Consider the following 461373-nt stretch of genomic DNA (forward strand, 5'->3'; position numbering starts at 1 on the left):
GTGTGACGCCGAGGGTCTGGTTGAGACCGAGGGACGCGAACAAGATGATGACGGTGAGCGGAATGTTCCGCACGGTGTTCACGTACGCGGTCCCGAGGCCGCGCATCAACGGCACCGGGCCGACGCGCATGGCGGCCAGTATTGTGCCCCAGATCAGGGAGCCGACGGCCGAGAGTACAGCGAGCTGCACTGTCGTCCAGAAGGCTCCCAGCAGGTCGTAATCCTGAAGAAAGTCGAACACGATCTCCCGCGCTTCCGCGTGTAGGGATGCCCGCCCCGGTGTGCCGCCCCTTCCGGAGGGCGGCACACCGGGGCGGGCCCGGCCTCAGCTCTTGATGTCGCCGATCTTCGGCGCCGGCTCGTTCTTGTAGTTGGCCGGACCGAAGTTGTCCTTCACGGCCTTGTCCCAGGCCCCGTCGGTGGCCATGGCCTCGAGCGCGTCGTTGATCTTGGCCTTGAGGTCGCTGCCCTTCTTGACGCCGATGCCGTAGTTCTCGTTGGTCATCTTGAAGCCGCCCAGCTTGAACTTGCCCTTGAACTGCGACTGGGCGGCGTAGCCGGCGAGGATCGAGTCGTCCGTGGTCAGCGCGTCGATGGCGCCGGTCTGCAGGCCGTTCAGACAGGCGGAGTACGTCGGGTACTTCTGCAGCTGGGCCTTGGGCGCGAGCTTGTCCTTGACGTTCTGCGCCGAGGTGGAGCCCGTCACCGAGCAGAGCTTCGCGTCGTTCAGGTCCTCCGGCGACTTGATCTTGTCGTCGTCGGCGCGGATCAGCACGTCCTGGTGGGCCAGCAGGTACGGGCCGGCGAAGTCGACCTTCTCCGAGCGCTCGGGGGTGATCGAGTACGTGGCGGCGATGAAGTCGACGTCACCGCGCTGCAGCATGGTCTCGCGGTCGGCGCTCTTCGACTCCTTCCACTCGATCTGGTCCTCGGTGTAGCCGAGCTTCTTGGCGACGTACGTGGCAACGTCCACGTCGAAGCCCGCGTAGCCGTCCGGGGTCTTCTGGCCGAGGCCGGGCTGGTCGAACTTGATGCCGATGGTGATCTTCTTGCCGTCGCCGCCGGACGAGCCGCCGTCCTTGTCGTCGCCGCCGCACGCGGTGGCGGTCAGGGCGAGGGCGAGCACGGCGGCCGAGGCGGCGGAGACCTTGCGAAGCTTCATGGTGGACATCCTTTGGCTGTGATCGAGCTGCGATCGGACGATCAGAGGATCAGGCGATCAGGTGCGGCCGTCGGGAAGGGCCGCCGGTGCGGTCGGCGCCGGACGCCGGAGCCGCTCCGAAATCTCAGTGGTGCAGGATCTTCGACAGGAAGTCCTTGGCACGGTCGCTGCGCGGATTGCTGAAGAACTGGTCCGGCGTGGCCTCTTCGACGATGCGGCCGTCCGCCATGAACACCACGCGGTTGGCGGCGGAGCGGGCGAAGCCCATCTCGTGCGTGACCACGACCATGGTCATGCCGTCCTGCGCGAGCTGCTTCATCACCTCGAGCACCTCGTTGATCATCTCGGGGTCGAGGGCCGACGTCGGCTCGTCGAAGAGCATGACCTTCGGGTCCATGGCCAGCGCACGCGCGATGGCGACACGTTGCTGCTGACCGCCGGAGAGCTGCGCGGGGTACTTGTCCGCCTGGGCGCCCACGCCGACCCGGTCGAGCAGGGCGCGGGCCTTCTCCTCGGCCTTCTTGGCGTCGACCTTGCGGACCTTGACCTGGCCCAGGGTCACGTTCTCCAGCACCGTCTTGTGCGCGAAGAGGTTGAACGACTGGAAGACCATGCCGACGTCGGCCCGCAGCCTGGCCAGCTCCTTGCCCTCGGCGGGCAGCGCCTTGCCGTCGATCGTGATCGAACCGTCGTCGATGGTCTCCAGACGGTTGACGGTGCGGCACAGGGTGGACTTGCCGGACCCGGAGGGTCCGATGACCACGACGACCTCGCCGCGGTGAATCGTCAGGTCGATGTCCTGGAGCACGTGCAACGCGCCGAAGTGCTTGTTGACACTCTTCAGGACGACCAGTTCGCCGGTCCCAGCCTTGTCTTCCTTGGCCACCGATACTTCGGTCATCGCTCTCGGGCTCCGTCCTCCTGGGTTTCGCAGGACAGTAGTGACCCGGGCCACGTCACGTCTCTACATCTGAGCGAGATCTGAGCATCACGATCCGATAGCAATCGGACACGAGTCGTAGCACTTGTGAGCTGGGCGCATATCGGCCGGATAACTTCGAGCGGCCGCAACCGGAAGCCTCTTGACGGCGTCGCCCTCCATCGGCGTCACTGCACAGGACGCACGCGCGCGTGCCCGTCCATGAGCCCGTCCCGATTTCTACCCGCCCCGAGCGTACGGCCGATGAACCGAAGGGAGCCCGGATGAGACTGCTGCTCGTCGAGGACGACAACCACGTGGCCGCCGCCCTGTCCGCGATCCTGGCACGGCACGGCTTCGACGTCACCCACGCGCGCAGCGGCGAGGAGGCACTCCAGGCGCTGGTCCCCGAGGTCGACGGCTTCGGCGTCGTGCTGCTCGACCTGGGCCTGCCCGACCAGGACGGCTACGAGGTGTGCGGCAAGATCCGCAAGCGCACCAGCACCCCGGTCATCATGGTCACCGCGCGTGCCGACGTGCGCTCCCGCATCCACGGCCTCAACCTCGGCGCCGACGACTACGTGGTCAAGCCGTACGACACGGGGGAACTGCTCGCCCGGATCCACGCCGTCAGCCGGCGCACCGCCCACGAGGACGCCACCGGGAGCACGGAGACCGTCGTCCGCCTCGGCGCCGTGCGCATCGAACTGCCGACACGCCAGGTGAGCGTGGACGGTTCGGTTGTCCAACTCACCCGCAAGGAGTTCGATCTGCTCGCCCTGCTCGCCCAGCGTCCCGGTGTGGTCTTCCGCCGGGAGCAGATCATCAGCGAGGTGTGGCGCACCAGCTGGGAGGGGACCGGTCGCACCCTGGAGGTGCACGTCGCGTCCCTGCGTTCCAAGCTGCACATGCCCGCGCTGATCGAGACCGTCCGCGGCGTCGGCTACCGCCTCGTCGCCCCCACCGCCTAGCGGGGCCGGGTGAGCACCCGCCTGCTCCCGCTGCTCATCGTCCTGATGGCGGCCGTCCTGCTCGCGCTCGGCGTGCCGCTCGGCATCAGCGGCGCCCGCGCGGAACAGCAGAAGGTCGTCATCGACCGCATCGACGACACGGCACGCTTCGCCGCGCTCGCCCAGTTCGTCACGGAGGACGGCTCGGGCGGCTCCCGCCGGACGGACACGGACGAGCGCCTGGAGACCCTGCAGACCGAGCTGACCAGCTACTACGAGGTCTACGGCATCAAGGCCGGGGTCTTCTACCGCAACCACATCCCGATGGCCAACGCGCCCACGACCTGGTTCCTGCCCCAGACCGGCGAGGTCCGCGACTCCTTCGACGAGGCGCTGCTCAGCCGCCGAAGCCACGACCCCGAGCAGGTGTGGCCCTGGCAGGACGGCCGGCTCGTGGTGGCCTCGCCGGTCATCCGGGACGGCGACGTGGTCGCGGTCGTGGTCACCGAGTCGCCGACCGACTCGATGCGCTCGAGCACCCTGCGCGGCTGGCTGGTCATCGGCGCCGGGGAGTTCGCCGCGATGCTGCTCGCCGTCGGTGCGGCGCTGCGGCTGACCGGCTGGGTGCTCAGGCCGGTACGGGTACTCGACGCCACCACCCACGACATCGCCACCGGGCGTCTCAAGTCCCGGGTCGCGCCCTCCGGGGGACCGCCGGAGCTCAGACGCCTGGCCCGGTCGTTCAACGAGATGGCCGACCACGTGGAGGACGTCCTGGAGCAGCAGCGGGCCTTCGTCGCCGACGCCTCCCACCAGCTGCGCAACCCGCTCGCCGCCCTCCTGCTGCGCATCGAGCTGCTCGCCCTGGAACTGCCCGAGGGCAACGAGGAGATCGCCTCCGTCCAGACCGAGGGCAAACGCCTGGCCCGGGTCCTGGACGACCTGCTCGACCTGGCGCTGGCCGAGCACAGCCAGGCCGACCTGAAGGTCACCGACGTCGGCGCGCTGGCCGCCGAGCGGGTGGCCGCCTGGTCACCGACGGCCGACGTCAAGGGCGTACGGCTGGTCGGCGACTGCCCGCCGACCACGGGCTGGGCCGACCCGGTGACCCTGTCGAGCGCCCTGGACGCCGTCATCGACAACGCGGTGAAGTTCACGCCGCACGGCGAGAGTGTCCGGGTCGAGGTCGCCTCCACCGGGGACGCCGCCACCGTCGTCGTCACCGACAACGGTCCCGGACTCACCGACGAGGAGCTCACGCGCGTGGGCGACCGTTTCTGGCGCAGCGGCCGGCACCAGAACATCAACGGCTCCGGCCTCGGCCTGTCCATCTGCCGGGCGCTGCTCGCGGCGGGCGACGGCTCGATCTCCTTCGGCCACCACGAGCCGCACGGACTCCGGGTCACGGTCACGGTGCCCAGGACCGGCACCGGGCCCAAGGAGCCGGAGCGGCCGTGAGAAGCGGCGGTGCCTACGGCTTGACCGACCGGTAGTAGCGCCGGGCGCCCTCGTGCAGTTCGAGCGGGTCGGTGTAGATCGCGGTGCGCAGGTCCACCAGTTGCGCGGAGTGCACGTGCGCACCGATGCCGTCGCGGCTGTCGAGCACGGTCCGGGTCAGCCACTCGGTGAGCCGCGGATCGACGTCCGCGCGGGTCACCAGCAGGTTGGACACCGCCATCGTCGGCACCACGGCGCCGTTCTGGACCGTGGGGTAGGCCGACTCCGGCATGTTGGTGGTGCGGTAGTAGCGGGTCGCGCCGCCCGACTGGTGCAGCTTGGTGACCAGGTCGTCGCCGATCGGCACGAACCGGAAGGCCGAGCTCTGTGCTATCTCCTTGAGGCCGTCCGTCGGCACCCCGCCGGACCAGAAGAACGCGTCCAGCTCGTCGCCCAGCCGTCCCGGGCCGGTGTCGATCCCGTCCGCCCGGGGCGTGATGTCCGTCTCCGGGTCGATGCCCACCGCCTTCAGCAGCCGGGTGGCGATCAGTCGTACCCCCGAGTTGGGCAGCCCTATGGCCACCCGCTTGCCCCGCAGGTCCCGCACCGACTGGATGTCCGAGTCGCTCGGCACGACGAGCTGCACGTAGTCGTCGTAGAGCCGGGTGACCCCGCGCAGCCCCTCGGCACCCGGGCGGCCGGCCAGCTTGTACGTCTCGACCGCGTCGGCCGCGGCGATCGTGAAGTCGGCCTCCCCGGACGCCACCCGCTCGACGTTCTCCTGCGAGCCCGCGCTGGTCATCAGCCGCACGTCCAGGTCCGGCATGTCCTTGCGCAGCTCGGTGCGCAGCAGCTCGCCGTACTTCTGGTAGACGCCCGCACGCGTGCCGGTACTGAACGTGATCGTCCCGCTCGGCGGCTTCTCGCCCAGCGGCAGCAGCCACCACAGCAGCAGCCCGAGCACGACGGCACCGGCGACCGCGCCCTGGACGGCCCGGCGCCTGCCGATACGGGAGAGCAGCGTGGACATGGGGGCGATCCTGCCAGCCCGCACCCGCACTGACCAGGGCCCACTGTCAGTGGCGGTCGCTACAGTCGTCGGCATGGGCAACACCCCGACCGCCGAGAGCGGCACGCGCGTCGAGAGCGGCACGCCCTCCGCCGAGGGCCGCACCCCGCCCGCCGAGGGCAGGACGTCGCCCGCCGACCTGGTCCGTGCCTTCCACCTCGCCTTCGGGCTGGACGTCCGCAGCACGCCGACCGAGGTCCCGCCCGGCCTCGCCGCGCACAGAGGCGCGCTGCTCGCCGAGGAGGCCGCAGAGGTCGCCGAGGTGTCGGTGCGGGGCCCGCTCGACCGGCTCGCGCACGAACTGGCCGACGTGGTCTACGTGGCGTACGGCACCGCCCTCGTGCACGGCATCGACCTGGACGCGGTGATCGTGGAGGTCCACCGCTCCAACATGACCAAGCTGGGGCCCGAGGGCCGCGTCAGCCGCCGGGCCGACGGCAAGGTCCTCAAGGGCGACCACTACGAGATACCGGACGTGTCCGGCGTGCTGCGCCGACAGGGCTGGACACCGCGGACGCCGGACGCCCCGGAACCGACCGGCGCCTGACCCCGGCGTACGACGACTCCGGCGCCCGACTCCGGCACAGGACGACTCCGGCACCCGGGTGCCGGAGTCGTGCCAGAGGGCTGAGGCCGCTGCCGGTCAGTCGCCCACCGAGGCTTCCGCCTCCGTCGCCGCGGCCCGGGGCGTTCCCTCCGTGAGGCCGCTCGGCCGGTCGGGGTTGTCGTGGCGCCGGAAGAGGCGCATCGCCAGCGGCTCGGTGAAGCGCGCGGTGAGGGGCCCGAGGACGACCAGGATGAGGACGTACGCCGTGGCGAGCGGTCCCAGGGACGGCTCGATACCGGCGGAGACCGCGAGGCCCGCGATGACGATGGAGAACTCGCCGCGCGCCACCAGCGCGCCGCCCGCCCGCCATCGGCCCTTGACGGAGATCCCGGCGCGCCGCGCCGCCCAGTACCCCGTGGCTATCTTCGTCACGGCGGTCAGCAGCGCCAGCGCCAGCGCGGGCAGCAGGACCGGCGGAATGCTGGCCGGGTCCGTGTGCAGCCCGAAGAAGACGAAGAAGACGGCCGCGAACAGGTCCCGCAGCGGGCTCAGCAGCGTGTGCGCGCCCTCCGCGACCTCCCCGGACAGCGCGATGCCCACCAGGAAGGCGCCCACCGCGGCCGACACCTGGAGCTGCTGCGCGACACCGGCGACGAGGATCGTCAGACCCAGCACCACGAGCAGCAGCTTCTCCGGGTCGTCGCTGGAGACGAAGCGGGAGATGAGCCGGCCGTAGCGCACCGCCACGAAGAGCACCAGGCCCGCCGCGGCCAGCGCGACCGCCAGCGTGATGCTCCCGGTCATCAGACCGGCGCCGGCGACCAGGGCCGTGACGATCGGCAGGTACACCGCCATCGCCAGGTCCTCCAGTACCAGCACGCTCAGGATCACCGGCGTCTCGCGGTTGCCGACCCGGCCCAGATCGCCGAGGACCTTCGCGATCACACCGGACGACGAGATCCACGTCACGCCCGCCAGGACGACGGCGGCCACCGGGCCCCAGCCCATCAGCAGCGCGGCCACCGCGCCCGGCACGGCGTTGAGCGCGCAGTCGACGAGCCCCGCCGGATAGTGGGACTTGAGGTTGGTGACCAGGTCGCTGGCCGTGTACTCCAGGCCCAGCATCAGCAGCAGGAGGATGACACCGATCTCGGCGCCGGTCGCGACGAACTCCTCGCTCGCGCCGAGCGGCAGCAGACCGCCCTCGCCGAAGGCCAGACCGGCCAGCAGGTACAGCGGGATGGGGGACAGCCGGTAACGGCCGGCGAACCGGCCGAGCAGCCCGAGCCCCAGGATGATGGAACCGAACTCGATCAGGAGTACCGCGGAGTGCACGCGCTCACTCCTGCCCGAGTATCGCCGCGGCGGCGTCGACGCCCTCACGGGTGCCGATGACGATCAAGGTGTCACCACCCACGAGCCGGAAGTCCGGCGCCGGCGAGGGAATCGCCTCGGCCCGCCGCAGCACCGCCACGATCGAGGCACCCGTGTCGGTCCGCATCCGGGTGTCGCCCAGCAGACGTCCGTTCCACCGGGACGTGGCCGCCACCTCGATCCGCTCGGCGACCAGCCCCAGATCGGTGGTGTAGAGCAGGCTCGCGCTGTGGTGGGAGGGCTTCAGCGCGTCGATCAGCGCGCCCGCCTCGGGCCCCGTCAGCCGCAGCGAGTGGGCACAGGAATCGGGGTCGTCGGACCGGTACACGTTCACCGTGCGGGCACCGTCGCGGTGGGCCACCACCGACAGGTGGCGGTGCTCGCGGGTCACCAGGTCGTACTGGACCCCGATACCCGGGAGCGGCGTCGCCCTCAGGCGTGGAGCTGACACGTGCTTTCCCCTCACTCGTCCTGCGTTGCCTGCCGCGTCTCCAGCTGCGCTTTCCGCACGTGGGTGCCGTGCCCGCGACCTCGCCATGCTGCCATCCGCACGTACGGTGGCGATATGGGTGTCGTGACGGATATACGCAGCCGGTCGCGGTCGGCGAAGCTGGCCGCGGGGGCGTCGTGCGAGAAGGCCGGGAGGAGCGGGAAGAGGAACGTGTCGCTGTTCTGGCGGATCTTCTCGCTCAACGCCGCCGGCCTGGTCGTCGCCACCGCACTGCTGCTGGGACCGGTCACCGTGTCGACCCCCGTGCTGGCCGGGGAGGCCCTCGTCCTGCTGGCCGGACTCGCGGCCCTGCTGGCCGGCAACGCCGTCGTCCTGCGCATCGGGCTCACCCCGCTGCACCGGCTGGGCCGGGCCATGTCCACCGCCGATCTGCTGGTGCCCGGGACCCGGCCCGAGGTCTCCGGACCGGCCGAGGCGGCGCAGCTCATCGCGACGTACAACACGATGCTGGACCGGCTCCAGGCCGAACGCGCCGCCGGTGCCGGTCGGGCCCTGCAGGCCCAGGAACGCGAGCGCCACCGCATCGCCCGCGAACTCCACGACGAGGTGGGCCAGACCCTGACCGCCGTCCTCCTCCAGCTCAAGCGCGTCGCGGACCGGGTCCCCGGGGAACTGCGCGACGAGGTGACCCTGGCGCAGGAGGCCACCCGGGCCGGACTCGACGAGATCCGCCGCATCGCCCGCCGGCTGCGTCCGGGCGTCCTGGAGGAACTCGGCCTGGCCAGCGCCCTGCGCTCGCTCGCCGCCGAGTTCACGCACCACGGACTGACCGTCCAGCAGCACATCCCCGGCGACCTGCCCCCGCTCGCCCCGGAGGCCGAACTCGTCCTCTACCGGGTCGCCCAGGAGGGACTGACCAACACCGCCCGTCACGCCGCCGCCGCCCGCGCGGCGCTCACGCTGCGGCCGCTGCCCGACGACGCCGGTGTCGAACTGCTCGTCCGCGACGACGGCACCGGTCTCGGCACGGCCGCCGAGGGCGCCGGTATCCGCGGGATGCGGGAGCGCGCCCTGCTGATAGGAGCCGAGATCCACTTCGAACCCGCCCCCGGAGGGGGCACCGACGTACGCCTGCGCGTCCCCGCGCCGCCCGGGGACCGTTCCGCAGACCGAACCGGAGACAGCCCCTGATGTCCGCACGGCCCCCGATCCGCGTCCTGCTCGCCGACGACCACACCCTCGTACGCCGCGGAGTCCGCCTCATCCTGGACGGCGAACCCGATCTGACGGTGGTCGCCGAGGCCGGTGACGGTGCCGAAGCGGTCGCGGCCGCGCGGGCCACCGAGATCGACCTGGCCGTCCTGGACGTCGCCATGCCCCGCATGACCGGCCTCCAGGCGGCCCGCGAACTCTCCCGGCGCCTGCCCGAGCTGCGCATCCTCATCCTGACCATGTACGACAACGAGCAGTACTTCTTCGAGGCACTCAAGGCGGGCGCCTGCGGATACGTCCTCAAGTCCGTCGCCGACCGCGACCTGGTCGAGGCCTGCCGGGCGGCCGTGCGCGACGAGCCGTTCATCTACCCCGGCGCCGAGCGGGCCCTCGTCCGCTCCTACCTGGACCGCGTGCAGGGCGGTGGCGGCCTGCCCGAGCGGCCCATCACCGAGCGCGAGGAGGAGATCCTCAAGCTCGTCGCCGAGGGGCACACCTCCAAGGAGATCGGCGAGCTGCTGTTCATCAGCGCCAAGACCGTCGAACGCCACCGCGCGAACCTCCTGCAGAAGCTGGGCGTACGCGACCGCCTGGAACTCACCCGGTACGCGATCCGCGCGGGCCTCATCGAGCCCTGAGACGCCCCTGCCGAGCCCGACATCGTGGTGGCGCCCGCGTGGCCTCGGACCCTCGGGGCCGCCCGTCCGTTCCGCCGCACCGCCCGGTGGGGCGGGCGGTGCGGCGGAGCCGGCCGGCGCGTGCGCGCCGGCGGTCAGCAGCCGATCGGCGCGGAGCCCACGGCCACGTCGTCGAACCAGACGGTGTCGTCGCCCGTCGCGTAGCTCTCCCAGCCAAGCCGCAGGGCCGTCGGCCGGGGTGCGGTGCCGCGGGCGAGCCACTGCTGGTCGACGTCCTGCGTCGGCACACCGTCGGCGTGCAGGCCCGGAACCCGCTCGTCGCCGAGCCAGGTGTCGAGGTTGGCCGCGGAGGTGTCGATCGCGAACCGCAGGCACTGCCAGCCGTCCGTCGGCAGCGGCCTGCTCAGCGCCACCCCGGCCGGGCTCTGCGCGGGCAGGGTGGCGTCGTCGCTCTCCCGGTTCCACTGCAGCGCGCCGTTCTGGCCGCCCACGCGCAGCGCCCGGCCCCCCTGCGCCGAGTCCGGCATCGACACGAAGGTGACGTGCGAGGTCGGCAGCGCGGTGGTGTGCCGGACCCACATGCGCAGGTACATCACCGGGCCGACCGACGACAGGTCCGCGGTGTGGGCGACGAAGGCGTGGTTGCAGTACCCGGCCCGGCCGTCCACCCGGAGCGACCTGCCGCCCTCGTGCGCCACCGTCGAGTCCACGGCGGCCGTGCCCGTGCCCTGGCAGTCGGGCGCGGTGAACCGCCAGTCGCCGGAGGGCTCGGGGCCGGCCTGGTCCTCGAAGCCCGAGCAGATCACGGCGTCACCGCACTCCGGGGACGGCGGTGGAGTCGTCGGGGGAGGCGTGGTCGGCGGTGTGGTGGGCGGTGTCCCGCCGTCACCGCCGCACGGGGAGCCGTTCAGCGCGAAGTCGTCCGGCACGGGGTCCGCGGACCGCCAGGTCCCCTGCAGTCCGAACTCGGCCGTGCCGCCCGTGGACAGGGCGCCGTTCCAGCCGGCGTCGACGGCGACGACGGACCCGCCGGTCTGTGTGACGGTCGCGTTCCACGCCGACGTCACCTGCTGATCGCCGGTGTAGGTCCAGGTCAGACGCCAGTCGCCGACCGCGGGGCCGAGGTTGGTGACCCTCACCTGGGCGGTGTAGCCGCCCGCCCACGCGTCGACGCGGTAGTCGACCCGACAGGCGGCGGCCGCCGCACCGCTCGCGGGCATCGCCACCAGGACCGACACCACCAGCGCCACGGCGGCCACCGCCGCGGTCCAGGGCCGGCGCAGTAATCGAAGGACTCGGATGCGCACAGGGTGCCTCCAGTGCGGGAGAAGGGATGCGTCAGCGCATGCTTGGAACACACTCAAGAGCGCGCATGGGAGCGCTCCCATGCAATGACATCGAGTCTGACGGTGTACTGTCAATACGTGCGGGGCGTCGGACACGATCGTGACTCGCCTACTCTTGTTGCCATGAGCAGCATCGACCGGAGCCAGTCAGTGGGCGGCACGCGCACCTACGAAGTACGCACCTACGGGTGCCAGATGAACGTCCACGACTCCGAGCGATTGTCCGGTCTGCTGGAGGGCGCGGGCTACGTCCGCGCCCCCGAGGGTGCCGACGGCGACGCGGACGTCGTCGTCTTCAACACCTGCGCCGTGCGGGAGAACGCCGACAACAAGCTGTACGGCAACCTCGGCCACCTCGCCCCGAAGAAGGCGAGCCGCCCCGGCATGCAGATCGCCGTCGGGGGCTGCCTGGCGCAGAAGGACCGCGACACCATCGTGAAGCGGGCCCCCTGGGTGGACGTCGTCTTCGGCACCCACAACATCGGCAAGCTCCCGGTACTGCTGGAGCGCGCCCGCGTGCAGGAGGAGGCGCAGGTCGAGATCGCCGAGTCCCTGGAGGCGTTCCCGTCCACGCTGCCCACCCGGCGCGAGAGCGCGTACGCGGCCTGGGTCTCCATCTCGGTCGGCTGCAACAACACCTGCACCTTCTGCATCGTCCCCGCGCTGCGCGGCAAGGAGAAGGACCGCCGTCCCGGCGACATCCTCGCCGAGGTCGAGGCCCTGGTCGCCGAGGGCGTCAGCGAGATCACCCTGCTCGGGCAGAACGTCAACGCCTACGGCTCCGACATCGGCGACCGTGAGGCGTTCAGCAAGCTGCTGCGCGCCTGCGGGACCATCGAGGGCCTGGAGCGCGTCCGCTTCACCTCCCCGCACCCGCGCGACTTCACCGACGACGTCATCGCCGCCATGGCCGAGACGCCGAACGCGATGCCGCAGCTGCACATGCCGCTCCAGTCCGGCTCCGACCCGGTGCTCAAGGCGATGCGCCGGTCCTACCGCCAGGAGCGCTACCTGGGGATCATCGAGAAGGTGCGGGCCGCCATCCCGCACGCCGCGATCACCACCGACATCATCGTGGGCTTCCCCGGCGAGACCGAGGAGGACTTCGAGCAGACCCTGCACGTGGTCCGCGAGGCCCGCTTCGCCCAGGCGTTCACCTTCCAGTACTCCAAGCGCCCCGGCACCCCGGCCGCCGAGATGGCGGACCAGATCCCCAAGGCCGTCGTCCAGGAGCGCTACGAGCGCCTGGTCGCCCTCCAGGAGGAGATCTCCTGGGACGAGAACAAGAAGCAGGTCGGCCGCACCCTGGAGCTGATGGTCGCCGAGGGTGAGGGCCGCAAGAACGGTGCCACCCACCGCCTCTCCGGCCGCGCCCCCGACAACCGCCTGGTGCACTTCACCAAGCCCGACCAGGAGGTCCGTCCCGGCGACGTGGTGACCGTCGAGATCACCTACGCCGCCCCGCACCACCTCCTCGCCGAGGGCGCGGTGCTCGACGTGCGCCGCACGCGCGCGGGCGACGCCTGGGAGAAGCGCAACACGGCCGAGCAGGCCAAGCCGGCGGGGGTGCTGCTGGGCCTGCCGAAGATCGGCGTTCCCGAGCCCCAGCCGGCCGTGGCGAGCGGCTGCGGCTGCGACTGACCGAGGGGGTGCCGCCGGGGGGCGGCGGTACGGCGATACGCTGCCGATCATGCTTGTCGCCGCCGCCGTCTGCCCCTGCCCGCCGCTCCTCGTGCCGGAGGTCGCCGCGGGTGCCGCACCCGAGCTGGACACCGCACGCGCCGCGTGCACGGACGCGCTGGGCGTGCTCGCCGCGTCCCGGCCCGACCGGCTCGTGGTGGTCGGACCCGCGGACTCCGCCGGGCCCGAGGTCTACCCGAGGGGCGCGCGAGGCTCCTTCCGCGGCTTCGGCGTGGACGTCGAGGTGTACCTGGGCGCCGACAGCGGCGGTGCGGACGGGGCCGAGCTGCCGCCCGGGCTTTCCGTGGGCGCCTGGCTGCTCGGGCGGACCGGGTGGACCGACCTCCCCGTCGACGGCATCGGTGTGGGCGATGCGCTGCCCGCCGAGGGTTGTGGCGCCGTCGGCCGGGACCTCGCCGCGCGGCCCGGGCGGACGGCCCTGCTGGTGCTGGGCGACGCCAGCGCGTGCCGCACGCTGAAGGCACCCGGCTACCTCGACGAGCGGGCGGCGCCCTTCGACGCGGAGGTGGGCCGCGCCCTGGAAGCGGCGGACCCGGCCGCGCTCACCGCCCTGGACGCCGATCTGGCCCGAGAGCTCAAGGCGTCCGGCCGGGCACCCTGGCAGGTCCTCGCGGGCGCGGCCGCGGCCACGGACCTCGCCGGCGCGCTGCTGTACGAGGACGCGCCCTACGGGGTCGGCTACGTCGTGGCCGCCTGGTCATAGCCAGGGCGCGGCCACCTCGGCGTGGTGCGACGCGGCCCGCTGGTCGTAGTCGGCCGGCGTGGCGCCCCGACGTGGTGGGAGGCACGGCCGCATGGTCGCAGCGGCGACGCGCGACCTGGTCGTAGCGGCGACGCACCACCTGGACGTGGCGGAGACGCGGCCACCTGGACGTGGCGGAGACGCGGCCGCCTGTTCGTGGCGGCGACGTGGCCGCCTGGAGGAAGCGGCCTACGCGTCCGCGGACGGTCCGGAGCCGGACCGGGGCCGGGCTCCGTGGCCGTCCGGCGGGGTGGCGGGTCAGGAAGCCGGAGGCGGTCCGGCCGGAGGCGGTCCGGCCGGAGGCGTGTTGCCTGGCGTGCCACCGGACAACGTGGCCGCCTGGAGGAAGCGGCCTACGCGTCCGCGGACGGTCCGGAGCCGGACCGGGGCCGGGCTCCGTGGCCGTCCGGCGGGGTGGCGGGTCAGGAAGCCGGAGGCGGTCCGGCCGGAGGCGTGTTGCCTGGCGTGCCGCCGGACGCGTCGCCGCCTCCTTCCCCGCCCGTGTCGTCCTTGTGGGCGAGACGGTCCATGGCTCCCTTGGCCTTGCCCGTGCCCGTCTGGATCCGGTCGCTGTACTTGCCCTTGGTCCTTTCGTCGACGGTCCGCGCCATCTTGTCGAGACCGCGATCGATCTTGTCGCCGTGCTGCTGCGCGAGGTCGGAGACCTTGCCCTTCGCCGGTTCGAGTCTGGCCTTCAAGTTGTCCAGGAGACCCATGGTTCGCCTTCCCTCACGGGGCAGTCAGGTGCGGGCGCCCTTGTCGGCCTCGTTGTCGACGGCCTCCCCGGCGGACTGCTGCTTGGGGATGCCGACGCTCTCCGAGTCCCCGGCGTCGGCGGCGGGGCCGTCGGCTTCGCCGGCCTCCGCCGTGTTCCGCGGACCGGCGTCGGCCGTCTCCGCCGTCTCGGCGGCCTTCGCCTCCGCCGTGCTCACGGTGTCCGGGGTGTCGGTCCGCGTCTCCGCGCCCGACGCCTCCTCGGTGTTCTTCGACCTCCGAAAAAGCCGTGCAAAAACGCCCATATCAACTCCATACGTTACTCGTGCGGGCGAAATCCCGCGGCATCCGGTGCGTCCGTTTGCGTGGCCGGGGCCATGACCCGGTGGCCCGGGGAGCGGGAACCTCGCAACGGGCAACGACCCCGGACGCGGACCGTCACGTAACTCGTTCGAGGGCGAGGTGAGAGGTTTGCGAGACTGGTGCGGTGAGCAGCGCACCCCCCGCCCCCCGCGTCATCGCCGTAGTCGGACCCACCGCCGCCGGAAAGTCCGATCTGGGCGTTTTCCTGGCCGAGCGGCTCGGCGGCGAGGTCGTCAACGCCGACTCCATGCAGCTCTACCGAGGGATGGACATCGGCACCGCCAAGCTGACGCCCGAGGAGCGCGGAGGCGTCCCGCACCATCTGCTGGACATCTGGGACGTGACGGTCACGGCGTCCGTCGCCGAGTACCAGCGCCTCGCGCGGGAGCGGATCGACGCGCTGCTCGCCGAGGGACGGTGGCCGATCCTCGTCGGCGGCTCCGGCCTCTACGTCCGCGGGGCGGTCGACAACCTGGAGTTCCCCGGTACCGACCCCGAGGTCAGGGCCCGCCTCGAGGAGGAGCTCGGCCTGCGCGGCCCGGGTGCGCTGCATGCCCGGCTGGCCCTCGCCGACCCGGAGGCGGGGCGGGCCATCCTGCCCAGCAACGGGCGTCGCATCGTGCGGGCCCTCGAGGTGATCGAGATCACCGGCAGGCCCTTCACCGCCAACCTCCCCGGTCACGACTCCGTCTACGACACCGTGCAGATCGGCGTCGACGTCGCCCGCCCCGAGCTGCACGAGCGCATCGCCCTGCGCGTCGACCGGATGTGGGAGGCCGGTCTGGTCGACGAGGTGCGCGCACTGGAGGCGCAGGGGCTGCGCGAGGGGCGTACGGCGTCCCGCGCGCTCGGCTACCAGCAGGTCCTCGCGGCGCTCGCCGGTGAGTGCACGCTCGACGAGGCGCGCGCCGAGACCGTCCGTGCCACCAAGCGCTTCGCGCGCCGTCAGGATTCGTGGTTCAGGCGCGACCCGCGGGTGCACTGGTTGAGTGGGGGTGTGGCGGATCGCACGGAACTTCCGCGACTCGCCCTGTCGTTGGTCGAACGACCGGTTACAGCCTGATCACGTGATGGCATCGGGACGCCCCGGCCGTCATCCGGGCCTTCGGCGGCGTGCCATCATCGAGCTTCGATCGACCGAGTGAGTCCTAGTTGGGAGGGCGCGTGGCGATGGAGGCCGGCCCTCGCGACACCGCACCGAGCACCGAACACGGCACCGCCGACCACGGCGGACCGGAGCCGGACCACGGCACCCTGAGCCCCGACGGTCCCGACGAGACACCGGACGGCGTCGCCGACGGTCCCACCCCCGACGAGATGTACGGGGACGAGGTCGAGGTCGAGTTGCGGCCCCAGCGCCGGCTGCGCATCTGGCAGCTCGCGCCCATCGTGTGCCTGGCCGCGCTCGGCTCCCTGATGTTCGCCTTCCCGCTCGCCTTCGACTTCGGCGACAGCGGCGCCGTGATCGCGATGCTGGGACTGCTGATCTGCTCCTGCGCGGCCGGCTGGGGCATGATGGCCGCCCGCCGGGTCGGTTACACCTGGCCGGGCCTGCCCCAGCGCAGCTCGGGGCGCCGTGCCGACTGGCGGACGATCCTCGTGTACGCGCTGGCGGTCGCCGCGGTCGTCGTGCTGGCCGTGTGGCGGGTCGCCCGCCTTCGGGGCTGACGGGGCCCTCCCGCCCCGGGCCCGGCTCCGCCCCTCGTCGTCGCGGCACACCCACCCCGTACGATCGAGGAATGAGCACGCGGATCGCCTTCCTCAAGGGTCACGGCACCGAGAACGACTTCGTGATCGTTCCCGACCCGGAGAACGCCATCGACCTGCCCCCCGCCGCCGTCGCCGCCCTGTGCGACCGCCGCGCCGGGCTCGGCGGGGACGGACTGCTGCACGTGGTGCGGTCCGCGGCACACCCCGAGGCCCGCGGCATGGCCGCCGAGGCGGAGTGGTTCATGGACTACCGCAACGGCGACGGCTCGGTCGCGGAGATGTGCGGCAACGGCGTGCGGGTCTTCGCGCGCTACCTCCAGCGCGCCGGGCACGCCGCCGAGGGAGACCTCGCCGTAGCGACGCGCGGGGGAGTGAAGCGCGTGCACATCGCCAAGAACGGTGACGTCACCGTCGGCATGGGCCGCGCGCTGCTGCCCGAGGGCGACGTCGAGGTGAGCGTGGGCGAGCGCGGCTGGCCCGCGCGGAACGTGAACATGGGCAACCCGCACGCGGTCGCCTTCGTCGCCGACCTCGCCCACGCGGGCGACCTGTACGCCCCGCCCTCCCACGCGCCCGCCGGCGCCTATCCGGACGGGGTCAACGTCGAGTTCGTGGTCGACCGGGGTCCCGGCCACGTCGCGATGCGCGTCCACGAGCGCGGCTCCGGCGAGACCCGCTCCTGCGGCACCGGCGCGTGTGCCGTCGCCGTCGCCACCGCCCGCCGGGACGGCCTCGACCCCGCGGCCACCGGGACCCCGGCCACGTACACGGTCGACGTGCCCGGCGGCACCCTGGTGATCACCGAGCGCCCGGACGGCGAGATCGAGATGACGGGGCCGGCCGTGATCGTCGCGGAGGGCGAGTTCGACTCCGCCTGGCTGGAAGGGGTACTCGCCTGAACCACGACCCGGTCGCCCGGACCGCGGTGAACCACAGCGCGGTCCATGACACTCAGTGCGAAAACGTAAACCCTCGGACCATCGCTCGAATGGGTGATCCGTTTCACGCTCGGCGAGAGGCGGTCGGCCGCACGTGATGGGCTCGATAGCATCAAGCACCGGCCCGGACGGGGGACCGACAGCATCCCCTGAGCCGTGTCCGCCCTGGGATTCCCCGTCCGCCGGTCCGCGCAGCCGGAGGTGCCCATGAATGCGGAGGCCGTGAATCCAGCGAGCCCGGGACCCGTGCCGCCCGCGGCCACCGGTGCCGTCACGCCGGCGCCCCGCAGGAAGGCCCGCCCCCGGATCGACCTGCGCCGCCTCGGCCGCGCCGCGCTGCTCGGCTCCGCCACCCGCAGCCGGGGCCTGCCCGACGCCATCGGCCACGTCGTCGAGGCCCACCGCGCCCACCACCCCGACGCCGACCTCGACCCGCTGCGCCGCGCCTACGTCCTGGCCGAGTCCTCGCACCGCGGACAGATGCGCAAGAGCGGCGAGCCGTACATCACCCACCCGCTCGCCGTCACCCTGATCCTCGCCGAACTGGGCGCGGAGACCACCACCCTGACCGCCTCGCTCCTCCACGACACCGTCGAGGACACCGAGGTGACGCTCGATCAGGTCGGCGAGCAGTTCGGCGCCGAGGTCCGCTACCTCGTGGACGGCGTCACCAAGCTGGAGAAGGTCGACTACGGCGCCGCCGCCGAACCCGAGACCTTCCGCAAGATGCTCCTCGCCACCGGCAACGACGTCCGCGTGATGTCCATCAAACTCGCCGACCGGCTGCACAACATGCGCACCCTCGGCGTCATGCGCCGCGAGAAGCAGGAACGCATCGCCAAGGTCACCCGCGACGTCCTCATCCCGCTCGCCGAACGGCTCGGCGTCCAGGCGCTCAAGTCCGAGCTGGAAGACCTGGTCTTCGCGGTCATGCACCCCGAGGAGTACGCGCACACGCGGGAGCTGGTCCAGGAGAACGCCGCTCGCGCGGACGACCCGCTCGCCGCGGTCGCCGACGAGGTGCGGGGCGTGCTGCGCGAGGCCGACATCCAGGCCGAAGTCCTCATCCGCCCGCGCCACTTCGTCTCGGTCCACCGCGTCTCCCGCAAGCGCGGCACGCTCCGCGGCGCGGACTTCGGCCGCCTCCTGGTGCTCGTGCAGGAGGACGCCGACTGCTACGCCGTCCTCGGCGAGCTGCACACCTGTATGACGCCCGTCGTCTCGGAGTTCAAGGACTTCATCGCCGTCCCCAAGTTCAACCTCTACCAGTCGCTGCACACGGCGGTGGCCCGCGCGGAGGACGGCCAGGTCGTCGAAGTCCTCATCCGCACCCACCAGATGCACAAGGTCGCCGAGGCCGGTGTGGTCGCGCTCGGCAACCCGTACGCTCCTCCGTCGGAGGAGCAGGGCGCGGGCGACGGCGAGCGCGCCGACCCCACCCGCCCCGGCTGGCTCTCCCGGCTGCTCGACTGGCAGCGCGGCGCCCCCGACGCCGACACGTTCTGGTCCACCCTCCGTGAGGACCTCGCCCAGGACCGCGAGATCACCGTCTTCCGCCCCGACGGCGGCACCCTCGGCCTCCCCGAGGGCGCGACCTGCGTCGACGCCGCCTACGCCCAGTACGGCGAGGACGCGCACGCGACCATCGGCGCCCGGGTCAACGGTCGGCTGGCGCCCATGAGCACGGTGCTGCGGGACGGCGACACCGTGCAGCTCCTGATGGGCCAGGACCCCGCCTCCGAGCCCTCCAGGGAGTGGCTGGAGCACGCCCACACCCCGGTCGCGCGGATCGCCATCCAGCGCCGGCTCGCGGCCCACCCGGAAGCGGCGCCCGAGCCGGAGGAGGCACCCCGCGGACCCGGCGTACCCGAGACCCTCGCCCGCGCGGACGCGCCGCGTCCGGCCCCGGACGCCGCACCCGCCCGCCCCGCAGCCGCCGACGTCCTCGTCGACCCGCCGGGCGCGACCGTGCGGCTGGCGGGCTGCTGCACCCCCGTACCACCGGACGAGATCACCGGTTTCGCCGTGCGCGGGGGTGTGGTGACCGTGCACCGCGCCCAGTGCGCGGTGGTGGCGCGCATGAAGAGCGCCGGGCGCGCGGAGGTCGGTGTGCGCTGGGGGGAGAGCACCGGGTGCCGGGTGACCCTGCTCGCCGAATCGTTCGGCCGCCCGCACCTGCTGGCCGACCTCACCGAGGCCATGGCCCTCGAAGGCGCCGAAATCGTCTCCGCGACCGTCGAACCCCCGGACCGCCAGCGGGTCCGGCACAGCTACACCGTCGTACTCCCGGACGCCGCCCGGCTGCCCGCCCTCATGCGCGCCATGCGCGACGTGGCCGGCGTGTACGACGTCAGCCGGGCCCAGCCGCAGCCGACCGGCGCCTGAACCGGCGCCTGAACCGGCGCCTGAACCGGCACACCGCGCGGGGACCCGTTCGAGTGCTCCGGGTGCGCGTCGTCGCCGCCGGACACGCGCGCGCTGATAGCCGTGGGGGATGCTGCACACCCCTCACCCCCCGACTCCGCGACCCCGCGCACGCTCCCGGCGCCGGCTCAGGGCCGCGGCGCTGCTCGCCTCCGCCGTCTCCGTCTGCCTGGTCGCCGCGACAGCCCCGCCGACCCCGCTGGGCGTCGGCGACCGGCTCTTCCCGCAGCTGGGCAACCCCGGTTACGACGTGACGGCGTACGACCTCTCCTTCACCTACTCCGGCAGCAACAGCGAGCCGCTGAAGGCCGTCACCACCATCGAGGCCCGGACGACCGCCGACCTGGACCGGATCAACCTCGACTTCGCCCACGGGAAGGTCGACTCCGTGGAGGTCGACGGCGAGCCCGCCGGCTTCGCCACCGCGGGCGAGGACCTGGTCGTGACGCCCGAGGACGCGCTCGACGAGGGCGACTGGACGCGGATCACCGTGCGGCACAGCAGCGACCCGGTGTATCCCGAGGACCGCCAGGGCGGGTGGGTGCGCACCGCCGACGGCCTCGCCATGGCCAACCAGGCGGACGTCGCCCACCTGGTGTTCCCCTGCAACGACCACCCCTCCGACAAGGCGCGGTTCACGTTCCACATCACCGCCCCCGACGGACTCACGGCCGTCGCGAACGGACTGCCGACCCGCGTGGACCGGACCGGCGGATCGACCACCTGGACCTACCGGAGCCCGCACCCCATGGCCACCGAGCTGGCCCAGGTGTCCATCGGCCGCTCCACGGTGCTGCACCGCGCCGGGCCGCACGGACTGCCCATCCGGGACGTGGTGCCGACCGAGCACCGCGCGGCGCTCGAACCGTGGCTGGCGAAGACCCCCGGCCAGATCACGTGGATGGAGCAGAAGGTCGGGCGCTACCCCTTCGAGACGTACGGCCTGCTCATGGCCGACGCCACCACCGGCTTCGAACTCGAGACCCAGACCCTCACCCTCTTCGAGCGGGAGCTGTTCACCGAGCCGGCCTACCCGAAGTGGTACGTCGAGTCGATCATGGTGCACGAGCTGGCCCACTCGTGGTTCGGCAACAGCGTCAGCCCGGCCACCTGGTCCGACCTGTGGCTCAACGAGGGCCACGCCACCTGGTACGAGGCGCTGTACGCGGAGGAGACCGCGGACAAGCCCGTGGCGGCCCGTATGAAGGCCGCCTACGGGGCCTCCGACCGCTGGCGCACGGCGGGCGGACCACCCGCCGCCCCCAAGCCGCCGAAGAACGGCAACAAGACCGGGATCTTCCGCGCCAACGTGTACGACGGCGCCGCGCTCGTGCTCTACGCCCTGCGCCAGGAGATCGGCCGCCCCGCCTTCGAACACGTCGAACGCGCGTGGGTCGCCCGCAACGAGGACGGCACGGCGACGACCGCCGACTTCGTCCGGCTCGCCTCCGAGACCTCCGGCCGCGACCTGGGCGGCTTCTTCCGGGCCTGGCTGTACGGCGAGAAGACCCCGCCGATGCCCGGCCACCCGGACTGGAAGCAGAACCCCGTCGAGAAGGCCGCCGGGAAGCAGCCCGCCAAGGCGTCCCACAAGGCACACGGGGAATAAGCCGGTGACGAGACGGCCCGTGCCGTGCGACCATCTTCGGGACGGCGCGGTACGGGCCCCGGGAATCTCCCCGGTGGCTCGCACGTTGTACATCATGACGCGGCCAGGGTGCCGCGCCCACCACCTCCCAGCTACGTAAGGATCCAATGACCTCCTCTTCTTCCCCCTCCCAGGACACCAAGCGTCTCGCGCAGACCTATCCCGAGGGCCTTCGGGCCGATGCCCTGATGGAAGAGGACGTCGCCTGGAACCGCGGAAACGACTCGCAGTGGGACGGCGAGCAGTTCGACCGCTCCGACCGCGCGGCCCTGCGCCGCGTGGCGGGCCTCTCCACCGAGCTCGAGGACGTCACCGAGGTCGAGTACCGCCAGCTCCGTCTGGAGCGGGTCGTCCTCGTCGGCGTCTGGACCTCGGGCACCGTGCAGGACGCGGAGAACTCCCTGGCCGAGCTGGCCGCCCTCGCGGAGACGGCGGGTGCGCTCGTGCTCGACGGCGTCGTCCAGCGCCGCGACAAGCCCGACGCCGCCACCTACATCGGCTCCGGCAAGGCCGAGGAGCTGCGCGACGTCGTGCTCGACACCGGCGCGGACACCGTCATCTGCGACGGTGAGCTCAGCCCGGGTCAGCTCATCCACCTCGAGGACGTCGTCAAGGTCAAGGTCATCGACCGCACGGCCCTGATCCTGGACATCTTCGCCCAGCACGCCAAGTCCCGAGAGGGCAAGGCGCAGGTCGCGCTCGCGCAGATGCAGTACATGCTGCCGAGGCTCCGCGGCTGGGGTCAGTCGCTGTCCCGGCAGATGGGCGGCGGCAAGGGCGGCGGTCTCGCCACCCGTGGTCCCGGTGAGACCAAGATCGAGACGGACCGGCGCCGGATCCGCGAGAAGATGGCGAAGATGCGCCGGGAGATCGCGGAGATGAAGACCGGCCGCGAGATCAAGCGCCAGGAGCGCAAGCGCCACAAGGTGCCGTCCGTCGCCATCGCGGGCTACACCAACGCCGGCAAGTCCTCGCTGCTCAACCGCCTCACGGGCGCGGGCGTACTGGTCGAGAACGCCCTGTTCGCAACCCTCGACCCGACCGTGCGCCGGGCCGAGACCCCCAGCGGGCGGCTGTACACCCTGGCCGACACCGTCGGCTTCGTCCGGCACCTGCCGCACCACCTGGTCGAGGCGTTCCGCTCCACGATGGAGGAGGTCGGCGACTCCGACCTGATCCTCCACGTGGTCGACGGCTCGCACCCCGTCCCGGAGGAGCAGCTGGCCGCCGTGCGTGAGGTGATCAGGGACGTCGGCGCCACCGGCGTACCGGAGATCGTCGTGATCAACAAGGCCGACATGGCCGACCCGCTGGTGCTCCAGCGGCTGCTGCGGGTCGAGAAGCGGGCCATCGCCGTCTCGGCGCGCACCGGCCAGAACATCGACCAGCTGCTCGCCCTGATCGACAACGAGCTGCCGCGTCCCTCGGTCGAGATCGAGGCGCTCGTGCCGTACACCCACGGCAAGCTGGTGGCCCGTGCCCACGACGAGGGCGAGGTGATCTCCGAGGAGCACACCCCGGAGGGCACCCTGCTCAAGGTGCGGGTGCACGAGGAGCTGGCGGCGGAGTTCGCGCCGTACGTTCCGGCGCCGCTCGCCTGAGACCGCGCGGCCAGGCGGCAGTCCGGCCGACCGAGGGCCCGTCCCCTGCCTCGGCAGGGGACGGGCCCTCGGTCATGTACGGATCCACGTACGGATCACTGACCGCCGTACGTCTTGCTCATGTTCTGGTACATCGCCTCGGCCGACGGGCCGAGCTGAGGGCCCGCCAGCCAGGTGTTCTCCAGCGGGCCGATCGAGGTGTTCGAGACCAGCTTGGTCTCGCCGTCCACCACCCGGAACCAGCCGCCGCCGGACGAACCGCCGGTCATGGTGCAGCCGATGCGGTACATCGTCGGCAGCGACGGGCTCAGCGACAGCCGGCCGGGCCGGTCGACGCACTTGAACATCTCCAGGCCGTTGTACGGCGCGGCCGCCGGGTAGCCCCAGGCACCCATGCTGGACACCTCGGTCGCCGACGGGGCGGAGAAGTCCACCTCCAGCGCTGCGCCGACCGTCTCCTCCAGCGACTTGCCGCCCTGCTCGGGCTTTACGTGCAGCACCGAGTAGTCGTACGCGGCCCCGTCACCGCCGCTCTCCGAACCGCCCTTGATCCACTGGTCCGAGGTGGCCGCCCAGTCGGCCCACCAGGTGCCGTACGGGGCCATCTCGGTGGTCGTCGCGTTCGCCAGCTCCGCCTCGGACTTGCCGTAGTCGTTGTACGACGGGACGAAGGCGATGTTGCGGTACCAGCCGCCGCTGCCGCCCGCGTGCACGCAGTGGCCCGCCGTCCACACCAGGTTGGACTCCCCGGGGTGGTTCACGTCCTTGATCACCGTGCCGGAGCAGACCATCGAGCCCTCAGGGGAATCGAAGAAGACCTTGCCCACCGGAGCCGCGTTCTCGTGGTACGGCTTCTTCTCGGCCACGGCCTCGACGGGCGCCGGCTCCGGGTCGGTGGCGCCCTGGTCGGCGGCGGCGTCCTTGGTGGTGACGGTCTTGTCGGCCTCCTTCGCGGACTTCATCCGGTCCGGCTCCCACAGGCCCTCGATCACCGGGTTGACGAAGTCCTTGGCCGCACTGAGCCACTTGTCCTGGTCCCAGTTCTTCCAGCCGCCGTCCTTCCACCGGTCGACGTCGATGCCGTGCTCCTTGAGCCGGTCCGCGAGGCCGGCCGCCGGCCCGCCCTCGCCGCCACCGGTACCGCCCGCGTCGGCGGCCTCGGAGGTGCCGCCGCCGGGCTTGGCGCCGGCCTCGTCCTGCTCCGATCCGCCGCAGGCGGTCGCCGTGAGCGTGAGCGCGGCGGCCAGACCGGCGGCGGCGAGTGCGGTGCGCCGCCCGCGCCGGGGCGCGGCGGACACAGGTGTGGAACGCATGGTGCGACAACCCCCGTTGAAACGTGTGAATGCGTGCATGTGTCTGTCATGGAACGCGCGGCGGGGTGCCGGCCACGGGCCCGACGCACCCCACCGTCCTCACCGGTCGGCGAACTTGCCGCTCACCGCGTCGAACACGCCCTTGGCCTCGTCGCCGAGGCGCGGTCCGGCCAGCCAGCCTGCGGTCACCGGGCCGATGGAGGTGTTGGAGACCAGCGCGGGCTTGCCGTCGGAACCGGCGGCGACCCAGCCGCCGCCGGACGAGCCGCCGGTCATGGTGCAGCCGATGCGGTACATCGTCGGGTCGGAGGCGTTGAGCGACAGCCGCCCGGGCTTGTCCTGGCACTGGTACAGCTTCTGGCCGTCGTACGGCGGCGCGGCCGGGTAGCCGATCGCCTTCATGCCGTCGATCTCCGGCACGGCGGGCGCGTCGAAGTCGACCGGAAGCGCGGCGCCGACCGTCTCCTCCAGCGACTTGCCGCCGCTGCCCTTCTCCGGCGTCACATGGATCACGGCGAAGTCGTACGAGGCACCGTCACCGCCCGTCGCACCGCCCTGCTCGATCCACTGGTCCGAGGTCTGCGCCCAGTCGCCCCACCAGACACCGTAGGGAGCGAGCTCCTCCTTGGTGGCGTTCTGCAGCTCCTCCACCGACTTGTCCGCGTCGTTGTACGACGGGACGAAGGCGATGTTGCGGTACCAGCCGCCGCTCTTGCCCGCGTGCACGCAGTGACCGGCCGTCCACACCATGTTGGACTTGCCGGGGTGGGCCGGGTCCTTCACGACCGTCGCCGAGCACACCATCGAACCCTTGGGGGAGTCGAAGAGGAGCTTGCCGGCCGTGGCGGCGTTGTCGTGGTACTTGGCCGGTACGGCCTCCGCCTCGACGGGGGCGGGCTCCGGGTCGGTGACGCCCTGGTCGCCGGAGATGTCGTTCTCGTCGACCTCCTGGTCCGGCTCCTCGGCGTCCCGCATCCGGTCCGGGTCCCACAGGCCCTCGATGATCGGGTTGACGAAGTCCTGCGCCTCGCGCAGCCAGTCGTCCTTGTTCCAGTTCTTCCAGGCGCCGTTCTTCCAGTCGTCGACGTCGATCCCCTGTTCCTTGAGCTTGTCCTTGATGTCGTCCGGGATCCGGATGCCGCCGTTGCCGTCGTCCGCGGCGGACGCGGAGGCCGAGGCGTCGCCGCCCGCCTCGGGGTCGCCGTCCTCGCACGCCGTGGCGGTGAGCGCCAGCGCCGAGACGAGCGCCACGGCGGCGGCCGCGGAGGAGGTTCCGCGCCGTCCGCGCCTGTTTCCGCGCGTGCTGAACGACGGCCGTATGGATCGCATGGTGTTGACTCCCCCTGCTGTGAACGAACGTGGTGCCGCGGTCGAACCGCCGAACGACGGTGACCGGGAACGGCACCACACACTATGCGGTGGCTGTGGGGGAGTTCCGACGGAACGGCAACGGTTCGGATACAGCCGCCTGACCTGGCACGCGTCGCCCGCCGAACCGGACCGCCGGGTCGCGGAGCCGGAGCGGACCGCGAAACACCCGCGGACATCCCCGCCCCGGCAACGATCTTCAGGCAGGCCGTAACCCCGTGAACGGTCCTCGGTTGGTAGCGGTGGGGGGCCTGCTGTCCGGACGCGGTCCCCCATGCCGGGAGCGCCCGGCACGTCGGGTCGTGTCCGGGCAGCGGGAGGTCGACGAACCGTGGCGGGATCCCCGTACGGAGGGTGCGCGGGCACGGGCGGGAAGGGCGAGCCGGTCGTGACGAGGGAGCCCGCGGTCGCGGCCTCCACGCGGGCGCACGCCGCGCATGAGGGCGCTGTGCAGGGGAGCGGCGTGTCAGGGCCGGGGGGTGGCGGGCGGAGGGGTGCTCCGAGGCGCCAGGCGGCGCGGGAGCCGGCCGCGCGTACCTACGCGCGCGCCCTCCCGATCGTACCGGTCCGCGCCCGGGGACTCACCATCGAGGGCGCCGACGGCCGCCGTTACCTGGACTGCGTCTCCGGTGCGGGCGCCCTGGCCCTCGGCCACAACCACCCCGTCGTCCTCGATGCGATCCGGACGGTCCTCGACTCGGGCGCGCCCTTGCACGTCATGGACCTCACCACGCCGGTCGAGGACGCCTTCGTCACCGAGCTGCTGCGCACCCTGCCGCCGGGACTCGCCGACCGCGCACGCGTGCGGTTCTGCGGCCCGGCCGGCGCGGACCCGGTCGCCACCGCCGTCGCACTGGCCCGCGCCGCCACCGGTCGGGCCCGGGTGGTCAACGTCACCGACGCCGACGAGCCCGCTCTCGACGAGCCCGCTCTCGACGACGGCGAGCCGGGACGGGAGCGGCCTGCCGGACTCCTCCTGGAACCGGTCCGGAGCGACGCCGGGATGCGCCCGGTGCCGGACGGCCTGGTGCGGCGCCTGCGGGCCCGCACGGCCGACCGTTCCGTCCCGTTCATCGTCGACGAGACCGGGACGGGCGTGGGCCGCACCGGCGCCTACTGGGCCTTCGAGCACAGCGGAGTCACGCCCGACGTGCTGGTCCTCGCCAAGGCGATCGGCGGCAGCCTCCCACTGGCCGTAGTGGTCCACCGCGAAGACCTGGGCGAACCGGACAGTAGGGCGGGCACCTTCCGCGGCAACCAACTCGCCCTGGCCGCAGGAGCGGCCACCCTCGCCCACGTCCGCGAGCACCGGCTCGCCGACCACGCCGCCACGCTGGGCGGCCGGATGCTGACCGGACTGCGCGCCCTCGCCGCGGAGTTCACCTGCGTGGGCGACGTGCGCGGGCGAGGCCTGATGGCCGGTGTCGAGCTGGTGGCACCGGACGGCGCGCCCGATGTCGCCGCCCATGGCGCCCGCGCCGGTACCGCCGCCGCCCTCGCCGACGCCGTCCGCCGGGAGTGCCTGCGCCGCGGGCTGATCGTGGACGTCACGGGCCCGCGCGCGAACGTCGTACGGCTGCTGCCGCCGCTCATCGTGACCGAGGAGCAGATGTCCGCCGTCCTCGACCGACTCGCCGACGCCGTACGGGCGGTGGACCGCCACCGCCCCGGCGGCCCCGTCCCGATACGCGGGGAGCGCGCCCCGAGATGAGACCCGCCCCCGGACACGGCACGCCAGGAGGACCCGCGTTGCACACCGACCCCGCTCCCGAACCGGCCCCCGCGGCCGCACCCGGAGCCCCGGCAGCTCCGGGGCCTGTTGCCTCACTGGACGCCGCACGCGACGCCGCTTCGGACTCCGCCGGATCTCCGGACACCGCACCACGGCTTGCCCCGGTGCCCGGCGTCCTCCCCGGGCCGCGGCACGCGCCGCACGCCCTCCACTCCGCGGCCGACCCCTTGGACGACCTCGATCCCTGCGCCGCCGCCCAGGCCGCGGGCACGGAGAACCTGATCCGCTGCTGGGTCCGCGAGGCCGACGTGTCCGCCCCCGACGACGACGTCCTCCACCTGCCGCTCCCGGCCTCCGGCACGGCGCTCGTCGTTCCCGTCCGTTACTGGTCCCCGACCGGGGCGCACCGCTTCGGCCCCCCGCGGCTTTCCGGCTCCCCCGCGTCCGCGCCGCCCGTGGACGCGGTCACGCTCGCCGCGCTGCTCGTACGCGAGACGGCCGGTTCCCCGGGGTCCGACGGTCCCGACCTCGTCGCGCGCGTGGCCGACTCCGTCCGCCGCACCGCCGTGTTCCTCCGGGACCGCGACGGTTCGGAAGACAGCAGCGGACCCGACCTCTTCCTCGCCGCCGAACAGGCACTCCTCCTCGGGCACCCGCTGCATCCCACCCCGAAGAGCCGGGAGGGCCTCACCGAGAACGAGGCACGCCGGTACTCACCGGAGCTGCGCGGCTCCTTCCCCCTGCACTGGCTGGCCGTCGACCCGTCCGTACTCGTCACCGACTCGGCCTGGACCGAGCGAGGCCGCCCGGTCACCGCGCCCGCGCTCACCGCGCGCCTCGCGACGGACGGCCCGGCGGCACCGCAGGGGTACGCCCTTCTGCCGCTGCACCCATGGCAGTACCGCGCGGTGCTGCACCGGCCGGACGTCGCCGCCCTCCTGGACACCGGGCTGGTCGAGGACCTCGGCGCCCGGGGCCCGGCATGGCATCCCACGTCCTCCGTGCGCACCGTCCGACGCGGCGGTGCCCCCGCCATGCTCAAGCTCTCGCTGGGCCTGCGCATCACCAACTCCCGGAGGGAGAACCTCCGCAAGGAGCTCCACCGCGGTGTCGAGGTGCACCGCCTGCTGCGCCGCGGCCTGTCCCGCCAGTGGCGGGCGGCCCACCCGGACTTCGACATCGTCCGCGACCCGGCCTGGCTCGCCGTCGACGGACCCGACGGCACGCCCGTGCGCGGCCTCGACGTCGTCGTCCGGCACAACCCCTTCCGGCCCTCGGACGACGTCTGCTGCGTGGCCTCTCTCGTGGCGCCGCGGCCGCCCACCCGCGGTCTGTACGGCACCGCCGCGCGCACCCGGCTGGCCGAGGTCGTCACCCGGCTCGCCGGACGGACCGGCCGCCCGCGCGGGGCGGTCGCCGTCGAGTGGTTCCTGCGCTACCTCCACCACGTCGTACGCCCCGTCCTGTGGCTGGACGCCCGCGCGGGGATCGCCCTGGAGGCGCACCAGCAGAACACGCTCGTCCTGCTGGACGCCGACGGCTGGCCGGCGGGCGGCCGCTACCGCGACAACCAGGGCTACTACTTCCGCGAGTCCTGGCGTGCGGAACTCGCCGCCAGGCTCCCCGGGATCGGCGAACACAGCGACACGTTCGTGGCCGACGCCGTCACCGACGAGCGCTTCGCCTACTACCTCGCCGTCAACAACGTGTTCGGTCTCATCGGCGCTTTCGGCTCCGGACATCTCGCCTCGGAAGGCACGCTGCTGGCGGCCTTCCGCCGCTTCCTCGGTGAACTGGACTCGGGCCCCGACCCACAGGGCGGCCCGCTCCCCGCCCACCTCCTCGACTCACCCGTACTGCGCTGCAAGGCGAACCTGCTGACCCGGCTGCACGGCCTCGACGAACTCGTCGGCCCGGTGGACACCCAGTCCGTCTACGTCACTATCGCCAACCCCCTGCATGCCTGAGCGGGCAGCCCTCCCGAAGGAGCGACACCGTGCATTCCACCGACGCGAGCGCCGACGACACCCTGGACCTGCACCTGCCCGAGGAGTTCGTCGCCCTCTTCCGGACGGCGGCGAACGACGCCACGGACGCGGCTACGGCACCCGAGCGTGAGGGTCTGCGCGCGCATGAGGGTCTGCGCGCGCATGAGGACCTCCTCGACGGCATCGCCGACTGGGGGCCGAGCGACACCCCCGCCGGAGCCTTCCACCTGGTCCCCGTCGACCTGGAACGGGACCTCGCGCTCATCGCCCGCTGGATGAACGACCCCGCCGTCGCGGCGTACTGGGAGCTGACCGGACCGCAGAGCGTGACCGCCGACCACCTGCGGGCCCAGCTGACCGGCGACGGGCGCAGCGTCCCGTGCGTCGGGATGCTGGACGGGGTGCCGATGAGTTACTGGGAGATCTACCGCGCCGACCTCGATCAGCTGGCCCGGTACTGCCCGGTCCGCCCCCACGACACCGGCGTCCACCTGCTGATCGGCGACGGCGCCGACCGCGGGCGGGGCCTCGGAACCGAGCTGATCAGGGCCGTCGCCGACCTCGTCCTCGCGGGCCGCCCCGCCTGCACGCGGGTGCTCGCGGAACCCGACGTCCGCAACAGGCCGTCTGTCGCGGCGTTCCTCGGCGCCGGGTTCCGGCCGATGGGGGAGGTGGACCTGCCCGCCAAGCGCGCCGTCCTCATGATCCGCGCACGGGAGGCGCCGGAACCTTCGCCGTGAAGCGCGCAGCCCGTCGTCTCCGGCGTCCCACCCGCCGTCTCCGGCGTCCCACCCGCTGCCTCTGTCGTCCCGCCCGCCGCCCAGGAGCCACCCTTGCCCCGCCTGTCCCCACGGTCACTCACGCCGCTCGCACCCGCCTTGCGGACCCGTTTGTCAGTCCCGGGCCGTAGGGTGGTCGGGCTATGACGAAGCCCTCACTCCCCGAACTCCTGCACGCCGCCGTCACCGCGGTCGGCGGCACGGAGCGTCCCGGCCAGGTGGCCATGGCCGAAGCCGTCGAGGAAGCCATCGACGGCGGCTCCCATCTGCTGGTCCAGGCCGGCACCGGCACCGGAAAGTCGCTGGGGTACCTGGTGCCCGCGCTGGCGCACGGGGAGCGAGTGGTCGTGGCCACGGCGACCCTGGCCCTGCAGCGTCAGCTGGTCGAGCGGGACCTGCCCCGCACGGTCGACGCACTCCACCCCCAGCTGCGCCGCCGCCCGGAGTTCGCGATGCTCAAGGGCCGGTCGAACTACCTGTGCCTGCACCGGCTGCACGAGGGCGTGCCGCAGGACGAGGAGGAGGGCCTCTTCGACCAGTTCGAGGCCGCCGCCCCCACCAGCAAACTGGGCCAGGACCTGCTGCGGATGCGCGACTGGGCGGACGAGACCGAGACCGGCGACCGCGACGACCTCACGCCGGGCGTCTCCGACCGCGCCTGGGCGCAGGTGTCCGTGTCCTCCCGGGAGTGCCTGGGCGCCTCGAAGTGCGCCTACGGCGCCGAGTGCTTCGCCGAGACGGCCCGTGAGCGGGCCAAGCTCGCCGAGGTCGTCGTCACCAACCACGCGCTGCTCGCGATCGACGCCATCGAGGGCGCGCCCGTCCTGCCGCAGCACGAGGTGCTGATCGTCGACGAGGCGCACGAGCTGGTCTCCCGGGTCACCGGGGTCGCCACCGGCGAGCTGACCCCCGGCCAGGTCAACCGTGCGGTACGGCGTGCCGCGAAGCTGGCGAACGAGAAGGCCGCCGACCAGCTCCAGACGGCCGCGGAGGGGTTCGAGCGGCTGATGGAACTGGCGCTGCCGGGCCGTCTCGAGGAGATCCCGGAGGACCTCGGCTACGCCCTGATGGCCTTGCGGGACGCCTGCCGCACGGTCATCTCGGCGATCGGGACCACCCGCGACAAGTCCGTGCAGGACGAGGACGCGGTCCGCAAGCAGGCGCTGGCCTCCGTGGAATCCGTGCACGACGTGGCGGAGCGGATCACGAACGGCTCCGAGTGGGACGTCGTCTGGTACGAGCGCCACGACCGGTTCGGGGCCTCGCTGCGGGTTGCTCCGATGTCCGTCTCCGGGCTGCTGCGGGAGAAGCTCTTCACCGACCGCTCGGTGGTCCTGACCTCCGCGACCCTGAAGCTGGGCGGCGACTTCAACGGCGTCGGGGCATCCCTCGGCCTCGCCCCCGAGGGCACCGAGGGCGACGACGTGCCCCAGTGGAAGGGCGTCGACGTCGGCTCGCCCTTCGACTACCGCAAGCAGGGCATCCTCTACGTCGCCAAGCACCTGGCCCGCCCCGCCCGGGACGGCGACCGCGGCGACATGCTCGACGAGCTGACCGACCTGATCCAGGCGGCGGGCGGCCGCACACTGGGGCTGTTCTCCTCGATGCGCGCGGCCCAGCTGGCCGCCGAGGAGCTGCGCTCGCGGATCCCGGAGTACCCGATCCTGCTCCAGGGCGAGGAGACCCTCGGCGAGCTGATCAAGAACTTCGCGGCCGACCCGCGGACCTGCCTCTTCGGCACCCTGTCCCTGTGGCAGGGCGTCGATGTGCCCGGGCCCAGCTGCCAGCTGGTCGTCATGGACAAGATCCCGTTCCCGCGTCCGGACGACCCTTTGATGAGCGCCCGCCAGAAGGCGGTGGAGGAGGCCGGGGGCAACGGCTTCATGGCGGTCGCCGCCACCCACGCCGCGCTGCTCATGGCCCAGGGCGCGGGCAGGCTGGTCCGCGCGTCGGGCGACCGTGGGGTGGTCGCCGTACTGGACCAGCGGCTGGCGACGGCCCGCTACGGCAGCTACCTGAAGGCGTCCCTGCCCGACTTCTGGTTCACCACGGACCGCAACCAGGTCCGCAAGTCGCTCGCCGCGATCGACGCCAAGGCCAGGCAGACCGAGGGCGCCGGGCAGGCCGAGGGCGACTGAGCGCGGCCGTCGTGCCGGGCGGCGCCCGGTACCACCGGTCCCCGGACAGCGCTGGGCCCCGGAACCGGCGCAGAGGTCCCGGGGCCCGGTCGGGTCGGCGGGGCGCTGTCACGCGTACCCGCCCGCCGTGGCGCTCAGACGCGACGCAGTACGGCCACCACCTTGCCGAGGATGGTCGCGTCGTCACCGGGAATCGGCTCGTACGCCGAGTTGTGCGGGAGGAGCCAGACGTGGCCGTCCTCGCGCTTGAAGCGCTTGACGGTGGCCTCGCCGTCGAGCATCGCGGCCACGATGTCGCCGTTCTCCGCGACCGGCTGGCGGCGGACCGTGACCCAGTCGCCGTCGCAGATCGCGGCCTCGATCATCGAGTCGCCGACGACCTTCAGGACGAACAGCTCGCCGTCGCCGACCAGCTGCCGGGGGAGCGGGAAGACGTCCTCGACGGACTCCTCGGCCAGGATCGGGCCACCGGCGGCGATACGGCCGACCAGCGGGACGTACGAGGCGGCCGGCTTTCCGGCGGTGTCCGTGGGCTGCACCGAGGCGGCCTGGTCGGAGCCGCGCACCTCGTAGGCGCGCGGGCGGTGCGGGTCCCGGCGCAGGAAGCCCTTGCGCTCCAGTGCCATCAGCTGGTGCGCCACCGACGACGTGCTGGAGAGGCCGACGGCCTGGCCGATCTCCCGCATCGACGGCGGGTACCCGCGCCGCTGCACGGAGTCGCGGATGACCTCGATCACCCGGCGCTGGCGGTCGGTGAGCCCCGAGCTGTCCGCCCGGATGCCGGGAGGTCGTCCTGGCAGGGAGCGCTTGTGCCCCTCGGGATTCGCGGCGTCGCTCATCGCGTGCACCGGCTCAGGTCGGCCCTGGGGGCGTTCCTGGGCAGTGATGGTGGCACTGTCGGCGGTGGTGGTCACGTCGGCCCCTCTCGATGGTCTCCCTGCTGCACAACGGTAGTAGCTTTCGAAAGGTTGCGCCAAACACACGTTCGAGTGAAAAAACGCGAATCGCTCGCTCGTATTGCATGTCTGGGTGTATGGCTACCGTGGTGCCTCGCGGACAAAAGGGCTCATTGCTGTACTCTTCACCGCCGTGGTGACAACCTCTGCGATGTCGCCCCAGTCTGCCATCCGGCATTCCGTTCGGCGGGGCGGGTCTCCCATCTGTTGCGGTAGTCCCACGTCCCCTCCCCGCGGTGCCCACGGTATCTCCGCATGCCCCCGGGCGACACGGCCGCGACACGGTCGCCACACGCCCGGGCCACGGCCGGGGCGTACGTGACGCGGCGCGGGCGGCCGCGCACGCACAGGCGCGACACGCGTGCAGGGCGTGTTTGTATGGGCCAATCCCCACATCTAGTGGTTGGATTGCATCAGCAGCCCACAAGTTGTGGTCCCCCGGGTCTTCGAGCCCGCCGCGATCGCCTATGCTGGGGGCTGCTTCGAGGGGCCTGAAGGGCCTTTCGAGGTTGTTGATTCTGCTGTGAGGAGGGTTCGGAGTCCATGCACTGCCCCTTCTGCAGGCACCCCGACAGCCGTGTCGTCGACAGCCGTACGACCGACGACGGCACGTCGATCCGCAGGCGCCGCCAGTGCCCTGACTGCTCCCGTCGGTTCACGACCGTGGAGACGTGTTCGCTCATGGTGGTGAAGCGGTCCGGGGTCACCGAACCGTTCAGCCGCACCAAGGTGATCAACGGTGTGCGCAAGGCCTGTCAGGGCCGGCCCGTCACCGAGGACGCGCTCGCCCAGCTCGGCCAGCGGGTCGAGGAGGCGGTGCGGGCCACCGGAAGCGCCGAGCTGACCACCCACGACGTGGGGCTGGCCATCCTCGGACCGTTGCAGGAGCTCGACCTCGTCGCCTATCTGCGATTCGCCTCCGTCTACCGGGCGTTCGGCTCGCTCGAGGACTTCGAGGCCGCGATCGCGGAACTGAGGGAGACGACGGGGCCCCCCGGCGAAGACGACGACGCAGGCGCGGGGAGCCAGGAGAACGACCGCGGGCCCACGGGGGCAGGACAGGTCCCCGAGCCCGCAGGCGCCGCCGACTGATCGGCGGGCCGGACCCGGACTTCGGCGCCCGGGCCCGGCCGGACGGCGGCGAGCGAGAAAGACCTGTTGCGGGCGGTGCGAGAGATGCCCGCAACACCAGACAGAACACCGTGCCCACGGGAACAATCGGGGCACTTCAGGGCGTTTTCGCCCGTACAGGGAGGCGGCATGACAGAGACGGCGAGCGGTCCGGCACGGAGTTCCCGCGCCAAGGGCACCAAGGCGGGCAAGGGACTCCGCGTCGAGCGCGTCCACACCACTCCCGGCGTCCACCCCTACGACGAGGTGGCCTGGGAGCGTCGTGACGTCGTCATGACCAACTGGCGCGACGGCTCGGTCAACTTCGAGCAGCGTGGCGTCGAGTTCCCCGAGTTCTGGTCGGTGAACGCGGTCAACATCGTCACCAGCAAGTACTTCCGGGGCGCCGTGGGCACCCCGCAGCGCGAGGTGAGCCTGAAGCAGCTCATCGACCGCATCGTGAAGACGTACCGGAAGGCCGGCGAGGACAACAAGTACTTCGCCTCGCCCGCCGACGCCGAGATCTTCGAGCACGAGCTGGCCTACGCCCTCCTGCACCAGATCTTCAGCTTCAACAGCCCGGTGTGGTTCAACGTCGGCACGCCCCAGCCGCAGCAGGTCTCCGCCTGCTTCATCCTGTCCGTCGACGACTCCATGGAGTCGATCCTCGACTGGTACAAGGAAGAGGGCATGATCTTCAAGGGCGGCTCGGGCGCCGGCCTGAACCTCTCCCGGATCCGCTCCTCCAAGGAACTGCTCTCCTCCGGCGGCAACGCCTCGGGACCGGTCTCCTTCATGCGCGGCGCCGACGCCTCCGCCGGCACGATCAAGTCCGGTGGCGCCACCCGCCGCGCGGCCAAGATGGTCATCCTCGACGTCGACCACCCCGACATCGAGGACTTCATCCAGACCAAGGTCAAGGAAGAGGAGAAGATCCGCGCCCTGCGCGACGCGGGCTTCGACATGGACCTGGGCGGCGACGACATCACGTCCGTCCAGTACCAGAACGCCAACAACTCGGTCCGCGTGAACGACACGTTCATGAAGGCCGTGCAGGACGGCGGCAAGTTCGGCCTGACCTCCCGCATGACCGGCGAGGTCATCGAGGAGGTCGACGCCAAGGCGCTCTTCCGCAAGATGGCCGAGGCCGCCTGGGCGTGTGCCGACCCGGGCATCCAGTACGACGACACCATCAACCAGTGGCACACGTGCCCGGAGTCCGGCCGCATCAACGGCTCGAACCCGTGCAGCGAGTACATGCACCTGGACAACACGTCCTGCAACCTCGCCTCGCTGAACCTGATGAAGTTCCTGAAGGACGACGGCCAGGGCCACCAGTCCTTCGACGCCGAGCGCTTCTCCAAGGTCGTCGAGCTGGTCATCACCGCGATGGACATCTCCATCTGCTTCGCGGACTTCCCGACCCAGAAGATCGGCGAGAACACCCGCGCCTTCCGCCAGCTCGGCATCGGCTACGCCAACCTCGGCGCCCTGCTGATGGCGACCGGCCACGCCTACGACTCCGACGGCGGCCGCGCCCTCGCCGGTTCCATCACCTCCCTGATGACCGGCACGTCGTACCGGCGCTCCGCCGAACTCGCCGCGATCGTCGGCCCGTACGACGGCTACGCCCGCAACGCGAAGCCGCACCTGCGGGTCATGAAGCAGCACTCCGACGAGAACGCGAAGGCCGTCCGCATGGACGACCTCGACACGCCGATCTGGGCCGCCGCCACCGAGGCCTGGCAGGACGTGCTGCGCCTCGGCGAGAAGAACGGCTTCCGCAACTCCCAGGCGTCCGTCATCGCCCCGACCGGCACCATCGGTCTCGCGATGTCCTGCGACACCACCGGCCTCGAGCCCGACCTCGCCCTGGTCAAGTTCAAGAAGCTGGTCGGCGGCGGCTCGATGCAGATCGTCAACGGCACCGTCCCGCAGGCCCTGCGCCGCCTGGGCTACCAGGAGGAGCAGATCGAGGCGATCGTCGCCCACATCGCCGAGAACGGCAACGTGATCGACGCCCCCGGTCTCAAGCACGAGCACTACGAGGTGTTCGACTGCGCGATGGGCGAGCGCTCCATCTCCGCGATGGGCCACGTCCGCATGATGGCCGCCATCCAGCCGTGGATCTCCGGCGCCCTCTCCAAGACGGTCAACCTGCCGGAGTCGGCGACCGTCGAGGACGTCGAGGAGGTCTACTTCGAGGCATGGAAGATGGGCGTCAAGGCGCTCGCCATCTACCGCGACAACTGCAAGGTCGGCCAGCCCCTCTCCGCCAAGACCAAGTCCGTCAAGGACGAGAAGGCGGAGATCACCGAGAAGACCGAGGCGGCCATCCGCGAGACGGTCGAGAAGGTCGTCGAGTACCGCCCGGTCCGCAAGCGCCTCCCGAAGGGACGTCCCGGCATCACCACGTCCTTCACCGTCGGCGGCGCCGAGGGCTACATGACCGCCAACTCCTACCCGGACGACGGTCTCGGCGAGGTCTTCCTGAAGATGTCCAAGCAGGGCTCGACCCTCGCGGGCATGATGGACGCCTTCTCCATCGCGGTCTCCGTCGGCCTCCAGTACGGCGTGCCGCTGGAGACGTACGTCTCGAAGTTCACCAACATGCGCTTCGAGCCGGCCGGCATGACGGACGACCCCGACGTGCGGATGGCGCAGTCGATCGTCGACTACATCTTCCGCCGCCTGGCGCTGGACTTCCTGCCCTTCGAGACGCGCTCAGCGCTCGGCATCCACTCCGCCGAGGAGCGTCAGCGCCACCTGGAGACCGGGTCGTACGAGCCGTCCGACGACGAACTGGACGTCGAGGGCCTGGCCCAGTCGGCGCCCCGCGCCCAGGAGCTGGTGGCCGTCGCCACGCCGAAGGCCGAGGCCGAGGCCGCCAAGCCCGCTCCGCAGCAGGCGCACACCAGCGCCGAGCTGGTGGAGATGCAGCTGGGCATCCAGGCCGACGCCCCGCTGTGCTTCTCCTGCGGCACGAAGATGCAGCGCGCCGGCTCCTGCTACATCTGCGAGGGCTGCGGCTCGACCAGCGGTTGCAGCTGACGCGTAGTCGCTCGTAGTCGCCCATGAGTAAGGGGCGCCCGCCATGGCGGGCGCCCCTTACTCATGCACCAGCACCGTCAGGGCCGCCGCGCCGCGCCCATCACCCGGGTGAACGTCGCGGGCTCGCCCTCGAATCCGTGCACGCCGGGGCGGAACTCCCACGCCCCCGTCTCGTCCCGGACGAACTCCGCGACCGTCGCCGCGGTGGCGGCCGGAACGCCGGCGAAGTCCTCCGCGGCCAGGTCCGTGTAGCCCTCGCGGATGCGCAGGCCCGGGTTGGCCACGTCGCGGAAGGTCCGGTCCTCGGTGTGCTGCTGGATGGCGACGCCCACCACCACGCGCGCGTACCGGGCGTCGAGCCGCTCCAGCTCCAGGGTCATGACCTCGTCGAAACCGAAGCCCTTGCCGTCCTTGCTGTCCCGGTTGAGGTAGATCGTGCCGTCCGGCGAGCGGCTGTCGAAGTGCACCACATAGACCGGGGTCCCGTACGGGTCACCGGCCGGGTAGGTCCCGGCGACGAGGTCCAGATCGGTGGCTGGCTCTCCCGCCGGACTCGGGTCCCACCGCAGCGCGACCTCGACCTTGCCCACGCCCTTGCTGAGGCCGTTCACAGACTTCCCCTTCCCAGGTCCCCCCGCCCCGCCCGGGCCACCAGAACTGCCGGGCGGTGGCGGCCGGTTGTCCATCCTGCCACGCACCGGGGCGGCGGTGCGGGCAAGCGGTCCCGCGGAGAGCGGCCGGCGCCGGGTTCCCTGGCCTTACCATGGCGCGGTGCTGGTCAAGTGGATTCGCTGCACCGTGGTGGACCGCCGCGGTTTCGAACGGGGGCAGCGGAAGTGGGCGGGGCTTCCGGGGGAGCCGGGTTTTCGGGGACAGGGGGGTGGCTGGAGCCGGGGGCGACCGGACGTGGCGCACGTCTTCGCCTTCTGGGAGAGCCGTGCCTTCTACGACTCCTTCATGGCCCGCTCCCACGACAGGCTGGCCTCGGCCCAGGTGGGCACCTTCAAGGACGCCCAGGTCAGGCTCTTCGACTACCGCTTCGACGTGAAGACCGGGTTCGAGCCGCGCTTCACCGACGCCGACCTGCTGCGGGTGGCGCTGTGCCGGGTCCACGAGGAGCGGTCGGAGCACTACGTCCTCATGCAGGAGAAGATCTGGAACCCGGCGATGGCCGGCTCGCCGGGCCTGATCCGCGGCCTGTTCGGAGAGGCCCCGGGGAAGGGGTACAACGAGTACCTCGTGCTGTCCATGTGGCTGTCGGCCGCCGAACACGGGAAGTACCGCACCGAGCGGGTGGAGCGGCTCGCCCTGCGCGCCCAGACGGAGGCCGACATCGCGGCGCTGACGGGCGACATCGTGCAGCTGGAACCTTCCTGGACCGTCTGATGTCCGGACCCGTGTACCTCTTCCAGGTGTGGAAACCGTGTGACGTACGCCGTACGGGGCCCGTACGGGTGCTTGGTTCCGCCCGTCTCGATCTAGGGTTCTGGCATGGCACGACCACGGCGCATCGTTCTTGTCCGGCACGGCGAGTCGACCGGCAACGTCGATGACACCGTGTACGAGCGCGAACCCGACCACGCGCTCGCCCTCACCGACCGGGGCCGGGCGCAGGCAGAGGAGACCGGCAAAGGGCTGCGCGAGGTGTTCGGCAGCGAGCGGATCAGCGTGTACGTCTCCCCGTACCGCCGCACCCACGAGACGCTCCGCGCCTTCCACCTCGACCCGGACCTCATACGGATACGTGAGGAGCCCCGGCTCCGGGAGCAGGACTGGGGCAACTGGCAGGACCGCGACGACGTGCGCCTGCAGAAGGCCTACCGCGACGCCTACGGGCACTTCTTCTACCGCTTCGCCCAGGGCGAGTCCGGCGCGGACGTGTACGACCGCGTCGGCAACTTCCTGGAGAGCCTGTTCCGCAGCTTCGAGGACCCCGACCATCCCCCGAACGTGCTCCTGGTGACCCACGGGCTCGCCATGCGGCTGTTCTGCATGAGGTGGTTCCACTGGACGGTCGCGGAGTTCGAGTCGCTGTCCAACCCAGGGAACGCCGAGATGCGGATGCTCGTTCTCGGTGAGGACGGCAAATACACCCTTGACCGGCCCTTCGAACGCTGGCGAGATCCGGAACCGTACGGGATCACGGGATAGAGTGGCAGGGCGATGACCATTCGTTCTTCTTCTGACGGGCGCCTGGACCGCGCCCTCTCCAGCCTGCGCGGACTTTCGGTGGGGGACGCGCTGGGCTCGCAGTTCTTCGTTCCCGCGAACTACCCGCTGCTGGGGCGCCGCGAGCTGCCGCCCGGTACCTGGCAGTGGACGGACGACACGGAGATGGCCTGTTCCGTCGTCTCCGTCCTGGCCGCCCACCACCGCATCGACCAGGACGCCCTGGCGCACTCCTTCGCCCACCACCACGACTTCGACCGGGGATACGGGCCCGCGGTCAACCGGCTGCTGCGGCTGGTCCGCGAAGGCGGCGACTGGCGTGAGCTGGCCGCGGCGCTGTTCAACGGTCAGGGCTCCTGGGGCAACGGCGCCGCCATGCGCATCGCCCCGCTCGGCGCCTGGTACGCGGACGATCCGGAACAGGCGACCCACCAGGCGGAGATCTCTGCCTACCCGACACACCAGCACCGTGAGGCGGTGGTCGGCGCCATGGCCGTCGCGGCGGCCGCGGCGCTGGCCGCCGATCCGGCCGGCCCGCCCTCCGCGCACACGCTCCTCGACGGGGTGATCGCGCTCGTTCCGAAGAGCGCGGTGGGCGCGGGGTTGCGACGCGCCCGGGACATGCTGGACTACGGCGACGCGGCCACGGTGGCGGCGGTCCTGGGTTGCGGGCGGCGTACGACCGCCCATGACACGGTCCCCTTCGCCCTGTGGTCCGCGGCGCGCGCCCTGCGGGACTACGAGACCGCGTTCTGGACCACCGCCCAGGTCGGCGGCGATGTGGACACCACCTGCGCCATCGTGGGCGGGGTGATCGCCGCGGCCGGCGAGGCGGGGGCGCCCCCGGCCGAGTGGGCGGACCGGGTCGAGGCGCTGCCCGCCTGGATGACGACGGCGGCCTGACAGGGCCCTCTGCGGAAACTCTCCGTATGCGGAGGGAACTCTGCGTGACCGGCTGCGCGTTGTCATGACAACCGCTGTGCGGGGCACGGTCCCCGGGCAGGTCAGGAAGGTCATGGGGGTGGGACGTGGGGGCGCTGTCGGTGTTCGTCGCGCTGCTGTCCGTCGTGCTCTTTGCCGCCCCGCTCGGTGGGCCGAGCGGGGCGGCGACTTCGAGCGCCCGCGGTGCGGGGGTGTCAGCCCATACCCGGCCCGGCCGTGCCGGACAGAGCGTCCAGGTCGCTCTTGCGTACGCGTATCACCAGCCAGGCCGTGGCCAGGGCGAGTACGGCCATGACCGCGGCCGGGATGAAGGCGGCCGAGATGCCCTGTGCCAGCACCTCGTGCGACCAGGGCGCGGGCAGCTGGTGCGTCTGGGCGAACTCCGCCTTCTGCTCCGGCGAACCGTTGGTGAGGAAATTCGGTACCTGCTTCTCCGCCTCGTCCCTGCTGGCCGTGCCGAAGACCGTGGTCAGGATGGCGAGACCGATCGATCCGCCCACCTGCTGCATCGCGTTGAGCAGGCCCGACGCCGCGCCCGCCTCGTGCTGGGCGACGCCGGAGACCGCGGTCAGCGTCAGCGTGACGAAGTTCAGCCCCATGCCGAAGCCGAAGATCAGCATCGGTCCCAGGATTCCGCCGACATACGAGCTGTCGGAGCTGATGAGGGCCTGCCAGCCGAGCCCGAGCGCGGCGAGCGCCGAGCCCGCGATCATGAACGGCTTGGGGCCGAACACGGGCAGGAAGCGCTGCGACAGTCCGGCGCCGAGCGCGATCACGACCGTGACCGGAAGGAAGGCCAGACCGGCTTCGATCGGGGTGTAGCCGAGCACGTTCTGCACGAACAGCACGATGTAGAAGAACATGCCGAACATCGCCGCGGCCAGGCTCAGCATGATCACGTACGTGCCGGAGCGGTTACGGTCGGCGAACATCTTCAGCGGGGTGATCGGTTCCTTGGCGCGCTGCTCGATGAGGACGAAGGCCACCAGCAGGACCGCGGCGGCCGCGAAGGAGCCGATGGTCAGGTTGTCCCGCCAGCCCTCGTCCGCGGCCCGGATGAAGCCGTAGACGAGAGATGCCATGCCCGCCGTCGAGGTGACCGCCCCGGCGATGTCGAAGCGGCCGGAGTGCCGTTCGGACTCGCTGATGTAGAGCGGCGCGAGCACGGCGATCAGTACGCCGATCGGCACGTTGACGAAGAGCACCCAGCGCCAGTCGAGCCATTCGGTGAGCATGCCGCCCGCCAGCAGGCCGATGGCACCGCCACCGGCGGAGACGGCGGCGAAGACACCGAAGGCCCGGTTGCGTTCCGGCCCCTCGGGGAAGGTGGTGGTGATGAGGGCCAGCGATGTGGGCGAGGCGATGGCGCCTCCCATGCCCTGCAGGACGCGCGCGGCCAGCAGCTGCCAGGGTTCCTGGGCGAAGCCGCCGAGCAGCGACGCGAAGGTGAACAGGAGGATGCCGGTCATGAAGACCCGGCGCCTGCCGAGGATGTCACCGGCTCGGCCGCCCAGCAGCAGCAGGCCGCCGAAGGTGAGCGTGTAGGCGCTGACGACCCAGGTGAGGTCGGTGGTGCTGAACTCGAGCGCGTTCTGAATGTGCGGGAGCGCGATGTTCACAATCGTCGCGTCGAGTACGACCATGAGTTGGCAGGCCGCGATGACGGCGAGTGCGATGCCGGGATGTCCCTCCCGGCGGGCCGCTCCCGGCTTCTGGTCTTTGAGCAGAGAAGAGGTTGTCACTATGTGTCCCCCACGGACGATTTAGTGAACGCTCGCGTTCACTGTTGCTTCAACGTTAGTGACTCGGAGACAGTGAACGCAACCGTTCACTTGTCGTGTCGTCGCGCGTCCGGTCCCCCGTCGCGGCCGCGCGATGCGTGCCTTATCCCCGAATACCCGTTTTCACCGCTTTCTGGAGACCTCCGACATGGTTGCTTCGCACTGGGCGTCCGCCTCCGCCCGGACGTCCTCCCGCCGGCGTGGTGCGGTTCTGGAGCGCGCGATCCTCGAGGCCGCGCTGGACCAACTCGGCACCGTCGGCTGGAACGGCCTGACGATGGAGGGGGTGGCCGCGGGCGCGCAGACCGGCAAGGCCGCCGTCTACCGACGCTGGCCCTCCAAGGAAGACCTCGTCGCGGATGCGCTGCGGTCCGGGCTGCCGGACTTCGACACGGTCCCCGACCGCGGCAGTGTGCGCGAGGACCTGCTGGAGCTGTGCCGCAGGGCGCGCGACGCGATGTTCTCCCGGCCCGGATTCGCGCTGCGCTCCGTGATTCACGAATGCGACACCATGCAGGCCGAGCGCTTCCATGCGGTGATCATCAAGGGCGTGGTCGAGCCGACCCTCAAGATGCTGTGCGAGGTCATCGAGCGCGGAATTGAGCGGGGAGAGGTCCGGCGCGACGCGGCCAACGGATACGTCTGCGATGCCATCCCGGCGATGATGATGTACCGCTCGAAGATTTGTGCAAGTGAATGGACGGATCGCGAGCTCGAGGAAATGATCGACCAGTTGATGGTGCCGCTGCTGCGGCCCGACAGCCCCTGACTCCGGCCGGCGGGGAGAGCGCTCCCGTTCCGGGCGACCGGGGTGTCGCCCGGGGATCGCAGCGGCGTACGCTAGGGGCGCCATGCCGTACGAACCACCTACTCACACCGTCGAGCGCTCCCTTCGCGCCACGACCGGAGCGAAGATCATTGCCGGTGTCGACGAGGTGGGCCGCGGTGCGTGGGCCGGTCCCGTCACCGTCTGTGCCGCGATCACCGGACTGCGCCGCCCCCCGGTCGGCCTGACCGACTCCAAGCTGCTCACCATCAAGCGACGCACCGAACTCGAGGTGGAGCTGCGGACCTGGGTCACGTCCTACGCCCTGGGGCACGCCTCTCCGGAGGAGATCGACGCGCTCGGGATGACCGCCGCGCTGCGACTGGCGGCGGTGCGAGCCCTGGAGACCCTGCCCGTCCGTCCCGACGCCGTCATCCTCGACGGCAAGCACGACTATCTCGGGACTCCTTGGCGGGTTCGCACGGTGATCAAGGGCGATCAGTCCTGCGTCGCCGTCGCGGCGGCCTCGGTGCTGGCCAAGGTCCAGCGCGACAAAATGATGGCCGAACTGGGTGTCGACCATGCAGACTTCGGTTTTGCGGACAACGCCGGGTATCCGTCGCCCGTGCACAAGACCGCACTGGAGGAGCGGGGCCCCACCCCGCACCACCGGTTGTCGTGGGCGTATCTTGATGCGCTGCCCCAGTGGCGGCACCTCAAGAAGGTCCGCAGCCGGGTGGAGGGAAGCGTTCCGGAAATCGAGGGTCAGCTCGGATTCGATTTCTGACGGTCCCACTCGCAGGTATGTGCCACCCGCCGACGCGAGCCGCACCAACGTTTGATAAATATCAGCTCATGCCTCTCATTCCCGAGGAGCCTCAGATTCACGAGAAGGCCCAGGGTCCCCGCGCCACTCCGGCCAGTGGCCGCACCGCGCCGACCCCCCGCCCCGTACCCGGCCCCCGTCCTGCGGCTCCGCCGCGCCCCGGCCGTCCCGGCCCGGTGCGGCCGGCACCGCCGGCGCAACGCGCGTCGCGTGACGCGGCCGCGGCCAAACCCGGACCTTCGGGTCCGGCTGCCCCGACCGCCCCGGAAGCCACCTCGGCCGCCCCGCAGATCCAGTTGATCCCGGCCACGCCCGACGGCGCGCTCGACGCCGCCGAAGAGGCCGTGGACCTGCTGCTGGACTCGGGTCGTACCCCCGGTGACGTGCTGGTGATCACCACCGGCGAACTCCACCCGTGGGCGGCCCACGAACTGTCCTTCGGCGACGCCGCCTACTGGGCGCAGCACGACGCGGGCGACGACGTCTTCTACACCGACGCCGCCGTCGCCGACCGTGCGGCGTCGCGGGCCGTGGTCGTGGTCGCGCTCAACGGCGGCCCCGAGGCCGCCGCTGCCACCGCCCTGAGCGTGGCCCACGCCCGGGCCGGTGCCCTGCTGATCGTCTGTGGTGATCCGCAGCGGATCAACGCGGTGCTGGGCGCGGGAGTCTGAGCCCGTTCCGCCGAGCGCGGCGGACGCCGGTGTGACACGGGGGCCCCGGCCGGAGCCCCCGGCACGGTGGAGACTTCAGCGTGCCCGGGTGCCCGGAAAGCCTCCGACGCCCGACCGGCCCGGGGCCCGACGAGGGGAACCGGTGCCCGTGCCGGTCGCCGGGACTCGGACGCCGTACGGATGCTGCCGGGCTCCCGATACCTCGGCCCCGACGGGCCCGGCTCCGGTCGGGTCACGGGCGAAGGGCGCAACTGCCCGGACTGCGGCCCGTCGTGGCCTCCGTCGTGGCGGCCTCGCCGAGTCCGCCCGCCCCGCGGCGCTCAGCGGGCCGCGGCGCGGCGCAGCACGTCCGAGGCGACGCCCCCGGTGCGTGGCGGCGGTGGCGGCGACTCCGCCGTGGCGAAGGGCTCCGGCGTCGAGGACGCGTTGGGCCGACGCCCGCCGCGGCCCTCGCCGAGGACCTGCCAGCCGTCCCGGGTCAGCGTGATGTACGCGCCGCAGCGCAGCCCGTGCAGTGTGCACGCGTCCCGCAGCCCCCACATCCACGCGCCGTCCTCCTGCGTCCAGCGCCCGTCGCCCTCACGGCAGTAGAGCAGCACGGCGGTGCGCACCGGAGTGCGGCGCCGCAGGTCGTGCGGGATGACACGGCGCAGCTGGGAGAGCAGCGCGTTGCGGAACATCCAGCCGTCGGCGGGGGAGCGGCGGCTGGTGAACGAGGCGCTGGCGCGCAGCCGTTCGTCCGGGTCGAGTACGGCCACGACCGCCGTCGCCGGTTCGGGACGGTGCCGTGAGTGCAGCCCGGTGACGACCTCGCGGGGATTGCGCAGCAGCGGGATTCCGGCGGCGGCCCACTCCGCCGGTTCGAGCATGCGAGTGGCGGAAACGGCGGACGACGAAAACGAGGCCGCCGAGGACGGAGCGAATCCGAAGGTCACGTTCCTCCCTTCGGCTACGCGCCCACACTGCGGGCAGGGTCGGATTCGGGGAGCGCGCACCACAGCGAAGCCCTGCCGGGTCACGGAGGGGCCGTGCGGGGAGCGGACTTCAATTCTTCCTGTCGAACTTGGATGCGGCAACGAGCAATTGAGACCGAGGACCCATATCGGCTGATGTGCGTTCTATATCCCTACCCGGAGTGCCGCCGGGCGACGCATGGGGCACGGCACACGCCACGGCCCGCTCCGGATTCGCCGATTGTCAGTGCCATCGGGTTGCATGGGGGGCATGGACCACGTGGAACTCCGTACCGAAGCCGACGCCGTCCTCGCCGAGCTCGTCGGCGACCGTGAGGGCTCCGCACGGCTGCGGGAGGATCAGTGGCAGGCGGTGGCGGCCCTGGTGGAGGAACACCGGCGGGCCCTGGTGGTGCAGCGCACCGGCTGGGGCAAATCGGCCGTGTACTTCGTCGCCACCGCCCTGCTGCGCCGGCGCGGCGCGGGACCCACGGTGATCATCTCGCCGCTGCTGGCGCTGATGCGCAACCAGGTCGAGGCGGCCGCGCGGGCAGGGATCCGGGCGCGCACGATCAACTCCGCAAACCCGGAGGACTGGGAAGCGATCTACGGGGAGGTCGAGCGGGGGGAGGCCGATGTCCTCCTCGTGAGCCCGGAGCGCCTCAATTCCGTCGACTTCCGTGATCAGGTACTGCCGAAGCTCGCGGCCACGACGGGGCTGCTCGTGGTGGACGAGGCGCACTGCATCTCCGACTGGGGCCACGACTTCCGCCCCGACTACCGCAGGCTGCGCACGATGCTGGCCGAGCTGCCGGCCGGGGTGCCGGTGCTGGCCACCACCGCGACCGCCAACGCGCGGGTCACAGCCGACGTGGCGGAGCAGTTGGGCACGGGCGGCGGGGACGCTCTGGTCCTGCGGGGGCCGCTCGACCGGGAGAGCCTCCGGCTGGGTGTGCTCGTGTTGCCGGACGCGGCGCACCGGCTGGCCTGGCTGGGGGAGCGGCTGGGGGAGCTGCCCGGTTCCGGGATCATCTACACGCTGACGGTGGCCGCGGCGGAGGAGGTCGCGGCGTTCCTGCGGCAGCGCGGATACCCGGTGGCCTCCTACACGGGGAAGACGGAGAACGCCGACCGGTTGCAGGCGGAGGAGGACCTGCTGGCGAACCGGGTGAAGGCACTGGTGGCGACGTCGGCGCTGGGCATGGGGTTCGACAAGCCCGACCTGGGCTTCGTCGTGCACGTGGGGTCGCCCTCGTCCCCCATCGCCTACTACCAGCAGGTGGGACGTGCGGGACGCGGCGTGGACCATGCGGACGTCCTGCTGCTTCCGGGGCGGGAGGACGAGGCGATCTGGGCGTACTTCGCCTCGGTGGGCTTCCCGCCGGAGGAGCAGGTCCGGCGCACGCTGGCGGTACTGGCGGAGGCGGGGCGGCCCCTGTCGCTCCCGGCGCTCGAGCCGCTGGTGGACCTTCGCCGTTCGCGGCTGGAGACCATGCTCAAGGTCCTGGACGTGGACGGCGCGGTCAAGCGGGTGAAGGGCGGCTGGACCGCCACGGGACAAGCGTGGACGTACGACGCGGAGCGGTACGCCTGGGTGGCCCGGCAGCGGCAGGCGGAGCAGCAGGCCATGCGGGACTACGTGTCCACCACGCGGTGCCGGATGGAGTTCCTGCAGCGGCAGCTGGACGACGAGAAGGCGGCCCCGTGCGGTCGCTGCGACATCTGCGCCGGACCCTGGCTCGACCCCGCCGTCTCCTCCGCGGCCCTCGCGGCGGCGACGGGTGAGCTGGACCGCCCGGGCGTGGAGGTCGAGCCGCGCAAGATGTGGCCGACCGGGCTCGCCGCGGTGGGCATGGACCTCAAGGGCCGCATTCCCGCAGGCCAGCAGGCCCTCACCGGGCGGGCACTGGGCAGGCTGTCGGACATCGGCTGGGGCAACCGTCTGCGGCCGCTCCTGTCCGCGCAGGCGGCGGACGGTCCGGTCCCGGACGACGTGCTGCGCGCCGTCGTGACGGTGCTGGCCGACTGGGCCCGGTCACCGGGTGGCTGGGCCACCGGTTCTCCCGACGCGGTGGCGAGGCCCGTGGGCGTCGTCGCCGTGCCCTCCCGCACCCGGCCCCAGCTGGTCGCCTCACTGGCCGAGGGAGTGGCACGGGTCGGCAGGCTCCCGCTGCTGGGCAGCCTCGCCCACACCCCCCACGCCGACGAGTACGCCGGCCACCGCAGCAACTCCGCCCAGCGGCTGCGTGCCCTGGCGGAGTCGTTCACCGTGCCCGGCGAGCTCGCCGCGGCGTTGGCCGCCGCGGACGGCCCGGTCCTGCTCGTCGACGACTTCACCGACTCCGGCTGGACCCTGGCCGTGGGCACCCGCCTCCTGCGCCAGGCCGGTGCCGACGAGGTGCTCCCGCTCGTCCTGGCCCTGGCCGGATAGGGGGGCAGGCCCTCGGGGACTCCCAGCCGGCCACGTGTCGAGGCCGGGTGGGCGGCACGTCGATGCGTTTCCCGATGATCGGAGGGCTTCCCCGATGGCAGGGATCACCCCGGGGTGACGTGTCCCTGCCGATAGTTATCCACAGGGCAAAGCGGAGTTTTCCGATCCGCGAGATCGTCCAGTCATGACGAACCACAGCGAAACGACTGGGTCCTCCGAGAACGGCGACATCTCGCGAGCCGCGGAGCAGGAGCAGGAGCAGGAGCAGGAGCGCCCGGACGGCGCCATGCCCGAGAGCCCCGCAGACGAACACCAGGTCACCCTGCGCACCCCCGCCGAGCTCGCGGACGCCCTGCCCTACCTGCTCGGGTACCGCCCCGAGGACAGCATCGTCCTGGCGGCCCTGCGCGACAGGGACGGCCGGGGCCGGTTCGGCGGCCGCGCGCGGCTCGGCATCCCGGCGAGCCCGGACGACTGGGCGGCCGCGGCCGGACAGCTGGTCCACGGACTGGTGACCGGGAGTGAACGCCGAGGAGTGCGGCCCGAGCAGATGGTCGCCTACCTCTGCCAGGAGCCCCGCCCGGGCGAGACCGGCCGGGAGGTGATGGAGCGGCTGCGGCCGCTGGCCCAGAAGCTCCGGCTCGAGTGCGGCGCCCTCGACATTCCCGTCGTCGAAGCCCTGTGCATCTCCGGCGGGCGCTTCTGGTCGTACTGCTGCGACGAAGAGGCCTGCTGCCCTGCCGACGGCCTCCCCGTGGGACTGCCGGGTACATCGGTGCTGGCCGCGGCGGCCACCTACGCCGGCATCCAGGTGCGCGGCTCGCTCACCGAGCTGCGGGTCAGGCTGCTTCCGCGGGAGCATGCGGCGGCGGCCGAACAGGCGGCCGCCCTGGACGCGGCCGCCACGAGGGTGGTCTCCAGGATCCTCGACGCCGGCGGCCGGGCGGAGGTGGCCGAGGAGACGCTGGAGACGGCGGAACGGATCATGCGACGCCTCGCCGGGGCCCCTCCCGCGTCCGGCGTGCCGGCCGAGGACCTGCGGGACGATCAACTGCTCGGGCACGACGAGGCGGCGGCATTGATCCTGGGACTCCAGGACCGCACGACGCGTGACCGTGCCGCCGCCTGGATGGAGGGCGCCGAGGCGGCCCCCGCGATGCGCCTCTGGCGGGCCCTGGCCCGGCGCTGCGTCGCACCGTACGGCGAACACGCGGCCGCGCCCCTCACCCTCGCGGGGTGGGTCGCCTGGTCCACCGGTGACGAACTGGAGGCGCGGGAGGCACTGGCCATGGCCCTCGGCGCGGACCCCGACTACCTCTTCGCCCGGCTCCTGCACCAGGCGTGCAACGAGGGCCTCGACCCCGAGTCGATCCGCCGCTGCCTGCGCGAGGGCAGGGAAGGCGGCCACGGCGCGGGTGACACCATCGCGGACGGCGACGGACACGGTGCGGCCGTGGAAGTGGCAGGGGAGCCGGCCCTGCCCTCGTCCGCCGCGCCGCCCGGGCGTCGGCGCCGCAGGCGCTCCCCCGCCTCGCCCCCGGGCGTACGGCGCCGGACGAGGGCGGGCGGCCACCGGCCGGGCACCGGGACCGTGCCTCCCCGCACCGCCCCCGGGGCCGGTCACCCCGGGGTCCCCCGCACGGGCCGGACCCGCCCCCACGCTCCGGCGAAGCCGGTCACCGGCCGGGAGGATGCCCGGCCGGAGGGGGCGGGCACGGGAGAGCGACGGAGTCACGGGGGCAGGGAGCACCCCTGAGACGGACGGCCGAGGCCTGGACGTACGCGAATGCCGCCGGTCGGCCGTCTCGCCGATGGCGCGAGCGGGACCCGGTGCGGCACATGCGCGCCTTGCGCAGTGACGTGCGGGGAGGCGCAGGTCGGGAGGAAGTGGATCAGCGGCGAAGCGGTTGGCGAAGGGAGTGTTTATCGTCAGGCAGACGACTATGATCGCCGCATGCCCTACGACCCGTCAGCCTTTCCGCCCTTCGCCGTCACTGTGGACCTGGTCGTGCTGACCGTGCGTCGCCACTCCCTGTGCGCGCTGGCGGTGCGCAGGGGAGAGCCGCCGTTCCAGGGCCGTTGGGCTCTCCCCGGCGGGTTCGTACGGGCCGGCGAGGACCTGGCGCAGGCGGCGGCGCGGGAGCTGGTCGAGGAGACCGGGCTGTGCGTCCACGACCCTGCCGCACCGACCCAGGACAACGGCGCCCACCTGGAGCAGCTCGCGACGTACGGCGACCCCGAGCGCGACCCCCGCATGCGGGTGGTCAGTGTCGCCCACCTCGCGCTCGCCCCCGACCTGCCCGCACCGCGAGCGGGCGGCGACGCCAGCAACGCCCGCTGGGCGCCGGTCGAGGAACTGCTCGAACGGAGCGGCTACGGCCGTGCCGACGAGGCCGTGGCGCCGCTCGCCTTCGACCACGCCCAGATCCTGACGGACGGTGTGGAGCGAGCCCGTTCCAAGATCGAGTACTCGTCCCTGGCCACCGCCTTCTGTCCGCCCGAGTTCACCGTGGGCGAGCTTCGGCGGGTCTACGAGGCGGTGTGGAGCGTGGCGCTCGACCCCCGCAACTTCCACCGCAAGGTGACGGGCACCCCGGGCTTCCTCGTCCCCACCGGCGGCACGACCACCCGCCAGGGCGGCCGCCCCGCCCAGCTCTTCCGCGCGGGCGGCGCGACCCTCCTCAACCCGCCGATGCTCCGCCCCGAGGTGTGACGCCGGGTCCCGACGATGCCCGAAAAACCGGATATCACACGCTATCTTGCTACGGGTGATCCAGGCCTTCGGACTGACCAGCAACCCCCGCAAGGAGCTTCCGCCCGCCGTCGACGACGTCTCGTTCGAGGCGCGCGCGGGCCGCGTCACCGCGCTGCTCGGAGCATCGGGCGCGGGCAAGACGACGGCACTCAGACTCATGCTCGACCTTCAGCAGGGCCGTGGTCTCACCTACTTCAGAGGCCGCCCCCTGCGCCGCATCGCCCACCCCTCACGCGAGGTCGGCGTGCTGCTGGGGGACGTTCCGGGACACCCCGGCCGTACGGTGCGCGGCCATCTCCGCATGCTGTGCGCTGCCGCCGGCGTTCCCGTCCGCAGGGCCGACGAGGTCCTGGAGTCGGTCGGTCTCCTGGGCCTGCGCGACGAACGCCTCGGCACCCTCTCCCGGGGCATGGACCGGCGCCTCGGACTGGCCTGCGCACTGGTCCCCGACCCGCACGCCCTGGTCTTCGACGACCCCGCCGGTGCACTCTCCCCCCACGACGCCCGACGACTGCACGGCGCACTGCGCGCCCATGCCGCCCAGGGCGGTACGGTCCTGTTCAGTACGGCGGATCCCAAGGAGGCCGCGCGCAGCGCCGACCACGTCGTCACGCTCGAGCGGGGCAGAGTCGTCGCCGACCAGGAGGCGGCGGAGTTCTCCAGGACCCGGCTGCGCCCCCGCGTCGCCGTACGCAGCCCGCACGCCGCCCGCCTCGCTTCCCTGGTGACCAAGGAGGCACGCGCGGCACGCCGTTCCGTCGAGGTGGTTCGAGAGGGTGGCAACCGGTTGGCGGTGTACGGCAGTACGTGCGCCGACATCGGCGAGGCAGCCTTCCGGCACGGCATCCTCGTGCACCAACTGGCCGACGAGGTCGGTGACATGGGCCCCGGGGCCGGTGAGATCCCCGCAGCCCGGCAGCAGGAGCAACGGAAGACGGACGGCGATCGAGCGCCGGGCGCAGGGATGCCGGGCGCCGAGACGCCGAGTGTGCTCCTTCCGTCGTCCGCCACGGACGGCGGCACTCGCGGAGACGCGGACGGACGCGGACACGGAGGCGGAGACGGGCACGGAGGCGGAGGCGGGGACGGGCACGGAGGCGCAGACGGCCCCGTACCCGGGACCGTCCCGCACAGAACCCCTGGCCCCCGCCAGGCCCCCGTCCCCGGCCACCGCACCGAACCAGCACCCAGCCACTCCGAGCCCGCTCCCGGTCCCTCCGAGCCCGCTCCCAGCCACTCCGAGCCCGCTCCCGGTCCCTCCGAGCCCGCTCCCCGTCCCTCCGAGCCCGCTCCCCGTCCCTCCGAGCCCGCTCCCGGTCCCTCCGAACCCACACCCGGTTCCCCCGGGCTCGACGCCGCTCCGATTCGCACCTCGCGCCAGTTCAGCACTCTCACCCCGGGCAGCGCGCGGACCCGGGAAGCGGCCGCCGCGCTTCCGCCGCCGGTCTCCGTCCGCTCCGCTCCCAGCCCTCTCCGTCCGCTGCGCTACGAACTCCGTCGCGCGATGGGGGTCCGTACCGGGTTCGTCACCGGTGCGGTCGTGCTCCTCGTGTCGGCCGTCACCGCCGTGATCCTGGCCCGAGTGGGACACACCCCGCAGCCGCGACTCCTGGCCGCCTGGCCGCGGGAGCTCCCGCTGCCGCCCACCGCGCTCGGTGCCGGGCTGCTCGGCGCCCTCGCCTTCGGCGACGAGTTCCGCCACCCCGCCCTGGCGGCGGACCGCGGCACCGTGCCCCGCCGCATGGGGCTGCTGACCGCCAAACTTCTCGTCTCCGCGGCCACCGCACTGCTGCTGGCCGCCCTGACGGTGGGCTGCGACGCCGAAGTGCTCCGCCTCTTCTACGGGCCGGAGCTCGCGGAGGTCCCCGCCGACTGGCCCGCGCTGAGCGCGGGTTGGCTCGGACTCGTCGTCGGGTGCGCCTGGTCCGGAGTGCTCGCCGCGGGCGTCTTCCGGTCCACCACCGCCGGGCTGGCGGCCGTGGTCGCCGTCCCGGTCGTCGTCGTACCGCTCGTACAGAAGGCCTGGGAGGGTCCGTCCGTGCGGACGGCCGCCGGATTCCCGATGCGGGTGCGTGAGGTCCTTCTGACCCAGTGGCCGTTCGGAGGCGAGCGGTACGTGGCGGAGGTGCTCCGCCTGATCGCCCAACCGGTGGGCGGTGCAATGACGTTGTCGCTGACCGCTCTGCTCTGCGCCTATCTGCTCACGACGCTGCGCAGCAGGGTTTGACGGCCCCTGTCCCACCTTCCGTTCCGACCGTGTGCGCAACTCCCCGGGGAAAGCCCATTTCTTTCCGATAAGGCGTCAATTGCGACGGGGTGAGCGATCACCCTTTCGTGTGCTTTTCACCAAAGACCTCAAGGGAGTTGAGGTCAGCGCCGACAAAGGATGCGTGAGTACCCTTGCGCACACCATGATGACCGCCGCCCGTTCCGCCGACTCCGGCCTCGCGAACCCGGGCGAACTCGACCGCTACCCGTACGCCGAGACGCCCGCCGTCGACCGCGTCGGGGCGCCCTCCTGGGAAGGAGTGGAGCCCGAGCTGGGCCGCGTGGGCCGGCGCACCACGGGCAACCGTGGCCGCGGACTGCACGGGCAACTCGTCCAGCAACTGGGCCAGATGATCGTTTCCGGCGACCTGGGTGCCGACCGCCCGCTAGTGCCCGAGGAGATCGGGCAGCGTTTCGAGGTATCCCGCACCGTGGTGCGCGAGTCCCTTCGCGTGCTGGAGGCCAAGGGGCTGGTCAGCGCCCGCCCCAATGTCGGCACCCGCGTGCGCCCCGTCAGCGACTGGAACCTCCTGGATCCGGACATCATCGAATGGCGCGCCTTCGGCCCGCAGCGCGACGACCAGCGCCGCGAGCTGAGCGAGCTGCGCTGGACGATCGAGCCGCTCGCCGCGCGCCTGGCCGCCGGGCACGGGCGCGAGGACGTCCAGCAGCGGCTGTCCGACATGGTCGGGATCATGGGTCACGCCATGGGGCAGGGCGACGCGCTCACCTTCTCGCGCGCCGATGCCGAGTTCCACACCCTGCTCATCCAGATCGCGGGCAACCGGATGCTGGACCACCTCTCCGGGATCGTCTCCGCCGCCCTTCATGTCTCCGGCGGTCCGGTCACGGGCTGTGACCGGCCGAACGACGTGTCGCTCGCGCAGCACGGCAGGATCGTCGACGCCCTCGCCACCGGAGACGGCGCGGCGGCCGAGGCGGCCATGCGCCAACTTCTGACCGTCCACCCCGAGGTGGAACGCGTGGTGCCCGCCCCTCGCGAGCACTGACCGCCTTCCGCCGGAACGGCGCGGTCCGGGCACGCCAAACCCCTCCTGTGGCCGTGGCCGGCCATCGCCGTCACCTTTCGGACCCCGCGGAGCCGCTCGTGGTTCCACGGGGTCCGAAGGTGTGATGAGAGGCTGAGCCTTCCTGGTGCGGTCGGAAGGTACGCGTCAATGACCTGGTTTATCCGCTTCCGACCGGTTTTGATCGCTTACGGGGTGTGACTCGGGCCACGCGGATTGGGCGTAACGCTCTTGGGAACAACACGATGACCTAAGAGGTGACAGCCGCGGAGGGAATACGGACGCCGTTCACGGCGCTGTGTATCTCCTCGGCCCGCCCGCACCGTCGGCCCATTCCCAAGCCGGTGGTCGGCCCCTGTCCGCCGTGGACGGGGCCGGAAGCCGTTTTTCAACGTTCCGAGAGGTTGTTCGTGTCGGCCAGCACATCCCGTACGCTCCCGCCGGAGATCGCCGAGTCCGTCTCTGTCATGGCGCTCATTGAGCGGGGAAAGGCTGAGGGGCAGATCGCCGGCGATGACGTGCGTCGGGCCTTCGAAGCTGACCAGATTCCGGCCACTCAGTGGAAGAACGTACTGCGCAGCCTCAACCAGATCCTCGAGGAAGAGGGTGTGACGCTGATGGTCAGTGCCGCAGAGCCCAAGCGCACCCGAAAGAGCGTCGCAGCGAAGAGTCCCGCCAAGCGCACCGCCACGAAGGCGGTCGCGGCGAAGCCGGTGACCAGCAGGAAGGCGACCGCTCCCGCCGCCCCGACGGCGCCCGCCACCGAGCCCGCCGTCGAGGAAGAGGCGCCCGTCAAGAAGACGGCGGCCAAGAAGACCACCGCCAAGAAGGCGACGGCGAAGAAGACCACCGCCAAGAAGACGGCGGCCAAGAAGACCACCGCCAAGAAGGAAGACGGCGAGCTTCCCGAGGACGAGGCGACCGAGGAGCCGAAGGCCGCGACGGAGGAGCCCGAGGGCACCGAGAACGCGGGCTTCGTGCTGTCCGACGAGGACGAGGACGACGCTCCGGCCCAGCAGGTCGCCGCGGCCGGTGCCACCGCCGACCCGGTCAAGGACTACCTCAAGCAGATCGGCAAGGTCCCGCTGCTCAACGCCGAGCAGGAGGTCGAGCTCGCCAAGCGCATCGAGGCCGGTCTGTTCGCCGAGGACAAGCTGGCGAACTCCGACAAGCTGGCGCCCAAGCTCAAGCGCGAGCTGGAGATCATCGCCGAGGACGGCCGCCGCGCCAAGAACCACCTGCTGGAGGCCAACCTCCGCCTGGTGGTGTCACTGGCCAAGCGCTACACCGGCCGCGGCATGCTCTTCCTGGACCTGATCCAGGAGGGCAACCTCGGTCTGATCCGCGCCGTGGAGAAGTTCGACTACACCAAGGGCTACAAGTTCTCCACGTACGCCACCTGGTGGATCCGCCAGGCGATCACTCGCGCGATGGCCGACCAGGCCCGCACCATCCGCATCCCGGTGCACATGGTCGAGGTCATCAACAAGCTCGCGCGCGTGCAGCGCCAGATGCTCCAGGACCTGGGCCGCGAGCCCACCCCGGAGGAGCTGGCCAAGGAGCTCGACATGACCCCGGAGAAGGTCATCGAGGTCCAGAAGTACGGTCGCGAGCCCATCTCGCTGCACACGCCGCTGGGCGAGGACGGCGACAGCGAGTTCGGTGACCTCATCGAGGACTCGGAGGCGGTCGTCCCGGCCGACGCGGTCAGCTTCACGCTCCTGCAGGAGCAGCTGCACTCCGTTCTCGACACCCTGTCCGAGCGCGAGGCGGGCGTCGTCTCCATGCGCTTCGGACTCACCGACGGTCAGCCGAAGACCCTCGACGAGATCGGCAAGGTGTACGGCGTCACGCGTGAGCGCATCCGCCAGATCGAGTCCAAGACCATGTCGAAGCTTCGTCACCCCTCGCGCTCGCAGGTGCTCCGCGACTATCTCGACTAGGTCGTAGCAGGCCGTACGAGCGCGCAGTACGAGCGACGGAGGCCCGGTCCCGCCAGGTGCGGAACCGGGCCTTCGTGCAGGGCAGCGGGTGCGCGACACGACGCGCTGGATCACTCTGGGTGTCTCATGACCACCTAGGAGTGAGGAGCCCGCATGCGTCGTCTCTTTGCCCGGACACTGGCCCGGCCGCTGGTGCTGGCGGCCGCGGCGACCGCGATACCGCTGGGGTCCGCCGTCCCCGCGGCCGCCGACAGCATCGTCGTCGGAGGCTTTCCGGTCGAGGTGTCCGACAGTCCGTGGACCGTCGCCCTGTCCAGTCGTGACCGGTTCGGGGGTACGCGGGCGGGACAGTTCTGCGGGGGAGTGGCCGTCGGCCGGACCACCGTGCTCACGGCGGCTCACTGTCTGGGGGAGGAGGTTCTCGGGTCGCCGCCGGAACAGGTGGACGACCTGAGGGTCATCGCGGGCCGGACCGACCTGCTGTCGGACCAGGGGCAGGAGATCTCCGTCCGCTCCGTGTGGGTGAATCCGGAGCACGACGACGGCAGCAACGCCGGCGACTTCGCGGTGCTCACGCTCTCCGAAGCCCTTCCCGCCGGCTCGGTCATAGGGATGGCGGCGGAAGGCGACCCCGCGTACACACCGGACACGGGGGCCCTCGTCTACGGCTGGGGGGACACCTCGGGCGCCGGAGACTACGCGAACGGCCTTCACGCGGCCCGTGTGCGCGTGCTGCCGGACGCGTCCTGCGAGCGGGCGTATCCGGGGAACGACGACGGGCACTATCTCCCGGGCACCATGCTCTGTGCCGGGGAGGAGGTCGGTGGCCGGGACGCCTGTCAGGGGGACAGCGGAGGACCGCTGGTCGGTCGGGGCAGGCTCATCGGTCTCGTGTCCTGGGGGAGTGGCTGCGGGCGCCCGGGCAGTCCCGGGGTGTACACGCGTGTCTCCTCGGTACTGCGGACGCTGGGCTGGGACGGTACGGCCGCGCGGCAGCGCGATGGCGTCTGAGGGCCGCTGAGAGGCCTGAGGGCCGCTGAGAGCCTTTCGAGTACGAGCACGGGCGGCCGCCTCCGGGTTCCGGAGGCGGCCGCCCCTTCATCGGCCTGTGCCGATTCGGCTCGTCGTCGGGCGCGTTGAGTCAGCGCTCTTCCTCGGTGGAAGATGCCGGAACGGTCGTCAGCCGCTCCGTCTCGTCCTGTATCTCAGCGGCGATCTTCTTGAGTTCCGGCTCGAACTTGCGACCGTGGTGGGCGCAGAAGAGCAGTTCTCCGCCGCTCAGCAGGACGACGCGCAGGTATGCCTGGGCGCCGCAGCGGTCGCAGCGATCGGCGGCCGTCAGCGGGCTTGCGGAAGTCAGAACAGTAGTCACGTCGCCTCTTCTCTAGCTCGACGAGCTGTCGTACCAGGGTCAACATCCAACCAGCCCCAAAACGTTCCCGCTCGTGGCTTTTCCTCGAAAAAACTTTCCGAGGGGCCGGCTGTTGCCGATTGGCGGCGAATGTGCCGTATTGCGTGTCTTTGTGTCGTACGGGTTCGCGCAGTCGGTCAGTGTCGGTCCCGCCGGCTGGGTTGCCGGTTTGTTCATGAGGACGTGCCCGGAGCCTAAATGGTTCATGCGTCGAAGGGAACGTGATGTGTACTTCACCCCATCGAGGGATCGAACAGGCATGCGACCCTGGACTAGGGTGAGTGCGTGACGAGGGTGGCGTTACAACGGCTCTACCAGGCCTCGGTACCCTCTGACCGGTGAACCGAGCCGCGCCCTTACCCAGCGGGGCCCCATCTGAAATTCAGCGAGGAGCGAACCGCGTGACCGCCGAGACATCCGTGCCGTCCACTGCGCTGCTGGCAGGAGCAGACCGGGACGGATCCAACTACACCGCGCGGCACCTGCTCGTCCTCGAGGGGCTCGAGGCCGTACGCAAGCGTCCGGGCATGTACATCGGATCGACCGACAGCCGTGGCCTGATGCACTGCCTGTGGGAGATCATCGACAACTCCGTCGACGAGGCCCTGGGTGGTTACTGCGACCACATCGAAGTGATCCTCCACGACGACGCCTCGGTGGAGGTCCGGGACAACGGCCGGGGCATCCCGGTCGACGTCGAGCCCAAGACCGGCCTGTCCGGCGTCGAGGTCGTCATGACCAAGCTGCACGCCGGCGGCAAGTTCGGCGGCGGCGCCTACGCCGCCTCGGGCGGTCTGCACGGTGTCGGCGCCTCCGTGGTGAACGCCCTGTCCGCCCGTCTGGACATCGAGGTCGACCTCGGCGGGCACACCCACGCCATCAGTTTCCGGCGCGGGGTGCCCGGCACGTTCGCGAAGAGCGGACCGGACGCGAACTTCGAGGCCGGCAGCGGGCTGCGCAAGGTCAAGAAGGTCCCCAAGAGCCGCAGGGGCACGCGCGTGCGGTACTGGGCGGACCGCCAGATCTTCCTCAAGGACGCGAAGCTCTCCCTGGACACCCTGCACCAGCGGGCCCGCCAGACCGCGTTCCTCGTGCCCGGACTCACCATCGTCGTCCGCGACGAGTTCGGTCTCGGTGACGGCGGCAGCAAGGGCGAGGAGTCGTTCCGCTTCGACGGGGGCATCAGCGAGTTCTGCGAGTTCCTGGCCGCCGACCGGCCTGTCTGCGACGTCCTCCGCTTCAGCGGGCAGGGCAGCTTCAAGGAGACGGTCCCGGTCCTGGACGAGGACGGCCAGATGACGCCCAGCGAGGTCACCCGCGACCTCGCCGTCGACGTCGCGCTGCGCTGGGGCACCGGTTACGACACCACGGTCAGGTCGTTCGTCAACATCATCGCCACGCCCAAGGGCGGCACCCACGTCGCCGGCTTCGAGCAGGCGGTGGCCAAGACGATGAACGAGGTGCTGCGCACCAAGAAGATGCTGCGCGTCGCCGAGGACGACATCGTCAAGGACGACGCCCTGGAAGGGCTGACGGCGGTCGTCACCGTCCGCCTCGCCGAGCCGCAGTTCGAGGGCCAGACCAAGGAGGTCCTCGGCACCTCGGCCGCCCGCCGGATCGTGAACAGCGTGATCAGCAGGGAACTGAAGGCGTTCCTCACCTCGACCAAGCGGGACGCGGCCCAGCAGGCCCGCGTGGTCATGGAGAAGGCCGTCGCCGCGGCCCGCACCCGTATCGCGGCCCGCCAGCACAAGGACGCCCAGCGTCGCAAGACGGCCCTGGAGTCGTCGTCGCTGCCCGCGAAGCTCGCCGACTGCCGCAGCGACGACGTCGACCGCAGCGAGCTGTTCATCGTCGAGGGCGACTCCGCGCTGGGCACGGCCAAGCTGGCCCGGAACTCCGAGTTCCAGGCGCTGCTGCCGATCCGGGGCAAGATCCTCAACGTCCAGAAGTCGTCCGTGACGGACATGCTGAAGAACGCCGAGTGCGGGGCGATCATCCAGGTCATAGGAGCCGGGTCGGGCCGTACCTTCGACATCGACGCGGCCCGCTACGGCAAGATCATCATGATGACCGACGCCGATGTGGACGGCTCCCACATCCGCACCCTGCTGCTGACCCTCTTCCACCGCTACATGCGGCCCATGGTCGAGGCCGGCCGGGTGTTCGCCGCGGTGCCGCCGCTGCACCGCATCGAGCTGGTCCAGCCGAAGAAGGGCCAGGACAAGTACGTCTACACGTACTCGGACCGCGAGCTGCGCGACAAGCTCATGGAGCTCCAGAGCAAGAACATCCGGTACAAGGACTCCATCCAGCGCTACAAGGGCCTCGGCGAGATGGACGCCGACCAGCTGGCGGAGACCACCATGGATCCGCGCCACCGGACCCTGCGCCGGATCAACCTGACCGACCTGGACTCCGCCGAGGGGGTTTTCGACCTGCTGATGGGCAACGACGTCGCACCCCGCAAGGAGTTCATCTCCAGCTCGGCGGCGACGCTGGACCGGTCACGCATCGACGCGTGACGCAGCTCATCCGTCGGACCGGGCCCGGGAACGAGACCGGGCCCGGTCCGACGTGTGCGGTGGGTCGTAAGTGGTCTGCCGTAAGGCCCGAGTGGCGCGCCGCCGTGTCCCGGGCCGTCGCCCTCTCCACCTCTGGGTGGAGTGCCGCGCCAGGCAGAACTCCACCCATGATCCACCCGGACTCCGATTCCGTGACCTCGCCGTTTCCGTAACGTCGAAGGCGTCGGCGGGACCGCCGCCGGCATCACCCTTCTTCCGCTCACGGAGGCACGATGTCCGGGCTCGTCGACGCGTTGGTCATCACGGCGGTGGCGGGCCTGGTGATCGCCCGGCAGTTCCGCGCAAGCCGGATCGACACCGGCCGACGCTGGTGGGTGCTGCCCGTCGTGCTGGGCATCGTCGCACTGCGCGAACCGGGCCTGATCGACGCCCACCACCAGACGGCGGCCGTGCTGCTGTTCGCCGCCGAGGTGCTCGTCGGCCTGCTCACCGGGGTCGGATGGGCCTGGACCACCCGCATATGGGTTGAGGCCGACGGTGCAGTGTGGAGCAGGGGCACCAGGGCGAGCGTCGCCGTGTGGGCCGTCGGAATCGCGCTCCGCGCCGGCCTCTACGGGATCGGTGCTGTCCTGGGGGTGCGGCAGGACGGCTCCGCCCTCCTGCTGGCCCTGGCGGTGACCCTTCTGGTCCGGTCCGGAGTCCTGGCCTGGCGCGTTCAGGGCCCAGGCCCGGCCGGAGCCACCGGTCCCGCGTACCGTGCCGCCGTGCCCCGGCCCACCTGGAAGGAGCCCGCGTGATGGAGAACATCTGGACGAGGTGGCCTTCCAGGGAGGCACTCCTGCCCGAGAGCGTCTCCCGGCCCCGCCGCCTGCTCACCGGGGCGGTGCGCCTGGTGGTGTTCGGGATGCTGTTGTGGGGTGCGTTCACCAGCAGCCGTCTGCACGGGTGGGGATCGGTCGCGGCGGCCGTCGGCCTCGTGGCCGCCGTGTGCGTGGCCTGGGCCTTCTTCCGGACCACACTCGCGCACCAGTTGTGGCCGTCCCTGACACTCGTCGTCCTCCTGCTCGCGATCGCGACGGCCGCCCAGTCCGTCGGCTTCGGTGTCCCCGCACTGGTCATCTGGTGCGGCTGCGCCGTCGTGGCGGTGGAACGGTTGCCCATCGCCGCCGCGCTGCCCGTGGCCTCGGGCGCGCTCACCTCCTATGCCGTGGTCAGCGACGACCCATGGCTCACCACGGTGGCGACGGCGGGCGGACTGGCGCTCGGCGGATACGTTCTGCGGCTCGACGCCGAGGCACGGGGGAGCGCGCAGCGGCTGCTGGCCCAGGAGCGGGCCGCCCGGGCGGCCGAGGCGGAGACCGCGGCACTCGCGGAGCGGGCCCGCATCGCCCGGGAGATCCACGACGTGCTGGCGCACAGCCTCTCGGCGCAGATGGTGCACCTGGAGGCGGCCCGATTGCTCATCGAGCGGGACGCGGACCGGCAGCAGATCCTGGACCGGGTGGTGGCGGCGCGGGGAATGGCCCGCGACGGACTCGCCGAGACCCGGCAGGCGTTGTCCGCGCTGCGCGGCGATCTGACGCCGTTGGAGGACTTCCTGGCCCAGCTCGCCGAGACGGCAGGGGGCACGGCAGAGGTCACCATTACGGGCGAACGCAGACCGCTGCCCGCCGAGGCGTCACAGGCCGTGCGCCGGGTGGCCCAGGAGGCACTGACGAACGCCCGCAGGCACGCCCCCGGCGCCGGCGTGCGGGTGCGGCTGGACTACAGCGCCCGCGAAGTGGTGCTGGACGTGCGGGATTCGGGAGGTCCGCCCGGCGAAGACACCGGCACCGGAGGTGGGTACGGTCTGCTGGGCATGCGGGAGCGTGCCGAGCTGCTGGGCGGCTCGCTGCGGGCAGGGCCGGGCGAGGAGGGGTTCGTGGTGACGTTGAAGGTGCCCGTATGAGTGAGGTGCCCGGGGAGAGGCCCGCGCGGGTGGTGGTCGCGGACGACCAGACCGTGGTGCGCGAGGGGATCGTGATGCTGCTCGGACTCCTGCCCGGGATCGATGTGGTGGGCGCCGCCGGGGACGGCGAGGAGGCGGTCCGGCTCGTCGCCGAACTCGCTCCGGACGTGGTGCTCATGGATCTGCGCATGCCCAGATGCGACGGGGTGGAGGCTACCCGCCGGATCCGTTCCCGACACCCAGGGACGCAGGTCGTCGTGCTCACGACCTACGCCGACGACGCGTCACTGTTTCCGGCGTTGCACGCGGGGGCGCGTGGATATCTCACCAAGGACGCGGGCGGGGACGAGATCGTCCGGGCGGTGCACAGCGTCCTGTCCGGAGACGCGGGACTGGCGCCGAGCATCCAACGACGGCTGCTGGAGCGCCTGTCCCAGTCAGGGTCGGGGTTCGGGTCCGAGTCCGAGTCCGAGCCGCGGCCGACCGGACCGCCCGAGCCCCCGGACGGGCTCACCACCCGGGAGACCGAGGTGCTGGTTCTCATCGCCGAAGGACTCAGCAACCACCAGATCGCGAACAGACTGCAGGTCTCCACGGCCACGGTGAAGACCCACATCAACAACCTGTTCGCCAAGACGGGTCTCAAGGACCGTGCGCAGGCGGTGCGTTACGCCTATGGGAAGGGGCTGGTGCGGCCACCAGGGGAATGAATCACCTGATGGGGTGAAGCACGTGGGGAAGAAGAGTCAGGGATCTTCCCGTTCTGTCCATCCTTGGGCATGCAGTCAAGCAACGATCCGCCCCGCGGCCCCGGGGGCGGTCCGGAAAGCGCGGCCGACCACCGCGCCGCGCCGGGCAGGGCCTACGTCGAGACGGCCCAGGGGGCGCGGTACGACGGCCCGCGGTACGACGACCCGTGGTACGACGCCCTCGCCTCCGGTTGGGGCGAATCGGCCGGTCCCGCAGCCGCCGAGCCGGCGGTGCCACCGATGCGTCGGAACGCTCCGGCCGAGCTGCCCCCGGCCGCGGGCGACGTGTACCTGGCGGTCCAGCGCAGCGCGGCCTTCCAGGAGGTCCGCAGCCGGTACCGGAGGTTCGTGGTGCCGACGGTCGCCGGCTTCTTCCTCTGGTACGTCGCCTACGTGGTTGCCGCCACGTCGGCGCCCACCCTGATGGCCCGGCCGGTGGCCGGCGCGGTGAACGTGGCGATGGTCGCGGGACTCGGGCAGTTCCTCACCACGTTCCTGCTCACCTGGGCCTACACCCGCCACGCCCGGCTGCGCAGGGACCGGGCCGCGCTCGAACTGCGCTGGGACACCCAGGAGCTGACGCGCGGAGTGCGAGGCGAAGCGTCGTGACGGGCGATCACCAGACCCTGGCCCTGCTGCTGTTCAGCACGTTCGTCGCCGTCACGCTCGGGATCACCACGTGGGTGGGCCGCCACCGGCAGGGATCCGCCGAGGAGTTCTACGCCGGCGGGCGCCTCTTCTCCCCGATGGAGAATGGTTTTGCCATCTCCGGCGACTACATGTCGGCCGCATCCTTCCTCGGCATCTCGGGGCTCATCGCGCTCTACGGCTACGACGGCATGCTCTACTCGGTGGGGTTCCTGGTGGCCTGGCTCGTGGTCCTGTTCCTCGTCGCCGAACTGGTCCGCAACTGCGGACGGTTCACCCTCGCCGACGTCGTGGCCGCCCGGATGAGGGAGCGGCCGGTGCGTATCGCGGCGGGGACCTCCTCGGTCACCGTCTCCGTCCTGTACCTGGTGGCACAGATGGTGGGCGCGGGCAGCCTGGTCGCGCTGCTGCTGGGCGGGACGAGCGAGGCGGCGCGGACGTGGACCGTCATCGGCGTCGGTGCCCTCATGGTGATCTACGTGTCGCTGGGCGGGATGCGCGCCACCACCTGGATCCAGATCGTGAAGGCGGTCCTGCTGCTCGGCGGCACCGTGGCGCTGACCACGCTCGTCCTGGTGCGCTTCCACGGCGACGTGGACCGGCTGCTGCGCACGGCGGCCGAACGCAGTGGCCACGGTGAGGCGTTCCTCGCGCCCGGCCTCGCCTACGGCGGGGACTGGGTCTCCCGCTTCGACTTCATCAGCCTGGGACTCGCCCTGGTCCTGGGTACGGCCGGGCTGCCGCACATCCTGTCCCGCTTCTACACCGTGCCCACCGCACGTGCGGCGAGACGGTCCGTGGTCTGGTCGATCGGTCTCATCGGCGGCTTCTACCTGATGACCATCGTGCTGGGATTCGGTGCCGCCGCCCTGGTCGGGCCGGACGCCGTGCGCGCGTCCAACGCCGCCGGGAACACAGCGGTGCCGCTGCTCGCCCTCGACCTGGGAGGCGGCGCGCAGTCCACCGGCGGGACGGTCCTGTTCGCCGTCGTCGCCGCCGTCGCCTTCGCCACCATCCTCGCGGTGGTCGCCGGCATCACCCTGGCGTCCTCGGCGTCGGTGGCCCACGACCTGTACGCGTCCTTGCGGCGTCGCCACGCCAAGCCGCGCAGCGAGGTCGCCGTGGCGCGGGTCGCCGCCGTCGGCGTCGGCGCCGTCGCGATCGGGCTCGGTCTGCTCGCCCGCGATCTCAACGTCGCGTTCCTGGTCGGCCTCGCCTTCGCCGTGGCCGCCTCCGCCAACCTGCCGGTACTGCTCTACTCGCTGTTCTGGCGCGGCTTCACCACGCGCGGCGCGGTCTGGGCGGTCTACGGCGGTCTGGTGCCCTCCGTCGTGCTCGTGCTGCTGTCCCCGGTGGTCTCCGGCAGCCCGCAGTCGCTCTTCCCCGACCTCGACTTCCAGTACTTCCCGTTGCAGAACCCGGGGCTCGTCTCGATCCCGCTCGGCTTCCTCGCCGGCTGGCTGGGCACGGTCACCTCCCCCGAGGTCCCGGACGAGGCCAGGCACGCCGAGACCGAGGTGCGGTCGCTGACCGGGGCGGGGGCCGTGTAGGGACGGCGCGGGCGGCTCCCGGTGTCCAGCGGTCGTCTCAGGCCCGGGTCGCCCACGCGTAACGGTGCTCGGGGCGGCCCGCCTCGCCGTACTTGAGCGTCAGTACGGCCCGTCCGGTGCGCTCCAGGAGCTTCAGATAGCGCTGCGCGGTCTGGCGGCTCACACCGGTCCGTTCGGCGATCTCCTGGGCGGAGAGCGGCCCCTCGGCCTTCAGCAGGCACTGGCGTACCAGCTCGACGGTAGTGGGGGAGTGGCCCTTGGGCAGTCCCGGCTCGGACGGAGCCGAAAGGGCGCCGAAGATCCGGTCGACCTCGGCCTGCTCCGCCTCGCCGCCACCGTCGAGGGTGCGGCGCAGTTCGGCGTACGCCTCCAGCTTGCCGCGCAGACCGGCGAAGGCGAACGGTTTCACCAGATACTGGAGCGCCCCCTGACGCATCGCCGCCTGCACGGTCGACACGTCCCGGGCCGCCGTCACCATGATCACGTCGGTCTGGCGTCCCCGTCGCCGCATCTCCTGGACGACCTCCAGACCGGTCCGGTCGGGCAGGTAGTGGTCCAGCAGGATCAGGTCCAGGCGGGGCAGCCGCTCCACCGCGCCCAGCGCCTCCAGCGCACTGTGCGCCTCACCGGCGACATGGAAGCCCGGCACCTTCTCGACGTACGCGGCGTTGACACGCGCGACCCGCGTGTCGTCGTCCACGACCAGAACCTCGATCATCGGGACTCCTCCTCGGCAGCGGTGGTCACAGGGGCGGTGAGGGCGGGTTCCGGGGCCGTCTCGGTCAGCGCCTCCGGAAGGACGACGACGAACTCCGCGCCCCCGCCGTACGCCTCCCCGACCGTCGCGCTGCCGCCCTGCCGCTCGGCCAGGCGGCGCACCAGCGGAAGTCCGATGCCACGCTCGCGGTGGGCCGGCGGCTCCTTGGTCGACCAGCCCGCGGTGAACACCAGCTCACGGTGGTCCGCCGCGATCCCGGGCCCGGTGTCGCGCACCGTGAGCGTGGCGGCGCGCCCCTCTGAGCGCAGTTCGACCTCCACGCGCGCGTGCGGTGACCCCGCGGCGGCGTCGAGGGCGTTGTCGACCAGGTTGCCGACGATCGTGACGAGCCCCCGGGGATCGACCAGACGGTCGGGCAACCGCGTCCCGTCCGAGACCCCCAGGGCGACTCCGCGTTCGGCCGCGACGGTGGCCTTGCCGACCAGCAGGGCTGCGAGCAGGGGGTCCTGGATCCGCTCGGTGATCTGTTCCGCGGTGACCCGGTGGTCGCCGACCACCTCGCCGACGAACTCCACGGCGTCGTCGTACATCTCCAGTTCGAGCAGGCCCAGCAGGGTGTGCATGCGATTGGCGTGCTCGTGGTCCTGCGCGCGCAGCGCGTCGATGAGGCCGCGCGTGGAGTCCAGCTCCCGGCCGAGCTGTTCCAGCTCGGTGCGGTCGCGCAGCGTGGCGACGGCGCCGCCGTCGTCGGTGGGCATCCGGTTGGCGACCAGGACCCGCTGGCCGCGTACGGTCAGCAGGTCGGTGCCGGTCACCCGGCCGGCCAGCACGTCGGCCGTGCGTCCCGCACCGAGCGCCTCGTCGGGGGAGCGGCCGACGGCCTCGCCACCGATGTCCAGCAGGCGCTGCGCCTCGTCGTTGAGCAGGCGCACCCGGCCGCCGCGGTCCAGGGCGACGACCCCCTCCCGGATGCCGTGCAGCATGGCCTCCCGTTCCGCCAGCAGCCCCGCGATGTCCGAGAAGGCCAGGTCCCGCGTCTGCCGCTGCACCCGGCGCGAGATGATCCAGGAGGCCAGGGCGCCGACGGCCAGCGCGCCGCCGGCGTACGCGAACAGGCCGGGAATGGCGTGGATCAGCCGCGCCCGGACGCTGTCGTAGGCGATACCCACCGAGACCGCCCCGACGATCTCGCCGTCGCCGTCGCGCAGAGGCACCTTCCCGCGGGCGGAGCGGCCCAGGGTGCCGTCGTCGATCTCCATCACCTCGCGCCCGGCCAGGGCCTGCCCGGGGTCCGTCGAGACGACCTCGCCGATGCGCTCCGGGTCCGTGTGCGACCAGCGCACGCCCTGCCGGTCCATCACGACCACGTACTCCGCCTTGGTGGCCTCCCGGACCCGCTCCGCCTCCCGCTGCACCGGACCGTTCGCCGTCGGCCGGGTGGTCCGCAGGTCCCGCACGACCTGCGGCTGCTGCGCGGTGGTCTGCGCGATCGCCAGCGCCCGGCGCATCGCCTGGTCGTCCAGCTGGTCGCCGAGCGGCGCCAGGAACAGACCGGTCGCGAGTACCGCGACGCCCGCGGCGATCGCCAGCTGCATCAGCAGCACCTGTGAGAACACCCGCCGCGGCAGGCCCAGGCGCAGTCGGCGTACGGGGGGAGTGGAGCTCATGGCCATGACGGTACGTGGGGGTGGTGGCCTGCCGTAGCGGGGTGTGGCACGTATCTCCCGTGAGGGGCGTGCGTCTCCCGTGGGGTCAGCTCGCCAGTGCCGCCGTCACCGGCAGTGCGCGCACCGCCGTGACCTCCATCCGCGCCGGTGAGCCCAGCACCGACGCCGCGCAGCTCTCCGGCCGCGGCGGCACGGACGCCCCTTGTACGACGGTGACCCGCCAGTGCCGGCCGTCGCGGTGGGCCAGGGTCACCTCCCAGCGCGGTGCGGCGCCGTCCGTCCGTACGACGGTCAGGGCCTGGGCCGTGTCCTCGCCGACGGCCGACCGCAGGGCCAGTTCGGCCGCCTGGCCGGGGCGCTCCCACGCGGAGTTCCCGCGGCAGCCCTCGATGACGATCCGGTCCTCCCGCGCGCCGTGCAGGATCTCCTTGACGGTGTGGGCCTGGACCCGGCCGTAGACGTATCCGTGGGGCAGCACGAGCACGGTCGGCGAGAAGCGGTGCCCGCCCAGGTGGGTGACCTCCCAGACGCCGTCGGCTCCGGAGGCGGCGAGTTCGGCCGCCAAGGGCCTGCCGAGGAGAGCGCAGCACCTGTCGCGCCTGCCGTTGGTGCAGACGAGGGCGAGCGGATCGCCCTCGTGGGGGCGGCCGTCCAGCACCGAGTCGAAGGCGCGGTGGTCGCCCCGGCCGAGTGCCGCGAAATCGAGGCCGAGCAGCCGACGGGGGTCCTTGATCGTGGTGCCGTGCAGCCACACGTTTCCCGGCACGGTGTGGGCCGCGTACACCCTGCGTGCGGTGGCCGTGCCCCGGTCCGCGTGGCGCCCGGGACGCCGCACGAGCGCGATGCGTACGCCCGTCCCCTTGGCCGCCGCCTCGAGGGCGCGCCCCAGCGCCGGGTCGAGGTGGCTCGAGGTGAGCGCCTTGGCGCCCCACGGGCCGGGCTGTTCGAGCAGCAGCCAGGTCCTCGCGACGGGTGCGGTGCCCGAAACGGGCTCGTCGAGGTCCCGGGAGACGGTTGAGCACGTACTCACAGAGGTGAGCCTAACCTGACTTGGCCCGCGGTGACTTCCAGCCGCGCCTGAGCACTACTCCGGCAGTGGCCGCGGCGGCCTCGGACCCGCGTACAGCCCACTCGGCCGCATCCGCAGCGGGCGCTCCCCGTACTCCTCCAGGGCATGCGCGATCCAGCCCGCCGTACGGGCCACGGCGAAGATCGTCTCGGCCGCGGTGGAGGCCATGCCGGAGGACACGGTGAGCACGGCGAGCGCCAGGTCGACATTGGCGTGCAGCGGGGTGTGGCGGGCGGCGGTGACCTGGACGTCCCGGGCCGCCGCGAGCGCGGGCGCCGCCCGGGGGACCTCCTCCAGGAGCGCGAACAGGGCACGCGCGCGTGGGTCCTCACCGGGGTAGAGCCGGTGGCCGAGCCCCGGGATGCGTCGGCCGGCCCGCAGCTCCTCCGCGACCACCGGCCCCGCGCTGCCCAGGTCGAGAACCTCCAGCAGCATCCGGTGCGCCAGCCCTCCGGCGGCGCCGTGCAGCGGACCCTCGATCACGCCGAGCCCGGCGGACACGGCGGCGTAGGCGTGCGCCCGCGCCGACGCGGCGACGCGCACGGCGAGCGTCGAGGCCGCCAGGTCGTGGTCGACGAGGAGGCCGAGCGCCGTGTCCAGCGCCTCCAGTGTCGGCTCGTCGGGCTCCTGCCCGCTGAGCCGGGTCCACAGTCGGTGGGCGATCGGGTCCTGGTCGTGTCCGTCGCGCAGTACGGGGGGAAGCGCGGCGACGAGGGTGGGGATGAGGATGCGCGCCGTGCCCAGCACCGCGTCCTCGGACAGGTCGAAGCGGAGCGGGTCCGTGACCGCCGCGGCGATCGCCGCGACGCGGAGCCGGTCCGCGGGCCCGGCGTGTTCGGGCAGGGCGTCGACGGCCCGGCGGGCGGCGGCCACGGAGGACTCGGGGGCCGAGAAAGCGGCGTCGGGGCGCAGCTCCCCGGTCCAGAGCCACTCGGCCACCTCCTCGTAGGTGTGGCGCGCGGCGAGTTCGACCGCGTCGACGCCCCGGTAGGAGAACCGGTCGTTCTCGATGAGTGTGAGGCGGGTGCGCACGGTCAGCTCCTGACCGGCGGCCGAGGCCGGGTTGGTGCCGCCGTCGCGCCGGTTGCGCCGGGCGAGGGCCCGCACCTCGTCGGCGTCGAAGGTGCTGCCCCGGGAGCCGGGCGCGCGTCGGCTGCCGAGCTGGCCGCGGCTGACGTACGCATACACGGTCTCGGGCTTCACCCCGAGCAGTTCGGCCGCCTCCCTGGTGGTCAGGCGCCGCTCGCCGGCTGCGGGGTGGTCGGGCTCGTGATCGCGCATGAGGTCACCGTATCGATCGAAGGCGGTCTGGGTTGAGTCGCCAACACTATGCATTGATTCAATCAATAGATTGACAGAGTTGTAGTCAAGTATGGACAGTTGAGTCAAGTTCAAGGAGGTAATCATGTCTGTCAACAGAACCGCAGCCGCGGCAACGCCCGTCGAGGTACCGCGCGGGCTCGCCGGTGTCGTCGTGGCCGACACCGAGGTCGGCGACGTGCGAGGACTCGAGGGGTTCTACCACTACCGCCAGTACTCGGCCGTCGAACTCGCCCGGAGCCGCGGCTTCGAAGACGTCTGGCATCTCCTGGTCCACGGGAAGCTCCCCGACGCGCGGAGCGGGGCCGCCTTCGCCGCCGAGACCGCGGCGCTGCGGCGGCTGCCCGACGCGGTGCGCGCCGCCCTGCCGGCCATCGCCGAGGCCGGTGGAGGCTCCGGTCCGCTCGCCGGCATGCGCACCGGCCTGTCCCTGCTGGGCGCGGCCCTGGGCCTCCGACCCGTGTACGACCTGTCGGTCGACCAGCGCCGGCAGGACACCCTGGTGGCCGCCGCGGCCGTACCGACGCTGCTGACCGCGCTGCACCGGCTGGGACGGGGACTCGAGCCGGTGGAGCCGCGCGAGGACCTCTCGTACGCCGCGAACTACCTGTACATGTTGACCGGCCAGGAACCGGACGAGGCGCGCACACGGGCGATCGAGCAGTACCTGATCTCCACCATCGATCACGGTTTCAACGCGTCGACCTTCACCGCGCGGGTCATCGCGTCGACGGGTGCGGATGTCGCGGCCTGCCTGGCCGGCGCGGTGTCGGCGTTGTCCGGCCCGCTGCACGGCGGCGCGCCCAGCAGGGCGCTGGACACCCTGGACGAGATCGGCACGCCCGACCGCGTCGACGCGTGGATCCGCGAGCGGGTGCTCGCGGGTGACCGCATCATGGGCTTCGGCCACGCGGTCTACCGCACGGAGGACCCGCGCTCACGGATGCTGCGTGAGGTGGCGCAGAGCTTCGGCGGCCCGCGCGTGGAGTTCGCCGTCGAGGTGGAACGGCAGGTCGAGGCGATCCTCGCGGAGCTGAAGCCGGGACGCGAACTGCACACCAACGTCGAGTTCTACGCGGGCGTGGTCATGGAGCTGTGCGGCCTGCCCCGGGAGATGTTCACTCCCACGTTCGCGGCGGCACGGGTGGTGGGATGGAGCGCGAACATTCTGGAGCAGGCGTCCGACTCCAAGATCATCCGTCCGGCGGCGAGGTATGTGGGGCCGGGAGCACCGGTCGGGGTCCCGGCGGTGGCCTGAGAAACACGAGCGGCCTGGTGCCGTTCGGGCGCCAGGCCTGGTCGGGGAGTGTCGAGCAAGGACGGGGTGCCGGGTTGCTCGCCGGGGGTGGGCCCGTGCGCCGTCGTCGGTGGGTACGGATACGGCCGGAGACACGGGACGGGGTCAGGCGTCGGGGATGTCCGCCTTGGCCCGGATGAGGGTCTCCCGGCTGACGACCACGATCCGTTCGTAGTCGGCACGGGAGGCATCGGCGGGAAGTTCCCCCTCCAGGGTCTCGGTCGCTTCGGTGCCGATGACGGCGAAGTTGCCGTCGCTCAGCTCGAAGAGGTCCGGACAGCTGGCTCCCGAGGTACTGCCGCGCGAGCTTGGAGGCACACCGATGCGGCGCACGATTTTCAAGGGGTACCGGTCCTTCTGGGTTGGCCATTGTGCTGGCAGCACGTTACTGGGATCGGTGGGGCCGGTGTGCCGTACGGGCGGAAGACACTCCCGAGAAGCGTGGCGGGTTGGGAGAGCCTCAGTCGGACGGAGGGGTGCCCACCACCCACCATTCGTCCGTGTCGGCTTCGTCCAGCTCCTTGAGGAGTCCGTCCACCATGCTGCCGACACGTGACTCGACGGACGTGGCCTTGAGCGACGCCCGCTGTTCCCTCGAAGCCTCCCAGTACTCCCGCATCAGGCGGGTCCGGAAAAGCTCGCGCAAGCGCCCGAACAACTCCTCCTGGTCCAGGACCCCCGCGTGGTGGAGGTGGTAGACGTTGACATACCACGCGTTCGCGTAGAAGAACTGACGCCGTTTCTGAGCCGGGATGCTCTTGTCGTACGTGTCGATGACCTCCGCCAGCGAAGGGTCGTCGATCGCCCGGGCCAGCAACTCCCAGTGCATGCGCTGCTGGTGCCGCAGCGCCTCGCGCCGGAGCGCGAGTTCCTCCAGCTGCAGCCGGCGCTCGTGCAGACGCGCCTTGTCCAGCCGTCGCTGCCGCGCGGCCAGCAGCATGCCGGCCGCGGCGGAGCCGAACCTCCCCGTGACGTTCTTCCGTGTGACCATGTCAACCCCCGAATCAGGCGACCGCCCGCCGGTCGTCGAATGCGGGTCGGCTGACGGGGACCGGCGAGCGATGGGTGGTGCTGCCACCTCCAGGGTGCCGAGCGGCGCTGATCGACGGGGAGGCGGAGAGGAGGCGCACGGAGGGAAGCGAGGGTCGCACGGTCCGGCGCCTTGGAAAACGTCTGCCCCGCGCACGCTGCTAACAATCGTTCACTTCGTGCCGACTGCGGCGGCTCGTATCCTGAGCAGGCAATTCCGTACGTGGATGTACGCCCTGCCGCCGGCCGGCGTACGCATGGGTGAGAGAGAGGTCGCACGGTGGGGCAGCGCTCGACTCCGCAGCAGATCCCGGTCGTCGTGCTCGCCGGATTCCTCGGCTCCGGGAAGACCACCCTGCTCAACCACCTCCTCCACCGCAGCGGAGGCAGCCGGATCGGCGCCGTCGTCAACGACTTCGGGTCGATCGAGATCGACGCGATGGCCGTCGCGGGTGCCCTCGGCGACTCCACCGTGTCCCTGGGCAACGGATGCCTGTGCTGTGCCGTCGACGCGAGTGAACTGGACGGGTACCTGGCACGCCTCGCCCGGCCCGAGGCAGGCATCGACGTCATCGTCATCGAGGCCAGCGGCCTCGCCGAACCGCAGGAACTGGTGCGCATGCTGCTTGCCAGCGAGCAACCGGGGATCGTCTACGGCGGGCTCGTCGAGGTCGTCGACGCCGCCGAGTTCGACGACACCCGCGCCAGGCACCCCGAGATCGACCGGCACCTGGCCCTCGCCGACCTGGTCGTGGTCAACAAGACCGACCGGGCCACCGATGCCGAGCGGGTGCTCGGCCTGGTGCACTCGCTCGTGGACGGCGCGGCCGTCGTACCCGCGACCTACGGCCGTATCGACCCCGAGTTCCTGTACGACTGCCGGCCCGGCGAGGAGCGCGTGGGGCAGCTGTCCTTCGACGACCTGCACGACCACTCCGAGGGCGACGCGCACTCCGACCACCTGCACGCCGCCTACGACACCCTGTCGTTCGTCTCCGGCCTCCCGCTGGACCCGCGCCGGCTCATGCGCTTCCTCGACAGCCGTTCCGAGGGCCTGTACCGGATCAAGGGGTACGTCGACTTCGGCCCGTACGACACGCGGAACCGGTACGCCGTCCACGCCGTCGGACGCTTCCTGCGCTTCTACCCGGAGCCCTGGACCTCGGCCGGTGCCGCCGAGGCGTCCGGCACCCCGGAGGCCGGCCGTACGCAGCTCGTCCTGATCGGCTCCGGCATCGACGCGGCGGCCCTTGGCGCGGAACTCGACGCGTGCCGCCGGGACGCCGACGCCCCACCCGCCGACGAACACGGCATGTGGGGCGTCCTGCGTTACGTGGCCGACGGCGAGGAGCCGCCGGCCACCCCCTAGACCGGGCCCGCCACCACCGACACCGTCTTGGGCAGCGACACGCCCGAGCCGTCGCGGCGCGGGTCGATGTCCGGGAGCTGGGCCGGCGTGCCGTTCTTCTGTGCGGCGAGGGCCGGGACGGCACCCGCCCAGGCGAAGGCCAGGCAGTCCTCGCCCTTCAGGAACCGCTGGCAGCGCACGCCGCCCGTCGCGCGCCCCTTGCGCGGGTACTGGTCGAACGGCGTGAGCTTGGCCGTGGTCTGCACGGAGTCGTCCAGCGTGCCGCGCGATCCGGCCACCGTGAAGACCACCGCGTCCGCCGCCGGATCCACCGCCGTGAAGGAGATGACCTTGGCGCCGTCGGCGAGCTTGACGCCCGCGACACCTCCCGCCGGACGGCCCTGCGGGCGGACCTGCGAGGCCTGGTAGCGCAGGAGCTGAGCGTCGTCCGTGATGAAGACCAGGTCCTCGTCACCGGTGCGCAACTCGGCCCCGCCGACGATGCGGTCGCCGTCCTTGAGGGCGATGACCTCCAACTCGTCCTTGTTGGACGGGTAGTCGGGCACCACCCGCTTGACGACGCCCTGTTCCGTGCCGAGCGCCAGCCCCGGCGAGGACTCGTCCAGCGTGGTCAGGCAGACCACGTCCTCGTCGTCCTCCAGGGACACGAACTCGGCCAGCGGCGCGCCGCCCGCGAGGTTCGGCGTCGGCATGGCCTCCGGGAGCTGGGGCAGGTCCACCACGTTCACCCGCAGCAGCCGCCCGCCGGACGTCACCACGCCCACCTCGCCGCGCGCCGTGGCCGGCACCGCCGAGACGATCAGGTCGTGCTTGAGGCGCTTGGCCCCGGCCTCCGTGACGAGAGGCTCGTCGTTCGCGGTGCGGGCCAGCAGGCCCGTCGACGACAGCAGCACGCGGCACGGGTCGTCCGCCACCTGGAGCGGCACGGCGGCGACCGGGGCGCCGCCCGACTCCAGCAGCGTCGTACGCCGGTCGGTGCCGAACTTCTTCGCCACCGCCGCCAGTTCGGCCGAGACCAGCTTGCGCAGCTCCGCGTCCGAGTCGAGGATCCGGGTCAGCTCCTCGATCTCCGCGTTCAGCCGGTCCTTCTCGGACTCCAGCTCGATGCGGTCGTACTTGGTGAGCCGGCGCAGCGGCGTGTCCAGGATGTACTGCGTCTGGACGTCGCTCAGCGAGAAGCGCTCCATCAGGCGCTGCTTGGCCTGCGCGGAATTCTCGCTGGAGCGGATGAGGCGGATGACCTCGTCGATGTCGACCAGGGCGGTGAGCAGGCCCTCCACCAGGTGCAGCCGGTCGCGCTTCTTGCTGCGGCGGAACTCGCTGCGGCGCCTGACGACCGTGAAGCGGTGGTCGAGATAGACCTCCAGCAGCTCCTTGAGGCCCAGGGTGAGGGGCTGGCCGTCGACCAGGGCGACGTTGTTGATGCCGAAGGACTCCTCCATGGCCGTCAGCTTGTAGAGCTGCTCCAGGACCGCCTCCGGCACGAAGCCGTTCTTGATCTCGATGACCAGGCGCAGTCCGTGGGCGCGGTCGGTGAGGTCCTTGACGTCCGCGATGCCCTGGATCTTCTTCGCGCCGACCAGGTCCTTGATCTTCGAGATGACCTTCTCCGGGCCGACCGCGAAGGGCAGCTCGGTGACGACGAGACCCTTGCGGCGGGCCGTCACCGTCTCCACGGACACCGTCGCGCGGATCTTGAAGGTGCCGCGGCCCGTCTCGTACGCGTCCCGGATGCCGGGCAGGCCGACGATGCGGCCGCCGGTGGGCAGGTCGGGGCCCGGCACGTGCTTCATCAGCGCGTCCAGGTCGGCGTTCGGGTACCGGATCAGATGCCGGGCCGCCGAGATCACCTCGCGCAGATTGTGCGGCGGCATGTTCGTGGCCATGCCGACCGCGATGCCCGAGGCGCCGTTGACCAGCAGGTTCGGGAAGGCGGCGGGCAGGGCCACCGGCTCCTGCTCCTGGCCGTCGTAGTTCGGGGCGAAGTCGACGGTGTCCTCGTCGATGGACTCCGTCATCAGGCCGGCGGCCTCGGCCATCCGGCATTCGGTGTAGCGCATGGCGGCCGGCGGGTCGTCGTTGCCCAGCGAGCCGAAGTTGCCGTGGCCGTCGACCAGGGGCACGCGCATCGAGAACGACTGCGCCATGCGGACCAGGGCGTCGTAGATCGACGCGTCGCCGTGCGGGTGCAGCTTGCCCATGACCTCGCCGACGACGCGGGCGCACTTCACGTAGCTGCGCTCGGGCCGCAGGCCCATCTCGTTCATCTGGTAGACGATGCGCCGGTGCACCGGCTTGAGGCCGTCGCGGGCGTCCGGCAGCGCACGGGAGTAGATGACCGAGTACGCGTACTCGAGGAAGGAGCCCTGCATCTCGTCGACGACGTCGATGTCGAGGATCTTCTCCTCGTACGAGTCGTCGGGCGGCGGGGTCTTCGTGCTACGGCGGGCCATCGCTGCCGGCTCCTTGCTGAAGCGTGAACGGTGATCTGACGCCGTCCATTGTGGACTGCGGCACTGACAGCGACCGACCAGGACCCGTCACGGGCTGCCGGCCCGGCGCTGCCCGCAGGGTACGCCCTTGTCCGGCGGCACCGGTCCGCGCAGTCGTCCCCGGCGGCCCGTCAACCGCGTTCTCGCTCTCGGCGTACGAGGCCCGGGAACTCCACCGGTGTCCCGCACGCTTGCATACAGTGGCAGGATCGGCGGAATTCCGCAGTTCCGCCCACTGATTCCCCCCGGTGGTTCACCCAGTGGTCCCACCAGATATTTCGCGATCGAAGGGACGTACATGCCCATGGGTCACACGGCCACAGCCCAGGCAGGCTCCGGCGGCCTGACAGCGACCGAGCACCGCCTGGCCAACGGCCTGCGCGTGGTGCTCTCCGAGGACCACCTGACCCCGGTCGCGGCGGTGTGCCTCTGGTACGACGTCGGCTCGCGCCACGAGGTCAAGGGACGCACCGGCCTGGCTCACCTTTTCGAGCACCTCATGTTCCAGGGCTCCGCCCAGGTCAAGGGCAACGGCCACTTCGAGCTGGTGCAGGGCGCCGGCGGCTCGCTCAACGGCACCACCAGCTTCGAGCGGACCAACTACTTCGAGACCATGCCCGCCCACCAGCTGGAGCTCGCCCTCTGGCTGGAGGCCGACCGCATGGGCTCCCTGCTGGCCGCCCTGGACGAGGAGTCCATGGAGAACCAGCGGGACGTCGTCAAGAACGAACGCCGCCAGCGCTACGACAACGTCCCCTACGGCACCGCCTTCGAGAAGCTGACCGCCCTCGCCTACCCGGAGGGCCACCCGTACCACCACACCCCGATCGGCTCGATGGCCGACCTGGACGCGGCGACCCTGGAGGACGCGCGCGCGTTCTTCCGCACCTACTACGCGCCCAACAACGCGGTGCTCTCGGTCGTCGGCGACATCGACCCCGAGCAGACCCTCGCCTGGATCGAGAAGTACTTCGGCTCCATCGCCTCGCACGACGGCAAGCAGCCGCCCCGGGACGGTGCGCTGCCCGACGTCATGGGCGAGCAGCTGCGCGAGATCGTGGAGGAGGAGGTCCCGGCCCGCGCGCTGATGGCGGCCTACCGCCTGCCGGAGGACGGCACGCGCGCGTGCGACGCGGCCGACCTGGCCCTGACCGTCCTGGGCGGCGGCGAGTCGTCCCGCCTGTACAACCGGCTCGTGCGCCGCGACCGCACCGCCGTCGCCGCCGGCTTCGGCCTGCTGCGGCTCGCCGGGGCGCCCTCCCTGGGCTGGCTGGACGTGAAGACGTCCGGCGACGTCGAGGTGCCGGTCATCGAGACCGCCATCGACGAGGAGCTGGCCCGGTTCGCCGAGGAGGGCCCCACGGCCGAGGAGATGGAGCGCGCCCAGGCCCAGCTCGAGCGCGAGTGGCTGGACCGCCTGGGCACGGTCGCCGGCCGCGCCGACGAACTGTGCCGGTACGCCGTCCTGTTCGGCGACCCGCAGCTCGCCCTCACCGCCGTCAAGCGGGTGCTCGAGGTGACCGCGGAGGAGGTCCAGGAGGTCGCCAAGGCCCGCCTGCGACCCGACAACCGCGCGGTGCTCGTCTACGAGCCCACCGCCCCCGCCGGCGAGACCGACGCCGACGAGACGACCGTCACCGTCTCCGTGCCCGACGCCACCGAAGAGAACGAGGAGGCGGCCAAGTGACCGAGCTCGCCACCATGGAATTCCACGCGCAGCCGCAGGCCGGCGAGCCCAAGCCCTGGGCGTTCCCCGCTCCCGAGCGCGGCAGCCTCGGCAACGGCCTGACGGTGCTGCGCTGCCATCGCCCCGGCCAGCAGGTCGTCGCCGTCGAGGTGCTCCTCGACGCCCCCCTGGACGCCGAGCCGGCCGGCCTCGACGGCGTCGCCACCATCATGGCGCGCGCCTTCTCCGAGGGCACCGACAAGCACTCCGCCGAGGACTTCGCCGCAGAGCTGGAGCGCTGCGGCGCCACCCTGGACGCGCACGCCGACCACCCCGGCGTCCGGCTGAGCCTGGAGGTGCCCGCCTCGCGCCTCGCCAAGGCCCTCGGCCTGCTCGCCGACGCCCTCAGGGCGCCCGCCTTCGCGGACGGCGAGGTCGAACGACTGGTGCGCAACCGGCTCGACGAGATCCCGCACGAGCTGGCCAATCCCTCCCGGCGCGCCGCCAAGGAGCTCTCCAAGGAGCTGTTCCCGGCCGACGCGCGCATGTCGCGCCCGCGCCAGGGCACCGAGGAGACGGTCGAGGCCATCGACTCGGCGGCCGTACGCGCCTTCTACGAGCGGCACGTCCGCCCCGCCACGGCCACCGCGGTGGTCGTCGGCGACCTCACCGGCGTCGACCTCGACGCGCTGCTCGGCGACACACTGGGCGCGTGGACCGGTTCGGCCGCCGAGCCGCGCCCCGTGCCCCCGGTGACCGCCGACGACCGCGGCAGGGTCGTCATCGTGGACCGTCCGGGAGCCGTCCAGACACAGCTGCTGATCGGCCGCACCGGCGCCGACCGGCACGACCGCGTGTGGCCCGCGCAGGTGCTCGGCACCTACTGCCTGGGCGGCACCCTCACCTCGCGCCTGGACCGCGTCCTGCGCGAGGAGAAGGGCTACACCTACGGCGTACGGGCGTTCGGCCAGGTCCTGCGTTCCGCGCCGGACGGCACGGGCGCCGCGATGCTCGCCATCAGCGGATCCGTCGACACCCCCAACACCGGTCCCGCCCTGGACGACCTGTGGACGGTGCTGCGCAAGCTCGCCGCGGAGGGGCTCACCGACGGCGAGCGCGACGTGGCCGTGCAGAACCTGGTGGGCGTGGCGCCGCTGAAGTACGAGACGGCGGCGGCCGTGGCGAGCACCCTGGCCGACCAGGTCGAGCAGCACCTGCCCGACGACTTCCAGGCCGCGCTCTACCGTCAACTGACCGCCACGGGCACCGTGGAGGCCACCGCGGCAGTCGTGAACGCCTTCCCGGTGGACCGCCTCGTGACGGTCCTCGTCGGCGACGCGGCGCAGATCAAGGAGCCCGTCGAGGCCCTCGGCATCGGCGAAGTCACCGTGGTGGCGGCCGAGTAGCGGCACGCACGTGCGGCGGCCCTGGTGACCGGTGTGTCACCAGGGCCGCCGTTTGTCCGAATTGGGGGAGTGGTTGCCCGTCTGCCCTGTGGCGTGCGCTACAAAAGGCCTGTTGCGTTTGGGGATTGAACACAGCCGCGTTTAGCGTCGTCCGGGCTGTTCGTCAGGCAGTGCGCCGCATCCGCGGCACCGGACAGTCATCGCCGAGTCCCCGTACGGCGCGAGCCAGGGGAGCCGGGGACCCATCGCAGTCCCTGGGGTGAATCGGACGCCCGCGCGCACCGCGAGGGGGTCCGTAGGAGACCTTCCACCTCCGAACCCGTCAGCTAACCCGGTAGGCGAGAGGGAAGGAAAGGACAAGCCTCTACATGGCGTTCACGCGCGCCACCGGGAAGCACCGCCGTACCGGCCGGGTGCACCGCACCACCGCCCGCGCGGCGGGGGTCGCGGCCCTCGCCACCACCGGCGTGGTCGGCACCCTCGCGGCACCGGCGCTCGCCGCCGAGCCCGAGGTGGAGCAGACCGGGCTCACCCCGGTCGTCACCATCGGCGACTCCATAGCCGACGAGATCGACGCCCAGGCCCTCGCGCAGAAGCAGGCGGCCGCGGACGCCGCCGCCCGCGAGGCGGCCCAGGAGGCGGCCCGTGAGCGGGCGGCCGAGGCGGCCGAGGAGGCGCGCGAGGCCAAGGAGCGCGCCGCGCGGGAGGCGGAACGCGAGCGCCTCAACACCTTCGTCGCGCCGATCACCGCCTCGTACGTCTCCACCGCCTACCAGGCCGGCAGCTCACTGTGGTCCTCGGGCAGCCACACCGGCATCGACTTCCACGCCTCCAGCGGCACGTCCGTGCACTCCGTCGGCGTCGGCACCGTCGTCGAGGCCGGCTGGGGCGGGGCGTACGGCAACCAGGTCGTGATCAGGATGCACGACGGCACGTACACGCAGTACGGGCACCTGTCGTCCATCGGCGTCTCGGTCGGCGAGTCGGTCGAGCCCGGCCGGCAGATCGGCGTCTCGGGTGCCACCGGCAACGTCACCGGACCGCACCTGCACTTCGAGGCCCGTACGAGCCCCGAATACGGTTCGGACATGGACCCCGTCGCCTATCTCCGCTCCCACGGCGTGAACGTCTGACGGCAACGTCTGACGGCGTGACCGAAAGCCCCGGCCTCCCGAGCCGGGGCTTTTTGTATTCCCGGTCCGCCGGATTGGCCTAGAGTCGCTGAATACACGTCAATCGTCGACGACGTTTCACGGGGATCGAGGCGGAGGTCGGTCATGCGTATTCCGGCGCATTCGGTGTGCACGGCGATTCGGGACGACATCGTGGCCGGCGTCCACGGACGCGGGAGCCGGCTCACCGAGGAGATCCTCGCCCGCCGCTACGGCGTCTCCCGCGTCCCCGTCCGCGAGGCCCTGCGCACGCTGGAGGCGGAGGGCTTCGTGGTGACCCGGCGGCACGCGGGCGCGTGCGTCGCGGAGCCGACCGAGCGGGAGGCCGCCGACCTGCTGGAGACGCGCGCGCTCCTGGAGCCGCTCGGGGCCTCCCGGGCCGCGCGCCGGCGCACCGACGCCCACCTCAAGGTGTTGCGCGGTCTGGTCAGGCTGGGGCAGGAACGGGCCAGGCAGGGGGCGGGCGAGGAGTTGCGCTCCCTGGGCGGCTGGTTCCACGAGACCCTCGCACGGGCGGCCGACAGCCCCTCCCTGGCGGCACTGCTGACCCAGCTGCGCCACAAGATCGCCTGGATGTACGTCGTCGAGTCTCCGGTCGGGCCGGTGGAGCACTGGGCGGAACACGGCGCGATCACCGACGCGGTGGCCCGGGGCGACGGCGAACGCGCGCGGGCGCTCATGACGCTGCACACCGCGCGGTCGGCAGCGCGACACCGGCTGCGATTCGCCTCCGGCGACGGGGCGGAGCGTGTGAGGAATGCGCAACACTCCGTAAATGTGGCGGATGTGCTGCAGTAACACGAGTGCCGTAGAAAAGGACGGGGAATTCCGGGCTGCTTTTCCGTCGCGGCCGAAAAGGGTATTCGAAAGAGAATGGACGAAAGGCCCGTCCGGTGCTCCCGGCGGGCCTTTCGGTGCTGCTGTCCCGTCCGTCAGACGGTCTCGGGAAGCTCCTCGAGCCCCTCGGTGACCAGCTTCGCCAGCCGGTCCAGGGCCGCCTCCGCGCCCTCGGCGTCGGAGGCGAGGACGATCTCCTCGCCTCCCTGGGCGCCGAGGCCGAGGACGGCCAGCATGGAGGCCGCGTTGACGGGGGACCCGTCGGCCTTGGAGATCGTCACCGGGACGCCTGTGGCCGTGGCGGCTCGGACGAAGATGGAGGCGGGGCGGGCGTGGAGACCCTCGGCCCAGCCGACGTTGACGCGGCGCTCAGCCATGTGATGCTGCCCTTCAGGTGTTCAGAGGGGTTGAAGTTGTCTAGACCAGTCTTGTCTAGACCAGTTTCCCACATCGTGAAGCAAGCCGGGACGACCACGTGGGGCCGCCCCGTACGGGTCTCGGACCGCGGCCTCGGTCCGAGCTTGTGTCCCCCACAGAGTGCCCCGCGCCGTTGTCGTACGCGAGCCGTACTCTGGGGCCCATGCAGACCTCGTCGGACCGGCACGAGTACCCCGCCCACTGGGAAGCCGACGTGGTGCTGCGCGACGGCGGCACCGCGCGCGTCCGCCCCATCACCGTCGACGACGCCGAGCGCCTGGTCAGCTTCTACGAGCAGGTTTCCGACGAGTCGAAGTACTACCGCTTCTTCGCGCCGTACCCTCGCCTGTCCGCCAAGGACGTCCACCGCTTCACGCACCACGACTTTGTGGACCGGGTGGGACTCGCGGCCACCGTCGGCGGCGAGTTCATCGCCACCGTACGCTACGACCGGATCGGCGCCGGCGGAACACCCGCCACCGCGCCGGCCGACGAGGCCGAGGTCGCCTTCCTCGTCCAGGACGCCCACCAGGGCCGCGGCGTCGCCTCCGCCCTCCTGGAGCACATCGCCGCCGTCGCCCGCGAGCGGGGCATCCGCCGCTTCGCCGCCGAGGTGCTGCCCGCCAACAACAAGATGATCAAAGTCTTCATGGACGCCGGGTACACCCAGAAGCGGAGCTTCGAGGACGGGGTGGTCCGCCTGGAGTTCGATCTCGAACCCACCGACCGCTCGCTGGCCGTGCAGTACGCGCGCGAGCACCGCGCGGAGGCCCGGTCCGTCCAGCGCCTGCTGCAGCCCGGCTCGGTCGCGGTCGTCGGCGCCGGCCGCACCCCGGGCGGCGTCGGCCGCAGCGTCCTCGGCAACATCCGGGACGGGGGCTACACGGGGCGCCTGTACGCGGTGAACAGGGCCTTCCCCGAGGACATGAAGGAGCTCGACGGGGTTCCGGCGTGCCGCTCCGTGCGCGACATCGACGGGCCCGTCGACCTCGCCGTGGTCACCGTGCCCGCCGAACACGTCCCGGACGTCGTCACCGCGTGCGGCGAGCACGGGGTGCAGGGGCTGGTGGTGATCTCCGCCGGATACGCCGACAGCGGCCCCGACGGACGCGAACGCCAGCGCGCGCTCGTGCGGCACGCGCGCACGTACGGCATGCGCATCATCGGACCCAACGCCTTCGGGATCATCAACACCTCCCCGGACGTGCGGCTCAACGCCTCCCTCGCCCCCGAGATGCCGCGCCCCGGCCGGATCGGCCTGTTCGCCCAGTCCGGCGCCATCGGCATCGCCCTGCTCTCCCGGCTGCACCGGCGCGGCGGCGGGGTCACCGGCGTCACCGGCGTGTCCACCTTCGTCTCCTCCGGCAACCGCGCCGACGTCTCCGGCAACGACGTCCTCCAGTACTGGTACGACGACCCGGAGACCGACGTCGCGCTGATGTACCTGGAGTCCATCGGCAACCCGCGCAAGTTCACCCGCCTGGCGCGGCGCACGGCGGCCGCCAAGCCCCTGGTCGTGGTGCAGGGCGCCCGGCACGGCGGCGTGGCACCCCAGGGGCACGCCGTACGCGCGACGCGGCTGCCCCACGCGACGGTCTCCGCGCTGCTGCGGCAGGCCGGCGTGATCCGGGTCGACACCATCACCGACCTGGTCGACGCGGGGCTGCTCCTCGCCCGCCAGCCGCTGCCCGCCGGACCGAGGGTGGCCATCCTGGGCAACTCCGAGTCCCTGGGACTGCTCACGTACGACGCGTGCCTCTCCGAGGGCCTGCGCCCGCAGCCCCCGCTGGACCTGACGACCGCCGCCTCGGCCGACGACTTCCACGCGGCCCTGGCCGGGGCCCTGGCCGACGACACGTGCGACGCGGTCGTGGTGACCGCCATCCCGACGGTGGGGGAGGGGGCGGCCGGGGACGCCGCGCTGGCGGAGGCCCTGCGCTCGGCGGCGGCCGAGGTCCCCACCAAGCCCGTCCTCGTGGTCCACGTGGAGCTGGGCGGCCTGGCGGAGGCCCTGTCCGCGGCGGCGAGCACGGCCCCGCAGACGGTTCAGGGCACCGCGTCCCAGGCCGCCCCGGGCACCGCCTCCCAGACGGCTCGGGGGGCCGCCTCCCAAGCGGCTCCGAGCACGGCCTCCCCGCCCGAGCCGGGTGCCGTGTCGCAGGCCGCCCCGGGCGGCACGGCTTCCCGAACCACGCAGGGCGCCGCTCCCGGGCCCGCCGATCAGCCCGCGTCCGGCCCCTCCGGCCCCTCCGGCCCCTCCGGCCCCTCCGGTCCGTCCGGTCCGCCCCGCCCGTCCACCGCCTCGGCCCGGCCGCCGTCCGCCGTCCGGGCCCCGGAGGGGGCCCACCTCATCCCCGCCTACCCCGCCGCCGAGCGTGCCGTCCGCGCCCTCGGTGAGGCGGTCGCCTACGCCCAGTGGCGGCGCGAGGCCGCCGACCCCGGCAGGGTGCCGGAGTACGAGGACATCGACGAGAAGGGCGCCGCACAGCAGATAGCGGGGCACCTCGCGCGCGGGCAGGGGCTCACCCTGGGCAGCCAGGAGACCTGCGACCTGCTCGGCCGGTACGGCGTCCACGTCCACCGCGCCCTGCCCGCAGCCACCCCCGACGACGCCGCGGCCGCCGCGCGGACGATCGGCTACCCGGTGGCCCTCAAGGCCACCGCCCCGCACCTGCGCCACCGCGCCGACCTGGGCGGCGTACGCCTCGACCTCGCGGACGAGGAGCAACTGCGCCGGGCCTACGCCGAATTGACCGAGCTGTTCGGGAAGCCCGCGGAGCTGCGCCCGGTGGTGCAGGGCATGGCCCCGCGCGGCGTCGACACCGTCGTACGTGCGGTCATCGACCCGGCGGCCGGCGCGGTGCTCTCCTTCGGCCTCGCCGGCGCCGCCACCCAGCTGCTCGGCGACATGGCGCACCGGCTGATCCCGGTCACCGACCGGGACGCCACCTCGCTCATCCGCTCGGTCCGCACGGCCCCCCTCCTCTTCGGCTGGCGGGGCTCGGCCCCGGTCGACGCCGCCGCCCTCGAAGAGCTGCTGCTGCGGGTCTCCCGGCTGGTCGACGACCACCCGGAGGTCGTCGCGGTCACCCTGGAGCCCGTCGTGGTCGCCCCGCACGGCCTGAGCGTCCTCGGCGCCTCCGTCCGCCTCGCGCCCCCTCCCGCCAGGGACGACCTGGGCCCGCGGACCCTGCCGGCCTACTGACCCGCCCCGCCCCGTACCCGCCCGTACCAGGCCCGGTGCCCGCGCCGGGTATGCCCCGGGACGGGTACCGCAGGAGCGTCCCTCGCAGTCAGTGGGTCCCCGTAGGATGGACGGCATGGCCAAGACCAGTACGACGACCCAGGGGCTGCGAGCGGCGATCGAGCGCAGCGGCTACTACCCGGCCCTCGTGGCCGAGGCGGTGGAGGCCGCCGTGGGCGGCGAGCCCGTGCGGTCTTACCTGGTCCACCAGGAGACGACGTTCGACCAGAACGAGGTGCGCCGGCACGTGACCGTGCTGGTGCTCACCGGCAACCGCTTCATCGTCAGCCACACCGACGAGCAGGCCGCCGACGACACCTCCCCGACGCCGTACGCCACGACGTCCACGGAGTCCGTCAAGCTCGGCCGGATCTCGTCCATCGTCGTCAGCCGCGTCGTCGCCAACCCGGAGCAGTACAAGCCGGGCACTCTGCCCCGCGAGATCGTGCTGACCATCGGCTGGGGCGCCGTCTCCCGCCTCGACCTGGAGCCCGCCGCCTGCGGCGACCCCAACTGCGAGGCCGACCACGGCTACACGGGCAGCTCGACGGCCGACGACCTCAGCCTGCGCGTCAGCGAGGCCGGGGACGGCCCCGAGACGGTGCGCCAGGCGCTCACCTTCGCCCAGGCCCTCTCCGAGGCGACCGCGGACTCCGCCCGCTGATGGTGCAGCACACCGCCTGGGACACCCACCCGGAACCGCTCCCCGTCGACTCCGCCCCCGTACCCGAGTACGGCCGGGGCTCCCTCGCCGACCTGCTGCCCACCCTGGCCGCCGGCCTCGGTGTCCCCGGCATGACCGCGGGGATCACCGAACTGACCCCCGCCGACCGCAACTGCGTCTTCCTGATCGACGGCCTCGGCTGGGAGCAGCTGCGCGCGCACCCCGAGGACGCCCCCTTCCTCAGTTCCCTCCTGGGCAGCTCGCGGGGCGGCACGGGGCGCCCGATCACCGCCGGCTACCCGGCGACCACGGCGACCTCCCTCGCCTCCGTGGGCACCGGCCTCCCGCCGGGCGCCCACGGCCTGCCCGGATACACGGTGCGCAATCCCGACACCGGCGCCCTGATGAACCAGCTCCGCTGGCAGCCGTGGACCGCGCCCGGCCCCTGGCAGCCCCACCCCACCGTCTTCGGGCTCGCCCACGAGGCGGGGGTGCACGCGGCCCAGGTCTCCTCGCCCACCTTCGCCAACACCCCGCTGACCAAGGTCGCGCTCAGCGGCGGCGAGTTCCACGGACGCCTGTCCGGCGAGGACCGGATGGACTGCGCCGCCGAGCAGCTGGCCCGCGCTGACCGCGCCCTCGTCTACACCTACTACGCCGAGGTCGACGGCGCCGGCCACCGCTTCGGCGTCGACTCCGACACCTGGCGCGGCCAGCTCGGCCACGTCGACCGGCTCGTCCAGCGCCTCGCCGAGCGGCTGCCGCCGCGCAGTGCCCTGTACGTCACCGCCGACCACGGCATGGTCGACGTGCCGTTCGACGAGGAGCACCGCATCGACTTCGACGAGGACTGGGAGCTGAAGGCGGGCGTCGCCCTCCTGGGCGGCGAGGGCCGCGCCCGCCACGTCTACGCCGTCCCCGGCGCCCACAACGACGTGCTGTTCTGCTGGCGCGAGGTGCTCGGCGAGCAGTTCTGGGTGGCGTCCCGGGACGAGGCGATCGCCGCGGGCTGGTTCGGCCCCCGCATCGACGACCGTGTCTACGACCGCATCGGCGACGTGGTCGCCGCGGCGCGCGACGACGTCCTGGTCATCGCCTCGGAGCGCGAGCCCAAGGAGTCGGCGATGGTCGGCAACCACGGTTCGATGACGCCCGCCGAGCAGCTCGTCCCGCTGCTCGAAGTACGCTCCTGATCCTCTCCGCTCCACCGATCCCGCTGCCGAAAGGTGCCCAACCCCTCATGCCCGAGCTGGTGTTCTTCTCCGGAACGATGGACTGCGGGAAGTCGACACTGGCTCTCCAGATCGAGCACAACCGCTCGGCGCGCGGACTGGCCGGCATGATCTTCACCCGCGACGACCGTGCGGGCGAGGGCAAGCTCTCCTCCCGCCTCGGCCTCGTCACCGACGCGGTCGAGGTCGGGGACGGCCAGGACCTGTACGCCCACGTCGTCGACCACCTCTCGCAGGGCGGCCGGGTGGACTACGTGATCGCGGACGAGGCACAGTTCCTCGCGCCGGACCAGATCGACCAGCTCGCGCGCGTGGTCGACGACCTCGACGTCGACGTGTACGCGTTCGGCATCACCACCGACTTCCGCTCCAAGCTCTTCCCGGGCTCGCAGCGGCTGGTGGAACTCGCCGACCGCGTCGAGGTGCTCCAGGTGGAGGCCCTGTGCTGGTGCGGAGCCCGCGCCACGCACAACGCCCGAACCGTGGGCGGCGTCATGGTCGTCGAGGGCGCCCAGGTGGTCGTCGGGGACGTTGCCCAGTCCCCCGACGAGATCGGCTACGAGGTGCTGTGCCGACGCCACCACCGCAGGCGGATGACGAGCGCGACGGCGCGGGCGGCGGCGCTCTCGCCGGACGTGCTGCCGGTCTCCACCACGTGAGTGCCCAGGCCGGCGCGTGCCGGCCCTGATCAGCCGATGTGCTCGGCCACGATGAGCTGGAACCGCTCGAAGGCCAGCTCCACGGTGTTGTGCCGAGCGTCGACGGTTCCGAGAGAGGTGCCGTTGAACGGGTCGGTCAGGCGGTACCTGCCGCGGCCCAGGCCACGCAGCTCGACCGTCCCGTCCCACCGCCCGGCGTAGAAGGCGTAGTGCAGGGTCGCGCCCTTGGCCACCACGTGCGCCTCGGGCTTGTCGAAACCGATGTCGTACAGCTCGCCCCGGTACTCGCCCGTGGACAGCATGTTCTCCTCGTACAGAATCATCCACCGGCGCCAGAGGGCTTCCCTTTCCGGCGTGAGCACGATCCCGTCGTCCGGGCCCGCGGGGTAGGTGAACTTCGTCGACAGGACGGCTCCCACACCGTAGCTGGAGGCGAAGTCGTCGCCGCCGTCGCTCAGTTCGACGTGGTCGCCGGAGTAGCTGCTGCCCCGGCCCATCAGCGCCTTCATCGTCTTGCCCTTCGTACGGACCTGGTACGACGAGAGCGGGTCCGAGCTCGGGTACTGGTCGACGTAGGGGAGGTTGTGGAAGGCGAAGGCGGTGCCGCAGGGGCAGAGCTCGACCACGGCGTCGCGGTTCGCCTCGTGCGCGGCCTCGTACACCGCCTTCCAGAACTGCGCGAGACCCTCGGTGGATTCCTCGGGGCGGGCATGCCCGTGTGCCGGGTTGTAGCAGGGCGTGACGGCGTTGAGGTGCTGGCCGTCGATCTTGAGCCCTTCGTATCCCCAGTCGCCGATGAACCGCTTCACCTGCCCGACGAAGTAGTCCACCGTCGGCCGGTACGCGGGGCACAGGGTCCAGGCGTCCCACCAGCTCACGCGCTGCTTGTTGCCCTCACGATCCAGCAGGAGCATGTCGGAGCGGTTCTGGTACAGGCTGCTCTCCGGGTCCGCCGCCAGCGGAGCCCACCACAGGCGCGGACGCAGGCCGGCGTCCCGGATCTGCTGGGTGAAGGCCCGCATGTCCCTCGCGCCCCGCGGAAACTTCCGCGGGTCCAGCTCCCAGTCGCCCTCGTTGGTCTGCCAGCCGTCGTCGAGCACCGCCCACTTGAGGCCGACCTCACGCACCTTGGGGAGCGTTTTGACGACCTGCTCGACGGTGAAGTCCCGCTCGTAGCCCCAGGCGCACCACATGGGTTCCAGGGCCGGTCCGGGCGTCCTGGGCGCACGCTGGCCGACGTCGCTCATGTAGTCGCGATAGCGCTGGAGCGGTGCGAAATGGTCGCCCGGCAGGGCGGTCAGGAAGGTGGTGTCGGTGGTCAGGCGCCGCCCCGGCTCCAGGGTCACAGGGGTGTCGCCCTCGACGGCGAGGCTCGCTCCGCCGGCCGTGCTGCGAACCGGCAGGCGCAGCATCCTGGCCACGGGTTCGACGTGTCCGACGGAGAGACCGGCCCCCGGCCGCCACACGGTCGCCAGGGGGGTGCCGCCGCCGTAGTCGGAGGCGTCCATCCCCAGCGAGTTCTCCTGGACGAACCCGTCCGTCATCGGCCGCACCCAGTCGCGACGGTCCTCGTACGTGGTTCCCGAGAAGGTGTGGAAGCCGCCGGGAACCTCCAGGAGTTCGTGGGCCCCGCTGCGCCATCCGGTGACCGCCAGCGGGACACCGGTCCCGTTGGAGTAGGTCACCTTCATCACGATCATCCCGGTCAGGCGCCGGAAGGAAGTCAGCTCCACCGTCTTGCGGACCCCGGCCGCGGACGTGCCCCAGACGGTCACGCTCACGCCCGCGCCGTGCCGGGAATGCCGGGTCCTGCGGGTCTCGTGCCCGCCGTACGTGAACTCCTCGATCGCCCCGCCGTCCACCAGCAGGGCCTCACCGGCGTCGAAGCGGGTGACGTCGACGCCCCGCAACGCCACCCGGCTGCGCAGCCGGTCGTCGAACTCCAGGGTGATGGAGGTGTCGCCGACCCCGACGAGGTCGGGGCCGCGGTGCGGTGCGGCGGCCGCGGGGGTGGCGCCCAGGGCCACCGAGGGGAAGGCGGCCAGGCCGGCACCTCCCAGCGCCACCTTCAGTACGCTGCGCCGGTTCACATCCGTCATGTGGGCCTCTCTCTCGGAGCAGGCTCTGGTCTGTAACCGGCTCCTCGAACGGAGTCGGGACTCCCGTGAGGGCGAGGACGGCGTCATCGGGCTCCGGGTGGCCTGCATCGAGAACGTAAGTGGTATTTGATCGGCATGTCAATGGTCCAAAGGTCCGTCACGGCCCAGGAGTTCACGTCGTGCCGGTAGGGAGGCGAGGGATCCGGATGCCTGCACCGCCGGCCGAACCGGTACGCTTCTGGTATGACCGAAGCGAGTACGCCGATGCCCAGGGGCCTCTTCGCCGACGACGCCCTCCCGCTGTACGAGCGCACGGCCGCGCGGCTCCTCGACGACCTGCGTGCCGCCGCCGCCCGCCCCGGTGACCGGCTGCCCTCCGAGCGGGCTCTGGTCACTCGGTACGCCGTCTCGCGCGTGACCCTGCGAGCCGCGCTCGCCCAGCTGGAGGCGCGGGGCGTCGTGCGGCCGTCGTCCTCGCGCGGGTGGTTCGTCGCCGAACCCGGTCTGTTCCCCGAAGCGGTGACGGCGCCGGCCTCGACCGTTCCCCAGGTCCAGGGATTCGCCGACTACGCCGAGGCCAACGGCCTGACGACGGCCAGCAAGGTGCTCTCCGCCACCGTCCGTCCGGCCACCGTGGCGGAGGCCGAGCAGCTCCGGATCGCCCCGGGCGCCGACCTCTTCGACCTCCACCGGCTGCGCTTCCTGGACGGCCTGCTGGTCGTGCTTGAGCACAACCGGCTGCCACTGTCTGCCTGCCCGGCCCTGGCCGACGCCGACTTCAGCACCGCCTCGCTGTACGCCACCCTGCGTGCCGCCGACCCGCCGCAGCTCCCCAGGGTCGCCGACTACTCGGTCGAAGCCCGCCACCCGACGGCACGGGAGATGGAGCTGCTCGAGATCGGGGCGACCATGCCGATGCTGGTCGCGACCCAGCTGACCTCCAACCAGGACGCCCGCCCGATCGAACTGACCGTCCAGGTCTACCGGGGGGACCGCTACCGGTTCCGGGCCTCCATCACCAACCAGACCTGAACCGACCGGACCTGAGCCGACCGGACCTGAGCCGACCGGACCTGAGCCGACCGGACCTGAACCTGCCCGAGCCGGGCGTCGGAGCAGCCGACGCCCGGCTCGGCGCCGTTTCACCGGACATCAGGGAATACCGGAAGCATACCAATAGAGACTATTGACGGCCGAAAATAAGACCAGTAACGTTCCGCATGAGCTTCGGGCCATCGCGGCAAACGGGCTCAAACTGCACTTCAGTAAGGGGTTGGCGATGCAGAGCCCGTTGGACGAGGTCGTCCGGCGTCAGAAGGCCGGACGACCACAGGGCATCACCTCCGTGTGCTCGGCCCATCCGCTGGTCATCGAGGCGGCCGTGATGCAGGCACGCGAGACCGGTGGTCCGGTACTGGTGGAGGCGACCTCGAACCAGGTCGACCAGTACGGGGGCTACACGGGCCTGCGGCCCGCGGACTTCCGTGACCTCGTGTACGGCATCGCGACGGAACGCGGTCTGCCACTGGACCGCGTCATTCTCGGCGGCGACCATCTCGGACCGAACCGGTGGCAGTCCCTGACGCCCGACGAGGCGATGCGGCAGGCCGATGCCCTGGTCGCGGCCTACGCGGAGGCGGGCTTCACCAAGATCCACCTGGACTGCAGCTTCGCCTGCGCCGGTGACCCCGCCCCGCTGACCGACGACGTGGTCGCCGAACGCGCCGCGCGTCTGATCCGGGTGGCCGAGGACACGGTGGGCCCGGAGCGGGCGGAGCGGATCCGGTATGTGATCGGTACCGAGGTGCCGACGCCCGGCGGCGCGCACGAGACCCTCGGCGCTCTGGTGCCCACCACGGCCGAGGCGGCGCGCACGACCCTGGAGCAGCACCGGAAGGCGTTCGCCCGGCACGGCGTCGAAGGGGTCTGGCCCCGCGTCATGGCCCTGGTGGTGCAGCCGGCCGTGGAGTTCGACCACCTGCGGGTCGTCGACTACCGGCGGGAGGCGACCGAGGAACTGCGCAAGGTCCTCGACGACGAGCCCACCATGGTCTACGAGGCCCACTCGACCGACTACCAGACCGCCGAGGCACTCACCGCGCTGGTCGAGGACCACTGGGCGGTCCTCAAGGTGGGCCCCGGTCTGACCTTCGCCCTGCGCGAGGCGCTGTTCGCCCTCGCCGCGATCGAGGACGAGCTGGTGCCGGCCGGCGAGCGGTCACGGCTTCCCGAGGTCGTCGAGCGGCGGATGCTCGCCGAGCCCGCCCAATGGGAGGGCTACTACCCGGGCGGCGACGCCGAGCAGCGCCTCGCACGCCGCTACAGCTACAGCGACCGGATGCGCTACTACTGGACCGACCCCGAGATCGAAGAGGCCCAGGCCCGCCTACTGGCCAACCTTTCGGCCGCGGCCGTCCCGTTGCCCCTGCTCAGCGCGCACCTTCCGCTCCAGTACGCCCGCGTCCGCCGTGGCGAGCTCGCCGCCCGCCCGCGCGAATTGGCCGTGGACCACGTCCGCGACGTCCTGCGCGACTACGACCGCGCCGCCGACCAGAACCGGAACCAGAACCAGAGGGAGTTCGTGTGACCACGCCCCCCGGCACGCTGCCCGTCGACGACAGCGCTGTCCACACCGTCCGCGAGATCGCCCAGCAGCCCGCCCTGTGGCGGGAGGTCGACCGAATCGTCGGAGCCTCCAGGGAAGCGCTGGACGCGTTCCTGGATCCGCTCGTGGCACGCGGCGACCTGCGCGTGGTGCTCACCGGCGCCGGGACCTCCGCGTTCGCCGGCCAGGTGCTCCAGCCCTCCCTGGCACGGCACCTGGGGCGGCGCGTCGACGCGGTCCCCACCACGGACCTCGTCGCCGACCCCCGCGGGTGCCTCGCCGAGGACCTGCCCACGCTGCTGGTCTCCTTCGCACGGTCGGGTGACAGCCCGGAGTCCGTCGCCGCCACCGCCCTGGCCGACCAGGTCCTCTCCGAGGTGCACCACCTCGTGATCACCTGCAACGAGCAGGGCCGCCTGGCGCGCGAGCACGCGCAGCGGCCGAGGTCGCACGTGCTGCTGATGCCGGCCGCGTCCAACGACCGCGGCTTCGCCATGACGTCGAGCTTCACCTGCATGACGCTCGCGGCCCTGCTCGCCCTGGGCAAGGACGCCCGCGACGGGGTCGCCGAACGCCTGGCACGGGCAGCGGAGTCGATCATCGAGGACGGCGCCGCCGGCCGCACGGCCGGCGCCCTGGTGGACCGCGCACCCGAGCGCATCGTCTTCCTCGGCAGCGGCCCGCTGAAGGGCCTCGCCGAGGAGTCGGCGCTGAAGGTGCTGGAGCTCACCGGCGGGACGCTCATGGCCGTCGCGGAGTCCTCGCTGGGCTTCCGGCACGGTCCCAAGGCGGTGCTCAACGAACGTTCGGTCGCGGTGGTGTACGTGTCGAACGACCCGTACACCCGCCAGTACGACCACGACATCGTCGCGGAGCTGCGCGGAAACCTTCCCGTCGGCAGTGTCGTCGCGGTCTCCGCGGAGACCGGCGCGGGAACGGAGGACGCCGATGCCTGGCCGCTCCCGGGCCTCGGCGACGTCGAGGACGCCGCCCTGGCACTGGCCGCCGTGGTGTACGCCCAGCTCATCGCCCTGCGCGCCTCCCAGGCCCGGGGTCTGCGGCCCGACAACCCGTTCCCCTCGGGTGAGGTCAACCGCGTGGTGCAGGGCGTGACCCTGCACTCCTTGAACGACTGATCGAAGTCAGCGACGGCGCGGATCGAGGGCGCCGGACGGAGGTACGACGATGTTCCTGGGTGTCGACGGCGGCGGTACGAAAACCGCGTTCTGTCTGGTCGACCGGTCCGGACAAGTGGTGGCGCGTGCCCAGGCGGCAAGTTCGTACTACTTCTCCCACGGCATCGAGCTCGTCGAGCGTGTGCTGAGGGAAGGGGTCGACACCGTCTGCGCGACGGCCGAACTGTCCCCGGCCGACATCGAGTACGCCTTCTTCGGCCTGCCCGGTTACGGGGAGGCGGCCCGCGACCTGCCCGTCCTGGACGCGACACCGCGGGCGGTGCTCGGGCACGACCGCTACGCGTGCGACAACGACATGGTCTGCGGCTGGGCGGGTTCGCTGGGCGCGGCCGACGGCATCAACGTCATCAGCGGCACCGGCTCGATGACCTACGGCGAGCGGCAGGGCCGGGGCGTGCGCATCGGCGGCTGGAGCGAGTCGTTCGGCGACGAGGGATCGGCGTACTGGATCGCGATCCGCGGCCTCAACGCCTTCTCCCGGATGAGCGACGGACGGCTCCCCGAGGGGCCCCTGGCCGGGGTGTTCCGAAGCAGGCTCGGCCTGGAGTCCGACCTCGACGTGATCGACGTCGTGCACAACCGGTGGCAGGGCGACCGGGGCCGGATCGCCGCACTGAGCCGCTCGGTGGCCGAGGCGGCAGCATCGGGTGACGAGACCGCCGCGGCGATCCTCGCGGAGGCCGGCCGCGAACTCGCCCTGCTCGTGGAAGCCACCCGCGAACGGCTCGGGTTCGGCCCGGACGAGACCGTGCCCGTCTCCTACTCCGGCGGCACCTTCGGCGCCGCCCCGGTCCTGGAGGCGTTCACCACCGGGCTGCGGAGCCGCTTCGCGGGCTACGAACTGCGACACCCCCTGTACGAGCCCGTCGTGGGCGCTGCCCTGTACGCGGCGAAACTCGCTGGAACCCCGCTCGACCGGCCGGCGCTCGACGCGCTGCGCAGGGCCTCAGGGTCCCCCGCCTCAGGAGAGGACGAACAATGAAGAACGGCACAAGAGGCTGGATCCTGTACGCGTCGCTGCTGGTCCTGTTCTGGGGTGTGTGGGGCGCCTTCTCCAGCGAGCCCAACAGCAGGTACGGCTACCCCAACGAGATGATCTACATCATCTGGGCCTTCACGATGCTCATCCCCGCGTACTTCGCGATGCGCGGCAAGACGTTCGACCGCAGGCCGGTCGCCGCGATGTACGGACTGATCGCGGGCCTGACCGGCGCAGGCGGACAACTGCTGCTGTTCCAGGCGCTCGCCGACGGCCCCGCGTACCTGATCTTCCCCCTGGTGTCCCTGTCCCCGGTGATCACCGTCCTGATGGCGACGGTGCTGCTGCGGGAGCGGATCACCCGGCTCGCCGTCGTGGGCGTGGTCGCGGCGCTGGTGGCGATCGTGCTGCTCAGCATCCCCAGCGGCGGGGGCGACTCGGACGCGCACGGCCCGTGGCTGCCGATGGCGATCCTGATCTGCGTCGCCTGGGGTGTGCAGGCGTTCTGCATGCGCAAGGCCGCACTCGTCGGGGTCAACGACGCGACCACCTTCGGGTGGATGACCATCAGCGGACTGCTGCTGGTTCCGGTGGCGTTCGCGATCATGGGCGACTTCCCGTCCGGGGCTCCCTGGCAGGCGCCGGCGCTCACCGCGGTGACCCAGGTCCTCAACGCGGTCGGCGCGCTGTTCCTGGTCATGGCGTTCAGCCGGGGCAAGGCCACCGTGGTCGCCCCCATCACCAACGCACTCGCCCCGGTTCTCACCATCGTGCTGTCCCTGGCGGTCTACCAGACGCTGCCCAGCGTGTGGGGCGCCCTGGGCATCGTGCTCGCCCTCGCGGGTTCGACGCTGATGGTCTACAGCGACGAGAAGAGCGGCGAGAGTTCCGTGGCACCAGCTGTGGCGGACGGCGACGTGAGTTCCGTCGGACGCTAGTCCCGAACACCCACCAACCCGCACCGGCCGGTGCACCCGTACCGGCCGGTGCGGACGGCAACCGCCGTACCGGCCGGACCGACCGACCGTAGAAGCAACACGAAAGCGAGGGGAACACCCCCATGCCCCTGGTTCCCACGCGCGAGCTCGTCGCGAAGGCCGCCGTCGCAGGCCGGGCCGTCGCGGCGTTCAACGTGATCACGCTGGAGCACGCCGAGGCGATCACCTCTGGTGCGGAGGCCGCGGGCGCCCCCGTGATCCTGCAGATCAGCGAGAACGCCGTGCGGTTCCACGGCGGCCGGGTGGAGCCGATCGCGCGGGCCGCGGCAGAGGTCGGCAAGGCCTGTGACGTCGACGTCGCACTGCACCTCGACCATGTGACGGACCCGCGGCTGCTGCGCGGGGCGGCCGACGCGGGGTTCTCCTCCGTGATGTTCGACGCCGGGGCGCAGCCCTACGCCGAGAACCTCGCCGCCACCCGCGCCGCGGCGCAGTGGGCCCACGGCGCGGGCCTGTGGCTGGAGGCCGAACTCGGGTACGTGGGGGGCAAACCCGACGCCCCCGCGAGCGCCCACGCGGCCGGGGTGCGCACCGACCCGCAGGAAGCGGCGCGCTACGTGGCGGACACCGGCGTGGACGCGCTGGCCGTCGCCGTCGGCAGCAGCCACGCGATGACCGAACGCTCCGCGTCCCTGGACCACGCACTGATCGGACGACTCCGGGAGGCCGTGCCGGTGCCCCTGGTACTGCACGGTTCGTCGGGAGTCGGGGACGACGAACTGCGGCGGGCCGTCCGGGCGGGCATCGTGAAGGTCAACGTCGGCACCGCCCTCAACATCGCCTTCACCGGCGCGGTCCGCGAGACGCTGGCGGCGCGCCCCGACCTGACGGACCCCCGCCCCTACGTCGCCCGCGGCCGGGAGGCCATGGCGGAGACGGTACGTGCCCTTCTCGGGGTGGTGAGCGGCCGAGTGGACGTGTGAGGGGCCGTCACAAACCAGGCCCCTGCCCTGTCTTGGAGAGAGAGGGACGGAGTGACCGAACTCGTCACCCCGTCGATGACCATGGTCGACGCTCTCCAGAAGGACGACAACATGAACCGGACCGACATCGCACACCCCGACGCACCGAGGCTCGACGAGGCGGTTCCGTCGCGCTACGCACTGAAGGTCGGCGAGATCGACGTGACGGTGATCAGCGACGGGGTGCTCTCGATCAACCCCGCGACACTGGCCACCAACGCCGACCAGGCCGAGCTGTCCGCCTGGCTCAGCGACAACTTCCTGCCGCCCGAGGTGATCGACTACCCGCTGAACGTGGCCGTGGTGCGCAGCGGGGGCCGGACCATCCTCGTCGACTCCGGGCTGGGTACGGAGTTCCCGGGCTTCCCCCGGGCAGGGCAGCTGGCCATGAGGCTGGACGCGGCCGGGATCGACCCCGCGTCCGTGACCGACGTGGTGCTCACCCACCTGCACATGGACCACATCGGCGGGCTGCTCGTCGAGGGCCTGCGGGGCCGGCTGCGCACGGACCTGCGGGTCCACCTGGCGGCCGCCGAGGCCGAGTTCTGGCAGGCACCCGACTTCTCCCGCACGGCCATGCCGGCACAGGTGCCCGAGACGCTCCGCAAGACCGCCTCGCGGTTCCTGGACGTGTACCGCGGCCAGCTGCGTCCGTTCGAGACGGAGTTCGAGGTGGCGCCGGGTGTGCTGATCAGGCGCACCGGTGGGCACACCCCCGGCCACAGCATCATCCGCCTGGAGTCGGGCGGAGAGCGGCTGACGTTCGCGGGCGACGCCGTGTTCCAGTGCGGGTTCGACCAGCCCGGCTGGTTCAACGGCTTCGAACACGACCCCGAGGAGTCCGCCCGGGTCAGGATCCGGCTCCTGACGGAGATGGCGGCGAGCGGCGAGCACCTGATGGCCACCCACCTGCCGTTCCCGTCCGTCTGCCATGTGGCGGCCGCCGGCAACGCCTTCCGTTTCGTGCCGACCGTCTGGGACTACTGAGCCTCGCGGTGTCGCCGCTCGCGTGAGAGGAGGGGCCCGGGGTCGGGGCGTCAGTGTCGCACCGCGAGCAGTGCGAACCGCGCCCCCTCCGGATCCGCCACCGTGGCCACCCGGCCGTGCGGCGTGTCGTCGGCCGGGGAGAGGACATGCCCGCCGAGCTCGACGAGGCGCGCCGCGGACTCGTCCGTGTCGGCCACCTCGAAGTACGTCATCCAGTGCGGCCCCCGGTCGCGCGGCAGGGCCTCACCGGTGCCGTGGATGCCGGCGACGGGGCGGCCGTCGAGGTGGAGCGTCACGTAGTCGCGACCGGGGGAGGCATCCGGGACCGGTTCGAAGCCGAAGACCGTCTCGTAGAACTTGGCGACCCTCGCCGTCTCGTAGGTCAGCAGCTCGTTCCACACCGGTGTGCCGGGGACTCCGGCGACGGCCGTGCCCAGGTGGGCGGCCGCCTGCCAGATGCCGAAGACGGCGCCGGCCGGGTCGGAGCCCAGGGCCATGCGGCCGGCCTCGCCCGCGTCCAGGGGGCCGACGCCCACCGTGCCACCGCACAGACGCACCGTTTCGGCCGTCCGGTTGACGTCGTCGGAGGCGAAGTACGGCGTCCAGGCGGTGGGCAGTTGCCGGTCCGGGGGCAGCTGCCCGATGCCGGCCACCTCCCGCCCGATGAGCAGCGCCCGCGCGTAGGGGCCCAGTTGCTGGGGTCCTGGCCGGAACTCCCAGCCGAACAGGGCGCCATAGAAGTCGTGGGTGGCGGCCGGTCCGTGCACCATCAGACTCACCCAGCAGGGCGTGCCGGGCGCGCGTCGGGCGTTCGTCTCGCCGAACCGGCTGTCCGATCCCCGTGCGTCGGTCATCGTCACCCTCTTCTCGGCCCTCCGCGGGCCGTGCGTCCGCTTCCGCTCCGACGGGCCTCGGCACCGGCACCGGGATCCGGTGCGTGCTTCGGGCGTGCTCGCGCTCGTGGGGCAGCCCGCCTGCCCGAGCAGTACAGCATGTGGCCGAACCCGTACGCCTCGTGACCGGTACTGTCCGGCGGGCAGAGTAGCCCGACAACGACGCCTCGGCCACTCGGTACGTCAGGATGGGGCCATGAACGCCATCATCTCCGCATCCGAACTCGTCGACGAACTGGCGGGCGCCAATCCGCCCGTCCTGCTCGACGTCCGCTGGCAGCTGAGCACGGCGAAGGCGGCCGGTGCCCCGCCGTTCGACGGCCGGGCCGAGTACGCGGCCGGGCATCTGCCCGGTGCGGTCTACGTCGACCTGGACCGCGAACTCGCCTCCGCGCCCGGCGTGAACGGCCGACATCCGTTGCCCGAGGTGGGGGAGTTCGGCGCGGCGATGCGCCGGGCGGGCGTGTCGCACGGGCGGCCGGTCGTGGTCTACGACGGCGGGCAGGGGTGGGCGGCGGCCCGCGCCTGGTGGCTGCTGCGCTGGACGGGTCACCCGAACGTGCGGGTCCTCGACGGCGGGTTGCCGTCCTGGGAGGTGCCGCTGTCGACGGACGTGCCGGCGCCCGCGGCGGGCGACTTCACGCCCGCGCCGGGCGCGACGGGGCTGCTGGACGCGGACGGGGCGGCCGCGCTGGCCCGGTCCGGGGTGCTGTTCGACGCCCGCGCGGGGGAGCGTTACCGGGGCGAGGTCGAGCCGATCGATCCGGTTGGTGGCCACATCCCGGGCGCGCTGTCCGCACCGACGACCGACAACGTGGCCCCTGACGGGCACTTCCTGCCCGCCGAGGAACTCCGGGCACGCTTCAAGACCCTCGGCGCCACGGAGGACGGCGCGGTCGGGGTGTACTGCGGCTCGGGCGTGTCCGGCGCTCACGAGGTGCTCGCCCTGGCGGTGGCGGGAATCCCGGCGGCGCTGTACGTGGGCTCCTGGTCCGAGTGGTCCTCGGACCCGGCCCGGCCGGTCGCGGTGGGGCCGGACCCGCAGTAGGAGGTGCGCTGCGCGGGGGCGGCGGTCTCGCGCGCAGGAGACCCGGGTCACCGCGCAGGGGTCCCCTGATGCGGCAGGGGGCGCGCCCGCGCGGACGACGGCCGGTCCGGTGGACCGGTCCGGTGGATGGGCCCCCGCATCCACGGTGGGGCAGCGCCCGTACGAGGGCCGCACCCGCAGGGGTCGGCCGGTCCGGCGGCAGAGCGCGCGTCCCGGGCGGGGCGACGCATGCACGGGACGGGGGTTGCGCACGCGGGCGCGTCCGCGGCAAGGACGCACGCGCACTGGGCCGTTGACACGCGGTCGGGGCCGCACCCACCCGGGTGCGGCCCCGACCGCGGTCACGTCATCCCGCGAGGACCGGACTAATCCTGCTTCTTGCGCCGCGTGCCGAACACGATCTCGTCCCAGCTCGGCACCGCCGCCCGGCGGCCCGGCCGGACGCCGTCGGCCTCGGCCTGGCGGTCGGTGGAGCCGGTGAGGCGGTCGCGGTGGCTGGCCACCGAGCGCGGCATGAGCACGTCGGCATAGGCGGAACCGGCCGACGCCGCGGGCGCGGGCGGCTCCTCCACCTCGGGTTCCTCGACGGGCTCCTCCACCGGCTCCGGAGCGCGCTCGGGCACCACCAGGTCACCACGGAAGCTCGGCACGGCCTCCAGCAGGCTGGTGAGCGAGTCGCGTTCGCGCTCGGCCGAGGCGGTGGCCGCGGTGTCGTCGGCCGGCTCGGACGGCGGCGGGGGCAGGCTCGGCCGCTCCCGCTGCTCCCGGTCGAGGGTGCGGTCCAGCGGCCGGTCGCGCGGCAGTCGGGCGATGCGCGGCACGAACGGGAAGCTGGGCTCGGGCGCGGCGAGGTCGTCGGACTCCCCGATCAGCGCGCGTGCCTCCGCGTCGACGGCCTGGACGAGCCGCCGGGGCGGGTCGTACGTCCAGCTCGCCGAGTGCGGTTCGCCCGCGACCAGGTAGACCAGCAGGACCTCCCAGGTGCCGTCGTCGCGGCGCCAGGAGTCCCACTGCACGGTGTCCTTGTCGGCGCCGCGCAGCAGCAGCCGCTCCTGGACGGCCTCGCCGAGGGGCGGCCCCGAGTTCTCGCCGGGACGGCGGACGGGCGTCTTGCGGGCCCGCTCCGCCATGAAGGCGCGCTCGGCCAGCACGGGGCCCTCGAAGCGCCGTACGCGATCGACGGGGATGCCGGCCATCTGGGCGACCTCTTCCGCGGTCGCACCGGCACGTATACGCGCCTGGATGTCACGGGGGCGGAGATGGCTCTCCACCTCGATCTCGATCTGGCCGAGGCGGGGACGGTCGCCGCGCACGGCGGCACGGAGCCGCTCATCGATCGGAAGCGTGTACTCCGTGCTGTCCGCAGCCTTCAGCACCAGCCGTGTGCCGTCATTCGAGACGGCCACGACACGCAGTTCGGGCATGGGGACCTCCCGGGTGGTGCCTGCCGACGTCACGTGCGTCGCTGCTTCCGCTCTGTCGAGTGTGGCCTGCCCGGGTGCAGCCTGCCACAACCTTGCCGAGTTGCCCGGCGTGTCGGGCGCGGGCCCTGGATCGCCGTTATGGCACGGTTATCTGTTCGCAACGCTAAGTGACCAACCTCGTCACCCTGTGCAACTAGCCCCCTCCCGGCGGTCCTTCAAGGTGCCGGACCCCCTGTCGGGAGACCAGCTCCAGGGCTCGCAACAGTACTCCATTCGGACCACGTACGTGGATCGGCGCGCCGCCCAACTTCTGGCAAGAGGTGACGCTCGGCCCCTCCTGGCGCGATTTCCGCGATCTTGGGCGTGGCGTACTTCACGCAATCACCAGAAACGGAACTAGTGGCTTCGGTCGCACGTCCCTTTCTCATGCAGTTGATCGATCCCGTACGGGAAAGGCAGGCAAGGTCCGGCGATGCGTGAAAGGTCCGATGACACGGGTGAGGTGGACGTGCGTTCGAAGGGGGAGTCCAGGCGCATCGATCTGAGCGTCCCCCAAGTCGCGGGCAGCGCCCTGGCCGCGGTGGTGGCCGCCAAACTCGCCTCCTCCTTCGGCGTCTACGGCACGATCGTCGGAGCCGGTCTGATCAGTGTCGTCGCGACCTGCGGGGGCTCGGTGCTCCAGCACTTCTTCAAGCGCACCGGGGAGCAGATCCGGGTGAAGCGCACCGTCGCCACCGTGCGGATCGGCGGGCGGACCGCCTCGGTTCCGGTCGCGGCGCCGAACCCTGCCCCTGCCCCTGCCCCTGCCCCTGCCCCTGCCCCGGCTTCGGCTTCGGCTTCGGCTTCGGCTTCGGGAGAGTTCACCGAGGGCACCGTCTACCGCGCGCGGACCAAGGGCCGGCGCCGCCCGCTGGTCGCGGCGGCCCTCGTCTTCGGCGTCACCATGGCCGGGATCACGGTGTACGAGGTCGCCTCCGGCCAGAACCTGAGCGGCGGCCACAGCACCACCGTCGGCAGCGCCGTCACCGGCCACAACGAGTCCGCGGCCGATTCGGGGGAGTTCGGGGAGTCCGGTGGCGCCGAAGACCCGCAGGACGGCCGGGACTCCGGGGGCTCCGGTGACTCGGGCGACGCGAAGGACTCCGGTTCCGGGAACGACGCCCCGGCGCCCACCCCCTCCGGGACCCCGGACAAAACCGCCGGGAGCCCGTCGTCCGACGGCGGTTCGACGGAGGGCGGCGGTACGGGGTCCAGCCCGGCGCCCACCCCGGACGCGACCGGCGACGAGAGTGCCGGCGGCACCGGAGCCCCCGACCCGGACGCCTCGGCTACGGCCCCAGGACCCGGCGCAAGTAGTCGTTCCGGAACAGGCGGTCAGGGTCAAGACGGTCCCGCAGCGCCGTGAACTCGCCGAAGCGCGGATACACCCGGGAGAAGTACCCGGCGTCCCGGGTGTGCACCTTGCCCCAGTGCGGCCGGCCCTCGTACGCCGTGAAGATGCGCTCGGCGGCGGTGAAGTACGCCTGGTAGGGCGTGCCCCGGAACATGTGCACGGCGATGTACGCGCTGTCGCGGCCCGACGCGGTGGACAGCGTGATGTCGTCGGCCGGGGCCGTGCGCACCTCGACCGGGAAGCTGATCCGCAGCCGTGACCGGTCGACCATCGTCCTCAGTTCGCGCAGCACCTCGACGACGGCCTCGCGCGCAACGGCGTACTCCATCTCCACGAACCGCACCCGGCGCGGGGATGTGAAGACCTTGTAGGGGGTGTCCGTGTACGTCCGCGCGGAGAGTGCCCGGCTGGAGATGCGGGCGATCGCGGGGATGGTGGCGGGTGCCGCGCGGCCGACCCAGTTGGCCGCCTGGAAGACGCCGTTGGAAAGGAACTCGTCGTCCAGCCAGCCCTGGAACCGCCCCACCGGCCGCTCCGGACCGGCGCTGCGGTTGTTGCGTTTGGTGTTGGTGCTGTTGGTGTGCGGGAACCAGTAGAACTCGAAGTGCTCGTTCTCCGACCACATCGCGTCGAAGTCGGCCAGGACCCGGTCCAACGGCATCGGTTCCTCGCGGGCCGTGAGCAGGAAGACCGGCTCCACGGCGAAGGTGATCGCGGTGACGACCCCCAGTGCGCCGAGACCGATCCGGGCGGCGGCGAACACCTCGGGGTTCTCGTCCTCGGAGCAGGTCAGCACCGAGCCGTCCGCCGTGACCAGTTCCAGGCCCCGGATCTGGGCGGCGATCGAGGCCGAGTCGCGGCCGGTGCCGTGGGTGCCGGTGCTGGTGGCCCCGGAGACGGTCTGCTCCATGATGTCGCCCATGTTGGTCAGCGACAGACCCTCACGCGCGAGCGCCATGTTGAGCCTCTTGAGCGGGGTGCCTGCCTCGACCGTGACCGTCATGGCGTCGCGATCAATGCTGCGGATGCCCGTCAACAGTTGAGGCCGGATCAACACACCGTCCGTCGCGGCTATCGACGTGAACGAGTGCCCGGTGCCGACCGCCTTGACCCGCAGCCCGTCCTCGGCCGCCCGGCGGACGGCGTCGGCCAGTTCGTCGACGGAGGCGGGAGTGACCTCCCGCGTGGGGCGCGCCGAGACGTTGCCGCCCCAGTTACGCCATGTGCCGTTCCGGCCGCTCGTCCTGCCACTCGCCGTGCGTGTGCCGCTCAACGGTCCCTCCCCGACGCGGTTCCGGCCGCTTGAGCCGGCGGTACCCGAGGAAACCGACCGCGACCGCGACGGCCCCGGCCACCGCCGGAACCCCGTACCCGGCACGCGCCCCGGAGGCGTCGATCACCCAGCCGCCCGCGGAGGAGCCGAGCGCGACCCCCACCGCGAGTCCGGTACTCACCCAGGTCATGCCCTCGGTGAGCTGCGTGCGTGGTACGTGCTCTTCGATGAGGGACATGGTCGTGATCATCGTGGGAGCGATGGACAGACCCGCAACGAACAGCGCCGCGGCCAGAAACGGCAAGCTTCCGACCAGTAGGAGGGGGATCATACTCACGGCCATCGCACACACGCCCAGGAGCCAGCGGCGCTCCGGCGGTCCGGCGAGGCGCAGCAGCCCGAAAATCATGGCGGCCGTGCACGACCCCGCCGCGTAGAGGGCGAGGACGAGGCTGGCGGCGGCCTTGTGCCCCTGCTCCTCGGCGAACGCCACCGTGACCACGTCGACGGCCCCGAAGATGGTCCCCGTGGCCGCGAAGGTGCCGACCAGAACCTGGAGCCCCCGGGAGCGCAGCGCCGTGCCGCCGCCCTTGTGCTCGCGCGGGTGCGGTTCCGGCTCGGTGGCGCGCTGCGAGGTCAGCCAGAAGACGCCCGTCGCCAGGAAGCAGGCGGCGAGCAGCGGCCCGGCCTCCGGGAACCATGCCGTGGACAGGCCGATGGAGATGATCGGGCCGAAGATGAAGCAGACCTCGTCCACCACGGACTCGAAGGAGTACGCGGTGTGCAGTTGCGGTGTGCCCCGGTACAGGGCAGCCCAGCGGGCCCGGACCATCGCGCCGAGGCTCGGCACGCAGCCGATGCCGACGCAGGCCGCGAACAGCACCCAGTCCGGCCATCCGTAGTGCGCGGCGGGCAGCAGCACCGCCGCCGCGGTCAGTGACACCAGGGTCGCCGGGCGCAGCACCCGGCGCTGGCCGTACCGGTCCACCAGACGGGAGACCTGCGGTCCGGCCACCGCGGCGGCCAGCGCGATGGTGGCCGACAGGGCCCCGGCCAGTCCGTACCGCCCGGTGAGCTGCGAGATCATCGTCACCACGCCGATGCCCATCATCGACAGCGGCATCCGGCCGAGGAAGCCCGCGGCGGAGAAGCCCTTGGTGCCGGGCGCGGCGAACAGGGCGCGGTAGGGACTTGCCAACGAGGTCTCCGGAAGCGGCTCGGTTACGGCTCGGTAAGGTGCGACCGCAGTCGATACAGCTTACTCGCCCGCATGTTCGGAAACATCCCTCGCATCGTGGTGAAACGCGCGGCCGGTACCCACCGTTTCCCCGCTGTCAGTGCCGGGTGGCAGGATCGGAGCATGCCAGACGTGCTCGATGCCAGCCCCTACGACGCCCTGCTCCTCCTCTCGTTCGGCGGCCCCGAGGGCCCGGACGACGTGGTCCCGTTCCTGGAGAACGTGACGCGGGGGCGCGGCATCCCCAAGGAACGCCTGAAGGAAGTCGGGCAGCACTACTTCCTCTTCGGCGGGGTCAGCCCCATCAACGACCAGAACCGCGCGCTGCTGGACGCCCTGCGCAAGGACTTCGCCGAGCACGGCCTGGACCTGCCGGTCTACTGGGGCAACCGCAACTGGGCGCCGTACCTGACGGACACCCTGCGCGAGATGGCCGGTGACGGCCGCCGCCGCATCCTGGTGCTCGCCACCAGCGCCTACGCCTCCTATTCGGGCTGCCGCCAGTACCGGGAGAACCTCGCGGACGCGCTCGCCGCCCTCGAGGCCGAGGGCCTGGAGCTGCCGAAGATCGACAAGCTCCGGCACTACTTCAACCACCCAGGCTTCGTCGAGCCCATGGTCGACGGGGTCGTCCGCTCGCTCGCCGAGCTGCCCGAAGAGGTCCGGGACGGCGCGCACATCGCGTTCTGCACCCACTCGATCCCCACCTCCGCCGCCGACACGTCCGGCCCGGTCGAGGAGCACGGCGACGGCGGGGCGTACGTGCGCCAGCACCTGGACGTGGCGCGGCTGGTCGCCGACGCCGTGCGCGAGCGCACCGGCGTCGACCACCCCTGGCAGCTCGTCTACCAGTCGCGCTCGGGCGCCCCGCACATCCCCTGGCTGGAGCCCGACATCTGCGACCACCTGGGGGAGCGGCAGGCGGCCGGTGTCCCCGCGGTGGTCATGGCCCCCATCGGGTTCGTCTCCGACCACATGGAGGTCCTGTACGACCTCGACACGGAGGCCACCGCCAAGGCCGAGGAGCTGGGGCTGCCGGTGCGCCGCTCGGCCACCGTGGGTGCCGACCCGCGGTTCGCCGCGGCCGTCCGCGACCTGGTTCTGGAGCGGGCGGGCGACGAGCGCGGGCTGGAGGTCTCGCCCTGCGCCCTGGGCACGCTCGGCGCGAGCCACAACCTGTGCCCGCTCGGCTGCTGCCCCGCCCGTGCCCCCCGGCCCGCCGCCGCGGGCGCCGACAGCCCCTACGCGTGAGGACCCCCGTGACCGACGTGACGCCCGCCCCGCTCCACGCCGAGCTGCTGAAGATCGCCCAGGAGGCCGCCCACCGCGCGGGCGAGCTGCTGCGGGACGGCCGCCCGGCCGACCTCGCGGTGGCCGCCACCAAGTCCAGCCCGATCGACGTGGTCACCGAGATGGACATCGCGGCGGAGAAGCTGATCACCGGGCTGATCGCCGACCGCCGCCCCGACGACGGTTTCCTCGGCGAGGAGGGCGCCGCCGAGGAGGGCACCAGTGGCGTCCGCTGGGTCATCGACCCGCTCGACGGCACGGTGAACTACCTCTACGGGCTGCCCACCTGGGCGGTCTCCATCGCCGCCGAGCAGGACGGCGAGCGGGTGGCCGGCGTGGTCGTGGCCCCGATGCGGGGCGAGTCCTACCACGCGGTGCTGGGCGGCGGCGCCTGGGCGACGGGTGCCTGGGAGGGTGAACGCAGGCTCGCCTGCCGGTCCGCGGCACCGCTGGACCAGGCGCTGGTCTCCACCGGCTTCAACTACGTCGCCGACGTCCGCGCGGAGCAGGCGGAGATCGCGCGGCGGCTCATTCCGCTGGTGCGGGACATCCGGCGCGGCGGCTCGGCCGCGATCGACCTGTGCGACGTGGCCGCGGGGCGCCTCGACGGCTACTACGAGCGCGGGCTGCACCCCTGGGACCTCGCGGCGGGCGACCTGATCGCCCGTGAGGCGGGCGCGGTGACCGGTGGCCGCCCCGGTGAGCGCCCCACCGGCGCCCTGACCATCGCCGCCACTCCGGCCGTCTTCGAACCGCTCCAGCGGCTCCTGACGGACTTCGGAGCGTAAGCCTCCGGCGGTCGGACGCAGGGGTGGGCGCCGGTCGCCGCGGGGAGCGCCGTCGCGCCCGCTGACGAGTCGGCCGGTGACGCCGCCGCGGGCGGGGTTCGTGCGGGTGGCCCGTCGGGCGTCACGCCGGGCGGGCGCGTCTGGACGGTGGCTGCTTCCCTGTGAGCCGGCGTCGGGTTCGGGTGGCCCGTCGGGCGTCACGCCGGGCTTGTGCGTCCGGACGGTTCCTTTGCCCGAGCGGGCCCGCGTCGGGTTCCTCGCGCGACGGGTACTCCGGCCCGCCCGCACAGCGCCGCCTCCCGGGCGAGCCGGCCGGTGACGCCCGTGCGGGGCGGCCCGGTCGGCGCCACGCCGGGCGCGTGCGTCCGGGGCCCTTGGCCGACCGATTCGGCGCCGGGTCCTGGGGGGAGTCGGTTCGGCCACGTGCGGCACGTTGGACAGTCCGACGCGAACACCCTGGCCGAGCCGCCACCCGCTGGCCCGAGCCGTATCCGGCTCCACCCGAGCCCTCGCCTGTCGCCCGGCCGAACCGGCACCGGTCTCCACGTGTGACAGGCTCGCTGACCGGCGACGTACGGCACGCGTGGCCTCTCTCGAAGACCGCTCCGCCCTGGCCCGCGGTCGGACCGCCGAGGGCACCCGCTCTGCCCGGCCCGGCCACTCTCGCTGCCCCGGCAGCCCACCCGCGCCGCGCGGCAGCTCTGCCCGAGACCGCTCCGCACGCACCGCGGCCGGCCCGTCGCCCACGGGCCGGGCCACTCACCTCGGGACGGCAACGCGCACGACGAGGCCCCGGCGCTGGATCTCGCCGGGGCCTCGTCCTCCGCGGGCCGATCAGGCGGTGGTCGCGCTGACCTCCACACCGTGCTCGGCAGCGAGACGGCGCAGATCGTCGAGCTCGCCCAGCTCCACCTCGACAAGGAACTCGTCGCCCTCGTCGCGGGCCCGGGACAGGTCGGACTCGGTCGTCTTTATGCGCTGCAGAAGTCCTGCGGTGAAAGCGTCCATGCTGCGCCCCCTCGTCCTGGGTCGTGGGTCGTTGGCACGGGGGTGTGCCGATCGGAAGGGGCGATCACGCCTCCGGTGGAGTGCCCAGCGCTGCCCTGCCGGGCGGCGACCGTGCCGGACACCCACGCCCGCTCTGCGGAAGCGGACCGCGGCGTACCGCGCGGTAACGCGGTACAGGCAGAGCGTGATCGCGGGGTGTAAAGCCGTCCTCCCCCAGCTCCTCTTCGCGGAAACCTCAACCGCGCGAGAAAATCTCGCATTCCCGCCTCCAAGGCCTTTCCGCGCTCTGCTTCGTCACCGGCCCCTCACCCGACTTACAGCCGACTTATGGCCGAAAAGGGCAGGATGGAGGCAACACACCCACCAGCCCCCTGCCCTCGTGCGTCCGAGAAGCGCTACGCGGGTGGACACAGGAAGGACAAGCGACGTGCGCGTACTCGTCGTCGAGGACGAGCAGCTGCTCGCCGATGCGGTGGCCACCGGACTGCGCCGGGAGGCCATGGCCGTCGACGTCGTGTACGACGGTGCGGCCGCCCTGGAGCGCATCGGCGTCAACGACTACGACGTGGTCGTCCTCGACCGTGACCTCCCCCTCGTGCACGGCGACGACGTCTGCCGCAAGATCGTCGAGCTGGGGATGCCCACGCGCGTGCTCATGCTCACGGCCTCCGGCGACGTCAGCGACCGGGTAGAGGGCCTGGAGATCGGCGCCGACGACTACCTGCCGAAGCCCTTCGCGTTCAGCGAGCTGATCGCCCGCGTGCGCGCCCTGGGCCGGCGGACCAGCGTGCCGCTGCCGCCCGTCCTGGAGCGGGCCGGGATCAAGCTCGACCCCAACCGCCGGGAGGTCTTCCGCGACGGCAAGGAGGTGCAGCTCGCGCCCAAGGAGTTCGCCGTCCTGGAGGTCCTCATGCGCAGCGAGGGCGCCGTGGTCTCCGCCGAGCAGCTCCTGGAGAAGGCCTGGGACGAGAACACCGACCCGTTCACCAACGTCGTGCGCGTGACCGTCATGACCCTGCGCCGCAAGCTGGGCGAGCCGCCCGTCATCGTCACCGTCCCCGGCTCCGGCTACCGGATCTGACCGGCCGTGGCGACGACACCCGCGCCCCCCGGGGCGCCCCCCAAGCCCACGTGGGACCCGCGCTCGGCCACGCCCTTGCCGTGGCTGCGCCCCACCATCCGGATAAGGCTCACGCTGCTGTACGGCGGCATGTTCCTGATCGCCGGCATCCTGCTGCTGTCGATCATCTACCTGCTCGCCGCCCAGGCGGTGCGCACCGGCAACGAACCGCTGTACAAGATCGTCGACTTCACCGACCTCAAGGTCTCCAGCAGCACCTGTCCGGTGGTCGACAACGGCGGCCTGTCGCTGTCCGACTTCAACGCGGCCATCAGCGACTGCATGGACCACCAGCGCAAGGTCGCCCTGGACAACCTGCTCAGCCGGTCCCTGCTGGCGCTGCTCGGCCTCGCCGTGATCGCCTTCGCCTTCGGATACGCCATGGCCGGACGCGTCCTGTCCCCGCTGGGCCGGATCACCCGCACCGCGCGCGCGGTGGCGGGCTCCGACCTCTCCCGGCGGATCGAGCTGGACGGCCCGGACGACGAGCTGAAGGAGCTGGCCGACACCTTCGACGACATGCTGGAGCGGCTGCAGCGGGCCTTCACCGCCCAGCAGCGATTCGTCGGCAACGCCTCCCACGAGCTGCGCACACCGCTGGCGATCAACCGCACGCTCCTGGAGGTGCACCTGTCCGACCCGGGCGCCCCGGTGGAGCTCCAGCAACTCGGCAAGACGCTGCTCGCGACCAACGAACGCAGCGAGTTGCTGGTCGAGGGCCTGCTCCTGCTGGCCCGCAGCGACAACCAGATCGTCGAGCGCAAACCGGTGGATCTCGCCGAGGTGGCCGGCCAGGCCATCGACCAGGTGCACGCCGAGGCCGGGAGCAAGGGCGTGGAGATCCGCGGCACCCGCGACGCCGCGGTGGTCCAGGGCAACGGCGTCCTGCTGGAGCGGATCGCCCTGAACCTCGTCCAGAACGCCGTGCGCTACAACGTGGCCGAACACGGCTGGATGGAGGTCACCACGGGCGTCGAGAGCGGCCAGGCGGTCCTGGTGGTCACCAACACGGGCCCCGTCGTACCGGCGTACGAGGTGGACAACCTCTTCGAGCCGTTCCGGCGGCTGCGCACCGAGCGGACGGGCAGCGACAAGGGCGTGGGCCTCGGGCTGTCCATCGCGCGGTCCGTGGCCCGGGCGCACGGCGGCCACATCTCCGCCCAGCCGCGCGAGGGCGGAGGGCTCGTGATGCGAGTGACCCTGCCCGTCTGAGATCATGGCCCCGACATCTCACCGAGACCCGAGGATGTTCGCTTTGAGCGGAATTTCCAGGCCACCGGCCTTGGAGACGCGTGTGTGATCGATCACAGCGGAGGCTTTCCCGCTCTCTACTCTCCGTGATCATGCACCCTGTCGGAAAGCCGGGAAAATCCCGGTTTTCAGGGCCCCCGATCACGGGAAGTACACGGTGAGACGCCTTTGAAGTGCGGCATTCGGACCGTGTACGGTCCCCATCGCCATCCAAGCCGATCACTCGTGAGGAGTCCGGTTGGGTGTCGATTGAGTAACAGACCTTGATGTGAGGCAAAATCTCCGCCTCAGGTCGGGCACAAGTCCGGCCTCTCACGCGTTACGTGCGCTGAAGACACCGCAGACACCCAGAGGGGGAGAGCGACCATGGCAACCGATTACGACACTCCACGCAAGACCGACGACGACGTCGACTCGGACAGCCTCGAAGAGCTGAAGGCGAGGCGGAACGACAAGTCCGCCTCGGCCGTCGACGTCGACGAGTTCGAGGCCGCGGAAGGCCTCGAGCTTCCCGGCGCCGACCTCTCGAACGAGGAACTGGCCGTCCGTGTACTGCCGAAGCAGCAGGACGAATTCACCTGCATGAGCTGCTTCCTGGTGCACCACCGCAGCCAGCTGGCCCGGGAGAAGAACGGCCAGCCGATCTGCCGCGACTGCGACTGAGGCGGGGTCGGCCGTGACCACCGGCTCGACCCCTCCCTGGAAGCGCCGTTTCTCCCGACGAGGAGCGGACCAAGGGCCGTCCGACGGTCCGTACAGCGCGCGTGACGACGAGCGGGGCCCGACCGATACGGGGAGGGCCCCGCTCGAGCCAGTGGCCGACCGGAGTGACCTCCCGGCGACCACGCCGCCTCCGGCACCCGCTGCCCGACGCCGGGCAGCGGCGTTCCGGGACAAGGCCGGACAGGGCGTCCGCAACGGCGGCGCCCGCGCCAGGGCGGCCCTGGCACACCTCGCCGACCGGATCATCGACCTGGCCCCGCGCGTGCCCGTACGGGACCTGGCGGCGCTGCGCAGGCAGTTCCCGGGCCTGGGTCCCGAGGAGATCGCCGACCGGCTCGTGGCCGGCGCGGCCAAGGGCACCGCGACCGTGGGAGCGGGCATCGGCGCGGCGGCGATGCTGCCCGTACCACCCGCGATGCCCACCGAACTGGCCGCCGAGATCACCGGCGTCGCCGCGATCGAGCTCAAGCTGATCGCCGAACTCCACGAGGTCTACGGCGTACGGCCGCCCGGCGGCCTCGCCCAGCGCAGCACCGCGTACCTGAACTCGTGGTCCGACGAACGCGGCGTCGACGTGTCCAAGCCGTCGACCCTCGGCTCGGCGATGAACAGCCACATGAAGCGCCAGCTGCGCCAGCAGATCATGAAGCGGATGGTGCGCGACCTGCCGAACCTGATGCCCTTCATGGTGGGCGCGGCCGTGGGCGCCGTCATGAACCGGCGCGACACCCGAAAGCTGGCCGCGAGAATCCGGACCGACCTGCGCAGGAACCAGGTCGCCTGGAGCGCCCTGGGCGACCTCCCGGCCCTGGAACGCCCGCAGGACGCCCTCGACATGGGCGCGATCACCAAGGGGATCGGACCCGGCCGGCCCGGCCGCGGGGAAAACTTCGGCAAAGACGACCGCTGACCCGCGGGCGGCCCTACGCGGCCGCGGCCTTCGCCGCCTCCAGCGCCTCGATCAGCCGCTCCGGCTCGCGCGTCGACAGATACAGGTACGGAGTCGGGTCCTCCGGGTCCGTGACCAGCACCCGCACGGCCCGCGGAATGTAGGAGCGCAGCAGCAGGAACGCCCGGGTGTCGGCCTTGTACGTGCGCCAGGCGCGAGCCTCCTCCGGATCGAGGATCTCCGCCTCTCCCAGCGCCGAGAGCGGCACCTTCGCCTCGCCCGCGATCAGCGAGTCGCCCACGACCCGGATGCGGACCGCGCCGTACGAACTGGCCGCCACCGCCGCCACCGCGGTGCCGCCCGCCAGGCCGCCCAGCATCGGCAGCGTGCCGAACGGCAGCAGGATCAGCGCGAACGCCAGCCCCACCAGGAAGGAGACCAGCCACCAGGAGCGGGGCGCGGTGAGGCGTTCTTCGTACGGGGCCGTGGAGAGCTGCATGAAGCAAGCTTGGCACGGTATCGGTGTTCGGCCGACGCGCGGGTAAGGTCTGCGCCTGTGAGTGGTACTTCCCCAGGTCTTCAGCCCCCCGCCGACGCCGTGAAACCCGTACGGCACCCCGACGCGCCCGCCCCCGGCGAGCTGCTCGGCGCCCACTACGGCCAGTGCTTCGGCTGCGGCGGCGACCAGCCCCACGGACTGCACCTCCAGGCGCGCGCGGGCGAAGGCGTGTCGATCACCGCCGAGTTCACCGTCCGCCCCGCCCACCAGGGCGCTCCCGGCCTGGCGCACGGCGGGGTGCTGGCCACAGCCCTGGACGAGACGCTGGGCTCGCTGAACTGGCTGCTGCGCACGATCGCGGTGACCGGACGGCTCGAGACCGACTTCCGGCGGCCGGTGCCCGTGGACACCACGCTGTACCTGGAGGCCGAGGTCACCGCGGTGGCCGGCCGGAAGATCTACTCCACCGCCACCGGCCGGATCGGCGGGCCCGACGGCCCCGTCGCCGTCCGCGCCGACGCCCTCTTCATCGAGGTCAAGGTCGAGCACTTCGTCCAGAACGGCCGCGAGGAAGAGATCCGCGCCGCCATGGACGACCCCGACCAGCTCCGCCGCGCCCGCGCCTTCGAGGTGAACCCGTGAGCCGAGCCGACCTCGAGGTGCTCATCCGCCGCGTCGACCCCGACGTACCGCTTCCGGCGTACGCGCAGCCCGGGGACGCCGGCGCCGACCTGCGCACCACCGTCGACCGCGTGCTGGCGCCCGGCGAACGCGCCGTTCTGCCCACCGGCGTGTCTGTCGCACTCCCCGAGGGGTACGCGGCCTTCGTGCACCCACGTTCCGGACTGGCCGCACGCTGCGGCGTCGCCCTGGTGAATGCCCCGGGGACGATTGATGCCGGGTACCGTGGGGAGATCAAGGTGATCGTGGTGAATCTCGACCCGCGCGAGAGCGTGCGGTTCGAGCGCTTCGACCGGATTGCCCAACTGGTCGTCCAGCAGGTCGAGAGGGTCCGCTTCCGTCAGGTCGCGGAACTTCCCGGCTCGGCGCGGGCCGAGGGGGGCTTCGGGTCCACCGGCGGCCACGCCGGGCTGGACCCTGCGAGCGGCACAAGCGGTCAGGTCGCCGAAGGCGGCCCGACGGGTGGGAATCGATACGCTTCGGTCGTATCCGACCGGGAAGGACAGTGACGTGTTCGGACGTCGCAAGAAGAACGACGCCGCCGAGGACGCGGCCGGCGAGACCGAGCAGGTCGTCGACAGCGTCGGCACCGAGGCGGACGAAGAGCGCGAACGCGTGCGGCTCGAGCCCGAGCCGCGCCCCGACGGGCCCTGGGACAGCACCGAGGTCCGCGACCCGGGCGAGGGCCGGGTCGACCTGGGCGGTCTGTTCATCCCCGGGGTCGACGGCATGGAACTGCGGGTGGAGGTCGCGGGCGACGCGATCGTCGCCGCGACCGTCGTGCTGCGCGACAGCGCCATCCAGCTCCAGGGCTTCGCAGCCCCCAAGCGCGAGGGCATCTGGGGCGAGGTGCGCGAGGAGATCGGCTCCGGCATCACCCAGCAGGGCGGCATCATCGACGAGGTCGAGGGTCCGCTGGGCTGGGAGCTGCGGGCCCAGGTCCCGGTGCAGCTGCCGGACGGCACCGGCGGCTTCCAGGTCGTGCGGTTCGTCGGCGTGGACGGGCCCCGCTGGTTCCTGCGCGGCGTGATCTCGGGCCAGGGTGCGGTGCAGCCGCAGGCCGCCGGTCTGCTGGAGCAGATCTTCCGGGACACCGTCGTGGTCCGCGGCGAGGGCCCGATGGCCCCCAGGGACCCCATCGTCCTCAAGCTGCCGAACGACGCGCAGATGGTCCCCGAGGGTGTCCAGCAGGAGGAGGGCTCCCGCTTCGCCGGCGGCATGGGCCAGCTCCAGCGCGGACCGGAGATCACCGAGGTGCGGTAGGCGAGGACCCGGTACGGCTTCCGGCCGTACGCGCGCGCCACGAGGGCCGCGTCCCCAGGAGGACGCGGCCCTTCGCGCTGCCGTCGGCAGGTCGTGCGGCCCCGATCGGGCCCCGGCCGTTGATCCGTTCCCCGCCGCCGGTGATACTGGCGCCCGGTTCACGGAGCAAGACGGGGGAGGGCACAGCATGACCCAGGTGGTCACGGAGACCATGGTGCGCGTCGAGGACGTGCGCAAGTCGTACGGCCGGGACAGCGCCGCCGTACACGCCCTGCGCGGCGTCTCCTTCGACGTGCCGCGGGGGGAGCTGGTCGCCCTCAAGGGGCGGTCGGGATCCGGGAAGACCACCCTGCTCAACATCGTGGGCGGACTCGACACCCCGGACGCCGGGCGGGTCGAGGTCGACGGCCGGAACCTCGCGGAGCTGGACGAGGACGGACTGCTCGCGCTGCGCCGGGACCGGGTCGGTTTCGTCTTCCAGTCCTTCGGGCTCATCCCGATCCTCACCGCCGCCGAGAACGTCGGCGTACCGATGCGGCTGCGCCGGGCCGCCGCGCGCGAACGCGAGGAACGCGTCGAGCTGCTGCTCTCCCTGGTCGGCCTCGCCGACCACGCCGCCCAGCGCCCCGCCGAGATGTCCGGCGGACAGCAGCAGCGGGTCGCCATCGCCCGCGCCCTCGCCAACAACCCCGCGCTGCTGATCGCCGACGAACCCACCGGCCAGCTGGACGCCGAGACCGGGCACTCCGTGATGGAGCTGCTGCGGGCCGTCGTACGCAGCGAGCAGGTCACGGCGCTGGTCGCCACGCACGACGCCACCCTGCTCGACCTCGCCGACCGGGTGCTGGAGCTGCGGGACGGGGAGATCGTCGAGGAGTGACACCGCCCGGAGAAGCCGGCCGTCAGAGTTCCGTCAAGGACGACCGGCATCCGCACCCCCGCCCCTTTTGCCGCGATTGCGGGCCGTAGGGTCGACGCTGCGCAATCAGCGGTGACCGGAAGACAATGAGGCCATGGGACGCGGCAAGCTTCGGATCTACCTCGGTGCGGCACCGGGCGTCGGCAAGACCTACGCGATGCTGTCCGAGGCGCACCGGCGCGTCGAACGGGGCACCGACTGCGTGGTGGCCTTCGTCGAGCACCACGGCAGGGCACGCACCGAGGTGATGCTGCGCGGCCTGGAACAGGTGCCGCGCCGGGAGGTCGAGTACCGGGGCGCGGCCTTCACCGAACTGGACCTGGACGCCGTACTGGCCCGCCGCCCCCGGGTGGCGCTGGTGGACGAGCTGGCCCACACCAACGTCCCCGGCGTGCGCAACGCCAAGCGCTGGCAGGACGTCGAGGAGCTCCTCGCCGCCGGCGTCGACGTCGTCTCGACCGTCAACATCCAGCACCTGGAGTCACTCGGCGACGTCGTGGAGTCCATCACCGGCGTACGGCAGCGGGAGACCGTGCCGGACGAGGTGGTGCGGCGCGCGGACCAGATCGAACTGGTCGACATGTCGCCGCAGGCGCTGCGCCGCCGCATGGCCCACGGCAACATCTACCAGCCGGACAAGGTCGACGCGGCCCTGTCCAACTACTTCCGCCCCGGCAACCTCACCGCCCTGCGCGAGCTGGCCCTGCTGTGGGTCGCGGACCGGGCCGACGAGTACCTCCAGGAGTACCGCAGCGAGCACCGGGTCTCGAAGATCTGGGGCTCGCGCGAACGCATCGTGGTCGGCCTGACCGGCGGCCCCGAGGGACGCACGCTGATACGGCGGGCCGCGCGCCTGGCCGAGAAGGGCGCCGGCGGTGAGGTGCTGGCCGTGTACATAGCCCGCAGCGACGGGCTGACCTCGGCCTCCCCGAAGGAGCTGGCGGTGCAGCGCACCCTCGTGGAGGACCTGGGCGGCACCTTCCACCACGTGCTCGGCGAGGACATACCCGCCGCCCTGCTCGACTTCGCCCGCGGCGTCAACGCCACCCAGATCGTCCTCGGCTCCTCGCGCCGCAAGACCTGGCAGTACGTCTTCGGGCCCGGCGTCGGCGCCACCGTCGCGCGTGAGTCCGGCTCCGACCTGGACGTCCACATCGTGACCCACGAGGAGGTCGCCAAGGGGCGCGGGCTGCCGGTGGCCAGGGGTGCCCGCCTCGGCCGGTCCCGGATCGCCTGGGGCTGGTTCGCGGGCCTGGGCGGGCCGGTACTGCTGACGCTGCTGCTCTCCACGGTCCACCTCGGGCTCGCCAACGACGTCCTGCTCTACCTGGCGCTGACCGTCGCGGCCGCCCTGCTCGGCGGGCTCTACCCGGCGCTCGCCTCGGCCGCGGTCGGGTCGCTGCTGCTGAACTGGTTCTTCACGCCGCCCGTCAACCGGATCACCATCGCCGACCCCAGGAACATGCTTGCGCTCGCCATATTCGTGGGCGTCGCGCTCTCCGTCGCCTCGGTCGTCGACGTCGCGGCCCGCCGCACCCACCAGGCCGCCCGGCTGCGTGCCGAGTCGGAGATCCTGTCCTTCCTCGCCGGTGACGTACTGCGCGGCGAGACCAGCCTGGAGACGCTCCTGGAGCGGGTGCGCGAGACCTTCGGCATGGAGTCGGCCGCCCTCCTGGAGCGGGAGGGCGACGTGGCGCCCTGGACCTGCGCGGGCCGCGCCGGGTCGGGACCGCCGGTCGACCGCCCGGAGGACGCGGACGTGGACATGCCCGTCGGCGACCACATGGCCCTCGCGCTGACCGGCCGCGTCCTGCCCGCCGAGGACCGCCGGGTGCTGGCCGCCTTCGCCGCCCAGGCCGCCGTCGTACTGGACCGGCGCCGACTGCGCGAGGAGGCCGACCGGGCCCGCGCGCTGGCCGAGGGCAACCGCATCCGCACCGCGCTGCTGGCCGCCGTCAGCCACGACCTGCGCACCCCGCTGGCCGGGATCAAGGCCGCGGTGACCAGCCTCAGGTCCGACGACGTGGCCTGGTCCGAGGAGGACCGGGCGGAGCTGCTCGAAGGCATCGAGGAAGGCGCAGACCGCCTCGACCACCTCGTGGGCAACCTGCTCGACATGTCCCGCCTCCAGACCGGCACCGTCACCCCGCTGATCCGCGAGATCGACGTGGACGAGGTGGCGCCGATGGCGCTGGGCGGGGTCCCGGAGGGGAGCGCGGAGCTGGACATCCCCGAGACGCTTCCCATGGTCGCCGTGGACGCCGGGCTCCTGGAGCGGGCGCTGGCCAACCTGGTGGAGAACGCCGTCAAGTACAGCCCGGACGACCGGACCGTCCTGGTCGCCGCCAGCGCCCTCGCCGACCGCGTCGAGGTGCGCGTCGTCGACCGGGGGCCGGGAGTGCCGGACGAGGCCAAGGACCGCATCTTCGAGCCCTTCCAGCGCTACGGCGACGCCCCGCGCGGGGCCGGCGTGGGACTCGGCCTGGCCGTGGCCCGCGGCTTCGCCGAGGCGATGGGCGGCACCCTGAACGCGGAGGACACCCCCGGCGGCGGCCTCACCATGGTCCTCACCCTCCGCGCGGTGGGCCGGCCGGCATCGGCACCCCGCCTCGCGACAGCAGAAAGGCAGGCCGCCCGATGACCCGGGTGCTCGTGATCGACGACGAACCGCAGATCGTGCGGGCCCTCGTGATCAACCTCAAGGCACGGCACTACGAGGTCGACGCCGCCCACGACGGCGCCACCGCGCTCCAGCTCGCCGCCGCCCGGCACCCCGACGTGGTGGTGCTGGACCTGGGCCTGCCCGACATGGACGGCGTCGAGGTGATCAGGGGGCTGCGCGGCTGGACCAGGGTGCCGATCCTGGTGCTGTCCGCCCGGCACTCCTCCGACGAGAAGGTCGAGGCCCTCGACGCGGGCGCCGACGACTACGTCACCAAGCCCTTCGGCATGGACGAGCTGCTGGCCCGGCTGCGGGCCGCCGTCCGCCGGGCCGAGCCCGTCCCCGGCGGCGAGGACGAGGTCGTCGTGGACACCCCGGAGTTCACCGTCGACCTGGCCGCGAAGAAGGTCAACCGGGGCGGCAAGGACGTACGCCTGACGCCCACCGAGTGGCATCTGCTGGAGGTGCTGGTGCGCAACACCGGGCGCCTGGTCAGCCAGAAGCAGCTGCTGCAGGAGGTGTGGGGGCCGTCGTACGGGACGGAGACGAACTACCTGCGGGTCTACATGGCCCAGCTGCGCCGCAAGCTCGAGGCGGACCCCGCACACCCGAGGCACTTCATCACCGAGCCGGGCATGGGGTACCGCTTCGAGAAGTGAGAGGGCGCGCACGGAACGTGAGGGGGAAGTGAGCCTCGCCATCCCGTCCCCGGAGGGGTGCATGGCTGTCGGCGTGCCCCGGTACGCTTCAGATATGAGTGCTGCTCCGCGTTCCGACAAGCCGGTGGGCCGGTTCCGGCGCATGTTCGACCGGCTCTCCTCGTCACAGGAGGACCTGGAGTCGGAGGAACTGCGCGAGGACGCCGACACGGCCGGCTGCACGCGTATCGGAGACTGCCGGGACCGGCAGGTCGTGTCGGTTACTGGTACCTTGCGCACGGTCACCCTGCGGCCGCGTGCGGGCGTTCCGGCCCTGGAGGCCGAGCTGTTCGACGGTTCCGCCGCCCTGGACGTGGTGTGGCTGGGCAGACGCTCCATCGTGGGCATAGAGCCGGGGCGCAAGCTCATCGCATCGGGCCGGATCTCCATGAGCCACGGCCGCCGGGTGCTCTTCAACCCGAAATACGAACTGAGACCCCTCGGACGGGAGTAGCCGGTGACGTCGCTCGACAAGCCGACCGAAGAGACGACAGAGGCCGACGACGCCCGGGCGGTGACGGAGGCCGCGCTGTTCGAGGCGTTCGGCGGCGTGCGGGGCATGATCGAGACAGTGCTGCCGGGCCTGCTCTTCGTCACCATCTTCACCCTGAACAACGACCTGCACATGTCGGCGATCGCGGCCCTGGCCGTGTCGGTGGTGCTGGTCGTCGTCCGGCTCGTCGTGAAGGACACCGTCAAGCACGCGTTCAGCGGGGTCTTCGGGGTCGCCTTCGGCGTGGTCTTCGCGATGATGACCGACAACGCCAAGAACTTCTATCTGCCGGGCATGCTCTACACCCTGGGCCTGGCGCTGGCGTACATCGTCACCTCGCTGGCCGGCGTGCCGCTGATCGGCCTGATCCTCGGCCCGGTCTTCAAGGAGAACCTCTCCTGGCGCACCCGCAACCCGGGCCGCAAGAAGGCGTACACCAAGGCCAGCTACGCGTGGGGCCTGATCCTGCTCGGCAAGAGCGCGATCCTCTTCCCGCTGTACTGGTGGGCGGACACCGAACAGCTCGGCTGGGTCCTGGTCACCCTGAAGATCCCGCCCTTCCTGCTCGCCGTCTGGCTGACCTGGGTCTTCCTGGCCAAGGCGCCGGCCCCCATCGACGTGTTCGCGGAGATGGAGGCGGCGGAAGAAGCCGAGAAGGCGGAGAAGGCCGAGCGGGAACGGCGCGAACGGTCGCAGGAGGAGTCCGGCGGCGCCCTGCCCGTGCCGTCCGAGGCCGACGGGGAGTCCGCGGACCTGCGCGGTGGCAGACACCGCAAGGCCTGACGGGCGGGACGGGACGGTACGGCGGTGGGGCGCCCGGGAAATTCCGGGCGCCCCACCGCCGTGTACGGCTCCTCCGCGCCGGTCAGACCACGCCGTCGGGCCGCCGGCGCGCCGACAGCAGGTCCTCCAGCTGCTCCTCGCGGGCCTGCGCGGCGACGAAGAGCAGCTCGTCGCCCGCCTCCAGGGAGTCCTCCCGGGACGGCGTCAGCACCCGGGTGCCGCGGATGATCGTCACCAGCGAGGTGTCCTCGGGCCACTGGACGTCCCCGACCTGGGTACCGGCCAGGGCCGACTCCTCCGGCAGCGTCAGCTCGACCAGGTTGGCGTCGCCGTGGCTGAAGCGCAGCAGCCGGACCAGGTCGCCGACGCTCACCGCCTCCTCCACCAGGGCCGACATCAGCCGCGGGGTGGAGACGGCCACGTCCACGCCCCAGGACTCGTTGAAGAGCCACTCGTTCTTCGGGTTGTTCACCCGGGCGACGACACGCGGAACGCCGTACTCGGTCTTGGCCAGCAGGGAGACGACCAGGTTGACCTTGTCGTCGCCCGTCGCGGCGATGACGACGTTGCAGCGCTGGAGCGCCGCCTCGTCCAGGGACGTGATCTCGCACGCGTCGGCGAGCAGCCACTCCGCCATCGGGACGCGCTCGACCGAGATGGCGGTCGGCGCCTTGTCGATGAGCAGGACCTCGTGGCCGTTCTCCAGCAGCTCGCCCGCGATCGAACGGCCGACCGCGCCGGCTCCGGCAATGGCGACCCTCATCAGTGACCGTCCTCCTCTTCGGGACCCTTGGCGAACGCCGCCTCGACCTTGTGGACCTCGTCGGTGCGCATCATCACGTGCACGAGGTCACCCTCCTGAAGGACGGTCTGCGAGGACGGCAGGATCGCCTCCCCGAGCCGGGTGACGAACGCCACCCGCACGCCCGTCTCCTCCTGAAGTCGGCTGATCTTGTGGCCCACCCAGGACGAGGACGTGTGCACCTCGGCGAGCTGGACACCTCCGGTGGGGTCGCGCCACAGCGGCTCGGCGCCCGAGGGCAGCAGACGGCGCAGCATCTGGTCGGCCGTCCAGCGGACGGTGGCCACGGTGGGGATGCCCAGGCGCTGGTAGACCTCGGCGCGGCGCGGGTCGTAGATGCGGGCGGCGACGTTCTCCACGCCGAACATCTCCCGGGCCACGCGGGCGGCGATGATGTTGGAGTTGTCGCCGCTGGACACGGCGGCGAAGGCACCGGCCTCCTCGATGCCCGCCTCGCGCAGGGTGTCCTGGTCGAAGCCGATGCCGGTTACGCGGCGGCCGCCGAAGGAGGAACCGAGGCGACGGAACGAGGTGGGGTCCCGGTCGATCACGGCGACCGTGTGCCCCTGCTGCTCCAGGGTCTGGGCGAGCGCGGAGCCCACGCGCCCGCAGCCCATGATGACAATATGCATCGCCTCACACCGCGCTTCCTGCGGGCCCGCCGGCCTTGCTGAATGTCTTGCTCATGTCTCTCTTTCGGCTCGCCTGGCGACACGTCGCGGCCAGTGCGCGGGCCGCAGGGCAACATCATGCCGGTGCGCACCGACGCTGACGCCGCTAGGGGCCCGGGAAGCCGGGTTCCCCCGTCCGGAACCGACGTACCGGCGTCCGGATCCAACGTATCGGCAAGCCCCGGGGGCCCGCAGGAGCCGTCTCATCCCCCGGCCGACGACCCCCGGCGGCAGATGCTGCGGATGCTGGCGACCGTCAGGATTCCGAGGCCTACCAGCGTGGCGGCGGCGCCGATCAGCTCTGCGCTCAGGTGCATGGGACCTCCAGGGGCGGCAACGGCCGGAAAACGGGCAGTGCTTGTCGGGTAAGCAGTCATATAGACATGCGAACCCCGTCACCTGCGGAATCCGCAGCCGGAGCACTCCCCGAATTCACCCGTAGAGCAGACTGCGTACGGATCGGGGGTGGCGGTGGGGCGGCCGCCCGTTCGAACGCTTACGATCCTCTGTTGTGTCCAAACTGACCGACGTGCCCAAGCGGATCCTCATCGGGCGCGCACTGCGCAGCGACCGGCTGGGCGAAACGCTCCTGCCCAAACGCATCGCGCTTCCCGTGTTCGCGTCCGACCCGCTGTCCTCCGTGGCGTACGCGCCCGGCGAGGTGCTGCTCGTCCTGTCCATCGCGGGCGTGTCGGCGTACCACTTCAGCCCGTGGATCGCGGTCGCGGTCGTGGTCCTGATGTTCACCGTGGTCGCCTCCTACCGGCAGAACGTCCACGCCTACCCGAGCGGCGGCGGCGACTACGAGGTCGCCACCACCAACCTCGGGCCCAAGGCCGGTCTGACCGTCGCCAGCGCCCTGCTGGTCGACTACGTCCTGACCGTCGCGGTCTCCATCTCCTCCGGCATCGAGAACCTCGGCTCGGCGGTCCCCTTCGTCGTCGAGCACAAGGTCCTGTGCGCGGTCGCCGTGATCCTGCTGCTCACGCTGATGAACCTGCGCGGGGTCAGGGAGTCGGGCACCCTGTTCGCGATTCCGACGTACGTCTTCGTCGCGGGCGTCTTCATCATGATCGTGTGGGGCGCGTTCCGCGGCCTGGTCCTGGACGACACCATGCGCGCCCCGACCGCGGACTTCGAGATCAAGCCGGAAGAAGGGGGCCTGGCCGGCTTCGCCCTGATCTTCCTCCTGCTGCGCGCCTTCTCCTCCGGCTGCGCCGCTCTCACCGGCGTCGAGGCGATCTCCAACGGAGTCCCGGCCTTCCGCAAGCCCAAGTCCAAGAACGCGGGGAACACCCTCGCGATGATGGGCCTGCTCGCCGTCACCATGTTCTGCGGCATCATCGCGCTCGCCTCCGCGACCGACGTGCGCATGTCCGAGAACCCGGCCACCGACCTCTTCCACAACGGCGTCGCGGTCGGCGCGGACTACGTCCAGCACCCGGTGATCTCCCAGGTCGCCGAGGCGGTCTTCGGCGAGGGCAGCTTCCTGTTCATCGTGCTGGCCGCCGCCACCGCGCTGGTCCTCTTCCTCGCCGCCAACACCGCGTACAACGGCTTCCCGCTGCTCGGCTCGATCCTCGCCCAGGACCGCTACCTGCCGCGCCAGCTGCACACCCGCGGCGACCGCCTGGCGTTCTCCAACGGCATCGTGCTCCTCGCCGGGGCCGCGATGCTCCTGGTCGTCGTCTACGGCGCCGACTCGACCCGCCTGATCCAGCTCTACATCGTCGGCGTCTTCGTGTCCTTCACGCTCAGCCAGATCGGCATGGTCCGGCACTGGAACCGCAACCTGGCCACCGAGCGGGACCAGTCCAAGCGCCGCCACATGATGCGTTCCCGCGCGATCAACGCCTTCGGCGCCTTCTTCACCGGTCTCGTCCTGGTCGTGGTCCTGGCGACCAAGTTCACGCACGGCGCCTGGGTCGCGCTGCTCGGCATGTGCATCTTCTTCGCGACCATGACGGCGATCCGCAAGCACTACGACCGGGTCGCCGAGGAGATCGCGGCCCCGGAGGACCCCGAGGAGGCACAGAGCGACGACATGGTGCGTCCCTCCCGCGTCCACTCGGTGGTCCTGATCTCCAAGATCCACCGCCCCACGCTCCGCGCCCTGGCCTACGCCAAGCTCATGCGCTCCGACAGCCTGGAGGCGCTCAGCGTCAACGTCGACCCGGCCGAGACGAAGGCGCTGCGCGAGGAGTGGGAGCGCCGCGGCATCGCCGTACCGCTGAAGGTGCTGGACTCGCCGTACCGCGAGATCACGCGGCCGGTCATCGAGTACGTCAAGAGCCTGCGCAAGGAGTCCCCGCGCGACGCGGTCTCGGTGATCATCCCCGAGTACGTGGTCGGCCACTGGTACGAGCACCTGCTGCACAACCAGAGCGCCCTGCGCCTCAAGGGGCGCCTGCTGTTCACGCCGGGCGTCATGGTCACGTCCGTCCCCTACCAGCTGGAGTCCTCCGAGGCCGCCAGGCGCCGGGCCCGCAAGCGCCAGAACTGGAGCGCGCCCGGCGCGGTCCGGCGGGGACCGGCCCACCACCAGGACCGTACGAAGGACTCCTCCTCGTCCAAGTAGACTGGACGGCTGCTGTCCTTTGTCGTCCCTGTCGTCCCCCGTTCTCTGGAGTCACCCCGCCATGCAGGCAGAACCGAAGAAGTCGCAGGCGGAGAAGCGAGCCGTGTCCGAGGCCGTCTCGCTGGTGGGTGAGGAGTACGAGGTCGAGGTCGGCCCCGTCGCCCACGGCGGCCACTGCATCGCGCGCACGTCCGAGGGCCAGGTGCTCTTCGTCCGGCACACGCTGCCCGGCGAGCGGGTCGTGGCCCGGGTGACGGAGGGCGAGGAGGGCGCCCGCTTCCTGCGCGCGGACGCGGTCGAGATCCTGGGCCCCTCCAAGGACCGCATCGAGGCCCCCTGCCCCTTCGCCGGCCCCGGCCGCTGCGGCGGCTGCGACTGGCAGCACGCCAAGCCGGGCGCCCAGCGCCGCCTGAAGGGCGAGGTCGTCGCCGAGCAGCTCCAGCGCCTGGCGGGCCTGACCCCCGAGGAGGCCGGCTGGGACGGCACGGTGATGCCGGCCGAGGGCGACAAGCTGCCCGCGGGCCAGGTCCCGTCGTGGCGCACGCGCGTGCAGTACGCGGTGGACGCGGAGGGCCGAGCCGGTCTGCGTCGCCACCGCTCCCACGAGATCGAGCCGATCGACCACTGCATGATCGCGGCGGAGGGCGTCAGCGAGCTGGGCATCGAGCGCCGTGACTGGCCCGGCATGGCGACGGTCGAGGCGATCGCGGCGACGGGCTCCCAGGACCGCCAGGTCATCCTGACCCCGAGGCCCGGCGCCCGCCTCCCCATCGTCGAACTGGACCGCCCGGTCTCGGTCATGCGCGTCGAGGAGAAGGACGGCGGCGTCCACCGCGTCCACGGCCGCCCCTTCGTCCGCGAGCGCGCCGACGACCGCACCTACCGCGTCGGCTCCGGCGGCTTCTGGCAGGTCCACCCGAAGGCCGCCGACACCCTGGTGACCGCGGTCATGCAGGGCCTGCTGCCCCGCAAGGGCGACATGGCCCTGGACCTCTACTGCGGCGTCGGCCTCTTCGCCGGCGCCCTGGCCGACCGCGTCGGCGACCAGGGCGCGGTCCTCGGCATCGAGTCCGGCAAGCGCGCCGTCGAGGACGCCCGCCACAACCTCGCCGCCTTCGACCGCGTCCGCATCGAGCAGGGCAAGGTCGAGTCCGTCCTGCCCCGCACCGGCATCGACGAGGTCGACCTCATCGTCCTCGACCCGCCCCGCGCGGGCGCCGGCCGCAAGACGGTCCAGCACCTCTCGACCCTGGGCGCCCGCAGGATCGCCTACGTGGCCTGCGACCCGGCCGCGCTGGCCCGGGACCTGGGGTACTTCCGGGACGGGGGGTACCGGGTGCGGATGCTTCGGGTGTTCGATCTGTTTCCGATGACCCATCATGTGGAGTGCGTCGCGATCCTCGAACCGGCCGTAAAGGGCTCCTGACCTGCGGTTTTTCGTGTGCGCGTTATGTGCGGTGTGGGCGTTACGGGCGATATCTTGACGCTGAAATGACGCTCGTGACGCTCATTTGACGCTCGTCCTGATGGGGTGTCAGGTGTGTTGCGTCGCTGGTCAGATGGCCTGATGGGGAAGCCGCGAGGCAGGGGCGCCGGGGATCTTGGTGTCAAACAGTCACGCTCGGTCGCATCAGCAGAGGGTCCAGCAGGTTCCTGGTCTACTGGTGGTACATCATGAGCAATGCCGTGACCAGCGGAAACGTATATTGGGCTCACTGTGAGCTGGATGCTGGCCCGTGTGTGGTCCGGATCTTCGTCTTGATCGATTTGGTGGGCGCAACCCGGAGATGGGTCCCCCACCCCAGGTAAGGAGAAACGAGCGAGTGCGGATCGCGGGCAAAACCAGCTCGAATAGGCTGCGTGGTGCCTCGGCGCCCAGCTGCACACGCGCACAGCGGCAAGCACTGTAGACCTCGGTAAGATCGTCCCCCTCACCGTCAACCCCCTCATCCCCCTCTACAACGCCGCGCCCTGTCCCGCACCTTCCAGCTCTCCCCGCCGAAGCGATGGCCGACGTCGAGTAGCAGATCGACGCCACCGGCCTGGCCCGCTTTGCCGGCCAGTCCGTGCTTGACGTCGCCCCGAACGGCAGCGCGCCCTTAACGCCCTGGGGGAGCGACGTCTTGTGGGCATCCTCTGCTTCCTCGTCCTCACCGCTGCCGCTATGCGCGCGGTGCTTCCCTCTCCCCACCTGAGCACGTCCGAAGGGGGCCGTACACGGCTGTGCGGGCCCCCGTCACAAGCTCAGGTCACTCCTGTGCCTGGGCGTTCGGGTCGTGCACCGGCACCTTCTTGAAGAGGTCCCGGACCGCGTTCTTGGTCGGCCGGACGTACCGCTCCCGAGGAATGCGCGACCCCTTCTTCAGCGGCCTGCCTCTTCCAGCTCCTCGTCCGTCGCGCCGCTCGTACCGAGGCCGGTGGCGCCGCCGGCGCGAAGGCCGTGCGAGGAGACGGGGCGTCCGTCGCTCTTGAGTCCGGCCGCGGCGAACCAGTGCTTCACCCGGTCGTTCACGGTCTGCGGGCGCAGGTAGATGCCGCGCTTGGTGACCCGCCCCCTGTGGCCCGGGTCTCCGGCGTTGCGACCTTTTCGCTTCGCAGGGTCTCGCGCCACACCGGACCGGTGGTGATGCCCTGTTCCGTCAGCCAGTCGACGTGATCGTCTGTGTTCCCTCGCCCTTGTGGGTTTTGTCCTCGGCGAGCCAGACGAACACGCGGTCGTCGGTGATCGTCAGGTCCTCGAGGTCCAGGCCGACGTCTTCGATGCTGCGTCCGAGGAACCGGTACCCGAAGGCGAGCATCGCCGAGTCGCGCCAGCCGATCGGCCGGTCATCCGCCTCCGCCTTCTTCATCATCGGGACCAGGTACGGCAGCGTGATCGGAACACTTCCTTCCTGCGCAGCGCCCGCTTGTTCTTCTTTCATCAGGTGTCGGCCGTACTCCGTGTACGTCGCCGTCGTGCAGGGCTTCGCCACGCGCCCCTGCTCCGCACACCAAGACTCGAACAACCGCACCGCCGTACGCCGCTGCGGCGACCCCTCCCGCTTCGCCTCCTTACAACGGCTAACACAATGAGGTGGATCAGTCCTGGTTGCCGTGTCCGGCACGGGAGTTGAGCGTTCGGTTCGGTGTGGGGACGTCGCCGTGGATCGTGTCGGATGAACTGTGGGACCGTCTGGAGCCGCTGCTACCGCAGCGTGAGCGCAGGTTCCGGCATCCAGGTCGCAAGCCGTTGCCGGACAGGGACGTGCTGTGCGGGATCTTGTACGTGCTGCACACCGGGATCCAGTGGGAGTACCTGCCCAGGGACCTCGGCTTCGGGTCGGGCATGACGTGCTGGCGCCGGCTGCGGGACTGGAACGCGGCCGGCGTCTGGCAGCGGTTGCACGAGATTCTGCTGGCCGAACTGAACGCGGCCGCACGTCTGGACTGGTCCCGCTGTGTGGTCGACTCCTCGCACGTCAGGGCGCTAAAAGGGGGCAGCACACGGGCCCATCGCCGGTCGACCGGGGACGAGCCGGCTCCAAGCACCACTTGATCACCGACGGACACGGCACCCCGCTCGCGGTCCTGCTGACCGGCGGCAACCGCAACGACGTCACCCAGCTCCTGCCCCTGCTCGACGCGATCCCGCCAGTCCGCGGCCGAGTCGGTCATCCTCGCCGGAAGCCGGACTCGCTGTTCGCCGACCGCGGGTACGACCACGACATCTACCGGGACCAGGTCCGTGCCCGCGGCATCGTGCCCGCGATCGCCCGCCGCGGCACCCTGCACGGCACCGGACTGGGCACCTACCGCTGGGTTGTGGAGAGGAGCATTGCCTGGTTGCACGGCTTCCGTCGCCTGCGAATCCGCTGGGAACGGCGAGCCGACATCCACGAAGCATTCCTCAAACTCGCCTGCTGCCTCATCACCCATCGGCAACTCAGGGCATTGCGCTGACACTGGAACCGCTGGGCACTCCATGGATGTCCGTCGCGCATGCCATGATCCGGCCCCATGAGCGACCGATCGCTTTCGCCTGCCTGGCTGGCCTCGTGGACAGAGAGGGTCAGCGGGACTCTCACGACCATGACGGGCGAGTTCGAGCATCGGCACGGCTTTCCTCCTGGGATCAATCAGGTCCGGCCGGCCGACCACAACGATCAAGCCGCGGCACACACGCTCGCCCAAGTCACCCGTACACCAGCTGACCTGGTCACCTTCTACGAAAGCATCGGTGACGTCACCTGGGAGGACGTCGGCAACGGCTACTTCCTCGATACGGCCGGTGACCTCCTGCTGCGGCTCCAGGAGTACGGCGTTGTCGACTTCGGCACGGACGAAAAGAGCCGTGGCCTGGTCATCGGCTCGAACGGCGGCGGCCTGATCTATGTCGCGGGGCCTGATGGGGCCGTTTACCGGACGCGGACGGCGTCACTGGACGAAGCGGAGCTCGACAAGGTAGCCGATGACCTACGACAGTTTCTGGAGCTGCTGGAGCGCTCCCTGACAAGGTTCAACGCCGACGGCGAGCCGGGATACCTGTAAGCACAGGCCCGACGACCATTTTGTTAGCCGTTGTTAAGGGCCTGGGCGGTCTCCTCGCTGACCTACAGGTCCCCTGGGAACGGATGGAAACCCCGCTCACGATCGCCGCATAAGCGTTCCTTCGCCCCTGTCCTGCTTGGACAGGGACGAAGCCGGTTGCGAGCGGTCACGATTACGATCGCGAGTTCGAGTCGGGCGGCTCTTCGTGGGGGAGCACCCTGCGGACGTCAGCGTCGAACGGCACGGATAGGCGTAGGCATCGACGCCGTCTTTATGCCCTGCATCCGCAACCGACACGCGTTGCTCAGGCGCGGCAGCGAGCGACCCGGACGAGCGCGAGAGCAGGGGCCGAAGGCGACGTTCGGCTCTCGCGGAGTCATCTATGCTCGCGCCCAGTTGGTATGACCAGTTCGCTTCACGGGGCGGAGAGCCGCATGGCCGATGAGATCAAGTATGAGTACAAGGCCGTGCGGGCCGTTCGGGGCGCCGACGGTTTGGTGATCTCGAAGATGCAGAAGGACGGATGGGAGCTCGTGGAACAGCTCCCAGGCAGACTTCGCACCACCCTCAACTTTCGTCGGCCGAAGAGGCCACTGCCTTGGCGTCTGATCGGGGCGGGGGCCGCCGTCCTCGTGGTCTTGGCCGCCATCATCGGCACAGGCGTTGCACTTGGCGACGGCGACGGCGACGAGGAGAAGGGCGCGTCAGCCAGTTCGCCGGCCACCAGTGAGAAGTCTTCCGCTACGCCGCCCGCAGACGCCCCGACCACCGCTGAGGTGATCACGGCGCAGAACAGTCCCGAGTTCGCGACGCTGTTGAAGGCGGATCCGTGTGGCGGAGCGAACGTGAACTTCGCCACCAAGCACGCGGGGCAGACGGTCGCCTTCGACGGGTCAATCAGGCACATGGCGGCCCACGCGGATGACCGGACCCGCTACGACTTCCTTCTGGGCCCGGGCGACAAGGGGCCGCGGACGACGGACGGCCCGAACTTCAAGTACGAGGACGTCAACACCGGCAACCTCCACCTGACCGGCAAGGAGGTCCCGGCCACCGTTGCAGTTGGTGACAAGTTCCGCTTCATCGCCGAGGTGATCGAGTTCGACACGGTCCAGTGCCTATTCCGCCTCGCCCCGGTCTCGACGGAGGACCGGTAGCCGAGATGGCCAGCCTTCCAAACATGCAGGGAGCTGCCCGATGGAACAGCCCCCTGCTCCATCCATTCCAGAGATTTTAACTTTCCCACCAAGCTTGCCAGACGGCAGCGCCATCCTTGCCCCGTGCCCGCAACCAGCCCTGCCCAACGGCTCGCCGACCACGTTCGACACTTCCTTGGCAGCTTGGAGACCTCGGCGCCGTACACCTCGGCCAGATGAGCCGATATCTCTGCGTGGGTAAGTCCCTTCGGGGACAAGGAGAGCATCATCTCGTCCACCCCGGTCAGGCGCCGCTGCCGTTTCTTGACGATCTGCGGCTCACAGCTGCCGGCGCCCTCACCTCGGCCCGACGTCGGTCAGCACGGTCTTCGCCGGGTGCCGTTGCGGCTGTTGCCATTGTTCTTCCCGGCCGGATCGTGCTTCTCATAGCCGAGGTGATCGGTGATCTCGCCCTCCGGGGTGGACTCCAGCACTCGCTCGGTCAGCATCCGCAACAGCCTGCCCTCACCCGGTCAGCTGCAGTTCCTCGATCCGGGTCCGGTCAATCGGCATCGCGACGAGCGGTTCGTCCGCCGCGGTCGACGGCATCGCACCGCTGACCGGCTCCTCCACGGACTCGTGCTCGATCGTCGTATCGCTCACTTGGCGTCTCTCCCTTGATCAGCAGATCCGCATTGATCAGACACTCCAGGGGGCGCTCAGATGGTCATCCTGTGGTGGGATACACGACCATGTCGATGTTCACCGCGGCGTACTGGTTGAGCATGTAGGGGGATGCGCCACTGAAGGGTCGGCGGTCCTTGCCCGTGCGGGCGTCGAGGATGACGCTGGTGGTGTCCGTGCTGGCGTAGACGGCTCCGTGCCAGGCGTTTCCGAGGTTCGGCTTCTTCCGCGAGTTGTCGTCTGCGGAGATGGTCCACAGCACCTTGCGGGTGCGGGCGTCGATGCCTCGCACGGCTTCCTCGCTGTCGCACACGACTACGGACCGCTGGTCGTACACACAGTGGAGGAGGGTGCCGTCCGTGCCACCGGGCACCGTTTTGCCCGTGCGGCTGTCGCGCAGCAATCCGGTCGCGAAGAAGCCGCCACCCACCGGCTCGATTTCTACCGACGACCGGCCCTCCAGCTTCCAGCGCGGCGTTCCGTCCGTGAGTGTCCGGCCGGCGAGGCCGAGGTCTGTCTGGTCGGAGTGCCAGCCGTGCAGCGACTGGAACCGGGCCTCTTCGCCCAGCTGAGTCCCGATGACAACGCCGCTGTCCAGCGCCCCGGCCGCGAAGTGCTCCTTCTGCCACGTCACTTGGCGCCTGTTCAGGTCGACGGCGTAAGTGGTGGCGCTTTCACTGTCCTCGCTGGAGTCGTCCGTGCTGGTGAGAACCCTGACGACGGCGGTTCCGTCCTGTGCGCCCACGACGGCAGGCTCCAGATCGCTGACGGTCGACTTCGCGGGTTCCGGCAACCGCGTAGTCCACGACACCTTGCCGGTGTCCGCATCGACTGCCCGCAGGTACACGTCGGTCCGGTCGACCTCGGTGCCCGAGCCTTTCGTGTAGTCGGCGTAGGCGAAGAGCACATCCGTGCGCCCGTTGTGCTGCGCGAAGACCGGGGGGATCCTCTGGTTGTCGCTCACTCCTCCCGCCGTGCCGGTGTACCAGTCCTTGCGGCCCAGAGGGGACGACCACAGCTTGCGCCCTGAGCTGGTGTCGTAGGCGTTGAGCGCTGCGGCCGTCCGCTCGTAGAGCCGGGGCCCGAGCTGTGCGAATCCCCAGGACTTGACGTGCTCGTCAACCGGCAGCTTCACCGCCTTGCCGAACTTGACCGGCGGATCGAACCCTTTCGCCTCGCCCCGAGGCTTTGCCGCAGAGGATGCGTTGGGGGCACTGTCTTCGGCTCCGGAACCGCCGTCGGAGCATCCCGCCAAACCTACTAGAAGAGACACGCAAGTCATATACATGGCATATCGGCGCATCAGTCGCACAATATTCCCTTCCCAAGGTCAACTTGACTGCAACGTATTGCTGTTGTGATCCGTACAACCAGGAGGTGGAAGAACCTCTTGGAAGGCCGAGCCGCCGCCCGGCCGGGAAGCCCCCGCTCCCTCGGGGCCGGCTCGGAGCAGCTCTCACCCGCGCCGACAGCTCTCACGCTCCCGCGCCGGCCGCACCCATCGGTGCATGCTGCGAGCGTTTCCGACAATGTCGGCGGCTCCCGGCCCACCGCTCTGCGCGCGCATTTCAGTGCGGACGAGGTGGACCGAGGCATGCGGGCCCTCGATCCGCCCTGCGGTGTTGGTTCACTGGCGCAGGCACCGGCCACCTGGGTGCCCTCCTTCGCATTGTCGATATCGTGCGGCTGGTGTAGTGCTCGAGCGGGACCCGCTGTTCTGGTGGTGTTGCTGCACTGTCTGGGCGTGCGGACGCCCCCCCCGAGATCTCCTTCCCGGCTTTCCAGCCGAGTCCGTGGGGCCCCTTCCGCCAGCGGCGGCACGATGCACGGCGCTGCTGTCGTCTCCTGCCGTGCGGACGGCCTACCGGCGCGGGCCCCGGGTCCAAGGAGCCCGTTGTCCCTGCAGCGTCGGCCCCACTTGCGCCGTGGGGCTGCCCGCGACCGGTGCAGGGCCGGGGTGGATGCCGCCGTTGGGCTGCTCCGCGGCGAGCGGTCGTGGGGTGAGGGTGGCGGTGGCTGCGGTCTCCTGCGTCCGGTGCGCGCCGAAGACGATCAGCGTCCACAGCAGGCAGCCGAAGGCGGCGGTGTGGAGCAGGGCGCGGACGATGTTCCAGGCGGCCCAGGCACTCTCGAAGTTTTCGCGTACGGCTGCGGGGTCCTTGATGTGGTCGGGGCTGCCGGCTTTGGCGAGTTGGTCGTTGAGGGGAACGTTGAGGCCGCTGGTCACCACGAAGGCGAGGAGGTAGAGCACCAGCGCGGCGATCAGCCATGGCAGCGCGGCCCGTCCGTGGCCGCGCCAGGCCAGGACGACTGCAAGGCCGAGTAGGGGGATCGCGGCCATGAAGGGGAACATGAAGACCGGGTTGAGGATGGCCTTGTTGATGTTCTGCATCGCCTCGACGAAAGTCCGGTCGGACGAGCGTGCCAGGCCCGGCATGACGGAGTAGGCGAAGGCCGCGAACAGGCCGGCCATCAAGCCGGTCGCGAGGGCACTCAGTATCAGGGTGATCTGCTGGAGGTTCTTCACACGTGTTGCCTTTCGTCCCAGATGAGAGTGGCGGGGGTGCGGCAGGCGGGGCGTAGTCAGCGCAAGTCGCGCGGGGCGCGGTCCAGGGCGGTGCGCCGGACGCCGCCTGCTGGGTGGGCGCGTTGCGATCGTGGGGGATGCGGTGAACGGGTGTGCGGACGAGGCCGTGACGTCCGCGGGCGCCAAGCAGTCAACGACCGCCCCAAGCACCGCGGAAAAGTGTCACCGGGCAGGGATCGGCTGAGTGAGGTTCACCGCGTTGCCGTCAGGGTCCTGGATGTGGGCGACGCGCTGTCCCCACGGCATGTCATTGGGGCCGCTGCGGACCGTTCCGCCGAGTGCTTCCACCCGGGTGAGCGTCTCGTCGACGTCGTCGACACCGATGCTGAGCAGGATTCGCGGTGCCGCCCCGGTCCCCGGGTTCTCCTTGGCCACCAATCCGAGGTCGGTGTCGCCGATGCGTAGGCCGAGGTAGAAGGCCGGTCCTTCCGCAGGCACCCGGAAGATCTCCTCAGCGCCCAACAATTGTGTATAGAAGCCGAGCAGAACATCGCGATGGGCAGTCAGGATCACTGGCTGAATGGTGGACATGGCACTCCTGTCGGGCACGGTCGTGTCGCCGGATAGACCGTTCGAGGACGGAAAACTCATCGGCGTCTCAGCCCTGCCGAGCCCGAGCGGAGGGCAAGCGCCTCAAAGTGCCTGAACCTGGCTGCACGGGTTGCACATGCGGTGAGCTTCACCGACTGACGCGCGGCGGTTCACAGTGGGCGCACCGACGCGGCTCCACCGCGTGAGGGTCCGTACCGGAGGGAGGCGCTGCCGCACTGGGGGTGGTAGCCGTGCCACGCCAGATTGCCCGTGCCGAACCGACGTACGGTCGCGGAGGCTCATTCGGCGCTCGGAGCGCCCGCCGGCCCTCGTTTGAGACCCGAAAAGCGGCTATGAACTGCTATTTTCGGTCTGCGCCCAGGTTGACATCTTTCCGTGCGGAGAACGTTGCGCAACTTGATCTGCCCCCGTGCAGCGGTGCCACTGAGAGGGTGGCCGCGTTGGTGGCGGGACGGGACCGCAAGGATGTGGCTGCGGTGTTCGGCGTGTCGCTGAAGGCGGTCGACAACTGGTGGGCGAAGCGGCCGGTCGGCGGTCGGGGGGGGACTGGTGATGTGGTGCGGGGCTGGCCGGCCGGGGTGCATCAGGTGCTCGGGGAGGCCGAGCAGGCCGCGGTGCGGCAGGCGGCCCTCGATCACCGGCCCTGTTACGCGGGGCTGAGCGTGCAGCTGTGGCGTGCGCGGGACTCTGCCCATTTCACCCGCCCACCCCCCGGCCTGTGCGCTCTCCGACTATCTGATCTTGATGATCACCTTTCCGAACGGGCCGGCCGTTGCGTAGTACCCGTACGCCGCCGCGGCTTGTTCGAACGAGAACGTCCGGTCGAGGACTGGTCGGAGCCGATGCGCGGTGATGACGTTGTTCATCGCGATGAACTGCGCGCGGCTGCCGACGGCCAGTGCGCGGACCGTAGCTGCGGCGCCGAACAGCAGACGAGGGTCGATCGGTGGCCAGTGGCCGGAGAGGGACCCGACGAGGGCGATGTGTCCGTCGACGGCGACCGCTTTCAGCGACTGCTCCAGCGTTCCGGCGGTGTCGACGACGCGGTCGACACCTCGCCCGGCGGTGAGTTCACGGGTGGCGGTGTGCCAGTTCGGGATGTCGCGGTAGTTGATCACCTCGTCGGCGCCCAGATCGCGCAGGCGCTGTTCCTTGTCCGTGCGGCTTGTCGTGACGATCACTCTGGCGCCCAGGAGATTGCCGAACTGCACCGTGAACAGCGATACGCCGCCGGAGCCGGTGGCCAGAACGGTTTGTCCGCGCTGGACACCGAGGCCGTCGCCGGTCAGGGCGTTCCAGGCCGTGACAGCGGCGCAGGGAAGAGTTGCCGCTTCGGCGTAGGAGAGGTGGTCGGGGACGGGCACCAGGGCAGCCTCGGGGAGGATGGCCAGTTCGGTCAGCATTCCGTCGAGCGAACCACCCAGTTGTGGCAGGTACGACGGTTCCAGCGGGCCGTCCAACCACCGCGGGAACAGTGCGGCGGTGACGCGGTCGCCTGGCCGCACCCGCCGGACGTCCGGCCCGACGGCGACGACCTCACCGGCACCGTCCGAGACCGGTATGACGTCCGGTTCGACAGGCAGCACGTACTGCCCCCGCAGCACCAGAAGTTCGCGGAAGCTGAGCGAGGTGGCATGGACCGCGACCGCGACCTCCCCCGCCCCGGGGGTACGGGGTGTGTGCGTACGCAGTGACAGGCCACCGATACCGCCGCCGGTGGTGAGGTGGTAGTTGCGCACCAGCGACGGGCGCGCGGCCGTCGACGCGCTCATCCCTCGATGAACTGGTAATCGCTGACGATGCGGCCGTCCGGGCCGAGCACGAGGATCTCCAGCCCGACGCCGGCGACCTCACCACCGTCCCGGGGGGCCATCTCCCAGTTGAACTTGACGACGTCGTGGAGCCGGTCGGTGTTGTTGCGCGACCGGAAGACGAAGGTGCCCGGCGCGACGAACTCCTCGTGGGCGCGCGTCACGCGGAACTCCAGCGCACGGTGGCCGCGCGCCTCCAGAAGGAGACGGTCGAAGCCCAGTCCTTCAGCGGTCTGCAGGATCTCGTTGGGAGGCTGCAGCACGTGGACGGCGTCGGCGGACCACAGTTCGCGGATCGCGGCGCGGCGGCGCTCCCCGTCGGGTTCGTTCCACACCGCGACGTAGCGGTCGGTGAGGTCGTGGATGTCAATGTCAGCCATGGTGGATCCCCTCGGCTTCGCGTGGTCGTGGTGCGGCGACGACTCTGCTGCGCCGGGCGGCGCACGGCAATTCCCCGCAGGGAATCGCGGATCAGCAGCCGAACGGGTTAGACAAGAGGGGTGATCAGCGAATCGAGCAGGGGCGGTCTCGCCGGAGCGTTGCGCGAGTGGCGCACCCGGCGGCGCGTCAGCCAGCTGGAACTGGCCATGCGCGCCGGAACCACACAGCGGCACCTCAGCTTCATCGAGAGCGGACGGTCAGCACCCGGACGATCAATGATCATCCGGCTGGGCGAAGCCCTGGAGGTGCCGATCCGCGAGCGCAATGAACTGCTCATGGCGGCCGGATTCGCACCGGTCTACCCGCAGACCCGCCTGGACGACCCCCAACTCGCACCGATTCGCATCGCCCTCGAACGGATCCTGCACGGCCACCTGCCGTACCCGGCGGTGGTCGTCGACCGACACGGTGACCTCGTCTCGGCCAACACCGCTTTCCACGCCCTCACCGCCGGTGTGGCTCCGCGTCTGCTCGTACCACCGGTGAACGTTCCCCGGGTGCTGCTGCACCCGCAGGGCCTCGCACCGCGCATCGTCAACCTCGACGAGTGGGCGTGGCACATCATCGACAGCATCCAGGCCGAGAGCGTGCGCAACCCGGACGACCAACTCCAACGCCTGGCCCACGAACTCATCGGCCTGGCACCCCCACGTCCGTGCGCGTCACCGCACCACCTCGGCTTCGCCGTACCGCTGCGCCTGCGAACACACGATCCAGCCGACGACAGGGAGCTGACGCTCATCACCACGCTCACCCATTTCGGCACCGCCATCGACGTCACCATCGCCGAACTAAGGCTTGAGGCGTTCCTACCGGCTGACCAAGCGACGAGTGCCATGCTGGCCGAACTCCTCGAGCGGTAATCGATCCCCCGCCACTGCCCCACGCGGCAACGCCCACGAAAGATCCGTGCAGGTCTGCTCGCCTTTCCCGCAGCCCATCAACTCCCCGAGCCCTGTTCCCGCCCCGTTGAGTCCTCTTTTGGTAGTGGCCGTGTCCGAGCTGTTCGAGGTGTCCCTGGCGGACCGGTCGTCCGGAGCGCGAGTGAGTGACGTCTATCGAGGGCGCCTCGGTGGGCGGGTGGAAGTGGTCGCAGAGACCACGGGCGCAAAACACCTCCCCGGGGCGGCCGTTGAACGTGGCCACGGTGCACTGGTAGACGGTCGCGGTGGCGGCCTCTGCGGGGGCCATGCCGGAGAAGACGGCCCACGACCACGTACGGCACAGCACGGCACTGCACGACCAGCCTGTTCGCAACCCTGGACATCGCCTCCGGCGCTGACGTGGCGGGTTTCGGCGGCGAGTTCGGCCTGGGTGCGGGCTCGGTGCTACTTGGGCAGGCTGTGCTTGAGGTTGGCGATGACCGGCTCGTCAGGGTTCAGGTCGGGCGAGTACGGCGGAAGGAAGTGCAGCTCGACGGGAGACTCCCCAGACACTTCTGAGCTCGGCCGCCGGGAGCCCGGTCACCGGTAGACCAGGCCCCTTTAGTAAGAAGATCAAGCACCACAATGAAGTAAGAGTTCCGATGCCTTCGCTTCGCTCAGGCATCGGCGCGCATCGCCTCTGGCACCCCGAGACGACCTCTCCGCCCGGGTGATGCGCAGCAGGGACTTACTTGTAGCGGGGCACGATGTAATTGACCATGTCGCCAATGGTCTTGAAGCCCTCGACGGTGGCGTCGTCCATGCTCACGGCGAAGCGCTCGTCCACCATGGACACCCACAGTGCACCCCGAGTGTCGTATTCCAGAGCATTGTCGTCGAGGGACGTGTCCAGAGTGATGTCCTCGGCACGGATGTCGGACCCGCTGAGGGTATCGGCGAAGTACTCAAGGACCTCGTCTTTGAGGGTCATCGGCAGCGCTCCTTCGGTTCAGGTCTGGTCATGGGGCAGAGCTGGAGGAACCTTCCCATACCAGAGCATTAGGGGTGCGTGAACGCGCCGCGGCGAAGGGGAGGGGTGTCACAAATCCCGGCCGTTGGCGTTCCCCCAGATATGGCGATGCGATCCATGCCCATGCGCACGACGCTCCCGCGGAACCTGACGCGGCACTTCTACGAGACCCGCCGGGCGTTCCTCCAAAGCGCCGGGCAGGAGTCCACCCCGTGGTTCCAGCTCTCGCCGCTGGAGCGCTCGGTCGTCGAGTCGGAGATGGAGATCTTCCGGCAGGCGATACGGCGGGCCGAGGAGGAGCAGGACATGCTCGTCAGCCTCGACGCGACCACCACGGCGGCCGCCGTCAAGGAGCCGCCCGCCGATTAGACGCCGGAGACCACGGCCGACGCACAGACCCCGGAGAAGTGCGACTGCCCCGGCTGCGCCGCAGTCGCGCGCTCCTCAAGCTCCTCAGCACGATCGAACCTGTCGAGCGCCCCCTGGGCGTGGACTTCGGCGACAACGACGGCCAGGGCGTCACCGCGCTCATCTTCACCGCCGTCCCCCTCGACACCCGGCGCTGGGGTGTACCGCTGACCGAGGAGGAAAAGACGCGCCTGCAGAACGCCAGGCGCAACGGTGGGACGCTGCGCCTGGGTGACCGCAGGCATCGACCTCGACATACTCGACGGCACGGCCCCGGGCGGCCCCCTCACCTTCGACAGCGCCCCGCTCAGCGTCGACGCCCTGTTCCGCGAGCCCTTCCCGTTCGCGGGCATCCGCCGGGACTTCTGGACGAAGAGACCCTGCCCGCTGCCGACAAGGCGTAACAGAATCCGGCGCGCGACGTACTACAGAGTGCGGCTGGCCCTCTGACCCCGCCCCCGGGCGAAACACTCCGGCCGCACCCCCCCCCGCAGGGGGCGGCCCCGCGCCACCTCCCCGGAGCGGGGCCGCCGCCCGGCACAGACGGCACGGGTTCCTACCTGGTGAAAGGGCGGAGGTGAGAGCAGTTCGGTTCTGGTCCGTGCCGGACCACGCGGCTTGGCCGGCGGCCTGGGCATGGGCCCCGGCCAGGCCGCGACACTAGCCTCCCGCGGGTTGCACCCTCCCCGCTATGCCCCCCACGCAGCTCTCGCTCCCCCCGCAAGCCCCCGCGTGGTCCCTCCGGCCCGGGAGCTGCGGAACGGGCGCCAGCCCGGCGTCATCTCCCGCGACGCCTCCAACGTCGCTGACCTCCTGCTCCGCGCTCCCGTCGCCACGCCTTCAAGCACGACATCAGCACCCGCGAGCGGCCGCACGTCATGCGGGAGGTCGAGCGGGCCACCGGCTCCATGTACGGCCTGTGGCACGACACCCCCTCCGGCTTCATCGAGGACGTCCTCGGAGAATCGACGCCTGCCCGTGTTCCTGGCCCACGCCCAGGAGTTCGGCCTCGCCCGCACCGTGCACGTCGCCCAGATGTGCCTGCTCGTCATCGTCGACCCCGACGCCCGACCGCGCACTCGCACCGCGACGGGCACCGTCGACCTCGATAAGCTCGTCCCCCCCCGACCGCCGACGCGCTCACAGTCCTCGACACCGCCGCCGTCCTCTCCCGGGCCTTCCAGCTCTTCCCCCCCCCGTCGAGGCGATGGCCGACGTCGAGCAGCAGATCGTCGCCACCGGCCGGGCTCGCTCCGCTGTCCAGGCCGTCCTCGACGCCGCCCCGAACGGTCTCCCCGGACGACAGCGCGCCCTTGACGCCCTGTGGGGAGCTGCGCGACGACCCGCGGGCGGTGTGCTCCGTCCTCGCACTCACCGCGGCCGCCATGCGCGCCGTGCTCCCCGTCGCCGCCTGAGCACGCCGAGGGGGCCCGTACGCGCCGTAGGGACCCCCTCGCGCTGACCGGGTCACTCCTGTGTCTGGGCGTCCGGGTTGTGCGTCGGTACCTTCTTGAAGGGGTCCGCCTTCGCGTTCTTGACCGGTCGGACGTACCGCTCTCGGGGGATGCGAGAGCCCTTCTTCCAACGGCCGGCCAGCTCGAGTTCTTCGTTCGTCGCCTCGTTCATGCCGAGGTCGGTGGCGCCGCCAGCGCGAAGACCGTGGGACGACACGGGACGGCCATCCGTCTTGAGATCCGCCGCGGCGAACCACAGCTTCACCCGGTCGTTCACCGTCTGTGGCCGCAGGTAGTCACCGCGCTTGGTGGCCCTCTTCGCTCGGGTCTCCGATGACGGGATGCTCCCGTTGCGCTTCACCTCCCGGAACACGGGCCCGCTGGTGATGCCCTGCTCAGCGAGGTAGTCGAGCCACCGGCGCATCCGGAAGACAAGCTGCAGGTCCTCCCGGTCGTGCAGGTAGAGCGTCTGCTCCTCGCCCTTGTGCGTCATGTCCTCGGCGAGCCACACCAAGACCATGTCGTCCAGGACCGTCACGTCTTCAATGTCCAGGTCGACGTCTTCGACGCTACGGCCGAGGAACCGGTACCCGAAGGCGAGCATGGCCGAGTCGCGCCAGCCGATCGGCCGGTTGTCGGCCTCCGCTTTCTTCATCATCGGCACCAGGTAAGGCAGCGTGATCGGGAACGCCTCCTTCCTGCGGAGCGCCCGCTTGTTCTTCCTGCGGTAGCGGCCAAGGAGCAGCAGGTACAGGCTCGGGTCGGGCTTCTTGCCGGGCGGCATGGAGGACCGGATCAGGGACATGTAGTTCTTGATCGTGGAGACCTTGAGCCCGCGCTCCATCAGATGGTGCGCGTACTCGGTGTACGTCTTCGTGGTGCACGGTTTCGCCACCTGCCCTTGCTCCGCGCACCACGCCTCGAACAGGCCCATGGCTGTACGGCGCTGCGGCGATTCGACCTCCTCGGCCTCCTTGAGCGCCTTGGCAGTCGCCTCGTTGAGGTACAGGTCCCGCTCCGTGTACCCCGGGCCCGGATTGTCGCTGGTCGGGATCCTCTCGCCGGGCCTCAGTACCGTGTGCCTGTCGATGAGCAGGCGGGGAGCCAGCGCCGCGCGCACCAGCTCCCCGTCCTCGACGAGTTCGGCGTCGACGATCTCCTCGTCCTGGTCGTGCAGCGTCATGCCGGTGCTGTGTCTTGCTTCGGGGCCTGGCGATAGCTGTCGTAGCCGTTCCAGCGAGCGTCAGTCATTGATCACTCCCATTCAGAAGCGTTCGTAGCGGCCGGTCAAACACGGATCACAGGTTGACGGTTCTTTGTCCGGAGGGACGAGCGTCTCGCCGCACACTTCACAGACCTCCCAGTCGGTGAAGTCGCTGGCACACTGAAAGCAGATATCCAGCCTGGTCTTCTTGTCCTGCGCGACGCTGGTGCCAGCAGCCACGGTGTGCCGATCACAACTCGGACAGAGAAGGATTGAGATCTCATCAGTGACAGCGTGAGTTTCTGAGTACCAGACGGCTGCCTCTTCGGGGTCGAAGCGAGTCAGGCAGAAGTGGCACAAAGGCTCATCGCCGAGAACTAGCGCCCACTGCTGGCAGTCTGGGCATTGCACGGTGTGGCTGGCGAGGGGCTTCAATTCCCCCTCGAGACGCTGAACACGATGCGTGACCAGAGCCTTGATGTGCCCCAGGCGTGTACGGAGCTGATCCATGGTCATCTCGACGAACTGGCCCTCGTTGGATAGGGCCGGTCGCAGTTCCTCATGAATGAAGTTCAGCAGGAAATCGAGTACGTGCGCCGCCTGAGACTCCACGGCGTAGACGCTGCCGGCGTGGCCGAGGTGAGTCAGAGCGTTGCGGGTGTCTGCCAGGTTACTGATTGCCTGCCGCTGCTCCTTGCTGATCTGCAGGGAGACGATGTTGTTGAGGCGGTCGACGGCACCGAGAACCGTGCAGCTGTGGAAGCTTCCTTTCTCGTAGTCGGTCCGTTTGGCCTTGCCCGGGTCACTGAAGACAAGGCTCCAGTGCTCTCGGATCAGTCGGGCCTTCAGGAGAACCTCCACGGCGGCTTGAAGGTGCAGCACCGCGTACTTCAGGTCCCTCGCACCGGGTTCTCCGCCGCGCTGACTGAGGTGGTCGAAGGCGCTGAGAAGGAAGTCCATGCCGTTGCGCACTGGCGTGAAATCCATGTCCCGCCGGCGGCGGACTACGCGCTGCCTTCGCTCAGTCTCCGGACCCTCTCCACGAACGCGGGGACTCGTGGTGAAGTCCTCCCCGCTCACGAAGCCTCCTTCGGGGCATGACGCGCGACGGCGTTCCTCCGAGCGGTCGGCTGCCAAGCCGTCGAGATGCCGTTCAGCAGAGTGTTCAACTGGTGGATCGACGGGTTCGTGTTGTCGTTCACCCCTTGAGTGGCGAGTTCATGGACCAGGCGAAGGACGTAGCCGAGATTGGGCTGGTCCTTGTTGTAGAGGAGTACCTGGCACGTGCTGTCCGTGGGGAGCTTGGTCGGAAGGTGACCGATGCCGTTCTCGGCGAGTTGCTGCTCGATGCGCTCGACGATGCGGGCTCCGGCCTTCTGATGCCCGGCAAAGAGGACCAGCCTCTCGACATCCCACAGGTCGTAACCACCGTTGAAGTCGATGAGCGCCGGCAGCTTGGCCCACGCCTGTTCGGTCATACGTACCCCACCCCTGCGTTGTCGTTCTGACGTCCCGCAAAGATTACCGACAACAATCACAGTTGTTGTCGGTTACTCGTTAGTAGTGGCGATCTCCCTCGCTGACAATGCCGACTGAGCCTTGTGGCTTGTCCTGCTTGTCACGCGCGACCGGCGGTGGCGGGCTACTCCGGAGCGATGAGGTCACTCATGGAACCGCAAAGGGATCCTGACTTGCCGCGCGGTGTGGGTGTTACGGGCGATATCGTGACGCTCGTTCCGATGGGGGATCTCTGGTGGCTTGCCGGCCAGGGCAGGCCCTGCGAGCCGGCGGGACATCAAGCCAGGCATAGCAGCTGCAGCCGGGGCTGTGGGCGGCGGACTGCGGGTTCTGCGGCGGGCCGTGGCGAGCAGGTCATTTCGTCGGTACTTCGGCCGCCCAGCACCCTTTGCTCCGGGCCCGCCGATAAGGTGGGCGGCCTGGGAGCGAGGAGGAAGACGATGGCGCTGACTACGTCGCTGGCCGGCCGGGTCCGGAACACGAGTCTGCCGAAAAGCCATGCCCTTCTGCCGCTCCTGGAGGCCGTGGTCAACGCCATCCAGGCGATCGACGCCCGGTTCGGCGACGACATGGAGCCCGGTCGTTTGAGCATCAGGATCCGGCGCAGTCAGCAGGAAGCACTCGACTTCAGCCACGTCGGCCCAGGGCGCGCGGCGTTGAAGCCCATCGTCGGCTTCAGTGTCGAGGACAACGGAGTGGGCTTCACTCCGGAGAACATGACATCGTTCGAGACGCTGGACAGCGACCACAAGGCCGACATGGGCTGCCGCGGTGTGGGGCGTCTGCTCTGGCTTTAGAAGTCATCTCATTTGGCGTGACAACCACTTGGAAAAACCAAGCATCATGGATACGCTGCCGCTTCATGATCACCAGCGGTGGAATCAACGGGTACGAGCTCTCTACAGACCCGGATCGCCTCGACGTGGAACTAGTGCACCGTTGGCTCTCAACGGACGCGTTCTGGGCCCGGGGGCGCACCCGGGAGACTGTCGAAGAGTCGGTGCGCGGCTCGCTGAACTTCGCCGTCTACGACGCCGGCGGCGACCAGGCTGCCTACGCTCGCGTGGTCACCGACCGTGCCACCTTCGCTTGGCTTTGCGACGTTTACGTTGCCCCCGCCCACCGCGGCAAGGGGCTCGGGACGTGGCTTGCCGCAGCGGTTCGCGACCACCTTGCTCCCTATCGGCTCAAGCGCGTGCTGCTGTCGACCCTCGACGCGCACGCGGTCTACGCGAAGGCCGGATTCACCCCGGTACCGAACCCCGGGAACTTCATGATTCTGAGCGCCGAGGGGTGAGGGGAGCAGATAGCCTGCGATAGCAGATGAGGGTGCAGGCGAGGCTGGTGAAGGCGAGAAAGTGCTCGGCCTTGCGTTCGTAGCGGCGGTGGAGCCTGCGGCAGCCGGCGAGCCAGGCCATGGTCCGTTCGATGGTCCAGCGGTGACGGCCCAGCCGCTGTGAATTCTCGACGCCTCTGCGGGCGATGCGGTGCCGGATGCCTCGCCGTGACAACCATTGCCGCAGGTGGCGGTAGTCGTAGCCCTTGTCGGCGTGGAGCTTGCTGGGTTTGCGTCGGCGGGGGCCTCGGCGGGACCGGATCGGGGGTATGCCCTTCACAAGCGGGATGAGGGCCTGGCTGTCGTGGACGTTGGCGCCGGAGATCCCGACGGATAGGGGCAGACCGGTCCGCTCGGTGATCAGATGGATCTTCGAGCCGTACTTGCCCCGGTCGACAGGATTCGGACCTGTCAGTTCCCCCTTTTCAGGGCCCGCATGTTCACCGAGTCGATCGCGCAACGCGACCAGTCCAGGTCACCTCGGGAGCCGAGTTCGTCGAGGACCAGGCGGTGGAGCTTGGCCCACACCCTGGCCTTCGTCCACTCTGTGAACCGGCGGTGGGCCGTCGCACCGGATGGTCCGAACGACGCCGCAGGCAGCTGCTGCCACGTGCAGCCGGTCGTCGCCACGAACACGATCGCAGCCAGCACCTCCCGGTCACCGTGACGTCGCCGGCCTCCGCCCTGAGGCCGCGACGGCGCCGTCGGCACCACCCGCTGAAACAGCTCCCACAACTCGTCCGGCACCAGCCGCTCAACAATCCCCGCCACGGCCAACAGCCTACCTACCAAATGAGATGGCCTCTTAGTCAGGGCGAGGATGTCCATGCCGGCGGTCAGTAGATCCGTGCCGTGTGTTGCGGGCCGGATCAGCAGTGGCTGGGGGACGTACAGGCCGGGGTAGGTCCGGAAGTACGGCACTGAGCCGCGGGTGTACAGGAGCAGGGAACGAGCGTCCAGTTGGACGCTGGTGCCGCGCAACGGGGGGAGTTGGCCGGTGCGGTACAGGTGTGGGGCGCCGCGCCGCTGAATCCACAGCAGGTCGACATGGTCGATCTCACGCAGGTCGGCGGCTTCGTGGAATCCGTCGACCTCACTGGCGGTGAAGTTCGAGGTCTTGTGAACAACGATGCGTGCGGGCTGGTGGCCGTGGGTGGTGCGGTACTCGGCTAGGGCGTCCAGCAGCAACTGCCGGGCGTCTGAGAGCGTCAGGTGGGGCTGGCGGTCGGTCTTGGAGACCTGCGCGGTTCCGCCGCGGACGACGACGCCGTCGCCGCGTTCGTTGAACACCTGGGCGACGGCCGTGTGCAGCTCGTTTCCACTCGCGCTGCGGTAGAAGCTGACCCCGACGTAGCAGGTGGCCAGGTCGGAGCTGTGACGCTGCATGCGCCAGGGGGTCCCACCGGCCTTGTAGTACAGGGCGGTATGCAGGTTCCAGGCCCGTGTTGCCTCGTCCTGCAGCGGGCGGACGGTTTGACCGTTGGTCTTGGCCGGGATCCCGGTCCAAGTCTCCTTGCGTATCAGTTGCAAGGGGGCCGGCAGCGTTAGCGCGGCGGCCTTGAGCAGGTCGTGGAAATCACCTCCGGCCCCTTGCTCGCCCTGTTCCTCCTGGCGGTCGGTCACGACCTCCTCCGAGGGAAGAGGGTCTTCTCTGTCCCGCAGTTCTTCAGGGCGAGCGCAGATGATGACCCGGCAGCGCCCGGTCTCGGCCAGCGACCGGGCGGCGTCGGCGTAGAGCTCGACCGCATCGGCGGTGGCGGAGGCAATGTCGACGCGGGCAAGGCGGCGCAGCTGGCGTTCGGGGATCTCGCGGACGAGGGCGTCGTCGAAGACGAGCTGGGCACCGAACGGGGAGTCGCCGCTGAAACCGGGGAACGGTTGGTGAAGATTCTCCTGCCCGGGCTTCGTCTCCTTCGCTTCGATTGGGTCCTGGCAGCGCTGCAGCCAACTCCGGATGCCGTCGACCGCATGGGCGGGGCCGACCAAGGCGATGGGGATCTGACGGGGTCCGGTAGGGGAGTCGGCGTCGGCCGGGCCGAACACGCTGATGCCGTAGCGGGGATCGATGTGACGGTTTCCGGCGCGGAACTCCAGTTCCGGCTCATGAAGCACTGGTGCTTTCATTGCGGCAGCTCCCACAGTCCCTCGGCCAGCCCGTTCACGCTCGGCTTCGGCGCTGGTTCTTGCGGAATCCAGACGCTTTCGTCGATGGCGGCATCGCAGTCGAGCTGTAGGAGCTGGCCGAATCGGATGCGCTCATCCCGGCTCCTGAACAGGGTGTCATCGCCTTGCAGATAGTCGGCCCAGGCGCGTACGAGCTGGTAGACGGCATTGTTGCGTTCCAGCCGCTTGATCTTCTGGACGTACTCGGCGTCGAACAGGGAGTCGCGGTGACCGTCGATGGTGAAGTGGTAGGTGGGGTTGATCTCCAAGAACCACTGCTCACTCCAGCGGCGGAAGTACAGGCTGGCAGCGTAGTGACGGCAGAAGCTGATCTTGGTCTGGTCGTCCTTGCCGAAATACGGGGTGAAGAAGGTGCGTCCGCGGCTGCCTCGGTAGCGGCCTTTGATCTTCCGGCGGGACCGGTCGGGCGGGGCCTGCATATAGACGACCTTCTTGGTGGGATGCCAGACCAACTCGGGATGGTGGGCGGAGCGCAGCGTGAAGTTCAACAGGGACACGAAGCGCCGCTGCAGGTCGGGGTCCTCGGTGGTCGCCCATTCCTCACTGAGGACGGAGGTGACCGGCCCGTCGCAGAGCACGGCCAGCGGGCCCTCGTCCAGTCGGCACAGCGAGAAGATCCGTCCGGCAGCCAGGACGAAGCCGCTCTCGAACTGGTTGCCGTTCGATCGCATCCGCTCCCAGGCATCGCCGCGGTCACGACAGGGCGTGGACGCCTCGTAGATGAGTGGGGCGAAGCCCTCAACCTTGAGGAGGTTCGAGACCAGCTGTTCGCTTCCTTCGAGCCGCGGCAACGGCTCCCCCACGGGTACGCCCAGGGCCGACAGTCGGCTGAAGGCGTCGGGGTCGAAGCGGTCTGCGGCCTTGTCGAACTGAACGACCCGCCGGGCTTTGCGTTCAGGGTCGGCGAACCAGGTGTCGACGCGCTTCCACCATGCTTGTTGGATACGCAGGTCGACGCAGATGAGCACGACTGGTCGCCCCAGCCGAAGCCAGTAGGTGATGTGGTCGGCCTTAGAGGTCGTCTCAACTGGCTTGATCGCTAAGCTGATCGCTGTGATGGCCATGGTGGAGCGTCTGGTCCCAGACGGGTTGTGGGAGTTGTTCCAGCGGGTGGTTCCAGCGGCGCCGGTACGACCGCAAGGTGGCGGACGACGCCGGTATGGGGACCGACAGGTGCTGGCTGCCATCCTGTTCGTCGCCACGAGCGGTTGCACGTGGCGGCAGCTGCCTCCGGTCTTCGGTCCGTCCGGGCCGACCGCGCACCGCCGCTTCGGCGAGTGGAGCAGGGCCCGGGTGTGGGGCAAGCTGCACCGTCTGGTCCTGGACGAACTCGGCGCCCGTGGCGGATTGGACTGGTCGCGCTGCGCGATCGATTCGGTGAACATGCGGGCCCTCAAAGGGGGGACCTGACGGGTCCGAATCCCGTAGATCGCGGCAAGAAAGGATCAAAGATCCACCTGATCACAGAGCGGACCGGTCTGCCCCTCTCCATCGGGATCTCGGCTGCGAACACGCACGACAGCCAGGGCCTCGAACCTCTCGTCCGTGGCATCCCACCCATCCGGTCCCGCCGCGGTCCGCGTCGCCGTCGACCGGCCAAGCTGCACGGCGACAAGGGCTACGACTTCGACCGTCTGCGCTCGTGGCTCCGCTCCCGCAACATCACACCACGCATCGCCCGCCGGGGCATCGAATCCTCCCAGCGTCTCGGCCATCACCGTTGGACCGTAGAGCGCACGGTGGCATGGCTGTCCGGGTGCCGCCGTCTGCATCGTCGCTACGAGCGTAAGGCCGAACACTTTCTGGCATTCGCCGGCATCGCCGCCGCCCTGATCTGCTACCGCAGGCTGACAACCTGACCGGTGGCACCTCCGAACTGGGATGATCGATGATCCTGCCGCGATGACGACACACCCGTGAGGAGCCACATGACCGACTACCTGCCCGCAACCATGGCGATGCTCGGCCCGGGCCAGAACCGCTATGCGGACCCTGCCTCCTGGGACCATCTCCACGGCGAGCTCGGCGTGCGGTTGCCGACCGACTACCAAACCCTCGTCGACGCGTACGCTCCGATCCAGCTCAACGGCCACTTGACTTTGCACCACCCTGCCACCGAGCGCTGGAACCTGGGCGGCTGGATACGAGACACAGCTCGTATCTGGTCCGACGTGCCGTGGGACGGTCTGGACCCGGACGAGGACCCTCGGCTGCTGTTCGGACTCTCGGAGTTGAGCTTCGGCACCCCCAGCGGATTGTGGCCGATCGCCAGCACCGACCGCGGCGAGACGGTCTTCCTCGTCGCGGCGGGAACCGCAGACCCCTGGCTGCTGGTCGAAGACGGCGAAGGCGGATGGGCACGCTACGACATGAGCTTCTCTGAATGGCTCTACCGCTACCTTCTCGGCGAAGACATGGCCGGCCCTAACACCGCTGCCTTCTACCCCGGCCCGGTACAGCTGCGCCGACTTCCGATGACCGCCGACGAACGGCCAGAGCCCTGGAAGGGGCCAGCCCGCGGAATGTAACCCGGCCTGTCACAGCAGCCACAGACACCCACTACGTTGCTCGGAGAACCAAACGAGACGACCTCTTACACGTGAACTTGAATCCCGTCGCCGTCTCGCCCCGAAATCCGACTTCTGTGCCTTTCACTTGAGCCAGGACGGCGACACCGGTGACTTCCCGGTCGACATCCACGAACTCGATCTGCCCGTCGACGGCGAAGTCACGTTTGGTGTCGTTCCACACATGGCCGGCATCGGAGACGGCCTTGTCGACGAATGCTTCACCCCGGTACCCAGCCCGCTGCTGGACACTGCGCTTCGGCATCCGATCAGTGCTCCGAGAAACGCACACATGTGTGCTCCGCAGCCCTGCTGAATCTGGGCGGCCGACGGCGCGCTTTGTTGTCCCACCCCATGCAGTGATCCTCCGTCGTTCGCGCGTGGTCCGAGTCAACTCAGGATAAGAGGGACCACTGACAATGACCTGTGCACGTCCTTCGGGAAGAGTGAACCCGGAGGCTGGGTACCTGAACGTTTCGAGGTCCACACGGCAGCGGGGCCTGCTGAATGATCAACCTTTGTTTGGCTTGGGGCGAAGCGGCCGCGGGCGCGGCGACGGCCGAACTCCTCGAGTTCGGCCGTGGTCAAGAGGCGGCACGCAGCGAACACGTCGATCAGATCACGCGGCACTCCGCAGTCGGCGAGAGCGCGGATCTTCGTCCCGATCACGTCCTCCTCCGCGAGGACAAGCCTGTACGGGTTCTGGGGGACGGCCGCCAGAAGATCTCCTTGAGAATGCCGACCTCACGTCCTGCCCGGTGGCTGAGCCGGTTACGGTTAAACGGGCGGCCAGCGGGGCGGTCTCGAGCGCCTGCACCTTCCAGTCCCGGCTTCCAGACCCTACGGAGGGGCTGCGATGGCGGCCGCGGGCGCCGGGTTGTCGGTGGCGATATCGAGGTCCTGGCGGGGGCGGTTTACAAGGTGGTGCGCCCGCACGGCGTATCCGCCAGTGAGGACCAGGGGTGTACGGGGAGCCGAGCGCAGTCACATCCGCCAGCAGCCACGTGTGGAGCCCCGGCATGTCCGTCACGAGGCTGCCCGAGTGCGGGAGGCGAGCTCGGGGAAGGTGTCCTCCCAGACAGTGCGCACGGTGCGACCGACGAGTGTGCACAGCATCGGCCACAGCTGGAGGAGCAGGTCCTGGTTGAGATAGAGGGGCAGATCATCGTGCAGGCCCTCGTGTAGGACGGTGCGCTGCAGGCCCATGCGCTGGCGTGGCTTGCTGAGGTCGTACGAGGTCATCCCGGACCAAGCCATGTGCGGCGGCAGCGCCACGCCCCCTGAGTGGGTCCCTGCAGCTCGGCCAGCGACTCCGGTAGGCGCCGCCGCAACTTCTCCCGGTACAACGCGAGATCCTCGGCGTTCGCTCCCGAGAGGGCCCTCGGCGCGGGTGCGGGGCGCTGTGGGCTGGAAGGCATGACTCCATTGTCGTGGCCGGCCAAGTGGTGCGGATCATGATGTGCGAGCCGGTGTCCGCAGTGAACGCAGTCGAGCTCACGCAGGGGGAGCTGGTCGTGCCAGCCAGTTCCGCCCCCAGGAGAGATGGCTAGTTCGTCATGACGCTCGTTTGACGCTCTGGGCGTCCGTATGCAGGACAGCGAGCCGAGAAAGAGGCTTTGACCTGGCCTTTTCCGAGACTCGCTCAGGCCGACATCTTTCCGATGACCTCGCACGTGGAGTGCCTGGCGATTCTCGAACCTGCTGGCAAGGGGTCCTGACCTGCGCTTTTCTTGCCCGGGTGGGTTGCTCGACCTGTTTTCCTCCGTGCAGCGGGTTCCAGCGGACGGATCACTCCTGTAGTTCGCTGACCTGCGGATTCGTGCGCGAGGTGCATGCATCGGTCACTCCTTCAGAGGGTCGTTCGGAGATTCGTGACGCTCGAAGCGGAAGTCTCTGCTGCACCGCCGCAGGCGATGCGAGTGACCATTCCGGCCCCACTTTCCTTGGAGGCCGAGAACGCGGCCGACCGCACCACTTTGATACCGGTCAGGTATCATGGCTGTATGGCGATGACTCTCCGGCTCCCCGACGACCTTGACGCGAAGCTCACCGAGCGGGCTCGTCGGGAGGGCCGTAGCAAGCAGGAACTTGCCATTGAGGCCATCCGTGACGCGCAGAACCGGGCCGAGCTGAAGGTCGATGACGTTCTGGCCGAGCTGATGGACAGCGATGCGGAGATCCTGGACTACCTGAGGTGACTGGCGTGCGCTACCTCCAGCTCGACGAGGTCCTGGCCATCGCCCGCGCGGTCAACGGCACCGAGCACAGCGTGCGCGACATGGGCCTTCTGGTGTCAGCGATCGAGCGACCCCGGACGAACGTGTTCGGGGCCGAGTTGTATCCCACGTTGCACGAGAAGGCGGCGGCATTGCTTCACTCCGTTGCCCGTAATCACGCGCTGATCGACGGCAACAAGCGCACCGCCTGGCTCGCCATGCGTGTCTTCCTGCGGTTCAACGGCGTGAGCCCCAGTACCGTCCCGCCGCCCGTCTCCGTTGCTGGACCGTTCGTCGAGGACGTCGCGCAGGACAACGTCGATGTACCGGTCATTGCAAAGCGCCTGGCGGTCTGGTTCCCCGTTTCCTGACGTTCGACGACGCAGGGCAGGACACGCGCGTGCCCTGCCCACGAGCTGTCGAACGCCACCCACACATGGCCGCAGTGGCTGGCTCGGGAGTATCGGGCTGTGCCAATCAAAGGGCTCCGACGCCCCGCACTGGGTCCTCTGCCACGGCGTTACGTACCCGGCTCCGTCGCGATCGTCGCCTCCTGGACCAACGGCGCGACGGGGGATTCCTGGGGCGCCGCAACGGTGCCCGACTGGACGACGAGGCCATGCTGGACTCCCCGCTGACGCGGTTGTCCGCCGTGCGCCGACTGCGTGCCGCGGACGCCGAGAGTTGTAGTAACGAGGTCAGCAGAGCACGCAGCGCCTCACCGCTCCCGTCGTCGGCATCCGCGAGTCGGCGCAGACGGTCACCGTATCGTCGGCTGATCTCGCGGGCGGTGCTTTCACGTTCCGTGGCGTCAGCGGCGGGGAGCAGATTCCTCGCGTCCTGCAGGTCGTTGAACGTGTTGGGGTCCGCACCTGCGCGGGTCGGGTACCGCCCGACAAGTTCCCGGGTCTGTGTCCAGGAATCGGTGACCATGAGAGAGACCAGTGTGGTGGCACCCGACGCCGCGAACGGCCAGTTCGCTGTCCATGTGTCTTCTCCTAGGCGAGGGGAGAGCCGGAGGCGGGTGCCTCGTCGTCGTCCGGGGCGAGGGACGCCGGCGGATCGAAGTGGTGCTGAATCTCCTCGGCGGTCTCGTGGCGGTTCTGCTCCTTGATGAGGCCGGCGATCTGTGCGGCGAGCATCGGACGGCGTACGTCACCGTCGGTGAAACCGATGCTGTTCAGGAAGTCGGAGAGATGCATCGTGGCCGTTTCCCGTCCCTGCGGCGCCGAGGGAGGCTCCTCCCTGGGAAAGTCCGACGTCGTCGGCTCGCCGGCCTGCTGAGAGATCAGATCCCGAAGCCGTTCGGGAATGTCGGTGTCATTGGCCGCCGAGGTGAGCTGAGCGAGCAGGGCCAGGTCGTTCACCGTATGCTCCACGTGTTCGTCGTTCTTGGTGAGCCACCAGACCACAGCGCTGCCGGTGTTTTTGAGGACGTCCTCGCCCAGGTACCGGCGCCTGCTCTGTTCGTACTTGCGCTGGTGTACCCAGACTTCCTCGTCCTTGCGTACGTCGGCGAGCTTGTCGAGGCGTTCCTGGTCCCGTTCCGCCAGGACGAGCTGGATGTTCTCCGCCATCGCCTGGAGGTGTCCGGTGGGCTCGGGCAGCATCCGGCTGAGGGCGCCGGACAGTTCCTGCTCGACGAGTGAGGCCCGGACTGGTTCTCGTTGCTCGGTGATGGCGCGGGCCCGCTTCAGGACCGCGTCGACGGCGAGACCCGCCGGGTTGAGAACGGGGCCACTCACGGAAGCGTCGACGAGGTACCAACGCACGGTCGCGGAGAAGGCGAAGTCGTAGTCGGCCCACTTGCTGGGCAGCACGACCTGGCTGACACGCTGTTCCGTGCGTTCCACGGGGGCGGCCGTGAGCTGTTCCTCGAAAGCCACCGGTACTGTGCCGCGGCGCATCGCGGCGATCCGGAAGACGACTGCGGGGACGACGAACAGCAGCACTGCCAGCAGTGGCCAAGTCCATGCCGGCCACCGCTGAGTCAGACCGACGATGCTCAGCAGGAGGCCGCTCAGAACGGTGAGGAAGACGGTTGTGGTTTTCCGTGCGGTGGTCATGGTCGAGTACCCCCGGGTGAGGTCGTCGGCGGTGTGGCCGGAGCGATGCCTTGAGCCGCGCTGATCTTGCGGAGCAGCAGGCCGGTGATCTCCGCGGCCCGCGCCGCATCTCCCGGGCCGGTGCGCTCGGCGTCGCGGGCGCACGTGTACAGCAGAGCAAAGACCTTGCCGCGTTCCTCTGTGCACCGCTGTGCCGCGCTGACGAGGAGGTCGAGCAGGAGCCCGCCGTGCGGTCCGGCGTCGGCGGCCACCCAGTGAAACCAACGGCGTACTTCGGCCTGCCACTGCGGAGGCGGCAGTTCGGCCAGTACCGCGTGCCAACAGGTCGTCAGGGAGCCCTGTGCGCCCTGTTCGTCGACCAGCGTGTGCGAGGTGCCGGTGTGCTGTGTCAACAGTTCGGGGTCGCTGGCCTGGAGGAAGATCCCGAGATTGGCGGGTGAGAAGTCGGAATGGGCGAGACGGTCGAGCAGCACGCGGTGCAGTCGGCGGCTGCGCGCCACCAGCTCGCACAGCGCCTGCCGGGCACGCGTCGTGCCGCGCTCACGCCGGGCCAGGTGGTACAGCCTGACCAGGGCTTGATCGGGATGACTGGTCGCGAGGACGTCGGCACAGACGCGGACCAGCACCTGCGCGAGCTCCCCCTTCAGGCTCCGTTTGGCGCACCACTGGTAGATCTGCTCACGGAAGGCTCTGGCGTGCACCGGGTCCGCCAACCCGCAGGTGAGCGCATGAACAGCCGCTTCCAGACGAGGGCGGCTCGTCCCACCGGTGCTCCAGCCCTCGATGAGGGCCCCCAGCCCGTCCGCACGTCCGGTCCGCAGATATTCACCGGCCACTCGTTCCACCAGGCCGTCACGTACGACGGGGTCGAAGTGCGGGTCGTTCAGCTCCACCACGCTCGCGGCCCAGGTGCCGAGATGAGGGCGGAGATCGGGCATGTGGTCCCAGAAATGGGCACGAACGGCGGAGTCGAAGTCCAGCCTCTCGAACCGGACCTGTCCGTTGAGGGTGGCAGTGGCCGAGATCTCGAGGAGTCGCTCGGCGAGGTCCCGGTGTTGCAGCGGCGAGTCACCCTCCGACGGAGGCCCGAGGGCGCTCAGGAGTTGCTCGGCCGCGCGGTGAACGACATCGGCATGCGCCCCGTGCAGCATGGACACCGCGATCATCAGGGCCCGTTGGGGCGCCTCCCGTAGCTTGGTGACGAGCGCGGCGGCTTCCCGTCGGCCGTCGTTTCGCGCCCGCCAGGCCGCCTCACACCATTGACTGAATCCGTCTCCGGGCTGACCGGCCTCGCGTGCTCGGCGCACCAGGTCGGCGAATTCCGCGATCTCCCGCATCGGCCTGTTCGCCGTCAGGAACCCGGTGACGGTGCCATCCGGCCGGAGATATTGCTCAGGCGGCACACCGTGCAAGCGCAGATGCCGCCGCAGAACGCCGATTCCGGGTGGCTGTCCGAGCACCACACGGCAGTACTGGAGGTCGGCGTCGAGAATGCTGCGGGTCGGCATGACCACGACCAGGTGAGCCCGCTGCTCGTGCACGGCCTTGCGCAGCGCCGGGAGGTCGGCCTGGGCCGCGGCCCAGCGGCGGTCGTCCGCGGCGGACAGATCCAGCAGCAACTGATCACCGGTCCCGACCAGAGCGGGGTCCTGGAGGGACAGCTCCCCCTCCTCACCGGGCAGGAGTTCGTGGAAGACACCACTGTCCCGGTGATGTTCGTGCAGCAGTACGCGGGCCGCAGCCGACCGGCCGATGCCCGGCGCACCGTCCAGGATGACGGTGCCGGTGTCGGCGAGTACGGCACGAGCCTCACCCATGCGCGGCGGAGCGACCAGTACGTAGCGCAGTCGGTGGAGTTGGTCCTCGGCGATGCGGCGGAACGCCGGCTTGTCCGAGTCCTGCAGTTGCGTTCCGATGTAGACGTCGCCGGAGCCCGTGACCGTGACGCCCGAGTCCCGGACCCAGGTACTGGTGTACTGGCTCACCGGTCCTTGTCCTCGTGACCGTCCCGTTCACCGAACCGGTGCTGGACGGCGCCGTGGTGGTCACCTTCGGAGTACGTCATCCCGTCGCCACCCGAGACTTGACGTGAATGCGAGTAGATGTTGCCGTTCCCGGTGTGAACAGGACCGTGGGTACCCTTGACTACCGTGCCGACGTCACCGCTGAAGTCACGGCTCTGTACGGCCGTACCGTTCACGGTCCCGATGGAATTGGTAACGCTGCCCGGCGGGGGCGTCCCCGTCTCGGTCCCGGACCGGTCTTCAAGGCCGGGAACCAGGTCGGCCATCAGGTCACCGATGCGCGCGACACACACCTCGGTGTCACCGGAGTCGAACGCGATGGACTGGAGATCGGCGAGCCGCTGTAACGCGTGCGGCAGATCAGCCTTACTCAGCCGACTGGTTTTGCGTCCGTCCAGGACAGGGACCACCGGGACCTCGCACTCGAAAGCCTCCTCGATCTCCTTGCGCACCCAGTCCTCGGGATCCTCCAACCGGGTACGGAAGTTCGTCCAGTCCGGACCGATGACGGCCAGGAGTACGGAACTGCGCCGTACCGCGGCCAGCAGCCGTTCGGGCCAGCTTTCACCGGGGACGATGGATTGCGACGCGTGGAACGCGTGTCCCGGACCGAAGCGGTGCGACAATCCTTGACGCAGTAGAGCCGCGGTCTTCTCTCCGTCTCCTGTCCGGTAGTTGATGAAGATCTCGCTCATGACGGTGACTCCTCAAGAGGGATGGTCGGGCGTGACAAGGTGCCGAGCCGCGGCGCCAGCCGACGTACCGGTGGGTGGTCCAGATAGCGACCCAACACCCTGACGAGCCGTCGGAGATCGGTCGTGACGGTCGCCGAGCGCACCGCCGTCACGCCGTCGAGCAATGGCTCCGTCAGCGCGCAGGCGTGGTCGATCTCGCCAGCGCAGGCATAGGCGAGCGCGCGACGTACGCCGTACCGGACCTGCGTACGCACCGCGTCGGGGCCGACCAGAGTGAGCTGTCGATCCAGTTCCTCGCCCGCCTCGCGCGGTCGCCCGAGATCGACGAGGCACCAGCCGGTGACCATGCCGACCGAATCGGGAAGATGCATGGATCCGATCACCGGGCCGTCAGCACCTTCGGCAGTGCCGTCCCGGCGGGCGAGCAGAGTACGAGCCCGGTCCAGGGCACGTAGACAGGCGCCGACATCACCGGCGAGGGCGTGACCCTGCGCTTCGCGCTGTGCGGCGAGACCGCGGATCCGTGACGGCAGCACGTCGTTCTGCGCCCGGCGGGCCAGCGCGATCGTCTGCTCGGCGTCCTCCCTGTACAGCGTGACCAACGCCCTACGGACCAGCGCATAACCTGCCAGTGCCTGATCACCGCCGGCGGCGGCCAGGTCGACCGCACGCTGTGTCCACCACAGCGCCGCACGCTCGTCCCCCGTCTCCTGCACCAGCCAGCCCGCGTACTCGGCGTACCGGGAACCGAGTGCCAGCAGGCGACGCCTGGTGCCGCTGTCGCTCTGCGCCGACAGCTCCCGCAGCGTGTGTGTCTGCGCGATCAGAACGGGCAGGAGCAGGCCGGGATCCACGGTCTGCCCGAGTCTGCGGTAGTGCGTGAACAGGGAGCGTGAGGCTTCCAGCATGCCCGCGCCGGCGGTTGGGGAAGCCGGACCTGATCCGTTCGACCTCCAGGTCATCAGCGAGGCGACGCCGGCATTCATCACCTCACGGCGGCCCACGGGCCCGAACGAATTCGGGCCGTCCGGTGACAACTGCATCATCCAGTTCTCCTCCTCGACCCGGCCTGGGGCCGACACGGCAAGTGAGTCGACAGCGGTAGGGGTGCCCAGGGCGATCAGTGCCCCATCGGCACCGAGTGCGGCGTCGCACAGCCGCGCGAGATCTCGGCTGTGCGCCTTGATGCCCCGCTCGACCTTGCTGAGCTGCGCCTTGCTGTAGTGCACGAGACCGGACAGGTCCGTCAGGCTCAGTCCGGCCTCCAGACGCCGCTTCCTCAGTTCCTCGCCGAACGATGTGGACGGATGTGGCACGGGCACCTCCCGAACCCGGTCGTCCGGGCTGAGGCGGTACTGCACGGAAGAGTGCGGCACCAACTCCCGGACGGACAAGGCGATCGAAGCTGTTTCCCGTTTCCTTCTCCTATGGCGAGTGCGGCAAGCTCGTGCGGGGCAGTTGGGTTTCCCGAAGACCGATGCTCGTGTTTCCGGCGGGCGGGTGGCTGCCTTCGTTTTCAGTGAGTGCGAGAGGGGCACTGGGGCGCCTGCTACGCCGAACACACGACGCCGGGGAGGCGACGGTGTCACCGCGGTTTGAGGGCTGCTGAAGATCACCACCCGCAGGCCACACCGATGGTCCTGTCCCGCTGGCTGGGCAGCGACAAACGCAGGCGGCGATGGGCCTATGACGCGCCGTGCTCGCCGCCGACCTGCCTGGTTGGCGTGCTGGTCGGAGTCGGCGCATTCGCGGGCGCGGCCACTGGACGAGAGGATGTGGCTGGAGTTGATGCACCTTGGCGCCGTAGATTGTCCGGCCCTTTACGGACGCTGGCTTCATCACCGAATGCACTGTCGTCCACGCGGACACTGGGACGTCCTGCCGCTCGTCAACGTGACGCTCGTTTGACGCTCCAGGTACTCAGACACAGGACGTCGAGCTAAGAGAATAGCTCTGACCTGGACTTTTCCACGGAGTGCTCAGGTCGACGCCTTTTCGATGACGTCGCATGTGGAGTGCGTGGCGATCCTTGAGCCTGAGGCCAAGCGGTCCTGACCTGCGCTTCTGTTGTCCGGGTGGGTACTCGACCTGTTTCCCTCCGTGGAACGGTCCGAGCGATGGATCGATCTTTGCGGATCGCTGACCTACGGGTTCGTGAGTGAGGTGCCTGCGTGGGCGACGCCCTCGCAGGGGCTTTCGGGCATTCTTGACGCTCGGACGACGCCCGAAGCGGAAGTCTCTGCTGCACCTTCGCAGGCGCTGCGAGCCGCCATCTTCGCCCACGCTTTGGCGCGCGAGACTTGACCGCGCCACCTGATACCGGTCAGGTACCAGCACGAATGGCGATGACACTCCGACTCCCTGACGACCTGGACGCGAAGCCTACGGAGCGGGCCCGCCAGGAGGGCCGCACCAAGCAGGAACTTGCCATCGAGGCTATCCGTGACGCCCAGGACCGGGCCGAGCTGAAGGTCGATGACGTCCTGGTCGAACTCATGGACGGCGATGCGGAGATCCTGGGATACCTGAAGTGACCGGTGAGCGCTACCTCCAGATCGACGAAATCCTGGCAGGCCGTATGCTCCGCCGACTGCGCGAGCTGTGGCCGGGGCGTGCTCAGACTGGCCGCGAGGGGGCTCGTAGCGCGACTTGGAATCCGCCTTGCGGGGTGGGCTCGGCGGAGAGGGAGCCGTCGAGGAGTTCGGCGCGTTGCTTGAGGCCGATCAGGCCGTGGTGCGCGCTGGGGAGCGGGGCGGGCGGGCGGGTGGTGCGGTGCTGCTGATGGTCACGCCTCCGCATTGATGTGGGTGTTCTTGTGGGTGCGTCCTGACTCGGTGGCCACCGCCGTCTGCCATGCGCCCGGGCGCATGCCTGTCGCCTTGCGGAAGAACACCGAGAAGTTCGATGCGTCGGGGAAGCCGAGCACGTCGGCGCAGCGGGCGGCGGTGAGGCGGTCGTGTGCGAGGAGCCGTTTGGCTTCCAGGGTGATCCGTTCGACGATGTACGCCTTCGCGGTGCGGCCGGTGGCCTGCTGCACCGCTCGTGAGAGGGTGCGGGGCGCGTAACCCAGCGTGCGGGCGTAGTGGCCGGCGTCGTGGTGTTGCCGGAAGTGTGCTTCGACGCTGGTGCGGAACAGCCGGAACTCCGGATGGGTGAGTCGTGCTTCTGCGTGCGGTGGGTGCAGCCGGGTGATGAGCGCGGAGAGGAGGATTCCGGGCAGCTCCGTCCGGGAGTCATCGGGTGGGGCGGATGCTTCGAGGAGGAGGTGGCTGCGCGCCGTGTCGACGAAGGGCCAGTCGGCGTCGGGGATGCTCCAGTGCGCGGCCGGGTCGGGGGAGGCGGCCAGTTCTCGGGTGGCGTGGGTGACCGGCGCGGTCGGCACGAACAGTACGAGGTGTCCTGACACGTCGGCGATGTCGTCCCACCGGTGCACCGCGCCGGGTGGAATCCACACCGCGGACCGGTCTTGGAGCGGGTGGCGGCGGAAGTCGACGGTGACCGAGCCGGGGCCGGCGTCGACGACGGCGAGGACGTGGAAGTCGGCGCGCTGCGTGCCGCCGTCGTTCAGCTCGCGAAGGCGGCCGAACGTCATCGTCTCGACTGAGCCGGCGGGGCGTCCCGCAGGCTGGTAGGTCATCTGCCGGATCATGCTCACGTGTCCAGTTTTCACCATCGGGTGACCAGTCACTCCAATGACCCGCCCGGGTGTAGAAGTTTCAATGAATGCACGGGGCAATCGCCCAGCGCATCGACCGGGGAAGAGTCATCATGGACACGACGCAGCAGACGCTACTGCCCACTTACGACCATCGGACGGGGGCCGGACCGACTCTGGTGTTCCTGCACTACTGGGGTGGTTCCGCCCGCACCTGGGACCTCGTCGTCGACCGCCTGGCGGGCCGTGACGTGCTCACGGTCGACTTCCGCGGGTGGAGCCGGTCGAGCGCTCTGCCCGGTCCCTACACGCTCGGTCAGCTCGCCGACGACACACTCGCCGTGCTCGCGGACGCGGGGGTCACCGACTACGTCCTGGTGGGGCATTCCATGGGCGGCAAGGTCGCCCAGCTGGTCGCGGCCACCCGGCCCGCCGGCCTCCGTGGCATGGTCCTCGTCGGCTCCGGCCCGGCGAAGCCTGCCGCACAGGTCACTCCCGAGTACCAGCAAGCCCTGTCGCACGCCTACGACTCCGCCGAGTCCGTGGCCGGGGCACGGGATCACGTCCTCACCGCGACCGAGCTGCCCGGGCCGGTCAGGGCGCAGATCGTGACCGACTCGCGGACCGTCGCCGACGCCGCCCGCACCGAGTGGCCGCTGCACGGCATCGCGCAGGACGTCACCGAACACACCCGCATGATCGACGTACCCGCTCTCGTCATCGCGGGAGAGCGCGACCAGGTGGAACCCGTCGGCGTGCTCCGCGACAACCTGGTGCCCTACCTCTCGCACCCAGACTTCGTGGTGGTCCCCCGCACCGGTCACCTGATCCCGCTGGAAGCCCCGGCTGACCTCGTCGACGCCATCACCGCATTCGCGCCGGCAGCCTGACCGTCCCCGTGGCCCGACGGCCGGCCGCGCCCCTGATCACCCCACACATGCCGCAGGACAGGGATCTGGTCGATGAAGGCTTCGGCCTGGGGGCAGACGCTGAGGGGGCCGGCCGTGGCCGTGAAGGACGACGACCGGCCCGGAGCGAGAAGCTGGAGCTCGGATCGTCTACGAACGGCATCTGGCCACCAGCACCCTTACCGCACGAGGATACGAACAGCTGTCCACGCCAATGGCCATAACCCGACCGGATTTTCGAGGGTTCGTGCCTCGCCGCGACCGGCAGTAACTTCATGTGGTCAGACCGGCGCTGGTCAGCCAGATGTGTGCGCATGTCGCCGACGCATTGTGGAGCTCCTCGCGGGATTCCTGTGAGGCGTGGTAGAAGGTCCGTTCGATCATCCAGCACAGGGCGCGTGCCATCGCCGGGGCCTGGTCCGGTGCGGTGCCGGACTGGATGCCGGCACGTTCCAGGACGGCGGTGATGGCCGCGATGAACAGGTCGGCCGTGTGGTTCCACAGCTCGCCGATCTCCGGCACGGTCAACGACAGGTCGATCGCCGTGCGCATGACCAGGCCGTGCTCGTTCCACAGCTCGACCGTGCGCTGCATGGCCGCCGCGATGGCCCGGCGCGGCTCGTCGACCTGCGCGGTGGCCCTCGACCGTTCCCACAGGTGCTCGACGGTCCGGGCCACGAGTGCGGTGACCACTTCTTGCTTGGAACCGTAGTAGAAGTACAGCGCGCCGCGGGTGATGCCGGCGCCCTGGGCGATGTCGCCGACGGTCATGGCGTCGTATCCCTTGTCCGCCAGCAGGGCCTCGCAGGTGTCGAGGATGGCCCGCTCCCGGACGTCGCCCTTGCGTTCGGCGGCGCGACGGCTCCGTGCGGGGTGGTGGCCGGGCGTCACAGCTGCGCGCCGTCGGCGAAGTCGGTCGTACGGGAGAGTGCCTCCCATGCGCGGATGTCCTCGTCCACGGCCGTGCGTGCGGCGGTGACCAGTCGCAGCGCGTCGGAGCCCAGGACGAGGTGGGCCGGCGGGCGTTCGAGCGATGCGATGTGCACGAGGGCGTCCCCGGCTTTGGCCGGGTTGCCCAGCTGGTTGCCGCTGGCCTTCTGCCGTGCTTCGCGGATGGGGGCGAAGAGCTCGTCGTAGTCGTCGACGGTCCGTGCGGCGCGTGTCATGGACCGTCCGGCCCAGTCGGTGCGGAAGGAGCCGGGCTCGATCGCCGTCACGTGGATGCCGAACTGCGCGACTTCCTTGCCCAGCGCCTCGAGGATGCCCTCCAGGGCGAACTTGCTGCCGCAGTAGGCGGACATGCCGGGCACGGCCATGAGTCCGCCCATGGAGGTGACGGCCATCAGGTGTCCGTGGCGGCGTGCGCGCATGTGGGGCAGCGCCGCCTGCAGGGTGGCCGCCGCTCCGAAAACGTTGACCTCGAACTGCCGCCGCACCTCGGCCAGCGGGGTTTCCTCGAAGGTTCCTTCCAGGCCGTAGCCGGCATTGGCGACGACGACGTCCAGCGGGCCGACGTTCTGCTCCACCTCCGCGACCACACCGGGGACGGCGTCGTCGTCCGTCACGTCCAGCAGGCGACCGTGAGCCGTACCGGGCCCGAGTTCTTCGAAGGCCCGCAGGCCCTCCTCGGAGCGGACGGTGCCGACGACGGTATGGCCTGCAGCCAGGGCGGCCTCGGCGAAGGCGCGTCCGAGGCCCGTGCTGACGCCGGTGATGAGCCAGTTCTGCTTCTGCACTGTTCCTCCAGAGAGGTCTTGCGAGGAGCCGGACCGCTCCCTCCAGCAAGAAGTCTACATACTGTAGATTTTTACCGTCACCACGTTAATTCTCATGGTGGGCAGGCCCGGCTCGGATGAAGGTTCGATCTCGTGAAGGGGCCGCGTCATGGCACGACCCTTCCGGCACCCGCGGTGCCGCCGCCGGTCACGTCGACGCCAGTGCCTCTGTGTGTGTGGGGGGGGGAAGGCGTGCCGCGCGGACCGAGGGGTGGACACCGGCCGCCATGCCGATCAGCACGGCGCCCAGACAGCCACCCGTGACCGAGGTCAGCGGTATCACCGCCGGCCAGACCTGGTAGTGCGCGTAGTTGATGTCCGCGAGGGCGCCGAACAGGGTTCCGGCGAGTGCGCCGAGCAGCGACAGGCCCACGGACTCGGTGAGGAACTGGACGCGTATCTGACCGCGGGTCGCGCCCAGTGCCCGGCGCAGCCCGATGTCCCTTCGGCGCTCCAGGACCGAGATGACCATGGTGTTGGCCACGCCGATGCCGCCTACCAGTGCCTACCAGCAGTGCGACACCGGCCAGGCCCAGGAAGAGCGAGGAGAAGCTGCTCTGTGTGGCGCGTTTGGCCGCCAGGGCGTCGGACGGGCGGCTGACCTGGACCTGTCCGGGCTGCTCCGGGAACACGGTGGCGGGGAGTACGCACCGTACGTCTTCCAGATGAGCGTCCCGTGCCTTGACGAAGATGGCCGTGGGGTTTCTCTCGAAGCGCAGTGTCCTCTTGGCGGCGGGCCATCCCGTCAGTACGGCGTTGTCGAGATCGTCGGAAAGCGGTACGGAGTGGAGGATGCCGATCACGGTGAACCACGACTTGTTGATCTGTATCTGTGGAGCCGGGTCGTTCTCGGGGATTTCCCCGATGCCGAGTTGGCGGGCGGCCCGGTAGCCCAGGACGACCGTGGGAACTGCTCGTCGGCGGCGCTGAAGAACCTGCCCGAGAAGATTTCTCCTCCCACCACGCTCCGCACGTCGCGTCGGGTCGCGAGGACACTGAGTCCGGTACCGGAGAGGTCGTCGTCACCGATGACGTCGGAACGCCGGACCGCGGCATGGGTGTTGGCCACGGCGCTCGCCTCGGTGACCGGTTTGATGCGGCGCACCATGTTGATCGATTCCTCGGGCAGTTCGACCTGCACGGCCTGTCCCGAAAACGGCGGCACTCGCGGCATGGTGGACCCGAGCGCCGTCATCTCGTCCATCAGCGCCCGCTGGCTGGAGGCCGGGATCCCGGTCACCACCATCATCGTGGCGACGCCGATCGAGATACCGAGTGCCGACAGCGCGGCGCGCAGCTTGCGGGTGCGCAGGCCGAGTAGCCCCAGGACCAGCACATCGAGAGGGGCGAGACGCACCGGTCCGATCCTGCCTTCGGCGTGATCCGTGTTCGGCGGCGTGACGGCGCACCTGGCCGGCGAGGGCCGGTGTCACGGAAGGGCTGGCCGCGATCAGCCGGTGGATTTCCGGGAGCAGTTCGATGACGAAGTCGTTGGGAGCCACGACGCGTCGCCGGCCGACGATCAGGCTGCTGTCAGAGCGCAGGTGATCCTGTGCTGTCCGCGGGGCTGTCCTCCGTCTGGCCGAGGGTCCGTGTCTTCTGGGCGACATCCCCTTGGCGTGGACGGTAGCCGCCGAAGGGAGGCGCCATGTCGGACGATCCGACGGGCCCGTTGGGTACGGCAATGCGGGAGGTCACGTTTCCGGACCAGTCTCGCGGGATCATCTTGGTACGGGCGGGAACACCGCAGGACGAGGCCGAGGCGATGGCCGCCCGTGTGTGGGCCGAGATGCCGCAAGGCTGACCTGCACGAACGCAGACAACTCATACCATCCTCACACGCATTTTCCTGAGCCGTCGGCCATGGAACGGAACCAGCCGTACGAACCCCGCACCGGTGCATGGCGCCACCTGTACGTGTCAATCGCCTGGGACGGAGGCGCCGTGGCGGTCTCTGCGACGAGTCCGGGGCTACGCAGGGCGAGGAGCCAGCTGGCCTCTGAGAAAAGTGGCTCTGACCTGGTCTTTCCGTGGCTCGCTCAGGCCGACATCGTTCCGATGACGTCGCACGTGGAGTGCGTGGCGATTCTGGAGCCTGCGGACAGGGGTGCCTGACCTGCGGGTTTGTGGCGGGGGGCGGGCGTTCGACCTGTTTCCGTCCGCTCAGCGGGTCGAGCGGACGGATCGATCCTCGCAGGCTGCCTGACCTGCGCATTCATGAGGGAGACGCCCGCATCGGCGGCGTCTTCCGGGTCGCGTTGGGAGCTTCTTGACGCTCGGATGCCGTTTGCCTCGGGGCCCTGGGCCAGTCGCATTGCTCTGGTCACTGGGGCGATCCCGGGGCGATTTCGGTACCTCGGACCATGCTGGGCAGGTTCAGTTCCCAGATCCTTCGATGTGCTTCGGGTTGGGAAGCCGGTGGGGACGGTGATGGCGGCGCAGACGTCCCCCGGGGACTCAGAGGGTGTCGTCGGCCTTTGCCCGAAGTGGTTGCCGAAGTCCTCTCGGAACCGCTCCCGGGGCTGTCGCACCGCGGTGAGGGACGTACGGCGAAACCGGCCGAGCGGCCTTCGGCGGCGCGGTGGCGGTCGGTGACAGACGGGGTTTCGGTCGTGTCCACACGACGTCGATCAGGCCGGCGCCCGGGACCGCCGACTGTGTCGGACCCAGGCGCCTGCTTGCGGATCGATGGTCGAGCGGGTGCGCCCTGCCGGACAGGGTGAGGGCATGGCGCCCCTGCTACCCGACCACCGTGTGTGTCACCGTGCCGCAGGTGGCGACGACCTCATCGCACCTTCCGCGCGTACGGGGCGACGGTGATCCGGTCGATCAGCGGCGCGTAGCGGGAGCGAAGCAGTACGCCGGGGAAGGTGTCCGAGGCGTAGGTGGTGCCGTCGAAGTTCGGCAGCTCCTCGGAGCTGAAGGAGACCGTGTTCTGTCCCTTCTTGAGGTGGACCGGGATGGTCAGCTCCCAGAAATTATTGCGGTGGAAGCTGTGCGGAAAGCCGACGCGGCGCATCTCGTCGCCCTTGACGGTGATGTCGGCGTGGCGGGCGAGCGGGTCCGGGTTGTAGTGGGTGGCTTCGGACTGTTCGGGGTTGGAGTAGCGGACGCGCAGCGCGTACAGGCCGGCCCGGTCGGCGCCGACGGTGAACGTCGCGGTGTTGCCGTTGCCGGGTTCACCGCCGATTCCGGTGACGGCCGTGTTGTCGGTGGCCAGGGAGAGCGGGGCGAGCGTGGCCGAGCCCGCGAGTTCGGCGTCGCCCGCCTCGTACGTACGCGTCGGAAGCGCGCCCTGGGTGGGCGTGACCGTGAGCCGGTCCACGAGCGTGCTGGACGAACCTCCGGTTACAGTCACCTTGTTGACGCCTCCCGAAAGGGAGACCGCCACGCTGTTCCTGCCTTGGGACAGGCGCAGGACATCGTGTCCGTTGACGGTGAGCCGGGCGTTCGCGCTGCGGAGGGTGTCGACCTCGAGGGTGGCCTCGCGGTCGGCGGGTGAGTGGACCCAGAACGTGGCGGTCTGCCCCTTCCCGAGCCGGACCGCGCCGGAGCCGGTGGCGGGGGTCCCGGCCTGCTCCGGCAGCTCGTAGACGGGCCGCGCCCCGCGGGCCGGCCAGGCCAGCTCGCCCTCGTACACCTGGGCGGTGGCCGAAGCCCCCGGGAGGGAGAGGAGGAGGCGGTCGACGATGGCATCGCCCTGGGTGGCGCGCTTGCCGTCGGCGCTCTTCGCGGCGAGCGTCAGGGTGTGCTTGCCCTTGGTGAGCTTCACCTTGGTGTCGGCGTGGTCCCACACCACCCACTTGTAGCCGAGCGGAAGGTGCAGCTCCTGCTCGCTGGCCGCCTTGCCGTCGACGCGCAGGAAGACGTTGGTGGGGCCCTGTTCCTTCACCTTGTCGAAGGTGTTGAGGGAGTTGGCGAAGACACTCAGGTCGTACGTGCCGTCCTCGGGCACGTCCACCGTGAAGTCGAGCGTGAGGTCCGAGCCGGTGCGCAGGCCCCCCACGTCGTAGCCGCCCGAGGTGTAGAACTTCGACACGTCTCGGGGCGAACCCTCCGGGCCGTTCTTCGAGTAACCGGACCCGGTGTGAGCGGCGTCCTCCGCCTCGTACGACGACTTCCAGCGCGTGGACGGTGACTGTGTGCCGGCGGCCTTCCCCGCCGGGCTGAGGATGATCTCGTACGCCGAGGACTCCTTCAGCTTCGGTAGTCCGCCGTCGCCGAAGCCGACGACGACCGTGCCGTCGTCACCGACCCGCACGTCCCGCTCCGCGAGCAGCTGCGGCCCAGGGGAGTCTCCCAGCTGGCCACTCCACTCGATCTCCCGCACCCAGGCGTGCACCCGGTCGCCGAAGATCTTCTCCGGTACGTTGTCGAAGGTGATGTGGCCCTTGCCGGTGGACCCGCCGAAGAGCAGCCGGGCCTGCTTCTTCTTCTCGTCGAGCGTGGCGACACCCTGCATGGTGTAGTTCTCGCCCGGGAACGGCGGGGTCACCTTCACCGTGTGTCCGCTCATCGAAGCGTACGAGTTGAGCAGCCACCACTGGCCGTTGCCGCGGCCCGACTGCACCGCGGAGTCGGAGAGATTGCCGTCGATGTTCCAGTACGCGATGTCGGCGTCGACCTGGGACTCCTCGATCGCGGACACCCACTGGATCATCTGGCCGGGCACGGAGGTGTGGTAGTTGAACGCGTACTCATTGATGTTGATGGGGAGTTGGGTGCCCTCTTTGGCGGTGCCCTTGAAGAGGTCCTTCTCCCATCCCCGGTACTTGGCGACGCTCTCGCGCACCGCCTCCGGGTGGCTCAGCTCGTGCCAGGTGATGACGTCGGGAAGAGTACCGGCGGCCTGGGCGTGCGTGAGGAAACCCTTCACCTGGTCGAAGAGGATGCTGGTGTTGGGGCCCGCGATGCGGGCCTCGGGCATCTTGCTCCTGATGAGCTGGTGGAAGTCGTCCCAGGCGGTGAAGTAGTCGTCCGGGTCGTTCAGCCAGCTGACCTTGTTGTAGCTCCACTCGCCGGTACCGAACATGTTGCCCTCGGGCTCGTTGAACGGCACGAAGACGACGTTGTCCTGGTACTCCTTCGGCAGCTTCAGGACCTGGTCGACCTGCTTGACGATCTTCTCCCGGTAGAGCTTGAGCTTCTGCTCGGGGGTATCGCCCGGCCACTGGTACGGGAAGCCGCGGTGGATGTCGGTCATGTAGATGTACACGTCACCGTCGGTGGCGTCGGCCAGCGGCTTGACCACCTCCAGGGCGTCGGCGCCGGGGTGCTGCGGGCCGTCCTGCGCCTTCGTGGAGACCGTGCGCAGGCCCATGCCCTCCATGAGGTTGTTGGTGGGGACGTCCGGTCCGTACACGCCGTAGAGGGTGCCGGAGGCGCCGCCGTGGAACGCGCCGGTGTCCGATCCGAGGTCGACGGTGAGCTGACCCTCGCGGACCACGGTGACGGTCGCCCGCACCGTGCGCCCGGCTGCCGTTCCCGCCACAGTGAAGGTTCCCGGCCGGGCGTACTTGTCGGCCGGTACGTCGTTCCAGGTGACCGGTGTGTCGCGGTCGTAGCCGTCGGAGAAGGAGGAGCGGACGGCGGCGGGGAGGGATGGAGCGGTCCCGGACGTCGTACGGACCTCGAAGGACGTCTTCGAGAGCTCCTTGAGGGTGGGCAGAGTTCCGACCGTACCGGCCACCTGCTCGGCACTGAGCGCCGCGTGCCACACGGTGAAGTCGTCGATGGCCCCCTTGAACAGGGGGTCCGGATAGAAGGACTTGCCGATGTAGCCGACTGTCGTGGCCGAAGTGCCCAGCAGGTCCTTGGCCTTGATGCTGGTCGCGGCGGAGGAGACCACCACACCGTCGAGATAGGTGGTGACCCGGCCCGTGGTGGAGTCGAGGGTGACGGTGACCGTCCGCCACTCGTCCGCGGGCAGCATCGCGTACCCGCGGGTCTGCGCCTCCGCGCCTCCTCCGCCGGTGGTCACCGAGGTCTGCAGCAGGCCGCTGTTGTTGGACGGGGTGGCGAAGAGGTACTTGGTGTCGTTGCTACCCAGATCGAAGATCCGCTGCCAGGCCGACTTGTCGCCGCCCCACTTCACACGGGCGGACACCGTCAGGTCGTCTGCTTCACCGACCACTTCGCGAGGAAGGCGGACGTACGCACCGTCGGAGGTGGGCGCCCCGCCCGGCAGAGCCAGCGCCTTGCCTCCGCCGGTGCCGGTGACGGACTGCGCGGTGGATCCGTTGAGCAGGCTCGCGGTCAGACCGTGGCCGGAACTGTCGCTGATCTTTCCGGAGGCGAGGTCGTCCTGGTCGAAGGTGTAGTGAGCGGCGGGCCGGGGCGCGTCGGCCGCCTGCGCCGGCGCGGCGGGTGTGGCCAGCAGGCCCGCGCCGAGAGCCAGGGCCACGGCGGCCGAGCTTCGGCGCCGGGCGGATCTGTCAGCGGATGGCATGGATTGCGTCCTCAATCCTTGAGTCAGGGGTTCCGGGATCTGGCCGGCCCTCCTCGGTCGGCGGCTCGTCCAAGTGCCGTTCCGTGCGGAGAGCCTGGGGAGGAGTACGCCGAACCCGTTCGGTCAGCTGCGCTCCAAGGAGCGGAAAGGCAGTTCCAGGCTCCGGGTTCCGGGTTCGGATTCCGGAGTGGAGGCGGATCGGGCCCAGGGGGCTTCTTGCCCCGTCGGTTCGGCGGAGGGATCGCTTCATCGAACCGGTTCGGCGAAGCTAGCACCGGGTAATGCGGCCAGCAATCCCCCGGCGGAAAGAAGTTTCCTTCTCACTGACGGGCTTTGGTGAAGTGTGTTCCGAGTATTGACAGCCGCTCCGGCGATTCCTACCTTCACTCCATGCGAACCGGTTCGACGAAGGAGTCGCCGTGAACATCGGTGAGATCGCCCGCCGGGCCGGTGTCTCGCGGAGCACCGTGTCCTACGCGCTGAGCGGCAAGCGCCCGGTCTCGGAGGGCACCCGAAGGAGGATCCAGCAGGTCGTGGACGAGCTGGGCTACCAACCCAGCGCCAGCGCCCGCGCCCTGGCCAACGGGCGGACCAGCACGCTCGGGCTGGTCTTCCCGCCGGCCGGGAACCACTACACGGGCATGCAACTGGACTTCATCGGCAGTGTGGTGGAGGCCGCTGCGGCCTACGACTACGACGTACTGCTGTCCCCCAGTGGCGTGGACAGCGACCGCTCCTTCCAGCGGTTGCTGGGGGAGCGGCGGGTCGACGGCGCGATCCTGATGGAAATCCGTCTCGAGGACGACCGGGTGGACCATCTGGCCGCTGTGGACTTTCCGTTCGTCGCCATCGGCCGTACCGCGCGGCCCGAGGGCAGCTGGTGGGCCGGGCTCGACCACACCGCGCTGGTGGAGGCGTGCGTGCACCATCTGGCGGATCTCGGGCACCGCCGAGTCGCCTTCGTCAACCGTCCCGAGCAACTGCTGCGCAGCGGGTACGAGTCCGCGCACCGCGGTCTGGACGGCTTCACGAAGGCCGCGGCCGAACGCGGGCTGACGGTCCGGACGTACTGCTGTGGGGACGACCCCGCTTCGGGCCAGACGTGTCTGGAACGGATCCTGCACGACGATCCGGCCACCACGGCCCTGGTCACCCTGAACGAGGCCGCGCTCGGCGGTCTCTACCGAGGGCTGGTCGAGGCCGGCCGCCATGTGCCGCGTGATTTCTCCGTCACCGGCGTCGTGGCCAGCCGCTGGGCGCAGACCGTGACCCCGCAGCTCACCGCTGCGGACGTACCGGCGGCGGAGTTGGGCCGTCTGGCCGTCGACCTCCTGGTCGAGCGGCTCGACAACCCCGGCGCACCGCCCCGGCACCACCTCCTCGTACCACCGGTGTCCCTGCGGGCCAGCACCGGGCCGGTCGGCGCCACACCCCCGGCGGACACCGGGCCCCGTACGCCCTGATCACCCCCTACGCGTCAGACCACTGGACACCCGAACCGGTCCCCCCGCGCCGTTCGGCATGCCCGCGCTCTCCACCTGCTCACCGCCCTCGGCACCCGCATGCTCAAGACAAAGGAACCCGCGATGAACAGCTCCGCCAGAAAGCGCCGTCTGACCACCGCGGCTGCGACCGCCCTGGTCGTCGCCCTCAGCGCCACTGCCTGCGGCTCGGGAGGCACCGGGGCGAAGGGGGCCGACGACGGCACGTACACCGTCTGGGACCCCTACCCGCAGTTCGCCAAAGGCTCGGCCTGGGACAAGCTCCTTGATTCCTGCGGCGCCGAGGCAGACGTGCAGATCAAGCGGACCGGCTTCGACACCAGCGACCTGGCGAACAAGGCACTCCTTGCCGCGCAGCAGGACAACTCCCCGGACGTCCTCATCGTCGACAACCCGGTGGTGTCGACCCTGGCCGAGGCCGGCGTCCTCACGACCACCGACGAGAACAAGCTCGACACCTCGGGCGTGGACCCCAACCTGCTCGAGGCCGGCCAGCTGAAAGGCAAGACCTACGGCACTCCGATCGGCGCCAACACTCTTGCCCTGTACTACAACAAGGAGGTTCTGAAGGAGGCCGGGGTGGACATCGCCTCGGTCAAGGACTGGCCGACCATGACGGCGGCGCTGGCGAAGGTCAAGAAGGCGGGCAAGAAGGGCATCACCTTCTCCGCGATCGGCACGGAGGAGGGCAGCTTCCAGTTCCTGCCGTGGTTCTGGGGCTCGGGCGCGGAACTGACCGACATCGACTCCTCCGCGGCCGTCTCCGCGCTGTCCCTGTGGACGGACTGGCTGGGCAAGGGCTACGCCCCCAACTCCGTACTCAACAACACCCAGACCACCAGCTGGCAGGAGTTCGCGACCGGCGACTACGCATTCGCCGAGAACGGGACCTGGCAGCTCGCCAACGCCAAGAAGGCGGGATTCGACTACGGCGTCCTGCCCATACCGGGCTCCGACGGCGGCAGCGCCGCGCCCCCGACCGGTGGAGAGTTCGTCACCCTCCCGGTGCAGGGCGACGCCGGTCGCTACACCACCACGCAGAAGCTCACGGCCTGTCTGACCAGCACTCAGAACCTGTACGACACCGACACCACCCTCTCCTACGTCGCCCCCACCACCGAGGTGCAGGGAAAGCAGATGGCAGCCGACCCCGAGCTCAAGCCGTGGGTGGATGCGGTCAAGGCGGCCAAGGGTCGCACCAGCGATGATCTGGGCACCAAGTATCCGAAGATCTCGGAGCAGTTGTGGAAGGCCGTCCAGTCCGCCCTCAGTGGCTCGAAGTCTCCGAAGGACGCGCTTGCCGCCGCTCAGTCCGCTGCCAAGTAGCAGGACGTCAGGGACTGTCGATGAGTCACATGACACAATTGCCGCTCTCAGGGTCCGAGACCGGCGCCGGTGAGGCGGCCCCTGCCGCACCGTCCCGGACACGGCGCCGCCCCACATCCCAGCAGTGGACCGCCTGGGCCTTCCTTGCCCCGGTGACCCTTTACCTCGTTCTCTTCTACGCCTACCCCCTCTACCGCAACATCGACCTGAGCCTGCGCAACTACACCGTCCGTTCCTTCGTCCAGGGCGATGCCCCGTTCACGGGCCTGGAGAACTACAGGACCGTCCTCGCCGACGCGACCTTCCTCCCCGCCCTGCTCCACACCGTCCTCTTCACCGTTGTGTGCCTGGCCTTCCAGTACGTCATCGGGCTGGCGCTCGCGGTCTTCTTCCACCAGCACTTCCGCCTCTCCGCCACGCTGCGGGCCCTGTTCCTGGTGCCCTGGCTGCTGCCCCTGATCGTGTCGGCCTCCACCTGGTCGTGGATGCTCAACAGCGACTCCGGCATCGTCAACGCCGCACTGCACGGGATGGGCATCGCCCCGGTGAACTGGCTGACCTCGCCGAGCTGGTCGCTGACCTCGGTGATCATCGCGAACATCTGGATCGGCGTACCGTTCAACCTCGTTGTGCTCTACAGCGGCCTGCAGTCCATTCCGGCAGGGCTGTACGAGGCCGCGGCCCTGGACGGGGCGGGTGCCTGGCGGCGGTTCTGGAGCATCACCTTCCCACTGCTGCGCCCGGTGTCCGCGATCACCCTGCTCCTGGGCCTGGTCTACACGCTCAAGGTCTTCGACATCATCTGGATCATGACCAAGGGCGGCCCCGCGGAGTCCTCCACCACCTTCGCCACCTGGTCCTACCAACTCGGATTCGGCAACCTGCTTCCCGCCTTCGGGCCGGGTGCGGCCGTCGGCAACCTGCTGGTGGTGGCCGCCCTGGTCTTCGGACTGGTGTATATCCGGGTGCAGCGAAAGCAGGCATGGTCATGAACCGAAACACCACGCACACGCGGGGAAGCACCAAGCCCACCCGGGGAAGAGGCAGGCGTACCTGGGGAAAGACGGCCGTCGGTCTGCTGCTGACCGGGATCATGCTCTTCCCGGTCTACTGGATGCTGAACGTGTCCTTGACACGCGACCAGAACATGCGCAAGAGCCCACCGGACCTGTTCCCCGTCGACGGCACCCTGGACGGCTACCGCACCGTCTTCGCCGAGCAGTTGCCCTACCTGGGTACCAGCCTTGTCATCGGCCTGGGCACCGTCGTCCTGACCGTGGCCCTGTCCGCTCCGGCCGGCTACGCCCTGGCCAAGCTGCGCCCGCGCGGCGGCGGTGTCCTGGGCTTCGTCCTGCTGGTCGCCCAGATGATTCCCGGCATCATCATGGCGATGGGCTTCTACGCCATCTACCTCAGCCTCGGTCTGCTCCAGTCCGTCCCCGGCCTGATCGTCGCCGACTCGACCCTGGCCGTTCCCTTCGCGGTGCTCATCTTCACCGCGTTCATGTCCGGCATCCCCGGCGAGCTGATGCAGGCGGCGAAGACGGACGGAGCCGGGCCCCTGCGTACCTTCTGGTCGATCGTCGTGCCGATGAGCCGCAACGCCGTCGTCACGGTGTCCCTGTTCGCGTTCCTGTGGTCCTGGTCCGATTTCGTCTTCGCCGGAACTCTGGTCAACGGTGGCCCCCACGAGCCGATCACCCTCGGCATCTACCACTACATCGGCAACAACAATCAGGAGTGGAACGCCATCATGGCCACCGCGGTCGTGGCCTCGCTGCCGGCCGCGGTCATCCTCGTCCTTGCCCAGCGCTACGTCGCCGCCGGTGTGACCGCCGGCGCCGTCAAGGACTGACCTCTTTCACCACTCCTTCCCCCTCGCCACGGCCGTGCCCGTCCGCCGGACGGCCGGCGCCCCCTGCCCGAGAAACGAGTGACATCTCATGACCGCCGCCCGATCCGGTCCGGCCTTCTCCGTCCAGGACATCCCGTTCAGCACGTACGGTTCCTGGTTCGACATCTCCCCGGTGCTGGCGGAGAAGATCTGGGCCGAGGACCTCCACCTCGTCTCGCACCAGAACGGCATGCACGCCGTGTTGGGCCTCGTGCCGCTGGACGCTGCGACGGGGGAACGGGCCGAGATCCGCGTGGCGGCGACTCCGAGCCTGCTGAGCTGGATCGGCGCCGCCGGCCGTGTCGATCTGGCCTACGAGTCGCCGGACACGGTGCGCCTGCGCGGTGTGGGGCTGCCATTGCGCGTCTCCGCGGCGGCCCGGACGCTGACCCCGTTCAGCGGCACCTACTTCTTCCACGACGCGTCCGCCGACGCGTACGTGTTCACCTCGTACGAGACCGGTCGCCGCTACCGCGTCACCGTGCTCTCCGGCACGGTCGCCGATACTTTCGGCAGCCAGGCTCTGGGCGCCGGTGACCGCTGCCTGACCGTCGCCGCCGACGCGGACGGCCCATGGGAGATCGCGATCGAGGAACTCGACACAGCCCGCCCCACGTACGCCCGGGCGGCAGCCTTCGACGAGATCGTCGAAGCCGCGCAGAGTTCCTTCGCGGACTTCGTGGACACGGTGGCCCCCTGGCGGTCGTCCGCCACCCCGGCCGCCGAACTCGCCGCCTACGTCGTGTGGTCCGCGACCGTCCATCCGGCGGGGTTGGTCACCCGGCCCGGCGTCCTCATGTCCAAGCACTGGATGGACAAGGTCTGGAGCTGGGACCACTGCTTCAACGCCCTGGCTCTGGCCCCCGGACAGCCCGAACTGGCGTGGGACCAGTATCACCTGCCCTTCGACCACCAGGACGGGGCCGGGGCACTGCCCGACTCGGTCACCCACTCCGAGGTCCTCCACAACTTCGTCAAACCGCCCATCCACGGTTGGGCGTTCGGCTACCTGCGACGTCGGCTGACCATGCCGCCCGGCCCGGAGGAGCTGGCTGAGACGTACGACAGGCTGACACGCTGGACGGACTTCTGGCTCACCGGACGACGTGCGCCCGGGGCCGCACTGCCCCACTACCAGCACGGCAACGACAGCGGCTGGGACAACGCCACCACCTTCGACCCCGAACGCGTGGTCGTCACCGCGGACCTGGCCGCCTTCCTCGTGCTCCAGCTTCGCGAACTAGCTGAACTCGCAACGCACTTGGATATACCGGAGGATGTCCATCGGTGGACGCGAGTCGCCGAGACGACGCAGGCGGCGATGCTCGACCAGCTCTGGAGCGGCGACCGGTTCGTCGCCCGAGGAGTTGACAGCGGCAACACCTGGCACAGTGACAGCCTCCTCGACCTGATGCCCATCGTGCTGGGCGAGCATCTGCCCGATGACGTCAGCGGCGTGCTGGCCGCCCGTATCGAGGCCCATCTGACCCCGTACGGACTGGCCACCGAACTGCCGACCTCCCCGCACTACCTCTCCGACGGCTACTGGCGCGGCCCGATCTGGGCCCCCGCCACGGTCCTCATCGAGGACGGACTGCGCCGCGCCGGACAGCACCGGCTGGCGGACGAGATCAGCGCCTGCTTCCGCGCCCTGTGCGAGAACCACGGCTTCGCTGAAAACTTCGACGCCCTGACCGGAACGGGCCTGCGGGACCGCGCCTACACCTGGACCGCCAGTAGCTACCTCCTGCTCGCCGAGGCACACGTGAGGCGCGGCGGCGACTCGTCGGTGCCCGTGTCGAGCACGTCTTCGTCCAGATGAGGCACTGCAAGGACCTCCGAGACTGCCGACAGCGTGGCGACGGCCTCCAGTAAGCGGTCCAGGCCGTGGCCCCCAGCACAACCTGGGGTCGTAGGCCCGTGGCGAGGTCCACCGGGTCGCCGCCCGCGGTGCGGTCGCCGCCCGGGGTGTTGTGGGTGCCCCACGGATCTGGACAGCGTTGCGCCTCCGGTTGTCCGCGTCGTTGCCAACTGGGCGGGGCAGGCCGGTGGTTCACGGCTTCTGCCCGGTCGGCCGGTCGGCGTAGTCCTCGACCAGGTCGGCGATGAGCGAGAGAAGGGCGTCGGTTCGGTGGCGGTCCTCGCGCTGGGTCCGCAGAGCTTGCTCCAGTGCCCGGAGCCGGTCCAGGGCGGCCGGGGCCCGGTCCCTCACCTCGTCGAGGAGCTCCGTGGTGACCAAGTCCAGGCACTTGGTGAGCGGGCAGCGGGTGGCCGGGGCGGGGGGAGCCGGGTCGGAGGCGGCGAAGCCGGTGGTCAGGTAGCGCGCGGGGTCGGTGAGGCTCCAGCCGACGGCGGTGCCGTGCTGGATGAGGAGTGTGACGTCGGGGGCGATGCCGATGCGGGCCTGCAGCGGCTCGTCCAGGGTGTCGAGGCCCCGTAGGCAGTGAGCGCGGTGTCTCCGGGGGCGCGGCAGAGTTCCGTGGTCACCTCCAGGCGGAAGTCACGGGTTTCGGCAGCGCGAAGGCCCCCGGGCGGACGGGGGGTGTGGCGGGAAGACGGGCGGAGTCCTCGGCGTCGGCGGCCTCACTCGGATCTGAAACTCGGCGCCGACCAGTTCCCGGCCCGCCCGATTGAACCGGACGGTCGTCACCCCTCGTTACCGCCGATTACGGAGCAGAGCCGATCGTTTTGACAGACCCGGCCGGGAGGAACCCGGCTGGGAGTGAGGAAGGGTGCTGTGACACGTGCGCTTCGGCAGGTTCCGGGGACTGACGACGGGCCCGCCGGAGGGTGTGGTGGCCTTCCGGTCGGCCCATGTGGGTAGCGCTTCAGGCGGACGGGCGCTTGGCGCGGGCGGTGAGGCGTTCCCAGTTGCGGTGGCCGATGTCGGCCTTCTGCTCGTCGGTGAAGGGCGAGTTCTCCAGGAAGGCGCGGGCTTCGCCGTTGCTGGTGTCGACGTAGGGGAATCCGCCGGGACGGAAGCCGTAGGTGAAGGGATAGTCGGTGGAGTACAGCATCCGGTCGGTGCCCATCACTTCGGCGGTCCAGCGCAGGTAGCGGGGGCTGTTGGTGCCGCTGCCCGCGACCCAGAAGTTCTGCTTGAAGTAGTCGGCGAGCGGCTGGCGCAGACGGCCTGCCTCACCGAAGAAGCCGGTGTGGTCGAGATAGAACATCACGACCTCGCCCCAGTGTCCGGCGATCACCTGCAGGTCGGGGAACCGATCGAAGACCCCCGAGAAGATCATGCGGAGGTACTGGACGCCGAGGTCGTAGTACCAGCCGAGGCCGGCCCCGGCCAGCACCGGGCCCATGGGGGCCGGAAGGTCGGAGTAGTAGGCGTCGATGATGGGCTGAACCGGCGTTTGCGGGTGGAAGTGCAGCGGCACTCCCAGCCTCTCGGCCATCGCGTACAGCTCGTCGTTGTCCCGGTGGTCGGCCAGCTTGTCGCCGGTGCGGCCGTAGAGCATGGCGCCGGGGAAGCCCAGCTCGATCACCACGCGCTCCAGCTCTGCCGCGGCCGCGGCCGGTGACTGGGTGGGGACCGCGGCGAACGCCTGGAAACGGTCGGGCCGGGAAGCGACGATCTCGGCGAGCTGGTCGTTGGCCTCGCGGGCCACCGCGACGGCGTCGGCCTTCGGCAGGTCCTGCACGCCCGGAGACGACAGGGACAGCACGGCGACGTCGATGCCCTGATCGTCCATGTGGGCCAGCCGCTGCTCACCGACCATGTGCAGATTCTCTGCAACGGGACTGTCCCCGAAGCCGCGCGCCGGGATCTGGGGCGATCCCACCCGCTCGTAAGCCTCGTAGACAGCCGGCACGACGACGGTCTCTTCTACTCCGACTATGCGCAAACGGTCGAGCATGACGGTTCCCCTCTGGCTTTCCATCGGAACTGTTCAAACGTTATCATCGATACTATCGATGGAATCGAGTAGTCGATAACGTTGATTCTGCTGTCGGTGTGATGGCGCTATCGTCGGGCCATGCCTGTTGAACCGACCTTTGCGCGGCGTGCCCGCGGAGCCCGGCGCCACGGCGCGTGAACAGACGCGCCGCCGGGTCGTCGACGCCGCGATGGACCTGCTGGAGCGCGGCGGCCGCGACGCGGTGGCGGAGCGCGGTTTCACCCGCTTCCTGGCAGCCAAGGAGCAGCTCGAATCCGCGCAGTGCGCGAAGCCATGGTGACCACTGTCACCACCCGCGAACCGGCCATCCAGGAACAGGGCGCGGCCGGCGCCGCCCGCGCCCTGCGTGCCGCGCTGCCCAGCCAGAACGCCCTGAGTGAAGCCGAAGAGCAACTCTTGGCGGAATGGCTTCGTCGACTGTCCGCACAGCCGTTCGCTCGAGGCGGGGCAGCAAGCCGTGTCAATGAGCCGGACGATGCGAACGCCCCCGCTTTCCCGCCCATGCCGGCACTGGCTCGGCCGGCTGGCCCATGGACCTCCGGCAGGCGGAGTCGTCCGCCTGGTCACGGTCAGCACACCGCAGTCGGGGCGGTCGGCAAGGAGCCCCGGCCGTAGGTGAGGCAAGCGAGGCCCGGTGGGCAGGGCCGGGAGGACCCTCTCTGCTTTTCGTCCAGCGAGGCGTGGAGGGCGACAGTGGCCGCTCGTCCCGAGTGGTAGAGCAAAGAGCAGCGGCAGGGAGAGGTTCAAGTCGCGGGCAGAGCCGGGCCTCGTCTCGCCCGTCGCGCAACTGCTCGGCGGCTTCCTGGTACGCCTCGGCGGCCGGCAGAGGTCGGCCCACCCCTCCGCGTCCGGGTCGGCGGACACGGAGCATGACTGGTCTGTCGACCGTGACGCTCGATTGACGCTCAGGGCGCCGACGCGCGACACAGCGGGCCGAGAAACCCGCCTTGACCTGGCCTTTCTCATAGCAGTCGCGGACCCATATCTTTTCGATGACGTCGCACGTGGAGTGTGTGGCAATTCTTGAGCCCGCAGTAAAGAGCCGCTGACCTGCTGATTCTCTGATTCCCCAGGTTGCGGGCGGATTGTGCCGACATGTTTCCGTAGGTTCACCGCGTGGAGCATGCTGTAGGTTCCCGCCACGCGTCTCACCTGCGGTTTCGCAGCAGGTGTGAGTCGAGAAACGCTCGGCCTCAACTAGGTCAATCGATATGTCGGGCTTTTGCGGAACCTTCCGTTGTTTTCGAACCACACTTGCCTGCGGCACGAGGTCCACCGTGTTCGCCGTCCGGTGTCAAGGTTGTCATCGCCGCGTAGTGTGGACTGTTGCTTGTCAAAGCCGTCAGTCCTTGAATTCCTCTCGCGTCCACTCTCGGGCGAAATACTCCAGCTGCTTGGTGATGAGCTCGACCGCGTCCAAGACCTCGGCGGGTGGGTATCCGTGCCGGGCGAGTAGCCGGTCACTCGTCGAGGCGTCGCGGGATCCGTGCGAACTCGCCGCTCTCGAGCGGATCGGTGGCCCCCGGGTCGTGTTGCTGATGCCGCCGTCACGGACGATGGGCCCGCCCGAGCGTCCGAGTCGGAGGAGTCCCTGGTGGAGATCGGCGCGCATCTCGTAGTGGATGCGGCAAGATCCCGGAGGTGTCGGGCCGTGAAGGCGATGAGCCGACCAGGGCGCATCCGGCCTGCTTCGGGTCCGAGGCCCCCGGACGACTCGGTTGACCATCGAATTATCTGCAACTAGGTTGGTGGCAGTTTGTCGGCGGCGGCAGGAGTCGGAGATGGCGGGGCTCAGCAGTAGGAGCGCGGTCGCGATCCACGCGCTTGCGATGCTGGCGCACCGGCGTGGAGGCTCGTTGACTTCCGCGGAGATCGCGGACAGCCTGGAAAGCAATCCGGTTCTCGTGCGGCGCATTCTCGGCCGCTTGCGAGACGCTCATCTGGTGCGGTCCACCGAGGGGCGGGGAGGCGGCTGGTCCCTTGCTCGCACCCCGCGGGACATCACGCTCTATGACGCGTACGCCGCCGTGGAGGGGGAGCAGGTCTTCTCGAGGCACCCTCATCCGCCCAGCGGGGCGTGCGTGGTCGGCCGCAACATCGGCGATCTGCTTGACGTCGAGTTCCAGAACGCAGAGCGAGCTCTGGAGGAGCGGCTCGGCCGGACGACGATCGCCGCCCTGCTGCAACAGATACTGGCCTCCGACGGCGAAGCGAAGGACCGCTGATTCAGCGGTGACGCACACACGTCCCACGTCGCACGCCCAAACTGTAACTCGTTTGATTTCAGTTTGTTCCGGGGCGCGGTACTCCAGGGTCTCCCGGCTCCCGGTGTCAGCCCGCACGGTCCATCTACGCGCACCCGAACCTGAGCACCTGCTCAGAACGTGCCAGGAGTGAGAGCGATGAACCAGGAAGACGAAGCGATCGCGAGCGCCGAGGCTCGCGGTCCTGTGACCTACGACCTCGTGATCAGTCGCGCACGTGTCTTCGACGGCCGCCAGGTGCTCACCGGTCTGTATGACGTAGCCATCGACGGCGCACGGATCGCTTCCGTATCGGCCGAGCCGCTCAGGGGCGGACAGGAGGTGGATGCGGCCGGAGGATGGGTCATGCCGGGACTGATCGACACTCATGTCCACTTCTACGACGTGCGCGCGGTCTCCGATCCCGATTCGATGCGGGCCTTCGAGGAGAACGAGCTTCCTGAACGGCTCGGGCTGTTCCTCGACCACGGGATCACCACCATCAAGTCGGTGGGTGATCCGACGGACGGAATCCTGGACACACGGGCCAGAATCGCCGCAGGCACGCTGCGGGGCCCGCGCCTGCTGGCGACCGGTTGCGGCATCACCGGACGCGACGGGCACCCCGCCGCCACTGTCTTCCGCGACAACCCCTGGGCGCGCGAACGCTTCACGGGAGAGGCCGGCAGCGTGCAGGAGATCCGCAACCTGGTGCACCACCTGGCTGACCACAAGGCGGACGCGATCAAACTCCTGTCAGAGGGCGCGTGCACACACTCCGGCGGGCCGAGATACCTCTGGCAGAACCCCGCCTTTCCGGATGGTGTCGCGTTGGAACGGCTTCCCCTCGATCTCCTTCGGGCGGGCATCGAGGCCGGGCATGAGCGGGGCCTTCGGGTTACCGTCCACACCACCCAGCAAGCCGCGGCACGCGAGGCGATCGAGGCCGGGGCGGACGGCCTGGAGCACGGTGTCACCGTCGAGCCCCTCACCGACCACTCGCTCATCGACCTGATGCTCGAACGCGGCATCACCTACACACCCACGCTCTGGATCGACGACGCCCACCCGGACGCCCGCGACAATCTCCGGAAGGTCGCTGAGGCCGGCGTGCACATCGCGCTGGGCAGTGACACCTTCAGCGGTCGGGGCCTGTTCGGAGCCAACACCCTGGAAGAGGCCGAACTCATGAGGGCGGCCGGGATGACGCCCACCCAGGTACTGGCCGCAGGCACCAGCGGTGCGTCGAGGCAGTGTGTCCGCCCCGACCTCGGCACGGTGACCCCCGGCAAGCGCGCCGACCTGCTCGTGCTGAACGCCGATCCCACCACGGACATCCGCAACGTACGCGACCTCCGCATGGTGATCCTGAACGGCGAACTCGCCGTCGACAAACGCTAGAAGACTCATGAAGATCTTGGGTTCTGGCCCTGCCGCGTCAGCGGCAGGGCCAGACTCGTTGTGTGGCGATGGGTGAGTGGGTCGGTGAGACGGTCGGGCCGGATGTGTGGCAGACCTGCCGGGAGCTGATCCCGGCCGGGAGTGTGTTCGCGTTCCTGGCCCAGCACCGCGGCGAGCTGTTCCCGGCGGAGATGTTCGCGGACATGTATCCCTCGGCGAACGGACGGCCGAGCATGCCGCCACAGATCCTGGCCGCCGCGGTCACCTTGCGGGCCCTGCACGGGCTGTCGGACTTCGAGACGGTCCAGGAACTGCGGTGCGACCTGCGGGTGGAAGGCGCCCTGCTGCGTTGACGCACCCCGCCCCGGGACTGCGCGAGTGCCGATGGAACACGCGCGGGATGCTCCTATGCTTGGCAAGCGACAGGAGCGAGATCGGTTTGAGTGATTCGTTCCGTCGGTGTGGTGGTCAGGGCGCGGTAGACCTCGCGGGCGACGAATCGCTTGCGGCAGCGCATGATGTCTTCTTGTTTCAGCCCTTCCTCGGTGCGTCGTTCGACGTAGGCGCGGGTGCGTTCGTCGAAGCGCATGCGTTCGGGGTTGTCCCCGGCCGAGGCCAGGAGCTGACCGGCGGTCTCGGGGCCGACGCCGAACAGGTTCAGCAGTGCCGGGGCCGCCTGCTTCACCAGCGGGACTATCTCCGCGTTGAGCTCGGTGATCTCCTCGTCCAGGGCCTGGTGGCGGCGGACGAGCCGCCGCAGGGCGGCCCGGGCCGCGGCGAGTGGGCGGGACAGGTCCACGCCGGGCCGCAGCCGGGCCAGGGTCCGTAGCAACGCGGCCCGGTCCAGACCGGTGGTCTGCTCCCGCAGCATTGCCGGGGCGGAGACGAGCAGGCCACGAATCTGGTTCATGGCCTGGGCCACAAACGCCCGTCCGGCCGAGTGCGTGGTGACACCCGGCGGGCCGACAAATCCCCAACAGGACAGTCGAGACGTCAGTCGGCCGAGGGGTCAGACCCACCGGGAGTGTCACCACGTCGCATCCTCACTGCAGCCGACTTGGCTCGACCCGCCCCGGCGCTGAACCACTTCTCGCACTTCATGAGTGGTGCGGCAGGCGAAGTGTGAAAGTCGAGCCGACGTTCGGCGTGCTGGCCGCGGTCACCGTTCCCTGGTGTGCTTCGGCCAGGCGGCGCACGATGGCCAGTCCGAGGCCGCTGCCGCCACTTTGCCTGCTGCGGGACTTCTCCGCGCGCCAGAACCGGTCGAAGATGTGCGGCAACTCGTCGGCCGAGATCCCGGTCCCGGTGTCCGCCACGTCGATCACGACGGTGTCGAGGTCGACGTGGGCACTCAGAGTGACCGACCCGCCCGCGGGTGTGTAGCGGATCGCATTTGACACGAGGTTGCCGATCATCTGGCGTATCCGTACGGGATCAGCGATGACCGGGACGCGTCCTGTGTCCACGACCGTGATGGTCACGCCTGCTGCCGTCGCCGTGGCCCGGTTGGCCACGGCGACGGCAGCCAGCAGCTCCATGAGCTCGACGGGCGCCGGAACCAGACGGAGCTCGCCGGCCTCGGCCGCGGAAAGGTCCCGAAGATCGTCGACAATGTGCTGGAGCTGGAGTGCTTGTCCCAGCAGGTTGGTCACCAGATCGGCGTCGGGCTGTGCGATGCCGTCCTCCACCGCCTCCAGCCAGCCCCGGATGTTGCTCACCGGGGTGCGCAGTTCATGAGCGATGTCGTTGGTCATGTCCCGGCGTGCTGATTCCAGCTGTTCGCGGCGTTGCGACATCGCGTTGAAGGCGGCCGACAGTTTCGCGATCTCGTCGCCTCCCCGGACCAGCACGCTCGGGGACGCCTCCCCGCCCTCCATGCGCATGGCCGCCTTGGTCAGTGTCCTGAGCGGCTTCACCAGGCGGATGCCGGTCAGCGTGGTCACGGTAACCGTCATCACCAGCACGGCGGCGGCCCAGCCCGCGATGCGGAGCCGGTTCGCGGAGGAGAGGTCGAAGAACGTCGTCGCCGTACGTCCGGGACTGCTGACGTACAGCAGCGCGGCGGGTGCCACATACGGTGCCAACTGCTGGCTGCGGCTGGTCGTCAGACACGACAGGACTGTCGAGGCCGGGGGCGCGTGACGGGTCCGGGGTTCCCAACTGCCGTCAATCGCGAGCCTCACCCCGTCCACCTCCCGACGGGCCAGGCACGCGTTGACGAGGCTCGTGAGTCCCTCCAGGGCCTTCTCTTCCGACTGTGTCGGATCAGTGAACCCGGGGGAGCAGCGCTGCTCACCGACGGTGGGTGTACCGCCGGGGTTCGTCACCACCACCTTCGGGCGTCCGGCGGACGACATCTGAACGTGGGCCGGGGTGTCGTAGAACTCGCGCAGGCACAGGACCACCCGCTTCGCAGTGCGCGTCAGCCTTTCGCTGTCTTCCTCGGACAGCTTGAACGGTCCCACCGCCCGGGGGTCGATCCGCTCCGTGCCTGACCGGCCGTCGTCCGTGTTCTTGTTCAACTCGGGGTCGACGGCCAGGGGGTCGATGACCGCGGATGCCTGCTGCGGAGGCTGGAAGGGGCGATTCCGGTCGGCGTTCGAGTCCGCCAGGAGGTGCCCGTCTTCACCGAGCAGAACGATGCGGTGACCGGCGGACTGTGCCAGGTGGTCGACGGTCGGCTGGACGCCGTTCCAACTCGGGTGCGTCGCGGCGTATCCCAGGAGGGTGTCGTAGATCCGGGCGTCGTCGGCCAGTGCTTGCCCTCGCTCGCGGCTGAGTACGACAGCGGTGGTCTGCAGGACCACCCATGCGGTGGCGGTGATCGAGCAGACCGACACGAGTGCCGACACCGCCAGCAGGCGCAGCAGCAGACTGCGCCGCAGCGGCACGGCCGAGATCCGGACCCTTCTTCCCTTGCGGAACCTATCCATACGGGTGCGCCTGCTGGTCGTGCGGAGTGTCCGTGAGCTTGTAGCCCACTCCGTACACGGTCACCAGAGGCATGACGTCCTGCGGGCCCGGTCGAACGTCCTTGATCTTGCGGCGCAGATTCATGACGTGGACATCGACCGTCCTGAGGGTGATGAAGGGGTCGGAGCCGTGCAGACGCTCAAGGATCTGGGTCCGGGACAGCACCTGACCCGCGTGCTCGACGAGCATGTCGAGGAGGCGGAATTCTCCCGGCGTGCAGCGGATCACACGGCCGTACGCCCACACTTCGTGACGGACACGGTCGACGGTGACCGGCCCGGCCCGCAGGACGGCGTTGCGTGCTTCCCGGTCGGCCTCGGCGTCCGGGCCTCTGTCGCTGCGGCGCAGCAGCGACCGGATGCGCGCCATGAGTTCGCGGGGGCTGAACGGTTTCGTCATGTAGTCGTCCGCGCCCAGATCCAGGCCGAGCAGTAGATCGTCCTCGGACGACCTGGCCGTGAGCATGAGCACGGGAAGGTTCGCGAGACGGGGCTCCGCACGTATGACACGACACACGTCCAGTCCGTCGACCCGGGGCATCATCACGTCGAGGACCAGCAGATCCGGGCGTCGGCCGCGCAATAGGTCAAGGGCGGAGCGGCCGTCGTGAGCCAGGGTCACCTCGTGGCCCTCGTGCTCCAGGTAGCGACGGACCAGTTCGGCCTGATCGGCGTCGTCTTCGGCCACCATCACATGTGCACGCATGGCGTCAGTTTAGGAACGACAACGGCAGTGTTCTGCCCGTGCCGTGGGAAGCAGACCGCATCGCCATGAGTTCCTGACAATCACCTGACAATGCTGGTGAACGCTGATCGGCGTGAACAGGCATGCACAGCACTCGCCGATACTCCGCGGCCCCGTCGACGCCCCGGAGTACCCCCGTAATCCGCCAGTGCGCCGCCCGCGGCTGCGCGCTCTCGCCGCCGGTCTGGCCGTGGTCGCCGGAATGTCGCTCGCCGCATGCGGCAGCGGTGAGGACGCCGAGGCCGGCTCCGGCAAGAGCGTGGACACCTTGGCGTCCGGCTCACCGACGGGCAAGGAGCCGGCGTCGAAGGACGAGGCCCAGGACTCGGCCGTCGACGCCAAGCGCCCTCAGCTGCGCCTGGACACCTCCGAGGAGGAGAAGCAGCGGCTCACGGACGCCTACAACGCATGCCTGCAGGCGCACGGCGTACCCATGAACACCAAGCGGGCGGCCCTCGCGGGCGCCAAGCAGGCAGCCCCGGAGCAGGGCAGGGCGGACGCCCCCAAGTACCGTCCCGCCTACGAGGCCTGCCTGGTCAAGCTGCCGCTTCAGCCTCCCGAGACCACGCCCGAGGGCAACCCGCACTTCGCGGACGACTTCCGCGCGTACGTCAAGTGCCTCCAGCGCAAGGGCATGAAGATCCACCTCGTCGCCGACACGAGTGTCAGCGCCGACGGCCTGAGCTGGACCTATGACAAGGACACCACGGGCACCCTGCCGGAATCCGGAGTCCCCGAGGCTGAGCAGTCGTGTTCGCTGGAGGCGTTCGGTGACAAGTAGCGGCTCGCCCCGTGGCAACTCGTCCCGAAAACGGTCGCGTAGGGCTTTCCGCACCGTGCGCAAGGGGACCGTGGCTGTGGCGGTCCTCGTGGTGGCCGCGGGCGGGGTCTACGGGGCGAGAGCGCTGTCGGACCACGGTGAGCGCCAGCAACCCGGCCCCGCGGCAGCTCCGTCCGCTCAGACCACCCGGGTGAAGCGCGCCGACCTGTCCGACTCCCGGACGCTGCCGGGAGTTCTGGGCTTCGGGGGGCAGGTCACGGTGAAGGGGTCCGGGAAGGGCGTCATCAGCCGGCTGCCCGCCCCGGGCTCGGTCGTCTCACGGGGGAAGCCCCTGTACTGGGTGAACGACGAGCCGGTCACGGCGTTCTTCGGCGACACTCCCTTCTTCCGTGAGCTGGACAAGGCGGGGACGACCGGGCGGGACGTGACCGTTCTCGTCGAGAACCTGGAGGCCCTGGGCTATGACATCGGCCCTCGGCCGCAGCGGTCCGCGGCATCGCGCGAGGGCAGCGAGGCGGGCGAGGCCGGCACCGAACTGACCACCGGAGTGTTGGCAGCGCTCAAGCGCTGGCAGCACGACACCGGCCAGGAGGCCACCGGGACTCTGGCCCCGGACCGGGCCGTGGTCCTGTCCGGCCCCTCACGCGTCGACGCCGTCAAGGCGCAGTTGGGCGACCCGGCCACCGAAGAAGTCCTCACCCTCACCTCGCAGGACAAGACGGTCACGGTGGAGGCCGACGCGGGCAGTGCCGGGTCCATGCACCAAGGCGACGCGGTCTCCATCGTCCTTCCCGACACCAAGAGTGTTCCTGGCACGGTCGGGTCCATCGGTACCACCGTGCAGGGCGGCAACGCCGCCGAAGCGGGTGCCGGCACCGACACGACGCCCACCCTGGAGGTGAGGGTCCAGCCGTCGGACGCCGACGATGTCGCCAAGCTCGACGCGGCGTCCGTACAGGTCGTCTTCACGGCCCGGACCAGGGAGAACGTCTTGGTGGTCCCCGTAGGTGCCCTCCTCGCCCTGAGCGAAGGCGGTTACGCGCTGCAGCGTCCCGGCGGGAAGCTGGTCGGGGTCACGACCGGCCTCTTCGCCAAGGGGCTCGTGGAGGTCAGCGGAGCCGGCATCGAGGAAGGCGACGTGGTGGTGACGGCATCATGACAAGCCCGCCGGGAACGGGCTCGGCCGTGCTCACCGTGCGAAACGTCAGCAAGGTGTACGCGGGAGGGGTCACCGCCCTCGATGACGTATCCCTGACCATCCGGGCGGGCGAGCTGCTGGCCATCGTCGGCCGTTCGGGGTCCGGAAAATCCACCTTGCTGAACATCATGGGCACCCTCGACAGACCGACGGGCGGCACGGTGTGGATCGGCGACCAGGACGCCGCACAGCTGTCCGACCGGACACTGTCCGCGCTGCGCGGACGTTGGCTGGGCTTCGTATTCCAGCACTTCCACCTCACGGACGGCCTCACCGCCGAGGAGAACGTCGCCACCGGACTGCTGTACTCGGGCGTGCCCCGCCGCCGTCGGCAGCCGATGGCCGTCACCGCCCTGGACCGTGTCGGTCTCGCCCATCGCACACGCCACTTGCCGCACCAACTCTCGGGAGGCGAACGCCAGCGAGTGGCCATCGCCCGAGCACTGGTCAACGAACCGGCGCTGGTACTCGCCGACGAGCCGACCGGCGCTCTCGACACTGCGAACGGACAGTCCGTGCTCCATCTGCTGACCCAGCTGAACAGCGAAGGCACCACCATCGCCGTCATCACCCATGACCGGGACATCGCAGCGCGCCTGCCACGCAGGATCGAGATGTGTGACGGGCGCGTCGTCACCGACTCACACCCTGAGGCGTCTCTGACCCCCGGGGGCGACGCGTGACCCGTGGGAGAACTCGCCATCGGGACGACCTGGATCTAAGAGAAGCCCGGGGGCGCCACGTCCCGAACCGCTCCGCCGCCGTCGAGCGCGGCGATCCGGCCCGACCCGTGCGACTGGCACCGTCGGACATCCTGCGTCTCGGCCTTCTCGGCATCCGCGTTCGCCCCATGAGGGCGGCGCTATCCGCCCTCGGCATTTCGATCGGCACCCTCACCCTCGTCCTCGTCACCGGGATTCCGGCGTCGAGCCACAGTGCGCTCGACCGGCAGCTCGCGGCGCTGGGCACGAACCTGCTCCGAGCGCAGCCGCAGTCCAACCAGAACCCCCCGGTGCTGTTGCCGCGGGAAGCGGCGGCCATGGCCGCCAGGATCGGGCCGGTGAGCCGCACGAGTGCCGTGGCCAACACGCATGCGATCGTCCGGCGCTCCGACCGGACAGACCCCAACGACGGACTCGGGCTCAACGTTCTCGCCGGCCAGGACGACCTGCTTCCCGCCGTGAACGGCCGGGTGAGGTCGGGCCGTTTCCTGACCCCCGCCACCAACCGGCTACCCACCGTCGTGCTCGGCCACCAAGCCGCCGCCCGGCTGGGAATCCCCCGTATCGTCCCGGGGCAGGAGGCCCCGCAAGTCGTCATTGATCAGACGTGGTTCACGGTCATCGGCGTCCTCGATCCGATCCCTCTCGCCGAGGACCTCGACCGCTCCGTACTGGTGGGCTGGCAGGCGGCGGAGCAGGAACTCGGCTTCGACGGACACCCCACGGTCATCTATGTGCGAGCCGAGGAGGACGCCATGGAGGCTGTGGCCGACGTCCTTCCCGCCACCGTGTACCCGGAACTCCCCGGGCTGGTGCAGGTGAGCCGGCCATCGGATGCCTTGGCCGCCAAACGCGCCGTGAACAGCACGTTCTCGGTGCTCTTCCTGGGACTGGCGGGGGTGGCCCTGCTGGTCGGCGGTATCGGAGTCGCCAACACCATGTACATCTCCGTGCTCGAACGGCGCAGCGAGATCGGCCTCCGGCGTGCGCTGGGCGCCAACCGGGGACAGATCCGCGGCCAGTTCATGACCGAGTCCCTGGTGCTCTCCCTGCTCGGTGGAGTATCAGGAACGGTGATCGGCGTTCTCGCCACCGTCGCCTACGTGACGTACCAGGGCTGGCCACCGGTGATCCCGCTGTCCGCCATCGCCATGGGCACGGGCGGAGCGATGGCCATCGGCGTCCTGGCAGGGATGTACCCGTCCGTGCGCGCTGCCCGCCTGGCACCGACCGAGGCGCTGAGCACCGGTTGATCCCGCTCTCCGGTGTCGGGAATCGCCGGTTGCGACGTGAGCCGACCGATGGGCGTCCTCCTCCATCACGGCAGTCGGCGAGAGGGAGCAAGAGACGGTGGACGCGGTCTACCAGCGGGCCGTGCTCAGTCTTCCCCAGGGCTGAAGGTCTACGCCACCGGGAGAAATGGGGGTCGTCATGACGCTCGTTTGACGCTCTGGGGGTCCGTGCGCAGGACAGCGAGCCGAGAAGAAGGCTTTGACCTGGCCTTTCCCGAGACTTGCTCAGGCCGACATCTTTCCGATGACCCACCACGTGGAGTGCGCGGCGATCCTCGAGCCTGTCGTGAAGGGCACTTGACCTGCGGCTTCGCGCTTTTGCTGGGGTCATCGGGATGGTCTCGGGAGCCACCGTGCAGCCCGATGGTCACCAGCCCTGGTGGGTGAAGCCCGCCCAGCCGACCAGGTTGGCGGGGCGGATGTACCGGGCCCGGACAGCGAGGCGGGCCGGCATCTCGGGCGGGATTGTGCGCTGTGGGTCCAGCATCCACAGCTGGGCCCGGCGTAGGGCCTGCCCTGGCGGCAGTGCCTCGCATCGCAGGTAGTGGTGGGTCATGTACATCAGCAACGAGGTCTCCTCGTCCGGCACCGGCCACAGGGTGCCGAGCACGGTGTGCGTGCCTGCCGTCAGAAAGGCCGTGGCCAGGCTGTACGCCTCGTCGTAACCGCGGCTCGAGACGTTGCTCCAGCAGGCCGCGAGGCACACCAGACCGGGAGCGATTCGCCGGACCGTGCCCTCGATCAGCTCCTCCGCGGCCAGTCTGCTGCCCGCGGCCAGGTCCAGGTACGCGCTGTGCCGCTCGCCGGGATATACCCGTGCGTGGCAGGCCAGGTGCAGCACGCCACCGCGCAGGCCCGCCAGCCGTGCGGACACCTCTGTGGCATCAGCGGTGTCCGCGTCGAGATACGTACCGTTCGGGTAGAAGACACGGTGGATCGCCTCCGCTTCCTCGCCCGCGTACCTGAGATCCCCGGTGGGGTCGCCGATCACCAATGCCGGGCTGCCGGATGCCCCGGCCTCGGGGGGTGTTCGCCCGGCGACCTCGCACAGGGTCCGGGCAGAGGGCGCGTACGAGACCTGCAGGTCCTCCAGCGCGTAGCGCCGGCCCGGTCCTCCGGCTCGCCAGGCGGCGTGCCACGGTACGGCACCGAGCGCGCCGACGGGGACGAGAACGACGGAGGGAACACGGGACCGGCCGCGCCGGGCACCGTGGGAGTCGCCGCTTCCGCGGAACTCCGCCGCCAGCGGTGCCATGACGGACTTCCAGGCCCAGCCGCACAACAGGTCCAGGGCCTCGGCCCCGCGCGGTGGCACCCCGCCCTGGGGTGTGGTCACCGGGCCCGCGTCCCTGCGCGGACTCCCACCCCCGCGCCTGCGCGGGTCGCCGCCCGCCCCGCCGACGGCCTGGTACGCCGTGAGCTCCGGGGCGTCCAGGCGCAGGTCCGGCAGCGCGACCGAGCGCAGTGTCCCGTCGGCCCCGACGATCAGCGCGGCACCGGGAATCGTCCGGCTCCGCCGCGTCGGCAGCACCAGTTCCCCCGTCGGCACCAGGTAGACGAGCGCGTCGGCGCCGAGGGTCCGCAGCGCCCCAGCGATCTCGGCAAGGGCCGGAGTCCTGAGCAGCCTGTCGCGGTACGGCGATGCGGCCAGCACCTTCAGCACCCGGCGGCGCAGCCGCACATCGGGCCCGGTCGGCCGGGGCACGGACATGGGCTCGAACCCGCCGAACGGGCCGGGCTCCGGCTCGAGCGGCCCCGTCCCGGCCGTGCGCCACTCCTCGGCCAGCCCGTCCTGGCCGAGCTGCCTCAGCATGTCCGGCACGGTGGCGCTGACCTGCGCCGCGTGCAACATCAAGGCGCGGCCGCTGTCCAGCGCCCGGACCGCGTCCTCAAGCTCGCCGTCCAGGACGCACCAGCGGGCGACGTCGAGGCACATTTCCTCCATCGCCCTGCTGCCCGCCTCCATGGCGTGACCGGTACCGGATTGGAGAAGGACATTCCAGGCGAGGCCGGACAGCGCGGCGAGGCCGATCTCTCGTGACTCCTTCCCGAGCCGGGCGGCCGCCGCCGTCCGGAGCTGCGGCATCATCATCGACCGCGAGCGCAGCGCGTTCGCCAGGAGACAGCCGACGTGGGTCCACATCGGGTGGGCCGGCCCCTCGGCCAGGCGCCGGACCCGACGCAGTAGCGAGATGGCCTGGTCGGTGTGGGCGATGATCTCCCGGCCCGCGGGAGACAGGTGGCTGAGCGGCTTGGGCTCCCAGCGGACGAGACCGGACTGAAAGAGATGAGCGGTGGCCAGCTGGGCCGCGCACCGCATCCAGTGCTCGCCGCCCTCCTCGCACTGCTCCAGTGCCTCATGGAGCAGACCGATCGCCTCGGCCATCGCTGCCCGGTCCCCGTCGTCCGCCGCCCCGGCGATCATTTCGACCGCAGTCTGCACCAGTGCGTAGGGATCCGTCGGGTCCGGCCGTCTGCCGGCGTCGAGCCGCGGACGCGGTCCGGGCCAGGACTGGCCCGTCCGCTGGAAGGTCAGGTTCCGGAGCAGGGTCCGGTTGGTGGCGAGCCACGACTCGGCGCTGTCCCGCCCCGGGTGGTGGCGCGGCAACCGGGCCAGCGCGATCTCCTGCTCGCGGATGTACCGTTCGACTGCCTCCTCGTCCCTGCCGAGGTAGGCCCGGCCGGCGCGGAGGCAGGCGATGTAGCAGGTGAGGTATGCCTGGTCGTCCGGCCGGTCGGTCAGGCCCCGGCGGGCTGCGGTCAATTCCTCGATGGAGACGTCGAGTTCGCCCTCGCCACCCCGTAGCCGCGCGTGCTCCGCCCGCGCCACCGCGCGGCCGATGCGGAAGGCGGTGGCGGTGGCGGCAGTCGTCCCGTCCGTGGCGGGGAGCAGGCCGGAAGCCGCGTCGAGATCCTCGACCGCCTTCTCGAGCAGTTCCGGATCGGCGTTCGTGGCGGCGGTGTCGTGCACCACGACGAGCGCCAGGACCCCCGTGATGTGCGCCTGCCATTGCGGGTCCCGCACGGTCCGCGCCGCCGCCGCCAGCTCCTGCGCCTGCTCGAGGGTGCAACAGGGCCCGCTCTGCCGCATCAGCGGTACGAGCTGAAGCAGATAGCCGGCGAAGCCCGGGTGGCGCGGATCGGTGCCGGGCATGTTCCGCCAGTGGGCGTAATAGAGCTCGAAGGCCGCCGCGGCATCGGCCGTGGCCGCGTGCTCCGCGACCACCGTGCTGAGTTGCCCGATCGCCGTGCTCCACGGCCGGTCACCGATCACCGCCTTCACGGACCTCATCAGGGACTCGAGGTCGAAACGATCAGCCATCCGTGACCGCCGCCTTCCTCAGCACCGCGGTACCTCGGTACGCACCTGGACCGTCTGCGTGGCCCACTGCCCCGGCCCGCCCGCTTCCTCCGGATGAGCGTCCCTGCTGCTCCGCGCGGGTGCGTCGAACCGGAGCAGCCCGTCCGCGTGCCGGAGTGCGGTGCCCCGGCTGCCGAGGGGTGCGAGCGGGTCCCAGCGGTCGAGATGGAAGGGCACGGTGTTCAACTCGCCCTCGCAGACGATCAGCTTCAGCCAGTCCCGGACGAACGCGCCGGGCCTCGGCGTCGTGTGCGCCGGCAGGGACAGCTGCACGGGCCGGTTGTCGAGGGCGTATCCGGTGTGGCCCGGTCCGACGAAACGGCCGTCGTCGAAGAGCCCGGTGTGGGAGGCGTAGCTGTCGGTGAGGTCGAGCAGGACGCACCACAGCCGGCGCCCCGTGGTGGCCAGGTGGCGGATCCGTACCGAGACCAGGGGCGGCACGGGGCCGGCGGGCCCGGGGCCGTACCGGCAGGCGATCTCTCCGTCGCCGTCGGGCACCAACGGAGTGTCGCTGCCCCAGGGCGTGATCTCCAGGCGGATCCGGCCCGTCAGCGGGGAGTGAGGTGCCTCGAGGTCGCGGAGCTGGTGCCAGCGGGTCAGATGGACGAGACAGGCGGCGACCCGGTCCGCGTCCTCGGGCCCGTCCAGCGGCAACGGGGGGACGAACGCGGAGCCGTCGCGGCGCAGCACGTGCGCCTGCCCTCCGCGGGCTTCGATCCGGAACAGCAGGGCACCGGCGTCCTCCGGCCGTCCGACGCGGTGCAGCAGCGGGGAGGGCCCGCCACCGGGCCCGGCCTCGGCGATCGCCCGTGCCAGCGCCCGGGCCGCGGCGGGGTCGTCAGGTGCGGTCAGGGCGACCGAGGCGGGCGGCACGGCCAGTGCGGAGAGAGCCACCGGGTAGACCTCCGCCGGCTTCGGTGACCAGGACACCGGCTGGACGAGGGTGCGCTCCAAGCCCACAGTCGCGGCCCTGACCGTGCGGCCCACGTCCGCCGTCCGCTCAGGAGTCCGCCGGGGCGTGTCCGGCCGGGTCACCCGGAACTCGGTGCCCGGCCCCGGTGGCAGGCCGTGGCCGCTCCCGCAGTCGACCTGCCAGCCGTCCTCCCGGTCCTCCCACATCAGGTACGGGCTGGGAACGCGGGCCCCGGCGCCGCCGAGGAAGGGCTGGTCGGCGATCCCGCCCGGTTCCGCGGGCGCCAGCGTCGGCCGCTGGTACGCGCAGGAGACCTGCAGCCGGGACCGTGCGGCGGCGTGCACCTCGCGGTACGTCGCGCTCGGGCTCGCCGCCCTCAGCGCGCCCAACAGGGCGTAGCTGAACAGACCATGCGTCCGGCCCTTGAACCGTCCCTCGTAAGAGGGCTGGTCGAGCCGGGTGGCGGCGAGCAGCAAGTGCCGTGCAGGCTGTGCGGGAATGCGGGCGTCGCGTGCGGCCGCCGCGAACCAGGCGGCGTCGGGGGACGCGGAACGCGGAGTGAGGTGCCGACCGCGGGTGGCGCCGCCGGCGTAGCAGCAGTCCAGCACCGCGACCGTGTGGACGCCGCCCGCGGCCACCTCGTTGAGGAGCACGCCGAGGCGCTTGTCGACGAGCAGGCCGTCCGCGCATACGAGCGCCTGCCAGTGGCCGGTGGCCTCGATGTCGAGGTGCGCCCGTTCGGTGGCCGGCTGCTCGGTGCCGTGGCCGGAGAACCAGAACAGCGCCGTGTCCCCGGGTCTCGCCCGTCCGAGGCGGTGTCGGATACCCGCCGCGACGGCGCTCACGGTGGCGTCGCCGTTCAGCAGCTTCGTCAGCTCGAGCCGCCCACCGGTGCGTCGCACCAGCAGTTCCTCGGCGGCCTCCACGTCGTTGAGGCATCCGGTGAGCGGCGTGCAACGGTCGGCGGAGTAGGCGTTGATACCCGTGAGGAGGGCGTGGACAGTTCCCATCCGGCCGCCGTTCACCGCTCGGTGTGAACGCGGACTTGTTGCGGTCGCACGATGCGCTCGTCCATCCGGTAGCCGTGCCGCACCACTTCGGCGACCTGGCCGTTCTGCTTGGGGGAGAGCGCAGTGACCGTTCCGACGGCTTCCTGCAGGTCGGGGTTGAACGGGCCGCGGGTGACCGGGATGCGGGTCATGCTGTACTTCTCCAGGACACCCAGCAGTTCCGCGGCGACGGAGCCGGCGAAGGCGTCGCCTTGTGCGGCCTGTCGCTCGACCCGGTCGACGAGGAGGACGAGATCGTAGAGCAGGGGCTGCACGATACGGCCCTCAGCGGCCCTGCGCGCCTGGTCGAGTTCCGTCAGCAGACCGTCGAGGCTGCGGCGGGTTTCCCGGTCGTTGAGCAGCCGACGGCGGAACTGGTCACCGAGCGCGGCCAGTTCGTCACGCATGCCGTCGACCGCGTCCGCCACGACGGCGAACGGGTCGGGCCCCGGCGCGGTGGCCGGGGGAGCGGGCACAGGGCCGAGGCCGGGCCGCGGGTCCGGCGGCGGGTCCGGCGGCGGTGCCATCGGCTCGGCGAGGTGCGGGACGGACGGGGCCCCCGGCTGGGGCAGTGGTGGCGGAGTGGTCATGAAACTCTCCTGGTCGGCGGCCGTTGGTCTGGGGGCAGCTCGTTGTAGGTGTGCTGCCAACGCGGCTTGATGCCCATCGCGATCGGCAGTCCGAAGAACCCGGCGAGGGGCAGCACGACGAGCGGAGCCTGCAGCACGAGCATCAGCGCCGCGCAGACGCCCATGACCGAGCCCATGCTCTTGTACCAGCGCCAGGTCCTGCCGAGTGCCTCGCCCGCGTGCACCCGGTACGTGGTCAGCCGGTCGCGGAGTGCGCCGTCCGAGGCACCGACGGCCAGCCCTTGGTCCACGCAGTGCGTGACCATCGGGGCGCTGTCGGCAGAGGCGATGACGTACCTCTGCCGGCCCGGGTGCCAGACCATGGCACGCTCGGCGCGCCGCAACCAGATCCAGCCGATCTGGTTGCGGACGCCGTCGTGGCCGGGCCGCTCCGTCAGGGCTCGTTCGTAGTTGCTGAGCGCCTCGTCGTAGCGTTCGACCCGGTAGAGGCTGTCGGCGGCGGTGATCCGGAGACCGACATCGGCAGGCGCGAGCTCAACCGCCTTCAGGTGCCAGGGAACGGCTTTGACGTGATCGCCGAGCTGCTCCCACACCTGGGCCGTCAGAGAGTGGGTGAGCGCGTCGTAGGGGTGCAGTGCGAGGGCCCGCTGGAACTCCTGGAGCGAGTCGCTCAGCTGTCCTTGCTTGGCGTGCAGGGCACCGAGCAGACGCCAGGCGTCGCCGTTGCGCTCGTCGTGGTGCACGGCCTGCCGCAGCTCGTACAGAGCGGCTTCGTCGTCACCCTGGCTCATCAGCCTGCGGGCGTGCCCCACCCAATCCCGGACGGGCAGGGTGGGCTGTTGCTGTTGCTGTTGCTGTTGCTGTGGCTGGGGTTGGGACTTGGGTGCGGACGCCGGCACGCGGGAGCGTCGGCGCGCCTGGTCCAGTCTGCGGTCGTAGGCGTGGCGCCGGGCGCTGTCGAGGAGTTCCTTCCGTGCCTCCGAGACCAGCTCGACCTTGTCCTCGGCCTCCCGCCGCCTCTTGGCGTCGGGGGCCCGGCTTGCCCGGCTCGACCAGGTGCGGAAGGCCCGGTCGAGCTGCCGGGAGACCTGGTCCGCGCTCGCGGCACGGTCGATGCCGAACTCCGCGTAGTAGTCGGGGACGTCGTCAGTCGTCATCGCTGCCGGCTCCGGCTGCAGAGTCGGAACCCAGGGGGTGTCGTTCGGATCTTGCCGGAGTCGCGGGGTCTGGCACGCTCATCTGCGGCGTTGTCGTCGGTTGCCAGGGCTCCGCCCTGTCGCCCTCCTCCGCCTTGCAGCTGCACGCACCAGACCCCGCTCGGGTCGGTGACAAGGCGCCGTTGCCGGGGGCCGGCCTGATCCACACGACACCCCCTAGAGGGTCGAGACGCGGGCGACACGGTCACTGAACTCGCTCAGCTCGGTCTGACTCAGATTGCCGGGGCGTTCGAGCTCGAACTCGCCGAGCCACTTGCCCGTCGTGCCGTCCTTCACCTCGACGTGGATGATGCCGTCGACGTCGTAGGAGTAGACCACCTCGAACGGCGCGCCCCTCGGGTACTGCGGGATCTCGATGGAGCTCTCCCCGACCGTTTTCACGTACGCCAGGTCCTCGTCGTCTCCCTCGGTCACCTGGACCAGGAACCGTCGCTGCCGGTCGTAGAGGGTCAGGAAGATGTCGCTCCTCTTGGCCGGCACGGGCGAGTTGTGCGGGATGATCACCGTGTTGAACTGGTGGTCGTGGTTGTCCCGGTCGGTCGTGACCATGCCGAGGGACTGTGAGGTGACGTCCTTGATGGATTTCACCTTGCCCTTGGTCAGGCGGGCCAGACCGTCGCCGGGGGAGGACTCGACGCTCGCCCCGCTGCCGACGTACTTCCGCTTCTCCTCCACCTCCTCGGCACGGACCGAGGCGTCCAGCGCGACCAGTGCGGCGCCGAGCGCGACCACCTCGTCCTGGGCGATGCCGCGCTCCGGCTCTCTGCCGGAGAGCCGCTGTATCAGCTTCGGCACCATGGGCATCCGGGTGGAGCCGCCGACGAGCAGGATCCGGTCGATGTCGTCCCAGCCGAGCCGCGCCTCCTCCAGCACACCCTCCGTGATGATGCGGGTGCGGTCGAGCAGTTCCGCGGTGATCTCCTCGTACTTCTCGCGGGTCACCCGGATCTGCTCGTGGCGGCCGCCCACGGAGAACATCACGACGGCCTGCGGGGCATGGGAAAGGGTGCGCTTGGCGATCTCCGCCTTGTCGCGCAGCTCGGCCTGCAGGCCGTTGTCCTCGTTGAGGTCGGGGCCGCCCGAGGCCATGAACGCGCCGTTGAGGTGGTTCATCAGCGCGCCGTCCCAGTCGAAGCCGCCGAGGTTGCGGTCCCCGTCGGTGGCGATCACCGTGTAGTCGCCGTTCTCGACCCGCATGACAGTGACGTCGAAGGTGCCGCCGCCCAGGTCGTACACGAGCACTGTGCCGATCGCCGCACCGTCGTCCCGGTCCTCCCCGCCGTCGTCCGCGGAGGACTGATCGAGGCCGTAGGCGAGTGCGGCCGCGGTGGGCTCGTTGACGATGCGCAGCACTTCAAGTCCGGCGATCCGCCCGGCGTCCTGCGTCGCCTTGCGCCGGACGTCGTCGAAGTACGCGGGCACGGTGATCACCGCCTGCTCGACGGGCTCGTCCAGCATGAGTTCGGCGTCTTCCTTGAGACGCTTGAGCAGCAGAGCCGAGATCTCCTCCGGCCGGTACGGCGTGCCGGACTCCGAGTGGTAGATCGGGTTGCTCTCCCCCATGTAGCGCTTGGCGAACTGCACCACGTGGTCGGGAGCCGTGGCCGCGGACCGCTTCGCCTGGGATCCGACGACCACGGTGTCGCCCTGGAACATCACTACCGACGGTGTGATGTTCTCGCCCTCCCGGTTACGGACGATGGACGGAGTACCCGCCCGGTCCGCGACCGCCACGGCGCAGTACGTCGTTCCTAGGTCTATGCCCACCACACGCGCCACCGCTGAATCCCCCTCCTGCACGTGGCCCCGCCAACAACCTCATCATGCCCATTCCAAGGCTGCTTGACCGGCGTTCGGTGAGAGCCGGTCGAGGTTTCGGCCGGCCCGCGGCGCATCCCAAACCGTTCCGGTTTCCGTCCGCCGCCTGCGGGGCGGGCGTTGCGATCGTCGGGGACGCGGAGAACGGGTGTACGGGCGGGGCCGTGACGTCGCGGGCGGCGAGTGGTCAACGCCCCCCCCGAGCACCGGGGAAGAGCGTCACCGGGCAGGGATCGGCTGAGTGAGGTTGACCGCGTTGCCGTCAGGGTCCTGGATGTGGGCGACGCGCTGTCCCCACGGCATGTCATTGGGGCCGCTGCGGACCGTCCCGCCGAGCGCTTCCACCCGGGCGAGCGTCTCGTGGACGTCGTCGACAGCGATGCTGAGCAGGATCCGCGGCGCGTCCCCGGTTCCCGGGTTCGCCTTGGCCACCAATCCGAGGTCGGTGTCGCCGATGCGCAGGCCGAGGTAGAAGGCCGGTCCTTCCGCCGGCACCCGGAAGATCTCCTCAGCGCCCAGCAATTGTGTGTAGAAGCCGAACAGAACATCGTGACGGGCGGTCAGGATCACTGGCTGAATGGTGGACATGGCACTCCTGTCGGGAACGGTCGTGTCGCCGGACAGACCGTTCGAGAACGGGTAACTCATCGGCGTCTCAGCCCTGCCGAGTCCGAGCGTCGGACAATCGCCTCATATCGCTTGGACATGGCTGTACGGGGTGCACATGCCCACACAGCGGGGCAAGGTCCGGGCCGGGTATTCCGAGCGGGATGGGCGGTTTCGCCGACTGACGCGCGGCGGTTCACAGCGGGCGCACCGACGCGGCTCCACCGCGTGGGCTCCGTAGCGGAGGGAGGCGCTACGTCTTTCCGTGGGGAGAACGTCGCGCTACTTGATCTGCCCCGTGGAGCGGTGCTGTTGATCCGAAACGGTTTGGGGTTCTGGGTTGTTGGACGGGTGTGAGTGATCTGGTGGGGGACGCGCGCCATCTGTCGCCGTCAGCTCAGAGGCCCTGCGGCTGCGGGCGGTGGCCGCGGTGGCGGCGGGGCGGGACCGCGAGGACGTGGCTCCTGCGGCTGGTGGGTGACCTGATGGCGAAGCTGTACCGGCTCCGGCTGACGACAGGGAGCTGAGACGGTCGCGGTGGCGGTCTCTGCGGGGGCCGTGCCGGCGAAGATGACCCGCGACCAGGTCCGGCACAGCACAGCACGGCGCAGCACGGCACGGCACGGCACGCCCAGCCTGTTCGCCGCCCTGGACAATGTCTCCGGCGCGGACGTGTGGGCCGCCGAAACGGCCGCGGACGCTGAGCGGCCGACGCCGGCATCTGCGGAAGAAGCGGCGGGTTTCGGCGGCGAGTCCGGCCTGGGTACGGGCTCCGTGCTGCATGGGCAGGCTGTGCTTGAGGCCGGCGATGACCGGCTCGGCAGGGGGCAGGCGGGGCGAGCACCACGGAGGGAAGTGCAGCTCGACGTCGCCAGTGCGGCCACCGCCCGCGACTGCAGGGCCGCCTCCTGCGCCGCCGGCGACAGACGCCGCGCGTCCCCCACCAGATCGCTCACACCCCACCAACAACCCAGAACCCACACCGTGCAGGATGTCCGCGTCACGCGACGGCGGTGCCCTCCAGCTCGACCATCTGACCCGGGATCGCCAGCCGCGTCACCCCGAGCATGGTGGTGGTCGGCGCGACGCGGGCGGCTCCCAGGCGGCCCGCCAGCACACCGTAGTGCTGGAAGAGCTCGTCGACGTCGGTCGTGTAGACGTTCAGCCGGACGAGGTTCGAGAGGGTCATGCCGGCCTCGGCGAGCACCGCCTCGATGTTGTCGACGGCCAGCGCCAACTGCGCCGCCATGTCACCGTCGTGCTCGGGCCTGCCTTCCTTGCTCATCGCCGTCTGGCCCGAGATGTACAGGGTGCGTGAGTGCCCGGAGACGACCTCGCCCTGGTTGAAGCCCATCTCGACCGACCACGACACCGGGTTGACCGCGTTGCGTTCCATTGCCGCACCTGCTCCATTCGGTTCATGACACTGCGCATGCCCGTCACCTCGGTGACCGCCGGGCTCTGACGTGGTGCGACGAACCCTGCCAGGAAAACGTGACACCCATGGTCATGTATTTCGCCAGGGTCTTCCCATGCGCGCCGACCGGTTGGTTTCCCTGGTGCTGTTGCTGCGTCAGCGAGGCCGGACGACCGCGGCGGCACTCGCCCGTGAGCTGGAGGTGTCGACCCGGACGGTGCTGCGCGACATCGAGGCACTCTCCGCGGCGGGGGTCCCGGTCTACGCGGAGCGCGGGCGGCACGGCGGGTTCGCGCTGCTGCCGGATTTCCAGACGGCGCTCACCGGCCTGAACCACGACGAGGCGCTCGCCCTCGTGGTCGCGGGCTCACGGCGCGGCGCGCAGCTGTTCGGTCTGGGATCGGCACTCGCCTCAGCCGTGCTGAAAGTGGTCGACGCGTTGCCGGAGGGGCTGCGGGACACCGCCGTCGGAGCGGCGCAGCGGCTGCTCATCGACCCGGAGACCGATCTCCTCTCGCGTCGCGTGGCCTCCGACGAGGTCTCCGACTCCCTCGCCGCCGAGGTCCGGCGCGCGGTGTTCGCCGGGCACAAGCTGCGGATCTACTACGAGGCCGTGGGCCGGCCCCCGCGGTGGCGCACGGTGGACCCGATCGGTCTGGTCACCGTGAGGGACCAGGGCTACCTGCTGGCCAAGCGGGGCGCCGAGGACCGCACCTACCGGTTGAGCCGGGTCCTGGCGGCCGAGCAGCTCGACGAACCGGCGCAGCGTTCGGACGCGGTCGACCTGGACCGGGTCTGGCGCGAACGAAACGTGCGGTTCCGGACCGGCGGCGACAGCACCGCCGTGGTGGTCAGCGTGGACCCCGCGCACCGGGAGCACCTGGTCGCCACCGCCCTGGCGGTCCGCTCCGAGGAGACCGACGACGGCGGCCGGCTCCGGCTGCACGTCGTCTTCCAGGACGCGCGGCACGCGGAATGGGCGTTGTGGCAGCACGCCATGTACGCGGAGGTGGAGGCCCCGCAGTGGCTGCGCAGCTCGCTGCACCGCCGCGCGACGGTGATCGCGGCCCGCTATGGGGCACCGGACTGAAAGCTCGTCCACACCTCGGCGATCTGCTCGGCGCCGGCCGGCCGCCCCAATGGCGCGACGGCCTCGGCCGGCGCGACGGCCTCGGCGAACCGGTCGGCGGCCGACCCCGCGACGCCCAGCAGGCACCGGATCTCGGCGAATTCGGGCAGTTGCCCGAAGCCCGGGGCGTGAGCGACCCCGCGGGGTACCGGACCCGAGCACCCACTTGGCCCGAAGCGCGGCCAGTGACGACCTCATCGCCCGGTTCGAGAGAGGCGTACACCTGCCGGCGGCCGCCTCCGGGCCGTTCAGCAGGCGGGATGTCAGCTCCACCACGCCGGAGCGGAGTTCGCGGCGGGCAGACCGATCGCGAGGGTCGCCGCCCTCACGGCGGCGACCCGGGACCGTCAGTCCTGTCCGGTCAGGTGCGGGTCCAGCGCTGGTTGCTGCCGTTGGAGCAGGTGTAGAGCTGGATCTGGGTGCCGTTGGCCGTGCCGTTCCCGACGGCGTCGAGGCAGAGGCCGGACTGGACGCCGACGATGGACCCGTCGGAGTTGAGGCGCCACTTCTGGTTGTCGCCGCCCCAGCAGCTGTAGATCTGGACCTTGGCTCCGTTGCCGGTGCCGGCGGCGTCCAGGCACTTGTCGCCGTAGACCCTCAGCTCGCCCGCGTCAGTGGCGGCCCACTGCTGGTTGGTGCCGCTGTGGCAGTCCCACAGCTGGAGCTGGGTGCCGTCGGTGGTACTGGCGTCGGGCACGTCGAGGCAGCGGCCCGAACCGACGCCCTTGATCTGTCCGCCGTCCGCAGGAGGCTCCGAGGTGTCGCCGCCGTTGAGTGTGTCGAGGACGGCGGTGTAGGCGGACTTCTTGCTGCCGTCGTTGTTGAACAGCAACGGCGTCTGCTCCGAGCGCCAGGAGTCGCTGTCGCGCACACCCCAGACGGTGATGCCGAGGCAGCGCGAGACGGCCAGGCAGTCGTTGGTCACGTTGGCGTAGGTCGACGCCGGGGCGCCCTGGATGTCGAGTTCGGTGATGGCCACGTCGACGCCGAGGGCGGCGAAGTTCTGCAGCGTGGTGCGGAAGTTGCTGTCGTAGGGGCTGCCGCTGTTGAAGTGCGACTGGAAGCCGACGCAGTCGATCGGCACGCCACGCTGCTTGAAGTCCCGGACCATGGAGTACATGGCCTGCGTCTTGGCCCAGGTCCAGTTCTCGACGTTGTAGTCGTTGTAGCAGAGCTTGGCGGACGGGTCGGCGGCACGCGCGGTGCGGAAGGCGACCTCGATCCAGTCGTTGCCGGTGCGTTGCAGGTTGGAGTCCCGGCGGGCGCCCGAACTGCCGTCGGCGAACGCCTCGTTGACCACGTCCCATTGCACGATCTTGCCCTTGTAGTGGGCCATCACGCCGTTGATGTGGTCGATCATGGCCTGGCGCAGTGAACTGCCGCTGAGGCTCTGCATCCAGCCGGGCTGCTGGGAGTGCCAGGCCAGCGTGTGCCCGCGCACCTGCTTGCCGTTCTGCACCGCCCAGTTGTAGACGCGGTCGGCGGAGCTGAAGTTGAACTGGCCCCGCTGCGGTTCGGTGGCGTCGATCTTCATCTCGTTCTCGGCCGTCACCATGTTGAACTCACGGCCCGCGATCGACGTGTACGTCGAGTCGCCCAGCTTGCCCGAGGCGATGGCGGTGCCGAAGTAGCGGCCGCTCTGCGCCGCCGCGGCGCCGAGCGTGCTCTCGGCGGCGTGTGCGGTCGGCGGCGCGACCAGTGCGGTGGCCGTGCCGAGGACGCCGACGACCAGCGCCAGCAGCAGACCGCGGACCTTCTGACGGACAGTGGATCTGGGAAGGGCATACGAGCCCATGACTGTGCCTCCAAGGTTGACATCACGGGAAAGCCGCCGCCCGGCGCTGTTCGAAATATCGAGCCGTGGCCGGTTTCTCAGACAGGAATCATTGAGGTATTGACGATGCATCGTCAACGCCTTGGGTGAGAAAAGTTTCAGTTTCTTGTCCGAAACTTTCGAGATCCCCGGTGGGTTCGGGTGGCCGGGTAGCGACCTCTGGATCGATCGAATTCCGCCAGGTTTCCGTGGTGCGACGTCCGTAAATGTTTCGACATCGATGGCGACACGTGCGAAGGGTATTGACGCCGTTCACCGGCTCCCTATCATTCAGGACGCTCGACACTTCGACCCCTGTTCGATATCACGAACGCATCAGTCGCTCTCCCTGTATGTCATGACCCCCTCAATTTGGGTGGAGGAAGTCCTATGCACAGAAGAAGTCTGAGCCGCAGGCAGCCGTCCGCGGCGCTCGCCGCCGTGGTCGCGGCCCTGGCCGCGTTGGCGGCGCTGCTCGTCACCACCGCCCCGGCCCAGGCGGCCACCAGTGGCGCCTTGCGCGGTGTTGGTTCCAACCGGTGTCTCGATGTTCTGGGCGCCGACCAGACCGACGGCACGCACCTGCAGATCTACGACTGCTGGGGCGGGACCAACCAGCAGTGGACGCTGACGGACGGCGATCAGCTGACCGTGTACGGCGACAAGTGCCTGGACGTTCCGGGCCACGCCACCACGGCCGGTACCCAGGTGCAGATCTGGAGCTGCTCCGGTGGCGCGAACCAGCAGTGGCGGGTGAATTCCGACGGCACGGTCGTCGGCGTGGAGTCCGGGCTGTGCCTGGAGGCCGCGGGCGCCGGCACGGCCAACGGCACGGCGGTGCAGCTCTGGACGTGCAACGGCGGCAGCAACCAGAAGTGGACCGGTCTGACCGGCACGCCGCCGACGGACGGCACGTGTGCTCTTCCGTCGACGTACCGGTGGTCCTCGACCGGGGTCCTGGCGCAGCCGAGGAGCGGGTGGGTCGCGCTGAAGGACTTCACCACGGTGACGCACAACGGCAGGCACCTGGTCTACGGGTCGACCTCGTCGGGGTCGTCGTACGGCTCGATGGCGTTCAGCCCCTTCACCAACTGGTCGGACATGGCCTCGGCCGGCCAGAACGCGATGAGCCAGGCCGCGGTGGCGCCCACCCTGTTCTACTTCGCGCCCAAGAACATCTGGGTGCTGGCGTACCAGTGGGGCTCCTGGCCCTTCATCTACCGCACGTCCAGCGACCCCACCGACCCCAACGGCTGGTCCGCTCCGCAGCCGCTGTTCACCGGGAGCATCTCCGGCTCCGACACCGGCCCGATCGACCAGACCCTGATCGCCGACGGCCAGAACATGTACCTGTTCTTCGCCGGTGACAACGGCAAGATCTACCGGGCGAGCATGCCGATCGGGAACTTCCCGGGCAACTTCGGTTCCTCGTACACGACGATCATGAGCGACACGAAGGCCAACCTGTTCGAGGGCGTACAGGTCTACAAGGTCCAGGGCCAGAACCAGTACCTCATGATCGTCGAGGCGATGGGCGCGAACGGGCGCTACTTCCGCTCCTTCACGGCCTCCAGCCTGAACGGGTCGTGGACCCCGCAGGCCGCCAGTGAGGGCAACCCCTTCGCGGGCAAGGCCAACAGCGGGGCCACCTGGACCAACGACATCAGCCACGGCGACCTGGTCCGCGACAACCCCGACCAGACCATGACCATCGACCCCTGCAACCTGCAGTTCCTCTACCAGGGCAAGTCCCCGAACGCGGGCGGGGACTACAACTCGCTGCCGTGGCGGCCGGGTGTCCTCACCCTGCAGCGCTGACCTTCCCGTGCGGTGAGCGGCGTACGGCGAGTACCGCCAAGTCGTCCTGCTGCGCGCCCTCGGTGAAGGCGTGGACATCGTCGACGAGTGCACGGGCGAGCCGGCCCGCGGTGATGTCCACGCGGCCGGCGAGGCGTGTCTCCAGCGGGTAGAAGCTGCCTGCGGGGGAGCGGGCCTCGGTGAGACCGTCGGTGCACAGCAGCAGGGTGGCCCCGGCGGGAAAGGGGAACCAGGACACCGTGCGCGGCTCGTCGACGAGGTCTGCGAGGCCCAGCGGCGCATGCTCCGTCCCGTCGCCCACCGCGGTGACGGTCCCGTCGTGCATCAGGTAGGGCGGGATGTGGCCGCACGTGACGAGCTGGGTGTCGGGGCCGGTGTCCACCCCCAGGACGACGGCGGTGACGAACCGTTCCGGCTCGCCGCGCTGTCCGGCGTAGCCGTTGTGGCGGACCACCGCCGCCTCCAGCGAGTCCACGAGCGCGGTGACCGTGGGTTCGCGGTGGGCGGCCTCGCGGAAGGCGCCGACCACGTCGATGGCCATGCCGATGGCGGGGAGTCCCTTGCCCTGGACGTCGCCGATCAGTACCCGGGTGCCCCAGGGGGTGGCCGCCACGTCGTAGATGTCGCCGCCGACGAGTTTGTCCTGCTGCACCGGCTCGTACACGCCGTCCACGAGTACGTCGTCGGTGAGCAGCGGCAGCGGACGCAGGATCTGCCGCTGCATCGCGGCAGCGGTCGACCGCAGACGCACCAGCATTCCCTCGCGCGTGATGCGCAGCCAGCATCCGTAGACGGCCAGTGCGCCGAAGCCGACGGAGAACAGGGCCAGGGTCACCCGGTCGGCGAGCTGCTCCGTGGACAGGGCCACGGGCACGATGACGACGATGCTCACCCAGGCGGAGACGAGCGCCGTCTGGCGTGGCGTGCACAGCGCGGAGGCGAACGCCGGAAGGAACACCAGCAGCCCGATCAGGAGCACGGCCGTCTCGGTCACCGCACCGAGGATGACCGTCGCCACCGTCGCCGCGACCGTCACCAGGGCGACGACACGCGTGGGGGGCGTGCGGATCGAGGTGCCGTCGTCCAGGTCCGCTCCGCCCTCCACAGGGGCCGGCGCCGCACGCGACGGACGGAACATGCGCGCAACCTCCAGCGGCGGTGTGATCGGACGGTGTGATCGCGTGTGTGATCGCGGGGGCGGGAATGCCGCATGCGGCGACAGACGGGCGTCCTCGATCATCCAATCCGGTTGAAGTGCCGGAGGGAGGCTGGCCGTACCCGTGCCGAAGTGCGTCCGCCCGGGTGATTCCGGCGGGAACCTTCGGCCGGCTGCCGGACATGGACAGGGTATGGAACTGAACGACGACGGTCCCGCCGTACCGGTCGGCGGGGTGTCCGACCGGGAGCTGTGGGCGAGGGCCGTCGACGGCGATCGCGAGGCCTTCGGCCGGATCTTCGACCGGCACGGGAAGTCCGTCTACAACCACCTCTTCCGGCGGACGGCCGACTGGTCCGAGGCCGAGGACCTCACGTCCACGGTGTTCCCGCACGCCTGGCGACGGCGGTCGGAAACGGTGCTCGACCGCGACTCGGCGCTGCCGTGGCTGCTCGGCATCGCCAACGATCAGCTGTCGAACGCCAGGCGGCGGCTGCGCCGGGCCGAGGCCCTGCTGCACCGCCAGGGGTAGCACTGCCGTCCCGGCCCCGCGGGGAGACCAGGCGGAAGAACTCCAGTGTCCAGGCGTGCTGTTCCTCGGTGTCCGGAACCTTCGCGCGCCGGGCGCGTCGCACGGCTGCCCAGGCGGTCTCCGGTGCCGTGCCCTCCAGCATCATCAGGCAGACCGCGATCAGGGAGGACCGGCCGATGCCGCAGCGGCAGTGCGCGACGACATGGGCGCCCGTGCGCAACACCTCGGTCAGCTCCCGCAGCAGCGGCACCACCGCGGGCACGGACGGGACCGTGAAGTCGGGGATGGGCAGGGCGACGAACCGCAGTCCGGCGGCCTCGGCGAGGCCGGGCTCGTCGGCGAGTCCCAGCTCGGCGCGCTCCGCGTCGGGGAGGGCGCAGACGACCACGTCGACGCCGGCGTCGCGCAGGGCCGCCAGTCGCCGGCCAGGTGCCCGCCGCCCCGAGGCCGCGCCATGGTGCTCAGGCGGCCCGGCCGGTGCGGACGGCCGACGGTGTGGAGGACCGGGCCGGACGGCTCGGGCGTCACGCGGACGCTCCCGGCGCGAGCCAGCGGTAGCGACCGTCGCACTCGTCGGTGAGCCAGCCGTTCAGACTGCTCAGGCCGCGCTCGTTGACCTGCCCGTCGTGGATGCCGAAGGCCCGTTCCGGGGCGGCGGCGCGGACGAAGTCGATGGCCTCGTCCGTCTTCATCCACGACCCCTGCAGGGGGACCAGCAGGGTTTCCACCGGCCGGCCGGGCAGCTGCAGGGAGTCCCCGGGGTGGTAGAGGCGGTCGTCCACGAGGTAGCCCAGGTTCGCGCAGTCCGGGCGATCGCCGTAGATGCGCGCGTGCCGCCCGCCAAGGGGCGACACCCGGAACCCGGCCGCGGTGAATTCCTCGCCGGCGACGACACCGTTGAAGTCCAGTCCCGGGAGCCGGGCCGACTCGGGGGCGTAGACGGGCACCCCCAGTCCCTTCAGCCGCAACAGGTCGACATGGTCGTTGTGTTCATGCGTGACCAGGACCGCGTCCGCGCCGGCGAGCGCCTCGGGCTCGCTCCACACACCGGGATCGACGACCAGCGTGCCGCCCTCGTGCTCCAGGCGGACGCAGGAATGGACGTATTTGATCATTCGCACCCAGGTGAGCATAGCCCGGGGAACAGGCGGGGCGGCTTCGGCCAGTGGCCGGAAATGTCCTCCGCGGCGGCCCGGAGGAGCACTGGCCGAGCAGTGCGTTTCCGTGGGTGCCCGGCGTTCCGCGGGAGCGACATCGCGTCAACTTGACTGCGGAACCCCAGAGTTCACCTTGTGGCAAGTGTGGCTTGCGATTAGCTTCATCTCATGGACACATCAAACGAGAAAACCGAGGAACTGGCCGACCTGGCCGAGCTGGAATTCTCTCCGATCACCCCGGAGGAAGCCGCTGACCTGGATGACCGGGTGTACCTGCTCGGTGTCCGTCCGGAGTTCGTGAACCGTTAGGGTCCGGGGATTCGGTACGTGGTCACGCATCATCCGCCGGACGGCCTCCCCGCTGCCTCAGTGCGGTGGCTGCCGGTCGATGCCGCCGACGACGCCCTCCGCGAGGCGATCGCGGAACTCGATCCCGACCGTCGCCTCGGCAGTGCGGAGCACCCCGTCTTCCTGACCGTCTGGCTGCCCTGCCCGAAGGGCGGCTGCCTGTCGTTCGTCGGGATGAGCCCTGCCGGCCGGCGATGGCTGGCAGGGCTCGCCGGAGACGACTTCGCCGCACGGCGCAGGGCCGACCTCGAAGCGGCGCTGGCCGCCGCGCGCCCCGGCACCACGCTGCCGGACGACCCGGTCGAGCAAGTCATCGCCCTGGTACGGGCATTGACGGGCGACCAGTCAGGCCCGTCCCGGTTCGCGCTCGCCCGGCAGCCGCTGTGGTGCGGCCCCGACGGAGGCAGCGGACTCGCCCACTCCTGCGATCCCGCCACCGGCCGGCCCGGCCTGACCGGTTCCTACCTCGCCGGTGCACCTGCCGCCCGGCTGCTGACCGAGGGCGGGACGGACCTCGCCGAACTCGTCGGCACCCGGCCCTGGGGCCCGCACCTGAGGGCGGCGGTCGAGGCCGCCGAGGCCGAACTCGACTGGCCGGTGCGAGTGGAGTTCGTCGTCGAGGGCGACAGCCTCACCGTCGTCAGGACCACCCGTGCCGTGCTGCACGGCGCCTCCCTCCTGCGTGTCGTCGCCGACCGCCGGGAAAGCGGCCGGCTGACCCCCGCCCAGGCGGTGCGGCTGGTCGAGCCCCTGGACGTCGAACGGGCGGGTGCCGCCGGCGTCCGGACCCTCGGACTGCCCGTGGTCGCGCGCGGCCGGGGAGTGTCCCCCGGCCTCGCCTGCGGCCACGTCGTCTTCAGCGCGGCCGAGGCCGTCGCCGCGCAGGCCGAGGGAGAACGGCCGGTCCTGGTCCTCACCGAGTCCAGACCGCAGGACCTTCCCGGCCTGCTGGCCGCCACGGCCGTCGTCACCGAGCGGGGCGGACAGACGTCCCACGCCGCGGTCGTGGCGCGCGGGCTCGGACTGCCGGCCGTCGCCGCCCTCGCCGACGGCGTCCTCGACGCCGACGCCCGGGTGCTGCGCACCGCCCGTGGGGACACCGTCCGGGCGGGTGACCTGATCACCGTGGACGGACACACCGGACTGGTCCACCTCGGGGGCCGCCAGGGGCTCGCCACCGAGCGGCGCACCCCTGCGGTGCTCCCCGGCTGGCTGGACGACGCGCTGTCCGCGCTGTCCGCACCGCCGTCCCTCGCCGTGCGGGTGAACGCCGACACCGGAGCCGACGCCGCCGCCGGGCGGGCGCTGGGCGCGAGCGGGGTCGGACTGTGCCGGCTGGAGCACATGTTCCTCGGCGAACACCACCAGGTGCTCCAGCGGGTGCTGACCGCGCGGCCCGGCCCCGACCTGACGGAGGGCCTCGCCACGGTCCACGCCTTCCTGCGGGCGGAGATCACGGAGGTCCTGGTGGCGATGGACGGGCTGCCCGTCACCGTCCGCCTGCTCGACCCGCCCCGCCACGAGTTCCTCCCCGACCTCACCGAGGCCGCCCTCACCGCGGCCGCCACCGGTGCGCCCGCCGACCGGGACCGGCTCGACCTCACCCGTCGGCTGCACGAACACAACCCCATGCTCGGCGTCCGCGGCGTACGGACCGGCATCCTGCTGCCGGCGCTGACCGCCGTACAGATCAAGGCGCTGGCGGAGGCCACGCACGCGCTGCGCCGCTCGGGCCACGACCCCCGGCCCGAACTCCTCGTCCCCATGGTGAGCACACCGGGGGAGCTGGACTTCGTCCGCGGCGTCCTCGGCGACGTCTGCGCCCGCCTGGGCACCACGCCGGCCGGAACGGGCATCTCGCTGGGGGCCATGATCGAGACGCCCCGGGCCGCGCTGCTGGCCCGGTCCCTCGCCCGCCGGGCGGACTTCCTGTCCCTGGGCACCAACGACCTCACCGCGCTCGTGTGGGGTCTGTCCCGCGACGACGCCGAACACCACCTGCTGCCCGCGTACCAGGACCTGGGCCTGCTCGACACGTCGCCCTTCGCCCGGCTCGACGTCGAGGCCGTCGGACTCCTCGCCCGCCGGGTCGCCGACGACGCCCGCGCGGTACGCCCCGGCATCACGCTCGGCGTCTGCGGTGAACAGGCGGCCGACGAGTCGGCCGTGCGGTTCTTCGCCGAGGCGGGCTACGACCACGTCTCGTGCGCGCCGCCGCGGATCCCCCTGGCCCGGCTCGCCGCGGCCCGTGCCGCCCTCCCCCCTGAGGCGGCGGACAACCGGCCGACGGAGGCGGGGCGTTGAGCGAACCGGCGATCGTCGTGGACCGGCTCGGCCGCACCTTCACCGACCGCGGACGCGACATAGTGGCCCTGCGCGACGTCAGCTTCCAGGTCGGGGCGGGCGAGATCGTGGGCCTGCTGGGCAGCAACGGGGCGGGCAAGACCACCCTCACCAAGATCCTCGCCACCCTGCTGCTGCCCACCACCGGCACCGCCCGGATCTTCGGCCACGACGTCACCCGCGACCTGCGCGCGGTACGCCGCACGACCGGCGTCGTCCTGGGCGGCGACCGCGGCTTCTACGCCAAGCTGGGCGCCCGGGACAACCTGCGGTTCTTCGCCGTGCTCGCCGGCGTGGGCCGACGCGGTCTGGACGCCAGGCTGGACGCCGCCCTGGAGGAGGTCGGCCTGGCCGGCGCGGCCGACCGCGCGGTCGAGACGTACTCCAAAGGCATGCGCCAGCGCCTGCACATCGCCATCGGCATGATCGCCGAACCGCGCGTGCTGCTGCTCGACGAACCGACCGTGGGCCTGGACCCGGTCGAGGCCGAACGCCTGCGCGGCACCGTCGCCGCACTGCGCGACACCGGTGTCTCCGTCCTGCTCACGAGCCATCACCTGCTCGACATCGAACGGCTCGCGGGCCGGGTGATCATCCTCGCCGACGGCACCCTGGCCGCGGACCTGCCGGTCGACGAGTTCGCCCGACAGGCCGGCTACACCGCCACGGTGATCGTGCGCGGCACCGGCGCCCCGCCCGACGCCGCGGCCCTGGCCTCCTCCGACATCGCCGTCGGCGGCGTCGACACCGCCGACGGGGCCTGGACCCTCCGACTCCACGTGCGGGACTGGAACGTCGGCTCGTTCGGCCTGCTGGAGAAGGCCCTGGCGCACGTCAGCGTCCTGGACGTGCGCATCGAGCCGGTGCGGCTGGAGGACGTCTACTCGCACGTCGCCGCGCGCCTGGCCGCCGGCAGCCGGGTCGGCGGAGCACGATGAGCGGTGCCCTGTGGATGTTCGTGACCGCGTTCGGCATGGAACAGCGGGCCATGCGGCGCAACCCCCTGCTGCTCGTCAACTCCTGCATGCTCCCCGCCGTGTTCCTCGTCATCGCGGTGGAGACCGGCCGCCCCGGGCCCGGCGAGGCGACCGAACTCGTCGTGGCGGTGATGCTGACCGCGTTGTGGGGCTCCACGGTCTGGATGAGCGGTGGAGTCCTGCGCCGCGAACGCAGCTTCGGCACGCTCGCCCGCTGCGTCTCGGGAGTCTGGTCGCCCTACCTGGTCCTGCTGGGCAAGAGCCTGGGCGCGACCGTCACCAGCGTCGCCGCGATCCTCGTCAGCACCGGCGTCACCGCCGCGGCCCTGGGCCTGCCGCTGGGCATGGCGCACCCGGCGTGGATCGCCGTGTCCCTCCTGGTCCTGGTGTGCTCCGGCACGGCCCTCGGCGTGCTGGTGTCCTGTCTCTTCCTGGTGACCCGCAACGGGCTGGTGTGGTCCCACGCGCTGATGTACCCGGTCTTCGCCGTGGGCGGGCTGCTCATCCCCACCCACGCCCTGCCCGCGTGGCTGCGCTGGGCGCCCGAACTGCTCAGCCTGCACTGGATCAAGGACAGCCTGGTCGACGGCGCCACCGGCGGCATCACGGTCCTCCCGCTGGGCATCGCCGTGCTGCTGACGCTCGGCTACGCCGCCGTCGCGGGCCTCGCCTACCACCGGTCCGTCCAGAGGTCCCGGAAGGAGGGGACGCTTGACCTCGCCTGACACCGCCACGCCCCGCGCCCTGCCGCTCTGGCGGGCGGCCGAGGCGGCCCGCATGGGCTGGCTCGAGTACCGCGCGGTCCAGACGCCGGCCGGGCTGCTCGGTGCCACCCTGCCGCGCGGGGTCCTGCAGATCCTGTTCTTCACCACGCTCGCCGGTGTCCTCGCGGGCCCCGGACACCGCGAGTACGCCTTCGCCGGGTCACTCGTCCTGGCGCTGAGCGGCACCAACGTCAACGGCGTGGTCGCCGTGCCCGTCCTGGACAAGCAGTACGCCACCTTCGCGCGGGTGCGCACCGGCGCCCTGTCGCCCACCGTCACCCAGATCGCCCGGGCGCTGCCCTACCCCGTCATGGGCTGGCTCCTCCTCGTCGTCCAGGGCGCGATCGCGGCGCCGCTGCTCGGCATGACGGACTTCGCGCTGCGCCTGCTGCCCTGGGCCTGGGTGTACGCCCTGATGGCGCTGACCCTCAGCGTGCTGGGCCTCGCCGGAGCCACCATGACGGTCGGCAGACGGGCCGACGTGGTCGCCCCGAACATCCTCGTCTACCTGGTCATGCTGTGCAGCGGCGCGATCGTCCCGCCCGGGAGGGTGGGATGGGTGGACGCCGTCGGCCAGGTCCTGCCCGCCCGGCACGGCCTGGACGCCGTACGCGCGGCGACGGCCGGGCGGCCCTGGCTGGGGGACCTGGGCCTGGAGGCCGCCGCCGGCACCGGGTTCACCGTCCTGGCGGCCGTGTCGATCCTCGTCCAGGCCCGGCGTGCGAGCCGGCACGGCCACGACGACTTCGAGTGACCACTGTGCCCACACCCGAGGGGGAACCGATGAACGTCGTCCGACTGCCCCTGGCCGTGCGGACCGAGGCGGACCACGCGGTGTCCGCCGGGCCGCCGAGCAGAGCGCTGCGCGTCGCCCTGGTGAACATGCCCTGGGCGCGCATCCACGCGCCCTCCATCCAGTGCGGACTGCTGCAGTCCATCGCCCGCCGGGCCGGTCACGTGTGCGACAGCCACTACCTCAACATCGAGTTCGCCTCCGTCTTCGGCAGCGAGCCGTACGACGCGGTGGCCAACATCGCCTCGGAGCGGCTCCACCTGATGGGGGAGTGGCTCTTCTCCTACGCCGCGTTCGGCGAAGTGACCCCCGACGACGACTACTTCACCGCCTACCCCGAGGTGAAGTCCCTCTGGGAGGAACTCACCGGCGAGGGCCTCGACGATCTGGTGGAACTGCGCCGGGAGAAGCTGCCGGAGTGGATCACCGCATGCGCGGCCCGGGCGGAGTGGGGGGAGTACGACGTCATCGGGTTCACCTCCACCTTCCTGCAGAACACGGCGTCGCTCGCCCTGGGAAGGAAGATCAAGGAGTTCCACCCGGGTGTGCGGCTGGTCTACGGGGGCGCCAACTTCGACGGCGAGATGGGAGCGGAGTACGCGCGGAAGCTGCCCTGGCTCGACCACGTGGTGACGGGCGAGGGCGACGTCGCCTTCCCCGCGCTGCTGAAGAACATCGCCGACGGCACCGGCACCCCCGTCCCCGGCGTCCTGGACCACCGCGCCGCGGACGCGCCGCCGACCGGTGACGCACAGCGCCCGCAGTCCCTCGACGACCTCCCCACCCCCGACTACCGGGACTACTTCGCCTGGCTGGACCGCTTCGACCGCACCCGGCTGCTGGGCCGCACCCCCGTACGCCTCCCGGTCGAGTTCTCCCGGGGATGCTGGTGGGGCCAGAAGCACCACTGCACCTTCTGCGGCCTCAACGCGCTCGGCATGGCCTACCGCTCCAAGTCCGGCGAGCGGGCCTTCACCGAACTCGGCGCGCTGCTGCGCGACTACCCGGCGGTGCACATTGACACCGTCGACAACATCCTCGACATGGGGTACTTCTCGACCCTGTGCGCACGGCTGGCCGAGGAGCACTGGGACGTCAACCTGTTCTTCGAGGTGAAGGCCAATCTCACCCGCGACCAACTCGCCACCCTGAAGGACGCCGGGATCCTGCGCATCCAGCCCGGCATCGAAAGCCTCAGCACCCACGTCCTGAAACTCATGCGCAAGGGCGCGAGCAAGCTGATCAACATCCGGCTGCTGAAGTGGGCCGCCTACTACGGCATCGACGTGGCGTGGAACATCCTGGCGGGATTCCCCGGGGAGACCGAGGAGGACTACGCCGAGCAACTGCGCCTGCTCCCGCTGCTGCACCACCTCCAGCCGCCCGGCGGCTGCGGTCGGATCTGGCTGGAGCGCTTCAGCCCCTACTTCACCGACACGTCCTTCCCCATCGACAACGTACGGCCCCGGGCCAGCTACAGCCACGTCTACCCACCCTCGCTGGACCGGGAGAAGATCGCGTACTTCTTCGACTACGAGGCGTCCGGCACCGTGTCCCACGAGAAGGTCGCCGCGCTCAACGAAGCCGTCGCGCACTGGCGGACCCGCTTCGGCGAGGCCCGGCCGAGCCTCGTCTACCAGCGGCTGCCCGGAAAGCTGAGGCTCCTCGACCGCAGGACCGACCGGCCCTCACGGGCCGTCCTCACGGGCTGGACGGCACAGGCCTACGAGATCTGCGGTGACGCGCCCCGCACCGCGGCGGCGGTCTCCCGGCGACTGGCGGAGCTGGACCTGTCCGTCCCCGGGGACACGGTCGAGGCCTTCCTCGAACGCTGCTGCCGCGCGGGCGTGATGGTGTCGGACGACGGAAAGTACCTCGGGCTCGCACTGCCGGAGAACCCCGGCTGGTAGCCGCCCCCCTGCCAACGAGCGCCAACGAGCGCCAACGAGCGCCGAGGAGGACCAGAGAGTGCCGTGGAGCGCCGAGGAGGGAGAGCACATGACCGCCCTGCCGTCGATCCGGGACCGGGTGCGCCTGGGCAGGAGCATCGCCTCCCGCCTGGCCGCGTCGACGGACGCCGACGCCTCGTTCGTCGCGGGCAGTTCGCTGGTCGGCCTGGGCAGCGCCACCAGCGACATCGACGTCTACCTGGTCGGCTCGTCGGTGCACGAGGAACGCAGGCAGATGTTCGCCGACACCATCCGCGTCGACGTACAGCAACTCCGCCTCGGCACCCTCCGGTCGCTGGTCGACCGGGTCCTCGACCCGGGGCTGCGCTCGGACCACGCGGGGCCGCCGCTGTCGGACCGGGAGGTCGCGCTGGCCGTCCGGCTGCGCACCGGAGACGTCGTGACCGACTCTGGCGCCCTGGCCGCACTGCGCGAACGGCTGGACGAGCACCCCGAGCGGCTGGCCCGGCTGGTCATGAACCACGGGATGCTCGCCGCGTTCTTCGCGGCCGAGGACTGCCTCGGACTGCGCCGGTCGGACGACCCGAACGACCTGGACGCGGCCGCGCTCGCCGGACGGCGTGCCCTGCTGTGCGCCGGGAAGGCGTTGGCGGCGGCCTGCGGCGACCTCTACTTCGGCGAGAAGTGGGTGTGGCGGCAGCTCGCCCGCAGCGGTCCCGAGGACTTCCCCTTCGCCCATTTCCAACGGCTGCTGCGCGAGGACCCGTTGGCCGACGACCCCCGCAGCGGCCTGGCCGCGCTCACGGCGTTCGCCCAGACCTGCCTCATCGCCACCGCCACCCTCGGCTGGCAGGGCGTCGACCTCTCCCACTGGCCCGTCTGGCGGCGGGGAAGCGAACCGCTGCGCAGATCCCCGCACTACTTCCCGCGCGCCTACGACGACATGGTGACGCTGGTCGAACCCGCCGGCCGGCACTTCCGGCTGCCGCACGACGCGGCGCTGGTGTGGGGACTGAGCCACGGGCTCGGCCCGGAGGCCGTCGTCGAGCACGCGAGCGCCCTGTCGACAAGGGCGCCCGGGTACGCCGCGCTCACCGCGAAGAGGTGCCGGCGCCTCGTCACCGAGTTGCGGAAAGCGGGTCTGCTCACCGAGCAGAGCGGACAGCGGGAGGCACTGTGAGATTCCGGCACCGGCGCAGCGGCACGCTCGACCTCGCCCTCGCGCTGCAGCGCGAGCTGATCGGGCGCACCGGCTCCTGGGAACCCACCTTCCTGCCCAGACCGGTCGTCCCGGAGGCAGACCTGTACCGCGACGGTCTGCGGTCCTGGGCGCGGACCCTCGGCTCCGGGCTCCCCGCGTTCCTGGCCGCCGCCCAGCGGCCGGAGGACCTCGCCGCCCTCGTCGACGACGACCGCCTCCGGCCCGGAACGGAACTCGTCACCACCGCGCTGACCGCGGCCGCCCCCACCCTCGCGGAGGCCCTCCCCGCGTTCGAGGAGCTTCGCAAGCAGGGCGCCGCGGCCGTCGACGACTTCCTCGGGGACGGGCGTCACCTGGCACCCCTCGGCGCGGCCCTGGGCACCGCCGAGACCGGGCGGACCCTGGACCTCCACCTGGTGCCGCTCGCCCCGGCCCCGCCCGCCACGGGTTTCCTGACCGACGTGGGCACGGTCACCGGCCTGTACGCCGACTGCCGCCGCTTCCGCGGATCGACGCTCGCGGACGCCGTACTGACCATGCTGGGCTGGGCGCAGCTGAAGTCCGGTGCGCTTCCGGACGGCCATCTGTCCACCGAACTGGTGCGGCGACTGCCGGGCAGCGCGCCGTACCAGCGCCGGCTGCGGATCGTCCTGACGAAGATCGTCGTGGAGCTGACGGCGGGTCACCTGGTCCGTGCGCGGGATCCCGCCCACCGTCCCTGCGCCGATGTGCTCGGCACCAAGTGGCGCTACACGCGGCTGTACTCCGTGGCCGAACGGCACTGGCCCCGCCACCTGGACGGCGACATCGGCCGCGACGAGGCACTGACCCTGATCGCCGCGGACCTCCGCGCCCACAGCCCCCGCTGGTTCGTCGACTCCGTCGACCCGTCCTCGCTCGCCGCGGACTTCTACCTGCTGGAGTGGCTGACCGCGGCGGGCGACCGCAGGGCCGGAGTACGGCTGTCCTCATGGCTGCCCCACCTGTGTGCCGAGCTGGCGGGGCACCTGGACAACGTGATCGGCAACGAACTCGGCCACTACGAACGGGTCAGGACCCGGCACCACCCGCGGGACCTGGCCGACTTCATCACGGAGATCAACCAGGGCGACAGCCGCGTCACCTGGCAGCGGCTGCGCCGCGAGCGGGGACACGGCCCGGCACTGCGGCTCGCCACCGACGCCTTCGCCGGTCCGGGCGTCGAGTTCGGCGGCGAGGCGTGGGCCCCGGTGGCCGCCATGATGCGGCGCTACGTCCAGTACGAACTGCCCGACCGGGTCTTCGTCGACCAGTGCTTCACCCTGGAGCACAACAACGGCTCGCTCTTCGACAAATACCACGACACGACGACCATGCGCGCGGTGCTCGACGCCCAGGCGGCGACCGACCTCGACACGCTGCTGGCCCACGCCTCGGCGGAGGTCCGCGAGCTGTGGCGGGCCCACCGCCTGGACTCGCTGGAGGGCCACCCGGTGTGGCTCGGTTCGCCGCCCCCGCCCCCGCCCCCGCCTCCGCCGCTCTCGTCCGCCTCGTCCCCCTCGTCCCCGTCGGCCCTGGAGTACGGCGCCCCGGGCACGGTCGGATGCGGCGACCGCGGTGAACCGGACGAGTTCGCCCCACGGGGCGACCCGCTGCGCGACGCCCCGGTACGGGTCCGCCGGACACCCGCCCGCCGCCCCTTCTCCGCCTCCTTGCGGACCTACCGGACGCTGGCCGCGGTCCTGCACACCCGGTGCGGCGACATCCACCTCGCCCTGCGCCCCGACGAAACCCCCTACACCGCGGACAACTTCGTGGGCCTGGCGACCGGGGGCCGGGCCTGGACCGACCCCTTGACCGGAGACCCCGGCCGCGGCGGCTTCTACGACGGCACGGTCTTCCACCGCCGAGTGCCGGGGTTCGTCGTCCAGGGCGGCGACCGGCTGGGGACCGGGCACGGCAGCGCCGGATACCGGATACCCGACGAGATCCGCCCGGACCGGGGATTCGAGCAGCCCTTCCAGCTCGCCATGGCGAACCTCGGCCGGGACAGCACCGGCTCGCAGTTCTTCATCACGCTCGCTCCGGCGCCCCGGCTGAACGGGCAGTACACGATCTTCGGGCAGGTGGCGGACGACCGGTCCGAGGACGTGGTCCGCGCCATCGCCGCGGCACCGACGGCGGTCCGGCTCGACCGGGTGACGATCGCGGCCGACTAGCGCTCTGGACGACGCCGGGCATTGTGGCCGGGCGACGGGACGGCTATGGTCACTCTTATCTGAGAGAGTAACCTCATTTGAGAGGTGCTTCACGAGAAGGGAATGCCATCGTGTTCATTGCTGCGGCGACGGACGGCGTGTCCGTCGCTCCGAGCTGGGACCGCGCTGCCGCGGCCGGGACGCGCCGGCTGGGGGAGGTGCCGGCCGCCCACGTCGGCGACGCGCTGGAGCGGATGACCGTCATGGACGGCGGCATCCGGCTGCTCACCGAGCGCGCCACCCTCCTGGGCAACGCCCTCACGGTGGACGTGCGCTCGGGCGACAACCTCGCCGTCCACCGGGCGCTCGACGAGGCCCGGCCGGGCGACGTCCTGGTCGTCAACGGCCACGGAGACACCACCCGCGCGCTGGTCGGCGACCTCATCGGCGAGATCATGGTGAACGCCGGGGTCACCGGTGCCGTGGTCGACGGCGCGGTCCGCGACGTACAGGCCCTGTCCGAGATGGGCCTGACCGTGTACGCGCGGGCGATCACCCCCGCCGGCCCCTTCAAGGACGGTCCGGGTGCCGTCGGGGCCCCGGTGGCGGTCGGCGGCATGGTGGTGGAGGCCGGCGACGTGCTCGTCGGTGACGCCGACGGTGTGGTCGTCGTACCGCGGCGACGCGTGCGCGAGGCCGTGGAGGCGGTCGACGGGATCGGCGAGAAGGAGGACGCGCTCCGCGGGCGCATCCTCGCCGCGCGCCCCGACCGCGCGGTGGCGGCCCGATGACCGTCACCTCGCCCGCCTCCCGGATCGCGGAACTGCGCCGCCGTTCACGCCGCCCGGCCCTCGCGCCGGCCCCGCCGGGGGCCGTCTCGCTGGCCATGGGCGAGCCGGACTTCCCGACCCCGCCGACCGTGGTCCAGGCCGCGGTGTCCGCCCTGCGCGAGGGGCACACCCACTACGCCGACCAGCGGGGCCTGCGGGAGCTGCGTGCCGCGCTCGCGGCGAGGCTGCCGGAGCGTCCCGGCCGGGCGTGGGACGCGGACGACGTCCTGGTCACCCATGGCGCCACCGCGGCGCTGGCGGCGGTCGTGCTCGCGACCGTCGGCCCCGGCGACCGGGTGGTAGTCCCGGAACCCGCCTACTCGCTCTACGCCGACCTGGTCGTCCTCGCCGGCGGCACCGTGGACTTCGTCCCGCTCGCCCCGGACCTGCACTGGGACCTCGACGCGCTGGCCGCCGCGCTCCCCGGCGCCGCGATGATGATCTTCTCGAACCCGTCGAACCCGACCGGCATCGTGCACCGCAGGGAGGAACTCGAGGCCCTCGGCAAGCTCCTCGACGGCACCGACGTCCTGGTCGTCAGCGACGAGGCGTACCACCGGCTGACCCACCCGGGCCACGAACCGGTCTCGGCGCTGGAGATCGAGTCGCTGCGCGAGCGGACGGTGTACGTGCAGACGTTCTCCAAGACGTACGCGATGACCGGCTGGCGGGTGGGGTACCTGACCGGGCCGCGTGAGGTGCTGGACGCGGCGGCCCAGGTGCACCGGACCTGGAACGGCTCGCTGAACACGGCGGTCCAGTACGCGGCCCTGGCCGCCCTGGACCTGCCGGACGGCGTCGTCGAGGCCATGGCCGACCGGTACCGGCAGCGTCGCGACCTGGTCGTCGGGCGGTTGTCCGGCGTGCCGGGCCTGCACCTGGTGCCGCCGGAGGGCGCGTTCTACGGATTCCTGCGCTACGACGCGGACCTGCCCTCGGAGGTGGTCGCGCGCGAACTCGCCGCGAGCCAGGTACTCGTCCGGGCCGGTGCCGAGTACGGGCCCTCGGGCGAGGGCCACCTCCGGATCTCGTTCGCGGCCTCCGAGGACGACCTGTGGGTCGGGCTGGAGCGGATCGTCCGCTACTTCGCCGGGGCGCGCTCCTGAGGGCCGCGCACGGCACCCCGGCCGGGGCCGGCACCCCAAGGCGATACCCTTTGCCTGCACTTCTGTGAGGCGGAGGAGGCCCGTGACCGACCAGCAGGCCGCCCCGCGCGGGCGGCGCAAGCCGCGCAGCGACACCCGGCGCAACCACCGCCGCCTCCTCCAGGCCGTCGGTGAGCTGGCCCGGGAGGCGCCCGACCAGCTCACCATGCAGGCGGTCGCGTCCCGCGCGGAGATCGGTCCGGCCACCGCGTACCGCTACTACTCCTCGGTGGACGACGTGCTGGCGGCCTACGTGCTCAGCGTCGTCGAGGAGCTCCGCGACTTCAGCCTCGCCTCGGCCGCGCAGGGGCGGCCGCTGTTCGACGCCCTCGTGGACAAGTGGGTGGACCTGCTCGCCGAGCACGGCCCGGCGCTGGTGCAGCTGCGGTCCCGCCGCGGCTACCTGGAGCGGCTGCACGACGGCAACGAGATCATCGTCGCGCTGCGGGACGCCTGGAGCGAGCCCGTGCGCGGACTGCTCGACGACATCGGCCTGCCGGACGGGATGCTCGAACACGCCCTGTTCCTCAGCAACATGATCTTCGACCCCCGGGAGATCCAGGACCTGCTGCGGGAGACGGGCCTGTCCCGCCGTGAGGTCGTCGCCCGGCTGACCGAGGCGTACTGCGGCGCGCTGCGCGGGTGGGTGCGGGCGGGCTGACCGCCGCGCCCCTCGCCCACCCGCCCCAGCCGCACCCTCACCCCCTACCGCGGTATCACTCCCGCATTGGCTCCCGGGTATGACGCCCGGCGCGTAGCCGTCCGTCCACCGTGTTCCTCGTCGCCCGGCACCGCCGCATCCGCGTCGGGGTCTTGCGTCCGGCGGCCCATGAAGCGATAGATGGATCTCAATTCGTATAGTTGTCTCCCTATGGAGGTCAGTGGTGACTCAGCATCGGCAAGAGACCGTACGAGCGGGTGAACTCGACGTCGGGGTCCTCGACGGCGGCGACGGTGTGCCGCTCCTGCTCGTCCACGGCGGGGAGAGCGACCGCACGCAGTTCGCCACGCTCCGCGCGGGACTGGGCGCGGGGATCAGGGCGATCTCGTACGACCAGCGCGACTCGGGGATCACCGTGAACCCGCCGGTTCCCTACACGCCCGAGATCCTCGCCGACGACCTCGTCGACCTGCTGGACGCGCTGGGGCTCGCGCGGGCGCATCTGCTGGGCACCTCCTTCGGCGGCGCCGTCGCCCAGCACGCCGCACGCCGGCACCCCGAACGGGTCGCCTCCCTCGTCCTGGTCGCCACCACGCCGAGCTACGCGATGGGCAGCGCGGCGATCGACGAACTCCTGGAGATGTCCCACGAGGACCGGCAGAAGGCGGCCGCGGACTTCTTCTTCACGCCCGCGGGCCAGGCCGAGCAGCGTGCCCGGCCGGCCCGGACCCTCACCCGCCGCACCCCCGAGCAGAGCGTCCGCCGCCACGACGCCGCCCGCCGGCACGAGATACGAGACGGCCTCGGGGACATCACCGCCCCCACCCTGATCGTGCACGGCACGGAGGACCGGCTGGCGCCCTACGAAGGCGCCCTCCTGATGGAACAGCTCATCCCGAACGCCGAGGCGCGTGCGATCGAGGGCGGACGCCACGGGATCGCGGTGGAGTTCGCGGACACGGTCGCCCACTGGGTGAGCGAGTTCCTCGGGGCCCCCGGCCATGGCTGACGCCGCCCGCGACGTCGCGGACCGGATGGCCGAGGCCGCCCGGGCGTGGCTGGACTCCCTGGACGCCGGCCGGCGCGAGGTCGCGGTCGGACCGGCACCGGCACCCGGCGCCCCGGGCGAGGCCGAGGGCGAACGCACCCGCTGGTACTACACGCCCACGGACCACGGCGGCCTGACCTTCCACCAGCAGCGCCCGGCCCAGCACCGCCTGGCCATGCGACTGGTCGCGAGCGGGCTGTCCGACGCCGGATACGTCACCGTCGCCACCGTGCTCGGCCTGGAGAACGTGCTCGACCACGTCGAGGGCTTCTCGGTGAACTGGGGGAGGGAACGGACCCGCGACCCCGGTATGTACTACCTGCGCGTCTTCGGCGAGCCCGGCGGGCCTCGGCCGTGGGGCTGGCGGTTCGGCGGCCACCACGTCTCGCTCAACAACCTCGTCGTGGACGGGCGCGTCGCCGCCACCACCCCGTGCTTCCTGGGTGCCGACCCCGCCGCCTCGCCCCTCCTGGGCGGCGCGACACTGCGCCCGCTGGGGACGGCCGAGGACATGGCGCGTGAACTGGTCCGTTCCCTGCGCCCCGAGGCCGCCGCCCGCGCGGTCCTGCTGCCCCGCGCCCCGAACGACATCGTGGCGGGCAACAGCGCCCGCGTCGGCGACCGCGTGATCATGCGCAGCGAACTCTGGCGCCCCGGCGCCCACACCCCGGACCGCGCCGAGCAGCCGGCCACCGGACTCGACGGTGACGAACGGCGGGCGCTCGCCCTCACCCCGGCACCCAAGGGCGTGCCGGGTGCTCGACTCGACCCGGCGCAAAGAGAGTTGCTGCGCGCCCTGCTGGGGGCCTACCTCGACCGCGTCCCGCACGGGGTGTCCCCCCTGCCCCGTTACGACGACCCCGCCGCGCTGGACGCCGTACACCTCGCCTGGGCCGGCTCGACCACGCCGGGCGAGCCGCACTACTACCGCCTGCAGGGCCCCCGGCTGCTCATCGAGTGGACCAACGTCCACCGCGGCGTCAACCACGCGCACGCCGTGTGGCGGGACCCGGAAACCGACTTCGGCGGCGACGTCCTGGCCGCCCACCACGCAGCCCACCACGCAGCCCACCACGTGAACGGAATGTGACAGACATGTCCGGTCGACCACCGTCACCGCCCGACGCCCCTGCGCACACCACGCGCCCCACCCTCCGCGGCTCCTTCGGGATGTGCGCGTCCACGCACTGGCTGGCGACCGCGACCGCCCAGTCCGTACTGGAGCGGGGCGGCAACGCCTTCGACGCCGCCGTAGCCGGTGCCTTCGTGCTGCACGTGGCCGAACCCCACCTCAACGGCCCGGGCGGCGACCTCGTCGCCGTGCTCGCGACCGCCGCGGACCCGTCGCCGCTCGTGCTGGCGGGCCAGGGACACGCCCCGCGCGGAGCCACGATCGAGCACTTCCGGGCCGAGGGGCTCGACCACGTCCCGGGTGCGGGAGCGCTCGCCGCCGCCGTCCCGGGCGCCGTCGACTCCTGGCTCTGGCTGCTCGCCGAGTTCGGCACCTGGGAACTCGCCGACGTCCTCGCCCACGCCATCGACTGCGCGGAGCACGGCGTGCCGGTCGTACCGCAGTTGGGGCGCGTCCTGGCCACGGTCGAGGAGCTCTTCCGCACGCACTGGCCGACGTCGTACGCGCTGTGGATGCCCGAGGGGAGGGTCCCCGCGGCGGGCGCGACCCTCGTCAACCCCGTCTACGCCCGCACCCTGCGCAGGCTGAGCACGGCGGCCGAGGAGAGCGGCGGGACGAGGACCGGACGGTTCGACGCCGCGCGGCGCGCCTGGCGCACCGGGTTCGTGGCGCGAGCCGTCGCCGAGTTCGCGGCCGTGCCGCACCGGCACTCCTCGGGCGGCGACCACGCCGGAGTCATCACCGCAGCCGACTTCACCGACTTCCAGCCGTCCCTGGAGCCCGCGGTCACCGCACGGTTCCGTGGGACCACCGTGGCGAAGGCGGGCCTGTGGTCCCAGGGGCCCGTGCTGCTGCAGGCCCTCACCATGCTCGACCACTTGGACGACGCGCGGCTCGATCCGTCGACCGCCGAGGGCATCCACACCCTCACCGAGGCTCTGAAGCTGGCCATGGCCGACCGGGAGGCGTACTACGGACACCTCGACCCGGCGGCGGCGGAGGCCGTGCTGCGCCGGCTGCTGTCCCCCCGGTACGGCAAGGAGCGCGCGAGTCTGATCCGTCCGCTCGCCTCCACCGCCTTCCGGCCCGGCCACATCGGCGTCACGCCGTACACCCCGCCGCTCGTCACCCGCGGGCCCGACCGACAGGCCGACGGTGTGGGCGAACCGACCGTGCAGCAGACCGGGGAGACCCGGGGCGACACCTGCCACATCGACGTCGTCGACCGCTGGGGCAACATCGTCTCCGCCACACCGTCGGGAGGGTGGCTCCAGTCCTCGCCCGCCGTGCCGGAGCTGGGCTTCGCGCTGGGCACCCGGCTCCAGATGGCCTGGCTGGACCCGGCCGCCCCGTCGCGCCTGGCGCCGGGCCGACGGCCGCGTACGACCCTGACGCCGACCCTGCTGCTGCGCGACGGCCGTCCCGTGGCCGCCCTCGGCACACCCGGGGGCGACCAGCAGGACCAGTGGCAACTGATCTACCTGGTACGCACGCTGGCCCTGGGCATGGACCCGCAGGAGGCGATCGACGCGCCCGCGTTCCACACCACCGCCGTACCGAGTTCGTTCTGGCCGCGGACCTGGACGCCCGGGGGACTGGTGATCGAGGAGCGCGCGGGCGGGGCGGTCGTCGACGAACTGCGCGCACGCGGCCACGACGTGACCGTCTCGGGCCCCTGGAGCCAGGGCCGCCTGTCCGTCGTCACCCGCGATCCGGACAGCGGCGTCCTCGGGGCGGCCGCGAACCCGCGCGGCGCCCAGGGCTACGCGGCCGGACGATGAACGTGCGACGGCGGGTGACGCGGCCCGGTCTGATGCTCGCCCTCACCTTCGCGACCGGCGTCGTCGACGCCGTCGGCTACCTGCGCCTCGACCAGGTGTTCGCGGGCAACATGACGGGCAACGTGGTCATCCTCGGCATGGCGGCCACGGGCGGCGGTACGGGGCTGCCGGTGCTCGGTCCGGTCGTGGCGCTCGCGGCCTTCCTCGCCGGCGCGGCGACGGCCGGGCGGGTCCTGCGCACCGCCGGCCCGGGGTGGAACAACCGGTGCACGGCGCTGCTGGGCGGCGTCGGACTGGCCCTGACCGCGACGGCCCTCGGTCTGGCCCTCGTCGGCGCCGACACCTCCGGCGCCCGCGCGTGCATGGCGGCGTCACTCGCCCTGGCCATGGGGGCACAGGCGGCGACCGCCCGTCACCTGGCGGTCAAGGACGTCACCACGGTCGTCGTGACCTCCACGCTGACCGGCCTCGCGGCCGACTCCCGACTTGGCGCGGCCCGCGGCCGGGGCGCCCGGCGCCGTACCGCCGCCGTCACGCTCATCGTCGCCGGGGCGGCGGCCGGCGCCCTGCTGTGCCAGGTGCACGAGGGCCTGGCGGTGGCGGCGGCGGCCTGCGTCGCGCTGGCCGTGACGGCTCTCGGCGGCCGGGTGGCACCGGCCACGACCGGATCGCCCTCGACCGCTCCCTCCACCGCTCCCGCCACGGCTCCTTCGACCGCTTCCGCCACGGCTCCTTCGACCGCTCCATCGACGGCCCTGCTGCGGCCATGACGGAAAGGACGCTCATGACCACAACCCTGGCCCCCTCGGTCCCCATCGGGAAGGCCGCTGTCGGGGCCCTCGGAATACTGGCACTGTCCACCGGTGCCCTGGAGTCGGTGGTGTCACCGACGATCCCGCTCCTGGAACGCGAGCTGGACATGAGCCAGGCCGAGGGAGCACTGCTCAGCATCGTCCTCCTCATCACCGGCGCGCTCATCACGCCGCTGGCGGGCAAGTTCGGCGACCGCTACGGCGGGAAGAAGATCCTGATCCGCCTGATGGCGGTGGTCTCCCTCGGCGGCACGGTGTCCGCCCTGGCGCCGAACCTGCCCGTGCTGCTGGTCGGACAGGTGTTGCAGGGCGCGATGATCGGCGCGCTGCCCCTGTCGTTCATCGTGGTCCGCAAGCACCTCCCCGCCGGCGAGTCCAAGGTGGCCATCGGCGTGGTCAGCGGGCTCTTCGTCGGTGGGTCGATGGTCGGCATGCTGTCGGCCGGTCCGGTGGCGGAACAGCTCTCCCGGCACTGGATGTTCGCGCTGCCGACGATCGCGGTCGTCGGGTCCACCCTGCTCGTGAACAGGCTGATGCCGGCCGACCCGCCGGGCCGGTCGGACGGCGCCGGGATCGACTGGCCCGGCCTGCTGCTCCTGAGCGGCATGCTGGTCACCCTCATGCTCGTCCTCGCGCTGGCGCCCGAAGCCGGCTCGGCGCCACTCGTACTCGTCGCCCTCGTCGTACTGCTGGCCGTCTTCGTCACCGGATGGGTGCGGGTCGAACGGCGAGCGGCCGCACCGATGATCGACCTGAACATGCTGGCACGGCCCGCGATATGGAAGGCGTGCGTGCTGACCTTCGTGATCTGCCTCGGCACCACGATGGCGGTCTATCTCGTCCCGCAGCTGCTCGACGAGCGCGGCGACGGCTACGGATTCCGGGCCAGCGCCACCGAGATCGGCTTCTACCTGCTGCCCGGCGCCATCGCCGCGACACTGGCCGGGCCGCTCGGCGGGATCGGGGACCGGCGCTTCGGCTCGCGCGCCGTGGTCAACACCGGCGTCGTCATGATGGCCGTCGGCCTGCTCGCCGTGGCGGCCGTCCACACCGAGATCTGGCACCTCGTCGTCGGCAAGGTGCTGATCGCGCTGGCCAACGGCCTGTGCGTCACAGCGATGATGACCAGCACCGCCACCGCCGTCGACCCGAAGGACACCGGCATCGCCACCAGCCTGATCCTGGTGAGCCGCGTGCTCGGCTCCGCGGTCGGCGGCCAGCTCGGCGGCGCTCTCCTCACCGCCGGAACCCCCTCAGGGTCGGAGGTCGCGGCCGAATCGGCCTACGTCACCGGCTTCGTCATCGCCGGCATCGTCGTGCTGTCGGCCCTGTTCGTCACCCGCACCATGAGCAAAGGAGTCAAAGCATGACCCGCACCGCACCGAGGCGCAGCGTCCTGATCTCCGGGGCCAGCATCGCCGGTCCCGCCCTGGCCTTCTGGCTCAACCGCCACGGATACGAGGTCACCGTGGTGGAGAAGGCCGGGACCCTCCGCAGCGGCGGCTACCCCATCGACGTACGCGGCACCGCGCTGGACGTGGTGGAGAGGATGGGAATCCTGCCGCAACTGCGCGACGCGCACATCGACCTGCGCCGGATCACCTTCCTCGACGGCGACGGCGACGAGGTGACCTCGCTCCACCCGCACGCCGTCACCGGCGGGGTCACCGGACGGGACCTGGAGATACGCCGAGGCGACCTGACCGACGCGCTGTACACGGCGGTCCGGGACGACGTGGAGTTCCTCTTCAACGACTCCATCGACACCCTCGACCAGTCCGGGCACGGAGTCGACGTCACCTTCCACGGCGGCGGCAGTCGTCGGTTCGACATGGTCTTCGGGGCGGACGGCATGCACTCGCGCACCCGCGAGATGCTGTTCGGCCCCGAGGAGCAGTTCCACCGCCATCTCGGCTACTGCTTCGCCGTGTTCACCATGCCCAACACCCTCGGCCTCTCCCACGAGACGGTCATGTGGAACACCCCGGGCAGGGCCGCGGCCGTCTACGCCGTGGGCGACGACGAGGAGGTCCACGCCTTCCTCAACTTCGCCCAGCCGGACCCTCCCTACGAGGCCTTCGGCAACCCGAAGGCCCAACGGGCCCTGCTCGCCGACGTCTTCGCCGACGCGGGCTGGGAGGTCCCCGGCATCCTGGGCGCCCTCCACGACGCGGACGACGTGTTCTTCGACGCGGTCGGCCAGATCCGGATGCCGCGCTGGACCGAGGGCAGGGTCGCGCTGCTGGGCGACGCCGCGTACGCGCCCTCGTTCCTCACCGGCCAGGGCACCAGCCTCGCCCTCGCCGGCGCCTACATGCTCGCCGGGTCCCTCGCCGACCGGGACCACGCCGAGGGCTTCGCCGCCTACGAGCAGGCCACCCGTGACTTCGTGACCCTGAACCAGGACCTGGTCGGCGAGGGCGGCGCCACCCTCTTCCCGACCACCGCCCAGGCCCTGGAGCAGCGCAACGCCCGCCTGCGCGACCTCAGCGCCATGCCCGCCCCGCAGCCCCGGCCGGCCCATTCGGCCCTGGTCCTGCCGTCCTTCGGCGGCCGCTGACTCCGCTCGGTTTCACCAGCGCCGTTGCCCGAGCGGAAGGGCTCCGGTCACCCCACCAGGGTGGCCGGAGCCGCACCGACGAACCCGGCCCACGCCGCCCGCGACACGCGGACGACGGGACCGGCCACGGCTTTGGAGTCCCGGACGAGCACGGCCTGCGTGCCCGCGGCTATCTCGACGCAGTCGCCGCCCTCGGCTCCGCTGTAGCTGCTCTTGAACCAGATGAGGTCGGACACGACGGCCGAGGACTCAGCGGTGTTCATAGCTCTCCCAGCAACCTCTCGATAAACCCCAGTGACTCTCGCGGAGTGAGAGCCTGTGATCGGATGATCCCATAACGGGCAGCGGCGAGCGCCGCCTGTTGTGGGTCCGTCTGCAGGCTGCTGGTCCCCTGGGCCTCCGTGTAGGCGAACTTCTTGCCATCCTCCCGGGTGACGACCGTGAACGGCCCGTCCACGCCCGCGCTTTCCTCACACCCGAGCGGCATGATCTGAATCTCGACGTTGCGTCGCTGACCCGTGAGCAGCAGATGCTCGAGTTGGCCTCGCTGCACGGCTTTTCCGCCGAGCGGACGTCGCACCACCGACTCGTCCATCACGAAACTGAGCAGAGGCGCGGGCTGCCGATCGAAGACGCTCTGCCGGGCGAGCCGTGCCGCCACCCGCTGCTCGATCGTGTCCTGGTGGAGAGGCGGTCGTCGCATGGAGAGCACCGCTCGCATGTAATCCTCGGTCTGCAGCAAGCCCTTGACCACCAGAGTGTCGTACGCGAGCAACTCGATGGCCTCCTTCTCCAGCGTCGCCATCCCCTGGAAGAACACCGGATATTGCGCCCGCTCCACCTGTTCCTTCCACACCGTCAGCAATCCGCCCGCGTCCAGGGCCTCGTCCGCCCGCTCGATGGTCCGGGGCGACGGGATCCGCCGTCCCTGCTCGTACGAGGCCACCGTGGCCGCCGAGTAGCCGATCCGTCGCCCGAACTCCTCGCGCTCCAGGCCCGCCCGGATCCGCAGCGTCTTCAACGTCTGGCCGAACGCGACGATCACCATCTGCCCGGAGGTGTCCGCACCCTCGCCCATCGCCACCGCCTCCCTGCCCCAACGCCGCTCCCGCGCGTTCGTCACGCCGCGCGGCTCGTACCCGTGTCACCACCGCGCGTACAGCGGGCCGCGTCGGTGCGTCACCACTGGTCACGCTACGCGACCGGCGTCACCGTTGGCGGCATGACGAGCCAACCCGTCCTTGCCGAGGGTCACTTGAAGCGCACGTTCGAGATGCGCTTCACCTCCACCCCGCGCGGCGCCCGCCTCGCGCGCCGACTTGCGGCGCACCGACTCGACGCCTGGGGCATCCCGTACGGCACCCGACCGCACGAGGAGACCGTGCTGGTGCTCGGCGAGCTGACCGCCAACGCCGTGCAGCACGGCCACGTCCCCGGCCGGGACTTCCATCTGCTCCTGCACGTGATCGCGCCCTCCGGCACCGTGCGGATCGAGGTCACCGACAGTCGTACCGAACGCACGCCGCCCGATCCGGAGGGCCTGCGTGCCCCCGGCGACGAGGACACCTGTGGCCGGGGGCTGGTGCTGATCGCCGGGCTCGCCGAGCGCTGGGGCTGGTACCCGCGGTCCGGCGGACCGGGCAAGACGGTCTGGGCGGAGTGCGAGGTTCCTGAGAGTCCGGCCGCGTCGGCGGCGGCTATGCCCGTTTCCTCCGCATAGAGGTCCGGGGCGGCACCCCGGGGCTCTCAGGAAGCTCCCAGGATCTCTCCGGGACCGGCCAGGCAGGGCTGTCAGCGTCGCGCTCAGATCTTGTGTGAGCCTCGACCTGACTTGGGAGCCCTTTCCGTGGCGACATTCCTCTCCCGGCTCGGCCGGTTCTCCTTGCTCGGGCTCTGCGGCCGCCGGATCGGTCCCGCCCGCCCGCGTGGCAGCAGGCGGAGGACGGACCGCGCCGCGCGGCCGGCCATGGGCGTGCGCTGGGCCCGGTTCGTCGTCCGTATGACGCTCGTCCCCGCCGTGCTCGCCCTCCTGGGCCGGCGCACCTGGCGGCTGCCCCGGTGGCTGGACCGGCTCGTGCCCGACCTCGACATCGAGGGCGAGCGGCTGGGGCGGTCGCCGCACGGAGGCGGGGCCGAGGCGGGCGGTGGCGAACCCGTCGCCGCCGCCTCGGGCCATCTCCACGGCAACTGATCTCCCGCTTCCCACCGTGCACAGGAGCCTGCCCATGTCCGCGTCGCCTCCCCACTCCTCCCCGCCCGCGTGGCGCCACGTCCTCGAAGGCGCCCTCGCCGTCGTGGCCGCCCTCGCCACCATGGCCGCCACCGCCTGGACGGCCCTGACACTCCTCGGCGCCGACGGCGTCGCGCCGGTCTCCCGGCTGGTGCCGACGCTGGTGAGCCTGGCCGTCGGCGGCGGCGTCACCCTGGAATCGGCCGCCGAGTCCGGTGCCTCCGCGGGTGGGGGAGGGGGACTCGCCGGGCTGTTCGGCGGGGGTGGGGGCGGTCTCAGCGTCTCGATGACCGGCCGGGCGGCGCTGACGCCCCTGACCCTGACCTTCCTGGGTACGGCCGTTCTGGCGATGGCGTTCTTCCGGCCGCTGCGCCGCCGTGCGCGGCCCGTCCCGGCGATGCTGTGGGCGCGGAGCGCCGGCGCACTGGTGACCTCGGCGGTGGCCCTTCCGGTGTGCGCCGTCCTGGCGACGGGCACCGCCCGGCTGCCGGAGAGCGTGAAGGACCGGATGGGCGAACGCGCCGGTTCGGGTGGTGGGCCCGGCGGGCTGGGGGGATTCGGCGGCGGCGGTGGCGGCGGCCTTGTCTCCGGGCCGGCCTCGGTGAGCTTTCGGACCGACGTCGTCGCCACCGCCTTCCTCGGTGTCCTGGGAGTGGCCGCCGTCCTCGCGGTCGGCTGCCTCGCCGCGCGCCGGACGACGCTGCCTCGTCCCCTGGCCCTGAGCGGGCTCCGGATGAAGTGGAACGCCGTCCTGTCCACCCTGGCCGGGACCGCGGCCGTGCTGTGCTGCGCCGTCCTGGCCGTCGCCGTTCTCGCCGGTGCCGTTGCGCTGACCGGCCGGGGCCGGACCGCGGAGGTCGCCGGGGCGTTGCTGCTCGCCGGTCCCAACCTGATCGCCGCGGTGCTCACCGCCGGAACCGGCGCCTCCTGGGAGGCCGCGGTGCGGCGGGTGCAGCCCGAGGGCGGTGGGATGCTCGGCATGCTCGGCGGCGGCGCCGGGAAGCAGGACGGTACGGCGGACGGGGACCGGTCGGTGGACCTCGGTCACTGGGCGGGCGCGGGTGTGCCGCTGTGGGTGATCGGACTGCTGCTCACGCTGCCTCTCCTCCTTGCCGCCGGATACGTCGCCGCCGCCCGCACCCCGGCCCGCACCCCGCGCCAGGACGCCGACTCCCTCCTGGACCGCCACGCGGACACCGCCCTGCGCATGGGCATCGCGGCCGGCGTCACGACGTTCGTGCTCCCGTTCCTCGCGCGCGGCTCGCTGCGGATCGGCATCGACCTCATGGGCCGGGAGATGGGGGGCCTCGGCGCCGGCCTCGACACCAGCCCCCGGCTGTCCGCCGTCACCGCCTTCGTCGTGGCAGCCCTCGCCTCGTACGCCGGAAGCCGCCTGCACGGGCGACGGGCGCGGCGTCGTGAACGCCCGACGGGAACGGCCCGTGTCCCCGCACTCCGACGCCGCGCCGTCACGTCCGAATCGGCCTCCTGAGGACCGTGTGATCTCCTGGTGAACCCCCGTTGAGACACTCCGAGAAGGCGAACACGACCATGGCGGTACCGGCTCCCCCCTCGCGCCCCCCGGGCCGTACGGACCACCTGCTCGTGGTGGACGACGAGCCCACCGTCCGGGAGCTGCTGCGCACCGCGCTGCGCTACGCCGGGTTCGACGTCGACGCCGCCGCCACCGGCCGGGAAGCCCTCGACCTGGCCGCACGGCGCACCCCGGACCTCGTCCTTCTCGACGTCATGCTCCCGGACATGGACGGGTTCGAGGTGATCCGCCGCCTGCGCGCCCAGCCCCGATCGCCGCAGCCAGGCCGGGGCGGCGACGTTCCGGTCCTCTTCGTCACCGCACGCGAGGACCGCCAGGACCGACTGAACGGACTGCGCCTCGGCGGGGACGACTACGTCACCAAGCCCTTCGACCTTGAGGAACTGATCGCCCGCATCCACGCCGTACTGCGCCGCACCCGGGGCGAGACGCCGGCCCGCCTCACCGTCGGCGACCTGTACCTCGAACCGGACAGCCACCACGTCACCCGGGCCGGCCGGAGCGTGCGGCTGTCCCCGACCGAGTTCCGCCTGCTGCACTTCCTGGTCGCCAACGCCGGACGGACCATGACCAAGAACCAGATCCTGGACAGCGTCTGGGAGTACGACTTCGGCGGCGACCCCAGCATCGTCGACACCTACATCAGCTATCTGCGCCGCAAGGTCGACACCGTCGAGGCCGGCCGACCCAGGCTCATCCACACCGTCCGCGGCGTCGGCTACGTCGTCCGCGAGCCCCGGTCGTGAAGCGACTCCGCCCGGTGTCGCCCACGGCGTGGCTGGGCCGGATGTCGCTGCGCACCCGCCTGCTGTGCCTGTCCGTCGCTCTCGTCGCGGTCGGTCTGCTCGGCACCGGCCTGCTGGTCACCACCGCCCTGCACGGCTACCTCCAGGGCAGGGTCGACGACCGGCTCGCCCTCACCGGACAGATCGCCGCCCGGTTGTCCCCGCCCTCCGACATCGACACGCCGCCGAGCGTGCGCGCCCTCAGCGTGCTCGGCGACACCACCGTGACCTACGTGGACGGCAACGGCGCCGCCCGCAGGAGGTTCGACGCCAGCACCGCCCCCTCGGGCGGCGGCCCCGACCTGCCCCGGCTCGACCGTGCGGGCGTCGTCGCCCACGGCGGCCGGCCCTTCACCGTGTCCGCCCTGGACGGCGAGCACAACTGGCGGGTCGTCGCGCTGACCCAGCCCGCCCAGGTCTTTCCGCCGGAACCCTCCGGGACCGGTGGATCCGTCGTCGTCGCCACCTCCATGGAAGAGGTCGACCGCACCATCACCAAGACCCGGAACCTCTCCCTGGCCGCGGGCGTCGCCCTGCTCGCGGTCCTGGGCGTCGCGGGCTGGTTCGCGGTGCGCTCCGGACTGCGGCCCCTCGCCCGGATCGAGGAGACCGCGACCGCGATCACGTCCGGCGACCACTCCCACCGCGTCCCCGAACCGGCCGCCCCGCACACCGAGGTGGGACGCCTGACCACCTGCCTCAACCAGATGCTCGACCGGATCGACACGGCCTTCCGGGCCCGCACCGAGGCCGAGGCGAGAACCCGGCGCTTCTTCGCCGACGCCAGCCACGAGCTGCGCACGCCGCTCGTCGGCATCAAGGGCTACACCGACCTGCACCGCATGGGAGCCATGTCCACCCGCGAGGACGTCGACCGGACGATGACCCGGATCGCCGAGGAGTCCGAACGCCTCACCCGGCTCGTCGAGGAGATGTTCCTCCTCGCCCGCCTCGACGAGGACGCCGACGGCGGGGGTACCGACAGTGGGAGCACCGACAGTGGGAGGACCACCGGCGCGCGCACCGCCCGGGAACCCGCCTTCGCCCTCGACCTCGCCCCCATGGACCTGCGCACGCTGGCCGCCGACGCCCTCCGTGACGTACGCGCCCTGGACCGCACGCGTCCGGTGACCCTGACCGGACCCGGCGGTGGAAAACCGGGCTCCGCCCCCGCCCACGCCGACGAGGCCCGGCTGCGCCAGGTCGTCACCAACCTCATCGGCAACGCCGTCACCCACACCCCCGCCGGCACCCCCCTCCGCATCGGCGTCGGCACGGTGGGCCGGCACGCCGTCCTGGAGGTCGCCGACGAAGGGCCCGGCCTCACCGCCACCGAACGCGCCCACGTCTTCGACCGCTTCTACCGCACCGACGACTCCCGTACCCGCGCCACCGGCGGTTCCGGCCTCGGTCTCGCCATCGCCCACGCCCTCGTCACCGCGCACACCGGCCGCATCACCCTCGACGGCGCCCCCGGACGGGGCTGCACCTTCCGCATCCTGCTTCCCCTGCCGGACGACCCGCCGCAGGCCCCGGCCACCGACGCGGCCACCTGACCACACGGCCACCCGCCCGACCGCCCGACCGCCCGGGGCGTCACGCGGACGGCCGGTCGGCGCGGCTCCGCAGGAAGAGCGCGGCGACGGCGACGCCGAGGAGGACCAGGGCCGCGTTGACGGCGATGGCCGTCGTGACGCCCCGGTGGACGGCGGAGGCGGTGGCCGCGCCCGCGGTGCCGGCGGTGACGACGGCGGACATGACCGGCGTGCCCATGGTGATGCCGACCTGCTGGGACATCGAGGCCAGCCCGGTGGCCAGGCCCTGTTCGGAGTCGGGCAGTCCGCTGGTCGCGGTGACCATGAAACCGACGATGACCAGCATGTTGCCGACGCCGCCGAAGAAGGTGGCGGGCAGCAGGAGGGCGAGGGACGCCCCGGTCGTCGTACCGAGGAGGAGCAGGGCCGCGGTGGACACCGCCTGGACGAGGCCGCCGAGGACGAGCACGGTCGGCGTGGACGTACGGGAGAGCAGCCTGGGTGCGGCCAGCCCGCCGACGACGGTGCCCAGGCCGAGGACGCCGAAGGAGACACCCGCCGCGAGGGCGGAGAAGCCCAGGGTCTTCTGGAGGTACAGGGTGAGCAGGTAGACCAGCGAGGTCTCGGTGGCGAAGGCGAGCAGGCCCAGCACATTGCCCCAGGCCACGTTGCGGCGCCCCAGCGTCGCGAGGGGTACCAGCGGCGCCGCCACCCGGCGCTCGATCAGGACGAACGCGGCGAGCAGGAGCGCGCCCCCGGCCAGCCCGGCCAGCGCGTGCGGGTGGGTCCAGCCGTACTCGCCGGCCTGGGTCATGCCGTAGACGAGACCGAGCAGACCGAGGGTGACGGTGAGCGCGCCGGGCAGGTCGAGGCCGGTGCGGGCGGCGGGCCTGGACTCCTTGATGACGGCCGGGGCGACGAGTACGACCGCGAGTGCCACGGGCACGTTGACGAAGAAGGCCCAGCGCCAGGAGAGCAGGTCGGTCAGGACACCGCCGAGGATCGCTCCGGTGGTGAACCCGGCCGACATCAGCGCACCGTTGATGCCGAGCGCCTTCCGCCGCAGGGGGCCTTCGGCGAACGAGGTCGTCAGCAGGGACAGGCCCGCCGGGGTGGCGGCGGCGGTGGCCAGGCCCTGGGCGACCCGGGCGGCGAGCAGCACCTCGGGGCTGGTGGTGAGGCCCCCGAGCAGGGAGGCGAGGCCCAGGAGGCCGATGCCGCCGATGAAGATCCTCTTGCGTCCGACCAGGTCGCCGATACGGCCGAGGAAGAGGGTGAAGCCCGCCGCCGACAGGGCGAACGAGGTGGCGACCCACTGCAGGTCGGAGAGGGCGAAGCCGAGCCCGTCGCCGATCGCGGGCAGCGCGACGTTCAGGATCGAGAAGTCGACGGCCAGCATGAACTGGGCGACCAGCAGGACCGCGAGGACCAGCTTCGACCGGCCGGTGAGCCGCTGCGGATCGGCCCCTGCCCCGGCGGCGACCCCTGCCCCGGCGGTGGCCGTGTCGGTGGTGGTGGTGGGCATGGTGTTCCCTCCAGAATCGTTAATGGGTCTGAGGTTCCATTACGGTTCCGGAAGGTAGCACGAAGCCAGGCAGTAAAGGAACTGTGGTTCCGATAAGGTGGAGGTCTGGCGTCATGAGCGCGCCGTGAGAGAGACGAGGGAGTCGTGATGCCGGACCCAGCCGCCCCCGGGACCCAGCGCCCCGGAGGCCGCACCGCCCGTATCCGTGAGGCCGTCCTCCAAGCGGCGGGCGACGCACTCGCCGCCGACGGCTTCGACACGCTCGACCTGGGGGAGATCGCCCGCCGCGCGGGCGTCGGCAAGACGACGGTCTACCGCCGCTGGGGGACCCCGGGCGGTCTCGCCGCCGACCTTCTGGCCGACATGGCGGACCAGTCGCTGCCCCGTGCCGACACGGGCACTCTGGAGGAGGACCTCCGGGCGAACGCGCGCCTTGTCGTCAGGACGCTCCACGACCCCCGCCAGGGGCGGCTCTTCAAGGCACTGATCGCGGCCTCCCTCTGCAACGGGCAGGCGGCCGAGGCCCTGCACCGCTTCTACGCCGTACGCGTCGACGAATGGGCGGGCTGTGTGCGGGACGCCGTGACGCGGGGCGAAGTCCCGGACGGCACCGACCCGCACGGCGTCGTGGCGGCCGTGTCCGCTCCGCTCTACTACGCGCTGCTCAACACCGGCCGGCCCCTCACCGAGGCCGACGCCGACCGTGCGGCCCGCGCGGCGAGCACCGCCGCGCGCGCGGGCGTGTGGGTGACGGGCTGAACGGAACAAGGTGACGGCGGCCCGGTCCGCGTCAAGTGCTGGGGTGCAAAGGCATGTTGCCGCGACAGGTCTGTCCGTCGTGATCAGGCCGGAATCCCCGTGTTCGACTTCGCCCGACCGCTCCGGGGCGCTATCTTCTCCCCGTCCGGACATTCGAGGGGGGGCGGGTGAGGAAGCTGTCTGTGCGGCCTGGTGACCGACCGCGCTGGGAGGTCAGAGTCGTCCGCCGGGCGGTGCTCCGCCTGGTACTGGCCTCGGTCACGGGCGGGATCGCCGGTCTGGTCCTCTACAGTCTCACCCGGGTGACCAGCCGCAGCCTGTTCGCCGTCACGGGAGCCCTCGCGGCCGTGGTGGCGCTGCTGGCCAGTGAGTGGTACCGGAAGGCGGCGCGCCTGACCGAGGTGAAGGTCACCATCCCGCAACTGAGCGAACTGACCTTCGCGGTCAACAACGACTCCCGTCAGGTCGCCTGGCACATGTTCGTCGAAACGGTGACGCGGGTGTCCACCCAACCCCTCGCCGACGACGAGGGCGTCGTCCGCGAGGCCCTCACGTCGATGTACGGGCTGTTCGCCACGACGCGGGAGACGCTGAAGGTGACCCGCCCCTCTCCGGTCGTCCCCAGTGGCCAGACGGTGGAGTACCTGGCGATCACCATGCTCAACCGTGAGTTGAGGCCCTTCCTGTCCAAGTGGCACCCGAGGCTGCGGGAGTTCGAACTGGCCCATCCGGACGGTTCGGAATCCACGTGGACGGACAACGCGGCCTGCCGGGCCGAACTCCAGCGGGTGCAGCAGCACATCCACGGCTACGCGGCCGGCTTCGCGCGCCTGGCCGGTGTCCGTGAGGCCGAAGCGCTGATCGGGCAGGTACCCGGGCCCCGCGACGAGGCCGGCGACCTGCGGCGCGACGCCGGGCGGACGGCCCGCCCGTAGGAATGGGCAGCGGCGACGGCAGGCGGATCGACGCGTTCGTCTCGTACAGCCGGGCAGCCGACTCCCGGCTCGCCCCGTCGATCCAGCGCGGCCTCACCCGCCTCGCCAGGAAGTGGTACCGCATCCGGGCACTGAACGTCTTCCGGGACCAGACGGACCTGTCCGCCTCCCACGCCCTCGGCGCCTCCATCGAGCGGGCGCTCGCCGACGCGCGGTTCTTCGTGCTGCTCGCCTCGCCGGCCGCCGCGGAGTCGAAGTGGGTGGGCAAGGAGATCGAGTTCTGGCAGCGCAACAGGACGAGCGACACGTTCCTCATCGCGCTGACCGACGGGACCATCAGGTGGGACGACGAAGCGGGGGACTTCGACTGGTCGGCGACCGATGCCCTGCCGCGGAGTCTGTCGGGGTACTTCGAGGCGGAACCGTTGTGGCAGGACCTCACCTGGTCCCGTGACGCCGACCGCCTCTCCCTGTGGCACGGAGAATTCCGTGACGCGGTGGCGACACTGGCGGCCCCGATCCACGGCTCCTCGAAACGCGCACTGGACAACGCGGAGGTCAAGGAGCACCGGGCACTGGTACTCGTGGGTGCGCTGGCCATGGCACTGATCCTCACCCTGGCCATTTCCTTCGGGATCCAGTTCTGGTTCGCGACGGCCGAAAGGAACCGGGCGAACGCGAACGCCCGTGATGCCACGGTCATGAGCGCGATCCAGGAGGCGCAGGCCGAGTTGGCCAATGCGGAGACGGGCTACGACGTCAGAGCCTATCGACGGCTGATGGCGGCACGATCCCTCGCGGGGAAACCGTCGGTGGAGGGCGCCGCCTACGATGCCGCGCTCGATGCCGCCTACGCCCGCCCCAACCTGCTGAAGGTCACCGAAGTCGGGAGCGAGGCCGGAAGCCTCGCCGCCATGACGGTCGACGGTCGGCGGGCCGCCCTGGGGGGAAAGGGGCAGCCGACGCTCTGGAACCCCGGCACCGGCCGCCCTTCCGGACCCGCCCTGGAAGCCAGGGACACCACGGATTCGGGGCTTCTCGCCCTCGCGTTCTCCCGCGACGGGAGACGTCTTGCCGCTGCCTACGACACGGTCGTTGTGCTCTGGGACGTGGAGTCAGGGAAGAAGATCAACGAATTCGCCAAGGATCACCGCACGACCGCTTCCATGGCGCTCAGTCCCGACGGGACGACCGTCGCCGTGGCCGGGGGAGGCCTGCGGATCTGGGACACCGGCAGCGGAAAGAGACTCGGAGAACCCTTGGGCGTGACGGGCGACCGGGTCGTCTTCAGCCCCGACGGCCGAAAGCTCGCCTTCGACGCGCTCAACAACGGGGGAACAGAGGTCCACGTCCGGGGTCTCGACGCGGACGACGCCGGTGAGGTCGTCATTCCGTACCCGCACGACCTGGTCAGCAGCATCGCCTTCGCGCCGGACGGAGGTGCCCTCGCAGTCGGTACCGACGACGGCGGACTGCAACTCCGGGACCCGGACTCCGGCGAGGCGGTGGGCCGGGCCATGTCCGGTCACCAAGGCGCAGTACGGGCCGTCACCTTCTCCGCCGACGGCTCCCGCATCGCCACGGCGGGGGCCGACAGGACGATCCGCCAGTGGAACGCGGCGGCCGGGTCCGCGATCGGCTTTCCGCTCACCGGCCACGCGGGTCCCGTCGACTTCATCGCCTTCTCGCGCGGCGGAGGTGAACTGGTCTCGCTCGGGGAGGACGCGACACTGCGCCGCTGGGACGCGAGGAACGCTCTCCTGCGAACCGGGCCCGCCGACGCGAGCGCCCCGGAGGCCCTCGCCGTCGACCCCCGCGGCAAGAAGGTGGCGGTCGGCAGCGCAGAAGGGGTGCGCGTCTTCAACCAGGGGACCGGCGCCCAAGTGGCGACACTGGACCTCCCGCAGGGTGCCCGAAGCCTGTCCTACGCGCCGGACGGCACCTCCCTGCTGATCGTGAGTGCCGACGGTGTCCGGGTGTGGGAGGAGGGGTCCGAGGTGCGCACGGTCACCCTCGACTCATCCGTCGGTCCGGTCAGCAGCGGGGCCTTCATGCCCTGGGGCCGGCAGATCGTGGTCGGCTCGTACGCGGGGAAACTCCTCTTCGAAGACCTGGACGCCGAGGCCGCCGGTACGCCCAGCGCCTTGATCGACATCAGGTGCTCGGCGCAGCATCTGTCCGTCAGCCAGGACGGGATGCAGGTCGCGTACGCCTGCGGCGACACAGGGGGTGTCGCCGACGCGAAGGCCGGAAGCGTTCGCACCTTCGAGGCCCAGGACAGCGTCACCGCCCTCGTGATCAGCCCGGACGGGCGCACCCTGATCATCGGAACCCGGGACGGCACGGTCTGGCGGCAGGAGCACGATGCCAAGGCATTCGTAGGAGTCGGGGTGCACCGGGGCGCGGTGCTTTCGCTCGCCCACAGTCCCGACGGCCGCTGGTTCGCCTCCGCGGGCGACGACGGTTCCGTCGTGATCCATCCACCCGGAGCCAGAGAGATCTCCGCCCGCATCTCCGCCCACACCGGTCCCGTCGGGGCCGTCGCCTTCAGCCGGGACGGCGGTCGTCTCTTCTCCCTGGGGGCCGACAAGGCGGCCCGGGTCTGGCACGTGTTCCAGGACCCACCGGGTGACCTGTGCGAGCGGATCACCTACAACATGTCCGAGTCCGACTGGAAGAAGTGGATCTCGGACAGCTTCGACTACCGCGACCAGTGTGCGGGCAAGCCGCGAGCGCACGGTTGACGCATTGGTCCAGACCTTCTACGTTGTGGGCGCTCAACTCCCTCACGCGCACGGTTCACCTCACCCCTGTACCACCCCACCACCACAGGGAGAGCCATGTACCACAGGCGCAGACCACCGACCAGGATCAGAACGCGGATCGCCGCACTGCTGACCGCGTTGCTGCTGCCGCTCGCGGCACTCACCGCGCTCGCGGCACCCGCCCAGGCGGCCGGGACACTGACCGCGACCTTCACCTCCCAGAGCAACGGGTCCGGATGGACGGGCAAGTACGTCGTCCACAACGCCGGCACGGCCGCCTCCGACGGCTGGACCCTGGAGTTCGACCTGCCACCGGGCGTGTCCGTGAGCGGGCACCTCTACGGCGAGGCCACGGTCTCCGGCAGCCACGTGACCGTCGAGAACGCCTACTACAACGGCAGGGTCCCGGCCGGCGGCACCACCGAGCCCTACAGCTACCAGTTCTCGGCGACCGGCCCGGTCGGCACCCCGAGCGGCTGCACCATCAACGGCGACAAGTGCGACGGCACCCCCGACGTGCCGCCGGCCGCCCCCGGGGCACCGGCGGCGACCGCGGTCACCGCGCACACGGTCGCGCTGACCTGGGCCGCGGCCCGGCCCGGTGACCACCCCGTCACCTCCTACGAGGTCCTGAAGGGAACGGAGACCGTCGCCACCACGAGCGGCACCTCCGCGACCGTCATCGACCTGACCCCGGCGACGAGTTACACGTTCACCGTCCGGGCCACCGACAAGCGCGGCAACGTCGGACCGGCCAGTGAACCGCTCACCGTCGAGACGGTGGACCCGGCGACCGACCCGACGCCGCCGACCGCGCCGGGCAACCCGGGCTCCACCGGCAAGACGGCCACCACCGTCGGCCTGGCCTGGGACAAGTCCACCGACAACGTGGCCGTGGCCGCCTACGACGTCTACCGCGGCGACACCCTGGCGAAGACCGTCGGGGCGGACACCACCACCGCCACGGTGGACGGACTCTCCCCGGCCACCGCCTACACCTTCACCGTCAAGGCCCGGGACACCGCCGACAACTCCTCGGCGGCCTCCGCGGCCGTGCGGGTGACCACCGACGACGTGGCCGGCGAGGGCAAGCAGCTCAAGGTCGGGTACTTCGTGCAGTGGGGCATCTACGGACGCCAGTACTTCGTGAAGAACCTCGACACCTCCGGCGCCGCCGAGCAGCTCGACGTCGTCAACTACGCCTTCGAGAACCTCGACCCGACCAACCTCACCTGCCAGGCCGGCGTCACCAAGGGCACCTCAGGCAACCCGCAGGACCCGGACGAGGGCACCGGCGCCGGTGACGCGGACGCCGACTACGCACGGCCCATGTCCGCCGCCCAGTCCGTCGACGGGGTCGCCGACGACGGCTGGGGCAAGCTGCGCGGCAACCTCAACCAGCTGAAGAAGCTCAAGGCCAAGTACCCGCACCTCAAGGTCGTCGTGTCGCTCGGCGGCTGGACGTACTCGAAGTTCTTCTCGGACGCCGCCGCGACGCCGGAGTCCCGGAAGAAGTTCGTCGAGTCCTGCATCGACGTGTGGATCAAGGGCAACCTGCCCGTCTACAACGGCGCGGGCGGTCCCGGCACCGCGGCCGGCATCTTCGACGGCATCGACATCGACTGGGAGTGGCCGGGCTCCGAGGGCCACCCGGGCAACCACTACGGCGCCCAGGACAAGGACAACCTGACAGCCCTGCTCGCCGAGTTCCGCACCCAACTGGACGCGCTCGGCGGCGAGCACCGACTGCTCACGGCGTTCACCCCGGCCGACCCGGCGAAGATCGAGGCCGGCTGGGACCTGTCCAAGATCTTCGACTCGCTCGACTACGCCAACGTGCAGGGGTACGACTTCCACGGCTCGGGCAGCGACAACTCCTGGGAGCCCAACCGCACCGGACACGCGTCCAACCTCTACGCGGACGCGGAGGACCCCTACCCCTTCCACTTCAGCATCGAGAACGCGATCCAGACGTATCTCGACGCCGGGGTCAACCCGCGCAAACTGACGGTCGGCTTCCCGTTCTACGGGCGCGGCTGGCAGGGCGTCAGCGAGGGCGGCGTCGCCGGTGAGTGGCAGGACGCGAACGGCGCGGCACCCGGCCAGTTCCCCGCCGAGGCCGGGGTCCGCGGCTACAGCAACCTGATCGGCAGCTACCCGTCCATGACCGTCCACCACGACGAGGAGTCGGTGTCCACCTTCGGCTACACCGGACCGGGCGGCCAGTGGTGGTCCTTCGACGACACCTGGTCGATCGGGAAGAAGACCGACTGGGTCAAGTCCAAGGGCCTGCTGGGCGGTTTCGTCTGGGAGATGTCCGGCGACACGGCCGACGGCCGGCTCATGACCGCGCTGGACAACGGACTGGAGTGACGCGAACCAGAGCCGCGTGACGCGCGCCACCGGCCCTGCCACCCCTCGCCGGGGGGTGGCAGGGCCCCTTCACGCCGCCAGGGCGGTGCAACCCAGCGCGAGCAGGGCGAGGACCTTCACGATCTCCAGGGCGATGTAGTAGAGGTGCGCGGTGGAGCGGTTCTCCGCCGGGTCGTCGCCCGCGAGCACCGCGTCGGAACGCCGGTTCAGGCGGGGGCGTACGACACCCAGCTGCACGGCCAGCACGGCCACCGCGACCGCGGTGAGCGTCACGACCGCCCAGGAGGGGCCGCCGGTGGCGACCGCGGCGACCACGGCGGCGGCGAGCACGGCCTCGGCGAGGTTCAGGGCACGGAAGACCATGCGGCCGATGCCGAGCCCGATCGGGATGGTCACCCCGGGGGCCCGGAACTTCAGCGGTGCCTCCAGGAAGGAGATCGCCAGTACCATGCCGAGCCAGAGGAAGGTGACGGCACCTGCCACGGCCGCCGACGTCGTGTCCATCGCGGAGACCTCGTCCTTCTCGTCGTCCTGCTCGGTGTCCTTCTGGGTGCGCCCCCATGCCAGAATGTACGACCACGGCCACGCCGCCCGCCCCGCGCCCCCCCGCATCGTCCCGCTCCGAGGTTCCCGTGACCAAGCCCGTCGCCCGTGAGCCGCAGCGCCGCAACGCGCGGTCGAACCGGGCGCGCATCCTGGCCACCGCCCGCCGGGAGCTTGGGCGGAACCCGGACACCACGCTGGAGGAGCTGGCCCGGGCCGCCGGTGTCGTACGGCGTACCCTCTTCGGCCACTTCCCCGGGCGGGCGGCGCTCCTGGAGGCCCTCGCCGAGGAGGCGTCCGAGGTGCTGCGGGGCGCGATGGCCGACGCGGCGGAACCGGACGAACCCGCCGACCGGGCGCTGGCGCACTTCACGCTGCTGATGTGGTCCGTGGGCGACCGCTACCGCATGCTGCTGGCCCTGGCCCGGCACGACCTGGGCGTGGAGCGTGTGGCCGAGATCCTGGCCCCGGCCCGCACCGAGGTCACCGCCATCCTGGAGCGCGGCCAGCGGGACGGGGCCTTCCCGGCCCAGCTGCCCCCCGCCGTGCTGAGCGCGGGCCTCGAGGCGATGGTCGTCGCGCTCCTGGAGCAGGTCAACACCGGTGCCCTGGAGGACGACGGCACCCGGACCGCCGCCGCCATGCTCATCGCGGCCGGCGTGCCGGAACGGCGGGCGCGGGCCGTCGTCGAGGCCGTGGGCCCGGCGGTGCGCGCGAAGTCCGTCCCGGCCGAGTAGGCCACCCCTTCCCGTTCAGCAGGCGCTCCCGATTGGCGGGCGCCTTATTTGCACGTCCATGTGCAACAAACTACGCTGCTCTTGTCTGCTCACTCATGGGCAATTAACTCGCCCTCGCTTGTCTTCGGGAGCCCTCATGCCCCTACTGGCCACCACCCCCGTCGAGAAGATGTCCGGGCCCTACGCCCGGCGCTGGTGGGCTCTCCTCGTGCTCTGCCTGAGCCTGCTGATCGTCGTCATGGCCAACACGTCCCTGATCGTCGCCGCCCCGGACATGACGACCGACCTCGGGCTGAGCAGCAGCGACCTGCAGTGGGTCATCGACGGCTACACCGTCCCGTACGCCGCGCTGATGCTGGTGCTCGGCGCGATCGGCGACAAGTACAGCCGCCGCGGCGCCCTGGTCACCGGTCTGGTGATCTTCGCGGGCGGTTCGGTGATGGGCAGCCTGGTCCACGAGACGGGGCTGGTCATCGCGGCCCGGGCGGTCATGGGCGTCGGCGCCGCCGTCGTCATGCCGGCCACGCTGTCCCTGCTGGTCGCGGTCTTCCCGAAGGGGGAGCGGGCCCGTGCCATCACCGCCTGGACCGCCACCTCGGGACTCGCCATCGCGGTCGGGCCGCTGGTCGCCGGATGGCTCCTGGAGGACCACTCCTGGGGGTCGACCTTCCTGGTCAACGTCCCCGTCGCGGTCCTCGCCGTCGTCGGCGCGCTGATCCTCGTACCGCCGTCGAAGGCGGCCGGTGCGGGCCGCATCGACTACGTCGGCGGGCTGCTCTCCATCGTCTCCGTCGGCAGCCTGGTCTACGCGACCATCGAGGGCCCGCACTTCGGCTGGGGCGCGGGTCCCGTCGCCGCGGCCGTCGTCGCCGGGGCCGGCCTGATCGCCTTCGTGGCCTGGGAACTGCGCCACCCGCACCCCATGCTGGACGTGCGACGCTTCCTGCTGCGGCCCTTCAGCGGCTCGATGCTCGCGGTGCTGTTCTTCTTCTTCGGCACCTACGGCGCCATCTACTACGCCACGCAGTTCCTGCAGTTCGTCCTCGGCTACGGCGCGCTGGAGACCGGCGTACGGCTGCTGCCGCTGGCCGGGGCCGTGTTCGTCGGCGCCGCGGTGACCGGGCGGCTGACCCCGAAGCTCGGCGTGCGGGCCACGGTCGGCTCGGGCATGGCCATCGGCACCGTCGGTGTCTTCCTGCTGGTCCTGATCGACCAGGGCTCCACCTACGCCGACTTCCTCGCCCCGATGCTGCTGCTCGGCCTCGCCATCGGCCTCAGCGTCTCCCCGGCCACCGACACCATCATGGGCTCCTTCCCGGAGAGCGAACTGGGCGTCGGCGGCGGCGCCAACGACACCGCGCTGGAACTCGGCGGCTCCCTCGGCATCGCCGTCCTGGGCTCCCTCCTCGGCACCTCCTACCGGGACGAACTGGCCGGCCTGGTGGGCGACCGGCTCCCGGCCGCCGCACTGGACACCGCCCAGGACTCGGTGGGCGGCGGACTCGCCGTCGCCGAGCGGCTCGCCACCAACCCGGCCGCCGGACCCGAGCAGGCGCAGGCCCTCGCCGACGCCGTGAACCGGGCCTTCGCCCACGGCGTCTCGACGACCAGTCTCGTCGGCGGCGTCATCATGGCCGCCGGGACCCTGATCGTCCTCGCCGTCCTGCCCGGCCGCCGCGCCCGGCGGGCGGCCGAGGCCCAGGCCGACCCGACGGAGGCACGGGACACCGAACTCAGCCGTTCCGGGAGCTGAGCCGCCCGCACCCCGCCCGCCCCCGCCCGGTCAGTCGGCCAGCGCCGCCAGCTCCTCCGCCGTCCGCGGGCCCGTCGCCGAGTCCGCCAGCAGGCCCCGCGCCCGCAGCAGCCCGGCCGCCGCGACGCCCCAGGGGAGCCGCAGCCCGGCCTGCCGCAACAGGTCGGTGCGGGCCAGCGTCCCGGCGGCCGGGCCGGTGCGCACACCGTCCGGGGTGAGCAGGGCGGCGTCGTCGGACCAGCGCAGGGCGAGGTCGACGTCGTGGGTGGCCATCACCACCGTGGTGCCGCCCGCGCGCAGCCGGTCCAGGGTGGCGAGCAGCCGCTCCTGCCCGTCCGGGTCGAGACCGGCGGTCGGCTCGTCGAGGATCAGCACCCGGGGCCGCATCGCGACCGCCCCCGCGATCGCGGCCCGCTTGCGCTGCCCGTACGACAGCAGGTGCGTGGGCCGCTCGGCCAGCGCCGCGATGTCCAGCGCGGCCAGCGCCTCCCCGACCCGGGAGCGGACCTCCGCGTCGGGCAGCCCCAGGTTCAGCGGACCGAAGGACACGTCCTGGCCGACCGAGGCCGCGAAGAGCTGGTCGTCCGGGTCCTGGACCACCAGCTGCACGGTGGTCCGCAGCCGGGTCAGCCCCCTGCGGTCGTAGGTCACCGGCCGTCCGTCGACCGTCAACGTCCCCGCGCGCGGCCGCAGTCCGCCGCTGAGCAGCCGCATCAGCGTCGTCTTGCCACTGCCGTTGCGGCCGAGCAACGCCAGCGCGCGCCCCTCGCGCACCGCGAAGTCCAGGCCCGCCAGCACGTCCGGGCCCTCCTCGTACGCGAACGACGCGCCCCGCAGGGCGACCAGGGGCAGAGCCGGTTGCGGTGACCGCGCCGGTTCGCTCACGACAGGGGTCCTTCCAGTACGAGGGTGAGAGCGGCCAGCGCCGCCAGCAGCACGACGCTGGCCGCCGTGAACGGCACCGACACGCGGGCCTCGGGCACCAGCACGCGCAGGGTGCCGTCGTAACCCCGCCCGGCGAGCCCGGTCTGCAGCCGCGCCGCCCGGTCGAAGGCCCGCACGAACGCGGTGGCGCCGAGCCCGCCGAGCGAACGCCAGGCCGCCGCCCGACTGGTGTGCCCGAGCCGCGCGGCCTGCGCCTGACGGATCCGGCGCACCGCATCCAGCAGCAGGAAACTCATCCGGTACGTCACCAGCGCCACGTCCACCACCGGCGCGGGCACCCCGGCCCGCACCAGGCGCGGCAGCAGGTCGGACATCGGCGTGGTGAACGCGAACAGCAGTACCCCCAGCGAGGCCGCCGAGGTGCGCAGCAGCAGCCCGCCCGCGCGCACCGCACCGCCGTCGGCCGTCGTCAGGAACCCGTCCGGGCCCCCGACCTGCACCAGCAGCGGCAGCGCACCCGTCACGCAGAAACCCAGCGGCACCCGGTAGGCCCGCCACAGCCGGCGCGCGGGCACGCCCGCCGGGCCGAGCAGCACCGTCAGCGCCGCCACCAGCACCAGCGCCGCGCCCGGCCAGGGCGGCAGCGAGATCGCGAGCACGGTCAGGCCGAGACCGAGCACGGCCTTGTCCACGGGATGGCGGCGGCGCCAGCGGCTGGCGTGCGCCGCCGCGTCGATCGGCAGCACTCAGTCCCCTTCGGGGGTGTCCCCCGGTGCCGCCGGGGTCCTGGAAGTCGCCAACGCCCGCTCCTCGCCCTGCCGTCGGCCCCGGCGCAGGCCGAAGTAGTACGCCAGCACGCCCGCGCCGAGCGCCGCCTGCAGGGCGAACAGCGCCGACTCGATCTCCCCGGACGGGGGTTCGTACAGCGGGGAGAACCACGGTTCGTAGTCCGGTTCGATCTCGGTGATCGCCGTCTCCGCCTCCGCGTCGGACCCGGCGAACGGCTCCGCCTTGTGCTCGCCGAGCCCCAGCACCAGCGGCAGCACCGCCAGCGCGGCCACGGCGAGCAGCAGCACGGTGTTGATCCTCGCGTTCCGGCTCATCGGGCCACCGCCTCCTGTTCCCGCTCGCCCGACCGGGTCAGCAGCACGCCCAGCCGCGTCAGTTCGCCCTTGCTGGACTGCACGAGCAGCCGCATCACGATCACCGTGAGCAGGCCCTCGCTCACCGCGAGCGGAATCTGCGTGACGGCGAAGATCGAGCCGAACTTGCCGAGCGCGCCCAGGAATCCGCTGCCCGGGTCCGGGAAGGCCAGCGCCAGCTGCACGCTGGTCACGCAGTACGTGGAGAGGTCGGCGACGAACGCGCCGGAGAACACCGTGACCATCAACGGCACGTCCCAGCGGCGCAGCAGCCGGTAGACGCCGTACCCGGCCCAGGGGCCGACGATCGCCATCGAGAAGACGTTGGCGCCGAGCGTGGTCAGCCCGCCGTGGGCGAGCAGCAGCGCCTGGAAGAGCAGGGTGATGGTGCCAAGGACCGCCATGATCGGCGGCCGGAACAGGATCGCGCCCAGACCGGTGCCGGTGGGGTGGGAGCAACTCCCGGTGACCGACGGCAGTTTCAGGGCCGAAAGAACGAACGTGAAGGCTCCGGAGGCGCCGAGGAGCAGTGTGCTCTCCGGGTGCTCCCTGACCTCACGGGTGAGTGACCGGACTCCGTGGACGACGAACGGCGCGGACGCGACACCCCAGGCGATCGCGTGCGCCGGTGGCAGAAAGCCCTCGGCTATGTGCATGGCTCAGCAGACCCTCTCCAGCACCTCGTGGATGGACGACGCGCCTTGGCCGGTCTCCTGGCTTACGGGTACCACCGCCCGTGCTCCGCCTTCCCGGATCGCAAGCGATCCAGTGGCTGCCCGCGAGGGCCGGAGCCGGACTTCCCGATTCACAGTGGCGAGGGCCGCACCGGCATCACACCGGTTTCCCGTTCACCAAGGCGTGGCGACAGTAGTGCTCCCACGGGGGCGGGCACAAGCGGGCCTCGGGCCCCGCGGGCGCCCCGCCGGGCCGCCGAACAGGCCTCAGGGCCGCGTGACGCCCGGCGTCGCCGGTCCGCGGCCGGCGCCGCTCGTCCTCGCCCAGCGTGGCGAAGATCTCCGCACGCCCGTGGTGCAGGGCACGCAGCTCCTCCTCGCCGAGCGACTCGGCCCAGCGGTGCCGCGCCTCGCCCGGGCGGGCCGTCTCTTCCGCCGTGCGGGGACGTTCCACTGCGGTCATCTCCGCGATCACGTCCGGACAGGCCTCGGCCGAGCCGTCCGGCTCGGCGTCCGGCTGGGCGTCCGGCACCGCGCCGGCACCGCGCCGGCTCCGGGTCGGCGGGAGCCCGGAGCCGCGCAGCGCGAGGACGCGGTGCGGGCGCCGGACGCCGCCGTCAACGGGAGCGGTCCCGCTCGGGGCGGCGCACCACCATGGTCCGCATCCGGGTGGTCAGCGCGGTGGCGGCGGCCGTGAGGAAGACGAAGCTGTACGTGATCTGCAGCATGGTCACGACCCGCGCGGCCTGGCCCCGCGGGGTGATGTCCCCGTACCCGACGGTGGCGAGCGTCACCACGGTGAAGTACAGCGCGTCGATCCGGGTCCGGAGTCCGTGGAACTCGCCCGGCGACTTGGCCAGGGAGTAGTACGCAGCCGAGAAGACGTGCACCGACAGGACGATCAGCAGCGAGATGACCACCCCGGGCCGGCTGTCCGGACGGTCCAGGAGAACGTGCCGGATCTGCCGCAGCAGCAGTACCGCCACGACGGTCAGCAGCACGGTGAACAGTGCCCAGCTCAGCACGGGCCGCTCGGGGCCCAGGTTGTCGAGGGGGAGCAGGAAGTAGGCCACGACCACGGCGAGGGCGGCCCCGGTCCGCAGGAGCCAGGGCCGGACGGCGCCCCAGCCGGTACGGGGGCGCGGACGCGCGGTCCGGCCGCCCCTCACCGTGCCGCCCCCGTCTCCGGCGCGGGGGGTGTCCCGCCCGCCTCCTGCCGGGGCCTGCGCACCAGCTGGGCGACGACGAAGGAGACGACCGAGGCCATCACGATCAGTGGCATCTGTTCGTGGGAGTCCCGGCCCATCAGCAGCACCGCCAGGACCGAGCTGGCCAGCGGCAGCCCCGTCACCGCGGCCGCCGCGGCGGCGATGCCGAGGGCGAGGGCCGGGGTGGCACCGAAGCCGGGCAGCCCGGAGCAGGCCAGCGCCGTCGCCGCGCCCAGCAGCACGGACGGGAAGATCGGGCCGCCGCGCAGCGCGCCCAGCGCGATGCCCCAGGCCAGCCCCTTGCACGCGACCAGCGCCACGAGCGCCCCCACGGACCAGGCGTGCGGGTGCGCGGCGAGCTGGGCGAGGGTGGCCTGGCCGGAGAGCGCCGCCTCGGCCGGGGAGCGGCCGGTGATCAGCGCGTAGGCGGCGACGCAGACGCCGACCGCCGTGGCGCAGGCGACGGTGCGCACGGCCGTGTGCCGCCGGGTCCAGGTGACCGTGCGGCGGCCCAGCCCGCGGGCGAGCGTGATCAGTACGGCGATCAGCGCGGCGGTGGGCAGGCCCCACAGGAAGTCACCCGCGTCCGGACCGGCCTGCGGCGGCAGGTCCGGCAGGGCCAGCGCGCCGATGTGGAGCCCCGTCCACTGCCCGAAGCCGGTGAAGACCAGGGCGCCGGTCGCGCTGGCCAGCAGACACGGCAGCAGCAGGGCGACCAACTGGGTGCCGGCCAGCCCCGCCCCCTCGATGAGCAGGACCGCCGCCGCGATCGGGCCGCCGAGGATGGTGGAGATCGCGGCGGTGGACCCGGCCGTGGCGAGGATCGCGCTCGCCCGCTGGTCGCCGCCCGCGCCCGCCCGCCGCACCGCCAGCAGGGCGAGCCCGCTGCCGACGGCCATGAGCGGGGCCTCGGGACCCAGCACCACGCCGAGCGGCAGCGTGGCCAGCGCGGCCAGCACCGCGCCGGGCAGCGCCCGCGGGCCGACGGGTGCGCCGCCCAGGCCGTTCACCGGCAGATGACCGCCGCCGCCCGGCATCCGGGTCACGATCGGCGCCAGGACCAGCCCGGCGAGCACCAGCGCGGGCAACGGCCACCACCACGGTGGGGTGTCGTATCCGGCCGCCTCGGGCAGCGAGGTCCACACCCAGTGCTGCAACTCGTGCTGGAACCCGACGAAGAAGAAGCAGGCCAGCGCGACGGGCACCCCCAGCAGCACGCACAGCAGCAACAGCCGCCGGTAGCCGGGGCTGAGCAGGGTCTGCCGCAGGGACCGCTCCGCCCGGTCCGGGACGGCGTTCGCCGGCGCGGTCACGGAACCCGTCCGCGCGGGCCCCGCCGGAGCAGCGGCCGACTCGTCACACGCCCTCCTTCTTCCCGCCCCGCGGTCCGTCGGTGACCGGGGCCGCGGGTGCCGCTCAGTTAACGCGAGGCCCGGGCCGCCCGCATGCGCACGCCCGGCGCGCGGTTCACCCGTCCGGCGGACCCGCCTGGCCGGGGAGCCCGCCCGCCCGCAGGCTCTAAACGACCTGTCGGTGCCGTCGGGCTCCGGCGGGCAGCTGCCCCGTACGGGGGACACAGAAAGGACTCCGCTCATGAGCCAGCACGCCGAACCCTCTCCCGGCCGGCCGTCCCACGGCGGCGACGCCTCCTGGGCCCAGCGCTCGGGCGACCGAACCAGCGGCTGGGTGACCGGCGGTGTCGTCTTCGCGGGCGTACTGCTGCTGCTGAACGGCGCGCTCGCCGTCCTCCAGGGCATCGCGGCCATCGCCGAGGACGACGTGTACGCCCGTATCGGCACCTATGTCTACGAGATGAGCCTGACCGGCTGGGGGATCGTCCACGTCATCCTGGGCGCCCTCGTGTTCGTCACCGGGTTCGGTCTGCTCAAGGACATGGCCTGGGCGCGGGTGGCGGGTATCGTCCTCGCCTCGCTGAGCCTGATCGCCCAGTTCCTGTTCCTGCCGTACGCGCCCGTCTGGTCCGTGATCATGATGGCGATCGACGTGTTCGTGATCTGGGCCCTGGCGAGCCGTCACGACAGCTCGTCGGCCCGGGCCTGACACGCCACGCCCAGGACGGACGGTCACCACCGCGCCCGCGGTGGTGACCGTCCGCCGGTGTCCGGGCTCAGTGCCGGCGCAGGTTCCTGGCCAGCGTCGTCGCCGCCACCGCCGTGCCCATGGCGGCGGCCGCCGTGGCCGCGAGGGCCAGGGCCCGGGCCCGCGGACCGGGGGCGGACGGACGTGCGCCCGGCGCGGTGCCGTACGCGCTGCCCGGGGTCCCCGGGCCGGCCGCGGGGCCCGGCGGCAGGGCCGAGGCCAGCAGCTCCGCCAGGTGCACGCCCTCGTGGCCGCCGCTGTCGAACTCGTGGATCTGGGTGCGGCAGCTGAACCCGTCGGCGAGGACGACGGTCGACTCGTCCTCCTCCCGCAGCCGCGGCAGCAGCACCCGCTCCGCGCACGCCTCGCTGACGTCCAGGTGACCGCGCTCGAAGCCGAAGTTGCCGGCCAGGCCGCAGCAGCCGGAGTCCAGGCGTTCCGCGTCCACCCCGGCCCGGCGCAGCAGCTCCTGGTCGGCCTCCCAGCCCAGAACCGCGTGCTGGTGGCAGTGCACCTGGGCCAGCGCACGCGCGGACCGGTCGGGGACCCGCGGCGGCTCGTAGCCGGGGGAGTGCCCGGTGAGCAGCTCCGACAGCGTCACCGTCCGCTCGGCCAGCCGCAGCACGTCCTGGTCGCCGGGGAACAGCTCGGCCGCGTCGGCCCGGAACACGGCCGCGCAGCTCGGCTCCAGTGCCACGACCAGGCCGCCCGCCCGCACATGGTCGGCCAGACCGCGCACGGTGCGGGTGAGCACCTTCTCCGCCGTGCCCAGCTGACCTGTGGAGATCCAGGTCAGCCCGCAGCACAGCGGCTCGTGCGGCAACTCCACCCGCCAGCCGGCCTGTTCGAGGACCCGTACCGCCGCCCGGCCGATGTGCGGGTGGAAGTGGTTGGTGAAGGTGTCCGGCCACAGCAGCACGGACCCGCGGTGCCCGTCGCCCTCCGGCTCGTGCTCCGCGAACCACTGCTCGAAGGTGCGCTCCGCGAACAGCGGCACCTCCCGGTCCGCCACCCCCGCCACCAGCACCGCCGCCTTCGACAGCAGCGGGGCGTGCGTGAGCGCGTTGACGACCGGGCCCAGCCGGGTCCGGCCCACCACCTGGGCGAGCGCCGGCAGCCAGCCCATCGACCAGTCCGAGCGCGGCCTGCGCCACGGCCGCCCCGCGTAGTGGTGCGACAGGAACTCCGCCTTGTACGTGGCCATGTCCACGTCCGCCGGACAGTCCTTCTTGCACCCCTTGCAGGCCAGGCACAGATCGAGGGCGTCCTTCACGGCCTCCGAACGCCAGCCGTCCCGGATCGCGCCGTCCCCGTGCCCGTCGAGCATCTCGAACAGCAGCCGGGCCCGGCCCCGTGTCGAGTGCTCCTCCTCGCGGGTCACCTGGTACGACGGGCACATCACGGTGCCGTCGCTGGTGTGCTGCCGGCACTTCCCCACCCCGACGCAGCGGTTGGCGGCCTGGGAGAACGAACCCCCGTCGTGCGGGAAACGGAAGTGCAGGTCGCGGGGCTCGAACGGGGCCCAGTCACCGCCGAGCCGCAGATTCTCGTCCAGCCCGTACGGCGCCACGACCTTCCCCGGGTTCATCCGGTCCAGCGGGTCGAACACGGCCTTCAGCCGCCCGAACGCCTCCACGAGCCGGTCCCCGAACATCCGCCCCAGCAGCTCGCCCCGGCTCTGCCCGTCCCCGTGCTCGCCGGACAGCGAGCCGCCGAACTCGACGACGAGATCGGCGGCCCGCTCCATGAACCGCCGGTACGCCGCCACCCCGTCCGCGGTGTACAGGTCGAACGGGATCCGGGTGTGCACGCAGCCCTGCCCGAAGTGGCCGTACAGGCTCGGGCCGGTGTCGCTCAGGTACCCGAACTCCTCGAACAGCGCCCGCAGTCGGCGCAGGTAGTCGCCCAGCCTCTCGGGAGCGACCGCCGAGTCCTCCCAGCCCTCGAAGGTGTCCGGCTTGCCCGGGATGTGTGCGGTGGCGCCGAGCCCGGCCTCGCGGACCTGCCACAGGTCCTCCTCGTGCGACGGATCGTCCAGGAACGCGCAGTCGGCGTCGCCTTCGGAGCGGTGCACGGCCTCCAGCAGCCGGTGCGCCCGCGCGTCCGCCTCCTCCACGGTGTCCCCGCCGAACTGCACCATCAGGTAGGCGTTGCCCTCGGGCATCTCGGCCAGCGCCTCGGGGTTCAGGTGCTTGATCCGCTCGTCGCGGACCAGCCGGGCGTCGACGCCCTCCAGGGCGATCGGCTCGTGCGGCAGGATGCCGGGCACCGCGTCGGCGGCCTTGTCGATGCTGTCGAACCCGAGCACGAGCAGGGAGCGTTCCTTCACCACCGGCACCAGCTCCAGCTCCGCCCGCACCACCGTGACCAGCGTCGACTCGCTGCCCACCAGCAGCCCCGCCACGTCGAAGCCGAACTCCGGCAGCAGCGAGTCCAGGTTGTAGCCGGAGACCCGGCGCGGAACGTCCGGGAACCGGCGGCGGATCTCGTCCCCGTAGGTGTCGCGCAGCGCCCGCAGCCGCCGGTAGACGGTCGCCCGCAGATCGCCCTGCCGTTCGATCTCGGCGTACTCCTCGTCGTCCGTCTCCCCGCACCAGAAGCGGGTGCCGTCGTACAGCAGCACCTCCAGGCGGGCGATGTTGTCCACGACCTTGCCGTGCGCCTGCGCGGTCGCACCGCAGGAGTTGTTGCCGATCATGCCGCCGAGGGTGCAGTTGGCGTGGGTGGCCGGCTCGGGCCCGTAGCGCAGGCCGTACGGCGCGAGTTGCCGGTTCAGGTCGTCGAGCACGATCCCGGGCTGGACGACGCAGGTACGGGCGCCGGGGTCCACCGACTCCACCCGGGTGCAGTACTTCGACCAGTCGAGGACCACGCCCGCGTTGGTGCACTGCCCGGCCAGGCTGGTCCCGCCACCGCGCGAGAGCACGGGCGCGCCGAACTCCCGGGCCACGGCCACCGCCTCCACCCCGGCCTCCGGGGTACGCGGGACGACCACGCCGAGGGGGGTCTGCCGGAAGTTCGACGCGTCCGTGGAGTAGGCGGCCCGGCTCCCGGCGTCGAAGCGGACCTCACCGTCCACCCGCTCGCGCAGGGCGTCCCGGAGGGCGGCGGTGTCGACCTTCGGCGGTGCCCCCTCGCGCGTGACGGGCTCGGGCAGGTCCAGCGCACCCATGGGCACTCCTTCGTGTGACGGCGTACGTCCGTCCGCGCGGCGGCGGCTCCGGCGCGCGGGCTCCCGCTCGGGCGCGACGGCTGTCGCTGAGTACCCGGCCCGGCACCGGACAATCACCGCACACGGAGCGTCGTCAACCGTGTCGCTGTTGGGCCGAACGGGTGACTTGGCGTAAGAATTGGCTGGTGCAGGCAATGAAGGCGAGTGAAATCGGGGGAGCCGGTGAACAGCCACGACGTCACCGATGAACAGTGGGAAGGGCTCGCCCAGGTAGTTCCGCTGCGTGGGCGCGACGCCTGGCCGTCCGCGGTCGGTCACCGGGCGATGCCGGAGGCGGAGACGGAGCGGCGCCGCCGTTTCGTCGTCCTGAGGGTCAACGTGTTCGCGGACGCCCGCGAGGTCGCCGAGATCCTGATGGCGGGGATCCCGGTGCTCCTGGACCTGACCAGCGCCGAGGGCGAGGTCGCCAAGCGGGTCCTGGACTTCAGCACCGGCGTCGTCTTCGGCCTGGCCAGCGGGATGCACCGGGTGGACCGCAACGTCTTCCTGCTGACCCCGGCGGGCACCGAGGTGAACGGGCTGATGGAGAGTGCGGTGGGGGTCCCGGGAGTGTGACGGTCCGGCCCTGGGCGGCCGGTCCCCCGATCGTAGGAAAGCCGTCCGGGCAAAACGGTTCGCCGTCCGGCGGAGTCCTACGGTCCGCATATGGCAGCGTCACCTGCGTTCTCCGCGTCACCTGCGTCGCCCGACTCGTCCGCGTCCGTCGTGCCGCTTCCCGGGCGGCCCCGCGTCACCCAGCTGCGACTGTCCGCCTTCGCCGGGCACCGGGGCGCCGTGCTGCGGCTCGGGCCGCTCACCGTGCTCGCCGGGCCCAGCGGCAGCGGCAAGACCAGTGCGCTCAGGGCGTACGACGCCCTGGCCCGGCTCGGCGGCGGCGCGGAACTCGGCGCGGTGTTCCCGGACCCGGGCGCCTGCGTGCCCGAGCGGGCCCGGCCCGACGCGCAGCACCGCCGGGGCTTTCGCATCGGCTGCACGGCCGACGGGGCCGAGGGGCCGGTGCACCTGGACGTCGCCGTGCAGGCCGAGCCCGAACTGCGCATCGTGGGGGAGCGGCTGACGGCGGACGGCGTCGTGCTGCTCGAAACGGCCCTGCGCGACCCCGGCCGCCGTGCCGTGCAGGCGGCCTGGCACACGGCAGGGTCGGCGCCCGTGACCCGCGCCCCGCTGCCCGACGACCGGCTCGGCACCCCCCTGCTGCCGCTGCGGGTGGCCGGCAAGACGGACGGGCAGCGCAGGGTGCTCGCGGCGGCCGAACAGATGGTGGTCGCGCTGCGCTCCGTCTTCTCCTGCGATCCGCGGCCGGGCCGGATGCGGGAGCCCGTACCCACCGGCTCGGGGCGCCTGCTCGGCGGCTGCGACAACCTCGCCGACGTGCTGTGGCGCACCCGCGCCGAGTGCGGCCGGCGGCACGCGCAGTTCGTCGCGGCGGTACGAGCCGGATGCGCTGGCCCCGTCGAGGACGTCCTGGCCGAACCGGCCCTCGGGGGTGTGGTCCGCGCGCTCCTCGACCGGGGCGACGGCGTCCGCACCGGTCTCGGCCGGCTCGGCTACGGGGAGCTGCGCTATCTCGCCCTCGCCCTGGTGCTGTTCACCGGCCCCGGTGTGCTGGAGGTCGACCCGGCCGGCGAGGTGCCCGCCGCGCTGCAGACGCTCACCGTCCTCGCCGACGGCTTCGACCGCGGCCTCGACGTGCACCAGCGCGCCGGACTGCTCCGGCTGGCGGGGCGGATGTGCGACCGGGGGCACATCCGCTTCGTCGGAGCGGTCGCCGACGCGTCGTGGGCGGTCGAGGCGGTCGAGGCGGTGGGGGAGGCCGGGAAGGCAGGGGCGGGAGGTGTCACGGTGGTACACCTGAACCCGTGACCGATCATCCTCGTGACCTCGCGGCACTGCGGCGCAGGCTGGCCGAGTTCGCCGCCGCGCGCGACTGGCAGCCGTACCACACCCCCAAGAACCTGGCCGCCGCGCTGAGCGTTGAGGCCTCCGAACTCCTCGAGATCTTCCAGTGGTTGACGCCCGAGCAGTCGGCCCGCGTCATGACCGACCCGGACACCGCCCACCGGGTCCGGGACGAGGTCGCCGACGTCCTGGCGTACCTCCTGCAGTTCTGCGAGGTGCTCGGGGTCGACCCGCTGGCCGCGCTGGAGGCGAAGATCGAGCGCAACGAGTCCCGGTTCCCGGCGGGCGAGGCGGGCCGACCGGAAGGCTGAGCCCGGAGGAGTCAACCACTCCGCTATCACTCTCCGCAGTCAAGTTCCGGCCAGAAATCGCGATGGTGTCCGAAGATTTCCGCCTTCCTCTGGCTTTTCGTCCCACACGCCTTCACTCTGGGTAGTGAACAACGGAGTTCGGGCGGACGCGCCGCGAGCGCGTCGGACAGACGGGGGCAGCGCATGGACGCTGTGCGGCTCATCGTGACGAGTGGGCGTGCCCTGGCCGCCGGCGGCGAGGTGCCGGAGGTTCTGACGGAGGTGTGGCAGGTGCAGGCACTGGCACAGGCGATCGGCAGCCGGCTGGCGGTCCACGGACCACCCGAACTGCGCGGCGAGGCCATCGGGCTGACCGAGCTGGCGGGCCGCGGCTGCGGAGTGCTGCACACTCCCGAGCTGGCCCCGGGTGAGCTGCGCGCCGCCCAGCTCACCGAACTGGGCGACGCCAGGCAGGCCCTGATGCGCCTGGGCACCCTGCTCGGCGAGACCGGCATCGCCCTCGTGGGCGTCGCCTGCGCCGCCGACGACGAGGCGACGTACTGGCAGTGCATGGAGGCCATCGACGCGGCGGACGAGTCACGGGACCGGGTCCTGGAGATGCTGCGCAAACTGGCGGACCGTGACGCGCACTTACCCGAGCGGGAGGCGGGCTAGGGCGGTCACCGCGCCCCGCGCCCCGCGCGCCGCGCCCCGCGCCCTGCGCCCTGCGCCCCGCGCGCCGCGACGGGAGCCTGTGCCGTACCCCCGTGCCGAGCAGGCAGGATGGAAGACATGGATCTCCGTATCTTCACCGAGCCCCAGCAGGGGGCCACCTACGACACCTTGCTCACCGTGGCCAAGGCCACCGAGGACCTGGGCTTCGACGCCTTCTTCCGCAGCGACCACTACCTCCGCATGGGCGCCGTGGACGGACTCCCCGGCCCCACCGACGCCTGGATCACCCTCGCCGGACTCGCCCGGGAGACGAAGCGCATCCGCCTCGGCACCCTCATGACCGCCGGCACCTTCCGCCTGCCCGGCGTCCTCGCCATCCAGGTCGCCCAGGTCGACCAGATGTCGGGCGGCCGCGTCGAGCTGGGCCTGGGCGCCGGCTGGTTCGAGGAGGAGCACAAGGCGTACGGCATCCCCTTCCCGAAGGAGAAGATCGGCCGCCTGGAGGAGCAGCTGGCGATCGTCACCGGTCTGTGGGCCACCGAGACCGGCAAGACCTTCGACTTCCACGGGAAGTTCTACGACCTCACCGACTCGCCCGCGCTGCCCAAGCCCGCGCAGGCCAGGGTGCCCGTGCTCATCGGCGGGCACGGTGCCACCCGCACCCCGCGGCTGGCCGGCCAGTACGCCGACGAGTTCAACATGCCGTTCGCCTCGATCGAGGACACCGAGCGCCAGTTCGGCCGGGTGCGGGCCGCCGCCGAGGCGGCCGGCCGCGGTGCGGACGCCCTCACCTGCTCCAACGCCCTCGTCGCCTGCGTCGGCAAGGACGACGCCGAGGTCGCCCGGCGCGCCGCCGTCATCGGCCGCGAGGTCGAGGAGCTGAAGGCCAACGGCCTCGCGGGCTCCCCGGCCGAGGTCGTCGAGAAGATCGGCCGCTACGCCGAGGCCGGCGCCCAGCGGATCTACCTCCAGATCCTCGACCTCGACGACCTGGACCACCTGGAGCTGATCTCCTCCCAGGTCCAGTCGCAACTGGCCTGAGACCGCCCGTCACACAGCCGGATAACCGAAGGCGCCGGTCACCCGCCCTGTGCGATCGTGTGACCGTCGTCCTGCCGGAGCCCTCGGGGTACCGCCCCGGGGGCTCCCGCACGTACGACGCCCGTCCCGTCCACCCAGCCGGAGAGGCCCTCCGCATGTTCCTGACCCTCACCACCACAGGCACCCCCGAGCGCCCCGCGACCGACCTCGGTTTCCTGCTGCACAAGCATCCCGAGAAGGCGCAGGCGTTCTCCACCTCCTTCGGCACGGCCCACGTGCTCTACCCGGAGGCGGAGGAGCAGCGCTGCACGGCCGCGTTGCTGCTGGAGGTCGACGCGGTGGCGCTGGTCAGGCGCGGCAAGGGCAAGGGCCGCGGCGGCGCCCCCGACGCGGCCCTCGCCCAGTACGTCAACGACCGCCCGTACGCGGCCTCGTCCCTCCTCGCCGTCGCGCTGAGCAGTGTCTTCTCCAGCGCGATGCGCGGCGTGTGCAAGGCCCGCCCCGAGCGCGCCGCCGAGCCGCTGCCGCTGCGCGTCGAGATCCCGGCGCTGCCCGCCCGCGGCGGCCCCGACCTGGTACGGCGCCTGTTCGAGCCGCTGGGCTGGGCGGTCGCCGTCGAGGCGGTGCCGCTGGACACCGAGTTCCCCGAGTGGGGCGACTCGCGCTACGTCCGGCTGGTGCTGGAGTCCGAGGCCCTCACCCTCTCCAACGCCCTGCGCCACCTGTACGTCCTCCTTCCGGTGCTCGACGACGCCAAGCACTACTGGGTCGCCCCGGACGAGGTCGACAAGCTGCTGCGGGCCGGTGGGGGCTGGCTGCCCGGCCACCCCGAGCAGAAGCTGATCACCAGCCGCTACCTGTCCCGCCGCTGGTCCCTGACCCGCGAGGCGATGGACCGGCTGGAGCTGATCCGGCTGGCCGAGACCGACGACAGCGAGGTCGAGGAGATCGACAACGCGGTCGAGGCGGAGGCCGAGCAGGAGGCGAAGCCCACCCCGCTCGCCGTGCACCGCCGCGAGGCGATCCTCACCGCGCTCCGCGACGGCGCCGCCGCCCGTGTCCTCGACCTCGGCTGCGGCGAGGGGCACCTGGTGCGGGAGCTGCTCAAGGAGCCGCGGTTCACCGAGATCGTCGGCGTGGACGTGTCGGTGCGCGCCCTCACCATCGCCTCCCGGCGGCTCAAACTGGACCGCATGGGCGAGCGGCAGGCCGCGCGTGTCCGGCTCTTCCAGGGTTCGCTCGCCTACACGGACAAGCGCCTCAAGGGGTACGACGCCGCCGTGCTCAGCGAGGTGATCGAACACCTCGACCTGCCGAGGCTGCCCGCCCTGGAGTACGCCGTCTTCGGTTCGGCCCGCCCGCGCACCGTCGTCGTCACCACCCCCAACGTCGAGTACAACGTGCGCTGGGAGAGCCTGCCCGCCGGTCACGTCCGCCACCGCGACCACCGCTTCGAGTGGACCCGCGAGGAGTTCCGCACCTGGGCGGCGGCGGTCGCCGAACGGCACGGCTACGACGTGGAGTTCCGCCCCGTCGGACCCGACGACCCCGAGGTGGGCCCGCCCACCCAGCTGGCCCTGTTCACCCTGCGGACCACGCCCGGGACCCCGACCGGGACCCGGACCACCACCGCGACCACGACCGAGAAGGAGGCGAAGGCCGCATGAGCACCGCAGACACCACCGGCACCACCGGCACCACCGGCACCACCGAGGACACCCCCGTGCGGGCCCGCGTCCTGCCCGTCACCGACCTCTCCCTCGTCGTGCTGATCGGCGCCTCCGGCTCCGGCAAGTCCACCTTCGCCCGGCGCCACTTCAGGCCGACCGAGGTCATCTCCTCCGACTTCTGCCGGGGCCTGGTCGCCGACGACGAGAACGACCAGAGCGCCAGCCGCGACGCCTTCGACGTCCTGCACTACATCGCGGGCAAGCGGCTCGCCGCCGGCCGCCGCACCGTCGTCGACGCGACCAACGTGCAGCAGGACGCCCGGCGTCAGCTGATCGACCTGGCCCGGAAGTACGACGTGCTGCCCATCGCCGTCGTCCTCGACGTGCCCGAGCAGGTGTGCGCCGAGCGCAACGCCACCCGCACCGACCGCGCCGACATGCCCCGCCGGGTCATCCAGCGCCACACCCGCGAACTCCGCCGCTCCCTGCGCCACCTGGAGCGCGAGGGCTTCCGCAAGGTGCACGTACTGCGCGGTACCGCGGAGGCCGAGCACGCCACCGTCGTCACCGAGAAGCGCTTCAACGACCTCAGCCACCTCACCGGACCCTTCGACATCGTCGGCGACATCCACGGCTGCGCCACCGAGCTGGAGACCCTGCTCGCCGAGCTCGGCTACACCGACGGCGTCCACCCCGACGGCCGCACCGCCGTCTTCGTCGGCGACCTCGTCGACCGCGGCCCGGACAGCCCCGGCGTGCTGCGCCGCGTGATGTCCATGGTCAGGTCGGGCAACGCCCTGTGCGTCCCCGGCAACCACGAGAACAAGTACGGCCGCTTCCTGAAGGGCCGCAAGGTCCAGCACACCCACGGACTGGCCGAGACGATCGAGCAGATGGACGGCGAGAGCGAGGAGTTCCGCGCCGAGGTACGGGAGTTCATCGACGGCCGGGTCAGCCACTACGTCCTCGACGGCGGCAGGCTGGTGGTCTGCCACGCCGGTCTGCCCGAGAAGTACCACGGCCGCACCTCCGGCCGGGTCCGCAGCCACGCCCTGTACGGCGACACCACCGGCGAGACCGACGAGTTCGGCCTGCCCGTGCGCTATCCCTGGGCCGAGGACTACCGGGGCCGCGCGGCCGTCGTCTACGGGCACACCCCGGTCCCGGAGGCCACCTGGCTGAACAACACCATCTGCCTGGACACCGGCGCCGTCTTCGGCGGCAAGCTCACCGCGCTGCGCTGGCCGGAGCGGGAGATCGTCGACGTACCCGCCGAGCGGGTCTGGTACGAGCCGGCCAAGCCGCTGCGCACCGAGGCGCCCGGCGGACACGACGGCCGCCCGCTGGACCTGGCCGACGTCCAGGGCCGCCGCGTGGTGGAGACCCGGCACGCCGGGCGGATCACCGTGCGCGAGGAGAACGGGGCGGCCGCGCTGGAGGTCATGAGCCGCTTCGCCACCGACCCCCGGCTGCTGCCGTACCTCCCGCCGACGATGGCACCGACCGCCACCTCGGGCGTGGACGGCTACCTGGAGCACCCGAAGGAGGCCTTCGCGCAGTACGCGGCGGACGGTGTCGCGCGGGTGGTGTGCGAGGAGAAGCACATGGGCTCGCGGGCGGTGGTCCTGGTCTGCCGCGACGCGGACGCGGCCCGTGCCCGGTTCGGCGTGGAGGGCCCCACCGGGTCCCTCTACACCCGTACCGGCCGCCCCTTCCTCGACGACGCGTCGGTCACCGAGGAGATCCTCGACCGGCTGCGCACCGCGATCGGCGCGGCCGGCCTGTGGGACGAACTGGCCACCGACTGGCTGCTCCTCGACACCGAGCTGATGCCCTGGTCGCTCAAGGCCTCCGGGCTGCTGCGCTCCCAGTACGCCGCCGTGGGCGCCGCCTCCGGCGCGGTGTTCCCGGGTGCGCTCGCCGCACTCGAGGGCGCCGTGGCGCGCGGCGTCGAGGTGAAGGACCTCCTCGACCGCCAGCGCGCCCGGTCCGCCGACGCGGCCGCCTTCACCGACGCCTACCGCCGCTACTGCTGGCCCACCGAGGGCCTGGACGGCGTCCGCCTGGCCCCGTTCCAGATCCTGGCCGTCCAGGGCCGCAGCCTGGCCGCGCTGCCGCACGACGAGCAGCTCGCCCTCCTCGACCGGCTCGTCGAGCACGAGGGCAGCGGCCTGCTGCAGACCACCCGGCGTCTGTACGTCGACACCGGCGACCCCGAGTCGGTGGCGGCGGGCGTCGACTGGTGGCTGGAGATGACCGGCCGCGGCGGCGAGGGCATGGTGGTCAAGCCCGTCGGCGCCCTGGTACGGGACGACCAGGGCCGCCTGGTGCAGCCCGGCATCAAGTGCCGGGGCCGGGAGTACCTGCGGATCATCTACGGCCCCGAGTACACCCGCCCCGACAACCTCGCCCGGCTCAGGCACCGGTTCCTGAACCACAAGCGGTCCCTGGCGATCCGCGAGTACGCGCTCGGCCTGGAGGCCCTGGACCGCCTCGCGGACGGCGAGCCGCTGTGGCGGGTGCACGAGGCGGTGTTCGGGGTGCTGGCCCTGGAGTCGGAGCCGGTGGACCCGCGGCTGTGATCCGGCCCGCGGCGCCGGGGCGTGCGCCGGCCGGAGTCACCCGGCGTACGGCTTCACCGCCGCGGACCGGGCCGACTCCGGACGGCGCTCGCGCGTGGCGAGCCGCGCGTTCAGCAGCAGGAGCGGCTGGGTCAGGAGCGTGGTGGCGAGGGCCATGAAGACGAGGACCGTGTAGAGCGGGGCGCTCAGCAGACCCGCGTCCAGGCCCGCGTTGAGGGCGATCAGCTCGGTCAGCCCCCGGGTGTTGAGCAGGATGCCGACCGTCCACGCGTCGTGCCGGTCAAGCCCGCCCAGACCGGCCGCCGCCGCCCCGCTGCCGATCTTCGTCACGACCGCGAGCGACGTCACCACCGCCAGGGCGGCCCAGCCCGTGCCCGTCATGCTGTTCAGTGCCACGGACTGGCCCGACAGCACGAAGAAGAACGGCAGCAGCAGTGAGGCCACGGACAGCAGCGGCCGCAGCAGGTCGGGATCGAGCGTGCCGCCCTCCTCACGCGGGACGACCACGCCGGCGAGCAGCGCACCGAAGATCACGTGCAGCCCCAGCAGGTGCGTGACCCACGCCGAGCCGAGCGCGAAGCCGATGAGCAGCGCCATCCGGAGCGAGGGCTCCAGGCGGGTCCGCCACAGCAGCAGACGCAGCAGCGGACGGGCCGCGCACGCCATCAGGGCGACGTAGCCGACGGTGAGCAGCACCCGCCACGGCCAGTCGAGCCCCCCGCCGGCGCCGTCGCCGCCCCCCGCGTTCAGCAGCGCGCCCGCCAGCACCGTCCAGCAGATCGCGTCCAGCACCCCGGCGGCGGAGACGGCCACCACTCCGGGCACCGTGCGGGACAGCCCGTTCTCGCGCACGATGGCCGTCAGCACCGGTACCGCCGTCGTCGCCAGGGCCACCCCGGCGAAGACCACCATGCCGGGCGAGAGGTCCCTGGGCATGCCCAGGTCGTGCAGCGCGTCACCGAAGAGCAGGGCGGAGCCGCTGCCCACGGCCATCGGCACGGCGAACGAGGCCAGCGCCACGTTCACCGAGCTGCGCGCCCGGACCCCGAGCACCTTCAGGTCCAGCTCGTAGCCCACCGCGAACAGGAACACCACCAGCGAGAACTGCGCCAGTCCGGTCAGCGCCGGACCGATCGCCGCCGGGAACAGGGCCGCGTACGCGTCCGGGGCCGTGCTGCCGAGCAGCGAGGGGCCGAGCGCGATCCCCGTCGCCAACTGGCCCACGATGTACGGCTGCCCCAGCCGCCGCGCCAGCCACCCGCCGCTGTGGGCGGCCACCAGGACCAGCGCCGAGGCACCCACGAAATGGGTGATCAGGGCATCGGGACTCAACGCGCCGGAACTCAACGTGTCGGAATTCAAACGGGCCTCCCCCTGACACGCGGCCGGGCACTCCGGCCGTCGCCACGCTTTACGCGGTACCGCCGTGGCGCCCCGCCGTCGCACAGGGGCACCCGGAGGGCGCACTGTGGTCATGGGCACGCGAAAGCAGGGGGTGAACGGGCGCCGGAGTGGTCAGGATGGAGACATGGGATTCCAAGTCGACTCCGAAGCCGGGCGGCTCACCCGCGTCATCCTGCACCGGCCGGATCTCGAGCTCAAAAGGCTCACCCCCAGCAACAAGGACGCCCTTCTCTTCGACGACGTGCTGTGGGTGCGCCGGGCGCGCGCCGAGCACGACGGGTTCGCCGACGTGCTCCGCGACCGCGGGGTGGCGGTGCACCTCTTCGGCGACCTGCTCACCGAGACCCTGGACGTCCCGGCCGCCCGGCGGCTCGTCCTGGACCGGGTCTTCGACGAGAAGGAGTACGGAGTGCTGGCCACGGACCACCTCCGGGCCGCCTTCGAGACACTCCCCGCCCCCGAGCTGGCCGAGTGGCTGGTCGGCGGCATGACCAAGCGGGAGTTCCTGGACGCGCACCCGGAACCGACCTCCGTGCGCTTCCACGCCATGGAGCTGGACGACTTCCTGCTCGGCCCGCTGCCCAACCACCTCTTCACCCGGGACACCTCGGCCTGGATCTACGACGGCGTCTCCATCAACGCCATGCGCTGGCCCGCCCGGCAGCGCGAGACGGTCCACTTCGAGGCGATCTACCGCCACCACCCGCTCTTCCGCGACGAGCCCTTCCACCTGTGGTCCGAGGGGCAGGCCGACTACCCCTCCACCATCGAGGGCGGCGACGTCCTCGTCATCGGCAACGGCGCCGTGCTCATCGGCATGAGCGAGCGCACCACGCCCCAGGCGGTCGAGATGCTCGCCCACAAGCTGTTCGCCGCCGGGTCCGCCCGGACCATCGTGGCCCTCGACATGCCCAAGCGGCGCGCCTTCATGCACCTGGACACGGTGATGACGATGGTCGACGGCGACACCTTCACCCAGTACGCCGGGCTCGGCATGCTCCGCTCGTACACCATCGAGCCGGGCGCCGGGGAGAAGGACCTGAAGGTCACCGACCACCCCCCGGAGCACATGCACCGCGCGATGGCCGCCGCCCTCGGCCTCGGCGAGATCCGGGTCCTCACCGCCACCCAGGACGTGCACGCGGCCGAGCGCGAGCAGTGGGACGACGGCTGCAACGTCCTGGCCGTCGAACCGGGCGTCGTCGTCGCCTACGAACGCAACGCCACGACCAACACCCACCTGCGCAAACAGGGCATCGAAGTGATCGAGATCCCGGGCAGCGAACTGGGCCGGGGCAGGGGCGGGCCGCGCTGCATGAGCTGCCCGGTGGAACGGGCGGCGGTGTAGGGGCCGGGAGGGGCCACAAGGGCGGTCTGTATGGTCCGTATGGTCTGTATAGAAATTCAGAAGTTCGTATAGACTTCCATGAGTCCTGTTCCTGACCCTGTACTTCTGGAGCGCCCCCATGGCGACAGTCCCGACCGCCCTCGCCGGCCGCCACTTCCTCAAGGAGGCCGATTTCACCGAGGAGGAGTTCCGCGGCCTGATCGAGCTGGCCGCGGAACTGAAGGCCGCGAAGCGGGCCGGGACGGAGCCGCGGTACCTCCAGGGCAGGAACATCGCGCTGATCTTCGAGAAGACCTCGACGCGCACCCGCTGCGCGTTCGAGGTCGCCGCCGCCGACCAGGGCGCCTCGACCACCTACCTCGACCCGGCCGGATCGCAGATCGGCCACAAGGAGTCCGTGAAGGACACCGCGCGCGTGCTGGGCCGGATGTTCGACGGCATCGAGTACCGCGGCGACAGCCAGGCCAAGGTCGAGGAGCTGGCGGCCTTCGCCGGAGTCCCGGTCTTCAACGGGCTGACCGACGACTGGCACCCCACCCAGATGCTCGCCGACGTGCTCACGATGACCGAGCACAGCGACTGGCCCCTGCGGGAGACCGGCTTCGCCTACCTCGGCGACGCCCGCTTCAACATGGGCAACTCCTACCTGGTCACCGGCGCCCTGCTCGGCATGGACGTGCGCATCGTCGCCCCGAAGGCCTACTGGCCCGCCCAGGAGGTCGTCGACCGGGCGCGCGGGCTCGCCGAGACCAGCGGGGCGCGCATCACCCTCACCGAGGACGTGGCCGAGGGAGTGCGCGGCGCCGGGTTCGTCGTCACCGACGTCTGGGTCTCCATGGGTGAGCCCAAGGAGGTCTGGGCCGAGCGCATCAAGGCCCTCGCGCCCTACGCCGTGACCATGGACGTGCTGCGCGCCACCGGCAACCCGGACGTCAAGTTCCTGCACTGCCTGCCCGCCTTCCACGACCTGGGCACCAAGGTCGGCCAGGAGATCTTCGAGACCCACGGGCTCGACTCCCTGGAGGTCACCGACGAGGTCTTCGAGTCGGAGCACTCGGTCGTCTTCGACGAGGCGGAGAACCGGCTGCACACCATCAAGGCCGTACTCGTCGCCACCCTGGCCTGAACCTCGTTCGAACCTCGCCCGACCAGCCCCTATGCTGACCGGCGGCCCCGGAGCCACCCCTTCCGGTGCCGTCGTCCGCGACCACCGTCGCGCCCCGCACCACCAGAAACGAGCACCACCCGCAATGCCCGCTTCCCGCGTCAAGTCCCCCCATCTCCTCGTCGCCGAATCCGGCGCGGACCGCGAAGGCCACGGCCTCAAGCGCACGATGGGGCTGTTCCAGCTCGTCTGCTTCGGCGTCGGCGCGATCGTCGGCACCGGCATCTTCGTCGGCCTGTCCGACTCGGTCGCCGAGGCCGGCCCGGCCGTCGTCGTCTCCTTCGTCCTGGCCGCGGTCACCTGTGTGTTCACCGCGTTCGCCTTCGCCGAGCTGGGCGGCGCGATCCCGGTCTCCGGCTCCTCGTACTCCTTCGCCTACGCCGGGCTCGGCGAGCGGACCGCCTTCCTCGTCGGCTGGTGCCTGCTCCTGGAGTACGGCGTGTCCGTCTCGGCCGTCGCGGTCGGCTGGAGCCAGTACGTCAACGAACTGCTCGACAGCGTCCTCGGCGTCCAGCTCCCGCACGCCCTCTCCGCGGGCCCCGGCGACGGCGGCGCGGTCAACCTGCCCGCGGTGATCGTCATCGCCCTGGCCTCGGTCCTGCTGGTGCGCGGCGTACGCGAGAGCGCCCGCGCCACCGCCGCCATGGCCGTCCTCAAGCTGGCCGTACTGCTCGCCTTCTGCGCCATCGGCTTCTACGCCTTCCAGGACGGCAACCTCACCCCCTTCTCCCCGGCGGGCCTCGGCGGCATCGGCGCGGGCACCACCGCCGCCTTCTTCTCCTACATCGGCTTCGACGCGATCACCACGGCCGGCGAGGAGGCCAAGAACCCGCGCCGGGACATTCCCGTCGCCATCCTGGTCTGCATCGGCCTGGTCACCCTGCTGTACTGCGCGGTCGCGGTCGCCGCGATCGGCGCCGTCGGCGGCGACCGGGTCGGCGGCCGGCCCGCCGCGCTCTCCTACGTCGTCGACCGGGTCACCGGCTCGGCGATCGGCGGCGGCGTGGTCGCCTTCGGCGCGGTCGTCGCCATCGCCTCGGTGGTGCTCGCCGTGATGTACGGCCAGACCCGCATCCTGATGTCGATGTCCCGGGACGGACTGATCCCCCGGATCTTCGAGAAGGTCTCGCCGCGCACCGCGACCCCCGTCGCCGGCACCCTGATCGTCGGCGTGGTCTTCGCCCTCCCCGCGGCCTTCGCCCCGCTCGACGCGGTGGTCAACCTGTGCACCATCGGCACCCTCGCCACCATGGCCGCCGTCAACGTCTCCGTGATCACCCTGCGCCGCCGCGAACCGGGCCTCGCCCGCACCTTCCGCGTGCCGCTGTACCCGGTGACGCCGCTGCTCGGGGTCGGCTTCTGCCTGTACCTGATGTACGAGACGGGCGGCGCCACCTGGCTCCAGTTCGCGGTGTTCCTCGCGGTGGGACTGCTGGTCTACAGCGCCTACGGGCGCCGGCACTCCCGCCTCGCCCGGACCGCCGTCAGTGCGGACGACGCTGAGCGGGTACCGCAGGAAGCCTGAACCAGACCGCCTTGCCGGACCGGGTGGGCCGGTGACCGCAGGACGAGCTGAGGGCGCGGATCAGCAGCAGACCGCGCCCGTCCTCGCGCCACGGGTCGGGCGGCTCCACGTCCGGCCGGGTGAGGTCCGCCGGTGGCGCCGGGTCCGGGTCGTGGACCTCCACCTGGCACCCGGTCGGCATCAGCTCCACCACCAGCTCGATCGGCGTCCGGCCGGAGGTGTGCTCCACGGCGTTGGCGACCAGCTCCGCCGTCAGCAGCTCCGCGGTGTCGCCGTCCGCCGTGTGCTCCAGCTCGGCCAGGGCGTTGCGCACCAGGGCACGCGCCACCGGCACGGCCGCGGCGGAGTGCGGCAGCGCGATGCGCCAGGAGGCGGGTGCGGGGAAGTGATCGTGCACGGCAGGTCCGTTTCGTGGAGCAGGGGAGTCCTGTCCTGCTTTCAACCTTATGAATGGTACGGCGCCGCCCGGCAGAGCCGTTCGACGGGCACCCCCGGGACCTTCGACCCGTGCCGGCGACGCCCGGCGTCCGAAGGCCTTATCGCGCACCCGTGACGACAGTCACAGAAGGGTGATAACTTCGAGTGTCATGAGTCCCTTCACCGGCTCCGCCGCCCCCACCCCCGACTGGCGGCACCTGCGCGTCGAGGTGGCCGACGGCGTCGCGACCGTCACCCTCGTCCGCCCCGACAAGCTCAACGCCCTCACCTTCGAGGCCTACGCCGACCTGCGCGACCTGCTCGCCGAGCTGTCCCGTCAGCGGTCGGTACGGGCACTGGTGCTGGCCGGCGAGGGGCGCGGCTTCTGCTCCGGCGGCGACGTGGACGAGATCATCGGCGCGACCCTGTCCATGGACACCGCCCGGCTGCTGGACTTCAACCGGATGACCGGCCAGGTGGTGCGGTCGGTACGGGAGTGCCCGTTCCCGGTGATCGCCGCGCTGCACGGGGCCGTCGCGGGGGCGGGCGCGGTCCTCGCCCTGGCCGCCGACTTCCGCGTCGCCGACCCGTCCGCGCGCTTCGCCTTCCTGTTCACGCGCGTCGGCCTCTCCGGCGGCGACATGGGCGCCGCCTACCTGCTGCCCCGCGTCGTCGGCCTCGGCCACGCCACCCGGCTGCTGATGCTCGGCGACACGGTCCGCGCACCCGAGGCCGAACGCATCGGCCTGATCAGCGAGCTGACCGAAGAGGGCCGCGCCGACGAGGCCGCCCACACCCTGGCCCACCGTCTCGCCGACGGCCCGGCCCTGGCCCACGCCCAGACCAAGGCCCTCCTCACCGCCGAACTGGACATGCCCCTGGCGGCAGCGGTGGAACTGGACGCGTCGACCCAGGCCCTGTTGATGACCGGCGAGGACTACGCCGAGTTCCACGCCGCCTTCACGGAAAAACGCCCCCCGAAGTGGCAAGGGAGGTAAGGGGATGCTCTCGTCCCAGGGAAGTGCAGTCGGCCCGGGGGCGCGGGGCCGTGTCGATCAGCCGCTCCGCCGCGGGGCGCGACCGGCCACGACGGCCCCGCACTCGCCCGTGAAGACAAGCCACCCCCTGCGCGCGGCGATCATCGGCGGCGGCCCCGGCGGCCTCTACACCGCCGCCCTCCTCAAACGCCTCGCCCCCGACCGCGAGATCACCGTCTACGAGCGCAACGCCCCCGACGACACCTTCGGCTTCGGCGTAGTCCTCTCCGACGAGACCCTCGGCGGCATCGAACACGCCGACCCGACCGTCTACGAGGCCCTCAGATCCCACTTCGTCCGCTGGGACGACATCGACATCGTCCACGGAAACACCCGCCACACCTCCGGAGGACACCGCTTCGCCGCCCTCGGCCGCCGCCGCCTCCTGGAGATCCTGCACGAGCGCTGCCGCGACCTCGGCGTGGAGCTCCGCTTCCGCACCGAGGCCCCGCCCCCGGACCGTCTCGCGCGCACCCACGACCTCGTCGTCGCCGCCGACGGCGTGCACAGCGCCATCCGCGAGCAGTACCGCGACGTCTTCCGGCCGCGTCTCACCCCGCACCGCTGCCGCTACATCTGGCTGGCCGCCGACTTCGCCTTCGACGCCTTCCGCTTCGAGATCGCCGAGACCGAGCACGGCGTCATGCAACTGCACGGCTACCCCTACGCACCGGATGCCTCCACCGTCATCGTCGAGATGCGCGAGGAGGTCTGGCGGGCAGCCGGCTTCGACGAACTCGACGAGACGGAATCCACCGCCCGCTGCGCCAAGATCTTCACCGACGCCCTCGGCGGCCGCCCGCTGCGGTCCAACAAGTCGGCCTGGACCACCTTCCGCACGGTGGTCAACGAACGCTGGTCGCACGGCAACGTCGTGCTGCTCGGCGACGCCGCCCACACCGCCCACTTCTCCATCGGTTCCGGCACCAAGCTCGCCGTCGAGGACGCCCTCGCGCTGGCCGCCTGCCTGGAGGAGCGGCCCACCCTCCAGGAGGCGCTGACCGCCTACGAGGAGGAGCGGCGCCCCGTAGTCGCCTCCACGCAGCGGGCGGCCAGGGCCAGCCTGGAGTGGTTCGAGGACCTGGACCGGTACCTCGGCCAGCCGCCGCGCCAGTTCGCCTTCAACCTGCTCACCCGCAGCCGCCGGGTCACCCACGAGAACCTGCGGCTGCGCGACGCCGGCTTCACCGGCGAGGTGGAGCGCGAGTTCGGCTGCCCGCCGGACACGCCCCCGATGTTCACCCCGTTCCGGCTGCGCGGGCTGACCCTGCGCAACCGCGTCGTCGTCTCCCCGATGGACATGTACTCGGCCGCCGACGGCGTCCCCGGCGACTTCCACCTGGTCCACCTCGGCGCCCGGGCCCTCGGCGGTGCCGCCCTGGTGATGACCGAGATGGTGTGCGTGAGTGCCGAGGGGCGCATCACGCCCGGCTGCGCGGGCCTCTACACCGGCCGGCAGGGCGAGGCGTGGCGGCGGATCACGGACTTCGTGCACGACGGCGCGCCCGGCACCGCGATCGGCGTGCAGCTCGGCCACAGCGGCCGCAAGGGCTCGACCCGGCTGATGTGGGAGGGCATGGACGAACCGCTGCCCGAGGGCAACTGGCCCCTCGTGGCGCCCTCCCCGCTGCCGTACCGGCCCGGCGGTCAGGTGCCGCGCGAGCTGTCCCGGGCGCAACTGACGGACGTACGGGAGCAGTTCAGGGCCGCCGCCGAGCGGGCCGCCGGGGCCGGATTCGACCTGCTCGAACTGCACTGCGCCCACGGCTACCTGCTCTCCGGCTTCCTCTCCCCGCTCACCAACCACCGCGCCGACGCCTACGGCGGCTCACCGCAGAAGCGGCTGCGCTTCCCGCTGGAGGTGTTCGACGCCGTACGCGAGGTGTGGCCGGACGAGCGGCCCATGACCGTACGGATCTCCGCCACCGACTGGGCCGAGGGCGGCACCAGCGGCGAGGAGGCGGTGGAGATCGCCCGGGCCTTCGCCGCGCACGGCGCCGACGCCATCGACGTGTCCACGGGCCAGGTCGTCGCCGGTGAACGGCCCGAGTTCGGGCGGTCGTACCAGACGCCGTACGCGGACCGCATCCGCCACGAGGCGGGCGTCCCGGTGATCGCCGTCGGGGCCATCTCCTCCTGGGACGACGTCAACTCGCTCATCCTGGCCGGGCGCACCGACCTGTGCGCCCTCGCCCGTCCCCACCTCTACGACCCGCACTGGACGCTGCACGCCGCCGCCGAGCAGGGCTACGACGGGCCGGGCGCCCGCTGGCCCGCACCGTACCGGGCGGGCAGCCGCCCGCCGCGCACCGGACGCACCGACGCCCCCAGGCCGAGGCTCACGCTGCACGGCCCGCGTCAGGACGGGTAGCCCCAGGCCGCGCACATCGGGCGCAGCCGCTCCGGGATCTCGTCCCGGCCGGGCAGCGCGCGCCCCGGCTGCACGGTGCCGGTGCGGATGTTCTCCCGCCAGTCGCCGAGGCCCCTGACCAGATCCGCACCGCTCCTCTCGCCGTAGTTGAGCATGGCCGGGGCGTAGTCGACGCCGAGGTACGCGCACAGGCGGCGCATCTCGCGCTCGGGGTCGCCAGTGATGTCCTCGTAGCGCACGGTGAAGCCGTCGGCGTCCGCCGACCGGGCCGCCTCGACGGCCGTCATGTAGCGCAGCACGTCCGTGACGGCCGTGTCCTGCGGCCGTTTGACGGGGTCGCTCTCGTGCCAGGAGCGGGCGATCGACACGGGGTGGCGCAGCAGGAAGACGAAGCGCGCGTCGGGCCAGCAGCCCTTGAGACGCCGGTACATGTAGGCGTTGGCCGGTGTCTTCTCGACCAAGAAGTCCTTGCCGGACCTGGTGAGTTCACGGTGCAGGACGCGGTCCCACAACAGGTGCTCCAGGTCGCCGCGGAGCAGGCCGAGTTCGCGCATCGCGCGCTCGGAGTGCCAGTTGGTGCAGGCGACCTCCAGCTTGCCGACGTGCAGTTCGTGCGGGGCGTGCAGCCGCGGGTGGGCGCCCGCCATCATGCGCAGCAGGGTGGAGCCGGAACGGATGGACGAGATGATGAAGACGGGCCGTCGCAGCAACCGGTCGGTGGGCAGTTCACCGGCCGACGGACATCGGTACGGGGCCGCCCGGCGGGCCGCGGGCCGCGCGGCGGCGGACTTCCTGCCCTGCCTCCCCTTCGGACTCTCCGTCGCCCGGGGTGCTCTGCGCACCTGGAGGCCGGTGGTGGCGGTGAGGGCCCGGTTCAAGCTGCGTGCGAGACTCATGCGTCCGCACGGTAGGTGAGAAACCTGAGAAGAGGGTCTGAGGAGGCTGAGGGTTCACTGATCCCCCCAGAATGTGATGTGACTCACTGCTCGGGAAACGGAGTCGGTCCCATGGCCGCGTACTGCGCGCCCGCGTCCCGCAGCCGCTCGTGCAGCGCCCGGAAGACGGCCGCCGAGCGCGTGCCGGGCCAGCCCTCGGGCAGCAGCCGGGCGGGCAGCCCGGGGTCCGTGTAGGGCAGGTGGCGCCAGGAGTCCAGGGCGAGGAGGTAGTCGCGGTAGGCCTCCTCGGGCGGCGTGTCCGCCCGGCGCTCCCAGTCGCGCAGGACGCGCGCGTGGCGGTCGAGGAAGGCCTCGTGCTCCTTGGCGATCGCGGCCAGGTCCCACCAGCGGGCCACCGCCTCGGCGGTCGCCGTGAAGCCCAGGTGCTCGCCGCGGAAGAAGTCCACGTAGGAGTCCAGGCCGAGGCGGCCCAGGGTGTGCCGGGTCTCCGCGTACAGCCGGGCCGGGGCGATCCACACACCGGGAGCCGCGGTGCCGAAGCCGAGGCCGGCCAGGCGCGAACGCAGGACGTGCCGCTTCTGCCGCTCCGACTCGGGCACGGAGAACACGGCGAGCACCCAGCCCTCGTCCGCGTGGGGCGTGGTGGCGTAGACGCGCCGGTCCCCGTCGTCGAGCAACTGACGGGCCTCGGCGGAGAGTTCGTACCCCGCCGCGCCCTCGGCCGTACGGGCGGGCAGCAGCAGCCCGCGCCGTTTCAGCCGGGACACCGACGAACGCACGGAGGGTGCGTCCACCCCGACCGCGGCCAGCAGCCGGATCAGCTCGGCGACGGGCACCGGGCCCGGCGCGGAACGGCCGTACGCGCCGTAGAGCGTGACGATGAGGGACCTCGGAGCGGGCTGTACGTGCTGGTCGGACACATTGATCATCTTATGTCGTCGGAGTCACGCCCGGCCGCCCAGGGGATCCGGACGAGCCCCGGGGGTGGGAGCGGCGCCCGGACCGGTCGGGTCGAGGAGGCGGTGGCGCTGGAGCTTGCCGGTCGCCGTGCGCGGCAGCGCGTCCGGGAAGAGGATCTCGCGCGGGCACTTGTACGGCGCCAGCTCCGAGCGCAGGAACTCGCGCAGCGCGTCCGCGTCCCGCGCGGCCCCCTCCCGCAGCACCGCGTGCGCCACCACGACCTGTCCCCGGCGCGGGTCGGGACGCCCCACCACCGCCGCCTCCACCACGTCCGGGTGGCGCAGCAACGCGTCCTCCACCTCGGGCCCGGCGATGTTGTACCCCGCGGAGACGATCATGTCGTCGGCGCGTGCCACGTACCGGAAGTAGCCGTCGGGCTCGCGGACATAGGTGTCCCCGGTGACGTTCCAGCCGTCGCGCACGTACTCCCGCTGGCGCGGGTCGGCGAGGTACCGGCAGCCCACCGGACCGCGCACCGCCAGCAGTCCGGGCTCCCCGTCGGGCACGGGTGCGCCGTGCGCGTCCTGCACGCGCGCGTGCCACCCCGGCACCGGAACGCCCGTCGTCCCGGGCCTGATGTCGTCGTCCGCCGCGGACACGAAGATGTGCAGCAGCTCGGTGGCGCCGATGCCGTTGATGACGCGCAGTCCGGTGCGCTCGTGCCAGGCCCGCCAGGTGGCCGCGGGCAGGTTCTCGCCCGCCGAGACACAGCGCCTGAGGCTGGTCACGTCGTACCCGTCCAGCTCGTCGAGCATCGCGCGGTACGCCGTCGGCGCGGTGAACAGCACCGACACCCGGTGCTCGGCGACCGCCGGCAACAGCTGCCTGGGGCCGGCCTGTTCGAGCAGCAGGGCGCACGCCCCGGCCCGCATGGGGAAGACGACGAGACCGCCGAGCCCGAAGGTGAAGCCGAGCGGCGGGCTGCCCGCGAAGAGGTCGTCGGAGCGCGGCTCGAGCACCCGCGCGGAGAAGGTGTCCGCGATCGCCAGCACATCGCGGTGGAAGTGCATGCAGCCCTTGGGCCGCCCGGTGGTGCCGGAGGTGAACGCGATCAGCGCCACGTCGTCGGCGGCGGTGTCGACGGCCCGGTAGGGCGTCGAGGGCACCGCGTCCGACGTCGTGCGGCCGTACAGGTCGTCCGGCGCGTCCCCGCCGTACGTGGTGATCGCGAGGCCGGTGATCTCCGCCTTGGCGAGGTCGTCGACGGACCGGACGTCGCAGAGCGCGTGCCGCACCCGGGCGATCTCGCAGATCGCGCGCAGCTCGTGCGGGCGCTGCTGGGCCAGCACGGTGACCGCCACCGCGCCCGCCTTCAGCACCGCCAGCCAGCACGCGGCGAGCCACGGGGTGGTGGGGCCGCGCAGCAGCACCCGGTTGCCCGGGACGACACCGAGGTCGCCGGTGAGCACGTGGGCGATCCGGTCGACGCGGTCCCGCAGCCCCCCGTAGGTCCAGGTGTCCCCGGACGCGGTGCGGAAGACCGGGCGGTCGCCGGGCGGGCCGGCGAGCAGCTCGGCGGCGCAGTTCAGCCGCTCCGGGTAGCGCAGCTCCGGCAGGTCGAAGAGCAGCTCCGGCCACTGCTCGGGGGGCGGCAGGTGGTCGCGCGCGAAGGTGTCGACGTGGGCGGAGCGGTGCGGGTCCGCGCGGCGAGGATCGGCCATGGCGGTTCGCCCCCTTTGTCGTGGTGGGCTCGCGCAACGAGCGTATCGTGTTGGTGACGACAGTCAACGGGGCGCGATAGCCTCGATCGTGACCCGGTGGCCCGTCCGGTGGGCAGGGGAGCAGGGGAAGGGACCGGCGATGACCGCATTCTCGCTCGAACCGGCACAACTCACCTGGTGCGACGAGCTGCGCGCCCTGGCCGCCGAACGGCTGCGCCCGCTCGCGGAGAAGGGCGAGCCGGGCCGGGTCAACCGCGCCTTGGTCGCCGAGCTGGGCTCCCTCGGCCTGCTGCCCCGCCTGTTCACCTCGGGCGCGCTCGACCTGTGCCTGATGCGCGAGTCCCTCGCCCACGCGTGCACGGAGGCCGAGACCGCCCTGGCCCTCCAGGGCCTCGGCGCCCACCCCGTGCACGCGCACGGCACGGAGTCCCAGCGCGCCCGCTGGCTCCCGCGCGTGAGCGACGGCACCGCGGTCGCCGCCTTCGCCCTCTCCGAGCCCGACGCGGGCTCGGACGCGGCGGCACTGTCGCTGCGGGCGGAACCGGAGACCGGGCCCGGCGCGGAAGCCTCCGCCTGGCGGCTCACCGGGGAGAAGTGCTGGATCTCCAACGCCCCAGAGGCCGATTTCTACACCATGTTCGCGCGCACCACCCCCGGCGCCGGGGCCCGCGGCGTCACCGCCTTCCTCGTGCCCGCCGACCGCCCCGGCCTCACCGGCACCCCGCTCGACATGCTCTCGCCGCACCCCATCGGCGCCCTCGCCTTCGACGCCGTGCCCGTCACCGCGGACGACGTGCTCGGTGAACCCGACCGCGGCTTCCGGGTCGCCATGGACACCCTCAACCTGTTCCGCCCCAGCGTCGGCGCCTTCGCCGTCGGGATGGCACAGGCCGCCCTCGACGCGACCCTCGCCCACACCACCGCCCGCGACGCCTTCGGCGGCAAGCTGCGAGACCTCCAGACCGTCGCCCACCAGGTCGCCGAGATGGCGCTGCGCACCGAGTCTGCCCGCCTGATGGTGTACGCGGCGGCCACGGCGTACGACGCGGGCGACCCGGACGTCCCCAAGCGCGCCGCGATGGCGAAACTCCTCGCCACCGAGACCGCCCAGTACGTCGTCGACCGGGCCGTCCAGTTGCACGGTGCCCGCGCCCTGCGCCGCGGCCACCTCCTCGAACACCTCTACCGCGAGGTGCGCGCCCCGCGCGTCTACGAGGGCGCCAGCGAGGTGCAGCGCGGCATCGTCGCCAAGGAGCTGTACCGGACGTACCAGCCGTCCCCGACCGACGCCACGAGCAAGGAGGCCGGAGCATGACCGCCGAACGGGTGAACCCGCCCCAACTGTCCCCGCCCACCGGCTTCTCCCACGCCGTCGTCGCCACCGGCGGCCGCGTCGTGTTCCTGGCCGGCCAGACCGCCCTCGACACCGACGGCGAGGTCACCGGCGACACCCTCCCCGCCCAGTTCGAGCAGGCCCTCACCAACCTCCTCACCGCCCTGCGCGCCGCCGGGGGCACCCCCGCCGACCTCGCCCGCGTCACCGTCTATGCCACCGACGTCGCCGCGTACCGCACCCACGCCGCGGACATCGGCCGCACCTGGCGCGCACTGGCGGGCCGCGACTACCCGGCGATGGCGGTCGTGGAGGTCGTACGGCTGTGGGACGAACGGGCGTTGGTGGAACTGGACGGGTTCGCGGTACTGCCGTAGTCCCCCCGCGACCCCTACCATTCCGGCATGCCGGACATCGAACTGAGCGCGGGAACCATCGAGTACGAGGACACCGGCGGCGACGGCCCCGTCGTCGTCCTCCTCCACGGCCTCGTCCACGACCGGACCGTCTGGCGCAAGGTGATCACCGACCTGCGCACCGACCACCGGGTGATCGCGCCGACCCTGCCCTACGGCGCCCACCGCCGCCCGATGCGCCGACCGCCCACACCCGACCTGGTCAACGAGCTGATCGCCGAGTTCCTCGACCGCCTCGACCTCACCGACGTCACCCTCGTCGAGAACGACTGCGGGCGCGCCCAGACGGTGGCCGCCCGGCACCCGGAGCGGCTCGCACGGCTGGCGCTCGTCGCGTGCGAGGCGTTCGACAACTACCCGCCGGGCCTGCCCGGGAAGCTGATCGGCATCGCCTGCCGGGCCCCCGGCGGCGTCTCCCTGCTGGTGCGCACCCTCGGCCTCAGGCCGCTGCGCCGTCTTCCGGTCGGCATCGGCGCCCTCACCAAGCGGCCCGTGCCGGACGAGATCGTCGACGGCTGGCTCCGCCCGCTGCGCACCGACCCGGCGATCCGGCGCGACTTCCGGCACTACGGCACGCACGTGCGCCGCGACGAACTGCTCGAAGCCGCCCAGGGACTGCGGAGGTTCGACCGGCCCGCACTCGTCGTCTGGGCGACCGAGGACCTGATGATGCCCCGCGCCCACGGCCGCCGCCTGGCCGAACTCCTCCCGCAGGGACGGCTGGTGGAGGTCGAGGACACCCGGACGCTGATCCCCGAGGACCAGCCGGAGCTGCTCGCCTCCCTGCTGCGGGAGTTCGTGGCCGAGAAGGACTGAGCCGTACCGGGCTTCAGGCGGCCATCACCAGACGCCCGGCGGGCACCCGGCGCGGGGCGACCACACGGCCGTCGGGGAGCAGCTCGCCGGTGTCGTCGAAGACGACCGTGCCGTCGCACAGCAGGTTCCACCCCTGCTCCGGGTGGGCGGCCACGACGTGCGCGGTGACGACGCGTGCCTCGGGGGAGTCGGAAGCGGGGCAGGAAGGCCGGTGGACACACATGGCGCACCTCCACGTCGGGAGACCGTCCCGTCCTCGGGACCGTCGCGTGTACCGACGGTGCGCCCGCCGGGAGGTCGTCGCCAAGACCCGGGCGGCAAGCGTGACAACACCCGGACAAGCCGGCGACGGTTCCACGACGGCCGGCGCGGACTCGCCACCGAAGGGGTGACGGTCACTGCCGCCGACCCCTCGGCCCGGTACCAGTGGAACCCCTCATTCCGACCGACCGGGAGGTTCCCCATGCCCGTACGCTCCGCCGCCCTCGCCACGGCCGCCGGCGCCGCCCTGCTCCTGCTCGCCGCCCCCGCCGCCACGGCCGCACCCCACGACGCCCGCCTCGTCGCGGAGTCGGTGACCGTCGACCCGACCGGCCGTATCGCCGCCGACGGCAGCGTCACCCTCACCGGCACCTACCGCTGCACCGGCGGCAGCGGACCGGTCTTCGTCAGCTCCACGGTGAGTCAGAGCGACCCGTCCGCCCGCTACGGCGTCGGCGGCACCCGCGCGGTCTGCGACGGCCTGGAGCACCGCTGGGTCAACACCGGCACGCCCGACACGGTCGTCCTCCAGCCCGGCGCGGCCCACGTCGAGGCCACCCTGATGGAGCTGCGCCCCATGGGCATCGTGCCGCTCCCGAGCTTCCACGCCCGGCAGGCACAGGACGTGACCCTGACGGCGGGCTGACCCCCCGCGGTCCCCTTCCGTACCCCTCCGGGCGTGATCCGCAACGCATTCCGCATTTCCTTTTCTTCACATTCTCCGGAGGAGATGGCAGAGCGCGACGACCACTTTGTTCCGCTCCGGGTCAGGTTCGTTTTCCGGGACCCGTACCGGGCCGCGGCGAACGCACGGCATTCTGCCGCTGCTGCGGAAGGGACACCGGATCGGCGGCCGCCCTGCCCGACGGATCGTCACCCGGAGTGACCGCGGCGCGTTGCCGGTGACGCGGCACCGCCCGCCGGGGCGGACGGGTGAGCGTGATCTGGCGGATGACCTGCTGGAAGCAGACCAGCGAGGCCAGTCCGGGCAGGGCGGCCGCCGCGCCGTCGCTGATCGTCCTGGGCGCCTCCGCGATGCAGAGCAGCATCGCGATGGCCGAGAACAGCAGGACGACGGCCCAGGAGTGCACCGCGCGGCGCTGGTGCAGCGCGGCCCGCAGCACCGCCAACGAGGCCACCAGCCAGGGCCCGTAGACCAGCAGCGGCCACCAGGACACCACGCTGCCGCGGGTACGGGTCACGGCGGCCAGCCGCAACGGTTCGTAGGCCACCATGCCGCCGAACAGGCTCACTGAGGCGGCGATGACCGCGGCAAGCGCGGCGACGAACAGGCTCGCGGCGCGCAGCCGGCTCACCTTTCTCCCTCTGCGGACCCTGCGGTGACTCGTCGGGGACTCCCTCAACGGGGGCAGCTCCGCCGTGATCTCCTGCAGATTGCTCAGCGGTGTGCCCGGGGCGGGTGCGAGCGCCGAGGTGTCCGTCGCGGAGGGTGCTCCGGTCTGCTGCTCCATCGCGTCCTGGAGCAGGAACGCGAGTTCCTCGGCCGGGTCCCAACCGGGTTCGGGCGGGACCAGGGTCTCCTGGGAGGCCGCCTCGGGCGCGCGGTGCCGACCGCTGCCCGTGGTGTGGAACGACCCTTCGCCGTACGGCATGTGGGGATGAGCGTGTGGTCCGTAGTGTTCTTCGTACACGAGGCGCCGGTCACTCCGCCCGGGTGTACGTCAGGGAGCCCTGCGTCCGGCCCCACCGCTCGGCGAGACCGGTCTCCAACTCGGTCATGACATCCAGGAACCGCTGCAGCACGGGCTCGGTCACCCGGAGAGGGACGGGGTGCCCGCCTCTGGTCAGAGTTCCGTCGCTCGGTGACGGACAGTGATTTCTGCCGGGCCTGTAGGTGTACGGGCCAAGCGCCGTGAATTCCCCGTGTTCCTCGGTCATATCCGAAGTAACGTCTGCCTACTCCGTCGGATGCGCGGCAGTCGAGTGAACGATTTCTGCGATACTTACCCAATCTCGAATTCACACCGGTTCGGTCGCCGACCGGTACGAAAAGCGTCAGAGGTCGCGCGAACGGGGGAAGAGGCGCAGCCCGACGGAGCGTCCGGGCCCGGTACTTGGCCTGGCGGCGCGTGACCCAGGGCGGCCGTGACCACGGACAGCGCAGGAGCGGCCATGAAGCGAGCGGCACCCGGGCGGGCGCACGCCCACCTCCGCGGTGTGCTGGCCCTGCTCGTGGCAGTGGTGGGGCTGCTGTGCCTCTTCGGGCACGCGGAAGGCGGAGGGCGCGGCACGCCCGCGGCGACCGCGGAGCGGGTACACACCGCCGCCGCGGCCGAACCGTCCGACGGCGCCGCCGCACCGTGCGGCAAGAAGGCGGTCGGCGACTCCAGTGTCCAGCGGGCCGAGAACCCGCCGCCGTCCGCCGCCTTCCCGCGCGCGACGTCGCCGCACACCGATCCCGCGCCCCTCGTGCCACAGCACTGCGGCGTGTTCGCCGGCGGCCCTGATTTGCCCCCGTCGACCCTCCACTCCGTTCTGCGGATGTGGACCGGCCCGTTCGGCCGTGTCCCCGCATCCTCGGAAACGGAGTTCTTCGGCATGTCCTCTTCGCCGCGCTCCTGGCGGCGGGCGGGTACGGCACTGCGTGTTTGGCGGTCCCGGCAGTGGACCGTGGCGGGCGCGGGTGCGGCGGCCACGGCGGTCCTGGTCGGCGTGCCCACCGACGTGGTGCCCAATCCCCTCTTCGGCCGGTCGGTCCCCGTGCAGTGGTGGAACTACCCGGCGCCGGCCGACACGGCGGTACTGGCCGGCATCGTCCTGACCACCTACGTGCGCCGGCCCTCGTCCTCCCCAAAGCCGCACGCCGCCGACGGCGGCCGGCTCGGGGCGATCGGCGGGGTGCTCTCCTTCTTCGCCGTCGGCTCCCTGGGCGCCGGGATGCCGGGCAGCGGTGACCACTTTGGCCGAGGCTCGGCCCTGAGGAGCTGGTCCGGGCCGAGGACGAATCGCTGCTGCACGACCTGCTCACCAGGCGACCCCATAGGGTGACCGTGCTGCTTCATCGAGTGAGATACCCGCCTCCGTTGGGTGACGGGAGGTGACCGCCGGGTGACCGGCTCTGTGAGGGCGCGCACAGGGCTCACGTCACACGGGGCCGGGGTTAGTAGACGCCCGACGCCCGCTCGCCCGCGTATTCGTCGGCCGTCCGGGCGAGTCACGCGGCCCGTCTGCGAAGCGGCGTAGTAGGTCACACACTTGCCGCGGCGCCGGAGCGTTCCGCAGTGTGTTCGGCGTACCGGGGAGCCGAGCGCCGGGACCGGACGGGAAGAGGCCGTCCGTGATCCAGACACCGGCCCTGATGACGCGAAGCCGCGTCCAGCGCGGACACCGCGTCGCCGACCCCCCGTCGGCCTCCCCATCACGTTCCCGAATGGAGAGGTACACCCGTGCACGCCATCATGCGCCGCCCCGTCTTCCGCAAGTCCGCCGTGGCCTCCCTCGCCGCTGCGGGCGCCGCCGCCGTCACCCTCACCCTCGCCCCGAGCCCGGCACACGCCGCCGAGCCGGCCAAGGCCTCCACCGCGCAGACCCAGGCCCAGACCGACAAGATCAAGGCCATCGTCAAGGCCGGCGAGAAGAAGCACGGCGACGACCTCGAAGGCTGGATCCGCACTGCCCTGGACGTCATGGACGCCAAGAACATCCCGGGCACCTACGAAGGCCTGCACCGCAACATCATGCGCGAGTCCTCCGGCAACCCGAACGCGCAGAACAACTGGGACGTCAACGCCCAGAACGGCATCCCCTCGAAGGGCCTGCTCCAGACGATCCAGCCCACCTTCGAGGCCTACCACGTCAAGGGCACGAAGGACTCCATCACCGACCCGGTCGCCAACATCGTCGCCGCCTGCAACTACGCGGCCGACAAGTACGGCTCCATGGACAACGTCGACTCCGCCTACTGACCGGCGGACCCACCGACCGCCTGAGCCCCCGGGACGACCGGTCCCGCGCGGAGGCCGGCGGGGCCCAGGCAGCACGGCGGGGCCGGAAGGACGACACGTCCCTCCGGCCCCGCCTGCGTCGCACCCGAGCCCGGAAGGGTCTCAGAGCACTGCCCGGTTCGTCCGTCCCCCCGGAGTTGCGTCAGCCGATGGCGATCCGGGGATGGGCGGACGGTTCGATCCAGTTCATGAAACGGTCCATGGTGGCCCGGGGGACGGAGACGCAACCTGCTGTGGCGCCGCTGCCGTTGACGTGAAGGAAGATGCCGGCGCCGCGGCCGGGGGTGGCGGGCCACCGGTTGAAGTTGATGACGAGTGCTTTGGCGTACTGGGTGGGGTAGCCGATGAGGTGTTCGCTGCCGCGGTCGCCGGATTCGGTCAGCGGGAAGTCCGCGCCCTGCGCGCCGTGCATGGAGTTGTAGAACTTCGACTCCGGGTCCTCCACCCACCAGTCGTCGTCCGTGACGACGTGGTACGGCATGCTCGTGCCGCTCGCCTCCACGCCGAATCCCTCGGTGATCGTGTACGTCCCGGTGGGGGTGGTCCAGGTGCCCTGCTGCCGCGTCGCCCCGTTGGTGACCCCGTTGGACCCGACCCGCCCGGACTCGGTGGAGAACTGCGCCTTCCAGCCGGCGGATCCCTTGGCCCACGCGGTGACCGTGGCGTAGGAGCCACGGGCCTTGACCGTGATCAACTGCGTGGCGTTGCCGGCCTCGACGGGGATGGGGAAGTCCGGGGCGGCTGCGCCCGGTGCCGGGTCCGGCTGAGTGCCGGTGCCGGTGCCGGCACCGGATCGCGTTCCTCCCGCCGTGTCGCCGTCGCCCGCATGGCCGGCTTCACCGGTCTTGGAGGCGGCCGCCCCGGTGGTCGGCGAGGCGCTGCCGCTCGGGGTGGCCGACGGCGAGGGGGAGGCGGACGCGGATTCGGACGCACTGGGGGAGGCCGTGGCCGTCGCGCTCGGTTCGGTCGCGCCCGGTCCCGCGTCTGCTGCCACCTGCTCCGCCGCCGTGTCGCCTTCGTCCGTACCGCAGCCGGTGGCGAGGAGCAGTGCACCGCAGGTGGCGACGGCGAGGGCGAGTCTGTGGGGGCGTATGGGCAGGGTGGCGTGTTCGGGCAGCACGAAGGGGTTCCTTCTTCGAGTACGAGACGAGGACGAGGACGAGTACGGGGGTGCGGCTGGGGGCTCTTGAACGGTGCGGGCCCGGCCTAGCGGGTGGTGAAGGGCGAGGCACCGGCGGCCGTGCGGATGGCGGGAAGGGCGTCGTAGAGGGCCTGTCCGGGGCACAGCGTGGCGTATCCGTCGCGGTGGCCGGAGATGGTGTGCAGGGTGGCCTTCTCGCCGGTCTCGTACACGCCGGTGTCGCCGGCGGCGGTGAGGGTGACCTCGGCCTCGGGGTCGACGCCGTCGAGGTTCAGCTTCCAGGCGGCGAGGTCGGCGATGGCCTGCTTCGCGGCGGTGCTGGGAGTGCCGCCGTTCTCGTAGTCGCCGAGGAGTGACACACCGGCCGAGTAGCCGTTGAAGCCGTAGGTGTGGGCGCCGCGGACCGGCTTGTCGACGCCGCCCGCCCGGCCCTCGAAGACCGTGCCGCACTTGTCGACGAAGAAGTTGTAGCCGATGTCGTTCCAGCCGTTGGTCGTCACGTGGTACGTGAGGATCGCCCGGATGACGGCCGGCGATTCGGCGCAGTCGTAGGCGTTCGTGCCCGCTGTGTGGTGGACGAAGACCGCGTCGACCTTGTCCAGGTAGGAGGGCGGGTCGGCGACGAGCGACTCGTCGGCGCCCCATTCGGCGCGGCTGACGATCGCGGGGGTGGCGGGGACGGCCGGTGACGTGGACCCGGTCGGCTCCGGCTGGGCGCTCGGCTCCGTGGTGGGTTCGGCGGTCGGGGCCACGGTGGGCTCCGAGGCCGGCTTCTCGCTCGGCGCGGGGGTGGCGGGATCCTCCGTCGGCTCCGGCGTCGGCTCCTGCGTCGGATCGGCCGAGGGCGCCGGTGCAGTCGGCTGCTCGTTCGGGGTGCTGGGCGCGGAGGTCGTCGGCTCCTCGCTCGGGGTCGGGACGCTGGGCTCGGCCGTCGGTTCCTGGACCGGCTCCTCGGAGGGGGCGGGGGTGTCGGAAGTGGCCGGCTGTCCGGTGGTCGGGGCAGCCGTGGGGTCCGGGGTCGGCTCGGCCGACTGCTCGGGGGCGGTGGTCGGCTCGGCGTTCCCGCCGGAGGGTGTGGCACTGACCGAGGCGGAGGCACTCTCTCCGGTGCCGGGCTCGGCGGAGGGCTCGCCCTTGCCGTTCCCCTTGCCGTTGCCGCCCTTGTTGCTGCTCCCGCCCCGGCCCTTGCCGCCCTTCTCGTCACCCGGGTCGATCATGTCGAGCCGCAGCGCGTCCGGCACGGCCGTCTCCTTGCCGTCGGCCACCACCCGGGCCTCGACCGCGTCCGAAGGCCCCACCCACAGCGGCTCCGAGGCACCGCGGACGCGCGAGGCGTCGCCCTCCTCCGTCTCCGGCGCCCGGATGCCGAAGTCGAGGTCGCGCCAGTCGGTCCACGTGCCGCTCTCCGCGCCGCGGGTACGGATCTGCGCGGTGCCCTCGAACTCGTCGGCGTCGTCCTCCCAGGACACGCCGACAAGCGAGAACAACTGCGTGTCCGTGCGCGGCAGTTCGCGCCTCTTCGGATCCTTGCCGTCCAGTGCCAGCGTGTGCGCCTGCGCGGGACGGGAGGCGTCGTCGGCGCCGGTGTCCCCGGAGCCTCCGGTCACGGACACCGCCGTCACCCCGGTACCCGCCAGGACGACGATCCCGGCCGCCAGCCAGATCGTGCGCTTCGGCACCCTCGAACGCCGTGCGCGGATTCCCCTCGGGCTCATGCCCACCCCTCGTGAAGTGTGTACGTCGTGATCAATTGCCGTCGGCGGGCAGCGAACCCGTGCAGGTGGCGCGCCCGAACTCCCCCATAGCTGTGGCCCGTTGGACGTGCTTGCCACGGATCGCGAGCGTGCAGGCGGCCTGTCCGCCCTTCTCGCCGAGCACGACGGCGACGGTGGGGGTCTCGCCGAGCGGCACCTGGACGGTGTGCGTCCAGGGCAGCTCGGCGTCCCGTACGACCGTGGCCCGTCCGTCCTCGTCCTGGCCGAGGTAGGAGATCTCGGCCGTGCCGTCGCCGGTGACTTCGTAGGTCACGGCGGCGGTCGGCGTCGCGGCCGGCTGCGGCTCGTCCTCGGTGTCGAGCAGTCCGTAGCCGACGAGCCCGGCGCAGGCGAGCAGCAGGACGGCAGCGATCAGGACGCCGGCCCGGCCGCCACCACTCACGGTGCGCTCCGTGCTCTCCGTGTTCTGCGCTGGTTGCTTGACTGACATGTACGGGGGCTCGGCTTTCGACGGTCCGGATCGATTGCCGGGGGTTATACACCGCGAAGTGCCCGCCACGCTATTGAGGAGACAAACCCGGTCAAAGGGTCGGCGTTTTCAGGGGTAATTTGCCCGCAATGACCCCGCGCTTGACAGGTCGTCAGTCGACTGGTCAATAATCCCGCCGCCGCGCCCCGCGAGCCGGCGTTTCCCCTGCTCGCGAGGTGCTGCACAGCTATGCACAAAGCCGTGCGGAACTCTTCGCAACGGCTCGTTCGGCGCGCCCGTTTCGCGTTCGGCGGAGTGGGCCGCCGATGGCGAAAGGTATGCACGTGAAGGTGCCTTACAGGAGATATTTCTCCTGTCTGGTGGCTGCGGCGATTGCGGGCACGCTATTGCCGCAAGTCGCTTATGCGGCCCCACCGTCGAATTCCGGCAAGGACGGTGACAAGGGATTCTTCGACACCGTATCCGACTGGCTCGGGGACGACGAGAAGGAGACCGCGGAGCCGCCGTCGTACGGCGGTCTCGGCATGGCCGACCGGCAGAAGCTCCCCAAGGGGAAGAACGCGCCGAAGGCGAAGCGGGTCAGGGAACTGACCTCGCGCCGCACCCCGACGGCCCGCTTCTGGCAGCTGTCCGACGGGCGGGTGGAGGCGGACCTGACGGCCGCGCCGACCTCCTACAAGGACCCGGCGGGCAAGTCCTGGAAGACGATCGACACCCGAGTGGCCGGGACGAAGGCCAAGGGGTTCGACTTCGCCAACAAGTCCAACACCGGTCGCAGCTGGTTCGGGTCCGACCCGGACCGGCTGCTGCGTTTCGAGGCCGGTGACGGGGGCCAGTCGGTCACCCTCGGTCTGGAGGGCACCAGCGGCCGGCTGAAGCCCGAGGCCAAGGACGCCACCGTCACCTACAAGGACGCGGTCGGCGGCGCCGATCTGTCCTACGTGGTCGGTCCGGGCCGGGTGAAGGAGAACATCACCCTGTCCGAGCGGCCCGCCGGTCCGGTGACGTACACGTTCACGCTGGACACGCAGGGGCTGACGCCAAAAGCCCGCGAGGACGGCTCGATCGCGTTCTTCGGGGAGCTGCCGAACACTCCGGTGCTGGTCATCCCGGCCCCGTACATGACGGACGCGAGGAAGTCGGCGTCGTCGCCGTACGGGTACGCGTACAGCGCCGAGGTCACGCAGAAGCTCCGGCGGGACGGCGACGGCTGGAAGCTGACGGTCACGCCGGACGCGAAGTGGCTGGCGGCGAAGGAGCGGCAGTATCCGGTCGTGATCGATCCGACGATCACGATCGCGCCGTCGCCGTCGGGTTCGCAGGACACGATGGTCCTGTCCGACCAGCCGGGCGTGAACTTCAACTCCTCCTGGAAGCTGGCGGCGGGCAAGACGTCCGCGTCGGCCACGTCCCGTTCGCTGCTGAAGTTCCCGCTGGACGAGATCCCGGACGGGGTGAAGATCGACGGCGCCCGACTGGGCGTCTACTTCGACCAGTCGCACACGACGAACGGCAACGACGTCACCATCGAGGCGCACCGTGCGACCGGCGCCTGGGACGAGTCGACGGCGACCTGGTCCAACACGTCGGGCCTGGCCGGTGAGTTGTCCGGCACCAGCGTCCAGGTCGACGACGGCGACGCGGGCACCACGGCCGCGAAGGGTTCGTGGCCGGCCTCCGGGTCGACGCTGACGCAGTACGCGATCGGCGAGGACTACCACTACAACAAGGACTCCGTCGCCGGGGACACCTACACCTGGCAGCCGAAGGTCACCGACACCGGCACCTACCGGGTGGACGTGCACTACGTCGCGGCCACCGACCGGGCGACGAACGCCCCGTACACGGTGACGCACCGGGACGGCACCCAGACGTACACCGTCGACCAGTCGGCCGGTACCAACGGGGTGTGGACGTCGCTGAACGGCGGCGGCCAACTGCCCTTCACCAAGGGCACGGTCGGCAAGGTCGTCCTCGGTGACGGACCGGCCTCGTCCTCCACAGCGGTGCTCGCGGACGCGGTGCGGCTGGTGAACCCGGCCCAGATCGTGAAGAACAAGGGCGAGTACAACCAGTGGCACGAGTTCCCGGTCGCCGACACGGTGCAGAAGTGGGTGAGCGGCACCGCCGCCAACCACGGCTTCGTGCTGATGGCGAAGGACGAGTCGTCCACCGGCCCACTCGGCGGCCCCCGCTACGAGGCCGGTGACGGCGCCTACGGCGGTGAGACGTCCACCATCCCCCGGCTGACGGTGACCTACGGCAAGGTCGGCACGTCCCTGAACTCGCCGACCGTGGTGCACTCCACGGGCCCGGAGCTGTCCTGGAAGGCGTATTCCAACACCACCGGTGACAGCGGCCTGGACATCGTGGAGTACCAGCTGCACCGCTCCACGCAGCAGGCCTTCACCCCGTCCGCGGCGACCCTGATCGCGCCGATCGGCGCGTCGGACACCACGTACACGGACACCACCGCGATCCCGACGCCCGACTCGGCCGCCAACGAGATCGACAAGTCGTACTACTACCAGATCGCGGTGAAGACGAAGAGCGGGGAACTGCTCGGCTCGCCGACCCGCATCGTCGGCATCCCCAAGGCCGGCCGGACGATGAAGATCATCCAGGGCAGCCAGGGCGGCGTCACCGACACCACCCTGTCCTCCGCCCAGCCGTCCACCAACCAGGACACCATCCGCTCCTGGGACGTCGACCAGAAGTGGCTCAGCGTCGGCAACAACTCCGGCACCTACGGCAAGACCCGCGCCGCGCTGAAGTTCCCCACCGACGACATCCCCTCCACCGCCACGGTGATCAACAACCGCATGTACATGTGGGGCGCGGAGACCACCACCGACACCGACGGCGCGATCTACGAACTCCACGCCCTGACCCGGGACTTCTCCGAAACCCAGGCCACGTGGAACAACGCCACCTCCACCACCGCCTGGTCCAGCGCGGGCGGTGACATGTCCGCCGCCGTCTCCGACACCGTGGCGAGCGTGTCGGACGTCGGACGCCACTGGTGGGACGCGACCGGCCTGATGCAGAGCTGGATCGACGACCCGGCGGGCAACAAGGGCGTCGCGGTGAAGCTGAAGGACGAGTCCGCCTCCGGCCCGCAGGAGCGCACCCTGTTCCTGTCCGCCGAGGCCGCCGACCCGCAGCTGCGCCCGTACATGCAGGTCATCTACGTCGACTCCACCACCGAGGACACGTACTACGCCCCGCAGACCCCGTCCCGGATGACCCCGAACACCACCTACACGGTGGACTTCACGGTCACCAACACCACCTCCGCCCAGTGGGCGGAGGGCGAGCGGGAGCTGTCCTACACCTGGAAGCTCCCCGACGGCACCGACGTCACCACCGGCGGCAACCAGCTCGCCACCCCGATCCCGGCGCTGCCGCCCGGCAAGTCGGCCACGATCCAGGCGAAGGTCTCCACGCCGGTCAACTCGGACTCGGGCAACAAGCGCGGCGAGTACGTGCTCGGCTGGGACGTCCGCAAGACGGCGGACGGCAGCTGGCTGTCGGCCGGCACCAACGGCATCCCCCCGCTGAAGCAGAGCGTGGCGGTCGAGGACCCCACCTCCAACCAGCTGGGCCTGGAGAAGTTCTACTCCTACACCGGCAAGAACACCGGCGCCGGCTCCACGGTCATGAACAACCTGGCCTCCGGCAACAGCGTCTGGTCCTACAACGCGTTCACCAACCCGGGCCGCGGCCTGACGACGTTCGCGCGCTTCTCCTACAACTCGCTCGACACGTCCGACACCGTCTCGGGCGCGGGCTGGTCCGCACAACTCGCCGGTCCCGTCCGCCTGGGCGCGCCCCTGGACTTCCACCCCAACCCGAATCCGACCGAGGTCCGCCTCCCCGACGGCGACGGCACCAGCCACGTCTTCCGCCTTCAGGACGACGGCACCTGGAAGGCCCCGGCCGGCGTCCACTACCGGCTGTCGGCCAAGGCCGGCCTGGACTGCAAGCCCAGCAAGGACCCCGTCCCGGACGCCTGGACCCTGCTGCGCCCGGACGGCACCCGCTTCCTCTTCGGCTGCGACGGCTATCTGACCTCGACGGTCGACAAGAACGGCAACACGCAGACGTACACGTACGAGGAACGCAAGTCCAACAACAAGCCGACCAAGTTCCTCAAGTACATCACCGACCCGGCGGGCCGGACCTCTCTCACCGTCGACTACTACGACAAGGCCGACGCGCCGTTCCCGAAGGTCGCGGACCACGTCCGGTCCATGACCGACGTCTCGGGCCGCAAGCTGACCTTCGAGTACTCGGACAAGGCGCTGCTGACCAAGCTGACCGACGGTGCGGGCTCCGCCCAGCCGAAGGTGTTCGCCTTCACCTACGACGCCACCCAGGGCAACAAGAACGTCAAGCTGGTCACCGTCACCGACCCGCGCGGCAGCGGCACCGACCTGGCGTACTACGCGCCGCAGACCGGCGACGACCCGAAGTACCACTGGTGGACGAAGACCCTCACCGACCGCCTCGACGGTGACACGGTCTTCACGTACGCGGCGAACACGGCGAACCCCAAGTTCACGGACACCACCGTGACGGACGCCGAGAGTCACGCGACCAAGTACGTCATCGACGACTACGGCCGCCCCGTCCAGACCACCAACGCCAAGTCCCAGACCATGAAGATGAGCTGGGACGCGGACAACAACGTCACCTACCTGGAGGAGGCCAACGGCGCGAAGACCGCCTACTGCTACGACCAGAAGACCGGCCACCCGCTCTGGTCACGTGACGCCGAGAACAACAAGACGGGCGTGCCCGACCAGGTGACCGCCTGTGTGACGGACACCTCCAAGTGGCCGGCCGACGCGGCGAAGTACGAGTACCAGACGCGCGCCGACGGCTACGCCGCCGACCTGTGGCGCAAGACCTCGCCCGAGGGCCGCGCCTGGCAGTTCGGCTACGACACCTTCGGCAACCTGAAGACGGTCACCGACCCCAAGGGCGTCGCGACGGCCACGGCCGACGACTACACCACCAAGTACGAGTACAACGCCTACGGCCAGCTGACCAAGGCGATCGACGCCAACGGCAGCCCGACGACGAACAGTGACTTCGGCCCGACCGGCTACCCGGAGACGATCACCGACGCGCTCGGCAAGTCGACGACGTTCGTCTACGACGAGCGCGGCCAGGTCCGCGAGACCACCGACGCGCTGGGCAAGAAGATCACGCAGACGTACGACACCTTTGGGCGTCCGCTGGTCAAGGTCCTGCCGAAGGACCAGGCGGCCGGTGACCTGATCACGCTGGCGGCGCCGGAGTACGACGCCAATGACAACGTCACCAAGGCGACGGCGCCCAACGGTGCGGTCTCCACGGCGGTCTACGACGCGGCCGACCAGATCACCGCGGCGACCGCGCCGAAGGACACCGACACTTCCGCCGAGCGGAAGACGGTCTACGCCTACGACAAGGTCGGCAACCTCAAGACGACGACCGAGCCCAAGGGTGTACTGACCACGGGCGACGCCACCGACCACGTCACCACCAACGCGTTCGACGAGATCTACCAGCTCACCTCCGTGGTGAACTCCGAGCAGCACAAGATCTCGTACGAGTACGACAACGTCGGCAACGTCATCCGGATCATCGATCCGAAGAAGAACGCCACGGCGGACACGGCCGACTACCTGACCAAGAACGCCTACGACCTGAACCACCGGGTCACCACGGTCACGGACGCCGCCGGCAACTCCGTCTCGACGACCTACGACAAGGACTCCTTGGCCATCCAGACCAAGGATGCCGAGGGCAACATCACCTACGTCGACTACGACGAGCGCGGAAAGAAGAAGGAGGTCCGGACCCCCTACGAGGGGACCACGTTCCGCAAGACCCAGTACGAGTACGACCAGGTCGGCAACACCACCAAGGTCATCTCCCCGCGTGGTACGGCCACGGCGGCCGCGGACGACTTCGCCTCGCGCACCGAGTACGACGCGTTGAACCGTCCGGTCAAGCAGTTCCAGCCGTACGACCCGGCCGACTCCCGTTACAACAGCCCGAACGTCTACACGCAGACCGTGTACGACGCGGTGGGCCGCGTGACGAAGAAGTCGCTGCCGCCGTCCGAGGGCCAGACGGTCCGTAACGACACGGTCTTCGAGTACTTCGACAACGGCTGGACGAAGAAGTCCACCGACCCGTGGGACATCACCACCACGTACGACTACACCGAGCTGGGCCAGCAGAAGGCCCGCACGCTCACCTCTGCGGGCGGCTCCTCGGACCGCACGATGACGTGGTCGTACTACCCCGACGGCAAGCTGAAGTCCAAGGCGGACGACGGTGTGCCGGTGGGCAAGTCGGTGGTCCTGGTGGACAACTCCGACAGTCAGCACACCTCTTCGACCGGTACCTGGACGAAGGGTGACGTCGCCGGGCAGCACGGCTACGACCACCGCACGCACGCGGCCGGTACGGGCACGGATGCCTTCACGTGGACGCTCAACATCCCCAAGGACGGCACGTACACCGCGTACGTGAAGTACCCGGAGGTGACGGGCGCGGCCACGACGGCGAAGTACACGCTGTCGCAGGGGTCGACGAGTGAGCCCGCGGTCACCAAGGACCAGAACGCCAACACCGGCACCTGGGTCCCGCTCGGCTCGTACAGCCTCAAGCAGGGCAATGACGCCAAGCTGAAGCTGGAGCAGAACAGCGGCGGCATTGTGGTCGCCGACGGCGTCAAGCTGGTGCGCGACACCTCCGGCGAGACGGACTCCGAGAAGAAGTCCTTCGCCTACGCCTACGACGCCAACGGCAGTCTGACCTCGATCGACGACACCTCCTCCGGTGCCAAAATCGATGCCTACACGATCGCCTACACCGGCCTCAACCAGGTCGCCAAGGTCACCGAGGCGCTCGCCGGGACTGAGAAGAAGTCCACGTCGTACACCTACGACATCAACGGCAAGCCGGAGACAATCACTCATCCCGACCAGTTCTCCAAGTACACCTACAATCTGCGGGATCTGGTCGAGACCGTCTCGGTCGGCAAGTCGTCCACGGACGCCTCGCCGAAGGTGACGTCGTACACGTACACCGACCGTGGTCTGAAGCTCCAGGAGACCAAGAACAACAAGAACACGGTCGACTACACCTACTACCTCAGTGGTGCGGTCAAGACGACTGCCGAGAAGAAGCCGAACGGCACTCTCGTCTCCTCGCACACCTACGCCTACGACCCCGATGGGAACAAGGCGCAGGACGTCGCGAAGAAGATGAACGCCGACAGCAACTCGGCCTATCTCGAGTCGACCACGGACTACACCTACGACCCCGCGAACCGGCTCGCCGAGTCGGTCAAGACCGGTAACGGGGCGGGCACCGAGACGTACGTCCACGACGACAACTCCAACGTCATCAGTCAGACGGTCAAGGGCACGTCCACGACGTACGCCTACGACCGCAACCGGCTGGTCTCCGCGACGGTGGGCGGCTCGACGGCGACGTACAACTACGACCCGTTCGGTCGCCAGGAGTCCGTCACCGGCGGCGGCAAGGTCATCGAGCGCTCGGTGTACGACGGATTCGACCATGTCGTCGAATCCCAGAAGATGGACGACGCGGGCACGCTGAAGTCCACCAAGTACACCTTCGACCCGCTGGACCGCACGGCGTCCAAGACGGCCGACGGCAAGACCACCGACTTCAGCTACCTGGGTCTGTCGACCGAGGTGCTCGGTGAGGAGGTCGCCGGCGAGCTGACGAAGTCGTACCAGTACAGCCCGTGGGGCGAGCGTCTCTCGCAGGTCAAGCACAAGACCGACGGCACCAGCGAGGACGGCTACTACGGCTACAACTCGCACACCGACGTCGAGACGCTGACCGACGAGAACGGCAACGCCAAGTCCACCTACGGCTACACCGCCTACGGGTCGGACGACGAGTCCGAGTTCACCGGCATCGACAAGCCCGACGCCGCCGACCCGACCAAGGAGGCCTACAACCCCTACCGCTACAACTCGAAGCGGTGGGACGCCCACTCGGGCACCTACGACATGGGCTTCCGGGACTACAACCCCGGACTCAACCGGTTCACCACCCGGGACATGTACAACGGTGCCCTCGCGGACATGGGGCTCGGCTCCGATCCGTACACCGGAAACCGGTACGCATTCACCGGTGGAAACCCCACCAGCTTCGTCGAGCTGGACGGCCACATCTTCGGCTGTGACTGGTGCGACGACGTTCTCGACACGATCGGGGATGCTGCTGTCGGAGGTGCCAAGAAGGCAGGGGGCGGTTGGAAGACCGCCGTCGACGTCTTCCTCGACGGCATCGGATGGAACACCGAGACGGCCCCCAACGGGTACGAGTCCGACTACACGGGCGACCGCAGCAAGGGCCGGCTCGTCGAGCCCGACGGGCAGTGGGACTGGGTCGGGGGAGACACTCTTTTTCCGTTCGGGCAAGACTACTGCGACAACGACGAAAGCGTGGCCTTCTATCAGGCTCTCGACAAGTACGACCGGGCACAAGGAGCGCGGGCCTGCCTCAACTCCGGGGACTTCAGCTGGGAGAGCGGAGAGGACAAGGTTGTCAAGGGCAACTCCGACTCCATGATCCAGGGAACTCAGGTCCCGCGGCCCATGCGGGACTTCCCCGAGACCTGGACCCCTGGTTTCAAGTTCGGCCAGAACATGAACCGTGGCCACCTGTTGGGAAATCAGCTGGGTGGTAGCGGTACCGAGATGCGGAATCTCGTCACCTTGTACGCCAGGCCCAATCAGAAGTTGATGGCGGCGTACGAGAACCAGGTTGCCGACATGGTGGCCAAGGGGCAGACGGTCTACTACGAGGTGACCGCCAACTACACAGGGAAGAACGCCGTTCCCGATAGCCTGACCATCAAGTGGTTGAACCTGGACACAGGAGAAATGCCACGCGATCCCATTACGATCTGGAACACACCGACGGGACTCAAGCCGTAGGTCGGTAAGCTGGATCACCAGGGGTACAGGCGGACATCGGTCCTGATGTCCGCCTGTACCCGCCCTTCTGTGAAAGGTCTACACATGTGGGTGCAACGTATTCTCGAGTTCACCGGCTGGGAGCCGTCGGCGCACTCCGTCGACTGGACAACGGTCGAGGAAGAGCTTCAGATTCCTCTGCCTGCGGACTTCAAGGAGCTGTGTGAAGCTTTCGGCGGAGGTACCTTCTGTGATTCCGTCGCTTTTCTCGGCAGCATGGAAGGCTCCCATTTCAATCTTCTCCTGCCGTGGCGAGCACCCCTTCCCATTCCTGTGGAGAGCGGTCAGTACCCGGAGTACACGCCGGGCAGCAAGGGTTACATCACATGGGCCTCGACGGAATGGGGAACTGAGTACTGCTGGCTTGTCGACGCGCAACAGCCCGGTACATATCCCGTCCTCGCGCGAGGCGACGCCGGCGAGTGGTGCGAGTACGACATGTCGACGTCGGAATTTCTTTACAGGGTCCTGACGGACAAGGAATTCACGCCTTTCGGTATTGCGCAATACGAGCTTGAGCCGACGTTCCAGCCGGGCCCCTCGGTCCACGGCAGTTGAGCAGGGTCAGACAGGGAGGGGCGTTCGTGCAGTCGCAACGTGCGGGCCGCGGACTCGGAGTCGCCGCCTGGGTACTGGTTCCGCTGGGGTTGGTGCTCTTGCTGGGAGCCGCTGGTGGGATCGCGCGCACCGGTGTCCTGGACCGGGAGCGGATCACCGTCGCGGGCGACGCGATGCGGCCCACCTATCGTCCGGGCGAGCAGGTGACCATTGGGCGCGTCGGCGAAGCCGAGATCCGCCGCGGCGACGTCGTCCTCGTCAGTGTGCCGGGGCGGTACGGCGGCGCACCGGTCCTCCAGCGGGTGATCGGTCTGGGCGGTGACCGCGTGGAGTCCCGCGACGGTACGCGTGTCGCGGTGAACGGCAAGGTGATCGACGAACCATATGTGATGCGCAACAAGTTCGCCTCGGCAGGAGCCCCGTACGACGTCACCGTTCCGGAAGGGCGACTGTTCCTCCTCGGTGATCACCGGGCCAACGCGAATGACTCGCGCTACTTCCTCAGCGAACAGTCGGGGAGCGTCGCGGCCTCCGATGTGCGCGGCCGCGTCCAGGACGAGTCGGCCACGTCACTGTGGCCACTGGCCCTGGGAGCCTTCGGAGCCCTGCTGACGCTGGTCGGGGTCGGGCTGGGCATCGGCGGGTACATGGCCGGGCAGCGCCCCCGGAGCGCGGATGCGGCAGTACCACCATGGACTGGCCCCCACTCGGAGGGCGGCGCTTCAGTACTCACCGTGCACAAGAACCCGTAGGCACATACCGGATGCCGTGGGGGTTGCCTGGCAGACACAGGCGCGTCGCCTTCTGCTGCATCGGACCGCTGCTGATCGGCCGTAGTGCCGCGCAGCAGCAGGCGCGTACCAAAACCGCCGTCGGCGTCGCGGCGACGCCGGTCGCCCAAGGCTCAGTTCGAACACGTCGGCATCTGAAGGCCGAAGGGCGGTGAGGCGGTCGCACGGGCGACTCAGGTGCACAGATGGTTGTACGGGTTCCAGAAATGTGAGGGGTGAGAAGCCGCAATGCCTGGACCCGTGATGATCACGCCGCCCCTTGCGCTGGGCTGGAGGAGGAGTGAAGGAACTCCTCGCTGAGCCAGCCTCGAAGTTTCATGACGGTCCGCCGACGGAGTCGGTGGACCGTTTTCGTGCCATGGGCTGAGGGTGGGCAAGCCGAGGGCCCGAGTGTCATCGGGGTGGCGCCGGGTTCCACTGCTCGGTGTCGGGCTGTTGTCATAGGGGAAGGGCTCAGCCGACTGGAAGGCGCAGTTCAGCACGAGCGCCGGGCGAGTCAGGTCCAACGGCGTCACCTACGGGGCCACGTGACGGCAGGGCACGTACTACGCCCTCCGGGACCTACACCTCACCGGCCAGCAGGGCTACGCCCACCGCACCCACGTCGCCGGCACCGGCACGGACGCCTTCACGCGGACGCTGAACATCCCCGAGGACGGCACGTACACCGCGTACGTGAAGTACCCGGTGGTGACCGGCGCCGCCACGACCTCGACGGGCGCTCGCCCCGGGCGACCGACGCCGAGGGCAACACCACGGAGACGGCCTTCGACCGGCGCGGCCTGGTCAAGGAGATCAAGGTCCCGTACTCCAAGGACGCCTCCGGCACCATCCGAGTTCACCGGCATCGACAAGCCCGACGCGACCGACCCGACCAAGGAGGACTACAACCCCTACCGCTACAACTCCAAGCGCTGGGACGCCCAGTCCGGCACCTACGACATGGGCTTCCGCGACTACAACCCGGGCCTCAACCGCTTCACCACCCAGGACATGTACAACGGCGCCCTCGCCGACATGGGCCTGGGAACGGACCCGTTCACCGGCAACCGTTACGCCTTCACCGGCGGCAACCCGGTCAACAACGTGGAACTTGACGGCCACATGCCCGCGCCGATCGATGACGGTAGCAGCAGCACTCCGCCGCCGGGTGGCTACGGGACGCCGGGGTTCATCGGGCCTTGCCCGATGCCCGCCGTCGCCCCCAAGGTGCAGAACCCCGATTTGCAGAAGGTTCTCACCTCGGAGATCTACATAAAGCCCGGAAGTACTCCTGCCGTTGGAACCGGAAAGGTCAGCGAGACGGTTGCCAACGAGCTCAGGTCGTAAGAGCAATAATTCACTACTGAGCGACGGTGACCGGAAGATCGCCCTGAGCGAAGCCAAAGAGATCTGGGATGCATTCGACACACCCGACTCAACCGGTAAAATCGCACAGTTGATGAACGACAACCCGGAAATCGGCAAGGCAGTGCAGTCAGCGCTCAAGCGCACTGCCGAGTCCGCGTCCATGGCGTCGGTGACAGGGGGGGGCAGTTCCATGAGGACCCCCGCGGGTTCAAGGCTCCCCGGTTGGCTAACAAGCGGAAGATGCCACGTATCCTGGGCGTGGCAGGTGGGGTTCTCACGGTTGGCCAGGCCCCTTCGTATGTCAGGACGTACGGGTGGGGGCGTGGTGCCTGGGAGATGTTCAAAGACATAGTGGACCCCTTCGGGGTCTCTGATGCCCAGTACCAGCCGAGCGTCGCATAACGTCCAATTCGGGAAATTGCGCCCAAGGGGCGTCCGGGGGTTCAGGGGGTCGTGTCGCAACTGCTCAGACCCCCTGGGCTCACTCATTCGGCCCGTCAACGACGAACTGCGGATACCATAGATGGAAACTTCGGACAGTGAATTCGTGCGGCACAGCATCTGGGAGCATGTCTCGGAGGCTCGCCCCTTCGTATCTGAGCTCGAAGCGGAAGAACTGGAACTTACGAACGGTGAGTGTTCCGATCCCGGTATGTATTCCATGCTGAGTTACGGGTTCGTGCACCCGGTGTTCCGACCTGCGCTGGAACAGTTGGTGGAGGCAGTCATCGTCCGCTCTGCCCGCCTGGTAGAGGCGCTCCTGGAATCTGGACGCCCTCAGGTCATCGAACTCGTCAGCATTCGCGTCACGGATCAACTGCTGGGTTTCCCTGAACTCTGGGAACGGTTTTCGAGCTATGCGGGCCCACGCATGCGGCTCGAGGCGGAGCTGCGACGGGAGTACTACTGCTGATGTTCCGTGAGATCCGGCTGGACTGCTCGTGACTGGTGGATGGTCGGTGAGGCTGCGGGGCGATGGGATACGGCAGCTGTAAGCCCATCCTGTGGCAGTGATGCGCCACAACGAGGCCCTCGTGGTGGAGCGCCTTTCTTCGGTGTTCAACCAGGGGGAGCTCGGTGGACGGGGATTGTTGGAGGGACTGGTCGGTGGCAACAACACGAGCGTCCTCCGTCGTCAAGTCCTGCGGTGCTGCCGTGCTGTATGCGGTGGCGGCGGCCCTGGTGCTGTTCAGCTTTGCCATGACGGTCGAAGCGGACAACCCGGCTGCGTTCCCGGGACGACCCGACAACGACGGGGCTTTTGGAGCGCTGCTGTGTGTCGGTATCGCTGCCCTTTCGGCGGCGGTGGCCGTGACATCGCTCTCGCGACGCCTGCTGTCCAAGGTCGTCTGCGCGGTGATCATCCTTGTATGCGTCTATCGAGTGGTCGGCGTCGCCGGACAGCTCTGATGCCCGGCGCCCAAACCGCAGAGCGGCCCCTCGGGCGGAGGAGGGCGGTGGGGGACTCAGGGTCGTTATGGGCCGGCGGATGTCTGATGGCTGGATCGCTCCGGTGCGGGAACGGCCTTCGGTGCCGGGGCCGGGTACACCTACGATCCCTTCGGTCGCCAGCAGTCGGTCACCTCCGGCGGGAAGGCCGTGTCCCAGAGCGTGTACCTGGACCCGGAGTGAGGCGGAGTCAGTTCCTTGAAGTGGACAATTCCGATTTCTTCGTCGGCATGGGTACTGAATAAATCTGTGCGTCCGCCCGTCGTTGCAAGATTGAGATTTTCCGAGAATGGAGAACTGTTTTGGGGCATCTCGATGGCATTACTTCATCGAAGGCCAGAACGATGCACAGTCCGCATTGGATGATTTGCGTGAGCGTGAATTTGTCAAATCCTGGAGCGACTGCGGCCCTCCCATTACATCGCTTTCTGAACTGGTGAACAGTGGTGCACTCGGGGAAGAGGGTGCGCACTCGATCACCGACGTCGATCGTGTTATCGAATCCGACGATCCTGAATACGATGAAGACGGAACGGTTCGATTGCTCCTTCCGCAGGGACGGGCCGTGATAAAATTGAAAAATCCGTCCGTTTTTATAGTGTTCTTTACTTTCCTGTGAAGTGGAATGGATGAAGGAAATGGCTTCCTCGTTGCGAATGCGCCGCGTTTCTCCAACTGATTTGGAAAGGGGCGTGGCACATCTGGAGGAGGGTTTTACCGCCACACTCGACAACGACGTCTTCGGCGTCGAGCAAGAATCAGGTGTGCTCTGCAGTCTGGGCGAGGACTGGCAAGAGGTCAACGTACTGCTCACCGGAGAAGAATTTCCGAGGCTGAGCCCAGGAGCGTTGCCGGTTCTGGGTGGGGATCACATCGCCAGCATGGGAAGCCCCATCGATGTGATGCTGTGGCTGGGCAAGGCGGAAGTGGCCGAGGCCCTCGCCTTTCTGGAGAGCACCGACTTCCAGGAAGCACTGAGGGCCCACCAGGGCGACATGGGTCATCTGCTCCAAGTCCGAGGCGAGACATACCTCTCGCGTCTGGAGCAGCTGAAGCGCTTTTACGGCCTGGCAGCGCAGGAGGGGCAAGCAGTGGTAAAGCGCGTCTACGGCCACTATTAGCCCCGGCCGGACGGTCTCTGTCGGCTACGACGGACTGCGTCCTGCCGGCCCGCAAGCATGGCAACAACTCCCTCACCGGCTCGGCGTACGCTCCTCGCGGGGCGCACGCCGGCCGGTCGCGCCCGGGTGGTGCGACGGTTCAGCGCACACCGAGGTCCTTCCCGACGCCCCATTCGACGGTGGTGCCTGGCTCCTCGCCGGTCACCCACTTGGCACGCCAGGTGTGTCCGCGGTGGGAGACCGTCTCTCTGTCGGTGCAGACGTTCCCGGCCGTCCAAGCCCCCGCGGTGCAGCCGCTTCGTGAACCGCTGGACCGACTGAACCCCCGGTGTTCGGGGTGGACCGGCACTTCCACGGGCTGCTTGAACGGGGCAAGCGCGGTGATCGTTGTGTTCGGGCTCCTGTCGCAGTTCCTCGGTATCTTCGGCGGCATGGGAGCGAGTAGCTGGTTGTACTTCACGCCTTTCTCGCAGAGCGAGCAGGCCGCGCTGGACTGTCTTCGTGAGGCGGTCTTCGCGCGTGATGCCGAGTACTACGGAGAAGAAGGTGTCGAGTCGCTGGCCGCGCTGATGGAGAGCGGCTGGCTGGAGGAAGGCCCGGCGCATTCGGTGCTCGATGTCGAACGCATCGTCCGTTGCGAACCTGACTTGGAAGGTCCCGGCGATGTCAGGGTGCTCGAAGGTCCCGAAGTCGTCGACCTGTTCGGGACCGCGCAGCCGTCACGGGACATCGTCCAGCAGGCCGTCAAACGTGCTGGTGACGGGTGGTTCCCTCCGTTCGGCCGCGGCTCCGGCTGTTGCACGACAGTCTATGGCGGCGACGGCCGCCCAGAGGAACTGTGCTTCTGGGGGACCACCGGCGATTGATCCAGGACCGCCGGGTGAGACCTCTACTGCACGGGACTACTCCCGTGGTGTCCGGTGCGGAAGACGCGTGGCCGCGAGGCGGCGGCGAAGCGACCCCCACGGGACGTCGAGTAACGGTAGAGGCGGCTGGGGCAGCGACGCGCGCGGCCCCACCGGAAGTTCACGCACGCGAGTCGGCCGCCAGTGTCGTGAACGCCGACCAGGCATCGCGGGACACGGCCAGCGCCTGCCTGTCCGTGTCCTTCGAGTCCCGGACGAGGACGGCCCCGGTGCGCATGGCGACCTCGACGCAGTTGTCCCCGGAGCTGCCGCTGTAACTGCTCTTGAACCAGGCCAGTTCAGTGGTACTCATAGTGCTCCTCGCATCTGCTCCAGCAGGCTTACTGTGGCTTCACGGGTCACGGCCGACTACACCTACGACCCCTTCGGCCGCCAGCAGTCGGTGACGTCGCAGGGGCAGGTCATCTCCCGGAGCGTGTACGACGGCTTCGACCACGTCGTGGAGTCCCAGAAGAGGGACGACACCGGCGCGATGAAGTCCACCACGTACACCTTCGACCCGCTGGACCGCACCGCCTCGAAGACGGCGGACGGCAAGACCACCGACTTCGAGTACCTCGGCCTGTCCGGTGAGGTCCTCGACGAGAAGGTCGCCGGCGAGCTGACCAAGTCCTACCAGTACAGCCCGTGGGGCCAGCGCCTGTCGCAGATCAAGCACAACACCGACGGGACGATGGAGGACGGCTACTACGGCTACAACAGCCACACCGACGTCGAAACCCTGACGGACACCAACGGCGACACCAAGGCCACCTACGGTTACACCGCCTACGGCTCCAACGACGAGTCCGAGTTCACCGGCATCGACAAGCCCGACGCGACCGACCCGGCCAAGGAGGACTACAACCCCTACCGCTACAACGCCAAGCGCTGGGACGCCCAGTCCGGCACCTACGACATGGGCTTCCGCAACTACAACCCGGGCCTCAACCGCTTCACCACCCGGGACATGTACAACGGCGCCCTCGCCGACATGGGCCTCGGCACCGACCCCTACACCGGCAACCGCTACGCCTTCACCGGCGGCAACCCCACCAGCCTCATCGAGTACGACGGACACCGGCTCGCCGAATGCAACGAGTCCGGCTACACCTGCACGATGAACAGCGCCGGCGGTTGGGACGTCGGCTACACGGCTCCGCCCTCGAGCAACGGCTATACAGAGGGTGCGGCAGCGGAGCCTTTCTTCGACTTCGGGAACGACTTCCCGTACGACCCCGAGGCCGAAGCCGGGTGGAAGGACTACTGGAACTGGAACGTGTGGGATGCAAAGATGCACGGAGGCATGCTCGGCTCAGCACTGGGCTTCTACTCTGATGGTGCCCTGGACGACGCGGTCCCGCTCTACTCTCACTACCGCAGCGGAACGGGATCGGACGAGGAAGTCAACTACCGGGAGGCCTACTACGAGGACGCCGCGATCAAGGCGGCCGTGGACAACGAGATCACTCTCGCGCAGGCTGCGGCGGAAGAACTCAGCGGATCCCTCGGCGACTCGTTCGACATGACCGGACAGCTCCGGAACATCAAGGGATACCCCGAGACCGAGAACTGGCAGAAGGCCTTGGGCGACCACAAGATCTGGGGCAGCGCCACGGTCACACGGAACGGCAACGAGATGGGCATGAGCGTCACGGTTCACGCGCCCCGGACAACGTAAACGGTGGGTTCGCGACCCTGGGCTGGGCCAAACCCTTCCTGGTACGAGGTACGTTCACGCGCAACGTGACATGAACCATCGGACAGGCAGGCGGCACCACGGTGGGTAGCGATGTGTACCGGTAGGAAAGATGGACGGCTGCGGATCCGCCGGGCCTCCTGCCTCGCAGCAGCGACCGTGGCCGTGCTCGTACTGGCGGGGTGCGGTCATCGGACCGGGTCGGCGGACGCTGCCGGGGCCCCGGAATCCCGGTCCGGGGAGATCGGTGAGCCCGGCATCCGGCAGGACAAGGACCTCGTGCGGAAGTACTTCCCCGAGCTGGGGGACTTCGATGCCGTGGAGTGGGCAGGGAAAATCCTCGGCAAGGGCAGGTCATCAGTGCCGGGTCCCTCGGACTTCCGGGTGTCCGGGGTCGTCCGGCTCGCGGACGCCGACGTGGCAAGGCTGAGCGAGGACTACGCATGGCAGAACGAGCCCGGTACACCGGTGGTGCTCAACACCGTCCGTCCACGTGTGCCGGTAAGCGTCCAGTGGCAGACGAGTGAGGACTTCGTGACTGCCGTTACGCAAGGACGCTACTCCGCCACGTTCTACGCCGACTTCAAGCGGAAGTTGATCGTCTTCGACGCGATCAACCCGGAGAAGAAGGCAGTGTAGAGCCGTCGGGACTCCACTTGGGGGCCGTTGCCCGGACTTACGCGTCCGGGCAACGGACCCTTCGGCTTTTTATCGTCTGTGAACGAGGAGTTCGGGGTGTGTCAACTTAACGGCCCTGTCGGGTGAAGCCTGCTCGTCCGTGCATCTGGCGTGCGATCCGCTTGGTCTTGGTGTTGACGCCCTGGCCGGCCGCCCTCGAGGTCCTCGAGTGCGGCCGGCCACCGCGTACGGTGTTTCCGCCGTCGGTGGTCCCGAGTGCGGTGTCCGGGTCGAGGAGGAAACGGTGCTGAACGACCTGCTCACGGACCTCGGCACGCAGTCCCGCTGAGGCGCGCCCCCGGCCGCGGCGGGCGCCGAATTCTGCGTGTACCGACTGACACACCCTCGTCACGCGCGTCCTCGTGCACCACCTCGCCCGGTACCGGGACGCCGGCCTTCCTGGCGACCCCGAAAGGTGACTGCGCCGTTTCGTCGCGCCATTCCTTGACGTGCGAGTGGTAAAGACGCTCGCGGCGCAGGACAGCGCCCTTCTCGTTCTTGGGTGCGGCGTCGTACTCGGCCACGATGCGCAGTTTGTACTCCGGACTGAAGGAACGGCGCTTCGGCCTGGGGGCCGGGTCGGACTCGGCGGGGTTGGTACTGGTCATGAGGGGGTGGTTCTCCTGTCGTGCCCTCTCAGGCTAACCCGACGAAGCGGGGCGTCTCACCCAAGGCTGACAGAGGGGGTGGGCCGGCTGGGACCACAAGGACCAGGCGCAGGCCCTCTTCGAGCTACTGGCTTGCCCAAACGACACGGGACGGCTGGACTTCCGACGAGAACCAGCTCCGCAGGCATCAAGTCGGTGTGGACGAGCAGAAGGCGTGGTGTTCGGTGCGGAAGACGCGTGGCCGCAAGGCGGCGGCGAAGCAGCCCCCACGGGACGTCGAGTAGCGGTAGAGGCGGGTGGGGCAGCGGCGCGCGCTGCCCCACCGGAAGTTCAGACGCGCGAGTCGGCCGCCAGTGTCGTGAACGCCGACCATGCATCGCCGGACACGGCCAGCGCCTGCCTGTCCGTGTCCTTCGAGTCCCGGACGAGAACGGCCTCGGTGCGCATGGTGACCTCGACGCAGTTGTCACCCTCGCTTCCGCTGTAGCTGCTCTTGAACCAGTCCTGTTGAGTGGTGCTCATCGCGCTCCTCGCATCTGTTCCAGCAGGCTCACTGTGGCCCTGCAATCATGGGCCTGCGCACGGAGCTTGCCATAGCGTTGGAGCAGAACACTTACATCCTTGGGCGCGCTGATCAGGTTGCTCGACCTCTGGCCTTCGGTGTAGCCGAGCCAACGATGGTCAGGTGTCTCGGCCAGGTACATGTGGCCATCGACTCCGCAGTGATCTTCTTGACGAAGCGGCATGAGTTGGATTTCGACGTTACGCACACGGCCCATGCTCAGCAGGTGGTCGATGACAGCCGTCGTCACCTGGCTTCCGCCGAGACCTCGTTCCAGCACGGCCTGTTCGATGACGAAGCTGAACGCAGTGTTGGGTCTCTGCATGATGATCTGCTGCCGATCGAGGCGGGCGACAACCTCGCGGTCGAGTTGTTCCTCCGTGACAGGAGGCAGCCTGCGGTCGAAGACAGCCCTGATGTACGGCTCAGGCTGCAACAACCCCGGAATCGCCCGGCACTCGTACGCTTACAGCGAGATCGCTTCCTCCTCGATCCCTGCCCACTGCCGGAACCACGACGCCAACCCCGCCTTCCGTGTCAGGCTCTTCGCAGCCGCCCTCAGCACGCGTCCCGCGACGGCCCCCAGTGCCTGCTCCGACCGCTCCAGCAGGTCCCGTGGCGGGAACCGTTTCCCCTGTTCGATCTTGGCGACGTAGGCGACCGAGTACTGCACCAGCGGCGCGAACTGCTCCTGCGTCAGGCGGGCTTCCTCCCGCAGGGCCTTGAGGACCGCGCCGAACGTCTTGAGGCTGTCGGAGAGTTCCGGCTCGCAGCTACCAGCCCCGTTCCCGCCCCCACCCTGCCCGGCGTTCCCGCCCGCCCCGCCGCCGTTGCCCGTCGTCATCGCAGCCGCCTTCCCCTGTGCCGCCGGGGCACTCGTGCCGCGCCCGGCTGCTCGCCGTACCGTCTGCCGTACGCGCTGCGCCACGTTCGGCACATCCATCGTCACGTACAGCGACCGACCCGGTCCAGTGGGTCGACCAGTACAACGGGATCTGTATCGGCGCCGGACCTGCCGACGGCACGTCACTTCTCGGCAGCGTGGCCGCCATGTCGATCCCCCGCACTCAGAGCCCCACCCCGGCCCATACATTCACCCAGCGCTTCTCCGCAACCCGCCGGGGCGCCCGCCTCGCCCGGCTGATCGCCGCGCACCAACTCACCGAGTGGGGCCACCCGCACGGCACCGCGGCACACGACACCGTCGTCCTCGTCGTTGCCGAACTCGCGGCGAACGCGGTCCTCCACGGCCGCGTCCCCGGGCGGGACTTCGCCCTGTCTCTGTCCCACGACGAGGACCGGGGCGTCATCCGGGTCGAGGTGACCGACACCCACCCCGCCCAGCCGACGCGGCGGACCCCCGGTACGGATGAGAACGGCGGTCGAGGTCTGCTCCTCGTCGATGCGCTCGCCGCCGACTGGGGTGTACGCGACCGCCTCGGCCCCGGCAAGACGGTCTGGGCCGAGTGCGGAACAGCTCCCCGGACCTGACAGGCACCGGATCGGCCACCGTGGTCGACTGAACCCGCCGAAGCGCGCATACCTCAACTTCTGCTCCTGCCCATCCTGATGTCCTGGTTCCAGGCGTCGCTCCGGCCGTTCCGCCCCGTCTTGCAGACCGTGTCGTAGCAGCGCCAGAACCAGACCCCGTTCCTGCGGCGGCGCTGCTCGATGCTCGTGCCGCCACAGCGGGCGCACTTGGGCGGGCGGGAGAACAGCTCGGCGTGCTCGTGCTCCAGGAGCTTGCGGGCGAAGCGGCCGCCGCGGATCGTCACCATGACCTCACGGGTCCACGACTGGGACAGGGTGTTGAGGCTGCCGAGCATCACCGCCCGCTCGTCGATCACCGCGATCTTCTGGTGCATGACGTTGACGGGAACCACCGTGTGGACGACGGCCCGAAGGTCCGCGATGAGACTCTGGTTGCCCGGGCGGGCCTGGAGCTGGTCCGTGTCGTCGCGGATGAACACGCTCACGCGCACACCGCGACCGGCCGCCTCGCGCAGCAGCGGCAGGATGCCGCGCGCACGCGCGTCCTCGTGCGGTGGAGTGATGAGGTGCCCGGCCGCAATCGCCGTACGCCCGGCGTGCCGACCAGCGCGGCCAGGTGGGAGAAAACCGTGCCCTGCTTCGCGGAGCCGATGCGCTCCCGGCTGCCGATGACGTACAGGCGGGTCTGAACACGGGTGGCCGCCACGGTGAACAGGCGCACGCCGCTGCGCGCCCAGTCCGACGCGCCCGGCTCCCGGTGGTCCAGCGACATCCACAGTTCCTTGCCGTCGGCGCCCTCGACCGTGTCGAAGACGACCACGGGGAACTCCCGGCCCTGGAAGCGGTGCGCTGTGCCCACCTCCGCGAGCGGGCCGCCGCCGCTCTCCACGTCCCGCAGCGCCTCCAGGGTCGCCTCCGCCTGGACGCCGTAGGGGGTGACGATGCCGGTGTCATCAACCCTTGCGCGGTGGTACTCCACCAGCGCCCTGGCGATCAGGGACCCGGCGGACCACCAGCCGCTGCGGCTTCCGGTCAGGTGGGGGCTGGCCAGTTCGTGCAGTCCGTCGGTGTCGACGACGACGATCTCCGGGTCGTCGGGGGGCCGCGGTGGCGCGATCTGCTTGCCGCCCCGCAGCATTCCCCCGTACGCCGGTGAGTTCGCCAGGCCCATCACCGCCGGGCCGAAGCGGTGCTGCTCGGTCAGCCCGATGCGACTGACCGCTCGGGCGGCGATGACCGCATTACCGGCCGACGACGCGAGTCGCCAGCCGCCGACGCACCCAGGCGGCGAAATCGTCCCCCGGACCAGCTGGCTGCACGTCGGTCAGCAGCGCTTCCGTCTCACTAACCGGTGCGTCATCGACTCGCAGCAAGATCTCCAGGCGGGTCAGCGGCACCAGTCGCACGACCGGCATGGTCGGATGGCGACACTCGTGCAGGAGATTGGTTCGGTCGAGCAGGTGGATCATTTGCGGGATCGCTTCGTCGCGCAACGCACTTGCCAGCGCCTCGCCGCAGAGGTGTCGGTTGTCCTCGCGCAGAGCCCAGCGTGAGCGAAGCCGCCCCTCGATGTTGGGCATATGTGCTGCCTGCGGTGGTGGAATCACGTCGCCGGCGACAACTGCCTCCCCGAAGGCGCGGGGAGCCCCCACCTCGCCGCCGGCCCAGTGCTGTCGATTGATCCACTCCCAGTAGAGAGCCGGCACAATGCGGTATCCCACGTCGAACACAGCGGCGTCCGGGTCGACGTAGTGACGTGCGAACCCGAGAACAGCCTGATCACCACTGTCCGAGATGAAGCGGAAGGTGCGGCCGGACCGCATGAACCCGGCCGGTCGCATCACTGGGGCCACATACTTGCTGACCAGCGAGTCCAGCGGTCTCATCAGTCTCACTTCCTCGTCTACACGCCCGCAACTCGATACGTGCCCTAGAACTCGACCGCGCTGCCGTCGACGCCGGCCTCACGCTCCCGCACCACAACGGGCGGACCGAAGGCGTCAACACCCGCACCAAACGGATCATGAGGCAGATGCACGGACGGGCTGACTTCGCCCTCCTCCGCCACCGTATCCTCCTGCACTGACCGCCACCCTTCGTCACCACTGATTACGGGACAGAGCCGCTGGTTTGACAGACCCTCTGGGCCGAGTGCGGAACAGCTCCCCGGACCTGAAGTACGAGATCGGCCGCCTCCTTGTGCCACTGACAGTGGGTGTCGTCCAGGTTTCGCCCGTGGCACGCCCAGAGGTCCTGGTGTCAGAGTCGGGTCCGCGTTGGTGCCGCGAAGAAGCAATATGCCGATGAGAGGCTGATCGCCGCACTGCTCATGCAGGAGGAGCCGTTGTACACGGCGTGGCCTGGACTATCCCGAGACCTGGCGAAGACTTCGGTTTCGGCACGGGGTATGTGGAGTGATCCTCCTATTGGCAAACACCCGAGTGTCGGGCCCGTGCAGATGAAGTCTGAGACTGCCCGACAGGTTCGTCCACAGCTCCACGGCTTGGCACTACAAGGATGGTGCGTCACTCAGGTGTCGAATTCTGCTGGGATAGCCTCGGCGGAACACTCCTCGTGGGAGAGATCACATTATGGACACAGCCACTCTCGCGACGCGTGGTCCTGGCGGCTGTTCGGTCTTCGGCCTAGCCCTGACCGCGGCCGCCCTCACCACCGTGTGCTGGGGTCTCACCGCGCTGCTGTCCGAGAACTTCGGGAACGACTGCCTTTTCTACTTCGGTGACACCGAGCCGCGCGCCGACCACTGTTACCTGGTCAACGACCGGGCGGAGGTTTGGCTGCCCCGATCGGTGTCCGCCGCGTGGGCCGCTGCCGTACTGGTTCTCTGCCTGCCGCGCCGGTTTCCCCCGGCTCGGCGTGTCGCCGCCGGCGTCTCCGTTGCTTGCCTGATCGTCGCCGCAGCGCTCGGGGGGCACGCCGTGGCTGTCTCCGGCCCATGACGGGCTACTGGAGCAGGCGCCCGATGCCGTCGGGCAACTACAAGAAGCCGAACGAGAGTCGAGCAGAGTGAAACGCATGAATCATCTCGACGTCGTCCGACTACTCGGCTTCGACGCCTCGGCGCGACCGGAGGACGAGTGCGGTCAGGTCGTTCCCGGGGACTTCGAGTTCCTGGTCCGGGCCGTACCGGCCGGGGTCTTCGCAGGGTCCGTGCTGCTCGAACGACCCGACGCTGTCCCCGTACGCTCCCTTGAGGAGTTCATCCGGCCCACCTCCATGCGCATCGGGGACATGGAGCTGTCGCTTCGCAGCCGCGACCAGCGGCTGTGGCTGCCGCTCCACCCGGAATCCGGCGGCATGGTGCCGTGGGGGCGCAGTGCAACCGACGGCGTGCTGCTGTGGGACACCACCGCAGACTGGACGACCGTCGTCACGGACGACGACTTCCAGTTGTGGCTCGACCTTCCCTTCTCTGCCTCCGAGTTCGTGGGGCGGGCGCTGCTCGGACGTCCCGAGGGGGTTCCCGCGTTCGAGAGCATCGAGGAATACGAATCCGGTTCGTTCTGGAGGGTCGCCGACGACATGCGGGCGACGGCCACGGCGCTGTCGAACCCGGACATCGGCGCGGTGGAGGAGCTCGTCGCCCGGATCCGGAACATCGGTGTTCCGGGCATCCGGCAGTACGCGCGGGAACTCGTCGACGGGGCCGCGGAGAACACGAAGACGCCGGATCTCGTGTTCCCGGAGGACTACCTGGCAGTCATGCGGGAGTTCCCCGGCGGGGTGATTGCCGGAACGCGCGTGTTTCCCGTCGCCGAGGCCGCCTGGCTGACCGAGGAACCGGTGTTCCGGCAGTGGGGCGAACTGGAGGGCAGGGCTTTCGGCTGGCTCGCCCTGACAGCCGACCCGCAGGAGTGGCGCGTCGCCTGCATCGAGCCAGGGGGCACCTCGCTCACCCACCTGGAGGAGCAGACCTTCGCCTCGTTCCTACGACGCCGACTGCGGGGCGACGACTCACTGTTCTGAGCTGCTCTTGCTTTCACGCAGTAAGGGGCGGTGCTGTTGAGGCTCTCCGTCGACTGGGAGCCGATCGAAGGGCGGCACCTTCAGTGAGAGAGCCGTCTACTTTTCGGGCTTCGGGCTTCGGGCCCGTACGCCTTCGACTTTCGAGCCGGGCCGCTCGGTTCCCGGCAGTTGAGCAGAGACAGACAGGGAGGGACGTTCGTGCAGTCGCAACGTGCGGGCCGCGGACTCAGGGTCGCCGCCTGGGTGCTGATTCCGCTGGGGCTGATGCTGTTGCTCGGAGCCGGCGTCGGGATGACGCGAACCGGTGTCCTGGACCGGGAGCGGATCACCGTCGCGGGCGACGCGATGCGGCCCACTTATCGTCCGGGCGAGGAGTTGACCGTTGAGAGCATTGACGAAGCCGGGATACGTCGCGGCGATGTCGTCCTCGTCCGTGTGCCGGGGCGGTACGGGGGCGCGCCGGTTCTGCGACGGGTGATCGGTCTGGGCGGTGACCATGTGGAGTCCCGTGACGGTACGCGGGTCGCGGTGAACGGCAAGGAGCTCGACGAGCCGTATGTGCTGCGCGACAAGTTCGGTCTGCCTGGCCCCCGGTACGACGTGACCGTGCCGGAGGGTCGGCTGTTCCTCCTCGGTGATCACCGGGCCAACGCGAACGACTCGCGTTACTTCCTGGGTGAACGGTCGGGGAGCGTTGCGGCCTCCGACGTACGCGGCCGGGTCCGGGACGAGTCGGCCGCGTCACTGTGGCCACTGGCCCTGGGAGCCTTCGGAGCCCTGCTGACCCTGGTCGGGGTCGGGCTGGGCAGCGGGGGCTACTTGGTCGGGCGGCGCCCCCGGAGCGCGGATGCGGCGGTGACACCGTGGTCCGGCCCATACGCGTAACTCCGCCCGACGCGCAGCGGTCGAGAAGGTTGTACGGGAAGCCGTGCGAACTCGTGTGGGATTACGCACGTCCAGAAGCCGTGATGGCTGCGAGTGGGCCTGCGCTTGGTCCTGTGGAGGGCGTATGGACGTTTTCCGCATGACCGGGTGGAGGGGGAGCGGTCCTATGGGTGATGTGGGCGAACGCGTGCCGTGCGCGGAGGAGATGCGGAGTACGGCCGCGGCCTTCGTGGGACGTGTCACCGCGCGGAACAGGCTTCCACTGGACTACTCGGTGGCCAGCCTCCGCGTCGTCGACTTCCTTGTCGACGGGCTGCGCAAGAACGGAGTGGAAGAGGTGAGGGTGCGCGAAGCGCTGTTCGGCCTCGGAGCCTACGTCGGAGAGGTCCTGGTCCGACGGGCCGGCGCGACGTGGATCGACTTCGAGGCCGACCAACGGTCCTACTTCGGGGAGCCGACCGGGGTACGCATGCCGGACGGCCGGGTGTGGAACCCCTTGGGCAAGGTCCGGAACTGCTTCGCGGTGGGAAGCTCCCAGGAATCCCTCCGCACGTTCTACCTGACCCTGCATGGCAGGGCTCGGCGGCGGTCAGTGGCCTGACCGGCGGAATCCCCTCCTGGCCGCACACGTGCGGTTCAGGAGGGGATTCGCGTTGCCTTTTCCCCTAGCTCTCAGATGTCCCGGAAGATCTCGATCTGCGCCCCGATCGAGTTCAGCCGCTCCGCCAGGTCCTCGTAACCGCGGTTGATGACGTACACGTTGCGCAGTACCGACGTGCCCTCGGCGGCCATCATCGCGAGGAGGACGACCACGGCGGGGCGCAGGGCCGGCGGGCACATCATCTCGGCGGCGCGCCAGCGGGTGGGGCCCTCGACCAGGACGCGGTGGGGGTCCAGGAGCTGAAGGCGGCCGCCGAGGCGGTTCAGGTCCGTGAGGTAGATGGCGCGGTTGTCGTAGACCCAGTCGTGGATGAGGGTCTGGCCCTGGGCCGAGGCGGCGATGGCCGCGAAGAAGGGGACGTTGTCGATGTTGAGGCCGGGGAAGGGCATCGGGTGGATCTTGTCGATCGGCGCCTCCAGCTTCGACGGCCGGACGGTCAGGTCCACCAACCGCGTGCGGCCGTTGTCGGCGAAGTACTCCGGGGTGCGGTCGTGGTCGAGGCCCATCTCCTCCAGGACCGCCAGCTCGATCTCCAGGAACTCGATCGGGACCCGGCGCACCGTCAGCTCCGACTCCGTGACCACGGCGGCGGCCAGCAGGCTCATCGCCTCTACCGGGTCCTCGGAGGGGGAGTAGTCCACGTCGGCGTCGATGACCGGCATGCCGTGCACGGTGAGGGTGGTGGTGCCGATGCCCTCCACCCGGACGCCCAGGGCCTCCAGGAAGAAGCACAGGTCCTGGACCATGTAGTTGGAGGAGGCGTTGCGGATGACGGTGACACCGTCGTGGCGGGCGGCGGCCAGGAGGGCGTTCTCCGTCACCGTGTCGCCGCGCTCGGTCAGGACGATCGGGCGGTCCGGGCGGACGGTGCGGTCGACCACCGCGTGGTAGTGGCCCTCGGTCGCGGCGACATCCAGGCCGAAGCGGCGCAGCGCGATCATGTGCGGCTCGATGGTCCGGGTGCCGAGGTCGCAGCCACCGGCGTAGGGCAGCCGGAAGCGCTCCATGCGGTGCAGCAGCGGGCCGAGGAACATGATGATGGAGCGGGTGCGGACGGCCGCCTCGGCGTCGATGGCCTCCATGTCCAGCTCGGACGGCGGCACGATCTCCAGGTCGGTGCCGTCGTTGATCCAGCGGGTGCGCACGCCGATGGAGTTGAGCACCTCCAGGAGGCGGTAGACCTCCTCGATGCGGGCGACCCGGCGCAGTACGGTGCGCCCCTTGTTGAGCAGCGAGGCGCACAGCAGGGCCACGCAGGCGTTCTTGCTGGTCTTGACGTCGATGGCGCCGGACAGGCGACGGCCGCCGACCACGCGCAGGTGCATCGGACCCGCGTAGCCCAGGGAGACGATTTCGCTGTCCAGCGCTTCGCCGATCCGGGCGATCATCTCAAGGCTGATGTTCTGATTGCCGCGTTCGATGCGGTTGACGGCGCTCTGGCTGGTGTTGAGCGCCTCCGCGAGCTGTGACTGCGTCCAGCCGCGGTGCTGCCGGGCGTCACGGATGAGTCGGCCGATGCGTACGAGGTAGTCGTCTGCCATGAGGTTGAGGCTATCTCAGATATGAGATCGCACCTCTCGGGGGGTCCGTTCGGGTGACACGGTGTCAAAGCCGCGCGCATCGGATGCCTCCGGGTGGCGTAGCGGCGGCCGTGCGGGTCACCCGGGACGGGGTGGACGCCACACGGCGCCCGGACATGACCGGGCCGCCCCCATGTACTAGAGTTATCTCGACATCGAGATATCTGCCGAGGCGCACCGCAGCCGCGCGCCGCTTCCGGGTCTGAAGGTAAGGGTTACCTAACTTAGCCTTACCTTAGCGGATCGGCCAACAGGGCGTGGCGGCAGGATGCGGTGGTACGCGCACATAAATGAAGGAGACTGTCGTGTCGGCGAACAGCTTCGACGCCCGCAGCACACTGCAGGTGGGCGACGAGTCGTACGAGATCTTCCGGCTGGACAAGGTCGAGGGCTCCGCGCGCCTTCCCTACAGCCTGAAGGTGCTGCTGGAGAACCTGCTCCGCACCGAGGACGGCGCGAACATCACCGCCGACCACATCCGTGCCCTCGGCGGCTGGGACTCGCAGGCCCAGCCGTCGCAGGAGATCCAGTTCACGCCGGCCCGCGTGATCATGCAGGACTTCACCGGCGTGCCCTGTGTCGTCGACCTCGCCACCATGCGTGAGGCCGTCAAGGAGCTGGGCGGCGACGCGGCCAAGATCAACCCGCTGGCGCCGGCCGAGCTGGTCATCGACCACTCCGTCATCGCCGACAAGTTCGGCACCAACGACGCCTTCAAGCAGAACGTCGACCTGGAGTACGGCCGCAACAAGGAGCGCTACCAGTTCCTGCGCTGGGGCCAGACCGCCTTCGACGAGTTCAAGGTCGTCCCGCCCGGTACCGGCATCGTGCACCAGGTGAACATCGAGCACCTGGCCCGCGTCGTCATGACCCGCGACGGCAAGGCCTACCCCGACACCCTGGTCGGCACCGACTCGCACACCACCATGGTCAACGGCCTCGGCGTCCTCGGCTGGGGCGTCGGCGGCATCGAGGCCGAAGCCGCGATGCTCGGCCAGCCGGTCTCCATGCTGATCCCGCGGGTCGTCGGCTTCAAGCTCACCGGCGAGCTGACCCCCGGCACCACCGCCACCGACCTGGTGCTCACGATCACCGAGATGCTGCGCAAGCACGGCGTCGTCGGCAAGTTCGTCGAGTTCTACGGCGAGGGCGTGGCCGCCACCAGCCTCGCCAACCGCGCCACCATCGGCAACATGTCGCCGGAGTTCGGCTCCACCGCCGCGATCTTCCCGGTCGACGACGAGACGCTGAACTACATGCGCCTGACCGGCCGCTCCGAGCAGCAGGTCGCGCTCGTCGAGGCGTACGCCAAGCAGCAGGGCCTCTGGCTGGACCCGAAGGCCGAGCCGGACTTCTCCGAGAAGCTCGAGCTGGACCTCGCCACGGTCGTCCCCTCCATCGCCGGCCCGAAGCGCCCGCAGGACCGCATCGTCCTCGCGAACGCCGCCCAGCAGTTCAAGTCGGACGTCCTCAACTACGTGGACGTCGTGGACGAGGCGGGCAAGGAGTCCTTCCCGGCCTCCGACTCCCCGGCCGTCACCAACGGCGCCCCGTCCAACCCGGTCCCGGTCACCGCCCCCGACGGCACGACCTACGAGCTGGACCACGGCGCGGTGACGGTCGCGGCCATCACCTCCTGCACCAACACCTCCAACCCGTACGTCATGGTCGCCGCCGCCCTGGTGGCCAAGAAGGCGGTGGAGAAGGGCCTGACCCGCAAGCCGTGGGTCAAGACCACCCTCGCCCCGGGCTCCAAGGTCGTCACCGACTACTTCGAGAAGGCGGGCCTGACCCCCTACCTCGACAAGGTCGGCTTCAACCTGGTCGGCTACGGCTGCACCACCTGCATCGGCAACTCCGGCCCGCTGCCGGACGAGGTCTCCAAGGCCGTCAACGACCACGACCTCGCCGTCACCTCGGTGCTCTCCGGCAACCGCAACTTCGAGGGCCGGATCAACCCCGACGTCAAGATGAACTACCTGGCGTCCCCGCCGCTGGTCGTCGCCTACGCGCTCGCGGGCTCCATGAAGGTGGACATCACCAAGGACGCCCTGGGCGCCGACCAGGACGGCAACCCGGTCTTCCTCAAGGACATCTGGCCCTCCGAGGCCGAGGTCAACGACGTCGTCGCCAACACCATCGGCGAGGACATGTTCTCCAAGTCCTACAGCGACGTCTTCGCGGGCGACGCCCAGTGGCAGGCGCTGCCGATCCCGACCGGCGACACCTTCGAGTGGGACGCCGAGTCCACCTACGTGCGCAAGCCCCCGTACTTCGAGGGCATGGGCATGGAGCCGGCCCCGGTCGAGGACATCTCCGGCGCCCGGGTGCTCGCCAAGCTCGGCGACTCGGTGACGACGGACCACATCTCGCCCGCCGGTGCGATCAAGGCCGACACCCCGGCCGGCAAGTACCTGACGGAGCACGGCGTCGAGCGCCGCGACTTCAACAGCTACGGCTCGCGCCGCGGCAACCACGAGATCATGATCCGCGGCACCTTCGCCAACATCCGCCTGCGCAACCAGATCGCGCCGGGCACCGAGGGCGGCTACACCCGCGACTTCACCCAGGCGGACGGGCCGGTGTCGTTCATCTACGACGCCTCCCGCAACTACATCGAGCAGGGCACCCCGCTCGTCGTCCTGGCCGGCAAGGAGTACGGCTCCGGCTCGTCCCGCGACTGGGCCGCCAAGGGCACCGCGCTCCTCGGCGTCAAGGCCGTCGTCGCCGAGTCCTACGAGCGCATCCACCGCTCGAACCTCATCGGCATGGGCGTCCTGCCGCTGCAGTTCCCGGAGGGCCAGACCGCCGAGTCCCTCGGCCTGACCGGTGAGGAGACCTTCTCCGTCTCCGGGGTGACCGAGCTGAACGACGGCACCACCCCGCGTACGGTGAAGGTCACCACCGACACCGGCGTCGAGTTCGACGCGGTCGTCCGCATCGACACCCCCGGCGAGGCGGACTACTACCGCAACGGCGGCATCCTGCAGTACGTGCTGCGCAGCCTGATCCGCAAGTAGCAGCCGGCCTGCCGCACAAGCGGGCGGCGGCGCACGAAGGGCCAAGGGCCGCATCCCCGGTGGACGGGGGTGCGGCCCTCGCCGCGTCACGGGGCCGGTACCACGGCGGCCAGCCACTCCAACTGGTGCCGCACGTGCACCGCGTCCCCGCCCTCGTGCCCGTTGAACGGGTACGCGTGGATCTCCTTGCGGGGCTCGGCCCCGGACAGCTCCGCGTACCGGTTGAAGGCTGCGTACGCCCCGCTCGGCGGGCACACCGTGTCGCGCAGCCCCACGCCGAAGTGGGCCGGCGCCTGCGCCCGACGGGCGAAGGAGACGCCCTCCAGGTAGGCGAGGGTGCGGTACGCGGCGCTCTCGGCGCCGCGGTGCACCGAGAGGTAGGCGGCGATCTCGCCGTAGGGTCCCGCGTCCGTGAGGTCCAGTGAGCGGCGGATGCCGCACAGCAGCGGCGCCGAGACCAGTACCGCCGCCAGGTCCGGCACCAGCCCCGCGACGGCCAGCGCGAGTCCGCCGCCCTGACTGTTGCCGACGGCCGCGACGCGCTCCGCGTCCACGCCGGGCAGCATCCGCACCGCGGCGACCGCGCTGACCGCGTCCGTGATCAGGCGGCGGTAGTGGTGGTCGTGCGGGTCGAGCAGTCCCCGTACCGCCGGTCCGGGACCGCCGGGCGCGTCCGCGTGCGGGTCGGGGGTGGCGCCGCCGCAGCCGTACTGGTCGCCCTGGCCCCGGTTGTCCATCAGCAGATGCGCGTACCCCGCGGCCACCCAGGTGAGCCGTTCGTGGGGGAGTCCGCGTCCGCGCCCGTACCCGGCGTACTCGACGACCGCGGGCCGGGGCCGGTCGCCGGTCCCGGCGGGTGTGCTGAACCAGGCGCGCACCGGGTCGCCCCCGAAGCCCCGGAAGGTCACGTCCCAGGTCCGGGTCAGCCGCAGTCCGTTGTCCACCGGGTGTGCCGACACCACCGGTCCGCCGGACGGTGATCCGGCGAGGGTCTCGCGCCAGAAGGCGTCGAAGTCCTCGGGCTCGTCGGGGGCCGGACGATGGTGCGCCAACTCCGTCGGCGGCAGGTCGAAGGCGGGCACGACGGCACCTCGCAGCGGGTTCGGGGACGACCGGGACGACCGATCGTTGCGGTGTCGGTCCAGAAAGGTGCGACCGACCGTAACAGTTATGTGCGGCCCTTCCCAGAGTGTCGGTCGTCGGTCGTCCGCTGCCCCACGACGCGGTGTGAGCTCCAAAAGCCCGCCCTGTACCGGCCATTGACAGCGCTTTCCCCGTGCCTCTAAGTTGCCGCGAAGTTACCGGTGAGCGACCGAAACTTTCGGTTGTCTGCACCCCACGGGGAGGCCTGAAGCATGAGCACCTCCACCACACCGCCCGGCTGGCGGCGTGCGCTGCGCCGCGACTGGCAGCTCTACTCGCTGGCCCTGCTGCCGTTGCTGTTCTTCCTGGTCTTCCGCTATCTGCCGATGATCGGCAACGTGATCGCGTTCCGCCGCTTCGAACCCGGCGGATCGATCCTGGGGGAGCAGTGGGTCGGGCTGCGCTACGTGGAGATGTTCCTCAGCGACCCCACCTTCTGGCAGGTCTTCCGCAACACCCTCTGGATCGGCGGCCTCACCCTCGTCTTCTGCTTCCCCATCCCCATCGTGCTCGCGCTGCTCCTCAACGAGGTGCGCACCCGGGCGCTCAAACGGTTCGTGCAGTCGGTGTCGTACCTGCCGCACTTCCTGTCGATCGTGATCGTCGCCGGCATCACCCTGCAGATGCTCGCCACCGACGGCCCCGTCAACCACGTGCTCGGCCGGTTCGGCCAGGACCCGGTCCGGTTCATCCAGGAACCCGAGTGGTTCCGCACCATCTACGTGGGCTCGGAGATCTGGCAGACCGCCGGCTGGGGCACCATCCTCTACCTGACCGCGCTCACCACGATCGACGACGACCTCTACGAGGCGGCCCGCATCGACGGCGCGAACCGCTGGCGGCAGATCTGGCACGTCACCCTGCCCGGCATCCGGCCCACCATGATCACGCTGCTGATCCTCAACATCGGCACGTTCCTGGCGGTCGGCTTCGAGAAGATCCTGCTCCTCTACAACCCGCTCACCTACGAGACGGGTGACGTGATCTCCACCTACCTCTACCGCACCGGCGTCGAGTCCAACAGCTTCAGCTACGCCGCCGCCATCGGCCTGTTCGAGGCGGTCATCGGCCTGGTGCTGATCACCACGGCCAACCTGCTCTCGCGCCGCACGGTGGGGACCAGCCTGTGGTGAACGTCGACCGGCCCACCCGCGGCTACCGCGTCTTCCAGGGCGTCAACGGGCTGATCCTCACCGGCGTCGTGGTCGTCACGCTCTACCCCTTCCTCAACATCGTCGCCCGCTCCTTCAGCGGGGAGCGCCAGATCCGGGCCGGTGAGGTGACGCTGTGGCCCAAGGGCTTCAACCTCACCACGTACGAGATCGTCTTCCAGGACGGCACCTTCTGGCGCAACTACGGCAACACCGTCTTCTACACGGTCGTCTCCACCGCCGTCGCCATGGTCCTGACGGCCTGCTACGCCTACGTGCTGTCCAAGAAGCACCTCAAGGGGCGCGGAGTCCTCGTCGGCATCGCCGTGTTCACCATGTTCTTCTCCGGCGGGCTCATCCCCACCTACGTGCTGATCACCAGCCTCGACCTCAAGAACACCGTGTGGGCGCTGGCCCTCCCGAACGCGATCAGTGTCTTCAACCTGCTGGTGATGAAGGCCTTCTTCGAGAGCCTGCCGGACGAACTGGAGGAGGCCGCCCAGATCGACGGCCTGAACACCTACGGCATCCTCCTCAGAATCGTGCTGCCGCTGTCCAAGGCGGTCGTCGCGACCATGGTGCTGTTCTACTCGGTGTCCTTCTGGAACTCCTGGTTCGGCGCCTTCCTCTACATGGACCGCATCGAGCTGATGCCGGTCACGGTCTATCTGCGCAACCTCATCGCGGGCGCCACCGGGGGCACCGCGGCGGGCGCCGGGACCGAGCAGCTCACCCAGGTCGCGGCCAACATCCAGGCCGTCACCATCGTGCTCACCGCCCTGCCCATCCTCTGCGTGTACCCGTTCGTCCAGCGCTACTTCGTGTCGGGCGTGATGCTCGGCGCCGTCAAGGGCTGAGTCCCAGCCACACCGAGGGAGCAACCGTGAAGAACGCAGCACACCTGTCCCGGCGGCAGATCCTGGCAGCCGCGGGCTTCGCCGGCCTCGCCGCGCTCACCGGCTGCGGCAGCGGCGACGACGGCGGGGACTCCAAGGACCTGTCCAAGAAGCGGGACGGTGCGATGGAGGAGTACCGCACCGGGCAGCCGTTCAAGGCCGCGAAGCCGCTCACCTTCTCGCTGCTGCACCTCAGCAACCCCAACTACCCGCCGAAGGACGGCTGGCTGCTCTGGAAGGAGATCACCAAGCGCACCAACGTCACCTTCAAGCGCACCGACGTCCCCCTCAGCGACTACGAGAAGAAGCGCAGCCTGCTCATCGGCGCGGGCGACGCCCCGCTGCTCCTGCCCAAGACCTACCCCGGGCAGGAAACCCCGTTCGTGGCGTCGGGCTCCGTCCTCGCCGTCAGCGACCACGTGGAACTGATGCCCAACTTCCGCGACAAGGTCCGCAGATGGAAGCTGACGCCGGAGGTGGACTCCCTGCGCCAGTCCGACGGCAAGTACTACCTGCTGCCCGGGATGCACGAGCGGGCCAAGGCCAACTACTCCCTCGCGCTGCGCACCGACGTCCTCGGCAGGCTGGGCCTGAGCCTGCCCTCCACCCTGGAGGAGACGGCCGACGTCTTCCGGGCGCTCAAGTCGGAGTTCCCGGGCAGCCACCCCTTCTCCGACCGCTGGAACCAGCCCGAGCCGGGCGGCGCCCTCCTCGGCTACATCGGCCAGGCCCACGGCGTACGCGCCGGCTGGTCGTACCTGAACACCAGCTGGGACGCCAAGGCCGGGCAGTTCGTCTTCACCGGCGCGACCGACGGCTACCGGCAGATGATCGAGTACCTGCGCGGACTCGTCGACGAGAAACTGGTGGACCCCGAAGGCTTCACCCAGAGCGACGACGAGGCGGTCAAGAAGCTGCTCTCCGAGAAGTCCTTCGCGATCAGCGCCAACCCGCAGGAGCTGGTGCAGAACTACCGCTACAACCTCCAACGACAGGTCGAGGGCGCGAAGATCGAAATGATCCCGGTGCCGCTCGGACCGGCCGGCCCCGTGGTGCTCGGCGGCTCCCGCCTGGAGAACGGCATGATGATCTCCAGCGACGCCCTGGACCGCGACGACTTCGTCGCCCTCCTGCAGTTCGCGGACTGGCTCTGGTACTCCGACGAGGGCCAGAAGTTCACCAAGTGGGGCGTCGAGGGCGTCACCTACACCGAGTCCGGCGGCACCTACCGGGCCGCCGACGGCATCAGCCTGATGGGCTCAGCCCCCGACGCCCCCAAGGACCTCCAGAAGGACTACGGCTTCTACAACGGCGTCTTCTCCTACGGCGGCAGCTGGGAACTGGTCTCCTCCGCCTTCAGCCCCGACGAGAAGAAGTTCCAGGACGTCATGTCGCGGCGCGAGCAGCTCCCCGTCGACCCGGCCCACCCCCTCCAGTCCGTGGAGCAGGAGCAGGCCACCCTCTGGGACACCCCCCTCAAGGACCACGTACGCCAGAACACCCTGCAGTTCATCCTCGGCAAGCGCCCCATGTCCGAGTGGGACGCCTATCTGACCGAGCTGAAGGCCAAGAACATGGACCGGCTGGTCGACGTGCACAACAAGGCGTACGAGCGGTTCAAGAAGGAGCAGGGATGACCGGGACGACCCGCGTCCACGTCCCCGCCGAGGCGGCCGGAGCCTTTCCCGACGCCTGGCGCACCTGCGTCGGCACCGGCCGCCTCGATCTCGCCCTGCGCCGCGACTATCAGGACTCCCTGGCCCTGCTCCAGCGCGAGATCGGCTTCCGGTACATCCGCGGCCACGGCCTGTTCAGCGACGGCATGGCCGTCCACCGCCCCTACACCCACCAGGGCACCCGGTACGTGCACCACTCCTTCACCCACGTCGACCAGGTGGTCGACGCCTGGCTGGCCGCCGGCGTCCGCCCCTTCCTCGAACTCGGCTTCATGCCCGGCGGCCTGGCGAGCGGCGAGCAGACGGTCTTCTGGTGGCGCGGCAACGTCACCCCGCCCCGCGACCTCGCCGAGTGGACCGCGCTCGTCCAGGCGACCCTCGCCCACCTCGTCGACCGCTACGGCCTCGACGAGGTCCGCACCTGGCCCGTCGAGGTCTGGAACGAACCCGACCTGCCCGACTTCTGGCAGCACGCGGACCAGGGCGCCTACCACCGCCTCTACGAGGCCACCGCGCACGCCGTGAAGGAGGTGGACGCGGGCCTCCAGGTGGGCGGCCCGGCGGTGTCGCCCGGGGCCGGGCCGGACTGGCTGGAGCGGTTCGCCGAGTTCACCGAACGCCGGGACGTCCCCGTCGACTTCGTCTCCCGCCACGCCTACAGCTCCGGGCCCGCCCAGCACGTGCCCTTCGGCGTGCACCAGACGCTCGCCCCGGCCGGCGCGCTGCTCGACCAGTTCGCCGAGCCCCGCCGCACCCTCAAGGGCACCGGGCTCGCGGACGCGCCCGTGCACATCACCGAGTTCAACTCCTCCTACCGGCCCGACAACCACGTCCACGACACCGCCTTCCACGCCGCCTACCTCGCCCCGGTCCTGGCGGGCGGCGGCGACCTCGTCGACTCCTTCTCGTACTGGACGTTCAGCGACGTCTTCGAGGAGGCCGGCGTCCCCACCGCCCTGTTCCACGGCGGTTTCGGGCTGCTCGCCCACCGGCAGGTCAGAAAGCCCACCTTCCACCTGTACGCCTTCCTCGCCCGGATGGGCCCCGACCTGCTGACTCGCGGCGACGACCACCTCGTCACCCGGCACCGGGACGGCCGGGTCACCGTCCTGGCCTGGGCCCCGGTCGAGCCGACCGGCGCCACACCCGGTCCGGACGCGCACGTACTGCGCCTGTCCGTGCCGGTCGGCGCCCAGGACGCGGCCGGCGGACGGGGCGAGGCGTTCGTCCGGCGCCTGGGCGTGGACGAGGAGCACGGCAACGCGTACACCGCCTGGCGCCGCATGGGCAGCCCCCGTTCGCCCCACCCCCACCAGCTCGACGTCCTCCACGAGGCCGCCGAGCCCGCCCGCACCCACCGGAACCTGCCGGTCGAGGACGGCCGCGTGGACCTGCCCCTCACCCTCGCCCGGCACGAGGTCGCCTTCGTCGAGCTGAGCCCCGTCGAGGACGAGACCCCGCCCTGGTGGGACGAGCGCCGCCTGCTCGGCCGGGAGCCGGAGCATGACCGGGAGCCGGTGCGTGGCCGGGGCCCGGAACTCGGCCGGGACCCGGAGTGAGCACCGCGCGCACCGCCGGCTTCGGCACCGGCGTCCTCTCCCGCGCCGCCGCCCTGATCCACACCCTGCTCACCGTCGAGGCCCTGCTGCTCCTCGCCTCCGCACCCGGCCTCGCCGGTCTCTTCCTGCTCGCCCCCGACCCCGCCAACCTCCCCCTGGCCGCCCTGTGCCTGCTGCCGCTCGGGCCCGCCCTGTCCGCCGCCGTCTACGCCCTGCACCACCGCGGCGCCGACCTCACCGAACTCCATCCGGCCCGCGCCTACGCGCGCGGCTGGCGGCTGGGCGCCCTCCCGGCGCTCCGGCTGTGGGCGCCCCTGCTGGCCTGGCTCACCGTCATCGCCTTCACGCTCACCCACTTCGGTGCCACCGGCCTGCCCGGCTGGTGGGCGGCGCTGCTCGCGCTGGTGGGCGCCGGCTCCCTCCTGTGGGGCGCGCACGCCCTCGTCCTGACCTCCCTGTTCACCTTCCGCACCCGCGACACCGCCCGCCTCGCCGCCTACTTCCTGCTCTGGCACGGCCGAGCCACCCTCGGCGCCGCCTCCCTGCTGCTCCTGTCCGCCGCCCTGACCGCCCTGCTGACCGAGGCCCTGCCCGCCCTGCTGGCCGCACCCCTGCTGCTCTCCCTGCTGCACAGCAGCCGACCGGTGATCGACGAGACGCAGGAGGAGTTCACGGCGTGACGGCGGGCGTGGGCCCGCGCCTCAGTGGATCGTCCGCCCCCGCTCGTCCGGCACCCCGGACTTGCGCAGGAAGTAGCTGTTGACCTGGTCGCGCCACTCCCGGGCGGAGCGCACCTGCTCCTCGTACCGCTCCGCCACCCGCGCGTGCCGGGCGGGCTCGACCAGGTCCGCGAGGCGCGCCCACACCCGGCGGGCCTCCTCGGCCTCCTCGGCGCCCTCGAAGTGGGTGTCGTAGATGTGCTGGATCACGGTCTTCCCGCTGCGCAGCACATGGCCGTAGGGCACATGGTGGAAGAACAGCAGCAGTTCGTCGGGGCAGGTCCCGGGCGACTCGTACGTCTCCGCCCACGGCCTGGCGTACTGCGCCGCGTACCCGGTGCCGGTGGCGGAGCTGCGGTCCACGCCGACGCCGTCGCGGTCGGCGAAGTGGTAGGTGCCCCAGGGGCTGTACTCGTAGCCGTCCACGCTCGGCCCGTAGTGGTGCCCGGGCTGCACCATGAAGCCGGCACCGAGCGGGGCGGTGTACTTCTCGTACGTCGCCCAGGAGCCGTCGAGGACGGCGTGCAGGCCCTCGGACAGCCGCCGCCCGGCGCCCGGATGGGTCAGCGCGATCCACTCGTCCAGGACCGCGCGCGGGTCCGCCGACGGGTCCCAGGCGAGCCGTCCGAAGGTGTACAGGTTGGCCTGCGCGAGCGGGTGGCCGGTCCAGAACGGGTCGTCGCCCGCGTTGGACACCGCCACCAGCCCGTCCGCCAGCCGCCCGACGGCCACCTCGCCGTCCGGCCGGAAGCGCAGCACCTCGCTCCACATCGGGCCCAGCCAGCACACGTGCCGCTGCTGCCCCGTGTACTCCTGCGTGGCCTGCACCTCCACCGCGAGCCGGGTGCCCGGCAGCGCGCCGATCAGCGGTGACACCGGCTCGCGCACCTGGAAGTCCATCGGACCGTGCTTGACCTGGAGCACCGCGTTCGCGGCGAAGTCGCCGTCCAGCGGCACGAAGTGGTCGTACGCGGCCCGGGCGCGGTCCGTCGACCGGTCCCGCCAGTCCTGGCGGTGGTCGTAGACGAAGGACCGCCAGTGCACGGTGCCGCCGTACGGGGCGAGCGCGGCGGCCAGCAGGTTGGCGCCGTCCGCGTGCGTGCGCCCGTACGCGAACGGGCCGGGCTGCCCCTCCGAGTCGGCCTTCACCACGTACCCGCCGAAGTCCGGCACCGCCTCGTACACCCGCTCCGTCGCCCCGGCCCACCAGTCCCGCACCCCGGCGTCCAGCGGGTCGGCGGTGGACAGCGGGCCGAGGACGACCGGCGCGGCGAAGCTCACCGACAGGTGCGTGCGCACCCCGTAGGGCCTGAGCGCGCCGGCGATCGCCGCGACCTCGCCGATCCGGTCGGTGAGCAGATGCGCCTCGGTCTCGTGGACGTTCACGTTGTTGACGCAGACCGCGTTGATCCCGCAGGCCGCCAGCAGCCTGCCGTACGCCCGCAGCCTGTCCAGACCGTCGCGGGCCCGGCCGTCCGCCCAGAACAGTGAACCGCCCGCGTAGCCCCGCTCGACCTGGCCCATCACCGGGTGCACGGCCACGTTGTCCCAGTGGTCCAGCATCCGCAGCGCGAGCGCCGGGCGGTGCTCCTCGCGGACGGGGCCGCCCCGGAACGCGGCCTCGCCGAGCCGCACGACGTGGAACAGGCCGTACAGCAGCCCGCGTCCGCCGGACGCCGTGACGGTGGCCCGGCCGTCCGCGCGGACGTACCCGAAGCCCTCGTCGCCGAAGTCCCCGGCGCCGTCCGCGGCCCCGTCGGTCAGCTCCAGCACGAGATCGGCGGGGGCGCCGTCGCGCACGAGCGCGCCCCCGAACCGCTCGCAGGCCGCCGCCACCTCACCGCGCACCGTGTCCACGAGCGGCCCGGACCCGCGCACCAGCACGTGCCGGGTGCCGACCGCCCGGAAGGCGGTGTCCGGCAGCCAGGCCGGGTCGATGTCCGTCACGCGGTCATTCTGGTCCATCCGGCGGGCGCGGGGAACGGGGGCGGAACGTGCGGACGGCGGGCCCGGACCGAAGCCCGGACCCGCCGCCCGTCCGTCAGTGGCACGGGTCGCCTACGCCAGCAGTTCCACCTCCGCCAGCGTGTGCGCGCCGTCCAGCACCAGGCGGTACTTGGCGTACGAGCCCGGCGACTTCACCGAGAACGCGCGCGTCTGCCGGTCCCAGGCGAAGGACTCGCCGGAGCGTTCGTCCAGCGTCCGCCAGGTCGTGCCGTCGGCCGAGCCCTGGAGCTTCCAGCCGGCCGGGGCCTTGGTGCGGTCCGCCGACGAGGTGAGCGTGTACTGGACCGCCTTGGCGCCCTCGCCGGACACGGGCAGGTCCACCGAGGTCACGCTCGCGTCCGTCGCCGAGGTGTTGTCGAACAGCGCGCCCTGGCCCGTGATCGCGTCGGTGCGCGGGGTCGGCACCTCGTCGTCCTGGGTGATCGACGGCGGTGCCGCGTTGTCACCCGTGCCCCACGAGGAGGGCTTCGGGCCCATGTCGAACTCCAGGACGCCGCCCTTCGCGATCAGCGAGTGGGGGAGCGAAGTGGAGTTCCAGCGCTTGCCGTTGACCTTCAGGCCCTGCACGTAGACGTTCTTCGTGCTGTTCTTCGGTGCCTTGACGACCAGCTCGCGGCCGTTCTCCAGGTGCACCGTGGCCTTGGTGAACAGCGGGGACCCGACGGCGTACTCGCCGCTGCCCATCACCAGGGGGTAGAAGCCGAGCGAGGAGAAGAGGAACCAGGCCGACTGCTCGCCGTTGTCCTCGTCGCCGTGGTAGCCCTGGCCGATGTCGCTGCCGGTGTACAGCCGCTGGAGCACCTCGCGGATGTTCTTCTGCGTCTTGTACGGCTGCCCGGCCGCGTCGTACATGTACAGGGCGTGGTGGGCGACCTGGTTGGAGTGCCCGTACATGCCCATGCGGACGTCCCGCGCCTCGACCATCTCGTGGATGACCCCGCCGTAGGAGCCCTTCAGGTCCGGGGAGGCCGTCTCCGGGGTGGACAGGTACTCGTCGAGCTTGTCGCCGAGACCCTTGCGGCCGCCGTACAGGTTGGCCAGGCCCCGGCTGTCCTGCGGGGCGGTGAAGGCGTAGCCCCAGCCGTTGGTCTCCGTGTAGTCGTAGCCCCACACGCGCGGGTCGTACTTCTCGGAGTCGACGCGCCAGTTGCCCTTGACGTCCTTGCCCTGGAAGAAGCCGGCCTTGGCGTCGAAGAGGCTGACGTAGTCCTGGGCGCGGTTGAGGAAGTAGGCGGACTCGTCCTTGTACCGCTTCTCGCCGGTCTCCTTGTAGAGCTTCTCGCCCATCTTGGCGATGCCGTAGTCGTTGAGGTAGCCCTCCAGCGACCACGACAGGCCCTCGTGCGTCTCGGTACCGGCGTAGCCGAGGAACGGCGAGGTCTCCATGCCCTTGCGGCCCACGCCGGAGGACGGCGGCACCACGGTGGCGTTCTTGACCGCCGCGTCGTACGCCGCCTTCGCGTCGAAGTCGACGCCCTTGACGTAGGCGTCGGCGAACGCCACGTCGGAGGAGGTGCCGGTCATCAGGTCCGCGTAGCCGGGGGAGGACCAGCGCGAGGTCCAGCCGCCGTCCTTGTACTGCTGCACGAAGCCGTCGACCAGCTCACCGGCCTGGGACGGGGTGAGGAAGGAGTACGCGGGCCAGGCGGTCCGGTACGTGTCCCAGAAGCCGTTGTTGACGTAGACCTTGCCGTCCACGATCTTGGCGCCGGTCTCGGTCGGCGTGTTCTCCTTGACCGCCTTGGAGAACGGGGAGGCGTACTTGTACTTTCCGTCGACCTTCTCGTGGCCCGCGTTCGGGTACAGGTACAGCCGGTAGAGGCCGGAGTACAGCGTGGTCAGCTGGTCCTGCGTGGCGCCCTCGACCTCGACCTTGCCGAGGATCCTGTCCCACTGCTTCTGGGCGTCCCGCTTGACCTTGTCGAAGGAGGCGCGCTTCGGGATCTCCTGGCGCAGGTTGTCCTTCGCCTGGTCCACGCCGATCAGCGAGGTGGCGATGCGCATCGTCACGGAGTGGTCCCGGCCGGCGTCGAAGCGCAGATGGCCCTTGACGCCGCTGGAGTCGCCGCCGGTGACCTTGCTGTCGAACTCGCCGTAGACGAAGAGGCGGGTGGCACCGGCGGAGCCGCCGGACTTGACGTCCGAGTAGCCGGTGAAGGTGCCGTTCTCCTTGTCCAGGGTCAGGCCGGCCTGGTCGTTGACGTTGTCGAAGATCACGCTCGCGTCGTCACCGGGGTAGGTGAAGCGCATCATCGCCGCGTGGTCGGTCGGCGTCATCTCGGCCTTGACGCCGTTCTCGAACCGCACCCCGTAGTAGTACGGCCTGGCCGTCTCGTTCTCGTGCCGGAAGGCCAGCTCGCGGGCGTCCCGGCCGGTGTCCGGGGTGCCGGAGGCGGCCGACGGCATCACCTGGAAGGTCTGCCGGTCGCCCATCCACGGGCTCGGCTCGTGGCTCGCGGAGAACGCCTGCACGGTGGGCAGGTTGTCGTCGTTGTTGCCGCTGGCGTACTCGTAGATCCAGCTGAGCGACTCGGCGTTGGTCACCGGCGTCCAGAAGTTGAAGCCGTGCGGCACGGCGGTCGCGGGGAAGTTGTTGCCGCGCGAGAAGCTGCCGCTGGAGTTGGTGCCGCGGGTGGTGAGCGCGTAGTCGGACAGGTGAGCCTTGGGACGCTCGGGCGCGGCCCGCTCGATCTCCACGTCGTCCAGCCAGCCGCGGAACTTCGCCGGGCCCTTGGGGGAGTCGTACGCGATCAGGATCCGGTCGACGGTCTTGCCGGCCGCGACCGAACCGATCCCGGACTTCACGCTGTTCCACTGGTTCACGTAGAGGATCTTGGCGTCGCCCTGACCGCGCGGCGTCAGCGGGAACCCGTGCTGGTCGGTGGCCTTGAGGTCACTCAGGTAGGTGCCGTCGGTGAAGGCCAGGTCGACCGAGACGTTCGTGGCGTCATAGTCGAGGTCGCCGTCCGCCATCGACGGGAAGATCTTGTACGACAGCTCGCTGCGCCGGTCGACCTTGACGTTCACGTCGAAGACCTTGTTGTACGAGTAGCCCCGGCCGTCCGCGGTGTGCCGGCCCGCGTAGCGCAGCGCGTGGGTGCCGGTGAACCCGGCGTTCGCCTTCGCGGTCGGCGAGCCCACCGGGCCCTCGTCGACGAAGGAGAGCATGTCCTCGGGCGTGGGGACCTCGGTGTCGCCGGTGGCCAGCTGCACGTCGGCGAGCTGGAGCGCGTCACCGGCCCCGTTGTTCTTGGTGATCTCCAGCCGGAAGTGCTGGAACTCGGCGGTCTCGGCGAGTTCGTACGTCTTGGTCTGGAACCGCTCGCCGAAGTGCTCCCCGGAGCGGGTGTCCAGCGTCTGCCAGTTCTCGCCGTCCGCCGAGCCCTTCAGCGTCCAGTCCAACGGGTCGCGTTCGTCGTGGTCGTTGGCCGAGGTGAGCGCGTACTTGGCGATCTTCGTCGGTGCGTCGAGGTCGAACTCGACCCATCCGGTCGGCGCGAAGGTGAGCCACTTGGTGGCCGGCTCGTTGTCGACGAGGTTCTCCTTCACCTCCCGGCCGCCCGTGTTCTCGGCGCTGGCGCGCACGCCGGTGACGTTCTCGGTCACGTTGCCGGGTATGCCGGTGCTGTACCCGCCGTCCACACCGGAGGCCCGCTTGCCGCCGTCCCGGTCGGTCTCCACGGTGTCGGTCCAGTCCGGAACCGGGTCGTCCGCCTCGAAGGACGACGCGAACTCCCGGTCGGTCTTGGCGGGGGCGCCCGGCAGCGCGACCGCCGCTCCCTGTGAACCCACCGCCAAGGCGAAGGCGGTCGTCATGACGACCGCCGGACCCCATCTGTGCCGAACTCTGTACTGCATGTCCTGGCCACCCTCCCTGCGCGCGGGACAACGTTGTCAAATCAACTGCGCAAGGACCAGTAGGGGTCAAGTGGCATGTGATGTCAAGGGTGTTGGATGTGGCGTTCGGGGCTTATGGCAGGGATTCCTCCGGCATGCGGTGCACAGGCCATTCATATTTCCGGGAGGTCTCAACTCGGAAAAGACGTACCGCGAACCTTGCATTCGATCTTGCTCCGCCAAGTGAAAGTGGACTATACCTGTCGGCACTCCGGGGCATCTTCACCGCACCCGACCTTGTACGGCCGCATTTCCTGCACGACCCAGCTTGACCCGAACGCGGTGCCGGGGAGGATCCGGTTCACCGCCTGAGTCCTGGAGAAGGCGAGGACTTGAGCATGGGATCCACCACCGGCGTGGGCCATCACGATCTGATCAGGCGGAGCGCGACCGCAGCTCCGGCCCCGGCGACTGTTGTGCCGGCATCGCTCAGCTGATCATCGGCGCCGCACCGCGGCTCCGAGACGACGGCGACAACGCCGCACACCCGGACAGAAACAATCGATCAGTGAGGATGCAAAGATGACCATTCGTGCCGGCTCTCTTGACAGGCGGACGCTCCTGCGCGGGGCCATCGCCACCGCGGCCGTGGGCTCGTTCGCGGTAGCGTGCAGCTCTCCCTCCAGCGAGGACGGCGACGGCGACGGCGGCCCGAAGGGCGAGAAGAGCGCCAACAACCCGTTCGGTGCCGCCGCGAACTCCTCGGTCGAAGCGGCCATCTTCGACGGCGGCTACGGCACCGACTACGTCGACTACACCAACCAGGTGCTCGGCAGCCAGGTCAAGGGCCTCAAGGTCCAGGTCAAGCCGGTCGTCGACATCGCCCCCCAGCTCCAGCCCCGCTTCGTCGGCGGCAACCCGCCGGACCTCATCGACAACTCCGGTGAGGACCAGATCGGCTTCCTCGGCATCCTCGACCAGCTGGACGAGCTCGACGACCTCTTCGAGGCCAACACCTACGAGGGCAAGAAGATCGCCGACATCGTCTACCCCGGCGTCAAGGACCCCGGCACGTTCAAGGACAAGTTCGTCGCGCTCAACTACGTGATGACGGTGTACGGGGTCTGGTACTCGAAGACGCTCTTCGAGGAGAACGGCTGGACCCCGCCGAAGACCTGGGACGAGGCGCTCGACCTCGGCCAGGAGGCGAAGAAGAAGGGCAAGTACCTCTTCGTCCACGGCAAGGAGGCGGCGACCTACTACCGTACGCTCCTGATCGACTCGGCGATCAAGGAGGGCGGCGACGAGGTCCGGCTCGCCCTGGAGAACCTGGAGAAGGGCTGCTGGTCGCACCCGGCCATCCAGGGCGTCATCAAGGTCATGGAGACCATGGTCAAGCAGAAGATGTTCGTCCCCGGTGGCTCCGGTACCCAGTTCCAGAAGGCGCAGGCGATCTGGAGCAACGACCAGAAGGCGCTGCTCTACCCGTCCGGTGGCTGGATCGAGAACGAGATGAAGAAGGCCACCAAGGCGGACTTCCAGATGACCGGAATCCCGTCGATGACGCTCACCGACAAGCCGGCGCTGCCCTACGAGGCGCTCCGCGCGGCCGCCGGTGAGCCGTTCATCGTGCCCAAGCAGGGCAAGAACCCGGCCGGCGGCAAGGAAGTGCTGCGGGCGATGCTGTCGGAGAAGGCGGCCGCCAACTTCTCCAAGACGAAGCTGGCCCCGACGATCGTCAAGGGCACCGTGCCCGCCGACGGCTACGGATCGACGGCGCTCGTCTCGCAGACGAAGATGCTGGAGGCCGCGGGCACCGACATCTTCAACTACATGTTCGTCGAGACCTACGGCCTGAACACCGACCAGCTGGTGCCGTGGAACTCGTTCCTCGCCGGTGACCTCGACGGCAAGGGGCTGACCTCGGCCCTGCAGAAGATCTCCGACAAGGTCCGGGAAGACGACTCCGTCGACAAGGTCAAGGTCAGCTAGCAACGCGATGAAAGACACGATCCCCACTGCCGAAACCGCGAGCCGCCGGCCCGAGCCGGCCGCTCGCGGCGGGCGGCCACGGCGCCGCAAGCTCACGTTCGACCGCGTGACGTTCTTCCTCGCGTTCCTCGGTGTCCCGCTGGCCATCTTCGTGATCTTCGTGCTGATCCCGTTCGGCCAGGCGATCTTCTGGGCGATGACCGACTGGCGCGGCTTCAGCCCGGACTACAACTTCGTCGGCTTCGACAACTTCACGAAGATGTTCCAGGACGACATCTTCCTGAAGGCGTTGCGCAACGTCGCACTCCTCGCGGCCTTCGTGCCGCTGGTGACGCTGACGCTGGCCCTCGGGGTCGCCGTGGCCATCACCCTGGGCGGGCCCAGCAAGGGCCCGGTCCGGGGGATCCGGGGAGCGTCGTTCTACCGGATCATCTCGTTCTTCCCCTACGTCGTACCGGCGATCATCGTCGGTCTGATCTGGGCGCAGATGTACGACCCGAACGCCGGCCTGCTCAACGGCGTCCTCACCGGCCTCGGCCTCGACCAGTTCGACACGTTCGCGTGGCTGGGCGAGAAGGCGGCCGCGATGCCGGCCGTGATGTTCGTCATCATCTGGGGGCTCGTCGGGTTCTACGCGGTGCTCTTCATCGCCGCGATCAAGGGCGTTCCCGGCGAGCTGTACGAGGCGGCGAAGATCGACGGGGCCGGCCGGTTCCGCACCACGATCTCGATCACCCTGCCGGCGATCCGGGACAGCGTGCAGACGGCGTACATCTACCTGGGCATCGCCGCCCTCGACGCCTTCGTCTACGTCCAGGCGATGGTGCCGAACGGCGGCCCGGACAACTCGACCCTGACGATCAGCCAGCGTCTGTTCAACGTCGCTTTCGCCAAGCAGCAGTTCGGCTACGCCACCGCGATGGGCGTCGTCCTCGCCGCCGTCACCCTGGTGTTCGCGGCGCTGGTGTTCCTCGTCAACCGGCTCACGGGCGGCGGCGAGGGCAAGAGCAAGAGGAACGCACCTGGGTCCAGGGCTCGGCGTGCCGCAGCCAAGGGAGGTGCCCGGTGAGCGTCATCGCGGCCGACCGGAAGCCGGCCAGTGACCGGAAACCGGCGAGCGACCGCAGGCTGACGAGGGCCGCCGCGAGCAGCGACCGCAGATTCGCGGCGATCTCGCACGCCCTGCTGATCCTGTGGTCCGTGATCGTGATCGTGCCCATGCTGTGGGTGCTGATGTCGTCGTTCAAATCGACCGGCGAGATCCTTTCGTCGCCGTTCTCGCTGCCGGATCACTGGCGCTTCGAGAACTACGCGAACGCGTGGACCGACGCGAACATCGGGAAGTACTTCCTGAATTCCGTGATCGTCGTGGTCTCCGCACTGATCCTGGTGATGCTGCTCGGCGCGATGTGCGCCTACGTTCTCGCCCGGTTCGAGTTCCCCGGACGCCGGCTGATCTACTACGTGATGCTCGCCGGCCTGACCTTCCCGGTTTTCCTGGCGATCGTTCCGCTCTTCTTCCAGTTGCAGAACTTCGGGCTGCTGAACACGCGTCCCGGACTGATCCTCACCTATGTCGCGTTCGCGCTGCCGTTCACGATGTTCTTCCTCTATTCGTTCTTCCGGTCGCTGCCGCACGACGTGTACGAGGCGGCACTGATCGACGGTGCCGGGGACTGGCGGGCGTTCTTCCAGGTGATGCTGCCGATGGCCCGTCCGGGCATGGCGGCGGTGGCGATCTTCAACTTCCTGGGCCTGTGGAACCAGTTCCTGCTGCCGGTGGCGCTCAACACCGACCAGGACAAGTGGGTCCTCACCCAGGGCATGGCCGCCTACGCGTCCTCGCAGGTCTACGACATCGACTACGGTGCGCTGTTCGCGGCCATCGTGATCACGGTGGTGCCCGTACTGCTCGTGTACTGCGTCTTCCAGCGGCGGATCGCCGGCTCGGTGTCGCAGGGCACCTTCCGCTGACGCCCACCGCCGCTCCACCCGTCGTACGCAGGGGTCCGGTCCCGGAGAGACAGCTCTCCGGGACCGGACCCCTGCGGCGTACCGCCGGTGGTCGGCCGTGGACACGGCCTGGAACCGATTTCTTTCAAGGGCTTGACGCCACTGGGCGATTCAGCGGAGTTTGGGGTTCATAACTTGTACAAGGTCTGCATCACACCGGGTGACGCGGACCCAGGGATGAGGGTGAGAGTCAATGGAGACTCCCGGGTCGCAGTCGTCGCTGCACCGAGCCAACCTGGAACGGGTCGTACGAGCGGTACGGCTCGCCGGTTCGCTCACGCAGGCGGAGATCGCGAGGACGACGGGGCTGTCCGCGGCCACGGTCTCGAACATCGTCCGGGAACTGAAGGAAGGCGGGACGGTCGTGGTCACGCCCACCTCGGCGGGCGGCCGCCGGGCCCGCAGCGTCTCGCTCAGCGGGGACGCCGGCATCGTCATCGGCGTGGACTTCGGCCACACCCACCTGCGCGTCGCGGTCGGCAACCTCGCCCACCAGGTGCTCGCCGAGGAGTCCGAGCCGCTGGACGTCGACGCCTCCTCGGACCAGGGCTTCGACCGGGCGGAACAGCTGGTCAGCCGGTTGATCGCGGCCACCGGCGTGGACCGCGCCAAGATCGCCGGGGTGGGCCTCGGCGTGCCCGGCCCGATCGACGTGGAGTCCGGGACGCTGGGCTCGACCGCCATCCTGCCCGGCTGGGGCGGCACCCGGCCCGCCGAGGAGCTGCGGGGGCGGCTCGGCGTGCCGGTGCACGTGGACAACGACGCCAACCTCGGCGCCCTGGGCGAGCTGGTCTGGGGCAGCGGCCGTGGGGTGCGGGACCTGGCGTACATCAAGGTCGCCAGCGGTGTCGGCGCCGGGCTGGTGATCAACGGGAAGATCTATCGCGGACCGGGGGGCACAGCGGGCGAAATCGGGCATATCACCCTGGATGAAGCCGGTCCCGTCTGCCGGTGCGGAAACCGGGGTTGCCTGGAGACCTTCGCGGCCGCACGCTATGTGCTTCCGCTCCTCCAGCCCAGCCACGGCACCGATCTGACGATGGAGGGCGTCGTGCGGCTGGCGCGGGACGGTGACCCCGGTTGCCGTCGGGTGATCGCCGACGTCGGCCGCCACATCGGCAGTGGAGTCGCCAACCTCTGCAACCTGCTCAACCCGAGCCGCGTCGTCCTCGGCGGCGATCTCGCCGAGGCCGGCGAGCTGGTGCTCGGGCCGATAAGAGAGTCCGTCGGGCGCTACGCCATCCCCAGTGCGGCGCGGCAGCTCTCCGTGCTTCCCGGGGCCCTCGGCGGCCGTGCGGAGGTGCTCGGAGCCCTCGCCCTCGCCCTCAGTGAGATGGGCGATTCGACGCTCTTGGACGGGTCTGCGACCGGCGCTCTGCCGGCGGCCACGCCTGCCTTCACTTAGAGCACGGATGGCACCGTTGTCATCTCGTTAAGGATTTACTTCTTGACGTCGCACGTGTGGCCGAGTTGACTTCCAGCCACCTCGGCCGCAACGACGCGGCCTCGTCAGGGAGGTTTGTGAAGTGAACACGCGTATGCGTCGTGCCGCCGTTGCCGTTGCCACCACCGCGATGGCCGTCTCGCTCGCCGCCTGTGGCAGTGCCAAGGAGTCCGACGGCGGCAGCGACTCGTCCGACTCGGCGGCGAAGAAGGGCGACGACATCAAGGTCGGTCTGCTCCTTCCCGAGAACCAGACCGCGCGGTACGAGAAGTTCGACAAGCCCATGATCGAGAAGAAGGTCAAGGAGCTCACGAACAACAAGGGCGAGGTCGTCTACGCCAACGCCAAGCAGGACGCCAGCCTGCAGAACCAGCAGGTCGACACGATGGTCACCAACAAGGTCGACGTGATGATCGTCGACGCGGTGGACTACAAGGCCATCGCGGGCTCGGTGAAGAAGGCCCACGACGCCGGTATCAAGGTCGTCGCCTTCGACCGCCTGGCCGAGGGCCCGATCGACGCCTACACCTCGTTCGACAACGTCACCGTCGGCAAGACGCAGGGCGAGGCGCTCCTGAAGGCGCTGGGCGACAAGGCCAAGGACAGCCAGATCGTCATGATGAACGGGTCCTCCACCGACCCGAACGCCGCCCAGTTCAAGGAGGGCGCCCACTCCGTCCTCGACGGCAAGGTGAAGATCGGCCGCGAGTACGACACCAAGGAGTGGAAGCCGGAGAACGCCAACGCCAACATGGAAGCGGCGATCTCCGCACTCGGCAAGGACAAGATCGACGCCGTCTACTCCGCCAACGACGGCATGGCGGGCGGTTCCATCACCGCCCTGAAGCGGGCCGGCATCGCGGACATCCCGGTCACCGGGCAGGACGCCGAACTCGCGGGTGTGCAGCGCATCGTCACCGGTGAGCAGTACATGAGCGTCTTCAAGTCCTACCCGAAGGAGGCCGAGACCGCGGCCGAGATGGCCGTCGCGCTGGCGAAGGGCGAGTCGCTCGACTCCATCGCCAACGACAAGGTCGACAGCGCCACCACCAAGGGCGTCCCCGCGGTCATCGTCCCGGTCGTCTCGCTGACCAAGGACAACATCAAGGAGACCGTCATCAAGGACGGCTTCTACACGATCGACGAGATCTGCACGGACAAGTACAAGGCCGCCTGCGACAAGATCGGCCTCAAGTAAGCGGACCCGCGTCCCGGGCCGACTGAGCCGCCCGGGACCGGCCGCCCCAGCTCCTCCGGCGCCCCGCACTCATCAGCCCCGCAAGCTACGCGGGGCGCCGGACGGAACACCCCCCAATACTTCTGCACAACCTCCCGCCGGGTCAGGCGGCGAAGGAGATGGTTCACGTGTCCGCTACGCCCGTGCTGGCGTTGCGCGGGGTCTCCAAGCGATTCGGTGCCGTCCAGGCGCTCACCGACGTCGAGCTTGAGGTCCACGCCGGTGAGGTGGTCGCCCTGGTGGGCGACAACGGCGCCGGAAAGTCCACGCTGGTCAAGACGATCGCCGGCGTGCACCCCATCGATGAGGGCGCCATCGAGTGGGACGGCAGGTCCGTCTCGATCAACAGGCCGCACGACGCCCAGAGCCTCGGCATCGCGACCGTCTACCAGGACCTCGCGCTGTGCGACAACATCGACGTCGTCGGCAACCTCTACCTGGGCCGGGAGATCCGCAGGCGCGGCGTCCTGGACGAGGTGGAGATGGAGCGCCGCTCCCGCGAGCTCCTCGACACGCTGTCCATCCGCATACCGAGCGTCCGCATCCCGATCGCCTCGCTCTCCGGCGGTCAGCGCCAGGTGGTGGCGATCGCCCGGTCCATGCTCGGCGAGCCCAAGCTGGTCATCCTCGACGAGCCCACCGCCGCCCTCGGCGTCGAGCAGACCGCGCAGGTCCTCGACCTCGTGGAGCGGCTGCGCGAGCGCGGCCACGCCGTCATCCTCATCAGCCACAACATGGCTGACGTCAAGGCGGTCGCCGACAAGGTCGCCGTCCTGCGCCTCGGGCGCAACAACGGCGTCTTCGAGGTCAAGTCGACCTCGCAGGAAGAGATCATCTCCGCCATCACGGGCGCCACGGAGAACGCCGTGACCCGTCGTGCGGCGCGCACCAATGGGGAGATCAAGAAGTGAGCATCGACAAGACCTCCACCCCCGCCGAGGACCAGGCGGTGGAGAACCCCGCCGCGGCCGCCGGCGCCGCCGCCGCGGTCGACCCGCGGCTGCTGGTGCGCGAGCAGGGCCTCGCGGGCTACCTGAGCGAGTTCAAGCGGAAGATGAAGGCCGGTGACCTCGGGTCCATCCCGGTCGTCGTCGGACTGCTGATCATCTGGGCCATCTTCACCAGCCTGAACTCCAACTTCCTCACCGCCGGCAACTTCTCCGACATGTCGGTCGCCATGGTCGGCACCGGCATGATCGCCGTCGGTATCGTCTTCGTCCTGCTGCTCGGCGAGATCGACCTGTCGGTCGGCTCGGTCAGCGGTGTCGCGGGCGCCACCTTCGCGGTGCTGAGCGTCACGCACGGGATGAACGAGTGGCTCGCCCTGCTGCTGTCCGTCCTCACCGGCACCGTGGCCGGTGCCATCCACGGCTTCGTCTTCGCCCGCATCGGCGTGCCGGCCTTCGCCGTGACGCTGGCCGGACTGCTGTTCTGGCAGGGCTTCATGCTGCAGATCCTGGGCAGCAACGGCACGATCAACCTCGACTCCGAGGGCATCGTCGTCAAGATGACCAGCTACTACTTCAGCGACGTGGCCGCTGCCTACGGCCTGGCGGTCGTCGTGACCGCGGGGTACTTCCTCAGCGCGTTCTTCGACAGCCGGCGCCGCGAGGCCGCCGGGGTGCCCTCCCGGCCGCTGAACGAGATCATCGTGCGTACGGTGCTGCTGGCGATCCTGGCGTTCGTCGTGGCGATCGTCTTCAACCAGTACAAGGGCCTGCCGCTGGCCGTGGTGATCTTCCTGGCGTTCCTGCTGCTCACGGACTTCGTCCTGCGCCGCACCGCCTACGGTCGCAAGATCTTCGCCCTCGGTGGCAGCGTCGAGGCGTCCCGCCGCGCCGGCATCAACGTGGAGCTGATCCGGATCTCGGTCTTCGCGATCGCCGGCGGCTTCGCCGCGATAGGCGGCCTCTTCGTGGCCTCGAAGATCGCCGCCGCCAACCAGGGCGCGGGTACCGGTGAGTTCCTGATGAACGTCATCGCCGCGGCCGTGATCGGCGGCACGTCCCTGTTCGGCGGCCGCGGCCGCACCTGGGACGCGCTGCTCGGTGTGATGGTCATCGTCTCGATCCAGTACGGACTGGCCCTGGAGGGCATCGCCTCGCCGGTCCAGTACATGATCACCGGTGGTGTGCTGCTGGCGACGGTCGTCATCGACGCGATCACCCGCAAGACGCAGAAGACGGCCGGCCGCGCGTAGCAAGCCGCCGCACGGCCGACGACGGTCCGCCCGCCCGCCCAGCTGAGCCCTGGGCCGGCGGGCGGACCGCTGTGTCGCGTCAGTACGCCCCGCTCACGTCAGCAGGCGCCGAGGTCCTGCCAGACGCCCCACTGGCCGGTGGTCCCGGGCTCCTCGCCGGTCGTCCACCACTTGGCCTTCCAGGTGTGCCCCTCGTGGGAGACCTGCTGCCCGCCGGTGTAGATCGCGCCCGAGTTCCACGGGGCGGCCGTGCACTGGCTGCCGTTGCCGCCGGTGACGGTCAGCGCGTACGTGGTGCTGTGGCTGCCGGACGGGCTGGTGCCGGTGACCGTGACGGAGTAGGTGCCCGAGACGGCCCGGTCGGTGGTGGCGAGGGTGAGCGTCGACTGCCCGCCCGCCGTGACCGAGGCGGGGCTGAACGACGCGGTGACGCCCGCCGGTACCCCGCTCGCCCTGAGCTGCACCGTCTCCGCCGCGCCCGACTTCACCGCGGTCTTCACGGTGGTGCTGGCCGAGGCGCCCGCGGTCACCGTGCCGGAGGCCGGGGTGGCGGCGAGGGAGAAGTCGTTCTCCGGGGCGGTGCTGCCACTGGTGAAGGGCGCGAAGATGTGCGAGAAGTCCCAGGTGTTCTGCTGGATGCCGGAGCAGTTGTCGGCCGCGCCGCCGCCCGCGCAGCTCCCGTTGTCCCGCTGGAGCGCCCAGAAGGAGAGCGTGTTGATGCCCTGGTCCAGGGCCCAGTCGTAGACCGTGCGGGCGTTGGCCAGGGTGAAGGTCTCCGCCGGTCCGAAGTCGTCGACGCCGATCATCTCGATGACGCCGATCATGTGCCACAGCTCGGCCGAGGACTTGTCCGGGTAGAGCCGGGCCAGCACGTCGTGCAGACCCTGGGTCGCCGTCCGGGTGTCCCGGGCCATGTCGTGCTGCTGGTTGTCGTAGTAGTCGAACGTCATGAGGTTCACGACGTCGACCTCGGTGCCGTTCGCCACGGCGTTCTCGAGCAGGGCGACTCCGTTGCTCGCCAGGCCGCGGGTGGTCGTGGGCAGGGTGTAGGAGATCTCGATGTCGCGGCCGTTGTCGGCGGCCCAGTCCTGGACCAGCTTGATCGCCTTGTTGCGGCGGTCGATGCCGGCGGTGTTGTCCAGCGCGTCGATCTCGATGTCCATGTCGAGCCGGCTGACGTCGTAGGTCGTGATGACCTTCTCGTAGGCCGCGGCGATCTGCTGGACGTCCGTGCAGCTGTCGGCGATCTCGGTGCCGGTGGTGTCGGCCGTGTAGCCGCCGAACGAGGGGATGACGTCGCCCCCGTTCGCCTGGATGGTGTCGAAGTCCGCGCCGAAGGTCGACTGGGCGATCGGCATCGACGTGTCGCCGTTCCAGTACGGCGTGCAGGAACCCGGGGTCGCCGTCTGGAGGAAGGCCATGGTGAGGTGCTTGGCACCCGACTGGGCGGCCAGCGCGGCCGGGCTCTCGCCGGTCCAGGCCTCGAAGTACGGCGCGAAGACCCGGTCCGGCAGCGGGGTCGCCGCCTGGGCCGCGCCGGTGCCGGACAGGGCGAGGCCCACCGCGGCCACGGTGGTGGCGGCCGCGGTGAGGGCCGCCCGGATGGAACGCATGCGTCTCATGTCAGTCCCGGTGTGTGTGGGGTGGAACGTCGATTCCCGTGCTGTGCTGGGGTGTTGCCGGGTACGGGGATATCGCCGGACCGACGGGGGACGCAATGGTCTGGACCAGAATGGGACTAGACCAATTCGCGGGACCGGGCGCCCCCCGGCCTGCACACCGTGCGCGCCGTGGACTGGACCACCCGGGTAAAGGTGTCCCCAAGCCGGGCTCTCCCCGGGCCGGGAGGACGCCGGGCCGGACGAGGGACACCGGGCCGCCGGGAAGACGTAGAACGGCCCGCCCATGGGTAAGGCCGAACGCGTGACGTACGACGCACCGCCCGGACACGTTCCGCCGGAGCGGAACATTAGACTCGACGAGCCCGGCAACAGCTCTACTGCAAGGAGGCACGGGTGCCGCTGCTGACCCGCATCACGGGACCGCGCGATCTGGACCGGCTCAGCCTGGAAGAGCTGAACCAGCTGGCCGAGGAGATCCGTACCTTCCTCGTCGACGCCGTGTCCAAGACCGGCGGCCACCTCGGCCCCAACCTCGGCGTGGTGGAACTCACCCTCGCCCTGCACCGGGTCTTCGACTCGCCGAAGGACAAGGTGCTCTGGGACACCGGCCACCAGTCCTACGTGCACAAGCTGCTCACCGGCCGCCAGGACTTCTCGAAGCTCAAGATGAAGGGCGGCCTGTCCGGCTACCCCTCGCAGGGGGAGTCCGAGCACGACGTCATCGAGAACAGCCACGCCTCCACGGTCCTCGGCTGGGCCGACGGCATCGCCAAGGCCAACCAGGTCCTGGAGCGCGACGACCACGTCGTCGCCGTCATCGGCGACGGCGCCCTGACCGGCGGCATGGCCTGGGAGGCGCTGAACAACATCGCCGCCGCCAAGGACCGCCCCCTCGTCATCGTCGTCAACGACAACGAGCGCTCCTACGCCCCCACCATCGGCGGCCTCGCCAACCACCTGGCGACCCTGCGCACCACCGACGGCTACGAGCGCTTCCTGGCCCGCGGCAAGGACCTCCTGGAGCGCACCCCGGTCGTCGGCCGCCCCCTCTACGACACCCTGCACGGCGCCAAGAAGGGCCTGAAGGACTTCATCGCCCCGCAGGGCATGTTCGAGGACCTCGGCCTCAAATACGTCGGCCCCATCGACGGCCACGACCTGGAGGCCCTGGAGTCCGCCCTCACCCGCGCCAGGCGCTTCGGCGGCCCGGTCATCGTGCACTGCCTCACCGAGAAGGGCCGCGGCTACCAGCCCGCCCTCCAGGACGAGGCCGACCGCTTCCACGCCGTCGGCAAGATCCACCCCGACACCGGCCTGCCCATCTCCACCTCCGGCGCCGACTGGACCAGCGTCTTCGGCGACGAGATGCTCAAGCTGGGCAAGGAGCGCGAGGACGTCGTCGCCATCACGGCCGCGATGCTCCAGCCGGTCGGCCTCGACAAGTTCGCCAAGGCCTTCCCCGACCGCGTCTACGACGTCGGCATCGCCGAGCAGCACGGCGCGGTCTCCGCGGCCGGCCTCGCGCACGGCGGCGTCCACCCGGTCTTCGCCGTGTACGCCACCTTCCTCAACCGCGCCTTCGACCAGGTGCTGATGGACGTGGCCCTGCACAAGTGCGGCGTGACCTTCGTGCTGGACCGGGCCGGAGTCACCGGCACCGACGGCGCCTCCCACAACGGCATGTGGGACATGTCGATCCTCCAGGTCGTCCCCGGCCTCAGGCTCGCCGCCCCGCGCGACGCCGAACAGGTCCGCGCCCAGCTGCGCGAGGCCGTCGCGGTGGACGACGCACCGACCGTGGTCCGCTTCTCCAAGGGCGCCGTCGGCCCCGCCGTCCCCGCCGTCGGCCGCGTCGGCGGCATGGACGTGCTGCGCGCCCCCGGCACCGAGACCCCCGACGTGCTCCTGGTCTCGGTCGGCGCCCTCGCGCCGATGTGCCTGGAGGTCGCCGACCTGCTGAACAAGCAGGGCATCTCCACCACCGTGGTCGACCCGCGCTGGGTCAAGCCCGTCGACGAGGCCATGGCCCCGCTCGCCGAGCGGCACCGCGTGGTCGTCACCGTCGAGGACAACTCCCGCGTCGGCGGCGTCGGCTCCGCCGTCGCCCAGGCCCTGCGCGACGCCGGCGTCGACGTCCCGCTGCGCGACTTCGGCATCCCGCCGCGCTTCCTCGACCACGCCTCCCGCGCCGAGGTGCTGGCCGAGATCGGGCTCACCGCGCCCGACATCGCCCGCCAGGTCACCGGCCTGGTCGCCAAGCTCGACGGCAGGTACGACCAGGCGGGCGCCGAGGTGGACCAGGTGGAGGCCGCGCGCGACTGACCCCCGCACTCGGGACTCCGCAACCGCGCACTGGGCCGGATGGGCCGGTTCGACCACTCGTTGCAGTGGTGGAACCGGCCCATCCGCGTGAAATCGCCCACGCCCGGGCATACGCAGTACGCCCCCTCTCGATCATGTCGAGGACGACAAGCGTGGGAGGTCCCCGTGAGCAACACCCTCTTCAGGACCAAGAAGATCGAGCAGTCCATCCGTGACACGGAGGAACCGGAGCACGCGCTCAAGAAAACCCTGTCGGCGCTGGACCTGACCGTCTTCGGTATCGGCGTCGTCATCGGCACCGGCATCTTCGTACTGACCGGCACGGTCGCCAAGAACAACGCCGGTCCGGCCGTGGCCCTGGCCTTCGTCGTCGCCGGAGTCGTCTGCGCGCTCGCCGCGCTGTGCTACGCCGAGTTCGCCTCCACCGTCCCGGTGGCCGGCTCCGCGTACACCTTCTCCTACGCCTCGCTGGGCGAACTGCCCGCCTGGATCATCGGCTGGGACCTGGTCCTGGAGTTCGCGCTGGGGACGGCGGTGGTGGCCGTCGGCTGGTCGGGCTACATCCGCTCGCTGATGGACAACGCGGGCTGGCACATGCCCGCGGAGCTGGGCGGACGCGACGGCGCGGAAGGCTTCGGCTTCGACATCCTCGCCGCCGCCCTGGTGCTGGTGCTCACCGCCGTCCTCGTGCTCGGCATGAAGCTGTCGGCGCGGATCACCTCGCTCGTCGTCGCCATCAAGGTGGCGGTCGTCCTCATCGTCATCATCGCGGGCGCGTTCTTCATCAAGGGCGCCAACTACGACCCCTTCATCCCCGAGTCGCAGCCCGTCGAGGCGGGCGGGGGACTGCACTCACCGCTGATCCAGCTGATGTTCGGCTGGGCGCCTGCCAACTTCGGGGTGATGGGCATCTTCACGGCCGCCTCGGTCGTCTTCTTCGCCTTCATCGGCTTCGACATCGTCGCCACCGCCGCCGAGGAGACCAGGAACCCCCAGCGCGACATGCCCCGCGGCATCCTCGGCTCCCTGGTCATCTGCACCCTCCTGTACGTCGGGGTCTCGATCGTCGTCACCGGCATGCAGCACTACACCAAGCTCTCCGTGGACGCCCCCCTCGCCGACGCCTTCAAGGCCACGGGCCATCCCTTCTTCTCCGGGGTGATCAGCTTCGGCGCGGCCGTCGGCCTGACCACGGTCTGCATGATCCTGCTCCTCGGCCAGAGCCGGGTGTTCTTCGCGATGAGCCGCGACGGACTGCTGCCGCGCTTCTTCTCCCACGTCCACCCGAAGTTCCGCACCCCCTACCGGCCGACCATCCTGCTCGGCGTGGTCATCGCGATCGTCGCCGGGTTCACCAGCCTCAGCGAGCTGGCCGAGCTGGTGAACATCGGCACGCTGTTCGCCTTCGTCATCGTCGCGATCAGCGTGATCATCCTGCGCAGGACCCGGCCCGACCTGCCCCGCGCCTTCCGCACCCCGCTGGTCCCGCTGCTGCCCATCGTGTCCGTGGCGGCCTCGCTGTGGCTGATGCTGAACCTGCCCGCCGAGACCTGGGTCCGGTTCGGAATCTGGATGGCGATCGGCTTCGTCGTGTACTTCCTCTACGGCCGCACCCACAGCCGCCTGGCCCGCGGCGAGGAGACACCGGCCGACCCGGCCGAGCCGTCCGGCACGTAGCCCCACCGCTGCGCCCCGCCGAGGCCCCGCACCGGCTCAGGTGCGGGCCCCCGGACGGTGCGGCCCGGTACGCGGCCGCGTCTCAGCCGGGCCGCACCGTCCGGGGACCCGCCACCTCCGCGCCCAGCCCGGTCACCCGGCGGCGCAGTTCGCGGTCGGCCGTCACGACCAGGACGGGGCGGTCACCCGCCCGCGCGACCAGCTCGACCATGAGGTCGTCCCCGCTGCCGGGCGCGGACTCCACCCGTACGCCGGTCACCGACTCCACCCCGCGGGCCGCGCCCTCCACGACGAGCACGATGTCCACCGGCCCGGACCGCCCCGGCACCCCGTCCGCCGCCAGCCGGTCCCGCAACCGCTCCGCGGCCCCGCGCCGGTCCCGCCACCAGCCGTCGGGCACCGAGCCGACGACGTTCGCGGCGTCGACGACCACGAGCAGGGGAGCGTCGTCTTCCATGCCGTCAGGGTCGCACGCCCGGCCCTCGCCCCGCCTTCGCCCCGTCGTCGACGGCCGTACCCGCTCGCCACGGAACCGGTGCTCCCGCTTAGAGTGAACCGGTGAACGGCGACTGGCTTCTCCTCGGCCGCGACGGCCGCCTCAGTGTGTACTTCCAGGCGGACGACGCCGTCCTGTGGCGTGCCGAGAGCACACCCGCCGGGCGCTGGGAGTCCCCGCGCCGGGCCGGCGGCGACCAGGAGCTGCGTCCGGGCGGCCTCGCGGTCGGGCAGGGCGCGGACGGTTACGCCCATCTGGTCGCCTGGCAGCCCACCGGTGCCGACCGCTCCGTCCTCGTGCACGCCACGCACTACCGGCCGCTGCTCGCGCCCCTGGACTGGCAGCCGGCCGGTCACCCCAACAAGCAGGGCGACCGCACCGGACCCCCCACCGTCGCGGTCGACGCGCAGGGACGCGCCCACGTCTTCGTCCGCAACGGGGGCGGCGGCATGAGCATGGTGGCACAGCGGGAGAAGGGCGGCTGGGCGCCGTGGCGGGACCTGAGGGGCAGCCGCGTCCAGGAGTCGCCCGTGGCCGTGACGACGCGGACCGGCCTGGTCGAGCTGTACGCGCCCGTGGAGAGCGGCATCCTGCACTGGAGCCAGGAGGGGCCGGGCACCCGCATGGTGCTGGGGGAGCGCCTCAGCGCCGCGGTCCGCCCGGGCACCCTGTGCGCCCTGGCGACCTCCGCGGAGCACACGACGGTCTTCTTCACCGACGACGACACCGGCGAGCTGTGCGCCTGGCGGCCCGGCGGGAAACCCGCCTCCCTGGTGCCCGCCGCCGGCCCCGGCCCCGTGTCCGCCGTCCGTACCGTCAGGGACGGCCACGACTGCACGCTTCTCGCCCAGCGTGCGGCGGGCAGCGGCCGCGTCGCCTTCGCCGCGTACCCCTCGGAGACGGAGGAGGCCGGCGCGGCCTGGACCGAGTCGGGCCCCGCGCTGCCGGCCGACGCGACCGTGGCCCTGGCCCTGGACGCCGACGAGCGGCTGGTGGCGGCGACCCTGTCCCCGTCGACCGGACAGCTGCTGCTGACCCGACGGAAGGACGAGGCGGGGCCGGCGCTGGGGGCGTGGGGGGCGGTCTGAGCAACCGGCGGAACCGACGGGCCGAACCGGGGGACCAGGCCCACCCTCGGTGCATCAGGAAGTCTTGCCGCCCGCGGGGGACTTCTTCGCCGACTCCGGGACGTCCTCGTCGCTGTGGATCGCCTTCCACAGGGTGGACGCCTGCGGCTCGGCGGACACCACCCGGTTCGGGTCGATCCTGTCGTACGCCACCGGCAGCATGATGGTCTCCATCGTGGACGGGTCGACCCCGTTCAGGCTGCGGCCGAAGTCCGCCAGTGCGGTGAGCGAGGCGAGTTCGGAGTCGGTGGTCAGTGCCGCGGTGAGCGTGTCGGCGATCTTGTACGTCTTGGTCGGGCTGCCCAGCAGATCCTGCTTCTTGATCTCGCTCAGCAGGGCGATCATGAATTCCTGCTGGAGCCCGATCCGCCCGAGGTCGCTGCCGTCACCGACGCCGTGCCGGGTGCGCACGAAGGCCAGCGAGTCCGTGCCGTTCAGCTTGTGCGTGCCGGCGGTCAGGTCGAGCCCGCTGGACTTGTCGTGGATGTCCTGGTCGACGGTGACGGTGACGCCGCCTATCGCGTCCACCAGGTCCTTGAAGCCCGCGAAGTCGATCTCCACGTAGTGGTCCATGCGGACCCCGGACATCTTCTCCACCGTCTTGACCACGCAGGCCGGACCGACCTGCGAGTAGACGGAGTTGAACATCACACGCTCGGCCGAGGCCACCTCGGAGCCGTCCGGCTTGGTGCACTCGGGCCGGGTCACCAGCGTGTCGCGCGGGATGCTGACGGCGACGGCCTCCTTGCGTCCCTCGGGGATGTGCATCACCAGCGCGGTGTCCGAGCGGGCTCCCGCGACCTTGCCGGTGTTCAACTCGGCGTTGTCGCCCGCGCGCGAGTCGGAGCCGAGGATCAGGATGTTCTGCCCGGAGGTGGGGAGCTTCTCCGGCCGGTCCTTGCCGATCGCGTCGTTGATGTCGACGCCGTCGATGTTCCCGTTGAGGTCGCTGTAGAGCCAGTAGGCGGTGCCGGCCGCGGCAAGCACGAGCACCACGAGGGACAGCAGGACGATACGGCCCCACCGGCGTCGGCCGCGTTCACGGCCGCGGCGCCCACCGCGCGGTGGCGTGGAGCTGGAACGCGGCGTCGTCGAGACGTGGCTCATCCTGCCTGGGTCCTCACTGGTCGTGCCCCTGGGGGCTGCGCTTATGGGAGTGGGGACTCGGGGTGGGGGGTTGAGCCGGTCCGTACTGCCTGACTGAGCCTGAACTATAAGCATCCGTCCGATCGTTTGTGCGGAGAGTGTGATGTCGTCGTGACCTTTCTGCGCTTCCGGACGTGGGGTGACCCGTTCCCTTATCGCCTGCTGATCTCTCCCGACTCCTGCTTCACCGCTACGAGCAGGCAAATTTACGGACAAACGGTGACGTCTGGGGGTCTTGGTTTGGATCACTTCTGGACAAGAAGTTGAAAGTGATGTGAATATTCGGTGAGTGGCAGTGTTGCGTGCAAGGGGGTGCACCATGCGTGCCGAGGGGGCTGAGGTGCGGTTCGACGATGACAGTGCTGTCGAGTACGACCCCGCTGTTGATGTTGTGAATCCGCCGACCGGCAAGTGCCCGGCTGGCCCTGAGGTCATGGAGTCGAGGCACCGCCGGTGAAACTTTCCGTCATCGTGCCGATTACAACGTGCGCGACTACTGCGCCACGGCGCTCAAGTCCCTGGCGCTCAACGCCCGCGGCGACTTCGAGTTCATCGTTGTCGACGACTGCTCCACCGACGGCACCTTCGAGATCCTGCAGCGCGAGATACGCAAGGTTCCGGGCGGAGTACTCCACCAGAATCCGCAGAACTCGGGCATCTCGTACACCCGTAACGCGGGTCTGCGCATGGCCCGGGGAAGGTACGTCGTGTTCCTCGACGGCGACGACTGGTTCGCGCCCGGCTACCTGAGCCAGCTCGTCGCGGCGATCGAGCACTTCGGCTGCGACTTCGTCCGGACCGACCACGTCCGCGTCGTCGGACGCAAGAGGGAGATCGTCCGCTCGCCGCAGGCCGTGCGCAACACCATGCTCGCGCCGATCCGTTCGATCATGCCGGCCGACGCCTCGACGATGGTCGACTATCCACTGGTCTGGGCCGGCATATTCGACCGCGAGCTGCTCGCGCGCCGCGGGCTGCTGTTCTTCGACGAGAAGCTCCGCACCGCCGAGGACCGGATGTGGACCTGGCGCCTGCACCTGTACACGAGCTCCTACGTGGCCGTCGACCTGGCGGGCATCTTCTACCGGCGGGACGTCAGCACGTCCCTCACCCGGATCCCCGACGAGCGGCAGCTCGACTTCGTCCCGTGCTTCGAGCAGGTGGCGCACGAGGTGTCGGCCCACCCCTGGGGCGCTCAGATCCTGCCCAAGGTGATCCGTACCTTCTGCGCCATGATGGCCATTCACCTCGACCGGGCCGACACGTACGAGCCGGACGTCAGGGCCCTGCTCAAGAGCCGGGTCTCCCAGGCCCTCGACGGACTGCACCAGCCCCTGCTGGAGCGGACGCTCGAGGAGATGGGCGAGCGCCGGGCCAAGCTCATCAACTCCGTACGGGGCGGCGCCCCGGTCCCGCCCGCGCCGTCCGTCCAGGAACCCGCCGCGCCGCAGCGGTCCGAGTACCTGCGCCAGGTACCCGCCCCCGGGGCGAACCGGTACCGGGTCGGAGCACCGGCATGATGACGCAGATCTTCGTCGCCTCCACCCTCTACGGGGCCCTGACCCTTGCCGCGGCGATCGACTCCGGGCAGTTCGGTCCGCCCGGCAGTGCCCGCCGCATCCTCGTCGTGTGCACCAACACCGACATCCCGGAGGTCACCACTCCGCTCGACGCCATGCAGGGCTTCGGACCGCTGCGCTCGCGCTTCGACGTTGTGATCTCGTGGAACGAGGTGATCTACCCGTACCACCCCAGCATGTGGGATCCGCGCGGCGAGGACGTGCCGATGTGGCGTGAACTGCTCGGTCTGCGTTGGCAGATCGGGTACGGGCCGCTGGAGCTCGTCGTCGAGTCCATCCAGGTCAAGCCCGCGCTTACCTTCTGCAAGATCTTCCGGGACGCGCGGATCACGGTGTACGCCGACGGTCTGATGACATACGGCCCCACCCGCAACGCGCTGCCGCGCGACGTGCACACGCGTATCCGGCGCACCCTGTACCTGGACCTCGTCCCCGGCATGCGACCACTGCTGCTCAGCGAGTACCGCGTGCCCCCGGAGCCGGTCGAACCGGGCGCGGTCCAGCGTGTCTTCGCGGAGCTCGGCGAGCAGTGCGCCTCGGCGCTGGCCTCGGTGATCCCGGCGCACTTCCCCTCCGGCCCCGGGGGCGCGGCGATGCTGCTCGGGCAGTATCTGTCCAGTCTGGGAATCCTCACCGAGGAGGAAGAAGAGGGCCTGCACCTGCGGATGTTCGAGGCGGCGGTCGAGCTCGGCTTCACCTCCGTGCTGTTCAAGCCGCACCCGAGCGCGCCACAGAGCCTGACCGACTCCCTGGTGCAGCGCGCCCGGGAGGCGGACATCGACCTGCTGGTGCTGGAAACCCCCCTGCTCGCCGAGGCGGTGTACGGATACGTCCGGCCCGTCGTCGTGATCGGCTGCTTCTCCACGGCCCTGTTCACCGCACGCGCCGTGTACGGCATCCCGGCCGCCGCCGTGGGTGCCCGCGAGGTGCTGCGCAAGCTGCGCCCGTACCCCAACAGCAACCGCATCCCCATCACCATCTGCGAGGTGGCGCTGCCGGACCTTGAGGGCAACGGCTTCTCCGCTCCCGACCTGCTCGGCAATCCCGCCTGGGTGCGCGACGAACTCGCCGAGTACGTCGCCACGGTCGGCTACTGCATGCAGCCGGAGCGCAACCCGCACCTGCGGGACCGGGCGGTGGCGTACGTGGGACGCGTCCTGCCGCAGATGGAGGTGCGCCCCGCGCTGCGGATGCACTTCAAACCGGACCTGCTGTACAAGCTCTCCCTGCCGGGCGCCCCCTCCGAGGCGGAGATGCGGGCTCTGGAGGCGGCCAAGAAGTCGCAGAAGGGCGCGGGCACCGCCAAGGACGCGCCGCTCCAGGAGGAGGTGACGATCGGTTCGTTCACGGAGCACCTGGAGGCCGGTGAACTCGACGCCGCGCGCCGTATCGGCGAGCAGATCCTCAAGGAACGCAAACAGCTGGACGTCCTGATCGGGATGGCGCGGATCTTCGTCCTGACGGAGGAGGTGGAGCAGGCGAAGCGCATGCTCTCCCTCGCCGCCATGACGGGCGACGAACGGGCGATGACCTGGATCAAGATCGCGGAGGTGGCCGCTCTGATGGGACGGCAGGGCAAGTCGCTGAGGGTCTTCGCGGCGCAGGAGGCGCTGCGGATCAACCCCGAATCCGGCGCGGCGGCACGGCTGGTGAAGGCACGGGGGCCCGCAAGGCGGCCAAGGTACTGACCGTCGGGTGAGGCGGACGGCACGCCGTGGTCCTCAGACCCGGACCATCCCGCGTGCCGGTGGAACAAGTGACGGACGAAGACGATCGAAACGGCAGAGGCGATGCGCATTCACGTACTCGCCGACTCCGATACCCGATGGAAGTGGGGTGGCGAGTTGGCACAGCGACTGCACCCCTATCCCGAGCTGCACGCGCACATGCTCAACGGCCGGTCCACTCCGACGGCGCGCCAGATGGCGGAGGTCGGGATCCGCACGGCCTCCATCTCGCACTCCTCCGTGGCCGAGTTCGTCACCGACCCGGAACTCGCGCACGCCGACGTGCTGATCGTGGGGAGCGTGGGCGGCACGACGCAGGCCGTACTGCACGGTCTGGCCCGCGCGTTCGGCGATGCCCCGCGCCGCCCGACCGTCGTCACCGGCTACGTCGGCGTGGTCTACGAGAACCTGACGACGGCCTGCTGCTGCGGGCCGGCGCCGACGTCGTCCTGGCCAACAGCCCGTTCGACGCACGCCGCTTCCGTGAGATCTACCGCGACCTCGGCATCGGGGAGCACTGCGTCGTCCAGACCGCACTGCCCTTCCTCGCCGACCACGTGTACGACCCCGCGCGCACCGGCGCCACCCACCCCTTCACCGTCACGTTCGCGGTCCAGCCCTCCGTGCCCGAGGACCGGGAGGGGCGGCTCTACGTACTGCGGCGCGCCATCCAGCACGCCAGGCTGCGCCCGGGGCGCGAGGTGCTGATCAAGCTGCGGTCCAAGCCGGGCGAGCAGACCACCCACATCGAGGCGTACCACTACGAGACCCTGCGCCGAGCAGCTGGACGAACCGCTGCCGCCCAACCTGCACTTTGTGTACGGCAACATGGGCGAGGTCCTGGACCGCACCGACCTCATGGTGACCGTCAGCTCGACCGCGGCCCTGGAGTCGATGCACCGCGGCATCCCCACGGCCATCCTCAGCGACCTCGGGGTGCGCGAGCCGCACGGCAACCACTACTTCACCGGCTCGGGCTGCGTCGTCTCGTGGAACGAGATCGACGAGGACGCCCTGCCGTACGCCCGGACGGGATGGCTGGAGGAACAGGGCATCCTGGCCCGGGACCCGTACGCACAGCTCCGCGACCGGGTCGTCGGGCTGGTCAACGCGCCCGCGCTGCCGCCCATCCAGCCGTACTACACCATGCAGAACGCCCCCGGCTATCTCCCCAAACTGCTGGCCCGGAGAGGGCTGGACCCGGGCGGTGAACCGCTGCCCCACGCCGCGGCCGCCGGCCGGGGCCGGCACGGACTCCTCACCCGGGCCTCCCGGAAGGCGCTGCGCCGCGCCTACCGGTTCGGAGTCCAGAACGTGGCTCCGCGCATCCAGCGCTGGGGCGGTCTGTAGACCCGCCCGGCCATCCACCGCGCTCCTCCCCCCGCAGCACATCCACCCGCCTGAACGAACGACGCGACATGAGGTCCGCTATGCCCGCATATCCACCAGAATGCACGGTGACCGCCGTGATCCCCGCCCGCGGCGGTTCCAAGGGGATCCCCGGCAAGAACCTCGCCCGCGTGGCGGGCGTCTCGCTGGTCGGACGCGCCGTGAACGCCTGCCTGCGGGCGCGCCGGGTGACACGTGTCGTGGTCTCCACGGATGCCGAGGACATCGCCGCCGAGGCACGTCGGCACGGTGCCGAAGTGGTGCTGCGCCCGGCCGAACTGGCGTCGGACACCGCGTCCAGCGAATCCGCGTTGCTGCATGCCCTGGACACCGTCGAGGAACGGCACGGCGAGTTCACCGACGTCCTGCTCTTCGTCCAGGCCACCAGCCCCTTCCTGGCCACCGAGGACATCGAGGGCGTGGTGTCCGCCGTGCTCGACGGCGGTGCCGACTCCGCCTTCACGGCCTCTCCCTTCCACGGGTTCGTGTGGCGCGGTGTCCGCGACGGTGACCCGCCCGCCCTCCTGTACGCACAGGGCGTCAATCACGACAGCGCCGAGCGGCTGCGGCGCCAGGACCGTCCCGAGGAGTTCCTGGAGACCGGCGCGGCCTACGCGATGAGAGCCCGGGGATTCAGGGACAAGGGGCACCGCTTCTTCGGCAACGTCGCGGCCGTACCGGTCGACCCGGCGCGCACTCTGGAGATCGACGACCCCGCGGACCTGGAGCGGGCCCGAGCGATGGCGTCCGGGAACGGGACGTCCGCCTTCCCGACGATCGAGGACGTGGACGCGGTCGTCCTGGACTTCGACGGCACGCAGACCGACGACCGGGTGTGGATCGACGCCGACGGCAGGGAGACGGTCGTCGTCCACCGGGGGGACGGCATGGGGATCTCCCGACTCCGCCGGGCGGGCGTACCGGTCCTCATCCTCTCCAGCGAGACCAACCCCGTGGTCGCGGCCAGGGCACGCAAGCTCGGTATCCCCGTCATCCACGGCGTGCAGAGCAAGGACGTCGAACTGACCAAGTGGTACGAGACCGAGGGGATCGCCCCCGAGCGGATCCTCTACGCGGGCAACGACGTCAACGACCTGCCCTGCTTCGAACTTGTCGGCTGGCCCATCGCCGTGGCCGACGCCCACGACATCGTCCGTGAACGAGCACGCGCCGTGACCACGTCACGCGGGGGCCACGGCGTTGTCCGCGAAATAGCAGCACACCTTCTTGGAAAGGCTCTTTGAACCATGCACTACCCCCGTATCCGCACGATCGGTTCCCGCGCAGTCGGTCAGGGCGCACCGACGTACGTCATCGGCGAGATCGGCATCAACCACAACGGCGAGCTGGACAACGCGTTCAAGCTGATCGACGCCGCCGCCGGGGCCGGCCGCGACGCCGTCAAGTTCCAGAAGCGCACCCCGGAGATCTGCACCCCGCGCGACCAGTGGGACATCGAGCGCGACACCCCCTGGGGCCGGATGACGTACATCGACTACCGCCACCGCGTGGAGTTCGGCGAGGACGAGTACCGGCAGATCGACGACTACTGCAAGTCCAAGAACATCGACTGGTTCGCCTCCCCGTGGGACACCGAGGCCGTCGCCTTCCTGGAGAAGTTCGACGTGCCGACCCACAAGGTCGCCTCCGCCTCGCTGACCGACGACGAGCTGCTGCGTGCCCTGCGCGCCACGGGCAAGACGGTCATCCTCTCCACCGGCATGTCCACCCCGAAGCAGATCCGCCACGCGGTCGAGGTCCTCGGCAGCGACAACATCGTGCTGCTGCACGCCACGTCCACCTACCCGGCGCAGGCCGAGGAGCTGAACCTGCGCGTGATCAACACGCTGGAGCGGGAGTACCCGAACGTCCCGATCGGCTACTCCGGCCACGAGATCGGCCTGCAGACCACGCTGGCGGCGGTCGCGCTCGGGGCCTGCGTGGTGGAGCGCCACATCACCCTCGACCGCGCCATGTGGGGCTCGGACCAGGCCGCCTCCGTCGAGCCGCAGGGCCTGACCCGCCTGGTGCGCGACATCCGCGCCATCGAGGCCTCCCTCGGCGACGGCGTCAAGAAGGTCTACGACTCCGAGCTGGGCCCGATGAAGAAGCTGCGCCGGGTCGCGGGCGTGGTCGCCGAATCGGTGGCGCAGGTCGCGTGATGAGAACCCTCGCCCTGGTGGAGAGCCCTGCCCAGCTGCTGAACGTGGCGGAATGGGCGTACTTCGACCACCAGGGCGGGGGCGCCGCCGTGGACGTGGCGGTCCTGCTTCCCCTGGATCCGTGGTCCAGGGTGCAGCTGGTCCGGGTCGGGGAGCTGGCCACGGACAGCGGGCTGGTCATCACACCCTTCGAGGTGAGGTCCGGCACGGTCGGCCGGATACGCCGGATCGGCGCCGTCCGCAGACTGGTCGCACAGGCCGAACGACTGGTCGTCGGCGACCTGTTCTCCGGCATGGTGCAGACGCTGCTGCCCTCCGCGAAGGCCAGGGAACTGGTCATCGTCGACGACGGGACGGCCACCACGGAGTTCGTGCGCATCATGGCCGAGGGCCGCAGCCTGGCCCGCTGGCACCAGCAGGCCGGTTCGGCGGGACGCGGCAGCCGGGCCCTGGACTGGCTGTCCGCGCCCTCGCTGCAAAGGTCCCTGTTCACCTCCATGGACGTCGCCGCGCCGCCCGGCATCCGGGTCGTGCCCAACGACTACGCGTGGACCCGGAGACGCTTCGCCCGCCCGACGGTCCGCACCGGCGCCGACCTGCTCGGCACCTCCCTGGCCGAGACCGGCATCGTGAGCGAGGAGCGGTACCTGCAGGCCGTGAGCGCCGTTGTGCGCGCACGGGGTGTCGGCCGGTACATGGCCCACCGCAAGGAGAGCCGCGAGAAGCTCCGGCGCATCTCGGCCGGCACCGGCGTGATGGTGCTGCGCCCCGATCTGCCGCTGGAACTGATGGCGGCGCAGGGGCCCGTCGGGCACACCCTTCTGACCTTCCCCTCGACCGTCGCCCACACGCTGCCGATCGTCCTGCGCGGCACGGGTGTCCAGGTGGAGATCTGCGAGGTCCACGAGTCGTGGTTCACCTCGCACACGACGCCGCATGCCGCCGACTTCCTGCGGGCCATGACGGAGTCCGCGAAGGTGCGGCACGGACTGCCCAGCATGCGCCCGGACTTCGGTCAGGGACCGGGCTTCACAGCCGGCGCCACTGCCCCAGGGTGAGCTCGGAGGACGACGACTGGCGGGTCACGTACGGGGAACCGTCGGTGGAGACCATGGCCAGGACGATGCGGCCGAGCCCGTCGAGGGCGAGCGCGGGGGCGCCGACGCAGGGACGGCCGATGTCGGCCCACTGCACGCCCCACTCCTCGGCGTTGGTGACGAAGGCACCGAAGATCGGGCTGCCGGCCACTCCCCGGTGGGCGAGGACCGTGCAGTCCTGCCCCTCGATCGTGGTGCGCAGAGCCGACGGCGCGTCACCGCCCGGGGCACCGCCGATCTGTACGACCGATCCGTTGGGGCGGATGGCCAGCAGCCCGGAGGAGTACGCGTCGGCCGCGTAGTACGTCAGCTGGTCCTCGGACGTCTCCAGGGCCACTCCGGTGCCCGGGACCAGCGTCACGGCGAAATCCTCACGACGTTCGAACTCCCCGCCGAGAACCGCCTGTTGCCAATGGTGGGCGGGCTTCTCCGACGCCGCCAGGACGCCGATGCGCCCCTTGGAGGTCACACCGACGGTGAGGCCCTCGTGCAGGGCGCTGCCGCGCAGATCCTGCCAGGCCCGCCACTTGCCGGACTTGTCCTCGTGACGCAGGTGCAGGCCCCGGCCCGCGTTGCGGGCGAAGACGTGCAGGGTTCCGGCGGTGTCGACGGCACCCGTCGGATACCCCAGCCGGGGGTGCCGGTCGTCCGTGTCCTTGTAGGGATTGGCCAGAGCGCGCCAGTCGTTGAGCGGTCGGCCGGACTGGTACTGCATGGTGTACATCAGGTCGGTGAGGGCGCGGCCGTCCTCGCGCCGCCGGGTGCGGTGGGCGAGGAAGTGCAGGTAGCGGTTGGCGCCTTGGGTGATCGACACATGGCTCAGTCCCGGCGGCAGGGGAAGGATCTCCGGACCCAGCCACTCGGGGCCGCCGGGGAGCTCCTCCGTCCATCGCATCAGGGTGCCGGCTCCCAGGACGAGCAGGCTGAGACGCCCGTCCGCGCCAAGGGTGACCCACTGCCCTTCGACCGGGCTCTGCGCGCCCGCACCCGAAGACCCCGGGGCCGGAGCCTCGGCTCGGGGTGCGCGCCGCGCACTCTTCGCCCTTCCCCGCATGATGTGTTGTTGTCCTTCCGCTGCCCGGATTGGCCCCCAGAAAAGCGACCGGGATCGGCACATTGTATGACGTGAGCGTTTCTATAACGTCACATTGTCTCCACATTGTGATCGATCTCCGGTTTCCCTTTCCACGGGAGTTCTTCGGCGGCTCCCGCGGAAAGGCCGGTGCCCGGCACACCGAAAGGCGTGCCGGGCACCGGGGGGACCCTGTCCGCGTCAGGCCGGAACCGACGCCACCCCCGCCTCCAGGAACCGCTTCCCGGTCACCCGCTCCGAGACGCCCTCGCGGTCCAGGTACGGCGTGATGCCGCCCAGGTGGAAGGGCCAGCCGGCGCCGGTGATCAGGCAGAGGTCGATGTCCTGGGCCTCGGCGACGACGCCCTCGTCGAGCATCAGGCCGATCTCCTGGGCCACCGCGTCGAGCACCCGGGCCCGCACCTGCTCCTCGGACAGGACGGTGTCGCCCTGCTTGAGGAGGGCGGCGACCTCCGGGTCCAGCTCCGGCTTCCCGCTGTCGTAGACGTAGAAGCCGCGCTTGCCCGCCTCCACGACCGCCTTCAGGTTCGGGGAGACGGTGAAGCGCTCGGGGAAGGCCCGGTTGAGGGTCTCCGAGACGTGCAGGCCGATGGCCGGGCCGACCAGTTCGAGGAGGACCAGCGGGGACATCGGCAGGCCGAGCGGCTCCACCGCCTGCTCCGCGACCGGCACCGGCGTGCCCTCGTCGATGACGTTCTGGATCTCGCCCATGAAGCGGGTCAGGATGCGGTTGACCACGAACGCCGGGGCGTCCTTGACCAGGACCGCGGTCTTCTTCAGCTTCTTGGCGACACCGAACGCCGTGGCCAGCGAGGCCTCGTCGGTCTGCTCGCCGCGGACGATCTCCAGGAGGGGAAGGATCGCGACCGGGTTGAAGAAGTGGAAGCCGACGACCCGCTCGGGGTGCTTCAGCTTCGACGCCATCTCCGAGACGGAGAGGGAGGAGGTGTTCGTGGCCAGGATCGCGTGCGCCGGGGCGACCGCCTCGACCTCGGCGAAGACCTTCTGCTTGACGCCCATCTCCTCGAAGACGGCCTCGATGACGAAGTCGGCGTCCGCGAAGCCCTCGGCCTTGTCCAGGACGCCGGTCACCAGGGCCTTGAGGCGGTTCGCCTTGTCCTGGTTGACACGGCCCTTGCCGAGCAGCTTGTCGATCTCGGCGTGGACGTAGCCCACGCCCTTGTCGACGCGCTCCTGGTCGATGTCGGTGAGGACGACCGGGACCTCCAGGCGGCGCAGGAAGAGCAGCGCGAGCTGGGAGGCCATCAGGCCGGCGCCCACCACGCCCACCTTGGTGACCGGGCGGGCCAGCGACTTGTCCGGGGCGCCCGCGGGACGCTTGCCGCGCTTCTGGACCAGGTTGAAGGCATAGATGCCGGAGCGCAGTTCGCCGCCCATGATGAGGTCGGCGAGGGCCTGGTCCTCGGCGTCGTAGCCCTGCTGGAGGTCGCCGTTCTTGGCGGCGGCGATGATGTCCAGGGCGCGGTAGGCGGCGGGGGCGGCGCCGTGCACCTTGCCGTCGGCGATGAAGCGGCCCTTGGCGACGGCCTGGTCCCAGGCCTCGCCGCGGTCGATCAGCGGACGCTCGACGGTGATCTCGCCCTTGAGGACGGACGCCGTCCACAGCAGCGACTGCTCCAGGAAGTCCGCGCCCTCGAAGATCGCGTCCGCGATGCCGAGTTCGTGGACCTGTGCGCCCTTGAGCTGCTTGTTCTGGTTGAGGCTGTTCTCGATGATCACCGAGACGGCCTTGTCGGCGCCGATCAGGTTCGGCAGCAGCGTGCAGCCGCCCCAGCCGGGGACCAGACCGAGGAAGACCTCGGGGAGGGAGAAGGCGGGGAGCGCCGCGGACACCGTGCGGTAGGTGCAGTGCAGGCCGATCTCCACACCGCCGCCCATGGCCGCGCCGTTGTAGTACGCGAAGGACGGCACCGCGAGGTTCGCCAGGCGCTTGAGGACGTCGTGGCCGCCCTTGCCGATGGCCAGCGCGTCCTCGTGCCGCTTGAGCAGCTCGACGCCCTTGAGGTCGGCCCCGACGGCGAAGATGAACGGCTTGCCGGTGACGCCGACGCCGACGATGTCGCCGTCCGCGGCCTCCTTCTCGACCTGGTCGAGGGCGGCGTCGATGTTCGCCAGCGACTGCGGGCCCAGCGTGGTCGGCTTGGTGTGGTCGTGGCCGTTGTCCAGGGTGATCAGGGCGAAGCGCCCCGCGCCCAGGGGCAGGTCGAAGTGGCGTACGTGCGCCTGCGTGACGACCTCGCCGGGGAACAGCTCGGCCGCACCCTTCAGCAGCTCTGCGGTGGTGCTCACTTGTCCCCCTCGAAGTGCGGGTTCTCCCAGATGACCGTCGCGCCCATGCCGAAGCCGACGCACATGGTGGTCAGGCCGTAGCGGACGTGCGGCTGCTCCTCGAACTGGCGGGCCAGCTGCGTCATCAGCCGGACGCCCGAGGAGGCCAGCGGGTGGCCGAAGGCGATGGCGCCGCCGTACTGGTTGACGCGCGCGTCGTCGTCGGCGATGCCGTAGTGCTCCAGGAACGCGAGGACCTGGACGGCGAAGGCCTCGTTGATCTCGAACAGGCCGATGTCGGAGATCGACAGGCCCGCCTGCGCGAGTGCCTTCTCCGTGGCCGGGATCGGGCCGTAGCCCATGACCTCCGGCTCGACGCCCGCGAAGGAGTACGCGACCAGGCGCATCTTCACGGGGAGGTTGTTCTCGCGGGCGAAGTTCTCGCTCGCGATCAGGGAGGCGGTCGCGCCGTCGTTCAGACCGGCCGCGTTGCCCGCCGTGACCCGGCCGTGCACGCGGAACGGCGTCTTCAGGCCCGCAAGGTTCTCCAGCGTGGTGCCCGGGCGCATCGGCTCGTCGGCGGTGACCAGGCCCCAGCCCGTCTCACCGGCCTCTTCGTTGGTGCGGCGCACCGAGACCGGCACCAGGTCGGCCTGGATCTGGCCGTTGGCGTACGCCTTGGCGGCCTTCTCCTGCGAGCGCACGGCGTACTCGTCGGCGCGCTGCTTGGTGATGCTCGGGTAGCGGTCGTGCAGGTTCTCGGCGGTCATGCCCATGAACAGGGCGGACTCGTCGACCAGCTTCTCGCTGACGAACCGCGGGTTCGGGTCCACGCCCTCGCCCATCGGGTGGCGGCCCATGTGCTCGACACCGCCCGCGATCGCGACGTCGTACGCGCCGAAGGCCACCGAACCGGCCACCGAGGTGACGGCGGTGAGGGCGCCCGCGCACATGCGGTCGATGGAGTAGCCCGGGACCGAGGTGGGCAGGCCCGCCAGGATGCCGGCGGTGCGGCCGATGGTCAGGCCCTGGTCGCCGATCTGCGTGGTCGCGGCGACGGCGACCTCGTCGATCTTCTTGGGGTCGAGACCGGGGTTGCGGCGCAGCAGCTCCCGGATCGCCTTCACGACCAGGTCGTCGGCGCGGGTCTCGTGGTAGACGCCCTTCGGGCCCGCCTTGCCGAACGGGGTGCGGACGCCGTCGACGAAGACGACGTCCCTGACGGTACGAGGCACGATGGCTCTCCTCCAGGGTGCGGGATGGCACTGCTGCGGCACGCATGCACTGAGCGCGCGCTCAGCCCCCATGCTACTTATGAGTAACGTAGCTGCCCAGTCCCCCCGGCGGGAGCGGCGAAGGTCACACCGCGCGTCACACCGTCGGAGGACCGACCAACCGGTTTGCGTCCCCGGTCGCTCATCCCGGGATCTGGCCAAAACCCGCCGTCGACCCGCCCGTCGTCCCCGCTACGCCGCCTCCCGGGCCAGCGCCGCCACCAGCACCGGTGTCACCTGCTCCACCTGCCAGGGCCGGGCCCCGTGTCCGGCGAGGGCCGCGCCCACGGACTCGGCGTCGACGGTCGCGGGCGGCTCCCAGCAGACCCTGCGCACCGTGTCGGGCGTGATCAGGTTCTCCTGGGGCATGCTCAGCCGCTCGGCCAGCGCCGTCACCGCCGCGCGCGCCGCGGTCAGCCGGGCCGCGGCGGCCGGGTCCTTGTCGGCCCAGGCCCGTGGTGGCGGCGGGCCGGTCACCGGCTGGCCGGGCTGCGGCAGCTGCGACTCGGACAGCGCCCTGGCCCGGTCGACCGACAGCTGCCACTGCTCCAGCTGCCGGCGGTTCACCCGCCCGAACCCGTTCAGCGCGGCCAGCGCGTGCGCGTTGGGCGGCAGCGCGAGCGCGGCCTCGACGATGGCCGCGTCGCCGAGCACCTTGCCGGGGGAGACGTCCCGGCGCTGCGCGATCCGGTCCCGGGCCTGCCACAGCTCCCGCACCACGGCGAGCTGGCGGCGCCTGCGCACCTTGTGCATGCCGGACGTACGGCGCCACGGGTCCTTGCGCGGCTCGGGCGGCGGGGCCGACGCGATCGCGTCGAACTCCTGCCGGGCCCACTCCAGCTTGCCCTGCCGGTCCAGCTCCTTCTCCAGGGCGTCCCGCAGGTCCACCAGCAGCTCGACGTCGAGCGCGGCGTAGCGCAGCCAGGGCTCGGGCAGCGGGCGCGTCGACCAGTCGACGGCCGAGTGGCCCTTCTCCAGGACGAAGCCCAGGACGTTCTCCACCATCGCGCCGAGGCCGACGCGCGGGAATCCGGCGAGCCGCCCGGCCAGCTCGGTGTCGAAGATGCGGGTGGGCACCATCCCTATGTCCCGCAGGCACGGCAGGTCCTGGGTGGCCGCGTGCAGCACCCACTCCGCGTCGGCGATCGCCGCACCGAGACCGGAGAGGTCGGGGCAGGCCACCGGGTCGATCAACGCGCTCCCCGCGCCCTCGCGGCGCAGCTGCACCAGGTACGCGCGCTGGCCGTAGCGGTACCCGGAGGCGCGCTCGGCGTCGACGGCGACGGGGCCGCTGCCGGCGGCGAAGGCGGCGGTCACCTCGGCGAGGGCGTCGGCGTCGGCGATCACCGGCGGAATGCCCTCGCGTGGTTCGAGCAAGGGGATCGGCGCCCGGCTCACAGAAGATCCGGCGTCTTCCGGAGGGGCGCCTCCGGTGGTTCGCAGTGGACGGTCTGCTGCGGTTTCGTGGGCGTCGGTCACCTGTCAAGGGTATCGGTGGATCGACGGAGCCCGCCGACGGAACGTTCCGTCGGCGGGCTCCGGGGGGTCGTAAACCAGTCAGGTCAGTGAAAGACCGGCTTCACGGGGCGTCGTCGGGGGAGTGGGGGTGGGAGTGGGGAGCGGGAGCTCGGAGCCGTCAGTGGATGATGCCCGTGCGCAGGGCCACCGCGACCATCCCGGCGCGGTCGCCCGTGCCGAGCTTGCGGGCGATGCGGGCCAGGTGGCTCTTCACGGTCAGGGCGGACAGGCCCATCGAGACGCCGATCGCCTTGTTCGACTGGCCCTCCGCGACCAGTCGCAGCACCTCGACCTCGCGGCCGGAGAGCTCGCGGTAGCCGCCCGGGTGGCTCGGGGCGCCCGGGGGGCGGCGGTGCAGACGGGCGGCGGCGGCGCCGATGGGGGCGGCGCCCGGCCGGGTGGGGAGCCCGACGTTGGTACGGGTGCCGGTGACGACGTAGCCCTTGACGCCGCCGGCGAGGGCGTTGCGGACGGCGCCGATGTCGTCGGCGGCGGACAGGGCGAGCCCGTTGGGCCAGCCCGCGGCACGGGTCTCCGACAGCAGGGTCAGGCCGGAGCCGTCGGGGAGATGGACGTCCGCGACGCAGATGTCGCGGGGGTTGCCGATGCGGGGACGAGCCTCCGCGACGGACGAGGCCTCGATGACGTCGCGCACACCGAGCGCCCACAGATGGCGGGTGACGGTGGAACGGACGCGCGGGTCGGCCACGACCACCATGGCGGTCGGCTTGTTCGGGCGGTAGGCGACCAGGCTTGCAGGCTGCTCGAGGAGAACGGACACCAGGCCTCCTGGGGTGCGGGGACGGGGGCCGGCTCATGGGGTTTAAGCCGGGACGAACCGTGCTTTCAAGGTCACAGTCGTCTTCGGCACCGAACGCGTCCGCCTTTAGAGAATGATCACGATCTGGTGAGTAACAATCCGAGCAATTCGGACACGCTGTCGATCATTCGAAGATCGAACGGTTCCGTACTTTGTCGATACGAGGCCGAAAGTGGCCGTGTCGACAAAGTGACGGAACCCCCTCCAGGCCTGCGGACCCCCTGTCCGGAACGATGAACGACGGCTGGTGGAGGGGCGTGGAGGTCAGCGCGACTGCGGGCCGCGCCGCTGCGGCAGCGTCACGACCGAGGCGTCGCCCGGCGCCGCCGGGGGCAGACCCGCGACCTGGGCCAGCAGATCGCACCACGAGGAGAGGTGCGCCGCGGTGTCCGGGACGCCGCCGAGACCCTCGCGCGGCGTCCAGGACGCCCGGATCTCGATCTGCGAGGCGGAGGGGCGGGCCGAGAGCCCTCCGAAATAGTGGGAACTCGCACGCGTGACCGTGCCGCTGGGCTCCCCGTACGTGAGCCCGCGGGCCTGGAGCGCGCCGGTCAGCCAGGACCAGCACACGTCCGGCAGCAGCGGGTCCGCCGCCATCTCCGGTTCCAGTTCCGCCCGCACCAGCGTCACCAGCCGGAAGGTCCCGTGCCAGGCGTCGTGCCCGGCCGGGTCGTGCAGCAGTACCAGCCGCCCGTCCGCCAGGTCCTCGTCGCCGTCCACGACCGCGGCCTCGAGCGCGTACGCGTGCGGGGCGAGCCGCTGCGGTGCGCGGGTCGCCTCCACCTCGATCTGCGGCCGCAGCCGCGCGGCCCGCAGCGCCTCCACGGCGGCCGCGAAGGCCGGGGGTGCCGTACTTCCGTCGCCCCCGCCGCTTGTGTTGCCTCCGTTGTGACTCTCTTTGTGCCGGGCCTCTTCCTCGGTCCCCTCCGCCTCGTCCATTCCGCCAGCGCCGTCCGACAGTCGTCCCTGAGCCGCAGCCATGCGGGGAACATTAAGCGGAACGGCGGCCCGGCGCAGGGAGGGACACCCGCGTGCGGACGCGATGTCCGGATCACGCGGCCTCGCGGGGGCGTGCGGGAGGCGTCCCACCCGTGGTCCGGTGCCGTCCGGGGGACATGCGAGACTTGCCGGTGTGAGTGCCAACCAGAGCCCCGCGGGCCAGCCGCCGACCGCCACGTACGACTCCGCGTTCCTCAGGGCGTGCAGGCGTGAGCCGGTGCCGCACACCCCGGTGTGGTTCATGCGGCAGGCCGGGCGCTCACTGCCGGAGTACCTGAAGGTGCGCGAGGGCATCCCGATGCTCGAGTCCTGCATGCGCCCGGAACTGGTCGCCGAGATCACCCTCCAGCCGGTGCGCCGGCACGAGGTGGACGCGGCGATCTACTTCAGCGACATCGTGGTCCCGCTCAAGGCCATCGGCATCGACCTCGACATCAAGCCGGGCGTCGGCCCCGTCATCGCGAACCCGATCCGCAGCCGCGCGGACCTGGCACGGCTGCGCGACCTCACCCCCGAGGACGTCTCCTACGTCACGGATGCCTTCGGCCTGCTCACCCGTGAGCTGGGCGCCACCCCGCTGATCGGCTTCGCGGGCGCCCCGTTCACCCTCGCCAGCTACCTCGTGGAGGGCGGCCCGTCCCGCAACCACGAGCACACCAAGGCCCTCATGTACGGCGACCCGCAGCTGTGGGCCGACCTCCTGGACCGGCTCGCCGGCATCACGGCCGCCTTCCTGAAGGTGCAGATCGAGGCGGGCGCGAGCGCCGTCCAGCTCTTCGACTCCTGGGTCGGCGCGCTCTCCCCCGCGGACTACCGCCGTTCGGTGCTGCCCGCCTCCCGCAAGGTCTTCGAGGCCGTCTCCGGGTACGGCGTGCCGCGCATCCACTTCGGCGTCGGCACCGGCGAACTGCTGGGCCTGCTCGGCGAGGCCGGTGCGGACGTCGTCGGCGTCGACTGGCGCGTCCCGCTGGACGAGGCGGCCCGCCGCGTCGGCCCCGGCAAGGCGCTCCAGGGCAACCTGGACCCGGCGGTCCTGTTCGCCGGCCGGGAGGCGGTCGAGACCAAGACCCGCGAGATCCTGGACGCCGCGGCGGACCTGGAGGGCCACGTCTTCAACCTCGGCCACGGCGTCCTGCCGACCACCGACCCGGACGCGCTGACCCGCCTCGTGGAGTACGTCCACACACAGACCGCCCGCTGACCCACTCGCCCGCGGAGGGTCCGGCTCAGAGCGCCGACGCGTCCGTCAGGGCCTCCGCCGCGGCAACACCCGAGGCCGCGCTCGCCCCGTGGGTGAAGATCTGGGCCGCCGCGGCGGTACCGGTGCCCGGCAGGCCCATCTCCACCACGATCGCGTCCGGGCGGGCGGCGGTCAGGCCGGTCAGGGCCCGGCTCATCCACGCGTGCCGGGCCGCGTCACGGGCCACGATCACCAGGGGGCGCCCCACGGCCGGTTCGAGGGCGCAGCTCTCCAGCGCCGTCGTCCCCTCCTCCAGCTCCTGCCCGCGCACCCGCACGGAGGTCGTACCCGGCAGGCGCTCCCGCAGCGGTTCGGCCACGCCCCACGGGGTCTCCTTGCCGATGGCCATGTTGGTCACCGGGGCCAGCTCGACCACGTGCGGGGCGGCGGTCAGCGGCAGGGCGGCCCGAGCGGCGCCGGTGAGCCGCACGGCCCGGCGGGCGGCGACGTGGCCGATGCCGTCCCCGGCCGCCGAGCCGTCGGCCCCCGACGCCCGCAGCCCGGCCGACCAGCGGGCGAACTCCCGTACCCGGCCCGCCGCCTCGGCCAGCCGCTCCTGGGGGAGCTCGCCGCCCGTCACGGCGGCCGTCAACGCCTTGACCAGGAGTGCGACGGTGGCCTCCTCGGCGCTCTCGCCGCCCACGCAGATGGCGTCCACCCCGGCGCCGACGGCCTTGACCGTGGCGCCGTCGATGCCGTAGCGGCGGGTGACGGCGCCCATCTCGATGGCGTCGCTGACGACCAGGCCGTCGAAGCCCAACTCCTCGCGGAGCAGGCCGTGCAGGATCCGCCGGCTCAGCGTGGCCGGCAGGTCGGGGTCGTAGGCCGGCACCAGCAGGTGGCCGCTCATGACCGCGCGCACGCCGGCCGCGACGGCGGCCCGGAACGGGGGCAGCGCCTGGGCGGCGATCTCGTCCCGCCCGGCCGGGTAGGACGGCAGGTCGTGGTGGGAGTCGACGGCGACGTCCCCGTGGCCGGGGAAGTGCTTGGCGCAGGCGGCGACGCCGGACGACTGGAGGCCGCGGATCCACGCGGCGGTGTGCCGGGAGACCACCTCGGGGTCCGAGCCGAAGGAGCGTACGCCGATGATCGGGTTGTCCGGGTTGGAGTTGACGTCCGCGCTCGGCGCGTAGTCGAGGCTCACCCCGGCGGTGCGCAGCTGCCTGCCGAGGTCGGCGGCGACGGCCTCGGTCAGCTCCGCGTCGTCCACGGTGCCGAGGGCGAAGTTGCCCGGCCGGGACGACCCGGTGGCGGACTCGATGCGGGTGACGTCGCCCGCCTCCTCGTCGATCGCGACGATCAGGTCGGGGTTCTCGGCGCGCAGCCTGGCGGTCAGCCGGCCGACCTGCTCGGTGGAGACGATGTTGCGGGAGAAGAGCACGACGGAGGCCAGTCCGTCGCCGATGTCGCGCAGGATCCAGTCGGGGGCCTCGGTGCCCACGAAACCCGGCTGCAGAACGGAGAGCGCGAGCCGACGCAACTCGCTGCTGTGCTTGCTGGAGGACATCGGCCGCGCCTTTCGGATGGATTCTTGGTATAGACCAAGGGGGTGCGCGTTCAGGTTAACCAGGCGTGTCAAGGGTGCCGTCGCTGAACCCGGAAGTAACAACTCGACTGGTCGGGAGGGCTGTTGACACCCCGCCTTGGTCTAGTCCATTGTGAGGCGCAAGTTCGGCGAGGGACAGATGTGACACCAGTTTCCGCGCCGGGCGCCTGCCGCGGCCGGACTGCGCAGTCCGCCGTCGCGGCGACGACTTCCGTACGACGACTTCCGTGACGACCACCCCGGACCTCGCCCCGCTCCCGCCCCGTGCCGCGAGCGGGCCCGCTGCCACCACCGACCTCATGTGCGACGGCCGACCACCGTCGCACGCACCGCCGTTGCCCGCACGGGGCGACGACGAGGATCTGGAGCACCACATGGCGACGCCCGATTCCTACCTCCACCGAGCCCCGTCGGACCTGCCCTACTTCAGTGCGGACGCCGACACCTACCTCGCCCGCACCCAGCTGCGCGACCTCGACAAGACGCGTCCGCTGCGGGTGCTGTCCGAGGAGGACTTCGCCCACTGGCAGACGTACGGCTACGTCGTCGTGAAGCAGGCGATACCCGCCGACTCCGCGCGCCGACTGCTCGACTTCGCCTGGGAGTTCCAGGGCCTGGACCCCGAACGCCCCGACACCTGGTACCAGGACCGCGAGTACCGCTCCGACCTCGACCGGGAGCTGCACATCTACGGCTTCGTCGAGGCGTACCACCACCAGCTCATCTGGGACAGCCGCCAGACGCAGCGCGTCTACGACGCCTTCGTCGACGTGTGGGACTGCGAGGAGCTGTGGGTCACCCTGGACCGGCTCAACCTCAACCCGCCCAACACGGGCAACCGCGACCGCGCCCTGATCGACAAGCCGGACCGCGGCTTCGACATCGACCTGCACTGGGACGTGGACACCACGCTCGGCGTCCTGCCCCAGCGGGTCCAGGGCATCATCGCGCTCAACGACACCAAGCCGGACCACGGCGGCTTCCAGTGCTGCCCCGAGCTGTTCCGCCGCTTCGACCGCTGGAAGGCCCTCCAGCCCGACGGCCGCGACCCGATCCGGCCCGCGATCGACCGCGAGGACATGCCCGTCGTACGGCCCGACCTGGAGGCCGGCGACCTGCTCATCTGGAACGGCCTGCTGGCCCACGGCGTCGCCCCCAACGTCTCCGGCGAGGGCGTGCGCGCGGTGCAGTACCTGTCGATGATGCCCGCGCTGGAGTCCCACCGCACCCTGCGCGACTCCCGCGTCGACTCCTGGCGCACCCTCGCCACCCCCGACTGGAACGTCACCCTCCTCGGCGACGCCCACCGGCACGAGTCCGAACGCTACGGCCCCGCCGAACTGACCGACCTCGGCGCCAGGCTGCTCGGCCTGAGGTCCTGGCACGCGGCCGCCGGCGCCGAAGGCGGCGACCAGGACAGCGAGAACAGCGACCAGGACAGCGACCAGGACAGCGACCAGGACAGCGACCGTAACGAGGCCACCGGGGACGGCGCATGCGCAGCATCTGCCTGACCCTGCCCACCAACCGGCACTGCCCGGACACCGTCGCGGCCCTGGGCGAGGAAGCCGTCTACGCCGCCGACCACTTCGACATCGATGTCCACCTGCTCGTCCTCGACTCCTGCCCGCCCGAGGAACACGCCGCCCACGCCGCCGCGTTACGGCGGCTGCCGGCCCACCCCCGGATCACGGCGCACCACCTCGACGAGGCCGCCCAGCGCGACTTCCTGACCCGGGTGGCGGCCCGCTCCGGCAGCGCCAAGCCCGAACTGCTCCTCGACCTGATGCTCCCCGACGGGGTGTCCTACGGTGCCTGCACCAACCGCGCCTTCCTGATCGCGGCCGCGCTCGGCTGCGAGTCCGTCCACCGCCGGGACTCCGACAGCCGCTACCAGAGCGTGGCCGGCCGTACCGTCTTCCCCGTCCACCACGAGCTGCTCTCCCTCGGCAAACGCGCCGCCGAGGCCGTGTCCGGCGTCACCGAGCCGGTCGCCCTCCCGGACGGCCTCCTCCAGCGACCGGTCGCCATGGTCGGCAGCTCCTTCGTGGGAGAACTCTCCGTCGACATCGCGCAGATACGGGACGCCGACCCCGCTGTCTACCACGACGTCGTCTCCCTCTGGGCCCCCGAGGGCTGGTCCGCCGAGCAGAAGCGCGCACTGGTCGAGGAGTCCTTCACCGGCGCGGGTACCGCACCCTTCACGGCGGACCACTCGCTGCTGACGGTGGTCGACCCGATGCGCGTGGACATGTGCAACATCGCCTTCCACGGGGCGACGGTCAGCGAGCGCGTGCCGCTGCCGCCCGCCCGGGACACCATCGGCAGCGACTACTTCCTCATCCACCTCGTGCACGACGCCCGGCTGCCGGGCGTGCTGCACAACCGGAACATCGTCAACTACCACACCGGCGAACGCCGGACGGAACCCGGCTTCCTCGCCTACCAGACCCGCTTCGCCAAGTTCCTGCTGTCGATGCTGTACTTCCACCACGTCTACGACCGCATGGCCGAGGCGGGCGACGCCCTGCTGGACGAACACGGCCGGGCCCGCCCCGACACCGTCGCCGCCCTGGCCCGCGAGAGCACCGGCCTCGACACCGCGGAGAACGTCCGCCGGCTCGACGCCCTCGACACCGCCTACCGCCGACTCGGCGGCAGATACGCCGACTTCGCCGACCTGCTGGCCGGCCGCCGCGCCCGCCTCCTGGACGAGGCACGCGGCGACATGGCCGACTTCGCGCTGCTGACCGAGGCGTGGGAGTCCATGGTGGCCGCGGCGAGGACCACCCCCGTCCTCCTGTCCGAGGGGCAGCCGCGGTGAGCGCCCCGACGGCCGCGGACCTCGGCGAACCCCTGGCCGCCGCGCTCGCCGCCGCCACCGAGGACCGGCTCGTCTACGACCTGGCCGGCATCGAGCGGCGCCACGACACCCTGCGGGAAGAACTGCCCGGCGTACAGGTGCGGTTCGCCATGAAGGCCTGCCCGGTCGACGAGGTGCTCGCCGCCCTGGCCGGCCGGGGCGCCGGTGCCGACGCGGCGAGCCCCGGCGAGGTCGAGCAGGCGCTGCGGGCCGGAGTGCCGGCCGGCCGCGTGCACTACGGCAACACCGTGAAGTCCGACCGGAACATCGCCGAGGCGTACCGGCTCGGCGTGCGCACCTTCGCCACCGACAGCCTCCAGGACGTGGCCGCCCTCGCCGCCCACGCACCCGGTGCCCGCGTGTTCTGCCGGGTGGCGACCGGCGGGGCGGGCGCGCTGTGGGGGCTGAGCAACAAGTTCGGCTGCCCGCCCGGCGACGCCGTCCGGGTGCTGGCGGCGGCCCGGGACGCCGGGCTCGTCCCGGCCGGCCTGTCCGTGCACGTCGGCTCCCAGCAGATGACGAGCGAGGCCTGGCACGGCGCCGTCGACGACCTGGGCGACGTGCTGCGCGCACTCGCCCGGCGCGGCATCCGCGTCGACCACGTCAACCTCGGCGGCGGCCTGCCCGCGCTCGGCTACCGCGACCGGCACGGCACCCCCCTCGACCCACCGCTGGACAAGATCTTCGCGGTGATCCGGGAGGGCATGGACGAACTGCGCCGGATCCACGGCGGCCACCTGGACTTCGTCGTCGAACCCGGGCGGCACCTCGTCGCCGACCACGGGGCGATCCGCGCCCACGTCGCCCGCCTCACCGAGCGCCGGGCGGCCGACGGCGGGCGGCGGCACTGGCTCTACCTGAGCTGCGGCAAGTTCAACGGCCTGTACGAGATGGACGCCCTGCAGTACCGGCTGGTCTTCCCGGGCCACCCCGACGGCCCGTACGTCCCGGCCGTGGTCGCCGGGCCCACCTGCGACAGCGACGACGCCTACTCCCACGAGGAGGGGCTGGTCCCGGTGCCCGCGGCGCTGTCCTCGGGCGACCCGGTCTGGGTGCTGTCCTGCGGCGCCTACGCGACCAGCTACACGACCCGGGGCTTCAACGGCTTCGCCCCGCTCCCGTACGCCTTCGCGGGCCGCCCGGAGGGGACCGGCGCCGATGACTGAGACCGTGCGCGTACGCCCCCTCGCCGACGGGGACTGGGACGCGGTCGTGGCGCTGGAGCGGGACGTCTACACCGGCCTCGGCCTGTCGGAGGGCCGGGCAGCGCTCCAGTCCAGGGCGGCGGCGTCGCCGGACACCTGCTTCGTGGTGGACGTCGGCACCCGTACGGCGGGCTACGTGCTCGCCCTGCCCTATCCGCCGCACCGCTACCCGGACCTGACGCGGACGGAGGCGGCCCGGGACGCGTTCGAGCCCGGGAACCTCCACCTCCACGACATCGTCGTCGCCCCCGGGCTGCGCCGCAGGGGGCTCGGGCGGCACCTCCTGCACCACCTCACCGCCACCGCCCGGGCACGCGGGGACGAGCGGATCTCCCTGGTCGCCGTGGGCGGCACCGAGCGGTTCTGGTCGGCGCGCGGCTTCGTGGCCGAGCCGGGGGTGGTGCCGGCCGGCGAATACGGCGGCGACGCCGTCTACATGGCCAAGCCGGTGGCGGCCGCCCGGCGGACCCGGCCCCGGCCGTCCCTCTCCCCGCCCGTCCCCACCCTGCGCGAAGTGAGCTGATTGCGCGTGACCCGTCTCCACGACCCCTTCCGGCGCGGCCAGCTGGCGATCGCCGCGCTGTTCCTGTCCCTCGGCTTCCAGTACGCCACCTGGGCCGCGCGGATCCCGGCCATCAAGACCGACCTCGGCCTGAGCGCGGCCGAGGTGGGGGTGCTCCTGATGGCCGCGGGGGTCGGGGCGGCGGTGTCCTTCCCGGCGGTGGCCTGGCTGATGCGCCGGATGGGCTCGCGGCGGCTGGCCCTGCTGTCCCAGCTGGGCCTGGCCCTGCTGCTGCTCGCCCTGGCGGCGGCGCCCAACTACCCGGTGGCCCTGCTGGTGATGTGCGCCGACGGCGTCCTCGTGGGCTGCCTGAACGTGGCCATGAACGCACAGGGCGCCGCCCTGGAGACACGGCACGAACGCAACACGATGGCGAAGCTGCACGCCGTCTTCAGCGCCGGCTCCCTGCTCGCGGCCCTGCTCGCCTCCGGCATGACCGCCGCCACCGGATCGGTCCCCGCGCACTTTGGTGTCGCCGTCGTCCTCCTCGCCGCACTGGGCCTGACGGCGCGCACCGGACTGCTCGACGAGGACGCCCCCGCCGACCGGCCGGACCCGGCCGACGACGGGGCGGCCCAGGCCGACGCCCCGGCCGCCGACGACCCGAAGCCGGTCCGCCGCCGCTGGACCGTCCCCTCGCGCCTGACCCTGTGGATGTGCTGCGCCATGGTCTTCGGCACGGTCGCCGAGGGCGCCATGAACGACTGGTCCGCCCTCTACCTGAAGGACATCGCCGAGGCCTCGGCGGAACTCGCCCCGCTCGGCATCGCCGTGGTGTCCGGGATGATGGTCGTCGCCCGCCTCTTCGCCGACGGCTGGCGCGGCCGCTGGGGCGACGGACGGGTCGTCCTGCTGGGCAGCACCGTGGCCGGTGCCGGTCTCGCCGTCGCCCTGGTCAGCGGCGGCGTCGCCCCGGCGCTCGCCGGCTTCGCCTGCATGGGCCTGGGCATCGCCGCCGTGACCCCCTGCGTCTACGCCGCCGCCGCCCGGCAGGGCTCGGACGCGCTGACCCTGGTCGCTGCCATGGGCACCACGGGGCTGCTGGCCGGGCCGCCGCTCATCGGCTTCGTCGCCGGGGCGAGCAACCTGGCCTGGGGCATGGGCGCCGTGGCCGCCTCGGCGGGCGCCGTCGCCCTGTGCAGTACCCGCATCCGCTGGACCGCCCCGGCCACCGTCGCGCCGAGCGAGGCCACCCCCGCCTGAGCACACCCCGGCCGCCGTGCACCAGCCCGCCCGCCGTGCAACCAGCCCGGCCGCCGTTCACCACCCCGGCCGCGCCCGCCGCCCGAACAGCAGCCCGGGCGGCTCCGGCGGGCGCGGGGTGCCACGCCGCAGGGGCCAGGCGATCAGCATGCCGACGACGAAGCCCACGACGTGGGCCACGTACGCCACCGTGCCCGCGTCGGACACGGCGCCGCCGGAGGAGTAGACCGCCTGGAGCCCGAACCAGAAGCCCAGCACCAGCCAGGCCGGCAGCCGCAGCGGCAGGAAGATCAGGAAGGGCACCAGCACCCAGACGCGGGCCTTCGGATACAGCACCAGATAGGCGCCGAGCACCCCGGCGACCGCGCCCGACGCGCCGATCAGCGGGGCACCCGAGTCGGCGTTGAGGAGCGCGAAGCCGTAGGTCGCCGCGTAGCCGCAGACGCCGTAGAAGAGCAGGAAGGGGACGTGGCCCATCCGGTCCTCGACGTTGTTGCCGAAGATCCACAGGAAGAGCATGTTGCCCAGCAGGTGCAGCCAGCCGCCGTGCAGGAACATCGCCGTCAGGACGCTCAGCTCCGGCGACTTGTCGTAGCCGGGCGGCGCGACCACGCAGCCGGGCCCCTGCGGGCCGACCCCCACGGCGCCGGTGGGCACCAGGCGGGGCATCCGGTGCTGGAGCAGCTCCTGCGGCACCGCCGCCCAGTGGTCCAGGAAGGCCTGGAGGTCGCACATCTGCGCGAGGCTGCCGTCGCCCGAGGCGGACCCGGCCATGCCGGGGGTGAACAGGAACACCAGGACGTTCGCGAGGATCAGGGCGTACGTCACCCACGGGGTGCGGCGCGCCGGGTTCACGTCATGGACGGGGATGACCACGAGACAGTACTGCCCGCCCGTCCGGCGGTGAACCGGTCCGCTCGTTGAACGCCCCCGTCCGTGTGTACGTATGCCCTCTCAACCGCCCGCGGCCCGGGGAAGGCGGGACGCGGGGACGACGTGAGGAAACAGGCGATGAACGAACGGGTCACACCGGCTCCGGCGATGCACGCCCTGCCCGACGGCGAGGCCGAGGTCGCCCTCGTGCTCCGCCTTCCGTGGGAGGACGTCGCCCGGCTCGGTCAGGAGGCGGGCCGGCTGGCGGCGCAGATGCAGCGGCCCGTGACACTGGACGAGGCGGTGAGCCACCGGCTGCGCTCCGCGCGCGGCGCGTCCCACGCCAAGCCGGCCGGTGAGCAGCCGCCCGCGGTACGCACCCCGGTACCGGCGACCGCCCCGGCGTCGATGGGCGCCCCGGCATCGGTGTCCTCCCTGCCGGCGCGGCCCCCGGCCGAGCAGGCACGGCAGGCCATCGACCGGATCAACGGCACCGCCTGACCGGCGGACGCCCTCAGCGCTGCCGCTCGACCTCCCGCGCCGCCTTGCGGGCGGCCACCAGCACCGGGTCCCACACCGGCGAGAAGGGCGGCGCGTAACCGAGGTCCAGGGCGGTCATCCGCTCGACCGTCATCCCGGCCGTGAGGGCCACCGCGGCGATGTCGACCCGCTTGCCCGCGCCCTCACGGCCGACGATCTGCACGCCGAGCAGCCGCCCGGTGCGCCGCTCGGCCAGCATCTTCACCGTCATGGGGGAGGCGTTCGGGTAGTAGCCCGCGCGGCTGGTGGACTCGATGGTCGCCGTCACGAACCGCAGCCCCGCCCGCAGCGCGTCCTTCTCCCGGAGGCCGGTCCGGGCGATCTCCAGGTCGCAGACCTTGCTGACCGCCGTGCCGACCACCCCCGGGAAGGTGGCGTAGCCGCCGCCCACGTTGGTGCCGACCACCTGCCCGTGCTTGTTGGCGTGCGTACCCAGCGGAATGTGCCGCTCCTGGCCGGAGACCAGGTCGAGCACCTCCACGCAGTCGCCGCCCGCCCAGATGTTCTCGTGGCCGCGCACCCGCATCGCCAGGTCGGTCAGCAGCCCGCCGTGGGCGCCGAGCGGCAGTCCCGCCGTCGCGGCGAGCCCCGTCTCGGGGCGCACACCGATGCCGAGCACCACCACGTCCGCCGGGAACTCGGCGTCCTCCGTCGCCACCGCCCGGACCCGGCCGTCGTCCCCGGTCAGCACCCCGGTGACCTCGGTGTCGTTCACCATGGTGATGCCGAGGCCCTCCATCGCCCCGTGCACCATGCGGCCCATGTCCGGGTCCAGCGTCGACATCGGCTCCCGGCCGCGGTTGACGACCGTCACCTCGTAGCCGCGGTTGATCAGCGCCTCGGCCATCTCCACGCCGATGTACCCGGCGCCGACGACCACCGCGCGACGGCCACGCGTGCGTGCCAGCGAGTCCAGCAGCGCCTGCCCGTCGTCCAGGGTCTGCACCCCGTGCACGCCGGGCGCGTCGATGCCCGGCAGCTCCGGCCGGACCGGCCGGGCCCCGGTCCCGATCACGAGCTTGTCGTACGGCGTCCAGGACTCCGCCCCGGAATCGACGTCACGCGCGCGGACCCGCCCGCCGGCCACGTCGATCTCCGTGACCTCGGTGCGCATCCTGAGGTCGATGTCCCGGGCGCGGTGCTCCTCGGGGGTGCGCGCGATCAGTGCCTCCCGTTCGGTCACGTCGCCGCCGACCCAGTACGGGATGCCGCACGCCGAGAACGAGCTGAAGTGACCGCGCTCGAACGCCACGATCTCCAGCTCGTCCGGGCCCTTCAGCCGGCGTGCCTGCGACGCCGCGGACATGCCCGCGGCGTCGCCGCCGATCACCACCAGCCGCTCGCTCTTCCCGTCCCCGGCGCTCATGTTCATGCGGACACGCTACGTGGGCGGGATCCTTCAGTCCCGCGCCCCGGGCTCCCCGCCGCGCGGTGCCTCCGGACGGCGCGGCAGCCGGGGGCGTACGACCCGCAGCCACAGCAGCGCGAGCAGCGCCGCCACCGCGGCGAACGGTGCCACCGCGCCCAGTACCACCGCCACCCAGCGCAGCATCGTCACGAAGGCGTCCCAGCCGCCGGCCAGCGCGTCCGTGAACCCCGGGTCCTCGTCCTCCTTCTTCTCCTCGTGCCGCACCGGTGTCTCCGACAGGGAGAGGGTGATCGTGGCCAGGCTCGTGCGGTCCCTCAGGGCCGCCTGCCGGGCGAGCAGCGCCTCCAGCTCCGCCTGACGGGTGCTCAGCTCGCCCTCCAGGCTCACCACGTCGCTCAGCTGCGTCGCCCGGTCCATCAGCTCGCGGACCCGGGCCACGCTCGCGCGCTGCGACTTCACGCGGCTGTCCACGTCCACCACCTGGTCGGTGACGTCCTCGGCCTTCGCGTCGCGCCGGAGCAGCTTCCCGGCGCCCTCCAGATCGTCGAGCACGTCCTCGTAGCGCTCCACGGGCACGCGCAGCGTCACCTCCGTCCGTTCGTGGCCCTCCGCGTCGCGGGTGGTGGACTCGTCGCCGACGTAGCCGCCGGCGTTCTCGGTCGCGGTCCGGGCCGCGTCGAGCGCCTTGGGCGTGTCCTTGACCTGAACGCTCAGGGAGACGGTGCGGATGATGTGGGTCGGCGTGAGCTTCGGCGGCGCGCTCGCCCCGGCCCGGTCGGCCCCGCCCTCACCGGCCGCGCCGGCCCGCCCGTCGGCCTGCGAGCCCTCCGCCTGCGAGCCCTGCTGCGGTGCGGCCGCCTTGGCGTTGCCGCCCGCGTCGGAGCCCGCGTCCGAGCCGCTGCAGCCGGTGACGGCGAGCGCCGTGGCCAGCAGCAGGCCGGCCAGGGCCCGGGCGGCCGGCAGGGACCTTCTCGTCGTTGTCCGTCGTGCCTGCATCGTGGGTACCCCCCGGTCGTGGCGACTGATGTCTCTATGACGCACGAGGGGGCTCGTACGACGGCGCGGAACGGTCCCGAAGAGATCACGGTCCGGACTCGCGGGACCTGTGGGCCGCCCGGCGGGGCCGTTCGGCCCCCGGGGCTGTGCCGGCGGGGTCTGAGACGCTGGGGGCATGAGCGCAAGCGAGACCCCCGCGGGTGGGTTCCCCCCGGAGCAGGGACCCGGACACGTAGTCGTCGTCGGAGCCGGTATCGCCGGTCTGGCCGCCGCCCACCGCCTCCTGGAGGGCGGCGCCCGGGTGACCGTCCTGGAGGCGTCCGGCCGCGTCGGCGGCAAGCTGCTGCCCGGCGAGATCGCCGGCGTACGCGTCGACCTCGGCGCCGAGTCGATGCTGGCCCGCCGCCCCGAGGCCGTCGGCCTGGCCCGCGCCGCCGGACTCGCCGACCGCCTCCAGCCGCCGTCCACCGCGACGGCCTCCCTGTGGACCCGCGGTGCCCTGCGCCCCATGCCCAAGGGCCACGTCATGGGCGTCCCCGGCACCGCCGCCGCCCTGTCCGGCGTGCTCTCCGAGGAGGGCCTCGCCCGCATCGGGCGCGACGCCGAACTGCCCCGCACCGAGGTCGGCGACGACGTGGCCGTGGGGGAGTACGTCGCCGCGCGCCTGGGCCGCGAGGTCGTCGACCGCCTCGTCGAGCCGCTCCTGGGCGGCGTCTACGCGGGCGACGCCTACCGCATCTCCCTGCGCTCGGCCGTACCGCAGCTCTTCGAGGCCGCCCGCACCCACCCCTCGCTCACCGAGGCCGTCCGCGCCCTCCAGGGCCGCACGGCCACCTCACCGCCGAGCGGCCCGGTCTTCATGGGCATCGAGGGCGGCATCGGCACCCTCCCGCTCGCGGTCGCCGAGTCGGTCCGCGCGCGCGGCGGCGAGATCGTCACGCAATCGCCCGTCACCGAGCTGCGCCGCACCGCCTCCGACGGCTGGCGCATCGTCGCGGGCGACCGGGTGCTGCACGCCGACGCGGTCGTCGTCGCCGCCCCGGCCGGGCCCGCCGCCGAGCTGCTGCGCGCCGAGGCGCCCGCCGCCGCGGCCGAGCTGTCCGCGGTGGAGTACGCCTCGATGGCCCTGATCACCCTCGCCTATCGCCGCTCCGAGGCCGCCGCGCTCCCCGAGGGAAGCGGCTTCCTCGTACCGCCGGTCGACGGGCACACCATCAAGGCGTCCACCTTCGCCTCCCGCAAATGGGGCTGGATCGCCGAGGAGGACCCGGACCTGGTCGTCCTGCGTACCTCGGTGGGCCGGTACGGCGACACGGAGATCCTCGGCCGCGACGACGCGGGCCTCGTCGCCGTCTCCCGGCACGACCTCGCCGAGGCCACCGGCCTGACCGCCGCGCCCGTCGCCACCCGCGTCACCCGCTGGCAGGACGGCCTGCCGCAGTACCCCGTCGGCCACCACGCGCGCGTGGCCCGCGTCCGCGAGCACGTCGCGAAACTCCCCGGCCTCGCGGTGTGCGGCGCCGCCTACGACGGCGTCGGCATCCCGGCGAGCATCGCGAGCGCGTACGCGGCCGTCGACCAGATCCGGGGCGACCTCGCCGGTGTGGAGGAGCTCACGGCCCACCCGGTGCAGAGCCTGCACGGCGGAGCGGGAGAATAGGGCCATGAGTGACGACGCCTCCACCCCCGCGGCCGAGCGCATCCCCAACAAGGGCAAGCTGGCCAAGGACCTCAACGAGGTCATCCGCTACACCCTCTGGTCCGTCTTCAAGCTCAAGGACACCCTCCCCGAGGACCGCGCCGGGTACGCCGACGAGGTCCAGGAGCTGTTCGACCAGCTCGCCGCGAAGGACGTGACGATCCGCGGCACCTACGACCTGTCCGGGCTGCGCGCCGACGCCGACCTGATGATCTGGTGGCACGCCGAGACCGCCGACCAGCTCCAGGAGGCGTACAACCTCTTCCGCCGCACGAAGCTCGGCCGTGCGCTGGAACCGGTCTGGTCGAACATGGCGCTGCACCGCCCCGCCGAGTTCAACCGCTCGCACATCCCGGCCTTCCTGGCCGACGAGACGCCGCGGAACTACATCAGCGTCTACCCGTTCGTGCGCTCCTACGACTGGTACCTGCTGCCCGACGAGGACCGCCGCCGCATGCTCGCCGACCACGGCAAGATGGCTCGCGGCTACCCGGACGTGCGCGCCAACACGGTCGCCTCCTTCTCGCTGGGCGACTACGAGTGGATCCTCGCCTTCGAGGCCGACGAACTGCACCGCATCGTCGACCTCATGCGCCACCTGCGCGGCTCCGAGGCCCGCCGCCACGTCCGCGAGGAGATCCCGTTCTACACGGGGCGCCGCAAGGACATCGGCGAGCTGGTCGCCGGGCTGGCCTGATCGACGGGCGTGGTTGTCGGGTGGGCCGGGGGTCCGGGGGTTGTCCCCCGGGAGATGCAGCACGGGGCGCCGCAAGGACATCGGCGAGCTGGTCGCCGGGCTCGCCTGATCAGGCCCTTGGCTTCGGCTCCGGGCGCGGGGCGCACGACGTGTCCCGCGCCGGGAGGCGGCCGTCCAGCAGGTACGCCTCCAGGTGGCCGTTGACGCAGTCGTTCGGCCCGCCCGCGATGCCGTGCGTCCCGGCGTCCCGCTCGGTCACCAGCACCGAACCCGCCAGCCGCCGCCGCAGCTCCAGCGCACCCTCGTACGGCGTCGCCGCGTCCCGTTCGGCGGCCAGGACCAGTGTCGGCGGCAGCTCGCCCGGCGCGGTGCGCACGTCGAGCGGCTGCTGCCGGGGCACCTGCCAGTAGGCGCACGGCAGGTTGGTCCACACGTTGTCCCAGGTCTCGAACGGCGCCCGGCGGGCCAGCCGGGTGTTGTCCCGGTCCCAGACCTCGAAGTCGGTCGGCCAGGGCGCGTCGTTGCACTCGACGGCCGTGTACACGGCGTTGGAGTTCTCCGACCGGACCGCGCCCTCCGCGGTCCGCGTGCCCGCCTGGTCGACCAGCGGCTGCGGATCGCCCTTCAGGTACGCCGACAGCGCCTCGGCGCGGTGCGGCCAGTAGTCGTCGTAGTACCCGGCCCGCAGGAACGCCCCCTGCAACTGCGCGGGCCCGACCGTCCCGCCCGCCGGCTCCGCCGCCAGCCGTGCGCTCGCCTCCTCGTAGGAGTCCTGCACCTGCCTCGCCGTGTCCCCGAGTCCGTACACGGCGTCGTGCTCGGCGACCCACTCCTTGAAGTCGTCCCAGCGGTCCTCGAACGCCTCCGACTGGTCCAGGTTGTTGCGGTACCAGACCTGCTCGGGGTCCGGGTTCACCGCCGCGTCGAACACCATCCGCCGCACGTGCGAGGGGAACAGCTCGGCGTACAGCGCGCCGAGGTAGCTGCCGTACGACGCGCCCATGAACGTGAGCCGCCGCTCGCCCAGCGCGGCGCGGACGACCTCCAGGTCCCGGGCGTTGTTGAGCGAGTGGTAGTGCCGCAGCGCGTCCCCGCCCCGCTCCGCGCAGTCGCGCGCGTACGCCTCGGCCTCGCCGGCGCGCTGCCTCTTGTACGCGTCCGAGGGCCGCGTCGGCGCGGGCCGGGGCCCCTTGAAGAAGTCCCCGGGGTCCTGGCAGGACAGCGGCGCGGAGGGCGCGACCCCGCGCGGGGCGTATCCGACGAGGTCGTAGGCGGCGGCGATGCGCTTCCACTCGGGCACCATGCCCACCAGCGGGAAGTACAGCCCCGAGGCCCCGGGGCCGCCCGGGTTGTACAGGAGGGCGCCCTGGCCGGGGACCTCGCGTCCGCCGCCGTCCGGGTCCTTGTGCGTGGCCCGCACCCGGCTGACGGTCAGCTCGATCCGCTTCCCGTCGGGATGGGCGTAGTCCAGCGGCACGGTCACGGTGCCGCAGCGGATGCCGTCCGGCAGCTCCTCCGCCTTCGGGCACCTGCCGAAGTCCACCCCGGCCGCCGCCGCGCGCCGGGCCGCCACGGCGGTGCCGAGCGCCTCGGCGGACCCGGGACCGGCCGGGGGCGCCGCCTGGGCGGGGGCGGCGGCGAGGGTGGTCAGCAGCAAGGACCCGGCGGCCGAGTAGAGGGCGGCAGCTCGCATCGCGTATCCCTTCGGTGCACGGTGTGACACAAGGGATGTTTGGTGCGGCGGCCGGGCGGGGCAAGCACCGCCCGCGGGTGTCGGCGCCGAGTGCCCCCGTACGCCCCCCGGAGCGTCAGGCCCGGCGCTCCCAGTGGTCGCCGGTGTACTTCTCGCGGTGGGCGAAGGCCGCCCGCAGGTCCGGTTCGCCGATCGCGTGCACGCCGCGCACGGCGACCGAGGTGAGGAAGGTCCGGTCGTCCGCCGTGCCGTCGGCCTGTCGGACGAGGGCGCCGACCAGCCGTTGCCCGGCGGGGGAGGCCCAGCGCGAGTACGGGTGGATCTCCATCCGCATGATGGCCAGGCACCCCAGGGTCAGGACGAGCGGCAGCGCGAACCAGACGGCGATCAGGAGGCGCGGTTCGGTGGCGGGCAGCGGCAGCGCCAGGGCGACCAGGCCGAGCGCGCACACCGTCACCGCGGCGACCCGCACCCGCCGCACCCCGGCCGCGATCCCCCGGGCACCGCCGTCGGGTACGGCGAGGCCCGCTCCCACCAGCCGGTCGGCCAGGCCCCGCACCGAGTCGGCGGCGGCCGCGGCGGCCCGTACCGGCGCTATCCGGGACTGTCCCCCGGGGCCTATCGCCCCGATGACCGACCGCTCCATGTCGTCCCGGCCGCACGGGTCCACCACGGTCGCCCAGCCGGTGTGCGCGAGCAGCAGCCGCCGCTGACGCGCCATCGAGACCAGCGTCAGGTCCGCCACCCGCCGCGGACCACCGGACAGGAACGCCGCCTCGTACAGCGTCAGCGTGTGTTCACGGTCGACGGCGCGCGGTTCCACGGCCGCCGCGCGCACGGCCGCCAGACACAGCCGCAAGCACGCGAGGCCGGCGACGGCCCAGGCCGACAGGAGGAAAAGGACCCAGAACATGCCGTACTTCTATGCCAAAGGCTTTCGCCGGCGCCATGCCCTTTTCACATTCCGGGACGCAGCTTTGTGAGTATGTGACGTTCCGCCTGATGATGTCCGTACGCTGCCGAGCGGGATTCAGCGGCGCAGCAGAACACGCCTGGTCGCACGGGCCAGCCGGGCCCCGGGTCGTGCCGACCGCGGCACCGGTCCCGACCGCTCCAGCCACCACTCCCGCAACTCCCGCCGCACCCCCGGGTCATCGCCTTCCCCCGGCGCCGTCCGCAGTACGTGTTCGACGAAGCCGAGGGCGTCCCGCCGGTAGCCGCCGGTCATCGGACACCCCTGTGCGTAGGCGAGGAAGGCGGGGCGGTACCGCGCGCCCAGGAGCACCGGCAGTTCGGGCGCGACCTTCGCGACCACGTCGGCCCGCTTCCCGGCCAGCGCCCGCGCCTGCACCCCCAGCCGCACCCGGTCGAACCCCTCGGGCGCCGGTGTCCCCGCGACCAGCGCGGACAGCAGCGCGGCCTGCGCGAGCCCGAGCCGCTGCCGTACGGCGTCGTCGGCGCCGTAGCCCGCATCGGTACCGGTGCGCGGGGTGCGGGCGGCCGCTCCGGTCCCGGTGGCCGCCGCCCGGCCCTTCTCCACGGCGGCGCGGATCGCCTCCACCTCACCCCGCAACTCGTCGCCGTCGGGGAAGTTCTCGTCCCGCTCCAGCAGCACGCCCGGCGGCGCGACGCGCGCGGCGAGGTCGGTCAGGATGTCCAGCACCGGCCGCGCGACGGGGTGGGCGTGGCTGTCGTGCCAGACTCCGTCCCGCTCGAAGCCGCCCGCGACGTGGACGTAGGCGATGGCCTCCAGGGGCAGCTCGGCGAGCGCCTCGGCCGGGTCCTCACCCAGGTTCACGTGGTTGGTGTGCAGGTTCGCCACGTCGATCAGCAGCCGCACTCCGGTCCGGTCGGCCAACTCGTACAGGAACTGCCCCTCCGTCAGCTCCTCCTCCGGCCACGAGACGAGCGCGGCGATGTTCTCCACGGCCAGCGGTACGGGCAGCGCGGCCTGCGCGACGCGCACGTTCTCGCACAGCACGTCGAGGGCGTCACGCGTGCGCGGCACGGGCAGCAGGTGCCCCGCCTCCAGCGGCGGCGACGCGGTCAGCGCCCCGCCCGCGCGCACGAACGCGATGTGCTCGGTGACCAGCGGCGACCCGAGCACCTCGGCCCGCTCGGCCAGCGCCGCCAGCCGCCCCGGGTCCGGCCGGTCCGCGCCGCCGAGCCCGAGCGAGACCCCGTGCGGCACGACGGTCACCCCGCGCTCGCGCAGTCGCAGCAGCGAGTCGGGCAGATGCCCGGGACACAGGTTCTCGGACACGGCCTCGACCCACTCGATGCCGGGCATCTCCTCGACGGCGTCCGCGATCTCCGGTCGCCATCCGATGCCGGTGCCCAGTCGTCGCATGGCCGATCCCTCCGTCCGCGTCGTCATGACCGGGGTATCGCCCGTGTGGCCGGGCCCGAACCCCGCGGAGAGCGTCTTCAGAGCAACATTTGAGGTTCCCGGGCCGCTCCGGGCACCGGCTGGTTCGGCTCCGCCGGCTACGGGCGCGCCCGCCGCAGCGCCGGATGGTCCGCCACCACCGTGCACGAACCCGGCGCGATCTCCGTGAACCCGGCGTCCCGCACCACCGGCAGGCCGCCGGTGGTGAGGCCGGTCCAGCGGGCCGGATCCGCGGTGCGCACCGACAGCGGGAAGCCCGCGTCGCGCCACGCCGTCCGCTCGCCGTCGGACAGCTCCCACCAGGCGAGCTGCGCACCGTGGCCCGCCTGGGCCATCGCCTTGCCCGCCGACATGTCCAGGTCGGGGTTGAGCCAGAGCACCGGCGCGGTGGGGTCGGCGTCGACCGGCGGCTCGGGGTCGTCGAGGTCGGTGCCGGAGACCTGGAGGCGGGCCAGGTCCTTGGGCCAGCCGTCCAACGGGACCGGCGGGAAGACCCGCACCTCGGCGTTCTTGCCGGTGACCGTGATGCCGGGCAGCGCCTCGGCCCGCCGCCACTCGGCGCCGCGGGCCCGGCGCACGACCTTGCGGATGCGGGCGTCCTGCCAGTCCCGCATCGCCCGCGCCCACGCGCCGTCACCGGTCGACCGCTCGTCGCCGAGCATCACCAGCACCGCCCGGGCCGCGGTCTCCAGCGCGTCGGTACGGGACGGCGGGGCCGCCCGCTCGATGCGCACCACGAGCGGCAGCACGAACTGCGGCGCGAGGTCGCGGTCGCCGGGCTCGGGACGGAAGGGACTGTCGGGAACAGGGGCGGGGGCGGGAACGGGGGCGGGGACGGGTGCCGTCGGGTCGTTGCTCACGTCCTACAGTCTGCCAACCCGCGCGCCTGGGAGAGTATGGCCCCATGCGACGCGAGCTACGGCTGGACGGCGTGGGCCGCCGCTACGGCCTGCGCGGCCCCTGGGTGCTGCGCGGGGTCGAACTGGGCGTGCCGCCCGGCGCCCTCGTCCGCGTCGAGGGCGCCAACGGCACCGGCAAGTCGACCCTGCTGCGCCTGCTCGCCGGGATCGACGCCCCCACCGAGGGCCGGGTCACCGGCCGCCCGCGCACCGCCTACGTCCCCGAACGCTTCCCGCCCGCCCTGCCCTTCACCGCCGTCCAGTACCTCACCCACCTCGGCACCGTCCACGGGCTGTCCCGCCGGGCGGCGGCCCGTGCCGCCGGGCACTGGCTGGAGCGGCTGGGGGCCGCCGGGTACGCCGACACGCAGCTCTCCCGGCTCTCCAAGGGCAGCAGCCAGAAGGTGGCGGTGGCCCAGGCGCTGCTCGCCGAGCCGGAGCTGCTCGTCCTCGACGAGGCGTGGACGGGGCTCGACGCCGACGCCCGGGGGGAGTTGGAGCGGGCGGTCGCCGAACGGACCGCGGCCGGCGGTGCCGTGGTCTTCGTCGACCACGATCCGCGCCGCCTGGCCGACGCGCCCGACGCCGTGTACGCCGTGCGCGACGGCACCCTGCACCGCCGTACCGGACCCGCCCCGGTGTCCGCGGGGCCGCGGGTCGTCGTGCGGGCGCGGGGGCCGGCCGGTGCCGTCCTCCCCGCCGACGTGCACCGCGTGGCCTCCTCGGCCGAGGAGACCGGCCCCGGCTGCCACACGCTCACCGTCCCCGCCTCGCACTCCGACGTCGTGCTGCGCACACTCCTGACGGCCCGGCCGCCCTGGCACGTGGTGGCCGTGCACGACCCGGAGGACCACCGATGACCGCTCTCCTGCGCTACCAGACGGCCCTCCTGCTGCGCTCCCAGCGCTGGCTCCCGCCCGTCGTCCTGTACGCCGCCGCGCTCGGCATCGGCGTGCAGGGCGGGCAGCCGGTGCTCGACTCGCTGGGCTGGGCGGCGGCCGTGCTGCTGCCGGTCGCGGCCTGGCTGGTGCGGATCTGCGTCACGTCCGAGCCGCCCGCCGCGCGGGGCTGCGTGTCGGCGGCGCGCGGTCCCGCGCGGGCCCACCTGGCCCCCGTGCTCGTGGCGCTGGCCGCCGCGGTCGTCCTGGGTGCGGTGGCGACCGTCGTCGTGACGCTGATCAGTGACCCGGTCAGTACCGGTCGCGGCACGCGCGTACCCCTGCTCCCGGCGGCCGGTGCCGGACTGCTCGCCGCGCTGGTGTGCGCCCTGCTCGGCACCGCCGTCGGCGCGCTCACCGCCTGGCCGGTGCTGCGCTCGCCCGGACGTGCGGTCCCCGCCCTGCTGCTGGCGGCCCTGCTGGCGCTGGTGGCGTCGGGATCCCCGGCGCGGGCTGCGGTCAGCGGCCTGGTCACCGGGTCGAGGTCCGGCGCGGTCCCGCTGCCGCTGCTGCCGCTGGCCGGGGCGGCGGTCATCGCCGCGGGCGCGGTCGCCGTGGCCTGTGTGCTCAGCTCGCGCAGGCCGTCAGCCTGAGCAGGCCGTGCGCTGGGCCTCCTGCCACTCGCAGACCGGGCAGAGCGTGATGCCCTTGTACGACTCGGGGTACTCCGTGGGCTCCCGGCACTGCACGCACTCGGCGTACGGCGGGCCGTCGGCCCTGGGCGGCCGGGGCGCCGTGTCGATCAGGCAGTAGCCGCCGGGCTCGCAGCCGGCGCCGTCCGGCTCCGATTCGTGGTCGTGGTCGCTGTCCATGTCTCCAGCCTAGGACGTCAGGCGCGCCCGTTCGCGGCGCCGATCAGCTGCGAGACCTTCACGAAGCGGTAGCCCTGGCGGCGCAGCTCCGGCACCACCGCCCGCACCACCTCCTCGGTCACCGGGGCGGCGCTGCGCGTGCAGTGCATGACGACGACCGACCCCGGCCGCACCCCGTCGAGCACCTGCCGGGTCACCGCGTCGGCGTCCGTCGCGAAGGCGTCCCCGCTCACCACGTCCCACTGCACGGCGGTGACCCCGGTGGCCGACAGCTCCTCGAGGGCCGCCTTGTCGTAGCAGCCGCCGGGGAAGCGGAAGTACGGCATCGGGTTCGGCACCCCGGCCTTCTCGAACGCCGTGTACGCCCGCTCCAGGTCCGAGCGCATGCGGTCCTTGGAGACGGTGGGCAGGCCGTAGCAGTCGTCGGTGTAGGCGTAGTGGCTGTAGGAGTGGTTGGCGATCTCGAACCGCGGGTCCCGGCCGATCGAGCGGGCCTCGTCCGGGTACTCCTCGGCCCAGCGGCCGGTCATGAACACCGTGGCCGGCACCTTCAGCTCCCGCAGCGCCGCGATCAGCCCCGGGTTGTCGAACCGCTCGCCCGACGCCGCCCGCGGCCCCTGGTCGGCGGTCATGTCGGCGTCGAAGGTGAGGGCGACCTGCTTGCCGTCCTTGGTGCCGCCCGTGCGCGGGCCGTGCTCGAAGACGGGCGTCAGACCCGCGGGGCCGGGGGCGAGGGTGGGCGTCCGGGCGGACGAGGAGGAGGGGGACGGGGCGGGGGCGGTGGGTGCCGGGCGGGGGGTCTGGTCGGCCCCGGTGGTTCCGCAGGCGGCGAGGGCGGCGCCCAGGACACAGAGCGCGGTGGCACGTCGTACGAGAGTGATCACCGTACGAACGTAGGAGTGGGATGTTCGGTTTGTATGACTATGAGGGGTGACGTGCCGCCTCGGTCACCCGCCCGGCTCAGATCCCGGGCGTCAGATGTCCCGCCGCTCCAGCGGCTTGGTCGCCGGGCCCTCCAGCACCTTGCCGTCCGTGCCGAAGCGGGAGCCGTGGCAGGGGCACTCCCAGGCGCGTTCGGCCGCGTTGAAGTCGACCAGGCAGCCCAGGTGGGTGCAGCGCGGCGAGACGGCGTGCAGGGCGCCCTCCTCGTCCCGGTAGACCGCGACCCGGTCGCCGCCCGCCCGGACCACCGCGCCCTCGCCCGGCGGCAGCGCCTCCACCGGCGGAGTGGGCCGCAGCCGGTCGCCGACGAAGTGCCGGGCCACCTCGGCCTGCGTCTTGAGCAACGCGGGCGCCTCACGCACCGCCGTGCGCAGTCGGCGCGGGTCGTACAGCCCGCTCCACGCGCACTCCTCGCCGGTGATCTGCGCGGTGAGCAGCCGGCCCGACATCATGCCGCCGCTCAGACCCCAGCCGCCGAAGCCGGTGGCGACGTACGTGTGGTGCGCGCCCGGGTGCAGCGGGCCGACCATCGGCACGGTGTCGGTGGGGTCGATGTCCTGGGTGGCCCAGGCATGGGTGCGCTCGACGCCGGGGAAGTGCTCGTCCGCCCAGGCGGCGAGGGTCTCGAAGCGCTCGCGGGTGTCGCCCGTGCCGGGGGTGAAGTGCTCGCCGGTGACGACGAGCAGGCGGCGGCCCGCGTCGGCCAGCGGTGCCGTGCGCACCGAGCGGGTGTTCTCCTCCGGCGTGATGTACATACCGTCGACGTCGCGGTCCGCCTCGACGGTCCCGGCGACGACCAGTTCGCGGCGCGGGGAGAGGCGGGCGAAGAGCAGGGCCCGGTCGAAGATCGGATAGTGGGTGGCCACCACGACGTCCCGGGCGGTGACCGTCGCCCCCGCCTCCGTCCTCACCCGGCACGGCTCGCTCTCGTCCAGACCCTGGACGGTGGTGCCCTCGAAGATCCGCCCGCCGCGCGCCTCCAGGTCCGCGGCGAGGGCCAGCAGGTACTTGACGGGGTGGAGCTGGGCCTGCCCGGTCACCTTCACGGCGCCCGCCACCGGGAACGGCAGCCCGGTCTCCGTCACGAACGACGCGGGCAGCCCCGCCTCCTCGGCCGCGGCCGCCTCGGCGCGCAGCTCGTCCACGCGGCCCGGGTCGCGGACGTACGTGTAGGCGTCCCGGGTCTCCCAGTCGCAGTCGATGCCCAGCTCGGCGACGATCCCGGCGGCGTGCTCGATCGCCTCGGACTGCGAGCGGGCGTACAGCCGGGCGCCCTCGGGGCCGCGCGTGCGGCGCAGCCTGTCGTAGACCAGGGTGTGCAGGACGGTCAGCTTGGCGCTGGTGTACCCGGTGACCCCGGCGGCGACCCGCCCGGCCTCCAGCACCGCCACGCTCCGCCCGGCCCGGGTCAGCTCCCAGGCCGAGCTGAGCCCGGCGACACCGGCGCCGATCACGGCGACGTCGACGTCGAGATCCTCCGCGAGCGCGGGGCGGGCCGCGCCGCCCGGTGCCGTCTGAAGCCAGTACGAGTCGCTGACCTGCACGTTCTGAGTCATGCGGCCCGGGTACCCCATGGTCGCGGCTTCAGTGACCGGACGGCGCGCCCCGCCCGCGTCCCCGGGCCGCTACTTGCGCCAGGGCCCCGTCACCGCGAAGGTGGTGCCCGGCGTGTAGCAGTTGACGTACATCGTGTCGCCGTCGGGGGAGAAGGTGACACCGGCGAACTCACCCCACTCCGGCTCCTCCTCCGTCCCGATGTTCTGGGCGCCGCGGGCCATCGCGTACACCTCGCCGCGCCGGGTCACGCCGAAGACGTGCTGGGCGCCGTTTCCGTCCTCGCAGACCATCAGGCCACCGCTGGGGGCCAGGCAGATGTTGTCGGGGGACTCGCCCGGCAGCTGGAGGTCGGTGTCCGGACCGAAGACGATCACCAGGGTGAGGCGCCGCCGCTCGGGGTCGTAGCGCCAGATCTGGCCGTAGTGGTCGGCCGCCGAGCCCTCGTCGCTGTGGGCGAAGGACGACACGAAGTACACGCTCCGCCCGCCCCAGTAGCAGCCCTCCAGCTTCTGCGCGTGGGTGATGCCGCCCCGGCCGAAGTCCTGGAAGCGGATGGGCGTCCCGGCCGCCAGCGGGTCGGGCACGTCCACCCATTCGATGCGGTCGAAGGTCGCGCCCGTCTCCTGGATCGAGGACAGGTCGGGCACTCCGGGCACGCGCATCGCCTGGAGCCTGCCGCCCGCCCGAAGCGAGCCCCGGCCGCCCAGCGGCTTCTCGGGCAGGAACCGGTAGAAGAGGCCGAACGGCCGCTCGAAGGCGTCCTCCGTCTCGTAGACGACCCCGCGCCGCGGGTCGACGGCGATCGCCTCGTGCTGGAAGCGGCCCATCGCGGTCAGCGGCACCGCCCCGGTGCGGTGCGGGTCGACCGGGTCGACCTCGAAGATGAAGCCGTGGTCCTTGGTGTAGCCCTTGGTCCCGGCCTTGTCCTCGGTCTCCTCGCAGGTCAGCCAGGTGTGCCAGGGGGTGGGACCGCCCGCGCAGTTGACGGCCGTACCGGCGATCGCGACCCGCTCGGACAGGACGTGGTTGCGGGAGTCCAGCTCCAGCGCCGTACAGCCGCCCTTGCCCTCCGGGTCGTAGGTGAGGCCCTCGACCGTCGGGACGGGGACGCGGCCGTCCTCGCGGTTCTCGTGGTTGCGGACGAGGTGGGTGGTGCGGCCGTGTCTGCCGGAGGAACGCCCCGGGAAGGCGGACATGCCGTCGTGGTTGGAGGGCACCGGGCCCTCCCCGGAGCGCAGCCGGTCGCCCTCGCGGGACAGCACCCGGTAGCGGAAGCCCTTGGGCAGGTCCAGCAGCCCGTCGGGGTCGGGGACCAGGGGGCCGTAGCCGGTGTGGCCGAGGGACTGGGCGGCGGCGGTGCCGGTGAAGAGTTCGGAGAGGGCGCCGGTGAAGGCGATGCCTGCGCCCAGGGCTCCGGTACGGGCGAGCACCTGGCGGCGGGTCGCCGCGCTGTGGGACGTGGACATGGGGAAACCTTCCTGCTGGCGGACAGGACTGTGACCCCGCTGTGTCTATCACCTGCCAGGAGTCCCGGGAACCACGCGCGTAGCTCGTGTCACCGCTCGACCGGGTGATCGACCGGGTGCTCCTGCGCCCTCTCCAGGAACCGCAGCAGCTCCACGGGGAAGGGCAGCACCAGGGTGGAGTTCTTCTCGGCGGCCACCGCCACGACCGTCTGGAGCAACCGCAGTTGCAGGGCCGCGGGCGTCTCGGACATCTCCCGGGCCGCCTCCGCGAGCACCTTCGACGCCTGCAGTTCGGCGTCGGCGTTGATCACCCGGGCGCGCCGCTCCCGGTCCGCCTCGGCCTGGCGGGCCATCGAGCGCTTCATGGTGTCCGGCAGGGACACGTCCTTGATCTCGACCCGGTCGATCTGCACGCCCCAGCCGACCGCGGGACTGTCGATCATCAGCTCAAGCCCCTGGTTCAGCTTCTCCCGGTCGGACAGCAGATCGTCCAGATCGCTCTTGCCGATGATGGAGCGCAGCGAGGTCTGGGCCATCTGCGAGACGGCGAACCGGAAGTCCTCGACCCGGACCAGCGCGTTGGCCGCGTCGACCACCTTGAAGTACACGACCGCGTCCACCCGCACCGTGACGTTGTCGCGGGTGATGCCCTCCTGGGCGGGCACGGGCAGCGTGATGATCTGCATGTTCACCTTGTGCAGCCGGTCCACGAACGGCACGATCATCGTGAACCCGGGACCGCGCGCCTGCCCCGCGAGCCGTCCGAGCCGGAAGACCACCCCGCGCTCGTACTGCTTGACGACCCGTGCCGCCGAGGCGACGTACAGGACGCCCGCGCTGCCGACGGCGGCGGCCGCGGTCAGAAGCTCCTGGACCATGACGACCTCCTCGCTCGGAGGACGGTTTTCACCCTTACTGTCACGATAGGCCCGCCGCCGGGCCGGGGGCCATGCCCCGGGGCCCGGCGGCGGACTCCCCGCTACACCCCGGCCTTCTCCGGTTCCGTGACCTTCACCGGATCCGTGCCGGTGGCGCTGTGCCGTTCGGCCCAGTTCTCCAGGGCCGTGCGGCAGGCGTGGTCCAGGTGGTGCAGCCCGGACAGGTCCAGCTCGACCGGGCGGTCCTGCGGCAGCGCCTCCAGGCCCTCCAGGATCTTCGGCAGCCGCAGGAAGGTCGCGTTGCCGGTCAGATGGGCCTGGACGGGGCCCGCGCCCTTGTCGACGATCTCCAGCTTGAGGTGCGAGGCCTCCCAGGCGGTCTTGACCACGGACAGGGCCAGACCGATCAGCACCCCCTCGAACATGTTGACCGCGACGATCGAGACGGCCGTGACCACCAGGATCAGCGCCTCGCCCCGGTGGTCGCGCCACAGCGGCAGGATGCTGCGGAACGGGATCAGCTTCCAGCCCGCGTGCACCAGGATGCCCGCCAGCGCGGGCAGCGGGATCAGGCCCAGTACGGACGGCAGCAGCGCCGCGAACAGCAGCAGCCACACACCGTGCAGCACCCGGGACGCCTTGGTGCGGGCCCCCGCGGCCACGTTGGCGGAGCTGCGCACGATGACCGCGGTCATCGGCAGCGCGCCGAGGACGCCGCACACGGTGTTGCCCGCGCCCTGCGCCATCAGCTCCTTGTCGTACTCGGTGCGCGGCCCGTCGTGCAGCCGGTCCACCGCCGCGGCGCTGAACAGGCTCTCCGCCGAGGCGATCAGTGTGAAGGCGACGATCGTGCCGAGCAGGCCCACGCTCGCCAGCTCGCCGAAGGCGTCGGCGCCGGGCGGCTGGATCACGTCCAGCAGGCCGCTCACCTCGACGGTCGCGACCGACAGTCCGAACGCCGCCGTGATGGCCGTGGCCAGACCGACCGCGGCCAGCGCCCCCGGCACGGTCCGCGCCCGCTTCGGCAGCCGCTTCCACAGCACCATCACGGCGACGGTGCCCGCGCCCAGGGCGAGCGAGGTCAGCGCCTCGGTGCTGCCCAGCGCGTCGGCGGCGGCCCCGGGCAGCCCGGTGAGCAGTCTCTAGGAACGGTAGGAGCGCAGGCGTAGTGACTGCGCGAGGGATGCGGTGCTGTACGGCCTCGGTGACCAACGGGTTGGCGGGGTCGCACGGTTCCAACTCTCCTGCCGCCGTGCGCCGGCCAGTCCCGTACGGCGGGCACGGCGGTCAGGTCGTCGCCGCGCACCAGCGCGCCGACGGCGCCGCAGTGCGAGTGGCCGCAGACCACGATGTCGCCGACGCCGAGGACCTGGACGGCGTACTCGACGGTGGCCGCCTCGCCGGAGGGGTGCTCGGTTCCGTAGGGCGGGACGATGTTGCCCGCGGTGCGCAGTTCGAAGAGCTGGCCGGGCCGGGCGCCCGTGATCAGGGCGGGCACCACCCGGGAGTCGGAGCAGGTGATGAACAGGACGTCGGGCGACTGGCCTTCGGCGTGCCCGGTGAACTCCTCAGGGCGCTGTCCGAACGTACGGGCGTTGTCGATGAGGGGTTGCATGATGCGGTTTCCTCCTGGCGCGCCGTGGGGGCGCGTCGGACGGGTGGGACAGAGGTGGGGGATGTGCCGGTGGTCCGGTCCGGTCCGGTCCGTCAGCAGCGGAAGACCTGGAGCGCCGCGGGGGCGTGGTCCGTCGTGGATCTCGGCCGGTGCTCGGTGGCACGGCCGGACGTGACGGAGTCGGGCGCCTGCGGGGTGGTCTGCCGCGCCAGCGGGTGGCGAGGGGTGCCGGACTGCGGTGCGGCGGTGGTGCGGTGGCGGTCGCGGACGCGCGGCTCGGTGGTCGGCCCGCCCGGGTGACCGCCCTCGCGGCAGGTGACGGTCTCGTCGTGCGGCACCGTGCCGGAGGGGATGGTTCCGGGACGGGCGTGGGCCACGGCTTCACCGCTTGTATGCGCGGATGCGAAGGACGCGGTGGGAGCGAAGAACTGGAGCGCGAACAGGACGGGGGCGAGGGTCGCGACCACGGTGCGGGCCGCCGTACGTCGGTGCACGGGGCCCCCTCCCAGGCGGTTCCTGCCGCTCGCACATGCCGGGGACAGGTCAATGCCCGGCAAAAGCACGGTCAATGCATGGTCAATGCGCGGTCAATGCGCGGTCAAGAAACACGTTAACCCTGCAAAGGACTTTGCAGGGTTAACGGGGCGTTACGTGCCGGAGAGAGCCTCAAAATGGCGGCTGGGTTGGCGGGAACCGACCGTTCCTCAGGGCGTGTCCACCAGCCGCGCCGCGTCCCGGGCCAGTGCGGTGAGCCGGGAGATCGCCCGGAAGTACTTCTTGCGGTACCCGCCCTTCAGCATCTCCTCGCCGAACAGCCGGTCGAAGGGCAGCCCGGCGGCCAGGACGGGCACCTCGCGGTCGTAGAGCCGGTCCGCGAGCACCACGAGCCGCAGCGCCGTCGACTGGTCCGGTACCGGGTGCACGCCGGTGAGGCACACCGCCGTCAGACCGTCGGTCAGGGCGCCGTAGCGGCTGGGGTGGACGCGGGCGAGATGGTCGAGGAGGGCGGCGAAGTCGTCCAGGGAGGCACCCTCGGTGGCCCGCGCCGCCCGGGTCACCTGCTCGTCGGAGTACGGCGCCGGGGCCTCGGGCAGACCGCGGTGGCGGTAGTCCTCGCCGTCGATGCGCAGGGCGCGGAAGTGGGCGGACAGGCCCTGGATCTCGCGCAGGAAGTCGGCCGCCGCGAACCGGCCCTCGCCGAGCTTGCCCGGCAGCGTGTTGGAGGTGGCGGCGAGCGCCACACCGGCCTCCACGAGCCGGGCGAGCAGGCTGGAGACGAGGACGGTGTCGCCCGGGTCGTCCAGCTCGAACTCGTCGATGCACAGCAGACGGTGCCCGGACAGGGTCTGCACGGTCTGCTGGAAGCCGAGGGCGCCGACGAGGTTGGTCAGCTCCACGAAGGTGCCGAAGGCCTTGCGGGAGGGCTCGGCGGGGGTGGCGTGCCACAGGGAGGCCAGCAGGTGGGTCTTGCCGACGCCGTAACCGCCGTCGAGGTAGACGCCGCGGGGTCCGGCCGGGGTCTTCGGCGCCTTGCCGCGGCCCAGCCCGAAGAAGCCGCGCCTGCCGCCTCCCGTGCCGGGCGCCTCGCCCAGCCCGCCCGCGAAGTCCTCCAGGACCCGGACGGCCTCGCTCTGGCTGGGCTGGTTCGGATCCGGGATGTACGTGCCGAAGCGGACCGAGTCGAAACGGGGCGGGGGCACCATCTCGGCGACCAGGCGGTCCGCAGGGACACGGGGCTCGCGGGCGCACAGGGAGACCGTGGCCGGAGCCGTCCCGGTTATCGGAGCGGGGACGGAGGCGGGAGAGGAGGACGACACGGTACTCAATGGTAGGGCCTGCGCGGAGGGCCTCGTCGTCGGCCGGGGGGCGGGGCGGGCGGGGCACGGCGCGGGCGGGGATCGGGAGGCGGGGATCGGGAGGCGGGCCACGGGAGGCGGGCCACGGGAGGCGGGGCGCGGGAGGCGGGGCACGGGAGGCGGGGCGCGGGAGGCGGGGCACGGTGCCGGGTGCCCGTGCGGCGGGACGCTGCGGTGGTGGGTCCCGGGGGACGCCGGGCGGCGCGGTGGCCGGCGCGGGTTCGGCGCCGTGGGTGCGGTGTGCATGTGGGGGTGGGCAGGGCTCCGGCCTGCGCGGTTGGGGTGGCGGGTGCGTGGAACACTGCACCCCATGCGACGCCTGTTCCCCGTGTCCCCCGTGACCGATCCGACCGCCGGCCCGGGCGGCGGCTCCGAGACCGACCGGGAGTGGAGCCTGGCCGAGCTGGCCGCCGCCTACGCGTACCCCGAGCCGGACGGGCACCGGCGGACGTGGCTGCGGGCCAACATGGTCTCCACCCTGGACGGCGCCGCCCAGCACGACGGCCGCTCCCAGCCCATCTCCAGCGCGGCCGACATGCGGGTCTTCGGCACCCTGCGCGCACTGGCGGACGTGGTGATCGCCGGCGCCGAGACCGTACGGCAGGAGGGGTACCGCCCGGCACGCGCGCGGACGGATTTCGCCGCGGCGCGGCGGGCGGCCGGCCAGGCGCCGGTGCCGGTGATCGCGGTGGTCAGCGCGAGCCTGGAGCTGGACTTCTCCCTGCCGCTGTTCACCTCCCCGGCCGTACCCACCCTGGTCCTGACCGGCGCCGCCGCGGCCCCGGACCGTATCGCCGCCGCCGAGAAGGCCGGGGCCCGGGTGGTGATCGCCGGTGACGGCGTCGGTGTGGACCCGGCCCGTGCCCTCGGAGCGCTCGAGGAGCTGGGGCACACCCGGCTGCTGACCGAGGGCGGCCCCCGGCTGCTGGGGCAGTTCGTCACGGCCGGTGTGCTCGACGAGCTGTGCCTGACCGTCTCGCCGATGCTGACCGCGGGGGACGCACAGCGGATCGCGGGCGGACCGGCCGTCGAGATGCCGCGGCGATTCGCACTGGTGTCCCTCTTGGAGGAGGAAGGTTTCCTCTTCGGCCGGTACCGGCGCGACTAGGAGCTCCCGGGCCTGGGCGGGCGGCGGCCACCGGACGCGCGTTCGGTCGTTACCGCGCATCCGGGAATCGGCGGAATCTCCCGTTCCGTTTAGTCCGCGCCGGGCACACTGATTCCGGCAGTACCCGTGCGATCACGGGGCAGGATGGTTTCCGCAGGGTCTGGTACGGCCTACGGAGGGTGGGCCCACGGGCCCTCGAAGGAGAAGGGGCGCCTGGTGTTCACAAGCGTTTTGATGATCGAGAAGGCCCTGACGTCCGCCGACGTGGAGTTCGTCACCACCTTGCACGGGGACGAGCAGGTCGGCTTCCACGTGCTGCTCCAGCCGCGCGGCGATCAGGCGGACCGCCTGCTGCGCGCCATCGACGACGTCGCGCTCGGCGAGCTGGACGACGCCGTGCGCGAGGGGGAGACCCCGGAGGGCCGGGAGGCGCAGAGCGTCGGGGAGCGGGCCCTGGAGGTGTCCCTCACCGCCCTGCGCGCCTCCGGCGCCCAGGCCGACGGGCGACTGATCGAGGACCACCCGCTGGACGAGCTGAAGGCCCTGGCCATGGAGATCGGAGCCGACGAGGTGATCGTCCTGACCGACCCCCACTACGTGGAAGAGTTCTTCCACCGGGACTGGGCCTCCCGGGCCCGCCACAAGGTCGGCGTACCGGTCCTGAAACTCTTCTCCCACCGCAAGGCATAGGCTGGTGCCGCGCCCCCGCCGAGGGGGCGCGGCCTCAACGGATCACCAACGGACCACTCTGGGAGAACAGCGCATGGCACCCGGCCTTCCCACCGCCATGGACCGACCGCACTTCATCGGCATCGGCGGCGCCGGAATGTCGGGCATCGCCAAGATCCTCTCCCAGCGCGGCGCCGCCGTGGCGGGCAGCGACGCCAAGGAGTCCGCGACCGCCGAGGCGCTGCGCGCGCTGGGCGCCACCGTGCACATCGGGCACGCGGCGGAGCACCTCGCCGACGACGCGAGCTGCGTGGTCGTGTCCTCGGCCATCCGCGCGGACAATCCGGAGCTGGTCCGCGCCGCCGAGCTGGGCATCCCGGTCGTGCACCGCTCCGACGCCCTCGCCGCCCTGATGAACGGCCTGCGCCCCATCGCGGTGGCCGGCACCCACGGCAAGACCACCACCACCTCGATGCTGGCGGTCTCCCTGTCCGAGCTGGGCCGGAACCCGTCGTACGCGATCGGCGGCGACCTGGACGCCCCCGGCTCCAACGCCCTGCACGGCGACGGCGAGATCTTCGTCGCCGAGGCGGACGAAAGCGACCGCAGCTTCCACAAGTACGCCCCCGAGGTCGCCATCGTCCTCAACGTCGAGCTGGACCACCACGCCAACTACGCCTCGATGGACGAGATCTACGAGTCCTTCGAGACCTTCGCCGGCAAGATCGTCCCCGGCGGCGCCCTGGTGATCGCCGCCGACCACGAGGGCGCCCGGGAGCTGACCCGACGGCTGGCCGGTCAGGTGCGGACGGTGACGTACGGAGAGTCCGAGGACGCCGACGTGCGCATCCTCTCCGTCGTCCCGCAGGGCCTCAAGAGCGAGGTCACCGTCGTCATCGACGGCGCCGAGCTGACCTTCGCCGTCTCCGTCCCCGGCCGCCACTACGCCCACAACGCCGTCGCCGCCCTCGCCGCGGGCGCCGCCCTCGGCATCCCCGCCGCCGAGCTGGCCCCCGCCCTGGCCGCCTACACGGGCGTCAAGCGGCGCCTCCAGCTCAAGGGCGAGGCGGCCGGCGTCCAGGTCGTCGACTCCTACGCGCACCACCCCACCGAGATGACCGCCGACCTGGAGGCCATGCGCGCCGCGGTCGGCGACGCCCGCATCCTGGTCCTCTTCCAGCCGCACCTCTTCTCCCGCACCCAGGAGCTGGGCAAGGAGATGGGCCAGGCGCTGACCCTCGCGGACGCCTCGGTCGTCCTCGACATCTACCCGGCCCGCGAGGACCCGATCCCGGGCATCACCAGCGAGCTGATCGTCGAGGCGGCCCGCGCCGCCGGCGCGGACGTCACGCCGGTCCACGACAAGGACGCGTCGCCGGCGCTGGTCGCGGGAATGGCGAAGGCCGGTGATCTCGTTGTCACCATGGGCGCGGGCGACGTCACGGACCTCGGACCGCGCATCCTGGACGAGCTGTCGAAGTGAAGTACCTGAAGTGAGGGGCTGAGACTCATGTCGTACGACGTCGAGAAGCCGGACGAGCAGTGGCGGGCCGAGCTGGCCCCGGCCGAGTACGCCGTGCTGCGCGAGGCCGGCACGGAGCCGGCCTTCACCGGTGAGTACACCGACACCAAGACCGAGGGCGTCTACTCCTGCCGCGCCTGCGGTGCGGAGCTGTTCACCTCCACGACCAAGTTCGAGTCGCACTGCGGCTGGCCGTCCTTCTACGACCCGAGGGACACCGACGCGGTCGAGCTGATCGAGGACCGCTCCCACGGGATGGTCCGCACCGAGGTGCGCTGCGCCCGCTGCGGATCCCACCTCGGCCACGTCTTCAAGGGCGAGGGCTACCCGACCCCGACCGACCAGCGGTACTGCATCAACAGCATTTCTCTCCAACTGACGCCCGCGGGGAACTGATCCCCGGCGGACGCCGCTCGCTGCCGCTCAGTCCGTCCGATCGCGCGCCGTGTCCCCGGTCGTACGGAACGTCAGACGGGTAAAGGTGTGTCCCTGGACGACGGGGCCGCCCTGCCTGCCACCGGTGATGCTGTTGTGCACGGTGCCCGGTGGCCGGGCGGCGTAAGCGAGCTCGTCGACGAGGCGCCGGAGTTCCTCGGCCGCCCCTGGATCCTCTTCGAGGAGGCGCCGGAGCCGGAGCCGCACCGATGCGGTCACATCGGACCTGAGGTCCTCCTCCGCGGCCGTCCCGTCGGCCGCGACGAGGACGGCACGCGACTCCTCCAGCTCACCGGCCACGCCGTCGGCCCCGGTCTCGGAGCCGAAGAGCCCCACCACGCGTTGCTTCACCTGTCCCCACGCGTCGGTGACCATGAGACCTACCACCGTGGTCGCTCCGGTCCCGATCAGTGCCACGAGTTCTGCTTCCACGGGGCTCCTTCGCTTGCTTTCCGAGGGACTGCGCCCGGTGCTCGGGCTGTCCAGCGTAGGCGCGCCCCCGCGGTCCGTGCGAGGGGGCCTGGTGTCGCGGTGCCGGCTGAGCGGACGTGAACGACACGCTCGCGTACCGACGCCGGGAGGATGATGTGATGAGATTCCTCGGGTTCACCCCCGGAGCGTGCCACTGCGGCTACGTTGTGTGCTCGTCGGCGCGATCATGAACGCCGGCGTTTCGGAGATACCAGTCCAAGGAGCACGAACACAGTGAAGCGCACCTGCATCGTCCACACCCTCCTTGCCGTCCCGGCCGCCGCCGTGCTGTTCGGGGCGTCCCGGTGGATGTGGGTCGTCGAGAACGGTCTGGCCGGCTGACGGGCCGGGGGGCCGTGGGGGGCGGCTCCCCGACCGGGTACCGGACTCAGTTGGCGGTCGGCGCCCGGTGACTCGCCAGGAACCGGAGGAGGTCCGTCGCCTCCGTCTCCGCGCCCAACGAGCGGTAGCGGGCGGCGGCCTGTTCGCCGTATCCGTCGGCGAGGTCGGCCGGTCGGGACAGTGCAGCCGTCCGGGCCAGTCCCGCCAGCGCCTGAGCGGAGCCCAGGGCGAATTGGATCCGCTCGGCCACCTCCAGGGCCCGCTCGTAGCCCTTTGACGCGAGGTCGAGCCGTCCCGACTCGCGCTGGACGTCCGCCGCGCCGATCAACGCGCGCAGTCCCTCGTACGGGTTGTCGATGCCGACGGCGATCCGTTCCGCCATGGTGAAGTGCAGCAGCGCCTCGGCGCGGCGCCCCGCCCGGGCGTGGGCCGTGCCGGTGCGGATCAGCACGTCGGCCTCCCCCAGGCTGTCGCCGGTGGCGCGATGGGCGGCGAGTGCCCGCTCGAAGTGGGTGAGCGCCTCGCCCGTACGGCCCACCGCTTGGAGCACGGCGCCCAGGTTCGTCGAGAGGATCGCCAGGTCCACCCGGCCGCCGTACTGCCGCATCAGCACCAGTGACCGTTCGTAGCAGTCACGGGCGTCCGCATAGCGTCCCTGGAGGAAGTGCAGCTCGCCCCGATTGTTCAGGGCCTGGGCCAGCCCGTGCGGATCGGGCAGCCGCTCGTAGATCGCCTCCATGCGCTGCACCTTGCCGAGGGCCTCGTCGTACCTCCCCAAGTAGGACAGGGCCGCCCCCTGCACGTTGAGGCAGTCGGCCTCCCCGGAGGGATCGTCGACGGTGCGGTACAGCGCGAGCGCCTGTTCCAGGACAGGCAGGGCGGTGTCGCCGTGCCCTGCCGCGAGGCGGGCTCGGCCGGACTGGAACAAGGCGTCGGCGCGGCCGTGCGCGTCATGCAGTTCCTCGTGGATCGAGAGTGCCTCGGTCGCGCACTCCAGGGCCTCGCCGTGATTGCGTTGCGCCAGGAGATCCGCCCGGTCCGTCAGGGTCCGCGCGAGCAGAGCACGGTTGGCGGCCGTACGCAGGACGGGCAGTGCCGCGTCGAAGAGTTCGGAGGCGACACCCCACGCTCCCCACAGCTTGAGGCTCCTTGCCAGTACGCACGGGTAGAGCGCCGCGTACTCCGGATGCTCCGCGGCGGCCATACCCGCGACCGCGGTGAGGTTGGCGCGTTCCACGGTCAGCCACACCGAGGACTCGTCGGCGTCGGAGAGGGCCGGTTCGGGCAACGCCGCGGCCTCGTGCGGTAGAGGCAGGGCAAACGCGCGGCGGTGCGGACGGATCAGCCGGTCGGCCCGGTGCGCCGTGAGGAGGTAATGGGCGGCGAGACGGCCGGTTGCGGCGTGCCGCTCCCGTTCGGTATCCGTGTTCAGGCCGACCTGGGCGGCGTACGAGCGAGTGAGGTCGTGCAGGCGGTAGCGTCCGCGCACCGGTTCCTCCAGGAGACTGGAGTCGAGCAGTTCCTCGACGCACCGTTCCAGGCGCGCGGGCTCGTCGCTGAATTCCTGGCCGGTCAGCGCGGCGGCTGCGGAAAGAGTGAGATCGGGCCCGGGGTGCAGAGCCAGCAGGCGGAACAACTCCTGTGCGCGCACGCCGAGTTCCGTGTATGAGAATTGGAACACGGAGTCGATCAGCGCGTCGAACTCCTGGAGCGGCGTGAGCGAGTGCGTCAGCCGGTCGAGCAGATACTGCAGATCCCACGCTTCCCGGTGGCGGAACCGGCTCGCCAGCACCTGCAGGGCCAGGGGGTGGCACGCACACGCGGCCGCGATCTGCCACAGGTTCTCCGGCTCGGCGGCCACTCTTGAGGTACCGACGACCCGGGCGAAGAGCGACGCCGCCTCCTGGCCCGACAGGGTGTCCAGGAACAGCGACGCCGCTCCGTCCAGCCCGGCGAGCCGGTTCCGTGTGGTCACCAGGACACGGCAGTCGCGGGCGCCGGGCAGCAGCGGCGCGACCTGGGCGGCGTCCCGTACGTTGTCCAGGACGAGCAGTACACGGCGCCGGGCGGTCCACTCCCGCCATCTGGCGGCGCGTTCGTCCACCGTGGACGGCAGCTCACCGCGCCATCCGGCGGTGTGCAGCAGACCGGCCAGGGCCTCGGCCGGCTCCAGCGGCTGCTGACCGCTGTAGCCCCGCAGATCGACATAGAGCTGGGCGTCCGGGTAGGCCGGGGTCAACTGGTGCGCCGCGTGCACCGCGAGGGCCGTCTTGCCGATGCCGGGCATCCCGTGGATCACGGTGACCGGCAGCGCGGTGCTCGCATCGTTGCCGACCGCGGCCTCGGCCAGGAGGATGCGTAGTTCGCCCGCCCGCCCGACGAATTCCGGGATGTCGCGCGGCAAGCAGTTACGGGGCTCCACCGGCCGGTCGGGGGCGAGGGGAAGCGCGGGAGCGGCCGGAGCGGCCGACGAGGAGAGCAGCGCGGGGCGAGCGGTGAGCGCGGTCTCGTTCCCCAGGAGCTCTTGATCCTGCTCGAGCATGCGCAGGTGAAGCTGTTGAAGCTCCGCAGTCGGTTCGATGCCCTGACTGCGGTGCAGCCGCGTGCGGGTGTCCCGGAAGACGGCGAGTGCCTCGTCGTGGCGGCCGGAGCGGTACAGCACCAGCATCAGGGAGCCGATCACCCGCTGGGCGAACGGGTTCTGCGAGGCGAGCTCCTGGAGCTCGCCCACCAGGTCCGCGTGCCGGCCCAACTCCATTTCCAGACCGATTCGTTCCTCCCGCACCCGGCGGTGGTCCTCGGCCAGCCGCACGCGGGCCGACAGCGCCCAGGAGTTGTCGGCGAACTCGGCGAGCGGCTCGCCCCGCCACAGTGCCTCGGCGGTGCGCAGCAGCCCGACGGCCAGCTCGCGCTCGGCCCGTGCCGCCGCGGCCACTGCCTCCGAGCGCAGCCGACCGAACCGCAACAGGTCGATGTCGTCAGGGTCGGCGCGTAGTTGGTACTGGCGCAGGGACGGCCGGACCACCCGCACCAGCTCGTCGCCGACCGCGCGACGCAGCCGGCCACGCAGCCTGGAGAGATAGCTGTGCAGCGTGTCCAGCGCGGTCGGAGGCGGCTCCCCGTCCCAGACCCGGTCCACCAGCGTGTCCACCGTGACGGGTTCACCCCGTGCGTGCAGCAGCACGGCCAGCACACAGCGTTCCTTCAGCGATCCGAGTTCGTGCTGTCGCTGGTCGTGCCAGAGCTCAAGAGGTCCCAGAACGAGAAGGTCCACCGTCTCCCCCGATGGTGCGCTTCTTCCCACGGTCATGGCAAAGGTGTGATGCGAACCACTGTTCTACGGGCGCACTGGGGAGTCAGGGGTGGAGTCGCGGGCGCACGGGAGCAGCGACGGGGCGCACGGCCCCCCGAGCCGGCCGGCTTCCCACAGGAGTGCAGGATTCCTGCAAGCCCGACGTCCAGCCGTCCGGGCATCCCCCTGCCATCGGCGGCGCGACGGCGCGGCCGTGAAGACCAGCCTCGAAGACCATACGGAAGGACCGGGGGATCTCAACGATGAGCTTGACAGTGCCGGAGCCGCACGCGCGGCACGTGCCGGTGCGTCTGGACGTCCAACGCTGGGCCACGCACCGCAGCCGCCGCAGAATCCTGGTCGTGGTGCACACCGTCGTCACGGGCCAGCGACTGCTCGATGCGATACGCCTGCTCGAAGGAGACACCAGAGTGCAGACCTTCTTCACCCAGGCGCCCGATGTGTTCAGCAACGGGGTGGACGCCTTTCTCGAACGGCTGGGCGGCCTCGTGCTGCCCTGGAGCCAGGCGGTGCAGACACACTTCGACCTCGCACTGGCCGCCGGCCACGGCAACCTGCACGATGTGCAGGCGCCCGTGGTGGTACTGCCGCACGGTGCCGGGCACAACAAGGTCGTCTCGGTGGTACCGGACGGCCATCCGGCGGCGCGCAGGGGAGCCTACGGGCTCAGCAGACAGCGCCTGGTACGGGACGGTGTCGTGGTGCCCGAAGCGATCGTGCTGGCCCACCACGAAGAACTGACCCGGCTCGGACAGGACTGCCCCGAGGCCGTGCCTGCGGCGCAGGTGGTGGGCGATCCTTGCTTCGACCGCATCACGGCGAGTCTGCCCCTGCGCGCTCTGTACCGGGAGGCACTGGGGGTCAACGGTCGTCGGCGCATGGTCCTCGCCTGTTCCACATGGGGGCCCGACTCACTGCTGGGACACGGGTGGAGCACGCTGGAACGCCTGGTCACCGAACTGCCGAAAGACGAGTACCAGATCGCCGCTCTGCTGCATCCGCACGTCTGGAACGCCCATGGTGACTGGCAGGTCCGTGCCTGGCTCGCCGAACTGGCCCGTGCGGGCATGCTCCTGCTCAGCCCGCACGCGGACTGGACCGGGGCGGTGGTGGCCGCCGACCACATCGTGGGCGACCATGGTTCGGTCTCGCTCTACGGCGCGATGACCGGAGCGTCGGTGTTGATGGCCGGGCGCTCCGACGCCGCCGTGGACCCGAGCTCGCCGATGGCCGAACTCATGTCCTTCGCACCACGGCTGCGCGACGACCGTCCGGTGCGGCAGCAACTCAAACGGAGTTCAGTGCTCCGCCGGGCGCACCGGTACGAGCGGGTCGCAGCCCGTATCACCTCGGAGCCGGGCCGGTTCGCGCGCCGGATGCGCGCGCTGCTCTACCGGAAGCTGCGCCTGCGCGCACCCGCCGCACGCGGGTCGGCCGTGGAACCGGCCGGCCTGCCCCTGACGGTCCGGTACGACGACCCGGGCGCAGGGATGTCGCGATGATGCCCCCGGCCGTGGTGTCCCAGAGGGCACGGTCACTGACGGTGGAGGGCGGCGACGGTGCGGTCCACCTGGTACACACCGTGCTGCTGAACCCGGAGTCCGGGACGCTGTCCGTGGACGAACACATCAGAGTGCGTTGTTCCCCGCCGACCCGGTGGAGCGCGCTCGGCGACGTTCTGATCGCCCCCGGCGTCGGAGCCGGACGGGCCGCCCGCCTCGCCGGATCCTGCCCGGGGGCCCTGGTGGTGGCGGTGCATCGCGGGACCCGGTGCTGGCTGCGGCCGGGCCGGGACGGCCCGGTCATCCCGTTCGAGGCCCGAGGGCCGGGGCGGCCGCATGGAATGTGGGACCGGATCGCCTCGCTGGCGCATGCGTGCCTGGTGGCGGGGCTGCCCGTCCCGGACCTGGGACCGGCCCTCGCGGCCTGTGCTCTGCGGGCGCCCGACGGGCTCACCGTCCCGACTCGTCGGGCTCCGGAGCCCCGAGCCGGAGCCTGACCGCCTCGGCGTCCTTCGACCGGGACCGGCCCGCCGAGGCGTAGAGGTCCAGTGCCTGTCGGCAGCGGTCCCGGGAGAGCTGCCACCGGCCGTGCCGCTCGGCGACCTCGGCCAGGGCTCCGAGGGCCCGGGCGGCCTCGTACGCCGACACCTCGAGCAGGGCCGCCCATGCCGTGGTCAGGAGCTCCTCGGCCGGGTCGAGCCGGTCGAGAGCGAGGTGCGCGCGGCCCATGCAGGTGGCCGCGCGCGCCGCGTTGTACATGTCGCCCACCTCGGTCAGCGTGCCGCGGGCGGCACCGGCATGGAGGACGGCCTCCCCGGGCCGCCCCTCGTTCAGCGCGAGGTCGGCGAGGTTGAGGGCGGCCAGTCCGCCTGCCCGGCGGTCTCCGTGAACCGGCAGTTCGGCGGCGGCGCGCCGGAAGAACTCCTCCGCCCCGCGCGGTCGTCCGAGTCGCTGCAGGGCGAGCCCTCGATAGTTGAGGGTGCGGGCATGACCGAGCCCGTCGTCGGCGGAGAGGAAGAGACGCGCGGCCCGCTCGAACATCTCCAGTGCACGACCGGGGTTTCCGGCACCCAGTTCCCCGACTCCGCCCGAGGTGAGCATCCGGCACTCGGCCACCGTGTCCCCCAGCTCCTGTGCCGCCGCCAGTCCTGCCCGGTGTGCCGCTGCCCACTCCGCGTGGAACTTGCGCCGTAGGAAGAGCGGCCACAGGGCATCGGTCAGCTGCCAGCAGACGACGGGGAACCCGGCGTCAGCCGCATGGTGGAGCACGGCCATCAGGTTGGGCAGTTCCCGCTCCAGCCAGTCCAGGGCGGCTTCTGGGCCGGGGCCCACGTCCGCGACGACCACGGGCCCGGGGCCGTAGTCCCGGGCCATGGTCCGGTGCTGGGGATCGAGGATCTCCTCGGCGCGGGTGGCGCTCGCCAGATAGTGATCGGCAAGGCGCCGCACCGCGGCCTCCCGTTCGGCGGGCGGCTCGTCCTCGTCGGCCTTCGCCGCCGCGTGCAGTCGTACCAGGTCGTGGAAGCGGTGACGTTCCCCGGCGGCCTCGACAAGCAGGCTGGCGTCGTGGAGCACGTCGAGGTGGTGGACCCCGTCGATGGGTCCGGCCGCGTCTCCGTCCGTGGCGCACAAGGCAGCGGCCACCGATCCGTCGAACTCCCGGCCCGGGTGAAGCCCCAGCAGCCGGTAGAGCCGGGCGGCCGGCCCGGGCAGTGCCCGGTAGGACACGTCCAGCGTCGCCAGGACATCGTGGTCGCCGTCGATGGCCAGTGCCTCCAGTCTTCGGCGCTCCTCGCCGAGCGCGCGGACCATCGTGCCGATGCGCCGCCCCGGACGTGTGGCCAGCCGGGCACCGGCGACCCGGACCGCCAGCGGCAGCCCGGCGCACAACTCCACCAGGGCACGTGCGTCCTCGGGCTGCTCGTCCACGCGTCCGTCCGACAGGGTGTCCGCGAGGAGTTCGACGGCCGCCTCGGGGGCCAGCGGCTCCAGATGGACGGGGCAGCAGCCGTCGACCGTGAGCCCCGGGAGCCGTCGGCGACTGGTCACCACGGTCACGTTGCCACCCGCGGGCAGCAACGGCCGTACCTGCGCCGCGGTCGCCGCATCGTCGAGCAGGACCACCAGGCGCCGGACCGCGGTCAGCGACCGGTACAGCGCCGTCCGTTCCGAAAGCCGCGCGGGGATCTGCTGCGCCGGAACGCCCAAGGCCCGCAGGAACCGGGCGAGCACCTCGGCCGGATGCTCCGGCCCCTCGGAGGACTGGGCCCCGAGGTCCGCGTGGAGCTGGCCGCCCGGAAACCGGGAACGCAGGGTGTACAGCCAGCTCAGGGCCACCGTGGTCTTGCCGACGCCCCCCAGCCCGCTCAGAGTGGCCAGGACGGGCCGGTCCTCCCGCGCGGCTCGGGCACGGTGCCGTTCCAGCGTCGCGAGCTCCCGTGTCCGGTCGATCACCCGCACCAGCGGCGGCAGCTGCCAGGGCGTCTGCTCGACAGGGGCCGGCCGGGGACCGAAATGGATGCCGCCGTACACGGAGCCCGCCTGGACGACGGGTCCGTGCACCGTGCCGCTCAGCTCGTTGTGCGACTCCTGCCCGTCGCTGCGCACCCGCGCCCCCGCCCCCGTGCGTGTGAGTACCGGATCCTCGACGAATCCTTTCCGCGCCGGCCGCCGATATCCCCGGATTCCCCGTGTGAACGCCCGAGCAGCGGGAAGGAGTCGCCCCGGAGCAACGGGGGCCCCGCGGACCAGGCGTCTACACTCGACCGGCGACGGCCCCACCGACCGCGGCCGGAGCGGGCAGCTTCTGCCAGACCCGAAGGGTATTCGGCGTTTTGATACGGATGGACTCAGTCACCAAGCGGTACCCGGACGGCACCGTGGCGGTCGACCGGCTGTCGCTGGAGATACCCGACCGCTCGATCACGGTGCTCGTCGGCCCCTCGGGCTGCGGCAAGACGACGACCCTGCGCATGATCAACAGGATGGTCGAGCCCACCGAGGGAACGATCCTGCTCGACGGGGCGGACCTCCAGCAGCAGCCCGTCACCACACTGCGCCGGTCCATGGGATACGTCATCCAGAACGCCGGTCTCTTCCAGCACCGCACGATCCTCGACAACATCGCCACCGTGCCCCGCATGATCGGCTGGGGCAAGCAGAAGTCCCGCGACCGGGCCGCGGAGCTGATGGAACGGGTGGGGCTCGACGCCTCCCTCGCCAAGCGGTACCCGTACCAGCTCTCCGGCGGTCAGCAGCAGCGCGTCGGCGTGGCCCGGGCGCTCGCCGCCGATCCGCCCGTGCTGCTCATGGACGAGCCGTTCTCCGCCGTCGACCCCGTGGTCCGCAAGGGGCTCCAGGACGAACTCCTGCGCATTCAGGACGAACTGGGCAAGACCATCGTCTTCGTCACGCACGACATCGACGAGGCCATCAAACTGGGCACCATGGTCGCGGTGATGCGCACCGGCGGCCGGCTCGCCCAGTTCGCACCGCCCGCCGAGCTGCTGTCCGACCCCGCCGACGACTTCGTCGAGGACTTCCTCGGCGCCGACCGCGGCATCCGGCGGCTCTCCTTCTTCACCTCCGCCGACCTGGAGCTGACCACCGGCCCCGTCGTGCGCGCCGACGCGACCGCCGAGCGGCTCGCCGCCGCCGGCGGCGCCCCCCACCTGCTGGTCACCGACGCGGACGACCGGCCGCTGGGCTGGGCCGAGCCGGGCGGCCTGGGCGCCGGGGACCTCGCGGCCGGGCGGCTGCTGTCCTACGGGCGGCCCTTCGTGCCCGGCACCGACTCGCTGCGGGCCGCCCTCGACTGCGCGGTGCTCTCGCCCACCGGCTGGGCCGTCGCCGTGGACGCCGGCGGACGGGTGACCGGCGTCGTCTCCCAGCAGACCATCGGCGCGGCGATCCGCTCCGCCCACGGCGCGGGCACCCCCGGCGCGGGCACCTCCGGCGAGGCGCGGACCGAGCAGCCCGCCGACGTCACGAAGGTCGCCCCGTGAACGGCTTCTTCGACATACCGAGCGACCTCGACAACACCTACTTCGGCCTGATCGGCCTGCATCTGCGCGAGGCGCTGCTGCCGGTCCTGGCCGGGCTGCTCGCCGCCCTGCCCCTCGCCCAGCTCTGCGTGCGCTTCCGCTGGCTGTACCCGCCCGTGCTCGGCGTGACCACCGTCTTCTACGCCATCCCCTCACTGGCCGTCTTCGTGGTCCTCATCGACTACACCGGGCAGACCGAACTGACCGTGATGATCCCGCTGGCCGTGTACAGCCTCGTGGTGCTCGTCCCGGCGATCGTCGACGGCGTGCGGTCCGTGCCCGCGGAGACGCTGGCCGCGTCCACCGCCATGGGCTTCGGACCCGTACGGCGCTACCTCCAGGTGCAGTTGCCGATCGCCGTGCCCGCGATCCTCGCCGGGCTGCGGGTCGCCGTGTCGGCGAGCATCTCCCTGGTCAGCGTCGGCGCCCTCATCGGCAACCAGGGCGCCCTCGGCAACCTCCTCGCGGACGCCCAGAAGTACGGCCGGCCCGAGCTGGCGGTCAACTCGGTCCTGACCACCGCCGTACTGGCCGTCCTGTGCGACGCGCTGCTCGTCCTGGCCCGCAACCTGCTGACGCCGTGGATGCCGCGCGGCAAGCGCGGGCGCCGCCCGAAGGAGGCCGCCGAGCGGCCCGAACCGCAGGAGGCGGCGACCCGGTGAACGTCCTCGACTTCGTCAACGCCTTCTTCAGCGACAGCGCCCACTGGCACGGCTACGACGGCATCCCCACACGCCTGCTGGAACACGTCCAGTACACCCTGATGGCCCTCGGACTCGCCGCCGCCATCGGGCTGCCCGTCGGGCTGCTGACCGGACACACCGGCCGCGGCGGCAACGCCGTCGCCTTCGTCGCCACCGCCGCCCGCGCCCTGCCCAGCTTCGGTCTGCTGGTGCTGATCGCCGTCGGCATCGGCATCGGCCTGCTGCCCGTGATGGTCCCGCTCGTGGTGCTCGCGATCCCGCCCATCCTCGTGACCACCTACGAGGCGGTCCGCTCCGTCGACCCCTCCCCGGTGGACGCCGCCCGGGGGATGGGCATGCACGAGTCGAGCATCCTCTTCCGGGTCGAACTCCCCGTCGCCCTGCCGCTGGTCCTCAGCGGGCTGCGTTCGGCGGCCATCCAGGTCGTGTCGACGGCGACCATCGCCGCCTACGTCAGCCTCGGCGGAATCGGCCGGTACATCATCGACGGGCTCTACCAGCGCGACTACGAGAAGGTGGTCGGCGGCGCCACTCTGGTGGCCGTCCTGGCCCTCGTCACCCTCGCGGTCTTCTGGGCGGCGGGACGGTTCGCGGTGTCGCCGGGGGTGCGCAGGCGTTGACACCCATCACGGTGGTGGAGAAACCGTAACCAGGCCGTACTTGACTCACCGGCAAGCGGATCGTTTGGATCGACGGATGACTTTCACCGCGAAGAGCAGCAGGTCCAGGACGAGGCACACCGGCGCGGCGGCCGTCGCGCTCACCGCCGCGGCGGCGCTGCTCGCGGGCTGTTCCTCCGACTCCGACGGCACCTCCGACAACCCCCTCGCGGGTGACAAGGCGGAGGCCGGCACCGTCGTCGTCGGCTCGAACAACTTCGCCGAGAGCACCCTGCTCGCCGACATCTACGGAGAGGCGCTCAAGGCCAAGGGCCTCAAGGTCACCTACAAGCACAACATAGGCAGCCGGGAGACGACCTACGGCATGATGAAGAACGGCTCCGTCACGGTGCTGCCGGAGTACAACGGCTCGCTGCTCGCCTACCTCGACCCGAAGGCCGAGCAGAAGTCCGTCGAGGCGGTGAACGAGGCGGCGAAGGCCAAGCTCGACAAGAAGCTGACGCTGCTGGAGTCGTCACCGGCCGAGAACAAGGACTCGGTGAGCGTCAACGCCGAGACCGCGAAGAAGCACGGCCTCACCGCCGAGTCGACCCTCGCCGACCTCAAGGACGTCGCACCGGACCTGGTGATCGGCGGCTCGCCCGAGTTCCAGACCCGGCAGCAGGGGCTCAAGGGCCTGGAGTCGGTGTACGGACTGAAGTTCAAGTCCTTCAAGGCGCTCGACGCGGGCGGCCCGCTGACCCAGTCGGCGCTGACCAAGAACGACGTGCAGGCGGCGGACGTCTTCACCACCGACCCGACCATCATCAAGGAGAAGTTCGTCGTCCTGAAGGACCCGGAGAACCTCTTCGGCCACGCGAACGTGACCCCGCTGGTCACCAAGGACGGGCTGAACAAGGAGGGCGTGGCCACGCTCAACGCGGTCTCCGCCAAGCTGGACACCGAGACGCTCCTCGACCTGGACGCCCAGGTCCAGCTGGACAAGAAGGACCCGCTGGACGTGGCCAAGGAGTGGCTGAAGTCCGCGGGTCTCGCCTGACGGACGCCCGAAGGCGCCTCGCCACGACCTGCTACGACGCCGCGGCCCCGGTCGCGGCGTCGATCAGCTGGTCGATCAGGGCGATGAGGACGTCCCGGCTGGAGGTCCGCTCCCGTGCGTCGCACAGCAGCACCTGCACGTGCTCCGGCAGCGCGAGGGCCTCGCGGATCTCCGCCGCCGGGTACGGGTGCCGGCCGTGGAAGCCGTTGACGGCGACGACGAACGGAATGCCCCGCCGCTCGAAGAAGTCGATCGCGGCGAAGCTCGACTCGGGCCTGCGGACGTCGACCAGGACCACCGCGCCGAGCGCCCCGATCGCCAGGTCGTTCCACATGAACCAGAACCGCTGCTGACCGGGCGTACCGAAGAGGTACAGCACCACGTCCCGGCCGATGGAGATCCGGCCGAAGTCCAGCGCCACCGTCGTGGCCCGCTTCTCCTCGATGCCGGCGAGGTCGTCGACGTCCAGGCCCGCCGCGGTCAGCGGTTCCTCGGTGCGCAGCGGGGCGATCTCGCTGACCGACCCGACCATGGTGGTCTTGCCGACGCCGAACCCGCCCGCGATCAGGATCTTCACCGCCTCGGGCGCGGTGGAGCGTGCGGATGCCGTGGGCGTCTCGGCGACGCGCTCAGAGCCGGCCAAGGCCGTCCCTCACTTTCTGCAGCAGGTCCAGGTCGTCGGTGACGCGGGAGACCGGGTGCGGCGGCCGGGCGGTGATCCGGCCGGCCTCCACCAGGTCCGAGAGCAGGATGACGACCACGCTCACCGGCAGGTCGAGACGGGCCGCGACCTCCGCCACGGCCATCGGCTCGGCGCACAGCCGCAGGATCCGCAGGTGTTCGGGCTGCGGCCGCGCCGCCCGGGCGGGCTGCGGGTCGATCGCGGTCACCGTCGTGATGAGGGTGAAGTCGGCGCGGCTGGGCCGGGTCCGGCCGCCGGTCAGGGTGAACGGCCGCACGAGCCGGCCCGCCGCGTCGCCTCCGGTCACGTCACTCGCCGGGGCCGGCGGTGGCCCGCGGTGCCGCGCTCAGGTGCTCGCCGATCTTCTTCACCAGCATGTTCATCTGGTACGCCACCACGCCGACGTCGGCGTTCGGCCCGGTGAGCACGACCAGGTGCGCGCCGGGGCCCGCTGAGGTGAGTATCAGGTAGCTGTTGGCCATCTCGATGAGCGCCTGGCGCACCGGGCCGCCCCGGAAGTCCATGCTGACGCCCTTGCTGAGGCTCATCAGGCCCGACGCGGTCGCCGCCAGCCGCTCGGCGTCGTCCCGCAGGAACCCGGTGGACTTGCTGACGACCAGGCCGTCCTCGGAGAGCACCACGGCCTGGTTCACGTCGGCGACCCGCTCCACGAGTCCGGTGAGCAACTGGTCCAGCTCGGTGTGCGTGGCGGGGGAGGGTCGGGTCATCGCGTGTCCTTCGTGGGCGGTCGGCGGTCGGCGGTCGGGGTCGAGGGGGCGGCGGAGGAGAGCGCGTGCCCGTCGGTGTCGCGGCCGTCCGCGCCATCCGCCGCCTCGTCCGCTTCGTCTACTTCGTCTGCTTCATATGCTTCGTCTGATTCTTCGTCGGTCTGGGCCCGCAGCGTGCCGCGCTGGAAACCGGCGAGGGACGAGGCGGCGCGCTCGGCCGTGAAGTCGGCGTAGTCGTCGCCCGCCGTGTCGTCCGAGCCGTCCCGGCGGCCGCCCGGATTTTCGTCGCGCAGCTCGGCGGCGAGGCTGGTCTGCGGTACCCGGCGGGGCAGCGGCGTGAGACCGCCGCGCCCGTCGGCGGAGCCGTGGGAGGAGCCGTGGGAGGAGTCGCCGAAGTAGCCGCCGGGGGAACCCGCCGCGGCTGCGGACGGGCTCGCGGGCGCCGGCCGGGACGACCGTACGGGCCGCACCGGCCCCGGGCCGCCGGCCGGGTCGGCCGCGGTGGCCGGACCGGGCTCGGCGCCCGGGGCGGCCGGACCGGTGCCGGTGACCGGGCCCGCCGGATCGGCCGAGCCGCGCGCGGCGGCCGCGGCCGGTCCGGCGACCCGGGAGCCCCGCGCGCCCTCCGCCGCGCCATCGGTGCCGTTCGCCCCGCCGACCGGCTCGCGCACCACGATGTCGTGCGGGATCAGCACGATCGCCGTGGTTCCGCCGTACGGCGAGGGGCGCAGCGTGACGGTGATGCCGTGCCGGTGCGCGAGCCGGGCGACGACGAACATGCCGAGCCGCAGGTCGTCGGCGAGTGCCACCACGTCGAACTGCGGTGCCACCGCCAACTGGGCGTTGAACGACGCGTAGTCCTCCTCCGACAGGCCCAGCCCGCGGTCCTCGATCTCGACCGCCAGTCCCTTGGCCACCAGCGCCGCCCGCACCCCGACCGGGTTGGGCGCGGGCGAGTACGCCGTCGCGTTGTCGATCAGCTCGGCCAGCAGGTGGATCACGTCGGCCACCGCGGGCGGCGCGAGGGCCACCTCCTCGTCGGCGTGCAGCTCCACCCGCTGGTACTCGGCGACCTCGCCGACGGCGCTGCGCAGGATGTCGACCAGCGACACGGGCTCGCGCCAGGTGCGCCGGGGCTGCTCACCGCTGATGATGACGAGGTTCTCCTCGTAGCGCCGCAGCTGACTGGCCGTGGAGTCCAGTTCGTACAGGCCCTTGAGGATCTCGGGGTCCGTGTGCTCGCGCTCCAGGGCGTCCAGCTTGCCGAGCTGCATGTTGACGAGGTTCTGGCTCTGCCGCGCGATGCCCAGGATGACCTTCTGGAAGCCGCGCCGGGTGTCGGCGAGTTCGACGGCGGTGTGCACGGCGGTGCGCTGCGCCGTGTTGAACGCCTGTGCGACCTGGCCGAGTTCGTCCCGCCCGTAGTCCAGGGGCGGCGTCGCGGACTCCACGTCGACCGTCTCGCCCCGCTCCAGCCTCGCCACCACGTCGGGCAGCCGCTCCTCGGCCAGGCTCAGGGTGGCAAGCCGCAGCCCGCGCAGCCGCCGGGACAGCGAGCGGGTGATGCGCCAGGACATCACGATGCAGAGCAGCAGGGCGATCAGACCGCCCGCGCTGAGGACACCGGCCTTGATCAGCAGGCCCCGGGCCTCCGCCGCGCTGCGGTCGAGGAGACCGTCCGTCTGCTGCCGGATGAGCTGCCCGTACTGGGTGGAGATCTCCTCGAAGGCGGTGATCCAGCGCCGGCGTGCGTCCGGCAGGTCGATCCGGTCGTCCCCGCCCGCCGAACGGGCCTCGAGCACCTGGTCCTCGACGTCCTGCATGGACTTCCACTCGGAGCTGGCGAGGATCCGCTCGGTCTGGGTCTTCGCGCTGCCGGTCAGAGAGGGGACGATCTGGTCCTGCACCAGCCAGCGGCGGGTGTGCACCAGCTGGGCGAACCGGGACCACTGCTCCTCGTCCATCCGGTGGGACGGCCAGGCCAGCGTGAGCCGGGCGTCCTCCTGGGAGACCAGCTCGGCGGCGTGCTCCAGGGCGACCAGCGGACCCGCCTGGGAGGTCAGGTCGCCGTCGTCGACCTGGGAGAGCTCCTGGAAGGCGTGGATCTGCTCGTCGACGATCGAGGTGTACTGGTCGAGCGCCTGCTCGGCGGTGATGTCGCTGGGGTCGTCCACCTGGTTGCGGTAGTACTCCAGGCTGCCCACCGAGCCGAGCACCGAGTACAGCCGGTCCGAGACCCGGGAGGGCGCGCTCTCGATCGCGTCGGACTGGCCGACCAACTGCGCGACCGCCTCGTCCGTCTTCGTCCGCTGGGCGTCCAGTTCCGTCCGGTCGCCCTCCGGCGCGGCCAGCCAGGCGGCCGACAGACTGCGCTCCTTCTGCAGGGCCAGGGTGGCCTCGGTGCCCATGGCGCCGGTGTCGCGGCTCAGCTCCGTCTGCGCGCGCAGCCGCAGGCCCTCCGAGAACATCTGGATCGTCGTGACGCCCCACACGGCCGCGAGGGTGACGCCGGGAACCAGGGCCAGGAGGATCAGGGAGAGACGTATGGAGCCGAGGCGGCGCCGGGCACCCTTCTTCCGTGACTTCCGTGCAGGCATCGTCGTCCTAGGCGATCAGTGGGTCGGGGTGGCGGGAGTGCGGAGGTACCGGCGGCCGCGGGGCCCGGTCACCGGGTGCCGCCCGCGGCGAACTCGGCGACCGAGTCGGCGTTCGTCCGGGTCACGAACGCCGGGCCGGTCAGCACGGGGGCCACGCCGCCGCCGCTGACGTTGCCGTTGGTGCGGTACAGCCAGAGCGCGTCCACCGCGAGATAGCCCTGCAGATACGGCTGCTGGTCCACGGCGAACTGGACGTCCCCGCGTTTGACCGCGGCCACCAGGTCGTTGTCGAGGTCGAAGGTGGCGACGTGCGCGTCGCTGCCCGCCTCGTCGACCGACTCGACCGCGGTGAGGGCGAACGCCGCGCCGTTCATGACGACTTCGTCGATGCTGGGGTCCTGCCGCAGCCGTGCCGTGACGGCCGCACCGACCGCCTTCATGTCGGTGCCCTCGACGTAGAGCATCTCGGTCTCGCCGCCGAAGGTCTTCTTCACACCGGCGCAGCGGGCCTCCAGGGCGACGTTGCCGCGCTCGTGGATGACACACAGGGCGTGCTTGGCCTTCAGGTCGTTCAGCTTGTCGCCGACGGCCCGGCCCGCGACGCTCTCGTCCTGACCGAAGTACTCCAGGAGTCCGGTGGACCGCCAGGCGTCGATACCGGAGTTGAGGCCGACCACCGCGATCCCGGCCGCCTTGGCCTCGGCGACCGGAGCCTTCATCGCCTGCGGTTTGGCCAGGGTCACGGCGATGCCGTCGGCCTTGTCACGGACGGCGTCCCGCACGAGGTCGGCCTGGTCGGCGGTGTCGGCGTCCCCGGCGTAGGTCAGGTCGACGCCGTCCTTGGCGGCCGCCGCCTCGGCGCCCTTGCGCACCCGGTCCCAGAAGGCGTCGCCCTCACCGCCGTGGGTGACCATGACGATCTTCATGCGGTCGCCGCCGGACCCGCCCGCGGCGTCCGCCGCCGAGCCGTCCTCGTCCCCGCCGAGGGCGGAGCAGCCTGCCGCCAGCAGACAGACGGCCGCGGTGAGGGCCGCGACGCGCAGGGGTCCGGGGGAGTGGGTGGGCGGGGGAGCTGTACTCATGGGGGCGGGGGCACCTCGCTGTGCGGCCGAGCAGGAGGAACGGGGCGGGAGGTCCCGGAGCCGCGGGTCAGTGCGCCAACCGGGTGAAACTCGCCTGGCCGGAGCAAACCGTGTGTGACCGCTGGTAGTCAAGTGACCAGCCAACTCCTGTGAGTTGTCGGTGCCGCATCGTGATGAACGGGGGTGGCGAAAGCGGGCCGAAGCGGAATGCCGGGCGGTATGCCCGGCGGTGTGGCTCCTTGCGCCGGGTGGATCTGATGGTCAGTTAGGCCGTGAGTTATCGTGTACGGGGGGTTAAGACAGGCGGCACGGTCTGTTGAGTTCCAGCCCAGGAGAGTCCAGCCGATGGCGAGGCAGCTACGCGCCGAGCAGACCCGCGCGACGATCGTCGGTGCGGCGGCCGACCTGTTCGACCGTCACGGCTACGAGTCGACCAGCCTGAGCGAGATCGTCGCCCACGCCGGGGTCACCAAGGGCGCCCTGTACTTCCACTTCGCGGCGAAGGAAGACCTCGCGCACGCCATCATGGAGATACAGTCCCGTACCTCCCGCCGACTGGCGAAGGACCTGGACGGGCGGGGCTACTCCTCGCTGGAGGCGCTGATGCGTCTCACCTTCGGCATGGCCCGGCTCTGCGAGGAGGGGCCGGTGCTGCGGGCCGGGCTGCGGCTCGCCACCGCGGGAGTACCGGTACGGTCGCCGTTGCCGCACCCCTTCACCGAGTGGCGGGAGATCGCCACGTCCCGGCTGCTGAACGCGGTGCGGCAGTCCGACGTGCATCCGGACATCGACGTCGACTCGGTCGCCCACACCCTCGTCTGCTCCGTCGTCGGCACCCGCGTCGTGAGCAGCACCCTCGAACCGGCCGGGCGCCAGCCCCGTCGCCTCGCCGAGATGTGGCACATCCTGATCCGGGGCATGGTCCCGGTGACCCGGCGCGCCCGCTACCTCACCCTCGCGGCCCGCCTGGAACAGGAGACGGGCGCGGCCTGACCGCCCCGAGCGGGGACGCGCCGCTCGACCGTCCGGCATGGGGACGGGCCGCTCGGCCGCCGCGAGCGGGGACGTGCCGCTCGACCGTCCGGCATGGGGACGGGCCGCTCGGCCGCCCGGTACGGTGACGCGCTCGGCCCGACCGCCCGGAACGGGGGAGGCGCGCGGTCCGACCGGTACGGTGACGCGCATGCCCGACACCCCGTCCGTGACCGCCCCCGTCATCGTCGCCGACGAACCCGGCGCCTTCCCACACGGCGTGCTGGCCGAGCGGCACCCCGCCGTCGTACGGCAGGTGCGGGACGCCTTCCCCTTCGATCCAGAACGGCTCCGCGCGCTCGACGCGCTGCTCGCGAGCTGCGCCGACGGTGTGGTCGAGCCGCTGCCCGCCGACGCCGACCCCACCGGCCGCGACCGGGACCGCTGGGCGCGATGGGGCATGGACGCGTACGCCGGCCGCTCCTGGTACGACGTGCCCTGGCTGTGGGCCGAGAGCCACTTCTACCGTCGGCTCCTCGACGCCGTCGGCTACTTCGGCCCCGGCGCCTGGCAGGGCGTCGACCCCTTCCGGCCCGCCAAGCTCGCCGAACTCGACGCACCGGAGACGGACGAGGAACTCGCCGCGCTCGACGGCCTCGACAGGCTGACGGCGGACGAGCGGACCCGCGCGCTGCTGCACGGTTCGCTGTGGGGCAACCGCGCCGACCTCGGTTTCCGTCTCTCCGACCAAGGCGTCGGCGCCCAGGGCGCGGTGGAGGCACTCGTCGCCGACGACAGCGACACCCTCTGGTCCCTGCTCCCGGCCCCCGGGCCGGGCCCCACCGGGCGGGGCCCGGCCACGCTGTGCCTCGTCGCCGACAACGCGGGCCGCGAACTCGTCCCCGACCTGCTCCTCGTCTCGCACCTCCTCGCCGAGGGCCGCGTCGACCGGGCCGTCCTGCACGTCAAGCCGTACCCGTACTACGTCTCCGACGCCACGCCCACCGACGTGCTCGACGCCCTGCGGCGGCTGGTCGCGGCGGGCGGCGCGGCCGCGGCCCACGGCAAGCGGCTCTGGACCGCGCTGACCGACGGCCGCGTCACCGTCCGCGCCCACCCCTTCTCCTGCGCCCCGCTGCCGTACGCGGACATGCCCGACGACCTGCGCGAGGACTTCGCCGCGGCCACCGTCACCGTCCTCAAGGGAGACCTGAACTACCGGCGGCTGGTCGGCGACCGGTGGTGGCCGCCGACCACCTCCTTCGCGCAGGTCACCGCGTACTTCCCCGGCCCGGTCGCGGCGCTGCGCACCCTGAAGTCCGACGTGGTCACCGGCCTCGACGCGAGGACCGAGGCCGCGTTGGAGGCGAGCGGCGAGCGGCGCTGGCGGACGAGCGGGAGGCACGCCCTGATCCAGGTCAGGCGCTGAGGGAGAGCTGCCGGAGAGCGGAGGGCGAGCGGAGGGCAAGTCGTGGGAGAAGTTCCCGCATTCCGGGCTGATTCACGCGATGGTGTGATCATGTGCCGCCCCGTGGATGCGTTCGGAGGACCCTGGGTAGTGCCCGGCCATGACGCAACAGCCCTTCCAACTCCCGCACTTCTACCTGCCGCACCCCGCGCGGCTCAACCCGCATCTCGACGAGGCCCGCGCCCACTCGACGACGTGGGCGCGCGAGATGGGCATGCTGGAGGGCTCCGGGGTCTGGGAGCAGTCCGACCTCGAGGCCCATGACTACGGCCTGCTCTGCGCCTACACCCACCCCGACTGCGACGGGCCGGCGCTCTCCCTCATCACCGACTGGTACGTGTGGGTCTTCTTCTTCGACGACCACTTCCTGGAGAAGTTCAAACGCAGCCAGGACCGCCTCGCCGGCAAGGCCCACCTGGACCGGCTCCCGCTGTTCATGCCGCTCGACGACGCCGCCGGGATGCCCGAGCCGCAGAACCCGGTCGAGGCCGGTCTCGCCGACCTGTGGGTCCGCACGGTGCCCGCGATGTCGGCCGACTGGCGCCGCCGCTTCGCCGTGGCCACCGAGCACCTGCTCAACGAGTCCATGTGGGAGCTGTCCAACATCAACGAGGGGCGGGTCGCCAACCCCGTCGAGTACATCGAGATGCGCCGCAAGGTCGGCGGTGCCCCGTGGTCGGCGGGGCTCGTGGAGTACGCGACCGCCGAGGTGCCCGCCGCCGTCGCCGGGTCGAGGCCGCTCAGGGTGCTGATGGAGACGTTCTCCGACGCCGTGCACCTGCGCAACGACCTCTTCTCCTACCAGCGGGAGGTCGAGGACGAGGGCGAGCTGAGCAACGGGGTGCTGGTGCTGGAGACCTTCTTCGGCTGCACCACCCAGGAGGCCGCCGAGCTGGTCAACGACGTCCTCACCTCGCGGCTGCACCAGTTCGAGCACACCGCGTTCACCGAGGTGCCCGCCGTCGCCCTGGAGAACGGCCTGACCCCACCGGAGGTCGCCGCCGTCGCCGCGTACACGAAGGGGCTCCAGGACTGGCAGTCCGGCGGCCACGAGTGGCACATGCGCTCCAGCCGCTACATGAACAAGGGGGAGCGGCCCCTGGCCGGCTGGCAGGCGCTGACCGGGCCGGGCACCTCCGCGGCGGACGTCGGCGCGCTGCTCGCCGACGCGGTCGCCCGGCGCGCCCGCTCCTACACGTACGTGCCCTTCCAGCAGGTCGGCCCGTCCGTCATCCCCGACATCCGCATGCCCTACCCGCTGGAGCTGAGCCCCGCCCTGGACGGTGCCCGGCGGCACCTGTCCGAGTGGTGCCGGGAGATGGGCATCCTCAGCGAGGGCGTCTGGGACGAGGACAAGCTGGAGAGCTGCGACCTCCCCCTGTGCGCCGCCGGACTCGACCCGGACGCCACCCAGGAGCAACTCGACCTCGCCTCCGGCTGGCTGGCCTTCGGCACCTACGGCGACGACTACTACCCGCTGGTGTACGGCCACCGCCGGGACCTCGCCGCCGCCCGGCTGACCACTGCCCGCCTGTCGGACTGCATGCCGCTCGACGGCGAGCCGGTCCCACCGCCCGGCAACGCCATGGAACGCTCCCTGATCGATCTGTGGGTGCGCACGACGGCCGGTATGACGCCCGAGGAGCGGCGCCCGCTGAGAACGGCCGTCGACACGATGACCGAGGCCTGGGTGTGGGAGCTGTCCAACCAGATCCAGAACCGGGTCCCCGACCCCGTGGACTACCTGGAGATGCGCCGCGCCACCTTCGGCTCCGACCTCACCCTGGGCCTGTGCCGCGCCGGACACGGCCCGGCGGTGCCGCCCGAGGTCTACCGCAGCGGTCCCGTCCGCTCCCTGGAGAACGCGGCGATCGACTACGCGTGCCTGCTCAACGACGTCTTCTCCTACCAGAAGGAGATCGAGTACGAGGGCGAGATCCACAACGCCGTCCTCGTCGTGCAGAACTTCTTCGGTGTCGACTACCCGGCCGCCCTGGGTGTCGTGCAGGACCTGATGAACCAGCGCATGCGCCAGTTCGAGCATGTCGTCGCGCACGAACTCCCGGTCGTCTACGACGACTTCCAGCTCTCCGAAGAGGCGCGGACCGTCATGCGCGGCTACGTCACCGACCTGCAGAACTGGATGGCCGGCATCCTCAACTGGCACCGGAACGTCCCGCGGTACAAGGCCGAGTACTTGGCGGGACGCACCCACGGCTTCCTCCCGGACCGGATCCCGACCGCGCCCGTGCCCCCGCGGGCCGCGGCGCCGATCGCCGTGCCGAGGAGCCGTCCCGTCCTGACGCCCTGACCGACGTTCAGTCTCACTCTTTCGTGGCTCGTCATGTGCCGGTGCGCCGGGTAGAGCACCTGCCGGAGGCGATCCATGGAACAGACAGCGTTGCGTCCCAAGCCGATGCCCGGCCGGGATCCGGGGCCCGGCACCGAGCCCGACACCGCCCGGCACCCCCACACCGGCCGTCGGCGCCGTCGGCGGCTCACCACCCTGCTGCTCGGCGTGCTCGCCGCGGCCGTCCTGCTCCTCGCGGGCGTGGGACTCGGCACGGTGGGCGCCACGGTGATCGGCATGAGCAAACTGGCCGAACTGCGGCAGCAGGCCGCGGCGCAGGGACCGGCCGGGGCCGGAGGAGCAGGAGGGGAGGGAGGGGAGGGAGCCACGGGGACGGCGACGGGTACCCGGGGCGCCCCGGCGCACCCGTCGGCCGGTCCGTCCGGCGCCCGGTCCGCCTCCCCGGCCGGCGCGACCCTCGGGGTGGAGGCCGTGGACGACGAGAAGCCCGGGGCCCGGGTCGTGGGCGTCCACGTGCCGGGCCCCGGGTACACGGCGGGCCTGGTGCGGGGCGACGTACTGCTCGCCGTCGGCACGAGCCGCGTCGACTCGGCGGCCGACCTCGCGCACGCCGTGGCCCGCGCCAGGCCCGGCAAGGAGGTCAAGCTCACCGTGCGCCACCGCAGCGGCGGCTACCAGCAGCTGACGGCCGTACCGGGCGTCGTCACGTGACCGTGCGGAAGTGGCTCGTGAGCCGTCCGGCGTCGTCCAGCACGTGGAAGGCGAGCCCGACCGGCGCGTCCCGGTCCGCGACCTGCTCGCCCTCCCACGGCAGCCGCAGCGTCCACGTCACCCCGGGTCCCACCACCAGCGGCCGCCCGGCGAACACGGTGGCCGCGGGCGAGTGCGCGTGACCCGTGATCAGCCCGGCGATCCCGGGCCTGCGCTCCAGCAGCGCGGCCAGTCGCCCGGGGTGGCGCAGCCGGTAGGAGTCCGGCAGGGGATGGTGCACGGGCGTGGGCGGGTGGTGGAAGGCGAGCAGGGCCGGAAGACCGTCGTCGAGTCCGTCGAGCGAGGCCTCGATCCAGTCGTACGTCTCCCCGTCCAGCTCCCCCTCGTCGCTGCCCGGGATGCTGGAGTCGCACATCAGGACCGCGCCGCCGTCGAAGACGTGCACGTCGTTGACCGGGCCGTCGGCGGCGGGGCGGCCGAGCAGGGCCTTGCGGTAGGGCGCACGGCTGTCGTGGTTGCCCGGGCAGGTGAGCACCGGGAACGGCGCGGAGCCGTCGCGCAGCCCCAGGAGGCGGGCGGCCTCCTCGTACTCCTCCTCCGTGCCGTGGTCCGCGATGTCCCCGGTGACCAGCAGCGCGTCCACCCGCCCCGGCAGCCGCCACAGCCGGTCGCGCACCCGCTCGGCGCGCTCCGTCGCCCGCGGGCTTGTGTCCAGGTGCAGATCGCTGATGTGCGCGAGTACGAGCACGGTGTCGGCCTCCTCCGGGCGCCCGGACCGCGACGCCCCCGATGCTAATGCTTGAGTGGCATACAACCATTAGTCGCGGGGGTCGATCAACGCCAATCGGCTCGCGTCGCCCCCGTCCTGCGGGCAGGATGCTGCCCGTGGTCCCTTCACTCCTCAGCCCACTCTTCCGCCCCGGGAGGCCCGGATGACCGGCAGCAGGCCCGCCGCTTCCTTCACCGCCGACGACTACCGGGCCCGTATGGAGCGCGCCGCGCGTGCGGCCGCCGACGCCGGACTTGCCGGGCTGCTGGTGGCCCCCGGCCCGGACCTGGTGTGGCTCACCGGCTACGCGCCCACGGCGGACACCGAACGGCTCACCCTGCTCGTCCTCGCCCCGGACCGTGACCCCGTGCTCGTCGTCCCGACGCTCGAGGCCCCCGACGCGGCGAAGGCGGCGGGCGCCCCCGCCCTGACCCTGCGTGACTGGACCGACGGCAAGGACCCCTACGCGGCCACCGCCGCCCTCCTCGACGGATCCGGACGCCTCGGCATCAGCGACAACGCCTGGGCCATGCACCTGCTGGCCTTCCAGCGCACCCTGCCCGACACCTCGTACGCCTCCCTCACCGAGGCGCTGCCGATGCTCCGCGCGGTCAAGGACGCGGCGGAGCTGGAGCTGCTGGCGGCGGCGGGCGCGGCCGCGGACGCCGCCTTCGAGGAGATCCGGCAGGTCCGCTTCGGCGGGCGCCGGGAGTCCGAGGTCGCGGCCGACCTGGCCGGGTCGCTGCGCCGGTCGGGGCACTCCCAGGTCGACTTCACCATCGTCGCCTCGGGACCCAACGGCGCCAACCCGCACCACGAGGTCGGCGACCGCGTCATCGAGGACGGCGACATGGTCGTCCTCGACTTCGGCGGCCTCAAGGACGGCTACGGCTCGGACACCTCCCGCACCGTCCACGTCGGCGAACCCACCGACGAGGAACGCCGGGTGCACGACCTGGTCCGTGAGGCGCAGGAGGCCGGTTTCCGGGCGGTGCGGCCCGGCGCCGCCTGCCAGGACGTGGACCGGGCCGCCCGCGCGGTCATCACCGACGCCGGGTACGGCGAGTACTTCATCCACCGCACCGGGCACGGCATCGGCGTCACGACCCACGAACCGCCGTACATGATCGAGGGCGAGGAACAGCCCCTGGTGCCCGGCATGTGCTTCTCCGTCGAGCCCGGCGTCTATCTGCCCGGCCGGTTCGGGGTACGCATCGAGGACATCGTCACCGTCACCGAGGACGGCGGCAGGCGGTTCAACGACACCACCCGGGAGATGGTCGTCGTCGGGTGACCGGTGACGGACCGACCCCGAACGCCCCAGCAGACCCGAACGCCCCGGCAGACCCGGAGGACGACGGCGCGACATGACCCAGGCACCGACACCCACCGCGGACACCGTCCGCCGACTGGTCCGCTCCCTGCTGGGCGGGAGCACGGAACCCGACGTCCGGCCGGTCGCCGAGGGCACCCGACCCGGCACGTGGTGGGTCGGCACCCGGCACGTACTGCGGCTGGCCCCCGACCGGGAGACCGCGGTGCGCGGACGCCGCGAGTTGCGGCTGCGCGAACTGGTCCGGCCGTACGTCCCGGTCGCCCTGCCGACCAGCGTGGCGCACGGCGAGTGGGCGCCGGGACTCGCGTACACGCTGGACGCCAAGGTGGCCGGCGGGTCGGGCGAGGACCACGACGTGTCGGCCCTGGGCGAGGCGGACCTCGCGGCGCTGCTCACCGGCCTGCGCGAGGTGCCCGTCCGGCAGGCCGAGACGCTCGGCGTACCGCGGGCGGCCCCGCGCTCCCTGGAGGCCCTGCGGCAGTCCGCCGAGCGCGCCGCCCGCCGCCTCGCCGCGGCCGACGAGTTCGACACCGCGCGGCCGGAGCGGCTCACCCGGGAGGCGGCGGCCCAGCTCGGCGTCCAGCCGGGCGCGGCGGTCCTGGTCCACCACGGGCTGACCGGCGGGCACCTCGTGGTCAGCGCCGACGGCCGGGTGCGCGGCGTCCTCGGCTGGAGCGACGCGGTCCTCGGCGACCCGGCCGAGGACATCGCCGGACTCGCCCGCTCCGTGGGTTCACCGGCCGCCGTCCGCGCCGCCACCCTCGCCGGCTACGGCGCCCGGCCCTGCCTGCGCGGCCTGTGGCTGGCCCGCTGCGACGCGGTCGTCCACCTCGCGGAGGCACTCGACGGCCACTCCGGCGGGCCGCCGCCCGCGGCCGTGCCGCTGCTCAGGACCCGGCTGCGACGCGCCTGGGAACCGATCCTCCTGGAACGCGTGACGGAGCTGCGCGACGACGGCCGGGACGACACCGCCTGACCGCCTCGCACCCCTGCTCACTCCTGGACCAGCACCACGCTCGACTCGCCCGGCACCCGCAGTATTCCGTTCGCGCCCGGGCCCTCCACCGGTTCCCACGCCGCGAGCACGTGGGCGGGCCGGTTGCCCAGGGGGATCGCCGCCGGTTCGGTGCCCAGGTTGACGGCCACCCGGATGTCGCCGCGCCGGAACGCGAGCCAGCGCCCCGTGCCGTCGTAGGCCACCCTGGTGTCGGCCAGGTCCGGGTCGGTCAGGTCCGGCAGCTCGGCGCGCAGGGCGATCAGCCGCCGGTACCAGTCCAGTACGCGCGCGTGCGGCTCGCGCTCCGGCTCCGACCAGTCGAGGCAGGAGCGCTCACGCGTCGCCGGGTCCTGCGGGTCGGGCACGTCCTCCTCCCGCCAGCCGTGCGCGGCGAACTCCCGCCGCCTGCCGCGCCGTACCGCCTCCGCCAGCTGCGGATCCGTGTGATCGGTGAAGAACTGCCACGGGGTGCCCGCCGCCCACTCCTCGCCCATGAACAGCATCGGCGTGAACGGCGCGGTCAGCGTCAGGGTGGCCGCGCAGGCGGCGAGGCCGGGGGAGACCAGGGACGCCAGACGGTCGCCCTGGGCCCGGTTGCCGACCTGGTCGTGGGTCTGGCTGTAGCCGGTCAGCCGGTGCGCGGCGACCCGGCCGCGGTCCAGCGCACGGCCGTGCGAGCGGCCCCGGAAACCGGAGTAGGTACCGTCGTGGAAGTAGCCCCGGGTCAGCGTCTTGGCGAGCGCCGCCAGCGGATCGCGCGCGAAGTCGGCGTAGTAGCCCTGCGACTCCCCGGTCAGCGCGGCGTGCAGCGCGTGGTGGAAGTCGTCGTTCCACTGCGCGTGCACCCCCAGACCGCCTTCCGCGCGCGGGGTGATGATCCGCGGGTCGTTCAGGTCGGACTCGGCGATCAGGAAGAGCGGCCGCTCCAGGTCGCCCGCGAGGCCGTCCACGGCGGTCGACAACTGCTCCAGGAAATGACACGCGCGCGTGTCGACCAGGGCGTGCACCGCGTCCAGGCGCAGCCCGTCGATCCGGTAGTCCCGCAGCCACGCCAGCGCGCCGTCCACCAGATACGCCCGCACCTCGTCGGAGCCGGGCGCGTCCAGGTTCACGGCGACGCCCCAGGGCGTGTGGTGGGTGTCGGTGAAGTACGGGCCGAAGGCGGGCAGGTGGTTGCCGGACGGGCCCAGGTGGTTGTGCACCACGTCCAGGACCACGCCGAGCCCGAGGGCGTGCGCCCGGTCGACGAACCGTTTCAGCGCCTCGGGCCCGCCGTACGGCTCGTGCACCGCCCACAGCGAGACCCCCTCGTACCCCCAGCCGTGCCGCCCGGGGAAAGGGCACAGCGGCATCAACTCGACGTGTGTGACGCCCAGTCCCGCCAGGTGTCCGAGGCGCTCCGCGGCGGCGTCCAGCGTCCCCTCGGGGGTGTACGTCCCCACGTGCAGCTCGTACAGGACGCCGCCGGGCAGTGGACGTCCGGCCCACGGAGTGCGCCACGCGAACCGCCCGTGGTCGACCACCGCGCTGAGCCCGTCGGGACCGTCCGGCTGGCGGCGCGAGCGGGGGTCCGGCAGCACCGGCCCGTCGTCCACCGCGAAGCCGTAGCGCGAACCGTCCCGCGCCCGGGCCTCGCCGCACCACCACCCCGGCCGCTCCGGGTCGCGCTCCAGCGCGCGCGTGGCGCCGTCGCACTGCAATGTCACTCGGCCGGCATGTGGTGCCCACACCTCGAACTGCACGGACGGTTCCCCTTCGTCTGCTCACCGTGATGTAGCGCGTCCATGTTCCAGCACGAGGGGATCATTCCGCTGAGGATTGCCCTCGCTCGCGGCGGGTGTCGTGACGCTCGCGCGCGGGGCGGTCGCCGTTTTCCCGTTTTCTGGACACTCCGGCTCCGCTGACCGACAATCAGCTGCGTGACGTCGTCCTTCGAGTTCCCCACGTACCCCGCGCGGCTGTCCGACGCGGAGCGCGACAAGGCGCTGAGCGTGCTCCGGGACGGCGTCGCCATGGGGCGCCTGTCGCACGACACGTTCATCCGCCGGATGGAGCTGGCGCTCGCCGCCCGCCGCCTGGAGGAGCTGGCCGTGCTCACCGCCGACCTGCACACCGAGAGCCGGGTGTCCCGGCTGGTGTTCGGCACCGTCGAGGCGGTGTCCGGGTTCGGCGTACGACTCGGCCGGGCGTGGCGGGCCGAGCGGCTGCCCAAGCTGCTGCTGCCGCATCCCGGCGCCGGACATCCGCTGCGCATAGGGCGCGATCCGGCCAGCGGACTGCGGCTGAGCCACGAGACGGTCTCCCGGGTGCACGCGGAACTCAGCCTTCAGGGCGGCATGTGGGTACTGCGTGACCTGGGCTCCACGAACGGCACCACGGTCAACGGACGGCGCGTCATCGGCGCGGCCGTCGTCCGCGAGGGCGATCAGATCGGTTTCGGCGGGATGTCCTTCCGCCTGGCGGCGAACTGACGCGACCCGGCGGCCGCCCTCCGGGTAGATCCATGGCCCGCGCCTCACTCGGAGTCGTGACCGTCTCCGTGGCTCAAACCGCTTTGCTTTTCACGGTGTTGACGTACCCCGCAAGTCGTGACTGACTGTGCGTACACCGCGCACACCAGGTGAATCGACGGCCCGCTTCGTGGAGGTGTGCCCTGCCGCCCCTCCTGCGCTACCCGACCGTGGACGAGCTGGGTGCCCGGGCCGCCGCACTCGTCGCCCGGTACCCCCGACACGCCCGGCTGCGCCGTGTCGGCACATCCCGCGCGGGGAGTCCGCTGCTACTGCTCTCCGTCGGCCACGGCAGCCGCCAGGTCCTCGTCGTCGGCGGCCCGCACGCGAACGAGCCCGTGGGCGGCGCCACCGCCCTGCGGCTGGCCGAGCGGGCCGTGGCCGACCCCCGGCTCACCGAGGGCGCCGACGCCACCTGGAACCTGCTGCTCTGCGTCGACCCCGACGGCCTGCGCCGCAACGAGGGCTGGCTCACCGGCCCCTACACCCTGGGCCGCTACGCCCGGAACTTCTTCCGGCCCGGCTTCCTGGAGCAGCCCGAGTGGCTGCCCGACGGCCCGGACCGCGCCTCGCTGCCCGAGACCCGGACCCTGCTCGCGCTCCAGGACGAACTGCGGCCCTTCCTGCAGTGCTCCCTGCACGGCGTGGACGTCGGCGGCGGCTTCGTCGAGCTGACCCACGAGCTGCCCGGCCTCGCCCAGCGCATCTCCCACACCGCGGCCCGCCTCGGCATACCCCGCGAACTCGGCGCCTACGACACCTTGTACTGGCCCGACCTCGGACCCGCCGTCTACCGCATCCCGCCGCCCCGCCGCGGCGACCTGACCGCCGCCATCACCGAGGCCGCCGTCGACTCGACCTGGTGCCACCCGCGGCGCCACGGCACCGTCACCGCGGTCGTCGAGGCTCCCATGTGGGGCGTGGCGGCCGTGGCGGACGACTCGCCCCCCGTCGACCGCGACGGCGTCCTGCGCACCGTGAGCCGCACCCTGCGCCACGACACCCGCCGCCTGCGCCGCGTCCTCGCCCGGCTCAGGCCCCACCTCGCCGCCGTGCCGGAGGCGGCGCACCTGCTCGCACCGGTCGACGACTACCTGCTGGTCTGCCCCCGGCTCGCCGACGAGTGGGACCCCGACACCGACGACGGGACCGACCGCTCACTGCCGCCGATGAACACCTCCCACCTCGTGGCGCTGCGGCTGGCCGGACGCCGCCTGTCGCTGCGCACCGCGGGGCTGCTGCACCAGCTGGTCACCCGTACCGGCGGTGATCCGGCGGGCGTCCTGTCCGAGCTGGACCGGCTCGTCGACGAGGGCTGCGCCGACTACCGCGACGGCTGCGGGGCACACTGGATACCCGTCGGGCGCCAGGTGGAGTACCAGACCCGGGTCGTGCTCGCCGCGTTCGAACTGGCCGGACGGCGTACCGGTGCGGGCACCCGCCCGGGCGAGCCCGGCCGGGGTTCCGAGGCCGCGGTGCCGATGCACCGCGACTGACCCGCGCTCAGCCTCCGTCCCCCCGCGTTGCCGCCGCCCCAACCCGCTCCAGGAGCGCCACCGGCGTGTCCGCGAAGAGGTCCGCCACGCGCGCGTGGCCCGCGAACTCCCGTCCGGGCGCGAGGGCGTCGGCCCATCTGCCGGGCGGCAGCGGCAGCGTGGTGCCGCGCCAGCCTCCCGCCTCCGCCAGCCGCAGCGACAGCCGGGTCACGGCGGTCACGGTCCGGCCGGAACGGACGAACGCCACACAGTGTGCCGCCGCCGGGCCCTCGGCGGGCAGCGGCTCGTACGTTCCCGTGTCGCCGAAGACGCCGGGCCGCCGGGCCCGCAGCGCCAGCGCCGCCCGCGTCACCGCCGCCTTCGCCCCGGGGCCGCCGGCCCAGCCCTCGTCCCCCGCGGCGGGGAAGTCCGCCGCGCGGCGGTTGTCCGGGTCCACCAGGGCCAGGTACTCGTGCTCGGTGCCCTGGTAGAGGTCCGGTACGCCCGGCATCGTCAGGTGGACCAGGGCCGTACCGAGGACGTTGGCCCGGATGTGCGGCGCGAGCGCCTCGCGGAGCGCGGTCACCCGCGCGCCCGGCGCGCCGCCAGGCCCCGCCGCCACGAACCGGGCCACCGCCTCCTCGTACGAGGGGTCCTGCTCCGTCCAGGTGGTGTGTGTCCCCGCCTCGCGCACGTGCTTGAGCAGCGCCTCCCGGACGCGTTCCCGGTCCGCCGGGCCCAGACCGAACACCGTCTGCCAGGCCGCCCACGCCAGCTGCCCGTCCGGCGGGCCCTCCTCCGTTCCGGTGGCCCCGGTGGCACCGGTGACCTCGGCCAGGACGTCCGCCCACCGCGCGGGGCACTGGGTGAGCACCGCCAGCGCGGCGCGCACGTCGGCGCTGCGCTTGGTGTCATGGGTCGAGACGACCGTGCCCGTGGCGGGCCAGTCGCGCTGCACGCGCGCGCAGTAGGCGTGGAAGTCCTGCGAGGACACGGCCGGACGGCCCGGGCTGCCGCCCACCTCGGTCGCCGACAGCAGCGGCACGTAGCGGTAGAAGGCCGTGTCCTCGACGGACTTGGCGCGCAGCGCCGACGCGGTCTGCGCGAACCGCGTCCGGAACTCCACGTGGTCCGGCCCGTCCCCGTACCGCCCCAGCACCAGATCCCGTACGACGTCCACCGCGCCGGCCTCCTCGGGCACCGCGAAGGCGAGCCGCGCCCCGGCCGCCGCCTCCCCGGTGACGACCGTCGCCGCGTCCACCGAGGTGTACGGCCGGTACACCTCCAGCCGCACCAGCAGCTCCACCAGCGCCGTGCGCAACGCCCAGGGAGCCCGGTCGCGCAGCGCCGGGTCCGGCGCGGCGGCGCACAGGCGGTGCGCCACCCGGGTCAGCCGGTCCAGCTCGGTGGCCAGCTCGTGCGTGAGCACCTCGTGCGCCGCGCGGCGCACCGTCGCCGCCCAGTCCCCGCCCAGGTCCGCCCGCGGGGCGGCGAACCGGCGGTACAGGTCGAGCAGTTGCCCGTACCCGGCGGGGTCCGTGAACAGCCCGTCGACGTGCCGCAGGGCGTCGTAGCCGGTCGTGCCCGCGACGGGCCAGGCGGCGGGCAGCCGCTCCCCGTCCGCGAGGATCTTCTCCACCACCGTCCACCGGCCGCCGCTCGCCCGGTGCAGCCGTTCCAGGTACGCGCCGGGGTCGGCGAGGCCGTCGGGATGGTCGACGCGCAGCCCGTCGATCACGCCCTCGTGCAGCAGACGCAGGACGGTGCCGTGCGTCGCCTCGAACACCTCCGGGTCCTCCACGCGCACGCCGATCAGCTCCGAGATGCTGAAGAAGCGCCGGTAGTTCAGCTCGGTGCGGGCCAGCCGCCACCACACCGGGCGGTACCACTGGGCGTCCAGCAGCCGTGGCAGCGGCAGGTCCGCGGTGCCTTCCCGCAGCGGGAAGGCGTGCTCGTGGTAGCGCAGCACGTCGCCGTCGACCCGGAGGTCGTCCAGGACCTCGCCGACCGGGGCGCCCAGCACCGGCAGCAGCAGCCGCCCGTCCTGCGCCCGCCAGTCGATGTCGAACCACCGCGCGTAGGGCGACCGGGGCCCCTCGCGCAGTACCTCCCACAGGGCGTGGTTGTGGCGCGGCGACATCGCCATGTGGTTGGGCACGATGTCCAGCACCAGGCCCAGACCGTGCTCCCGCGCGGTGCGCGACAACGCCCGCAGCCCCTCCTCGCCGCCCAGTTCGGCGCGCACGCGCGCGTGGTCGACGACGTCGTAGCCGTGCCGCGAGCCCGGGACCGCCTCCAGTACGGGGGACAGGTGCAGGTGCGACACGCCGAGCGAGGCCAGATACGGCACGGCCGCCGCCGCGGCCTTGAAGGGAAAGGACGGCTGCAGCTGGAGCCGGTAGGTGGCCGAGGGGACGGAGGAGGGGGAGACGGGGCCGGGTCGCTCAGGTGTCATGGAAACCTACGTACCCGCCCTGTCGCCCTTCCTGTCACCTTTCCCCCTGCACGGGTGCAGGGAGGAAGGGACGGGGCCTACGGGCCGCCCGCACCCGCCGGCCGGCCTACACCGGCCGCTGCAGCACCGTCAGGCTCCGGTCCACCAGGGTCAGCCGGTCCCCGGCCTGCACCTTCGGGCCCGTGCCCGCGGGCACCCCGGCCGTCAGGGCGGTGTCGACGACCACCTCCCACTGCCGGCCGTGGTCGACCGGCACCACGAAGTCCAGCGGCCTCGGCGCGGCGTTGAACATCAGCAGGAACGAATCGTCGGCGATGCGCTCCCCGCGGGTGCCGGGCTCGGAGATCGCGTTGCCGTTCAGGAACACCGTGAGCGCGGAGGCCCGCGCGGAGTTCCAGTCCCGCTGGGTCATCTCCGCGCCCTCCGGCGTGAACCAGGCGATGTCCGACAGCTCGTCGTGGGTGCCCTGCACCGGGCGCCCGTGGAAGAAGCGGCGCCTGCGGAGCACCGGGTGGTCCTTGCGCAGCCACACCATCGCGCGGGTGAACTCCAGGAGATCCTGGTCGCCGTCGGGCCAGGCCACCCACGCCAGCTCGTTGTCCTGGCAGTAGGCGTTGTTGTTGCCCCGCTGGGTGCGGGCGAACTCGTCGCCGTGGCTGAGCATCGGGACGCCCTGGGAGAGCAGCAGCGTGGCGACGAAGTTGCGCATCTGCCGCGCCCGCAGCTCCAGGACCGCCGGATCGTCGGTGTCGCCCTCGACACCGCAGTTCCAGGAACGGTTGTGGCTCTCGCCGTCCCGGTTGTCCTCGCCGTTGGCGTGGTTGTGCTTGTCGTTGTAGGCCACCATGTCGTGCAGGGTGAAGCCGTCGTGGCAGGTCACGAAGTTGATCGAGGCCAGCGGGCGGCGCCCGTCGTCCTGGTAGAGGTCGGACGACCCGGTCAGCCGGGAGGCGAACTCCGCCAGCGTGCGCGGCTCGCCGCGCCACAGGTCCCGCACCGTGTCGCGGTACTTGCCGTTCCACTCGGTCCACAGCGGCGGGAAGTTTCCCACCTGGTAGCCGCCCTCGCCCACGTCCCACGGCTCGGCGATCAGCTTCACCTGCGAGACCACGGGGTCCTGCTGCACCAGGTCGAAGAACGACGACAGCCGGTCCACCTCGTGGAACTGCCGGGCCAGGGTGGCCGCGAGGTCGAAGCGGAAACCGTCGACGTGCATCTCGGTGACCCAGTACCGCAGCGAGTCCATGATCATCTGGAGTACGTGCGGGGACCGCATGAGCAGCGAGTTCCCGGTCCCCGTGGTGTCCATGTAGTAGCGGGGATCGTCGGCCAGCCGGTAGTACGAGGGGTTGTCCAGCCCCTTGAAGGACAGCGTCGGCCCCAGGTGGTTGCCCTCGGCGGTGTGGTTGTAGACCACGTCGAGGATCACCTCGATCCCCGCCTCGTGCAGCGCCTTGACCGCCGACTTGAACTCCAGCACCTGCTGGCCGCGGTCGCCCCAGGAGGCGTAGGCGTTGTGCGGGGCGAAGAACCCGACCGTGTTGTAGCCCCAGTAGTTGTTGAGCCCCATGTCCACCAGGCGGTGGTCGTTGACGAACTGGTGGACCGGCATCAGCTCCAGCGCGGTCACCCCGAGCCCCGTGAGGTGCTCGATGAGCGCCGGGTGCGCGAGGGCCGCGTAGGTGCCCCGCAGCTCCTCCGGCAGGCCCGGGTGGCGCATGGTCAGGCCCTTCACATGGGCCTCGTAGATCACCGTGTGGTGGTACTCCGTCCGGGGGCGGCGGTCGTCGCCCCAGTCGAAGTACGGGTTGACCACGACCGAGGTCATGGTGTGCGGTGCCGAGTCGAGGTCGTTGCGCCGTTCGGGTTGGCCGAAGTGGTAGCCGTAGACCTCCTCGCCCCACTGGACCGCCCCGCTGATCGCACGCGCGTACGGATCGAGGAGCAGCTTGGCGCTGTTGCAGCGCAGCCCGCGCTCCGGGGCGTACGGGCCGTGCACGCGGTACCCGTACCGCTGCCCCGGCATCACGCCCGGCACGTACGCGTGCCGCACGAATGCGTCGCTCTCCCGCAGCTCGATCGCCGTCTCCGAGCCGTCGTCGTGCAGCAGACACAGCTCTACTCGGTCGGCGGCCTCCGTGAAGACCGCGAAGTTGGTGCCGGCGCCGTCGTACGTGGCACCCAGTGGATACGCCTCTCCAGGCCAGACCTGCATGAACACGACTCTTTCAGGTGTGGGGCGCCGGTGCGGACGCCTTGGCTCCGAGTCCCCCGGAAGTCTCCCCGAAAGTGAGGCGACCACCTAGCACGTACGTCCTCCTACCCACCCGAGGGGCGTTCCCTCCGTACGGGTCCCCGGGGCGGGCGCGGGGCCGCCCTTCCGGTACCCGGCCACGTCACCGCTATGAATCCGCTCACTCCCCGGTGTGAGCGCGCGCGGAACACGCCTGTGGATCAAGGAGGTTGGCAAAACCGGCCCGTCCATCGGGCTGCACCGCGGACCGCTACCGGAGTACCCTTCCTTGATCGTTGGGACGGGGTGTCCCCGGCAGTGTCCGGGGGAGCGGAAGGCGGTACTCGGGTGGGCTCGGGAGGGCTGGAGCTGCCTCCTGGTGACGACGGTCACCAGGGGAACTCCACGGACGTCCCGCCCGGTGCGGTGTCCCTGGCGCGGCCGATGAACGCGGGCGCGATCGGTCCGGAGCTGGACTGGGACGCCGGGGCCTGGCACGAGGTGCGCACCCGTGCGCAGCGGGCGGGCCGGGCCTACATCTGGCTGAACCTGGTCGAGCAGCGGCTGCGCGCGGTCGTGGCCGCCGTCCTGCGGCCGGTCTACGAACCGGTCCACGGCGACGACTGGGTGGTCGCCGCCGCCGGCCCCGCCGGCCAGGAGTGGGTGCAGCGCGCCGTCGCGGTCCGCGAGGTCAGCCGCCGCAAGGGCTACCTGCTCGACCCGGCCGACGACAACGTCCTCAGCTTCCTCACCCTGCCGCAGCTGCGCGAGCTGATGGTGCAGCACTGGCCCTGCTTCGAGCCCTACGTGGACGAGCGCCGCGACGTCGAACTCGCGCTGGACGAGCTGGAGGTCACCCGCAACGTCGTCTCCCGCAACCGGGCCCTGTCCGAGGCCGTCCTGAACCAGGCCGAGCGGGCCTCGGCGCGGCTGCTCGAAGTGCTCGGCGCGGGCAGCGACGTGCCGTCCGCGCGCCGGCTGCCGGTGGACGCCGTGGAGGACCTGGTCGGGGACCGCTACGCGGACGTGGTCGCCGTGCACTCGGACCGGGTGCGGCTGCTGCGCCAGTTCCCGGCGGAGGACCTGTTCGGCAGCGCCCGCCGCGTGGACGCCCTCGGCATCGGCCTCAACCTGCTCGTGCAGAACTTCTCCGGCCGCCGCCTGCTGCGGATGGCCGAGGGCGGCGGCCGGGTACGACTGCTCTTCCTGAACCCGGCCTCCAGCGCCATCAAGCGCCGCGAGCGCGAACTGGGCATCAAGCGGGGCGAGCTGAGTCGCGCCGTGGAGATGAACATCCTGCACATGCGCCGCGTGCGGGCCCGGCTGCGGGACCCGGGGGCCTTCGAGATCCAGGTCTTCGACGAGACGCCCCGCTTCACGGCCTACCTCGTGGACGGCGACGGCGCCGACGGCATCGCGGTGGTGCAGTCCTACCTGCGCCGCACCCGGGGCATGGAGGCGCCGGTCCTGGTCCTGCGCAACGGGCGGAACGGCGGAAAGGTCGTGAAGTCGGACCGCGTCGACGAGGCCGGGCTTTTCCCCACCTACCGTGAGGAATTCGAGCTGATGTGGGCGGATTCGAGGCCGGTGTCGTGAAGACGGGCCCGGGGTCGGTGCGGGCATAAGCGGAATGCGATCCTCTGATTGTCAGTGGCCCGTGCGAGGGTGGAGACCACTGGGGGAACGCACCACCAAGAAGGGGGACCGCCCATGGGCTGGCACCGGGAGCTGCTGATCGGCTTCGACCTGGAGACGACGGGCACCGATCCGCGCGAGGCGCGCATCGTCACGGGTGCCGTGATCGAGGTCAGGGGCTCACAGCCGCTCGGCCGGCGGGAGTGGCTGGCCGACCCCGGGGTGGAGATCCCGGCGGACGCGGTCGCGGTGCACGGCATCAGCAACGAACGCGCGGCCCGTGAGGGCCGGCCCGCCGACCAGGTGGCGGACGCCATCGCCACGGTCCTCGTGGACCACTGGAAGGCGGGCGTCCCGGTCGTCGCCTACAACGCGGCCTTCGACCTCACCCTGCTCTCCGCCGAACTGCGGCGCCACGCACTGCCGTCCCTGCGCGAGCGGCTGGGCGGCCTGGACCCCGCCCCGGTCATCGACCCGTACACCATCGACCGATCCGTCGACCGCTACCGCCGGGGCAAACGCAATCTGGAAGCCGTCTGCCGGGAGTACGGGGTCCCGCTCGACGCCGCCCACGACGCCACGGCCGACGCCCTCGCCGCGGCCCGGCTCGCCTGTGCGATAGCCGGCCGCCACCCCAAGGTCGCGGCCCTCGGCCCGGCGGACCTGCACCGCCGCCAGATCGAGTGGTACGCCGAGTGGGCGGCGGACTTCCAGAGCTTCCTGCGCCGCAAGGGCGACGCCACGGCCGTCGTCGACGGGACCTGGCCGCTGCGCGAGCCGGCCGGGGAACCGGCCGACGAGCGGGTCTGACCCGGACCCTTCACGCCTGCGGACGACCCGAGGGGCAGCTACGAGAGCGAGGCCTCGAGAGTCAGAAGGGGTACCAGCGCACCTCGGGGTCCTCGTCCCGCAGCGACGCCACCCTGCGCTCGAACTCGGCCAGCGCCTTGGGGTTGCTCGGCGCGTGCTGCGCCACCCATGCGCAGCTCGCGGTCTCCCGGGCGCCGCGCAGCACCGCGCAGCCGTCCCACTCGCGCACGTCCCAGCCGTAGGTCGCGGTGAAGGCGTCGTACGCCTCGGCGGGCAGCCCGTAGCGGTCCCGGCTCAGCGCCATCACCACGAGGTCGTGCTCGCGCAGGTCGGCGGAGAAGGTCTCCAGGTCGATCAGGACCGGCCCGTCGGGACCGACGTGCACATTGCGGGGCAGCGCGTCCCCGTGGATCGGACCCGGCGTCAGGTGCGGGGTGAGCGCCGCGGCCGCCGACGCGAAGCCGTCCCGGCGCCCGCGCAGATACGCGGCGTCCGCGGGGTCGATCACGTCACCCGCCAGGCGCAGCCAGCGTTCCACCCCGCCCAGCAGCTCGCGGGGCGGCAGCTCGAAGGAGGAGGGGAGGGGCAGCTCGTGGACGAGCCGGAGCAGCGCGGCCACGTCCCGGGGCTCGGTGGGCCGCACCGGTTCGGGCAGCCGCCGCCACACGGTCACCGGGTGCCCGTCGACGAACAGGGCCGTCGGCTCCGCCGCCCGCACCGCCGGGACGCCCGCCTCCTCCAGCCAGAGGGCGACGGCCAGCTCCCGGCGTGCCCGCCCGAGGAGTTCGGCGTCGCGGCCCACCTTGACCGCCAGGTCGCCCGCGGCGAACACCGCGTTCTCACCGAGGGCCAGCAGCCGCGCCTCCGACCCCGGGCCGGGCAGCACCCCCGCCGCGGCCAGCACCTCCCGCGCCCGTGCCTCGTCCATCGTCCCGTGCCTCCGTGTCCATGCCGTTTCCCGCCGTCCGCCCGTCAGTGTCCCATTCGCACAGGTGGGAGCAGGTCGGGGCCTCTTGACGGGACGCGGTCACTTCACGACCATGACCAGGCCCGTCCAAGCCGCGCAAAGGGGTTGATTACGTGACATCGGTGACCGAGTCGAGAAGACCGGCACACCGCGCGCCCGGCCCGGCCGCCCCACGGGGCGCACCGGACCACGGCGCCTGGTTCCTGGTGCTGCCCGCGCTGATCCCGATCCTGGTCCTCAGCGTCGGGCCGCTGCTCTACGGCATCCTGCTGGCGTTCACCGACGCCCAGTCGGGCCGCACGGAGCCCACCGAGTGGATCGGCGCCCTCAACTTCCAGGACCTGCTGCACGACACGCTCTTCTGGGAGTCGTTCCGGATCGGCCTGGTGTGGGCCGTCGGGGTGACCGTGCCGCAGTTCCTGCTCGCCCTCGGTCTCGCCCTGCTGCTCAACCAGAACCTCCGGCTGCGCTGGCTGGCCCGGGCCCTGGCGATCATCCCCTGGGCGATGCCCGAGGTCGTCGTCGGCATCATGTGGCGGCTGGTCTACAACGCGGACGCGGGCATCCTCAACGAGACGCTGCGCGACCTCGGCCTCGGAAACGGCCACGACTGGCTCAGCGGCCTCGGCACCGCCCTGCCCGCCGTCATCGTCGTCGGCGTGTGGGCCGGCATGCCGCAGACGACGGTCGCCCTGCTCGCCGGACTCCAGAACACGCCGCGCGAGCTGCACGAGGCGGCCGCGGTGGACGGCGCGGGAGCCTGGCGCCGCTTCCGCACGGTCACCTGGCCCGCCCTCAGACCCGTCGCACTCGCCATCACCGCGCTCAACCTCATCTGGAACTTCAACTCCTTCGCCCTGGTCTACGTGCTGACCAACGGCGGCCCCGGCGGCCGCACCCGGCTGCCCATGCTCTTCGCCTACGAAGAGGCCTTCCGCTACGGCCAGTTCGGCTACGCGGCGGCGATGGGCTGCGTCATGGTCGCCGTGATCGCGATCCTGCTGGCCGTCTTCCTCGCCGGCCGGCTCCGCGCCGCATCCAAGGGAGGTGACGAGGCGTGAGAACCTCGACCGCGGCCCGCACCGGCCAGTACGCGGCACTGCTCGGCTATCTGGTCTTCCTGGCCTTCCCGTTCCTCTGGCTGATCTCCATCGCCTTCAAACCGCCGCGCGAGCTGGCCAGTCTGCACCCCACCTGGATCCCGGAGAACCCCACCCTCGACAACTTCCGGCAGGCCTTCGACGAGCAGCCGCTGCTGCACGCCGGGCTCAACTCCCTGCTCGCCGCACTCGGCGCCGCCGTGATCGCGGTGCTCATCGCCACCCCGATGGCGTACGTCGTGGCCCGCCGCCGCGGCCGGCTCGCCAAGGCGGCCACCGGGTGGGTCGTGGTCAGCCAGGCCTTCCCCTTCGTCCTGGTGATCATCCCGCTGTTCCTGGTCCTCAAGAACCTCGGCCTGATCAACTCCGTCCCCGGCCTGGTCATGGTGTACGTCGTGTGGTCGCTGCCGTTCGCGCTGTGGATGCTCGCCGGATACGTCCGCGCGGTACCGCGCGAGTTGGAGGAGGCGGCCGCGGTCGACGGCGCCGGACGGCTGCGGACCCTGGTGTCGGTGACCGCGCCGCTGCTCGCGCCGGGGATCGTGGCGACGGCCCTGTTCGCCTTCATCACCGCGTGGAACGAGTTCTTCTTCGCACTGGTGCTGCTGAAGACCCCGGAGAAACAGACCCTGCCCGTGATCCTCACCCACTTCATCGGCGCCGAGGGCGTCGCCGACCTCGGACCGCTCGCCGCGGCGGCCTTCCTCGCGACCCTGCCCTCGCTGGTGGTCTTCGCGCTCATCCAGCGCCGGATCACGGGCGGCATGCTCGCCGGGGCGGTGAAGAGCTGATGACGCGTACGAGGATCCTCACCCTGTTCGCCTGTGCCGTCCTGCTCCTCGCGGGCTGCACGGGCGGCGGCGACGGGGCGGACGACGGCCGGATCACCCTCCGTTTCCTGTCCCTGGCCTGGCAGGACGAGTCGGTGAAGGCCAACAGGGAACTGGTGCGGGAGTGGAACGCCACGCACCCGGACGTGCGCGTCGAGTACGTGCAGGGCAGCTGGGACAGCGTCCACGACCAACTGCTCACCTCCTTCGAGGGCGGCGAGGCACCCGACATCATCCACGACGCCTCCGACGACCTCGCCGACTTCGCCTACGGCGGCTACCTCGCCGACCTCACCGATCTGCTCCCCGCGCGGCTGCGGTCGGACATACCGCGGCACAGCTGGGAGACGGTCACCTTCGGCGACGGCGTCTACGGCGTGCCGTTCCTCCAGGAGCCGCGGGTGCTGATCGCCAACGCGACCCTGCTCAAGGAGTCCGGGGTCCGGATTCCGACCCCGGAACACCCCTGGACCTGGGCGGAGTTCCGGCAGGTGACCAAGGAGCTGAGCGGGAAGGGGAGGTACGGAGTGGCCTGGCCGCTCAAGGAGCCCGTCTCCGCCACGCTCAACCTCTCCCTGTCCACCGGCGGCCGGCTCTTCCACCGGGGTGACGACGGCAAGGTGACGGTCCGCCTCGAGGACGGCGACGAGGTGGTGCCCCGTACCGTCCACGACCAGGTCGGCACCGACCGCAGCGCCTCGCCCACCACCCTGGGCAGCGGCGGCTCCGACACCCTGCCCGGCTTCTTCGCGGGCAAGTACGCGATGGTGCCGCTCGGCTTCTCCTACCGCCAGCAGATCGAGCAGCAGGCACCCGAGGGCTTCGACTGGCAGGTGCTGCCCGCCCCGGCCGGCGCCGACGGGCTCGCCCAGGGCGTCAGCCCGCAGACCCTGTCCATCGCCGAGGACAGCCCGCACAAGAAGGAAGCCGCCGCGTTCGTCGACTTCCTGCTCCAGCCGGACAACATGGTGCGCCTCGCGCTCGGCGACTGGATGCTGCCCACCGGTGAACAGGCCCTCAAGGACCCAGCGCTGCACACGGCCGAACGGAGCTGGGCCACCGGCACCGCGCTCGCCGCCCATCTGCGCCCGGCGCCCGCGCAGTCCGTGCGGGGCTACGCCGAGTGGAAGGACAAGGTGGCCACCCCGGCGCTCCAGGAGTACTACAGCGGGGCGATCGGCATGGACGAACTGCGCCACAGACTGGAGGAGGACGGCAACCTGGTACTCGCCCGCTACCAGCGCTGACGGCCGCCGCGCGAAAACGGTTTGCCGACCGGGCGCCCGCGCGCCTAACGTCCCCTCCGTGGCAGCTTTCAACGCGATCTTCAACTCCGGTCTCGGCCGGGGCTGCACGTACTCCATCAGGATGCGTCGTGGCCCCGGAGCCCTGACCGGCCCGGGGTCCCCCCGCCGCTGACGCGCTCGACACGCACCACACCTCCGACACGCGTGCGGCGGGGCTGAGCCCTCGCATTCCCTTTTGCCTTCGTCTTCCGGTCAGGGCCTTCGGCTGCCCTTTTCCCCTCCTGTCACGGAAGACAAGGACCGCAGGCCATGGCCCGCCCCACCCCGCGTGCCCGCACGCTCTCGCAGAACTTCCTCGCCGACCGCGCCACCGCCGAACGGGTCGCGCGGCTCGCCGTCCCCGACCGGGGTCGCCCGCCCCTCCTGCTCGAAGTGGGCGCCGGCGACGGTGCCCTCACCGAGCCGCTCGCCCGCCGCAGCCGCGAGCTGCACGCCTACGAGATCGACGCTCGGCTCGTCCCCGGGCTCCGCGCCCGATTCGCGCGGACCCCGCACGTCCACGTCGTCGCCGGTGACTTCCTCGCCGCCCGGCCGCCGCGCACGCCGTTCTCGGTCGCCGGGAACGTGCCCTTCTCGCGCACGGCCGACATCGTCGACTGGTGCCTGAGCACGCCCGGTCTCACCGACGCCACCCTCCTCACCCAGCTCGAGTACGCCCGCAAGCGCACCGGAGACTACGGCCGCTGGACCCTGCTCACGGTCCTGACCTGGCCGCGTCACGACTGGCGGCTGGTGGGCAGGGTGGGCCGCCACCGCTTCCGCCCGGCGCCGCGCGTCGACGCCGGCGTCCTGCGCATCCGACGCCGCCCCGCCCCGCTGCTCACCGGCGCCGCCGCCCGCCGCACCTGGGCGGACCTGGTCGAGCTGGGGTTCTCGGGCGTCGGCGGCTCGCTGCACGCGTCCCTGCGCCGCGCCCATCCGCGACGCCGGGTGGACGCGGCGTTCCGGGCCGCGCGACTGGAGCACGGCGTGCTCGTCGGCGAGGTCGCCCCCGACCGGTGGCTGCGGCTGCACGAGGAGCTGACGGCATGAACCGAAAACAGTTGCACGAGACGTATCGTCTCGCGTACGGTCGTCGCATGACCAGTCGCCCCGCGCACATCGCCATGTTCTCCATCGCCGCATACGGCCACGTGAACCCCAGCCTCGAGGTGATCCGCGAGCTCGTCGCGCGAGGGCACCGGGTGACGTACGCCATCCCGCCGCTCCTCGCCGAGAAGGTCGCCGAGGCGGGCGCCGAACCCAAGCTCTGGAACAGCACGCTGCCCGGCCCCGACGCCGACCCGGAGGCGTGGGGGAGCACCCTGCTGGACAACGTGGAGCCCTTCCTCGACGACGCGATCCAGGCGCTCCCGCAACTCGCCGAGGCGTACGAGGGGGACGAGCCGGACCTGGTCCTGCACGACATCGCCTCCTACCCGGCCCGCGTCCTCGGCCGCCGCTGGGACGTGCCGGTGATCTCCCTGTCGCCCTGCATGGTCGCCTGGGAGGGGTACGAGCAGGAGGTCGCCGAGCCGATGTGGGAGGAGCCGCTGAAGACCGAGCGCGGGCAGGCGTACTACGCCCGCTTCCACGCCTGGCTGGAGGAGAACGGGATCACCGACCACCCCGACCCGTTCACCGGCCGCCCCGACCGCTCCCTGGTGCTGATCCCCAAGGCGCTCCAGCCCAACGCCGACCGGGTGGACGAGAAGGCGTACACCTTCGTCGGCGCCTGCCAGGGGGACCGCACCGCCGAGGGCGACTGGACCCGTCCCGAGGGTGCGGAGAAGGTCGTCCTCGTCTCCCTCGGGTCCGCCTTCACCAAGCAGCCGGCGTTCTACCGGGAGTGCGTCCGCGCCTTCGGCGGGCTGCCCGGCTGGCACACCGTGCTCCAGGTCGGCCGGCACGTCGACCCGGCCGAGCTGGGCGACGTACCGGACAACGTCGAAGTGCGCACGTGGGTACCGCAGTTGGCGATCCTCCAGCAGGCCGACCTGTTCGTCACCCACGCGGGCGCCGGCGGCAGCCAGGAGGGACTGGCGACCGCCACGCCGATGATCGCCGTACCGCAGGCGGCGGACCAGTTCGGCAACGCCGACATGCTCCAGGGCCTCGGCGTCGCCCGCAGTCTTCCGACCGAGGAGGCCGACGCCGAGGCGCTGCGCACCGCCGCCCTCGCCCTGGTCGAGGACGCGGAGGTGGCGGGGCGCCTGAGTGAGATCCAGGCACGGATGGCCGAGGAGGGCGGCACCCGGCGGGCCGCCGACCTCATCGAGGCCGAACTGGCCGCCGCGCGCGGCTGACCCGGGCGGCACCCGGCCGGGACGGCGCGCGCTCCGGCACACACCGAAGGGCCCGTCGGTTCCCCCGGAACCGACGGGCCCTTCGGCCGTGGTGGCGTGCAGGCCGGAGCCGGTCAGACGCCGACCGGTTCGCCCCGCTCCCCGCGCTCGCCGTCCCGGACCGGCGAGGCGATCGCCTCGGGCGACTCGTCGTGGGTCAGGTCCGGCAGCCGGTGCAGCCACTTCGGCAGGTACCAGTTGCGCTCGCCGAGCAGCGACATCACGGCCGGCAGCAGCACGCCCCGGATGATCGTCGCGTCGATCAGCACCGCCGCCGCCAGGCCCACGCCCATCTGCTTCATCGACTGCATGGACAGCGTGCCGAAGATGGCGAACACCGCGACCATGATGACGGCGGCGCTGGTGACGACCCCGGCCGTGGTGACCACGCCGTGCTGGATCGCGTCCCGGGTGGAGCGCCCGCGCAGCCGCGCTTCGCGGATCCGGGAGACCACGAACACGTGGTAGTCCATCGACAGGCCGAACAGGATCACGAAGAGGAACAGCGGCAGCCACGTGATGATGGCGCCCACGCCCTCCGCGCCCACCAGCGAGGCGCCCCAGCCGTGCTGGAAGATGGCGACCAGGATGCCGTACGCCGCGCCCACCGACAGCAGGTTGAGCACGATCGAGGTGAGCGCGATCGTCAGCGAGCGGAAGGACAGCAGCATCAGCAGGAAGGCGAAGACCACGACGAACACGAAGACCGGCAGGACCGAGCCGACGAGCTGGTCGTTGAAGTCCTTGTTGCCCGCCACCTGACCGGTGATCGGCGCCTCGACGCCGTCGACCCCGCCCAGCGTCGCCGGCCGCACCTCGTCCCGCAGCCTGTCCAGGCTCTCGCCCGCCTTGTCCTGGTCGGAACCGCCGACCAGCGGCACGTACACCAACGCGACGTTCTGCTCGTCGTGCATCGTGATGTCCACCGGCCCGCGCGAGGCACCCGAACTGATCGCCCGTTCCCGGAAGTCGTCGAGCGCGGCCCGCACCTCGGGCGCGTTGATGTCGTCCGCCTTCACGACCACCTCGGCCGGGTCCGAACCGCCGGGGAACGCCTCGTTGACCCGGTTGTACGTCTGCACGATGGGCAGCGAGTCGCCGAACTCCTGGTCCAGCGTGAGGTTCTGGGTCTTCATGCCCAGGGCGGGCGCGGCCACGGCCAGCAGTGCTCCGACGGCGACCACGGCGGCCAGCAGCGGCTTGGCCAGGACGCGCTTCAGCACGGCCGTCCAGAACCGGCTGCCCTCGCCCGCGGAGCCGCCGGGACGGCGCCGGCGCAGGAACGGCAGGCGGCCCTTCTCCACCCGCTCGCCCAGCAGGGACAGCAGGGCCGGCAGCACCGTCACCGAGCCGACCATGGCGACCGCGACCACCATCAGCGAGGCCAGGCCCATCGCCTCGAACTCGGCGATGCCGGTGAACAGCATGCCCGCCATCGCCACGCACACCGTGACACCGGAGACGACGATCGCCCGGCCACTGGTGGCGGCGGCGATCCTCAGCGCCGTCTGCGCGTCCCGCCCGGCGGCCCGCTCCTCGCGTTCCCGGCGCAGGTAGAACAGGCAGTAGTCGACGCCGACGGCCAGACCCACGAGCAGCATCACGGAGTTGGCGGTCTCGCTCATCGGCTGGAAGTGGCTGACCAGGCCCATCAGACCCATCGTCGCGACGATCGCGGTGATCGCCAGCGCCACCGGGACCAGCGCCGCCACCAGTGCGCCGAAGGCGACGAGCAGGATGCCGAGGGCCACCGGCACCGCCGAGTACTCGGCCTTCTTGAAGTCGTCGCCGAACGCGTCGTCGAACGTCTTCATCATGCTGGCGCCGCCGATCTCCTCGATCCGCAGCGACTCGTGCTCCTTCTGGACCCCCTCGACCGCCTTCAGCACCGGCTCGACCCGCTCGCCCGCGGTGTCCGCCTCGCCGCGCATGTCGAACTGCACCAGGGCGCTGCGGCCGTCCTTCGAGATCGTCTTCGCGTCGTACGGCGAGGTGACGCCGGTGACCTTCCCGGTGCCCTCCACCGCCGTGACGACCGCGCCGACCGCGGCCCGGAACTCGGCGTCCGTGGCCTTCACCCCACCGGACTTCGCCTGGATCAGGACCGTCTCACTGGCCGGCTCGTCGATCCCGGCGTCCTCGACGATCCGGGCGGCGGTGTGCGTCTCGCCGCCCATCTGGTCGCTGTCCTTGACGTCGACCCGGCCGGCCGCCGAACCGAGCCCCATCGCCAGGACGACGAACAGCACCCAGATCCCGACGGCGGCCCATCGGTGCCGGGCACTCCAGCCGCCAGCCCGGGCGGCTATGCCCCGCACCCGTGTCTCTCGGTTCCGCATGACCGGCCTGCCCCCTCATGAGCGGTGCCGGCCCCCTGCCGTCACCTTGCCTTTCGAAGGTATGGGCCGCGTAAGGCCGTCGCGTCGTGCTCCTCGGTGACGTGCGGCGGCGCCGTCTCATCCCTCCGTATCGCCGCCCTCACCGCTGAGGAGGATCCCGGCCCCTTACATCTACCGGGCGGCCCCAGGGGTGTTGGTCAGGGTGCGGTGGCGGGCCGGAGCCTTTTGGAAGAGTTGTTGATTAAGTCACAGGCGTGTGTAGTGGTTGAACCCCGCACACCGCATCGGCGAGAGTGGCGCGCACGTCCGCCCGGCGCGGACCAGGCCGTCGTGCCCACCCCCACGGGGCACGACGGCCGTTCTATGGTGTGCCGATGACGACGAAGTACGCGGCGCTGCTGCGCGGGATCAACGTGGGCGGCAGCCGGAAGGTCCCGATGGCCGACCTGCGCACGCTGCTGGCCTCCCTCGGCCACGACGCCGTACGCACCCATCTGCAGAGCGGACAGGCCGTCTTCGCCGCCGCGCACGGCGACGAGGACTCCCTGGCCGCGGAGCTGGCGGAGGCGATCGAGAAGCGGTTCGGCTTCCCGGTGGACGTGATCGTGCGCGACCACGCCTACCTGAAGGGGATCGTCGAGGCGTGCCCGTTCCCGGCCGCCGAGCTGGAGGGCAAGCAGCTCCACGTCACCTACTTCTCCGCACCCGTCGACGCGGACCGCTTCGAGGCGATCGACCAACCGGCCTTCCGCCCCGAGGAGTTCCGCCTCGGCGACCGCGTCCTGTACCTCTACGCGCCGGACGGCCTGGGCCGCTCCAAACTGGCCGAGGCCCTCGCCAAACACCGCGTCAACAAGGGCCTGATCGCCACGAGCCGCAACTGGAACACGGTCACCAAGCTCGTCGAGCTCACGGGCCCCTGACGGCCCCGACGGGTCGTCGACCTCAGGCCCCGACCGCCAGCGCCACCGGCACCCGCGCCGCGTCGTACCGCTCCAGCAGGACCCGCGCCACCTCCGGCGCGGGACCCAAAACGTCCGCCAGCACGTCCGCCCCGGCCGCACCCCGCGCGATACGGTCCGGCAGGAAGCCCGGCGCCAGGACGTACGGGGCGACGGCGACGCGCGCACAGCCCAGCTCGCGCAACTGCCGTACCGCGTCCTCGGTGCGCGGAAGGGATGCGGAGGCGAACGCAGGCCGCACGGCACACCAACCGGTGAGCCGCCACTCCCGCGCGATTTCAGCGATCACTGCGATCGCCTCCGGGTCGGAGGACCCCGCCGAGGCCAGCACGACCCCGGTCGAGGACTTGTCGGCGGGCGTGAGACCCGCCTCGTACAGGCGCCGCTCCAGCGCCGACAGCAGCAGCGGCGAGGGCCCGAGCACCTCGGCCTGCCGGATCCTCAGGCGCGGCGGCGCCGCCGCCAGGACCGCCGGGATGTCCGCCTTGGCGTGGAAGGCGCGGGTCAGCAGCAGCGGCAGGGCCACCACGTCCCGCACGCCCTCCGTCTCCAGGGACTCCAGCACCCCCTGCACGGAGGGGACGTTGAAGTCCAGGAAGCCGGTCTCCACCCGTACGTCCGGACGCAGCGCCCGCACCCGGCGGACCAGGGCGTGCACGGTCGCGGCGTGCCGCGGGTCGCGGCTGCCGTGGGCGACGACCAGGAGTACGGGGCGGAGCCGCGCGGACATGACGTACCTCAGCCCTTCACCAGCAGACCGCGGCTGCGCAGCACCCACCGCTCCAGCGGGCTGAAGATCAGCAGGTCGATGGCGATGCCGACGACCAGGATGAGCAGGATGGCCTCGAAGACCATGGCCATGTCGCTGGCGTTGCGGCCGTTCTCCAGCAACTGCCCGAGGCCGACCCCCAGATCGGGGAAGGAGGCGATGATCTCGGCGGCCATCAGCGAGCGCCAGGAGAAGGCCCAGCCCTGCTTGAGACCGGCGACGTAGCCGGGCAGCGCGGCCGGCAGCACGATGTGCCAGGTGCCCTTCAGCCCCGTCGCGCCCAGTGTGCGCCCCGCCCGCAGGAAGATCGGGGAGACCTGGTCGACGCCGGACACCAGGCCGTTGGCGATGGAGGGCACCGCGCCGAGCAGGATGACGGCGTACATCATCGAGTTGTTCAGGCCCAGCCAGATCACGGCCGGCGGCACCCAGGCCACCGACGGCAGCGACTGGAGGCCGGACAGGATCGGGCCGATCGCCGCCCGCACGAACTTCACCCGGGCCACCACCAGCCCCAGCGGGGTGCCGATGAGCAGCGCGAAGCAGAAGCCGAGCAGACCGCGCGAGACGCTGGTCCAGATGTAGCCGAGCAGTTCGCCCTGGAGCCAGGCCTGGTGGAGCACGTCCCACACGTCGGACGGTGCGGGCAGCTTGGTGGGGTCGTCGACGATCTCGAAGGAGACCAGGGCCTGCCACACCGCGAGCACGAGCAGGACCGCGACGGTGGGCGGCAGGACCTTCTCGACCAGGGTCTGCCGCAGCGGGGTGCGTCCCTGCTGCACCGACTCCAGTGCGTCCAGGCCCGCCTCCAGACCGGCGAGGTCGCCGCCGTCCTTCGCGCCTGCGCCCCCGGCGGGACGCGTCGTGTCAGTGCTGGCCATGTCGGCGGATCTCCCCACGCAGTTCTTCGGTGATCTCGACGGACAGCTCCGCCACGGCGGTGTCCTCGATACGGCGCGGCTGCGGGATGCCGACCGTCCACTCGCGCGCGATGCGCCCGGGACGGGAGGACAGCAGCACCACGCGCTCGGCCAGCCGCACGGCCTCGCGGACGTTGTGCGTCACGAACAGGACGGACAGCTTCGTCTCGCGCCAGATGCGGGTCAGCTCGTCGTGCAGCACGTCCCGCGTGATGGCGTCCAGCGCCGCGAACGGCTCGTCCATCAGCAGCAGCTTGCTCTCCTGGGCGAGCGCCCGGGCCAGCGCGACCCGCTGGCGCATACCGCCCGACAGCTCGTGCACCCGCTTGCCGTACGCGCCCTTCAGACGGACGAGTTCGAGCAGCTCCTCCGCCTTGTCGCGGCGCTCGGTCTTGGGTACGCCGCGCAGCCTGAGGGCCAGTTCGATGTTCTTGCCCGCGGTCAGCCACGGGAACAGGGCGTGCTCCTGGAACATCAGGGCCGGCCGCCCGTCCGTGCTGATGCCGCCCGCGCTGGGCCTGTCCAGGCCCGCCACCAGGTTCAGCAGCGTGGACTTGCCGCAGCCGGAGGCGCCCAGGAGGGTGACGAACTCGCCGGGCGCGACATCGAGGGTGATGTCGTCCAGGACGAGCTGCTGCCCGGCGGGGCCCGCGAAGGACTTCGAGACGTGCTCGATCCGGGCGGCGTACGCGGCCGACTCGGTGCCGTCGGCGGCCTTGGCGAGGGTCGTGGTCGTGGCCATGGTCGTCACCTCCTGGGTGGTCGGATCCGGGCTTTACTGGACGCCGAGTCCGGCGTCGTCGACCGCGGGCTTGCCCTTGGCCTTGAGGACCTTGTTGAGCAGCGTCAGGTCGTAGATGCCGTTCAGGTCGGGCGTCTCCAGCAGACCGGCCTTCACGGCGTGCTCCGCCTGGGCGTCGAGGGTGGAGGCCAGCGGGTCGTCGGTGAGCTTGATCGACTCCCAGGCCGGGTCCAGCACGTCGGCGGGCAGCGCCTTGCCGGAATCCTTCTCCAACTGCGCGTTCGCCGCGGTCTTCGCTTCGTCCGGGTTGGCCGCGATCCACTCGTTGGTGCCGACCGACGCGTTGAGCACCGCCTCCACGGCCTTCGGGTGCTCCTTGAGGAACTTCTGCGACACGATGATGTTCGTGATCACGAACTTCTCGTCGGGCCACAGCGTCGACTCGTCGAGGAGCACCTTGCCGCCCTCGGCGACCAGCTTGGAGGCGGTGGGCTCGGGCACCCAGGCGCCGTCCAGGGAACCCGACCTGTAGGCGTCCGGGGTGACCTTGTTGTCGCTGCGGACGACCGTCACGTCGCCCTTGCCGCTCTGGGCGTCGACCTTCCAGCCCTGCTCGGCGATCCAGTTGAGGAACGCCACGTCCTGCGTGTTGCCCAGCTGCGGGGTGGCGATGCGCTTGCCCTTGACGTCGTCCAGGGACTTGATCCTGTCCGGGTTGACCACGAGCTTCACGCCGCCCGAGGCCGACCCGCCGATGATGCGCAGGTTCTTGCCGCCGGACTTGGTGTAGCCGTTGATCGACGGCGAGGGGCCGATCCAGCCGATGTCGATGGAGCCCGAGTTCAGCGCCTCGATCTCGGACGGGCCCGCGTTGAAGACCGCGTACTTGGCCTCGGTGGCGCCCAGCGCCTTCTGGAAGAAGCCCTTCTGGTTGGCGACCAGCGGGGTGGCGTGGGTGATGTTGCCGAAGTAGCCGATCCGGACGGAGTCGAGACCGTCGATCTTCTCGGCGCCCTCGGCGACCTTGGCGGTGTCGTCGTCCTTCGCCTCGGAGCCGTACCCGCAGGCGGCCAGGGTGAGCAGCGGAAGGGCGGCTATGACCGCCAGGGTGCGGCGCAGGGCGATGGTGGCAGGCACGGGAGGTGTTCCTCTCGTTGGTCCGGCACGCACGCCTGTCGGTTGGTCCGAGGTGTCAGGTCGTGGCCGGGAGGTCGGCAGGTCTTCGGCTGTGGGGGGTGAGGGCGCGCAAGCGGTGCGCGTACGTCACCGCGCACATCGCGCCACTCCGCCCTGGCCGCTGCCGAGGAAGCCGCTGCCGACGCGGCCCCCCTCCTTGGCGAACATGGAGTAGAAGTCGGGAGAGGACATGGTCAGAAGTCCCACCCGTGGTCGTCGGCCGCGTCCTTGACCGGCTCCGGCGCGGCGAAGGACTCGCCGACCATGCCGGCGGTGAGCGTGGTGCCGTCGCTGGGATCGATCAGGATGAACGAGCCCGTGCGCCGCGAGTCGGCGTAGGAGTCGGCGGGCAGCGGCTCGGCGGTGCGGACCTTCACGCGGCCGATGTCGTTGGCGACGAGCTGCCCGGGGTGCGGGTGCAGCGACAGGTCGTCCAGCGTGAGCCGGGCCGGGATGTCCTTGACGATCGCCTTGACGGTACGGGTGCCGTGCTTGAGCAGCACCCGGTGGCCCACGGTGAGCGGCGCGTCGGCGACGTGGCAGACGGTGGCCTCGACGTCCTGGCTGGTGTCCGGCGCGTCCGCGCTGGGCACGATCAGGTCGCCGCGGGAGACGTCGATGTCGTCCTCGAGGAGCAGTGTCACCGACTGCGGCGTCCAGGCGGCGTCGACCGGCTCGCCGAGCACGTCGATGGCGGACACCTTCGAGGTGCGGCCCGAGGGCAGCACGGTGACCTCGTCGCCCACCCGGAAGGTGCCGGCGGCGATCTGCCCCGCGTAGCCGCGGTAGTCGGGGTGCTCGGCGGTCTGCGGCCGGATCACGTACTGCACCGGCAGCCGGGCGTGGCAGTGCGCCAGGTCGTGGCTGACCGGGACGGTCTCCAGGTGTTCGAGCACCGTCGGGCCGCCGTACCAGTCCATGACCGCCGACGCCTCCACCACGTTGTCGCCCTCCAGGGCCGAGATGGGGATCGCGGTGACCTCCGGGACGCCCAGCTCGGTGGCGTACGCCGTGAACTCCTCGGCGATCGCCGCGAACACGGACTCCTGGTAGTCGACCAGGTCCATCTTGTTGACGGCGAGGACGACGTGCGGGACGCGCAGCAGGGCGGCGATCGCGGCGTGCCGGCGGGTCTGCTCGACGACGCCGTTGCGGGCGTCGACGAGGATCACCGTCAGCTCGGCCGTGGAGGCGCCGGTGACCATGTTCCGCGTGTACTGCACGTGCCCGGGGGTGTCGGCCAGGATGAACCGGCGGCGCGGGGTGGCGAAGTAGCGGTAGGCCACGTCGATGGTGATGCCCTGCTCGCGCTCGGCCCTGAGGCCGTCGGTGAGCAGCGCGAGGTCCGGAGCGTCCTGGCCGCGGCTCGCGGAGGCGCGCTCGACGGCCTCCAGCTGGTCGGTGAGGACCGACTTGGAGTCGTGCAGCAGACGGCCGACCAGCGTGGACTTGCCGTCGTCGACCGAGCCGGCGGTGGCGAACCGCAGCAGGGTCGTCTCCGACAGCTGCCAGACCGACAGCGGCTCGACGGGTTCAGTGGTGCTGGTCATGTCTAGAAGTACCCCTCGCGCTTGCGGTCTTCCATCGCGGCCTCGGACATCTTGTCGTCGGCGCGGGTGGCGCCGCGTTCGGTGAGCCGGGTGACGGCGATCTCGGCGATGACCTTCTCGATGTCGTCGGCGTCGGAGTCGACGGCGCCGGTGCAGGACATGTCGCCGACGGTGCGGTAGCGCACCCGCCGCTTCTCGGTCGTCTCGCCGTCCTTCGGGCCGCCCCACTCACCGGCCGTCAGCCACATGCCGGAGCGGGCGAAGACCTCGCGCTCGTGGGCGTAGTAGATCTGCGGCAGCTCGATGCCCTCGCGGGCGATGTACTGCCACACGTCCAGCTCGGTCCAGTTGGAGAGCGGGAAGACGCGGACGTGCTCGCCCGGGGCGTGCCGGCCGTTGTACAGGTTCCACAGCTCGGGGCGCTGGCGGCGCGGGTCCCACTGGGAGAACTCGTCGCGCAGCGAGAACACCCGCTCCTTGGCCCGGGCCTTCTCCTCGTCGCGGCGCCCGCCGCCGAAGACCGCGTCGAACTTCTCCGCCTGGATCTTCTCGGTCAGCGGCAGCGTCTGGAGGGGGTTGCGGGTGCCGTCCGGGCGTTCCTTGAGCACCCCGCGGTCGATGTAGTCCTGCACCGAGGCGACGTGCAGCCGCAGCCCGTGCCGGTCCACCGTACGGTCGCGGTACTCCAGGACCTCGGGGAAGTTGTGCCCGGTGTCCACGTGCAGCAGGGAGAACGGCACGGCCGCGGGGGCGAACGCCTTCAGCGCCAGGTGGAGCATCAGGATCGAGTCCTTGCCGCCGGAGAAGAGGATCACCGGCCGCTCGAACTCGCCCGCCACCTCGCGGAAGATGTGCACGGCTTCCGATTCGAGCGCGTCGAGGTGGGAGAGGGCGTACGGGCCCGCCGTACCCTCCCGCGCCGCTTCGGCGGTCGTCGTCATGCCAGTCCCCTTTCGGTGAGCAGCGCGTGGACCGCCGCGGCGGACTCCTGCACGGTCTGGTCCTGCGACTCGATGCGCAGGTCGGGCTCGACGGGCTCCTCGTACGGGTCGTCCACCCCGGTGAGCCCCGTCAGCTCACCCGCGGCCTGCTTGGCGTACAGGCCCTTCACATCGCGCACCGAGCACACCTCGACGGGCGTGGCCACGTGCACCTCGACGTACGCCGTGCCGTTCGCCCCGTGCCGCTCGCGCACCGCGTCGCGGCTGTCCGCGTACGGCGCGATCACCGGGACCAGGGCCGTGACGCCGTTGCGGGCGAGCAGTTCGGCGACGAAGCCGATGCGCTGCACGTTGGTGTGCCGGTCCGCGCGGTCGAAGCCGAGACCCGCCGAGAGGAACTCGCGGATCTCGTCGCCGTCGAGCAGTTCGACGCGCCGGCCCTCCTCCCGGAGGCGGTCGGCCAGCTCGCGGGCGATGGTGGTCTTGCCGGCGCTGGGCAGCCCCGTGAGCCAGACGGTGGCTCCGGTCGTCACGTGGTTCTCCCTGGATCTCGATGGCCCGGTGGTGGCGGGTCCCGTGGTGGCCGGTCCCGCGGTGGTCCTCGGTCCCGTGGTGGTCGGTCCGGTGGTCGTCGTCATGTCAGCCGTGCAGCCCGCACTCGGTCTTCGAGCGGCCCGCCCAGCGTCCGGCGCGGGCGTCCTCGCCCTCCAGCACACGACGGGTGCAGGGCGCGCAGCCCACGGAGGCATAACCGTCCATCAGCAGCGGGTTCGTGAGGACGCCGTGCTCGGTGACGTACGTTTGCACATCTTCCTGTGACCACTTGGCGATGGGCGAGATCTTCACCTTGCCCCGCTTCTCGTCCCAGCCCACGACCGGCGTGTTCGCCCGCGTCACCGACTCGTCCCGGCGCAGCCCGGTCGCCCACGCCTGGTAGCCCGTGAGCCCTTCCTCCAGCGGCTTCACCTTGCGCAGCGCGCAGCACAGGTCGGGGTCGCGGTCGTGCAGCCGCGGGCCGTACTCGGCGTCCTGCTCGGCGACCGTCCGGCGCGGGGTGAGCGTGATGACGTTCACGTCCATCACGGCCTCGACCGCGTCGCGGGTGCCGATGGTCTCCGGGAAGTGGTACCCGGTGTCGAGGAACACCACGTCCACGCCGGGCAGGGCGCGGGAGGCGAGGTGGGCGACGACCGCGTCCTCCATGGAGGAGGTCACGCAGAACCGGTTGCCGAAGGTCTCGGCCGCCCACTGGAGGATCTCCAGCGCGGAGGCGTCCTCCAGCTCGCGGCCCGCCCGCTCCGCGAGCGCCCTGAGGTCCTCGGTCGTACGTTCTTCCTGAACCGCGGTCATGTCGGTTCCCCTCCCGTGGAGTTGGGCTGAAGGCCCCGGGCGAGCAGCCCGAGGAACTTCAGCTGGAAGGCGCGGTTGCACGCCCCGCATTCCCAGGCGCCTCCCCCACGCTCGGCTGCGCTCGCGCGGGGGGACCCCCATCCCTGCTCGCCCGGACGCAGGTCCTCGTCGCCGCAGTAGGGGCAGTAGAAGGGCGCGGCGCGCTCGCTCACGACAGGGCCTCCTCGGAGGCCCGGGCCGCCCAGGCGGCGAAGCGCTCGCCGTCCTCGCGCTCGGCCTGGAAGCGGGTGAGGACACGCTCGATGTAGTCCGGCAGCTCGTCCGAGGTCACCTTCAGGCCGCGCACCTTGCGGCCGAAGCTCGGCTCCAGGCCGAGGGCGCCGCCCAGGTGCACCTGGTAGCCGCCGACCTGACGGCCCTCGGCGTCGGTCATCAGCTGGCCCTTGAGGCCGATGTCCGCCGTCTGGATGCGGGCGCAGGCGTTCGGGCAGCCGTTGATGTTGATGGTGATGGGCTCGCCGAACTCGGGCATCCGGCGCTCGAGTTCGTCCATCAGGTCGCTGCCACGTTCCTTGGTCTCCACGATGGCGAGCTTGCAGAACTCGATGCCGGTGCAGGCCATCGTGCCGCGCCGGAACGGCGAGGGCTTGACCCGCAGGTCGAGCGCTTCCAGGGACTCGACGAGCGAGTCGACCCGGTCGCCGGGCACGTCCAGGACGATCATCTTCTGCTCGACGGTGGTGGAGACCCGGCCCGAGCCGTGGTTCTCGGCCAGCTCGGCGACCTTGGTGAGCACGGAACCGTCCATGCGTCCCACGCGCGGCGCGAAGCCGACGTAGAAGCGGCCGTCCTTCTGGCGGTGCACGCCGATGTGGTCGCGCCACTGCTGTGCGGGCATCTCGGGCGCCGGGCCGTCGATCAGCCTGCGGCCCAGGTAGTCGTCCTCGAGTACCCGGCGGAACTTCTCCGGGCCCCAGTCGGCGACCAGGAACTTCAGGCGGGCGCGGTTGCGCAGCCGCCGGTAGCCGTGGTCGCGGAAGATCGAGGTGACGCCCTCCCAGACGTCCGGAACCTCGGCCTCGGGCACCCAGGCGCCCAGCCGCACACCGAACTTGGGGTTGGTGGACAGGCCGCCGCCGACCCACAGGTCGAAGCCGGGGCCGTGCTCGGGATGGACCACGCCGACGAAGGAGATGTCGTTGATCTCGTGGGCGACGTCGAGCAGCGGGGAACCGGAGACCGCGGTCTTGTACTTGCGCGGCAGGTTGGAGAAGCGCGGGTCGCCGAGGTAGCGGCGGGCGATCTCGTCCAGGGCGGCCGTGCCGTCGATGATCTCGTCCTCGGCGACGCCGGCCACCGGCGAGCCGAGCATGCCGCGCGGGCAGTCGCCGCAGGCCTCGGTGGTGGACAGGCCGACGGCCTCCAGCCGCTCCCAGATGCTGGGCACGTCCTCGATGCGGACCCAGTGGAACTGGATGTTCTGCCGGTCGGTGATGTCGGCGGTGCCACGGGCGTACGTCTCGGAGAGCTCGCCGATGGTCCGCAGCTGCTCGGTGGTGAGCCGGCCGCCGGTGACGCGGACGCGCAGCATGAAGTACTCGTCCTCGAGCTCCTCCGGCTCCAGCAGGCCGGTGCGGCCGCCGTCGATGCCGGGGCGGCGCTGGGTGTACAGGCCCCACCAGCGGAAGCGTCCGCGCAGGTCGTTGGGGTCGATCGAGTCGAAGCCGCGCTTGGAGTAGATCGTCTCAATACGTGTCCGAACGTTGAGACCGTCGTCGTCCTTCTTGAACTGCTCGGCGCCGTTGAGCGGGGTGAAGTGTCCGGCCGCCCACTGGCCCTCGCCGCGGTGACGGCTCACCTTGCGGCGCGGGGTCGCGGCAGCGGGGTCGGGTGGGGTGGCGGCCATGGGTGACACGTCCTTTGGAGACAGGCGAAATACGGCTCTGACCTGCGCGCATGGCGCATGGCACTACGTGGGCGTACGTAGGGATACGAGGGACACGCGTGCGCGTCATTGCGCGGGAGCGAGGGGAATGCGGGGAATCCGAAGGTGCTGGAGGGTGCTCTCAGCGGCCCGGACAGATGGCGCTGGACATGCGGCCGAGGTCGACGTGCCGCCGACTCACCAAGGCAATTCCAGTTCCAGACATGACGGAAGCGTGGCACGGCGATCTGTAGCTGGTCCAGCTTAATCCAAAATGTGGACACCCTTGTCTCGTGGAGCGAGACAAGGGTGTCGTTGGTCACACCTGCGGCGAGTACTCGCCGGACGGCCGAAAACAGACGTGTCGGCGCAGGTCAGGCGGGGAAGGCCCCGGGCCACGGCCCGGGAGTGGCGACGTCCGCCTCCTCCTCCACCTTGGTGTCGAAAAGCCGGAAGCCGCGGCGCTGGTAGTTGTCCATCGCGTACTGGCCGTCCTTGCTGCACGTGTGCAGCCACACCCGCTTGGTGGTGGCCAGCCCCGGCCAGCGCTCCGCCAGGTCCCAGGCGCGGGCGGTGCCGTACGAGAGGAGGTGGCCGCCGATGCGCCGGCCGCGGAAGGCCTCGATCAGGCCGAAGTACTCGATCTCCACGACCCCGTCGTCGCCGGGCGTCAGCTCCACGTATCCGGCGGGCGTGCCGCGGTCGTGGGCGACCCAGGTCTCCACGCCCGGCCGCTCCAGGTGCTCCCGCCACCGCGCGTGGCTCCAGCCGAGCCGGTCCGTCCAGCGGATGTCGCCGCCGACCGAGGCGTACAGGAAGCGGCTGAACTCGGGGGAGGGCACCTCGGCGCGGACGATCCGGACGTCCCCCTCCGGTGCGGCGGCCGGCAGCAGATCGGTGGGCGCCGTCTGCTCCAGGGACCACGTGGTCACGGCGATGTTGGTCATGCCGGTCAGGGAATCATCCGCTCCGCGGATCTGTCGATCCCGGCCGGAACCTCAGTCGAGCGCGTCCACGATCGACGTCAGCGGCAGCGCGAACAGCATGCGGCCCGACTGCGACCAGACTTCGCCGGTCCGTTCCGAGTACGACATCGAGCCCGCCGGTCCGCTCCAGCACTGCTGAGATTGGTCCGCCCCGCACTCCGCGGCCCGGGCGCCCTCCGTGTCCTGGCGCCACAGGGTCCCGCGCCCGTCCTGCCCGCCGGCCGCGCGTCCCAGGTACCAGTCGGACCGGGTCGCGCCGGGCGGCCGGTACGACAGCACGCCCCCGACCTCGGCCGCCCCGGTCTCGTACGCCTCGACCGCGTCCACATGGCCGGAGGAGTCCGTGGCGGGCAGTCCGGTGCGGCCGGGATCCGTGGCCGTGCGCAGCGCGTAGCGCCACAGCCGGGTGGGCCGGTCGCCGTCCGCGGCCACGTGCTCCGTGGCCACCAGGCTGTCCGGGGTGGTGCCGCGGTCCAGGGAGAGCGCGCCGGGGCGGGCCGCGCCGTCGGTGTCGGGCAGCCGGTAGGAGGCGATCGCGGGCAGCACGTACCGGTGGCCGCCCGCCGCCCAGCCGCCGGGTACCCGTCCGACGGCGTCCGCCGCGGTGGTGGCGCGCTGGACCCGCTCCACGTCGTACACGTACAGCGCGTCGCGGTCCCCGGCGGCGGTGGTGACCAGCAGCTTGTCCTGGTACCAGACCATGCCGGTGACGGGCGAGGCGAGCCCCCGGTAGTCGTGGCCGCCGTCGACCGGGACGGCGAGGAGCGCCGAGGTGTAGCCGAGCCGGCCGGGGTCGTCGGCGTTGACGAAGGAGACCCGGGCGAGGCCGCCCTGGGGCGTGCCGTCGTCGCGGGACCAGGCGGAGAGGATGACCTGGTGGGTGCCCCAGCGGCCGTCCTGGTCGGCGTCCCCGGAGGTGGTGACCGCGCCGGGGCGCCAGCCGTCGGTGTCGGCCTCGTCCCAGCAGTAGGCGCGGTCGGCGGCGGGGGACAGGGGCAGTGCCTCGCGCTCCCCGGCCGTGCAGTCGGCGGCGTCGCGCAGGGTGTGGTCGGCGGACTCGAGGACGGTGTCGACGCCCACCGGGTCGCCCATCGCGGCGGAGAGCCGGTCGAGCCAGGCCGTCGGCACCCGGTGCTCGGTCAGGCGCAGGGCGTCGGTCTCGGCGGCGGAGGTGAGGGGCTTCAGGGCGCCGGGGTCGTCGGCGACGGTGGCCTGCGAGGCGCTGATCAGCGTGGCCGCACCGGTCAGTGCGAGGGCGGCGCCGGTCAGGGCCGCGCGCAGCGCCCTGCCCCGTCTGCGCCGGCGGTGTCTGCCGCGCTGCTTCATCGAACCTCCACGGACACCGGACCAACGGCGCTCGACGGTGGTCGCGTTGCCCGAGGAGCGGATGGGACAGTCCATCAAGGATGCTACGACAGACGGACGGCCCGGCGGACGCAGACGATGCAAATATGCGAAAACAACGCGTCTTTACGGCCATCCGGGGCGCGCCGGGCAGCCCGTCACGGCACTGTCGACGCCCGTCAGGGCACTCCCATCGACGCCCGCCCCTGCGCCACCGCAGGAGCCGTGGAGTGGGGGAGCAGGTGCTGGGGGGCGGCCGGGAGCAGGATCTCGACCTCCGCGTCCTCGCAGAAACGATACGGCCGGTGTTCCAGATACGCCCCGAGGTACCTCCGCACCCGCGACATCTCGGCCCGTACCGTCACCGTGCGGGCCGGGTCGCCGAACATGTCCTCGGCGAGCCCCGCGGCGCTGCGGCCACCCCGGTGCACCGCCAGCAGGTACAGCAACTCCGCGTGCCGCGGACTCAGTTCCCGCGCCCAGTCCTCCGCGCCGCCCAGCACCCGCACCGACCAGCGGCGCGGCTGCGCGAGGTCCAGGACGATCCGGGTCGCGTCCTGCGGCACCGGTCCGGCCGCGGCCCGCACCAGCCAGCCCTCGGCCAGCGGCTCCACCGTGCACGCCCCGAACGCCGGCAGCCACCGCAGCCCCGGCTCCGGCGACTTGGGCAGCGCCACACGGTCCAGGTACGGCATCCCCGTCACCGCCGCCGTCCAGCCGTCCCGGTCCGTGACCAGCGCCCGTCCCTCCAGCCGGGCCAGCGCCGGAGCCGCCACCGCCCGCAACCGGTCCAGCGAGCGCGTGTGCAGCTCCCGCAGCCGGGCCTCGGCCAGTTTGGCCACCGAGTCGACCCAGGCCAGTGTCGCCGGGTGCATCGTCTCCAGCGGTCCGCTCACGTCGACGACGCCGAGCAGCCGCCCGCTGCGCGGGTCGGTGATCGGCGCCCCGGCGCAGGTCCAGGTCGCCTGGGACCGCACGAAGTGCTCGGAGGCGAAGACCTGTACGGGCCTCCGGGTCACCGCCGGCGTGCCCACGCCGTTGGTGCCGACCACCTCCTCGCGCCAGTCCGCCCCGAGTTCGAACCCGAGCCCGTCGGCCCGGCGCAGCACCCTCGCGCTGCCCTCGCGCCACAGCACCCGGCCGTCCTCGTCCGCGATCACCATGATGTGGTGGGCCACGTCCGCCACCGACAGCAGCGCCTCCCGCAGTACCGGCACGACGTGCCGCAGCTCCGAGCACGCGCGCCGCCGCAGCACCTCCTCCGGCGCCAGCAGGCCGGAGCGGAAGTCGTGCTCCGGATCGACGCCGCTGCGCAGCATCCGGTCCCAGGACTGCTCGATCACCGGACGCGGCGCCACCGGAGCCCGCCCGCCCGAGAGTCTCGCGGAGCGGACCTCGCTGAGCATCCGGGCCGCACGCGCCGTGTCGACGGCGGCGAACTGCGTCACGTCCATGGGCGAGAGCGCCACGGGACCTCGTCCTTCCGGAAGCCGAATGTTCGTCTCATACTGACCGGTTGCCCACGACGGACGGGCACAGTCCGCACACAACCGACCGCAAGTTGCAACCCCCTGCAACCCTGGTGGACGGCCTCGCGGGTGTCCAAACTTGAACCACGCCGTCCCGAGCGGCGTACGCGGCCTGAACGGGCCGGTGTGGCGGGGGTGGTGCCGTGTCGGCGCAGCACCACCCCCGCGCCACATGGCCGGAATCAGACCACGGGCCGCGCCCGCTCCACCACCGCCGCCAGGTCCAGGGTCGGCGGCAGCGTGCCGAAGGCCGCACCCCCGTCACCGCCCAGCCGCGAGGCGCAGAACGCGTCGGCGACCTCCGGCGGCGCGTACCGCACCAGCAGCGCGCCCTGCAGCACCAGTGCCAGCCGCTCCGCCAGCAGCCGCGCCCGCCCCTCGGCGGCCGCCAGGTCGGCCAGCTCCGTCAGCAGCTCGCGGATCGCCGCGTCCAGCCGGTGATCGGCCCCGCGCGCCGCGCCCACCTCCGTCAGGTACGCGTCCAGCGCCGCCGGTTCCCGGCCCAGCGCCCGCAGCACGTCCAGCGCCTGCACGTTCCCGGCGCCCTCCCAGACCGAGTTCAGCGGCGACTCGCGCACCAGCCGGGGCAGCCCGGACTCCTCGACGTACCCGTTGCCGCCCAGGCACTCGGCCGCCTCCACCGCCACCGGCGCACACCGCTTGGTCACCCAGTACTTGGCCGCCGGCACCGCGAGGCGCAGCAGCGCCCGCTCCCGCTCGTCGCCGCCCGCGGCGGCGTCGCAGGCCGCCGCGAGCCGCAGCCCGAGCGTGGTGGCCGCCTCCGACTCGATCGCCAGATCCGCGAGGACGTTGCGCATCAGCGGCTGGTCGGCCAGCTTCGCGCCGAACGCCTCGCGGTACCCGCAGTGGTGCACCGCCTGCGCCACCGCCTGCCGCATCAGACCCGCCGAGCCCAGCACGCAGTCCAGCCGCGTGGCCGCCACCATGTCGATGATGGTGGCCACCCCGCGCCCCTCCGCGCCGACCCGGCGCGCCCAGGTCCCGGCGAACTCGACCTCGGCGGAGGCGTTGGACCGGTTGCCCAGCTTGTCCTTGAGCCGCTGGATCAGGAACACGTTGCGGGTGCCGTCCGCCAGCACGCGCGGAACCAGAAAGCAGGTCAGCCCTCCGGGGGCCCGCGCCAGCACCAGGAAGCCGTCCGACATCGGCGCCGAGCAGAACCACTTGTGCCCGGTCAGCTCGTACGTCCCGTCCTCGGCCAGCGGCCGGGCCGCCGTGCTGTTCGCCCGTACGTCGCTGCCGCCCTGCTTCTCCGTCATGCCCATCCCGAACAGCACCCCGGCCTTCAGGTGAGCGGGCCGCAGCTCCCGGTCGTAGACCCGGGAGGTCAGCCGCGGCTCCCACTCGGCGGCCAGCTCCGGGTCGGCGCGCAGAGCCGGCACCGCCGCGTGGGTCATCGACAACGGACAGCAGTTGCCCGCCTCCACCTGGGTCCACATCAGGAACGCCGCCGCGCGCCGCACCTGCCCGCCCGGCCGCGACCAGGCGTCGGTCAGGCCCGCCGAGACTCCCTTGCCGAGCAGCCGGTGCCAGGCCGGGTGGAAGTCGACCTCGTCGATGCGGTGCCCGTAGCGGTCGTGGGTGCGCAGCACCGGCGGGTGTGCGTTGGCCTGTGCGCCCCACTCCTGGGTCTGGAGGGACCCGCAGCCCCGGCCGAGCCCCGACAGCTCGGCGAGCGCCTCCTCGCGGGGTCCCGCCGCCAGATGCCGCCCGACGGCCTCGGCCAGGGCCCGGTCGGAGGTGAAGACGTCGTAGCCGGTCAGCGGCGGCGCCTGATTCGTCACGGTGTGGGTGCTGCCTGCCATGCACGTGAACCTACCGTGCCGAGGGGCCGCGCCGGGGCGGTACGCGATCACCGGGCGTCCGCGGACGAGCGCCGCCCTCCGCGCCGGATACCTTTAGGGCGTGCAGCCAGCAAGTGACTCCAACGAACGGCCCTCGGGCCGGCTCCACCGTGCCCGGGTCCTGTACCGGAACGTCTCCAAACGCAGGACCGCCTGGCTGCTGCTGAAGGACACGGTCAACTCGTGCATGGAGTACCGCATCCTCGGCCTGGCCGCCGAGGCCGCCTTCTTCACCCTGCTCTCGGTGCCGCCCCTGCTGCTGAGCCTCCTCGGACTGCTCGGCTACGTCGACTCCTGGATCGGCGCCGACACCACCGAGAGCCTGCGCGACAACATCCTGGACGCCTCCCGCGCCGTGCTCTCCGAGAAGGGCGTCCGGCAGATCACCGAGCCGATCCTGGACGACGTGATGAAGGGCGGCCGGCCCGACGTCATCTCCATCGGCTTCCTCTTCGCCCTGTGGTCCGGGTCCCGCGCGGTGAACGTCTTCATCGACACCATCACCGTGATGTACGGCCTCGACGGCGTCCGGGGCATCGTCAGGACCCGCCTGATGGCCTTCCTCCTCTTCATCGTGGCGCTGCTGATCGGGTCGATCGCGCTGCCGCTGATGGTGGCGGGACCGGACGCCGTGGTGCGGGTCGTGCCCTGGTCGACGACGGTCGTACAGGTGCTCTACTGGCCGGTCGTCATCATCCTCTCCGTGGCCTTCCTGACCACGCTGTACCACGTGTCGGTGCCCGTGCGCTCGCCCTGGATCGAGGACGTCCCCGGCGCGCTGGTAGCCCTCGCCATGTGGGTGCTGGGCAGTTTCCTGCTGCGCATCTACCTCACCAGCACCGTCGAGGGCCCCACCATCTACGGCTCCCTCGCCGCGCCCGTCGCCGTGCTGCTGTGGATCGGGGTGTCCGCGTTCGCGGTGCTCGTCGGCGCCGCGGTGAACGCGGCCATCGACCGGGTGTGGCCGGCCGCCGCGACCGCCGCCGCCCGTGAGGCCAACGAGCGTCTGCGCCAGGCCCAGGTCGCCGACTACGTGGCCCGTACGACCGCGAACGGCGAGGGCGACCCCGACATGCCCTCCGAGTTCCCCGAGCGCTGGTCGCGCTTCCTGCCCCCCGAGGATGTCACGGCCCGTCTGCGCACCCACCCGAAGAGCGCGCCTCCCGCGAACCACAACCACAACCACAACCACAACAACGGCGAAGACGCCTCCTGAGGGCAGGGAAAGGGACATGCGCACCGCCTCGTTGGAGGGCGACTTCTCGCGGGGCCCTGGTGGACGCGCAGTGGGTGCTCACCGCGGCGAACTGCTTCGCGGACGATCCCGGCCGGGAAGCCCGAGCGGCTCACCCGGGCCACCGTGGGCCGGGCCGAGTCCCGCATCGCGCCGGTGCCCCTCGCGGCCGGCGCACGGGACGCCGCCGCCGCGGCGAGCGACGTCGACTTCGTGCGGCAGACCGTCGACCACGATCGGCACCGGCACGCTGAACAAGAGCGTGACCGTGCGCCCGGCACCGTAGGCGTTCCGCCCGGCCCGCCGGAGCTCCGGCACGCGTCCGGGCACCCCGGACCGGGGCTCAGCGGGAGGCCAGCTCGTGGCGTGCCCGGGCCGCCGCGCCCAGCGGCACGGCGTCCGTTCCCAGGGCCGCCCGCAGCAGCTTGACGGGGTGGCCGCTGATCGGCGGTTCGGCGGCGAGCGGCTCCCGGATCAGCGGTTCCAGCAGCGTCCAGGCGCCGCTGACGCCTCCCCCGATCACGACCGTGCCGATGTCGACGAGGCCGGCGGTCATCACGATCGCGCGAGCGATACCGGCGCCCGCCGCCGCGTACACACCGTGCGCGTCGGCGTCACCGTCCCGGGCCGCCTCGGCCACCTCGCGGGCCGTCAGCTCCCGCCCGGTGCGCTCGCCGTAGCGGGCCCGCAGCGAACGGGCCGAGGCCAGCGTCTCCAGATGACCCCGGCCGCCGCAGGTGCAGGGCAGGTCGCCGAAGCCGGGGATGTGGCCGATCTCGCCGGCCGCACCGTGCGCTCCGGTGCGCAGCTCGCCCCCCGTCCACAACGCCCCGCCGACACCGGTGCCCAGGGTCATGCCGAGGACGTCCTCCTCGTCCGCCGCCGCACCGCACGCGATCTCGCCGCGCAGGAAGGCGTTGACGTCGTTGTCGAGGAAGGCGGGGACGCCCAGCGCGGTGCGCAGGGCGGCGGTCACCGGGAAACCGGCCCAGTCGGTGAACGAGTCGCTGGCCACCAGGATGTGACCGGAGGCCGCGTCGACCACTCCGGCCGCGCCCACCCCCACGGCGGCCAGCCGGCCCGGCGTGCGCGCCCGCACGACGGCGAGCGCGTCGAGTGTCGCGGCGATCATCGCCCGGCCGCCGAAGCGGGCCGGAGTGGCCGTGTCCGCGCGGTCGAGCACCTTCAGTTCCTCGTCGCACAGCACCACCTGGGTGGTGGTGCCGCCGATGTCGACCCCGGCGAAGACCGGGGCGCCCGGACCGCTCACCCCTGCTCCTCCGTCCGCCCGGCGGCGAGGGTCGCCAGCCGCTCGGCCCGGCGGCCGCGCTGCACGACGGGGTCGGGCACGGGCACCGCCGCCAGCAGACGGCGGGTGTAGTCGGTCTCCGGGTGCAGCAGGGTGGCCGACGTCAGGCCCTGCTCCTCGGCCAACCCCGCCCGCATCACCACCACCCGGCGCGCGAACTGCTGTACGACGGCCAGGTCGTGGGAGACGAAGAGGCAGGCGAAGCCCAGCTCCTCCTGCAACTCGCCGATCACTTCGAGGACCGCCTGCTGCACGCTCACGTCCAGGGCGCTGGTGGGTTCGTCCGCCACCAGCAGGCGGGGTTCGAGGACCAGGGCGCGCGCGAGGCTCACGCGCTGGCGCTGGCCGCCGGACAGCTCGCGCGGCGCGCGCCGGGCCACCTCGCGCGGCAGCCGGACCCGGTCCAGCACGTCGGCGACCAGGGATTCCCGCTCCCTGCCGGACAGCTTCCGGCGGTGGATCCGCAGCGGTTCCGCGACACACTCGCCGACCGTCATGCGGGCGTCGAGCGAGGCGACCGGGTCCTGGAGCACGACGCCGATGCCGGCCCGCAGCGCGCGCCGCGCCCGCGCGCGGGTGGCGGCCAGGTCGGCCCCGAAGAGGGTGACGGAGCCGGCCGTGGGCGCGATCAGGCCGAGCGCCACCCTGGACGCGGTGGACTTGCCGGAGCCCGACTCTCCCACCAGGCCGAGGGTCTCCCCGGGGTGGACGGCGAAGGAGACGCCCTTGAGGGCGTGCACCGCCTGCTTCCCGCGGCCGAAGACCACCGAGACGTCCTTGAGTTCCACCGCGGGCTCTCCGCCGGGCGCGGCACCGGGCTCGTCCGCCCGCCGTTCACCGGACTCGCCCGACGCACCCGATGCACCCGACTCACCCGACGCACCGGACTCGGCGACGGACAGGCGCGGTACGGCGGACAGCAGCCGCTTGGTGTAGTCGTGCGTCGGACGCAGCAGCACGTCCTCGACGGGCCCGGTCTCCACGATGGCGCCCTGGTACATCACCGCGACCCGGTCGGCGAAGTCCGCGACGACCCCCATGTTGTGGGTGACCAGCAGGACACCCGTGCCGGTCTCCGCGGCGAGCCGCCGCAGCAGGTCGAGGATCTCGGCCTGCACGGTCACGTCGAGCGCGGTGGTGGGCTCGTCGGCGATCAGCAGCGCCGGTTCGTTGGCGATGGCCATGGCGATGACGACACGCTGGCGCTGGCCGCCGGAGAGCTGGAACGGATAGGAGCGGGCCCGCTGCCCGGGCTCGGGGATGCCGACGCGGCGCAGCAGTTCGACGGCGCGCGCGGCGGCGTCCGCCGCGGAGATCCGCCGGTGGTTGCGGATCACCTCGGCGATCTGCTTGCCCACCCGGGTGAGCGGGTCGAGCGCGGTGGCCGGTTCCTGGAACACCATGGAGACGGTCGATCCGCGCAGCCCGGACAGCTGTTCCTCGTCGGCGCCGACGATGTCGGTCCCGTCGACGACGGCCGTTCCGGTGGCCCGGGCGTTGCCCGCGAGCAGGCCCATGGCCGCCAGCGCGACGGTGGACTTGCCCGAGCCCGACTCGCCGACCAGGGCGAGCGTCTCGCCGGGCGCGACGTGCAGGGACACGCCGCGCACGGCCTGCACCGAGCCGGTCTCCGTGGTGAAGACGACGCCCAGGTCGTCGAGGTCGAGGATGTGCCCGCCGGCTTCGGGAGCGGCCGGTCGTCGAACGGCGCTCATGCCCGCCCCCTCACGTCGAATGCGTCCCGGAGTCCGTCTCCGATCGCGTTGAACGCCCACACCACCAGGATGATGGCGAGGCCGGGTGGCACGATCAGCCACCAGTAGCCCGAGTAGGCCGCGGTCATGCCGGACGAGAGCATGCCGCCCCAGTCCGTGGACGGGGGCTGGACGCCCAGACCGAGGTAGGAGACGTAGGCCACCAGCAGGATCGCGTCGGCGATCTGGAAGGTGGCGGCCACGATGACGGTCGACACCGAGTTCGGCAGGATGTGCCGGATGATGGCGCGCGCGTGGGTGCCGCCGATCGCGCGCAGGGTGAGGACGAAGTCCCGGTTCTTCAGCGTCAGCGTCTCCGCCCGCACCAGGCGCGAGGGCACCAGCCAGGAGATGAGGCCGAGGATGAGGACCAGGCCGGTCAGGTCGGGGGTGGTGATCGCGGAGACCACCAGCAGGATGAACAGGGCGGGGATGGCGATGCCCGCGTCCACCACCCGCATCATGACCGCGTCGATCCAGCCGCCCGCGTAGCCGGCCGCGGCTCCCCACAGGGTGCCGATGACCGTGGCCAGGACACCGGCCGACAGACCGACGATCAGGGACACCTTGCCGCCGTACATCAGCCGGCCCAGCTCGTCGTGGCCGACCGCGTCGGTGCCGAGCCAGTGGGCGCCGCTGGGCGACTGGTTGACCTGCTGGAGCAGCGTGTGCGTCTGGTCGGTGGAGTAGAGCAGCGGACCCACGAAGCAGAACAGCACGAAGAAGACCACGACCCCGAGCCCCACCACGGCGAGGCGGTTGCGCAGGAAGCGGCGGACCGCGAGCCGGGTGCCGGAGGCGGCGCGCCCGGGCTTCGCGGCGAGCCCGTCCAGGGAGGTGAGGGAGCTCATGACCGACCTGCCTTCACTCGGGGGTCGATGACGCGCTGCAGGACGTCGGCCAGCAGGGTGCCGGTCACGGTGGCGACCGAGATGACCAGGACGCAGCCCAGCAGCACGGGATAGTCGGAGGACTGGGCGGCGGTCCAGAACAGCAGGCCCATGCCGGGGTAGTTGAAGAGCTGCTCCACCACCAGT

General features: G+C 71.2%; 385 protein-coding genes, 13 pseudogenes and 2 riboswitches (2 of these 400 running past the window's edge). Of the genes and pseudogenes, 227 read left to right on the forward strand and 171 right to left on the reverse strand.

Annotated elements, in window-relative coordinates; all coding sequences use genetic code 11:
• From C4J65_RS25815 to C4J65_RS25825, 3 genes are all read right to left on the reverse strand, one after another.
• Positions 1–241 carry the 5' portion of an amino acid ABC transporter permease gene (locus C4J65_RS25815; protein WP_054099804.1) on the reverse strand. 428 nt of this gene lie to the left of the window's left edge, so the window shows 241 of its 669 coding nt (coding positions 1–241); its start codon is at positions 239–241; its stop codon lies off the left edge, out of view.
• Between the two features lie 84 nt (positions 242–325).
• Positions 326–1162 (reverse strand): glutamate ABC transporter substrate-binding protein, encoded by an 837-nt coding sequence (locus tag C4J65_RS25820; RefSeq protein WP_115744534.1) that lies wholly within the window; start codon positions 1160–1162, stop codon positions 326–328.
• A 124-nt stretch (positions 1163–1286) separates the two neighbouring features.
• Complete coding sequence (locus tag C4J65_RS25825) at positions 1287–2063, reverse strand: amino acid ABC transporter ATP-binding protein (protein ID WP_115744535.1); 777 nt, start codon at positions 2061–2063, stop codon at positions 1287–1289.
• A gap of 302 nt (positions 2064–2365) precedes the next feature.
• Between C4J65_RS25825 and C4J65_RS25830 the strand changes: the two genes are divergently transcribed.
• Both C4J65_RS25830 and C4J65_RS25835 read left to right on the forward strand, forming a co-directional pair.
• Entirely contained in the window at positions 2366–3052 is a 687-nt protein-coding gene (locus tag C4J65_RS25830; protein WP_003973245.1) for a response regulator transcription factor, read from the forward strand.
• Positions 3053–3061: 9 nt separating this feature from the next.
• Positions 3062–4489: a HAMP domain-containing sensor histidine kinase gene (locus tag C4J65_RS25835; protein ID WP_115744536.1), complete on the forward strand. Its 1428-nt coding sequence runs from the start codon at positions 3062–3064 to the stop codon at positions 4487–4489.
• Between the two features lie 13 nt (positions 4490–4502).
• On the opposite strand, the gene C4J65_RS25840 is transcribed toward C4J65_RS25835, so the two are convergent.
• Positions 4503–5498 carry a TAXI family TRAP transporter solute-binding subunit gene (locus C4J65_RS25840; RefSeq protein WP_115744537.1) on the reverse strand — a complete coding sequence of 332 codons (996 nt, stop codon included), beginning with the start codon at positions 5496–5498 and terminating at the stop codon, positions 4503–4505.
• A 73-nt stretch (positions 5499–5571) separates the two neighbouring features.
• Between C4J65_RS25840 and C4J65_RS25845 the strand changes: the two genes are divergently transcribed.
• On the forward strand, positions 5572–6084 hold the full coding sequence (locus C4J65_RS25845) for a MazG nucleotide pyrophosphohydrolase domain-containing protein (RefSeq protein WP_162833353.1): 513 nt from the start codon (positions 5572–5574) through the stop codon (positions 6082–6084).
• Between the two features lie 96 nt (positions 6085–6180).
• Here the strand turns inward: C4J65_RS25845 and C4J65_RS25850 are convergent, their stop codons facing one another.
• A complete protein-coding gene (locus tag C4J65_RS25850) occupies positions 6181–7419 on the reverse strand; it encodes a cation:proton antiporter (RefSeq protein ID WP_115744539.1) in 1239 nt (412 codons plus the stop codon).
• Between the two features lie 4 nt (positions 7420–7423).
• Positions 7424–7909 (reverse strand): TrkA C-terminal domain-containing protein, encoded by a 486-nt coding sequence (locus C4J65_RS25855; RefSeq protein WP_102928754.1) that lies wholly within the window; start codon positions 7907–7909, stop codon positions 7424–7426.
• 114 nt (positions 7910–8023) lie between these two features.
• Between C4J65_RS25855 and C4J65_RS25860 the strand changes: the two genes are divergently transcribed.
• Positions 8024–9100, forward strand: a complete 1077-nt coding sequence (locus C4J65_RS25860) for a HAMP domain-containing sensor histidine kinase (protein ID WP_115744540.1) — start codon at positions 8024–8026, stop codon at positions 9098–9100.
• Positions 9100–9759 carry a response regulator transcription factor gene (locus tag C4J65_RS25865; protein WP_011030451.1) on the forward strand — a complete coding sequence of 220 codons (660 nt, stop codon included), beginning with the start codon at positions 9100–9102 and terminating at the stop codon, positions 9757–9759. Before C4J65_RS25860 ends, C4J65_RS25865 begins: the two co-directional genes overlap by 1 nt.
• Positions 9760–9893: 134 nt before the next feature.
• Here the strand turns inward: C4J65_RS25865 and C4J65_RS25870 are convergent, their stop codons facing one another.
• Positions 9894–11066, reverse strand: a complete 1173-nt coding sequence (locus C4J65_RS25870) for a cellulose-binding domain-containing protein (RefSeq protein WP_115744541.1) — start codon at positions 11064–11066, stop codon at positions 9894–9896.
• 162 nt (positions 11067–11228) lie between these two features.
• Here C4J65_RS25870 and miaB point away from each other — a divergent pair, with 162 nt between their 5' ends.
• Both miaB and C4J65_RS25880 read left to right on the forward strand, forming a co-directional pair.
• Positions 11229–12746 (forward strand): tRNA (N6-isopentenyl adenosine(37)-C2)-methylthiotransferase MiaB, encoded by a 1518-nt coding sequence (miaB, locus tag C4J65_RS25875; RefSeq protein ID WP_115744542.1) that lies wholly within the window; start codon positions 11229–11231, stop codon positions 12744–12746.
• Positions 12747–12795: 49 nt separating this feature from the next.
• Complete coding sequence (locus C4J65_RS25880) at positions 12796–13509, forward strand: class III extradiol dioxygenase subunit B-like domain-containing protein (protein WP_115744543.1); 714 nt, start codon at positions 12796–12798, stop codon at positions 13507–13509.
• A gap of 461 nt (positions 13510–13970) precedes the next feature.
• Here the strand turns inward: C4J65_RS25880 and C4J65_RS25885 are convergent, their stop codons facing one another.
• Together C4J65_RS25885 and C4J65_RS25890 are read right to left on the reverse strand one after the other, a co-directional pair.
• On the reverse strand, positions 13971–14264 hold the full coding sequence (locus C4J65_RS25885) for an antitoxin (RefSeq protein ID WP_115744544.1): 294 nt from the start codon (positions 14262–14264) through the stop codon (positions 13971–13973).
• 24 nt (positions 14265–14288) lie between these two features.
• Positions 14289–14567: a hypothetical protein gene (locus tag C4J65_RS25890; protein ID WP_115744545.1), complete on the reverse strand. Its 279-nt coding sequence runs from the start codon at positions 14565–14567 to the stop codon at positions 14289–14291.
• A gap of 182 nt (positions 14568–14749) precedes the next feature.
• Here C4J65_RS25890 and miaA point away from each other — a divergent pair, with 182 nt between their 5' ends.
• The 6 genes from miaA to hflX all read left to right on the forward strand — a co-directional run bounded on the left by miaA (position 14750) and on the right by hflX (position 22946).
• The gene (gene miaA, locus C4J65_RS25895) at positions 14750–15688 is read left to right on the forward strand and encodes a tRNA (adenosine(37)-N6)-dimethylallyltransferase MiaA (RefSeq protein ID WP_115744546.1); all 939 of its coding nucleotides are present in this window, start codon (positions 14750–14752) and stop codon (positions 15686–15688) included.
• Between the two features lie 107 nt (positions 15689–15795).
• The gene (locus tag C4J65_RS25900; RefSeq protein ID WP_162833627.1) at positions 15796–16293 is read left to right on the forward strand and encodes a hypothetical protein; all 498 of its coding nucleotides are present in this window, start codon (positions 15796–15798) and stop codon (positions 16291–16293) included.
• A 71-nt stretch (positions 16294–16364) separates the two neighbouring features.
• Entirely contained in the window at positions 16365–17234 is an 870-nt protein-coding gene (dapF, locus tag C4J65_RS25905; RefSeq protein WP_115744548.1) for a diaminopimelate epimerase, read from the forward strand.
• 246 nt (positions 17235–17480) lie between these two features.
• On the forward strand, positions 17481–19658 hold the full coding sequence (locus tag C4J65_RS25910; protein ID WP_115746628.1) for an HD domain-containing protein: 2178 nt from the start codon (positions 17481–17483) through the stop codon (positions 19656–19658).
• A 109-nt stretch (positions 19659–19767) separates the two neighbouring features.
• On the forward strand, positions 19768–21306 hold the full coding sequence (locus tag C4J65_RS25915; RefSeq protein ID WP_115744549.1) for a M1 family metallopeptidase: 1539 nt from the start codon (positions 19768–19770) through the stop codon (positions 21304–21306).
• 146 nt (positions 21307–21452) lie between these two features.
• A complete protein-coding gene (gene hflX, locus C4J65_RS25920; RefSeq protein WP_115744550.1) occupies positions 21453–22946 on the forward strand; it encodes a GTPase HflX in 1494 nt (497 codons plus the stop codon).
• Between the two features lie 95 nt (positions 22947–23041).
• Here hflX and C4J65_RS25925 read toward each other — a convergent pair whose 3' ends face one another.
• Both C4J65_RS25925 and C4J65_RS25930 read right to left on the reverse strand, forming a co-directional pair.
• On the reverse strand, positions 23042–24259 hold the full coding sequence (locus C4J65_RS25925; protein WP_115744551.1) for a hypothetical protein: 1218 nt from the start codon (positions 24257–24259) through the stop codon (positions 23042–23044).
• Positions 24260–24358: 99 nt separating this feature from the next.
• Positions 24359–25588, reverse strand: a complete 1230-nt coding sequence (locus C4J65_RS25930; RefSeq protein WP_115744552.1) for a hypothetical protein — start codon at positions 25586–25588, stop codon at positions 24359–24361.
• 313 nt (positions 25589–25901) lie between these two features.
• Here C4J65_RS25930 and C4J65_RS25935 point away from each other — a divergent pair, with 313 nt between their 5' ends.
• The 4 genes from C4J65_RS25935 (at position 25902) to C4J65_RS25950 (ending at position 32264) form a co-directional block, all read left to right on the forward strand.
• A complete protein-coding gene (locus C4J65_RS25935; RefSeq protein ID WP_115744553.1) occupies positions 25902–27338 on the forward strand; it encodes an aminotransferase class III-fold pyridoxal phosphate-dependent enzyme in 1437 nt (478 codons plus the stop codon).
• A complete protein-coding gene (locus C4J65_RS25940) occupies positions 27335–29326 on the forward strand; it encodes an IucA/IucC family protein (protein WP_240330507.1) in 1992 nt (663 codons plus the stop codon). The genes C4J65_RS25935 and C4J65_RS25940 overlap by 4 nt, the downstream gene beginning before the upstream one ends.
• Before the next feature lie 29 nt (positions 29327–29355).
• Positions 29356–30087: a GNAT family N-acetyltransferase gene (locus C4J65_RS25945; RefSeq protein WP_115744555.1), complete on the forward strand. Its 732-nt coding sequence runs from the start codon at positions 29356–29358 to the stop codon at positions 30085–30087.
• A gap of 182 nt (positions 30088–30269) precedes the next feature.
• Entirely contained in the window at positions 30270–32264 is a 1995-nt protein-coding gene (locus tag C4J65_RS25950; RefSeq protein WP_115744556.1) for an ATP-dependent DNA helicase, read from the forward strand.
• Positions 32265–32398: 134 nt separating this feature from the next.
• Here the strand turns inward: C4J65_RS25950 and lexA are convergent, their stop codons facing one another.
• Positions 32399–33178, reverse strand: a complete 780-nt coding sequence (lexA, locus tag C4J65_RS25955; protein WP_003973219.1) for a transcriptional repressor LexA — start codon at positions 33176–33178, stop codon at positions 32399–32401.
• A 585-nt stretch (positions 33179–33763) separates the two neighbouring features.
• Here lexA and nrdR point away from each other — a divergent pair.
• The gene (gene nrdR, locus C4J65_RS25960; RefSeq protein ID WP_115744557.1) at positions 33764–34312 is read left to right on the forward strand and encodes a transcriptional regulator NrdR; all 549 of its coding nucleotides are present in this window, start codon (positions 33764–33766) and stop codon (positions 34310–34312) included.
• A gap of 168 nt (positions 34313–34480) precedes the next feature.
• Positions 34481–37381, forward strand: coding sequence for a vitamin B12-dependent ribonucleotide reductase (locus tag C4J65_RS25965; protein ID WP_115744558.1), 2901 nt, complete (start codon positions 34481–34483; stop codon positions 37379–37381).
• A 77-nt stretch (positions 37382–37458) separates the two neighbouring features.
• Here C4J65_RS25965 and C4J65_RS25970 read toward each other — a convergent pair whose 3' ends face one another.
• Positions 37459–37992: a TerD family protein gene (locus C4J65_RS25970; protein WP_205351063.1), complete on the reverse strand. Its 534-nt coding sequence runs from the start codon at positions 37990–37992 to the stop codon at positions 37459–37461.
• A gap of 160 nt (positions 37993–38152) precedes the next feature.
• Between C4J65_RS25970 and C4J65_RS25975 the strand changes: the two genes are divergently transcribed.
• From C4J65_RS25975 to C4J65_RS25985, 3 genes are all read left to right on the forward strand, one after another.
• A complete protein-coding gene (locus tag C4J65_RS25975; RefSeq protein ID WP_115744560.1) occupies positions 38153–38767 on the forward strand; it encodes a YdbC family protein in 615 nt (204 codons plus the stop codon).
• Between the two features lie 105 nt (positions 38768–38872).
• Positions 38873–39532 (forward strand): histidine phosphatase family protein, encoded by a 660-nt coding sequence (locus C4J65_RS25980; RefSeq protein WP_115744561.1) that lies wholly within the window; start codon positions 38873–38875, stop codon positions 39530–39532.
• A gap of 12 nt (positions 39533–39544) precedes the next feature.
• A complete protein-coding gene (locus C4J65_RS25985) occupies positions 39545–40453 on the forward strand; it encodes an ADP-ribosylglycohydrolase family protein (protein ID WP_115744562.1) in 909 nt (302 codons plus the stop codon).
• Positions 40454–40686: 233 nt separating this feature from the next.
• Here C4J65_RS25985 and C4J65_RS25990 read toward each other — a convergent pair whose 3' ends face one another.
• Positions 40687–42234: an MFS transporter gene (locus C4J65_RS25990; protein WP_115744563.1), complete on the reverse strand. Its 1548-nt coding sequence runs from the start codon at positions 42232–42234 to the stop codon at positions 40687–40689.
• 187 nt (positions 42235–42421) lie between these two features.
• Here C4J65_RS25990 and C4J65_RS25995 point away from each other — a divergent pair, with 187 nt between their 5' ends.
• From C4J65_RS25995 to C4J65_RS26005, 3 genes are all read left to right on the forward strand, one after another.
• Positions 42422–43042, forward strand: coding sequence for a TetR/AcrR family transcriptional regulator (locus tag C4J65_RS25995; RefSeq protein WP_115744564.1), 621 nt, complete (start codon positions 42422–42424; stop codon positions 43040–43042).
• 82 nt (positions 43043–43124) lie between these two features.
• Positions 43125–43826: a ribonuclease HII gene (locus C4J65_RS26000; RefSeq protein ID WP_115744565.1), complete on the forward strand. Its 702-nt coding sequence runs from the start codon at positions 43125–43127 to the stop codon at positions 43824–43826.
• Positions 43827–43894: 68 nt separating this feature from the next.
• Positions 43895–44536, forward strand: coding sequence for a hypothetical protein (locus C4J65_RS26005; protein ID WP_115744566.1), 642 nt, complete (start codon positions 43895–43897; stop codon positions 44534–44536).
• Between the two features lie 320 nt (positions 44537–44856).
• Here C4J65_RS26005 and C4J65_RS26010 read toward each other — a convergent pair whose 3' ends face one another.
• Positions 44857–45471, reverse strand: a complete 615-nt coding sequence (locus C4J65_RS26010; protein ID WP_115744567.1) for a hypothetical protein — start codon at positions 45469–45471, stop codon at positions 44857–44859.
• Positions 45472–45760: 289 nt separating this feature from the next.
• Between C4J65_RS26010 and C4J65_RS26015 the strand changes: the two genes are divergently transcribed.
• From C4J65_RS26015 to C4J65_RS26045, 7 genes are all read left to right on the forward strand, one after another.
• A complete protein-coding gene (locus tag C4J65_RS26015; protein ID WP_115746629.1) occupies positions 45761–47920 on the forward strand; it encodes a DEAD/DEAH box helicase in 2160 nt (719 codons plus the stop codon).
• A 184-nt stretch (positions 47921–48104) separates the two neighbouring features.
• On the forward strand, positions 48105–49676 hold the full coding sequence (locus tag C4J65_RS26020; RefSeq protein ID WP_115744568.1) for a DUF4192 domain-containing protein: 1572 nt from the start codon (positions 48105–48107) through the stop codon (positions 49674–49676).
• Between the two features lie 198 nt (positions 49677–49874).
• Positions 49875–50633, forward strand: coding sequence for an NUDIX hydrolase (locus C4J65_RS26025; protein ID WP_115744569.1), 759 nt, complete (start codon positions 49875–49877; stop codon positions 50631–50633).
• A 55-nt stretch (positions 50634–50688) separates the two neighbouring features.
• Positions 50689–52902 carry an ATP-binding cassette domain-containing protein gene (locus C4J65_RS26030; RefSeq protein WP_115744570.1) on the forward strand — a complete coding sequence of 738 codons (2214 nt, stop codon included), beginning with the start codon at positions 50689–50691 and terminating at the stop codon, positions 52900–52902.
• 163 nt (positions 52903–53065) lie between these two features.
• The gene (whiH, locus tag C4J65_RS26035) at positions 53066–53953 is read left to right on the forward strand and encodes a sporulation transcriptional regulator WhiH (RefSeq protein ID WP_115744571.1); all 888 of its coding nucleotides are present in this window, start codon (positions 53066–53068) and stop codon (positions 53951–53953) included.
• Between the two features lie 428 nt (positions 53954–54381).
• The gene (locus C4J65_RS26040) at positions 54382–55914 is read left to right on the forward strand and encodes an RNA polymerase sigma factor (protein WP_115746630.1); all 1533 of its coding nucleotides are present in this window, start codon (positions 54382–54384) and stop codon (positions 55912–55914) included.
• Positions 55915–56067: 153 nt separating this feature from the next.
• Positions 56068–56925 carry a serine protease gene (locus C4J65_RS26045; protein ID WP_115744572.1) on the forward strand — a complete coding sequence of 286 codons (858 nt, stop codon included), beginning with the start codon at positions 56068–56070 and terminating at the stop codon, positions 56923–56925.
• Positions 56926–57055: 130 nt separating this feature from the next.
• On the opposite strand, the gene C4J65_RS26050 is transcribed toward C4J65_RS26045, so the two are convergent.
• Positions 57056–57286: a hypothetical protein gene (locus C4J65_RS26050; RefSeq protein ID WP_115744573.1), complete on the reverse strand. Its 231-nt coding sequence runs from the start codon at positions 57284–57286 to the stop codon at positions 57056–57058.
• A gap of 440 nt (positions 57287–57726) precedes the next feature.
• Here C4J65_RS26050 and C4J65_RS26055 point away from each other — a divergent pair, with 440 nt between their 5' ends.
• From C4J65_RS26055 to C4J65_RS26080, 6 genes are all read left to right on the forward strand, one after another.
• Positions 57727–59850 (forward strand): DNA topoisomerase IV subunit B, encoded by a 2124-nt coding sequence (locus C4J65_RS26055; RefSeq protein WP_115744574.1) that lies wholly within the window; start codon positions 57727–57729, stop codon positions 59848–59850.
• A gap of 272 nt (positions 59851–60122) precedes the next feature.
• A complete protein-coding gene (locus tag C4J65_RS26060) occupies positions 60123–60647 on the forward strand; it encodes a DUF1453 family protein (RefSeq protein WP_115744575.1) in 525 nt (174 codons plus the stop codon).
• Positions 60644–61798: a histidine kinase gene (locus C4J65_RS26065; protein WP_115744576.1), complete on the forward strand. Its 1155-nt coding sequence runs from the start codon at positions 60644–60646 to the stop codon at positions 61796–61798. The genes C4J65_RS26060 and C4J65_RS26065 overlap by 4 nt, the downstream gene beginning before the upstream one ends.
• On the forward strand, positions 61795–62508 hold the full coding sequence (locus tag C4J65_RS26070; protein ID WP_115744577.1) for a response regulator transcription factor: 714 nt from the start codon (positions 61795–61797) through the stop codon (positions 62506–62508). Before C4J65_RS26065 ends, C4J65_RS26070 begins: the two co-directional genes overlap by 4 nt.
• A gap of 69 nt (positions 62509–62577) precedes the next feature.
• Positions 62578–63156, forward strand: coding sequence for a DUF485 domain-containing protein (locus C4J65_RS26075; protein ID WP_115744578.1), 579 nt, complete (start codon positions 62578–62580; stop codon positions 63154–63156).
• Positions 63153–64745, forward strand: coding sequence for a cation acetate symporter (locus C4J65_RS26080; protein WP_115744579.1), 1593 nt, complete (start codon positions 63153–63155; stop codon positions 64743–64745). The genes C4J65_RS26075 and C4J65_RS26080 overlap by 4 nt, the downstream gene beginning before the upstream one ends.
• A 37-nt stretch (positions 64746–64782) precedes the next feature.
• Here the strand turns inward: C4J65_RS26080 and C4J65_RS26085 are convergent, their stop codons facing one another.
• The 4 genes from C4J65_RS26085 to C4J65_RS26100 form a co-directional block, all read right to left on the reverse strand.
• Entirely contained in the window at positions 64783–65463 is a 681-nt protein-coding gene (locus C4J65_RS26085) for a response regulator (protein WP_115744580.1), read from the reverse strand.
• The gene (locus C4J65_RS26090) at positions 65460–67130 is read right to left on the reverse strand and encodes a sensor histidine kinase (protein ID WP_115746631.1); all 1671 of its coding nucleotides are present in this window, start codon (positions 67128–67130) and stop codon (positions 65460–65462) included. Before C4J65_RS26090 ends, C4J65_RS26085 begins: the two co-directional genes overlap by 4 nt.
• A gap of 85 nt (positions 67131–67215) precedes the next feature.
• On the reverse strand, positions 67216–68160 hold the full coding sequence (locus C4J65_RS26095) for a sucrase ferredoxin (protein ID WP_115744581.1): 945 nt from the start codon (positions 68158–68160) through the stop codon (positions 67216–67218).
• 54 nt (positions 68161–68214) lie between these two features.
• On the reverse strand, positions 68215–69480 hold the full coding sequence (locus C4J65_RS26100; protein WP_115744582.1) for a citrate synthase: 1266 nt from the start codon (positions 69478–69480) through the stop codon (positions 68215–68217).
• Positions 69481–69604: 124 nt separating this feature from the next.
• Between C4J65_RS26100 and C4J65_RS26105 the strand changes: the two genes are divergently transcribed.
• Complete coding sequence (locus C4J65_RS26105) at positions 69605–70777, forward strand: citrate synthase/methylcitrate synthase (RefSeq protein WP_115744583.1); 1173 nt, start codon at positions 69605–69607, stop codon at positions 70775–70777.
• A 144-nt stretch (positions 70778–70921) separates the two neighbouring features.
• On the opposite strand, the gene C4J65_RS26110 is transcribed toward C4J65_RS26105, so the two are convergent.
• Positions 70922–71158, reverse strand: a complete 237-nt coding sequence (locus C4J65_RS26110) for a hypothetical protein (RefSeq protein WP_115744584.1) — start codon at positions 71156–71158, stop codon at positions 70922–70924.
• 118 nt (positions 71159–71276) lie between these two features.
• A complete protein-coding gene (locus tag C4J65_RS26115) occupies positions 71277–71807 on the reverse strand; it encodes a DUF6082 family protein (RefSeq protein WP_162833354.1) in 531 nt (176 codons plus the stop codon).
• A gap of 318 nt (positions 71808–72125) precedes the next feature.
• Between C4J65_RS26115 and C4J65_RS26120 the strand changes: the two genes are divergently transcribed.
• A complete protein-coding gene (locus C4J65_RS26120) occupies positions 72126–73214 on the forward strand; it encodes a GTP-binding protein (protein WP_115744586.1) in 1089 nt (362 codons plus the stop codon).
• Here the strand turns inward: C4J65_RS26120 and C4J65_RS26125 are convergent.
• Positions 73211–75667, reverse strand: a complete 2457-nt coding sequence (locus C4J65_RS26125; RefSeq protein WP_115744587.1) for a DNA topoisomerase IV subunit A — start codon at positions 75665–75667, stop codon at positions 73211–73213. The genes C4J65_RS26120 and C4J65_RS26125 overlap by 4 nt on opposite strands.
• A gap of 337 nt (positions 75668–76004) precedes the next feature.
• On the opposite strand from C4J65_RS26125, the gene C4J65_RS26130 reads away from it, so the two are divergent.
• The 4 genes from C4J65_RS26130 (at position 76005) to C4J65_RS26145 (ending at position 80748) form a co-directional block, all read left to right on the forward strand.
• Positions 76005–77393, forward strand: a complete 1389-nt coding sequence (locus C4J65_RS26130; protein WP_115744588.1) for a pitrilysin family protein — start codon at positions 76005–76007, stop codon at positions 77391–77393.
• Positions 77390–78778 (forward strand): pitrilysin family protein, encoded by a 1389-nt coding sequence (locus C4J65_RS26135; protein ID WP_115744589.1) that lies wholly within the window; start codon positions 77390–77392, stop codon positions 78776–78778. Before C4J65_RS26130 ends, C4J65_RS26135 begins: the two co-directional genes overlap by 4 nt.
• A 191-nt stretch (positions 78779–78969) precedes the next feature.
• A riboswitch (cyclic di-AMP (ydaO/yuaA leader) is annotated at positions 78970–79134 on the forward strand.
• A gap of 12 nt (positions 79135–79146) precedes the next feature.
• A complete protein-coding gene (locus tag C4J65_RS26140; RefSeq protein WP_115744590.1) occupies positions 79147–79911 on the forward strand; it encodes a M23 family metallopeptidase in 765 nt (254 codons plus the stop codon).
• Positions 79912–80055: 144 nt separating this feature from the next.
• Positions 80056–80748: a GntR family transcriptional regulator gene (locus C4J65_RS26145; protein ID WP_115744591.1), complete on the forward strand. Its 693-nt coding sequence runs from the start codon at positions 80056–80058 to the stop codon at positions 80746–80748.
• A 134-nt stretch (positions 80749–80882) separates the two neighbouring features.
• Here C4J65_RS26145 and C4J65_RS26150 read toward each other — a convergent pair whose 3' ends face one another.
• Entirely contained in the window at positions 80883–81164 is a 282-nt protein-coding gene (locus tag C4J65_RS26150) for an HPr family phosphocarrier protein (RefSeq protein WP_115744592.1), read from the reverse strand.
• A 203-nt stretch (positions 81165–81367) separates the two neighbouring features.
• Here C4J65_RS26150 and C4J65_RS26160 point away from each other — a divergent pair, with 203 nt between their 5' ends.
• The 4 genes from C4J65_RS26160 to C4J65_RS26175 all read left to right on the forward strand — a co-directional run bounded on the left by C4J65_RS26160 (position 81368) and on the right by C4J65_RS26175 (position 87003).
• Positions 81368–84409 carry a bifunctional GNAT family N-acetyltransferase/acetate--CoA ligase family protein gene (locus C4J65_RS26160; protein ID WP_115744593.1) on the forward strand — a complete coding sequence of 1014 codons (3042 nt, stop codon included), beginning with the start codon at positions 81368–81370 and terminating at the stop codon, positions 84407–84409.
• 115 nt (positions 84410–84524) lie between these two features.
• Entirely contained in the window at positions 84525–85112 is a 588-nt protein-coding gene (locus C4J65_RS26165) for a DUF5998 family protein (protein WP_011030492.1), read from the forward strand.
• A complete protein-coding gene (locus C4J65_RS26170; RefSeq protein ID WP_115744594.1) occupies positions 85112–86305 on the forward strand; it encodes a nucleotide pyrophosphatase/phosphodiesterase family protein in 1194 nt (397 codons plus the stop codon). Before C4J65_RS26165 ends, C4J65_RS26170 begins: the two co-directional genes overlap by 1 nt.
• Positions 86306–86352: 47 nt before the next feature.
• A complete protein-coding gene (locus tag C4J65_RS26175) occupies positions 86353–87003 on the forward strand; it encodes a thymidine kinase (RefSeq protein WP_115744595.1) in 651 nt (216 codons plus the stop codon).
• A gap of 29 nt (positions 87004–87032) precedes the next feature.
• Here C4J65_RS26175 and C4J65_RS26180 read toward each other — a convergent pair whose 3' ends face one another.
• Positions 87033–89102, reverse strand: coding sequence for a glycoside hydrolase family 36 protein (locus C4J65_RS26180; protein ID WP_115744596.1), 2070 nt, complete (start codon positions 89100–89102; stop codon positions 87033–87035).
• A gap of 243 nt (positions 89103–89345) precedes the next feature.
• Between C4J65_RS26180 and C4J65_RS26185 the strand changes: the two genes are divergently transcribed.
• The 7 genes from C4J65_RS26185 (at position 89346) to C4J65_RS26215 (ending at position 96829) form a co-directional block, all read left to right on the forward strand.
• Positions 89346–90134, forward strand: coding sequence for a GntR family transcriptional regulator (locus C4J65_RS26185; protein WP_162833355.1), 789 nt, complete (start codon positions 89346–89348; stop codon positions 90132–90134).
• Positions 90135–90381: 247 nt separating this feature from the next.
• Positions 90382–91689, forward strand: coding sequence for a D-tagatose-bisphosphate aldolase, class II, non-catalytic subunit (locus tag C4J65_RS26190; protein WP_115744598.1), 1308 nt, complete (start codon positions 90382–90384; stop codon positions 91687–91689).
• Complete coding sequence (locus tag C4J65_RS26195; RefSeq protein WP_115744599.1) at positions 91686–92843, forward strand: SIS domain-containing protein; 1158 nt, start codon at positions 91686–91688, stop codon at positions 92841–92843. The genes C4J65_RS26190 and C4J65_RS26195 overlap by 4 nt, the downstream gene beginning before the upstream one ends.
• A gap of 49 nt (positions 92844–92892) precedes the next feature.
• Entirely contained in the window at positions 92893–93885 is a 993-nt protein-coding gene (locus C4J65_RS26200; RefSeq protein WP_115744600.1) for a BadF/BadG/BcrA/BcrD ATPase family protein, read from the forward strand.
• The gene (locus tag C4J65_RS26205) at positions 93882–94820 is read left to right on the forward strand and encodes a DMT family transporter (protein ID WP_115744601.1); all 939 of its coding nucleotides are present in this window, start codon (positions 93882–93884) and stop codon (positions 94818–94820) included. The genes C4J65_RS26200 and C4J65_RS26205 overlap by 4 nt, the downstream gene beginning before the upstream one ends.
• A 122-nt stretch (positions 94821–94942) precedes the next feature.
• A complete protein-coding gene (locus C4J65_RS26210; RefSeq protein WP_115744602.1) occupies positions 94943–95803 on the forward strand; it encodes a class II fructose-bisphosphate aldolase in 861 nt (286 codons plus the stop codon).
• 51 nt (positions 95804–95854) lie between these two features.
• Positions 95855–96829, forward strand: coding sequence for an MBL fold metallo-hydrolase (locus C4J65_RS26215; RefSeq protein WP_240330508.1), 975 nt, complete (start codon positions 95855–95857; stop codon positions 96827–96829).
• A gap of 50 nt (positions 96830–96879) precedes the next feature.
• Here the strand turns inward: C4J65_RS26215 and C4J65_RS26220 are convergent, their stop codons facing one another.
• On the reverse strand, positions 96880–97683 hold the full coding sequence (locus C4J65_RS26220) for a VOC family protein (RefSeq protein ID WP_115744603.1): 804 nt from the start codon (positions 97681–97683) through the stop codon (positions 96880–96882).
• Between the two features lie 235 nt (positions 97684–97918).
• Between C4J65_RS26220 and C4J65_RS26225 the strand changes: the two genes are divergently transcribed.
• Complete coding sequence (locus tag C4J65_RS26225) at positions 97919–98770, forward strand: sulfurtransferase (RefSeq protein ID WP_115744604.1); 852 nt, start codon at positions 97919–97921, stop codon at positions 98768–98770.
• Between the two features lie 365 nt (positions 98771–99135).
• On the opposite strand, the gene sepH is transcribed toward C4J65_RS26225, so the two are convergent.
• A complete protein-coding gene (gene sepH, locus C4J65_RS26230; protein ID WP_115744605.1) occupies positions 99136–100194 on the reverse strand; it encodes a septation protein SepH in 1059 nt (352 codons plus the stop codon).
• Between the two features lie 472 nt (positions 100195–100666).
• Between sepH and C4J65_RS26235 the strand changes: the two genes are divergently transcribed.
• The gene (locus tag C4J65_RS26235; protein WP_115744606.1) at positions 100667–101599 is read left to right on the forward strand and encodes a hypothetical protein; all 933 of its coding nucleotides are present in this window, start codon (positions 100667–100669) and stop codon (positions 101597–101599) included.
• Here the strand turns inward: C4J65_RS26235 and C4J65_RS26240 are convergent.
• Positions 101523–102860: a D-arabinono-1,4-lactone oxidase gene (locus C4J65_RS26240; protein ID WP_115744607.1), complete on the reverse strand. Its 1338-nt coding sequence runs from the start codon at positions 102858–102860 to the stop codon at positions 101523–101525. The two genes, C4J65_RS26235 and C4J65_RS26240, sit on opposite strands and share 77 nt — an antisense overlap.
• Positions 102802–104058, reverse strand: a complete 1257-nt coding sequence (locus C4J65_RS26245) for an MFS transporter (RefSeq protein WP_115744608.1) — start codon at positions 104056–104058, stop codon at positions 102802–102804. Before C4J65_RS26245 ends, C4J65_RS26240 begins: the two co-directional genes overlap by 59 nt.
• A 162-nt stretch (positions 104059–104220) precedes the next feature.
• Between C4J65_RS26245 and C4J65_RS26250 the strand changes: the two genes are divergently transcribed.
• Complete coding sequence (locus C4J65_RS26250) at positions 104221–105348, forward strand: ferrochelatase (protein WP_115744609.1); 1128 nt, start codon at positions 104221–104223, stop codon at positions 105346–105348.
• Between the two features lie 8 nt (positions 105349–105356).
• The gene (locus tag C4J65_RS26255) at positions 105357–106175 is read left to right on the forward strand and encodes an inositol monophosphatase family protein (RefSeq protein ID WP_115744610.1); all 819 of its coding nucleotides are present in this window, start codon (positions 105357–105359) and stop codon (positions 106173–106175) included.
• A gap of 834 nt (positions 106176–107009) precedes the next feature.
• Here C4J65_RS26255 and C4J65_RS36405 read toward each other — a convergent pair.
• On the reverse strand, positions 107010–107183 hold the full coding sequence (locus tag C4J65_RS36405; RefSeq protein WP_205351064.1) for a hypothetical protein: 174 nt from the start codon (positions 107181–107183) through the stop codon (positions 107010–107012).
• Between the two features lie 427 nt (positions 107184–107610).
• On the opposite strand from C4J65_RS36405, the gene C4J65_RS26265 reads away from it, so the two are divergent.
• The 4 genes from C4J65_RS26265 (at position 107611) to C4J65_RS26280 (ending at position 111187) form a co-directional block, all read left to right on the forward strand.
• Positions 107611–108264, forward strand: coding sequence for a response regulator transcription factor (locus tag C4J65_RS26265; RefSeq protein WP_003993508.1), 654 nt, complete (start codon positions 107611–107613; stop codon positions 108262–108264).
• 6 nt (positions 108265–108270) lie between these two features.
• The gene (locus tag C4J65_RS26270) at positions 108271–109515 is read left to right on the forward strand and encodes a HAMP domain-containing sensor histidine kinase (protein ID WP_115744611.1); all 1245 of its coding nucleotides are present in this window, start codon (positions 108271–108273) and stop codon (positions 109513–109515) included.
• Positions 109516–109920: 405 nt separating this feature from the next.
• Positions 109921–110217, forward strand: coding sequence for a DUF4193 domain-containing protein (locus tag C4J65_RS26275; RefSeq protein WP_003993510.1), 297 nt, complete (start codon positions 109921–109923; stop codon positions 110215–110217).
• Positions 110218–110230: 13 nt separating this feature from the next.
• Complete coding sequence (locus C4J65_RS26280) at positions 110231–111187, forward strand: hypothetical protein (RefSeq protein ID WP_115744612.1); 957 nt, start codon at positions 110231–110233, stop codon at positions 111185–111187.
• A 13-nt stretch (positions 111188–111200) separates the two neighbouring features.
• On the opposite strand, the gene C4J65_RS26285 is transcribed toward C4J65_RS26280, so the two are convergent.
• Positions 111201–111665, reverse strand: coding sequence for a DUF3093 domain-containing protein (locus C4J65_RS26285; protein WP_115744613.1), 465 nt, complete (start codon positions 111663–111665; stop codon positions 111201–111203).
• Between the two features lie 57 nt (positions 111666–111722).
• Between C4J65_RS26285 and C4J65_RS26290 the strand changes: the two genes are divergently transcribed.
• The 8 genes from C4J65_RS26290 to C4J65_RS26325 all read left to right on the forward strand — a co-directional run bounded on the left by C4J65_RS26290 (position 111723) and on the right by C4J65_RS26325 (position 119164).
• On the forward strand, positions 111723–112307 hold the full coding sequence (locus tag C4J65_RS26290; RefSeq protein WP_093457139.1) for a PaaI family thioesterase: 585 nt from the start codon (positions 111723–111725) through the stop codon (positions 112305–112307).
• A complete protein-coding gene (dut, locus tag C4J65_RS26295; RefSeq protein WP_115744614.1) occupies positions 112304–112855 on the forward strand; it encodes a dUTP diphosphatase in 552 nt (183 codons plus the stop codon). Before C4J65_RS26290 ends, dut begins: the two co-directional genes overlap by 4 nt.
• Before the next feature lies 1 nt (position 112856).
• The gene (locus C4J65_RS26300) at positions 112857–113609 is read left to right on the forward strand and encodes a DUF3710 domain-containing protein (protein ID WP_115744615.1); all 753 of its coding nucleotides are present in this window, start codon (positions 112857–112859) and stop codon (positions 113607–113609) included.
• A 187-nt stretch (positions 113610–113796) separates the two neighbouring features.
• A complete protein-coding gene (locus C4J65_RS26305) occupies positions 113797–114489 on the forward strand; it encodes an ABC transporter ATP-binding protein (RefSeq protein WP_115744616.1) in 693 nt (230 codons plus the stop codon).
• Between the two features lie 133 nt (positions 114490–114622).
• Positions 114623–117169: a sensor histidine kinase KdpD gene (locus C4J65_RS26310; RefSeq protein ID WP_115744617.1), complete on the forward strand. Its 2547-nt coding sequence runs from the start codon at positions 114623–114625 to the stop codon at positions 117167–117169.
• Positions 117166–117849, forward strand: coding sequence for a response regulator (locus C4J65_RS26315; protein WP_115744618.1), 684 nt, complete (start codon positions 117166–117168; stop codon positions 117847–117849). Before C4J65_RS26310 ends, C4J65_RS26315 begins: the two co-directional genes overlap by 4 nt.
• Positions 117850–117943: 94 nt before the next feature.
• Complete coding sequence (locus C4J65_RS26320; protein WP_115744619.1) at positions 117944–118342, forward strand: OB-fold nucleic acid binding domain-containing protein; 399 nt, start codon at positions 117944–117946, stop codon at positions 118340–118342.
• 3 nt (positions 118343–118345) lie between these two features.
• The gene (locus C4J65_RS26325) at positions 118346–119164 is read left to right on the forward strand and encodes a DUF3159 domain-containing protein (protein WP_115744620.1); all 819 of its coding nucleotides are present in this window, start codon (positions 118346–118348) and stop codon (positions 119162–119164) included.
• 82 nt (positions 119165–119246) lie between these two features.
• On the opposite strand, the gene C4J65_RS26330 is transcribed toward C4J65_RS26325, so the two are convergent.
• Together C4J65_RS26330 and C4J65_RS26335 are read right to left on the reverse strand one after the other, a co-directional pair.
• Positions 119247–119927, reverse strand: a complete 681-nt coding sequence (locus C4J65_RS26330; RefSeq protein ID WP_061442113.1) for a TrkA family potassium uptake protein — start codon at positions 119925–119927, stop codon at positions 119247–119249.
• Positions 119927–120598, reverse strand: a complete 672-nt coding sequence (locus C4J65_RS26335) for a TrkA family potassium uptake protein (RefSeq protein ID WP_115744621.1) — start codon at positions 120596–120598, stop codon at positions 119927–119929. Before C4J65_RS26335 ends, C4J65_RS26330 begins: the two co-directional genes overlap by 1 nt.
• Before the next feature lie 550 nt (positions 120599–121148).
• On the opposite strand from C4J65_RS26335, the gene C4J65_RS26340 reads away from it, so the two are divergent.
• The gene (locus C4J65_RS26340; RefSeq protein ID WP_115744622.1) at positions 121149–123215 is read left to right on the forward strand and encodes an APC family permease; all 2067 of its coding nucleotides are present in this window, start codon (positions 121149–121151) and stop codon (positions 123213–123215) included.
• 61 nt (positions 123216–123276) lie between these two features.
• Positions 123277–124641, forward strand: a complete 1365-nt coding sequence (locus C4J65_RS26345) for a class I SAM-dependent RNA methyltransferase (RefSeq protein ID WP_115744623.1) — start codon at positions 123277–123279, stop codon at positions 124639–124641.
• Between the two features lie 936 nt (positions 124642–125577).
• Here the strand turns inward: C4J65_RS26345 and C4J65_RS26350 are convergent.
• Both C4J65_RS26350 and C4J65_RS36165 read right to left on the reverse strand, forming a co-directional pair.
• Positions 125578–125826 carry a hypothetical protein gene (locus tag C4J65_RS26350; protein WP_115744624.1) on the reverse strand — a complete coding sequence of 83 codons (249 nt, stop codon included), beginning with the start codon at positions 125824–125826 and terminating at the stop codon, positions 125578–125580.
• Between the two features lie 28 nt (positions 125827–125854).
• Positions 125855–126187, reverse strand: coding sequence for a hypothetical protein (locus C4J65_RS36165; protein ID WP_162833356.1), 333 nt, complete (start codon positions 126185–126187; stop codon positions 125855–125857).
• A gap of 176 nt (positions 126188–126363) precedes the next feature.
• Between C4J65_RS36165 and C4J65_RS26360 the strand changes: the two are divergent.
• The 3 genes and pseudogenes from C4J65_RS26360 (at position 126364) to C4J65_RS26370 (ending at position 128899) form a co-directional block, all read left to right on the forward strand.
• A pseudogene (locus C4J65_RS26360) lies at positions 126364–127154 on the forward strand (IS5 family transposase).
• Between the two features lie 129 nt (positions 127155–127283).
• The gene (locus C4J65_RS26365; RefSeq protein ID WP_102929325.1) at positions 127284–127742 is read left to right on the forward strand and encodes an SMI1/KNR4 family protein; all 459 of its coding nucleotides are present in this window, start codon (positions 127284–127286) and stop codon (positions 127740–127742) included.
• A 434-nt stretch (positions 127743–128176) separates the two neighbouring features.
• Positions 128177–128899, forward strand: a complete 723-nt coding sequence (locus C4J65_RS26370) for a DUF4839 domain-containing protein (RefSeq protein WP_115746634.1) — start codon at positions 128177–128179, stop codon at positions 128897–128899.
• Positions 128900–129081: 182 nt separating this feature from the next.
• Here the strand turns inward: C4J65_RS26370 and C4J65_RS26375 are convergent.
• The 7 genes and pseudogenes from C4J65_RS26375 to C4J65_RS26405 all read right to left on the reverse strand — a co-directional run.
• Positions 129082–129396: pseudogene (locus C4J65_RS26375) on the reverse strand (transposase); the annotation flags it as partial.
• 7 nt (positions 129397–129403) lie between these two features.
• Positions 129404–129541 (reverse strand): hypothetical protein, encoded by a 138-nt coding sequence (locus C4J65_RS36805; protein ID WP_240330509.1) that lies wholly within the window; start codon positions 129539–129541, stop codon positions 129404–129406.
• A 64-nt stretch (positions 129542–129605) separates the two neighbouring features.
• Complete coding sequence (locus C4J65_RS26380) at positions 129606–130817, reverse strand: hypothetical protein (protein ID WP_162833357.1); 1212 nt, start codon at positions 130815–130817, stop codon at positions 129606–129608.
• A gap of 606 nt (positions 130818–131423) precedes the next feature.
• On the reverse strand, positions 131424–132089 hold the full coding sequence (locus tag C4J65_RS26385) for an anthrone oxygenase family protein (protein WP_162833358.1): 666 nt from the start codon (positions 132087–132089) through the stop codon (positions 131424–131426).
• 222 nt (positions 132090–132311) lie between these two features.
• Positions 132312–132680, reverse strand: coding sequence for a VOC family protein (locus C4J65_RS26390; protein ID WP_115744627.1), 369 nt, complete (start codon positions 132678–132680; stop codon positions 132312–132314).
• A 752-nt stretch (positions 132681–133432) separates the two neighbouring features.
• Positions 133433–134473: an NAD(P)-dependent alcohol dehydrogenase gene (locus C4J65_RS26400; RefSeq protein ID WP_115744628.1), complete on the reverse strand. Its 1041-nt coding sequence runs from the start codon at positions 134471–134473 to the stop codon at positions 133433–133435.
• Positions 134470–134892 (reverse strand): hypothetical protein, encoded by a 423-nt coding sequence (locus C4J65_RS26405; protein WP_115744629.1) that lies wholly within the window; start codon positions 134890–134892, stop codon positions 134470–134472. The genes C4J65_RS26400 and C4J65_RS26405 overlap by 4 nt, the downstream gene beginning before the upstream one ends.
• 120 nt (positions 134893–135012) lie before the next feature.
• Here C4J65_RS26405 and C4J65_RS26410 point away from each other — a divergent pair, with 120 nt between their 5' ends.
• The gene (locus tag C4J65_RS26410) at positions 135013–135816 is read left to right on the forward strand and encodes a helix-turn-helix transcriptional regulator (RefSeq protein ID WP_115744630.1); all 804 of its coding nucleotides are present in this window, start codon (positions 135013–135015) and stop codon (positions 135814–135816) included.
• A 465-nt stretch (positions 135817–136281) separates the two neighbouring features.
• Here C4J65_RS26410 and C4J65_RS37215 read toward each other — a convergent pair whose 3' ends face one another.
• Entirely contained in the window at positions 136282–136389 is a 108-nt protein-coding gene (locus tag C4J65_RS37215; RefSeq protein ID WP_115744632.1) for a transposase, read from the reverse strand.
• 175 nt (positions 136390–136564) lie between these two features.
• Positions 136565–136807 carry an acyl carrier protein gene (locus C4J65_RS26425; protein ID WP_115744633.1) on the reverse strand — a complete coding sequence of 81 codons (243 nt, stop codon included), beginning with the start codon at positions 136805–136807 and terminating at the stop codon, positions 136565–136567.
• A 162-nt stretch (positions 136808–136969) separates the two neighbouring features.
• Here C4J65_RS26425 and C4J65_RS26430 point away from each other — a divergent pair, with 162 nt between their 5' ends.
• Positions 136970–137215: a hypothetical protein gene (locus C4J65_RS26430; RefSeq protein ID WP_162833359.1), complete on the forward strand. Its 246-nt coding sequence runs from the start codon at positions 136970–136972 to the stop codon at positions 137213–137215.
• On the opposite strand, the gene C4J65_RS26435 is transcribed toward C4J65_RS26430, so the two are convergent.
• Positions 137212–137499, reverse strand: coding sequence for a hypothetical protein (locus C4J65_RS26435; RefSeq protein ID WP_162833360.1), 288 nt, complete (start codon positions 137497–137499; stop codon positions 137212–137214). The two genes, C4J65_RS26430 and C4J65_RS26435, sit on opposite strands and share 4 nt — an antisense overlap.
• Here C4J65_RS26435 and C4J65_RS36170 point away from each other — a divergent pair.
• Entirely contained in the window at positions 137486–137704 is a 219-nt protein-coding gene (locus C4J65_RS36170; protein ID WP_162833361.1) for a hypothetical protein, read from the forward strand. The genes C4J65_RS26435 and C4J65_RS36170 overlap by 14 nt on opposite strands.
• 1017 nt (positions 137705–138721) lie before the next feature.
• Here C4J65_RS36170 and C4J65_RS26440 read toward each other — a convergent pair.
• The 3 genes from C4J65_RS26440 to C4J65_RS26450 form a co-directional block, all read right to left on the reverse strand.
• Positions 138722–139891, reverse strand: coding sequence for a tyrosine-type recombinase/integrase (locus tag C4J65_RS26440; protein WP_115744636.1), 1170 nt, complete (start codon positions 139889–139891; stop codon positions 138722–138724).
• 81 nt (positions 139892–139972) lie between these two features.
• Entirely contained in the window at positions 139973–140992 is a 1020-nt protein-coding gene (locus tag C4J65_RS26445; protein ID WP_115744637.1) for a hypothetical protein, read from the reverse strand.
• The gene (locus tag C4J65_RS26450; protein ID WP_115744638.1) at positions 140989–141390 is read right to left on the reverse strand and encodes a hypothetical protein; all 402 of its coding nucleotides are present in this window, start codon (positions 141388–141390) and stop codon (positions 140989–140991) included. The genes C4J65_RS26445 and C4J65_RS26450 overlap by 4 nt, the downstream gene beginning before the upstream one ends.
• A gap of 480 nt (positions 141391–141870) precedes the next feature.
• Here C4J65_RS26450 and C4J65_RS26455 point away from each other — a divergent pair, with 480 nt between their 5' ends.
• Together C4J65_RS26455 and C4J65_RS26460 are read left to right on the forward strand one after the other, a co-directional pair.
• Positions 141871–142227, forward strand: coding sequence for a hypothetical protein (locus C4J65_RS26455; RefSeq protein WP_240330510.1), 357 nt, complete (start codon positions 141871–141873; stop codon positions 142225–142227).
• Between the two features lie 65 nt (positions 142228–142292).
• On the forward strand, positions 142293–142727 hold the full coding sequence (locus C4J65_RS26460; protein ID WP_115744030.1) for a GNAT family N-acetyltransferase: 435 nt from the start codon (positions 142293–142295) through the stop codon (positions 142725–142727).
• Here the strand turns inward: C4J65_RS26460 and C4J65_RS26465 are convergent.
• A protein-coding gene (locus C4J65_RS26465) for an IS5 family transposase (RefSeq protein ID WP_162833616.1) occupies positions 142702–143528 on the reverse strand; the annotation gives its coding sequence in 2 pieces (ribosomal slippage) (positions 142702–143180 and positions 143180–143528; 828 coding nt in all). The genes C4J65_RS26460 and C4J65_RS26465 overlap by 26 nt on opposite strands.
• A gap of 1358 nt (positions 143529–144886) precedes the next feature.
• The gene (locus tag C4J65_RS26470) at positions 144887–146014 is read right to left on the reverse strand and encodes a DUF4365 domain-containing protein (RefSeq protein WP_115744639.1); all 1128 of its coding nucleotides are present in this window, start codon (positions 146012–146014) and stop codon (positions 144887–144889) included.
• Here C4J65_RS26470 and C4J65_RS26475 point away from each other — a divergent pair.
• A protein-coding gene (locus tag C4J65_RS26475; protein ID WP_162833630.1) for an IS5 family transposase occupies positions 146013–146809 on the forward strand; the annotation gives its coding sequence in 2 pieces (ribosomal slippage) (positions 146013–146346 and positions 146346–146809; 798 coding nt in all). The genes C4J65_RS26470 and C4J65_RS26475 overlap by 2 nt on opposite strands.
• Before the next feature lie 69 nt (positions 146810–146878).
• Positions 146879–147478: an SMI1/KNR4 family protein gene (locus tag C4J65_RS26480; protein ID WP_115744641.1), complete on the forward strand. Its 600-nt coding sequence runs from the start codon at positions 146879–146881 to the stop codon at positions 147476–147478.
• Between the two features lie 31 nt (positions 147479–147509).
• Here C4J65_RS26480 and C4J65_RS26485 read toward each other — a convergent pair whose 3' ends face one another.
• From C4J65_RS26485 to C4J65_RS26495, 3 genes and pseudogenes are all read right to left on the reverse strand, one after another.
• Entirely contained in the window at positions 147510–147782 is a 273-nt protein-coding gene (locus tag C4J65_RS26485; protein WP_115744642.1) for a DUF4365 domain-containing protein, read from the reverse strand.
• A 269-nt stretch (positions 147783–148051) separates the two neighbouring features.
• Positions 148052–148547, reverse strand: a pseudogene (locus tag C4J65_RS37220) (hypothetical protein); the annotation flags it as partial.
• Positions 148544–148935, reverse strand: a pseudogene (locus tag C4J65_RS26495) (hypothetical protein). The pseudogenes C4J65_RS26495 and C4J65_RS37220, both read right to left, overlap by 4 nt.
• Before the next feature lie 585 nt (positions 148936–149520).
• Here C4J65_RS26495 and C4J65_RS37225 point away from each other — a divergent pair.
• Positions 149521–149715 (forward strand): ribbon-helix-helix protein, CopG family, encoded by a 195-nt coding sequence (locus tag C4J65_RS37225; protein WP_115746637.1) that lies wholly within the window; start codon positions 149521–149523, stop codon positions 149713–149715.
• Positions 149712–150104, forward strand: coding sequence for a type II toxin-antitoxin system death-on-curing family toxin (locus C4J65_RS26505; protein ID WP_115744643.1), 393 nt, complete (start codon positions 149712–149714; stop codon positions 150102–150104). The genes C4J65_RS37225 and C4J65_RS26505 overlap by 4 nt, the downstream gene beginning before the upstream one ends.
• A 627-nt stretch (positions 150105–150731) precedes the next feature.
• On the opposite strand, the gene C4J65_RS36825 is transcribed toward C4J65_RS26505, so the two are convergent.
• Genes C4J65_RS36825 through C4J65_RS26535 form a run of 4 tightly spaced genes read right to left on the reverse strand, consistent with a single transcriptional unit; the run spans position 150732 to position 155834 of the window.
• Complete coding sequence (locus C4J65_RS36825; protein ID WP_240330512.1) at positions 150732–151799, reverse strand: hypothetical protein; 1068 nt, start codon at positions 151797–151799, stop codon at positions 150732–150734.
• On the reverse strand, positions 151796–153784 hold the full coding sequence (locus C4J65_RS26525; protein WP_115744644.1) for a hypothetical protein: 1989 nt from the start codon (positions 153782–153784) through the stop codon (positions 151796–151798). The genes C4J65_RS36825 and C4J65_RS26525 overlap by 4 nt, the downstream gene beginning before the upstream one ends.
• On the reverse strand, positions 153781–154518 hold the full coding sequence (locus C4J65_RS26530) for a toll/interleukin-1 receptor domain-containing protein (RefSeq protein ID WP_115744645.1): 738 nt from the start codon (positions 154516–154518) through the stop codon (positions 153781–153783). The genes C4J65_RS26525 and C4J65_RS26530 overlap by 4 nt, the downstream gene beginning before the upstream one ends.
• A complete protein-coding gene (locus C4J65_RS26535) occupies positions 154515–155834 on the reverse strand; it encodes a helix-turn-helix transcriptional regulator (RefSeq protein WP_115746639.1) in 1320 nt (439 codons plus the stop codon). The genes C4J65_RS26530 and C4J65_RS26535 overlap by 4 nt, the downstream gene beginning before the upstream one ends.
• Positions 155835–156857: 1023 nt before the next feature.
• On the opposite strand from C4J65_RS26535, the gene C4J65_RS26540 reads away from it, so the two are divergent.
• Positions 156858–157052, forward strand: a complete 195-nt coding sequence (locus C4J65_RS26540) for a hypothetical protein (RefSeq protein ID WP_115744646.1) — start codon at positions 156858–156860, stop codon at positions 157050–157052.
• Between the two features lie 251 nt (positions 157053–157303).
• Here C4J65_RS26540 and C4J65_RS26550 read toward each other — a convergent pair whose 3' ends face one another.
• Positions 157304–158191 (reverse strand): helix-turn-helix transcriptional regulator, encoded by an 888-nt coding sequence (locus C4J65_RS26550; RefSeq protein ID WP_240330513.1) that lies wholly within the window; start codon positions 158189–158191, stop codon positions 157304–157306.
• A 95-nt stretch (positions 158192–158286) separates the two neighbouring features.
• Between C4J65_RS26550 and C4J65_RS26555 the strand changes: the two genes are divergently transcribed.
• A complete protein-coding gene (locus C4J65_RS26555; protein WP_115744648.1) occupies positions 158287–159063 on the forward strand; it encodes an alpha/beta hydrolase in 777 nt (258 codons plus the stop codon).
• A gap of 291 nt (positions 159064–159354) precedes the next feature.
• Here the strand turns inward: C4J65_RS26555 and C4J65_RS26560 are convergent, their stop codons facing one another.
• The 4 genes from C4J65_RS26560 to C4J65_RS37235 all read right to left on the reverse strand — a co-directional run bounded on the left by C4J65_RS26560 (position 159355) and on the right by C4J65_RS37235 (position 162213).
• The gene (locus tag C4J65_RS26560) at positions 159355–160020 is read right to left on the reverse strand and encodes a TetR/AcrR family transcriptional regulator (RefSeq protein ID WP_240330514.1); all 666 of its coding nucleotides are present in this window, start codon (positions 160018–160020) and stop codon (positions 159355–159357) included.
• Complete coding sequence (locus C4J65_RS26565; protein ID WP_115744650.1) at positions 159969–160817, reverse strand: oxidoreductase; 849 nt, start codon at positions 160815–160817, stop codon at positions 159969–159971. The genes C4J65_RS26560 and C4J65_RS26565 overlap by 52 nt, the downstream gene beginning before the upstream one ends.
• A gap of 187 nt (positions 160818–161004) precedes the next feature.
• On the reverse strand, positions 161005–161358 hold the full coding sequence (locus C4J65_RS37230) for an ABC transporter permease (RefSeq protein ID WP_346265892.1): 354 nt from the start codon (positions 161356–161358) through the stop codon (positions 161005–161007).
• 297 nt (positions 161359–161655) lie between these two features.
• Entirely contained in the window at positions 161656–162213 is a 558-nt protein-coding gene (locus C4J65_RS37235) for an ABC transporter permease (protein WP_346265885.1), read from the reverse strand.
• A gap of 291 nt (positions 162214–162504) precedes the next feature.
• Here C4J65_RS37235 and C4J65_RS36410 point away from each other — a divergent pair, with 291 nt between their 5' ends.
• A complete protein-coding gene (locus tag C4J65_RS36410) occupies positions 162505–162660 on the forward strand; it encodes a hypothetical protein (RefSeq protein WP_205351065.1) in 156 nt (51 codons plus the stop codon).
• A gap of 981 nt (positions 162661–163641) precedes the next feature.
• Here the strand turns inward: C4J65_RS36410 and C4J65_RS26575 are convergent.
• Entirely contained in the window at positions 163642–167304 is a 3663-nt protein-coding gene (locus C4J65_RS26575; RefSeq protein WP_115744651.1) for a LamG-like jellyroll fold domain-containing protein, read from the reverse strand.
• A 419-nt stretch (positions 167305–167723) separates the two neighbouring features.
• On the opposite strand from C4J65_RS26575, the gene C4J65_RS26580 reads away from it, so the two are divergent.
• The 5 genes from C4J65_RS26580 to C4J65_RS26600 all read left to right on the forward strand — a co-directional run bounded on the left by C4J65_RS26580 (position 167724) and on the right by C4J65_RS26600 (position 173848).
• Positions 167724–168767, forward strand: coding sequence for a LacI family DNA-binding transcriptional regulator (locus C4J65_RS26580; protein ID WP_115744652.1), 1044 nt, complete (start codon positions 167724–167726; stop codon positions 168765–168767).
• Positions 168768–168890: 123 nt separating this feature from the next.
• On the forward strand, positions 168891–170132 hold the full coding sequence (locus tag C4J65_RS26585) for an extracellular solute-binding protein (RefSeq protein WP_115744653.1): 1242 nt from the start codon (positions 168891–168893) through the stop codon (positions 170130–170132).
• A gap of 29 nt (positions 170133–170161) precedes the next feature.
• The gene (locus C4J65_RS26590) at positions 170162–171124 is read left to right on the forward strand and encodes a sugar ABC transporter permease (protein WP_115744654.1); all 963 of its coding nucleotides are present in this window, start codon (positions 170162–170164) and stop codon (positions 171122–171124) included.
• Positions 171121–171987 (forward strand): carbohydrate ABC transporter permease, encoded by an 867-nt coding sequence (locus C4J65_RS26595; protein ID WP_115746640.1) that lies wholly within the window; start codon positions 171121–171123, stop codon positions 171985–171987. Before C4J65_RS26590 ends, C4J65_RS26595 begins: the two co-directional genes overlap by 4 nt.
• Before the next feature lie 88 nt (positions 171988–172075).
• Positions 172076–173848: a trehalase family glycosidase gene (locus C4J65_RS26600; RefSeq protein ID WP_115744655.1), complete on the forward strand. Its 1773-nt coding sequence runs from the start codon at positions 172076–172078 to the stop codon at positions 173846–173848.
• 231 nt (positions 173849–174079) lie between these two features.
• Here C4J65_RS26600 and C4J65_RS26605 read toward each other — a convergent pair whose 3' ends face one another.
• Complete coding sequence (locus C4J65_RS26605) at positions 174080–174265, reverse strand: hypothetical protein (protein ID WP_115744656.1); 186 nt, start codon at positions 174263–174265, stop codon at positions 174080–174082.
• Between the two features lie 589 nt (positions 174266–174854).
• Positions 174855–175892: an amidohydrolase family protein gene (locus tag C4J65_RS26610; protein WP_115744657.1), complete on the reverse strand. Its 1038-nt coding sequence runs from the start codon at positions 175890–175892 to the stop codon at positions 174855–174857.
• A 127-nt stretch (positions 175893–176019) separates the two neighbouring features.
• Here C4J65_RS26610 and C4J65_RS26615 point away from each other — a divergent pair, with 127 nt between their 5' ends.
• The 4 genes and pseudogenes from C4J65_RS26615 to C4J65_RS26635 all read left to right on the forward strand — a co-directional run.
• Positions 176020–176214, forward strand: a complete 195-nt coding sequence (locus C4J65_RS26615; protein WP_162833363.1) for a hypothetical protein — start codon at positions 176020–176022, stop codon at positions 176212–176214.
• Positions 176215–177715: 1501 nt separating this feature from the next.
• A complete protein-coding gene (locus C4J65_RS26625) occupies positions 177716–178159 on the forward strand; it encodes an Rrf2 family transcriptional regulator (RefSeq protein ID WP_115744660.1) in 444 nt (147 codons plus the stop codon).
• A 177-nt stretch (positions 178160–178336) separates the two neighbouring features.
• On the forward strand, positions 178337–179578 hold the full coding sequence (locus C4J65_RS26630; RefSeq protein WP_115744661.1) for an amidohydrolase family protein: 1242 nt from the start codon (positions 178337–178339) through the stop codon (positions 179576–179578).
• A gap of 68 nt (positions 179579–179646) precedes the next feature.
• Positions 179647–179923: pseudogene (locus tag C4J65_RS26635) on the forward strand (transposase); the annotation flags it as partial.
• A 61-nt stretch (positions 179924–179984) separates the two neighbouring features.
• Here the strand turns inward: C4J65_RS26635 and C4J65_RS36175 are convergent.
• From C4J65_RS36175 to C4J65_RS26645, 3 genes are all read right to left on the reverse strand, one after another.
• Positions 179985–180488, reverse strand: a complete 504-nt coding sequence (locus C4J65_RS36175) for a hypothetical protein (RefSeq protein WP_162833364.1) — start codon at positions 180486–180488, stop codon at positions 179985–179987.
• Between the two features lie 187 nt (positions 180489–180675).
• On the reverse strand, positions 180676–182511 hold the full coding sequence (locus C4J65_RS26640; protein ID WP_115744662.1) for a HAMP domain-containing sensor histidine kinase: 1836 nt from the start codon (positions 182509–182511) through the stop codon (positions 180676–180678).
• Complete coding sequence (locus tag C4J65_RS26645) at positions 182504–183256, reverse strand: response regulator transcription factor (RefSeq protein WP_115744663.1); 753 nt, start codon at positions 183254–183256, stop codon at positions 182504–182506. Before C4J65_RS26645 ends, C4J65_RS26640 begins: the two co-directional genes overlap by 8 nt.
• A 112-nt stretch (positions 183257–183368) precedes the next feature.
• Here C4J65_RS26645 and C4J65_RS26650 point away from each other — a divergent pair, with 112 nt between their 5' ends.
• The 4 genes from C4J65_RS26650 to C4J65_RS26665 all read left to right on the forward strand — a co-directional run bounded on the left by C4J65_RS26650 (position 183369) and on the right by C4J65_RS26665 (position 187249).
• Entirely contained in the window at positions 183369–184076 is a 708-nt protein-coding gene (locus C4J65_RS26650; protein WP_162833365.1) for a hypothetical protein, read from the forward strand.
• A 70-nt stretch (positions 184077–184146) separates the two neighbouring features.
• Positions 184147–185235 (forward strand): efflux RND transporter periplasmic adaptor subunit, encoded by a 1089-nt coding sequence (locus C4J65_RS26655; protein ID WP_115746641.1) that lies wholly within the window; start codon positions 184147–184149, stop codon positions 185233–185235.
• The gene (locus C4J65_RS26660; protein WP_115744665.1) at positions 185232–185957 is read left to right on the forward strand and encodes an ABC transporter ATP-binding protein; all 726 of its coding nucleotides are present in this window, start codon (positions 185232–185234) and stop codon (positions 185955–185957) included. The genes C4J65_RS26655 and C4J65_RS26660 overlap by 4 nt, the downstream gene beginning before the upstream one ends.
• Positions 185954–187249, forward strand: coding sequence for an ABC transporter permease (locus tag C4J65_RS26665; protein WP_240330515.1), 1296 nt, complete (start codon positions 185954–185956; stop codon positions 187247–187249). Before C4J65_RS26660 ends, C4J65_RS26665 begins: the two co-directional genes overlap by 4 nt.
• A 406-nt stretch (positions 187250–187655) precedes the next feature.
• On the opposite strand, the gene C4J65_RS26670 is transcribed toward C4J65_RS26665, so the two are convergent.
• The 7 genes from C4J65_RS26670 to C4J65_RS26705 all read right to left on the reverse strand — a co-directional run bounded on the left by C4J65_RS26670 (position 187656) and on the right by C4J65_RS26705 (position 198238).
• On the reverse strand, positions 187656–190610 hold the full coding sequence (locus tag C4J65_RS26670) for a CHAT domain-containing protein (protein WP_115744666.1): 2955 nt from the start codon (positions 190608–190610) through the stop codon (positions 187656–187658).
• 18 nt (positions 190611–190628) lie between these two features.
• A complete protein-coding gene (locus C4J65_RS26675) occupies positions 190629–192572 on the reverse strand; it encodes a caspase family protein (protein WP_115746643.1) in 1944 nt (647 codons plus the stop codon).
• An 11-nt stretch (positions 192573–192583) separates the two neighbouring features.
• On the reverse strand, positions 192584–193201 hold the full coding sequence (gene grpE / locus C4J65_RS26680; RefSeq protein ID WP_115744667.1) for a nucleotide exchange factor GrpE: 618 nt from the start codon (positions 193199–193201) through the stop codon (positions 192584–192586).
• Positions 193198–194358 carry a tetratricopeptide repeat protein gene (locus C4J65_RS26685; RefSeq protein WP_115744668.1) on the reverse strand — a complete coding sequence of 387 codons (1161 nt, stop codon included), beginning with the start codon at positions 194356–194358 and terminating at the stop codon, positions 193198–193200. The genes grpE and C4J65_RS26685 overlap by 4 nt, the downstream gene beginning before the upstream one ends.
• Positions 194359–194574: 216 nt before the next feature.
• A complete protein-coding gene (locus C4J65_RS26695) occupies positions 194575–196197 on the reverse strand; it encodes an Hsp70 family protein (protein WP_240330516.1) in 1623 nt (540 codons plus the stop codon).
• Positions 196198–196455: 258 nt separating this feature from the next.
• Entirely contained in the window at positions 196456–196824 is a 369-nt protein-coding gene (locus C4J65_RS26700) for a VOC family protein (protein ID WP_115746645.1), read from the reverse strand.
• A 1018-nt stretch (positions 196825–197842) separates the two neighbouring features.
• A complete protein-coding gene (locus C4J65_RS26705) occupies positions 197843–198238 on the reverse strand; it encodes a RidA family protein (protein WP_115744669.1) in 396 nt (131 codons plus the stop codon).
• Positions 198239–198374: 136 nt separating this feature from the next.
• On the opposite strand from C4J65_RS26705, the gene C4J65_RS26710 reads away from it, so the two are divergent.
• Complete coding sequence (locus tag C4J65_RS26710) at positions 198375–199349, forward strand: WYL domain-containing protein (protein ID WP_115744670.1); 975 nt, start codon at positions 198375–198377, stop codon at positions 199347–199349.
• A gap of 400 nt (positions 199350–199749) precedes the next feature.
• Here the strand turns inward: C4J65_RS26710 and C4J65_RS26715 are convergent, their stop codons facing one another.
• Positions 199750–201183, reverse strand: coding sequence for an endo-1,4-beta-xylanase (locus C4J65_RS26715; protein WP_115744671.1), 1434 nt, complete (start codon positions 201181–201183; stop codon positions 199750–199752).
• Between the two features lie 408 nt (positions 201184–201591).
• Between C4J65_RS26715 and C4J65_RS26720 the strand changes: the two genes are divergently transcribed.
• Positions 201592–203019 carry a non-reducing end alpha-L-arabinofuranosidase family hydrolase gene (locus tag C4J65_RS26720; RefSeq protein WP_115744672.1) on the forward strand — a complete coding sequence of 476 codons (1428 nt, stop codon included), beginning with the start codon at positions 201592–201594 and terminating at the stop codon, positions 203017–203019.
• Here C4J65_RS26720 and C4J65_RS26725 read toward each other — a convergent pair.
• Entirely contained in the window at positions 203003–204157 is a 1155-nt protein-coding gene (locus C4J65_RS26725) for a PP2C family protein-serine/threonine phosphatase (protein ID WP_115744673.1), read from the reverse strand. The genes C4J65_RS26720 and C4J65_RS26725 overlap by 17 nt on opposite strands.
• Positions 204158–204368: 211 nt before the next feature.
• On the opposite strand from C4J65_RS26725, the pseudogene C4J65_RS26730 reads away from it, so the two are divergent.
• Positions 204369–204692 (forward strand): annotated as a pseudogene (locus C4J65_RS26730) (sigma factor); the annotation flags it as partial.
• Between the two features lie 211 nt (positions 204693–204903).
• Here C4J65_RS26730 and C4J65_RS37240 read toward each other — a convergent pair.
• Both C4J65_RS37240 and C4J65_RS26740 read right to left on the reverse strand, forming a co-directional pair.
• A pseudogene (locus C4J65_RS37240) lies at positions 204904–205095 on the reverse strand (tyrosine protein phosphatase); the annotation flags it as partial.
• Between the two features lie 136 nt (positions 205096–205231).
• Entirely contained in the window at positions 205232–205840 is a 609-nt protein-coding gene (locus C4J65_RS26740; RefSeq protein WP_115744674.1) for an MBL fold metallo-hydrolase, read from the reverse strand.
• 192 nt (positions 205841–206032) lie between these two features.
• Between C4J65_RS26740 and C4J65_RS36185 the strand changes: the two genes are divergently transcribed.
• The 17 genes from C4J65_RS36185 (at position 206033) to C4J65_RS26825 (ending at position 226346) form a co-directional block, all read left to right on the forward strand.
• Positions 206033–206173: a hypothetical protein gene (locus tag C4J65_RS36185; RefSeq protein ID WP_162833366.1), complete on the forward strand. Its 141-nt coding sequence runs from the start codon at positions 206033–206035 to the stop codon at positions 206171–206173.
• Positions 206174–206191: 18 nt separating this feature from the next.
• Positions 206192–208516, forward strand: a complete 2325-nt coding sequence (locus tag C4J65_RS26745; protein ID WP_162833367.1) for a putative PEP-binding protein — start codon at positions 206192–206194, stop codon at positions 208514–208516.
• The gene (locus C4J65_RS26750) at positions 208513–209493 is read left to right on the forward strand and encodes an ABC transporter ATP-binding protein (RefSeq protein WP_240330518.1); all 981 of its coding nucleotides are present in this window, start codon (positions 208513–208515) and stop codon (positions 209491–209493) included. The genes C4J65_RS26745 and C4J65_RS26750 overlap by 4 nt, the downstream gene beginning before the upstream one ends.
• Positions 209490–210257, forward strand: coding sequence for an ABC transporter permease (locus C4J65_RS26755; protein ID WP_115744676.1), 768 nt, complete (start codon positions 209490–209492; stop codon positions 210255–210257). Before C4J65_RS26750 ends, C4J65_RS26755 begins: the two co-directional genes overlap by 4 nt.
• A complete protein-coding gene (locus C4J65_RS26760; protein WP_115744677.1) occupies positions 210244–211050 on the forward strand; it encodes an ABC transporter permease in 807 nt (268 codons plus the stop codon). The genes C4J65_RS26755 and C4J65_RS26760 overlap by 14 nt, the downstream gene beginning before the upstream one ends.
• Before the next feature lie 29 nt (positions 211051–211079).
• Positions 211080–212999: a RiPP maturation radical SAM C-methyltransferase gene (locus tag C4J65_RS26765; protein WP_115744678.1), complete on the forward strand. Its 1920-nt coding sequence runs from the start codon at positions 211080–211082 to the stop codon at positions 212997–212999.
• Positions 213000–213087: 88 nt separating this feature from the next.
• A complete protein-coding gene (locus C4J65_RS26770; protein WP_115744679.1) occupies positions 213088–214179 on the forward strand; it encodes a hypothetical protein in 1092 nt (363 codons plus the stop codon).
• Positions 214176–216398, forward strand: coding sequence for a peptidylprolyl isomerase (locus C4J65_RS36835; protein WP_240330519.1), 2223 nt, complete (start codon positions 214176–214178; stop codon positions 216396–216398). The genes C4J65_RS26770 and C4J65_RS36835 overlap by 4 nt, the downstream gene beginning before the upstream one ends.
• A gap of 110 nt (positions 216399–216508) precedes the next feature.
• Positions 216509–217168, forward strand: a complete 660-nt coding sequence (locus C4J65_RS26785) for an RraA family protein (RefSeq protein WP_115744680.1) — start codon at positions 216509–216511, stop codon at positions 217166–217168.
• Positions 217165–218313 (forward strand): aminotransferase class I/II-fold pyridoxal phosphate-dependent enzyme, encoded by a 1149-nt coding sequence (locus tag C4J65_RS26790; RefSeq protein WP_115744681.1) that lies wholly within the window; start codon positions 217165–217167, stop codon positions 218311–218313. The genes C4J65_RS26785 and C4J65_RS26790 overlap by 4 nt, the downstream gene beginning before the upstream one ends.
• Before the next feature lie 82 nt (positions 218314–218395).
• On the forward strand, positions 218396–219013 hold the full coding sequence (locus C4J65_RS26795; RefSeq protein WP_115744682.1) for a TetR family transcriptional regulator: 618 nt from the start codon (positions 218396–218398) through the stop codon (positions 219011–219013).
• Between the two features lie 223 nt (positions 219014–219236).
• A complete protein-coding gene (locus C4J65_RS26800; RefSeq protein ID WP_115744683.1) occupies positions 219237–220022 on the forward strand; it encodes an alpha/beta hydrolase in 786 nt (261 codons plus the stop codon).
• Positions 220015–221151 carry a DUF3500 domain-containing protein gene (locus tag C4J65_RS26805; RefSeq protein ID WP_115744684.1) on the forward strand — a complete coding sequence of 379 codons (1137 nt, stop codon included), beginning with the start codon at positions 220015–220017 and terminating at the stop codon, positions 221149–221151. Before C4J65_RS26800 ends, C4J65_RS26805 begins: the two co-directional genes overlap by 8 nt.
• 5 nt (positions 221152–221156) lie before the next feature.
• The gene (locus tag C4J65_RS26810) at positions 221157–222974 is read left to right on the forward strand and encodes a gamma-glutamyltransferase (protein WP_162833370.1); all 1818 of its coding nucleotides are present in this window, start codon (positions 221157–221159) and stop codon (positions 222972–222974) included.
• A complete protein-coding gene (locus tag C4J65_RS26815) occupies positions 222971–223744 on the forward strand; it encodes a DUF1275 family protein (protein ID WP_115744686.1) in 774 nt (257 codons plus the stop codon). The genes C4J65_RS26810 and C4J65_RS26815 overlap by 4 nt, the downstream gene beginning before the upstream one ends.
• Before the next feature lie 14 nt (positions 223745–223758).
• Positions 223759–225156 (forward strand): MFS transporter, encoded by a 1398-nt coding sequence (locus C4J65_RS26820; RefSeq protein ID WP_115744687.1) that lies wholly within the window; start codon positions 223759–223761, stop codon positions 225154–225156.
• Positions 225153–226346: an FAD-dependent monooxygenase gene (locus C4J65_RS26825; protein ID WP_115744688.1), complete on the forward strand. Its 1194-nt coding sequence runs from the start codon at positions 225153–225155 to the stop codon at positions 226344–226346. The genes C4J65_RS26820 and C4J65_RS26825 overlap by 4 nt, the downstream gene beginning before the upstream one ends.
• A gap of 47 nt (positions 226347–226393) precedes the next feature.
• Here the strand turns inward: C4J65_RS26825 and C4J65_RS26830 are convergent, their stop codons facing one another.
• Both C4J65_RS26830 and C4J65_RS26835 read right to left on the reverse strand, forming a co-directional pair.
• Positions 226394–226609 (reverse strand): DUF397 domain-containing protein, encoded by a 216-nt coding sequence (locus C4J65_RS26830; RefSeq protein WP_115744689.1) that lies wholly within the window; start codon positions 226607–226609, stop codon positions 226394–226396.
• Complete coding sequence (locus C4J65_RS26835; protein ID WP_115746648.1) at positions 226606–227424, reverse strand: helix-turn-helix transcriptional regulator; 819 nt, start codon at positions 227422–227424, stop codon at positions 226606–226608. Before C4J65_RS26835 ends, C4J65_RS26830 begins: the two co-directional genes overlap by 4 nt.
• A gap of 144 nt (positions 227425–227568) precedes the next feature.
• Between C4J65_RS26835 and C4J65_RS26840 the strand changes: the two genes are divergently transcribed.
• The 5 genes and pseudogenes from C4J65_RS26840 (at position 227569) to C4J65_RS26860 (ending at position 232472) form a co-directional block, all read left to right on the forward strand.
• Entirely contained in the window at positions 227569–228066 is a 498-nt protein-coding gene (locus tag C4J65_RS26840; RefSeq protein ID WP_240330520.1) for an ATP-binding protein, read from the forward strand.
• A 243-nt stretch (positions 228067–228309) separates the two neighbouring features.
• Positions 228310–228537: pseudogene (locus C4J65_RS26845) on the forward strand (MMPL family transporter); the annotation flags it as partial.
• Between the two features lie 34 nt (positions 228538–228571).
• Complete coding sequence (locus C4J65_RS26850) at positions 228572–230068, forward strand: streptophobe family protein (RefSeq protein ID WP_115744691.1); 1497 nt, start codon at positions 228572–228574, stop codon at positions 230066–230068.
• Positions 230069–230127: 59 nt separating this feature from the next.
• On the forward strand, positions 230128–230877 hold the full coding sequence (locus C4J65_RS26855; protein WP_115746649.1) for a response regulator transcription factor: 750 nt from the start codon (positions 230128–230130) through the stop codon (positions 230875–230877).
• A gap of 41 nt (positions 230878–230918) precedes the next feature.
• Positions 230919–232472 (forward strand): HAMP domain-containing sensor histidine kinase, encoded by a 1554-nt coding sequence (locus tag C4J65_RS26860; protein WP_205351168.1) that lies wholly within the window; start codon positions 230919–230921, stop codon positions 232470–232472.
• Positions 232473–232512: 40 nt separating this feature from the next.
• On the opposite strand, the gene C4J65_RS26865 is transcribed toward C4J65_RS26860, so the two are convergent.
• Positions 232513–233976, reverse strand: a complete 1464-nt coding sequence (locus C4J65_RS26865) for an MFS transporter (protein WP_115744693.1) — start codon at positions 233974–233976, stop codon at positions 232513–232515.
• A 147-nt stretch (positions 233977–234123) separates the two neighbouring features.
• Between C4J65_RS26865 and C4J65_RS26870 the strand changes: the two genes are divergently transcribed.
• From C4J65_RS26870 to C4J65_RS26885, 4 genes are all read left to right on the forward strand, one after another.
• Positions 234124–234735: a TetR-like C-terminal domain-containing protein gene (locus C4J65_RS26870; RefSeq protein WP_115744694.1), complete on the forward strand. Its 612-nt coding sequence runs from the start codon at positions 234124–234126 to the stop codon at positions 234733–234735.
• 167 nt (positions 234736–234902) lie between these two features.
• Positions 234903–235670 carry a hypothetical protein gene (locus C4J65_RS26875; RefSeq protein ID WP_240330521.1) on the forward strand — a complete coding sequence of 256 codons (768 nt, stop codon included), beginning with the start codon at positions 234903–234905 and terminating at the stop codon, positions 235668–235670.
• 2 nt (positions 235671–235672) lie between these two features.
• A complete protein-coding gene (locus C4J65_RS26880) occupies positions 235673–238414 on the forward strand; it encodes a TIR domain-containing protein (protein ID WP_115744696.1) in 2742 nt (913 codons plus the stop codon).
• Positions 238415–238510: 96 nt separating this feature from the next.
• Positions 238511–240808, forward strand: coding sequence for a glycosyl hydrolase family 18 protein (locus C4J65_RS26885; protein ID WP_115744697.1), 2298 nt, complete (start codon positions 238511–238513; stop codon positions 240806–240808).
• Between the two features lie 69 nt (positions 240809–240877).
• Here C4J65_RS26885 and C4J65_RS26890 read toward each other — a convergent pair whose 3' ends face one another.
• Positions 240878–241312, reverse strand: coding sequence for a hypothetical protein (locus tag C4J65_RS26890; protein WP_115746650.1), 435 nt, complete (start codon positions 241310–241312; stop codon positions 240878–240880).
• Between the two features lie 128 nt (positions 241313–241440).
• Here C4J65_RS26890 and C4J65_RS26895 point away from each other — a divergent pair, with 128 nt between their 5' ends.
• Both C4J65_RS26895 and C4J65_RS26900 read left to right on the forward strand, forming a co-directional pair.
• Positions 241441–242088: a TetR/AcrR family transcriptional regulator gene (locus C4J65_RS26895; RefSeq protein ID WP_115744698.1), complete on the forward strand. Its 648-nt coding sequence runs from the start codon at positions 241441–241443 to the stop codon at positions 242086–242088.
• Between the two features lie 136 nt (positions 242089–242224).
• Entirely contained in the window at positions 242225–243841 is a 1617-nt protein-coding gene (locus tag C4J65_RS26900; protein ID WP_115744699.1) for an MFS transporter, read from the forward strand.
• Positions 243842–243871: 30 nt separating this feature from the next.
• On the opposite strand, the gene C4J65_RS26905 is transcribed toward C4J65_RS26900, so the two are convergent.
• From C4J65_RS26905 to C4J65_RS26935, 7 genes are all read right to left on the reverse strand, one after another.
• Entirely contained in the window at positions 243872–244726 is an 855-nt protein-coding gene (locus tag C4J65_RS26905; protein ID WP_115744700.1) for an ATP-binding cassette domain-containing protein, read from the reverse strand.
• Positions 244723–245472 (reverse strand): cobalt ECF transporter T component CbiQ, encoded by a 750-nt coding sequence (gene cbiQ, locus C4J65_RS26910; protein WP_115744701.1) that lies wholly within the window; start codon positions 245470–245472, stop codon positions 244723–244725. The genes C4J65_RS26905 and cbiQ overlap by 4 nt, the downstream gene beginning before the upstream one ends.
• Positions 245473–245829, reverse strand: a complete 357-nt coding sequence (locus C4J65_RS26915; protein ID WP_115744702.1) for an energy-coupling factor ABC transporter substrate-binding protein — start codon at positions 245827–245829, stop codon at positions 245473–245475.
• Complete coding sequence (locus tag C4J65_RS26920) at positions 245826–246524, reverse strand: energy-coupling factor ABC transporter permease (RefSeq protein WP_115744703.1); 699 nt, start codon at positions 246522–246524, stop codon at positions 245826–245828. Before C4J65_RS26920 ends, C4J65_RS26915 begins: the two co-directional genes overlap by 4 nt.
• A gap of 29 nt (positions 246525–246553) precedes the next feature.
• Positions 246554–246739, reverse strand: a riboswitch (cobalamin riboswitch).
• Positions 246700–247074 carry a hypothetical protein gene (locus tag C4J65_RS36415; protein ID WP_205351066.1) on the reverse strand — a complete coding sequence of 125 codons (375 nt, stop codon included), beginning with the start codon at positions 247072–247074 and terminating at the stop codon, positions 246700–246702. (Overlaps the previous riboswitch by 40 nt.)
• 85 nt (positions 247075–247159) lie before the next feature.
• Entirely contained in the window at positions 247160–247645 is a 486-nt protein-coding gene (locus tag C4J65_RS26930) for a potassium channel family protein (protein WP_240330647.1), read from the reverse strand.
• Between the two features lie 62 nt (positions 247646–247707).
• A complete protein-coding gene (locus tag C4J65_RS26935) occupies positions 247708–249063 on the reverse strand; it encodes a chloride channel protein (protein WP_115744705.1) in 1356 nt (451 codons plus the stop codon).
• Positions 249064–249343: 280 nt separating this feature from the next.
• Here C4J65_RS26935 and C4J65_RS26940 point away from each other — a divergent pair, with 280 nt between their 5' ends.
• Positions 249344–249811, forward strand: a complete 468-nt coding sequence (locus tag C4J65_RS26940; RefSeq protein WP_115744706.1) for a hypothetical protein — start codon at positions 249344–249346, stop codon at positions 249809–249811.
• Between the two features lie 67 nt (positions 249812–249878).
• Here the strand turns inward: C4J65_RS26940 and C4J65_RS26945 are convergent, their stop codons facing one another.
• Positions 249879–253022 (reverse strand): FAD-binding and (Fe-S)-binding domain-containing protein, encoded by a 3144-nt coding sequence (locus C4J65_RS26945; RefSeq protein ID WP_115744707.1) that lies wholly within the window; start codon positions 253020–253022, stop codon positions 249879–249881.
• Positions 253023–253244: 222 nt separating this feature from the next.
• Here C4J65_RS26945 and C4J65_RS26950 point away from each other — a divergent pair, with 222 nt between their 5' ends.
• The 7 genes from C4J65_RS26950 to C4J65_RS26980 all read left to right on the forward strand — a co-directional run bounded on the left by C4J65_RS26950 (position 253245) and on the right by C4J65_RS26980 (position 261239).
• Positions 253245–253637: a cell division protein SepF gene (locus C4J65_RS26950; RefSeq protein ID WP_162833371.1), complete on the forward strand. Its 393-nt coding sequence runs from the start codon at positions 253245–253247 to the stop codon at positions 253635–253637.
• Between the two features lie 90 nt (positions 253638–253727).
• The gene (locus C4J65_RS26955) at positions 253728–254945 is read left to right on the forward strand and encodes an ATP-binding protein (protein WP_115744709.1); all 1218 of its coding nucleotides are present in this window, start codon (positions 253728–253730) and stop codon (positions 254943–254945) included.
• Positions 254942–255292: a nucleotide pyrophosphohydrolase gene (locus tag C4J65_RS26960; protein ID WP_115744710.1), complete on the forward strand. Its 351-nt coding sequence runs from the start codon at positions 254942–254944 to the stop codon at positions 255290–255292. Before C4J65_RS26955 ends, C4J65_RS26960 begins: the two co-directional genes overlap by 4 nt.
• 183 nt (positions 255293–255475) lie before the next feature.
• A complete protein-coding gene (locus C4J65_RS26965) occupies positions 255476–255946 on the forward strand; it encodes a DUF6099 family protein (RefSeq protein ID WP_011030573.1) in 471 nt (156 codons plus the stop codon).
• Between the two features lie 117 nt (positions 255947–256063).
• Positions 256064–256987 carry an LLM class F420-dependent oxidoreductase gene (locus C4J65_RS26970; protein WP_115744711.1) on the forward strand — a complete coding sequence of 308 codons (924 nt, stop codon included), beginning with the start codon at positions 256064–256066 and terminating at the stop codon, positions 256985–256987.
• Between the two features lie 155 nt (positions 256988–257142).
• Positions 257143–258654 carry a 3' terminal RNA ribose 2'-O-methyltransferase Hen1 gene (locus tag C4J65_RS26975; RefSeq protein ID WP_162833372.1) on the forward strand — a complete coding sequence of 504 codons (1512 nt, stop codon included), beginning with the start codon at positions 257143–257145 and terminating at the stop codon, positions 258652–258654.
• The gene (locus C4J65_RS26980; RefSeq protein ID WP_240330522.1) at positions 258651–261239 is read left to right on the forward strand and encodes a polynucleotide kinase-phosphatase; all 2589 of its coding nucleotides are present in this window, start codon (positions 258651–258653) and stop codon (positions 261237–261239) included. The genes C4J65_RS26975 and C4J65_RS26980 overlap by 4 nt, the downstream gene beginning before the upstream one ends.
• A gap of 36 nt (positions 261240–261275) precedes the next feature.
• Here C4J65_RS26980 and C4J65_RS26985 read toward each other — a convergent pair whose 3' ends face one another.
• Complete coding sequence (locus C4J65_RS26985) at positions 261276–262571, reverse strand: cation:proton antiporter (protein WP_115744713.1); 1296 nt, start codon at positions 262569–262571, stop codon at positions 261276–261278.
• 196 nt (positions 262572–262767) lie between these two features.
• Here C4J65_RS26985 and C4J65_RS26990 point away from each other — a divergent pair, with 196 nt between their 5' ends.
• From C4J65_RS26990 to C4J65_RS27000, 3 genes are all read left to right on the forward strand, one after another.
• The gene (locus tag C4J65_RS26990; protein ID WP_115744714.1) at positions 262768–263991 is read left to right on the forward strand and encodes an arginine deiminase; all 1224 of its coding nucleotides are present in this window, start codon (positions 262768–262770) and stop codon (positions 263989–263991) included.
• 118 nt (positions 263992–264109) lie between these two features.
• The gene (gene argF / locus C4J65_RS26995; protein ID WP_115744715.1) at positions 264110–265117 is read left to right on the forward strand and encodes an ornithine carbamoyltransferase; all 1008 of its coding nucleotides are present in this window, start codon (positions 264110–264112) and stop codon (positions 265115–265117) included.
• Positions 265118–265241: 124 nt separating this feature from the next.
• Entirely contained in the window at positions 265242–266681 is a 1440-nt protein-coding gene (locus tag C4J65_RS27000) for an amino acid permease (protein ID WP_115744716.1), read from the forward strand.
• Here the strand turns inward: C4J65_RS27000 and C4J65_RS27005 are convergent.
• On the reverse strand, positions 266641–267078 hold the full coding sequence (locus C4J65_RS27005; RefSeq protein ID WP_162833373.1) for an ATP-binding protein: 438 nt from the start codon (positions 267076–267078) through the stop codon (positions 266641–266643). The two genes, C4J65_RS27000 and C4J65_RS27005, sit on opposite strands and share 41 nt — an antisense overlap.
• Positions 267079–267268: 190 nt before the next feature.
• Between C4J65_RS27005 and C4J65_RS27010 the strand changes: the two genes are divergently transcribed.
• Positions 267269–268096: an enoyl-CoA hydratase family protein gene (locus tag C4J65_RS27010; RefSeq protein WP_115744718.1), complete on the forward strand. Its 828-nt coding sequence runs from the start codon at positions 267269–267271 to the stop codon at positions 268094–268096.
• A gap of 4 nt (positions 268097–268100) precedes the next feature.
• Positions 268101–270506 (forward strand): bifunctional salicylyl-CoA 5-hydroxylase/oxidoreductase, encoded by a 2406-nt coding sequence (locus C4J65_RS27015; RefSeq protein WP_115744719.1) that lies wholly within the window; start codon positions 268101–268103, stop codon positions 270504–270506.
• Here C4J65_RS27015 and C4J65_RS27020 read toward each other — a convergent pair.
• From C4J65_RS27020 to ambL, 3 genes are all read right to left on the reverse strand, one after another.
• Positions 270494–271402 carry a sulfotransferase gene (locus C4J65_RS27020; RefSeq protein WP_115744720.1) on the reverse strand — a complete coding sequence of 303 codons (909 nt, stop codon included), beginning with the start codon at positions 271400–271402 and terminating at the stop codon, positions 270494–270496. The genes C4J65_RS27015 and C4J65_RS27020 overlap by 13 nt on opposite strands.
• A gap of 83 nt (positions 271403–271485) precedes the next feature.
• Positions 271486–272331 carry a PaaX family transcriptional regulator C-terminal domain-containing protein gene (locus tag C4J65_RS27025; protein ID WP_115744721.1) on the reverse strand — a complete coding sequence of 282 codons (846 nt, stop codon included), beginning with the start codon at positions 272329–272331 and terminating at the stop codon, positions 271486–271488.
• 15 nt (positions 272332–272346) lie between these two features.
• Entirely contained in the window at positions 272347–274023 is a 1677-nt protein-coding gene (gene ambL / locus C4J65_RS27030; protein ID WP_115744722.1) for an aminobenozate:CoA ligase AmbL, read from the reverse strand.
• A gap of 139 nt (positions 274024–274162) precedes the next feature.
• On the opposite strand from ambL, the gene C4J65_RS27035 reads away from it, so the two are divergent.
• The 3 genes from C4J65_RS27035 to C4J65_RS27045 are packed head-to-tail and all read left to right on the forward strand — an operon-like array spanning position 274163 to position 276588.
• Positions 274163–275338, forward strand: coding sequence for an acyl-CoA dehydrogenase family protein (locus tag C4J65_RS27035; protein ID WP_115744723.1), 1176 nt, complete (start codon positions 274163–274165; stop codon positions 275336–275338).
• Entirely contained in the window at positions 275335–275733 is a 399-nt protein-coding gene (locus tag C4J65_RS27040) for a RidA family protein (protein ID WP_115744724.1), read from the forward strand. Before C4J65_RS27035 ends, C4J65_RS27040 begins: the two co-directional genes overlap by 4 nt.
• Before the next feature lie 27 nt (positions 275734–275760).
• Entirely contained in the window at positions 275761–276588 is an 828-nt protein-coding gene (locus tag C4J65_RS27045) for an alpha/beta hydrolase (protein ID WP_115744725.1), read from the forward strand.
• A gap of 13 nt (positions 276589–276601) precedes the next feature.
• On the opposite strand, the gene C4J65_RS27050 is transcribed toward C4J65_RS27045, so the two are convergent.
• Positions 276602–276811 (reverse strand): DUF5999 family protein, encoded by a 210-nt coding sequence (locus tag C4J65_RS27050; RefSeq protein WP_115744726.1) that lies wholly within the window; start codon positions 276809–276811, stop codon positions 276602–276604.
• Between the two features lie 240 nt (positions 276812–277051).
• On the opposite strand from C4J65_RS27050, the gene C4J65_RS27055 reads away from it, so the two are divergent.
• Positions 277052–277495 (forward strand): DUF6299 family protein, encoded by a 444-nt coding sequence (locus C4J65_RS27055; protein ID WP_115744727.1) that lies wholly within the window; start codon positions 277052–277054, stop codon positions 277493–277495.
• Between the two features lie 121 nt (positions 277496–277616).
• Here the strand turns inward: C4J65_RS27055 and C4J65_RS27060 are convergent, their stop codons facing one another.
• A complete protein-coding gene (locus C4J65_RS27060) occupies positions 277617–278462 on the reverse strand; it encodes a DUF2637 domain-containing protein (RefSeq protein ID WP_205351067.1) in 846 nt (281 codons plus the stop codon).
• A 946-nt stretch (positions 278463–279408) separates the two neighbouring features.
• Here C4J65_RS27060 and C4J65_RS27075 point away from each other — a divergent pair.
• Both C4J65_RS27075 and C4J65_RS27080 read left to right on the forward strand, forming a co-directional pair.
• A pseudogene (locus C4J65_RS27075) lies at positions 279409–279732 on the forward strand (hypothetical protein); the annotation flags it as partial.
• A 524-nt stretch (positions 279733–280256) separates the two neighbouring features.
• Positions 280257–280775 carry a transglycosylase SLT domain-containing protein gene (locus tag C4J65_RS27080; protein ID WP_115744730.1) on the forward strand — a complete coding sequence of 173 codons (519 nt, stop codon included), beginning with the start codon at positions 280257–280259 and terminating at the stop codon, positions 280773–280775.
• Positions 280776–280956: 181 nt separating this feature from the next.
• Here the strand turns inward: C4J65_RS27080 and C4J65_RS27085 are convergent, their stop codons facing one another.
• The 3 genes from C4J65_RS27085 to C4J65_RS27095 form a co-directional block, all read right to left on the reverse strand.
• Entirely contained in the window at positions 280957–281934 is a 978-nt protein-coding gene (locus tag C4J65_RS27085; protein WP_115744731.1) for a L,D-transpeptidase family protein, read from the reverse strand.
• 86 nt (positions 281935–282020) lie between these two features.
• Positions 282021–283670, reverse strand: a complete 1650-nt coding sequence (locus C4J65_RS27090; protein ID WP_240330524.1) for a peptidoglycan recognition protein — start codon at positions 283668–283670, stop codon at positions 282021–282023.
• A 31-nt stretch (positions 283671–283701) separates the two neighbouring features.
• Entirely contained in the window at positions 283702–284160 is a 459-nt protein-coding gene (locus C4J65_RS27095) for an MmpS family transport accessory protein (protein WP_240330525.1), read from the reverse strand.
• Between the two features lie 305 nt (positions 284161–284465).
• Between C4J65_RS27095 and C4J65_RS27100 the strand changes: the two genes are divergently transcribed.
• The 9 genes from C4J65_RS27100 to C4J65_RS27140 all read left to right on the forward strand — a co-directional run bounded on the left by C4J65_RS27100 (position 284466) and on the right by C4J65_RS27140 (position 299315).
• A complete protein-coding gene (locus C4J65_RS27100) occupies positions 284466–293141 on the forward strand; it encodes a DNRLRE domain-containing protein (RefSeq protein WP_162833374.1) in 8676 nt (2891 codons plus the stop codon).
• A 90-nt stretch (positions 293142–293231) separates the two neighbouring features.
• Complete coding sequence (locus C4J65_RS27105) at positions 293232–293738, forward strand: SMI1/KNR4 family protein (protein ID WP_162833375.1); 507 nt, start codon at positions 293232–293234, stop codon at positions 293736–293738.
• Positions 293739–293764: 26 nt separating this feature from the next.
• Complete coding sequence (lepB, locus tag C4J65_RS27110; RefSeq protein WP_240330526.1) at positions 293765–294490, forward strand: signal peptidase I; 726 nt, start codon at positions 293765–293767, stop codon at positions 294488–294490.
• Between the two features lie 714 nt (positions 294491–295204).
• Positions 295205–295858: an RHS repeat-associated core domain-containing protein gene (locus C4J65_RS27115; protein WP_162833376.1), complete on the forward strand. Its 654-nt coding sequence runs from the start codon at positions 295205–295207 to the stop codon at positions 295856–295858.
• A gap of 568 nt (positions 295859–296426) precedes the next feature.
• Positions 296427–296792 carry a hypothetical protein gene (locus tag C4J65_RS27120; protein ID WP_162833377.1) on the forward strand — a complete coding sequence of 122 codons (366 nt, stop codon included), beginning with the start codon at positions 296427–296429 and terminating at the stop codon, positions 296790–296792.
• Between the two features lie 194 nt (positions 296793–296986).
• Positions 296987–297289 (forward strand): hypothetical protein, encoded by a 303-nt coding sequence (locus C4J65_RS27125; RefSeq protein ID WP_162833378.1) that lies wholly within the window; start codon positions 296987–296989, stop codon positions 297287–297289.
• Positions 297290–297617: 328 nt separating this feature from the next.
• Positions 297618–297947 carry a hypothetical protein gene (locus C4J65_RS36190; protein ID WP_162833379.1) on the forward strand — a complete coding sequence of 110 codons (330 nt, stop codon included), beginning with the start codon at positions 297618–297620 and terminating at the stop codon, positions 297945–297947.
• A gap of 10 nt (positions 297948–297957) precedes the next feature.
• Positions 297958–298449, forward strand: a complete 492-nt coding sequence (locus C4J65_RS27130; RefSeq protein WP_115744738.1) for a DUF1877 family protein — start codon at positions 297958–297960, stop codon at positions 298447–298449.
• Between the two features lie 380 nt (positions 298450–298829).
• A complete protein-coding gene (locus C4J65_RS27140; protein ID WP_162833381.1) occupies positions 298830–299315 on the forward strand; it encodes a hypothetical protein in 486 nt (161 codons plus the stop codon).
• Positions 299316–299475: 160 nt separating this feature from the next.
• Here the strand turns inward: C4J65_RS27140 and C4J65_RS27145 are convergent, their stop codons facing one another.
• A complete protein-coding gene (locus C4J65_RS27145) occupies positions 299476–299667 on the reverse strand; it encodes a DUF397 domain-containing protein (RefSeq protein ID WP_115744741.1) in 192 nt (63 codons plus the stop codon).
• A 33-nt stretch (positions 299668–299700) separates the two neighbouring features.
• On the opposite strand from C4J65_RS27145, the gene C4J65_RS36840 reads away from it, so the two are divergent.
• The gene (locus tag C4J65_RS36840) at positions 299701–301035 is read left to right on the forward strand and encodes an RHS repeat-associated core domain-containing protein (protein ID WP_240330527.1); all 1335 of its coding nucleotides are present in this window, start codon (positions 299701–299703) and stop codon (positions 301033–301035) included.
• 177 nt (positions 301036–301212) lie between these two features.
• A complete protein-coding gene (locus C4J65_RS27155) occupies positions 301213–301692 on the forward strand; it encodes a hypothetical protein (protein ID WP_115744742.1) in 480 nt (159 codons plus the stop codon).
• A gap of 299 nt (positions 301693–301991) precedes the next feature.
• Here the strand turns inward: C4J65_RS27155 and C4J65_RS36195 are convergent, their stop codons facing one another.
• From C4J65_RS36195 to C4J65_RS27170, 3 genes and pseudogenes are all read right to left on the reverse strand, one after another.
• A complete protein-coding gene (locus C4J65_RS36195; protein WP_162833382.1) occupies positions 301992–302339 on the reverse strand; it encodes a hypothetical protein in 348 nt (115 codons plus the stop codon).
• Between the two features lie 330 nt (positions 302340–302669).
• Entirely contained in the window at positions 302670–302861 is a 192-nt protein-coding gene (locus C4J65_RS27165; protein WP_115744744.1) for a DUF397 domain-containing protein, read from the reverse strand.
• Positions 302858–303745 (reverse strand): annotated as a pseudogene (locus tag C4J65_RS27170) (helix-turn-helix transcriptional regulator). The gene C4J65_RS27165 and the pseudogene C4J65_RS27170 overlap by 4 nt, the downstream one beginning before the upstream one ends.
• 206 nt (positions 303746–303951) lie before the next feature.
• Here C4J65_RS27170 and C4J65_RS27175 point away from each other — a divergent pair.
• Positions 303952–304392 (forward strand): ATP-binding protein, encoded by a 441-nt coding sequence (locus C4J65_RS27175; RefSeq protein WP_115746653.1) that lies wholly within the window; start codon positions 303952–303954, stop codon positions 304390–304392.
• 53 nt (positions 304393–304445) lie between these two features.
• On the opposite strand, the gene C4J65_RS36845 is transcribed toward C4J65_RS27175, so the two are convergent.
• The 4 genes from C4J65_RS36845 to C4J65_RS36855 all read right to left on the reverse strand — a co-directional run bounded on the left by C4J65_RS36845 (position 304446) and on the right by C4J65_RS36855 (position 306460).
• Complete coding sequence (locus C4J65_RS36845; RefSeq protein ID WP_240330528.1) at positions 304446–304877, reverse strand: phospholipase D-like domain-containing protein; 432 nt, start codon at positions 304875–304877, stop codon at positions 304446–304448.
• A complete protein-coding gene (locus tag C4J65_RS36850; RefSeq protein ID WP_240330529.1) occupies positions 304874–305563 on the reverse strand; it encodes an AAA domain-containing protein in 690 nt (229 codons plus the stop codon). Before C4J65_RS36850 ends, C4J65_RS36845 begins: the two co-directional genes overlap by 4 nt.
• Before the next feature lie 70 nt (positions 305564–305633).
• A complete protein-coding gene (locus C4J65_RS27185) occupies positions 305634–306278 on the reverse strand; it encodes a hypothetical protein (protein ID WP_115744745.1) in 645 nt (214 codons plus the stop codon).
• 44 nt (positions 306279–306322) lie between these two features.
• Complete coding sequence (locus C4J65_RS36855) at positions 306323–306460, reverse strand: hypothetical protein (RefSeq protein WP_240330530.1); 138 nt, start codon at positions 306458–306460, stop codon at positions 306323–306325.
• A gap of 523 nt (positions 306461–306983) precedes the next feature.
• On the opposite strand from C4J65_RS36855, the gene C4J65_RS27195 reads away from it, so the two are divergent.
• The 4 genes from C4J65_RS27195 (at position 306984) to C4J65_RS27210 (ending at position 309865) form a co-directional block, all read left to right on the forward strand.
• On the forward strand, positions 306984–307352 hold the full coding sequence (locus C4J65_RS27195; protein ID WP_115744746.1) for a hypothetical protein: 369 nt from the start codon (positions 306984–306986) through the stop codon (positions 307350–307352).
• Between the two features lie 76 nt (positions 307353–307428).
• Positions 307429–308379, forward strand: a complete 951-nt coding sequence (locus C4J65_RS27200) for a hypothetical protein (protein ID WP_115744747.1) — start codon at positions 307429–307431, stop codon at positions 308377–308379.
• A gap of 198 nt (positions 308380–308577) precedes the next feature.
• A complete protein-coding gene (gene lepB, locus C4J65_RS27205) occupies positions 308578–309264 on the forward strand; it encodes a signal peptidase I (protein WP_240330531.1) in 687 nt (228 codons plus the stop codon).
• 166 nt (positions 309265–309430) lie between these two features.
• On the forward strand, positions 309431–309865 hold the full coding sequence (locus tag C4J65_RS27210) for a hypothetical protein (RefSeq protein ID WP_115744749.1): 435 nt from the start codon (positions 309431–309433) through the stop codon (positions 309863–309865).
• A 71-nt stretch (positions 309866–309936) separates the two neighbouring features.
• Here C4J65_RS27210 and C4J65_RS27215 read toward each other — a convergent pair whose 3' ends face one another.
• Complete coding sequence (locus C4J65_RS27215) at positions 309937–311466, reverse strand: UDP-N-acetylglucosamine 1-carboxyvinyltransferase (protein ID WP_115744750.1); 1530 nt, start codon at positions 311464–311466, stop codon at positions 309937–309939.
• Between the two features lie 344 nt (positions 311467–311810).
• On the opposite strand from C4J65_RS27215, the gene acnA reads away from it, so the two are divergent.
• A complete protein-coding gene (acnA, locus tag C4J65_RS27220) occupies positions 311811–314525 on the forward strand; it encodes an aconitate hydratase AcnA (RefSeq protein ID WP_115744751.1) in 2715 nt (904 codons plus the stop codon).
• 86 nt (positions 314526–314611) lie between these two features.
• Here the strand turns inward: acnA and C4J65_RS27225 are convergent, their stop codons facing one another.
• Positions 314612–315607, reverse strand: a complete 996-nt coding sequence (locus C4J65_RS27225; RefSeq protein WP_115744752.1) for an acetylxylan esterase — start codon at positions 315605–315607, stop codon at positions 314612–314614.
• Positions 315608–315880: 273 nt separating this feature from the next.
• On the opposite strand from C4J65_RS27225, the gene C4J65_RS27230 reads away from it, so the two are divergent.
• Genes C4J65_RS27230 through C4J65_RS27250 form a run of 5 tightly spaced genes read left to right on the forward strand, consistent with a single transcriptional unit; the run spans position 315881 to position 321630 of the window.
• Positions 315881–316801: an ABC transporter permease subunit gene (locus C4J65_RS27230; RefSeq protein ID WP_115744753.1), complete on the forward strand. Its 921-nt coding sequence runs from the start codon at positions 315881–315883 to the stop codon at positions 316799–316801.
• Positions 316795–317676, forward strand: coding sequence for a carbohydrate ABC transporter permease (locus tag C4J65_RS27235; RefSeq protein ID WP_115744754.1), 882 nt, complete (start codon positions 316795–316797; stop codon positions 317674–317676). Before C4J65_RS27230 ends, C4J65_RS27235 begins: the two co-directional genes overlap by 7 nt.
• A 26-nt stretch (positions 317677–317702) precedes the next feature.
• Positions 317703–319352: an extracellular solute-binding protein gene (locus C4J65_RS27240; RefSeq protein ID WP_115744755.1), complete on the forward strand. Its 1650-nt coding sequence runs from the start codon at positions 317703–317705 to the stop codon at positions 319350–319352.
• Positions 319349–320950: a xylan 1,4-beta-xylosidase gene (locus C4J65_RS27245; protein WP_115744756.1), complete on the forward strand. Its 1602-nt coding sequence runs from the start codon at positions 319349–319351 to the stop codon at positions 320948–320950. The genes C4J65_RS27240 and C4J65_RS27245 overlap by 4 nt, the downstream gene beginning before the upstream one ends.
• Positions 320947–321630, forward strand: a complete 684-nt coding sequence (locus tag C4J65_RS27250; protein WP_115744757.1) for a hypothetical protein — start codon at positions 320947–320949, stop codon at positions 321628–321630. The genes C4J65_RS27245 and C4J65_RS27250 overlap by 4 nt, the downstream gene beginning before the upstream one ends.
• Before the next feature lie 21 nt (positions 321631–321651).
• Here the strand turns inward: C4J65_RS27250 and C4J65_RS27255 are convergent, their stop codons facing one another.
• Entirely contained in the window at positions 321652–323616 is a 1965-nt protein-coding gene (locus tag C4J65_RS27255; protein WP_240330532.1) for an alpha-glucuronidase, read from the reverse strand.
• Between the two features lie 111 nt (positions 323617–323727).
• Complete coding sequence (locus C4J65_RS27260; RefSeq protein WP_115744759.1) at positions 323728–327534, reverse strand: GH92 family glycosyl hydrolase; 3807 nt, start codon at positions 327532–327534, stop codon at positions 323728–323730.
• A gap of 627 nt (positions 327535–328161) precedes the next feature.
• Here C4J65_RS27260 and ngcE point away from each other — a divergent pair.
• From ngcE to C4J65_RS27295, 7 genes are all read left to right on the forward strand, one after another.
• Complete coding sequence (gene ngcE / locus C4J65_RS27265) at positions 328162–329505, forward strand: N-acetylglucosamine/diacetylchitobiose ABC transporter substrate-binding protein (protein WP_162833633.1); 1344 nt, start codon at positions 328162–328164, stop codon at positions 329503–329505.
• A 7-nt stretch (positions 329506–329512) separates the two neighbouring features.
• Positions 329513–330574, forward strand: a complete 1062-nt coding sequence (locus C4J65_RS27270) for a sugar ABC transporter permease (protein ID WP_115744761.1) — start codon at positions 329513–329515, stop codon at positions 330572–330574.
• Complete coding sequence (locus tag C4J65_RS27275; protein ID WP_115744762.1) at positions 330571–331479, forward strand: carbohydrate ABC transporter permease; 909 nt, start codon at positions 330571–330573, stop codon at positions 331477–331479. The genes C4J65_RS27270 and C4J65_RS27275 overlap by 4 nt, the downstream gene beginning before the upstream one ends.
• A gap of 232 nt (positions 331480–331711) precedes the next feature.
• Positions 331712–332923 carry an ROK family transcriptional regulator gene (locus tag C4J65_RS27280; protein ID WP_115744763.1) on the forward strand — a complete coding sequence of 404 codons (1212 nt, stop codon included), beginning with the start codon at positions 331712–331714 and terminating at the stop codon, positions 332921–332923.
• A gap of 133 nt (positions 332924–333056) precedes the next feature.
• Positions 333057–334160, forward strand: a complete 1104-nt coding sequence (locus tag C4J65_RS27285) for a sugar ABC transporter substrate-binding protein (protein ID WP_162833634.1) — start codon at positions 333057–333059, stop codon at positions 334158–334160.
• Between the two features lie 158 nt (positions 334161–334318).
• Positions 334319–335110, forward strand: coding sequence for an ATP-binding cassette domain-containing protein (locus tag C4J65_RS27290; protein ID WP_003972912.1), 792 nt, complete (start codon positions 334319–334321; stop codon positions 335108–335110).
• Complete coding sequence (locus C4J65_RS27295; protein ID WP_115744765.1) at positions 335107–336399, forward strand: sugar ABC transporter permease; 1293 nt, start codon at positions 335107–335109, stop codon at positions 336397–336399. The genes C4J65_RS27290 and C4J65_RS27295 overlap by 4 nt, the downstream gene beginning before the upstream one ends.
• 98 nt (positions 336400–336497) lie before the next feature.
• On the opposite strand, the gene C4J65_RS27300 is transcribed toward C4J65_RS27295, so the two are convergent.
• On the reverse strand, positions 336498–338021 hold the full coding sequence (locus tag C4J65_RS27300; protein WP_115744766.1) for a chitinase: 1524 nt from the start codon (positions 338019–338021) through the stop codon (positions 336498–336500).
• Positions 338022–338414: 393 nt separating this feature from the next.
• Here C4J65_RS27300 and dxs point away from each other — a divergent pair, with 393 nt between their 5' ends.
• Both dxs and C4J65_RS27315 read left to right on the forward strand, forming a co-directional pair.
• Positions 338415–340343, forward strand: coding sequence for a 1-deoxy-D-xylulose-5-phosphate synthase (gene dxs / locus C4J65_RS27310; protein ID WP_115744767.1), 1929 nt, complete (start codon positions 338415–338417; stop codon positions 340341–340343).
• A 165-nt stretch (positions 340344–340508) separates the two neighbouring features.
• A complete protein-coding gene (locus C4J65_RS27315; protein WP_115744768.1) occupies positions 340509–342020 on the forward strand; it encodes an amino acid permease in 1512 nt (503 codons plus the stop codon).
• A gap of 82 nt (positions 342021–342102) precedes the next feature.
• Here the strand turns inward: C4J65_RS27315 and C4J65_RS27320 are convergent, their stop codons facing one another.
• Complete coding sequence (locus C4J65_RS27320; protein ID WP_115744769.1) at positions 342103–342477, reverse strand: NTP pyrophosphohydrolase; 375 nt, start codon at positions 342475–342477, stop codon at positions 342103–342105.
• Between the two features lie 101 nt (positions 342478–342578).
• On the opposite strand from C4J65_RS27320, the gene C4J65_RS27325 reads away from it, so the two are divergent.
• A complete protein-coding gene (locus C4J65_RS27325) occupies positions 342579–343604 on the forward strand; it encodes a hypothetical protein (RefSeq protein WP_115744770.1) in 1026 nt (341 codons plus the stop codon).
• A gap of 54 nt (positions 343605–343658) precedes the next feature.
• Here C4J65_RS27325 and C4J65_RS27330 read toward each other — a convergent pair whose 3' ends face one another.
• Positions 343659–344750, reverse strand: a complete 1092-nt coding sequence (locus C4J65_RS27330) for an LCP family protein (protein ID WP_115744771.1) — start codon at positions 344748–344750, stop codon at positions 343659–343661.
• Between the two features lie 524 nt (positions 344751–345274).
• Between C4J65_RS27330 and C4J65_RS27335 the strand changes: the two genes are divergently transcribed.
• From C4J65_RS27335 to C4J65_RS27360, 6 genes and pseudogenes are all read left to right on the forward strand, one after another.
• Positions 345275–346309 (forward strand): glycosyltransferase family A protein, encoded by a 1035-nt coding sequence (locus tag C4J65_RS27335; protein WP_240330534.1) that lies wholly within the window; start codon positions 345275–345277, stop codon positions 346307–346309.
• Positions 346306–348057 (forward strand): alpha-2,8-polysialyltransferase family protein, encoded by a 1752-nt coding sequence (locus C4J65_RS27340; RefSeq protein WP_205351069.1) that lies wholly within the window; start codon positions 346306–346308, stop codon positions 348055–348057. The genes C4J65_RS27335 and C4J65_RS27340 overlap by 4 nt, the downstream gene beginning before the upstream one ends.
• Before the next feature lie 102 nt (positions 348058–348159).
• A pseudogene (locus C4J65_RS27345) lies at positions 348160–349446 on the forward strand (DUF6716 putative glycosyltransferase).
• Between the two features lie 80 nt (positions 349447–349526).
• The gene (locus C4J65_RS27350) at positions 349527–350729 is read left to right on the forward strand and encodes an acylneuraminate cytidylyltransferase (protein WP_115744772.1); all 1203 of its coding nucleotides are present in this window, start codon (positions 349527–349529) and stop codon (positions 350727–350729) included.
• 3 nt (positions 350730–350732) lie between these two features.
• Positions 350733–351647 carry an N-acetylneuraminate synthase family protein gene (locus C4J65_RS27355; RefSeq protein WP_115744773.1) on the forward strand — a complete coding sequence of 305 codons (915 nt, stop codon included), beginning with the start codon at positions 350733–350735 and terminating at the stop codon, positions 351645–351647.
• Positions 351647–352705 (forward strand): hypothetical protein, encoded by a 1059-nt coding sequence (locus C4J65_RS27360; RefSeq protein WP_115744774.1) that lies wholly within the window; start codon positions 351647–351649, stop codon positions 352703–352705. The genes C4J65_RS27355 and C4J65_RS27360 overlap by 1 nt, the downstream gene beginning before the upstream one ends.
• On the opposite strand, the gene C4J65_RS27365 is transcribed toward C4J65_RS27360, so the two are convergent.
• The 6 genes from C4J65_RS27365 to C4J65_RS27390 form a co-directional block, all read right to left on the reverse strand.
• Complete coding sequence (locus C4J65_RS27365; protein WP_115744775.1) at positions 352677–353639, reverse strand: hypothetical protein; 963 nt, start codon at positions 353637–353639, stop codon at positions 352677–352679. The genes C4J65_RS27360 and C4J65_RS27365 overlap by 29 nt on opposite strands.
• Positions 353640–354017: 378 nt before the next feature.
• Positions 354018–356147 carry a 3-hydroxyacyl-CoA dehydrogenase NAD-binding domain-containing protein gene (locus tag C4J65_RS27370; protein WP_115744776.1) on the reverse strand — a complete coding sequence of 710 codons (2130 nt, stop codon included), beginning with the start codon at positions 356145–356147 and terminating at the stop codon, positions 354018–354020.
• Positions 356144–357361: an acetyl-CoA C-acyltransferase gene (locus C4J65_RS27375; protein ID WP_115744777.1), complete on the reverse strand. Its 1218-nt coding sequence runs from the start codon at positions 357359–357361 to the stop codon at positions 356144–356146. The genes C4J65_RS27370 and C4J65_RS27375 overlap by 4 nt, the downstream gene beginning before the upstream one ends.
• Before the next feature lie 231 nt (positions 357362–357592).
• Positions 357593–358879, reverse strand: coding sequence for a ribonuclease D (locus tag C4J65_RS27380; protein ID WP_162833383.1), 1287 nt, complete (start codon positions 358877–358879; stop codon positions 357593–357595).
• A gap of 157 nt (positions 358880–359036) precedes the next feature.
• Complete coding sequence (locus tag C4J65_RS27385) at positions 359037–359699, reverse strand: response regulator transcription factor (RefSeq protein ID WP_003972894.1); 663 nt, start codon at positions 359697–359699, stop codon at positions 359037–359039.
• Positions 359700–360002: 303 nt separating this feature from the next.
• Positions 360003–360719, reverse strand: coding sequence for a DUF3000 domain-containing protein (locus tag C4J65_RS27390; RefSeq protein WP_115744778.1), 717 nt, complete (start codon positions 360717–360719; stop codon positions 360003–360005).
• A 151-nt stretch (positions 360720–360870) separates the two neighbouring features.
• Here C4J65_RS27390 and hemE point away from each other — a divergent pair, with 151 nt between their 5' ends.
• Positions 360871–361938 carry a uroporphyrinogen decarboxylase gene (gene hemE, locus C4J65_RS27395; protein WP_115744779.1) on the forward strand — a complete coding sequence of 356 codons (1068 nt, stop codon included), beginning with the start codon at positions 360871–360873 and terminating at the stop codon, positions 361936–361938.
• 25 nt (positions 361939–361963) lie between these two features.
• On the opposite strand, the gene C4J65_RS27400 is transcribed toward hemE, so the two are convergent.
• The gene (locus C4J65_RS27400) at positions 361964–363484 is read right to left on the reverse strand and encodes a glycoside hydrolase family 3 N-terminal domain-containing protein (RefSeq protein WP_115744780.1); all 1521 of its coding nucleotides are present in this window, start codon (positions 363482–363484) and stop codon (positions 361964–361966) included.
• A 413-nt stretch (positions 363485–363897) separates the two neighbouring features.
• On the opposite strand from C4J65_RS27400, the gene C4J65_RS27405 reads away from it, so the two are divergent.
• Genes C4J65_RS27405 through C4J65_RS27425 form a run of 5 tightly spaced genes read left to right on the forward strand, consistent with a single transcriptional unit; the run spans position 363898 to position 369356 of the window.
• On the forward strand, positions 363898–365037 hold the full coding sequence (locus tag C4J65_RS27405) for a YbiU family protein (protein ID WP_115744781.1): 1140 nt from the start codon (positions 363898–363900) through the stop codon (positions 365035–365037).
• Positions 365019–366347 (forward strand): DUF6271 family protein, encoded by a 1329-nt coding sequence (locus C4J65_RS27410; RefSeq protein WP_115744782.1) that lies wholly within the window; start codon positions 365019–365021, stop codon positions 366345–366347. Before C4J65_RS27405 ends, C4J65_RS27410 begins: the two co-directional genes overlap by 19 nt.
• Positions 366344–367552, forward strand: coding sequence for a type III PLP-dependent enzyme (locus C4J65_RS27415; RefSeq protein WP_115744783.1), 1209 nt, complete (start codon positions 366344–366346; stop codon positions 367550–367552). Before C4J65_RS27410 ends, C4J65_RS27415 begins: the two co-directional genes overlap by 4 nt.
• Positions 367545–368114 carry a GNAT family N-acetyltransferase gene (locus tag C4J65_RS27420; RefSeq protein ID WP_115744784.1) on the forward strand — a complete coding sequence of 190 codons (570 nt, stop codon included), beginning with the start codon at positions 367545–367547 and terminating at the stop codon, positions 368112–368114. Before C4J65_RS27415 ends, C4J65_RS27420 begins: the two co-directional genes overlap by 8 nt.
• Before the next feature lie 6 nt (positions 368115–368120).
• Entirely contained in the window at positions 368121–369356 is a 1236-nt protein-coding gene (locus C4J65_RS27425) for an MFS transporter (RefSeq protein ID WP_115744785.1), read from the forward strand.
• A gap of 57 nt (positions 369357–369413) precedes the next feature.
• On the opposite strand, the gene C4J65_RS27430 is transcribed toward C4J65_RS27425, so the two are convergent.
• The gene (locus C4J65_RS27430) at positions 369414–370232 is read right to left on the reverse strand and encodes a rhomboid family intramembrane serine protease (RefSeq protein WP_115744786.1); all 819 of its coding nucleotides are present in this window, start codon (positions 370230–370232) and stop codon (positions 369414–369416) included.
• 135 nt (positions 370233–370367) lie between these two features.
• Here C4J65_RS27430 and C4J65_RS27435 point away from each other — a divergent pair, with 135 nt between their 5' ends.
• Complete coding sequence (locus tag C4J65_RS27435) at positions 370368–370730, forward strand: hypothetical protein (RefSeq protein WP_115744787.1); 363 nt, start codon at positions 370368–370370, stop codon at positions 370728–370730.
• A gap of 13 nt (positions 370731–370743) precedes the next feature.
• Here C4J65_RS27435 and C4J65_RS27440 read toward each other — a convergent pair whose 3' ends face one another.
• Together C4J65_RS27440 and C4J65_RS27445 are read right to left on the reverse strand one after the other, a co-directional pair.
• Positions 370744–372141, reverse strand: coding sequence for an FAD-dependent oxidoreductase (locus C4J65_RS27440; RefSeq protein ID WP_115744788.1), 1398 nt, complete (start codon positions 372139–372141; stop codon positions 370744–370746).
• 27 nt (positions 372142–372168) lie between these two features.
• Positions 372169–373134, reverse strand: coding sequence for a DUF4349 domain-containing protein (locus C4J65_RS27445; RefSeq protein ID WP_115744789.1), 966 nt, complete (start codon positions 373132–373134; stop codon positions 372169–372171).
• A 175-nt stretch (positions 373135–373309) separates the two neighbouring features.
• On the opposite strand from C4J65_RS27445, the gene hemG reads away from it, so the two are divergent.
• Together hemG and hemQ are read left to right on the forward strand one after the other, a co-directional pair.
• Entirely contained in the window at positions 373310–374794 is a 1485-nt protein-coding gene (gene hemG / locus C4J65_RS27450) for a protoporphyrinogen oxidase (RefSeq protein WP_115744790.1), read from the forward strand.
• A 4-nt stretch (positions 374795–374798) separates the two neighbouring features.
• Complete coding sequence (gene hemQ / locus C4J65_RS27455) at positions 374799–375530, forward strand: hydrogen peroxide-dependent heme synthase (protein WP_003972879.1); 732 nt, start codon at positions 374799–374801, stop codon at positions 375528–375530.
• Between the two features lie 109 nt (positions 375531–375639).
• On the opposite strand, the gene C4J65_RS27460 is transcribed toward hemQ, so the two are convergent.
• The 4 genes from C4J65_RS27460 to C4J65_RS27475 form a co-directional block, all read right to left on the reverse strand.
• Positions 375640–377223, reverse strand: a complete 1584-nt coding sequence (locus tag C4J65_RS27460) for an alpha/beta hydrolase (RefSeq protein WP_162833384.1) — start codon at positions 377221–377223, stop codon at positions 375640–375642.
• Between the two features lie 115 nt (positions 377224–377338).
• Entirely contained in the window at positions 377339–378136 is a 798-nt protein-coding gene (locus C4J65_RS27465) for a TIGR04222 domain-containing membrane protein (RefSeq protein WP_115744792.1), read from the reverse strand.
• A gap of 117 nt (positions 378137–378253) precedes the next feature.
• Positions 378254–379573 (reverse strand): DUF692 domain-containing protein, encoded by a 1320-nt coding sequence (locus C4J65_RS27470; protein WP_115744793.1) that lies wholly within the window; start codon positions 379571–379573, stop codon positions 378254–378256.
• 137 nt (positions 379574–379710) lie between these two features.
• The gene (locus tag C4J65_RS27475) at positions 379711–380472 is read right to left on the reverse strand and encodes a peptidyl-tRNA hydrolase (protein WP_115744794.1); all 762 of its coding nucleotides are present in this window, start codon (positions 380470–380472) and stop codon (positions 379711–379713) included.
• A 44-nt stretch (positions 380473–380516) separates the two neighbouring features.
• On the opposite strand from C4J65_RS27475, the gene C4J65_RS27480 reads away from it, so the two are divergent.
• On the forward strand, positions 380517–381371 hold the full coding sequence (locus C4J65_RS27480) for an ATP-binding cassette domain-containing protein (RefSeq protein WP_115744795.1): 855 nt from the start codon (positions 380517–380519) through the stop codon (positions 381369–381371).
• Complete coding sequence (locus C4J65_RS27485; RefSeq protein ID WP_115744796.1) at positions 381368–382042, forward strand: ABC transporter; 675 nt, start codon at positions 381368–381370, stop codon at positions 382040–382042. Before C4J65_RS27480 ends, C4J65_RS27485 begins: the two co-directional genes overlap by 4 nt.
• Here the strand turns inward: C4J65_RS27485 and C4J65_RS27490 are convergent.
• From C4J65_RS27490 to zapE, 9 genes and pseudogenes are all read right to left on the reverse strand, one after another.
• Positions 382034–382261: a hypothetical protein gene (locus C4J65_RS27490; RefSeq protein ID WP_115744797.1), complete on the reverse strand. Its 228-nt coding sequence runs from the start codon at positions 382259–382261 to the stop codon at positions 382034–382036. The two genes, C4J65_RS27485 and C4J65_RS27490, sit on opposite strands and share 9 nt — an antisense overlap.
• Positions 382262–382278: 17 nt before the next feature.
• Complete coding sequence (locus C4J65_RS27495; protein ID WP_115744798.1) at positions 382279–383145, reverse strand: polysaccharide deacetylase family protein; 867 nt, start codon at positions 383143–383145, stop codon at positions 382279–382281.
• Between the two features lie 90 nt (positions 383146–383235).
• Positions 383236–384759, reverse strand: a complete 1524-nt coding sequence (locus C4J65_RS27500; RefSeq protein ID WP_162833385.1) for an FAD-dependent oxidoreductase — start codon at positions 384757–384759, stop codon at positions 383236–383238.
• Positions 384760–384828: 69 nt separating this feature from the next.
• On the reverse strand, positions 384829–386226 hold the full coding sequence (locus C4J65_RS27505) for a PhoX family protein (protein ID WP_115744800.1): 1398 nt from the start codon (positions 386224–386226) through the stop codon (positions 384829–384831).
• A gap of 89 nt (positions 386227–386315) precedes the next feature.
• Positions 386316–387104, reverse strand: coding sequence for a slipin family protein (locus tag C4J65_RS27510; protein WP_115744801.1), 789 nt, complete (start codon positions 387102–387104; stop codon positions 386316–386318).
• 101 nt (positions 387105–387205) lie between these two features.
• A pseudogene (locus C4J65_RS27515) lies at positions 387206–388312 on the reverse strand (SulP family inorganic anion transporter); the annotation flags it as partial.
• Positions 388287–388719, reverse strand: a pseudogene (locus C4J65_RS27520) (carbonic anhydrase); the annotation flags it as partial. The pseudogenes C4J65_RS27520 and C4J65_RS27515, both read right to left, overlap by 26 nt.
• A gap of 92 nt (positions 388720–388811) precedes the next feature.
• A complete protein-coding gene (locus C4J65_RS27525) occupies positions 388812–389213 on the reverse strand; it encodes a hypothetical protein (RefSeq protein ID WP_115744802.1) in 402 nt (133 codons plus the stop codon).
• A 210-nt stretch (positions 389214–389423) separates the two neighbouring features.
• Complete coding sequence (gene zapE / locus C4J65_RS27530; protein ID WP_162833386.1) at positions 389424–390536, reverse strand: cell division protein ZapE; 1113 nt, start codon at positions 390534–390536, stop codon at positions 389424–389426.
• A gap of 349 nt (positions 390537–390885) precedes the next feature.
• On the opposite strand from zapE, the gene C4J65_RS27535 reads away from it, so the two are divergent.
• From C4J65_RS27535 to msrB, 4 genes are all read left to right on the forward strand, one after another.
• Positions 390886–391683: a pyrimidine reductase family protein gene (locus C4J65_RS27535; protein WP_115744804.1), complete on the forward strand. Its 798-nt coding sequence runs from the start codon at positions 390886–390888 to the stop codon at positions 391681–391683.
• 216 nt (positions 391684–391899) lie between these two features.
• Positions 391900–392373, forward strand: coding sequence for an indole-3-glycerol phosphate synthase (locus C4J65_RS27540; protein WP_205351070.1), 474 nt, complete (start codon positions 391900–391902; stop codon positions 392371–392373).
• 73 nt (positions 392374–392446) lie between these two features.
• Positions 392447–393835: a UDP-N-acetylmuramate--L-alanine ligase gene (gene murC / locus C4J65_RS27545; protein ID WP_115744806.1), complete on the forward strand. Its 1389-nt coding sequence runs from the start codon at positions 392447–392449 to the stop codon at positions 393833–393835.
• A 27-nt stretch (positions 393836–393862) separates the two neighbouring features.
• A complete protein-coding gene (gene msrB / locus C4J65_RS27550) occupies positions 393863–394270 on the forward strand; it encodes a peptide-methionine (R)-S-oxide reductase MsrB (RefSeq protein ID WP_115744807.1) in 408 nt (135 codons plus the stop codon).
• A 27-nt stretch (positions 394271–394297) separates the two neighbouring features.
• Here msrB and C4J65_RS27555 read toward each other — a convergent pair whose 3' ends face one another.
• Entirely contained in the window at positions 394298–394741 is a 444-nt protein-coding gene (locus tag C4J65_RS27555; RefSeq protein ID WP_115744808.1) for a hypothetical protein, read from the reverse strand.
• Between the two features lie 427 nt (positions 394742–395168).
• Entirely contained in the window at positions 395169–398396 is a 3228-nt protein-coding gene (locus C4J65_RS27560) for a tetratricopeptide repeat protein (protein ID WP_240330535.1), read from the reverse strand.
• A gap of 281 nt (positions 398397–398677) precedes the next feature.
• Between C4J65_RS27560 and C4J65_RS27565 the strand changes: the two genes are divergently transcribed.
• Together C4J65_RS27565 and C4J65_RS27570 are read left to right on the forward strand one after the other, a co-directional pair.
• Positions 398678–399937, forward strand: a complete 1260-nt coding sequence (locus C4J65_RS27565; protein WP_115744810.1) for a hypothetical protein — start codon at positions 398678–398680, stop codon at positions 399935–399937.
• Positions 399934–400434 carry a hypothetical protein gene (locus C4J65_RS27570; RefSeq protein ID WP_115744811.1) on the forward strand — a complete coding sequence of 167 codons (501 nt, stop codon included), beginning with the start codon at positions 399934–399936 and terminating at the stop codon, positions 400432–400434. Before C4J65_RS27565 ends, C4J65_RS27570 begins: the two co-directional genes overlap by 4 nt.
• On the opposite strand, the gene C4J65_RS27575 is transcribed toward C4J65_RS27570, so the two are convergent.
• Entirely contained in the window at positions 400388–402544 is a 2157-nt protein-coding gene (locus C4J65_RS27575; RefSeq protein ID WP_205351071.1) for a tetratricopeptide repeat protein, read from the reverse strand. The genes C4J65_RS27570 and C4J65_RS27575 overlap by 47 nt on opposite strands.
• A 227-nt stretch (positions 402545–402771) precedes the next feature.
• Here C4J65_RS27575 and C4J65_RS27580 point away from each other — a divergent pair, with 227 nt between their 5' ends.
• From C4J65_RS27580 to C4J65_RS27595, 4 genes are all read left to right on the forward strand, one after another.
• Positions 402772–403941, forward strand: a complete 1170-nt coding sequence (locus C4J65_RS27580) for an ABC transporter ATP-binding protein (protein ID WP_205351072.1) — start codon at positions 402772–402774, stop codon at positions 403939–403941.
• Positions 403938–404642: an ABC transporter permease subunit gene (locus C4J65_RS27585; protein ID WP_115744813.1), complete on the forward strand. Its 705-nt coding sequence runs from the start codon at positions 403938–403940 to the stop codon at positions 404640–404642. Before C4J65_RS27580 ends, C4J65_RS27585 begins: the two co-directional genes overlap by 4 nt.
• Positions 404639–405304 (forward strand): ABC transporter permease, encoded by a 666-nt coding sequence (locus C4J65_RS27590; RefSeq protein ID WP_115744814.1) that lies wholly within the window; start codon positions 404639–404641, stop codon positions 405302–405304. The genes C4J65_RS27585 and C4J65_RS27590 overlap by 4 nt, the downstream gene beginning before the upstream one ends.
• Positions 405305–405380: 76 nt before the next feature.
• Positions 405381–406343 (forward strand): ABC transporter substrate-binding protein, encoded by a 963-nt coding sequence (locus tag C4J65_RS27595; protein WP_115744815.1) that lies wholly within the window; start codon positions 405381–405383, stop codon positions 406341–406343.
• A gap of 31 nt (positions 406344–406374) precedes the next feature.
• Here the strand turns inward: C4J65_RS27595 and C4J65_RS27600 are convergent, their stop codons facing one another.
• From C4J65_RS27600 to C4J65_RS27620, 5 genes are all read right to left on the reverse strand, one after another.
• Entirely contained in the window at positions 406375–406986 is a 612-nt protein-coding gene (locus C4J65_RS27600; protein ID WP_205351073.1) for an ATP/GTP-binding protein, read from the reverse strand.
• Positions 406973–407332, reverse strand: a complete 360-nt coding sequence (locus C4J65_RS27605) for a DUF742 domain-containing protein (RefSeq protein ID WP_115744816.1) — start codon at positions 407330–407332, stop codon at positions 406973–406975. The genes C4J65_RS27600 and C4J65_RS27605 overlap by 14 nt, the downstream gene beginning before the upstream one ends.
• 1 nt (position 407333) lies before the next feature.
• Complete coding sequence (locus tag C4J65_RS27610) at positions 407334–407753, reverse strand: roadblock/LC7 domain-containing protein (protein WP_003972853.1); 420 nt, start codon at positions 407751–407753, stop codon at positions 407334–407336.
• On the reverse strand, positions 407750–410350 hold the full coding sequence (locus C4J65_RS27615; protein ID WP_115744817.1) for a nitrate- and nitrite sensing domain-containing protein: 2601 nt from the start codon (positions 410348–410350) through the stop codon (positions 407750–407752). Before C4J65_RS27615 ends, C4J65_RS27610 begins: the two co-directional genes overlap by 4 nt.
• A 68-nt stretch (positions 410351–410418) precedes the next feature.
• Positions 410419–411432, reverse strand: a complete 1014-nt coding sequence (locus C4J65_RS27620) for a substrate-binding domain-containing protein (protein WP_115744818.1) — start codon at positions 411430–411432, stop codon at positions 410419–410421.
• A 345-nt stretch (positions 411433–411777) separates the two neighbouring features.
• Between C4J65_RS27620 and C4J65_RS27625 the strand changes: the two genes are divergently transcribed.
• The 4 genes from C4J65_RS27625 to C4J65_RS27640 all read left to right on the forward strand — a co-directional run bounded on the left by C4J65_RS27625 (position 411778) and on the right by C4J65_RS27640 (position 416894).
• Complete coding sequence (locus C4J65_RS27625; protein ID WP_115744819.1) at positions 411778–412425, forward strand: ScbR family autoregulator-binding transcription factor; 648 nt, start codon at positions 411778–411780, stop codon at positions 412423–412425.
• Between the two features lie 190 nt (positions 412426–412615).
• A complete protein-coding gene (locus tag C4J65_RS27630; RefSeq protein WP_115744820.1) occupies positions 412616–413833 on the forward strand; it encodes a damage-control phosphatase ARMT1 family protein in 1218 nt (405 codons plus the stop codon).
• A 139-nt stretch (positions 413834–413972) separates the two neighbouring features.
• Positions 413973–416183 (forward strand): germacradienol/geosmin synthase Cyc2, encoded by a 2211-nt coding sequence (gene cyc2, locus C4J65_RS27635; protein WP_115744821.1) that lies wholly within the window; start codon positions 413973–413975, stop codon positions 416181–416183.
• A gap of 75 nt (positions 416184–416258) precedes the next feature.
• Entirely contained in the window at positions 416259–416894 is a 636-nt protein-coding gene (locus C4J65_RS27640) for a PDZ domain-containing protein (protein WP_162833387.1), read from the forward strand.
• On the opposite strand, the gene C4J65_RS27645 is transcribed toward C4J65_RS27640, so the two are convergent.
• Positions 416887–417642: a metallophosphoesterase gene (locus C4J65_RS27645; protein ID WP_205351074.1), complete on the reverse strand. Its 756-nt coding sequence runs from the start codon at positions 417640–417642 to the stop codon at positions 416887–416889. The two genes, C4J65_RS27640 and C4J65_RS27645, sit on opposite strands and share 8 nt — an antisense overlap.
• A 184-nt stretch (positions 417643–417826) precedes the next feature.
• On the opposite strand from C4J65_RS27645, the gene C4J65_RS27650 reads away from it, so the two are divergent.
• Positions 417827–418957: an aminopeptidase P family protein gene (locus tag C4J65_RS27650; protein ID WP_115744824.1), complete on the forward strand. Its 1131-nt coding sequence runs from the start codon at positions 417827–417829 to the stop codon at positions 418955–418957.
• 73 nt (positions 418958–419030) lie between these two features.
• On the forward strand, positions 419031–419975 hold the full coding sequence (locus tag C4J65_RS27655) for an aminoglycoside phosphotransferase family protein (RefSeq protein WP_115744825.1): 945 nt from the start codon (positions 419031–419033) through the stop codon (positions 419973–419975).
• Between the two features lie 17 nt (positions 419976–419992).
• Here the strand turns inward: C4J65_RS27655 and treZ are convergent, their stop codons facing one another.
• Entirely contained in the window at positions 419993–421738 is a 1746-nt protein-coding gene (gene treZ, locus C4J65_RS27660) for a malto-oligosyltrehalose trehalohydrolase (RefSeq protein WP_115744826.1), read from the reverse strand.
• 177 nt (positions 421739–421915) lie between these two features.
• Here treZ and C4J65_RS27665 point away from each other — a divergent pair, with 177 nt between their 5' ends.
• Positions 421916–422467, forward strand: a complete 552-nt coding sequence (locus tag C4J65_RS27665) for a DUF1707 and FHA domain-containing protein (protein WP_115744827.1) — start codon at positions 421916–421918, stop codon at positions 422465–422467.
• A 209-nt stretch (positions 422468–422676) separates the two neighbouring features.
• Positions 422677–424002, forward strand: coding sequence for a M14 family zinc carboxypeptidase (locus C4J65_RS27670; RefSeq protein WP_115744828.1), 1326 nt, complete (start codon positions 422677–422679; stop codon positions 424000–424002).
• Positions 424003–424009: 7 nt separating this feature from the next.
• Here the strand turns inward: C4J65_RS27670 and treY are convergent, their stop codons facing one another.
• Positions 424010–426436, reverse strand: a complete 2427-nt coding sequence (treY, locus tag C4J65_RS27675; RefSeq protein WP_115744829.1) for a malto-oligosyltrehalose synthase — start codon at positions 426434–426436, stop codon at positions 424010–424012.
• A gap of 106 nt (positions 426437–426542) precedes the next feature.
• The gene (gene glgX / locus C4J65_RS27680) at positions 426543–428651 is read right to left on the reverse strand and encodes a glycogen debranching protein GlgX (protein WP_115746657.1); all 2109 of its coding nucleotides are present in this window, start codon (positions 428649–428651) and stop codon (positions 426543–426545) included.
• Positions 428652–429017: 366 nt separating this feature from the next.
• Between glgX and C4J65_RS27685 the strand changes: the two genes are divergently transcribed.
• Together C4J65_RS27685 and C4J65_RS27690 are read left to right on the forward strand one after the other, a co-directional pair.
• The gene (locus C4J65_RS27685) at positions 429018–430265 is read left to right on the forward strand and encodes an SAV2148 family HEPN domain-containing protein (protein WP_115744830.1); all 1248 of its coding nucleotides are present in this window, start codon (positions 429018–429020) and stop codon (positions 430263–430265) included.
• Positions 430266–430379: 114 nt separating this feature from the next.
• A complete protein-coding gene (locus C4J65_RS27690) occupies positions 430380–431114 on the forward strand; it encodes a 3'-5' exonuclease (RefSeq protein ID WP_115744831.1) in 735 nt (244 codons plus the stop codon).
• A 61-nt stretch (positions 431115–431175) separates the two neighbouring features.
• On the opposite strand, the gene C4J65_RS27695 is transcribed toward C4J65_RS27690, so the two are convergent.
• On the reverse strand, positions 431176–432042 hold the full coding sequence (locus C4J65_RS27695) for an aminoglycoside phosphotransferase family protein (protein ID WP_115744832.1): 867 nt from the start codon (positions 432040–432042) through the stop codon (positions 431176–431178).
• A gap of 152 nt (positions 432043–432194) precedes the next feature.
• Between C4J65_RS27695 and C4J65_RS27700 the strand changes: the two genes are divergently transcribed.
• From C4J65_RS27700 to C4J65_RS27720, 5 genes are all read left to right on the forward strand, one after another.
• Positions 432195–433142, forward strand: a complete 948-nt coding sequence (locus tag C4J65_RS27700) for a sugar ABC transporter permease (protein WP_115744833.1) — start codon at positions 432195–432197, stop codon at positions 433140–433142.
• On the forward strand, positions 433139–433972 hold the full coding sequence (locus C4J65_RS27705) for a carbohydrate ABC transporter permease (protein ID WP_115744834.1): 834 nt from the start codon (positions 433139–433141) through the stop codon (positions 433970–433972). The genes C4J65_RS27700 and C4J65_RS27705 overlap by 4 nt, the downstream gene beginning before the upstream one ends.
• Entirely contained in the window at positions 433972–435258 is a 1287-nt protein-coding gene (locus C4J65_RS27710; protein ID WP_115744835.1) for a sugar ABC transporter substrate-binding protein, read from the forward strand. Before C4J65_RS27705 ends, C4J65_RS27710 begins: the two co-directional genes overlap by 1 nt.
• Before the next feature lie 309 nt (positions 435259–435567).
• Positions 435568–436350 (forward strand): 23S rRNA (adenine(2058)-N(6))-methyltransferase Erm(O), encoded by a 783-nt coding sequence (erm(O), locus tag C4J65_RS27715; RefSeq protein WP_115744836.1) that lies wholly within the window; start codon positions 435568–435570, stop codon positions 436348–436350.
• The gene (locus C4J65_RS27720; protein WP_115744837.1) at positions 436347–437603 is read left to right on the forward strand and encodes a glycosyltransferase; all 1257 of its coding nucleotides are present in this window, start codon (positions 436347–436349) and stop codon (positions 437601–437603) included. The genes erm(O) and C4J65_RS27720 overlap by 4 nt, the downstream gene beginning before the upstream one ends.
• 113 nt (positions 437604–437716) lie before the next feature.
• Here the strand turns inward: C4J65_RS27720 and C4J65_RS27725 are convergent, their stop codons facing one another.
• Positions 437717–439981, reverse strand: a complete 2265-nt coding sequence (locus tag C4J65_RS27725) for an MMPL family transporter (RefSeq protein WP_115744838.1) — start codon at positions 439979–439981, stop codon at positions 437717–437719.
• A 374-nt stretch (positions 439982–440355) separates the two neighbouring features.
• Between C4J65_RS27725 and C4J65_RS27730 the strand changes: the two genes are divergently transcribed.
• Positions 440356–440904, forward strand: a complete 549-nt coding sequence (locus C4J65_RS27730; protein ID WP_115744839.1) for a DUF1697 domain-containing protein — start codon at positions 440356–440358, stop codon at positions 440902–440904.
• 22 nt (positions 440905–440926) lie between these two features.
• Here C4J65_RS27730 and C4J65_RS27735 read toward each other — a convergent pair whose 3' ends face one another.
• The 14 genes from C4J65_RS27735 to C4J65_RS27805 all read right to left on the reverse strand — a co-directional run bounded on the left by C4J65_RS27735 (position 440927) and on the right by C4J65_RS27805 (position 456000).
• On the reverse strand, positions 440927–441673 hold the full coding sequence (locus tag C4J65_RS27735; RefSeq protein ID WP_115744840.1) for a sirohydrochlorin chelatase: 747 nt from the start codon (positions 441671–441673) through the stop codon (positions 440927–440929).
• An 8-nt stretch (positions 441674–441681) separates the two neighbouring features.
• Positions 441682–442593 (reverse strand): ABC transporter permease, encoded by a 912-nt coding sequence (locus tag C4J65_RS27740; protein ID WP_115744841.1) that lies wholly within the window; start codon positions 442591–442593, stop codon positions 441682–441684.
• Positions 442580–443374 (reverse strand): ABC transporter ATP-binding protein, encoded by a 795-nt coding sequence (locus tag C4J65_RS27745; RefSeq protein WP_115744842.1) that lies wholly within the window; start codon positions 443372–443374, stop codon positions 442580–442582. The genes C4J65_RS27740 and C4J65_RS27745 overlap by 14 nt, the downstream gene beginning before the upstream one ends.
• A 33-nt stretch (positions 443375–443407) precedes the next feature.
• A complete protein-coding gene (locus C4J65_RS27750; protein WP_115744843.1) occupies positions 443408–444511 on the reverse strand; it encodes an aliphatic sulfonate ABC transporter substrate-binding protein in 1104 nt (367 codons plus the stop codon).
• A 233-nt stretch (positions 444512–444744) separates the two neighbouring features.
• The gene (locus C4J65_RS27760; protein WP_115744845.1) at positions 444745–446100 is read right to left on the reverse strand and encodes a GTP-binding protein; all 1356 of its coding nucleotides are present in this window, start codon (positions 446098–446100) and stop codon (positions 444745–444747) included.
• Positions 446101–446102: 2 nt separating this feature from the next.
• Positions 446103–447041, reverse strand: a complete 939-nt coding sequence (cysD, locus tag C4J65_RS27765) for a sulfate adenylyltransferase subunit CysD (RefSeq protein ID WP_115744846.1) — start codon at positions 447039–447041, stop codon at positions 446103–446105.
• Complete coding sequence (gene cysC / locus C4J65_RS27770; protein WP_240330536.1) at positions 447038–447679, reverse strand: adenylyl-sulfate kinase; 642 nt, start codon at positions 447677–447679, stop codon at positions 447038–447040. The genes cysD and cysC overlap by 4 nt, the downstream gene beginning before the upstream one ends.
• Position 447680: 1 nt before the next feature.
• Positions 447681–448391: a phosphoadenylyl-sulfate reductase gene (locus C4J65_RS27775; RefSeq protein ID WP_115744848.1), complete on the reverse strand. Its 711-nt coding sequence runs from the start codon at positions 448389–448391 to the stop codon at positions 447681–447683.
• Positions 448388–448603 (reverse strand): hypothetical protein, encoded by a 216-nt coding sequence (locus C4J65_RS27780; protein WP_115744849.1) that lies wholly within the window; start codon positions 448601–448603, stop codon positions 448388–448390. Before C4J65_RS27780 ends, C4J65_RS27775 begins: the two co-directional genes overlap by 4 nt.
• Positions 448600–450297, reverse strand: a complete 1698-nt coding sequence (locus tag C4J65_RS27785) for a nitrite/sulfite reductase (RefSeq protein WP_115744850.1) — start codon at positions 450295–450297, stop codon at positions 448600–448602. Before C4J65_RS27785 ends, C4J65_RS27780 begins: the two co-directional genes overlap by 4 nt.
• 392 nt (positions 450298–450689) lie before the next feature.
• Positions 450690–451262 (reverse strand): GNAT family N-acetyltransferase, encoded by a 573-nt coding sequence (locus tag C4J65_RS27790; RefSeq protein WP_115744851.1) that lies wholly within the window; start codon positions 451260–451262, stop codon positions 450690–450692.
• 51 nt (positions 451263–451313) lie between these two features.
• Positions 451314–452627 (reverse strand): hypothetical protein, encoded by a 1314-nt coding sequence (locus C4J65_RS27795; protein WP_115744852.1) that lies wholly within the window; start codon positions 452625–452627, stop codon positions 451314–451316.
• Between the two features lie 197 nt (positions 452628–452824).
• A complete protein-coding gene (locus tag C4J65_RS27800) occupies positions 452825–454114 on the reverse strand; it encodes a GAF domain-containing protein (protein ID WP_115744853.1) in 1290 nt (429 codons plus the stop codon).
• A gap of 242 nt (positions 454115–454356) precedes the next feature.
• The gene (locus C4J65_RS27805) at positions 454357–456000 is read right to left on the reverse strand and encodes an acyl-CoA dehydrogenase family protein (RefSeq protein ID WP_115744854.1); all 1644 of its coding nucleotides are present in this window, start codon (positions 455998–456000) and stop codon (positions 454357–454359) included.
• A 100-nt stretch (positions 456001–456100) separates the two neighbouring features.
• On the opposite strand from C4J65_RS27805, the gene C4J65_RS27810 reads away from it, so the two are divergent.
• Positions 456101–457255 carry a YihY/virulence factor BrkB family protein gene (locus tag C4J65_RS27810; RefSeq protein WP_205351075.1) on the forward strand — a complete coding sequence of 385 codons (1155 nt, stop codon included), beginning with the start codon at positions 456101–456103 and terminating at the stop codon, positions 457253–457255.
• Between the two features lie 361 nt (positions 457256–457616).
• Here C4J65_RS27810 and C4J65_RS27815 read toward each other — a convergent pair whose 3' ends face one another.
• The 4 genes in view from C4J65_RS27815 to C4J65_RS27830 are tightly spaced (each overlapping or abutting the next) and all read right to left on the reverse strand, a layout consistent with a single transcriptional unit that may run on beyond the window.
• Positions 457617–458543 carry an ROK family protein gene (locus C4J65_RS27815; protein ID WP_115744855.1) on the reverse strand — a complete coding sequence of 309 codons (927 nt, stop codon included), beginning with the start codon at positions 458541–458543 and terminating at the stop codon, positions 457617–457619.
• Positions 458540–460297, reverse strand: a complete 1758-nt coding sequence (locus C4J65_RS27820; protein WP_115744856.1) for an ABC transporter ATP-binding protein — start codon at positions 460295–460297, stop codon at positions 458540–458542. Before C4J65_RS27820 ends, C4J65_RS27815 begins: the two co-directional genes overlap by 4 nt.
• Positions 460294–461187 (reverse strand): ABC transporter permease, encoded by an 894-nt coding sequence (locus C4J65_RS27825; protein ID WP_115744857.1) that lies wholly within the window; start codon positions 461185–461187, stop codon positions 460294–460296. Before C4J65_RS27825 ends, C4J65_RS27820 begins: the two co-directional genes overlap by 4 nt.
• Positions 461184–461373: the 3' portion of an ABC transporter permease gene (locus tag C4J65_RS27830; RefSeq protein WP_115744858.1), read on the reverse strand. It continues 770 nt past the right edge of the window; the window shows 190 of its 960 coding nt (coding positions 771–960); its start codon lies beyond the right edge, outside the window; its stop codon occupies positions 461184–461186. The genes C4J65_RS27825 and C4J65_RS27830 overlap by 4 nt, the downstream gene beginning before the upstream one ends.

The organism is Streptomyces sp. CB09001 (genome assembly GCF_003369795.1).
Taxonomy (GTDB): domain Bacteria; phylum Actinomycetota; class Actinomycetes; order Streptomycetales; family Streptomycetaceae; genus Streptomyces.

Coding starts and splice junctions, on each gene's coding strand:
- C4J65_RS27185 (WP_115744745.1), bottom strand. CDS start 306,278: ATGAGACCGCTGGACTCGCTGGTCAGCAAGTATGTGGCCCCAGTGATG.
- C4J65_RS26275 (WP_003993510.1), top strand. CDS start 109,921: ATGGCAACCGATTACGACACTCCACGCAAGACCGACGACGACGTCGAC.
- C4J65_RS27280 (WP_115744763.1), top strand. CDS start 331,712: ATGGAGACTCCCGGGTCGCAGTCGTCGCTGCACCGAGCCAACCTGGAA.
- treY (WP_115744829.1), bottom strand. CDS start 426,436: ATGACACCTGAGCGACCCGGCCCCGTCTCCCCCTCCTCCGTCCCCTCG.
- C4J65_RS27060 (WP_205351067.1), bottom strand. CDS start 278,462: ATGCCGTACGGCGAAGGGTCGTTCCACACCACGGGCAGCGGTCGGCAC.
- C4J65_RS27195 (WP_115744746.1), top strand. CDS start 306,984: ATGGACACAGCCACTCTCGCGACGCGTGGTCCTGGCGGCTGTTCGGTC.
- C4J65_RS25935 (WP_115744553.1), top strand. CDS start 25,902: ATGCCGGGAGCGCCCGGCACGTCGGGTCGTGTCCGGGCAGCGGGAGGT.
- C4J65_RS27285 (WP_162833634.1), top strand. CDS start 333,057: ATGCGTCGTGCCGCCGTTGCCGTTGCCACCACCGCGATGGCCGTCTCG.
- argF (WP_115744715.1), top strand. CDS start 264,110: ATGGCGACAGTCCCGACCGCCCTCGCCGGCCGCCACTTCCTCAAGGAG.
- C4J65_RS26185 (WP_162833355.1), top strand. CDS start 89,346: ATGACCGAAGCGAGTACGCCGATGCCCAGGGGCCTCTTCGCCGACGAC.
- C4J65_RS26530 (WP_115744645.1), bottom strand. CDS start 154,518: ATGAGCGAGATCTTCATCAACTACCGGACAGGAGACGGAGAGAAGACC.
- C4J65_RS36190 (WP_162833379.1), top strand. CDS start 297,618: ATGGAGAACTGTTTTGGGGCATCTCGATGGCATTACTTCATCGAAGGC.
- C4J65_RS26145 (WP_115744591.1), top strand. CDS start 80,056: ATGCGTATTCCGGCGCATTCGGTGTGCACGGCGATTCGGGACGACATC.
- C4J65_RS26850 (WP_115744691.1), top strand. CDS start 228,572: ATGTCCGCGTCGCCTCCCCACTCCTCCCCGCCCGCGTGGCGCCACGTC.
- C4J65_RS25910 (WP_115746628.1), top strand. CDS start 17,481: ATGAATGCGGAGGCCGTGAATCCAGCGAGCCCGGGACCCGTGCCGCCC.
- C4J65_RS27690 (WP_115744831.1), top strand. CDS start 430,380: ATGGGCTGGCACCGGGAGCTGCTGATCGGCTTCGACCTGGAGACGACG.
- C4J65_RS27025 (WP_115744721.1), bottom strand. CDS start 272,331: ATGATCAATGTGTCCGACCAGCACGTACAGCCCGCTCCGAGGTCCCTC.
- C4J65_RS26140 (WP_115744590.1), top strand. CDS start 79,147: ATGGCGTTCACGCGCGCCACCGGGAAGCACCGCCGTACCGGCCGGGTG.
- C4J65_RS26720 (WP_115744672.1), top strand. CDS start 201,592: ATGCACAGAAGAAGTCTGAGCCGCAGGCAGCCGTCCGCGGCGCTCGCC.
- C4J65_RS26945 (WP_115744707.1), bottom strand. CDS start 253,022: ATGGGTGCGCTGGACCTGCCCGAGCCCGTCACGCGCGAGGGGGCACCG.
- C4J65_RS26310 (WP_115744617.1), top strand. CDS start 114,623: ATGGGACGCGGCAAGCTTCGGATCTACCTCGGTGCGGCACCGGGCGTC.
- C4J65_RS25860 (WP_115744540.1), top strand. CDS start 8,024: ATGGGTGTCGTGACGGATATACGCAGCCGGTCGCGGTCGGCGAAGCTG.
- C4J65_RS27210 (WP_115744749.1), top strand. CDS start 309,431: ATGGGTGATGTGGGCGAACGCGTGCCGTGCGCGGAGGAGATGCGGAGT.
- C4J65_RS26965 (WP_011030573.1), top strand. CDS start 255,476: ATGGACGCTGTGCGGCTCATCGTGACGAGTGGGCGTGCCCTGGCCGCC.
- glgX (WP_115746657.1), bottom strand. CDS start 428,651: ATGCAGGTCTGGCCTGGAGAGGCGTATCCACTGGGTGCCACGTACGAC.
- C4J65_RS26165 (WP_011030492.1), top strand. CDS start 84,525: ATGGCCAAGACCAGTACGACGACCCAGGGGCTGCGAGCGGCGATCGAG.
- C4J65_RS25845 (WP_162833353.1), top strand. CDS start 5,572: ATGGGCAACACCCCGACCGCCGAGAGCGGCACGCGCGTCGAGAGCGGC.
- C4J65_RS26200 (WP_115744600.1), top strand. CDS start 92,893: ATGTTCCTGGGTGTCGACGGCGGCGGTACGAAAACCGCGTTCTGTCTG.
- C4J65_RS25930 (WP_115744552.1), bottom strand. CDS start 25,588: ATGCGATCCATACGGCCGTCGTTCAGCACGCGCGGAAACAGGCGCGGA.
- C4J65_RS26915 (WP_115744702.1), bottom strand. CDS start 245,829: ATGAGCCGGAACGCGAGGATCAACACCGTGCTGCTGCTCGCCGTGGCC.
- C4J65_RS27015 (WP_115744719.1), top strand. CDS start 268,101: ATGCTCTCGTCCCAGGGAAGTGCAGTCGGCCCGGGGGCGCGGGGCCGT.
- C4J65_RS27420 (WP_115744784.1), top strand. CDS start 367,545: ATGACTGAGACCGTGCGCGTACGCCCCCTCGCCGACGGGGACTGGGAC.
- C4J65_RS26560 (WP_240330514.1), bottom strand. CDS start 160,020: ATGGGAGGCACTCTCCCGTACGACCGACTTCGCCGACGGCGCGCAGCT.
- C4J65_RS26020 (WP_115744568.1), top strand. CDS start 48,105: ATGACGAACCACAGCGAAACGACTGGGTCCTCCGAGAACGGCGACATC.
- C4J65_RS27145 (WP_115744741.1), bottom strand. CDS start 299,667: ATGAGTACCACTGAACTGGCCTGGTTCAAGAGCAGTTACAGCGGCAGC.
- C4J65_RS27445 (WP_115744789.1), bottom strand. CDS start 373,134: ATGCAGGCACGACGGACAACGACGAGAAGGTCCCTGCCGGCCGCCCGG.
- C4J65_RS26625 (WP_115744660.1), top strand. CDS start 177,716: ATGGCGGGGCTCAGCAGTAGGAGCGCGGTCGCGATCCACGCGCTTGCG.
- C4J65_RS26975 (WP_162833372.1), top strand. CDS start 257,143: ATGTTCCTGACCCTCACCACCACAGGCACCCCCGAGCGCCCCGCGACC.
- C4J65_RS27020 (WP_115744720.1), bottom strand. CDS start 271,402: ATGAGTCTCGCACGCAGCTTGAACCGGGCCCTCACCGCCACCACCGGC.
- C4J65_RS26810 (WP_162833370.1), top strand. CDS start 221,157: ATGTCCGGTCGACCACCGTCACCGCCCGACGCCCCTGCGCACACCACG.
- C4J65_RS36195 (WP_162833382.1), bottom strand. CDS start 302,339: ATGACCAGTACCAACCCCGCCGAGTCCGACCCGGCCCCCAGGCCGAAG.
- C4J65_RS26390 (WP_115744627.1), bottom strand. CDS start 132,680: ATGTCCACCATTCAGCCAGTGATCCTGACTGCCCATCGCGATGTTCTG.
- C4J65_RS25985 (WP_115744562.1), top strand. CDS start 39,545: ATGACCATTCGTTCTTCTTCTGACGGGCGCCTGGACCGCGCCCTCTCC.
- C4J65_RS27535 (WP_115744804.1), top strand. CDS start 390,886: ATGCGACGCCTGTTCCCCGTGTCCCCCGTGACCGATCCGACCGCCGGC.
- C4J65_RS26000 (WP_115744565.1), top strand. CDS start 43,125: ATGCCGTACGAACCACCTACTCACACCGTCGAGCGCTCCCTTCGCGCC.
- C4J65_RS27695 (WP_115744832.1), bottom strand. CDS start 432,042: ATGGACGAGGCACGGGCGCGGGAGGTGCTGGCCGCGGCGGGGGTGCTG.
- C4J65_RS26595 (WP_115746640.1), top strand. CDS start 171,121: ATGAACCGAAACACCACGCACACGCGGGGAAGCACCAAGCCCACCCGG.
- C4J65_RS27615 (WP_115744817.1), bottom strand. CDS start 410,350: ATGCCTGCACGGAAGTCACGGAAGAAGGGTGCCCGGCGCCGCCTCGGC.
- C4J65_RS27760 (WP_115744845.1), bottom strand. CDS start 446,100: ATGACCAGCACCACTGAACCCGTCGAGCCGCTGTCGGTCTGGCAGCTG.
- C4J65_RS27270 (WP_115744761.1), top strand. CDS start 329,513: ATGAAAGACACGATCCCCACTGCCGAAACCGCGAGCCGCCGGCCCGAG.
- C4J65_RS27775 (WP_115744848.1), bottom strand. CDS start 448,391: ATGACCGCGGTTCAGGAAGAACGTACGACCGAGGACCTCAGGGCGCTC.
- C4J65_RS27710 (WP_115744835.1), top strand. CDS start 433,972: ATGACGCGTACGAGGATCCTCACCCTGTTCGCCTGTGCCGTCCTGCTC.
- C4J65_RS27360 (WP_115744774.1), top strand. CDS start 351,647: ATGAGAACCCTCGCCCTGGTGGAGAGCCCTGCCCAGCTGCTGAACGTG.
- C4J65_RS26860 (WP_205351168.1), top strand. CDS start 230,919: ATGTCGCTGCGCACCCGCCTGCTGTGCCTGTCCGTCGCTCTCGTCGCG.
- C4J65_RS26790 (WP_115744681.1), top strand. CDS start 217,165: ATGACCGTCACCTCGCCCGCCTCCCGGATCGCGGAACTGCGCCGCCGT.
- C4J65_RS27795 (WP_115744852.1), bottom strand. CDS start 452,627: ATGAAGCAGCGCGGCAGACACCGCCGGCGCAGACGGGGCAGGGCGCTG.
- C4J65_RS26955 (WP_115744709.1), top strand. CDS start 253,728: ATGGCAGCGTCACCTGCGTTCTCCGCGTCACCTGCGTCGCCCGACTCG.
- C4J65_RS26190 (WP_115744598.1), top strand. CDS start 90,382: ATGCAGAGCCCGTTGGACGAGGTCGTCCGGCGTCAGAAGGCCGGACGA.
- C4J65_RS27490 (WP_115744797.1), bottom strand. CDS start 382,261: ATGGACAGCGACCACGACCACGAATCGGAGCCGGACGGCGCCGGCTGC.
- C4J65_RS27440 (WP_115744788.1), bottom strand. CDS start 372,141: ATGAACATGAGCGCCGGGGACGGGAAGAGCGAGCGGCTGGTGGTGATC.
- sepH (WP_115744605.1), bottom strand. CDS start 100,194: ATGCCCGAACTGCGTGTCGTGGCCGTCTCGAATGACGGCACACGGCTG.
- C4J65_RS26090 (WP_115746631.1), bottom strand. CDS start 67,130: ATGAGCTCCACTCCCCCCGTACGCCGACTGCGCCTGGGCCTGCCGCGG.
- C4J65_RS26430 (WP_162833359.1), top strand. CDS start 136,970: ATGCGCACGACGCTCCCGCGGAACCTGACGCGGCACTTCTACGAGACC.
- C4J65_RS27215 (WP_115744750.1), bottom strand. CDS start 311,466: ATGGCAGACGACTACCTCGTACGCATCGGCCGACTCATCCGTGACGCC.
- C4J65_RS26435 (WP_162833360.1), bottom strand. CDS start 137,499: ATGCCTGCGGTCACCCAGGCGCAGCGTCCCACCGTTGCGCCTGGCGTT.
- C4J65_RS37225 (WP_115746637.1), top strand. CDS start 149,521: ATGGCGATGACTCTCCGGCTCCCCGACGACCTTGACGCGAAGCTCACC.
- C4J65_RS26970 (WP_115744711.1), top strand. CDS start 256,064: ATGGATCTCCGTATCTTCACCGAGCCCCAGCAGGGGGCCACCTACGAC.
- C4J65_RS26005 (WP_115744566.1), top strand. CDS start 43,895: ATGCCTCTCATTCCCGAGGAGCCTCAGATTCACGAGAAGGCCCAGGGT.
- C4J65_RS26825 (WP_115744688.1), top strand. CDS start 225,153: ATGACCCGCACCGCACCGAGGCGCAGCGTCCTGATCTCCGGGGCCAGC.
- C4J65_RS27630 (WP_115744820.1), top strand. CDS start 412,616: ATGCCCGACACCCCGTCCGTGACCGCCCCCGTCATCGTCGCCGACGAA.
- C4J65_RS36175 (WP_162833364.1), bottom strand. CDS start 180,488: ATGAACCAGATTCGTGGCCTGCTCGTCTCCGCCCCGGCAATGCTGCGG.
- C4J65_RS27045 (WP_115744725.1), top strand. CDS start 275,761: ATGCCGGACATCGAACTGAGCGCGGGAACCATCGAGTACGAGGACACC.
- C4J65_RS25825 (WP_115744535.1), bottom strand. CDS start 2,063: ATGACCGAAGTATCGGTGGCCAAGGAAGACAAGGCTGGGACCGGCGAA.
- C4J65_RS26830 (WP_115744689.1), bottom strand. CDS start 226,609: ATGAACACCGCTGAGTCCTCGGCCGTCGTGTCCGACCTCATCTGGTTC.
- C4J65_RS27435 (WP_115744787.1), top strand. CDS start 370,368: ATGAACGAACGGGTCACACCGGCTCCGGCGATGCACGCCCTGCCCGAC.
- C4J65_RS27595 (WP_115744815.1), top strand. CDS start 405,381: ATGACTTTCACCGCGAAGAGCAGCAGGTCCAGGACGAGGCACACCGGC.
- C4J65_RS26645 (WP_115744663.1), bottom strand. CDS start 183,256: ATGCGTGCACATGTGATGGTGGCCGAAGACGACGCCGATCAGGCCGAA.
- C4J65_RS27785 (WP_115744850.1), bottom strand. CDS start 450,297: ATGGCCGCCACCCCACCCGACCCCGCTGCCGCGACCCCGCGCCGCAAG.
- C4J65_RS27400 (WP_115744780.1), bottom strand. CDS start 363,484: ATGTCCTCCAGCAAGCACAGCAGCGAGTTGCGTCGGCTCGCGCTCTCC.
- C4J65_RS26980 (WP_240330522.1), top strand. CDS start 258,651: ATGAGCACCGCAGACACCACCGGCACCACCGGCACCACCGGCACCACC.
- grpE (WP_115744667.1), bottom strand. CDS start 193,201: ATGACCACTCCGCCACCACTGCCCCAGCCGGGGGCCCCGTCCGTCCCG.
- C4J65_RS26425 (WP_115744633.1), bottom strand. CDS start 136,807: ATGACCCTCAAAGACGAGGTCCTTGAGTACTTCGCCGATACCCTCAGC.
- C4J65_RS27340 (WP_205351069.1), top strand. CDS start 346,306: ATGATGACGCAGATCTTCGTCGCCTCCACCCTCTACGGGGCCCTGACC.
- C4J65_RS26160 (WP_115744593.1), top strand. CDS start 81,368: ATGCAGACCTCGTCGGACCGGCACGAGTACCCCGCCCACTGGGAAGCC.
- hemQ (WP_003972879.1), top strand. CDS start 374,799: ATGAGTGACGACGCCTCCACCCCCGCGGCCGAGCGCATCCCCAACAAG.
- C4J65_RS27165 (WP_115744744.1), bottom strand. CDS start 302,861: ATGAGCACCACTCAACAGGACTGGTTCAAGAGCAGCTACAGCGGAAGC.
- C4J65_RS27820 (WP_115744856.1), bottom strand. CDS start 460,297: ATGAGCGCCGTTCGACGACCGGCCGCTCCCGAAGCCGGCGGGCACATC.
- C4J65_RS25915 (WP_115744549.1), top strand. CDS start 19,768: ATGCTGCACACCCCTCACCCCCCGACTCCGCGACCCCGCGCACGCTCC.
- C4J65_RS27365 (WP_115744775.1), bottom strand. CDS start 353,639: ATGCGATGGACGGAGGAGCTCCCCGGCGGCCCCGAGTGGCTGGGTCCG.
- C4J65_RS27610 (WP_003972853.1), bottom strand. CDS start 407,753: ATGACCCGACCCTCCCCCGCCACGCACACCGAGCTGGACCAGTTGCTC.
- C4J65_RS27000 (WP_115744716.1), top strand. CDS start 265,242: ATGCCCGCTTCCCGCGTCAAGTCCCCCCATCTCCTCGTCGCCGAATCC.
- C4J65_RS26700 (WP_115746645.1), bottom strand. CDS start 196,824: ATGTCCACCATTCAGCCAGTGATCCTGACCGCCCGTCACGATGTTCTG.
- C4J65_RS26740 (WP_115744674.1), bottom strand. CDS start 205,840: ATGCTCACCTGGGTGCGAATGATCAAATACGTCCATTCCTGCGTCCGC.
- C4J65_RS27465 (WP_115744792.1), bottom strand. CDS start 378,136: ATGTTCTGGGTCCTTTTCCTCCTGTCGGCCTGGGCCGTCGCCGGCCTC.
- C4J65_RS26440 (WP_115744636.1), bottom strand. CDS start 139,891: ATGACGCTGCACGACCAGGACGAGGAGATCGTCGACGCCGAACTCGTC.
- C4J65_RS27405 (WP_115744781.1), top strand. CDS start 363,898: ATGGCGACGCCCGATTCCTACCTCCACCGAGCCCCGTCGGACCTGCCC.
- C4J65_RS26315 (WP_115744618.1), top strand. CDS start 117,166: ATGACCCGGGTGCTCGTGATCGACGACGAACCGCAGATCGTGCGGGCC.
- C4J65_RS27260 (WP_115744759.1), bottom strand. CDS start 327,534: ATGCAGTACAGAGTTCGGCACAGATGGGGTCCGGCGGTCGTCATGACG.
- C4J65_RS25880 (WP_115744543.1), top strand. CDS start 12,796: ATGCTTGTCGCCGCCGCCGTCTGCCCCTGCCCGCCGCTCCTCGTGCCG.
- C4J65_RS26890 (WP_115746650.1), bottom strand. CDS start 241,312: ATGGACACGACGTCGGCGGCCGTGGCAGGTGCCGTCACCTTCCTCTGG.
- C4J65_RS26285 (WP_115744613.1), bottom strand. CDS start 111,665: ATGCAGCTCTCCACGGCCCCGTACGAAGAACGCCTCACCGCGCCCCGC.
- C4J65_RS26715 (WP_115744671.1), bottom strand. CDS start 201,183: ATGGGCTCGTATGCCCTTCCCAGATCCACTGTCCGTCAGAAGGTCCGC.
- C4J65_RS26130 (WP_115744588.1), top strand. CDS start 76,005: ATGCCCATGGGTCACACGGCCACAGCCCAGGCAGGCTCCGGCGGCCTG.
- C4J65_RS27390 (WP_115744778.1), bottom strand. CDS start 360,719: ATGGCTGCGGCTCAGGGACGACTGTCGGACGGCGCTGGCGGAATGGAC.
- C4J65_RS26180 (WP_115744596.1), bottom strand. CDS start 89,102: ATGACGGATGTGAACCGGCGCAGCGTACTGAAGGTGGCGCTGGGAGGT.
- C4J65_RS26470 (WP_115744639.1), bottom strand. CDS start 146,014: ATGGCCATCACAGCGATCAGCTTAGCGATCAAGCCAGTTGAGACGACC.
- C4J65_RS26100 (WP_115744582.1), bottom strand. CDS start 69,480: ATGCGCGATCACGAGCCCGACCACCCCGCAGCCGGCGAGCGGCGCCTG.
- C4J65_RS25980 (WP_115744561.1), top strand. CDS start 38,873: ATGGCACGACCACGGCGCATCGTTCTTGTCCGGCACGGCGAGTCGACC.
- C4J65_RS26940 (WP_115744706.1), top strand. CDS start 249,344: ATGAGCCAGCACGCCGAACCCTCTCCCGGCCGGCCGTCCCACGGCGGC.
- murC (WP_115744806.1), top strand. CDS start 392,447: ATGGCACCCGGCCTTCCCACCGCCATGGACCGACCGCACTTCATCGGC.
- C4J65_RS27410 (WP_115744782.1), top strand. CDS start 365,019: ATGCGCAGCATCTGCCTGACCCTGCCCACCAACCGGCACTGCCCGGAC.
- C4J65_RS25840 (WP_115744537.1), bottom strand. CDS start 5,498: ATGTCCACGCTGCTCTCCCGTATCGGCAGGCGCCGGGCCGTCCAGGGC.
- C4J65_RS26670 (WP_115744666.1), bottom strand. CDS start 190,610: ATGGCTGATCGTTTCGACCTCGAGTCCCTGATGAGGTCCGTGAAGGCG.
- dapF (WP_115744548.1), top strand. CDS start 16,365: ATGAGCACGCGGATCGCCTTCCTCAAGGGTCACGGCACCGAGAACGAC.
- C4J65_RS26540 (WP_115744646.1), top strand. CDS start 156,858: ATGGCGATGACACTCCGACTCCCTGACGACCTGGACGCGAAGCCTACG.
- C4J65_RS25995 (WP_115744564.1), top strand. CDS start 42,422: ATGGTTGCTTCGCACTGGGCGTCCGCCTCCGCCCGGACGTCCTCCCGC.
- C4J65_RS26025 (WP_115744569.1), top strand. CDS start 49,875: ATGCCCTACGACCCGTCAGCCTTTCCGCCCTTCGCCGTCACTGTGGAC.
- C4J65_RS25940 (WP_240330507.1), top strand. CDS start 27,335: ATGAGACCCGCCCCCGGACACGGCACGCCAGGAGGACCCGCGTTGCAC.
- C4J65_RS26210 (WP_115744602.1), top strand. CDS start 94,943: ATGCCCCTGGTTCCCACGCGCGAGCTCGTCGCGAAGGCCGCCGTCGCA.
- C4J65_RS26335 (WP_115744621.1), bottom strand. CDS start 120,598: ATGCATATTGTCATCATGGGCTGCGGGCGCGTGGGCTCCGCGCTCGCC.
- C4J65_RS27130 (WP_115744738.1), top strand. CDS start 297,958: ATGAAGGAAATGGCTTCCTCGTTGCGAATGCGCCGCGTTTCTCCAACT.
- C4J65_RS27040 (WP_115744724.1), top strand. CDS start 275,335: ATGACCGCCGAACGGGTGAACCCGCCCCAACTGTCCCCGCCCACCGGC.
- C4J65_RS27055 (WP_115744727.1), top strand. CDS start 277,052: ATGCCCGTACGCTCCGCCGCCCTCGCCACGGCCGCCGGCGCCGCCCTG.
- C4J65_RS27720 (WP_115744837.1), top strand. CDS start 436,347: ATGAACCGAAAACAGTTGCACGAGACGTATCGTCTCGCGTACGGTCGT.
- C4J65_RS26725 (WP_115744673.1), bottom strand. CDS start 204,157: ATGTTCCGTCCGTCGCGTGCGGCGCCGGCCCCTGTGGAGGGCGGAGCG.
- C4J65_RS26060 (WP_115744575.1), top strand. CDS start 60,123: ATGTCCGGGCTCGTCGACGCGTTGGTCATCACGGCGGTGGCGGGCCTG.
- C4J65_RS26460 (WP_115744030.1), top strand. CDS start 142,293: ATGATCACCAGCGGTGGAATCAACGGGTACGAGCTCTCTACAGACCCG.
- C4J65_RS27570 (WP_115744811.1), top strand. CDS start 399,934: ATGATGCCCCCGGCCGTGGTGTCCCAGAGGGCACGGTCACTGACGGTG.
- nrdR (WP_115744557.1), top strand. CDS start 33,764: ATGCACTGCCCCTTCTGCAGGCACCCCGACAGCCGTGTCGTCGACAGC.
- C4J65_RS25885 (WP_115744544.1), bottom strand. CDS start 14,264: ATGGGTCTCCTGGACAACTTGAAGGCCAGACTCGAACCGGCGAAGGGC.
- C4J65_RS27230 (WP_115744753.1), top strand. CDS start 315,881: ATGAGCACCTCCACCACACCGCCCGGCTGGCGGCGTGCGCTGCGCCGC.
- C4J65_RS26855 (WP_115746649.1), top strand. CDS start 230,128: ATGGCGGTACCGGCTCCCCCCTCGCGCCCCCCGGGCCGTACGGACCAC.
- C4J65_RS26045 (WP_115744572.1), top strand. CDS start 56,068: ATGCGTCGTCTCTTTGCCCGGACACTGGCCCGGCCGCTGGTGCTGGCG.
- C4J65_RS27245 (WP_115744756.1), top strand. CDS start 319,349: ATGACCGGGACGACCCGCGTCCACGTCCCCGCCGAGGCGGCCGGAGCC.
- C4J65_RS27740 (WP_115744841.1), bottom strand. CDS start 442,593: ATGGCCAGCACTGACACGACGCGTCCCGCCGGGGGCGCAGGCGCGAAG.
- C4J65_RS26705 (WP_115744669.1), bottom strand. CDS start 198,238: ATGGAACGCAACGCGGTCAACCCGGTGTCGTGGTCGGTCGAGATGGGC.
- C4J65_RS26345 (WP_115744623.1), top strand. CDS start 123,277: ATGCAGGCAGAACCGAAGAAGTCGCAGGCGGAGAAGCGAGCCGTGTCC.
- C4J65_RS26755 (WP_115744676.1), top strand. CDS start 209,490: ATGAGCGGTGCCCTGTGGATGTTCGTGACCGCGTTCGGCATGGAACAG.
- C4J65_RS36410 (WP_205351065.1), top strand. CDS start 162,505: ATGTCGGACGATCCGACGGGCCCGTTGGGTACGGCAATGCGGGAGGTC.
- C4J65_RS26685 (WP_115744668.1), bottom strand. CDS start 194,358: ATGACGACTGACGACGTCCCCGACTACTACGCGGAGTTCGGCATCGAC.
- cysC (WP_240330536.1), bottom strand. CDS start 447,679: ATGACGACGACCACCGGACCGACCACCACGGGACCGAGGACCACCGCG.
- C4J65_RS36850 (WP_240330529.1), bottom strand. CDS start 305,563: ATGGGCCTGGCGAACTCACCGGCGTACGGGGGAATGCTGCGGGGCGGC.
- C4J65_RS26455 (WP_240330510.1), top strand. CDS start 141,871: ATGGCGCTGACTACGTCGCTGGCCGGCCGGGTCCGGAACACGAGTCTG.
- C4J65_RS27735 (WP_115744840.1), bottom strand. CDS start 441,673: ATGTCCGCGCGGCTCCGCCCCGTACTCCTGGTCGTCGCCCACGGCAGC.
- C4J65_RS26175 (WP_115744595.1), top strand. CDS start 86,353: ATGCCCGAGCTGGTGTTCTTCTCCGGAACGATGGACTGCGGGAAGTCG.
- C4J65_RS26405 (WP_115744629.1), bottom strand. CDS start 134,892: ATGGCTGACATTGACATCCACGACCTCACCGACCGCTACGTCGCGGTG.
- C4J65_RS27460 (WP_162833384.1), bottom strand. CDS start 377,223: ATGCGAGCTGCCGCCCTCTACTCGGCCGCCGGGTCCTTGCTGCTGACC.
- cysD (WP_115744846.1), bottom strand. CDS start 447,041: ATGACGACGACCGCCGAAGCGGCGCGGGAGGGTACGGCGGGCCCGTAC.
- C4J65_RS26990 (WP_115744714.1), top strand. CDS start 262,768: ATGGGATTCCAAGTCGACTCCGAAGCCGGGCGGCTCACCCGCGTCATC.
- C4J65_RS27095 (WP_240330525.1), bottom strand. CDS start 284,160: ATGTCAGTCAAGCAACCAGCGCAGAACACGGAGAGCACGGAGCGCACC.
- C4J65_RS36185 (WP_162833366.1), top strand. CDS start 206,033: ATGGACACATCAAACGAGAAAACCGAGGAACTGGCCGACCTGGCCGAG.
- C4J65_RS26805 (WP_115744684.1), top strand. CDS start 220,015: ATGGCTGACGCCGCCCGCGACGTCGCGGACCGGATGGCCGAGGCCGCC.
- C4J65_RS27200 (WP_115744747.1), top strand. CDS start 307,429: ATGAATCATCTCGACGTCGTCCGACTACTCGGCTTCGACGCCTCGGCG.
- C4J65_RS26675 (WP_115746643.1), bottom strand. CDS start 192,572: ATGGGAACTGTCCACGCCCTCCTCACGGGTATCAACGCCTACTCCGCC.
- C4J65_RS36825 (WP_240330512.1), bottom strand. CDS start 151,799: ATGACCACCGCACGGAAAACCACAACCGTCTTCCTCACCGTTCTGAGC.
- C4J65_RS26575 (WP_115744651.1), bottom strand. CDS start 167,304: ATGCCATCCGCTGACAGATCCGCCCGGCGCCGAAGCTCGGCCGCCGTG.
- C4J65_RS26555 (WP_115744648.1), top strand. CDS start 158,287: ATGGACACGACGCAGCAGACGCTACTGCCCACTTACGACCATCGGACG.
- C4J65_RS27300 (WP_115744766.1), bottom strand. CDS start 338,021: ATGAGACGCATGCGTTCCATCCGGGCGGCCCTCACCGCGGCCGCCACC.
- C4J65_RS27505 (WP_115744800.1), bottom strand. CDS start 386,226: ATGTCCACGTCCCACAGCGCGGCGACCCGCCGCCAGGTGCTCGCCCGT.
- C4J65_RS26125 (WP_115744587.1), bottom strand. CDS start 75,667: ATGGCCCGCCGTAGCACGAAGACCCCGCCGCCCGACGACTCGTACGAG.
- C4J65_RS25900 (WP_162833627.1), top strand. CDS start 15,796: ATGGAGGCCGGCCCTCGCGACACCGCACCGAGCACCGAACACGGCACC.
- C4J65_RS26640 (WP_115744662.1), bottom strand. CDS start 182,511: ATGGATAGGTTCCGCAAGGGAAGAAGGGTCCGGATCTCGGCCGTGCCG.
- C4J65_RS27010 (WP_115744718.1), top strand. CDS start 267,269: ATGAGTCCCTTCACCGGCTCCGCCGCCCCCACCCCCGACTGGCGGCAC.
- C4J65_RS26865 (WP_115744693.1), bottom strand. CDS start 233,976: ATGCCCACCACCACCACCGACACGGCCACCGCCGGGGCAGGGGTCGCC.
- C4J65_RS27330 (WP_115744771.1), bottom strand. CDS start 344,750: ATGAGCCACGTCTCGACGACGCCGCGTTCCAGCTCCACGCCACCGCGC.
- C4J65_RS26330 (WP_061442113.1), bottom strand. CDS start 119,927: ATGAGGGTCGCCATTGCCGGAGCCGGCGCGGTCGGCCGTTCGATCGCG.
- C4J65_RS26070 (WP_115744577.1), top strand. CDS start 61,795: ATGAGTGAGGTGCCCGGGGAGAGGCCCGCGCGGGTGGTGGTCGCGGAC.
- C4J65_RS26365 (WP_102929325.1), top strand. CDS start 127,284: ATGACGGGCGAGTTCGAGCATCGGCACGGCTTTCCTCCTGGGATCAAT.
- C4J65_RS27320 (WP_115744769.1), bottom strand. CDS start 342,477: ATGGAAGACGACGCTCCCCTGCTCGTGGTCGTCGACGCCGCGAACGTC.
- C4J65_RS26880 (WP_115744696.1), top strand. CDS start 235,673: ATGGGCAGCGGCGACGGCAGGCGGATCGACGCGTTCGTCTCGTACAGC.
- C4J65_RS27470 (WP_115744793.1), bottom strand. CDS start 379,573: ATGCGACGACTGGGCACCGGCATCGGATGGCGACCGGAGATCGCGGAC.
- C4J65_RS26840 (WP_240330520.1), top strand. CDS start 227,569: ATGACGAGCCAACCCGTCCTTGCCGAGGGTCACTTGAAGCGCACGTTC.
- C4J65_RS25965 (WP_115744558.1), top strand. CDS start 34,481: ATGACAGAGACGGCGAGCGGTCCGGCACGGAGTTCCCGCGCCAAGGGC.
- C4J65_RS26205 (WP_115744601.1), top strand. CDS start 93,882: ATGAAGAACGGCACAAGAGGCTGGATCCTGTACGCGTCGCTGCTGGTC.
- hflX (WP_115744550.1), top strand. CDS start 21,453: ATGACCTCCTCTTCTTCCCCCTCCCAGGACACCAAGCGTCTCGCGCAG.
- C4J65_RS25820 (WP_115744534.1), bottom strand. CDS start 1,162: ATGAAGCTTCGCAAGGTCTCCGCCGCCTCGGCCGCCGTGCTCGCCCTC.
- C4J65_RS27620 (WP_115744818.1), bottom strand. CDS start 411,432: ATGAGTACAGCTCCCCCGCCCACCCACTCCCCCGGACCCCTGCGCGTC.
- C4J65_RS26550 (WP_240330513.1), bottom strand. CDS start 158,191: ATGGTGAAAACTGGACACGTGAGCATGATCCGGCAGATGACCTACCAG.
- C4J65_RS27625 (WP_115744819.1), top strand. CDS start 411,778: ATGGCGAGGCAGCTACGCGCCGAGCAGACCCGCGCGACGATCGTCGGT.
- C4J65_RS27790 (WP_115744851.1), bottom strand. CDS start 451,262: ATGACCAACATCGCCGTGACCACGTGGTCCCTGGAGCAGACGGCGCCC.
- C4J65_RS27485 (WP_115744796.1), top strand. CDS start 381,368: ATGACCGCTCTCCTGCGCTACCAGACGGCCCTCCTGCTGCGCTCCCAG.
- C4J65_RS26600 (WP_115744655.1), top strand. CDS start 172,076: ATGACCGCCGCCCGATCCGGTCCGGCCTTCTCCGTCCAGGACATCCCG.
- C4J65_RS27805 (WP_115744854.1), bottom strand. CDS start 456,000: ATGGCAGGCAGCACCCACACCGTGACGAATCAGGCGCCGCCGCTGACC.
- C4J65_RS27825 (WP_115744857.1), bottom strand. CDS start 461,187: ATGAGCTCCCTCACCTCCCTGGACGGGCTCGCCGCGAAGCCCGGGCGC.
- C4J65_RS26630 (WP_115744661.1), top strand. CDS start 178,337: ATGAACCAGGAAGACGAAGCGATCGCGAGCGCCGAGGCTCGCGGTCCT.
- C4J65_RS26835 (WP_115746648.1), bottom strand. CDS start 227,424: ATGGGCGAGGGTGCGGACACCTCCGGGCAGATGGTGATCGTCGCGTTC.
- C4J65_RS26815 (WP_115744686.1), top strand. CDS start 222,971: ATGAACGTGCGACGGCGGGTGACGCGGCCCGGTCTGATGCTCGCCCTC.
- C4J65_RS25890 (WP_115744545.1), bottom strand. CDS start 14,567: ATGGGCGTTTTTGCACGGCTTTTTCGGAGGTCGAAGAACACCGAGGAG.
- C4J65_RS25865 (WP_011030451.1), top strand. CDS start 9,100: ATGTCCGCACGGCCCCCGATCCGCGTCCTGCTCGCCGACGACCACACC.
- C4J65_RS26870 (WP_115744694.1), top strand. CDS start 234,124: ATGCCGGACCCAGCCGCCCCCGGGACCCAGCGCCCCGGAGGCCGCACC.
- C4J65_RS26320 (WP_115744619.1), top strand. CDS start 117,944: ATGAGTGCTGCTCCGCGTTCCGACAAGCCGGTGGGCCGGTTCCGGCGC.
- C4J65_RS27640 (WP_162833387.1), top strand. CDS start 416,259: ATGGAACAGACAGCGTTGCGTCCCAAGCCGATGCCCGGCCGGGATCCG.
- C4J65_RS25830 (WP_003973245.1), top strand. CDS start 2,366: ATGAGACTGCTGCTCGTCGAGGACGACAACCACGTGGCCGCCGCCCTG.
- C4J65_RS26075 (WP_115744578.1), top strand. CDS start 62,578: ATGCAGTCAAGCAACGATCCGCCCCGCGGCCCCGGGGGCGGTCCGGAA.
- C4J65_RS26105 (WP_115744583.1), top strand. CDS start 69,605: ATGTCTGTCAACAGAACCGCAGCCGCGGCAACGCCCGTCGAGGTACCG.
- C4J65_RS27510 (WP_115744801.1), bottom strand. CDS start 387,104: ATGGTCCAGGAGCTTCTGACCGCGGCCGCCGCCGTCGGCAGCGCGGGC.
- C4J65_RS26900 (WP_115744699.1), top strand. CDS start 242,225: ATGCCCCTACTGGCCACCACCCCCGTCGAGAAGATGTCCGGGCCCTAC.
- C4J65_RS27290 (WP_003972912.1), top strand. CDS start 334,319: ATGGTTCACGTGTCCGCTACGCCCGTGCTGGCGTTGCGCGGGGTCTCC.
- C4J65_RS26450 (WP_115744638.1), bottom strand. CDS start 141,390: ATGACCGAACAGGCGTGGGCCAAGCTGCCGGCGCTCATCGACTTCAAC.
- C4J65_RS26590 (WP_115744654.1), top strand. CDS start 170,162: ATGACACAATTGCCGCTCTCAGGGTCCGAGACCGGCGCCGGTGAGGCG.
- C4J65_RS26370 (WP_115746634.1), top strand. CDS start 128,177: ATGGCCGATGAGATCAAGTATGAGTACAAGGCCGTGCGGGCCGTTCGG.
- C4J65_RS25950 (WP_115744556.1), top strand. CDS start 30,270: ATGACGAAGCCCTCACTCCCCGAACTCCTGCACGCCGCCGTCACCGCG.
- C4J65_RS26485 (WP_115744642.1), bottom strand. CDS start 147,782: ATGCCGAAGCGCAGTGTCCAGCAGCGGGCTGGGTACCGGGGTGAAGCA.
- C4J65_RS27480 (WP_115744795.1), top strand. CDS start 380,517: ATGCGACGCGAGCTACGGCTGGACGGCGTGGGCCGCCGCTACGGCCTG.
- C4J65_RS26480 (WP_115744641.1), top strand. CDS start 146,879: ATGACCGACTACCTGCCCGCAACCATGGCGATGCTCGGCCCGGGCCAG.
- C4J65_RS27100 (WP_162833374.1), top strand. CDS start 284,466: ATGGCGAAAGGTATGCACGTGAAGGTGCCTTACAGGAGATATTTCTCC.
- C4J65_RS26660 (WP_115744665.1), top strand. CDS start 185,232: ATGACAAGCCCGCCGGGAACGGGCTCGGCCGTGCTCACCGTGCGAAAC.
- C4J65_RS26305 (WP_115744616.1), top strand. CDS start 113,797: ATGACCCAGGTGGTCACGGAGACCATGGTGCGCGTCGAGGACGTGCGC.
- C4J65_RS26235 (WP_115744606.1), top strand. CDS start 100,667: ATGCGTGAAAGGTCCGATGACACGGGTGAGGTGGACGTGCGTTCGAAG.
- msrB (WP_115744807.1), top strand. CDS start 393,863: ATGTCGTACGACGTCGAGAAGCCGGACGAGCAGTGGCGGGCCGAGCTG.
- C4J65_RS26115 (WP_162833354.1), bottom strand. CDS start 71,807: ATGGTCACACGGAAGAACGTCACGGGGAGGTTCGGCTCCGCCGCGGCC.
- C4J65_RS26920 (WP_115744703.1), bottom strand. CDS start 246,524: ATGCACATAGCCGAGGGCTTTCTGCCACCGGCGCACGCGATCGCCTGG.
- C4J65_RS27650 (WP_115744824.1), top strand. CDS start 417,827: ATGACCGGCAGCAGGCCCGCCGCTTCCTTCACCGCCGACGACTACCGG.
- C4J65_RS27500 (WP_162833385.1), bottom strand. CDS start 384,759: ATGACTCAGAACGTGCAGGTCAGCGACTCGTACTGGCTTCAGACGGCA.
- C4J65_RS27355 (WP_115744773.1), top strand. CDS start 350,733: ATGCACTACCCCCGTATCCGCACGATCGGTTCCCGCGCAGTCGGTCAG.
- C4J65_RS26150 (WP_115744592.1), bottom strand. CDS start 81,164: ATGGCTGAGCGCCGCGTCAACGTCGGCTGGGCCGAGGGTCTCCACGCC.
- cyc2 (WP_115744821.1), top strand. CDS start 413,973: ATGACGCAACAGCCCTTCCAACTCCCGCACTTCTACCTGCCGCACCCC.
- C4J65_RS26225 (WP_115744604.1), top strand. CDS start 97,919: ATGAACGCCATCATCTCCGCATCCGAACTCGTCGACGAACTGGCGGGC.
- C4J65_RS26170 (WP_115744594.1), top strand. CDS start 85,112: ATGGTGCAGCACACCGCCTGGGACACCCACCCGGAACCGCTCCCCGTC.
- C4J65_RS27090 (WP_240330524.1), bottom strand. CDS start 283,670: ATGAGCCCGAGGGGAATCCGCGCACGGCGTTCGAGGGTGCCGAAGCGC.
- C4J65_RS26710 (WP_115744670.1), top strand. CDS start 198,375: ATGCGCGCCGACCGGTTGGTTTCCCTGGTGCTGTTGCTGCGTCAGCGA.
- C4J65_RS27655 (WP_115744825.1), top strand. CDS start 419,031: ATGACCCAGGCACCGACACCCACCGCGGACACCGTCCGCCGACTGGTC.
- C4J65_RS26765 (WP_115744678.1), top strand. CDS start 211,080: ATGAACGTCGTCCGACTGCCCCTGGCCGTGCGGACCGAGGCGGACCAC.
- ambL (WP_115744722.1), bottom strand. CDS start 274,023: ATGGCCGATCCTCGCCGCGCGGACCCGCACCGCTCCGCCCACGTCGAC.
- C4J65_RS27175 (WP_115746653.1), top strand. CDS start 303,952: ATGTCGATCCCCCGCACTCAGAGCCCCACCCCGGCCCATACATTCACC.
- C4J65_RS26400 (WP_115744628.1), bottom strand. CDS start 134,473: ATGAGCGCGTCGACGGCCGCGCGCCCGTCGCTGGTGCGCAACTACCAC.
- C4J65_RS27730 (WP_115744839.1), top strand. CDS start 440,356: ATGACGACGAAGTACGCGGCGCTGCTGCGCGGGATCAACGTGGGCGGC.
- C4J65_RS27745 (WP_115744842.1), bottom strand. CDS start 443,374: ATGGCCACGACCACGACCCTCGCCAAGGCCGCCGACGGCACCGAGTCG.
- C4J65_RS26085 (WP_115744580.1), bottom strand. CDS start 65,463: ATGATCGAGGTTCTGGTCGTGGACGACGACACGCGGGTCGCGCGTGTC.
- C4J65_RS27725 (WP_115744838.1), bottom strand. CDS start 439,981: ATGCGGAACCGAGAGACACGGGTGCGGGGCATAGCCGCCCGGGCTGGC.
- C4J65_RS27350 (WP_115744772.1), top strand. CDS start 349,527: ATGCCCGCATATCCACCAGAATGCACGGTGACCGCCGTGATCCCCGCC.
- hemG (WP_115744790.1), top strand. CDS start 373,310: ATGAGCGCAAGCGAGACCCCCGCGGGTGGGTTCCCCCCGGAGCAGGGA.
- C4J65_RS27035 (WP_115744723.1), top strand. CDS start 274,163: ATGACCGCATTCTCGCTCGAACCGGCACAACTCACCTGGTGCGACGAG.
- C4J65_RS26610 (WP_115744657.1), bottom strand. CDS start 175,892: ATGCTCGACCGTTTGCGCATAGTCGGAGTAGAAGAGACCGTCGTCGTG.
- C4J65_RS26820 (WP_115744687.1), top strand. CDS start 223,759: ATGACCACAACCCTGGCCCCCTCGGTCCCCATCGGGAAGGCCGCTGTC.
- C4J65_RS36405 (WP_205351064.1), bottom strand. CDS start 107,183: ATGGACGCTTTCACCGCAGGACTTCTGCAGCGCATAAAGACGACCGAG.
- C4J65_RS26770 (WP_115744679.1), top strand. CDS start 213,088: ATGACCGCCCTGCCGTCGATCCGGGACCGGGTGCGCCTGGGCAGGAGC.
- C4J65_RS26250 (WP_115744609.1), top strand. CDS start 104,221: ATGCCAGACGTGCTCGATGCCAGCCCCTACGACGCCCTGCTCCTCCTC.
- miaB (WP_115744542.1), top strand. CDS start 11,229: ATGAGCAGCATCGACCGGAGCCAGTCAGTGGGCGGCACGCGCACCTAC.
- C4J65_RS27565 (WP_115744810.1), top strand. CDS start 398,678: ATGAGCTTGACAGTGCCGGAGCCGCACGCGCGGCACGTGCCGGTGCGT.
- C4J65_RS25925 (WP_115744551.1), bottom strand. CDS start 24,259: ATGCGTTCCACACCTGTGTCCGCCGCGCCCCGGCGCGGGCGGCGCACC.
- C4J65_RS26015 (WP_115746629.1), top strand. CDS start 45,761: ATGGACCACGTGGAACTCCGTACCGAAGCCGACGCCGTCCTCGCCGAG.
- C4J65_RS26585 (WP_115744653.1), top strand. CDS start 168,891: ATGAACAGCTCCGCCAGAAAGCGCCGTCTGACCACCGCGGCTGCGACC.
- C4J65_RS26885 (WP_115744697.1), top strand. CDS start 238,511: ATGTACCACAGGCGCAGACCACCGACCAGGATCAGAACGCGGATCGCC.
- C4J65_RS26220 (WP_115744603.1), bottom strand. CDS start 97,683: ATGACCGACGCACGGGGATCGGACAGCCGGTTCGGCGAGACGAACGCC.
- C4J65_RS27050 (WP_115744726.1), bottom strand. CDS start 276,811: ATGTGTGTCCACCGGCCTTCCTGCCCCGCTTCCGACTCCCCCGAGGCA.